Source organism: Streptomyces sp. NBC_00459, from assembly GCF_036013955.1.
GTDB lineage: Bacteria > Actinomycetota > Actinomycetes > Streptomycetales > Streptomycetaceae > Streptomyces.
In genome coordinates, this window is the sequence record NZ_CP107903.1 from 2,226,107 (window position 1) to 2,683,111 (window position 457,005).

At 70.4% G+C, this 457,005-nt stretch carries 411 protein-coding genes, 1 tRNA gene, 1 other RNA gene, 4 pseudogenes and 2 riboswitches (2 of these 419 only partly in view); of the genes and pseudogenes, 186 read left to right on the forward strand and 231 right to left on the reverse strand.

From position 1 onward, the window contains the following. Both OHN74_RS09705 and OHN74_RS09710 read left to right on the forward strand, forming a co-directional pair. Positions 1-425 carry the 3' end of an amino acid ABC transporter permease gene (locus OHN74_RS09705; protein ID WP_327694120.1) on the forward strand. It extends 484 nt beyond the left edge of the window, so only the last 425 of its 909 coding nucleotides appear in the window; its start codon lies off the left edge, out of view; the stop codon is at positions 423-425. A 44-nt stretch (positions 426-469) separates the two neighbouring features. Then, complete coding sequence (locus OHN74_RS09710; protein ID WP_327700056.1) at positions 470-1,198, forward strand: amino acid ABC transporter ATP-binding protein; 729 nt, start codon at positions 470-472, stop codon at positions 1,196-1,198. A gap of 19 nt (positions 1,199-1,217) precedes the next feature. On the opposite strand, the gene aroQ is transcribed toward OHN74_RS09710, so the two are convergent. Further along, a complete protein-coding gene (gene aroQ / locus OHN74_RS09715) occupies positions 1,218-1,691 on the reverse strand; it encodes a type II 3-dehydroquinate dehydratase (RefSeq protein WP_327694121.1) in 474 nt (157 codons plus the stop codon). 103 nt (positions 1,692-1,794) lie between these two features. Here aroQ and OHN74_RS09720 point away from each other — a divergent pair, with 103 nt between their 5' ends. Both OHN74_RS09720 and OHN74_RS09725 read left to right on the forward strand, forming a co-directional pair. Beyond that, positions 1,795-2,841: a S66 family peptidase gene (locus OHN74_RS09720; protein WP_327694122.1), complete on the forward strand. Its 1,047-nt coding sequence runs from the start codon at positions 1,795-1,797 to the stop codon at positions 2,839-2,841. Positions 2,842-2,900: 59 nt separating this feature from the next. Then, positions 2,901-4,205, forward strand: a complete 1,305-nt coding sequence (locus tag OHN74_RS09725; RefSeq protein ID WP_327694123.1) for an MFS transporter — start codon at positions 2,901-2,903, stop codon at positions 4,203-4,205. A gap of 13 nt (positions 4,206-4,218) precedes the next feature. Here OHN74_RS09725 and OHN74_RS09730 read toward each other — a convergent pair whose 3' ends face one another. From OHN74_RS09730 to OHN74_RS09760, 7 genes are all read right to left on the reverse strand, one after another. Beyond that, positions 4,219-5,319, reverse strand: a complete 1,101-nt coding sequence (locus OHN74_RS09730) for a calcium:proton antiporter (RefSeq protein ID WP_327694124.1) — start codon at positions 5,317-5,319, stop codon at positions 4,219-4,221. A gap of 318 nt (positions 5,320-5,637) precedes the next feature. Then, on the reverse strand, positions 5,638-5,952 hold the full coding sequence (locus OHN74_RS09735) for a hypothetical protein (RefSeq protein ID WP_327694125.1): 315 nt from the start codon (positions 5,950-5,952) through the stop codon (positions 5,638-5,640). Positions 5,953-6,078: 126 nt separating this feature from the next. Next, a complete protein-coding gene (locus tag OHN74_RS09740; protein ID WP_327694126.1) occupies positions 6,079-7,080 on the reverse strand; it encodes a TerC family protein in 1,002 nt (333 codons plus the stop codon). A gap of 284 nt (positions 7,081-7,364) precedes the next feature. Next, positions 7,365-9,419 (reverse strand): TerD family protein, encoded by a 2,055-nt coding sequence (locus tag OHN74_RS09745; protein WP_327694127.1) that lies wholly within the window; start codon positions 9,417-9,419, stop codon positions 7,365-7,367. A 53-nt stretch (positions 9,420-9,472) separates the two neighbouring features. After that, a complete protein-coding gene (locus tag OHN74_RS09750; protein WP_327700057.1) occupies positions 9,473-10,039 on the reverse strand; it encodes a TerD family protein in 567 nt (188 codons plus the stop codon). A 247-nt stretch (positions 10,040-10,286) separates the two neighbouring features. Continuing rightward, positions 10,287-12,422: an excinuclease ABC subunit UvrB gene (gene uvrB, locus OHN74_RS09755; RefSeq protein ID WP_327694128.1), complete on the reverse strand. Its 2,136-nt coding sequence runs from the start codon at positions 12,420-12,422 to the stop codon at positions 10,287-10,289. 39 nt (positions 12,423-12,461) lie between these two features. Continuing rightward, positions 12,462-13,328, reverse strand: coding sequence for an MHYT domain-containing protein (locus OHN74_RS09760; RefSeq protein WP_327694129.1), 867 nt, complete (start codon positions 13,326-13,328; stop codon positions 12,462-12,464). A gap of 333 nt (positions 13,329-13,661) precedes the next feature. Between OHN74_RS09760 and OHN74_RS09765 the strand changes: the two genes are divergently transcribed. Next, positions 13,662-14,237, forward strand: a complete 576-nt coding sequence (locus tag OHN74_RS09765; protein ID WP_327694130.1) for a methylated-DNA--[protein]-cysteine S-methyltransferase — start codon at positions 13,662-13,664, stop codon at positions 14,235-14,237. Positions 14,238-14,392: 155 nt separating this feature from the next. After that, positions 14,393-15,685, forward strand: coding sequence for an MFS transporter (locus OHN74_RS09770; protein ID WP_327694131.1), 1,293 nt, complete (start codon positions 14,393-14,395; stop codon positions 15,683-15,685). Between the two features lie 24 nt (positions 15,686-15,709). Here the strand turns inward: OHN74_RS09770 and OHN74_RS09775 are convergent, their stop codons facing one another. Beyond that, a complete protein-coding gene (locus OHN74_RS09775; protein ID WP_327694132.1) occupies positions 15,710-16,138 on the reverse strand; it encodes a VOC family protein in 429 nt (142 codons plus the stop codon). A 103-nt stretch (positions 16,139-16,241) separates the two neighbouring features. Between OHN74_RS09775 and OHN74_RS09780 the strand changes: the two genes are divergently transcribed. Both OHN74_RS09780 and OHN74_RS09785 read left to right on the forward strand, forming a co-directional pair. After that, the gene (locus OHN74_RS09780) at positions 16,242-17,147 is read left to right on the forward strand and encodes a pseudouridine-5'-phosphate glycosidase (protein WP_327700058.1); all 906 of its coding nucleotides are present in this window, start codon (positions 16,242-16,244) and stop codon (positions 17,145-17,147) included. Beyond that, positions 17,144-18,055 (forward strand): carbohydrate kinase family protein, encoded by a 912-nt coding sequence (locus tag OHN74_RS09785; RefSeq protein WP_327694133.1) that lies wholly within the window; start codon positions 17,144-17,146, stop codon positions 18,053-18,055. Before OHN74_RS09780 ends, OHN74_RS09785 begins: the two co-directional genes overlap by 4 nt. A 38-nt stretch (positions 18,056-18,093) precedes the next feature. Here OHN74_RS09785 and OHN74_RS09790 read toward each other — a convergent pair whose 3' ends face one another. Further along, positions 18,094-18,888 carry a methyltransferase domain-containing protein gene (locus OHN74_RS09790; protein ID WP_327694134.1) on the reverse strand — a complete coding sequence of 265 codons (795 nt, stop codon included), beginning with the start codon at positions 18,886-18,888 and terminating at the stop codon, positions 18,094-18,096. Positions 18,889-19,110: 222 nt separating this feature from the next. Here OHN74_RS09790 and OHN74_RS09795 point away from each other — a divergent pair, with 222 nt between their 5' ends. Continuing rightward, the gene (locus OHN74_RS09795) at positions 19,111-20,238 is read left to right on the forward strand and encodes a magnesium and cobalt transport protein CorA (RefSeq protein ID WP_327694135.1); all 1,128 of its coding nucleotides are present in this window, start codon (positions 19,111-19,113) and stop codon (positions 20,236-20,238) included. A 69-nt stretch (positions 20,239-20,307) separates the two neighbouring features. Here the strand turns inward: OHN74_RS09795 and OHN74_RS09800 are convergent, their stop codons facing one another. Both OHN74_RS09800 and OHN74_RS09805 read right to left on the reverse strand, forming a co-directional pair. Beyond that, entirely contained in the window at positions 20,308-20,736 is a 429-nt protein-coding gene (locus OHN74_RS09800; RefSeq protein WP_327694136.1) for a CBS domain-containing protein, read from the reverse strand. Positions 20,737-20,871: 135 nt separating this feature from the next. Then, a complete protein-coding gene (locus OHN74_RS09805) occupies positions 20,872-21,513 on the reverse strand; it encodes a uridine kinase (protein ID WP_327694137.1) in 642 nt (213 codons plus the stop codon). Positions 21,514-21,660: 147 nt separating this feature from the next. Between OHN74_RS09805 and OHN74_RS09810 the strand changes: the two genes are divergently transcribed. From OHN74_RS09810 to OHN74_RS09820, 3 genes are all read left to right on the forward strand, one after another. After that, positions 21,661-22,365: a DUF2293 domain-containing protein gene (locus OHN74_RS09810; protein WP_327694138.1), complete on the forward strand. Its 705-nt coding sequence runs from the start codon at positions 21,661-21,663 to the stop codon at positions 22,363-22,365. 150 nt (positions 22,366-22,515) lie between these two features. Beyond that, positions 22,516-22,995, forward strand: coding sequence for an anthrone oxygenase family protein (locus OHN74_RS09815; protein WP_327694139.1), 480 nt, complete (start codon positions 22,516-22,518; stop codon positions 22,993-22,995). Between the two features lie 117 nt (positions 22,996-23,112). Further along, complete coding sequence (locus OHN74_RS09820; protein ID WP_327694140.1) at positions 23,113-24,600, forward strand: glutamate synthase subunit beta; 1,488 nt, start codon at positions 23,113-23,115, stop codon at positions 24,598-24,600. A gap of 61 nt (positions 24,601-24,661) precedes the next feature. Here the strand turns inward: OHN74_RS09820 and OHN74_RS09825 are convergent, their stop codons facing one another. Continuing rightward, a complete protein-coding gene (locus OHN74_RS09825; protein WP_327694141.1) occupies positions 24,662-25,168 on the reverse strand; it encodes a carboxymuconolactone decarboxylase family protein in 507 nt (168 codons plus the stop codon). 47 nt (positions 25,169-25,215) lie between these two features. Between OHN74_RS09825 and pdxR the strand changes: the two genes are divergently transcribed. The 4 genes from pdxR to OHN74_RS09845 all read left to right on the forward strand — a co-directional run bounded on the left by pdxR (position 25,216) and on the right by OHN74_RS09845 (position 31,016). Next, the gene (pdxR, locus tag OHN74_RS09830) at positions 25,216-26,700 is read left to right on the forward strand and encodes a MocR-like pyridoxine biosynthesis transcription factor PdxR (RefSeq protein ID WP_327694142.1); all 1,485 of its coding nucleotides are present in this window, start codon (positions 25,216-25,218) and stop codon (positions 26,698-26,700) included. 225 nt (positions 26,701-26,925) lie between these two features. Then, the gene (locus tag OHN74_RS09835; protein WP_327694143.1) at positions 26,926-29,232 is read left to right on the forward strand and encodes a PEP/pyruvate-binding domain-containing protein; all 2,307 of its coding nucleotides are present in this window, start codon (positions 26,926-26,928) and stop codon (positions 29,230-29,232) included. Continuing rightward, complete coding sequence (locus OHN74_RS09840) at positions 29,229-30,152, forward strand: hypothetical protein (RefSeq protein ID WP_327694144.1); 924 nt, start codon at positions 29,229-29,231, stop codon at positions 30,150-30,152. The genes OHN74_RS09835 and OHN74_RS09840 overlap by 4 nt, the downstream gene beginning before the upstream one ends. Positions 30,153-30,311: 159 nt before the next feature. Further along, the gene (locus OHN74_RS09845; RefSeq protein ID WP_327694145.1) at positions 30,312-31,016 is read left to right on the forward strand and encodes a fused DSP-PTPase phosphatase/NAD kinase-like protein; all 705 of its coding nucleotides are present in this window, start codon (positions 30,312-30,314) and stop codon (positions 31,014-31,016) included. 83 nt (positions 31,017-31,099) lie between these two features. Here OHN74_RS09845 and OHN74_RS09850 read toward each other — a convergent pair whose 3' ends face one another. The 3 genes from OHN74_RS09850 to OHN74_RS09860 all read right to left on the reverse strand — a co-directional run bounded on the left by OHN74_RS09850 (position 31,100) and on the right by OHN74_RS09860 (position 33,208). Beyond that, positions 31,100-31,903 carry an SAM-dependent methyltransferase gene (locus OHN74_RS09850; protein WP_327694146.1) on the reverse strand — a complete coding sequence of 268 codons (804 nt, stop codon included), beginning with the start codon at positions 31,901-31,903 and terminating at the stop codon, positions 31,100-31,102. Between the two features lie 118 nt (positions 31,904-32,021). Next, positions 32,022-32,237 carry a DUF397 domain-containing protein gene (locus tag OHN74_RS09855; protein ID WP_055525969.1) on the reverse strand — a complete coding sequence of 72 codons (216 nt, stop codon included), beginning with the start codon at positions 32,235-32,237 and terminating at the stop codon, positions 32,022-32,024. 110 nt (positions 32,238-32,347) lie between these two features. Further along, positions 32,348-33,208, reverse strand: coding sequence for a helix-turn-helix domain-containing protein (locus tag OHN74_RS09860; RefSeq protein ID WP_327694147.1), 861 nt, complete (start codon positions 33,206-33,208; stop codon positions 32,348-32,350). A gap of 221 nt (positions 33,209-33,429) precedes the next feature. Here OHN74_RS09860 and OHN74_RS09865 point away from each other — a divergent pair, with 221 nt between their 5' ends. Both OHN74_RS09865 and OHN74_RS09870 read left to right on the forward strand, forming a co-directional pair. Next, positions 33,430-34,113: an ATP-binding protein gene (locus OHN74_RS09865; protein WP_327694148.1), complete on the forward strand. Its 684-nt coding sequence runs from the start codon at positions 33,430-33,432 to the stop codon at positions 34,111-34,113. Then, on the forward strand, positions 34,104-34,556 hold the full coding sequence (locus OHN74_RS09870) for a hypothetical protein (RefSeq protein WP_327694149.1): 453 nt from the start codon (positions 34,104-34,106) through the stop codon (positions 34,554-34,556). Before OHN74_RS09865 ends, OHN74_RS09870 begins: the two co-directional genes overlap by 10 nt. Before the next feature lie 29 nt (positions 34,557-34,585). Here OHN74_RS09870 and OHN74_RS09875 read toward each other — a convergent pair whose 3' ends face one another. From OHN74_RS09875 to OHN74_RS09885, 3 genes are all read right to left on the reverse strand, one after another. Further along, a complete protein-coding gene (locus OHN74_RS09875; protein ID WP_327694150.1) occupies positions 34,586-34,759 on the reverse strand; it encodes a hypothetical protein in 174 nt (57 codons plus the stop codon). A 165-nt stretch (positions 34,760-34,924) separates the two neighbouring features. Beyond that, a complete protein-coding gene (locus OHN74_RS09880; RefSeq protein WP_327694151.1) occupies positions 34,925-35,566 on the reverse strand; it encodes a DUF899 domain-containing protein in 642 nt (213 codons plus the stop codon). Between the two features lie 88 nt (positions 35,567-35,654). Further along, the gene (locus OHN74_RS09885) at positions 35,655-37,019 is read right to left on the reverse strand and encodes an amidohydrolase (protein WP_327694152.1); all 1,365 of its coding nucleotides are present in this window, start codon (positions 37,017-37,019) and stop codon (positions 35,655-35,657) included. 146 nt (positions 37,020-37,165) lie between these two features. Between OHN74_RS09885 and OHN74_RS09890 the strand changes: the two genes are divergently transcribed. Further along, positions 37,166-38,116, forward strand: a complete 951-nt coding sequence (locus OHN74_RS09890; RefSeq protein ID WP_327694153.1) for an endonuclease/exonuclease/phosphatase family protein — start codon at positions 37,166-37,168, stop codon at positions 38,114-38,116. Positions 38,117-38,138: 22 nt separating this feature from the next. On the opposite strand, the gene OHN74_RS09895 is transcribed toward OHN74_RS09890, so the two are convergent. Next, positions 38,139-40,004: an FUSC family protein gene (locus tag OHN74_RS09895; protein ID WP_327694154.1), complete on the reverse strand. Its 1,866-nt coding sequence runs from the start codon at positions 40,002-40,004 to the stop codon at positions 38,139-38,141. A 339-nt stretch (positions 40,005-40,343) separates the two neighbouring features. Between OHN74_RS09895 and OHN74_RS09900 the strand changes: the two genes are divergently transcribed. From OHN74_RS09900 to OHN74_RS09915, 4 genes are all read left to right on the forward strand, one after another. Then, positions 40,344-41,045, forward strand: coding sequence for a hypothetical protein (locus tag OHN74_RS09900; RefSeq protein ID WP_327694155.1), 702 nt, complete (start codon positions 40,344-40,346; stop codon positions 41,043-41,045). Between the two features lie 85 nt (positions 41,046-41,130). Continuing rightward, positions 41,131-42,090 (forward strand): GNAT family N-acetyltransferase, encoded by a 960-nt coding sequence (locus OHN74_RS09905; protein ID WP_327694156.1) that lies wholly within the window; start codon positions 41,131-41,133, stop codon positions 42,088-42,090. A gap of 131 nt (positions 42,091-42,221) precedes the next feature. Beyond that, entirely contained in the window at positions 42,222-42,701 is a 480-nt protein-coding gene (locus OHN74_RS09910; RefSeq protein ID WP_327694157.1) for a RidA family protein, read from the forward strand. Positions 42,702-42,745: 44 nt separating this feature from the next. Next, on the forward strand, positions 42,746-43,219 hold the full coding sequence (locus OHN74_RS09915; RefSeq protein ID WP_327694158.1) for a GNAT family N-acetyltransferase: 474 nt from the start codon (positions 42,746-42,748) through the stop codon (positions 43,217-43,219). A 44-nt stretch (positions 43,220-43,263) separates the two neighbouring features. On the opposite strand, the pseudogene OHN74_RS42865 reads toward OHN74_RS09915, so the two are convergent. The 3 genes and pseudogenes from OHN74_RS42865 to OHN74_RS09930 form a co-directional block, all read right to left on the reverse strand. Continuing rightward, positions 43,264-43,380, reverse strand: a pseudogene (locus OHN74_RS42865) (glycoside hydrolase family 6 protein); the annotation flags it as partial. 105 nt (positions 43,381-43,485) lie between these two features. Next, positions 43,486-44,457, reverse strand: a complete 972-nt coding sequence (gene pip / locus OHN74_RS09925) for a prolyl aminopeptidase (RefSeq protein ID WP_327694159.1) — start codon at positions 44,455-44,457, stop codon at positions 43,486-43,488. 59 nt (positions 44,458-44,516) lie between these two features. Further along, on the reverse strand, positions 44,517-45,230 hold the full coding sequence (locus OHN74_RS09930) for a uracil-DNA glycosylase (RefSeq protein WP_327694160.1): 714 nt from the start codon (positions 45,228-45,230) through the stop codon (positions 44,517-44,519). A 159-nt stretch (positions 45,231-45,389) separates the two neighbouring features. Here OHN74_RS09930 and OHN74_RS09935 point away from each other — a divergent pair, with 159 nt between their 5' ends. After that, a complete protein-coding gene (locus OHN74_RS09935; protein ID WP_327694161.1) occupies positions 45,390-45,911 on the forward strand; it encodes an RNA-binding S4 domain-containing protein in 522 nt (173 codons plus the stop codon). A 153-nt stretch (positions 45,912-46,064) separates the two neighbouring features. Here OHN74_RS09935 and OHN74_RS09940 read toward each other — a convergent pair whose 3' ends face one another. The 4 genes from OHN74_RS09940 to OHN74_RS09955 all read right to left on the reverse strand — a co-directional run bounded on the left by OHN74_RS09940 (position 46,065) and on the right by OHN74_RS09955 (position 48,897). After that, on the reverse strand, positions 46,065-46,532 hold the full coding sequence (locus OHN74_RS09940) for a DoxX family protein (protein ID WP_327694162.1): 468 nt from the start codon (positions 46,530-46,532) through the stop codon (positions 46,065-46,067). Between the two features lie 90 nt (positions 46,533-46,622). Next, positions 46,623-47,165 (reverse strand): MOSC domain-containing protein, encoded by a 543-nt coding sequence (locus tag OHN74_RS09945; RefSeq protein WP_327694163.1) that lies wholly within the window; start codon positions 47,163-47,165, stop codon positions 46,623-46,625. A gap of 41 nt (positions 47,166-47,206) precedes the next feature. Further along, complete coding sequence (locus tag OHN74_RS09950; RefSeq protein ID WP_327694164.1) at positions 47,207-47,884, reverse strand: class I SAM-dependent methyltransferase; 678 nt, start codon at positions 47,882-47,884, stop codon at positions 47,207-47,209. Positions 47,885-47,958: 74 nt separating this feature from the next. Continuing rightward, the gene (locus OHN74_RS09955) at positions 47,959-48,897 is read right to left on the reverse strand and encodes an acyltransferase domain-containing protein (protein ID WP_327694165.1); all 939 of its coding nucleotides are present in this window, start codon (positions 48,895-48,897) and stop codon (positions 47,959-47,961) included. Between the two features lie 103 nt (positions 48,898-49,000). Here OHN74_RS09955 and OHN74_RS09960 point away from each other — a divergent pair, with 103 nt between their 5' ends. Next, positions 49,001-49,267 (forward strand): DUF6343 family protein, encoded by a 267-nt coding sequence (locus OHN74_RS09960; RefSeq protein ID WP_327694166.1) that lies wholly within the window; start codon positions 49,001-49,003, stop codon positions 49,265-49,267. Positions 49,268-49,317: 50 nt separating this feature from the next. Here the strand turns inward: OHN74_RS09960 and OHN74_RS09965 are convergent, their stop codons facing one another. The 4 genes from OHN74_RS09965 to rpsA all read right to left on the reverse strand — a co-directional run bounded on the left by OHN74_RS09965 (position 49,318) and on the right by rpsA (position 53,163). Then, the gene (locus OHN74_RS09965; RefSeq protein ID WP_327694167.1) at positions 49,318-49,707 is read right to left on the reverse strand and encodes a tetratricopeptide repeat protein; all 390 of its coding nucleotides are present in this window, start codon (positions 49,705-49,707) and stop codon (positions 49,318-49,320) included. A 50-nt stretch (positions 49,708-49,757) separates the two neighbouring features. Next, a complete protein-coding gene (coaE, locus tag OHN74_RS09970) occupies positions 49,758-50,366 on the reverse strand; it encodes a dephospho-CoA kinase (RefSeq protein WP_327694168.1) in 609 nt (202 codons plus the stop codon). A 69-nt stretch (positions 50,367-50,435) separates the two neighbouring features. Then, positions 50,436-51,374 carry a PAC2 family protein gene (locus OHN74_RS09975; protein WP_327694169.1) on the reverse strand — a complete coding sequence of 313 codons (939 nt, stop codon included), beginning with the start codon at positions 51,372-51,374 and terminating at the stop codon, positions 50,436-50,438. Between the two features lie 283 nt (positions 51,375-51,657). Next, a complete protein-coding gene (gene rpsA / locus OHN74_RS09980) occupies positions 51,658-53,163 on the reverse strand; it encodes a 30S ribosomal protein S1 (protein WP_327694170.1) in 1,506 nt (501 codons plus the stop codon). A 380-nt stretch (positions 53,164-53,543) separates the two neighbouring features. On the opposite strand from rpsA, the gene OHN74_RS09985 reads away from it, so the two are divergent. Together OHN74_RS09985 and hrpB are read left to right on the forward strand one after the other, a co-directional pair. Then, complete coding sequence (locus tag OHN74_RS09985; protein ID WP_327700059.1) at positions 53,544-54,356, forward strand: class I SAM-dependent methyltransferase; 813 nt, start codon at positions 53,544-53,546, stop codon at positions 54,354-54,356. 73 nt (positions 54,357-54,429) lie between these two features. After that, positions 54,430-56,955 (forward strand): ATP-dependent helicase HrpB, encoded by a 2,526-nt coding sequence (hrpB, locus tag OHN74_RS09990; RefSeq protein WP_327694171.1) that lies wholly within the window; start codon positions 54,430-54,432, stop codon positions 56,953-56,955. On the opposite strand, the gene OHN74_RS09995 is transcribed toward hrpB, so the two are convergent. The 3 genes from OHN74_RS09995 to OHN74_RS10005 form a co-directional block, all read right to left on the reverse strand. Beyond that, positions 56,945-57,937: a DUF3068 domain-containing protein gene (locus OHN74_RS09995; RefSeq protein WP_327694172.1), complete on the reverse strand. Its 993-nt coding sequence runs from the start codon at positions 57,935-57,937 to the stop codon at positions 56,945-56,947. The genes hrpB and OHN74_RS09995 overlap by 11 nt on opposite strands. Positions 57,938-57,967: 30 nt before the next feature. After that, a complete protein-coding gene (locus tag OHN74_RS10000; protein WP_006381014.1) occupies positions 57,968-58,102 on the reverse strand; it encodes an SPW_0924 family protein in 135 nt (44 codons plus the stop codon). A 158-nt stretch (positions 58,103-58,260) separates the two neighbouring features. Beyond that, positions 58,261-60,027 (reverse strand): lytic transglycosylase domain-containing protein, encoded by a 1,767-nt coding sequence (locus OHN74_RS10005; protein WP_327694173.1) that lies wholly within the window; start codon positions 60,025-60,027, stop codon positions 58,261-58,263. Positions 60,028-60,457: 430 nt separating this feature from the next. Between OHN74_RS10005 and OHN74_RS10010 the strand changes: the two genes are divergently transcribed. Then, entirely contained in the window at positions 60,458-61,393 is a 936-nt protein-coding gene (locus OHN74_RS10010; protein ID WP_327694174.1) for a DUF4184 family protein, read from the forward strand. 510 nt (positions 61,394-61,903) lie between these two features. Here OHN74_RS10010 and polA read toward each other — a convergent pair. Beyond that, positions 61,904-64,630 (reverse strand): DNA polymerase I, encoded by a 2,727-nt coding sequence (gene polA, locus OHN74_RS10015; protein ID WP_327694175.1) that lies wholly within the window; start codon positions 64,628-64,630, stop codon positions 61,904-61,906. A 185-nt stretch (positions 64,631-64,815) separates the two neighbouring features. Between polA and OHN74_RS10020 the strand changes: the two genes are divergently transcribed. From OHN74_RS10020 to OHN74_RS10030, 3 genes are all read left to right on the forward strand, one after another. Continuing rightward, positions 64,816-67,095: an FdhF/YdeP family oxidoreductase gene (locus OHN74_RS10020; protein WP_327694176.1), complete on the forward strand. Its 2,280-nt coding sequence runs from the start codon at positions 64,816-64,818 to the stop codon at positions 67,093-67,095. A gap of 69 nt (positions 67,096-67,164) precedes the next feature. Next, positions 67,165-67,650, forward strand: coding sequence for a PaaI family thioesterase (locus tag OHN74_RS10025; RefSeq protein WP_327694177.1), 486 nt, complete (start codon positions 67,165-67,167; stop codon positions 67,648-67,650). Between the two features lie 25 nt (positions 67,651-67,675). Further along, positions 67,676-68,374 (forward strand): haloacid dehalogenase type II, encoded by a 699-nt coding sequence (locus OHN74_RS10030; RefSeq protein ID WP_327694178.1) that lies wholly within the window; start codon positions 67,676-67,678, stop codon positions 68,372-68,374. Between the two features lie 33 nt (positions 68,375-68,407). Here the strand turns inward: OHN74_RS10030 and OHN74_RS10035 are convergent, their stop codons facing one another. From OHN74_RS10035 to OHN74_RS10090, 12 genes are all read right to left on the reverse strand, one after another. Continuing rightward, positions 68,408-69,190, reverse strand: a complete 783-nt coding sequence (locus tag OHN74_RS10035; RefSeq protein WP_327694179.1) for a 4'-phosphopantetheinyl transferase family protein — start codon at positions 69,188-69,190, stop codon at positions 68,408-68,410. Continuing rightward, entirely contained in the window at positions 69,187-69,924 is a 738-nt protein-coding gene (locus OHN74_RS10040) for a ceramidase domain-containing protein (RefSeq protein WP_327694180.1), read from the reverse strand. Before OHN74_RS10040 ends, OHN74_RS10035 begins: the two co-directional genes overlap by 4 nt. Further along, positions 69,921-71,195 (reverse strand): cation:proton antiporter, encoded by a 1,275-nt coding sequence (locus OHN74_RS10045; RefSeq protein WP_327694181.1) that lies wholly within the window; start codon positions 71,193-71,195, stop codon positions 69,921-69,923. Before OHN74_RS10045 ends, OHN74_RS10040 begins: the two co-directional genes overlap by 4 nt. Further along, the gene (locus OHN74_RS10050; protein WP_327694182.1) at positions 71,192-72,667 is read right to left on the reverse strand and encodes a DHA2 family efflux MFS transporter permease subunit; all 1,476 of its coding nucleotides are present in this window, start codon (positions 72,665-72,667) and stop codon (positions 71,192-71,194) included. Before OHN74_RS10050 ends, OHN74_RS10045 begins: the two co-directional genes overlap by 4 nt. Before the next feature lie 52 nt (positions 72,668-72,719). Beyond that, positions 72,720-74,102, reverse strand: coding sequence for a GNAT family N-acetyltransferase (locus OHN74_RS10055; RefSeq protein WP_327694183.1), 1,383 nt, complete (start codon positions 74,100-74,102; stop codon positions 72,720-72,722). Between the two features lie 148 nt (positions 74,103-74,250). Then, positions 74,251-74,802, reverse strand: a complete 552-nt coding sequence (locus OHN74_RS10060) for an RBBP9/YdeN family alpha/beta hydrolase (RefSeq protein ID WP_327694184.1) — start codon at positions 74,800-74,802, stop codon at positions 74,251-74,253. A 2-nt stretch (positions 74,803-74,804) separates the two neighbouring features. Next, positions 74,805-76,520: a chloramphenicol-biosynthetic FADH2-dependent halogenase CmlS gene (cmlS, locus tag OHN74_RS10065; protein ID WP_327694185.1), complete on the reverse strand. Its 1,716-nt coding sequence runs from the start codon at positions 76,518-76,520 to the stop codon at positions 74,805-74,807. Then, on the reverse strand, positions 76,520-77,170 hold the full coding sequence (locus OHN74_RS10070; RefSeq protein WP_327694186.1) for a hypothetical protein: 651 nt from the start codon (positions 77,168-77,170) through the stop codon (positions 76,520-76,522). Before OHN74_RS10070 ends, cmlS begins: the two co-directional genes overlap by 1 nt. Then, the gene (locus OHN74_RS10075) at positions 77,167-78,549 is read right to left on the reverse strand and encodes an ANL family adenylate-forming protein (RefSeq protein WP_327694187.1); all 1,383 of its coding nucleotides are present in this window, start codon (positions 78,547-78,549) and stop codon (positions 77,167-77,169) included. The genes OHN74_RS10070 and OHN74_RS10075 overlap by 4 nt, the downstream gene beginning before the upstream one ends. Next, positions 78,550-79,236, reverse strand: coding sequence for an SDR family NAD(P)-dependent oxidoreductase (locus OHN74_RS10080; RefSeq protein WP_327694188.1), 687 nt, complete (start codon positions 79,234-79,236; stop codon positions 78,550-78,552). It lies immediately after the preceding gene. A gap of 14 nt (positions 79,237-79,250) precedes the next feature. Beyond that, positions 79,251-80,150 carry a GNAT family N-acetyltransferase gene (locus tag OHN74_RS10085; protein ID WP_327694189.1) on the reverse strand — a complete coding sequence of 300 codons (900 nt, stop codon included), beginning with the start codon at positions 80,148-80,150 and terminating at the stop codon, positions 79,251-79,253. 34 nt (positions 80,151-80,184) lie between these two features. Then, a complete protein-coding gene (locus tag OHN74_RS10090) occupies positions 80,185-80,508 on the reverse strand; it encodes a hypothetical protein (RefSeq protein ID WP_327694190.1) in 324 nt (107 codons plus the stop codon). 790 nt (positions 80,509-81,298) lie between these two features. Here OHN74_RS10090 and OHN74_RS10095 point away from each other — a divergent pair. From OHN74_RS10095 to OHN74_RS10115, 5 genes are all read left to right on the forward strand, one after another. Beyond that, positions 81,299-82,519, forward strand: coding sequence for a branched-chain amino acid ABC transporter substrate-binding protein (locus tag OHN74_RS10095; RefSeq protein ID WP_327694191.1), 1,221 nt, complete (start codon positions 81,299-81,301; stop codon positions 82,517-82,519). Between the two features lie 106 nt (positions 82,520-82,625). Next, on the forward strand, positions 82,626-83,555 hold the full coding sequence (locus tag OHN74_RS10100; protein ID WP_327694192.1) for a branched-chain amino acid ABC transporter permease: 930 nt from the start codon (positions 82,626-82,628) through the stop codon (positions 83,553-83,555). A 5-nt stretch (positions 83,556-83,560) separates the two neighbouring features. Continuing rightward, positions 83,561-85,312 (forward strand): branched-chain amino acid ABC transporter permease, encoded by a 1,752-nt coding sequence (locus OHN74_RS10105; RefSeq protein WP_327694193.1) that lies wholly within the window; start codon positions 83,561-83,563, stop codon positions 85,310-85,312. Positions 85,313-85,316: 4 nt separating this feature from the next. Then, a complete protein-coding gene (locus OHN74_RS10110; protein ID WP_327694194.1) occupies positions 85,317-86,192 on the forward strand; it encodes an ABC transporter ATP-binding protein in 876 nt (291 codons plus the stop codon). Beyond that, on the forward strand, positions 86,189-86,905 hold the full coding sequence (locus OHN74_RS10115; protein WP_327694195.1) for an ABC transporter ATP-binding protein: 717 nt from the start codon (positions 86,189-86,191) through the stop codon (positions 86,903-86,905). The genes OHN74_RS10110 and OHN74_RS10115 overlap by 4 nt, the downstream gene beginning before the upstream one ends. 94 nt (positions 86,906-86,999) lie before the next feature. Here OHN74_RS10115 and OHN74_RS10120 read toward each other — a convergent pair whose 3' ends face one another. After that, positions 87,000-87,656, reverse strand: a complete 657-nt coding sequence (locus tag OHN74_RS10120; RefSeq protein WP_327694196.1) for an ANTAR domain-containing response regulator — start codon at positions 87,654-87,656, stop codon at positions 87,000-87,002. A gap of 101 nt (positions 87,657-87,757) precedes the next feature. Here OHN74_RS10120 and OHN74_RS10125 point away from each other — a divergent pair. Beyond that, positions 87,758-87,830, forward strand: a tRNA-Leu gene (locus tag OHN74_RS10125). A gap of 106 nt (positions 87,831-87,936) precedes the next feature. Next, positions 87,937-88,701 (forward strand): transcriptional regulator, encoded by a 765-nt coding sequence (locus OHN74_RS10130; RefSeq protein ID WP_327694197.1) that lies wholly within the window; start codon positions 87,937-87,939, stop codon positions 88,699-88,701. Positions 88,702-88,753: 52 nt separating this feature from the next. Here OHN74_RS10130 and pyk read toward each other — a convergent pair whose 3' ends face one another. Next, positions 88,754-90,190, reverse strand: a complete 1,437-nt coding sequence (gene pyk, locus OHN74_RS10135; RefSeq protein WP_327694198.1) for a pyruvate kinase — start codon at positions 90,188-90,190, stop codon at positions 88,754-88,756. A gap of 169 nt (positions 90,191-90,359) precedes the next feature. Continuing rightward, positions 90,360-91,076, reverse strand: coding sequence for an SIMPL domain-containing protein (locus tag OHN74_RS10140; RefSeq protein WP_327694199.1), 717 nt, complete (start codon positions 91,074-91,076; stop codon positions 90,360-90,362). Between the two features lie 159 nt (positions 91,077-91,235). Between OHN74_RS10140 and OHN74_RS10145 the strand changes: the two genes are divergently transcribed. Then, positions 91,236-93,041, forward strand: a complete 1,806-nt coding sequence (locus OHN74_RS10145; RefSeq protein WP_327694200.1) for a bifunctional metallophosphatase/5'-nucleotidase — start codon at positions 91,236-91,238, stop codon at positions 93,039-93,041. Positions 93,042-93,094: 53 nt separating this feature from the next. Here the strand turns inward: OHN74_RS10145 and OHN74_RS10150 are convergent, their stop codons facing one another. The 6 genes from OHN74_RS10150 to OHN74_RS10175 form a co-directional block, all read right to left on the reverse strand. Next, a complete protein-coding gene (locus tag OHN74_RS10150; protein ID WP_327694201.1) occupies positions 93,095-94,618 on the reverse strand; it encodes a lysine N(6)-hydroxylase/L-ornithine N(5)-oxygenase family protein in 1,524 nt (507 codons plus the stop codon). Then, entirely contained in the window at positions 94,615-95,979 is a 1,365-nt protein-coding gene (locus OHN74_RS10155) for a pyridoxal phosphate-dependent decarboxylase family protein (RefSeq protein WP_327694202.1), read from the reverse strand. The genes OHN74_RS10150 and OHN74_RS10155 overlap by 4 nt, the downstream gene beginning before the upstream one ends. Positions 95,980-96,184: 205 nt before the next feature. Continuing rightward, entirely contained in the window at positions 96,185-98,692 is a 2,508-nt protein-coding gene (gene pepN / locus OHN74_RS10160) for an aminopeptidase N (RefSeq protein ID WP_443060361.1), read from the reverse strand. A 104-nt stretch (positions 98,693-98,796) separates the two neighbouring features. Next, positions 98,797-99,363, reverse strand: a complete 567-nt coding sequence (locus OHN74_RS10165; protein WP_327694204.1) for a response regulator — start codon at positions 99,361-99,363, stop codon at positions 98,797-98,799. A 140-nt stretch (positions 99,364-99,503) separates the two neighbouring features. Beyond that, complete coding sequence (locus tag OHN74_RS10170) at positions 99,504-99,848, reverse strand: chorismate mutase (protein WP_327694206.1); 345 nt, start codon at positions 99,846-99,848, stop codon at positions 99,504-99,506. Between the two features lie 87 nt (positions 99,849-99,935). Then, entirely contained in the window at positions 99,936-100,826 is an 891-nt protein-coding gene (locus tag OHN74_RS10175) for a helix-turn-helix domain-containing protein (protein WP_327694208.1), read from the reverse strand. Between the two features lie 136 nt (positions 100,827-100,962). Between OHN74_RS10175 and OHN74_RS10180 the strand changes: the two genes are divergently transcribed. Further along, positions 100,963-102,735: a glycoside hydrolase family 35 protein gene (locus OHN74_RS10180; RefSeq protein ID WP_327694209.1), complete on the forward strand. Its 1,773-nt coding sequence runs from the start codon at positions 100,963-100,965 to the stop codon at positions 102,733-102,735. Between the two features lie 76 nt (positions 102,736-102,811). Here the strand turns inward: OHN74_RS10180 and OHN74_RS10185 are convergent, their stop codons facing one another. Further along, on the reverse strand, positions 102,812-103,606 hold the full coding sequence (locus OHN74_RS10185) for a S1 family peptidase (RefSeq protein ID WP_327694210.1): 795 nt from the start codon (positions 103,604-103,606) through the stop codon (positions 102,812-102,814). 179 nt (positions 103,607-103,785) lie between these two features. On the opposite strand from OHN74_RS10185, the gene OHN74_RS10190 reads away from it, so the two are divergent. Both OHN74_RS10190 and OHN74_RS10195 read left to right on the forward strand, forming a co-directional pair. Then, entirely contained in the window at positions 103,786-104,706 is a 921-nt protein-coding gene (locus tag OHN74_RS10190) for a hypothetical protein (protein ID WP_327694211.1), read from the forward strand. A 75-nt stretch (positions 104,707-104,781) separates the two neighbouring features. After that, on the forward strand, positions 104,782-105,519 hold the full coding sequence (locus OHN74_RS10195; protein ID WP_327694213.1) for an ankyrin repeat domain-containing protein: 738 nt from the start codon (positions 104,782-104,784) through the stop codon (positions 105,517-105,519). Between the two features lie 90 nt (positions 105,520-105,609). Here the strand turns inward: OHN74_RS10195 and OHN74_RS10200 are convergent, their stop codons facing one another. The 6 genes from OHN74_RS10200 to OHN74_RS10225 all read right to left on the reverse strand — a co-directional run bounded on the left by OHN74_RS10200 (position 105,610) and on the right by OHN74_RS10225 (position 111,654). Then, a complete protein-coding gene (locus OHN74_RS10200) occupies positions 105,610-106,419 on the reverse strand; it encodes an SDR family oxidoreductase (RefSeq protein ID WP_327694214.1) in 810 nt (269 codons plus the stop codon). 41 nt (positions 106,420-106,460) lie between these two features. Beyond that, positions 106,461-107,618 carry an acetyl-CoA C-acetyltransferase gene (locus OHN74_RS10205; RefSeq protein WP_327694215.1) on the reverse strand — a complete coding sequence of 386 codons (1,158 nt, stop codon included), beginning with the start codon at positions 107,616-107,618 and terminating at the stop codon, positions 106,461-106,463. A gap of 27 nt (positions 107,619-107,645) precedes the next feature. Then, entirely contained in the window at positions 107,646-108,284 is a 639-nt protein-coding gene (locus OHN74_RS10210; protein ID WP_327694216.1) for a TetR/AcrR family transcriptional regulator, read from the reverse strand. Positions 108,285-108,315: 31 nt separating this feature from the next. After that, a complete protein-coding gene (locus OHN74_RS10215; protein WP_327694217.1) occupies positions 108,316-109,119 on the reverse strand; it encodes an SDR family oxidoreductase in 804 nt (267 codons plus the stop codon). Positions 109,120-109,217: 98 nt separating this feature from the next. Next, positions 109,218-110,858: a cytochrome bc1 complex cytochrome b subunit gene (gene qcrB / locus OHN74_RS10220; RefSeq protein ID WP_327694218.1), complete on the reverse strand. Its 1,641-nt coding sequence runs from the start codon at positions 110,856-110,858 to the stop codon at positions 109,218-109,220. Positions 110,859-110,934: 76 nt separating this feature from the next. Further along, a complete protein-coding gene (locus tag OHN74_RS10225) occupies positions 110,935-111,654 on the reverse strand; it encodes a vWA domain-containing protein (protein WP_327694219.1) in 720 nt (239 codons plus the stop codon). A gap of 108 nt (positions 111,655-111,762) precedes the next feature. Between OHN74_RS10225 and OHN74_RS10230 the strand changes: the two genes are divergently transcribed. After that, entirely contained in the window at positions 111,763-112,605 is an 843-nt protein-coding gene (locus OHN74_RS10230; RefSeq protein ID WP_327694220.1) for a chitosanase, read from the forward strand. A gap of 150 nt (positions 112,606-112,755) precedes the next feature. On the opposite strand, the gene OHN74_RS10235 is transcribed toward OHN74_RS10230, so the two are convergent. From OHN74_RS10235 to OHN74_RS10245, 3 genes are all read right to left on the reverse strand, one after another. Continuing rightward, a complete protein-coding gene (locus tag OHN74_RS10235) occupies positions 112,756-114,216 on the reverse strand; it encodes a glutamate synthase subunit beta (RefSeq protein WP_327694221.1) in 1,461 nt (486 codons plus the stop codon). Then, positions 114,209-118,831: a glutamate synthase large subunit gene (gltB, locus tag OHN74_RS10240; protein ID WP_327694222.1), complete on the reverse strand. Its 4,623-nt coding sequence runs from the start codon at positions 118,829-118,831 to the stop codon at positions 114,209-114,211. The genes OHN74_RS10235 and gltB overlap by 8 nt, the downstream gene beginning before the upstream one ends. Before the next feature lie 364 nt (positions 118,832-119,195). Further along, the gene (locus OHN74_RS10245) at positions 119,196-119,927 is read right to left on the reverse strand and encodes a VIT1/CCC1 transporter family protein (RefSeq protein ID WP_327700060.1); all 732 of its coding nucleotides are present in this window, start codon (positions 119,925-119,927) and stop codon (positions 119,196-119,198) included. A 315-nt stretch (positions 119,928-120,242) separates the two neighbouring features. Between OHN74_RS10245 and OHN74_RS10250 the strand changes: the two genes are divergently transcribed. The 7 genes from OHN74_RS10250 to OHN74_RS10280 are packed head-to-tail and all read left to right on the forward strand — an operon-like array spanning position 120,243 to position 128,224. Further along, on the forward strand, positions 120,243-121,358 hold the full coding sequence (locus OHN74_RS10250; RefSeq protein ID WP_327694223.1) for an ADP-ribosylglycohydrolase family protein: 1,116 nt from the start codon (positions 120,243-120,245) through the stop codon (positions 121,356-121,358). Next, a complete protein-coding gene (locus tag OHN74_RS10255; RefSeq protein WP_443060543.1) occupies positions 121,273-122,679 on the forward strand; it encodes an ADP-ribosylglycohydrolase family protein in 1,407 nt (468 codons plus the stop codon). The genes OHN74_RS10250 and OHN74_RS10255 overlap by 86 nt, the downstream gene beginning before the upstream one ends. 8 nt (positions 122,680-122,687) lie before the next feature. Beyond that, positions 122,688-123,893 (forward strand): ADP-ribosylglycohydrolase family protein, encoded by a 1,206-nt coding sequence (locus tag OHN74_RS10260; RefSeq protein ID WP_443060362.1) that lies wholly within the window; start codon positions 122,688-122,690, stop codon positions 123,891-123,893. Then, the gene (locus OHN74_RS10265) at positions 123,881-125,263 is read left to right on the forward strand and encodes an ADP-ribosylglycohydrolase family protein (RefSeq protein ID WP_327694225.1); all 1,383 of its coding nucleotides are present in this window, start codon (positions 123,881-123,883) and stop codon (positions 125,261-125,263) included. The genes OHN74_RS10260 and OHN74_RS10265 overlap by 13 nt, the downstream gene beginning before the upstream one ends. Beyond that, complete coding sequence (gene rbsK, locus OHN74_RS10270) at positions 125,260-126,156, forward strand: ribokinase (protein WP_327694226.1); 897 nt, start codon at positions 125,260-125,262, stop codon at positions 126,154-126,156. Before OHN74_RS10265 ends, rbsK begins: the two co-directional genes overlap by 4 nt. Further along, positions 126,153-127,385 (forward strand): CaiB/BaiF CoA transferase family protein, encoded by a 1,233-nt coding sequence (locus tag OHN74_RS10275; RefSeq protein ID WP_327694228.1) that lies wholly within the window; start codon positions 126,153-126,155, stop codon positions 127,383-127,385. Before rbsK ends, OHN74_RS10275 begins: the two co-directional genes overlap by 4 nt. Continuing rightward, entirely contained in the window at positions 127,382-128,224 is an 843-nt protein-coding gene (locus tag OHN74_RS10280) for an HpcH/HpaI aldolase/citrate lyase family protein (protein WP_327694229.1), read from the forward strand. Before OHN74_RS10275 ends, OHN74_RS10280 begins: the two co-directional genes overlap by 4 nt. A gap of 64 nt (positions 128,225-128,288) precedes the next feature. On the opposite strand, the gene lgt is transcribed toward OHN74_RS10280, so the two are convergent. From lgt to hisI, 11 genes are all read right to left on the reverse strand, one after another. Next, on the reverse strand, positions 128,289-129,272 hold the full coding sequence (lgt, locus tag OHN74_RS10285) for a prolipoprotein diacylglyceryl transferase (RefSeq protein WP_327694230.1): 984 nt from the start codon (positions 129,270-129,272) through the stop codon (positions 128,289-128,291). Positions 129,273-129,420: 148 nt separating this feature from the next. Beyond that, entirely contained in the window at positions 129,421-130,197 is a 777-nt protein-coding gene (locus OHN74_RS10290) for a DsbA family protein (RefSeq protein WP_327694231.1), read from the reverse strand. Positions 130,198-130,287: 90 nt separating this feature from the next. Beyond that, positions 130,288-131,106 (reverse strand): tryptophan synthase subunit alpha, encoded by an 819-nt coding sequence (gene trpA / locus OHN74_RS10295; RefSeq protein WP_327694232.1) that lies wholly within the window; start codon positions 131,104-131,106, stop codon positions 130,288-130,290. After that, positions 131,103-132,389, reverse strand: coding sequence for a tryptophan synthase subunit beta (gene trpB, locus OHN74_RS10300; RefSeq protein ID WP_327694233.1), 1,287 nt, complete (start codon positions 132,387-132,389; stop codon positions 131,103-131,105). The genes trpA and trpB overlap by 4 nt, the downstream gene beginning before the upstream one ends. A gap of 236 nt (positions 132,390-132,625) precedes the next feature. Beyond that, positions 132,626-132,799, reverse strand: coding sequence for a tryptophan biosynthesis modulator TrpM (trpM, locus tag OHN74_RS42870; protein WP_371659256.1), 174 nt, complete (start codon positions 132,797-132,799; stop codon positions 132,626-132,628). A 22-nt stretch (positions 132,800-132,821) separates the two neighbouring features. Then, positions 132,822-133,631, reverse strand: a complete 810-nt coding sequence (gene trpC / locus OHN74_RS10305) for an indole-3-glycerol phosphate synthase TrpC (protein ID WP_327694234.1) — start codon at positions 133,629-133,631, stop codon at positions 132,822-132,824. 166 nt (positions 133,632-133,797) lie between these two features. After that, positions 133,798-134,247, reverse strand: coding sequence for a DUF2752 domain-containing protein (locus tag OHN74_RS10310; protein ID WP_327694235.1), 450 nt, complete (start codon positions 134,245-134,247; stop codon positions 133,798-133,800). A 92-nt stretch (positions 134,248-134,339) separates the two neighbouring features. Continuing rightward, positions 134,340-134,594, reverse strand: coding sequence for an HGxxPAAW family protein (locus OHN74_RS10315; RefSeq protein ID WP_327694236.1), 255 nt, complete (start codon positions 134,592-134,594; stop codon positions 134,340-134,342). Positions 134,595-134,725: 131 nt separating this feature from the next. Next, the gene (locus OHN74_RS10320; protein ID WP_327694237.1) at positions 134,726-135,373 is read right to left on the reverse strand and encodes a TIGR02234 family membrane protein; all 648 of its coding nucleotides are present in this window, start codon (positions 135,371-135,373) and stop codon (positions 134,726-134,728) included. A 70-nt stretch (positions 135,374-135,443) separates the two neighbouring features. Beyond that, positions 135,444-136,922 (reverse strand): anthranilate synthase component I, encoded by a 1,479-nt coding sequence (locus tag OHN74_RS10325; protein WP_327694238.1) that lies wholly within the window; start codon positions 136,920-136,922, stop codon positions 135,444-135,446. 11 nt (positions 136,923-136,933) lie between these two features. Then, entirely contained in the window at positions 136,934-137,359 is a 426-nt protein-coding gene (hisI, locus tag OHN74_RS10330; RefSeq protein WP_327694239.1) for a phosphoribosyl-AMP cyclohydrolase, read from the reverse strand. An 82-nt stretch (positions 137,360-137,441) separates the two neighbouring features. Here hisI and OHN74_RS10335 point away from each other — a divergent pair, with 82 nt between their 5' ends. Beyond that, complete coding sequence (locus tag OHN74_RS10335; protein WP_327694240.1) at positions 137,442-138,077, forward strand: TIGR03085 family metal-binding protein; 636 nt, start codon at positions 137,442-137,444, stop codon at positions 138,075-138,077. Between the two features lie 106 nt (positions 138,078-138,183). Here OHN74_RS10335 and hisF read toward each other — a convergent pair whose 3' ends face one another. The 8 genes from hisF to hisD are packed head-to-tail and all read right to left on the reverse strand — an operon-like array spanning position 138,184 to position 143,907. Further along, positions 138,184-138,939, reverse strand: coding sequence for an imidazole glycerol phosphate synthase subunit HisF (gene hisF / locus OHN74_RS10340; RefSeq protein ID WP_327694241.1), 756 nt, complete (start codon positions 138,937-138,939; stop codon positions 138,184-138,186). After that, on the reverse strand, positions 138,936-139,334 hold the full coding sequence (locus OHN74_RS10345; RefSeq protein WP_327694242.1) for a RidA family protein: 399 nt from the start codon (positions 139,332-139,334) through the stop codon (positions 138,936-138,938). The genes hisF and OHN74_RS10345 overlap by 4 nt, the downstream gene beginning before the upstream one ends. Further along, the gene (gene priA / locus OHN74_RS10350) at positions 139,331-140,071 is read right to left on the reverse strand and encodes a bifunctional 1-(5-phosphoribosyl)-5-((5-phosphoribosylamino)methylideneamino)imidazole-4-carboxamide isomerase/phosphoribosylanthranilate isomerase PriA (RefSeq protein ID WP_327694243.1); all 741 of its coding nucleotides are present in this window, start codon (positions 140,069-140,071) and stop codon (positions 139,331-139,333) included. The genes OHN74_RS10345 and priA overlap by 4 nt, the downstream gene beginning before the upstream one ends. After that, the gene (gene hisH, locus OHN74_RS10355) at positions 140,071-140,721 is read right to left on the reverse strand and encodes an imidazole glycerol phosphate synthase subunit HisH (protein ID WP_443060363.1); all 651 of its coding nucleotides are present in this window, start codon (positions 140,719-140,721) and stop codon (positions 140,071-140,073) included. The genes priA and hisH overlap by 1 nt, the downstream gene beginning before the upstream one ends. Beyond that, positions 140,718-140,882, reverse strand: a complete 165-nt coding sequence (locus OHN74_RS10360) for a hypothetical protein (protein WP_203690639.1) — start codon at positions 140,880-140,882, stop codon at positions 140,718-140,720. The genes hisH and OHN74_RS10360 overlap by 4 nt, the downstream gene beginning before the upstream one ends. A gap of 3 nt (positions 140,883-140,885) precedes the next feature. Further along, positions 140,886-141,479 carry an imidazoleglycerol-phosphate dehydratase HisB gene (gene hisB, locus OHN74_RS10365; RefSeq protein ID WP_006377508.1) on the reverse strand — a complete coding sequence of 198 codons (594 nt, stop codon included), beginning with the start codon at positions 141,477-141,479 and terminating at the stop codon, positions 140,886-140,888. Further along, on the reverse strand, positions 141,476-142,588 hold the full coding sequence (locus OHN74_RS10370; protein ID WP_327694245.1) for a histidinol-phosphate transaminase: 1,113 nt from the start codon (positions 142,586-142,588) through the stop codon (positions 141,476-141,478). Before OHN74_RS10370 ends, hisB begins: the two co-directional genes overlap by 4 nt. Further along, positions 142,585-143,907, reverse strand: coding sequence for a histidinol dehydrogenase (gene hisD / locus OHN74_RS10375; RefSeq protein WP_327694246.1), 1,323 nt, complete (start codon positions 143,905-143,907; stop codon positions 142,585-142,587). The genes OHN74_RS10370 and hisD overlap by 4 nt, the downstream gene beginning before the upstream one ends. Before the next feature lie 195 nt (positions 143,908-144,102). Here hisD and OHN74_RS10380 point away from each other — a divergent pair, with 195 nt between their 5' ends. The 4 genes from OHN74_RS10380 to ybaK all read left to right on the forward strand — a co-directional run bounded on the left by OHN74_RS10380 (position 144,103) and on the right by ybaK (position 148,141). Continuing rightward, positions 144,103-145,701, forward strand: a complete 1,599-nt coding sequence (locus OHN74_RS10380) for an oxidoreductase (RefSeq protein ID WP_327694247.1) — start codon at positions 144,103-144,105, stop codon at positions 145,699-145,701. A gap of 98 nt (positions 145,702-145,799) precedes the next feature. Continuing rightward, entirely contained in the window at positions 145,800-146,876 is a 1,077-nt protein-coding gene (locus tag OHN74_RS10385; protein WP_327700063.1) for a hypothetical protein, read from the forward strand. An 11-nt stretch (positions 146,877-146,887) separates the two neighbouring features. Further along, positions 146,888-147,628, forward strand: a complete 741-nt coding sequence (locus OHN74_RS10390) for an LON peptidase substrate-binding domain-containing protein (protein WP_327694248.1) — start codon at positions 146,888-146,890, stop codon at positions 147,626-147,628. 18 nt (positions 147,629-147,646) lie between these two features. Further along, positions 147,647-148,141 carry a Cys-tRNA(Pro) deacylase gene (gene ybaK, locus OHN74_RS10395; RefSeq protein ID WP_327694249.1) on the forward strand — a complete coding sequence of 165 codons (495 nt, stop codon included), beginning with the start codon at positions 147,647-147,649 and terminating at the stop codon, positions 148,139-148,141. A gap of 137 nt (positions 148,142-148,278) precedes the next feature. On the opposite strand, the gene OHN74_RS10400 is transcribed toward ybaK, so the two are convergent. The 4 genes from OHN74_RS10400 to OHN74_RS10415 form a co-directional block, all read right to left on the reverse strand. Next, positions 148,279-149,007, reverse strand: coding sequence for a hypothetical protein (locus OHN74_RS10400; RefSeq protein ID WP_327694250.1), 729 nt, complete (start codon positions 149,005-149,007; stop codon positions 148,279-148,281). A 34-nt stretch (positions 149,008-149,041) separates the two neighbouring features. Then, complete coding sequence (locus tag OHN74_RS10405; RefSeq protein ID WP_327694251.1) at positions 149,042-149,869, reverse strand: ABC transporter permease; 828 nt, start codon at positions 149,867-149,869, stop codon at positions 149,042-149,044. A gap of 136 nt (positions 149,870-150,005) precedes the next feature. Next, a complete protein-coding gene (locus OHN74_RS10410; protein WP_327700064.1) occupies positions 150,006-150,977 on the reverse strand; it encodes an ABC transporter ATP-binding protein in 972 nt (323 codons plus the stop codon). Positions 150,978-151,097: 120 nt separating this feature from the next. Continuing rightward, positions 151,098-152,318 carry an NYN domain-containing protein gene (locus tag OHN74_RS10415; protein ID WP_327694252.1) on the reverse strand — a complete coding sequence of 407 codons (1,221 nt, stop codon included), beginning with the start codon at positions 152,316-152,318 and terminating at the stop codon, positions 151,098-151,100. Positions 152,319-152,567: 249 nt separating this feature from the next. Here OHN74_RS10415 and OHN74_RS10420 point away from each other — a divergent pair, with 249 nt between their 5' ends. After that, positions 152,568-152,741: a hypothetical protein gene (locus OHN74_RS10420; RefSeq protein WP_203690633.1), complete on the forward strand. Its 174-nt coding sequence runs from the start codon at positions 152,568-152,570 to the stop codon at positions 152,739-152,741. Positions 152,742-152,844: 103 nt separating this feature from the next. Here the strand turns inward: OHN74_RS10420 and dnaE are convergent, their stop codons facing one another. Beyond that, entirely contained in the window at positions 152,845-156,384 is a 3,540-nt protein-coding gene (gene dnaE / locus OHN74_RS10425) for a DNA polymerase III subunit alpha (protein WP_327694253.1), read from the reverse strand. 238 nt (positions 156,385-156,622) lie between these two features. Between dnaE and OHN74_RS10430 the strand changes: the two genes are divergently transcribed. The 4 genes from OHN74_RS10430 (at position 156,623) to OHN74_RS10445 (ending at position 161,525) form a co-directional block, all read left to right on the forward strand. Beyond that, complete coding sequence (locus OHN74_RS10430; protein WP_327694254.1) at positions 156,623-157,972, forward strand: DUF2252 domain-containing protein; 1,350 nt, start codon at positions 156,623-156,625, stop codon at positions 157,970-157,972. Between the two features lie 91 nt (positions 157,973-158,063). After that, positions 158,064-158,759: a hypothetical protein gene (locus tag OHN74_RS10435; protein ID WP_327694255.1), complete on the forward strand. Its 696-nt coding sequence runs from the start codon at positions 158,064-158,066 to the stop codon at positions 158,757-158,759. A gap of 107 nt (positions 158,760-158,866) precedes the next feature. Beyond that, entirely contained in the window at positions 158,867-159,715 is an 849-nt protein-coding gene (locus OHN74_RS10440) for a thioredoxin domain-containing protein (RefSeq protein ID WP_327694256.1), read from the forward strand. Between the two features lie 136 nt (positions 159,716-159,851). Next, positions 159,852-161,525 carry an alkaline phosphatase D family protein gene (locus OHN74_RS10445; protein ID WP_327694257.1) on the forward strand — a complete coding sequence of 558 codons (1,674 nt, stop codon included), beginning with the start codon at positions 159,852-159,854 and terminating at the stop codon, positions 161,523-161,525. A 41-nt stretch (positions 161,526-161,566) separates the two neighbouring features. Here the strand turns inward: OHN74_RS10445 and OHN74_RS10450 are convergent, their stop codons facing one another. Further along, a complete protein-coding gene (locus OHN74_RS10450; RefSeq protein ID WP_327694258.1) occupies positions 161,567-162,136 on the reverse strand; it encodes a dienelactone hydrolase family protein in 570 nt (189 codons plus the stop codon). A gap of 137 nt (positions 162,137-162,273) precedes the next feature. Between OHN74_RS10450 and OHN74_RS10455 the strand changes: the two genes are divergently transcribed. Continuing rightward, positions 162,274-163,389 carry a mechanosensitive ion channel family protein gene (locus OHN74_RS10455; RefSeq protein ID WP_327694259.1) on the forward strand — a complete coding sequence of 372 codons (1,116 nt, stop codon included), beginning with the start codon at positions 162,274-162,276 and terminating at the stop codon, positions 163,387-163,389. 97 nt (positions 163,390-163,486) lie between these two features. Here OHN74_RS10455 and OHN74_RS10460 read toward each other — a convergent pair whose 3' ends face one another. The 4 genes from OHN74_RS10460 to OHN74_RS10475 form a co-directional block, all read right to left on the reverse strand. After that, positions 163,487-163,957 (reverse strand): GNAT family N-acetyltransferase, encoded by a 471-nt coding sequence (locus tag OHN74_RS10460; RefSeq protein ID WP_327694260.1) that lies wholly within the window; start codon positions 163,955-163,957, stop codon positions 163,487-163,489. Next, complete coding sequence (locus tag OHN74_RS10465; protein WP_327694261.1) at positions 163,954-164,898, reverse strand: RluA family pseudouridine synthase; 945 nt, start codon at positions 164,896-164,898, stop codon at positions 163,954-163,956. Before OHN74_RS10465 ends, OHN74_RS10460 begins: the two co-directional genes overlap by 4 nt. Before the next feature lie 66 nt (positions 164,899-164,964). Continuing rightward, a complete protein-coding gene (gene lspA, locus OHN74_RS10470) occupies positions 164,965-165,537 on the reverse strand; it encodes a signal peptidase II (protein WP_327694263.1) in 573 nt (190 codons plus the stop codon). A gap of 115 nt (positions 165,538-165,652) precedes the next feature. Beyond that, positions 165,653-166,498 carry a TraR/DksA family transcriptional regulator gene (locus OHN74_RS10475; RefSeq protein ID WP_327694264.1) on the reverse strand — a complete coding sequence of 282 codons (846 nt, stop codon included), beginning with the start codon at positions 166,496-166,498 and terminating at the stop codon, positions 165,653-165,655. A 579-nt stretch (positions 166,499-167,077) separates the two neighbouring features. Between OHN74_RS10475 and ileS the strand changes: the two genes are divergently transcribed. Then, positions 167,078-170,236 (forward strand): isoleucine--tRNA ligase, encoded by a 3,159-nt coding sequence (ileS, locus tag OHN74_RS10480; RefSeq protein ID WP_327694265.1) that lies wholly within the window; start codon positions 167,078-167,080, stop codon positions 170,234-170,236. A gap of 172 nt (positions 170,237-170,408) precedes the next feature. Here the strand turns inward: ileS and OHN74_RS10485 are convergent, their stop codons facing one another. The 16 genes from OHN74_RS10485 to rsmH form a co-directional block, all read right to left on the reverse strand. Further along, entirely contained in the window at positions 170,409-171,665 is a 1,257-nt protein-coding gene (locus OHN74_RS10485; RefSeq protein WP_327694266.1) for a DivIVA domain-containing protein, read from the reverse strand. 46 nt (positions 171,666-171,711) lie between these two features. After that, on the reverse strand, positions 171,712-172,002 hold the full coding sequence (locus tag OHN74_RS10490) for a YggT family protein (RefSeq protein WP_055531456.1): 291 nt from the start codon (positions 172,000-172,002) through the stop codon (positions 171,712-171,714). A gap of 85 nt (positions 172,003-172,087) precedes the next feature. After that, positions 172,088-172,738: a cell division protein SepF gene (locus tag OHN74_RS10495; RefSeq protein ID WP_327694267.1), complete on the reverse strand. Its 651-nt coding sequence runs from the start codon at positions 172,736-172,738 to the stop codon at positions 172,088-172,090. Positions 172,739-172,867: 129 nt separating this feature from the next. Continuing rightward, positions 172,868-173,587: a YggS family pyridoxal phosphate-dependent enzyme gene (locus OHN74_RS10500; protein WP_327694268.1), complete on the reverse strand. Its 720-nt coding sequence runs from the start codon at positions 173,585-173,587 to the stop codon at positions 172,868-172,870. A 6-nt stretch (positions 173,588-173,593) separates the two neighbouring features. Continuing rightward, positions 173,594-174,331, reverse strand: coding sequence for a peptidoglycan editing factor PgeF (gene pgeF, locus OHN74_RS10505; RefSeq protein ID WP_327694269.1), 738 nt, complete (start codon positions 174,329-174,331; stop codon positions 173,594-173,596). Then, positions 174,328-175,515, reverse strand: coding sequence for a cell division protein FtsZ (ftsZ, locus tag OHN74_RS10510; protein ID WP_327694270.1), 1,188 nt, complete (start codon positions 175,513-175,515; stop codon positions 174,328-174,330). The genes pgeF and ftsZ overlap by 4 nt, the downstream gene beginning before the upstream one ends. A gap of 277 nt (positions 175,516-175,792) precedes the next feature. Then, positions 175,793-176,611, reverse strand: a complete 819-nt coding sequence (locus tag OHN74_RS10515; RefSeq protein ID WP_327694271.1) for a cell division protein FtsQ/DivIB — start codon at positions 176,609-176,611, stop codon at positions 175,793-175,795. 61 nt (positions 176,612-176,672) lie between these two features. Continuing rightward, positions 176,673-177,764: an undecaprenyldiphospho-muramoylpentapeptide beta-N-acetylglucosaminyltransferase gene (gene murG / locus OHN74_RS10520; RefSeq protein WP_327694272.1), complete on the reverse strand. Its 1,092-nt coding sequence runs from the start codon at positions 177,762-177,764 to the stop codon at positions 176,673-176,675. 6 nt (positions 177,765-177,770) lie between these two features. Then, entirely contained in the window at positions 177,771-179,141 is a 1,371-nt protein-coding gene (gene ftsW / locus OHN74_RS10525; RefSeq protein ID WP_327694273.1) for a putative lipid II flippase FtsW, read from the reverse strand. Between the two features lie 258 nt (positions 179,142-179,399). Further along, complete coding sequence (gene murD / locus OHN74_RS10530; protein ID WP_327694274.1) at positions 179,400-180,851, reverse strand: UDP-N-acetylmuramoyl-L-alanine--D-glutamate ligase; 1,452 nt, start codon at positions 180,849-180,851, stop codon at positions 179,400-179,402. Continuing rightward, a complete protein-coding gene (gene mraY, locus OHN74_RS10535) occupies positions 180,833-181,906 on the reverse strand; it encodes a phospho-N-acetylmuramoyl-pentapeptide-transferase (RefSeq protein WP_327694275.1) in 1,074 nt (357 codons plus the stop codon). The genes murD and mraY overlap by 19 nt, the downstream gene beginning before the upstream one ends. Further along, on the reverse strand, positions 181,903-183,318 hold the full coding sequence (locus tag OHN74_RS10540) for a UDP-N-acetylmuramoyl-tripeptide--D-alanyl-D-alanine ligase (RefSeq protein ID WP_327694276.1): 1,416 nt from the start codon (positions 183,316-183,318) through the stop codon (positions 181,903-181,905). Before OHN74_RS10540 ends, mraY begins: the two co-directional genes overlap by 4 nt. A gap of 4 nt (positions 183,319-183,322) precedes the next feature. After that, a complete protein-coding gene (locus tag OHN74_RS10545) occupies positions 183,323-184,867 on the reverse strand; it encodes a UDP-N-acetylmuramoyl-L-alanyl-D-glutamate--2,6-diaminopimelate ligase (protein WP_327694277.1) in 1,545 nt (514 codons plus the stop codon). A 186-nt stretch (positions 184,868-185,053) separates the two neighbouring features. Next, the gene (locus OHN74_RS10550; protein ID WP_327694278.1) at positions 185,054-187,006 is read right to left on the reverse strand and encodes a peptidoglycan D,D-transpeptidase FtsI family protein; all 1,953 of its coding nucleotides are present in this window, start codon (positions 187,004-187,006) and stop codon (positions 185,054-185,056) included. Positions 187,007-187,011: 5 nt separating this feature from the next. Then, positions 187,012-187,599: a hypothetical protein gene (locus OHN74_RS10555; protein ID WP_327694279.1), complete on the reverse strand. Its 588-nt coding sequence runs from the start codon at positions 187,597-187,599 to the stop codon at positions 187,012-187,014. Between the two features lie 103 nt (positions 187,600-187,702). Beyond that, complete coding sequence (rsmH, locus tag OHN74_RS10560; RefSeq protein WP_327694280.1) at positions 187,703-188,659, reverse strand: 16S rRNA (cytosine(1402)-N(4))-methyltransferase RsmH; 957 nt, start codon at positions 188,657-188,659, stop codon at positions 187,703-187,705. A gap of 390 nt (positions 188,660-189,049) precedes the next feature. Between rsmH and OHN74_RS10565 the strand changes: the two genes are divergently transcribed. The 4 genes from OHN74_RS10565 to OHN74_RS10580 all read left to right on the forward strand — a co-directional run bounded on the left by OHN74_RS10565 (position 189,050) and on the right by OHN74_RS10580 (position 194,637). Next, positions 189,050-189,598, forward strand: a complete 549-nt coding sequence (locus OHN74_RS10565; RefSeq protein WP_327694282.1) for a beta-class carbonic anhydrase — start codon at positions 189,050-189,052, stop codon at positions 189,596-189,598. Positions 189,599-189,848: 250 nt separating this feature from the next. Then, entirely contained in the window at positions 189,849-190,889 is a 1,041-nt protein-coding gene (locus OHN74_RS10570; protein ID WP_327694283.1) for an AAA family ATPase, read from the forward strand. Continuing rightward, on the forward strand, positions 190,886-192,250 hold the full coding sequence (locus OHN74_RS10575; protein WP_327694285.1) for a DUF58 domain-containing protein: 1,365 nt from the start codon (positions 190,886-190,888) through the stop codon (positions 192,248-192,250). The genes OHN74_RS10570 and OHN74_RS10575 overlap by 4 nt, the downstream gene beginning before the upstream one ends. Continuing rightward, on the forward strand, positions 192,247-194,637 hold the full coding sequence (locus OHN74_RS10580) for a transglutaminase TgpA family protein (protein ID WP_327694287.1): 2,391 nt from the start codon (positions 192,247-192,249) through the stop codon (positions 194,635-194,637). Before OHN74_RS10575 ends, OHN74_RS10580 begins: the two co-directional genes overlap by 4 nt. A 105-nt stretch (positions 194,638-194,742) precedes the next feature. On the opposite strand, the gene OHN74_RS10585 is transcribed toward OHN74_RS10580, so the two are convergent. From OHN74_RS10585 to OHN74_RS10595, 3 genes are all read right to left on the reverse strand, one after another. Beyond that, positions 194,743-195,153, reverse strand: a complete 411-nt coding sequence (locus OHN74_RS10585) for a DUF3040 domain-containing protein (RefSeq protein WP_327694288.1) — start codon at positions 195,151-195,153, stop codon at positions 194,743-194,745. Between the two features lie 276 nt (positions 195,154-195,429). Next, positions 195,430-196,257, reverse strand: coding sequence for a methyltransferase (locus tag OHN74_RS10590; RefSeq protein ID WP_327694289.1), 828 nt, complete (start codon positions 196,255-196,257; stop codon positions 195,430-195,432). A 133-nt stretch (positions 196,258-196,390) separates the two neighbouring features. Continuing rightward, positions 196,391-196,927, reverse strand: a complete 537-nt coding sequence (locus OHN74_RS10595; RefSeq protein ID WP_327694290.1) for an SAV_6107 family HEPN domain-containing protein — start codon at positions 196,925-196,927, stop codon at positions 196,391-196,393. A gap of 177 nt (positions 196,928-197,104) precedes the next feature. Between OHN74_RS10595 and OHN74_RS10600 the strand changes: the two genes are divergently transcribed. From OHN74_RS10600 to OHN74_RS10620, 5 genes are all read left to right on the forward strand, one after another. Next, a complete protein-coding gene (locus OHN74_RS10600; protein ID WP_327694291.1) occupies positions 197,105-197,893 on the forward strand; it encodes an ATP-binding cassette domain-containing protein in 789 nt (262 codons plus the stop codon). Continuing rightward, positions 197,865-199,949, forward strand: coding sequence for a YhgE/Pip domain-containing protein (locus OHN74_RS10605; RefSeq protein ID WP_327694292.1), 2,085 nt, complete (start codon positions 197,865-197,867; stop codon positions 199,947-199,949). Before OHN74_RS10600 ends, OHN74_RS10605 begins: the two co-directional genes overlap by 29 nt. A gap of 44 nt (positions 199,950-199,993) precedes the next feature. Next, positions 199,994-200,623 (forward strand): TetR/AcrR family transcriptional regulator, encoded by a 630-nt coding sequence (locus OHN74_RS10610; protein ID WP_327694293.1) that lies wholly within the window; start codon positions 199,994-199,996, stop codon positions 200,621-200,623. 382 nt (positions 200,624-201,005) lie between these two features. Continuing rightward, entirely contained in the window at positions 201,006-201,620 is a 615-nt protein-coding gene (locus tag OHN74_RS10615) for a DUF4126 domain-containing protein (protein WP_327694294.1), read from the forward strand. An 82-nt stretch (positions 201,621-201,702) separates the two neighbouring features. Beyond that, complete coding sequence (locus OHN74_RS10620) at positions 201,703-203,211, forward strand: phytoene desaturase family protein (RefSeq protein ID WP_327694295.1); 1,509 nt, start codon at positions 201,703-201,705, stop codon at positions 203,209-203,211. A 46-nt stretch (positions 203,212-203,257) separates the two neighbouring features. Here the strand turns inward: OHN74_RS10620 and OHN74_RS10625 are convergent, their stop codons facing one another. The 6 genes from OHN74_RS10625 to OHN74_RS10650 all read right to left on the reverse strand — a co-directional run bounded on the left by OHN74_RS10625 (position 203,258) and on the right by OHN74_RS10650 (position 208,352). After that, the gene (locus tag OHN74_RS10625; protein ID WP_327694296.1) at positions 203,258-204,325 is read right to left on the reverse strand and encodes an SCO2102 family sporulation regulator; all 1,068 of its coding nucleotides are present in this window, start codon (positions 204,323-204,325) and stop codon (positions 203,258-203,260) included. A gap of 56 nt (positions 204,326-204,381) precedes the next feature. After that, positions 204,382-205,305, reverse strand: a complete 924-nt coding sequence (gene metF / locus OHN74_RS10630) for a methylenetetrahydrofolate reductase [NAD(P)H] (RefSeq protein WP_327694298.1) — start codon at positions 205,303-205,305, stop codon at positions 204,382-204,384. Positions 205,306-205,436: 131 nt separating this feature from the next. Continuing rightward, positions 205,437-206,123 (reverse strand): thiamine phosphate synthase, encoded by a 687-nt coding sequence (gene thiE, locus OHN74_RS10635; protein ID WP_327694300.1) that lies wholly within the window; start codon positions 206,121-206,123, stop codon positions 205,437-205,439. 103 nt (positions 206,124-206,226) lie between these two features. After that, positions 206,227-206,598, reverse strand: a complete 372-nt coding sequence (locus tag OHN74_RS10640) for an Rv2175c family DNA-binding protein (protein WP_327694301.1) — start codon at positions 206,596-206,598, stop codon at positions 206,227-206,229. A gap of 99 nt (positions 206,599-206,697) precedes the next feature. Then, a complete protein-coding gene (locus OHN74_RS10645; RefSeq protein WP_327694302.1) occupies positions 206,698-207,936 on the reverse strand; it encodes an NAD(P)/FAD-dependent oxidoreductase in 1,239 nt (412 codons plus the stop codon). 53 nt (positions 207,937-207,989) lie between these two features. Further along, on the reverse strand, positions 207,990-208,352 hold the full coding sequence (locus OHN74_RS10650; protein WP_327694303.1) for a hypothetical protein: 363 nt from the start codon (positions 208,350-208,352) through the stop codon (positions 207,990-207,992). A gap of 49 nt (positions 208,353-208,401) precedes the next feature. Continuing rightward, a riboswitch (TPP riboswitch) is annotated at positions 208,402-208,515 on the forward strand. On the opposite strand from OHN74_RS10650, the gene thiO reads away from it, so the two are divergent. The 6 genes from thiO (at position 208,512) to OHN74_RS10680 (ending at position 214,374) form a co-directional block, all read left to right on the forward strand. Beyond that, positions 208,512-209,675 carry a glycine oxidase ThiO gene (gene thiO, locus OHN74_RS10655; RefSeq protein ID WP_327694304.1) on the forward strand — a complete coding sequence of 388 codons (1,164 nt, stop codon included), beginning with the start codon at positions 208,512-208,514 and terminating at the stop codon, positions 209,673-209,675. Its footprint overlaps the riboswitch before it by 4 nt. After that, positions 209,672-209,872 carry a sulfur carrier protein ThiS gene (thiS, locus tag OHN74_RS10660; RefSeq protein ID WP_327694305.1) on the forward strand — a complete coding sequence of 67 codons (201 nt, stop codon included), beginning with the start codon at positions 209,672-209,674 and terminating at the stop codon, positions 209,870-209,872. The genes thiO and thiS overlap by 4 nt, the downstream gene beginning before the upstream one ends. A 3-nt stretch (positions 209,873-209,875) precedes the next feature. Continuing rightward, on the forward strand, positions 209,876-210,670 hold the full coding sequence (locus OHN74_RS10665) for a thiazole synthase (protein WP_327694306.1): 795 nt from the start codon (positions 209,876-209,878) through the stop codon (positions 210,668-210,670). 210 nt (positions 210,671-210,880) lie between these two features. After that, positions 210,881-212,836, forward strand: coding sequence for a Stk1 family PASTA domain-containing Ser/Thr kinase (gene pknB, locus OHN74_RS10670; protein WP_327694307.1), 1,956 nt, complete (start codon positions 210,881-210,883; stop codon positions 212,834-212,836). Positions 212,837-212,919: 83 nt separating this feature from the next. Beyond that, positions 212,920-213,792 carry a deoxyribonuclease IV gene (locus OHN74_RS10675; RefSeq protein WP_327694308.1) on the forward strand — a complete coding sequence of 291 codons (873 nt, stop codon included), beginning with the start codon at positions 212,920-212,922 and terminating at the stop codon, positions 213,790-213,792. Positions 213,793-213,888: 96 nt separating this feature from the next. Further along, positions 213,889-214,374: a DUF4396 domain-containing protein gene (locus tag OHN74_RS10680; protein ID WP_327694309.1), complete on the forward strand. Its 486-nt coding sequence runs from the start codon at positions 213,889-213,891 to the stop codon at positions 214,372-214,374. 14 nt (positions 214,375-214,388) lie between these two features. Here OHN74_RS10680 and OHN74_RS10685 read toward each other — a convergent pair whose 3' ends face one another. After that, positions 214,389-215,036, reverse strand: coding sequence for a sulfite oxidase-like oxidoreductase (locus OHN74_RS10685; RefSeq protein WP_327694310.1), 648 nt, complete (start codon positions 215,034-215,036; stop codon positions 214,389-214,391). A gap of 185 nt (positions 215,037-215,221) precedes the next feature. On the opposite strand from OHN74_RS10685, the gene bfr reads away from it, so the two are divergent. After that, positions 215,222-215,701 (forward strand): bacterioferritin, encoded by a 480-nt coding sequence (gene bfr, locus OHN74_RS10690; protein ID WP_327694311.1) that lies wholly within the window; start codon positions 215,222-215,224, stop codon positions 215,699-215,701. 15 nt (positions 215,702-215,716) lie between these two features. On the opposite strand, the gene OHN74_RS10695 is transcribed toward bfr, so the two are convergent. Next, positions 215,717-215,953 (reverse strand): (2Fe-2S)-binding protein, encoded by a 237-nt coding sequence (locus OHN74_RS10695; protein ID WP_327694312.1) that lies wholly within the window; start codon positions 215,951-215,953, stop codon positions 215,717-215,719. A 177-nt stretch (positions 215,954-216,130) separates the two neighbouring features. Further along, positions 216,131-217,483: a class II 3-deoxy-7-phosphoheptulonate synthase gene (locus OHN74_RS10700; protein ID WP_327694313.1), complete on the reverse strand. Its 1,353-nt coding sequence runs from the start codon at positions 217,481-217,483 to the stop codon at positions 216,131-216,133. Positions 217,484-217,814: 331 nt separating this feature from the next. Between OHN74_RS10700 and OHN74_RS10705 the strand changes: the two genes are divergently transcribed. Continuing rightward, positions 217,815-219,677 carry an anthranilate synthase family protein gene (locus tag OHN74_RS10705; RefSeq protein WP_327694314.1) on the forward strand — a complete coding sequence of 621 codons (1,863 nt, stop codon included), beginning with the start codon at positions 217,815-217,817 and terminating at the stop codon, positions 219,675-219,677. A gap of 45 nt (positions 219,678-219,722) precedes the next feature. Here the strand turns inward: OHN74_RS10705 and OHN74_RS10710 are convergent, their stop codons facing one another. From OHN74_RS10710 to OHN74_RS10725, 4 genes are all read right to left on the reverse strand, one after another. Beyond that, positions 219,723-220,751, reverse strand: a complete 1,029-nt coding sequence (locus tag OHN74_RS10710; protein ID WP_327694316.1) for a 6-phosphofructokinase — start codon at positions 220,749-220,751, stop codon at positions 219,723-219,725. Positions 220,752-220,919: 168 nt separating this feature from the next. Next, positions 220,920-221,570: a response regulator transcription factor gene (locus OHN74_RS10715; RefSeq protein WP_327700065.1), complete on the reverse strand. Its 651-nt coding sequence runs from the start codon at positions 221,568-221,570 to the stop codon at positions 220,920-220,922. An 83-nt stretch (positions 221,571-221,653) separates the two neighbouring features. Further along, positions 221,654-222,910: a MacS family sensor histidine kinase gene (gene macS, locus OHN74_RS10720; RefSeq protein ID WP_443060364.1), complete on the reverse strand. Its 1,257-nt coding sequence runs from the start codon at positions 222,908-222,910 to the stop codon at positions 221,654-221,656. Between the two features lie 35 nt (positions 222,911-222,945). Beyond that, positions 222,946-223,686, reverse strand: coding sequence for a lysophospholipid acyltransferase family protein (locus OHN74_RS10725; protein ID WP_327694317.1), 741 nt, complete (start codon positions 223,684-223,686; stop codon positions 222,946-222,948). A 189-nt stretch (positions 223,687-223,875) separates the two neighbouring features. Here OHN74_RS10725 and OHN74_RS10730 point away from each other — a divergent pair, with 189 nt between their 5' ends. Both OHN74_RS10730 and OHN74_RS10735 read left to right on the forward strand, forming a co-directional pair. After that, complete coding sequence (locus tag OHN74_RS10730; RefSeq protein WP_327700067.1) at positions 223,876-224,709, forward strand: alpha/beta hydrolase; 834 nt, start codon at positions 223,876-223,878, stop codon at positions 224,707-224,709. Then, positions 224,702-225,301, forward strand: coding sequence for a hypothetical protein (locus OHN74_RS10735; protein ID WP_327694318.1), 600 nt, complete (start codon positions 224,702-224,704; stop codon positions 225,299-225,301). Before OHN74_RS10730 ends, OHN74_RS10735 begins: the two co-directional genes overlap by 8 nt. Positions 225,302-225,410: 109 nt before the next feature. On the opposite strand, the gene OHN74_RS10740 is transcribed toward OHN74_RS10735, so the two are convergent. The 6 genes from OHN74_RS10740 to OHN74_RS10765 all read right to left on the reverse strand — a co-directional run bounded on the left by OHN74_RS10740 (position 225,411) and on the right by OHN74_RS10765 (position 230,638). Continuing rightward, positions 225,411-226,166: an endonuclease/exonuclease/phosphatase family protein gene (locus OHN74_RS10740; RefSeq protein WP_327694319.1), complete on the reverse strand. Its 756-nt coding sequence runs from the start codon at positions 226,164-226,166 to the stop codon at positions 225,411-225,413. A gap of 177 nt (positions 226,167-226,343) precedes the next feature. Next, positions 226,344-227,297, reverse strand: coding sequence for an ROK family glucokinase (locus OHN74_RS10745; protein ID WP_327694320.1), 954 nt, complete (start codon positions 227,295-227,297; stop codon positions 226,344-226,346). A 115-nt stretch (positions 227,298-227,412) separates the two neighbouring features. Continuing rightward, positions 227,413-227,916, reverse strand: coding sequence for a DUF5304 domain-containing protein (locus OHN74_RS10750; protein WP_327694321.1), 504 nt, complete (start codon positions 227,914-227,916; stop codon positions 227,413-227,415). Positions 227,917-227,973: 57 nt separating this feature from the next. Further along, entirely contained in the window at positions 227,974-229,167 is a 1,194-nt protein-coding gene (locus OHN74_RS10755; RefSeq protein WP_327694322.1) for an ArsA family ATPase, read from the reverse strand. A 133-nt stretch (positions 229,168-229,300) separates the two neighbouring features. After that, positions 229,301-229,741, reverse strand: coding sequence for an SRPBCC family protein (locus tag OHN74_RS10760; protein ID WP_327694324.1), 441 nt, complete (start codon positions 229,739-229,741; stop codon positions 229,301-229,303). Positions 229,742-229,882: 141 nt separating this feature from the next. Continuing rightward, positions 229,883-230,638, reverse strand: a complete 756-nt coding sequence (locus OHN74_RS10765) for a metallophosphoesterase family protein (protein WP_327700068.1) — start codon at positions 230,636-230,638, stop codon at positions 229,883-229,885. Between the two features lie 347 nt (positions 230,639-230,985). Between OHN74_RS10765 and OHN74_RS10770 the strand changes: the two genes are divergently transcribed. Next, positions 230,986-232,782 (forward strand): AMP-dependent synthetase/ligase, encoded by a 1,797-nt coding sequence (locus tag OHN74_RS10770; RefSeq protein WP_327694325.1) that lies wholly within the window; start codon positions 230,986-230,988, stop codon positions 232,780-232,782. A 37-nt stretch (positions 232,783-232,819) separates the two neighbouring features. Here the strand turns inward: OHN74_RS10770 and OHN74_RS10775 are convergent, their stop codons facing one another. After that, the gene (locus tag OHN74_RS10775) at positions 232,820-234,406 is read right to left on the reverse strand and encodes a GMC oxidoreductase (protein ID WP_327694326.1); all 1,587 of its coding nucleotides are present in this window, start codon (positions 234,404-234,406) and stop codon (positions 232,820-232,822) included. A gap of 146 nt (positions 234,407-234,552) precedes the next feature. Next, entirely contained in the window at positions 234,553-235,695 is a 1,143-nt protein-coding gene (locus OHN74_RS10780) for a glycosyltransferase family 4 protein (RefSeq protein ID WP_327694327.1), read from the reverse strand. A 169-nt stretch (positions 235,696-235,864) separates the two neighbouring features. Between OHN74_RS10780 and OHN74_RS10785 the strand changes: the two genes are divergently transcribed. Continuing rightward, positions 235,865-237,106 (forward strand): glycosyltransferase family 87 protein, encoded by a 1,242-nt coding sequence (locus OHN74_RS10785; RefSeq protein WP_327694328.1) that lies wholly within the window; start codon positions 235,865-235,867, stop codon positions 237,104-237,106. Here the strand turns inward: OHN74_RS10785 and OHN74_RS10790 are convergent. The 5 genes from OHN74_RS10790 to OHN74_RS10810 all read right to left on the reverse strand — a co-directional run bounded on the left by OHN74_RS10790 (position 237,094) and on the right by OHN74_RS10810 (position 242,550). After that, positions 237,094-238,308 carry a hypothetical protein gene (locus tag OHN74_RS10790; RefSeq protein WP_327694329.1) on the reverse strand — a complete coding sequence of 405 codons (1,215 nt, stop codon included), beginning with the start codon at positions 238,306-238,308 and terminating at the stop codon, positions 237,094-237,096. The genes OHN74_RS10785 and OHN74_RS10790 overlap by 13 nt on opposite strands. Positions 238,309-238,357: 49 nt before the next feature. Continuing rightward, entirely contained in the window at positions 238,358-239,386 is a 1,029-nt protein-coding gene (locus OHN74_RS10795; protein ID WP_327694330.1) for a C40 family peptidase, read from the reverse strand. Positions 239,387-239,642: 256 nt separating this feature from the next. Further along, a complete protein-coding gene (locus OHN74_RS10800; RefSeq protein ID WP_327694331.1) occupies positions 239,643-240,677 on the reverse strand; it encodes a C40 family peptidase in 1,035 nt (344 codons plus the stop codon). Positions 240,678-240,921: 244 nt separating this feature from the next. Beyond that, positions 240,922-242,271: an NYN domain-containing protein gene (locus OHN74_RS10805; protein WP_327694332.1), complete on the reverse strand. Its 1,350-nt coding sequence runs from the start codon at positions 242,269-242,271 to the stop codon at positions 240,922-240,924. Positions 242,272-242,310: 39 nt separating this feature from the next. Then, complete coding sequence (locus OHN74_RS10810; RefSeq protein WP_164314491.1) at positions 242,311-242,550, reverse strand: hypothetical protein; 240 nt, start codon at positions 242,548-242,550, stop codon at positions 242,311-242,313. A gap of 159 nt (positions 242,551-242,709) precedes the next feature. Between OHN74_RS10810 and OHN74_RS10815 the strand changes: the two genes are divergently transcribed. After that, on the forward strand, positions 242,710-243,465 hold the full coding sequence (locus tag OHN74_RS10815) for a rhomboid family intramembrane serine protease (protein WP_327694333.1): 756 nt from the start codon (positions 242,710-242,712) through the stop codon (positions 243,463-243,465). Further along, complete coding sequence (locus tag OHN74_RS10820; protein ID WP_164314487.1) at positions 243,462-243,743, forward strand: Lrp/AsnC family transcriptional regulator; 282 nt, start codon at positions 243,462-243,464, stop codon at positions 243,741-243,743. Before OHN74_RS10815 ends, OHN74_RS10820 begins: the two co-directional genes overlap by 4 nt. 111 nt (positions 243,744-243,854) lie before the next feature. On the opposite strand, the gene OHN74_RS10825 is transcribed toward OHN74_RS10820, so the two are convergent. From OHN74_RS10825 to ctaE, 6 genes are all read right to left on the reverse strand, one after another. Next, positions 243,855-245,216, reverse strand: coding sequence for an aminotransferase class V-fold PLP-dependent enzyme (locus tag OHN74_RS10825; protein WP_327694334.1), 1,362 nt, complete (start codon positions 245,214-245,216; stop codon positions 243,855-243,857). 164 nt (positions 245,217-245,380) lie between these two features. After that, positions 245,381-245,498, reverse strand: a riboswitch (SAM riboswitch). 88 nt (positions 245,499-245,586) lie between these two features. Beyond that, positions 245,587-246,651, reverse strand: a complete 1,065-nt coding sequence (trpD, locus tag OHN74_RS10830) for an anthranilate phosphoribosyltransferase (RefSeq protein ID WP_327694335.1) — start codon at positions 246,649-246,651, stop codon at positions 245,587-245,589. Positions 246,652-246,795: 144 nt separating this feature from the next. Continuing rightward, positions 246,796-248,436: a cytochrome bc1 complex cytochrome b subunit gene (qcrB, locus tag OHN74_RS10835; RefSeq protein ID WP_327694336.1), complete on the reverse strand. Its 1,641-nt coding sequence runs from the start codon at positions 248,434-248,436 to the stop codon at positions 246,796-246,798. Then, entirely contained in the window at positions 248,433-249,500 is a 1,068-nt protein-coding gene (qcrA, locus tag OHN74_RS10840) for a cytochrome bc1 complex Rieske iron-sulfur subunit (protein ID WP_327694337.1), read from the reverse strand. The genes qcrB (OHN74_RS10835) and qcrA overlap by 4 nt, the downstream gene beginning before the upstream one ends. Next, positions 249,497-250,309, reverse strand: a complete 813-nt coding sequence (gene qcrC / locus OHN74_RS10845; protein ID WP_327694338.1) for a cytochrome bc1 complex diheme cytochrome c subunit — start codon at positions 250,307-250,309, stop codon at positions 249,497-249,499. Before qcrC ends, qcrA begins: the two co-directional genes overlap by 4 nt. Before the next feature lie 83 nt (positions 250,310-250,392). Further along, complete coding sequence (gene ctaE, locus OHN74_RS10850; RefSeq protein ID WP_053743868.1) at positions 250,393-251,013, reverse strand: aa3-type cytochrome oxidase subunit III; 621 nt, start codon at positions 251,011-251,013, stop codon at positions 250,393-250,395. A gap of 189 nt (positions 251,014-251,202) precedes the next feature. On the opposite strand from ctaE, the gene OHN74_RS10855 reads away from it, so the two are divergent. Further along, complete coding sequence (locus OHN74_RS10855) at positions 251,203-251,604, forward strand: hypothetical protein (protein WP_327694339.1); 402 nt, start codon at positions 251,203-251,205, stop codon at positions 251,602-251,604. Between the two features lie 17 nt (positions 251,605-251,621). Here the strand turns inward: OHN74_RS10855 and OHN74_RS10860 are convergent, their stop codons facing one another. The 4 genes from OHN74_RS10860 to ctaC form a co-directional block, all read right to left on the reverse strand. Beyond that, positions 251,622-252,884 (reverse strand): L,D-transpeptidase, encoded by a 1,263-nt coding sequence (locus OHN74_RS10860; RefSeq protein ID WP_327694340.1) that lies wholly within the window; start codon positions 252,882-252,884, stop codon positions 251,622-251,624. A gap of 130 nt (positions 252,885-253,014) precedes the next feature. Further along, positions 253,015-253,413 (reverse strand): cytochrome c oxidase subunit 4, encoded by a 399-nt coding sequence (locus OHN74_RS10865; protein WP_053743865.1) that lies wholly within the window; start codon positions 253,411-253,413, stop codon positions 253,015-253,017. Then, a complete protein-coding gene (ctaD, locus tag OHN74_RS10870) occupies positions 253,410-255,146 on the reverse strand; it encodes an aa3-type cytochrome oxidase subunit I (RefSeq protein WP_327694341.1) in 1,737 nt (578 codons plus the stop codon). The genes OHN74_RS10865 and ctaD overlap by 4 nt, the downstream gene beginning before the upstream one ends. Further along, positions 255,143-256,135: an aa3-type cytochrome oxidase subunit II gene (gene ctaC, locus OHN74_RS10875; protein ID WP_327694342.1), complete on the reverse strand. Its 993-nt coding sequence runs from the start codon at positions 256,133-256,135 to the stop codon at positions 255,143-255,145. The genes ctaD and ctaC overlap by 4 nt, the downstream gene beginning before the upstream one ends. A 342-nt stretch (positions 256,136-256,477) precedes the next feature. Here ctaC and OHN74_RS10880 point away from each other — a divergent pair, with 342 nt between their 5' ends. Continuing rightward, entirely contained in the window at positions 256,478-257,854 is a 1,377-nt protein-coding gene (locus tag OHN74_RS10880; protein WP_327694344.1) for a cysteine desulfurase/sulfurtransferase TusA family protein, read from the forward strand. A gap of 95 nt (positions 257,855-257,949) precedes the next feature. Here OHN74_RS10880 and OHN74_RS10885 read toward each other — a convergent pair whose 3' ends face one another. Then, positions 257,950-258,924, reverse strand: coding sequence for a carbohydrate kinase family protein (locus tag OHN74_RS10885; protein ID WP_327694346.1), 975 nt, complete (start codon positions 258,922-258,924; stop codon positions 257,950-257,952). A gap of 134 nt (positions 258,925-259,058) precedes the next feature. On the opposite strand from OHN74_RS10885, the gene OHN74_RS10890 reads away from it, so the two are divergent. Together OHN74_RS10890 and OHN74_RS10895 are read left to right on the forward strand one after the other, a co-directional pair. Then, positions 259,059-259,304: a hypothetical protein gene (locus tag OHN74_RS10890; RefSeq protein ID WP_443060365.1), complete on the forward strand. Its 246-nt coding sequence runs from the start codon at positions 259,059-259,061 to the stop codon at positions 259,302-259,304. A 180-nt stretch (positions 259,305-259,484) separates the two neighbouring features. Then, complete coding sequence (locus OHN74_RS10895; RefSeq protein WP_327694347.1) at positions 259,485-261,095, forward strand: hypothetical protein; 1,611 nt, start codon at positions 259,485-259,487, stop codon at positions 261,093-261,095. Between the two features lie 114 nt (positions 261,096-261,209). Here OHN74_RS10895 and OHN74_RS10900 read toward each other — a convergent pair whose 3' ends face one another. Continuing rightward, positions 261,210-261,566, reverse strand: coding sequence for an iron-sulfur cluster assembly accessory protein (locus OHN74_RS10900; RefSeq protein ID WP_006380335.1), 357 nt, complete (start codon positions 261,564-261,566; stop codon positions 261,210-261,212). Between the two features lie 329 nt (positions 261,567-261,895). Here OHN74_RS10900 and nadA point away from each other — a divergent pair, with 329 nt between their 5' ends. Beyond that, a complete protein-coding gene (gene nadA / locus OHN74_RS10905; protein ID WP_327694348.1) occupies positions 261,896-263,092 on the forward strand; it encodes a quinolinate synthase NadA in 1,197 nt (398 codons plus the stop codon). A gap of 153 nt (positions 263,093-263,245) precedes the next feature. Here nadA and OHN74_RS10910 read toward each other — a convergent pair whose 3' ends face one another. The 5 genes from OHN74_RS10910 to OHN74_RS10930 all read right to left on the reverse strand — a co-directional run bounded on the left by OHN74_RS10910 (position 263,246) and on the right by OHN74_RS10930 (position 269,754). After that, on the reverse strand, positions 263,246-266,350 hold the full coding sequence (locus tag OHN74_RS10910; protein WP_327694349.1) for an efflux RND transporter permease subunit: 3,105 nt from the start codon (positions 266,348-266,350) through the stop codon (positions 263,246-263,248). A 192-nt stretch (positions 266,351-266,542) separates the two neighbouring features. Beyond that, positions 266,543-267,226 carry a response regulator transcription factor gene (locus OHN74_RS10915; RefSeq protein ID WP_327694350.1) on the reverse strand — a complete coding sequence of 228 codons (684 nt, stop codon included), beginning with the start codon at positions 267,224-267,226 and terminating at the stop codon, positions 266,543-266,545. Between the two features lie 56 nt (positions 267,227-267,282). After that, positions 267,283-268,533, reverse strand: coding sequence for a sensor histidine kinase (locus OHN74_RS10920; protein WP_327694351.1), 1,251 nt, complete (start codon positions 268,531-268,533; stop codon positions 267,283-267,285). Positions 268,534-268,644: 111 nt separating this feature from the next. Further along, complete coding sequence (gene pspAA, locus OHN74_RS10925) at positions 268,645-268,923, reverse strand: PspA-associated protein PspAA (protein WP_327694352.1); 279 nt, start codon at positions 268,921-268,923, stop codon at positions 268,645-268,647. 45 nt (positions 268,924-268,968) lie between these two features. After that, the gene (locus tag OHN74_RS10930) at positions 268,969-269,754 is read right to left on the reverse strand and encodes a PspA/IM30 family protein (protein WP_327694353.1); all 786 of its coding nucleotides are present in this window, start codon (positions 269,752-269,754) and stop codon (positions 268,969-268,971) included. Positions 269,755-270,002: 248 nt separating this feature from the next. Here OHN74_RS10930 and OHN74_RS10935 point away from each other — a divergent pair, with 248 nt between their 5' ends. Both OHN74_RS10935 and OHN74_RS10940 read left to right on the forward strand, forming a co-directional pair. Then, on the forward strand, positions 270,003-270,629 hold the full coding sequence (locus OHN74_RS10935) for a DUF3043 domain-containing protein (RefSeq protein WP_327694354.1): 627 nt from the start codon (positions 270,003-270,005) through the stop codon (positions 270,627-270,629). Between the two features lie 80 nt (positions 270,630-270,709). Further along, positions 270,710-271,417: a class I SAM-dependent methyltransferase gene (locus OHN74_RS10940; protein WP_327700070.1), complete on the forward strand. Its 708-nt coding sequence runs from the start codon at positions 270,710-270,712 to the stop codon at positions 271,415-271,417. Positions 271,418-271,522: 105 nt separating this feature from the next. Here OHN74_RS10940 and OHN74_RS10945 read toward each other — a convergent pair whose 3' ends face one another. After that, positions 271,523-271,738, reverse strand: a complete 216-nt coding sequence (locus tag OHN74_RS10945) for a hypothetical protein (RefSeq protein ID WP_189152012.1) — start codon at positions 271,736-271,738, stop codon at positions 271,523-271,525. Positions 271,739-271,851: 113 nt separating this feature from the next. Here OHN74_RS10945 and OHN74_RS10950 point away from each other — a divergent pair, with 113 nt between their 5' ends. Beyond that, positions 271,852-273,051 (forward strand): bifunctional adenosylcobinamide kinase/adenosylcobinamide-phosphate guanylyltransferase, encoded by a 1,200-nt coding sequence (locus OHN74_RS10950; protein WP_327694355.1) that lies wholly within the window; start codon positions 271,852-271,854, stop codon positions 273,049-273,051. A gap of 143 nt (positions 273,052-273,194) precedes the next feature. On the opposite strand, the gene OHN74_RS10955 is transcribed toward OHN74_RS10950, so the two are convergent. Beyond that, positions 273,195-274,166 (reverse strand): class I SAM-dependent methyltransferase, encoded by a 972-nt coding sequence (locus OHN74_RS10955; protein ID WP_327694356.1) that lies wholly within the window; start codon positions 274,164-274,166, stop codon positions 273,195-273,197. Between the two features lie 173 nt (positions 274,167-274,339). Between OHN74_RS10955 and cobT the strand changes: the two genes are divergently transcribed. The 3 genes from cobT to OHN74_RS10970 are packed head-to-tail and all read left to right on the forward strand — an operon-like array spanning position 274,340 to position 278,093. After that, entirely contained in the window at positions 274,340-275,491 is a 1,152-nt protein-coding gene (gene cobT / locus OHN74_RS10960; RefSeq protein WP_327694357.1) for a nicotinate-nucleotide--dimethylbenzimidazole phosphoribosyltransferase, read from the forward strand. A gap of 55 nt (positions 275,492-275,546) precedes the next feature. Further along, positions 275,547-277,316 (forward strand): phosphatidylglycerol lysyltransferase domain-containing protein, encoded by a 1,770-nt coding sequence (locus OHN74_RS10965; protein ID WP_327694358.1) that lies wholly within the window; start codon positions 275,547-275,549, stop codon positions 277,314-277,316. A 36-nt stretch (positions 277,317-277,352) separates the two neighbouring features. Continuing rightward, complete coding sequence (locus OHN74_RS10970; protein WP_327694359.1) at positions 277,353-278,093, forward strand: hypothetical protein; 741 nt, start codon at positions 277,353-277,355, stop codon at positions 278,091-278,093. On the opposite strand, the gene OHN74_RS10975 is transcribed toward OHN74_RS10970, so the two are convergent. Beyond that, the gene (locus tag OHN74_RS10975) at positions 277,991-278,755 is read right to left on the reverse strand and encodes a hypothetical protein (RefSeq protein WP_327694360.1); all 765 of its coding nucleotides are present in this window, start codon (positions 278,753-278,755) and stop codon (positions 277,991-277,993) included. The genes OHN74_RS10970 and OHN74_RS10975 overlap by 103 nt on opposite strands. An 89-nt stretch (positions 278,756-278,844) precedes the next feature. On the opposite strand from OHN74_RS10975, the gene OHN74_RS10980 reads away from it, so the two are divergent. Continuing rightward, positions 278,845-279,672, forward strand: a complete 828-nt coding sequence (locus tag OHN74_RS10980) for an adenosylcobinamide-GDP ribazoletransferase (protein WP_443060366.1) — start codon at positions 278,845-278,847, stop codon at positions 279,670-279,672. Positions 279,673-279,692: 20 nt separating this feature from the next. Here the strand turns inward: OHN74_RS10980 and OHN74_RS10985 are convergent, their stop codons facing one another. Then, a complete protein-coding gene (locus OHN74_RS10985; protein WP_327694361.1) occupies positions 279,693-280,343 on the reverse strand; it encodes a spherulation-specific family 4 protein in 651 nt (216 codons plus the stop codon). Between the two features lie 1,553 nt (positions 280,344-281,896). After that, positions 281,897-282,271: pseudogene (locus OHN74_RS10990) on the reverse strand (hypothetical protein); the annotation flags it as partial. 201 nt (positions 282,272-282,472) lie between these two features. On the opposite strand from OHN74_RS10990, the gene OHN74_RS10995 reads away from it, so the two are divergent. The 8 genes from OHN74_RS10995 to OHN74_RS11030 all read left to right on the forward strand — a co-directional run bounded on the left by OHN74_RS10995 (position 282,473) and on the right by OHN74_RS11030 (position 294,740). Beyond that, positions 282,473-283,993, forward strand: coding sequence for a leucyl aminopeptidase (locus tag OHN74_RS10995; RefSeq protein ID WP_327694362.1), 1,521 nt, complete (start codon positions 282,473-282,475; stop codon positions 283,991-283,993). A gap of 293 nt (positions 283,994-284,286) precedes the next feature. Continuing rightward, positions 284,287-285,675 carry a dihydrolipoyl dehydrogenase gene (gene lpdA / locus OHN74_RS11000; protein WP_327694363.1) on the forward strand — a complete coding sequence of 463 codons (1,389 nt, stop codon included), beginning with the start codon at positions 284,287-284,289 and terminating at the stop codon, positions 285,673-285,675. A gap of 58 nt (positions 285,676-285,733) precedes the next feature. Next, a complete protein-coding gene (sucB, locus tag OHN74_RS11005; RefSeq protein WP_327694364.1) occupies positions 285,734-287,542 on the forward strand; it encodes a 2-oxoglutarate dehydrogenase, E2 component, dihydrolipoamide succinyltransferase in 1,809 nt (602 codons plus the stop codon). A gap of 248 nt (positions 287,543-287,790) precedes the next feature. Continuing rightward, a complete protein-coding gene (locus OHN74_RS11010; RefSeq protein WP_164324286.1) occupies positions 287,791-288,414 on the forward strand; it encodes a GntR family transcriptional regulator in 624 nt (207 codons plus the stop codon). Between the two features lie 283 nt (positions 288,415-288,697). Further along, the gene (gene aceE / locus OHN74_RS11015; protein WP_327694365.1) at positions 288,698-291,400 is read left to right on the forward strand and encodes a pyruvate dehydrogenase (acetyl-transferring), homodimeric type; all 2,703 of its coding nucleotides are present in this window, start codon (positions 288,698-288,700) and stop codon (positions 291,398-291,400) included. A gap of 221 nt (positions 291,401-291,621) precedes the next feature. After that, positions 291,622-292,641: a helix-turn-helix transcriptional regulator gene (locus tag OHN74_RS11020; RefSeq protein ID WP_327694367.1), complete on the forward strand. Its 1,020-nt coding sequence runs from the start codon at positions 291,622-291,624 to the stop codon at positions 292,639-292,641. A 260-nt stretch (positions 292,642-292,901) separates the two neighbouring features. After that, on the forward strand, positions 292,902-294,122 hold the full coding sequence (locus tag OHN74_RS11025) for an RNA-guided endonuclease InsQ/TnpB family protein (RefSeq protein ID WP_327694368.1): 1,221 nt from the start codon (positions 292,902-292,904) through the stop codon (positions 294,120-294,122). Between the two features lie 93 nt (positions 294,123-294,215). Beyond that, positions 294,216-294,740 (forward strand): DUF4240 domain-containing protein, encoded by a 525-nt coding sequence (locus OHN74_RS11030; protein ID WP_327700072.1) that lies wholly within the window; start codon positions 294,216-294,218, stop codon positions 294,738-294,740. Positions 294,741-294,751: 11 nt separating this feature from the next. Here OHN74_RS11030 and OHN74_RS11035 read toward each other — a convergent pair whose 3' ends face one another. Both OHN74_RS11035 and OHN74_RS11040 read right to left on the reverse strand, forming a co-directional pair. Beyond that, positions 294,752-295,015: a hypothetical protein gene (locus OHN74_RS11035; protein WP_327694369.1), complete on the reverse strand. Its 264-nt coding sequence runs from the start codon at positions 295,013-295,015 to the stop codon at positions 294,752-294,754. A 110-nt stretch (positions 295,016-295,125) separates the two neighbouring features. Beyond that, positions 295,126-295,902 (reverse strand): peptidoglycan recognition protein family protein, encoded by a 777-nt coding sequence (locus tag OHN74_RS11040; protein ID WP_327694370.1) that lies wholly within the window; start codon positions 295,900-295,902, stop codon positions 295,126-295,128. A gap of 232 nt (positions 295,903-296,134) precedes the next feature. On the opposite strand from OHN74_RS11040, the gene OHN74_RS11045 reads away from it, so the two are divergent. Next, the gene (locus OHN74_RS11045) at positions 296,135-297,319 is read left to right on the forward strand and encodes a MarP family serine protease (RefSeq protein ID WP_327694371.1); all 1,185 of its coding nucleotides are present in this window, start codon (positions 296,135-296,137) and stop codon (positions 297,317-297,319) included. Between the two features lie 18 nt (positions 297,320-297,337). On the opposite strand, the gene OHN74_RS11050 is transcribed toward OHN74_RS11045, so the two are convergent. Then, complete coding sequence (locus OHN74_RS11050; RefSeq protein ID WP_443060367.1) at positions 297,338-297,895, reverse strand: GNAT family N-acetyltransferase; 558 nt, start codon at positions 297,893-297,895, stop codon at positions 297,338-297,340. A gap of 62 nt (positions 297,896-297,957) precedes the next feature. Here OHN74_RS11050 and OHN74_RS11055 point away from each other — a divergent pair, with 62 nt between their 5' ends. Beyond that, positions 297,958-298,857 (forward strand): TIGR01777 family oxidoreductase, encoded by a 900-nt coding sequence (locus tag OHN74_RS11055; RefSeq protein WP_327694373.1) that lies wholly within the window; start codon positions 297,958-297,960, stop codon positions 298,855-298,857. Positions 298,858-299,055: 198 nt separating this feature from the next. Beyond that, the gene (locus tag OHN74_RS11060; RefSeq protein WP_327694374.1) at positions 299,056-300,483 is read left to right on the forward strand and encodes an NAD(P)/FAD-dependent oxidoreductase; all 1,428 of its coding nucleotides are present in this window, start codon (positions 299,056-299,058) and stop codon (positions 300,481-300,483) included. Between the two features lies 1 nt (position 300,484). Here the strand turns inward: OHN74_RS11060 and OHN74_RS11065 are convergent, their stop codons facing one another. Continuing rightward, positions 300,485-301,924 (reverse strand): regulator, encoded by a 1,440-nt coding sequence (locus OHN74_RS11065; RefSeq protein WP_327694375.1) that lies wholly within the window; start codon positions 301,922-301,924, stop codon positions 300,485-300,487. A 284-nt stretch (positions 301,925-302,208) separates the two neighbouring features. Between OHN74_RS11065 and lipB the strand changes: the two genes are divergently transcribed. The 4 genes from lipB to OHN74_RS11085 all read left to right on the forward strand — a co-directional run bounded on the left by lipB (position 302,209) and on the right by OHN74_RS11085 (position 305,439). Next, complete coding sequence (gene lipB, locus OHN74_RS11070) at positions 302,209-302,994, forward strand: lipoyl(octanoyl) transferase LipB (protein ID WP_327700073.1); 786 nt, start codon at positions 302,209-302,211, stop codon at positions 302,992-302,994. Between the two features lie 197 nt (positions 302,995-303,191). Continuing rightward, positions 303,192-304,157, forward strand: a complete 966-nt coding sequence (lipA, locus tag OHN74_RS11075; protein WP_327694376.1) for a lipoyl synthase — start codon at positions 303,192-303,194, stop codon at positions 304,155-304,157. A 302-nt stretch (positions 304,158-304,459) separates the two neighbouring features. Further along, positions 304,460-304,660, forward strand: coding sequence for an SCO2195 family GlnR-regulated protein (locus tag OHN74_RS11080; protein WP_327694378.1), 201 nt, complete (start codon positions 304,460-304,462; stop codon positions 304,658-304,660). A gap of 80 nt (positions 304,661-304,740) precedes the next feature. Further along, the gene (locus tag OHN74_RS11085; RefSeq protein ID WP_327694379.1) at positions 304,741-305,439 is read left to right on the forward strand and encodes a DUF4191 domain-containing protein; all 699 of its coding nucleotides are present in this window, start codon (positions 304,741-304,743) and stop codon (positions 305,437-305,439) included. Between the two features lie 120 nt (positions 305,440-305,559). Here the strand turns inward: OHN74_RS11085 and OHN74_RS11090 are convergent, their stop codons facing one another. After that, entirely contained in the window at positions 305,560-306,027 is a 468-nt protein-coding gene (locus OHN74_RS11090) for an RDD family protein (RefSeq protein WP_327694380.1), read from the reverse strand. Positions 306,028-306,224: 197 nt separating this feature from the next. On the opposite strand from OHN74_RS11090, the gene glnA reads away from it, so the two are divergent. From glnA to pspAB, 5 genes are all read left to right on the forward strand, one after another. Further along, positions 306,225-307,634 (forward strand): type I glutamate--ammonia ligase, encoded by a 1,410-nt coding sequence (gene glnA, locus OHN74_RS11095; protein ID WP_327694381.1) that lies wholly within the window; start codon positions 306,225-306,227, stop codon positions 307,632-307,634. A gap of 170 nt (positions 307,635-307,804) precedes the next feature. Beyond that, positions 307,805-308,062 carry an SCO2583/SCO2584 N-terminal domain-containing protein gene (locus OHN74_RS11100; RefSeq protein ID WP_327694382.1) on the forward strand — a complete coding sequence of 86 codons (258 nt, stop codon included), beginning with the start codon at positions 307,805-307,807 and terminating at the stop codon, positions 308,060-308,062. A 14-nt stretch (positions 308,063-308,076) separates the two neighbouring features. After that, a complete protein-coding gene (locus OHN74_RS11105; RefSeq protein ID WP_327694383.1) occupies positions 308,077-309,507 on the forward strand; it encodes a hypothetical protein in 1,431 nt (476 codons plus the stop codon). A gap of 96 nt (positions 309,508-309,603) precedes the next feature. Further along, positions 309,604-310,527 carry a zinc metalloprotease HtpX gene (gene htpX / locus OHN74_RS11110; RefSeq protein ID WP_327694384.1) on the forward strand — a complete coding sequence of 308 codons (924 nt, stop codon included), beginning with the start codon at positions 309,604-309,606 and terminating at the stop codon, positions 310,525-310,527. A 26-nt stretch (positions 310,528-310,553) separates the two neighbouring features. Then, a complete protein-coding gene (pspAB, locus tag OHN74_RS11115) occupies positions 310,554-311,174 on the forward strand; it encodes a PspA-associated protein PspAB (RefSeq protein ID WP_327694385.1) in 621 nt (206 codons plus the stop codon). 50 nt (positions 311,175-311,224) lie between these two features. Here the strand turns inward: pspAB and OHN74_RS11120 are convergent, their stop codons facing one another. Beyond that, complete coding sequence (locus tag OHN74_RS11120; protein WP_327694386.1) at positions 311,225-311,512, reverse strand: hypothetical protein; 288 nt, start codon at positions 311,510-311,512, stop codon at positions 311,225-311,227. Positions 311,513-311,766: 254 nt separating this feature from the next. Between OHN74_RS11120 and OHN74_RS11125 the strand changes: the two genes are divergently transcribed. After that, complete coding sequence (locus OHN74_RS11125) at positions 311,767-312,495, forward strand: alpha/beta hydrolase (protein ID WP_327694387.1); 729 nt, start codon at positions 311,767-311,769, stop codon at positions 312,493-312,495. 157 nt (positions 312,496-312,652) lie between these two features. On the opposite strand, the gene OHN74_RS11130 is transcribed toward OHN74_RS11125, so the two are convergent. Further along, positions 312,653-312,961: a hypothetical protein gene (locus tag OHN74_RS11130; RefSeq protein WP_327694388.1), complete on the reverse strand. Its 309-nt coding sequence runs from the start codon at positions 312,959-312,961 to the stop codon at positions 312,653-312,655. 129 nt (positions 312,962-313,090) lie between these two features. Here OHN74_RS11130 and OHN74_RS11135 point away from each other — a divergent pair, with 129 nt between their 5' ends. From OHN74_RS11135 to OHN74_RS11165, 7 genes are all read left to right on the forward strand, one after another. Beyond that, entirely contained in the window at positions 313,091-313,462 is a 372-nt protein-coding gene (locus OHN74_RS11135) for an arsenate reductase family protein (RefSeq protein WP_327694389.1), read from the forward strand. 97 nt (positions 313,463-313,559) lie between these two features. After that, positions 313,560-314,240: a hypothetical protein gene (locus tag OHN74_RS11140; protein ID WP_327694390.1), complete on the forward strand. Its 681-nt coding sequence runs from the start codon at positions 313,560-313,562 to the stop codon at positions 314,238-314,240. Between the two features lie 331 nt (positions 314,241-314,571). Beyond that, the gene (gene glnII, locus OHN74_RS11145; protein WP_327694391.1) at positions 314,572-315,600 is read left to right on the forward strand and encodes a glutamine synthetase; all 1,029 of its coding nucleotides are present in this window, start codon (positions 314,572-314,574) and stop codon (positions 315,598-315,600) included. Between the two features lie 349 nt (positions 315,601-315,949). Then, positions 315,950-316,555 (forward strand): winged helix-turn-helix domain-containing protein, encoded by a 606-nt coding sequence (locus tag OHN74_RS11150; protein ID WP_327694392.1) that lies wholly within the window; start codon positions 315,950-315,952, stop codon positions 316,553-316,555. A gap of 96 nt (positions 316,556-316,651) precedes the next feature. Next, entirely contained in the window at positions 316,652-317,932 is a 1,281-nt protein-coding gene (locus OHN74_RS11155; protein ID WP_327694393.1) for a sensor histidine kinase, read from the forward strand. Continuing rightward, positions 317,917-318,570: a response regulator transcription factor gene (locus OHN74_RS11160; protein WP_327694394.1), complete on the forward strand. Its 654-nt coding sequence runs from the start codon at positions 317,917-317,919 to the stop codon at positions 318,568-318,570. Before OHN74_RS11155 ends, OHN74_RS11160 begins: the two co-directional genes overlap by 16 nt. Before the next feature lie 221 nt (positions 318,571-318,791). Then, entirely contained in the window at positions 318,792-320,444 is a 1,653-nt protein-coding gene (locus OHN74_RS11165) for a DUF1996 domain-containing protein (protein ID WP_327694395.1), read from the forward strand. A gap of 145 nt (positions 320,445-320,589) precedes the next feature. Here the strand turns inward: OHN74_RS11165 and OHN74_RS11170 are convergent, their stop codons facing one another. Further along, a complete protein-coding gene (locus OHN74_RS11170; RefSeq protein ID WP_327694396.1) occupies positions 320,590-321,048 on the reverse strand; it encodes a hypothetical protein in 459 nt (152 codons plus the stop codon). Positions 321,049-321,188: 140 nt separating this feature from the next. On the opposite strand from OHN74_RS11170, the gene OHN74_RS11175 reads away from it, so the two are divergent. The 5 genes from OHN74_RS11175 to OHN74_RS11195 all read left to right on the forward strand — a co-directional run bounded on the left by OHN74_RS11175 (position 321,189) and on the right by OHN74_RS11195 (position 326,539). After that, complete coding sequence (locus OHN74_RS11175; RefSeq protein WP_327694397.1) at positions 321,189-321,698, forward strand: tetratricopeptide repeat protein; 510 nt, start codon at positions 321,189-321,191, stop codon at positions 321,696-321,698. Between the two features lie 73 nt (positions 321,699-321,771). Beyond that, positions 321,772-323,700 (forward strand): hypothetical protein, encoded by a 1,929-nt coding sequence (locus tag OHN74_RS11180; RefSeq protein WP_327694398.1) that lies wholly within the window; start codon positions 321,772-321,774, stop codon positions 323,698-323,700. Between the two features lie 69 nt (positions 323,701-323,769). Next, complete coding sequence (locus OHN74_RS11185; protein ID WP_327694399.1) at positions 323,770-324,690, forward strand: metal-dependent hydrolase; 921 nt, start codon at positions 323,770-323,772, stop codon at positions 324,688-324,690. Further along, the gene (locus OHN74_RS11190) at positions 324,690-325,763 is read left to right on the forward strand and encodes a PDR/VanB family oxidoreductase (protein ID WP_327694400.1); all 1,074 of its coding nucleotides are present in this window, start codon (positions 324,690-324,692) and stop codon (positions 325,761-325,763) included. Before OHN74_RS11185 ends, OHN74_RS11190 begins: the two co-directional genes overlap by 1 nt. 56 nt (positions 325,764-325,819) lie before the next feature. Continuing rightward, on the forward strand, positions 325,820-326,539 hold the full coding sequence (locus tag OHN74_RS11195) for a TetR/AcrR family transcriptional regulator (RefSeq protein WP_327694401.1): 720 nt from the start codon (positions 325,820-325,822) through the stop codon (positions 326,537-326,539). Between the two features lie 22 nt (positions 326,540-326,561). On the opposite strand, the gene OHN74_RS11200 is transcribed toward OHN74_RS11195, so the two are convergent. From OHN74_RS11200 to OHN74_RS11215, 4 genes are all read right to left on the reverse strand, one after another. Continuing rightward, positions 326,562-326,918 (reverse strand): 5-carboxymethyl-2-hydroxymuconate Delta-isomerase, encoded by a 357-nt coding sequence (locus OHN74_RS11200; RefSeq protein ID WP_327694402.1) that lies wholly within the window; start codon positions 326,916-326,918, stop codon positions 326,562-326,564. Positions 326,919-326,997: 79 nt separating this feature from the next. Continuing rightward, entirely contained in the window at positions 326,998-328,620 is a 1,623-nt protein-coding gene (locus OHN74_RS11205; RefSeq protein WP_327694403.1) for a fused response regulator/phosphatase, read from the reverse strand. Between the two features lie 71 nt (positions 328,621-328,691). Further along, complete coding sequence (gene pulA, locus OHN74_RS11210; protein ID WP_443060368.1) at positions 328,692-334,211, reverse strand: pullulanase-type alpha-1,6-glucosidase; 5,520 nt, start codon at positions 334,209-334,211, stop codon at positions 328,692-328,694. Between the two features lie 103 nt (positions 334,212-334,314). Further along, positions 334,315-335,697: an alpha-amylase gene (locus OHN74_RS11215; protein WP_327694405.1), complete on the reverse strand. Its 1,383-nt coding sequence runs from the start codon at positions 335,695-335,697 to the stop codon at positions 334,315-334,317. A gap of 283 nt (positions 335,698-335,980) precedes the next feature. On the opposite strand from OHN74_RS11215, the gene OHN74_RS11220 reads away from it, so the two are divergent. Beyond that, positions 335,981-337,321 (forward strand): ferredoxin reductase family protein, encoded by a 1,341-nt coding sequence (locus OHN74_RS11220; RefSeq protein WP_327694406.1) that lies wholly within the window; start codon positions 335,981-335,983, stop codon positions 337,319-337,321. An 83-nt stretch (positions 337,322-337,404) separates the two neighbouring features. Here the strand turns inward: OHN74_RS11220 and OHN74_RS11225 are convergent, their stop codons facing one another. The 4 genes from OHN74_RS11225 to OHN74_RS11240 all read right to left on the reverse strand — a co-directional run bounded on the left by OHN74_RS11225 (position 337,405) and on the right by OHN74_RS11240 (position 342,825). Further along, a complete protein-coding gene (locus OHN74_RS11225; RefSeq protein ID WP_327694407.1) occupies positions 337,405-339,084 on the reverse strand; it encodes a glycoside hydrolase family 13 protein in 1,680 nt (559 codons plus the stop codon). Between the two features lie 197 nt (positions 339,085-339,281). Beyond that, positions 339,282-340,178 (reverse strand): sugar ABC transporter permease, encoded by an 897-nt coding sequence (locus tag OHN74_RS11230; protein ID WP_327694408.1) that lies wholly within the window; start codon positions 340,176-340,178, stop codon positions 339,282-339,284. Between the two features lie 19 nt (positions 340,179-340,197). Further along, positions 340,198-341,202, reverse strand: a complete 1,005-nt coding sequence (locus tag OHN74_RS11235; RefSeq protein WP_327694409.1) for a carbohydrate ABC transporter permease — start codon at positions 341,200-341,202, stop codon at positions 340,198-340,200. Between the two features lie 348 nt (positions 341,203-341,550). Continuing rightward, entirely contained in the window at positions 341,551-342,825 is a 1,275-nt protein-coding gene (locus OHN74_RS11240; RefSeq protein WP_327694410.1) for an extracellular solute-binding protein, read from the reverse strand. A gap of 441 nt (positions 342,826-343,266) precedes the next feature. Between OHN74_RS11240 and OHN74_RS11245 the strand changes: the two genes are divergently transcribed. Further along, positions 343,267-344,304: a LacI family DNA-binding transcriptional regulator gene (locus tag OHN74_RS11245; protein WP_327694411.1), complete on the forward strand. Its 1,038-nt coding sequence runs from the start codon at positions 343,267-343,269 to the stop codon at positions 344,302-344,304. A 177-nt stretch (positions 344,305-344,481) separates the two neighbouring features. After that, a complete protein-coding gene (locus OHN74_RS11250; protein ID WP_327694412.1) occupies positions 344,482-345,363 on the forward strand; it encodes a phosphatase PAP2 family protein in 882 nt (293 codons plus the stop codon). Between the two features lie 31 nt (positions 345,364-345,394). Here the strand turns inward: OHN74_RS11250 and OHN74_RS11255 are convergent, their stop codons facing one another. Beyond that, entirely contained in the window at positions 345,395-348,400 is a 3,006-nt protein-coding gene (locus OHN74_RS11255) for a bifunctional [glutamine synthetase] adenylyltransferase/[glutamine synthetase]-adenylyl-L-tyrosine phosphorylase (RefSeq protein ID WP_327694413.1), read from the reverse strand. Between the two features lie 212 nt (positions 348,401-348,612). Here OHN74_RS11255 and OHN74_RS11260 point away from each other — a divergent pair, with 212 nt between their 5' ends. Beyond that, the gene (locus OHN74_RS11260; protein WP_327694414.1) at positions 348,613-349,059 is read left to right on the forward strand and encodes a VOC family protein; all 447 of its coding nucleotides are present in this window, start codon (positions 348,613-348,615) and stop codon (positions 349,057-349,059) included. A 96-nt stretch (positions 349,060-349,155) separates the two neighbouring features. On the opposite strand, the gene lepB is transcribed toward OHN74_RS11260, so the two are convergent. Both lepB and OHN74_RS11270 read right to left on the reverse strand, forming a co-directional pair. Beyond that, positions 349,156-349,836 carry a signal peptidase I gene (gene lepB / locus OHN74_RS11265; protein WP_327694415.1) on the reverse strand — a complete coding sequence of 227 codons (681 nt, stop codon included), beginning with the start codon at positions 349,834-349,836 and terminating at the stop codon, positions 349,156-349,158. Between the two features lie 183 nt (positions 349,837-350,019). Continuing rightward, positions 350,020-351,381, reverse strand: a complete 1,362-nt coding sequence (locus OHN74_RS11270) for a glutamine synthetase family protein (RefSeq protein ID WP_327694416.1) — start codon at positions 351,379-351,381, stop codon at positions 350,020-350,022. A 336-nt stretch (positions 351,382-351,717) separates the two neighbouring features. Between OHN74_RS11270 and OHN74_RS11275 the strand changes: the two genes are divergently transcribed. The 3 genes from OHN74_RS11275 (at position 351,718) to OHN74_RS11285 (ending at position 355,162) form a co-directional block, all read left to right on the forward strand. Then, positions 351,718-352,398: a DUF3105 domain-containing protein gene (locus OHN74_RS11275; RefSeq protein ID WP_327694417.1), complete on the forward strand. Its 681-nt coding sequence runs from the start codon at positions 351,718-351,720 to the stop codon at positions 352,396-352,398. Further along, on the forward strand, positions 352,395-353,018 hold the full coding sequence (locus tag OHN74_RS11280) for a DUF305 domain-containing protein (RefSeq protein ID WP_327694418.1): 624 nt from the start codon (positions 352,395-352,397) through the stop codon (positions 353,016-353,018). Before OHN74_RS11275 ends, OHN74_RS11280 begins: the two co-directional genes overlap by 4 nt. 200 nt (positions 353,019-353,218) lie before the next feature. Beyond that, positions 353,219-355,162, forward strand: a complete 1,944-nt coding sequence (locus tag OHN74_RS11285; protein ID WP_327694419.1) for a S53 family peptidase — start codon at positions 353,219-353,221, stop codon at positions 355,160-355,162. Positions 355,163-355,214: 52 nt separating this feature from the next. Here the strand turns inward: OHN74_RS11285 and OHN74_RS11290 are convergent, their stop codons facing one another. Further along, positions 355,215-355,631 carry a hypothetical protein gene (locus OHN74_RS11290; protein WP_327694420.1) on the reverse strand — a complete coding sequence of 139 codons (417 nt, stop codon included), beginning with the start codon at positions 355,629-355,631 and terminating at the stop codon, positions 355,215-355,217. Positions 355,632-355,843: 212 nt separating this feature from the next. Between OHN74_RS11290 and OHN74_RS11295 the strand changes: the two genes are divergently transcribed. Together OHN74_RS11295 and OHN74_RS11300 are read left to right on the forward strand one after the other, a co-directional pair. Further along, positions 355,844-357,598: an NAD+ synthase gene (locus tag OHN74_RS11295; RefSeq protein WP_327694421.1), complete on the forward strand. Its 1,755-nt coding sequence runs from the start codon at positions 355,844-355,846 to the stop codon at positions 357,596-357,598. A gap of 485 nt (positions 357,599-358,083) precedes the next feature. Then, the gene (locus OHN74_RS11300; RefSeq protein ID WP_327694422.1) at positions 358,084-359,583 is read left to right on the forward strand and encodes an arabinofuranosidase catalytic domain-containing protein; all 1,500 of its coding nucleotides are present in this window, start codon (positions 358,084-358,086) and stop codon (positions 359,581-359,583) included. Between the two features lie 80 nt (positions 359,584-359,663). On the opposite strand, the gene OHN74_RS11305 is transcribed toward OHN74_RS11300, so the two are convergent. Then, a complete protein-coding gene (locus OHN74_RS11305) occupies positions 359,664-360,236 on the reverse strand; it encodes a dihydrofolate reductase family protein (RefSeq protein WP_327694423.1) in 573 nt (190 codons plus the stop codon). A gap of 167 nt (positions 360,237-360,403) precedes the next feature. On the opposite strand from OHN74_RS11305, the gene OHN74_RS11310 reads away from it, so the two are divergent. Further along, complete coding sequence (locus tag OHN74_RS11310) at positions 360,404-361,054, forward strand: tetratricopeptide repeat protein (protein ID WP_327694424.1); 651 nt, start codon at positions 360,404-360,406, stop codon at positions 361,052-361,054. 79 nt (positions 361,055-361,133) lie between these two features. Here the strand turns inward: OHN74_RS11310 and OHN74_RS11315 are convergent, their stop codons facing one another. The 4 genes from OHN74_RS11315 to OHN74_RS11330 all read right to left on the reverse strand — a co-directional run bounded on the left by OHN74_RS11315 (position 361,134) and on the right by OHN74_RS11330 (position 366,079). Then, positions 361,134-362,408: an MFS transporter gene (locus OHN74_RS11315; RefSeq protein WP_327694425.1), complete on the reverse strand. Its 1,275-nt coding sequence runs from the start codon at positions 362,406-362,408 to the stop codon at positions 361,134-361,136. Between the two features lie 109 nt (positions 362,409-362,517). Further along, positions 362,518-363,498: an endonuclease/exonuclease/phosphatase family protein gene (locus tag OHN74_RS11320; protein ID WP_443060544.1), complete on the reverse strand. Its 981-nt coding sequence runs from the start codon at positions 363,496-363,498 to the stop codon at positions 362,518-362,520. Positions 363,499-363,796: 298 nt separating this feature from the next. After that, positions 363,797-364,414, reverse strand: coding sequence for a TetR/AcrR family transcriptional regulator (locus tag OHN74_RS11325; protein WP_327694427.1), 618 nt, complete (start codon positions 364,412-364,414; stop codon positions 363,797-363,799). A 66-nt stretch (positions 364,415-364,480) separates the two neighbouring features. Then, positions 364,481-366,079, reverse strand: a complete 1,599-nt coding sequence (locus tag OHN74_RS11330) for an MFS transporter (RefSeq protein ID WP_327694428.1) — start codon at positions 366,077-366,079, stop codon at positions 364,481-364,483. 243 nt (positions 366,080-366,322) lie between these two features. On the opposite strand from OHN74_RS11330, the gene panB reads away from it, so the two are divergent. From panB to OHN74_RS11345, 3 genes are all read left to right on the forward strand, one after another. Further along, the gene (panB, locus tag OHN74_RS11335) at positions 366,323-367,189 is read left to right on the forward strand and encodes a 3-methyl-2-oxobutanoate hydroxymethyltransferase (RefSeq protein WP_327694430.1); all 867 of its coding nucleotides are present in this window, start codon (positions 366,323-366,325) and stop codon (positions 367,187-367,189) included. A 593-nt stretch (positions 367,190-367,782) separates the two neighbouring features. Next, complete coding sequence (locus tag OHN74_RS11340) at positions 367,783-368,817, forward strand: ATP-binding cassette domain-containing protein (RefSeq protein ID WP_327694431.1); 1,035 nt, start codon at positions 367,783-367,785, stop codon at positions 368,815-368,817. Further along, entirely contained in the window at positions 368,814-369,683 is an 870-nt protein-coding gene (locus OHN74_RS11345; RefSeq protein ID WP_327694432.1) for an ABC transporter permease, read from the forward strand. Before OHN74_RS11340 ends, OHN74_RS11345 begins: the two co-directional genes overlap by 4 nt. A 60-nt stretch (positions 369,684-369,743) precedes the next feature. Here OHN74_RS11345 and OHN74_RS11350 read toward each other — a convergent pair whose 3' ends face one another. Beyond that, positions 369,744-373,172: an AfsR/SARP family transcriptional regulator gene (locus OHN74_RS11350; protein WP_327694433.1), complete on the reverse strand. Its 3,429-nt coding sequence runs from the start codon at positions 373,170-373,172 to the stop codon at positions 369,744-369,746. 201 nt (positions 373,173-373,373) lie between these two features. Here OHN74_RS11350 and OHN74_RS11355 point away from each other — a divergent pair, with 201 nt between their 5' ends. Continuing rightward, on the forward strand, positions 373,374-374,171 hold the full coding sequence (locus OHN74_RS11355) for a site-2 protease family protein (RefSeq protein ID WP_327694434.1): 798 nt from the start codon (positions 373,374-373,376) through the stop codon (positions 374,169-374,171). On the opposite strand, the gene OHN74_RS11360 is transcribed toward OHN74_RS11355, so the two are convergent. From OHN74_RS11360 to OHN74_RS11370, 3 genes are read right to left on the reverse strand one after another with little or no spacing between them, the layout of a single operon-like run. Then, a complete protein-coding gene (locus OHN74_RS11360; RefSeq protein WP_327694435.1) occupies positions 374,164-374,412 on the reverse strand; it encodes a hypothetical protein in 249 nt (82 codons plus the stop codon). The genes OHN74_RS11355 and OHN74_RS11360 overlap by 8 nt on opposite strands. Before the next feature lie 4 nt (positions 374,413-374,416). Continuing rightward, positions 374,417-375,142, reverse strand: coding sequence for an NADPH-dependent F420 reductase (npdG, locus tag OHN74_RS11365; protein WP_327694436.1), 726 nt, complete (start codon positions 375,140-375,142; stop codon positions 374,417-374,419). A gap of 37 nt (positions 375,143-375,179) precedes the next feature. Then, positions 375,180-376,256, reverse strand: coding sequence for a sialidase family protein (locus OHN74_RS11370; protein ID WP_327694437.1), 1,077 nt, complete (start codon positions 376,254-376,256; stop codon positions 375,180-375,182). A gap of 150 nt (positions 376,257-376,406) precedes the next feature. On the opposite strand from OHN74_RS11370, the gene OHN74_RS11375 reads away from it, so the two are divergent. After that, on the forward strand, positions 376,407-377,009 hold the full coding sequence (locus tag OHN74_RS11375; protein ID WP_327694438.1) for a hypothetical protein: 603 nt from the start codon (positions 376,407-376,409) through the stop codon (positions 377,007-377,009). Between the two features lie 109 nt (positions 377,010-377,118). Then, a complete protein-coding gene (locus tag OHN74_RS11380) occupies positions 377,119-378,414 on the forward strand; it encodes an MFS transporter (RefSeq protein WP_327694439.1) in 1,296 nt (431 codons plus the stop codon). Positions 378,415-378,475: 61 nt separating this feature from the next. On the opposite strand, the gene OHN74_RS11385 is transcribed toward OHN74_RS11380, so the two are convergent. Beyond that, complete coding sequence (locus tag OHN74_RS11385) at positions 378,476-378,706, reverse strand: hypothetical protein (RefSeq protein ID WP_327694440.1); 231 nt, start codon at positions 378,704-378,706, stop codon at positions 378,476-378,478. 60 nt (positions 378,707-378,766) lie between these two features. Here OHN74_RS11385 and map point away from each other — a divergent pair, with 60 nt between their 5' ends. Continuing rightward, positions 378,767-379,624 (forward strand): type I methionyl aminopeptidase, encoded by an 858-nt coding sequence (map, locus tag OHN74_RS11390; RefSeq protein ID WP_319096334.1) that lies wholly within the window; start codon positions 378,767-378,769, stop codon positions 379,622-379,624. Positions 379,625-379,774: 150 nt separating this feature from the next. Next, positions 379,775-380,428: a biliverdin-producing heme oxygenase gene (locus tag OHN74_RS11395; protein ID WP_327694441.1), complete on the forward strand. Its 654-nt coding sequence runs from the start codon at positions 379,775-379,777 to the stop codon at positions 380,426-380,428. A gap of 36 nt (positions 380,429-380,464) precedes the next feature. On the opposite strand, the gene OHN74_RS11400 is transcribed toward OHN74_RS11395, so the two are convergent. From OHN74_RS11400 to OHN74_RS11415, 4 genes are all read right to left on the reverse strand, one after another. Then, positions 380,465-381,295 carry a hypothetical protein gene (locus tag OHN74_RS11400; protein WP_327694442.1) on the reverse strand — a complete coding sequence of 277 codons (831 nt, stop codon included), beginning with the start codon at positions 381,293-381,295 and terminating at the stop codon, positions 380,465-380,467. 87 nt (positions 381,296-381,382) lie between these two features. Next, positions 381,383-382,027 carry a PhzF family phenazine biosynthesis protein gene (locus OHN74_RS11405; protein ID WP_327694443.1) on the reverse strand — a complete coding sequence of 215 codons (645 nt, stop codon included), beginning with the start codon at positions 382,025-382,027 and terminating at the stop codon, positions 381,383-381,385. A gap of 63 nt (positions 382,028-382,090) precedes the next feature. Then, positions 382,091-383,614 (reverse strand): HtaA domain-containing protein, encoded by a 1,524-nt coding sequence (locus OHN74_RS11410; protein WP_327694444.1) that lies wholly within the window; start codon positions 383,612-383,614, stop codon positions 382,091-382,093. Between the two features lie 56 nt (positions 383,615-383,670). Next, positions 383,671-385,131: an HtaA domain-containing protein gene (locus OHN74_RS11415; RefSeq protein WP_327694445.1), complete on the reverse strand. Its 1,461-nt coding sequence runs from the start codon at positions 385,129-385,131 to the stop codon at positions 383,671-383,673. A 142-nt stretch (positions 385,132-385,273) separates the two neighbouring features. On the opposite strand from OHN74_RS11415, the gene OHN74_RS11420 reads away from it, so the two are divergent. The 7 genes from OHN74_RS11420 to OHN74_RS11450 all read left to right on the forward strand — a co-directional run bounded on the left by OHN74_RS11420 (position 385,274) and on the right by OHN74_RS11450 (position 392,903). Beyond that, positions 385,274-386,305: a heme/hemin ABC transporter substrate-binding protein gene (locus OHN74_RS11420; RefSeq protein WP_327700074.1), complete on the forward strand. Its 1,032-nt coding sequence runs from the start codon at positions 385,274-385,276 to the stop codon at positions 386,303-386,305. Beyond that, complete coding sequence (locus OHN74_RS11425; protein ID WP_327694447.1) at positions 386,302-387,390, forward strand: FecCD family ABC transporter permease; 1,089 nt, start codon at positions 386,302-386,304, stop codon at positions 387,388-387,390. Before OHN74_RS11420 ends, OHN74_RS11425 begins: the two co-directional genes overlap by 4 nt. Positions 387,391-387,512: 122 nt before the next feature. Next, entirely contained in the window at positions 387,513-388,337 is an 825-nt protein-coding gene (locus OHN74_RS11430; RefSeq protein ID WP_327694448.1) for a heme ABC transporter ATP-binding protein, read from the forward strand. Between the two features lie 219 nt (positions 388,338-388,556). Beyond that, a complete protein-coding gene (gene efeO, locus OHN74_RS11435; RefSeq protein WP_327694449.1) occupies positions 388,557-389,696 on the forward strand; it encodes an iron uptake system protein EfeO in 1,140 nt (379 codons plus the stop codon). Positions 389,697-389,711: 15 nt separating this feature from the next. Next, positions 389,712-391,022: an iron uptake transporter deferrochelatase/peroxidase subunit gene (gene efeB, locus OHN74_RS11440; protein WP_327694450.1), complete on the forward strand. Its 1,311-nt coding sequence runs from the start codon at positions 389,712-389,714 to the stop codon at positions 391,020-391,022. A gap of 5 nt (positions 391,023-391,027) precedes the next feature. Continuing rightward, complete coding sequence (efeU, locus tag OHN74_RS11445) at positions 391,028-391,939, forward strand: iron uptake transporter permease EfeU (RefSeq protein ID WP_327694451.1); 912 nt, start codon at positions 391,028-391,030, stop codon at positions 391,937-391,939. Next, a complete protein-coding gene (locus tag OHN74_RS11450) occupies positions 391,860-392,903 on the forward strand; it encodes a hypothetical protein (RefSeq protein WP_443060369.1) in 1,044 nt (347 codons plus the stop codon). Before efeU ends, OHN74_RS11450 begins: the two co-directional genes overlap by 80 nt. 34 nt (positions 392,904-392,937) lie before the next feature. Here OHN74_RS11450 and OHN74_RS11455 read toward each other — a convergent pair whose 3' ends face one another. Both OHN74_RS11455 and OHN74_RS11460 read right to left on the reverse strand, forming a co-directional pair. Continuing rightward, complete coding sequence (locus tag OHN74_RS11455; protein WP_327694453.1) at positions 392,938-393,687, reverse strand: bifunctional DNA primase/polymerase; 750 nt, start codon at positions 393,685-393,687, stop codon at positions 392,938-392,940. Positions 393,688-393,861: 174 nt separating this feature from the next. Further along, positions 393,862-394,509 (reverse strand): TetR/AcrR family transcriptional regulator, encoded by a 648-nt coding sequence (locus OHN74_RS11460; protein WP_327694454.1) that lies wholly within the window; start codon positions 394,507-394,509, stop codon positions 393,862-393,864. Between the two features lie 125 nt (positions 394,510-394,634). Here OHN74_RS11460 and OHN74_RS11465 point away from each other — a divergent pair, with 125 nt between their 5' ends. Then, positions 394,635-394,901, forward strand: a complete 267-nt coding sequence (locus tag OHN74_RS11465) for a DUF6243 family protein (RefSeq protein WP_327694455.1) — start codon at positions 394,635-394,637, stop codon at positions 394,899-394,901. A gap of 25 nt (positions 394,902-394,926) precedes the next feature. Here OHN74_RS11465 and OHN74_RS11470 read toward each other — a convergent pair. Then, positions 394,927-395,128 (reverse strand): annotated as a pseudogene (locus tag OHN74_RS11470) (ArsR/SmtB family transcription factor); the annotation flags it as partial. 332 nt (positions 395,129-395,460) lie between these two features. Between OHN74_RS11470 and OHN74_RS11475 the strand changes: the two are divergent. Both OHN74_RS11475 and OHN74_RS11480 read left to right on the forward strand, forming a co-directional pair. Then, positions 395,461-395,883 (forward strand): cytidine deaminase family protein, encoded by a 423-nt coding sequence (locus tag OHN74_RS11475; protein ID WP_327694456.1) that lies wholly within the window; start codon positions 395,461-395,463, stop codon positions 395,881-395,883. 112 nt (positions 395,884-395,995) lie between these two features. Next, positions 395,996-396,544, forward strand: coding sequence for a hypothetical protein (locus tag OHN74_RS11480; protein ID WP_327694457.1), 549 nt, complete (start codon positions 395,996-395,998; stop codon positions 396,542-396,544). Between the two features lie 138 nt (positions 396,545-396,682). Here the strand turns inward: OHN74_RS11480 and OHN74_RS11485 are convergent, their stop codons facing one another. The 3 genes from OHN74_RS11485 to OHN74_RS11495 all read right to left on the reverse strand — a co-directional run bounded on the left by OHN74_RS11485 (position 396,683) and on the right by OHN74_RS11495 (position 398,457). Next, on the reverse strand, positions 396,683-397,063 hold the full coding sequence (locus OHN74_RS11485; RefSeq protein ID WP_327694458.1) for a VOC family protein: 381 nt from the start codon (positions 397,061-397,063) through the stop codon (positions 396,683-396,685). Between the two features lie 351 nt (positions 397,064-397,414). Next, positions 397,415-397,633, reverse strand: a complete 219-nt coding sequence (locus OHN74_RS11490) for a DUF397 domain-containing protein (RefSeq protein ID WP_327694459.1) — start codon at positions 397,631-397,633, stop codon at positions 397,415-397,417. Beyond that, entirely contained in the window at positions 397,630-398,457 is an 828-nt protein-coding gene (locus OHN74_RS11495; RefSeq protein WP_327694460.1) for a helix-turn-helix domain-containing protein, read from the reverse strand. Before OHN74_RS11495 ends, OHN74_RS11490 begins: the two co-directional genes overlap by 4 nt. 106 nt (positions 398,458-398,563) lie before the next feature. Here OHN74_RS11495 and OHN74_RS11500 point away from each other — a divergent pair, with 106 nt between their 5' ends. Continuing rightward, positions 398,564-398,824 (forward strand): hypothetical protein, encoded by a 261-nt coding sequence (locus OHN74_RS11500; protein ID WP_327694461.1) that lies wholly within the window; start codon positions 398,564-398,566, stop codon positions 398,822-398,824. A 410-nt stretch (positions 398,825-399,234) separates the two neighbouring features. Here the strand turns inward: OHN74_RS11500 and OHN74_RS11505 are convergent, their stop codons facing one another. Beyond that, positions 399,235-399,765, reverse strand: a complete 531-nt coding sequence (locus tag OHN74_RS11505; protein WP_327694462.1) for a GNAT family N-acetyltransferase — start codon at positions 399,763-399,765, stop codon at positions 399,235-399,237. A gap of 187 nt (positions 399,766-399,952) precedes the next feature. Beyond that, entirely contained in the window at positions 399,953-400,954 is a 1,002-nt protein-coding gene (locus tag OHN74_RS11510) for a small ribosomal subunit Rsm22 family protein (protein ID WP_327694463.1), read from the reverse strand. A 241-nt stretch (positions 400,955-401,195) separates the two neighbouring features. Between OHN74_RS11510 and OHN74_RS11515 the strand changes: the two genes are divergently transcribed. Then, a complete protein-coding gene (locus OHN74_RS11515; RefSeq protein ID WP_327694464.1) occupies positions 401,196-401,936 on the forward strand; it encodes a class I SAM-dependent methyltransferase in 741 nt (246 codons plus the stop codon). 7 nt (positions 401,937-401,943) lie between these two features. Here OHN74_RS11515 and OHN74_RS11520 read toward each other — a convergent pair whose 3' ends face one another. Beyond that, the gene (locus tag OHN74_RS11520; RefSeq protein WP_443060370.1) at positions 401,944-403,128 is read right to left on the reverse strand and encodes a serine hydrolase domain-containing protein; all 1,185 of its coding nucleotides are present in this window, start codon (positions 403,126-403,128) and stop codon (positions 401,944-401,946) included. Beyond that, the gene (locus tag OHN74_RS11525; protein WP_443060371.1) at positions 403,080-404,408 is read right to left on the reverse strand and encodes a multidrug effflux MFS transporter; all 1,329 of its coding nucleotides are present in this window, start codon (positions 404,406-404,408) and stop codon (positions 403,080-403,082) included. Before OHN74_RS11525 ends, OHN74_RS11520 begins: the two co-directional genes overlap by 49 nt. Positions 404,409-404,602: 194 nt before the next feature. Here OHN74_RS11525 and OHN74_RS11530 point away from each other — a divergent pair, with 194 nt between their 5' ends. From OHN74_RS11530 to OHN74_RS11545, 4 genes are all read left to right on the forward strand, one after another. After that, the gene (locus OHN74_RS11530; protein WP_327694468.1) at positions 404,603-405,604 is read left to right on the forward strand and encodes a Gfo/Idh/MocA family protein; all 1,002 of its coding nucleotides are present in this window, start codon (positions 404,603-404,605) and stop codon (positions 405,602-405,604) included. Further along, complete coding sequence (locus OHN74_RS11535) at positions 405,604-406,431, forward strand: SDR family oxidoreductase (RefSeq protein WP_327694469.1); 828 nt, start codon at positions 405,604-405,606, stop codon at positions 406,429-406,431. Before OHN74_RS11530 ends, OHN74_RS11535 begins: the two co-directional genes overlap by 1 nt. Positions 406,432-406,948: 517 nt before the next feature. Further along, entirely contained in the window at positions 406,949-408,436 is a 1,488-nt protein-coding gene (locus tag OHN74_RS11540; RefSeq protein ID WP_327694470.1) for an ABC transporter permease, read from the forward strand. An 80-nt stretch (positions 408,437-408,516) separates the two neighbouring features. Then, on the forward strand, positions 408,517-409,206 hold the full coding sequence (locus OHN74_RS11545; RefSeq protein ID WP_327694471.1) for an ABC transporter ATP-binding protein: 690 nt from the start codon (positions 408,517-408,519) through the stop codon (positions 409,204-409,206). Between the two features lie 71 nt (positions 409,207-409,277). Here OHN74_RS11545 and OHN74_RS11550 read toward each other — a convergent pair whose 3' ends face one another. Next, the gene (locus OHN74_RS11550) at positions 409,278-410,297 is read right to left on the reverse strand and encodes an aldo/keto reductase (protein ID WP_327694472.1); all 1,020 of its coding nucleotides are present in this window, start codon (positions 410,295-410,297) and stop codon (positions 409,278-409,280) included. A gap of 91 nt (positions 410,298-410,388) precedes the next feature. Then, positions 410,389-410,712: a nuclear transport factor 2 family protein gene (locus tag OHN74_RS11555; RefSeq protein ID WP_327694473.1), complete on the reverse strand. Its 324-nt coding sequence runs from the start codon at positions 410,710-410,712 to the stop codon at positions 410,389-410,391. A gap of 101 nt (positions 410,713-410,813) precedes the next feature. On the opposite strand from OHN74_RS11555, the gene OHN74_RS11560 reads away from it, so the two are divergent. Together OHN74_RS11560 and OHN74_RS11565 are read left to right on the forward strand one after the other, a co-directional pair. After that, a complete protein-coding gene (locus OHN74_RS11560) occupies positions 410,814-411,368 on the forward strand; it encodes a DoxX family membrane protein (RefSeq protein ID WP_327694474.1) in 555 nt (184 codons plus the stop codon). A 100-nt stretch (positions 411,369-411,468) separates the two neighbouring features. Continuing rightward, complete coding sequence (locus OHN74_RS11565) at positions 411,469-411,801, forward strand: MazG-like family protein (RefSeq protein ID WP_327694475.1); 333 nt, start codon at positions 411,469-411,471, stop codon at positions 411,799-411,801. Positions 411,802-411,889: 88 nt separating this feature from the next. Here the strand turns inward: OHN74_RS11565 and OHN74_RS11570 are convergent, their stop codons facing one another. After that, on the reverse strand, positions 411,890-412,594 hold the full coding sequence (locus tag OHN74_RS11570; RefSeq protein WP_443060372.1) for a helix-turn-helix transcriptional regulator: 705 nt from the start codon (positions 412,592-412,594) through the stop codon (positions 411,890-411,892). Between the two features lie 94 nt (positions 412,595-412,688). Between OHN74_RS11570 and OHN74_RS11575 the strand changes: the two genes are divergently transcribed. Together OHN74_RS11575 and OHN74_RS11580 are read left to right on the forward strand one after the other, a co-directional pair. Beyond that, positions 412,689-412,844, forward strand: a complete 156-nt coding sequence (locus OHN74_RS11575; protein WP_327694476.1) for a hypothetical protein — start codon at positions 412,689-412,691, stop codon at positions 412,842-412,844. After that, the gene (locus OHN74_RS11580; RefSeq protein ID WP_443060373.1) at positions 412,774-415,731 is read left to right on the forward strand and encodes an AAA family ATPase; all 2,958 of its coding nucleotides are present in this window, start codon (positions 412,774-412,776) and stop codon (positions 415,729-415,731) included. Before OHN74_RS11575 ends, OHN74_RS11580 begins: the two co-directional genes overlap by 71 nt. A gap of 63 nt (positions 415,732-415,794) precedes the next feature. On the opposite strand, the gene OHN74_RS11585 is transcribed toward OHN74_RS11580, so the two are convergent. Then, positions 415,795-416,463, reverse strand: a complete 669-nt coding sequence (locus tag OHN74_RS11585; protein ID WP_327694478.1) for a TetR/AcrR family transcriptional regulator — start codon at positions 416,461-416,463, stop codon at positions 415,795-415,797. 169 nt (positions 416,464-416,632) lie between these two features. Between OHN74_RS11585 and OHN74_RS11590 the strand changes: the two genes are divergently transcribed. From OHN74_RS11590 to OHN74_RS11600, 3 genes are all read left to right on the forward strand, one after another. Further along, on the forward strand, positions 416,633-418,147 hold the full coding sequence (locus OHN74_RS11590; protein ID WP_327694479.1) for an MFS transporter: 1,515 nt from the start codon (positions 416,633-416,635) through the stop codon (positions 418,145-418,147). A gap of 160 nt (positions 418,148-418,307) precedes the next feature. Beyond that, positions 418,308-418,658: a type II toxin-antitoxin system Phd/YefM family antitoxin gene (locus OHN74_RS11595; RefSeq protein WP_327694480.1), complete on the forward strand. Its 351-nt coding sequence runs from the start codon at positions 418,308-418,310 to the stop codon at positions 418,656-418,658. Beyond that, positions 418,655-419,224 carry a Fic/DOC family protein gene (locus OHN74_RS11600; protein WP_327694481.1) on the forward strand — a complete coding sequence of 190 codons (570 nt, stop codon included), beginning with the start codon at positions 418,655-418,657 and terminating at the stop codon, positions 419,222-419,224. Before OHN74_RS11595 ends, OHN74_RS11600 begins: the two co-directional genes overlap by 4 nt. A gap of 339 nt (positions 419,225-419,563) precedes the next feature. Here OHN74_RS11600 and OHN74_RS11605 read toward each other — a convergent pair whose 3' ends face one another. Further along, the gene (locus tag OHN74_RS11605; RefSeq protein WP_327694482.1) at positions 419,564-420,334 is read right to left on the reverse strand and encodes a dienelactone hydrolase family protein; all 771 of its coding nucleotides are present in this window, start codon (positions 420,332-420,334) and stop codon (positions 419,564-419,566) included. Positions 420,335-420,385: 51 nt separating this feature from the next. Beyond that, positions 420,386-420,883, reverse strand: coding sequence for a hypothetical protein (locus OHN74_RS11610; RefSeq protein ID WP_327694483.1), 498 nt, complete (start codon positions 420,881-420,883; stop codon positions 420,386-420,388). Between the two features lie 397 nt (positions 420,884-421,280). On the opposite strand from OHN74_RS11610, the gene OHN74_RS11615 reads away from it, so the two are divergent. After that, positions 421,281-424,292, forward strand: a complete 3,012-nt coding sequence (locus OHN74_RS11615) for a helix-turn-helix transcriptional regulator (RefSeq protein ID WP_327694484.1) — start codon at positions 421,281-421,283, stop codon at positions 424,290-424,292. A 120-nt stretch (positions 424,293-424,412) separates the two neighbouring features. Here OHN74_RS11615 and OHN74_RS11620 read toward each other — a convergent pair whose 3' ends face one another. The 5 genes and pseudogenes from OHN74_RS11620 to OHN74_RS11640 form a co-directional block, all read right to left on the reverse strand. Beyond that, a complete protein-coding gene (locus OHN74_RS11620; RefSeq protein ID WP_327694485.1) occupies positions 424,413-425,324 on the reverse strand; it encodes a calcium-binding protein in 912 nt (303 codons plus the stop codon). Positions 425,325-426,014: 690 nt separating this feature from the next. Then, positions 426,015-426,430, reverse strand: an RNA gene (gene rnpB, locus OHN74_RS11625) — RNase P RNA component class A. A gap of 115 nt (positions 426,431-426,545) precedes the next feature. Continuing rightward, a pseudogene (locus OHN74_RS42875) lies at positions 426,546-427,328 on the reverse strand (DMT family transporter); the annotation flags it as partial. Next, positions 427,325-428,188, reverse strand: coding sequence for an AraC family transcriptional regulator (locus OHN74_RS11635; protein ID WP_327694487.1), 864 nt, complete (start codon positions 428,186-428,188; stop codon positions 427,325-427,327). The pseudogene OHN74_RS42875 and the gene OHN74_RS11635, both read right to left, overlap by 4 nt. 54 nt (positions 428,189-428,242) lie before the next feature. Further along, positions 428,243-429,787 carry an RNB domain-containing ribonuclease gene (locus OHN74_RS11640; protein ID WP_327694488.1) on the reverse strand — a complete coding sequence of 515 codons (1,545 nt, stop codon included), beginning with the start codon at positions 429,785-429,787 and terminating at the stop codon, positions 428,243-428,245. 110 nt (positions 429,788-429,897) lie between these two features. On the opposite strand from OHN74_RS11640, the gene yaaA reads away from it, so the two are divergent. Together yaaA and eda are read left to right on the forward strand one after the other, a co-directional pair. Beyond that, positions 429,898-430,683, forward strand: coding sequence for a peroxide stress protein YaaA (gene yaaA, locus OHN74_RS11645; protein WP_327694489.1), 786 nt, complete (start codon positions 429,898-429,900; stop codon positions 430,681-430,683). 154 nt (positions 430,684-430,837) lie between these two features. Continuing rightward, on the forward strand, positions 430,838-431,497 hold the full coding sequence (eda, locus tag OHN74_RS11650) for a bifunctional 4-hydroxy-2-oxoglutarate aldolase/2-dehydro-3-deoxy-phosphogluconate aldolase (protein WP_327694490.1): 660 nt from the start codon (positions 430,838-430,840) through the stop codon (positions 431,495-431,497). Here the strand turns inward: eda and OHN74_RS11655 are convergent. The 3 genes from OHN74_RS11655 to OHN74_RS11665 are packed head-to-tail and all read right to left on the reverse strand — an operon-like array spanning position 431,472 to position 434,330. Next, positions 431,472-432,638: a bifunctional RNase H/acid phosphatase gene (locus OHN74_RS11655; protein ID WP_327694491.1), complete on the reverse strand. Its 1,167-nt coding sequence runs from the start codon at positions 432,636-432,638 to the stop codon at positions 431,472-431,474. The two genes, eda and OHN74_RS11655, sit on opposite strands and share 26 nt — an antisense overlap. A 52-nt stretch (positions 432,639-432,690) precedes the next feature. Continuing rightward, positions 432,691-433,434, reverse strand: a complete 744-nt coding sequence (locus OHN74_RS11660; protein ID WP_327700076.1) for a zinc ribbon domain-containing protein — start codon at positions 433,432-433,434, stop codon at positions 432,691-432,693. After that, positions 433,431-434,330, reverse strand: coding sequence for a Nif3-like dinuclear metal center hexameric protein (locus OHN74_RS11665; protein ID WP_327694492.1), 900 nt, complete (start codon positions 434,328-434,330; stop codon positions 433,431-433,433). Before OHN74_RS11665 ends, OHN74_RS11660 begins: the two co-directional genes overlap by 4 nt. A 249-nt stretch (positions 434,331-434,579) precedes the next feature. Between OHN74_RS11665 and OHN74_RS11670 the strand changes: the two genes are divergently transcribed. Together OHN74_RS11670 and OHN74_RS11675 are read left to right on the forward strand one after the other, a co-directional pair. Beyond that, on the forward strand, positions 434,580-435,884 hold the full coding sequence (locus tag OHN74_RS11670; RefSeq protein ID WP_327694493.1) for a hypothetical protein: 1,305 nt from the start codon (positions 434,580-434,582) through the stop codon (positions 435,882-435,884). Between the two features lie 97 nt (positions 435,885-435,981). Then, positions 435,982-436,149 carry a hypothetical protein gene (locus OHN74_RS11675; RefSeq protein ID WP_327694494.1) on the forward strand — a complete coding sequence of 56 codons (168 nt, stop codon included), beginning with the start codon at positions 435,982-435,984 and terminating at the stop codon, positions 436,147-436,149. A gap of 77 nt (positions 436,150-436,226) precedes the next feature. Here the strand turns inward: OHN74_RS11675 and OHN74_RS11680 are convergent, their stop codons facing one another. The 3 genes from OHN74_RS11680 to OHN74_RS11690 form a co-directional block, all read right to left on the reverse strand. Continuing rightward, positions 436,227-437,165 carry a 3-oxoacyl-ACP reductase gene (locus OHN74_RS11680; protein ID WP_327700077.1) on the reverse strand — a complete coding sequence of 313 codons (939 nt, stop codon included), beginning with the start codon at positions 437,163-437,165 and terminating at the stop codon, positions 436,227-436,229. A gap of 42 nt (positions 437,166-437,207) precedes the next feature. Further along, positions 437,208-438,284, reverse strand: a complete 1,077-nt coding sequence (locus OHN74_RS11685; protein ID WP_327694495.1) for a Zn-dependent alcohol dehydrogenase — start codon at positions 438,282-438,284, stop codon at positions 437,208-437,210. Between the two features lie 72 nt (positions 438,285-438,356). Then, the gene (locus tag OHN74_RS11690) at positions 438,357-439,217 is read right to left on the reverse strand and encodes a MaoC/PaaZ C-terminal domain-containing protein (protein WP_327694496.1); all 861 of its coding nucleotides are present in this window, start codon (positions 439,215-439,217) and stop codon (positions 438,357-438,359) included. A 322-nt stretch (positions 439,218-439,539) separates the two neighbouring features. Here OHN74_RS11690 and OHN74_RS11695 point away from each other — a divergent pair, with 322 nt between their 5' ends. Together OHN74_RS11695 and OHN74_RS11700 are read left to right on the forward strand one after the other, a co-directional pair. Next, complete coding sequence (locus tag OHN74_RS11695) at positions 439,540-440,907, forward strand: sensor histidine kinase (RefSeq protein ID WP_327694497.1); 1,368 nt, start codon at positions 439,540-439,542, stop codon at positions 440,905-440,907. A gap of 5 nt (positions 440,908-440,912) precedes the next feature. After that, a complete protein-coding gene (locus tag OHN74_RS11700; RefSeq protein ID WP_327700078.1) occupies positions 440,913-441,545 on the forward strand; it encodes a response regulator transcription factor in 633 nt (210 codons plus the stop codon). Between the two features lie 120 nt (positions 441,546-441,665). Here the strand turns inward: OHN74_RS11700 and OHN74_RS11705 are convergent, their stop codons facing one another. Next, positions 441,666-442,484, reverse strand: a complete 819-nt coding sequence (locus OHN74_RS11705; RefSeq protein ID WP_327694498.1) for a hypothetical protein — start codon at positions 442,482-442,484, stop codon at positions 441,666-441,668. A 29-nt stretch (positions 442,485-442,513) separates the two neighbouring features. Then, positions 442,514-443,059 (reverse strand): SigE family RNA polymerase sigma factor, encoded by a 546-nt coding sequence (locus tag OHN74_RS11710; protein WP_327694499.1) that lies wholly within the window; start codon positions 443,057-443,059, stop codon positions 442,514-442,516. A 224-nt stretch (positions 443,060-443,283) separates the two neighbouring features. On the opposite strand from OHN74_RS11710, the gene OHN74_RS11715 reads away from it, so the two are divergent. The 6 genes from OHN74_RS11715 (at position 443,284) to OHN74_RS11740 (ending at position 449,263) form a co-directional block, all read left to right on the forward strand. After that, complete coding sequence (locus tag OHN74_RS11715; protein ID WP_327694500.1) at positions 443,284-445,023, forward strand: MFS transporter; 1,740 nt, start codon at positions 443,284-443,286, stop codon at positions 445,021-445,023. Positions 445,024-445,193: 170 nt separating this feature from the next. After that, positions 445,194-445,847, forward strand: a complete 654-nt coding sequence (locus OHN74_RS11720; protein ID WP_327694501.1) for a class I SAM-dependent methyltransferase — start codon at positions 445,194-445,196, stop codon at positions 445,845-445,847. 22 nt (positions 445,848-445,869) lie between these two features. Continuing rightward, positions 445,870-446,787 carry an N-acetylmuramoyl-L-alanine amidase gene (locus OHN74_RS11725; protein ID WP_327694502.1) on the forward strand — a complete coding sequence of 306 codons (918 nt, stop codon included), beginning with the start codon at positions 445,870-445,872 and terminating at the stop codon, positions 446,785-446,787. Positions 446,788-446,936: 149 nt separating this feature from the next. Further along, complete coding sequence (locus OHN74_RS11730; protein ID WP_327694503.1) at positions 446,937-447,779, forward strand: hypothetical protein; 843 nt, start codon at positions 446,937-446,939, stop codon at positions 447,777-447,779. A 110-nt stretch (positions 447,780-447,889) separates the two neighbouring features. Beyond that, positions 447,890-448,900, forward strand: coding sequence for an LLM class F420-dependent oxidoreductase (locus OHN74_RS11735; RefSeq protein WP_327694504.1), 1,011 nt, complete (start codon positions 447,890-447,892; stop codon positions 448,898-448,900). A gap of 69 nt (positions 448,901-448,969) precedes the next feature. Continuing rightward, positions 448,970-449,263 carry a hypothetical protein gene (locus tag OHN74_RS11740; protein WP_327694505.1) on the forward strand — a complete coding sequence of 98 codons (294 nt, stop codon included), beginning with the start codon at positions 448,970-448,972 and terminating at the stop codon, positions 449,261-449,263. A 34-nt stretch (positions 449,264-449,297) separates the two neighbouring features. Here the strand turns inward: OHN74_RS11740 and OHN74_RS11745 are convergent, their stop codons facing one another. Genes OHN74_RS11745 through OHN74_RS11755 form a run of 3 tightly spaced genes read right to left on the reverse strand, consistent with a single transcriptional unit; the run spans position 449,298 to position 452,532 of the window. After that, the gene (locus tag OHN74_RS11745; protein ID WP_327694506.1) at positions 449,298-450,368 is read right to left on the reverse strand and encodes a prenyltransferase; all 1,071 of its coding nucleotides are present in this window, start codon (positions 450,366-450,368) and stop codon (positions 449,298-449,300) included. Continuing rightward, positions 450,365-451,120 (reverse strand): class I SAM-dependent methyltransferase, encoded by a 756-nt coding sequence (locus OHN74_RS11750; protein WP_327694507.1) that lies wholly within the window; start codon positions 451,118-451,120, stop codon positions 450,365-450,367. The genes OHN74_RS11745 and OHN74_RS11750 overlap by 4 nt, the downstream gene beginning before the upstream one ends. After that, the gene (locus OHN74_RS11755; protein WP_327694508.1) at positions 451,114-452,532 is read right to left on the reverse strand and encodes a glycosyltransferase family 4 protein; all 1,419 of its coding nucleotides are present in this window, start codon (positions 452,530-452,532) and stop codon (positions 451,114-451,116) included. The genes OHN74_RS11750 and OHN74_RS11755 overlap by 7 nt, the downstream gene beginning before the upstream one ends. 263 nt (positions 452,533-452,795) lie before the next feature. Here OHN74_RS11755 and OHN74_RS11760 point away from each other — a divergent pair, with 263 nt between their 5' ends. Continuing rightward, positions 452,796-453,557: a TetR family transcriptional regulator gene (locus OHN74_RS11760; RefSeq protein WP_443060374.1), complete on the forward strand. Its 762-nt coding sequence runs from the start codon at positions 452,796-452,798 to the stop codon at positions 453,555-453,557. A 377-nt stretch (positions 453,558-453,934) separates the two neighbouring features. On the opposite strand, the gene OHN74_RS11765 is transcribed toward OHN74_RS11760, so the two are convergent. After that, complete coding sequence (locus OHN74_RS11765; protein ID WP_327694509.1) at positions 453,935-454,168, reverse strand: ferredoxin; 234 nt, start codon at positions 454,166-454,168, stop codon at positions 453,935-453,937. Between the two features lie 5 nt (positions 454,169-454,173). Next, positions 454,174-455,631 carry an aldehyde dehydrogenase gene (locus OHN74_RS11770; RefSeq protein WP_327694510.1) on the reverse strand — a complete coding sequence of 486 codons (1,458 nt, stop codon included), beginning with the start codon at positions 455,629-455,631 and terminating at the stop codon, positions 454,174-454,176. Between the two features lie 189 nt (positions 455,632-455,820). Here OHN74_RS11770 and OHN74_RS11775 point away from each other — a divergent pair, with 189 nt between their 5' ends. Next, positions 455,821-456,858, forward strand: coding sequence for an MBL fold metallo-hydrolase (locus OHN74_RS11775; protein ID WP_327694511.1), 1,038 nt, complete (start codon positions 455,821-455,823; stop codon positions 456,856-456,858). A 45-nt stretch (positions 456,859-456,903) separates the two neighbouring features. On the opposite strand, the gene OHN74_RS11780 is transcribed toward OHN74_RS11775, so the two are convergent. Beyond that, positions 456,904-457,005, reverse strand: partial view of a phosphotransferase gene (locus OHN74_RS11780; RefSeq protein ID WP_327694512.1) — the 3' portion only. 579 nt of this gene lie beyond the right edge of the window; only the last 102 of its 681 coding nucleotides appear in the window; the start codon falls outside the window, past its right edge; its stop codon occupies positions 456,904-456,906.

Sequence of the window (457,005 nt, forward strand, 5' to 3'; positions counted from 1 at the left end):
TCACCGTGGACCCGGTGCTCCTCGGCGGTACGGCGCTGACGCTGACGTACTCGGCGTACGTCGCCGAGGTGTTCCGGGCCGGCATCGAGTCCGTGCACCCGTCGCAACGGGCGGCGGCGCGCTCACTCGGGCTGACCAACCGGCAGGCGCTGCGGCACGTCGTACTGCCCCAGGCCGTACGGCGCCAGGTGCCGCCGCTGCTGAACGACCTGGTGTCGCTGCAGAAGGACACCGGGCTCGTGTCGATCGGCGGCGCGGTCGACGCCGTACGCGCGGCCGACATCATCGTGGGCCGCAGCCTCAATTACACGCCGTACATCGTCGCGGGACTGGTCTTCGTCGCGCTGACCATCCCGATGACCCGCTTCACGGACTGGGTGACGGCGCGGATGGACCGGCAGCGGGCGCAGGGAGGAACACTGTGAGCGGCATCCCCGACAACTCGTCGGTCTCCTCCCCCGTGCTCCGGATGGAGTCCGTGCGCAAGACCTTCGGTGACACGGTCGTCCTGCGGGACGTCGACCTGGAGGTCGCGCCGCACTCGGTGACCGCTCTGATCGGCGCGTCCGGCTCCGGCAAGTCGACGCTGCTGCGGTGCGCGAACCTGCTGGAGGACATCGACGACGGCGCGATCTGGCTGGACGGCGAGGAGATCACCGACCCGCGGACCGACCAGGACGCCGTGCGCCGCCGGATCGGCGTGGTCTTCCAGGCGTACAACCTCTTTCCGCACATGACCGTCCTGGAGAACATCACCCTCGCCCCGCGCCGGGTGCACGGCGTGGACCGCGCGGCGGCGGAGCAGCACGCCCGTGAGCTGCTGGAGCGGCTCGGGCTCGGCGCGAAGGCGGGCGAGTACCCGGACCGGCTGAGCGGCGGACAGCAGCAGCGGGCCGCGATCGTCCGCGCGCTGGCCGTACGGCCCAGGCTGCTGCTCCTCGACGAGATCACCGCGGCCCTCGACCCGGAACTCGTGGGCGAGGTCCTCGCCGTCGTCCGGGACCTGAAGGGCGACGGTATGACGATGGTCCTGGCCACCCATGAGATGGGCTTCGCCCGCGATGTCGCGGACCAGGTCTGCTTCCTGGAGGGCGGTGTGGTCCTGGAACGCGGCACGGCCGATCAGGTGTTCGGCGATCCACAGCAGGAGCGCACTCAGCAGTTCCTGCGGCGGATCGTGGAGGCGGGGCGGCTCTAGGAGCGGTCGCGGCCGTACGTCACGCCTCCGCGGTCGCCGCTCCCACCAGAGCGGCGACCCGCTCCACCCCGAAGACGTACCCCTGCACACCGCACCCCGCGATGACGCCGTCGGCGCGCAGGGAGACGTACGAGTGGTGCCGGAACGTCTCGCGCTGGTGGATGTTGGAGATGTGGACCTCCAACACCGGCAGGCCGTCGCAGGTGTTGAGCGCGTCCAGGATCGCGACGGACGTGTGCGAGTAGGCGCCGGGGTTGATGACGATGCCGGCGTGGTGGAGGCGTGCCTCCTGGATCCAGTCGACCAGCTCGCCCTCGTGGTTGGACTGGCGGAAGTCCACCGTGCCGCCGTGCCCGGCCGCCGCCTTGGCGCACAGGGCCTCGACGTCGGCGAGGGTGTCGGAGCCGTAGATCTCCGGCTGGCGCTGGCCCAGGAGGTTCAGGTTGGGCCCGTTGAGGATCATGATCGGGGCGTTGGCGAGGGTGCGGGGCACGGTTCCTCCGGTCCGTTCAGGGATGGCGGCCTGTCGAGGACCGCTGCTCAGCCCCCGGTTTATCACGGTGCGCCGACAGCGGGGCGGCCCATACGCTCCCGGTATGACGACCCCCGCCTGTCCCCCCAAGCCCTCACCCGGCGACCGCATAGCCGTCATCTCGCCGGGCGCCGCCCTCCCCGGGCTCTTCCCGCGCCCCCACGAACTGGGGCTGGAGCGGCTGCGCAAGGAGTTCGAGCTGGAACCGGTCGAGTATCCGGCGACCCGGAAGATGGGTTCGACGCCCCAGGAGCGCGCCGACGACATCCACGCGGCGTTCGCCGACCCGCGCGTCAAAGCGGTCATCGCGACGATCGGCGGCGACGACCAGATCACCGTGCTGCCTTTCCTGGACCGGGAGTTGATCAGGGCGAACCCGAAGCCGTTCTTCGGGATGAGCGACAACACCTGCCTGTTGGCGTATCTGCGCAACACCGGGATCGTCGGCTACCACGGCGCGACCGTGATGACGGCACTCGGGCGTCCCGTGGCCATGGACCCACTGACCGCCGAGTCCCTGCGTGCCGCCCTGTTCACCTCGGGCGAGTACGAACTGCGGCCCGCCGAGCGCTGGAACGACGTCAACCGCGACTGGGCCGACCCCGCGACCTTCGACAGCGAACCGGAGATGCGTCCCGGCACCGGCTGGACCTGGCAGAACGCCGACCGCGTGGTGGAGGGCCGCGGTTGGGGCGGCTGCCTGGAGATCCTTGCCTGGCTGCTGATGGCCGACCGCGAGATCTCCCACGATCTGACGGCGTACGACGGCGGAGTGCTGTTCCTGGAGACGTCGGAGGAACTGCCGAGCGGCGAGGAGGTGTTCCGCACTCTGCGCAACATGGGTGAGCGCGGACTGCTCCAGCGCTTCTCCGCCCTGCTGATGGCCCGCGCGAAGACCTGGTCCTTCGAGCGCCCCAACAGCCCCGAGGAAGCCGCCCGTTATGCCGCCGAACAGCGGGAGGCGGTCCAGCGTGCGCTGCGCGTCTACGCTCCCGGCCTGATGACCGTCTTCGACGTGGACTTCGGGCACACGGATCCGCAACTCGTCCTCCCTTATGGAGGGCCGATACGGGTGGACGGCCCTGCCCGGCGCATCACCGTGACGTACTGATCCCGATCGGCTCTCGCACGCCCCCGTAACGTGCGGTCACCGTGGGTAGTTGACGCGACATGCACGACGTACGCACGGTAAGGGCGCCTTCCATGGTGCGGCTGGCCGCCGCCTCCCTCGCGGGGACGGCGATCGAGTTCTACGACTTCTTCGTCTACGGCACCGCCGCCGCACTGGTTCTGGGGCCATTGTTCTTCCCGACGTTCTCGCCGGTGGCCGGCACGCTGGCAGCCTTCGGGACGTTCGGTGTGGGCTTCGTCGCCCGGCCGCTGGGGTCGGTGCTGTTCGGGCACATCGGGGACCGGCGCGGGCGGCGGCCGGTCCTCGTCGCCTCGCTGCTGCTGACCGGTGCGTCGACGGTCGCGGTCGGCTGCGTGCCGACGTACGACTCGATCGGCGCGGCCGCTCCCGTGCTCCTCCTGGTGCTGCGCTTCCTCCAGGGACTCGGGCTCGGCGGGGAGTGGGGCGGGGCGGTCCTGCTGACCGCGGAACACGCGCCCGCCGAACGGCGCGCTCTGTGGGCGAGTTTTCCGCAGATCGGTCCCGCGGTGGGTTTCCTGCTCGCCAACGGCGTGATGCTGGCGCTGTCGGCGTCCCTGACGGAGGCACAGTTCGCCTCGTGGGGGTGGCGGGTGCCGTTCTGGGCGGCCGGGGTGCTCGCCGTGGCGGGGCTGTGGCTGCGTTCGTCGCTCACCGAGAGTCCGAGTTTCCTGGAGATCGACGACCACGCGCGCGTGCCGCTCGCCGAGGTGGTGCGCGACCACTGGCGGCTGGTCCTGCTGACGGCGGGGGCGCTCGCGGTCGGATACGCGGTGTTCTACGCGGTGACCACCTGGTCCCTCGCCTATGGAACGGAACGGCTCGGGGTCAGCCGTACTGTCATGCTGGCCTGCATCATGGCGGCGGTGGTGGTCAAGGGCGCCCTGACACCCGTGGTGGCTCTCCTGGGTGACCGCTACGGTCGTCGGCCGCTGTGCCTGACCGGCTGCGGGGCCGCCGCCCTGTGGATGTGCCCGATGGTCGCGCTGCTGTCGACCGGCGAACCCTTGCTGATGTTCCTCGGCTTCCTGGTGGCGATGCTCGCGTTCGTCACGATGTTCGCGGTGATCGCCGCGTATCTGCCGGAGCTGTACGAGCCCCGCGTACGGTGCACGGGCGCCGCGGTCGGCTACAACCTCGGCGGGGTTCTCGGCGGCGCGCTCACGCCGATCGTGGCGACGGCGCTCGCCGGGCACGGGGGCCGGGTCCCTTGGGGCGTGGGCGCCTATCTGACGGGGATCGCGCTGTTCAGCCTGGGGTGTTTCGCGTTGCTGCCGGAGACCCGGCCGGTGCCCCGTCTCGCCGCCGTACCGGCCACGGAGTGAACTGCGGCGGCGGTCACGGGTTGATCGCCAACTCCAGGTAGGCGGCGAACAGGACCAGATGCACTCCTCCCTGGAGCGGTGTGGCTCGCCCGGGCACCACCGTCAGCGAGCCGACCACCACGGTCAGGGCGAGCAACACCATGTGGGTGGCGCCGAGGCCGAGGACCAGGGGGCCGGAGAGCCATATGGACGCCAGGGCCACGGCAGGGATGGTCAGGCCGATGCTGGCCATCGCGGATCCGAGGGCGAGGTTCAGGCTGGTCTGCACCCGGTCGCGGCGCGCGGCGCGCAGCGCGGCGATGGTCTCGGGAAGCAGCACGAGCAGGGCGATGATCACACCGACGACTGCATGCGGCAGGCCGGCAGCCTCCACCCCGGACTCGATGGTGGGCGACACTCCCTTCGCGAGGCCCACGACGCCGATCAGTGCCAGGCCCAGCAGCCCCAGGCTGGTCCGGACGGCGCGTGCGGTCGGGAGCTCCGCGTGTGCGTCCGCGGTGATGACCTCGCCCTCCCGGGTGATCGGCAGGAAGTAGTCCCGGTGCCGCACGGTCTGGGTCGCCACGAACAGGCCGTACAGGACCAGTGAGGCGAGCGCCGCGAAGGTGAGCTGGGCTGTGGAGAACTCCGGACCCGGCTTGCTGGTGGTGAACGTCGGCAGCACCAGGCTGAGGGTGGCCAGCGTCGCCACCGTCGCGAGTGCGGCGCCGGTGCCCTCCGGATTGAAGACGGCGGTCCCATGACGGATCGAGGCGGTGAGGAGGCTCAGTCCGACGATGCCGTTGCAGGTGATCATCACGGCCGCGAAGACGGTGTCTCTGGCCAGGGTCGAACTCTTGTCGCCGCCGTCCGCCATCAGCGTGACGATCAGGGCGACCTCGATGATCGTGACGGCGACCGCCAGCACGAGCGAGCCGTAGGGCTCACCGACCCGGTGGGCGATCACCTCGGCGTGGTGCACGGCGGCCAGCACCGCTCCCGCGAGGACCAGTGTCACCAGCGCGACGACCACGCCGGGAAGATCTCGTCCCCACGTGAACACCAGCAGGACGACCGCGGCCACCGGCACGACAGCCGTCCACCGCGTCACGAGCGACCGGAGCCGGACGATCATTCAGCGATCCTCACAGACGGACACGAGCCATGCATGCGCACACTGATCCGCGCGCACTTGCTCACGTCGATCCCGCAGACGGTTCTTCACACTGCCCCTCACGATCTTTCCCGGCCTTCGATCTGGTGCCCCGAAAAGCCGGGCGCATGCTCCTTGCCCCGAGCCCTCGCCCCGGCCTCCGGCACAGGTTCGACGGCCCCGGAGCCCCACAGCGGCACGGGTCCACCGACTGCCGCTGCCGAACCCCGCGTCGTCCCTCCGCCGGGCGGGCCCCCCGGCGCCCGCGCGCCGCGGGGCCCGCTCGACGTACCGCCGCCGCTACTTCAGCTCGGTCATCTCCCGTACGTCGCAGTCGGTGAAGGACGGCGGCCTCGTACACATCGAGGCCAGCTGCTCGGCCATCCTGCTCGTCTCGGGGTCGTCGCTGTTGCGCATGGCCTCGTCGTACGACTCGAACTCGATCACCACCAGGAACCTGTTGGGCTGGTTCCTGTCCTGCAGAACGAGGCGGTGTGTGGGTCCGCCGTCCCGGCCGGCGAGGCGCTTGTCGGTCTCCTGGACCAGCGCCCGCATCTCCTCCATCCGGTCGGTCTCGATGTCGATGATCTGAACGAACTTCGTCTCTGTGCCCACGATGCCTCCACCCGGCCGTGGCGCCCCCGGCAAGGGACGCTCACCACCCAACGAAGCACCGGGAGCGGTGCTCGGCAATTCGCCGCGCCCCGCTCCCGATGGTGGTTCTTCCTACGTCCGACACGGTCAGGCGCCGATGCTGTCCTTCGGGGCGCCTTCGCTCTCCTTCTGCGCCGCCTCGGCCGCCTCCTGCTTCCTGGAGGCGATCAGGCTGGTGACGGTGGTGACCACCAGGACCCCACAGATCACCCCGAGGGAGACCGGTATGGAGATCTCCGGTACGTGGACACCGGACTCGTGCAGCGCGTGCAGCACCAGCTTGACGCCGATGAAGCCGAGGATGACCGACAGGCCGTACGAGAGGTGGACCAGCTTCCTCAGCAGGCCGCCGATGAGGAAGTACAGCTGACGCAGGCCCATCAGGGCGAAGGCGTTGGCGGTGAAGACAATGTACGGGTCCTGGGTCAGGCCGAAGATCGCCGGGATCGAGTCGAGGGCGAACAGGACGTCCGTGGTACCGATCGCGAGCATCACGACCAGCATCGGCGTCATGATCCGCTTGCCGTTCTCCTCGATCCACAGCTTGGTGCCGTGGTACCGGTCGGCCACACCGAACCGCTTCTCGGCAGCCTTGAGCAGCTTGTTCTCCTCGAACTCCTCGTCCTCGTCGTCGGCGCGGGCCTCCTGGATCAGCTTCCAGGCGGTCCAGATGAGGAAGGCACCGAAGATGTAGAACACCCACGCGAAGCTCGCGAGGATCGCGGCGCCGGCGGCGATGAATATCGCCCGCAGGACGAGCGCTATGAGGACACCGACGAGGAGCACCCGCTGCTGGTACTGCGAGGGCACAGCGAATTTCGCCATGATCAGGACGAAGACGAAGAGGTTGTCGACGCTCAATGACTTCTCGGTGATGAAGCCCGCGAAGAACTCACCGGCGGGCTCACCCCCGCTGAAGACGAGCAGCCCCAGGCCGAAGAGTCCGGCCAGGGCTATCCAGACAACCGTCCAGATTCCGGCTTCCTTGATCGATACGTCATGGGGCTTGCGCCCGATGAAGAAGTCCACCGCGATCAGAGCGGCGAGACCCACGATGGTCAGGACCCACAGGGTCACGGAAACATTCACTGCGCCTCCGGCAGTAGTAACGGCAAATTTCAGCGTCGTCGCTACCGGAGGTCTCTTCCACCCGCGACAGTCGGGCTCCTTCACGCGCCCGGATGCCTGCGGGCCGACGCCCCGGGATCTGGATTGATCCGTATTGACGGGTACGCCGCAGCAGGTAGGGAGTACTCCCCTCCGTAGGGAAAACAGTACCCCAATCACCAAGGAAAGGTAAAGAGATTGGTAAAAGAAAAGCCAAATCCACAGGTCAGAGGGCTTTACGGATACTTGGTGAAGCGCCTGTGGACTCAGCGGTTCCAGGAGCGGCGGGCCGCCGCGACCTGGCTGAGCACCTGCTGGAGCACCTGGCTGCCGTGCGGGACGGCCGACGGCTCGTACGTCCACGCATGGCCGACCCACGGGTCGGCAAGGTGGTCGTCCGGTACCGGAGTGAGTCGCATGAGCGAACGCCAGAGCGGGTCCAGCAACGGTCCGTAGGCGGCTGCGTCCTCGCGGTCCGCGACCATCATCAGGTGGACGCCGACGGCCGGCCCCTCGTCCGCGAGATAGCGCAGCTGGGTCACCGCCCGGTCGTCGAAGCCGTGCGGGAAGTCATTGACGATCAAGAGCTGCTGAGCGGTGTCGAGGTCGGGCGGCAGTGAGTCGGCCGCGCCGCCCCGCACCGCCATCTGCACGAGGTCGACGCGCTGGGTCAGCCGGCCCAGGACGTCCGCGACACCGGCGGCCCCGGCGGCGGGCGGGCCCGCGAGCACACCGGTCCGCACCAGAGGCGCGAGGGCCGGGGCACCCGAGCCCGCCGGGTCGATGACGTGCACGGCGAATTCGCCCGCCGGATGGACGGCGAGCAGCCGGGCGGCGTGCGTGACCGCCGTGTCCATGGCGAGTCGGCGCAGTTCGTCGGAGTCGAGGAGCGAGCCGTCGACGGACTCACCACCGCTGTCGATCCACAGGCCGCGCTCCAACGGCAGCCGGACAAGCATCGGGATTCTCAGCTCGGCGCTCTCGGGCAGCCGCAGATCGCCCAGCCGCAGCGCCATGGGCATCTCCATGGGTACGCGGTAGCCGTGCCAGACAGGGTTGTCCCAGCGCGCGTACGCCAGGGGCAGCGCGGGCTCGACGACCTCGGCCTCGGCGGTGAGCTGGGAGAGGTCGCGGTCGAGGGCGGCGCGGGCCTGGTCGACCAGCTGGGCATGCTTGGAGCGGGCCGCTTCCCGGGCTGCGTCGCCCCGGCCACCGACCCGGCTGCGGGGATCCGCCAGCGCCTGGTCGATCTCCTTTTCGAGGCGCGATTCGGCGAAGTCCACGGCGCTGCGGTATGCGGCGGCGGTGCGCGCCAGGTCCTCGAACATGCCCCAGACCTGGTTGTAGAGCCGTTCGTCCATGGACCATCCGGTGGCGTCACCCGCGACCGGACGCGCCGCCTGTCCTGACCGGGCCGGGGGTGCGGTCGGCGGGGCCGGTGGCGGAGCGGCCGTACGGCGGCCGGGATGGCTGTAGTCGACCGGTGCTCCGGCGGCGGGGGCGGACGGCTGCCGGGCGGCAGCAGGGTCGGCCTGAGCTGCTCCCCCGGAGTGGTCCGGCTGGGCCGAACCGTCCGGTTGGCCGGCCTGTACCTGGGTGTGCTGCGGGTCCTGGACCTCGTACGGTGACGCAGGCTGGGCGATCGAGTTGTCCTGCGGCCCCTGAGCCGCGTACGGGGACGCTGATTGCGCGGATGCGGGGGATGACGCGGTCCGGCGGTTGCGGTCGCCGTCCTGTGTGCGGGGTGGCGGGGGCGCCACCGAGCGGGAGTGGGCCCGGGACACCGCCTCGTCGATGGTGTCCGCGAGGCGGCGGGCCTCGGAGAGGCCATGGTCGGTGAGGAGTTCGACGAGGCCGCCGGCGTACCCCTGGCCGATGGCGCGCACCTTCCAGGCGTCCTGTCTGCGGTAGAGCTCCAGGGCGACCACGGCCGACTCGGCCTCCAGGCCCGTGATCGTGTAGCTGGCGACCCCGGTGCCGTCGAGGCCGGTGACGGCGACGAAGGGTGCTGCGATGGCGCCGAAACGGGCCGGCCCGCCCGCACCGGACGGCAGGGCGAGCAGCACGCTGACCCGGTGCACGGACTCCGGCATGGCGCCCAGGTCCACGGCGAGCCGGTGGTCGGCCGCCGCCTGCTTGGAGACCTCCAGGCCCGGAAGCGTCGGCGCTCCGGGGTGGGCCACCCACTCGACGCCGTGGACCTTGCCCTGCTCGTCGCCGATCGTGGCCCCGGCCACGATCGGCGCGCCGGCCGAGATCCGCACTTCGAGGCGGACCTGGGAGAGCGGATGGTTCTGCCCCCGGACCAGCTCGGCCGTCATCGCCTTCGTCCCCCCGTGTCGTTCTCTTGGTTCTCTGGGCCGCCCGGGCCCGGCTACAGATGCGGCAGGATCGCCGGCATCAGGTCCTGGAAGGTACGGCCGTTGGCAGGTGTGCCAAGGGCGGTCATCTGCCAGCCCGAGCCCGCGCGGTGCACCTTCGCCATGATCTGGGCCGTGTACTGGCCACCGCCGTCCAGTGTGTAGCGGGCGAGTTCGTCACCGTTGGTCTCGTCGACCAGACGGCAGAACGCGTTCTGCACCTCCTGGAAGGTCTGGCCCGTGAAGGAGTTCACGGTGAAGACGATCTGGTCGATGTGGACCGGCACACGCGGCAGGTCGACGAGGATCGCCTCGTCGTCACCACCCTGGCCGACACCGCCGACAAGGTTGTCCCCGGTGTGCCGTACGGAGCCGTCGTCGCTCACCAGATGGCGGAAGAACACGACGTCGACGGGCTGCTTGTCGGCGAACAACACCGCAGAGGCGTCGAGGTCGATCTCCCGCGTACGCGAGCCGAACAGACCACGCCGGGGAGCCGCCTGCCAACCGAGGCCCATGCGCACCGCGGTCAGCGTGCCCCCGTCGTTCTTCTGCAGGTTGATGGCCTGACCCTTGGTCAGATTGACGCTGCCACTGGGCGTTCCGCCCTTGGATACGTCCACCACGCGCTGTTCCCCTCTCGAACCGTCCCCTGTTTCCGCGGGGCCCGCGGATGACCTGAACCCTACGCAGGGGCACTGACAGTGCCGAAGCCTCGGGCGCACTTTGTGTCGGTGTTGCAACACTGCGCGTACGACGCAGCTCACGGACACCGGTCGGAGTGCCTGTCCGGTGATACGGCCGGCACCCCGCGTGCCCGTGCGGCGGTCAGGCGATGCCCGCCTCCTTCATCTGCCGCAGTTCCTTCTTCATCTCCGACACCTCGTCGCGCAACCGGGCGGCGACCTCGAACTGCAGGTCGGCGGCGGCGGCGCGCATCCGTGCCGTCATCTCATCGATCTGGTCGGCGAGTTCGGCCGCGGGGCGGTCGGTCGGCACCGTCTCCCCCGCCTTGCCCTTGCCGCCCCGCGCTCCCCTGGCCGCCTTGCCGAGCGCGGGCACCGGAGCCTTGGCGGCCTTGCCGTCCTTCGACTTTCGGTAGCCCGAGCCGAGGAGCTGTTCCGTGTCGACATCCTCTCGGGCGATCTGCGCGACGATGTCGTTGATCTTCTTGCGGAGCGGCTGCGGGTCGATGCCCCTCTCCTTGTTGTACGCGACCTGCTTCTCCCGGCGGCGATTGGTCTCCTCGATGGCCTTCTCCATCGCCGGGGTGATCCTGTCCGCGTACATGTGGACCTGACCGGACACATTGCGCGCCGCACGGCCGATGGTCTGGATCAGGGAGGTACCGGAGCGCAGGAAGCCCTCCTTGTCGGCGTCGAGGATCGACACCAGGGACACCTCGGGGAGGTCGAGGCCCTCCCTGAGGAGGTTGATACCGACCAGGACGTCGAACTCGCCGGCGCGCAGTTCGCGCAGCAGCTCGATCCGGCGCAGGGTGTCGACGTCGCTGTGCAGATAGCGGACCTGGATGCCGAGTTCCAGGAAGTAGTCGGTGAGGTCCTCGGCCATCTTCTTGGTGAGCGTGGTGACCAGGACACGCTCGTCCTTCTCGGCGCGCGTGCGGATCTCGTGCACCAGATCGTCGATCTGACCCTCGGTGGGCTTGACGACGACCTCGGGGTCGATGAGGCCGGTGGGGCGGATGATCTGCTCGACGAAGCCGTCGCCACGGGACAGCTCGTACTTGCCCGGGGTCGCCGACAGGTAGACGGTCTGCCCGATGCGCTTCTGGAACTCCTCCCACTTCAGAGGGCGGTTGTCCAGCGCGGAGGGCAGCCGGAAGCCGTGGTCGACGAGCGTGCGCTTGCGGGACGCGTCACCCTCGTACATGGCGCCGATCTGCGGGACCGTGTTGTGCGACTCGTCGATGACGAGCAGGAAGTCGTCCGGGAAGTAGTCGATCAGGGTGTTCGGCGGGGAACCGGGGAGGCGGCCGTCGAAGTGCATCGAGTAGTTCTCGACTCCGGAGCAGGAACCGATCTGGCGGAGCATCTCGAGGTCGTACGTCGTTCGCATCCTCAGGCGCTGGGCCTCCAGGAGTTTGTTCTGCTTCTCCAGTTCGGCGAGACGCTCGCCGAGTTCCTTCTCGATGTCGTTGACGGCCCGCGCCATGCGCTCCGGCCCTGCCACATAGTGGGTGGCCGGGAAGACGTACATGTGCTGGTCTTCGCTGATGATCTCGCCGGTGAGCGGGTGAAGGGTGGAGAGTGCCTCGATCTCGTCGCCGAACATCTCGATCCGGACGGCCAGTTCCTCGTACACCGGGAAGATCTCGATGGTGTCGCCGCGCACGCGGAAGGAGCCGCGGGTGAAGGCCAGGTCGTTGCGCGTGTACTGGATGTCGACGAAGCGGCGCAGCAGTTGGTCCCGGTCGATCTCCTCGCCGACCTTGAGGGAGACCATCCGGTCCACGTACTCCTGCGGGGTACCCAGGCCGTAGATGCAGGACACCGAGGCGACCACGATGACGTCCCGCCGGGTGAGCAGCGAGTTGGTCGCGGAGTGGCGCAGGCGTTCGACCTCCTCGTTGATCGAGGAGTCCTTCTCGATGTAGGTGTCCGACTGCGGGACGTACGCCTCGGGCTGGTAGTAGTCGTAGTACGAGACGAAGTACTCGACGGCGTTGTTCGGGAGGAGTTCCCGGAACTCGTTCGCCAGCTGGGCGGCCAGGGTCTTGTTCGGCGCCATCACGAGTGTGGGGCGCTGAAGCTTCTCGATCATCCACGCGGTGGTGGCGGACTTGCCGGTGCCGGTCGCGCCGAGGAGCACGACGTCCTTCTCACCTGCTTCGATGCGCCGAGCCAGCTCGGCGATGGCCGCCGGCTGGTCGCCGCTCGGCTGGTAGGGGCTGACGACCTCGAAGGGCGCCACCGTGCGTTCGATCTTGGAAACAGGCCGCATGCATCCACCGTACGGCCACCCACTGACAACGGGTCCTGATCACCGGTTCTGCGGGGTCCGGGAGCTGCGATGGCCCTGCCGCTGGCCGAGGCGCGGCGGGGGGCGTCGGCCGGGGTGCGGGACGGGCGGGTGGGCCGGGATGCCGGGCTTGTTGTCGGCGGGGCGATGCCCGGGCTTGCCCATGATCATCAGCGGGTCGAACATCACGACGGCTCCGGCCAGCAGGAGGAAGGCCAGCGGACCGATCATCAGAGGTGCGAGCAGGGCCGCGGGCGAGTCTCCCTCCGGGCTGCCGGACGCGGTGTGGAGGTGGACGCTCAGGGCGGCCATGCCCGTGTAGTGCATGCCGCTGACGGCGAGTCCCATGACGAGACTGGCGCCGACGCTCCACAGGAAGCCACGGATCTGCCCGGCCGCCCACAGGGCGGCGGTGGCGGCCACGACGGCTATCACGACGGAGGCGGCGACGGTGAAGGTGTTGTACTCCAGCTTCCCGTTGAGGCGCATTCCGGCCATGCCCAGGTAGTGCATGGAGGCGATGCCGAGACCCGTGATGGTGCCCCCGGTGAACAGTGCCGTCCCGCTCGCGCCCCGGTAGCCGACGATGAAGATCCCGATGCCGACCATGAGGATGGCGACGCCCAGGCTGGCGAAGGTCAGCGGCATGTCGTAGTTGATCGGGGTCTCCTTGACCGTGAACCCCATCATCGCGACGAAGTGCATGGTCCATATGCCGGAGCCGATCGCGGCCGAGCCGAGCGCCAGCCAGCCCGGCCGCCACGACTGGGCGACGAGCATCGATCTGGTGGTGCAGCGCAGGCCCAGCGCGCCGCCCAGGCAGGCCATGAGGTAGGCCACCAGCGGTGTGACGAGTCCGTAGCTGAATCCGTCGACCGTGCCCTGCATGCGCGGCTGCCCTTCCGCCCTGTTGCGTCCCGGAGTTTTCCGAAATGCTCCCCTGCCCCAGAACCGGCCGGCGGTCAGGGTCGTGGCAGAGAGTATGACTGGCTCCGGAAGGGTCGAACGATTTTCCGGCAAAGAAACACGGCCTTGCCCCACTTGTGCGGCAGGAGTGTGCGGACTCGGGCAACTCCTTTCAATCTGTGTCTGTGTCGCACCTCTTTTCCCGTTGTCCTCCCGTTGTCCCTCCCTTGTCACTCCGCTGTCACTTGCGGACCGCCCCCGCCCGCCCGGACCGCGCGCGGGGCATTGTCAGTGGCGGGTCGTACGGTGGGGCGCATGGACAGCCATGGGCGGGACGAGCGGCAGGACCGGGAGAGCCGGCAGCGGGTCGTGTGGGCGGTGGTCGGCACCGACATCGGCCCGCTCCTGCTGGCCGCGACGGACCAGGGCCTGGTGAACGTGGTGTTCCATGCCACGGAGCCGGTGCGCGAGAAGACTGTCGAGCGCCTCGCCTCCCGGCTGGGCGCGGAGCCCGTCGAGGCACCCGGGTCCCCGCTCCTGACCGAGGCGATACGCCAGTTCGTGGCGTACTTCGCGGGCGAGCTGCACGATTTCGATCTGCCGCTCGACTGGTCCCTGATCTCCGGTTTCAACCGGCAGGTGCTGCGCGAGCTCGCGTCGGGCGTGCCGTACGGCGCGGTCGTCGGGTACGGCGACCTGGCCGGCCGGGTCGGCCAGCCGGGCGCGGCTCAGGCGGTCGGCGCGGCCATGGGCGCCAACCCGCTGCCTGTCGTGGTGCCGTGCCATCGGGTCGTGGAGAGCGACGGCGGTCTCGGTGGCTTCGGCGGCGGCCTGGAGACGAAGCGGAAGCTGCTCGCGCTCGAAGGGGTGCTGCCCGAACCGCTGTTCTGAGGGTTTCAGCCGCGGGACCCGAGGGTTCATCAGTAGGGAGACCTCGGTACGAAGAGACGGTCCCGTACGGGAAGAGGCTCCGTAGGGGAACGCTGTGCGGAAGCAGGGGGGACCGCGCCGGTGACCACATCCTTCGCCCACGCGGGCGGACCGCGATGACTTCCGTCGAGCGGGGCGTCGGCGTGCCCGTGGCGGGCGAGCAACTGACCGCGCTGCGGCGCCGGGTCTCCGGTGTGCTGGTCGCCAGCCAGATCCTCGGCGGGCTCGGGGTGGCCACCGGTGTCGCGCTCTCTTCCGTACTGGCCCAGCGGATCGGCGGTACCGAGTCGCTGTCCGGGCTCGCGCCGACCGCGATGGTCACGGGCACGGCGGTGGCGTCGCTGCCGCTGGCGGCGCTGATGACCGCGCGCGGGCGGCGCCCCGGGCTGGTCCTCGGGTATCTCGTCGGTGCCCTGGGTGCGGGCGTCGTCGTGTTCGCGGCGGTCATCGACAGTTTCCCGCTGCTGCTGTGCGGCATGGCCGGGTTCGGCGCAGCCTCGTCGGCGAATCTGGGGGCGCGGTTCGCGGCGGCCGATCTCGCCGAGGCGGACCGACGGGCCCGGGCCATCTCGAACATCGTGTGGGCGGCCACCATAGGGGCGGTCCTCGGGCCGAACATCGCCGCGCCCGCGGGGCGCAGTGTGTCCGGACTCGGGATACCCACGGTGGCGGGCCCCTTTCTCTGGGCGGCCGGCATCTTCCTGGTCGCGGCGGTGACGGTGGGCGTTCTGTTGCGCCCCGATCCGCTGCTCACCGCCCGCGCACTGGCCCCGGTGGAGAAGCGGTCGGCCGAGGGCCGGTCCCTGCGGGCGGGTCTCGCCGCCGTCGCGGCCTCGCCGCGTGCCCGGCTCGCGCTCGTGACGGTGACCGTGTGCCACACGGCCATGGTCTCGGTCATGGCGATGACCCCGGTCGCGCTCGGGCACCACGGCGCGAGCATCGAACTGATCGGGCTGGTCATCAGTGGCCACATCGCGGGCATGTACGCGTTCTCGCCGCTCATGGGGCGGCTGTCCGACGCGGTCGGGCGGCTGTCCGGCATCGGTCTCGCCGTGGGCCTGCTGGCCTGCGCGGCGTTCCTCGCGGGCACGGCCGACGGCAGTCACGGCCGTACCGCGGTGGGGCTCTTCGTCCTGGGACTGGGCTGGTCGGCCGGGCTGGTGTCCGGATCAGCGCTGCTCACGGACTCCGTACCCGAGGCCGCGCGCGCCGCCGCACAGGGGCTGTCCGACCTCGCCATGAACGCCTCGGCGGGCCTGGGTGGGGCGGTCGCGGGGCTCGTGATGGCCCAGGCGGGCTACGGATGGCTGAATCTCGGCGCCGCGTGCCTGCTGATACCCGTGGGTGCGCTGGCGTTGTTCACGCGCAGCGACCTGCGGCGGCTCCGGGACACGAAGGCGGGCGGCTGAGCCACGGAGCCGGGGCGGCGAGTCCTACGCGTAGTGCCGCGCCTCGAAGACGTTGCCGTCAGGGTCCCGGAAGTAGAAACTGCGCCTCGCCGTCCCTCGGGCACCGTAGGAGTCGTACGAGAAGTCCGAGACGGAGACGTCCTGTTCCTGCAAGCGGGTTCGCAGGGCGTCGAAGGAGTCCTCGGACAGGGACAGGCACACGTGGTTGACGGGGTGGCCCGCGCTGTCGGCGGACCCGGGGAGCATGTTCATGCGCTCCGCCAGGGAGTGGGGAGCGAGGTCGAAGATGGTCTCGTCGTTGAGGCGCACGGAGGGGAACGACACCGTTCCCTCGGTGAACTCGGTGATCCTCAGGGACTCCATACCGACCGTCTTCTCGTAGAAGTCGGCTGCGGCGAGCGGGTCGCGCACCCAGAGAACGACATGGTCGAGACGTGCCGAGTTGTCCGTCATGAACCCCAGGCTGGTGGCGTCTGCCACAGGCCGCAAGGGTTTGACCGGGCGTGCCGCCCGCCAGAACATGAGGGAAGAACGAACGACAGGAAGCAGGCGCGTGATGCTGGTGGTGTCCGAAGAAGTGCGGGAAGCGGTCGACGCGCGTCGACCCGTGGTGGCCCTGGAGTCCACGATCATCGCGCACGGGCTGCCGCGCCCCCGTAATCTGCAGGTGGCGCTGGAACTCGAGGACGTCGTACGGCAGGAGGGCGCCGTCCCCGCCACGATCGCCGTGCTGGACGGACTGCCCCATGTGGGCCTGGACAAGGAACAGTTGGAACGGGTCGCGAACGAGGACGGGATCCGCAAGCTGGGTCACCGCGATCTGCCGCTCGCGGTGGCCACCGGGGCGAGCGGAGCGACCACGGTGTCGGCGACCGCACTGCTGGCCGCCCGTGCCGGCGTACGGGTGTTCGCCACGGGTGGGCTCGGCGGGGTGCATCGGGAGTGGACGGTCACCCAGGACGAGTCCGCCGACCTCGGGCTGCTGGCGCGCACCAGGATCACGGTCGTCTGCGCGGGAGTGAAGTCGATCCTGGATGTGCCGGCCACCCTGCAGCGGCTGGAGACCCTCGGGGTCGCCGTGGCCGGCTTCGGCACCGGCAGCTTTCCCGGCTTCTACCTTTCGGACTCCGGCCATCCGGTGGACTGGACACTCCACACGCCGGAGCAGGTCGCCGACGTGATGCGGGCCCAGGACGCGCTCGATTCCCCCGAGTCGGCGTTCATCGTCGCCAATCCGGTGCCCGAGCAGCAGCAACTGGATCCCGGGCTCCACGCGCGCGTGCTCGCCGACGCGCTGCAGGCGTGCGAGGAGCAGGGCGTGAGCGGGCAGGCGGTGACGCCGTTCCTGCTCGACTACCTGGTGCGGCACACCGACGGCGCCTCGCTGAGCGCCAACCTGGCAGCGGTCCGCGGGAACGTACGGCTCGCTGGGCGGATCGCGGCGGCCTGGGCCGGGGCGTGACGGAGCAGGGCGGGGCGCTGCTCGTCGTCGGGGACGTCATCACGGACATCGTCGCCCGGCACCGGGGTCCGCTCGCGCCGGGGACCGACACGACCGCCGCGATCCGGACCCTGCCGGGCGGTGCGGGCGCCAATGTGGCCTGCTGGGCGGCGCATTGGGGTCGCACGGAGGTGCGGCTGCTCGGACGGGTGGGCGCGGACGCTGCCGAGTGGCACGAGCGCGAGCTGACCGCCTGCGGGGTACGGCCACGCCTCGTCGTCGATCCCGAGGCGCCGACCGGGACGGTGATCTGCCTGGTGGACGCGGACGCGGCGGCCGAGCGCACGTTGGTGACCCAGAGCGGCGCCTCGCTGCGGCTGGACCCCGACGACTGGTCGGACGCACTGCTCGACGGTGTCGCACGGCTGCATCTCTCGGGCTATCTGCTGTTCTCGGCGCCGAGCCGGGCGTTCGTGTCGGTGGCGCTGCGGTCGGCACGCGCGCGTGGCGTGCCGGTGAGCCTGGATCCGGCGTCGGCGGGGTTCCTCGTCGAGCTGGGTGTCGACCGCTTCCTGGATCTCGTGTCCGGAGTGGACGTCCTGCTGCCGAGCCGTGACGAGGCCTGTCTGCTCACCGGGTTGCCCGACCCGGCGGACGCGGCGGCCAAACTGAGCCGCCACGTCCCGTTGGTGGTCGCGAAGCACGGCGCCGAAGGCGCGCTGGTGGCCCGGTCGGGGACCGTGTGTGCCCGTGTCCCGGCCGTGCCCGCGACACCGAGGGACACGACGGGCGCCGGCGATGCCTTCACCGGCGCGTTCCTCGCCGCCCTGCTGACGGGCGCCGCACCCGAGGACGCGGCGGCGGAGGGATGCCGGGCGGGCGCACGTGCTGTGGAGCGGGTGGGCGGGAGGCCGCCGGTTCTCGGCTGAGGAGACGGTGATCAGGCCCCGGCTGCCTTCACCGTCTGCTATCCCTTGCGTCCCCAGGCAGAGATCATCGGTGCCGTGGCCAGGTCCATCCCGCCCGCGGCGACGTTGGCCAGGTGTCGGTCGATCTCCTGGTCCGTGGCGTGGCCCCCGGCGACGAGCCGCTCCCGGATCTGACGGATCGTCGCGTTCTCCAGCGCGGCGCAGGCGGGCGCGGTGACGGGGAAGTACGCGTCGGCCTGTACGTTGCGCAGGCCCGCCTCGCGCAGCAGCCGCGGGAGCTTGCGGCCGTACGCCAGGTCGGCGCCGCTGTCCGCGAGCAGTTGGCGGAAACTGTGGCGCAGCCGGTTGGCGAGCTGCTGCTCGGGGCCGTACTCGTCGGGGCAGAGCAGGGGTTGCAGAGCGGGATCGGCGTCCTCGACCAGGAGCCGTCCACCGGGGCGCAGCGACTTGATCATCGAGCGCAACGCCCGTTCCCGGTCCGGCACATGGACGAGGACGAGCCGGGCGTGCACCAGGTCGAACCCCTCCCCCGGCGGCTCGTCGACGCCGACGTCGTGGACGCGTACCTCGACCGGCGGGCGGGCTGCCGGGGCCACCCACGAGGTGTCGAGGTCGGTCGCGAGGACCTTCCCGGTCGGGCCGACCTTCTTGGCCAGCCAGGAGACCACCGAGGTGCCGCCGACACCGGCCTCCCAGCAGCGCCAGCCGGGGCCCACGCCGAACCCTTCGAGGTGCCGGAAGGTCGTGGGATCGAAAAGGGCGGCGAAGGCGTCGAAGCGTTGTCCCGCCTCGGTCTGCCGGTTGTCGAGGAGATACCCGTCGGTTCGCGTCATGGCGAGATCATCCCAGTCATCCCCTTTGTTCGGTCGGGTCGACGCTCCCGCACGACGAGATGGCCGGTGATCGTGCCGACCGCGGAAGCCGGCCGACGGAAACGAAGCGGAACGTTCCGTTCCCACAGGCTCCTACGGCGTTCGCGAAGGGCTGGCAAACTGGCGAGCCAGGCACATGGTGCGGACAGTGCGGCACGAGGAGATCAACGCGAGGGGGTCCAGATGTCCATGGCAGGGAATCTGCGGAAGGTCACCGGCCTCGGCAGGGTCGGCGGTCTCCGCAAGGTGGCACGGCTGGCACGGCGGCGCCCGCGTGTCGACCTGAGTCACCATGCCCGGTCACCACTGGGCTCCGCGGTCGTGAACTGTGTGGCCTACGAGGACGGCGTACGGATCCCGGCCGGCCGGGATCTGGTCGATGCCGTGCGGCGGGTCCGCAAGAGCGACGAGGGCTTCGTCTGGCTCGGCCTCCACGAGCCGACGGACCAGGAGTTCGCGGGCATCGCCCAGCTCTTCGACCTGCACCCGCTCGCGGTCGAGGACGCGGTAGACGCCCACCAGCGCCCGAAACTGGAACGGTACGGCGAAACCCTGTTCGCGGTGTTCAAGACGGTCTGCTACGTCGAGCACACCGAACTGACGGCGACCAGCGAGGTGGTGAACACCGGCGAGATCATGGTCTTCGTCGGCCGGGACTTCGTGATCACGGTACGACATGGTCGGCACGGTTCGCTGGGCCCGCTGCGCGAGGGCCTGGAGGCCGATCCCCAGCAGCTCGCCAAGGGCCCTGCGGCCGTGCTGCACGCGATCGCGGACCATGTGGTCGACGACTATCTGCACGTCACGGACGCGGTACAGGCGGACATCGACCAGGTCGAGACGGATGTGTTCGCGACGAACGGCGCGCGGGCCGACCCCGGCCGGATCTACCAGCTCAAGCGTGAACTCCTGGAGCTGAAGCGGGCCGTGGCTCCACTGCACCGACCGCTGCAGGAACTGGCGACACGGCCGATACGGGTGATCGACCCGGAGATACAGGCCTACTTCCGGGACGTCTCCGACCATCAGATCCGGGCCACGGAGCAGATCGCGGCGTTCGACGAGCTGCTCAACTCGATTCTGCAGGCGCACCTCGCGCAGGTCACGGTGGCGCAGAACGAGGACATGCGCAGGATCACGGCGTGGGCTGCGGTGATCGCCGTACCGACGATGGTCTGCGGTGTCTACGGCATGAACTTCGATCACATGCCGGAGCTGCGTTGGCAGTTCGGCTATCCGCTGGTCATCGGTCTGATATCCGTCGCCTGTCTGACGCTGTACCGGAGCTTCCGGCGCAACGGCTGGCTCTGACGCGGCCGGCCCCGGCACACTCCTCGCCCGGCGCGGCGGCCGGACGAGGGTGGGTGACGGGGTGCCGGGTCAGCGCATCGTGGTCCTGGCGTAGACGCTCTCGGCCCAGGACGCGATCTGGTCGTCCGTGAGGTGCTGGGCCAGGTCGGCCTCGCTGATCATGCCGACCAGACGCTTGTTCTCGATCACCGGAAGCCGGCGGATCTGGTGGTCCTTCATCTCTTCGAGCACTTCGCTGACATCGGCGCCGGCGTCGATCCAGCGCGGGGTTCCCTGTGCCATCTCTCCTGCGGTGACCTTTGCCGGATCGTGGCCCATGGCCACACAGCCGACGACGATGTCGCGGTCCGTGAGGATGCCGCAGAGGCGTTCGTTCTCGTCGCTGATGGGCAGGGCGCCCACGTTGAGCTCGCGCATCATCTGGGCGGCCCGATCGAGTGTCTCGTGGGCGGGAATCCACTGGGCGCCGCGATGCATGATGTCTCCGGCGGTGGTCATGAAGTACCTCCCGGTGCCGGACGGCCGGCGCGGCACGGAGGGCACCGCTAGTCCCGGCGCCCTACATTCTCGCCGCGCTCCCGCGGATGCGCACCCGGAAGTCCGCGGTTTTCGGGGGCCGCGCCAAGTACCGGGTCAGCCTCGCCACGCCGGGTGACGCGGGTCGTCCGCGCGTATCAGGACGTCGGCCGTGGTGGCGGGGTCCGTCTCGCTCTCGTATCGGTCGAAGGCGGGGAGGGTCCAGTGCTCGGCCTCGGGGGTACGGCGACGCAGGGCCGCCGGGGAGAGCAGGACGTGGACGGTCAGGTCGAACGGGAACCAGTGGCCCAGCAGGAAGGGGCCGTGCAGCAGGAGGAGGCAGCCGGGCGGGAGTTGGACGTAGGGACTGCGGGTGGAGCGGTCGGTGAGCGGGTCGCGCAGATCGGGCAGGACGCGGCCGTCGCCACCGGGTTCGAGGGGGCCGAAGACCTCGCGCCAGAGGGCGCCGGTGTCGACCCAGCCGTTGTAGTAGGCCTCCACGTCCTCGTGGCCGTACTCCAGCCGGAGAGAGGCGGGACGCAGGAAGCCAGCGGTGCCGATGGCGAGCGAGGGCCGGCCTCGTACGCGCAGCGCCTCGGCCACACGTTCGGCGAGGTCTCCCGGGCGGGCCGCGGGAGCTCCGTCGAAGGCGATACGTGGCCAGGGGCTGCCGTCGTCCGGCTTCAGGTCGAGCACTCGTTCGGCGAGGAGGTCGCCGAGGCGGTCCCAGGTGATCGGTTCCAGTCGCACACGGCCCATGATGCCGGGTGGCCGTCGACGGCGAGGAGCGGGCTCGTGGGAGTAAGGGAAGGAGGGGTAGAGGTGGATGTCGTTCCGGGGGCCGCCGACTTGGAGGAGGTGGGGCCCGTCCGGGGATTCCAGGTCACCGATGGGAATCAAGCACCTGTGACAGATCGCGCAACCTCCCCGATCCACAACGGACTTCTCGTCGTGCAGCCGCTCAGGCGGCGGCACTGTGCCGAGTGCCGACAGGGGCCGTTGACACTGCTCGTAGTGGAGGAGGGAGCGCCTCGGTGTCTTGACTGTGCCGATCTCGGGCATCTGGTGTTCCTGCCCCGGGGCGACACCGCGTTGACGCGCAGGTCGCGGGAGGAGAGCGGGCTGTCGGCGGTGGTCGTGCGCTTCAACCGGCGGCAGGGGCGGTACGAGCGACAGGGCGTTCTGGTCGAGGAGGCGGGGCTCGCCCGGGCCGAGGAGCGGTGCCTGGCGGACGCCGAGGCACGACGGCGGCGTCGGACGCGGGACGCGCGGCGGCGGGCCGCGGAGGATCTGCGGTTCACGGCGGCGTTCGCGCGGGAGATCCACCGGCTGTTTCCCGGGTGCCCTGCGGGTCGGGCGGAGGCGATCGCCGCACACGCCTCGGTGCGTGGCAGTGGGCGTGTGGGGCGGAGTGCGGCGGGGCGTGCGTTGTCCGAGGGAGCGGTGATCTCGGCGGTCGTGGCGGCCGTACGGCATGTGGACACGTCGTACGACCGGTTGCTGATGAGCGGGGTCGCGCGGCACGAGGCTCGGCGGCGGATCGCAGGCGCCGTCGACGCGAGACTCAGGGAATGGACGACGGGGGCGGGGGCGGGGGCCGAGTCGGTGTGAGCGTGGCGGCAGGCCCCGTGACGTGGTCGCGCGCTGTGCCGCTGCCGTCTCTGGACGCTCGCGTATGGTGCCGCGTCGTTCGGCGATGGGCGTTGTCAGTGGCAGGAGGTTCACTGGTGGGGACGGATGGGGATCGACCGGGGAGTCGGCATGATCGATGGTGCGTACTTCGTGCTCGTGGTGCTGGGCGTGCTCGGTACCGGGCTGGTGGCCGGGGTCTTCTGCGGGTTCTCGACCTTCGTGATGAGGGGGCTCGCCGCACTGCCGCCCGAGCAGGGGGCCGCCGCGATGCGGGCGATCAACGTGACCGCGGTGAATCCGCCCTTCATGCTCGTGTTCGTCGGGTCGGCCGCCCTGTGTCTGGTGACCGTCGTGGTCACGTTCGTCGTGTGGCCGGACGAGGGTGCGGTGGAGCTGCTGGTGGGCAGCGCGCTGTATCTGTTCGGCTCGTTCGGGCTCACGATGGGGGCGAACGTCCCGCGCAACGACGCGCTGGCGAAGCTGGAGCCGGGGACGGCGGAGGCTGCCGCCTACTGGCCCGTGTACGTGCGCGAGTGGACACTGTGGAACCACATACGCACGGTCGCTTCAGGGGCCGCCTCGGTGCTGTACGTCCTGGCCGTCGCCTGAGCCGCCGACCCGCTCGGCATGCCTGGTCGATGAGTCGTATCGTGGCCGAAGGAGAGTGCCGCCCGATGACGCACGGCCCCGTCATGCGTACGCAGGGAAGACGGCGAGGACACGGTCATGGGCGATCCCAAGGGTTTTCTCACCACAGCACGCCAGAGCTGGCCGCGCAGGCCCGTCGAGGAGCGGGTCCGTGACTGGGACGAGGTCTACGTCCCGGGGGCGCTGCTCCCCATCGTCAGCAAACAGGCCGGCCGCTGCATGGACTGCGGTGTCCCGTTCTGCCACGAGGCCTGTCCGCTGGGGAATCTGATCCCCGAGTGGAACGACCTGGTCTCCCGGGAGGACTGGCGCGCGGCGAGCGACCGGCTGCACGCCACGAACAACTTCCCCGAGTTCACCGGCAGGTTGTGCCCTGCGCCGTGCGAGGCGGGCTGTGTACTGGCCATCAACCAGCCCGCGGTGACCATCAAGAACGTCGAGGTGGCCGTCGCCGACCGGGCATGGTCGGAAGGGTTCGCGCCGCCGAGACCGCCGGACCGTCTGTCGGGGCGTACGGTCGCGGTGATCGGGTCGGGGCCCACCGGGCTCGCCGCCGCCCAGCAGCTGACCCGGGCCGGACACACCGTCGCCGTGTACGAGAAGGACGACCGGCTCGGCGGACTGATGCGGTACGGCATCCCCGGGTTCAAGATGGAGAAGCACCATCTGGAGCGGCGCATCGAGCAGATGCGGGCCGAGGGGACCAAGTTCCGTACGTCGACCGCCGTCGGGCGGGATGTCGGGGCCGCCGAGCTGCGGGCGCGCTACGACGCCGTGGTGCTGGCCGTAGGGGCCACAGCATGGCGTGAACTGCCGCTTCCCGGGCGGGAGTTGGTCGGCATTCATCAGGCGATGGAGTATCTGCCGCTGGCCAACCGGGTGTGCCAGGGGGATCTGGCGGTGTCCCCGATGTCCGCGGCCGGGAAGCACGTCGTCATCGTCGGCGGCGGTGACACGGGGGCCGACTGTCTGGGCACCGCGGTGCGTGAAGGGGCCGCCTCCGTCACCCAGTTGGACATCTACGCCCAGCCGGACGCGGAGCGCGACGAGGACTCCGACCCCTGGCCGACGTACCCGAAGATCTACCGGCTGTCGGCCGCGCACGAGGAGGCCCGTGACCTGGAGTCGGCGCCCGCCGCCGACGCCGACGCGCGGCTCTTCGCGGCGTCCACGCTCCACTTCTCGGGCGACGCGGACGGGCACGTACGGGCGCTGCACCTCGTCGAGGTCGATGCGGAGCGCCGTCCGCTGCCCGGATCCGGGCGGACGCTCCCCGCCGACCTCGTGCTGCTGGCCCTCGGCTTCTCCGGGCCCGACCGTGAGGACGGTCTGGTCGACCAGCTCGGGCTCGCTCTCGACCCGCGCGGCACGATCGCCCGCGACGCGGACTTCGCGACGAACGTGCCGGGTGTGTACGCGGCGGGGGACGCGGCCCGCGGGCAGTCGCTGATCGTGTGGGCGATCGCGGAGGGGCGGGCGGTCGCGGCGGCCGTGGACCGCCGGCTGACGGGCGCCACACAGTTGCCGGCGCCCATAGGGCCGTACGACCGCCCGATGACCGTGTGACCTCCCTGCCCCCGCCCCTGTCCCAGCCCGTGCCCCGGCCCCGGACCCGGCAGAGCGCGGGTCAGCGCTCGTCCGTGCCCGCCACCTTGCGGGTCGCCAGGGCCACCCTGTTCCAGGTGTTGATCGCGAGGATCAGGGACAGGACGTGGGCCAGTTCCCGCTCGTCGAAGTGGGCCGCGGCCTCGGTGTAGACGTCGTCCGGGACGCCGGCGTCGGCCACCAGGGTGACCGCTTCCGTGAGTGCCAGCGCCGCCTGTTCCCTCGGGGTGTAGAAGTTGCGGGCCTCGCGCCACACCGCGACCAGGTGCAGCCGGTCCTCGCTCTCGCCCGCCTTTCGCGCGTCGTTGGTGTGCATGTGGAGGCAGTACGCGCAGTGGTTGAGGTGCGAAGCGCGGATCTGGATCAGTTCGACCAGTGCCGGGTCGAGGCCCTCGCGGGCCGCCGCGTCGAAGCCGACGAGGGCGCGGAAGACCTTCGGCGCCGTCTTCGCGAGGTTCAGGCGAGGGGTTTCGGTGACCCCGGCGGAGTGGGCGGTCGTCGCGTTCGTGGTGTTCGTGTTCGTCGTCATGACCATGAATCTACGGGCCGGAAAGACCGGCTGTAGGGTTCATTTCCATGGCACAAACATGGGTCAATTCCGCGGAGCGCATCGGCGCCGACCTGCATCTGGAACTGTCGGGGCCGGGCGGGCGGCGGGCCGCGCTGATCCGTGCTCTGCGGGACGCCGTCCGCAGTGGCCGGCTCGCCCCCGGCACCCTGTTGCCGCCGTACCGTTCCCTCGCCGCCGACCTCGGCGTGGCCCGCAACACGGTGGCCGACGCGTACGCCGAACTCGTGGCCGAGGGCTGGCTGGCCGCCCGCCAGGGGTCGGGCACCCGGGTCGCGGAACGCGCCGAACCTGTCAGGGCGGCTTCCCGCGTGCCCGTAAAGGCACCTCCACGCGCGCGTGGGCCACGGCACGACCTCCGCCAGGGCAAGCCGGACGCGTCGGAGTTCCCGCGTTCCGCCTGGCTGGCCTCGTACCGGCGGGCGCTCCAACAGGCGCCGAACGAGGCGTTCGGGCCCGGTGACCCGGCCGGCCGGGTCGAACTGCGGGAGGCGCTGGCGGAGTACCTGGCACGCGCGCGTGGCGTGCGTACCGAGCCCTCCCGCATCGTCATCTGCTCGGGCTTCGCACACGCCCTGCGGCTCCTCTTCGGCGGCCGGAGCGGCAGTGGGGGCGCCGATGCCGTACTGCGCGGGCCGCTGGCCGTGGAGGCTTACGGACTCGGCTTCCACCGGCAGCTGCTGGCCGCGGCCGGGGTTCGGACCGTGCCGCTGCCCCTCGACGAGGACGGTGCGCGGGTCGGTCTGCTCGACCGGGAGCGGGCCGTATTGCTCACACCCGCGCACCAGTTCCCCACCGGCGGTCCGCTGCACCCCGAGCGCCGTGCGGCGGCGATCGACTGGGCACGCACGCGTGGCGGGCTGATCCTGGAGGACGACTACGACGGGGAGTTCCGTTACGACCGCCGGCCCGTCGGCGCCCTGCAGGGGCTGGACCCGGAGCGGGTGATCCACCTCGGTTCGGTGAGCAAGAGCCTGTCCCCCGCGCTGCGGCTGGGCTGGATGGTGCTTCCGGAGCGGTACGTGGAGCCGGTGCTCGCGCTGAAGGGCGAGCGGGAGGCGTGGACGAGCGGGCTCGATCAGCTGGCGCTCGCCGACTTCCTCGGATCGGGATCGTACGACCGTCATGTGCGGCGGATGCGGCAGCGGTACCGGCGCCGCCGTGACCGGCTGATCGCCGCCCTCGCCGAGCACGCGCCGCATGTCGAGGTCACCGGAGTCGCGGCCGGCCTGCACGCGGTGCTGCGGCTGCCGCCCGGGACGGAGCGGTCTGCGGTGAAGGCGGCGGCCTGGCGGGGAATCGCCCTCGACGGGCTCGCGGAGTTCCGGCATCCGGAGTTCCGGCACCCAGAGTTCCACGAGCCGGAAAGCGCCCCGCCCGACGGCCGGGGTTCGATCACGCTCGACGGGCTCGTCGTCGGGTACGCGGCACCCTCCGAGCACGCCTACGGTGCGGCACTGGAGGCGCTCTGCCAGGCACTTCCGCCGGAGTGAGGGAGCGTCGACAACGCGAACGGCCAGCACATGGTTGCTCTGGGTGACGTTGTTCACGCCTTGCCGGAAATCGGCTTCCGGCCGGGTGGAACGCGGCCTGCGGTGGGATCATTGAGCACAGGAGACGGGTCCCACTGGCCCGCCGCCGATCCTTCGTTCCGCCGTCAGGCGCAGGGCCAACCCTACGCGTCCCCCCTGTTGGCGGCCGGTCCTGGAGGGTGTCCTATGACGACGCTGGACGAACGTCACGGAGAAGGCGCCCGCGACGGGGACGACCCCCGCGGCGGGTCGGTCCTGAACGCTGTCGCGGCAGACAGCCGCGACGCGGTCGGGGCCCACGGCCGGGAAGCCGTCCCGCTGGACCAGCCCGCCGCCGCCCGCCCTCTGATCGCCGGTTCCAAGGCCGCGAACCTCGCTCGCGCGGCCGGCGCCGGACTGCCGGTACTGCCCGGATTCGTCATCACGCACCCCGCTCCCGGCTCCGAGCCCCACGCTTCGGGTGACGGCCTGTTCGACAGCCGGCCCGCCCTGCGCCAGGCCTGGGAGACGCTCTCCGAGGGCGGCGAGCGCCCGCTCGTCGTCCGGTCGTCCTCACCGCAGGAGGACACCCAGGAGTCCTCCCTGGCGGGCCGATTCGTCTCCGTGCTCGACGTACGCGGCTGGGCCGACTTCCGTAAGGCGGTACGGACCGTGCTCGACTCCGCTCACCGGCCCGGTGAGTCCCCCGCGCCGATGGCGGTGCTGGTCCAGCCGATGCTGACCGCGCGCGTGGGAGGGGTGATGTTCGGCGCCGATCCCGTCGAGGGGCGCGCGGACCGGATGCTGGTGAGCGCGGTACGCGGCGGCCCGGACAGCCTGGTCAGCGGCGAACAGGCCGGAACCGACTACTGGTTGAGCCTCCGGGGCCGCATGCTGCGCACGGAACCGGCGGACGCCGAGCCGCTCCTCGGCGCCTTCGAGCTGCGTCGGCTGGCCCGCCTCGCGCGGCGTGCCCGCGAGGTGTTCGACGGGCCGCAGGACATCGAGTTCGGGTTCGACGACCACGGGCGACTGTGGCTGTTCCAGAGCCGGCCGATCACCGCGATGGCCGCCCGGCCGCCGCGCGGAGCACGGCTGCTGGGTCCCGGCCCGGTCGCGGAGAGCCTGCCGGACCAGCTGGAGCCCCTGGAAGAGGACCTGTGGGTGACCCCGATGGCCCGCGGGCTCGCCGCCGCGCTCGACATCGGCGGCACCGCGCCCCGGCGCCGGCTGCGTGCCGTGCCGGTGGTCACGGCGGTCGGCGGACGGGCCGCCGCCGACCTGCTGCTGCTCGGCGCCGTCCCGCCGCGGCACCGCTGGCTCGCGCTGCTCAACCCGGCGCCGGGCGGACGCCGACTCGCCGCGGCCTGGCGGACGGGACGGCTGGCCTCGGCGCTGCCCGGACTCGCCCTCGACCTGGTGGCGGACGTCGACCGCCGCCTGGCCGAGACCCCGCCGCCCGCCGACATCCCTTCGGCCGGACTGGCGTCCACGCTGCGCTGGACGCGTACGACGTTGGTCGCGCTGCACGCCCAGGAGTCGCTGGCCGGTGCGCTGCTGCACGAGAGCCCGGCGAACAGGGCCGGCGGCAACAGCCGTACGGCGGCCGGTGCCGCCCTCACCGCGCTCGCGGACGCCCGCGCCCAGGGGCTGCCCGACGAGCACGTCGTGACCGCCGAGCCGGTGGTCCTGGCCCTGACGGCGCCGAGCCTGCGCGGACGGATCCGGCTTCCGCCATCGGCGCCGACGTCGGCACAGGAGGGCGGCTCCGACAGCACGGGCAGCGCCCCGCGCGCGGGAGGCCGTCCAGGAGGCCCGGGCGAACCCGGGCGCTCGGCGACCGCCGCCTTCGTACGCCCGTTCCGGCAACCCGTCGACGGGCCCGCCACGACGGTCCCCGCGCTCCCGCCGCGTGAGGCGCTCCGGCTGCGCGTCCGGTGGGTGCAGGAGTTGCAGGTGCGGCTCGTGCGGGAGGGGGCGCGCAGGCTGGTCGTGCGCGGAGGGCTGGACGACGGTGCACGGGTCGGGCTGCTGCGGTGGCCGGAGTTCATGACCGCGCTGGAGGGCGGGCCGCTGCCCGCGGACGTGCGGGAGAGGCTGCCGCTGCCCGTGTCCGCCCCACTGCCGGACGCCTTCCGGGTCGCCGAGGACGGGACCGTGGTCCCCGAGCGGAGCGCCGGCCCGGCGGGCGAGGGCGGCCGGGGCGTGTCCGGCCGACGGGCCGCCGGGACCGTCTGGGACGGCACCGGCACACCGCCGCCGGACGCGGTGCTCGTCGTCCGCACACTCGACCCCGCCCTCGCCCCGCTGCTGCCCGGGCTCACCGGCCTGGTCGCTCAGACCGGCAGTCCGCTGTCCCATCTCGCCGTACTGGCAAGGGAGTTCGGGCTGCCCACGGTCGTGGGCGCGACAGACGCCGTGAACCGGTTCCCGCCGGGCACGCACCTCACCGTTGACGGCACCACCGGCGACGTACGCACCGGGGACGAGACCGGAACGGAGGCCGGACGATGAGGCGCATCGCCTACGTATTCGGCTGGCTGGCCGCCGCCGGGGCGGGCAGCTACGTCGTCATCTATCTCTACCGGTGGCAGTGGCAGCGGGCCGTCCTGTGCGGTGTGCTGCTGCTCGTCGTCGAGGTGATGCTGCTCGGGATCACGCTGATCGGGCGGCTCTCGCGGATCGAGGAGCAGGTGCGCGAGACCCAGGACCAGGTGCGCGAGAGCGGCCGGAGCCAGCAGGACGTCCTGGCCCGGCTGCGGGAGGCGCCGGTGCGCCAGGGCGCCGGGCGGTTCCGCTGGCTGGACGAGCCAGCCGAACGTACGTTCGTCTTTGTGCCCGTACTCATGGTCACCGGTGTACTGCTGTCCGGGCTCGCCTGGGTGGTGCAGCGGATCGCGTCGGTCACCGCCAAGCCCGCCGAGCGACGCCTCGCCGGACGGCTGGCCGTCCTGGCCGCGCCCGATCCGGCCGCCGACGCCGACCTGGAGGACCTGCCCCCGGCGGGCGGCGGACACTCACCGGGCCGGGCCGCCCGGGCGACAGCCGTCGGCACGGTCGGGGTCGTACTGCTCGGCGCGCTCGTCGTCGGGCTCGCCGACCTCACCGAGACCCGCGAGGAGGAGGCGAACGACAGCGCGGCGACCTCCGTCCTGGTCCGGGTCGACCTGCGTGGCAGTGGCAGCCTCGTCTCGGACGAGCGGCGCTCCCTCGCCGCGCGCCAGGTCTGGGAACAGTGCCGGGACTCCACGTCCGTGCCGCTCGGCCGCGCGACCCTCGGAGACCTCGGTGACGGCATCTTCGCCGGCGTGGTCCGGCCCGCACTCACCGACCACGACCGCCTGCGGCTGCGCGGCTGCCTGGAGGACACCACCCTCGACCGCGCCCACCTCACCGTCATGGGCATCGGGGACGCGGACGCCGACGCCGGCTGAGACGTTCCGATCGGAGTAAATAGTCACATATCGGGCAAAATAGAGGTGTACGTCACATAGCGACTTGGCTGTCAGTGGCCCGGGTTACGATGCAAAAGCGCTGTCGTCCCCTGCATGAACGTACGACGCGCTTCCGTCCCCAACCCCTTCAGGTCATCCATGGCTGCCATCACCGCTCCCCCGCCTTCGCTCCCACTGCCCACCCGCCGCGTGGTCCGCCGCATCCTGCGGATCCTCGGCAGAGTCGTCATCGGCTATCTCGTCCTGTGGGCCACGGGCGCGCTCGGCATCCTGGCCGTGTCGCACTGGGTGGGCGAGGAGACGTCGGCGCCGCCGGGGACCGTTTCGGTCCAGGGCGTCCACCACTTCCAACCAGTGGGCTCCAAGGGCCGGTTGTGGCGCGGAGCGGCGCCCTCGCCCGCCGGCTACCAGGCGCTGGCGGGCCTCGGCATCACCACCGTCGTCGACCTGCGCGCCGAGGACCTGAGCGCGGCCCAGCTCGCCGAACCCGCCAAGGCAGGCCTGAAGGTCGTGCACCTGCCGATCCGTGACGGGCAGACGCCCACGTCGCGGCAGGTGCAGCAGTTCCTCGATGTCGTCGCCTCGTCGTCCGGGCCGGTGTTCGTGCACTGCGGCGCCGGCGTCGGCCGTACGGGGACGATGGCCGCGGCGTATCTCGTCCAGACCGACAAGCAGTCACCGTCGGTGGCCGTCTGGCGCAACCTCGCGGTCGGACCGCCGTCGATCGAGCAGATCTACTACGGGCTGAGCCTCGGCCGCCAGAAGGCGGAGCAGCCGCCGCTCGCGGTGGTGGCGGTCAGTCGGCTGGTCGACGCACCTCGGCGCATGTGGTCGTGGCTGTGACCCCGTAGGTCGCGTACTCGGAGGCCGCGAACCCCGGGGCCGCGAACCCGTAAGCCGTGATCGCCGGCCCGCGCGTGCGCGCGTCAGGACGTGCGGCCCACCGCCCCGTACCCCGGAATCACCCCGTCCTCCTGACCGGGGATCGGCTCGCCCAGCTCCGGATGCCACTTGTCGACCACCTCGACACCGGGCTCGATCAGGTCGAGGCCGTCGAAGAAGCGGGCGAACTCGGTGCGGGAGCGCAGGGCGAGGGTGACGCCCGCGGCCTTGAGCTTCGCCGTCGCGGCAGCCGATTCCTCCGGGGAGAAGTCGGCGGTCGCGTGGGTCATCATCAGGTAGCTGCCGGCGGGCAGGGCGGCCAGCAGGCGGCCGACCAGGTCGTGCGCGCCGTCCTCGTCGGAGATGAAGTGCAGCAGGGCGACGAGGGAGAGCGCGACGGGCCGGTCGAAGTCCAGGACCTTCCTCGCGCCCTCGATGATGGCGTCCGGGTCGCGCACATCGGCCTGGAGGTACTCGGTGACGCCCTCCTCCGTACCGCGCAGCAGGGCCGCCGCGTGGGCCAGCACGATGGGATCGTTGTCGCAGTAGACGACCCGCGCGTCGGGCGCGATCTCCTGGGCGATCTGGTGGAGGTTCGGCTCGGTCGGGATGCCGGTGCCGACGTCCAGGAACTGGCGGACGCCGTGCCCGGCCAGCCAGCGTGTGGCGCGGTGCATGAAGGCCCGGTTGACCTTGGCCATCACCGGAACACGCGGGTCGAGAGCGAGCATCTGGCGGGCCATCGCCTCGTCGACCGGGTAGTTGTCCTTGCCACCCAGATACCAGTCGTACATCCGCGCGGGATGAGGCTTGCTGGTGTCCATCTCGATGGGGTGCTGCCCGGTCATGGCGAACTCCGTAAGTCTGTTCGGTCTCTGGCGTGGCAATAGATCAACTGAGCACCAAAATAAGGGAATTGACTGAACACAACGGAACCGGCGCCACACAATCGGCCGGAACCGGACCTCAGGAGAGCAGGAAGTCGGCCTCCCCGGCCTTGGCGCCCTCGATGAAGGCGAGCATCTCGGCCGTGGTGTAGATCAGCGCCGGACCGTCGGGGTCGGTGGACTGGCGCACGGCGATCCGGCCGTCGGCGAGCTTCATCGCCTCCAGGCAGTTGCCCCCGTTGCCGCCGCTCCACGGCTTGTGCCAGCCCTCGCTGCCCAGTTCCCCGGCGGGCATGCCGTTGTAGATACGGGCGCTCGCCCGGTCGGTGACCCGTTCAGTGGTCAGCTCATTGATTCGCTCGTGGCGTATCCGGGTCTTGGACGTCATGCGATCCATGCAGAGATTCAGAGCTCCTTGCGGAGATCCCGGAGGATCTCCTTCGTGCGATGTGCTGTAGCGGACTGAGCCGCCATGCGGTCCATGACCTCCAGGTGGGTGGCCACCTCGGCGCGCGAATCCAGATAGACGGCGCCGGTCAGGTACTCGCTGTAGACCATGTCCGGGAGTTCCGGCACGGCGAAACGGAACAGCACGAACGGCCCGTACGTGCCCGGGTGCGGCCCCGCGGAGAAGGGGGCGACCTGGATCGTCACGTTGGGCAGGTCCATGGCGTCGAGCAGTCTGTCGATCTGCGCACGCATCACCTCCGGACCGCCCACCGGGCGGCGCAGAACGGTCTCGTCCATCACGACCCACAGCCGGGGCGCGCCGTCACGGGTGAGCAGTCCCTGGCGTTCCATGCGCAGCGCGACATGGCGTTCGATGTCCTCGGGTCTGGTCTGGCCGATGGCGCCCGATTTCAGGACACCGAGGGCGTACTCCTCGGTCTGCAGCAGTCCGGGGACGAAGTGGGGCTCGTACTGGCGGATGAGGCTCGCCGCGCCCTCCAGGCTGACGTGCATGGAGAACCAGCCGGGCAGCACGTCGTGGAACCGCTGCCACCATCCGGGCAGATTGGCGTCCTCGGCGAGCTGGACGAACGCCCCGGCCTCCTCGTCCGAGACGCCGTACGACTTCAGGAGGAGCTGGAGGTACGGGATCTTGAGCGCGACCTCGGCCATCTCCATACGGCGGACGGTGGCGGGGGCGACCCGGAGGATGCGCGCGGCCTCCTCGCGGCGCAGACCCGCACGCTCCCGCAGGTCCAGCAGGCGCCGGCCGAGGACGACCTGTCCGACCGTCGGCGCGGACCGCGGTTCGCTCACGCTCCACCTCCATCGAGCACCGGCGGACGCCGGTGAAGTCCTGACAGCCCGGCGGCGCCACCGGGAATTCGTTCGAAGGTTTATTCGAAAACCTGCCGAAAGTCCCAACTGGCGCCGCTCCGCGTGCTGTTGCGAGCAGTGTGCCACGCCGTTCCACTCCGTCACACCGCACTCTGCATTTTTCAGAGTGACACTTGCCAAGTGTTCACGGCGGGGAGATAGTGGCAAGCGTGATTCCGTCCCCGCCCTTAGGAACAGACGCCGCCGCGGACCGCTCCGGTCCCGGGTCCGCAGCCTCGCTGCGCCCCGGCACGGCGGACGAGCGCCGGTTCCGCTTCGAGCTGGCCGCCCATCCGGGCTCGCCCGCGCAGGCCCGCCGCCTGACGCGCGCCCGGCTCACGGGCTGGTCGGTCTGCGAGGACACCTGCGACACAGCGGCCCTGGTCGTCACCGAACTGGTCACCAACGCCATCGTGCACACCGCGAGCAGCCACATAGTCTGCGAGCTGCACGACGGCGCCGACCTGGTGCGCATAGCGGTGCGTGACGAGGGCTGTTCGCCCGGCGTGCCCCATCAGTCGCCGCAGCGCCCCGACGACGAGCAGGGGAGGGGGCTGCTCCTCGTCGAGGCCATGTGCAGGGCCTGGGGCGCCCAGGAGCACGGCCCCGGCCTGCTGGTCTGGGCGGAACTCGCCCGGGCGGCCGACGCGGGCGCCGACGCCCACGACGGCACGGCTGCCCGTGGCGACCTCGGCTGGGGCGCGCCGCCGCCCCGCCCCGGCACGGCCGGCGACCCGGAACCGGAGCCCGCCGACGAGACACAGGCGCACCACGGACGCCACGGGCGCCACCGGTTTCAAGGGCACGCGACAACGGGGACAGGGACAGAGGCCGAATGGGTGTAAGGGGTTCGTCCACGGGGGGCCGGGTGGTCAGCATGGACACGCTGGTGCGCGTGAAGCGCGGCCTGCACGGTCCGCCCCGTCCGGGAACTCCCCTGCGCCTTCCGATACCGGTGGGCATGACCGCCCCCCTGGGCTGCGACGCGGTGGCGGTACCCGCCCGCTTCGGCCCCCAGATACTGCCCCGGCTACCGCGCGTGGGCTGTGTGTACGCGGACGCGGGCCACTGGTGGTGGCTGGTCCCCGCCGACTCCGACTACGCCCTGGAGTGGCCGGCCCCGGCCCACTACTCCACGGGAGCGGTGATCCTCGGCGCCCCGCGCGTCCCGCCCCTTCTGCACCGCCCGCACGACACCCTCCCGTACACCCCGCCGATACCGCTCTACCTCGCCCTGTGCCAGGTGACGGGGACGATTCCGACGTGGTCGAGGCCGATCAGCGCCTGAGCCCCGTCACGAGGGGCCCGGCGACCGCCTCACTCCCCCACGGCTCCACCCCGGACGATCACGAGGAACGTGTCCGTCGCGAGGTCCATGACAACCTCCGCGGCCTGGCCCTCCAGGCGCCGCGCCTGCGCGAACTCCTCCGCGGGCCAGGAACCACGCGGTCCGCCGGCGGGAAAGCGTTCGAGCACCTTTCGCCCGTTCACCCTGTACCTCCATGTAGCGCTGATCTCATAGAGTTAAACGCTCATCATGGGGAAAGGGCCTCGGCCGGTGACCGTACTGAGACGTAGTTGACACTCGTTCAGCGCCGGATGTGAGGATGAACTCATCCCGTTACATCCCCTACGCCCCGTTTCTCACCTTCCGTATCAGTAGTCGTACGCGTCGTGATGGCGCACGTGTTCGCCGCTCGCGAGCCGTCCCGGGGGCATGAGGTCCAGGAAGCTGGCGGCCGAGCCGAGTCCGTCCAGGCCGCGTCCGTACGCCGAGTAGGTGTGGAAGACCTGGTCACGGTCCCGCAGGAAGCAGCTCACGCCGGACCGCTCGACGACCTCCCCCGCGCTCTCGGACGTCACCAGGAAGTCGCGGTTGAAGTCGTTGCCGTACGACGAATACCACGGCACGGTCCACCCCAGCCGTGCCTTGAACGGCAGGATCCGCGTGTACGGCGCCCGGGACACCACCGCGAACGAGGCGTCGCGTGCCCACAGGTGCGCCAGGTGACCGACGTTGTCGAGGAACTCCGAGCAGCCGGGGCAGCCCGCCTCCCACTCGGGGGCGAACATGAAGTGGTGGACGACGAGTCGGCTGCGGCCCTCGAAGACGTCGAGCAGGGTCGCCTTGCCGTCGCCGCCCTCGAACACGTACTCCGTGTCGACCTCGACCATGGGCAGCTCTCGCCTCTCGGCGCCCAGCGCGTCACGCGCGCGCGTGACGACCTCCTCCTTGACCAGCAACGCCTCGCGTGCCGCCCGCCACTCGTCGCGCGAAACGATCCGCGGAAGTGTCATCGCCCCTCCATGCCCCGTTGTGGAACGGTCCGTTCTCAGGGGTGGACCGGCGGGGCACGCGAAACTCATCGGCGCCGGCGGAAAGTTCTCAGGCGTCGTACTCCTGGATGCGTCTGCCGTGGCTCCGGTCGACGAGTGCGGGCAGCCGCTCTCCCAGCTCCCGGACGATCTCCGGCACGTCGAGGGTCAGCAGTTCACGGTCGCGCATGAGGACGCGGCCGTCGACGATCGTCGTACGGACGTCCGAGGAGCGGGCACTGTGGACGAGGGTGGCGGCGAGGTCGTGCACGGGCTGGGTGTGCGGCCCGGTGAGATCCACGAGGATGATGTCGGCCTTCCGGCCCGGCGCCAGACTGCCGATCCGCTCGCCGAGTCCCACCGCCCGCGCGCTCTGCAGCGTGGCGTGGTGCAGTGCCTGGCGGGAGGTCAGCCACCGGGGGTCGCCCTCGGTCGACTTCTGGATCAGCGAGGTCAGCGCCATGGACTCCCACACGTCGAGCGAGCTGTTGGAGGCAGCGCCGTCGGTGGCGAGCCCGACGGGGACGCCGATCTCGCGCAGGGCACGCACCGGAGTGGTGGTGGGCCAGGCGAACCGGAGATATCCGCGGGGCGCGGTCGCCACGGCCGCGCGTCCGCCGGCGCGTTCCAGGACGGGGAGGTCGCGCTCGACGATGCCGGTGCCGTGCGCGATGAGGACGTCGAGGTCGCCGGTCAGGATGCCGGTGCGGGCCAGGACCTCGATCGGGGTGAGGCCGTGCCGGGCGAGGCTGGTGTCGGTCTGGTCGCGGTTCTCGGCGGCGTGGATGTGCACGGGCAGGCCGTGTTCGCGGGCGAGGCCGGCGGTGGCCGCGAGGTCGGCGTCGTCGACGGTGTACGGGGCGTGAGGGGCGAGGGTCGTGGTGATGCGGCCGTCTGCGCCGCCCCGGTGCCGCAGCGCGAACTCCAGCGACTTCTCCCGCCCCTGGGTCCCCTGCGAGGAGAAGAACGCCTCGCCGAGATGCGCCCGGATCCCGCACTCCTCGACCACCGCGGCGACGGTGTCCATCGAGAAGTAGTGGTCGGCGAAGCAGGTGACACCGCCGCGGATCATCTCGGCGCAGGCGAGCCGCGCGCCCAACTCCACGTCGATGGCGGTGAGGTTGGACTCGATCGGCCACACCACGTCGTTGAACCACGCCTCGGTGGGGAGGTCCTCGGCGATCCCGCGCAGCGCGACCATCGGAGCGTGCGTATGGCAGTTGATCAGCCCCGGCATGGCCAACTGCCCGCGCGCGTCGATGTGTTCGACGGCGTCCGGGAGACCCACACCCACACCGATCGCCTCGATGATCCCTCCCCGTACGGCGATCGAGGCGTCCTCGGCGAACTCGGTCCCTTCACCGTCGTCGGTGTGGAGGAGGGCGGTGCAGCCGGTGATGACGAGATCCGCGGGAGCAGCGGGAGAAGGCGTCATGCGGCCACCGTACGGCGCGGTCGTGCCCGTGGGCGACGTGAACCGCGCATCCCGGCGCAGCCCTGTCGCCGGGGGCCGCGGCACGGGCACGCTGGACGCAGCACCGCGGAACCCGCGGAACCGCTGGGACTTGAGGGGGAGCCGGCATGCTCGTCGCCACCTGGAACCTGGAGAACCTCTACCGTCCGGGCGGCCCGTCCGGCCCGAAGGACGAGGCGGCGTACGAGGCGAAACTCGCCGCCCTCGCCGGCGTGATCACCGAGCTCGACCCGGCACTGCTCGCCGTCCAGGAGGTCGGGGACCCCGAGGCACTGCACGATCTGGTCGACCTGCTGGGCGGCGGCTGGAGCGTCGCGACCTCGCGGCTCGCGGACAGCCGGGGCATCCGGGTCGGTTTCCTCGGCCGTGTGGAGTTCGAGGTGCTCGCCGACACGAACACGTTTCCGGCGAAACTGGCTCCGGTGCAGGTGGACGACACGGGCCTGGAGATCTCCGTGGCGGGCCGCGGCTTCCTGGCGGTGGCGGCCGATATCGGGGGCGGGCCGGTGCGGGCGGCCGTCGCCCATCTGAAGTCGAAGCTGCTGTCGTATCCGAACGGCCGCTTCCAGCCCCGCGACGAGGGCGAACGGGCCCGCTTCGGCGCGTACGCCCTGTACCGGCGGACCGCCGAGGCGACAGCGCTGCGGGCCCTCGCGGACGACCTGCTGGCCGGGGACGGACGCACGCGGGACGTGCTGGTCCTGGGTGATCTGAACGACGAGGTGCAGGCGGCGACCACACAGATCCTGCTCGGCCCGCCCGGCTCGGAGATCGGCACGCCCGGCTACGACCACGACGACAGGGGTGACGCGACGCGCCTGTGGGACGTTGCCCCGCTCATTCCGGCCGGCCAGCGCTACTCGCGGATCAACTCGGGCCGGCGTGAACTGATCGACCACGTCCTCCTGAGCCACCGCCTGGTCCACCGCACGACGGAGGCGGGCACGGGTCTGCCGGGAAACGGGGCGCCCGCCCTCCCGTCGGTCGGCCCGGACCCGGAGGCCCGACGGGACGCACCGGGCTCGGACCACGCGCCGGTATGGGTACGCATCGACTGACACGACCGACGCGGAACCGTCCTCAGCCCGCGATGGACGTCTCACCCGCGCGCGGGACACGCGTCCGCAGTCCGGCGCGCTCACGCCGCTCGGCGAGTTCGTCCAGGAGTTCGGTGAGGTGTTCGGTGTGCCGGCGGGTGAGGTGTCCGGTGTCGTCCAGGTGCACGGCAAAGGCGGTCGCCGTGTCGACAAGCCGTTCGAGGGTGGCGGCGACCTCTTCCGTTCCCTCCGTGTGCCGTGCCAGGGCGGGCAGTTCGGCCGCGGAGTGCGCGATGGCCGTACGGGCCTCGGCGAGCGCGCGATAGGCCTCGCGGCGCAGCATCCAGCGCGCGTGCCGGTCGTCCGAGCCGCTCATCACATGCTGGAGGTACGCCTGAGCGGCCTCGGCGGCCCGCGCCAGTCGCGCCCGTACGCCTCCGCCGCGCTGCCCGGGCATCGGCAGATGTCCGACGATGAGTACGAGGGCACAGGCGACCAGTGTCTCCAGGATCCGGCTCCAGGACGCCTGGGGTTCGCCGCCCACCATCACGAGGGCGAGCACGAGCACCGTGACGACGGCGGTCTGGGCGGCGAAGTGCCTGGTGGCGACCGGGATCAGCGCACCACTCACGGCGACGAGCACGACGAGCCCTTCGGGCCGGGGCAGTACGGCCGCGAACCCGGCGAAGACAACGGCCCCGAGAACGGTCCCCGCCGCCCGGCACAGCACGCGCGAGACGAGCGGCCCCAGGTCGGGCTTGACGAGAAAGACGGCGGTGGCCGGAATCCAGTACCAGTGGGCGTGGTGCGTCGCCTGCGCGACAGCGGCACCGGCCCCGAAGCAGAGCGCCACCCGCAGCCCGTACTCCCGCCCGCCGGAGTCGACGGCCGTGCGGAGCAGGGCCCGGACGGTACGGCGCCGCGAGTGCAGGTCGTGCGTGTCGCCGCCCCGGTCGAAGGCGTCGGCGGCGTGCAGCAGCGCGTCGTCGAGGGCGCGCAGCCCGGGCGCGGAGCGGGCCGGGGCGGGCAGCGGCCCGGTGTGCGTGTTGGTCCTCACGGCGGCGGCGAGGCGCCGGGGACCTTCCGCCACGCGCGCGTGGAGGGCGTCCCCGGTCCAGGCGAGGGCGGTCGCGGCCTCGGCGAGGGGCAGCGCGGCGGCGTACTGGGTGCGCAGTCGGCGCTCGTCCCTGGAACTGGCGTACTGACGTATCCGGGGTCCGCCGAGGGCGTCCTGGGCGTGGTCGAGCGCGGCGGTGAGGGCGACGCGCCGGGCGCCGGCCTCGTCCGTACCGGCGGCGTCGAGGAGGTCGGCGACGGCGTCGTACACGGCGGCGACGGCGGCACGTTCCCCGTCGAAGCGGAAGTCACCGGCGCCGGCACCGGGGGTGGGCAGCGCGAGCCGTAGGGCGACCAGCCAGCCGGCGCCCGCGACGAAGAACAGCGCCCGCTCCCAGCCCGGCTCCGGCAACGGCATCCCGGCCCCGATGGCGGCGGCGACCAGCAGTTGCGTACCGGCGCCGGACGCGACGGGCCCGATGGCGCTGATGCCGCCCGCGAGGAGCCCGAGGACGGTGAGGAGAAGGGTCAGCGGCACGGCTGCGAACTGCTGTCCGGCGTACGTCCCGACGACCAGCCCGACGGCCCCGGCCGACGCGGGCACACCGAGCCGCCTGACGGAGGAACGCCGACTGCCCGGCCGGTCGTTGATCCCGGCGAGCATGGCACCGAGCGCGGCGACGACACCGAGGGAGGTGCGGTCCGCCAGCACTCCGGCCAGCAGCAACGGCCCGGCCGCCAGCGCACCCCGGACGACCGCGTTCCAGGGAACGGGCCCTCGCTGCGCGCTCAGTGTGTGAGCGAGCCAGGGCGGCAGGGCGAAACGCGGACGCGTGCTGCTGGGGCGTGACACAGGGCTCCTGTCGGGCGAGGGCGGAGGGTGCGATGCCTTCGGGCGACGTCGGCCGGGCGGTGATGTCCAGCGTAGGTCGGGTCGGTGGAGGAGTTGGGCCGCGAGTATTTCGGGGATGTGACGGTCTTCGGGAAACCCGCGTTCTTTATGAACGCAACGCCGGGTGCCCTCCGGCCTCGGGGCCGCCCCGGGGCTCGTCCGGCCGATCAGGTCGGAGGACAGGCGCAGGGCGGAGGAGGGCTCGTTGCTCCGGGGTGGCTCGGGTGATTGTCAGTGGCGGGCGCTTCAATGGGAGATGTCGTCACAGAGCGTCACGATCGAGCTACGGGGGAGGTGGCCATGGCTTGCCATGCCAGTGATCAGGGCTACGAGGACGGTCAGGAACCCAAGACGCGTCAGAGCCTTGAGGGCTACGAGGAGGACGGGCAGCGGTACGTCTCCCTGGCGGGGCTGCGGGCTCGCGGGTGGACCGGCGGAATGGTGCACCGGCTGCTCGGGACACCGGACCGCCTCAGCGTCAATCCGCGGCTCAGGGCGGCGCCGCAGGTCCGGCTGTACCGCGTCGAGCGGGTCACGGCGGCCGAGCGGACCGACGAGTTCCGGAGGGTGGCGGAATCCTCGGCGCGACGGTCGGCGGCCGTGCGGAACGCCGTACAGCGTCGGCGGCTGGAGATCCTGGAGCGGATCAGGACCGAACCGATCGAGGTACCGCTTCTGGATCCGGGCAAGCTGGCCCTGCGGGCGGTGGAACACCGGGCCCGACGGGAGGCGGCGGCCGACTGCCCGATCGAGCCGGCCGACGGCAACTCCGTACGGGACACCGGGCATGCCGGCCGTGCCACTCTCGCCCCTTGGAAGGTCGACTATCTGCGGCACCGGATGAGTCACTACGACCAACTCCTGGACGGTCTGCCGGGAGGCGAGCGGGACTCCGGCCGGGCCGAGGCCGCGGAACTGCTCCGCCGACGGATCTGCGCGGCCATCGCCGAGGCGTACCCAGCACTTGAACAGGAGTGCGAGAGGCAAACGCGCGACCAATGAGCGGGTCCACCGCAAAGGTGAACCCGCAGGTGGGATCCCCTCCCGAGCCGGACAGGCGCACCATCCACGTCCCTACGCTCCGGCCATGGAAGACGATCTCGCCCTGCGTGTGCACGAACGTCTGTCGGCGTGCCCCGGCCTGCGTCCGGTCGGGCCCGCCGAAGGACGGCGGTTCGCACGCTGGGACCTGGCCTCACTCGCCGAGGGCGCACTCGGCGAGTGCACCGACCCGGACTCGATCACGGCCTCGCACGAGAAGCGGTTACGCCTCCGACTGGGAGCGTCCGGACGGGAGTACGAACACGACGACGACTACTGCAGGAGGTACTGGATCCGAAACCCCGCCGAGGACGGGGAAGGCGGGCAGGCAAGGGGGCCGCTCGGGACCATCGCCGTGGACACCTGGCCGAGCGGGGTGGGTTCGTTGCGCGTCTCGTCGCTGTACGTCCATCCCGTCGCCCGGCGGCGCGGCCTCGCCTCGTCGACGCTGGACACGGTGTACGAGGCATGTCGCGCCGAGGGCCTGCACGGCTTCCGCCTCGACACGCGCTGGACCTGGCAGCGGAGCGTCCGCTACTACCTCAACCGGGGCCTGTGGGTGACGTCGTGGAAGCACGCGCTCGGTCTCGCCCGGCTGTCGTATCTGCCCCGGTACGAAGTCGTGGAGAACGAGGGCGAGTTGACGTTCCTGGCGGCTGCTCCGGATGCGTGCGCGCCCGGTGTCATGGTCCCGCTGCTCGTCGCCGATGCCGTCGACGGGCGGCTGCGACTACGGGAGACCGAGCAGTACGCCCGTACCCGCGACGAGCTGAACGCCGTCCGGTACTACGCGCGGTCGACGCTCGCCCTGCATCTCGCCGTGCGCGGACTGCCGTTGGTGAGAGGGGAGGAGGAGTGGGCCGAGGCGGTCGCCGGCCGATGGTGCGACATCGGCGATCCGGAGGGGCTCGCGCGGAAGATCGGGGCCTTCGAGCGGGTCGCACGCGACGACGGCTGGCGGCTGACGGGCCTGTACGGCCAGTCGTCCCACTCCCGACGCCACTGATCACACCCTCGACGGAAATCCGGGTGCGCCCGCCACCCCGCACTGCGCATGATCGGCGGGTGGTCCTGCGGGCGACCCACACGCCCGCACTCGACTCGGCCGTTCCATCTCCCACCTTTCAGGAGCCCGCCATGCTCAAGCGCGTCACCGTCCCCGGTCTGTTCCCGCCGCCCACCTACTCCCACGCCTCCGTCGTCGAGGCGGGCACGCGTGTCGCGTTTCTCGCCGGCTCCGTGCCGCTGGACGCGCAGGGGCGGATCGTCGGCGTGGGCGATCCCGTGCTGCAGACAGCGCAGGTGATCGTCAACCTGGGTGAACAACTCCGGGCGGTGGGCAGTGACTTCGCGCATGTCCTGGCGACCGACGTGTACGTCGTGAGCGGCGAACCCGAGGTTCTGTCCGCCGTCTGGGAGGTCGTCGAGTCGTCCGGCCTCTCCGTCGGACCTCATTCGTCGACCCTCATCGGAGTGGCCTGTCTCGGCTACCCGGGGCAGTTGGTGGAGATCACGGCGACGGCCGCCGTCCCGGAGACGGACTCGGAGACGGAGACCAAGACCGGGACCGATTCCACAGCAGATACCGAGCCTGCCGGACGACCTGGGATCCAGTAAATCCAGGTGCGTTCGGTACGGCCCTTCTGGCAGGCTCCGGCCCCGTGACCCCCTCATCCACCGCCCCGAAGATCACCCTCCGCCGTGCCGTGGCCGACGATGCCGACTCTGCCGCCGACGTACTGCTGCGGTCCAGAGGCGCCGCCCTGCCGACCGTTGACTGGCCTCGGTCCGACGACGAGGTCCGCGGCTACTTCCGGGATGTGGTGGTGCCGCACCGCGAGACCTGGGTCGCGGAGGCGTCGTCAGCGGACGGGATCGTCGGCGTGATGGTGCTCGACGGTGACGAGGTGTCGCAGCTGTACCTGTTGTCCGACTGGCGCGGGCACGGCATCGGTGACCTTTTCCTCGCCCTCGCGAAGGAGCGCAGCCCTGACGGACTGACCCTGTGGACCTTTCAGGTCAACAAGCCCGCCCACCGCTTCTACGAACGCCACGGCTTCGTCGCCGTCGAGTACACGGACGGCAGCGGAAACGAGGAGCGGGAGCCTGACGTGCGCTTCGTCTGGCAGCCGTAGCGCACACAGGGGGCCTCACAGGCTCGGCCCAGGCTCACGACCCGTGTGTCACGGGCGAGTTCGAGAACGTACGACGGCCACCGCTGCCCGGCGGGCGGGCCGCCCCGACAGGTGCCGTCGGACTCGCCCGGCCGTCTCATCCACAGCTGGGCGACGAGCTGCGGGAGGTTTGGGCGTCGTTCCTCCCCTCACCCACGCTGGAACGCCGGTTCGCACGTTCGGCGGGCGAACACACCCGCACCCGCTGTCCCCGGCCGACAGCCGGCTCAGCCACGGGCCGCGTACCGGTCCGTCGCCGCCACCAGTTCGTCCACCATGCCCGGCGCTCCCGCGTTGTGACCCACCTCGTCGACGACGACCAACTCACTGCCGGGCCAGGCGTGATGGAGCCGCCAGACCGTGCCGAGCAGATTCCCGGGGTCGAGGCTGCCCTGGACGAGGGTGCCGGGGATGTTCTTGAGCCGGTGCGCGTCGCGCAGTACGACACCTTCCGCACCCTTGTTCCCCTCGCCCAGGAAGTGGTCGTCGCCCCAGTAGTGGGTGACGGTCCGGGCGAAGCCCATGCGGAACACCGGGTCCTCGTAACGCGGTACGGAACGGGGCGGTGCCGGGAGCATGGCCGTCTCCCAGTCGGTCCACGCCCGTGCGGCGCGTGCCCGGACCTCGGGGTCGGGCGACTCCAGCAGCCGGTTGTACGCGGCAGCCAGGTTCCCGTCCCGCTCGCCCTCGGGCACCTCGGCACGGAACTTCTCGAAGGCCTCGGGGAACAGGTTCCCCAGTCCCCTGGTCAGCAGGGCCACTTCGGCGTCGGAACCGGTCGCGACCGCGGTCAGCACCAGCTCGGACACGACCTCCGGATGCGTCTGCGCGTACCGCAGCCCGAGCACCGATCCCCACGACACGCCCCACACCAGCCACCGCTCGATCCCCAAGTGCCGCCGCAGCAGCTCGAGATCGGCCAGGATGTGGGCCGTCGTGTTCACGCTCATATCGGTGTCGTACGCGCTCGCATGCGGCGTCGAACGCCCGGCCCCGCGCTGATCGAGCAGTACGATCCGGTAGGCGGCCGGATCGAAGTACCGCCGGAAGTTCGCGCTCGCCCCCGACCCCGGCCCGCCGTGCAGCATCACCGCCGGCTTGCCCTGCGGATTTCCGCAGACTTCCCAGTAGACGCGGTTGCCGTCCCCGACCTCGAGCATGCCGTGGTCGTACGGTTCGATCTCCGGATACAGGCCCATCGGGTCAACGTAACGTGGTTGCGCGAGTCCGGGCGCGCCAATTTTCGCCACCACTGCCCTCACCGCTGAGGGGGCAGACCGGCGGCGGTCGCCGCGTCCCGCAGCACATCCCGGAGCATCGCGGGCGTGAGGCGGCCGGTGAAGGTGTTGCGCTGACTGACGTGGAAGCAGCCGAAGAGCCGCAGCCCGCCGCCGACCGTGATCCGTGCCCCATGCCCGAAGGCGGGGCGCGGACGCGGCACGCTCCAGCCGGCCGCGTCGAGAACGGGCAGCGTCGCCTGCCAGCCGAACGCCCCGAGCACCACCACCGCCCGCAGTGTCGGCCGGAGCAGCTCCAGCTCGCTCACCAGCCACGGCCGGCAGGCGTCCCGTTCCTCGGGCGTCGGTTTGTTGGCGGGCGGGGCGCAGTGCACGGGCGAGGTGACGCGTACGCCGTACAGTTCGAGCCCGTCGCCCGCGCTCACCGAACCGGCCTGCGACGCGAGCCCCAGCTCGTGCAGCGCCGCGTACAGCACTTCTCCGGAGCGGTCCCCCGTGAACATGCGCCCGGTCCGGTTCCCGCCGTGGGCGGCGGGCGCCAGCCCGACGATCAGCAGCCGGGCGTCAGACGGCCCGAACCCCGGCACCGGCCGCCCCCAGTAGTCCCAGTCCGCGAAGCCGGCGCGCTTGGTACGGGCGACCTCCTCCCGCCAGGCGACCAGCCGAGGGCAGCGCCGGCACCCGGCGATCCGCTCGTCGAGCGCGGCCAGCCCGGCCGGACCAGTGATGTCCATACGTCCACGGTAGAACGGCGGACGAGAGTCACCTCGGGAATCGAGCCCCGAGGCCAGGACCACGTATCAGGGTCATGCAGCAGGGGCCGGTCAGGTATCAGGACCAGGACCGGAAAAACCCGTCCGCTCCGCGCGACCCGGAGTACTAAAGTCGAGGGCATGGCATCTGGCAGGGTTTCCGAGGGCGCGGACACCGACGGCGGCGCACACACCCAGGACGGCACCGCGGCCGACACAGCACCGGCCGCACCCGTCGCACCGGATGTGGCCGCGGCCGACGCCGCCCGTCCGGCGAGCGGTGAGACCGTCCGCATCGACAGCTGGATCTGGTCCGTGCGTCTCGTGAAGACCCGTTCCATGGGCGCGACCGCCTGCCGAGGCGGCCACGTACGCGTCAACGGCGAGCGGGTGAAGCCCGCGTACGCCGTGCGCGTCGGTGACGAGGTCCGCCTCCGCAACGCCGGCCTGGAACGGGTCGTCGTGGTGAAGCGCCTGATCCGCAAGCGGGTCGGACCCCCGGTGGCCGCCGAGTGTTACGTCGACAACAGCCCTCCGCCGCCACCCCGCGAGGCCGTCGCCCCGGCCGGCATCCGCGACCGCGGCACCGGTCGCCCGACGAAACGCGACCGCCGCGACATGGAACGCCTGCGAGGCCTCACCGGACCCGACGACGCCTCGTAAAGGCGCCGCGGGCACAGGCACCTCTCCCCAAAGTCCTCAGGGACGCAACCCCGGGCGCCTCTGCGCGTACACGCAGTGGCGCCCGACCGGGTCTCCACGACCCGTCGGACGCCACTCTCCGCGTACGCCACCCCGGGCCGTACGCCGACACCTTCACGCCCGTCGCCGCACCAGCCGCAGCAGGTCCGCGTTGTGTCCTCGGCGGGCCCAGGCGATGAGGGCGAGCGGCACGATGAGGATCAGTGGTGTCGCCGCGTACTGCCCGTCGAAGACGGCGACCTGCACGATGAACGCACCCACCATCAGCGCGCTCAGCGCCGTCGCGGCCACCGACTGCAGCACCGGAATCAACAGCGCGACGGCTCCGGCCAGTTCGAGCAGCCCGATGGTGTACATGCCCGCGCTGCCCCAGCCCATCTTGTCGAAGGACTCGGCGGCCGACGGGTGTGCGATCAGCTTGGGCAGCGCGCTCGCGAGCCCGAAGAAGAGCGCGAGCACCACCTGAAGCGCCCGCAGCGCGATCCGGGCACGCCGTCCACGAGCGGACACGGACCTGTCGGAGGCTGTCTGCGTGGTGGAGGCTGCGTTGAGGGACGTGACGGGAGCGGTGGTCTCGGACATTGAGGTCTCCTGGGTGAAGCGGTTCTCCGTTGCTTTCACAGAGGTAGACCGACCGCCGCCCGAGAACTCATCGCCGTTCGGATGGACTTCTCAGACCGCGCGCAGAGCCTGATGCGGCCCGCTGGGAAGTTCGGCCTTGACCGTGTCTCCGGGGCGCACCTCGCCTCCCTCCTTCACGATGCTCATGATTCCGGCCTTGCGGACGACGTTCCCCGCGTCGTCCCGTCCCACCACCCGCTTCAGCAGCCCGTCCTGGAAGTTGTCGATCTGCAGGCAGGGGTTGCGCAGGCCGGTCACCGTCAGCACCACGTCGTCGCCTATGTGCAGCAGGGTGCCGACGGGAAGCGCGAGCAGATCGATGCCCCGGGTGGTGATGTTCTCGCCGAGTTCCCCGGGCGCCACCTCGAACCCCTCCTCGCCGACCTCGGTGAGGAGCTCCTCGTGGATCAGATGGACCTGGCGCAGATTGGGCACCGTGGGGTCCTTCGCCATGCGCGAGCGGTGCTTGACGGTCGTCCCGGCATGCACGTCCCCCTCCACGCCGAGCCCGGCCAGAAGCCTGACACTGTCCCGGTTCGGCTTGCTGAACGAGTACCCGCCGTTGCTGCTGACCGCCACGACAATGCCGCTCATCCTCAGAACTCCCTCGCGCCCGTGTCCTTGTTCGCTACACGCTACCCACTCACCGCCCGTACCCAGACCTCGTCCTCCGTCAGATACCGGTCCACCTTCAGCCCCGCTTCCCGCAGAGCCTCCTCGAACTGCTCCGGTGTCAACGGTCGGGCGAGGAAGGTCTGGGTCCACACCGCGTCCGGGAACTCGTACTCCGCGCGGACCGAGTTGACGCCGTCCCCGACCGGCTCCGACGACACCAGCCGTATCGTGGAGCTGTTCGGCCCGACCCGCTCGCGGGGCAGGTTCGTGTGGTAGTCCGCGCCCTCGCGTTGGATCAGCACATGGCCGTCCTCCGCGAGGTGCCGGGCGCAGGTGCGCAGCAGCCCCCGCCGAACCTCGACGTCCCCGGCGTGCACGAGGAACGACGCGAGCAGCACCACGTCGAACTTCTCGCCCAGGTCGAGGTCCTCGATCGGGCTGCGTATCGTGCGCGCTCCCCGGACGCGCTCCAGCATCTCGGCCGACTCGTCCACCGCGGTGACCGTGAAGCCGCGCTCCAGGAGCGCATGGGTCATGCGTCCGACGCCACTGCCGAGTTCCAGGATGTGCGCGCCTGCGGGCACCGCCGCGGCGATGACGTCCGGCTCGTCCCCGATCGGCAGCCGCGAGTAGAGCTCGACCGCACAGCCGTCCGGGGTGATCGCCCCCGGTCCCGTGCCTTCATGTCCTTCTCGCATTTCCAGTCTCATGCCCGCACAACGGCCCGCGTCCGCAGGGCCGTTCCCGCCCCTGGGCTGTTCACCCGTTCGAGTCAAACCGTCGGCAGCGGGAACCATCCGTGGCCGATGTACCAGTGGCCACCTGCCCGCAGATGGTCCCCGACAGCCCGTTCCACCGTGGTCCGCCGGGGCAGCCCGGCCACCGGCAGGTCCGGGTTCCCGAACACGAACTGAACCGGCTGGGAGTCGGCCGGCTCGGCCTCGTCGACCACGATCCGGAAGCGTTCCTGGAAACGGACGATGTTGGAGTCCGCCTCCAGATACCGCCTCAACCGCGTGTCCAGCAGCCAGGAGTGACAGACCCCGGCCGTGTACCGCTCCCCCGGGAAGTGGCGCGCGAAGAAGTCCAGGGCCAGTGCCAGAGACCGATCGCAGGCGGCCGGGGACAGCGGCCCGTGGAAGTCGGGGATGTGCAGGCTGAGGCACATGGCGTCGGCGTCCGGGGCCGAACCGGTGGCGGCGAGCAACTCCACCGTCCGCTCCCCCACCCGCGCCCGCTGGAACTGCAGCCGCCCCAGCTGGAACAGTTCCCCGTGAAAGTGCAGGGCGAGCCACCACATCGTCTCTACGCCGCCCCGGCCGTGCCTCCTGCGGTACACCGCCATGTTCCGCCCGAGGTCGGCGAGCGTACGGCGGGACACCTCCGGCGGGACCCCGAGTGCGTGGTGATGGGCGCGTACGTACGGAAGGGCGGCGACGAACACGTACACGGCGAAATACCGGCCCAGTGCCCCCGGCTCTCCGTCGGCCTGCCCGGTGAACAGCTCCGCGATCCGCTCGCCGGGCCAGGGCGCCGCCCCGCCGATCTCCCCCATGTCCCGCACCAGCCCCTCGACGCACTCCTCCAGGAGCCGCATCGCATCGGAGTCGCTGGTCAACAGCCGGCGCAGTGCGACCAGTTCGTTGATGTCCTCGTGCGGTACGGCCAGGTCGAGCAGAGTCTCGGGAAGGTCGTCGGCATCCGGCAGCACGGTGTGGTTCTCCCCTGTCGTCTCAGTGGCCGGCGGCCCGGCCGACGGCTCTTGGTCAACGTCCGGAGCGAAGAGTACGTTGCAGGAAGGAGCAGTGGTCCCGATGCGTACAGGCAGTGAGCCGATGACAGCGCGCAGTGCCCTGCGGGCGCGTCTGTGGCTGAGTGTGTGGGGGCTGGTCTGGGCGATCGCGGGGACGGCCGCGTTCGCGCTCGCCGGGCGCCCCGGCTGGGCGGCCGCCTGCGGTGTCCTGTGGCTGGTCGTCACGGTCGACCTGACCATGATCCTCCGGCACATCCGGCAGGGCCCGCACTACCAGCCGGGCCCCGACATCCCGCCGTACCGGCCGCCGGAACAACGCGGCCCGTGAACCTCACGCGCGCGTGAGGCCGTAGGGGGCAACCTGCCGGTGCCGAACGCTCAGGACTGCGAGTCGTCGAAGCGCGCCGCTTCGATATAGCGCGGGTTCGGGTCGAGCGCCGCCGCCAGCCGGAAGTGGCGCTTGGCCTGTTCGGGGCGGCCCTGACGCTCATAGGTGCGGGCCAGTGCGTAGTGCGCGAACGCGTTGTCCGGCTCGCGCTCCAGGACGATCGTGAACTCCAGCTCGGCGGGGCGCAGTTGGGCGGCGGCGAAGAACGCACGCGCGCGCAGCAGTCGGGCGGCCGTGTTCTCGGGGTGCGCGGCGATCACGGGATCGAGCAGTTTCACCGCGCCACGGGGATCGCGGGCGGCGAGCAGTTGCTCGGCCGCGCGGAAGTCGATGACATGCGTCTCCGGAGTACGTCCGGTCCATCCGCTGGTCTCGGGCACGGCAAAGTCCTTCCCTCACTACGGCGGTTCAACGCCCGCCGTCGGCAACGCTATTCCCGCGCCGCCCGCGCTCTCCGTTCGAGTTCTGCCCATACGTCCGTTACACGCCGTTCCAGCTCCTCCAGCGGGACGTCGTTGTCGATGACGACGTCCGCGATCTCCAGGCGCTTCTCACGGGTGGCCTGGGCGGCCATGCGCGCGCGTGCGTCGTCCTCCGTCATGCCGCGCAGCCGGACCAGCCGGTCGAGCTGGGTCCCCGGGCTCGCGTCGACGACGATCACGAGGTCGTAGAGCGACTTGAGTCCGTTCTCCGCGAGCAGCGGTACGTCGTGGATCACGACGGCGTCGTCGGCCGCGGCGGCTTCGAGAGCGCGGGAGCGGAGGCCCACCAAGGGGTGCACGATCGAGTTGAGCACGGCGAGCTTCGCCGGGTCGGCGAAGACGATCGAGCCCAGCTTGGGCCGGTCCAGGCCACCGTCCTCGGCTAGCACTTCCGTACCGAAGGCGTCGACGACCGCCGCGAGACCCTCGGTCCCCGGTGCGACGACCTCGCGCGCGATGCGGTCCGCGTCGATCAGGACGGCACCCCGCGCGACGAGCAGCCGCGACACCTCGCTCTTGCCGGCCCCGATGCCGCCGGTCAGGCCCACTGTCAGCATGCCCGGCAGCTTAGGGCCTGCCACCGACGGCGTCACCGACAGGGCGCCCGCGGGCTCGGCCCCTCGGGGTCAGCCCTCGCCCTCCCGCTCCGCGAGGAACTTCTCGAACTCCAGCCCGATCTCGTCGGCGGACGGGATGTCGACCGGTTCCGCGAGCATGTTGCCCCGGCTCTCGGCGCCCGCAGCGGCATCGTACTGGTGTTCAAGACCCTGGACCAGGGCCACGAGGTCCTCGTCGCCCTCCTGGATCTGGCGGTCGATCTCCGTCTGGGTGCGGTGGGCGTCCGTGCGCAGCGCGTGCGCGATACCGGGCAGGACCAGGCCGGTGGCCGCTGTGATGGCCTCCAGGACGGTCAGGGCCGCGTCCGGGTACGGAGAACGGGCGATGTAGTGCGGGACGTGCGCGGCGACGCCCAGGACGTCGTGGCCGGCCTCCATGAGGCGGTATTCGACAAGCGACTCGGCACTGCCGGGGACCTGCGCCTCCTCGAAGGGGCTGCGGTGGCCCGGCACCAGTTCGTTGCGGTTGCCGTGCGGGGTGAGCCCCACGGGACGCGTGTGCGGGACGCCCATCGGGATGCCGTGGAAGTTCACGGACAGGCGTACTCCGAGGCGCTCGATGATCTGCTGGACGGCCGCGGCGAAGCGTTCCCACTCGACGTCCGGCTCGGGTCCGGACAGCAGCAGGAAGGGCGCCCCGGTGGCGTCCTGGACGAGCCGCACATCGAGCGTGGGGACCTCGTAGTCGGCCCAGCGGTCCCGCTTGAACGTCAGCAGCGGGCGGCGCGCCCGGTAGTCCACGAGCCGGTCGTGATCGAAGCGGGCGACCACTTGGTGGGGCAGTGTGTCGAGCAGCCGGTCGACGATCTGATCTCCGGTCTCGCCCGCGTCGATGTATCCGTCGAAGTGGTAGAGCATGACAAGACCGGCCGACTCCTGCGCCAGCGCCATGTCGACAACGGCCAGGCCTTTCGGCTCCCATGCGTACAAACCCTGCGGATCAAGCACTGTGACCGCTCCTCCTCGTGTTCATACTCATCAACGCCGCCCAGGACATGAGCATTCCCGCCGGCACCCCGCTCATAGGTACGACCCGCCCACGCCTTTCCGCAGGAACGGCAGGGCCAACTCCCCGACGTGCGCGGGCTGTACCGATATGAGGCCCCACCGCGTGTGCCTGGCAGGCGACGACCGAACCGCAGCCGAACGACGACCGGCCGCACACAAGGCGGAAGGCCCGCACCTCGAAAGGTGCGGGCCCTCAGTCAGCTGCTGAGCCAAGCGGCAGCGATCAGCTCTGGCCGCCGGCCAGCTTCTCGCGGAGCGCCGCAAGGGCCTCGTCCGACGCCAGGGCGCCGGACGTGTCGTCCGACTCCGAGGAGTAGGAGCCGCCGCCACCGCCGGAGGCGGCCGGAGCCGCACTCGTCGTGCTGGCGCCCTCGGCCTCGGCCTGAGCGTCGGCCTCGCGGGACTTGATGACCTGAGCCTGGTGCTGCTCGAAGCGCTGCTGCGCCTCGGCGTACTGGTTCTCCCACACCTCACGCTGGGATTCGAAGCCCTCGAGCCAGTCGTTGGTCTCGGGGTCGAAGCCCTCGGGGTAGATGTAGTTGCCCTGGTCGTCGTACGACGCGGCCATGCCGTACAGCGTCGGGTCGAACTCGACCGAGGCCGGGTCGGAACCGAAGGACTCGTTGGCCTGCTTCAGCGAGAGGCTGATGCGACGGCGCTCGAGGTCGATGTCGATGACCTTGACGAAGATCTCGTCGTTGACCTGGACGACCTGCTCCGGGATCTCCACGTGGCGCTCGGCCAGCTCGGAGATGTGGACCAGACCCTCGATGCCCTCGTCCACGCGGACGAACGCACCGAACGGGACGAGCTTCGTGACCTTACCCGGGACGACCTGACCGATCTGGTGCGTCCGGGCGAACTGCTGCCACGGGTCTTCCTGCGTCGCCTTCAGCGACAGGGAGACACGCTCGCGGTCCATGTCGACGTCGAGGACCTCGACGGTGACTTCCTGGCCGACCTCGACAACCTCGGAGGGGTGGTCGATGTGCTTCCAGGAGAGCTCGGAGACGTGCACGAGACCGTCGACGCCACCCAGGTCCACGAAGGCACCGAAGTTGACGATCGAGGAGACGACGCCGGAGCGGACCTGGCCCTTCTGCAGGGTCGTGAGGAACGTCTGGCGCACCTCGGACTGGGTCTGCTCGAGCCAGGCGCGGCGGGACAGGACCACGTTGTTGCGGTTCTTGTCCAGCTCGATGATCTTCGCCTCGAGCTCCTTGCCCACGTAGGGCTGGAGGTCGCGGACTCGACGCATCTCGACGAGGGACGCCGGCAGGAAGCCACGGAGGCCGATGTCGAGGATGAGACCACCCTTGACGACCTCGATGACGGTACCGGTGACGATGCCGTCCTCTTCCTTGATCTTCTCGATGGTGCCCCAGGCGCGCTCGTACTGGGCGCGCTTCTTCGAGAGGATCAGGCGGCCTTCTTTGTCCTCCTTCTGGAGAACAAGGGCTTCGATCTCGTCGCCGACCTTGACGACCTCGTTCGGGTCGACGTCGTGCTTGATCGAGAGCTCACGGCTCGGGATGACACCTTCGGTCTTGTAACCGATGTCGAGGAGAACCTCGTCCCGGTCAACCTTGACGATGACGCCGTCGACGATGTCGCCATCGTTGAAGTACTTGATCGTCTCGTCGATAGCGGCGAGGAATGCTTCCTCGTCACCGATGTCGTTGACCGCAACCTGCGGAGTGGTGGCGGTGATCTCGGTGCTGCTCGTCATGTGGGAAAGGGCTCCGGTACGGACAGAGAGTCGTAGGTACTGCTTACGCCGGGAGCCCGTTTCGCTCTGCAGAAGGCCGGACAGCCAAGGAAGCGCCATCAGGACCGAAAGGTCCGGTGGCGCCTCGACAACCGAGGGGACATACATACAGATGCGAGCGCAACCTGCTACGTCTGAGGTGCGCAGGCCCGCAGCGCAACTTGTAGCATACGGGGGCAGCAGGGCAGGGTCAATGCGCGAAGGCGCACACCCGGGGCGGATCGCCGCATACCCGGCAGAAGACGTGTCCCAGGAGGCCACGCGGACGCTGTGGCGCCCCATTCACGACACCGTCGGGACAGGTCCGACGGACGAGCCCGCAGACTAATACGAGGGAGCCGATCATCCAAGAGCCCGAATCGCCCGAGCCGGACGCCACCCGGCGCGCCGCCGGAGTCACGGAGAGCTCCCGGGCCAACCGGGGCTGGTGGGACCGGAACGCGGACGACTACCAGAACGAGCACGGCACCTTCCTCGGCGACGACCGTTTCGTCTGGTGTCCCGAGGGCCTCGACGAGGTGGAGGCGGAGCTCCTCGGCCCGGCCGAGGACCTCAAGGGCAAGGACGTCCTGGAGATCGGCGCCGGCGCGGCCCAGTGCTCGCGCTGGCTGGCCGCCCAGGGGGCCCGTCCGGTGGCCCTCGACCTCTCCCACCGTCAGCTCCAGCACGCCCTGCGGATCGGCGGCGATGTCCCTCTCGTGGAGGCGGACGCCGGCGCCCTGCCCTTCGCGGACGGCTCGTTCGACCTGGTGTGCTCGGCGTACGGGGCGATGCCCTTCGTCGCCGATCCGGTGCTGGTGCTGCGCGGGGTGCGCCGGGTGCTGCGCCCGGGCGGGCGCTTCGTCTTCTCGGTGACGCACCCGGTCCGCTGGGCGTTCCCCGACGAGCCCGGTCCGGAGGGCCTGTCCGTCTCGGGTTCGTACTTCGACCGCACGCCGTACGTCGAGCAGGACGACGAGGGCAACGCGGTGTACGTCGAACACCACAGGACGGTCGGCGACCGGGTCCGGGACGTCGTGGCGGGCGGCTTCCGCCTGGTGGACCTGGTCGAGCCGGAGTGGCCGGCCTGGAACACGTCCGAGTGGGGCGGCTGGTCCCCGCTGCGGGGCAACCTCATCCCGGGAACGGCGATCTTCGTCTGCGAGCGCGACTGAGGCCGTCGGTTTCGAAAACGCCCTCCACGCACGCGTGGAGGGCGTTTTTCATGGACGTACGACACTGGGGGACGTGATCCGTTACGACGCCCTGGACGTCCTGCCCGTACGCGGTGCCCTGCCCGACCTGACCGGCGCGCTCGACGCGCACGGTACCGCCGTCCTCGTGGCGCCTCCCGGTACCGGCAAGACGACCCTGGTGCCGCTGGCGCTGGCGGGGCTGCTGGGGGACGGCCGGCCGGTGCGGCGGGTCGTGGTCGCCGAGCCGAGGCGGATCGCCGCGCGGGCGGCGGCCCGGCGGATGGCGTGGCTGCTGGGCGAGCAGGTGGGGGCGAGCGTCGGGTACACCGTGCGCGGGGAGCGGGTCGTCGGGCCACGCACGCGCGTGGAGGTCGTCACGACCGGCGTGCTGCTGCAACGGCTGCAGCGGGACCAGGAGTTGCCGGGCGTCGACGTGGTCGTACTCGACGAGTGCCACGAACGGCACCTCGACGCGGACACAGCGGCGGCGTTCCTGGTCGACGTACGGGCGGCGCTGCGCCCCGAACTGCGGCTGCTGGCCGCGTCGGCGACGACCGACGCCGAGGGCTGGGCGGGGCTGCTGGGCGGCGCGCCGGTGATCGAGGCGGCGGGTGTGTCGTATCCGGTGGAGGTGGTGTGGGCGCCGCCGGGACGGCCGGTACGGCCGCCGCACGGTATGCGTGTCGATCCGGCGCTGCTGACGCATGTGGCGTCGGTGGTGCGGCGGGCGCTGGCCGAGCGTGCCGGGGACGTGCTGTGCTTCCTGCCCGGTGTGGGGGAGATCGCGCGGGTGGCGGGCCGGTTGCGGGACCTCGGGCCCGCGGTGGAGGTGCTCCAGGTGCACGGGCGGGCACCGGCGGCGGTGCAGGACGCGGTGCTGTCTGGCGGGACGGGCCGCCGGGTGGTGCTGGCGACGTCGGTGGCGGAGTCGTCGCTGACGGTTCCGGGGGTGCGGGTGGTCGTGGACTCCGGGCTGGCACGGGAGCCGAGGGTGGACCACGCGCGCGGGCTGAGCGCGCTGGCGACGGTACGGGCCTCGCAGGCGACCGGCCGGCAGCGGGCGGGGCGGGCCGGCCGTGAGGCGCCGGGGGCGGTGTACCGCTGCTGGGCGGAGGCCGAGGACGCCCGTCTGGCGCGTTTTCCGTCTCCCGAGATCCAGGTGGCCGATCTGACGGCGTTCGCCCTTCAGGCGGCCTGCTGGGGCGACCCCGACGCCTCGGGGCTGGCCTTGCTGGACCCGCCGCCGGGCGGTGCGATGGCGGCGGCGCGGGCGGTGCTGACGGCGATCGGAGCGGTGGACGCCGGTGGGCGGGCCACGGACCGGGGCGCCCGGATGTCCCGCCTCGGCCTGCACCCCCGGCTGGCCCGGGCCCTGCTGGACGCGGCTCCCGAGGTGGGCGCGGCCCGGGCCGCCGAGGTGGTCGCGCTGTTGAGCGAGGAGCCGCCCCGGGAGTACGGCGACGATCTCGCGGCGGCCTGGCGTACTGCCCGGCGCGGCAACGACGCGTACGCGGCCCGGTGGCGGACGGAGGCCCGCAGGCTGCGCTCGGCGGCGCCGGACCCAGGGTCCCGTGAGCCCGCGAAGGGCTCCGCACCGGCGCTCGGGGACGACCGCGCGGCCGGGCTCGTCGCCGCGCTCGCCTTCCCCGAGCGGGTCGCCAGAGCGCAGGGGGGTTCATATCTGATGGTGTCCGGCACCCGGGCCGAGACCGGTGACGGTTCGGCGCTGCGGGGCGCGCCCTGGATCGCGGTCGCCGTGGCGGACCGGCCGGTGGGGTCCGGGCACGCGCGCGTGCGGCTCGCCGCCACCGTCGACGAGGACACCGCGCGGTCGGCGGCAGGCGCTCTGCACGCCAAGGGCGAGGAGGTCCGCTGGGCCGACGGGGATGTCGTCGCCCGGCGGGTCGAGCGGCTCGGGGCGGTGGAGCTGGCGGTGCGTCCGCTGCGGGACCCCGACCCAGGCCTCGTACGCGACGCCCTTCTTGAGGGGCTGCGGCAGGAAGGACTCGGCCTGTTGCGCTGGTCCGCGGATGCCGGGACGCTGCGCCGGCGGCTCACGTTTCTCCGGCTGCACCTGGGCGCTCCCTGGCCGGACGTCTCCGACAACGCCCTCCACGCGCGCGTGGACGAGTGGTTGGAGCCCGAGCTGAGCCGGGCACGGCGGCGGGCCGACCTGGGGCGGATCGAGGCGGGGCAGGCGCTGGGCCGGCTGCTGCCGTGGGCCTCCGGGGAGGCCGGCCGTCTCGACGAGCTGGCGCCCGAGCGGATGGCGGTGCCGAGTGGCTCCAGGATCCGGATCGACTACTCCGATCCCGAACGGCCCGTGCTCGCCGTGAAGTTGCAGGAGATGTTCGGACTGCGGGAGTCGCCCGCCGTGGCCGGTGTGCCGGTGCTCGTCCATCTGCTGTCGCCCGCCGGGCGGCCCGCCGCCGTGACCGCCGACCTCGCCTCCTTCTGGAAGGAGGGCTACAAGGGCGTGCGCGCCGAGTTGCGCGGCCGGTATCCGAAGCATCCGTGGCCCGAGGACCCGGCGACCGCCGAGCCGACGCGGCACACGAACGCGCGGCTCAGGCGTTGACCGGCTCGGGAGCCGAGGTTTCCGCGGGGGCGGGGTCGGCCGGTCCGCGTCCGCGGGCCTCCAGCAGAAGGGCGAGGGCCAGCAGGAGCACACCCAGGGTCAGGAAACCCCAGGGCAGGTACGACGTCAGCAGCAGGACAAGTACGCGCTGGGACTTGACGAGGGCGACCGTCGAATCGATGTAGTCCTCGCGCATCTTCACGTGCCCGGAGAAGGCCGTCACCTTCTCGCGCCCCGACAGGAGCCTGCCTCCGCGCAGTTCCTCCTGGTGGATCTCCTCGGCACGGACGGGCGCGCCGGTGACCGGTTCCACCCAGAACTTGCGGACCGTGGTGTACCAGCGGGTCGTGCCGGTCGCGGCGACCGTCTCGGCCGTGATGCCCTTGACGGGCATGTACTTGGGGAACGGGACCTTCGTCCAGGGGATGGTCTGCTCGAAGTAGTAGACCGACAGGCCGCGGAACGTCTGCGTGCCCTTGTAGTGGATGGGGGCGGTCAGCCGTGCCTGCGCGTCGAAGTACTCGTAGTCCCGCTTCTCGACCAGGAAGGGCCACTTGAACTCGATGCCCTCCCGTTTCACCGGGGCGCCGTCGACCATCTCGCCGGTGGCGTGGACGGGTTCCTGGGTGTGCGCGTCGAAGATGTAGCGCTCGGGGATCTTGGAGACCATCTTCCCGTCGGGCCCCTGGACATAGGAGAGGCCGTCCCAGACGACCACGTCCCGCCCCGCCGTCCTCTCGATCTTCTCCGAGGCCTCGACGTTACCCTTGAGGGTCTGCACGATGGTGACCTTGGGGACCTTCACGGCGTGGAGGGAGTCGTAGTCGAGGAGGGTCGCGTCCTTCGCCTCCAGGACCATGGTCGTGTACTGGTTCGCCGGGACCTTGGCGAGGCGCGGGAAGGCGTACCAGCGCAGCAGCGGGGACAGCGCCGCGAAGAACACGGCGAGGGCGAGCAGGATCAGGCCGGACTTTCGGCGCATCTCGGCCTCCCTCCCGGAGAGGTGCGGCGGCTAAGGGTGTGACGGGACCGTGGTCAGCAGCGGCTTCGGGGACGTCGTGCCCGTCGGCGAGCCCAGGGCCGTGATCGTGAGGACGAGTGCGAACGCGAGGGCGAGGCCGGTCGCGGCGGCGATCAGGGCACGCATACGGGGCCTCCCCGGCTACCGACGGCGAGCTGACGGGGTGTCAGGTCGGGGCACCGTAGCAACGGGCGGCCGAGATGAGAACAGCTCGCGCACACGAAAGCGGCACCCCGCGCCGTGAACGGGGTGCCGCTTTCCTGCGTATTGACGCGTACGACGACTTACGCGCTCGGGGAGCTGGAGGCCGAGGGACTGGCCGACTCGGTCGGAGCCGTCGATTCTGTCGTCGATTCCGTCGCGGTCGGTGCCGGCGTAACCGTCAGCTCGACCGTCAGGGTGGCGCCACCGGTGGTGGTGATGCGGAGCAGGAAGGTGCCGGTGGTGACGTCCGAGTACAGCTTCGGCAGCTTGAGCAGGCCGTTCGCGTCCGTTTCGAGGCCCGTTAGGGTGCGGACCGCCTTACCGTCCGCGTCCTTGAAGTAAGGACCCTTGTCGTTCACGGTCGCGTCGTCGGCCGAGGTGACCAGGGTCGCGGTGGCCGCGACGCGGTCCGCGACGGCGCCGCCGTACGTCGCCTTGACCTCGACCTGGTCGGCGAACTCGCCGCCCGCCACGCAGGTGAGCGCGGTGGTGTCGGTGCGGGCGAGAGCGTCGGCCGCGCGGGCGGTGACGTTGACCGAGTAGTCGAGGGCAGCGACGGTACGGCCGACGACGACCGCGCGGACCGTGAAGGCGCCCGTCTTCTCGCCCGCCTTGAGCGCGGGTGCGACCGCGACTCCGGTGCTGTCGGTGACGACCGTGGCGACGCTCTCACCACCGGTGAAGGTGGTGTCGGTGTCGCCGATGATCGTGAAGCGGATCCTGACCTTGCCGACCGCTGTGCCGGCCGTGGTCTCCGCGCGCGTGCTGATCTTCTTGGTGAACGCGCCGCCCGCCGTCGCGGTGAGCTTGGCGGTGCCCGCGTCCTCCAGGTGGTCCACCGTGTCGGTGGGAGTGGGGGTGGGCACGGGTGTCGGGGTCGGCGCGGTGGGCTTGCCCGGCTTCGCGGGGGCCGGGGTGCTCGTCCCCGGCGTGTTCGTGCCGGGGTTCGGTGTCGTCGCGCCCGGCGACGGTGTGGGGCTCGCTCCGGAGTTGCTGTCGCTGCGGCCGACGGGCACCGTGCCCGTGCCGTCCGGGACCTCGTGGGTGCCCTTGCGGTAGTACTCCAGCCACGACAGGACGAGGTTCAGATAGTCCGTCGAGTTGTTGTAGCTGAGGATCGCGCGGTTGAGGTCGGCCTGCGTCGAGAGGTCCCAGCCGTACCGGCACAGGTAGTGGCCGGCGGCGAGGGCCGCGTCGTAGACGTTGTTGGGGTCCTTCTTGCCGTCGCCGTTGCCGTCGCGGCCCGCCCACGCCCAGGTGGACGGGATGAACTGCATGGGCCCGACGGCGCTGTCGTAGCTGCTGTTGCCGTCGTACGCCCCGTTGTCGGTGTCCCTGATGAGGGCGAAGCCGTTGCCGTCGAGCTGTGGGCCGAGGATCGGGCTGGTCGTGGTGCCGTTCGCGTCGACCCGGCCGCCGCGGGCCTGACCGGACTCGACCTTGCCGATGGCGGCGAGGAGCTGCCAGGGCAGGTTGCAGCCGGGCTTGGCCGTGCCGAGCGCCGCCTCGGCCTTCTTGTAGGCGTCGAGGACGGTCGCGGGTATGCCGGCCTCGGCCTCGCCGATCGAGACCGGCGTGCCTATGACCGACGACTGCGACGGGCTGGGACTGGGGTTCGGGCTGTGGAGCGGTGGAAGGTCCGTGTAGTACGGCGAGTTGCCGGTCGCGCTCGCGCTGTCGTCGGTCGTCGCCTCGGACGTGGGCTGGGAGTCACTGGCGGTCCGTCTGCCCTGGTCGTCGACCGTCGCCCCCGGAGCCTGGGACGCGGACAGTGCCGCGACCGCGAGCGCGGCCACGGCGGTCGTCGCCGCCCCCTTGCGGAGCCTCCTGCCGATGTACGCCGCCATACAGAGAACCCCTCCCGTGGGCGGCAAGCCGCCCTGTTCCGCCTGAATTCGTCCGGTTCCGATCGATCTCGGCCAATCCCGGCCGGTCTCGGTCGGTCCTACAAACCGGCCATTTCGCCCGATTTCACGCCTTGTTGGAGCGTTACGCCTGCGTTGCGCTTCCGTGTTCGGTCATGCTCCCCAGTAGGCCGACCCAGGCGACCCTACGACAACTTGCGTTGCGCGGACACCCGTTCGTGCCCGATATTCACCGATTGGCCAACTGTGAATCGTCGCGTTCCACGGAGCCGGGTGGCCCGCACACGGCTTTTCGCGCACCTGTCCCACCGCCCCGTCACGGCCCGCCGCAGCCTGCGGCCGTCCCGCATACTGGACGACCGTGATCATCGGGGTGGTCCGCCCCCGTCAACATCCGCTCCAGGGAGCCTCCTTGCCGTTCACTCTCAGCCACGCGGCGGCCGTACTGCCCGCCGTACGCGCCGACGGAACCGGACGCGGCCGACTGATTCCGGCGGTACTCGTCGCCGGCTCCTTCTCCCCCGATCTGACCTACTTCGCGGCGAGCGTCCTGCCCCAGGCGATGGAGTTCGGCGCCGTCACCCACTCCTTCCCGGGCGTCTTCACGGTCGACGTGGTCGTCGCCTGGGCGCTGGTGGCCCTGTGGCTGCTCCTGCGTGAACCGCTGGTCGCCCTGCTGCCACGCACCCGGCAGGGCCGGACGGCGACCCTGCTGCGCTGCGGAGCCCCCCGCGCGCGGGTGACACCGTCGCTCGTCCTCCGGTGGTACGCCTCGGCGGCCTTCGGCGCGCTGACCCATGTCGTCTGGGACGCGTTCACGCACCACGACCGGTGGGGGGTGCGGCTGTTCCCCGTCCTGGACAGCGAGCTGCGGGGCTCACCTCTGTACTGGTACCTGCAGTACGGAGGTTCGGCGCTGGCCGCGCTGGTCATCGCGGGGTTCGTGTACCACGCGCTGCGGCGGACCGGCGCGAGCGAGCCGACAGGCGTACCGAGACTGTCGGTACGGGACCGGTGGCTGGCCTGCGCCGTGATCGGCGGCTGCGCGGCGGTGGGGGCGGTGCAGCGGGTGCTGCGCTGGTGGGCGCACTGGGGGGCGACGGCGAAGCCGTGGGAGGTGATCCCGACGTTGTGCTTCGGAGCGGGTGCGGGCCTGCTGTCGGGGCTGGTCCTTTACGCGGCGGGGGTCAGGATCGGGCGCCCCGGGGAGCGGACGGGAATCCGTGCCCCGGAGGACCACCATCTCTGCCCCGAAGGCCGCGCGGCAGGCCGTACGGAAGGTCCGGAGGAGAGGGACACGGAGGATCACGCGGGCGGGCGGACCGGAGGGCGTACGGGTTCTCGCTGACCGCCGCGAAGAGGCCGGCGCAGCCACTCCCGCCCTCGGCCCGCCCAGAGGCGCCAGGCCCGGGCGCGGCCGGACACCGTAAGGCCGGAGCGCGGGCCGAGGTGGGCACGGCGGGTGCGGGCGTGCGACACGAGTGCGCGGCGGAGCGCGTCCGCACGGCATCCGAGAGGTACGGCAGCCGGGCTGCTGCCAGGAACGCGAGCAGTGCTCGCGTCGGCGGCGAACACCGGTACCGGCGAGCGCGTGTGGGCCGTCCGTCGGATGAGCGTGCGTATACCCATGCCCGCATCCTGTCGGGCGAGCCCGGGGCAGGCGTGTTCGTGGGGGCCACGCGGGTGACGGGCCCGGCGGAGACCGGGGCGGCTCACCCGCGCCCCCGCAGGGGCGCGGGGAACTGCGCGACCAGCCCCCACCGGCCCGCAGCAGAAAACGCACGCGCCCGACCGCCTCACCGGCCCGAGGCAGTCGACCCGCCCGCCCGAACCGCCCGCCCAGCGGAGCGCCAGTGCGCTAGTGCGCTGCCGACTCCCAGTCGAGTCCCGAGCCCACCGACACGTCCAGCGGCGCCCGGAGGGTCACCGCGCCCGCCATCTCCCGGCGGACCAGCTCCTCCGTGGCCTCGCGCTCGCCCGGGGCGATCTCCAGGACGATTTCGTCGTGGACCTGGAGCAGCATGCGGGACTTGAGCTTCGTCTCCTCCAGCGCCCGGCCCACGTTCAGCATGGCGATCTTGACGATGTCCGCCGCCGTGCCCTGGATCGGGGCGTTCAGGGCCATGCGCTCGGCCATCTCGCGGCGCTGACGGTTGTCGCTGTTCAGGTCGGGGAGGTAGCGGCGGCGGCCGAAGAGGGTCTCCGTGTAGCCCGTCGCCCGCGCCTCGTCGACGGCCCGGCGCAGATAGTCCCGTACACCGCCGAAGCGTTCGAAGTACGTGTCCATCAGGCCGCGGGCCTCGCCCGCGTCGATGTTCAGCTGCCCGGACAGGCCGAAGGCCGACAGGCCGTACGCCAGGCCGTACGACATTGCCTTGATCTTGCGGCGCATCTCCGCGTCGACCGCGGAGCGGTCGACCGCGAACACCTGGGAGGCGACCGTGGTGTGCAGGTCCTCGCCGGACGTGAACGCCTCCAACAGGCCTTCGTCCTCCGAGAGATGGGCCATCACCCGGAGTTCGATCTGGCTGTAGTCCGCGGTCATCAGCGACTCGAAGCCCTCGCCGACCACGAAGCCCCGGCGGATGGCGCGGCCCTCGTCCGTGCGGACCGGGATGTTCTGGAGGTTGGGGTCCGTGGAGGACAGCCGGCCCGTCGCCGCCACCGTCTGGTTGAACGTGGTGTGGATGCGGCCGTCCGCCGCGATCGTCTTGATCAGGCCCTCGACGGTGACGCGCAGCTTCGCCTGCTCGCGGTGGCGGAGCATGATGACCGGCAGTTCGTTGTCCGTCTGGGTCGCCAGCCATGCGAGGGCGTCCGCGTCCGTCGTGTAGCCCGTCTTGGTCTTCTTCGTCTTCGGCAGGCCCAGCTCCCCGAAGAGGACCTCCTGGAGCTGCTTGGGCGAGCCGAGGTTGAACTCGTGGCCGACGGCCGCGTGTGCCTCCTTCACCGCCTGCTGCACCGCGCCCGCGAACATCTGCTCCATGGCTTCCAGGTGGGCCCTGTCCGCCGCGATGCCGTGCCGCTCCATGCGGGCCAGCAGTGCCGACGTCGGCAGCTCCATGTCGCGCAGCAGATCCGCCGCGCCGACCTCCTGGAGGCGCTCGCCGAACGCCTCGCCCAGGTCGACGATCGTGCGGGCCTGCACCATCAGGGAGTCGGCCTCCGCGCCCTCGTCCGTACCGAAGGCCAGCTGGCCGTCCGCCGTCGCGGCGGGCGCCAGTTCACGGCCGAGGTACTCCAGGGACAGCGCGTCCAGGTCGAAGGAACGCCGGCCCGGTTTGACCAGGTACGCGGCCAGGGCCGTGTCCATGCTCACCCCGGCCACGGTCCAGCCGTGCTCCGCGAAGACCCGCATCGCGCCCTTGGCACTGTGGAACACCTTGGGCCGGTCCGCGTCGGCCAGCCAGGCCGCGAACGCGTTCTCGTCGCCCTCGTCCAGCTCCGCCGGGTCGAACCAGGCCGCCGCTCCCCCGGCCGCGGCGAGCGCCACCTCGGCGACCGAGCCACTGCCCAGCGCCCAGGTGTCGACCGTGGCGACGCCGAGGACCTCCGAGCCGTGCTCGATCAGCCAGGGGGCCAGCTCGCCCGCGCCGAGCACCGTCCCGTCCACCTCGACACCGGGCTCGGCCACCGGGCCGGCATCGGCCTCCTCGGCGCCCGGATCGACGGCCAGCAGCCGCTCGCGCAGTGAGGGGTTGCGGATCTCCAGGGTGTCGAGGACCAGCGCCACCGCCGTACGGTCGTACGCGGCCCTCGCCAAGTCCGCGACCGACTTCGGGAGTTCGACGTCCCGGACCATCTCCGTGAGCCGGCGGTTGAGCTTGACGGCCTCCAGGTGGTCGCGCAGGTTCTGCCCGGCCTTGCCCTTGACCTCCTCGACCCGCTCGACCAGGTCCGCGAACGACCCGAACTGGTTGATCCACTTCGCCGCCGTCTTCTCACCGACCCCCGGAATGCCGGGCAGGTTGTCGGACGGGTCGCCGCGCAGCGCCGCGAAGTCCGGGTACTGGGCGGGCGTCAACCCGTACTTCTCGAAGACCTTCTCCGGAGTGAACCGGGTCAGCTCGGAGACGCCCTTCGTCGGATACAGCACCGTCGTGTTCTCGGTGACCAGCTGGAAGGAGTCCCGGTCGCCGGTGACGATCAGCACCTCGAAGCCCTCGGCCTCGGCCTGCGTGGCCAGCGTGGCGATGACGTCGTCGGCCTCGAAACCGTCGACCGCGAACCGCTCCGCGTGCATCGCGTCGAGCAGCTCGCCGATCAGCTCGACCTGCCCCTTGAACTCGTCCGGCGTCTTCGACCGGTTCGCCTTGTACTCCGTGAACTCCTCGGAGCGCCAGGTCTTGCGGGACACGTCGAACGCCACCGCGAAGTGCGTGGGCACCTCGTCGCGCAGTGTGTTGGCGAGCATCGACGCGAAGCCGTAGATCGCGTTCGTCGGCTGTCCCGTCGCGGTCGTGAAATTCTCCGCGGGCAGCGCGAAGAACGCGCGGTACGCCATCGAGTGCCCGTCAATGAGCATCAGCCGGGGGGAACCCGTGCCGGAGGTCTTCTCGGTCTTCTTCGACGCTGTTTCTGCCACGACCCCGATCCTGCCACGTGCCACTGACAACGCGGGCCGTCCGGGCCCTCCGGGCCGCCGAAGACCCAGTACACCGTTGTCACCGCCCCGTGCGAGGATCGAACAGGTGGCACACACGCAGGTGAACCATGCGCAGGCCCACCACGTGCAAGCGGAGAGACACGTGCAAGCGAAGGGGCTCAGTCATGGCCAGCAAGCCGCCCAAGAGTGATCCGGTCCAGGACGCGCCGCAGGTCGCCGACCCCAAGCACGCCGCGGCCGGACTGCCCGCCATCGGCCACACCCTGCGCATCGCCCAGCAGCAGATGGGCGTCCGCCGCACCGCGCTCACCCTCCTGCGGGTCAACCAGAAGGACGGCTTCGACTGCCCCGGCTGTGCCTGGCCGGAGCCCGAGCACCGGCACGCCGCGGAGTTCTGCGAGAACGGCGCGAAGGCGGTCGCCGAGGAGGCCACCCTGCGCCGCGTCACCCCGGAGTTCTTCGCCGCCCACACCGTGACCGACCTGGCCGGCCGCAGCGGCTACTGGCTGGGCCAGCAGGGCCGCCTCACCCACCCCATGTACCTGCCCGAGGGCGCCGACCGCTACGAACCGGTCTCCTGGGACCGCGCCTTCGACATCGTCGCCGAGGAGCTGAAGGCCCTGGGCTCACCGGACGAGGCCCTCTTCTACACCTCGGGCCGCACCAGCAACGAGGCGGCCTTCCTCTACCAGCTGTTCGCCCGCGAACTGGGCACGAACAACCTCCCCGACTGCTCCAACATGTGCCACGAGTCGTCGGGGTCCGCGCTCTCCGAGACCATCGGCATCGGCAAGGGCAGCGTCCTCCTGGAGGACCTCTACAAAGCCGATCTGATCATCGTCGCCGGCCAGAACCCGGGCACCAACCACCCCCGGATGCTCTCCGCCCTGGAGAAGGCGAAGGCCAACGGCGCGCGGATCATCAGCGTCAACCCGCTGCCCGAGGCCGGTCTTGAACGCTTCAAGAACCCGCAGACCCCCCAGGGCATGATCAAGGGCGCGGCCCTCACCGATCTGTTCCTGCAGATCCGCATCGGCGGCGACCAGGCCCTCTTCCGCCTCCTCAACAAGCTGATCCTCGACACAGAGGGCGCTGTCGACGAGTCCTTCGTCCGCGAACACACCCACGGCTACGAGGAGTTCACCGACGCGGCCCGCGCCGCCGACTGGGACGAGACCCTCACCGCGACGGGCCTCACGCGCGCGGAGATCGAGAAGGCCCTCGGCATGGTCCTGGCCTCCGAGCGCACCATCGTGTGCTGGGCGATGGGCCTGACCCAGCACAAGCACTCCGTGCCCACCATCCGCGAAGTGGTCAACTTCCTTCTCCTGCGCGGCAACATCGGCCGCCCGGGCGCCGGGGTGTGCCCGGTGCGCGGCCACTCGAACGTGCAGGGCGACCGCACGATGGGCATCTTCGAACGCCCCGCCCCCGCGTTCCTGGACGCCCTGGAGAAGGAGTTCGGCTTCGCCCCGCCGCGCGAACACGGCTACGACGTCGTACGGGCCATCCAGGCCCTGCGCGACGGTGAGGCGAAGGTCTTCTTCGCCATGGGCGGCAACTTCGTGTCGGCCTCCCCCGACACGGAGGTCACCGAGGCCGCCATGCGCCGTGCCAGCCTGACCGTGCACGTGTCGACGAAGCTGAACCGCTCGCACGTCGTGACGGGCGCGCGTGCCCTGATCCTGCCGACGCTCGGCCGCACCGAGCGCGACCTCCAGGGCAGCGGCGAGCAGTTCGTGACGGTCGAGGACTCCATGGGCATGGTGCACGCCTCCAGGGGCCGCCTCGACCCGGCGAGCACGCATCTCCTGTCCGAGCCGGCCATCGTCTGCCGGCTCGCCCGCCGCGTCCTGGGCGAGGACTCCCGTACCCCCTGGGAGGAGTTCGAGAAGGACTACGCCACGGTCCGTGACCGCATCGCGCGCGTGATCCCCGGTTTCGAGAACTTCAACGCGCGCGTGGCCGACCCGGCGGGCTTCACCCTCCCGCACGCCCCGCGCGACGAGCGCCGCTTCCCGACGGCCACCGGCAAGGCCAACTTCACCGCGGCGCCCGTCGAGTTCCCGAAGCTCCCCGAGGGCCGCCTGCTGCTGCAGACCCTGCGCTCGCACGACCAGTACAACACCACGATCTACGGCCTGGACGACCGCTACCGGGGCATCAAGAACGGCCGCCGGGTGGTCCTGGTGAACTCCGAGGACGCGCGGGTCCTCGGGGTCGCCGACGGGTCGTACGTCGACCTCGTGAGCGAGTGGAAGGACGGCGTCGAGCGGCGGGCGCCCGGCTTCCGGGTCGTGTTCTACCCGACGGCGCGGGGTTGCGCGGCGGCCTACTACCCGGAGACCAACGTCCTGGTCCCGCTGGACGCCACCGCCGACACCAGCAACACCCCGGCCAGCAAATCCGTGGTCGTGCGTCTGGAACAATCGGCTACCGACTGAGCGTTTGCTCAGTGGATGGACGCAGGCGTACCGACGCCGCACCGACCACGACGAACGGAGCCGGGCCCCATGGGTGAGCAGCAGCATGTGAAGTTCCCGCAGGAAGTCATCGACGAGTACTCGGCACTGGGTATCGACGTGATCGCCATGTTCTCCGCGGGGCACCTGGGCAACCGGATGGGCGTGCAGATAGTGGAGGCGTCGGCGGACCGTGTCGTCGGCACGATGCCCGTCGAGGGCAACACCCAGCCGTACGGGCTGCTGCACGGGGGCGCGTCCGCGGTGCTGGCCGAGACCCTCGGGTCGGTCGGGGCGATGCTGCACGGGGGCAGCACGAAGATCGCCGTCGGCGTGGACCTGAACTGCACCCACCATCGCGGGGCCCGCTCGGGGCTGGTCACCGGCGTGGCCACACCGGTGCACCGGGGGCGGTCGACGGCGACGTACGAGGTCGTGATCAGCGACGAGGAGGGGCGGCGGGTGTGCAGTGCGCGTCTGACCTGCCTGCTCAGGGATGCCGGGCTGGGCGGGCAGGAGCCTGCGCCCGCCGAGTGACACGCAGGTGACAGGGAGGGGAAGCATGTCCGGCGAGAGCGGCCCGGATCCGCGGGTCCTGGTCTTCGACGTGAACGAGACGCTCAGTGACTTCACCGCGCTGCGAAGCCGATTCGAGGACGTCGGGGCACCGGCGGATCTCATGGCCACCTGGTTCGCCGCGCTGCTGCGGGACGGGTTCGCGCTGACGGCCGCGGGCACGTACGGGGACTTCGCGTCGCTGGCCCTGGACGGCCTGCGGACCCTGCTGCCGGTGGTACCGGAATGGAGCGGGGACACCGAGGCCGCCGCCCGGCACATCATGGACGGCCTGACGCACCTGGAGGTGCACCCCGACGTCGCGCCCGGCGTGCGGAAGCTGCACGAAGCCGGGTTCCGCCTGGTGACGATGACCAACGGCAACGCCGCCCTGACCCGGCGGCTGCTGGCCGGGGCGGGCCTCGACGAGTACTTCGAGGCGATGCTGGACGTCAGCGGTCCGCGCTGCTGGAAACCGGCCCCGGCGGCCTATCGGTACGCCGTCGAGCAGGCCGGGGTCCGGCCGGAGCAGGCGCTGATGGTCGCCGTCCACCCCTGGGACGTCGACGGCGCGCTGCGGGCCGGGCTGGCGGGGGCGTGGCTGCGCCGGGACGCGGCCGTCTACCCCACGACGATGACCCGGCCGACGTATGTCGTACAGGACCTGCCGGAACTCGCCGAGGTGCTGGTCGCGGCCCGGGAGTGAAGTGAACGGTGACGCGGGGCCTCCGCGGTGCCGTCAGGGGCCCCAGCCCTCGGGCAGGGCCAGGTGGCGGATGCGTTCGGTGGTGGCCAGGGCCGCCCTGTGGTCGCCGCCGAGCGGCCCGACGGGCGGCAGGTCACGGAGCCTGATCGGGACGGTCGGCCAGCCCTCGGGCAGGGCGCCCGCCGCTCGCAGGGTGGGCCCGGTCGCGTCCAGGTGGGCGAACCGGGCGGCGAGCCCCCGGCCGGCCAGCTTGGTGCCCGCCTCCTTGCGCGTCCACAGCCGCAGAAATCCCGCGGCCCGCTCGCCCTGCGCGAGACCCTCCAGACCCGCGCGTTCCCCTGGTGTCAGGGCCCTGCGAGCGAGCCGGTCGACGCTGTCCGGGCCGGGCACGGTGTCGACGTCGACACCGATCAGACCGTCGGACACCACGGCGGCCAGCACCCAGTGGCGGGTGTGGGTCACCGAGTAGTCGATCCCGGCCGGCTCCGCGCCCGCGAACCGCGGGCGTCCGTGTTCCGCGCCCGTGTCGCAGTGGGCGCAGGTACGCACGATGCGCAGGTCCTGCGGCGCCGTTCGCAGATAGTGGCTGCCGAGACCACGCTGGAGCCCGCGCGAGGTGACGTATGTGGCCCGCGCCGGGCCGTCCGGCAGGGCGGCGGCCCGCGCTTCCTCGTCGGCCGTGAGCAGGTCCCGCCACGTCCGGTGCGACGCGACGGGTGCCGCCCACAGATGGCAGGTGCCGGGTCCCGGCACCACTCCGGCCGCCGCCCCGCGCGGCCGGGCGTCCCGCAGCCGCCCGGCCGGAGCGCCGGTCACCGGCCGGCGGACAGGGTGGAGCCGGCGGTGTCCGGTCCCGGGGCGCCGGTCGGGGCCGTCCGGGCGCGCCAGCGGTGCACAAGGGCGCGGGAGACGATGAGGAGCAGCAGGCCGTCGAAGAGGTGCCAGAGGAAGTGGGTGCCCATGGAGAAGGAGCCGCAGACGCGCTCGTCCACGGTCCGCGCGGTCAGTGCCACGCCGAACACCACTGCGGCGCCGGCGAACGCGCCGGTGTACGCGCGCAGCGCCGCGTCCTTCGAGCGGGCCAGGGCGACGGCGATGCCGACGAGCAGCAGCAGTACGGGGACGTAGGTGCCGGACTTGTTGGGCACGTACGGTCCGGCCACGACGACGAAGGCCGCGATGAAGGCGACGAAGGCGGCGACGCCGAGCAGACACCGCCTCCAGGACAGATCGTGGAACCAGCGCAGGAAGCTCGCCAGGTACCACAGGACGAAGAGGGCGATCGGAGCGACGTCGAGGACCTGGGCCCAGCGGGTGCCGATGGTGTGGAAGGCGAAACTGCCGACACCGATGCTCAGCATCAGCGGGGCCATGAAGCCGACACTCACCGGTGGCCTCCGCCCGGCGTCGGCCCGGTCCGCTGCGAGCATCCGCCAGATCAGCCAGGCGGCGAGGACGAAGGAGAGGTTGCTCAGCGCGTTGACGGGCTCCGCCCAGAAAGCCGTGGAGGCACGCTCGCAGTACTGGTCGACATGGTCTCGCAGGCTCATCGGCTGGTTTCCGTCGCTTCCTGGTTCGGTTCGCGGTGCATGTGCGCTCCCTGCTCGCCGGTCTCCCTCTCCCCGGCGACGGCGAACCGCCTGGTGCCCAGCAGGGGCCCGGCCATCGCCGTCGTCACCACGGCCATGACGACCATCATCGAATAGACGGTGCCGTCGATCAGATGGAGTTCGAGGCCGACGGAGAGGATGACGATCTCGGTGAGCCCCCGCATGTTCATCAGCAGGGCGAGGGGCATCGAGAGGGTGTGCTCCATCCCGGCCAGCCGCGCCCCGCCGTAGACGCCGACGGCCTTGCTGAGCACCGCCACGGCGAGAAGGAGCAGCAGCGTCGCCACGGCGGCCGGGCCGAAGCCGTCCAGGTCGACCTTGGATCCGGCGACGACGAAGTACAGCGGCAGCAGCAGCGCGCAGACGTGGCCCGCGCCGTCGATCACGTGGACGCGCAGTTCCTCGAAGCCGCCCCGGGGCATCACCGCCCCGAAGGCGAAGGCTCCGAAGATGTAGTGCACGCCCATCCATTCGGTGGCGGCGCAGGAGAACAGCAGTCCGACGACGAGGACCGGGAACAGGGCGGCCAGGGGCGTCCCGCGGTCGGCGCGGCGGCGCAGCAGGCGGCCCAGCAGGGGTCGTACGACGGCCAGGAGGACCAGGACGTAGACGGGGAGCAGGCCGATGCGCCACGGGCCGGCGTTGCCGAAGAGTGCCACCACGCCGGCCAGCGCGACCCAGGCGACCAGGTCGCCGAAGGCGGCGGCGGCCAGGGCGACGCCGCCCAGCGGGGTGCCGGTGAGGCCGCGGTCGGCAAGGACGCGGGCGAGTACGGGGAATGCCGTGACGGACATGGCGATGCCGAGGAAGAGCACGAAGCCGGTGTGCGAGTCGGGTGCGTACTCGCCGGCCAGCGGCAGGGCGACGAGGATGCCGGCCGCCAGTGGGATCAGTACCGAGCCGCAGGCCACGCCCAGCGCGGTGCCCTTCAGCCCGCGCAGCAGCGTGTGTTCGAGTTCGTAGCCGACGACGAACATGAACAGGGCCAGGCCCGTAGCGGCGAGCGCCGAGAGCAGGGGGAGCACGTCTGCGGGCAGCAGCTTGTCGCGTACGGAGTCGGGGAGGACGAGGGGCCCGCAGGCCACGCCGGCGACGATCTCGCCGACGACCGCGGGCTGACGTATCCGGCGTGCGAGGGCGCCGAAGAGTTTGGCCACCGCCAGCAGTACGGCGAGGCTGGTGAAGAAGTGGACTGCGGTTTCGCTGGTCATCGGTTCACCGTCGCGGAGGTCGAGGGTCGGAGGCGCGGAGCGGAACGGCCGGTACGGACGATCAGGCCTGCCGCGAGGGCCCCGAGTACGAGGAGGCCGACCGGCAGGTAGACGGATTCCGCCAGGGCGCTGCCGAAGGCGGACCGGACGGTCTGTGCGAGCTCGCCGGCGCCGTCTGTTCCGGAGCCGCCGGCCAGGTCGGCGTCGAGGCCGTGCGCGGTCATCCGGGACGCCAGAACGGCGCTCACCGCGGCGCTGCCGAGGACCGAGCCCACCTGCCGCAGCGCGTTGTACACGCCCGCACCGGCACCGGCCTGCTCGGGCGGCAGACCTCGGGAGGCGGCCACCCCCAAGGAGGGCCAGATACAGGCGTTGGCGATGCCGGCGAGCGCCGCCCCGGCCAGGAAGAGACCGATGGGCGAGTCGGGCGTCATGAGCACCGCGAAGCCGGCGAGCGTGGCGGCGAAGAGCGCCAGGCCGGCCACAGGGGCCGCCCTGGGGTGAAGACGGTCGCCGACCAGGGCGATGAGGGGGACGAACACGATGGCGAGCAGGGCCATCGGCGCGAGCACGAGCCCGGCCTTCGCCCCGGGCAGAGCACGCACGGACTCCAGGTAGAGGTAGAGCGGCACCATCACGGCGGCCACCGCCGCCGCGGCCAGGGCGACGGCGATGGAGGCGGCGGCGAAGGTGCGGTCACGGAAGATGCCCAACGGCAGCAGCGGATCGGCCTTCGTGCGCTTCTGGTGGACGACGAAGACCACGAGCAGTGCGAGCCCGACAGTGACGGACCACGGGATCCAGCCGCCCCAGCCGCGGCTGCCGCCCTCCTGGATGCCGAGAACCAGCAGGAACATGCCGACGCTGCTGAGCACAAGGCCGGGCAGGTCGAACTTGTGCGTGTGCGCGGGCAGTTCGGGCACGAGGCGCACGGCCAGGGCGATTCCGAGGAGTCCGACGGGAACGTTGGCGTAGAAGATCCACTCCCAGCCCGCCCGGTCCACCAGAACCCCGCCCAGGAGCGGTCCGAGAAGGTTGGCGAGTCCGGCGACGGCGCCCCACAGGCTCATCGCCGCGCTGCGCCGCTCCGCCGGGAAGGTACGGGTGATCACGGCCATCGTCTGCGGTGTCACCAGGGCGGCGCCGACGCCCTGCACTGCGCGGGCGACGATGAGCGTCCCGACGGTCGGGGAGAGCCCGCACCACAGTGACGCGCCGGTGAAGAGGGCGAGCCCGGCGAGGTAGACGCGCTTGGGACCGAAGTGGTCGCCGAGTCGGCCCGCGGGCAGCAGCAGCGCGGCGAACGTCAGCAGATAGGCGCTGGTCACCCAGACCAGTGACGTGACGTCGGCGTGCAGGCTTTCCATGATCACCGGGTTGGCGACGGCCACGATCGTCATGTCCAGAACGACCATGAAGTAGCCGACGATCAGCGCCGTCAGCGCCGGCCAGGGACTGGATGGAGCGGCCACGAAAGGGTCCTCACGGGAAACGGCAGGGGGACGGGGACGGAGGCGGAACGGTTCACAACACGCGGCTGACGGCCCGCTTCACCCAGAAGGGGACGACCCCGACTCCCTGGACGAGCCTGGCCAGCACATGGGGCGACGACGTCCGCATGTGGTGGGCCAGCACGGGCCCGAACACGTACTGCCAGTACGGCCACCGGCGACCGAGCACACCGAGTTGCCTGCCCATGTCGATGGCCATGACGTGGACGGTTTCCTTGCTGTACGGATGCGTCTTGACGATGGGCAGCCGTGTGCCGCCGATCTTCTCGTAGGCGGGTACGAGCTTCTCGATGGCGTCGAGAACCAGATAGCGGCAGTCCAGGTTGAAGGCCAGCCGGGCCGTCTCCCGGAAGAGCGCGACCACGACGCCCGCGCCCCGGTGCTCGGGGTCGATCGCCAGCCGGGAGACCTCGACGAACCGGCCGCGCCAGATGTGCACGGGCAGTCCGACCGTCTCGGTCTCGATCTCGCTCAGGGCACGGTTCCCGGTGTTGACCACCACCCGGCCCGTGCCCACCGGCTTCTCCCCCAGCAGACAGACGAAACTGACGGCGTGCGCGTCGAGGCGATCGGCCACCTCCACGCTGTCCCGCACATCGGTCAGCCGTCCGAAGTGCCGGTTGCCGACCAGCCGTACGTCGAGTGCCTGGCGGTGGGTGACGTCGTCCGCCACCGTCCGCACCGTCAGATAGCGGGCCACCCGGGCGGGGCGCACACCGGCGGCGCGCAGTTCGGCGAACCCGAAGCCCGGATCCGTACCGACGAGGACGACCGCGCTGGCGCGCACCGATGCCCGGTCGACGATCCGGAAGGAGAAGCGGACGCCCGCGGCCTCCTCCCGGCACCCGGTCAGCTGTGCGGTGAGCCGCCAGCCGCCCAGCCACGGCAGCCACGAGTCGATGACGACGGACATGCCGGGGGCCAGACAGCGACCGGGATCGTCGGCCACGAACTCCCCGTGGTACGGGGAGAGTCGCAGGATGTCGATCTGCAGCGGGCGCCCGAAGAGGGCGCTGCTGTCCAGCCGGGCGGAGACCGGCTCCGGCAGTCGCCGGGTGCCCTCCGCGTCGAGGCCCGCCGGGAAGCGCGCCTCGACCCGGCCCGCGCGGTCGTCGACGGTGTAGTCCGTGGTGAACAGCGGGACGAGTCTGCGTCTGCGCAGCCGTCCGGCATCGGCCCGGAAGGCCAGGGCCAGCCGTCCCCCGGGCCGGACGGCGGCCGGCCGGTCCCGCTCGGGCAGGCTGAGCACGAGCGTGCCGTCCGGCCTGCGCTCCTCCAGCACGGCGGCGACTCTGCGTCGGCCGGACCAGATCAGTACTTCGGGCCGGTGCAGGTCGGACTTCCAGTAGGCGTACGTGGCATCGTGGTCGACCGACTCCGCGTGAACAAGTTCCATCGTGGCTCCCCTGCTGGCTGCCCCCGCGGGCCGGTGGCGGTGCGCGCGCTGGTGCCCACCCGTGGCGCTCGATGGGCTGTGTGGGTATCGCCGGGTGGCGGAGCGGGCCCCGCCACCCGGCGTCATGCTGGTGTCGCCGCGCCCGCCGTCACCTGAGGCTGTCGCGGAACAGCTTCCAGCCCTCGCCCCAGTCACCCAGCCCGGACGAGGCGTTGATGTGCCCCTTGTGCCCGACGTTCGCCAGGCGCGAGCCCAGCCGCCCCGCAGCCGTGACGGCATGCTCCAGGGAGCCGTAGGGGTCGTCCTCGCTGGCGACCACCAGTGCCGGGAAGGGCAGCGGGGCCCCGTACGCGGCGGTGGAGAAGCCCTCCGCCTCGGTGGGGAAGTTCTCTCCCTCCGGGTCCGGGACGGCGACGAGGAACGCGGCGGTCACCCCACCGCTGTCACCGCCCTGTTCGCGGGCCCACTCCCCCAGCAGGGTGCAGCCCAGGCTGTGCGCGATCAGCACCTTCGGGCCGGGGACGGCGGCGAGCGCGTCTCCGAGGTCCTTGACCCAGGCGTCACGGGCCGGGTTGTCCCAGGAGTCGTGCTCGACCCACACACTGGTCCCGGCCTCCCGCTCGTACCACTGGCGCTGCCAGTGGTCGGGACCGGAGTTGCCGATCCCGGCGAGAAACACGTAGGTCGTCGTCTGTTCCACGCTCACACCTCGTACTCGACGCCCACGCCGTCGAAGCGCAGACGGTCCTGGATGAACACGGGTTCGTCGTTCTTGTCGAACCCGGAGAGCAGTCCCGCCTCCATCAGGCGGATGATGATCTGCGAGCTGAGTTCCTGCCTGCCGAGGTCACCGAGCTGGCGGATGACGTCCTTGTAGGGAACGGTCTCCTTCAGCAGGTTCTCGAAGACCTCGCGGTGGGACTCCTCCAGCGGCCACTTGATCATGTCGAGGCCGCTCTCGTTGGCGAGCACCTGCTTGGGTTCGAGGCGGAAGCTGGTCGACTCCACCTTGTAGTAGGAGTTCAGGCGGACCTCGGCGCCGTTCCACTGCAGCCGTTTGATGCGGTTGAGCTGCTTGGTGAGCTGGCCGATCCAGCGCACCCTGGCGACGTTGAGCTCGTCGTCGGTGAACTCGTCGCTCAACTCCTGGCGCTGGTGGCGGCCGATGGCGATCATCGTGGAGGCACGGTCCCGGAAGTCGGCGACCGACCAGTCGTCGCTCGCCTGATCGATCCGCACCAGCCGGTCGAACCAGGACTTGCGGCTGAGCCGGTCGTCGTCGGCCTCGCTGATCCGGCGCTTGACCCAGAACTCGGACTCCGGCTCGGTGAAGGAGGCGAAGGTGTAGAACGAGGCGAGGAACTCGTGGTACTGCTCGTAGGTTTCGCGGTACGTGCGGTTGTACCAGGCGTGTACGTCGTCGCGTTCGTCCTCGTGCTGCGTGATCCGGTCGATCGCGGCAGCGGCCGAGACGCCGGACTGGCTGGCGAGATGGACACCCTGGGAGAACAGCGGGTCGGTGAAGCAGGCCGCGTCACCGCAGAGGAAGAAGCGGTCCCGGGAGAACAGCTCGGACTCGTAGGACCAGTCGTGGACGATGCGGACCTCGTCGGTCATCTCGGCGCCGTCCAGGATGTCCATGGCCCGCTTCGCCTTGGCCAGGGTCTCGCGGTAGAAGCGGTCCGGGCCCAGTTCCTTCACCTCGGCCGCCTTGGAGCGGTCGACGACCAGGCCGACGCTGTACAGATCGCCCTTGAGCGGGATCATCCACACCCAGCCGTCCTCGAAGGTGATCGAGTACGTGGTGCCCTTCAGGTCGCCCTCGAACGGGTCGGGGCGCTTGAAGTACGACCAGATCGCGAAGTTCTTGTAGAACTCGTCGTAGCGCCGGATCTTGAGCTGGCGGGCCAGCGGGCTGTTCGCGCCACCGGCGTCGATGACGAAGTCGCTGGTCACCGTCCGCGGCGCGTCGTCCTGGCGCACGGTGAGCGTGACCGAGTCGCTGGCGGAGATGTCCACGTCGGTGACCGGGGTGCCCTCGTGCACGGGTATGCCGCGCTCGCGGACCTCGTCGACGAGAAGCTGGTCGAACTCCTCGCGCTTCACCTGGATGGCGTGGTCGAAGACCCACGGGGAGGTCTTGGGAGTGCTGAACGAGAACGTCCACGGCGCCTGGTCCTGTCCCCACAGGAAGGTGGCCGACGGCTTCTTCACAAAGCCGGCCGCGTCGATCTTCTCCTGGAGACCGAGCCGGTTGAGGATGGACAGCGTCCCGGGAAGAAAGGATTCGCCGATGCGGTAGCGGGGGAAGTGGTCGCGCTCGAAGACCTCGACGTCGTGGCCGAGCTTCTGCAGGGTCAGGGCGGCCACGCAGCCGGCGGGGCCCGCGCCGATGATGGAAACCTTCGCTCGCTTCACTACTGCTCTCCTCCAAGGGACTTGATGGACTTGATGCGGTTCGGCGCGATGTAGGAGAACCCGCTCGCGGCGTTGTCGAAGAGGTTGAGTCCTGCCTGGAAGCGGCAATCGCCGCCGATCACGACCTCGGGAGCCACCGTGCAGCTGAGCCCGAAGAAGTTGTCGTCACCCACCTCGACGCTGTTGCCGCAGTGGAAGTTGGGCGCGACGAAGTTGTTCGAGCCGAAGCCCGAGTGGTGGCCGAAAGTGCTGCGGTAGTTGACGACGTTGAAGTCACCGAACGTCGTGTTGACACCGACGTAGTTGTCCGGGCCGATGATGTTGCCCCTGCCGCGCAGCACGCCGGCGTCGACCCGCGAGGACGGGTGGACGATGTTCTCCGCCACCAGTCCGTGCTTGACGATGACCTCGTCGATCACCCTGCGTCGCCGGCCGACATCCGACAGGGCCAGCACCACGTGGGTGCCCGGCCGCGGCTCGAAGTCCTCCAGCGCGAGACACAGTTCGGCCGGTGCGTGCACCGCCTCCCCGTCCACCGACAGATACCGCTCGACGCGGTAGCCGTCGGGCGCGGCGGCGCTCACGTCATCGATGTACCGGGTGACCTCCAGAGCGAACTTTCCCGCACCGATGACGACAAGATCCCTCACGGCAGGATCCTCCTCTTCTTGAACCGTTCGGAGACGGCGAGTTCATCGACGACCTGCACCTTGGTGGGGATCTTGAACTGCTCCACCTTGCCGTCGAGGAAGTCCCGCACGTGTTTGCGCGCCTCTGCGCGGCTCAGCGGTCCGCTCGGCTTCAGATCGACGCAGACGGACTGGCCCGTGATGGAGTTGGGCCTGCCGTAGACCACGCAGTCGTCGATGAGGGGGCTGCCCAGGAGGATCGACTCCAGCTCCAGCGGGAGAACCTTCTCGCCGCCCACGTTGATGATCTCCTTGGCGCGGCCCTTGACCTTGAGGTATCCGTCCGCGTTCTCCTCGACGAGGTCGCCGGTGCGGAACCAGCCGTCCTCGGTGAGCGAGTCACTGGGGTAGTTGAGATACCCCATGAACTGCGTCCTGCTCTTGAGCTGCAACTCGCCCTCGACGATGCGGTATCGCACGTTCTCGTCGGAGATCTTGAAGTAGGTACTGCTCGACGACTCACTGGTGGTCGTCGAGATACCGGTCTCGCTGGTGCCGAACGTCTGCAGCAGCCGGGCGCGCGGGAAGGCCTCGTGCACGCGCCGCAGCAGTTCCTCGGGCATGGGCTCGGTGCCGTAGGTGATCAGCCGCAGGCTGGAGAGGTCGAACTTCTCCTGGTAGCCGCCGATGAGGATGAGGTTGAGAAAGGTGGGACTGGTGGGCAGCAGCCGGATGCCGTGCGTCTCGATCAGCGCGCAGATCTCGTCGGGTGTGCGACGGCCGGGTACGACCGCCGCGCCCCCGACCCTGAGGACCCCGAGCAGCGAGTTGACACCGCCGATGTGGTCGAAGAGCAGGAACATGAGGATGTGCGGCGGCTTCGCCCCGACCCGGGTGCCCGTGCCGACCTTCTCCTCGACGAGGGAGTCGAGGTTGTGCAGGATCGCCTTCGGCGCTCCGGTGCTGCCGCTGCTCAGCAGCACCAGCCCGGCCGCCCCGGACTCGATCAGCGGGCGGTAGGCGTCGCCGCCGCCGTCCTCGGACCCGGTCATGGGCTCGACGACGACGTCCTTCGCGTCCTCCCCGGCCGCTCCGACCCGTATGAGGTGACGGGGCCGGCACGACTCGGTGACCGTGGCGAGCGTGCTCTCCGTGAAAGTCACCACGGGCACCACGATGTTCCGGTTCAGATAGAGCGCGAGCAGCACGGCGATCGACCGGAACGAGAAGTCGGCGTTGAGGACGACGACGTCGTGCGACCGCACGCCGTGCTCGTCGAGCCGCTCCCGCACCCGCCGGATCTCTGCGACCAGTTCGCCGTACGAGTGTCGGGTGCCGCGGTCGAGGACGGCCGTGCGGTCCCCGAACTGCTCCAGTTTGCCGATGAGTTCACGGCGCATTCAGTTGACTCCCCCCAGGAAGAGCGTCTCGCCGGTCACGAACCCCGACCGCTGCGAGATCAGGAACTCGACGGGTCCGACGATGTCCGCCATCGTGCACATACGTTTGATCGCCTGCCGGGCGACGAGGGAGTCGACCATCCCCTCGGGAAGCGTGCGGGTGAGCACGGTCCGCACCGGCGGCAGGCCGATGCCGTTGACCCGGATGCCGAACCCGGCCAGCTCCTTGCTCATCACCCGCGTCAGCTGTTCCACCGCGCTCTTGCTCGCGGAGTAGACCAACTGCCCGTCCAGCGCCCACGGCACGGCGACGGTCGAGACGTTGAGAATCGCCGTCGACGCCTCAGGGCTCTTCTGGAGCAGCTTCGCCGCCTCCCGGCAGCAGTTGAGCACCGCGAAGAAGTTGAGGTCGAAGACGTCCCGGGCGACCGACTCCGGCGTCATCATGAAGTGGTTCATGTTCGACGTGCCGGCGTTGTTCACCAGGGCGTCCAGCCTGCCGAACTCCCGCCGTGTCTCACGGAACATGGACTTCAGCGCTCTTGTGTCGGTGAGATCCACCTCGTGGTGGCGGTAGTCGGGATGGTCGATGGTCGTCGGCTTTCTGCTGCATCCGACGACGGTGTGCCCCTGGGCGAGGAAGTGTTCGGCCAGGGCCCTGCCCACACCGGTTCGCGTACCGGTCACCAGAATGATCATGATCAGTGCAGCCGGTACCCGATCAGCAGGGGCAGGGTGCGCAGCGCCGGCCTGATGTCCTCGGCCTTCAGGTCCTTGGACTTGTACTGCGACGGCACCCCGCGCTTGACCACGCGGGTGAACGACGGCCTGCGCCCCTGCTCGATCGAATCGGCCACCTCGTCGTGGTCGATGACGACGAACGCCATCCCCAGCCGCAGACACCAGTACGTCCGCAGCCGGTCGACGGCGTCCAGCAGCATGGACTTGTTGCTGGCGTACAGGATCCTGCCGAACGGGACGAACCGGCGCAGACGCAGTCGTTTCAGCACGACGTACAGGTATTCGGTGCTCCCACTTCTGGTGATCAGGTAGTGGCGGCACTCGACGCTCTCGTGGTCGAGAAAGACCTTGCGGTCCGCTTCGTCCAGATGCTGGACGATCATGTGCTTGCGCGTCTCGACGCGGAAGCCACCGGACAGACTGCGCAGCGTCGGCACCGGCAGGAACTGAAGAACTTTTGTCTCCAGGTCCTCCCAGCCGAACTTCTTGCTGATGTCGTAGACAGTCTGTGTGGGTGTGTAATTGAGGAGGGTCGCCTTCCGGATGGACATGACCGGAAGAAAGAGCTTCAGACTCTCGTTCCGGTAATCGTCCTTCACATACCAGCTGTGAATCTCGCAGAATTTATGCCGCCGACCTCGGACATCCCGCTCGGTAAAGAGCGTACCAAGGAACCCTACAACCTCGTCACCCTCTTCCATGACATAGCCGTAGTAGCCCTCGTCGCCGCCCCAGACAGGCTGAAACATGCGCTTCCGTGACTCAAAAGGAATCCATGAAGAATTGAGAGTCGAGTCCCTGAGCAGGGGATAAACCTTGTGCAGGTCCTCCGCCACCGCTTTTCGCACCGTCACCGGCATTCGCACGCGCCTCCCCGCTCCGCACACTCCGCGATCAAGCCGCGGACCCCTGCCCGGACTCGGCGCCGGCCAGCTCCATCTCCTCCTCGATGAACTCGATCAGCCTGCCGACCCCGCTGAACGGGCTCACCCGCCGGGAAACGGCCTTCTCCGAGGTCAGCGAGATCTCGATGTCGTACTCGTCCTCGATGGCCTCCTCGATCAGCGTCAGGAAGTTGACCAGGTGCATCGAGTCGAAGACGCCGGAGTCCCCGTAGAGGCTGACATTGAGCAGGTCGTCGGTCGGGATCTTCTCGTCCCGGCGCTCATTGATCTCCCCGACGACATTGCCGATCAGTTCCAGAAGGCGATCGTTCACGGCTCAGTCCTTTACCTGTTGTCCTGACAGTCACTGCCGTGGGCTAGAACGGCACTTCAGGGCACGCCGAAGGGCACTCACAAGGAACCCAAGCGAGTTGCCGGACACTGAAGAACGAGTGCCTGCAGAACGAACGTTGACCAAGCAACGTGCCCCCGATTTCCCCCACCACCCCGTTGTGGCGATCGAACTCGCGACACATGAGTCAGCACGTTCGACGAACGAATTCTTGTACCGGGGCCAACCCGCTCACACCTGTGAGCATGTTACGGGAATGTAAAAAATATCCATCACCACACGCACCCTCGGCGTGAATACTGAATGACAGATTCCACATACTGCACCGAGCGTGATTCTCCGGGCGAAAGACTCCGCAATACCTCGGATCGCCCACCGGACGTAACGCTGCGTAACATGCTCGTAAAGGGAGATCCACTGCGCGCCGCAGGCATCGCCGCATACCACAGACCAGCTCCACGATCTTCTACGACCGATCCGCACGCCCCCGGCGACCCGCCCGCAGCCGGCACGACGACCCCCAACCGGAAGTGCGCGTTCTCACACTGTGGACGCCGGAAGAATGGGTTTCAGGCCAACTGGAAAACCCCCGCTTCGGCACGATGAGTTCCTTCATGCCATAACAAGAACATCACAAGCGGGGGGTCTCAGGTGACCCCGCCCAGATGCAGGCCTAGAGTCACCGCCAGTCACCGTTCCACCCGGGGGTTCGGTACCAGCGCGGGTCCACACCGTCCTACAGCGGACGACCCGCCCGCGGAAAGGACTGATCGTGCGACAGCGTTCTCTGGTGATCCTCACCTCCTTCATCACCACTGGAGCACTCGCGCTCACCGCCTGCGGATCGCGCGACGACAACAACGCGGGAGGCGACGACACGACAACCGTCGTGATCGGCGTCGACGCCCCGCTGACCGGCGCGAACTCAGCCACAGGCCTGGGCATCCAGTACGGCGTACAGATCGCCGTCGACGACGCCAACAAGAACAACCTCGTTCCCGGCGTCAAGTTCAAAGTCAAGGCACTGGACGACAAGGCGGTCCCCGCCAACGGCCAGCAGAACGCCACCTCCCTTGTCGCCGACAAGGACGTCCTGGGCGTCGTGGGCCCCCTGAACTCCGGCGTGGCCACCTCCATGCAGCAGGTGTTCGCCGCCGCCAACCTCGTGGAGATCTCCCCCTCCAACACCGCCCCCGAGCTCACCCAGGGCAAGAACTGGCAGACCAGCAAGGCGCGCCCGTACAAGACGTACTTCCGCACCGCCACCACCGACGCCCTCCAGGGCGGCTTCGCCGCCGACTACGCGTACACCACGCTCAAGAAGCGCAACGTGTACGTCGTCGACGACAAGCAGACCTACGGCGCCGGCCTGGCCAAGCTCTTCACCGCCGGCTTCAAGACCCTGGGCGGCAAGGTCGCCGGCACCGACCACGTCAACACCGGCGACAAGGACTTCGCCACCCTCGTCACGAAGATCAAGAACTCCGGCGCCGACCTGCTCTACTACGGCGGGCAGTACGACGAGTCCCAGATCCTCACCAAGCAGCTCAAGGACGCCGGCGCCAACATCCCGCTCTTCGGCGGTGACGGCATGTTCTCCGACACCTACATCACGACCGCCGGCAAGTCCGCCGAGGGCGACCTCGTCACCTCCGTCGGCGTCCCCGTCACCACCCTGCCCGCCGCCAAGGACTTCATCGCCACCTACAAGGCCAAGAAGTACCCCGGCGACTACGGCACCTACGGCGGCTACTCCTACGACGCCGCCACCGCCATCATCAAGGCCATCGGCAACGTCGTGAAGGACGGCAAGGTCCCCGACGACGCCCGCGCCCAGGTCGTCGCCGAGGTCCAGAAGTCCAACTTCGACGGCGTCTCCGGCAAGGTCTCCTTCGACGAGTTCGGCGACACCACCAACAAGCAGCTCACCGTGTACCAGGTCAAGGACGGCAAGTGGGACCCCGTCAAGAGCGGAACCTACAACCCCTCCTGACACCGGACACGAGCACTGGCGCAACCCCTGGGCCGCGCGGCCGTCACCACTCCACCGCGCGGCCCGTCCACATTCCAGTACCACTCCCACCCATGGAGGCCACGCGGTGAACACGCTGCCGCAGCAGCTGGCCAACGGGCTGTTCCTCGGCTCGATGTACGGGCTGATCGCCGTCGGTTACACGATGGTGTACGGCATCGTCCAGCTCATCAACTTCGCCCACGGCGAGATTTTCATGACCGGCGGTTTCGGCGCACTCACGGTCTACCTGACCCTGCCCGCCGGCACATCCATGTGGGTCGCGCTCCCCCTCATGATCCTCGGCGGCGCGCTCGTCTCCACCCTCATCGCCGTAGGAGCCGAACGGTTCGCCTATCGCCCACTGCGCGGCGCACCCATCCTGGCCCCCCTCATCACCGCCATCGGGCTCTCGCTCGCCCTGCAGCAGGCGGTCTTCAACTGGTTCCCCAACGCCAAGTCCGCCCGCGTCTTCCCCCAGCTGCCGATCGGCCCCTACCACCTCGGTGACATCCGCATCCAGAGCGGCGACCTCTTCCTCATCGTCATCGCCCCCCTCTGTATGGCGGCCCTGGCCTTCTTCGTCCGGCTCTCCCGCACCGGACGCGCCATGCAGGCCACCGCCCAGGACCCCGACACCGCGCAGCTCATGGGCATCGACACCAACCGCATGATCGCGACCGCGTTCGCCATCGGCGGCCTCTTCGCCGGCATCGCAGGCGTCGCCTTCGGCCTCAAATACGGCTCCGTCCAGTACGACATGGGCTTCCAGGCCGGCCTGCACGCCTTCACCGCCGCCGTACTCGGCGGCATCGGAAACGTATACGGCGCCATGCTCGGCGGCGTCGTCCTCGGCCTCGCCGAAGCCATGGCCACCGCCTACGTCTCCGAAATCCCCGGCATGCAGCAACTCGGCGGCCAGGGCTGGGCCTCCGTCTGGGCCTTCGTGCTCCTCATCCTGGTCCTGCTGCTACGGCCACAAGGCCTGCTCGGCGAACGCGTAGCGGACAGGGCGTGATCACCATGACCAACGCCCCGCTCATCCCGCTGCCCCGACCCGCCGCCCGGCTCCTCCTCGCCGGCGGCGGCATCGCCACCATCGTCAGCACCTTCCTGTCCTGGACCTGGACCTCCGAATTCCCCGGCGACCTCACCGTCTACGGCTACCCCGCCGGACTCCAGGTCCTCGCACTCGTCGCCGGAGCACTCACCCTGCTCTTCTCGCTCACCCTGTGGGACGTACGCGGCCTGCGCTGGATCAACCCCGCCGGCGCCACCTCCCCGTACCTCCTCATCGCACTCTCCGGCTTCGCCGTCTGCTGGTACACCGCCATCGCCATCGCGGTGAACCTCGGCGGAGTCGTCAACCTCGACCCCGGCGCCTACGTGGCCATGATCGCCTCGGCGCTCCCGGTGATCGGCGCCCTGGCCCTGCCCCGCCCCGGCGACACGGTCAAGGCCTACCTCACCAAGCCCGACCAGCCCGCGCCCAAGAGCAAGCTCTCCGCCTGGGCCGAACACCTGGTCATCACCCTCGGCGTCACCCTCGCCCTCATCACCTTCACCTACGGCATCGGCGTCGACGACGAGGAGAGCGAGACCTTCATCGGGTTCTTCCTCCTCGTCGTCCTCGCCACCTGGGCGCTCATCCACGCCGGACAACTCGACCGGTTCTCCGCCCTGTGCGCCCACCACAAGGGCTTCGCCACCGCCATGGCGTTCGCCGCCGCGGTGATCTTCCCGTTCACCCAGAACGACGACCACAACGCCAACCTCGGCGTCAACATCCTCATCTTCGGAACCGTCGCCCTCGGCCTCAACATCGTCGTCGGCCTCACCGGACTCCTCGACCTCGGCTACGTCGCCTTCCTCGGCGTCGGCGCCTACGCCGCGGCCCTCGTCTCCGGCTCCGAGTACTCCCGCTTCTCCGGCACCCAACTCCCCTTCTGGGCCGCCGCCCTCGTCGGCATGGGCGCCTCACTCGTCTTCGGCGTCCTCATCGGCGCCCCCACCCTGCGGCTGCGCGGCGACTACCTCGCCATCGTCACCATCGGCTTCGGTGAGATCTTCCGCATCGCCGTCAACAACCTCGACGGCTCCTCCGGACCCGACATCACCAACGGGCCCGACGGCATCCCGGCCATCCCCGACCTCGAAATGTTCGGGTTCAACTTCGGGAGCCCGCACGAAATCGCGGGATTCACCCTCGGCCGGTTCGCCAACTACTTCTTCCTGATGCTCCTCGTCACCGCGATCGTGGTCCTCGTCTTCACCCGGGCCGCCGACTCCCGCATCGGCCGCTCCTGGATCGCCATCCGCGAGGACGAGACCGCCGCCGTCGCCATGGGCATCAACGGCTTCCGCGTCAAGCTCATCGCGTTCGCACTCGGCGCCTCACTGGCCGGTCTCGCCGGCACCGTCAGCGCCCACGTCACCTACAGCGTCGTACCGACGCCGTACCAGTTCGCCGGCTCCTCACCGCCCAACTCCGCGTTCCTCCTCGCCGCCGTCGTCCTCGGCGGCATGGGAACCGTGAGCGGCCCCATCGTCGGCGCCTCCCTGCTCTACCTCATCCCCGAAAAGCTCACCTTCCTCAAGGAATACGAGCTCCTGGCCTTCGGTATCGCGCTCATCCTCCTCATGCGCTTCCGCCCCGAAGGACTCATCGCCAACCGGCGCCGCCAGCTCGAATTCCACGAAACCGGCCAACTCGACGTGCCCGACACACCGAGCCTGCCCGACAGCACCATCGGCGTCACAAAGGCAGGGGCGTGACCGCATGACCACCGCAACCACCACCCCGGTCCTCCAGGCCCAGGGCGTCACCATGCGCTTCGGCGGCCTGACCGCCGTACGCTCCGTCGACTTCACCGTCAACAGCGGCGAGATCGTCGGCCTCATCGGCCCCAACGGCGCCGGCAAGACCACCTTCTTCAACTGCCTCACCGGCCTCTACGTCCCCACCGAGGGCACCGTCGCCTACAAGGGAACGGTCCTCCCGCCCAAACCCCACCTGGTGACGCAGGCGGGCATCGCACGCACCTTCCAGAACATCCGCCTCTTCGCGAACATGACCGTCCTGGAAAACGTGCTCGTCGGCCGCCACACCCGCACCAAGGAAGGCCTCTGGTCCGCCCTCCTGCGCGGCCCCGGCTTCCGCAAGGCCGAAAAGGCCAGCGCCGAACGCTCCATGGAACTCCTCGAGTTCATCGGCCTCGCCCACAAGCACGACCACCTCGCCCGCAACCTGCCCTACGGCGAACAGCGCAAGCTCGAAATCGCCCGGGCACTGGCCAGCGAACCCGGCCTGCTCCTGCTCGACGAACCGACCGCCGGCATGAACCCCCAGGAAACGCGGGCCACCGAAGAGCTCGTCTTCGCGATCCGCGACATGGGCATCGCCGTCCTCGTCATCGAGCACGACATGCGCTTCATCTTCAACCTCTGCGACCGCGTCGCCGTCCTCGTCCAGGGCGAGAAACTCGTCGAAGGCACGTCCGAGGTCGTCCAGGCCGACGAACGCGTCATCGCCGCCTACCTCGGCGAACCCTTCGAAGGCGCCCCCGGAGAAGCAGAGGCCGCGGAGGTGGCAGCCGCCGAGGCCGCCGCCGACGCGGAGAGCACCGCCGGCATCACCAAGGGAGAGACCCAGTGACCGCACTGCTGGAGGTCGAAGACCTCAGGGTGGCCTACGGCAAGATCGAAGCCGTCAAGGGCATCTCCTTCAGCGTCGAAGCCGGCCAGGTCGTCACCCTGATCGGCACCAACGGCGCCGGCAAGACCACCACCCTGCGCACACTGTCCGGGCTGCTCAAGCCCACCTCGGGCAAGATCCTCTTCGACGGCAAACCCCTCACCGGAGTCCCCGCACACAAGATCGTCGCCCTCGGACTCGCCCACTCCCCCGAGGGCCGGCACATCTTCCCCCGCCTCACCATCGCCGAGAACCTCCATCTCGGCGCCTTCCTCCGCAAGGACAAGGAAGGCATCGAGAAGGACATCAAGCGCGCCTACGACCTCTTCCCCATCCTCGGGGAGCGCAGGAAGCAGGCCGCGGGAACCCTCTCCGGCGGCGAACAGCAGATGCTCGCCATGGGCCGCGCCTTGATGTCCCAGCCCAAACTGCTCATGCTCGACGAGCCCTCCATGGGCCTCTCCCCGATCATGATGCAGAAGATCATGGCGACGATCGCCGAGCTGAAGTCGACGGGCACGACGATCCTGCTGGTCGAGCAGAACGCCCAGGCGGCACTGTCGTTGGCCGACCAGGGTCACGTCATGGAGGTCGGCAACATCGTCCTCTCCGGCACCGGCCAGGACCTCATCCACGACGAGTCCGTACGCAAGGCGTACCTCGGCGAGGACTGAGTCCTTCGACGGCACGTACGAGGAGGGCCCGCACCCCGGCCGGGGTGCGGGCCCTCCTCGTACCGGTACGTCGATACGTCCGTACGTGGCCGCGTCAGCCCTTGGCGGCCTTCTTCTCCTCGGCGTCCGCGATGACCGCCTCGGCGACCTGCTGCATGGACATGCGCCGGTCCATCGACGTCTTCTGGATCCACCGGAACGCGGCGGGCTCGGACAGGCCGTACTCCGTCTGCAGGACCGACTTCGCGCGGTCGACGAGCTTGCGGGTCTCCAGCCTCAGGGTGAGATCCGCGATCTCCTTCTCCAGCGTGCGCAGCTCGTTGAACCGCGACACCGCCATCTCGATCGCCGGCACGACGTCGCTCTTGCTGAACGGCTTCACGAGGTACGCCATGGCACCGGCGTCCCGGGCCCGCTCGACGAGGTCGCGCTGCGAGAAGGCGGTCAGCATCAGCACCGGCGCGATGGACTCCTCGGCGATCTTCTCGGCCGCCGAGATGCCGTCGAGCTTCGGCATCTTCACATCGAGGATCACGAGGTCGGGCCGGTGCTTACGGGCAAGCTCCACGGCCTCCTCCCCGTCACCGGCCTCGCCGACGACGGAGTAGCCCTCTTCTTCGAGCATTTCCTTGAGATCCAGCCGAATGAGCGCCTCGTCCTCGGCAATGACGACACGGGTCGTCAGCGGAGGCACGTGCGACTTGTCGTCGTCGGGCGCGTCTGCGGGCTGGGGCGACTCGGGGGCGGTCACGGGGGCTCCTTGATCAGGGCAGGGGTGCTGCTGACAAGAGCGTACCCAGCTGCGGTATGGTGGTGTCACGGCGGGTGACCGCTGACCTTCGTTTCGAAGGGGCCCCGGTAGCCCAGCGGTAGAGGCCATGGATTCAAAACCCATCCAGCGTCGGTTCGAATCCGACTCGGGGCACTTTTCCTTGGATTGCAAGGCAGGCTAGAGAAAGCGGATGTTCTCATTCTAGTGAACATCCGCTTTTTGCTGCGTGTCGACGCGGCCAAACGCTCAGTGTGTCCACATGTACGACATTGGCACTCGTGAGCGAGCCCTGGTGCTGGTGGGTCAGGGACGCAGTCTGAACTCCGTCAGCAAAGAGACGGGGATATCCCGGGCCGCGATCCGCTCCTGGCAGACGCGCATCGACCCGTTACCGCGTATGCGGGTGAGCCCGTGCGTCCGATGCCGGCCCGTCCCGAGCCATCCCGAGGACACAGCCGCCTATTCCTACCTCCTCGGCCTGTATCTCGGTGACGGGTGCATCAGCCCCCATCCGCGTTCGGGGCACTACTTGCGCATCGCGTGCGCGGACGCGTGGCCCGGTCTGATCGACGCGTGCGAGGCGGCCGTACAGACACTCAACCCGGGAAAACGTACGTATCGAGTGCAAGCCCAGGGCTGCGTTTCCGTGGTCGGCTACAGCGCCCACTGGCCCTGCTTGTTCCCTCAGCACGGGCCTGGCAAGAAGCATGAGCGCCGGATCGTTCTCGACGACTGGCAGCAGACGATCGTCGACGCGCATCCGTGGGAGTTCATCCGGGGACTCGTCCACTCCGACGGCTGCCGAATCACCAACTGGACCGAGAAGGTCATCGCCGGTGAACGCAAGCGCTACGAATATCCGCGCTACTTCTTCACGAACCTCTCGTCCGACATCAGGCGGCTCTACACCGACACCCTCGACAAGGTCGGAGTCGATTGGAGACGGCCGAACGCCAAGAACATCTCCGTAGCCCGCAAAGCCTCCGTAGCCCTCATGGACACCCACGTGGGCCCCAAGCACTGAACCGAAAAGGGCCCCTCCACCCGGCGGTTTCTAGGGGCCCTTCGCTCGACGTCTACTTGGGGCTGTCGTCCTCGCCGATGTGGTGGACCCGGACCAGGTTGGTGGAGCCGGAGACGCCGGGCGGGGAGCCTGCCGTGATCACCACCACGTCGCCCTTCCGGCAGCGGCCGTACTTCAGGAGCAGTTCGTCCACCTGGTCGACCATCGCGTCCGTGGAGTCGACGTGCGGGCCCAGGAACGTCTCCACGCCCCACGTCAGCGTCAGCTGGGACCGCGTCGCCGGGTCCGGGGTGAAGGCCAGGAGCGGGATCGGGGACCTGTACCGGGACAGCCGCTTCACCGTGTCGCCGCTCTGGGTGAACGCCACGAGGAACTTCGCGCCGAGGAAGTCGCCCATCTCGGCCGCCGCGCGGGCCACCGCGCCGCCCTGGGTGCGGGGCTTGTTGCGTTCCGTCAGTGGCGGGAGGCCCTTGGCCAGGATGTCCTCCTCGGCCGCTTCCACGATCTTCGCCATCGTACGGACCGTCTCGACGGCGTACTTGCCCACACTCGTCTCGCCGGACAGCATCACCGCGTCGGTGCCGTCGATGACCGCGTTCGCGACGTCCGACGCCTCGGCCCTGGTCGGGCGGGAGTTCTCGATCATCGAGTCCAGCATCTGCGTGGCGACGATGACCGGCTTGGCGTTGCGCTTCGCCAGCTTGATCGCGCGCTTCTGGACGATGGGGACCTGCTCCAGGGGCATTTCGACGCCGAGGTCGCCGCGGGCGACCATGATGCCGTCGAAGGCGGCGACGATGTCGTCGATCGCTTCGACCGCCTGCGGCTTCTCGACCTTGGCGATGACCGGGACGCGGCGGTGCTCCTCGTCCATGATGCGGTGGACGTCCTCGATGTCGCGTCCGCTGCGTACGAAGGACAGTGCGATGACGTCGAAGCCGGTGCGCAGCGCCCAGCGCAGGTCCGCCTCGTCCTTGTCGGAGAGGGCGGGGACCGACACCGCCACGCCGGGGAGGTTGAGGCCCTTGTGGTCGGAGATCACTCCGCCTTCGACGACCGTGGTGTGGACGCGGGGTCCGTCGACGGCGGTGACTTCGAGGCAGACCTTGCCGTCGTCGACGAGGATGCGTTCGCCGGGGGTGACGTCGGTGGCGAGACCCGCGTAGGTGGTTCCGCAGGTCTGCTGGTCGCCTTCGACGCCTTCCTCGACGGTGATGGTGAAGGTGTCGCCGCGTTCGAGGAGTACGGGGCCTTCGGCGAAGCGGCCGAGTCGGATCTTCGGGCCTTGAAGGTCGGCGAGGAGGCCGATGCTGCGGCCGGTTTCGTCGGCGGCCTTGCGGACGTGCTGGTAACGCACCTCGTGTTCGGCGTAGCTGCCGTGGCTGAGGTTGAAGCGGGCTACGTCCATTCCGGCATCGACCAGTGCTTTGATCTGGTCGTACGAGTCGGTGGCGGGGCCCAGGGTACAGACGATCTTTGCTCGACGCATACTTCGAGCGTAGGCCTTACCGGTGGGTAGCGAATTGGCCCTGCATGACTACTCAACAACCTTTGCGTGAAGGGTTATTGACAACTGTTGAATTGCGCGCGGGGTTGCTCCGATGAGCATTTCAGTGGCCTGTTCACAGTCCTGTTCACGGGCCTGTTCGCCGCCCTTTTCACAGCTGTGGCGGCACCATCGTGAAGCGGGCGTTCACCTGTGCGTAGACCCGTTGCCGCTGCGGTTCCAGGTCGAGTGGTGCCGCCTCGTCCGCGACCTCGGCGCCGGCGAAGGACGCGCGGTTCAGGGAGCGGGTCCGGCCCTCGTACCCCATGGGCTGTGCGGCCTCGGCGCCCACGTCCGCCAGCTCCACCAGGGCCGCCAGCGAGGTGCCCAGGGCTTCCGCGTACTCGCGGGCCCGTTGCACCGCCTCCCGTACCGCCTGTCGGCGGGCGTCGCGGTGGGCCGGGGAGTCGGGGCGCAGGGCCCACCAGGGGCCGTCGACCCCGGTGAGGTCCAGGTCGGCGAGTTTGCTGGTCAGTTCGCCGAGGGCGGTGAAGTCGGTGAGTTCGGCGGTGAGGTGGACACGTCCGTGGTAGGCGCGGACGCGTTCGCCGCGGCCGTGCTTGGTGAGTTCCGGGGCGATGGAGAAGGCTCCGGTTTCCAGGCGTTCAACTGCTTCGCCGTAGGTCTTCACGAGGTCCAGGACGGTGGCGTTGCGGCGGGTCAGGTCGTCCAGTGCCGAGCGGCGGTCCGTGCCCCTTGCGCCGATCGTGATGCCGATACGGGCGATCTCGGGGTCGACTTCGAGGTGGGCTTCGCCGCGGACGGCGATGCGGGGGGCGTCCGGGGTGCCGTAGGGGACGGCGGTGGGGTGCTCCGGGCTGGAGGTCATACGCCCCACTCTGTCACTCGCAGGGCGGTTGCGGACCGTGTTCCGGAGGCTGCGGCGTCTGCCGGTCACCAGATCGAAACCTTCGGGGGCTGTTGCCGCCGGTCATGCGCGGGTCAGAATCTACGCGCGTCGTTGACCATTCCCCGAGGAGCCCGAAACATGCCGTTGAACCGCAGGAAGTTCCTGAAGAAGTCCGCTGTGACCGGGGCGGGGGCGGCGTTGACCAGTGCTGTCGTGGCTCCGGCGGCGCAGGCCGCGGAGGCGAAGAAGCCCGCGAAGCCCGGGAAGCGGTACTCCCTGACCGTGATGGGCACGACCGACCTGCACGGTCACATCTTCAACTGGGACTACTTCAAGAACGCGGAGTACTCCGACGCGAAGGGCAACGCGCAGGGGCTGGCCCGTATCTCGACGCTGGTGGAGCAGGTCCGCAAGGAGAAGGGGCGTTGCAACACGCTGCTGCTCGACGCGGGTGACACGATTCAGGGCACTCCGCTGACGTACTACTACGCGAAGGTCGACCCGATCACCGCCAAGGGTGGTCCGGTGCACCCGATGGCGCAGGCGATGAACGCCATCGGGTACGACGCTGTGGCGCTCGGCAACCACGAGTTCAACTACGGCATCGAGACGCTGCGCAAGTTCGAGTCGCAGTGCCGTTTCCCGCTGCTGGGGGCGAACGCGCTGGACGCGAAGACGCTGAAGCCCGCCTTCCCTCCGTACTTCATGAAGACGTTCCAGGTGAAGGGCGCGCCGCCGGTCAAGGTGGCTGTGCTGGGGCTGACGAACCCGGGTATCGCGATCTGGGACAAGGCGTATGTGCAGGGGAAGCTGACGTTCCCGGGTCTGGAGGAGCAGGCGGCGAAGTGGGTGCCGAAGCTGCGCTCGATGGGCGCGGACGTGGTGGTCGTGTCGGCGCACTCGGGGTCGTCGGGGACTTCTTCGTACGGTGACCAGCTGCCGTACGTCGAGAACTCGGCGGCGCTGGTGGCGCAGCAGGTGCCGGGTATCGACGCGATTCTGGTCGGGCACGCGCACACGGAGATCGCCGAGCTGAAGGTCACGAACACGGCGACCGGCAAGACGGTGGTGCTGTCGGAGCCGCTGGCGTATGCGGAGCGGTTGTCGCTGTTCGACGTCGAGCTGGTCTTCGAGAAGGGCAAGTGGGCTGTCGAGTCGGTCTCGGCGACCGTGCGTGACTCGAAGACGGTCGCGGACGACCCGAAGATCACGAAGCTGCTGAAGGACGAGCACGACGTCGTCGTGGCGTACGTCAACCAGGTGGTCGGTACGGCGACGGCCACGTTGACGACGGTGGAGGCGCGTTACAAGGACGCTCCGATCATCGACCTGATCACGAAGGTCCAGGAGGACGTCGTGAGGGCGGCGCTGGTGGGGACGTCGTATGCGTCGCTGCCGGTGATCGCGCAGGCGTCGCCGTTCTCGCGGACGTCGGCGATCCCGGCCGGCGAGGTGACGATCCGGGATCTGTCGAGTCTGTACGTGTACGACAACACGCTGGTCGCGAAGTTGCTGACGGGCGCGCAGGTGCGGGCGTACCTGGAGTACTCGGCGCAGTACTTCGTGCAGACGGCGGCGGGCGCGGCGGTCGACGTGGAGAAGCTGACGAACGCGGGTGGGCGGCCGGACTACAACTACGACTACGTGTCGGGGCTGACCTATGACATCGACATCGCGCAGGCGGCCGGTTCGCGGATCAGGAACCTGGCCTACAACGGTGTCGCGCTGGACGACGCGCAGCAGTTCGTGTTCGCGGTGAACAACTACCGTGCCAACGGTGGTGGGGCGTTCCCGCATGTGGCGGCGGCGCAGGAGTTGTGGTCGGAGTCGACGGAGATCCGTACGCGGATCTCCGAGTGGGTGACGGCGAAGGGTGTGCTGGATCCGAAGGAGTTCGCTTCGGTGGACTGGAAGTTGACGCGCGACGGTACGCCGGTGTTCTAGTCGGCGGTTTCCGGTAGGAGGTCTCCGGTGGGCGGCGGGTTGCCCCGGATTCCCTAGATTCCTTCCACGAGGGGGGTCAGCACATGGTGCTGGCCCTTTTCTCGTTCCTGGCTCTGCCGGGGGGTCGGGACCTGGGGCAGTGGTGGTTCGAGGCCGAAGGTGGTGAAGGCGGTTCTGGCCGGCTGGGGGTATGGGGCGTCGCCGGTGAGGGAGTTGAGGATGACGGCGCTGCGCCAGGCGACGAGTCCGAGGTCGGGGGTGCCGACGCCGTGGGTGTGGAGTTCGGCGTTCTGGACGTAGACGTGGCTGCCGGAGCCGGTGATGGCGGGGTCCAGGACGAGTCCGAACTGTTCGTCGATGCGGGGGCGTTGGGCGTTGTCGCGGCGGAGGTAGGGGTCGAGTCCGGCGAGGACGCGGTCGAGGGGGCGGTCGCGGTAGCCGGTGGCGAGGACGACGGCGTCGGTGGTGAGGCGGGAGCGGGTGCCCTGCTGGGTGTGTTCGAGGTGGAGTTCGACCTTGGTGGCGGCGACGCGGCCGGCGGTGCGGACGTGGACGCCGGGGGTGAGGACGGCTTCGGGCCAGCCACCGTGGAGGGTGCGGCGGTAGAGCTCGTCGTGGATGGCGGCGATGGTGTCGGCGCCGATGCCCTTGTGGAGTTGCCACTGGGCGGCGACGAGGCGGTCGCGTACGGGTTCGGTGAGGGCGTGGAAGTAGTGGGTGTGGTCGGGGGTGAAGTGTTCGAGGCCGAGTTTGGAGTACTCCATGGGCGCGAAGGCCTCGGTGCGTCCCAGCCAGTGGATCTTCTCGCGTCCGGCGGGGCGGTGGCGGAGGAGGTCGAGGAAGATCTCGGCGCCGGTCTGTCCCGATCCGATGACGGTGACGTGTTCGGCGGTGAGGAGCCGGTCGCGGTGGGCGAGGTAGTCGGCTGCGTGCAGGACGGGCACGGTGGGGGCTTCGACGAGGGGTTTGAGGGGTTCGGGGATGTAGGGCTCGCTGCCGATGCCGAGGACGACGTTCTTCGTGTACGTCCGGCCGAGGGCCTCGGCTTCTCCGTCGGCGTCGAGCTGGGTGAAGTCGACTTCGAACACGTCTCGTTCGGGGTTCCAGCGGACGGCGTCGACCTGGTGTCCGAAGTGCAGTCGGGGCAGGTTCTCGCTGACCCAGCGGCAGTAGGCGTCGTATTCGGCGCGCTGGATGTGGAAGCGCTCGGCGAAGTAGAACGGGAAGAGCCGGTCGCGGCTCTTGAGGTAGCTGAGGAAGGACCAGGGGCTGGTGGGGTCGGCGAGGGTCACCAGGTCGGCGAGGAAGGGGACTTGGACGGTGGCGCCGTCGATGAGGAGTCCGGGGTGCCAGTCGAAGCGGGGGTGTTGTTCGTAGAAGACGGTGTCGAGGCCGGGGAGCCGGTGGGCGAGCGCGGCGAGGGAGAGGTTGCAGGGGCCGATGCCGATGCCGACGAGGTCGTGGGGGGCGTCGGGGCTGGGAGCCGGGGTGGGGGTGGCGGCCGGGTTGTCGTCGGGCGTGGAGGGTGTGGGGGGTGTGGGGGGTGTGGGGGGTGTGGGGGGTGTGGGGGGTGTCATCGGGAGGTGTTTCCTTCCACCAGCTTCAGGAGTGCGGCCAGGTCGTCCGGCCGGGTGTGGGGGTTGAGGAGGGTGACCTTGAGCCAGAGGCGGCCGTCGAGGTGGGCGCGGCCGAGGACGGCGTGTCCGTCGTGGAGGAGTTTTCGGCGTACGGCGGCGACGGCGTCGTCGGACGCTCCGGCGGGCCGGAAGAGCACGGTGCTGATGGTGGGCGGGTCGTGGAGCTCGAAGCCGGGGTGGGTCCGGACGAGGCGGGCGAACTCGTGGGCGTGGGCGCAGACCTGGTCGACGAGGGCGCCGAGTCCGTCGCGGCCGAGGGTTTTGAGGGTGACGGCGATCTTGAGGATGTCGGGTCGTCGGGTGGTGCGCAGGGAGCGGCCGAGGAGGTCGGGGAGGCCTGCTTCGGTGTCGTCGTCGGCGTTGAGGTAGTCGGCGTGTTGGGCGAGTGCGGTGAGGTCGTCCGGGTTTTTGACGGTGAGGAGGCCTGCGGCGACGGGTTGCCAGCCGAGTTTGTGCAGGTCGAGGGTGACGGTGTCGGCGTGTTCGAGGCCGGCGAGCCTGGTGCGGTGGCGCGCGCTGAAGAGGAGGCCGCCGCCGTAGGCGGCGTCGACGTGGAGCCGGGCGCCGTGGGCGGCGCAGAGGGCGGCGATCTGGGGCAGCGGGTCGATGAGTCCGGCGTCGGTGGTTCCGGCGGTGGCGGCGACGAGGAGTGAGCCGCGGGGGCCCGACAGCTCGGTGAGGGCTTCGTCGAGGGCGGCGGGGTCGAGGGTTCCGGCCGGGGCGGGGACGGTGACGGGTTCGGGGAGGCCGAGGAGCCAGGCGGCGCGGGGCAGGGAGTGGTGGGCGTTGGCGCCGTGGACGAGGCGGACGCCGGGGTGTGCCTCGCGGGCGAGGAGCAGGGCGAGTTGGTTGGACTCGGTGCCGCCGGTGGTGACGAGGGCGTCGGCGGCGCCGGTCTCGGCGGCGAGGGCGCGCGCGACGAGGGTTTCCAGTTCGGAGGCGGCCGGGGCCTGGTCCCAGGAGTCGAGGGACGGGTTGAGGGCACTGGCGGCCAGGTCGGCGGCGGTGGCCACGGCGAGGGGCGGGCAGTGCAGGTGGGCGGCGCAGTGGGGGTGGGCGGGGTCGGCGGCGCCTTCGGCGAGGGCGCGGACGAGGTCGTAGAGGGCGTTGTCGTCGCCCTTGTCGGGCAGTACGTCCCCGACGGCGGCGCGGATCCGCTGGGCGACGGTTCCGGGTCCGCCGGCGGGGAGGGGGCCGCCGCGCGCGTGTCCGCCGTCCGTGAGGGCGCCGAGGACCGTGTCGAGCAACGGCCGCAGGGCGTCGGGGCCTTCGGCGCCTGAGGCGAGGGGCGGCGTGCGCATGGTGGTCCTCCCGGGGCGCGTGGCTGGGGAGTTCCAGCTTGGACGGGGCTGGGGCGACGCGCCCGGGAAGACCAACGATCGGAACCCGAAAGGAGGTACGGGGGTTGCCTTGGGGAGGGTGTGTGGGGCAGGGGGTGTCCCTGGGCCCCACACGTGCGCCCTTACGCGTGCCCGTTGCCCGTACCCGTTCCGGACGGTGTGGGTGTTACGCCTGCTCCCGCGTCCCTTCCCGTACGCGCAGTGCGCGTCCCAGGTCGTCGAGCTGGTCGACGAGTTTGCGGCGCAGTCCCGGTATCGGGGCGGCGTCGCGCAGGCACTCCTCGCCGAGGCGGAGGGTGTCGGGGCTGACGGCGTGGGCCGGGAAGGCCCAGCGGCCGGCGGCGTCGGCCATGGCGGGGCCCCGGCGGGTGGCGACGGCGACCGCGTCGGTCCAGTACCGCTTGACGTACTCCTCGGTGAGGTCGGTCTGTTCGGGCTGCCAGAAGCCCTGGGCGGTGGCCACGAACAGGTAGTTGGAGAGCTCGTCCGAGTTGAACATCTGTTCCCAGGCCCGGAGTTTGGCCTCGGGGTCGGGCAGGGCGGCACGGCAGCGGGCCGCTCCTTCCTGGCCGGAGGCGCTGGGGTCGCGGGCCAGTTCCGCGTCGATCTCCGCCTCGTCGGTGGCGCCGAGGACCGCGAGCCGGGCCAGGACGCGCCAGCGCAGTTCGGGGTCGAGTTCGGGGCCGCCGGAGACCGTGCCGTCGGCGAGCCAGGCGGCGATGGTGTCGGGGTGGGCGGCGACGTCGATGAAGTGGCGTACGGCGATGAGGCGCAGGCCGGGGTGGTCGCCGTCCTCGGTGCGGCGGATGAGGTCGCGGCACAGGGAGGCGAGGGCGGCGAGGGCGGCGGGGCGTTCCTGCGGGGACAGGTAGCGGTCGGCGACGACGGTCGACGCGAAGGTGAGGACGCCCTGGACGAGGGCGAGGTCGGTTTCGCGCGGGAGGTGGGTGCGGACGGTCTCCAGGTAGTCCGCGGGCGGGAGTTGGCCGTCGCGTACGGCGTCGCGCAGGGCGTTCCAGACGACCGCGCGGGTGAGCGGGTCGGGGAGGCCGGAGAGGGCGGCACGGACGGTTTTGAAGGACTCGGGGTCGAAGCGGACCTTGGCGTAGGTCAGGTCGCCGTCGTTGACGAGGAGCAGGGCGGGCCGCTTGCCGATGGGCTCCGGGGCGTCCTGGGGGACGTCGACGTGGAGGCGCTCGCGGAGGGTGAGGGCGCCGTCGCCGGTGACGTCGTGGTCGTAGAGGCCCACGGCGACGCGGTGGGGGCGGCTGCCGTCGTGGCGGACGGTGAGGTTGCAGGCGCCGGCGTCGCCGTTGGTGAGGCGTGGGGTGAGGGTGTCGACGCCGGTGGTGCGCAGCCAGGCGTCGGCCCAGGCGTGGACGTCGCGTTCGGTGGCGGCGGCGAGGGAGTCGATGAAGTCGGCGAGGGTGGCGTTGCCGAACCTGTGCCGGGCGAAGTGGGTGTTGATGCCGGCCAGGAAGTCCTTCTCGCCGAGCCAGGCGACGAGTTGGCGCAGGGCGGAGGCGCCCTTGGCGTAGGAGATGCCGTCGAAGTTGACGAGGGCGGCGGCGGTGTCGTCGACGGCCTCGGGGGCGACTGGGTGGGTGGAGGGGCGCTGGTCGGCGTCGTAGCCCCAGGCCTTGCGGGAGACGCCGAAGTCGGTCCAGGTGTCGGTGTAGCGGGTGGCTTCGGTGAGGGTCTGGTAGCCCATGTACTCGGCGAAGGACTCGTTCAGCCAGATGTCGTCCCACCACTGGAGGGTGACGAGGTCGCCGAACCACATGTGGGCCATCTCGTGGGCGATGACCATGGCGCGGGTCTGGCGTTCGGTGTCGGTGACGGCGGAGCGGTAGACGAACTCGTCGCGGAAGGTGACGAGGCCGGGGTTCTCCATGGCACCGAAGTTGAACTCGGGGACGAACGCCTGGTCGTAGGAGTCGAAGGGGTAGGGCTCCTCGAACTTCTCGTGGTAGCGGTCGTAGCACGCGCGCGTGATGTCGAGGAGTTCGTCGGCGTCGGTGTCGAGGTGGGGGGCGAGGGAGCGGCGGCAGTGCAGGCCGAAGGGGAGGCCGCGGTGCTCGCTGCGGATGGAGTGCCAGGGGCCGGCGGCGACGGCGACGAGGTAGGTGGAGATGCGGGGGGTGGGGGCGGCCTGCCAGAGTCCGTCGGCGGTTTCGGTGGTGATGCCGTTGGCGAGGACGGTCCAGCCCTCGGGGGCGCGCACGGTGAACTCGAAGACGGCCTTGAGGTCGGGCTGGTTGAAGTTGGCGAAGACGGCTGCCGCGTCCTCCAGGGACATCTGGGTGTAGAGGTAGGTCTCGTCGTCGACGGGGTCGGTGAAGCGGTGCATGCCCTCGCCGGTGCGGGAGTAGCGCATCACCGCGTCCACGCGCAGTTCGTGCTCGCCCTCGGCGAGGCCCGTCAGGGGCAGTCGGCCGTCGGTGAGGGCGCTAGTGTCCAGGGACTGGCCGTCGAGGGTGGCCGATCGCAGCTCGACGGGCCTGACCTCGACGAACGTGTCCGCGCCGGTGTGGCCCGCCGTCACCGCGAAGCGGATCGCGGTACGGGATTCGAAGGTGTCGTCCCCGGTGGTGAGGTCGAGTTCGACCGTGTACCGGTGGACGTCCAGGAGGGTGGCACGGGCTTGCGCTTCGTCGCGCGTCAGTACGGACATGGGGGACATGCTGCCTGATGCCGCTGACAGGGCACAGGGGCGGATCGGTACACGGCCTTTGTCCCTGCGCGCGCCCCTGCCTCCGGTCCGGCCCGTGGGGCCGTTTACGGGGCCCGGGTGCTGCCTGGGTGCTGTCCCTCCTCCCGTTCCGGTCCGGGGACCCGGGCGGGCTCGTCGTGGGTCTCGCGGGGGTGCGGGAGGGCGGGGCGCAGGGTGTGTTCGGTGAGTACGTCGTGGTCCTTGACGAGGGCGCGGAGTTCCCGCACCTCCTGTTCGAGGGCCAGGTGGCGGCGGTGGGCGTCGTACAGGTAGCGGACCTTGGTGCGCAGGGTCCAGGGGTCGATGGGTTTCGTGACGAGGTCGGCGACGCCCAGCCCGAAGGCGGTGGAGGTGAGTTCGGCGTCCTGGCCGAAGCCGGTGAGCAGGACGACGGGGATGTGCTGGGTCTGTTCGAGGCGGCGCATGTAGCGCACGACGTCGAGGCCGCTGACGCCGGGCATGTGTACGTCGAGCAGGAGGAGGCCGACCTGGCCGCGCAGCACCTGTTTGAGCGCCTGGTCGCCGCTGGTGGCGCGGGCGAGCAGGTGGCCGAGCGGGGCCAGGGCGCTCTCCAGGGCGTACAGGGTGTCCTCGTGGTCGTCGACGATGAGGATCTTGGCATCCGACGGCATGGCCCGACGTCCCCTCCCGTGTGGACAACCGGCTGGCGCCCGTGCCACTGACGCGCAGTGCCCGTCAGCTGACTACGAGTGCACATGGAGTGCACAGCGCAGCATGCCCCCGCGGGTACCCGACTGTCACGCCCCGGGGGTCAGCTCACCGGTGGTTTCACGCCGTTCAGGGCGTCCTCGGCGATGCGCTCGTGGTGTCTGATCACTTCGGCGATGATGAAGTTGAGGAGTTTCTCGGCGAACGCGGGGTCGAGGTTGGCGCTTTCGGCGAGTCGGCGCAGGCGGGCGATCTGCAGGGCCTCGCGGTTCGGGTCGGCGGGCGGCAGTTGGTGTGCGGCTTTGAGGTGGCCGACCTGCTGGGTGCACTTGAAGCGCTCGGCGAGCATGTGGACGACGGCGGCGTCGATGTTGTCGATGCTCTCGCGCAACCGGCCGAGTTCCGCTCGGATCGCGGGGTCGACTTCACGGTTGTTGCTGGTGGTCATGGGCGTCCACATTACGTGGCGCGGATCGGGCGGGCTCGCGGGGCGTCGGGGTTGTGCGGGGCGCGTGAGGTGGGCGGGATCTCGGCGTCACGTCGTGTGCGGGCGTTCGACGGTCGGTGGGTCCGCGGGGTCGGGGACGCGGTCGCTCCAGCCGCCGGGGACCGTGCGTCCCTGTTGGGCCCGGAAGTGGACGGGGGCCATGCCGACGCGGCGGGTGAAGAGGCGGGAGAAGTACGCGGGGTCGTCGTAGCCGACGCGGCGGGCGACGGCGGCGACGGGCAGTTCGGTGGCGGCGAGGAGTTCCTTGGCGCGGCCGAGCCGGATGCCGAGGAGGTAGTCCTTGGGGCTGCATCCGGCGCCGCGTCGTACGGCGGTGCGCAGTTCGGCGGGGGTCATGCCGTGCCGGGCTGCGTGTTCGGCGACGCTCAGGGGCCGGCAGGCGTCCCGGGCGAGGGCGGCGAGGACCTGGTCGCCGTCGGGTGTCAGGTCGGCGCGGGTGCGGCGCAGGGCGACGAGCAGTTCGTGGACGGCGGCGGCGGTCTCGACCTCCAGGAGGGGGTTGCCACGGCGTGCGGCGCGGGCCATGCGCCCGATCACGGCCCGGGCGGGGCCGGCGTCGGTGAGGGGTACGAGGGGCCGCTCGGGTTCGATGTAGCCGAGTTCGGTGTACGTGGCGGCGGTGGGGCCGGTGAAGTCGACGAACGCCTCGTCCCAGCCGGTGTCCGGATCGGGCCCGTAGTGGTGGGCCGCGCCGGGGGTGAGCCAGATCAGGGTGGGCGCGGTGACGGGCCGGCGGCGTCCGTCGGTGCCCTGGAACCAGCCCCGGCCGCTGCTCACGACGACGGCCACGTGGTGGTCGAGGACGCGCGGGCCGACGGTGGGCAGGGCGCCGTGCTGGAGGCCGACTCCGAGGCAGACGAGGCCGAGCCGGTGGTGGGCGGGCGCGGGGCTGAAGAAGCGCATCCAGGTGCGGTACATCCGCGGTCCTCCCGCCTGTGTCCGTGCCGTGGTCGTCGCCGCCGGTCGACGGTGGGGAACCCCTGATCGCCCGGTCCAACTGGCGCCGATCTTTGTCCATGGACGCTGTCCGCCGCCAGAGGTGAGGGTGGGGCGCATGAGCGAGTTCACGGTGGGGGACACGGACTTCCTGCTGGACGGGCGGCCGGTGCGGCTGCTGTCCGGGGCGCTGCACTACTTCCGGGTGCACGAGGAGCAGTGGGCGCACCGGCTGGCGATGCTGCGGGCGATGGGCCTCAACTGCGTGGACACGTACGTCCCGTGGAACCTGCACGAGCCGCGTCCCGGTGACTTCCGCGATGTCGGGCAGTTGGGCCGGTTCCTGGACGCGGCGCGGGAGGCGGGGCTGTGGGCGATCGTGCGGCCGGGCCCGTACATCTGCGCGGAATGGGACAACGGCGGCCTCCCGCACTGGCTGACGGGACACACGCGCACGCGTGACGCCCGTTTCCTGGGTCCGGTGGAGCGCTGGTTCGGCCGTCTCCTCCCGGAGATCGTGTCGCGGCAGGTCGACCGGGGCGGCCCGGTGCTGATGGTGCAGGTCGAGAACGAGTACGGCAGTTACGGCTCCGACCGGGAGTACCTGGCCCGGCTGACCGGCCTGTTGCGGGCCGGGGGTGTGAGCGTCCCGCTGTTCACCTCGGACGGTCCGGAGGACCACATGCTGACGGGCGGCTCGGTCCCGGGCGTCCTGGCGACGGTGAATTTCGGTGCCCACGCGCGCGTGGCCTTCGGGACGCTGCGCCGGCACCGGCCGACGGGTCCGCTGATGTGCATGGAGTTCTGGTGCGGCTGGTTCGACCACTGGGGTGCCGGGCACGTCGTACGGGATCCCGGGGACGCTGCGCGGGCCCTGCGGGAGATCCTGGAGTGCGGGGCGTCGGTGAACGTCCATGTGGCGCACGGCGGTACGAGCTTCGCGGGCCGGGCGGGCGCCGACCGGGCCGGCGGCCCGTATCTCGGGGAGGTCCACGAGGGCGCTCTGGAGCCGGACGTGACGTCGTACGACTACGACGCGCCGATCGACGAACACGGGCGCCCCACGGAGAAGTTCTGGCGCTTCAGGGAGGTGCTCTCCGCGTACGCGGACACTCCCCCTCCCGAACCGCCGCCCGCTCCCCCCGCCTTGGGTGCCCCGGCCGACGCGCGCCTGACGCAGTGGGCGCCGCTGACCGCCGTGCTCGACGCCCTGGGCGGTCCGGAGACGGAACATGCCGTGCCGCCCACGTTCGAGGAACTGGACGTGGACCGCGGGCTCGTGCGCTACACGGTGACCGTTCCGGGGCCCCGGCGGCCGTATCCCCTGTCGGTGCGCGGGCTGCGGGATCTGGCGGTGGTGTACGTCGACGGGGTGCGGGCCGGGGTGCTCGGCGAGGGGGACGTGCGGCTGGCGGAGCCGGTGGCTGGGCACGCGCGCGTGGAGCTGTGGGTGGAGTCCCTGGGGCGGGTCAACTACGGGCCGCGCATCGGCGAGGCGAAGGGGGTCACCGGGGGTGTGCTGCACGAGCGGCAGTTTCTGCACGGGGTGCGGGCACGCGGGCTGCGGCTGGACGCGTTCGATGAGGAGGGGGCCCTGCGGGGGGTGCCTTTCGCGGGGCTGCCCGCCGAGGACGTCCCGGGGCTGTACAGGGGGGCCGTGACGGTGTGCGGGGCCGGGGACGCCCGGCTCGAACTGCCGGGGTGGACACGGGGCTTCGCGTGGGTCAACGGGTTCGGCCTGGGGCGCTACTGGTGTGTGGGCCCGCAGCACTCGCTGTACGTGCCCGGGCCGGTGCTGCGGGAGGGCGTGAACGAGGTGTGGGTGCTGGAACTGGAGGGCGCCGGGCCGACTGGGCTCGTCCTGAGCCCCGTCGAGCCCGGCGGCCACTGACGTGCCGTGCACGCACACGCGCGCGTGCACGTGTCCGGTTCCGGCGAGGCTGTGCGGCCCCGCCGGACTCGGGGGCCTACAGGGCGGACGCCGCCCGGGCTATGTCCTTCGCGAACGTGGACACCTGGGAGTAGACGCCGGGTACGCCGGGCCGGGCGCAGCCGTCGCCCCAGCTGACGATGCCGACCTGGATCCAGGCGCCGGTGTCGTCCTTGCGGAACATGGGCCCGCCGGAGTCGCCCTGGCAGGTGTCGACGCCGCCCGCCAGGTAGCCGGCGCACAGTTCGTCGCCGGGCACGAGCCGCTTGCCGTAGTGCAGCTTGCAGCCCGCGTCGCTGACGTAGGGGACGGTGGCCTTCAGCAGCTTGGTCGTGCCGGCGCCGGCGTTCTCCGTGGTGTCGCCCCAGCCTGCGATGGTGAACGTGCCGCGGTTGTACTGGGTGGTCGTGGCGATCTTCAGCGTGGGCTTGTCGATCGGCCGGGCGAGCTTGATGAGCGCCCAGTCCTTGCCGTTGCCGTCGTAGCCCGGGGCCTGGCGGACCTTGGTCGACCTGACCTTGATCGCACCCGAGGCGTTCAGGTCGGCGACCCCCGCGGTGACGGTGATGCCCGTGTTGGCGCCGGAGCCGTCCACGCAGTGGGCGGCGGTCAGGACGACGTCCTTCTTGTAGAGCGCGCCGCCGCAGCCCATCGAGAGGTGCACCAGCCACGGGAACTCGTTCTGCGCGGCGGGCGTTCCTCCTACGACGGGCGCGGGCGCGGCCTGTGCGGCGAGCGGCTGGAGGCTCGCGATCGCGAGGGCCGCGGCACCGACCGTCGCGGCCTTCTTGACCAGGGAGAAACCTCTTCCGACCGACGAGGTGTGGGTCAACGTACGTCCTTTCGTGGGGGTGGCGACAAAGAACGCAAGTATGAAGATCAGAGTGGGTGTGAAACAAGGGCGGATCTCACGTGCCCTCGGCGGAACCGGCCGGCAGGAATTCCGCTCTTACCTACAGCTCCCCGGCACGTAGGGTGGAAGAGAGTTCAGGGCGTCTTGGGGGTACGGACGTGGCGGACGGCGGACCGGTCGAGCACGGCTACCCACACCTGGAGACGGTGCGGGCAGCGATCAACGCGCTCTACAAGAGGCTCTCGTACGACACCGTCCAGACCTTCGCGACGAGTGTGGCCCCGGTCGACGTGGCCTTCTGCGACACCGACGACCTGCATCTGGGCGCGCAGCGGGTGGCCCGCGAGATGGTGCGCCACTACCGGCTCCCGGACGCGCGCATGATCGTCGGCTTCCGCGAGATGACCCACGCGGCGAATGTCGAACTGGCGGCGGGGCCCGAGTACTTCATCGAGTTGAACGACCGTTTCCGCACCCACCGCAGGGACATCGGCGCGGCCCTCGCGCACGAGGTGATGCACGTGTATCTGCACCGCCTGGACCTGTCCTTCCCGGGGACCCGGGACAACGAGATCCTCACGGACACGGCTGCGGCGTACCTGGGCGCGGGCTGGCTCCTCCTCGACGCCTTCCGCGAGGACGCTGCCTCGTCGCAGAAGCTCGGCTATCTCACGCCGGAGGAGTTCGGGTACGTCCTGGCCAAGCGGGCCCTGGTCTTCGACGAGGACCCGGCGATCTGGTTCACCAGTCCGCAGGCGTACACGGCGTACACGGCGGGCCTGGAGCTGGCCCGCCGCGACACCCGCCAGCCTCCACTGACGGCGGCGGGCTGGGCGGGCCGCCGCCGTTACGCGCGCGATCGCCGGCATGCCCAGGCCGACCACTCGCCGGAGGCGACGCAGCCGGGCGGTGTCCCCTACAGCTTCACCCCCGAGGCTTCCGGGGGCCCCGGCGGCCACGGTCCGCTGCGGGTCTCGTTCCCCTGTCCGACCTGCCATCAGCGGATCAGGGTTCCGGTACGGGGGCGGGTGCGGGCGCGGTGCGGGGTGTGCCGGACGGTGCTGGAGTGCGACACATGACGTCGGGGCAGCGTGGGGCACCTCACCCCCAAACCCTTTGCCTCACCGGCCCTTCGCGAGCGAAGGTCGGAAGGTATGAACGGGCAAGAACCGCATATCGGCAGTGAGCGCGATCTCTTCACAGCGGTGTACGCGGGTGACGAGGACGCGGTCGTAAGGCTGCTGCGCCTCGGTGTGAGCCCGGAAGCGGTGGACGAGGACGGCCAGAGTGCCCTGTACGGGGCGGCGGTGAGCGACGCGCCCGGCATCGTGCGGCTGCTGCTGTCCGCCGGTGCCGCGCCCGACCGGCTGAGCGCGGGGTCGGACCTCCCCCTGTGCGGGGCGGCCTGCGGCGGGCACGCGGAGGTCGTTCGCGCGCTGCTGGCTTCGGGGGCCGCTCCCGACGCGGTGGAGGCGTTCGGATTCACGGCCCTGACCTGGGCCCTGCGATGCGGTCACGCGGCGGTGGCGGAGGCCCTGCTCGCCGCGGGCGCGGACCCGAACCGCCCCGACCCTACCGGTCTGCCTCCACTGGTCGCAGCCGCCCGCCGGGGCTACCCCGCCTGCGTACGGTCCCTGCTGGCGCACGGCGCCGGGTCGAGGGGGGAGGCGCTGGCGGAGGCCCGCCGCTGGACCTGGCTGGACGTGGCGTCGGAGCTCCGGGCGGGGCTGGGTCGTGCGCACGGGTTCGGCGGGGAGTATGTGACGCGGCGCTGGGCGGAGGGGGTGGCCGTAGAGCTTGTGCGGGACGGAAACGTGGTGGCGGGGGTTGACCAGGGGACCGGTCACGCGGAGATCGTGGCGGTGCTGGAGGAGGTGCTGGGGGTCGGGTGAGCTCTTTCCTCTCCCCCGCCGCCCCTACCCGTCCCGTTCCTGGGGGCTGCGCCCCCAGACCCCCGCTTCGGCCGTGAAGGGGCCTCGTCCTCAAACTCCCCCAGAGGGGGGACAGCCGGACGGGCTGGATGTTCCACCACCCCTGTTCGCCGTCGCCGCGTCCAGAAACGCGGGCCGTTCACCCCCGCCGTGCACCAGCAGACTCGCCCCGCTGATGTACGCCGCGGCATCGGACGCCAGGAAGACGGCCGCGGCGCCGACGTCGGACGGATCGGCGAGGCGGCCCGCCGGGACCGTGCGGGCGACCGCTTCGAGGCCGTCGTCACCGCCGTAGTGCAGATGGGACAGCTCGGTGCGGACCATCCCGACGACAAGGGTGTTGACCCGTACGTCGGGCGCCCACTCCACGGCCATCGACCGGGCGAGATGCTCCAGCCCCGCCTTGGCCGCGCCGTACGCGGCGGTCCCGGGCGACGGACGGCTCCCGCTCACGCTGCCGATCATCACCACTGATCCCCGGGCCCGTTTCAGATGCTCGTACGCGGCGAGGGAGACGGTGAGCGGCGTGATCAGGTTCAGCTCGACGACACGGACGTGTCTGTCGACATCGCCGCCCCCGTCCCCATTCCCGTCTCCACCCCCACCACCCCCCAACGGTCGATAAGGGCTGCCCCCTACGTTGTTGACGAGCACGTCGAGGCGCGGCAGACCCCCGACGAAGTCGTACACCGCCGTCCGGTCCCGCAGGTCGACAGCCGTGAACTCCACGCCGGGCAGCGGGACTTCGGGCGGTCGGCGAGCGCAGACCAGCACCTCCGCCCCCGCCTCGACGAGAGCCCTCGCGATCCCCGCGCCGACTCCGCGGGTACCACCGGTGACAAGGGCGACACGGCCTTTCAAGCCGTCGGAAGCCTTCGGAACGTTCGAGCTGTTCAAGTCGATCAGAGCCGTTCGATGATCGTCACGTTCGCCTGTCCCCCGCCCTCGCACATCGTCTGGAGCCCGAACCGCCCGCCCGTGCGCTCCAGTTCGTGCAGAAGGGTCGTCATCAGCTTGACGCCGGTCGCGCCGAGAGGGTGACCGAGGGCTATCGCGCCGCCGTTGACGTTGACCCTGGCCGGATCGGCGCCGGTCTCCTTCAGCCAGGCAAGCACGACCGGTGCGAAGGCCTCGTTGATCTCGACGAGGTCGATGTCCTCGATGGACAGGCCGGACTTCTTGAGGGCGTAGGCGGTGGCCGGGATCGGCGCCGTCAGCATCCGGATCGGGTCCTCGCCCCGTACGGACAGATGGTGGACGCGGGCCCGGGGCCGCAGCCCGTGTTCGCGTACCGCCCGCTCGGAGGCGAGGAGCATCGCGGCGGCGCCGTCGGACACCTGGGAGGAGACGGCGGCGGTGATGGTGCCGCCGTCGATGACGGGCTTCAGGCCGGCCATCTTCGCCAGGGAGGTGTCCCGGCGCGGGCCCTCGTCGACGGTCACCGTCTCGTAGGCCACGGTCTCGCGGGCGAAGCGGCCCTCGTCGATGGCCAGGACCGCGCGTTCGTGCGAGCGCAGCGCGTACTCCTCCTGGTCCTGCCTGGTGATGCCCCACTTGGCGGCGATCATCTCGGCGCCGGCGAACTGGTTCACCGGCCGCTCCCCGTACCGTGCCTGCCAGCCCGCGCTGCCCGCGAACGGGCCCTCCGTGAGCCCCAGGGGCAGGGCCGCCTGACGGGAGGCGAAGGCGATCGGGATCATCGACATGTTCTGGACGCCACCCGCGACGACCAGGTCCTGCGTGCCGGACAGCACGGCCTGCGCGGCGAAGTGCACGGCCTGCTGCGAGGATCCGCACTGCCGGTCGACGGTCACACCCGGCACCTCCTCGGGCAGCCCGGCGGCCAGCCAGCTGGTGCGGGCGATGTCACCGGCCTGCGGCCCCACCGTGTCCAGGCACCCGAAGACGACGTCCTCCACGGCGGCCGGGTCGACCCCGGCCCGCGCCATGAGCGCGGTCAGCGCGTGCGCGCCCAGGTCCGCCGGGTGGACACCGCTCAGACCACCTCCACGCCGCCCGACGGGCGTACGGACCGCTTCGACGATGTAGGCCTCGGCCATGGCAACTCCCTCACAGAAAAGGTCTGTTCACGTATGGCTCTTCACTTGCGGCTGTTCACGTACGGCGATTCCGTCCAGCACCATCGACAGGTACTGGCGGGCGATCTCCTCCGGTCGGTGCTGGCCGCCGGGCCGGTACCAGGACGCGGCGACCCACACGGTGTCGCGCACGAAGCGGTAGGTGAGGCGGATGTCGAGGTCGGCGCGGAAGACCTCGGCGGCGACCCCGCGTTCCAGCGTGGAAAGCCACGCCTTCTCGAATCTGCGCTGCGACTCGGCGAGGAACGCGAACCGCTCCTGCACGACGAGTTGCTTGGACTCCTTCTGGTAGATCGCGACGGCGGCGCGGTGCCGGTCGATCTCCCGGAACGACTCGGTGACCAGCGCCTCCAGTGTCTCGCGCGGCCCGGACTCGGCGTCCAGGACGCTGTCGTAGCCCTCCCAGAGCTCGTCGAGGAACGTGCGCAGGATCTCCTCCAGCATCGATTCCTTGGAGTCGAAGTGGTAGTAGAGGCTGCCCGCGAGCATGCCGGCGTGGTCCGCGATCTTGCGTACGGTGGTGGCGTTGTAGCCCTGTTCGGCGAAGACCTCGGCGGCGGTGCCGAGGATTTCGCGGCGGCGGGCGGGCACGGCGGTCACCTGGGGCTTCTTCTTCGTAGGAGGCACACGTCCATTGTGGTCCCAGACATGGGCCGCCCTAGGGGTGCTGGCTGCTGGCGGAGACGACTTCCCCCGTCAGGTACGAGGAGTAGCCGGATGCCAGGAACACGATCACGTTGGCGATCTCCCAGGGCTCGGCGTACCTTCCGAAGGCTTCACGGGCGGTGAGTTCGGCCAGGAGTTCGGGGGTGGTCACCTTCACGAGGTGGGGATGCATGGCAAGGCTCGGTGACACGGCGTTGACCCGGACCCCGTACTCGGCGGCCTCGATGGCCGCACTGCGGGTCAGTGCCATCACGCCCGCCTTCGCGGCGGCGTAGTGCGCCTGCCCGGCCTGGGCCCGCCAGCCGACGACGGACGCGTTGTTGACGATCACGCCTCCTGGTCCTCCAGACCCTTCCGACCTGCTCTCGCGAAAGATCCGCAACGCGGCCCGCACGCACCGGAACGTGCCGCCCAGCGTCACGTCGAGCACCCTCGACCACTGCTCGTCCGTCATGTCGACGAGGGTCGAAGTGCCGCCGAGGCCCGCGTTGTTGACGACGATGTCGAGCCGCCCGTGCACTTCCACGGCCGTGTCGAAGAGGGCCCGCACCTGGCGCTCGTCGGTGACGTCGCAGGGCAGCGAGTCGACACCCTCGAACTCCCCGGCCAGTTCCCCCTCGTACTCCTTGAGCCGCCGCGCGTGCGCGTCGCTGATCAGCACGCGTGCGCCCTCCTCCAGGAACCGGCGGGCGGTGGCCCCGCCGATCCCCGCGCCCGCGGCTGCCGTGATGACGGCGGTGCGCCCCTTCAGCAGCCCGTGTCCGGGCACGTACGCCGGACTCTCGACGTCTCCCATGAGCCCACAGTACCTACCAAACACTTGTTAGGGAAGTCACCCGTCAGTGGCCCCGCCGTCGGCAGAACAGCCGATCCGCAGAACGACCGACCGGTCGATCAGTGGTGGTGATCGCCGCTGGTGAGTTCCCGGTACTCCTCCGGTGTCGGCTTGGCGATCCGGGTGCCGGGGCCGAACATGGACCGGGCCAGCCGGGCCCGCAGCCGCTGTCCGGGCGTGACCCGGCGGCGGACACCGCCGGCGTCGACGAGCGGGCCGATCTCGTACGGCGGGGCCTGTTCGTGCTGGGTGAGGGTGAACAGCGCCCCCTGCGAGAGAGGTTCGTGGACCTCGACGTACTCGCCGTGCGGGAGCCGTTTGACGGTGCCCGTCTCCCTGCCGTGCAGCACCTTGTCGCGGTCGCGGCGCTGGAGCCCCAGGCAAATGCGCTTCGTCACGACGAAGGCGACCACCGGCACCACGAAGAACCCGACCCGCACGAACCAGGTGATCGCGTTGATCGACAGATGCAGATGCGTGGCCACGATGTCGTTCCCGCCGCCGATCAGCAGCACGCCGTACAGACTCAGCCAGGCCACACCGAGTCCCGTACGGACAGGGACGTTTCGGGGGCGGTCGAGCACGTGGTGCTCACGCTTGTCGCCGGTGATCCAGGCCTCGACGAACGGGTACACACCGATGGCGGCCATGATGAGCGGGAAGAGGGAGAAGGGGATGAAGACCCCCAGCGCGAGGGTGTGACCCCAGGCGTTGATCTCCCATCCCGGCATCACGCGGATCAGCCCCTCGGAGAAGCCGAGATACCAGTCCGGTTGAGCACCGGTGGTGACGAGGTCGGCGCGGTAGGGGCCGAACGCCCATACGGGGTTGATGCTGGCGATGGCACCCATGACGGCCAGCACACCGAAGGTGAGGAAGAAGAAGCCGCCCGCCTTGGCCATGTAGACGGGCAGGAAGGGCATGCCGGTGACCGACTTCTCGTCGCGGCCGGGCCCCGGGTACTGCGTGTGCTTGTGGTAGAAGACCAGGATCAGATGGGCGACGACCAGCCCCAGCATGATCCCCGGCAGCAGCAGCACATGGATCGGGAAGAGCCGCGGGATGATGTCGTGGCCCGGGAACTCCCCGCCGAAGAGGAACATGGAGAGGTACGTCCCCACGACCGGGACGGACAGGATCGCGCCGTCGGCGAACCGGAGGCCGGTGCCGGAGAGCAGGTCGTCGGGGAGCGAGTAGCCGGTCAGGCCGGTGATGATGCCGAGGAACAACAGGGTCCAGCCGAACGCCCAGTTGAGCTCACGGGGCTTGCGGAACGCGCCGGTGAAGAAGACCCGCATCATGTGGATCAGCATCCCGGCGACGAAGACGAGCGCCGCCCAGTGATGGATCTGCCGGATCAGCAGTCCGCCGCGTACGTCGAAGCTGATGTCGAGTGTCGACTCGTACGCCCTGGTCATGATGACGCCGTTGAGCGGTGTGTACGTGCCGTTGTAGACGACCTCGACACCGCTCGGTTCGAAGAAGAGGGTGAGGTAGACGCCGGTGAGGATCAGGATGAGAAAGCTGTAGAGGCAGATCTCCCCGAGCATGAAGGACCAGTGGTCCGGGAAGACCTTGCGCATGTTGGCCTTGGCGAGGGCGTAGAGACCCAGCCGCCCGTCGGCCCAGTCGGCCAGCTTCTCGCCCCTGGGGGCCTCACCCCGGCGCGCGGAACTCCCCTTGCCCACAGCCGTGTTCATCCGCACTGCCCTCCCCCTCGGATGGTCCTCAGGGTGGCACGGCGGCCCAGCGATGCCAACGGTGCGTCCGCCGGTGTCAGCCGACGATCCCCTCCGCCCGAGCGGCGACCAGCCACTTCGGGAACTCGCCCACCAGACGGTCGTACAACTCGTCGTCGGACACGGCGCGCGGATCGGAACCGGCGTGGAAGAAACCGGCGTTGTCTACGACCCGCCTCCCCGGGACCGCCAACTCGTCGAGCTTCCGCAGGAAGTCGAACTGCTTGCTCGTGGCGTCCCCGAAGCCGATGAACTGCCAGAACAGCGGCAGCCGCGCCGACTTGCACACGTAGCGTTCGGCGGCGAGCTTGTTGATCGGGCCGCCGTCGGTCTGGAAGACGACGAGCGCGGGGGCTGTCGACCCGCTGTCGAGGTAGTGCTCGATGACGGCGTCCATGGCGAGGTGATAGCTGGTCTTGCCCATGTGCCCGAGCCCGGCCACGATCCGCTCGACGCTCCCCGCGTGGTCGTCGAGCGCGATACCGGTCACGGCGTCGACGTCGGTGGAGAAGAAGACGACGGGAACCGTCCCGTCGTCGTCGAAGTGGGCCGCCAGCCCCAGCACCCGGTCGGCGAGCGCCTGCACACTGCCGTCCTTGTAGTACGGCTTCATGGAGCCGGAGTGGTCGACCACCAGGTAGACGGCGGCCCGCTGACCGTCGAGCCCGTGCCGTTCGACAGCCGCGCCGGCACTCTTGTAGAGGCTGACCAGCGCGGGTGCGGCCTCCACCACCTTGGTGAGACTGATCGCGGCCATGCCTGGCTCCCCTCGCAGGGCGGACGGGAATGCTGAGGGTACGTCACCCGTACGCCCGCCCGGGCAGCATATGACCCTTGCGTACCCCGGCCCGTACTCTTGTGCCCCATGAAACGAACCGGCGTCCTCCTCCTCGCCGTGCTCCCCCTGCTGGCGACAACCGCATGCCTGTCCGTCGCGTCGGACGACTCGCGCGGCCCCGACGCCAAGCGCGTGGAGGAAGCCGGTTCACTGGACGCGGAGGCCACGCTCGCCGACCCGGCGAAGAAGGAGCTGGCCCAGCAGATCGTGGCGAGCGCCGAGAACGGGACGCTCGACTGGCGCAGTGCGTACGGCTATGTCGAGGACATCGGCGACGGGCAGGGTTACACGGCCGGCATCATCGGCTTCTGCACGGGCACCCATGACCTGCTCACCCTGGTCGAGGACTACACGAGGGCCCACCCGGACAACGCACTCGCGCCCTACCTTCCCGCGCTGCGCGAGGTCGACGGCACGGACTCGCACGAGGGGCTGGATCCGGGATTCCCGGCTGCCTGGAAGCAGGAGTCGAAGGTCGCCGCGTTCCGCGAGGCCCAGGACGAGAAGCGGGACACCGGCTACTTCGGACCGGCGCTGCGGCTGGCCGTCGGCGACGGGCTGGGCCTGCTGGGTCAGTTCGTCTACTACGACGCGATGGTCTACCACGGCCCGGGGAGCGACTGGTTCAGCGTGGGCGGCATCCGCGCCACCGCCCTGAAGGAGGCCGACAGCCCGGCGGAGGGCGGCAACGAGAAGACGTACCTGGACGCGTTCCTCGACGCCCGACGCACGGCGATGCTGGACAAGCGGCCGGGCGTGAACACCAGCCGCGTCGACACGGCCCAGCGGCGCTTCCTCGACGAGGGCAACCTGGACCTCCGTACACCGCTGGAGTGGAAGGTGTACGGGGACACGTACAAGGTGCCGTAGTGGTGTCTGTCCGGACCAGGACCCGGCTCCGGAAGCGCCGCGGCGCCCGCCATGTCCGGTCGGGGACTGTGGCGAGCGCCGTGGTTTGTTCGTTCCGTACGCCTTTGTACGGGACGTCTTCGGGTGGGTCCGTCGGACCCGTGGGTCCCGTCAGACCATCAGGGAACGGTCCGTCGGGCGGATCGGGGCCGGGAGGTCGCTCGCGCCCGTGAGGAAGCGGTCGACTCCGCGAGCCGCGGAGCGGCCCTCGGCGATGGCCCACACGATGAGCGACTGGCCGCGGCCGGCGTCACCGGCGACGTACACGCCGGGGACGTTGGTCTGGAAGTCGGCGTCGCGGGCGATGTTGCCGCGCTCGTCGAGGTCCAGGCCGAACTGCGAGACGAGGCCGTTGTCCTGGTCGGTGCCGGTGAAGCCCATCGCGAGGGTGACCAGCTGGGCGGGGATCTTCCGCTCCGTGCCCGGCTTCTGGGTCAGCTTGCCGTCGACGAACTCGACCTCGGTGAGGTGCAGCCACTGCACGTTGCCGTGCTCGTCGCCCTCGAAGTGGGTCGTCGAGACGGAGTAGACGCGCTCGCCGCCCTCCTCGTGCGCCGAGGTGACCTTGTAGAGCATCGGGAAGGTCGGCCAGGGCTGGTTCGGGTTCCGCTCCTCGCCCGGCTGCGGCATGATCTCCAGCTGCGTGACGGAGGCCGCGCCCTGACGGTGGGCGGTGCCCACGCAGTCCGCGCCGGTGTCGCCGCCGCCGATGACCACGACGTGCTTGCCCTCGGCGGTGACCGGCGGGGCCACGAAGTCGCCCTCCTGCACCTTGTTCGCCAGGGGCAGGTACTCCATCGCCTGGTAGACGCCCTTGAGCTCGCGGCCGGGGACCGGGAGGTCACGGGCCGTCGTCGCACCCGCCGCGATCACGACGGCGTCGTACCGCTTGCGCAGGTCCGTCGCCTTGAGGTCGCGGCCGATCTCGATACCCGTACGGAAGCGGGTGCCCTCCGCGCGCATCTGCTCGATACGGCGGTTGATGTGCCGCTTCTCCATCTTGAACTCGGGGATGCCGTAGCGCAGGAGGCCGCCGATGCGGTCGGCGCGCTCGTACACCGCGACGGTGTGACCGGCCCGCGTCAGCTGCTGGGCGGCGGCGAGACCCGCCGGGCCCGAGCCGATGACCGCGACGGTCTTGCCGGAGAGGCGCTCCGGGGCCTGGGCGGCGACGTCACCGGTCTCCCAGGCCTTGTCGATGATCGAGACCTCGACGTTCTTGATGGTGACCGCGGGCTGGTTGATGCCCAGCACGCACGCCGACTCGCAGGGAGCAGGGCACAGGCGGCCCGTGAACTCCGGGAAGTTGTTGGTGGCGTGGAGGCGCTCGGACGCCGACGTCCAGTCCTCGCGGTAGGCGTAGTCGTTCCACTCGGGGATCAGGTTCCCCAGCGGACAGCCGTTGTGACAGAACGGGATACCGCAGTCCATGCAGCGGCTGGCCTGCTTGCTGATGATCGGCAGCAGGGAGCCGGGAACGTAGACCTCGTTCCAGTCCTTGAGACGGACGTCCACCGGACGGGACTTGGCGACCTCGCGGCCGTGGTTGAGAAAGCCCTTGGGATCAGCCATTGGTCGCCGCCTCCATCATCTTCTCGGTGATCTCGGTCTCGGTGAGACCGGCCTGCTCGGCGGCGGCCTTGGCGGCGAGCACTGCCTTGTACGTACTGGGGATGATCTTGCTGAAGCGCTCCACCGAGACATCCCACTCGGCCAGGAGCTTCTCGGCGACCGTCGAGCCGCTCTCCTCCTGGTGCCGGCGCACGACATCGTGCAGCCACTGCTTGTCGGTGTCGTCGAGGGCCTCGACCGCGTCCACGTTGCCGACGTTGACGTTGTCGCGGTCCAGGTCGATGACGTACGCGATGCCGCCCGACATACCGGCCGCGAAGTTGCGGCCCGTCTCGCCGAGGACGACCGCGTGACCGCCGGTCATGTACTCGCAGCCGTGGTCGCCCACGCCCTCCGAGACGACCGTGGCACCGGAGTTGCGGACGCAGAACCGCTCGCCCGAACGACCGCGCAGGAACAGCTCGCCGCCGGTCGCGCCGTACGCGATGGTGTTGCCCGCGATGGTGGAGAACTCGGCGAGGTGATCGGCGCCCCGGTCGGGACGGACGATCACCCGGCCGCCGGAGAGGCCCTTGCCGACGTAGTCGTTGGCGTCGCCTTCGAGGCGCAGCGTGACACCGCGCGGCAGGAAGGCGCCGAAGGACTGGCCGGCGCTGCCGGTGAAGGTGATGTCGATGGTGTCGTCGGGCAGACCTGCCCCGCCGAACTTCTTCGTCACCTCGTGGCCGAGCATCGTGCCGACCGTGCGGTTGATGTTGCGGATGGCGACCTGGGCGCGGACCGGCTGGGCGTCGGTCGCGCTGTTCGCGGCGAGGGCGTCGGCGGCGAGCTTGATCAGCTCGTTGTCGAGCGCCTTCTCCAGGCCGTGGTCCTGCTCGATGACCTGGTGCAGCGGGGTGCCCTCGGGCAGCTCCGGCACGTAGAAGAGCGGGGACAGGTCCAGGCCCTGCGCCTTCCAGTGGGTGATCGCCCGCTCCACGTCGAGGGACTCGGCGTGGCCGACGGCCTCCTGGATGGTGCGGAAGCCCAGCTCGGCGAGGATCTCGCGGACCTCTTCGGCGATGAACTGGAAGAAGTTCACGACGTACTCGGCCTTGCCGGCGAACCGGTCGCGGAGCACCGGGTTCTGGGTGGCGATGCCGACCGGGCAGGTGTCCAGGTGGCAGACGCGCATCATGACGCAGCCGGAGACGACGAGCGGCGCGGTCGCGAAACCGAACTCCTCGGCGCCGAGCAGCGCGGCGATGACGACGTCACGGCCGGTCTTGAGCTGGCCGTCGGTCTGGACGACGATCCGGTCGCGCAGGCCGTTGAGCAGGAGCGTCTGCTGGGTCTCGGCGAGGCCGAGCTCCCAGGGACCACCGGCGTGCTTCAGCGAGGTCAGCGGCGAGGCGCCCGTTCCGCCGTCGTGGCCGGAGATGAGGACGACGTCCGCGTGCGCCTTCGACACACCGGCGGCGACCGTGCCGACACCGACCTCCGAGACCAGCTTCACGTGGATCCGCGCCTGCGGGTTCGCGTTCTTCAGGTCGTGGATGAGCTGGGCGAGGTCCTCGATGGAGTAGATGTCGTGGTGCGGCGGCGGCGAGATGAGGCCGACACCGGGGGTGCTGTGCCGGGTCTTGGCGACCCACGGGTACACCTTGTGGCCGGGCAGCTGGCCGCCCTCGCCGGGCTTGGCGCCCTGGGCCATCTTGATCTGGATGTCGTCCGCGTTGACGAGGTATTCGCTCGTCACACCGAAGCGGCCGGAGGCGACCTGCTTGATGCTGGACCGGCGCGCGGGGTCGTACAGGCGCTCCGGGTCCTCGCCGCCCTCACCGGTGTTGGACTTGGCGCCCAGCTGGTTCATGGCGATGGCGAGGGTCTCGTGCGCCTCCAGGGAGATGGAGCCGTACGACATGGCGCCGGTGGAGAACCGCTTGACGATCTCGCTGACCGGCTCGACCTCGTCGATGGAGATCGAGGGCCGGTCCGACTTGAAGCCGAACAGTCCGCGCAGGGTCATCAGCCGCTCGGACTGCTCGTTCACCCGGTCCGTGTACTTCTTGAAGATGTCGTAGCGGCGGGTGCGCGTGGAGTGCTGGAGGCGGAAGACCGTCTCCGGGTCGAACAGGTGCGGCTCGCCCTCGCGGCGCCACTGGTACTCGCCGCCTATGTCGAGGGCGCGGTGCGCCGGGGCGATGCCGGAGGCGGGGTACGCCTTGGCGTGCCGGGCGGCGACCTCCTTGGCGATGACGTCGATGCCGACGCCGCCGATCTTGGTGGCGGTGCCGTTGAAGTACTTCTCGACGAAGGCGGTGTCGAGACCGACGGCCTCGAAGACCTGGGCGCCCCGGTAGGAGGCGACGGTCGAGATGCCCATCTTGGACATGACCTTGAGGACGCCCTTGCCGAGCGCGTAGATCAGGTTGCGGATGGCCTGCTCGGGCTCGCTGCCGGGCAGGAAGGTGCCGGCGCGGACCAGGTCCTCGACGGACTCCATCGCCAGGTAGGGGTTCACCGCGGCGGCGCCGAACCCTATGAGCAGGGCGACGTGGTGGACCTCGCGGACGTCACCGGCCTCGACCAGCAGGCCCACCTGGGTGCGCTGCTTGGTGCGGATGAGGTGGTGGTGGACGGCGGAGGTGAGCAGCAGCGACGGGATCGGGGCGTGCTCGGCGTCGGAGTGGCGGTCCGACAGGACGATGAGACGGGCGCCGTTGTCGATGGCCGCGTCGGCCTCGGCGCAGATCTCCTCGATACGGGCGGCGAGGGAGTCGCCGCCGCCGCTGACCCGGTAGAGGCCGGAGAGGGTCGCGGCCTTCATGCCGGGCATGTCGCCGTCGGCGTTGATGTGGATGAGCTTGGCCAGCTCGTCGTTGTCGATCACCGGGAAGGGCAGGGTGACGCTGCGACAGGAGGCGGCGGTCGGCTCCAGCAGGTTGCTGGCGGGGCCGAGGGAGGAGCGCAGGCTGGTGACCAGTTCCTCTCGGATGGCGTCCAGCGGCGGGTTGGTGACCTGCGCGAACAGCTGGGTGAAGTAGTCGAAGAGCAGGCGCGGACGCTCGCTCAGCGCGGCGATGGGCGAGTCGGTGCCCATGGAACCGAGCGGCTCGCCGCCGGTCTTGGCCATCGGCGCGATGATGACGCGCAGCTCTTCCTCGGTGTAGCCGAAGGTCTGCTGGCGGCGGGTGACCGAGGCGTGGGTGTGCACGATGTGCTCGCGCTCGGGCAGGTCGGAGAGCTCGATCTCGCCGGCCTCCAGCCACTCCGCGTACGGCTTCTCGGCGGCGAGACCGGCCTTGATCTCGTCGTCCTCGATGATGCGGTGCTCGGCGGTGTCGACGAGGAACATCTTGCCGGGCTGGAGGCGGCCCTTGCGGACGACCTTCGCGGGGTCGATGTCGAGGACGCCGACCTCGGAGCCGAGGACGACGAGGCCGTCGTCGGTGACCCAGTAGCGGCCGGGGCGCAGTCCGTTGCGGTCGAGGACCGCGCCGACCTGGACGCCGTCGGTGAAGGTGACACAGGCCGGGCCGTCCCAGGGCTCCATCATCGTGGAGTGGAACTGGTAGAAGGCGCGCCGGTCCGGCTCCATCGTGGTGTGGTTCTCCCACGCCTCCGGGATCATCATCAGCACGGAGTGGGGCAGCGAACGGCCACCGAGGTGGAGCAGTTCGAGCACCTCGTCGAAGGACGCCGAGTCGGAGGCGTCCGGCGTACAGATGGGGAAGACGCGCTCCAGCCCCTTGTCGCCGAACAGGTCGGAGACGAGCTGCGACTCACGCGCGGCCATCCAGTTGCGGTTGCCCTTGACCGTGTTGATCTCGCCGTTGTGCGCGACGAAGCGGTACGGGTGGGCGAGCGGCCACGACGGGAAGGTGTTCGTGGAGAAGCGCGAGTGGACGAGCGCGACGGCCGACGCGAAGCGGCGGTCGGACAGGTCCGGGAAGAAGGGCTCCAGCTGGCCGGTGGTCAGCATGCCCTTGTAGACGATGGTCCGCGCGGAGAGCGAGGGGAAGTAGACGCCGACCTCGCGCTCGGCGCGCTTGCGCAGCGCGAAGGCCTTGCGGTCGAGGTCGATGCCCGTGGCGGGTACCGCGGCGCTGTCCGCGACGAAGATCTGCCGGAAGGCGGGCATCGTCGAGCGGGCGGTGGCACCGAGGAGACCGGGGGCGACCGGCACGTCGCGCCAGCCGAGGACGGTCAGGCCCTCTTCGGCGGCGATCGTCTCGATGAGTGAGACGGCGTCGGCGTTCGTCGGGACGGCGTCGGTCGCCGTCTCCTCCGGGAGGAAAGCGATGCCGACCGCGTAGGCGCCGGCCTCGGGCAGCTCGAATTCGGCCACCTCGCGGAAGAAGGCGTCCGGAACCTGCGAGAGAATGCCGGCGCCGTCGCCGGAATCGGGCTCGGAGCCGGTGGCACCGCGGTGCTCCAGGTTGCGAAGAACCGTGAGCGCCTGCTCGACCAGCGCGTGGCTCGCCTCGCCGGTGAGGGTGGCCACGAAGCCGACGCCACAGGCGTCATGCTCGTTGCGGGGGTCGTACATACCCTGCGCAGCAGGGCGAGCATCCATGAAGGACCACTTCTGGCCAATCTCGGAATGCTGGGACGGCTGGCGCGGCGTACGCATCGGCTCTCCCGTCGTCGTCGTGTGGCATATGCATTAAGCCGAGGGACGACGTTGGCCCTCTTGGAGTGCAAAATTTCGTGCAGGTTACATGATGGGGCGGTTCTCGGGAACCGGATACCGCGTACCAACATGCGGACACCGCAGTGGTGCGGCATGGTGACCGCGCTGCGGTGGAAGTAATGGGGGCCGAAGCGGACAGATCGATGTCCCTCGACCCATGGCAAGGAGAGCGTCGTCGCCCTCCCCGCGGGTGCGCCACAGGCTTCGTTGCCCACAGCGCGTACGGCTCATGCCCCGTGGTTAAGCGTTCGAAACCAGCGAGTAACGGCTACTTATGCGGCCCATCGCATAAGTGCGCGATTCCCTATCCTACGGCCGCACCGAACAGGTTGCCCAGGGCGTACGTCACACCGGCCGCCGCTCCGCCCAGCGCGAGCTGCCGCAATCCGCTGAACCACCAGCTCCGGGCGGTCACCCGGGCCACCACCGCACCACATCCGAAGAGCCCGACGAGCGCGACCAGCACGGCGGGCCACAGCGCGGTCGCCCCCAGAAGGTACGGGAGTACGGGCAGCAGCGCGCCCAGCGCGAACGCCCCGAAGGACGACACCGCGGCGACGGCGGGCGAGGGCAGGTCGCCGGGATCGATGCCCAACTCCTCCCGGGCGTGTATCTCCAACGCCTGCTCGGGATCACGCGAGAGCTGCCGGGCCACTTCACGGGCGAGCTTCGGCTCGACGCCCCGGGACTCGTAGAGCGCGGCGAGCTCACGTTCCTCGTCCTTCGGGTGCTTTCTCAACTCCCGCCGCTCGACATCGAGTTCGGCTTCGACGAGCTCGCGCTGGGAGGCGACGGAGGTGTACTCGCCGGCGGCCATGGAGAAGGCGCCGGCAGCAAGACCGGCGAGCCCGGTGATGACGACGGTCCGATGCGAAACGGCGCCGCCGGCCACACCGGTCATCAGGGCGAGGTTGGAGACGAGTCCGTCCATCGCGCCGAACACGGCCGGCCGCAACCACCCGCCGGTGACATCCCGGTGGGTGTGGTTGTCACGGTGCGCCTCGTGCAGCGCCGCCTCGGTCTCGATGATGGCCATACCGTCCCCCGGTTCGTTTCGGGCGTTGCTCACGGAAGCTTTCCGAGCCGATCCGACAGGACCGGACTTGGACTGATTCCACTTTTCGACAACGCTAAAAATACGCCCCGGATTCCCGCTTCGCCAGCAAGGAGAGGCTGCCCTCACCTGCGCGTTCATCCTGGGCGCTCATCCGTTAGGGCACTCGCACAAATGTCGACCGGGTGATGATTGGGGCGCCTGAGGCGCACGTGAACCCCTGCGGTGGGACAGTTCCGCAAAGGGTTCCGCTCCCCGGGAGGGAGCACCCGGAACCCTCCGGAGGAGAGGCCGCGTATGGCATCGATCGCCTGCATTCCCTCGGTCCCGGCGCATCAGGACGCCGCCCTGCTCCGCGACAGAGCACGCGGCGCCCTGCTCGGTCTGGCCGTGGGGGACGCGCTCGGCGCCCCCGCCGAGAACATGAAGCCCTCGGAGATCCGCGCCCGCTGGGGCCGCATCACCGGATACGTGGCCGAGAACCCCGCCGGCACGGACGACACCGAGTACGCGATCTTCTCGGGCCTCCTCCTCGCCCGGCACGGCTCGGCCCTCACCCCGGCCCATGTGGAGGCGGCCTGGCACCAGTGGATCGCCGACCTCGACGAGGGCCCCTTCCGCGGTGCCGGTTTCAGCGAACGCGGCACGCTGGAGAACCTGCGCCGGGGCCTCGCGGCCCCCATCTCCGCCCAGCACCGGCACGCCTGGAGCGACGGCCTCGCGATGCGGGCGGCCCCCTTCGGCGTCTTCGCGGCGGGCCGCCCGGCCGAGGCCGCCCGTCTGGTGGCGATCGACGGCTCGGTGAGCCATGACGGCGAGGGCATCTACGGCGGCCAGGCGGTGGCGGCGGGTGTGGCCGCGGCGATGGCGGGGGCGCCGACCATCGCCGTGGTGGCCTCCGCCCTGGCGGTGGTCCCCGACGACTCCTGGACGGCGCGCTCCCTGCGCCGCGCGGTGGCGGTCGCCCACCGGGGCGAACGCGCGGTCCGCTCAGCGGTGGTGATCGGCGGCTACCCCTGGACCGACCTGGCCCCCGAGGCGGTCGCCCTGGCCTTCGGCGCCTATGCGGTGGCCGACGGAGACTTCGCCGAGTCGGTGCTGACAGCCGTCAACATGGGCCGCGACGCGGACACGACGGCAGCGGTGGCGGGCGCCCTGGCAGGCGCGACCCGCGGCGCCTCGGCCATCCCGCCCGAGTGGGCGGAGGCGATCGGCCCGGCCCGCGGCACCTGCCTCCCCTCCATGGCGGGCCACCACATCCTCGACGTCGCGGAACTCCTGACACCGGGCGAGGGCGGCAAGTGGGGCGCGCAGCCGGTCGTACGGGATCCCGCGCAGTCGGCACCGGACCGGGCCGCCTACCTCCTCGCCCCGGACGACGCCCCGGCGCCCGCGACGGAGGTACGACCGTGAGCCCGCACCCGCAGCCCCTGCACCCCCGCCATCACCACACCCCGGGCACCCTCCAGCCCGTCCGGCGTTCGAGGACAAGGCCGTTCAGGCCGACAGCGGGGGTCTGGGGGCGGCAGCCCCCAGGGATGGGACGGGTAAGGGCGGCGGGGGCGAAACACACCACTCACCCGCGAGCCGAAGCCGAGGTCCGCCCATGACCAGCCGCCGCATCGAGGGACTCCTGCTCGGCCTGGCCGCAGGCGACGCCGCCGGCTGGCCCGCCGCCCGCCACCGAGCCGCCCGCATGCCCGAGTGGACCCGCCGCCTCACCCGCGAACTCGACACCTTCGCCGAACAGAACGCCACGACCACCCTCCCCGTCCCGATCGCCCTCAACCAGCCCCCGGAACCCCTCCGCCTCGGCCCCTCCGACGACGCCGAGTGGGCGGCGTTCGCGGCCGAGGCCCTGCTGCGAGCCGGCGACGACACCGTGCTCGGCGACCTGAGCCGCGAGCGCCGTGCCCGAGCCGCCATCGACCTGTCCTGGAACGCGGTCGCCAGCGAGGTGGCAGCCGCCGCGGAACGCGCCCCCGAGGTCGAGTCGGCGGTGCTGCCACTGCGTGCCCGTATCTCCGTACGGGCCGGCCTCGGCAACCTCGCCGCCGGTCTGCGCCCGCCCGCCACCGGCCACGACAACCCGCACTACTTCGACGACGCGGCCTGCGTACGGGCCTGTGTGCTGGCGGTGGCCCACCCGGGCGACCCCCGACTCGCCGCCGAACTGGCCGAGTTCGACGCCCGCTACACCCAGGACGGCGACGGTGTGCACGGCGCCCGCGCGATGGCGGCGGCACTCTCGCTGGCGCTGGTCGGCGAGGAGGTGGAGGCCTGTGTGAACGCGGCGCTGGCGGAACTGCCCGAGTGCACGGAGATCGGCCGGAACACCCGCCACGCGCTGAAACTCGCGCGGGACGCAGACAGCGCAGACGGCGCGTTCGCCCTGGTCCCGCTCCTGGAACACCAGATCGTCGACCACGTCTACAGCTACGGCATCGCCGCCGCCGAGACGGTCCCGGTCGCGCTGGCGCTGGCCACCGCCGCGCACGGCCGGATCGCCGAAGCGGTGCCGGCCGCCGCCTGTCTGTCCCGGGTCGCGGACTCGGCCCCCGCCCTCGCAGGCGCCCTCACGGGCGCGTTGGGCGGCGGCGCCGCGATCCCGACGGCCTGGCGGGACGCCTGCCGCACCCTCTCCGGCTGCGCCCTCCCCCGGCTGACCGGCACCGACCTCGTGGAACTCGCCGAACTCCTGGAAGCCACGCAACGGGTCACACCAGGAGGATGATTCGCGACATGACACCCAAACAGCAAGAACAAGCACAAGAGAACCAAGAGGCCCAAGAAGGCCAAGTGGCGGGCCTGGACGAGCGGATCACGGGTGCCCTGGTCGGCGCGGCCGTCGGTGACGCGCTCGGCGGGCCCGTGGAGGGCTACACCCCCGAGCAGATCCTCGAACGCCACGCGGGCCGCGTCCACGGCATCGTCGGCCCCTGGAACGGGGACGCCTGGCGCACCGCCCGCCCGATCGCCCCGTACCACAAGGGCGACGGCCACGTCACCGACGACACCCTGATGACCCACGCGTTGGTACGGGTGTATGCCCAGGTCCGCGACCATCTGGACGCGTACGCGGTCGCCGACCACCTGGTCCCGGACCTGATGACGAACCCGCGCTGGATCCCCGAGCTGGAGGCCGAGGCGCTCCCCCTCCAACGCGTCTTCCTGGCGGAGAAGTGGCTGGTGGCCCGCATCCACTACGGCCACATCGATCCCCGCGAGGCGGGCGTGGGCAACATCGTCAACTGCGGTGCGGCGATGTACATGGCCCCGGTCGGCCTGGTCAACGCGGCCAACCCGGCAGGCGCCTACGCCGAGGCCCTCGAACTCGCGGGAGCCCACCAGTCCTCGTACGGCAGGGAGGCGGCGGCTGTCTTCGCGGCGGCGGTGGCGGCGGCGTGCGCCCCGGACGCCACGCCCGGCTCGGTGATCGGAACATGCCTCTCCCTGGCGAAGGACGGCACCCGGGCGGCGATCGAGGCGGTGTGCGAAGTGGCCTCCCGCCACACGGACTTCGAGTCGGCGCTGCGGCCCCTGCGGGAGGCGGTGACTCCCTACGACACGGTGGGCGCGGACTACCGCAGCCCGTCCCTGGGCGCCCGTCGCCCGTCCCGTCTCCACGCGATCGAGGAACTCCCGGTGGCGCTGGGCATGTTGGTGGTGTCGGGCGGCGACTTCCGGCATGCGGTGCTGGGTTCGGTGAACTACGGCCGCGACTGCGACTCGATCGCCACGATGGCCGGGGCGCTCGCCGGTGCGCTGGGCTCCGAGGTGCCGTCCGACTGGTCGAAGACGGTCGCGGAGGCGAGCCGCCTGGACCTGTGGGAACCCGCCCGGACGCTGACCGAGGTGGCCCAGGAGATCTTCGACCGGGACGTACACCAACGGCGTTCCCACGAAAGGGCGTTCGCCCGGCTCAGGGGTGCGGGATGCTCCGACTGACCTGGGTCCAGCCGGAGGACCTGATCGGCCACGAGCTGCGCCAGGCGACCCAGGACGGCCGCGAGCCCGCCAGAATCGCCGCCCGCTGGCGAGCCGCGGGCGGATCGGACGCCCCGTCCCGCGCGGGCGCGTCAGCCGGCCCGGTCTCCCGCTATCTGCGTCTACTGGCCGAGGACCTCCTGGACGAACTGGCGGACCTTCCGAGCAGGTTGGCGGACGACGAGCCGACCGACCCGATCCGGATCCGGGCCCTGTGCCCCGACTGGCCCGCAGAACCCGCGGCGTCCACCCGGCCCGCCCCCACCCCCCTCCGCCTGGAAGCCGCCTGGCTGGGCAGAGCAGCCGGCTGCCTCCTCGGTAAACCGGTGGAAAAACTGCCCCTCACGGCCATCCGCCAACTCGCCCGGTCCACCGGCAACTGGCCCCTGAACACCTGGTTCACCGCCAGAGGAGTCCCCGAGGAACTGGCGGCGGCCCACCCCTGGAACCGCCGGTCGGCGACCACCTCCCTCGCCGAGAACATCGACGGCATGCCCGAGGACGACGACCTCAACTACCCCCTCCTCAACCTCCTCCTGATCCAACGCCACGGCCCCGACTTCACCACCACCGACGTGGCGAAACTCTGGCTGGACGAACTCCCCGCAGGCCGCACCTTCACGGCCGAACGCATCGCCTACCGAAACCTCCTGACCGGCCTGGAACCCCCGCTCACCGCCCGCCACCGCAACCCGTTCCGCGAGTGGATCGGCGCCCTGATCCGCGCCGACGTCCACGGCTGGACCAACCCCGGTGCCCCGGCCGCCGCCGCCGAACAGGCGTACCGCGACGCCGCCCTCACCCACACCGCCAACGGCGTCTACGCCGCGATGTTCACGGCGGCCACCATCGCCGAGGCGGCCACCGGCACCCACGACATCCACACCTGTCTGCGCACCGGCCTGAGCGTCGTCCCGCCACGCTCCCGTCTGGCCACAGCCATCCGACACGGCATCCGACTGGCCGAATCCCACCGCGACTTCGAAACCGTCGTGGACGAACTCCACGCCACCCACGCGTCCACCTACCACTGGGTCCACGCCATCCCCAACACCGCCCTGATCGCCGCCGCCCTCACCCACGCCGACGGCGACTTCACCGGCTCCATCTGCCGTGCCGTGTCCGGCGGCCTGGACACCGACTCCAACGGCGCGACCACCGGAAGCATCGCCGGTCTCCTCGCCGGCTCCCCCGCCGCGCTCCCCGAGCGCTGGACGAGCCCCCTGAAGAACCGGCTCGCCACCTCCGTCGCGGACTTCAACGGCACCGGCTTCGACACCCTCGCCCGACTGACCCACTCCCTCACCCGCCTGGAGACAGCCCACCCATGACCCATATCGCCGTGCTGGGCAGCACGAACATGGACCTCGTCGCGTACGTCTCCAAGGCCCCGCAGCGCGGGGAGACCGTGACAGGACGGGAGTTCCGTACGATCCCCGGCGGCAAGGGCGCCAACCAGGCCGTGGCCGCGGCCCGCGCGGGCGCCGACGTCTCGATGATCGGCGCGGTGGGCAACGACGCGTACGGCAGCCAACTCCGTTCCGTACTGGAGCACTCGGGCGTCGGCACCGACCATCTCCGAACCGCCGAGGGCGCTTCCGGTACCGCGCACATCGTCGTGGACGACGAGGGCGGCAACGCGATCGTCGTCGTCCCCGCCGCCAATGGCACCGTCACCCGTCTCGCCCCCGGTGACGAGGGCCTGATCGCCACCGCCGACGCCCTGCTGCTCCAGCTGGAGATCCCGCTCACAGCGGTCGTCGAGGGCGCCGAGGCCGCTCACCGTCATGGTGTCCGCACGATCCTCACCCCGGCCCCCGTCCAACCGCTGCCACCCGAACTCCTCGCCGTCACCGACCTGTTGGTGCCGAACGAGCACGAGGCGACGGCCCTCACCGGCCTGAGCGACCCGCACAGGGCGGCCACCGCACTCCTCGACCAGGTGCCGGAGGTCGTCGTCACACTGGGCGCGGCCGGCAGCCTCTACGCGTCCCGGGACCTCGCCGAACCGGTCACCGTCCCCGCGCCGCCCGTCACCGCCGTGGACTCGACCGGCGCCGGCGACACCTTCGTCGGCGCCCTCGCGGTCGCCCTGGCCGAGGGCCGCCCGATGCCGGACGCCCTGGCGTGGGCCTCGGCGGCGGGGGCACTCTCCGTACAACGGCCGGGCGCGTCGGCGTCGATGCCGTACCGCTCGGAGATCGAGGCCAGGTACACGTCATGAAAGCACCGGAGATGACCGCACCCGAGCCCCGCACCCCCTCAACCACAGCCCCTCTCACCGGCCTTCGCGTGCTCGACCTGGCCACCCTCTTCGCCGGGCCGCTCGCCGCCACCATGCTCGGTGACTTCGGCGCCGAGGTGATCAAGATCGAGCACCCGGTGAAACCGGACCCCTCCCGGGGCCACGGCCCGTCCAAGGACGGCATCGGTCTCTGGTGGAAGCTGCTGGGCCGCAACAAGCGCACGATGACCCTCGACCTCTCCCGGCCCGGCGGCCGGACCACCCTGCTCCGGCTCGCCGCCACCGCCGACGTCGTCATCGAGAACTTCCGCCCGGGCACCCTGGAGAAGTGGGACCTGGGCTGGCCGGAGCTGTCCGCCGCCAACCCGCGTCTGGTCCTCGCCCGGGTCACCGCCTTCGGCCAGTTCGGCCCGTACGCGCATCGCCCCGGCTTCGGCACCCTGGCCGAGGCGATGAGCGGTTTCGCCGCGATCACCGGCGAGCCGGACGCGCCCCCGACACTCCCGCCGTTCGGCCTCGCCGACTCGATCGCGGGCCTGGCGACGGCGTACGCCGTCATGACGGCCCTGTCCGCCCGCGACCGCACCGGCGAGGGGCAGGTCGTCGACATGGCGATCATCGAGCCGATTCTCACCGTCCTGGGCCCGCAGCCGCTCTGGTACGACCAGTTGGGCCACGTCCAGCCGCGCACCGGCAACCGCTCGCAGAACAACGCCCCCCGCAACACCTACCGCACGGCCGACGGCACCTGGGTCGCCGTGTCGACCTCGGCCCAGTCGATCGCCGAGCGCGTGATGCGCCTGGTGGGCCGCCCGGAGCTGATCGACGAGCCCTGGTTCGCCACCGGCGCCGAGCGCGCCCGCCACTCGGACGTCCTCGACGAGGCGGTCGGGGCGTGGATCGCCCGCCACTCCCAATCCGAGGTGATCGCGGCCTTCGAGAAGGCGGAGGCGGCGGTGGCCCCGGTCCAGGACGTGCGGGAGGTGATGACCGACCCGCAGTACCAGGCCCTCGACACCATCACCACGGTCGACGACCCCGACCTCGGCCCGATCCGTATGCAGAACGTCCTCTTCCGGCTCTCCGAGACCCCCGGCGCGATCCGCTGGGCGGGCCGCCCGCACGGCGCGGACACCACGGCCGTCCTCACCGAACTGGGCCTGACCGAACCGGAGATCGACGCCCTGCGAACCGAGGGAGCCCTGTGACGGCCGTCCCCCTGACCTGGCTGTACGTCCCCGGCGACCGCCCCGAGGTGGTGTCCAAGGCCCTCGTCTCCGGCGCCGACGTGGTCGTCGTCGACCTGGAGGACGCGGTCGCCCCCGACCGCAAGGAGTACGCCCGCGCGGCCACCGCCGAACGTCTCACCGACCTCCAGGCGGTCCCGGTCCACGTCCGGATCAACGCCCTGGACGGCCCCCTGGCCTCCTGCGACCTCCGGGCCCTCGAAGGCCTCCCCGGCATCTCGGGGCTACGGCTCCCGAAGGTGACGACACCGCAGGAGGTCGTACGCGTGGCCACCCGCACGACCGTGTCCTCGGCCACCGGGGCCGGACTCCCGCTGCACGCCCTGCTCGAAACCGCCCTCGGCATCGAACACGCCTTCGCCATCGCGACCGCCCACCCCGCCCTGCACGGCATCGCGCTGGGCGAGGCCGACCTGCGGGCCGATCTGGGGGTACGCGCAGACGCGGGCCTCGACTGGTGCCGCTCCCGGGTCGTCGTGGCCGCACGCGCGGCCGGACTCGCCCCGCCGCCCCAGTCGGTCCACCCGGACACCCGGGACCTCGGCGCCCTGGCCGTGTCCTGCGCCCACGGCCGCGCCCTGGGTTTCCTGGGCCGGGCGGCCATCCACCCCCGCCAGCTCCCGGTGATCGAACGCGCCTACCTCCCCACCCCGGAGGAGATCGAGGACGCCGAACAGATCGTCAAGGCGGCGGCGACGGACGAGGGCGCCCAGGCCCTCCCGGACGGCCGCTTCATCGACGCGGCGGTGGTGGCGACGGCCCGCAGAACCCTGTCCCTGGCCGACCGCGACCGCTCCTGACCCGCACAACGGACGAGGGCGCCCCGGTCCGACCGGGGCGCCCTCGTGTTCGTACTGCCGGCACTCAACTCTTCTTGGTCGGCTCCGCCTCGACCTCGGCCTCGGCCCGGTCCTCGGAGTCGGCCTTGCCGTCCGGATCGGCCTCGGCCTTCGCCGCCGCCGATTCGGCATCGCCCTTGTCGCTGTCGTCGCCCTCGGCACCGTCCTCCGCCGGACCGTCGAGGACATCCGCACCGGGCTCGACGACTTCCTCCCGGCCGGGCCGCTTCTTCGCCGAGAGCACGAAGTAGACCACCGCGAGGATGAAGACGAAGATCGCGGTCCAGTTGTTCAGCCGCATGCCGAGGATGTGGTGGGCGTCGTCGACACGCAGGTACTCGATCCAGAAGCGGCCCACACAGTAGGTCGCGACGTACAGCGCGAACGCCCGTCCGTGGCCCAGCGTGAAGCGGCGGTCGGCCCAGATGACCAGCAGCGCGACACCGACGCACCACAGGGACTCGTACAGGAACGTCGGGTGGTAGTAGCCCGGGACCCGGCCGTCGGTCGAGGAGGTGATGTGCAGCGCCCAGGGGACGGTGGTCTCCCGCCCGTACAGCTCCTGGTTGAACCAGTTGCCCCATCGCCCGCACGCCTGTGCGAGGGCGATACCGGGGGCGAGGGCGTCGGCCCACGCCGGCAGCGGGATACCGCGCCGGCGGCAGCCGATCCACGCGCCCAGCGCGCCGACGGCGATCGCGCCCCAGATACCGAGGCCGCCCTCCCAGATCTTGAAGGCGTCCACCCAGTCGCGGCCCTCGCTGAAGTACAGCTCGTAGTCCGTGATCACGTGATAGAGGCGGCCACCGACCAGACCGAAGGGCACGGCCCAGACCGCGATGTCGGCCACCGTGCCGGGTCGGCCACCGCGGGCGAGCCAGCGCTTGTTGCCGAGCCAGACCGCGACGAAGACACCGATGATGATGCAGAACGCGTAGCCGCGCAGCGGAATGATCCCAAAGAGGTGATACACCCCGTGCGCCGGACTGGGAATGTAGGCGATATTCATAGCAGTCCCGACGCTACCTTGACGGACGCGGCGGATGTGAGCCGCCCCGGGCAACGGCTCCATAACGGGCGGTGCCTCCGGTTCCGCGAACGACGGTGAACCGGAGGCGCTCGGGAGGCCCGGAGGACACTCAGACAATGCCCAGGCCCTACGCCTTGTCGGCGGCCTCGACCATCTGCTTCAGCTTCGCCGGGGTCATCGTCTGGTCCTGGTAGATGTTCTTCCCGTTGAGCAGCACGGTCGGCGTGCCGCCGAAACCGCCGCTCTGGAAGGCCTGGTTCGACTTCACGACCCAGCTGTTGTGCGTGCCGTCCTCGACACACGTCCGGAACGCGGGTGTGTCCAGCCCGTCGGTCTTCGCCGCCAGCTCGATGAGCTTGCTGTCCTTCGCGAAGGCGTCGTCGGTCTCCTGGGGCTGGTTCTCGTACAGCACGTCGTGGTACGCGGTGAACTTGCCGGCGTCCTGGGCGCAGGCGGCGGCGTTGGCCGCGTGCCGGGAGCCGCTGCCGCCCATGTTGCCGTCGATGATCGTCGCCAGGTGGTAGTCCACCTTCAGCTTGCCCGCGTCCGTCAACTCATGGATGACCGCGCGGTAGTTGGTCTCGAAGGACTGGCAGGCGGGACAGCGGAAGTCCTCCCACACCGTGAGCGTCGACTTGGCGCTCTCCTCGCCCACCGGGATCGCGAGGCTGTCCTTGCCCTGCGCGCCCGAGGGCGCCACGACCGGGCCGGCGCTCTCGCTCTTGCTGTCCTTTCCGGAGTTCGCGGCGACGACACCGATCACCGCCGCGAGTCCCAGCACGCAGACGACACTGGCGCCCACGATCAACGCCCGCCGCCGCTTCTCCGAGGACTTCTGCTTCTCACGCTCGACCGCCAGTCGCTCACGGGCGGTGCGCTTTCCGTCACGATTCTTCTCGCTCACACCCCGCAGAACGAACCGGGGAGACGCATTGCGCCTCCCCGGCCCCAGGTCCACCCGTTCGGGCGACCTGTACGAAATGTCCCGACCGCTCTACGCGGTGCCGCGCACGCCCTTCGCGAGGTCGGCGGCGAGTTCCCGCACGGCCTCGACTCCGGCCGCGTGGTCCGGGGCGTCCAGCATCCGCTTCACGAAGGCCGAGCCGACGATCACCCCGTCGGCGAAGCCGGCGACCTCGGCGGCCTGAGCGGCGTCGGAGACCCCCAGCCCGACGCAGACAGGCAGGTCGGTGCCGGCGCCGCGAGTGCGCCGGACCAGGTCCTCCGCCTGCGCGCCGACCGACGCCCGGGTCCCCGTGACGCCCATGAGCGAGGCGGCGTACACGAACCCGCTGCCCGCCGCGGTGATCTCGGCGAGCCGCGCGTCCTTGCTGCTGGGCGCGACGACGAACACGGTCGCGAGACCGTGCTTCTCGGCGTGCTCCCTCCACAGCGCCGACTCCTGCACGGGCAGGTCGGGCAGGATGCACCCGGCGCCGCCCGCCTCCGCGAGCTCGGCGGTGAAGCGCTCGACGCCGTAGCGGTCGATCGGGTTCCAGTACGTCATGACGAGCACCGGCTTCCCGGAGGCCTCGTACGCCTCCCGGACCGTGCGCATCACGTCCGCGATCTTGACCCCGCCGCGCAGGGCGATGTCGTCGGCGGTCTGGATGACGGGCCCGTCGAGCACCGGGTCGCTGTGCGGCAGTCCGACCTCGACGACGTCGGCGCCTCCGTCGAACACGGCCTTGACGGCGTCGATCCCGCCGTCGACGGTCGGGAACCCGGCGGGGAGGTACGCGATGAGAGCGGAGCGCCCCTCGGCCTTGGCACCGGCGAGGGTGTCGCTCAACAGCTGGATGTTGCCGCTCACTTGGCGTCCCCCTCGATCTCGGCGATCTCGCTGTCGGCGTCGGCCGCGACAGAGGCATCGGTGTCGTACAGGTCGAAGTACCGGGCGGCGGTGTCCATGTCCTTGTCGCCGCGCCCGGAGAGGTTGATGACGATCAGGCCGTCCTTGCCCAGCTCCTTGCCGACCTCCAGCGCCCCGGCCAGCGCGTGCGCGCTCTCGATGGCCGGGATGATGCCCTCGGTACGGGACAGCAGGCGCAGCGCCTGCATGGCGGCGTCGTCGGTGACCGCGCGGTACTCGGCGCGGCCGGTGTCCTTGAGGTAGGAGTGCTCGGGCCCGATGCCCGGGTAGTCGAGTCCGGCGGAGATGGAGTAGGGCTCGGTGATCTGCCCCTCCTCGTCCTGCAGGACGTACGACCGCGAACCGTGCAGGATGCCCGGCTCACCGGCGGTGAGGGTGGCGGCGTGCTCGCCGGTCTCGACACCGTGCCCGGCGGGCTCGCACCCGATGAGCCGGACCCCGGCGTCGGGGATGAAGGCGTGGAAGAGCCCGATGGCGTTCGAGCCACCGCCGACACAGGCAACAGCCGCGTCGGGCAGTCGTCCGGCCCGCTCAAGAATCTGCCGCCGGGCCTCGACACCGATCACCCGGTGGAAGTCGCGCACCATGGCGGGGAAGGGGTGCGGCCCGGCCACGGTCCCGAACAGGTAGTGCGTGCGGTCGACGTTGGCGACCCAGTCGCGGAACGCCTCGTTGATGGCGTCCTTGAGGGTGCGCGAGCCGGACTTCACGGCGATGACCTCGGCGCCGAGCATGCGCATACGCGCGACGTTGAGAGCCTGCCTCTGGGTGTCGATCTCACCCATGTAGATCGTGCAGTCGAGGCCGAACAGCGCACAGGCGGTCGCGGTGGCGACCCCGTGCTGACCGGCACCGGTCTCGGCGATGACGCGGGTCTTGCCCATCCTCTTGGTGAGGAGGGCCTGCCCGAGCACGTTGTTGATCTTGTGGGACCCGGTGTGGTTCAGGTCCTCCCGCTTGAGGAAGACCCGGGCGCCACCGGCGTGCTCGGCGAACCGGCGCACCTCGGTGAGCGAGCTGGGCCGCCCGGTGTAGTGGACGAGCAGATCGTCGAGCTCACGGGCGAACTCGGGGTCGGACTTCGCCTTGTCGTACTCGACGGCGACCTCGTCCACGGCGGCGACGAGCGCCTCCGGGATGAACTTGCCGCCGAAGGCACCGAAGTACCCGTCGACGTTGGGCACTTGGCCCTCAGGATCAGGAATGAAGAACTCACTGGACATACGGCTACCTCGCAGGGGCGAAGCCCCGGGGTCGATCGGACAAGGGTCACGTTTATGGCGTGCGGCGCGACGAGGGGCTGGGCCGGCAGAGGGTGCGGTGCGAACTCCGCTGCCCAGGACGCGCCCTTCAGGGGCGCGGGGAACTGCGCGAACAGCCACAACCGGCCCGCAGCCGAAGAACCACCCCTCGCGAAGCGCTCAGCGCAGGGCGCAGCCCCATCAGCCGAGCCGCATCCCTACCGCCAAGCCCCGCAGGGCCATCGCATCCCGTTGACCTGTCCGGGCTCGTCCCCGATGACATATCGAACCCGCCGCCCGTGCACACGCCTCGCGGGCGCACGGCAGCCACGCGGACGGCAGCCGCGCGCGAGGCGGGCGTACCGGTCCATGGGTGTCAGGGTGAGTGTCATCGGGGCCAACTCTAGCGGGAGATCAGCCGCGCCCGTGCCGCAGCGCGGGGTGCTCGCCGGCGGCCACCAGGTCCGACACCGCGGACTTGGGGTCACGGCCGGTGACGAGGGACTCGCCGACCAGTACCGCGTCGGCGCCCGCGTTGGCGTACGCGATCAGATCGTGCGGGCCGCGGATGCCGGACTCGGCGATCTTGACGATGCTGTCGGGGATCTCGGGGGCGACCCGCTCGAACGTGGAGCGGTCCACCTCCAGGGTCTTCAGGTTGCGCGCGTTGACGCCGATGATGCGGGCCCCCGCGTCGACCGCCCGCTCGACCTCGTCCTCGTCGTGCACCTCCACGATCGGGGTGAGTCCGATGGACTCGGCGCGCTCGATGAGGGACTCCAGGGCGGACTGTTCGAGGGCGGCGACGATCAGCAGGGCCAGATCGGCACCGTATGCCCGCGCCTCCCACAGCTGGTACGACGTGACGATGAAGTCCTTGCGCAGCACCGGGATGTCCACCCGGGCACGCACCGCCTCCAGGTCCGCCAGTGAGCCGCCGAAGCGGCGCTGTTCGGTGAGGACGGAGATGACGGCGGCGCCGCCCGCCTCGTAGTCGGCCGCGAGGCCGGCCGGGTCGGCGATCGCCGCGAGCGCGCCCTTCGACGGGCTGGATCGCTTGACCTCACAGATGACCTTGACGCCGTCACCGCGCAGTGCGGCGACCCCGTCCTTGGCTGCGGGAGCCTTCGCCGCGCGCTCCTTGAGCTCGTCGAGGCTGACGCGCGCCTGTCGCTCCGCGAGGTCGGCACGGACTCCGTCGATGATCTCGTCGAGCACACTCACGCGAGCGGCCCCCTTCCAGACGGTAGGCGATTGGCTGTTCAAGCCATTCACACCAATTGAAGCTGCACAAACTGTCAAAGTAGGTCACTCCGATGGTATCCGGAGGAGGGCGAGGCCCTCGCATCCGGTTGACACCGGTCCCACTACCTGGACATTCATCATTTGATCAAGGGTGGAGCCAGCCACCGAACGGCAGGTTCCGGACAACCGTGAAGACCAGCAGCAATGCGCCCAGACTCCACAGCTGCACAGGCCCGAGGTCGATCCGCATCGGCCGTCCGCGCACCGCGCGAACCACCCAGACGGTCCACAGGACGGCGAAGGCCAGGTATCCCGTCACGGCGAGCGCGTTGGCCCCCAGGGCCGTCACCCAGTCGCCGTGCGCGAAGGCGTAGGCGCTGCGCAGTCCCCCGCAGCCGGGGCAGTACACGCCGGTCAGCCGCAGGAGCGGGCAGACGGGGTAGTGGCCGGGTTCGTTGGGGTCGACCGTCCCGACGTAGGCGAAGGCCCCGACGACGGCGGCGAGTACCCCGGCGGGCACGGCCACCCGTGCCGCCACGGCACCGGCGCCCGTCGGCACGCCCTGCTGAGCCCGCTCGGTGTTCACTCCACGCATTCTGCCCCCTGCGGGGCGTACACGCGCGAGGGGCGGCCCCGGCGCTTTCGCCGGGCCGCCCCTGCCGGTCCGAGAACCGTCCCCTACGGGGTTCAGCTCTCGGCACCCGCCGGTTCACGCGTGACCTGGTGGCCCTCACGGCCCCGGGTGGTCGGCTTCTGCTTGCCGAGGCCCATCGCAGCCATGATCCAGCCGACGACACCGCCGAGGACCACGATCACCATGCCGGCCCAGAAGCCCAGCGGCTCGGCCATCACCATGAAGGCGCCAGACACGCAGAAACCGATGATGGCGATGGTGACGCCGGTCCAGGCGGCCAGAGTGTGACCGTGGCTAGTGCCCGCCATGACTTGCTCCTCGTTGCTGAGTTGCTGGTTGTGGAATGCAGAACGTGGTGAGCCGGAAGCTCGTCGTCCATTGTCCCGCACGCGCACGCGTGGGGGACGCCGGGGGTCGACCCAGCGAGTCGCCCGTGAAGCTATGCCCCCGTCGGGTCCTCGCCGCGGTCGAGGGCCTTCCAGATCTCCTCGGGCCGGTCGGGGTCGACGGCCCTCGCCCGGGGGCGCGGACGGGGGGCGCCGCCGCGCTCGTACCGGCCGGACATGGCGGGCCACAGGCGGCCGTAGCGCAGGGCGAGGAGGCCGGCGAGGAGGATCAGCGCGCCGCCGACGGCGGCCGCGTACGGCCAGCCGGTGTGGCTCAGGGTGCTCACGGTGGCGGCGGTGTCGCCGGTGGCGCGCGCCGCCTTCTCGTCGAGCGCGGAGCTGTCGGAGGCGCCGAGGACGGCGGCGGCGATCGTACCGGCGCCGGACAGGGCGAGCAGGGCGGCGACCAGGAGGCGGCCGGAGCGGCGGACGGCGAAGACGGCGACGAGCGCGGCGAGGCCCACTATGGCCAGGGCCGCGGGCACGCCCGTGACGTCGCTGCCGCTGGCGGTCAGCGGAAAGTCGCCGCCGGCCACGGTCGTGGTGCCCTCCGACCAGCGCTGGCGGGTGGCGAGCAGCGCGACGGCCGCGCCGAGCGCACCGGCCAGCAGGGCGACGGCAAGGCTGAGCCGGCCGGCCCGGCCGGGAAGGGGGGCTTCGGAACGCGGAGAAGGTACGGGTACGGCAGTCACGTACCCCACTATCGCCTGAACCCCGGGCGAACCGTCACCCGGGGTTCACGTGAGAAGCGCCCCATTCGTGGGAAACGCCCTACTGTCCGAGGCGGTTCGCCGTGTGGACCGCGCGCAGCACGGCCGCCGCCTTGTTGCGGCACTCGTTGTCCTCCGCGACCGGGTCGGAGTCGGCGACGACACCGGCGCCCGCCTGGACGTACGCCGTGCCGTCCCGCAGGAGGGCCGTGCGGATGGCGATGGCGGTGTCGGAGTCGCCCGCGAAGTCGAGATAGCCGACGGCTCCGCCGTACAACCCCCGCCTGGACGGCTCCAGTTCGTCGATGATCTGCATCGCGCGCGGCTTGGGCGCCCCGGAGAGCGTGCCGGCCGGGAAACAGGCCGTCAGGACGTCGAAGGCGGTACGGCCCGCCGCCACCCGGCCGGTGACCGTCGAGACGATGTGCATGACGTGGGAGTACCGCTCGACGGACATGAAGTCGACGACCTCGACGGAACCGGGCTCGCAGACCCGGCCGAGGTCGTTGCGCCCGAGGTCGACGAGCATGAGGTGCTCGGCGCGCTCCTTGGGGTCGGCGAGCAGTTCGTCGGCGAGGGCCTGGTCCTCCTGCGGGGTCGCCCCGCGGTGCCGGGTGCCCGCGATGGGGTGGACCATGGCGCGCCCGTCCTCGACCTTGACGAGGGCCTCGGGGGACGAGCCGACGACGTCGAACCCGTCGAAGCGGAACAGGTACATGTACGGGGACGGGTTGGTGGCCCGCAGGACCCGGTAGACGTCCAGCGCGCTTGCCGTGCACGGTGTTTCGAAGCGCTGGGAGGGGACCACCTGGAAGGCCTCCCCGGCCCGGATGCGCTCCTTGATGTCGTCGACGGCCAACTGGTAGTCGGGGCCGCCCCACAGGGCCGTGTACTCGGGGAGTTCGGAGGGCGGGAGCGCGGCGGGCGGCTGGGACACCGCGCGCGAGAGGTCGGCCTGCATGGCGTCGAGGCGGGCCACGGCGTCCGCGTAGGCCTCGTCGACGCCCGTGTCGAGGTCGTTGTGGTTGATCGCGTTGGCGATCAGCAGGACCGAGCCCTCCCAGTGGTCCATGACCGCCAGGTCGCTGGTGAGCAGCATGGTCAGCTCGGGCAGCTTGAGGTCGTCGCGCTCGCCGGGGCCGATCTTCTCCAGGCGGCGCACGATGTCGTACCCGAGGTAGCCGACCATGCCGCCGGTGAAGGGCGGCAGGCCCTCCTGGTGGGGGGTGTGGAGCGTCTCGATGGTGGCGCGCAGGGCGACGAGCGGGTCACCGTCCGTGGGTACGCCGACGGGCGGGGTGCCGAGCCAGTGGGCCTCGCCGTCGCGGGCCGTGAGGGTGGCGCCGGAGCGGACACCGACGAACGAGTAGCGGGACCAGGACCGACCGTTCTCGGCCGACTCCAGCAGGAAGGTGCCGGGGCGCTCGGCGGCGAGCTTGCGGTAGAGCGCGACCGGAGTGTCGCCGTCGGCGAGGAGCTTGCGGGTGACGGGGATGACGCGCCGGTCGGTGGCCAGCTTGCGGAAGGTCTCGAGGTCCATGGCGGCTGACCTTACTGACCCTGTGGGAGTACGCCGGAATCGGCGTCCTCGAACGACACGTCGAGCAGGACGTCGGCGTCGAAGCAGTTCCGCGCGCCGGTGTGGCAGGCGGCGCCCACCTGGTCGACCTTGACGAGCACGGTGTCGGCGTCGCAGTCGAGGGCGACGGACTTCACGTGCTGGAAGTGGCCGGAGGTGTCGCCCTTGACCCAGTACTCCTGGCGGCTGCGCGACCAGTAGGTGCAGCGCCCTGTGGTCAGGGTGCGGTGCAGCGCCTCGTCGTCCATCCAGCCCAGCATGAGCACCTCACCGGTGTCGTACTGCTGGGCGACGGCGGGGACGAGCCCGTCGGGGCCGCGCTTGAGGCGCGCGGCGATCTCCGGGGCCAGGGAGCTGGGGCCGTGGGGCCCGCTGGGCGGGGGCGTGCTGCTGCTCATGGGGACATTGTGCCGCGCCCCAAGGACACTCCCCCCGGATGTCCATTGGGCGGACCGTGGGGACAGTCGTACGCTTGCTGGCATGTCTACCTACGCGAAGCGTGAACGACTTCTTCTCGCCGACCTGTTGGAGACCGAGGGTCCCGACGCGCCGACCCTGTGCGAGGGCTGGCGGGGCCGTGATCTCGCCGCGCACGTGGTGGTGCGCGAGCGCCGCCCGGATGCCGCCGGTGGTCTGCTGATCAAGCAGCTCGGCTCCCGTCTCGATCGGGTGATGGCGGAGTTCGCCGACAAGCCGTACGAGGAGCTGATCCAGCTGATCCGTACCGGCCCGCCGCGTTTCTCGCCGTTCTCACTGAAGCAGGTGGACGAGGCGTCGAACACCGTCGAGTTCTACGTCCACACGGAGGACGTCCGCCGGGCGCGGCCCGACTGGACGCCCCGCGAGCTGGACCCGGTCTTCCAGGACGCCCTGTGGTCCCGTCTGGAGCGCACCGCCCGTCTGACGGGCCGGGGCGCGGCGACAGGCCTGGTGCTGCGGCGTCCGAACGGCCAGACGGCGGTCGCCCACCGCGGCACCCCGGTGGTCACGGTGACCGGCGAGCCGTCCGAGCTGCTGCTGTTCCTGTACGGCCGCCAGGAGGTCGCCGACGTGGAGCTGGAGGGCGACAAGGACGCGATCGCCAAGCTGCACGAGTCGAAACAGCTGGGCATCTGAGTCGCGCTCCTGTGCCCGCGCCCCCGCAGGGGCGCGGGCACAGGAGCGCGGGCACAAGGGCGCGGGGAACTGCGCGACCAGCCACCACCGACCCGCAGCCGAACACTCAGCGAACCGGATGCCCCGCCGCGCGCAGCGCCCCCTTCACCTGCCCGATCCGCAGATCCCCGAAGTGGAAGACGGAGGCGGCCAGCACGGCGTCCGCGCCCGCAGCGACAGCGGGCGGGAAGTCGGCGAGCCGACCAGCCCCGCCGCTGGCGATCAGCGGCACGCGCACATGCTTGCGTACGGCCTCGATCATCTCGATGTCGTAGCCGTCCTTCGTGCCGTCCGCGTCCATCGAGTTGAGCAGGATCTCACCGGCGCCCAGCTCGGCGGCCTGGTGCGCCCACTCGACCGCGTCGATACCGGTACCGCGCCGCCCTCCGTGGGTGGTGACCTCGAAGGACCCGGAGTCGGTGCGGCGGGCGTCCACGGACAGCACCAGCACCTGGCGGCCGAACCGCTCGGCGATCTCACGGATCAGATCGGGCCGCGCGATGGCGGCCGTGTTGACGCCCACCTTGTCGGCGCCGGCCCGCAGCAGCTTGTCGACGTCCTCGGCCGCCCGCACCCCGCCGCCCACAGTGAGCGGGATGAACACCTGTTCGGCGGTGCGCCGGACCACGTCGTAGGTGGTCTCGCGGTTGCCCGAGGAGGCGGTGATGTCCAGGAACGTCAGTTCGTCGGCGCCCTCGGCGTCGTACACCTTGGCCATCTCGACGGGGTCGCCCGCGTCGCGCAGGTTCTGGAAGTTGACGCCCTTGACGACCCGGCCGTTGTCCACGTCCAGGCAGGGGATGACTCGCACGGCGAGGGTCATGGTGCGGACACCCTTCGGAACGCCTCCACCTCGACCTCGACGACCAGACTGGGGTCCACGAGGCCGGCGACGATGATCATGGACGCGGCGGGCCGGACGGCGTCGAACAGCTCCTTGTGAGCGCGTCCGACGTCGTCCACGTCCCGCGCGTGGGTGATGTACATGCGTGTGCGGACGACGTCCTCGCGGCCGAGCTCCAGTTGCTCCAGCGCCGCGAACGCGACGTTGAAGGCGTTGACCGTCTGCTCGTAGGGACCGCCGCCGGCGATCTGGCCGTCCACGATCGAGGTGCAGCCGGAGACCAGCACCAGGCCGTTCGGCAGTTCCACCGCGCGGGAGTACCCGAAGGTGTCCTCCCAGGGCGCACCGGTCGTGACACGCCGTACGTCGCTCACTTGGCCACCGCCTCCAAGGCCTCTTCCAGGGTGAACGCCTTCGCGTACAGGGCCTTCCCGACGATGGAGCCCTCGACACCGAGGGGTACGAGCTCGGCGATGGCCCGCAGGTCGTCGAGGGACGAGACGCCGCCGGAGGCCACCACCGGCCGGTCGGTCGCCGCGCAGACGTTGCGCAGCAGCTCCAGGTTCGGGCCCTGGAGCGTGCCGTCCTTGGCGATGTCGGTCACGACGTACCGTGCGCAGCCCTCGGAGTTGAGGCGCTCCAGCGTCTCGTAGAGGTCGCCGCCGTCCCGGGTCCAGCCGCGTCCGCGAAGGGTGGTGCCGCGGACGTCGAGGCCGACCGCGATCTTGTCGCCGTGCTCGGCGATGACCTTGGCGACCCACTCCGGGGTCTCCAGGGCCGCCGTACCGAGGTTCACGCGCGTGCAGCCCGTCGCCAGGGCGGCGGCCAGCGTGTCGTCGTCGCGGATGCCGCCGGACAGCTCCACCTTGATGTCCATCGCCCCGGCGACCTCGGCGATCAGCTTGCGGTTGTCACCGGTGCCGAAGGCGGCGTCCAGGTCGACCAGGTGCAGCCACTCGGCGCCCGAGCGCTGCCAGGCGAGGGCCGCCTCCAGGGGGGAGCCGTACGAGGTCTCCGTACCGGACTCGCCGTGCACGAGGCGTACGGCCTGGCCGTCGCGGACGTCGACGGCGGGGAGGAGTTCGAGCTTCGCGGAAGAGATCGAGGGCATCAGAGGGTTCCGATCCAGTTGTTCAGCAGCTGCGCTCCGGCGTCGCCGGACTTCTCGGGGTGGAACTGGGTGGCCCACAGGGCGCCGTTCTCGACGGCCGCCACAAAGGGCTTGCCGTGCGTCGACCAGGTGACCCTGGGGGCTCGCATCACCGGGTTCGTGATCTCCAGGGACCAGTCGTGGACGGCGTAGGAGTGGACGAAGTAGAAGCGCGCGTCGGCGTCCAGGCCCGCGAAGAGCTGGGAGTCGGCCGGGGCGTCGACGGTGTTCCAGCCCATGTGGGGCACGATGTCGGCCTGGAGCGGCTCGACGGAGCCGGGCCACTCGTCGAGGCCCTCGCTCTCGACGCCGTGCTCGATACCGCGCGCGAAGAGGATCTGCATGCCGACGCAGATGCCCATCACGGGACGTCCGCCGGCCAGCCGGCGCCCGACGATCCAGTCGCCGCGCGCCTCCTTGAGGCCCTGCATACAGGCGGCGAAGGCGCCGACGCCCGGCACCAGCAGCCCGTCCGCGTTCATGGCCGTGTCGAAGTCACGCGTTATCTCGACGTCGGCACCCGCGCGCGCGAGAGCGCGTTCGGCCGACCGCACGTTGCCGAAGCCGTAGTCGAAGACGACGACCTTCTTGGACGCTTTGGACGCGCTCAATTCCAGACCTCCAGCCTCATGACACCGGCGACCAGACACATCGCGGCGCCGATCGAGAGCAGCACGATGAGGCTCATCGGCATCTTCTGCTTGACGAAGGAGTAGATCCCGCCGAGCAGGAAGAGTCCGACGACGATCAGGATGGTGGAGAGGCCGCTCATGGCTTACAGGGCGCCCTTCGTGGAGGGGAGGATGCCCGCCGCGCGCGGGTCGCGCTCGGAGGCGTACCGCAGCGCCCGGGCGAGGGCCTTGAACTGGCACTCCACGATGTGGTGGGCGTTGCGCCCGTAGGGCACGTGCACGTGCAGCGCGATCTGGGCCTGGGCGACGAAGGACTCCAGGATGTGCCGGGTCATCGTGGTGTCGTACTCGCCGATCATCGGCGCCATCTTCTCGGGCTCGGTGTGCACGAGGTACGGGCGGCCACTGAGGTCCACCGTCACCTGGGCGAGGGACTCGTCCAGGGGGACCGTGCAGTTGCCGAAGCGGTAGATGCCGACCTTGTCGCCGAGGGCCTGCTTGAAGGCGGCGCCGAGGGCGAGGGCGGTGTCCTCGATGGTGTGGTGCGAGTCGATGTGCAGGTCGCCCTCGGTCTTCACGGTCAGGTCGAACAGACCGTGCCGGCCGAGCTGGTCGAGCATGTGGTCGTAGAAGCCGACGCCCGTCGACACCTCGACCTTGCCGGTGCCGTCGAGATCGATCTCGACGAGGACCGATGTCTCCTTGGTGGTGCGCTCCACGCGTCCGACGCGGCTCATGACTTGTCCTGCTCCTTCTTCAGTTCACGTACCGCGTCGAGGAACGCGTCGTTTTCGGCGGGAGTTCCGGCGGTGACCCGCAGCCATCCCGGTACGCCGTTGTCCCGGACCAGGACGCCCCGGTCGAGGATCCGCTGCCAGGCCTCGTGGGAGTCGGCGAAGGTGCCGAACTGTACGAAGTTGGCGTCGGACTCGGTGACGTCGAAGCCGATGGCACGTAGTTCGGCGACCAGCCGGTCCCGCTCGGCCTTCAGCTGCTCGACGTAACCGAGCAGCGTGTCGGTGTGCTCCAGGGCGGCCAGGGCGGTCGCCTGGGCCACGGCCGACAGGTGGTAGGGCAGTCGTACGAGCTGTACGGCGTCGACGACGGCCGGGTGCGCGGCGAGATAGCCGAGGCGCAGGCCCGCCGCGCCGAACGCCTTGGACATCGTCCGGGAGACGACGAGATTCGGCCGTCCTTCGAGCAGCGGCAGCAGCGAGTCGCCGTGGCTGAACTCGATGTACGCCTCGTCGACCACGACCATGGACGGCTTGGCGGTCTGCGCGGCCTCGTACAGGGCGAGGACCGTCTCGCGCGGGACCGCGTTCCCGGTGGGGTTGTTCGGGGTGGTGATGAAGACGACGTCCGGGCGGTGCTCGGCGACGGCCTTCTCGGCCGCCGGGAGATCGATCGTGAAGTCGTCGTTGCGGGGGCCTGAGATCCAGCCGGTGCCCGTCCCGCGCGCGATGAGGCCGTGCATCGAGTAGGAGGGCTCGAAGCCGATCGCGGTGCGGCCGGGCCCGCCGAAGGTCTGGAGGAGCTGCTGGATGACCTCGTTGGAGCCGTTGGCGGCCCACACGTTGGCGAGGCCGACCTCGTGCCCGGAGGTGTCCGTGAGGTACTTGGCGAGCTGTGTACGCAGCTCCACGGCGTCCCGGTCGGGGTAGCGGTTGAGGTTCCGGGCCGCCTCGCGCACCCGCTCCGCGATCCGCTCGACGAGCGGTTCGGGCAGCGGGTAGGGGTTCTCGTTGGTGTTCAGCCGTACGGGGACGTCCAGCTGGGGCGCGCCGTACGGCGACTTGCCGCGCAGTTCGTCGCGTACGGGGAGATCGTCGATTCCGAAGCTCACTTGCCGGGCACCTTCCAACCGAACCGAGCCTTGATCGCCGCGCCGTGCGCGGGCAGGTCCTCCGCCTCCGCCAGCGTCACCACGTGCTGCGCCACGTCGGCGAGGGCGTCGCGTGTGTAGTCCACGATGTGGATGCCGCGCAGGAAGGACTGGACGGACAGACCCGAGGAGTGGCAGGCGCAGCCGCCGGTGGGGAGCACGTGGTTGGAGCCGGCCGCGTAGTCGCCCAGTGAGACGGGTGCCCAGGGGCCGACGAAGATCGCACCCGCGTTCCTGACCCGGTCGGCGACGGCAGCCGCGTCGGCCGTCTGGATCTCCAGGTGCTCGGCGCCGTACGCGTCGGCGACCCGGAGGCCCTCGTCGATGCCGTCGACCAGCACGATCGCGGACTGGCGGCCGGCGAGCGCCGGGACGATCCGGTCCTCGATGTGCTTGGTGGCCGCGATCTGCGGCTCCAGCTCCTTCTCGACCGCGTCCGCGAGCGCCACCGAGTCGGTGACGAGGACGGCGGCGGCCAGCGGGTCGTGCTCGGCCTGACTGATCAGGTCGGCGGCGACGTGTGCCGGGTCGGCGGTGTCGTCGGCGAGGATCGCGATCTCGGTGGGGCCGGCCTCGGTGTCGATGCCGATCTTCCCCGCGAAGTACCGCTTGGCGGCGGCGACCCAGATGTTGCCCGGGCCCATGACCATGTTCGTGGGGGCGCACGACTCGGTGCCGTAAGCGAACATCGCGACGGCGGTCGCGCCACCGGCCGCGTACACCTCGTCGATGCCGAGCAGCGCGCAGGCGGCGAGGATGGTCGGGTGGGGCAGGCCGCCGAACTCCGACTGTGCCGGAGAGGCGAGGGCGATCGACTCGACGCCCGCCTCCTGCGCGGGAACCACGTTCATGACCACGGTCGACGGGTACACGGACCGCCCGCCGGGCGCGTAGAGCCCGACCCGGTCCACGGGCACCCACTTCTCGGTGACCGAGCCGCCGGGCGCGACCTGGGTCGTGTGCGTCGTACGGCGCTGCTCGCGGTGGACGAGACGGGCGCGGCGGATGGACTCCTCCAGGGCCGCGCGGACGGCCGGGTCGAGCTGTTCCAGCGCGTCGGCGAGGGCCCGGGCGGGCACGGTCACGGATTCCAGCCGGACTCCGTCGAACTTCTCGGCGAAGTCGATCAGCGCCGCGTCGCCCCGATGATGCACGGCCTCGCAGATCGGACGCACCTTCTCCAGGGCGGCCGAGACGTCGAAGTCGGCTCGGGGCAGCAGGTCGCGCAGGGCAGGTCCCTCAGGGAGGGCGTCGCCGCGCAGATCGATTCGAGAGATCACGCGGACAATTCTCTCAGACGGGGAACGGGCGTCGTCCGCGCGTATCAGTGGCTGATACAGAGCGTTGCGAACCCCCGTACGGGAACTTGGAAGATCACCTTCCCGTCTTGAGTTCAGAGAGTTACTGAGCGGGCAGAACGGTTGTACGAAACCCGCTGGTAGTGCTCGATGACGCGGGGAGGAGTAGGAAAAGTCGTGACAGAGGGTGCCGGCATCCGCATGGGGGGCTCGGCGAACACGGGGGAACCACCGGACGATCTGAGCGCCGCCGAACTCGGTATGTGGCAGGCCTTCCGCAACGGCAGCGTGTACGACCTGAGCAGCGGCGACACCGTCGTCGACGATCCGCACGGCGGCCATCCGTGGGGCGCCGAACGCACCGTACGGGCCCGCATCGTGTGCTGGCTGCTCCTCGACGGCCCGCCGACGCTCGCCGGGCGCGTGGCGTCCCTCAAGCTCACCGGCGTACAGATCAACGGCACGCTGGATCTGGCGGGCGGCACGGTCGAGCCGTACGTCGAGCTGAAGAGCTGCCGGTTCGAGAAGGAGATCCTCGTGCCGGAGGCCCACTTCACGACCGTACGGCTGGTGAACTGCTCGGTGCCGCGGCTGGAGGCGGCCCGGGTGCACACCGAGGGCGATCTGCACCTCCCCCGCTGCCGCTTCCACAACGGCGCCCGGCTCACCGACGCGCAGATCGGTACGGATCTGCTGCTCAACCAGGCCGTCGTCTACCGGGACCGGCGCGGGCGCTCGATCGTCGCGGACGGCATGAGCGTCGGCCAGGACCTCCAGGCCGAGATGCTGGAGTCGCACGGCGAGCTGAGTCTGCGCGGGGCGACGATCGGCGTCTCGCTGAGCCTGCGCGGCGCCCGCCTCACCAACCCCTACGGGAGACTCGCGCTCAACGCCCCCCAGCTGACCGTGGGCCGGACGCTGTATCTCACCCCCGCCGGTGTCTGGAACCCCATCCTGACCAGCGGCACGACCCCCGCGCGCGGGACGCGTATCCAGCGTTTCGAGTGCGAGGGCGGGATCCGGCTCGACGACGGCCGGTTCGGCGACGCCGTCGACCTCGAACGCGCCCGTCTCGTCTTCACCGACGATCAGCAGCTGTCGCTGCTGCGGGTGCAGACGCCCGAGCTGCGCTTCCTCGGGGAGCGGCCGGAGCGCGGCAAGGTCGTGCTGTCGGGCGCCAAGGTCGTCAACCTGGTGGACCGGGCGGACAGTTGGCCAGGACCGGGCAATCTGCACATGGGCGGCTTCGCGTACGAGAACCTCGTACCGCAGGGGCCGTTCCCGCCGGCGGAGCGGCTGGCGTGGGTGGCGGCGGCGACCGCCGAGTACAGCCCGGAGCCGTACGAGCGGCTGGCCACCGTGCTGCGCAACGGCGGCGAGGACGAGGACGCGCGCGAGGTGCTGCTCGCCAAGCAGCGCCGCCGCCGCGAGACCCTCCCGCCTGCGGCGAAACTGTGGGGGTACGTGCAGGACTGGACGGTCGCCTACGGGTACCGGCCCGGCCGGGCCGCCGTGTGGATGGCGGTGCTGTGGGCGGCGACCTCGGTCGCGTTCGCGCACGCGAGCCATCCGCCCCTGAAGAGCGGGGAGCACCCGCCGTGGAACCCCTCCCTCTTCGCCCTCGACCTGCTGCTCCCGGTGATCGACCTGGGTCAGGTCGGCTTCTGGCAGCTGCGCGGCGGCTGGCAGTGGCTGTCCGCGGCGATCATCATGCTGGGCTGGGTCCTGGCGACGACGGTCGCGGCGGGGGCGACCCGGCTGCTGCGCAGAAACTGAGCCGGGCTCATTTTTCTTCACCATCCCCTCACGTCGGACCGTACAACTAAAAACAGGGTGCGCGTTTGCTCTGGCGCGACTCCGACCTGCGCCTTTCAATGGTCGACACCATGGCTTCGCTGCGTGCGTTCCTCCGTGCCACCAGGACGGAACGGAACACTCCGCCGTCTCCACTCCTCGCCGCCGCCGGACTGCCTGCCGACGACGAGGTACTGCTCGACGCGCCCGACGCGCGCCTCGGCCCCTCGCTCGTCGCGGCGGGCCGGGGCGATTACGGTCCGGCGGCCGAACTGCTGGCCGCCACCCGTGCCGGAGCCGAGTGGGAGAGCCGCGACCGGTACGTGATCCGGCTGGCCGCGTTCGCGCACTCCCGCGCCGAGTGGTTCACGTCCTGGCGCGCCGCCGCCCCGAACGACCCGGACGCGCTGCTGGTCGGCGCCGAACTGGCGGTGGCCCGCGCCTGGGCCTCCCCGGCCCGCGCCGAGCTCCTCCACCAGACCGGCCCGTTGGTCGAGGCCGCCGCGGCGGCCTGCCCGCGCGACCCGGTGCCCTGGCGCATCGCACTGGACCGGGCCCGGGGCAGCGACGCGGACCACGGCGAGTTCGAGAGGCTGTGGGGCGAGGCCGTACGCCGTTCCCCGCACCACCACGGCAGCCATGTGGCGGCCCTCCAGTACCTGTCCACCAGCCGCTTCCGCTCCTCGGGCGGGCTCGGCTCGCACCGCGAGTGCTTCGACTTCGCCGAGCGGGCCGCGCAGGACGCCCTGCCCGGCTCACTCGTCCAGGCGCTGCCTCTGCACGCCGCCTTCGCCTGTCTGACCGAGGGCGACGGCAGAACGGTGGTGGACCGGGCCCGCCTGGACGCGGCGGCGGACGCTGCCGTCGCCCTGTCCGCGACGCACCCGGCGGCAGACCCCTGGTCGGCCGAGCTCCGCAACCTGCTGACATACGTCCTGGTGGGACTCGACCGCTGGCAGGACGCCTTCCTCCAACTGCGCCTGACCGGCCCCTACGCCACGTCCTTCCCCTGGGACCGGTTCTCGGACGACCCCCTCGGCAGGTTCCTCGAAACACGCGAGGAGGTCCGCCGGAACGCGCCCGCCGATCGCTGCGCGGTCTGCGCCGGTCATCCACGGAGTGAGCACGGCGGACGCGATCACTCCGGCGACCACTAGGCTTTCCCGTCGTGACCATCGTCCGGCTGCCGCTCTTTCCGCTGAACTCGGTGCTGTTCCCGGGACTCGTCCTCCCGCTGAACATCTTCGAGGAGCGATATCGCGCCATGATGCGCGAACTCCTCAAGACCCCCGATGACGAACCACGCCGGTTCGCCGTCGTGACGATCCGGGACGGCCACGAGGTCGCGCCCAGCTCACAGGGCCTGCCCGACCAGACGGCGGTACCCGAACCCGGGCCCGCGGCGGGCTTCGGCGACGACCTGCTCAAGGCGTTCCACTCCGTGGGGTGCATCGCGGACGCGGCGACGATCAGGGAACGGGCGGACGGCACGTTCGAGGTCCTGGCGACCGGTACGACCCGGGTACGGCTGGTGTCGGTGGAGGCCTCGGGCCCGTTCCTGACGGCGGAGCTGGAGGAGTTGGAGGAGTCCGCGGGCGACGGGGCCGGCGCGCTGGCAGAAGGCGTCCTGAGGGCCTTCCGCCAGTACCAGAAGCGCCTGGCCGGCGCGCGGGAACGCTCCCTGTCGACGGGCGCCGACCTTCCCGACGAGCCCTCGGTGGTGTCGTATCTGGTGGCGGCGGCGATGATGCTGGACACCCCGTCCAAGCAGCGCCTGCTCCAGGCCCCGGACACGTCGTCCCGCCTCCGCGAGGAGCTGAAGCTGCTGCGCACGGAGACGGCGATCATCCGCAGCCTCCCGTCGCTGCCGGCGTCGGAACTGACGCGCGGCCGGACAAGTCTCAACTGAGGGGGAGCGGGAATCCGGATGGCGAAGAAGAAGCAGCAGTCGGGGGGAACACCGGCGACGGTGGCGCTGACGGCGGCGGGCGTCACGTACAAGGTGCACGCGTACGAGCACGACCCCGCGCATCCCTCGTACGGCGAGGAGGCCGCCGAGGCGATGGGGGTGTCGCCCGAGCGCGTCTTCAAGACCCTGGTGGCGGACGTGGACGGGGTACTGACGGTCGCGGTGGTCCCGGTGGCGGGTCAGCTGGACCTGAAGGCACTGGCGACGGCGGTGTCGGGCAAACGGGCGTCGATGGCGGACCCGACGCTCGCGGAGCGCACGACGGGCTATGTCAGGGGCGGCATCTCCCCCCTGGGCCAGCGCAAGAGGCTCCGGACGGTCCTGGACACGTCGGCGGACGCCCACACCACGATCTGCGTCTCGGCGGGCCGACGGGGCCTGGAGGTCGAACTGTCCCCCGCGGACCTCGCCGGCCTCACGGACGCGGTGAGGGCCCCGATCGCCCGCGCGTGAACTCTCGACTGACGGCGACTTCCAGCCCGTCCGGCGTTTGAGGACGAGCGCGTCCAGCGCGAAAGGGGGGTCTGGGGGCGCAGCCCCCAGGAACGGGATGGGCCGGGTAGGGGCGGCGGGGGCGAAGAAACCGCGGGTCAGGCCGGAGGCACCTGCTCGTGGCCCCCCACCTCCGGGTCCCGGGGCCCGAACAGCCCGGTCAACCCCAGATGCACCACCAGCGCCGCCACGGACCACACCAGCAGCGCCCCCTTCGCCCCCAGCTTCATCGGAGCCAGGAACGTAACCCCCTTGCCCACGTCCTTCGCGTGGGCGATCACATCCTGGGCGGGCCCGAGCCACACCCCCAGCCGCCACGCCAGCACCGACCCGAGCAGCCCTCCGACCGTCAGCGCGACCACCAGCGGCACACCCCCGCGCCGCCGCACCAGAAACGCGCCCAGCGCACTCACCGCCCCGAGGGCCATTGCCAGCAGAGTGAACGTTCCGTCGACCCCGATCGCCTGTTCGCCCTCGCTGTCCTTGACGTACACGACCCACCGGTTCGCGACGATGTCACCGATCAGCGGCACACTCGGCGCCAGCCACCACCACAGCAGCCCGAGCAGCACCCCACCGAGCGCCACCACCACCGTGACGACGGCGGCCTCCCGCAGTTCGGTCTTCATCCCGGGGCCGTCCTGTCCGTACGCCGGTGCGAACCCGTTTCCCCCTGTCGGCTCCGGCCAGAACTGCCAGGACCGGCCGTCCGGAGCCTGCTGGAGCGAGGGCTGCTGCTGCAGAGGCTGCTGGGGCTGCGAAGCCTCTTCGCGTTCACGCGAGGGCTCTTGGTGCGGCGGCGGAGGCGGAGTCAGCGGTGCGGTCACCCTGACATCGTGCCAGGCCCTTCTGTGCGGCGCGTCACCGGACGGCCGCCCGACGGTACGCCCAGGTCGCGACGGCCAGCGAGACCACCCCGACCCCCGCGCACACGGCGAGGTCACCGAACACGAAGGCCCAGTCGGGATCGGTCCCGAAGGTCCGGGCGAAAGCCTCCACGCCGTACGTGGAAGGCAGCAGATCCCGTGCGAGCCGCACCACCCCCGGCATCCGGTCCGCCGGCAGCACCCCCAGCAGCAGCGCCGCCGACATGCCCAACTGCCCGAGCAGCGTGGCGAGTTCCGGCCGAGGAGCGAGCAGCCCGAACGCGGCGCCGAGCCCGGCGAGCGCGGCCCCCGCGAGCGGGATCACCAGGGCGAGCACCCACAGATGCGTCAACGGCAGCCCGTACAGCAGGCACCCGAACACCGCCGTCACGACGGTCCCCGGCACGGTGAAGGAGGCGTACGCCCCCGCCGCCCCCAGCACCACGGCCGCGGGCGGCACCGGCAGCGTCGCGTAGTGATCGAGTCCACCGCTGGCCCGCAGCTGCCCGAAGTACTGGGCGAGCAGATTCAGCGCGACGAAGGCCACGACGAGCACCGAGGCCCCGGCCACCACGGCCCGTGCCTCGCCGCCCCCGTCCACGACCCCCCGCATCAGGATCATGATCCCGACGGACTGGAACGTCGCCACGAACAGCAGCGGAATCCGCGCGACCCGGGCCCGGGACAACTGCGCCCGGTACACCGCGACGAGCGCGGGCCACAGCCGCGCACGCGGCCCGAGCTCGGCCGGCGCGCGGCGCGCGGGCGTCTCCTCCACGGCCAGGCCACTGCCCGGCAGCACCTCGGCGGGTACGACACTCACGTCGAGCTGCTCCTCTTCGTCCCGGTCACGACAGCCGCCCTCTCCCCCACAAGCGCCCGCACACCTACCCGTACGGATCCAAAGGCCCCCGCACTCACACCGGCCCTGCCGGTCCTGCCCGTCGAACCGAGGTCGCTCACGCCTTCACCAGCCCCTGCACATTCCCCCCGAGCGCCAGATACACGTCCTCCAGGCTCGGCGTGGCCAGCGTGAAGTCGTCCAGCGCGGTGAAGGCGGCCCCGCCGGTGACGGTGGCGACGGCCGCGCGGGCCTCCTCGGGAGCCAGCCGCAACGTCCATCTGCGCCCCGACTCCACGGCCCGGTCCCGCAGCGCGGCGACCTCCGGGACATGCAGGGGCGCCGCCTCCCGCCAGACCAGATCGACCCGGACCTCGCCCGCCACCTGCTCCTTCAGCCCCGCGGGCGTGTCACAGGCGATGACGCGCCCCCGGTCCAGGACGGCGACCCGGTCGAGGACCGTCTCGGCCTCGATCACGTTGTGCGTCACCAGCAGCACCGTCGTACCGCGCTCGGCGCGCCGCCGGTCGACCGCCGACCACACCGCCCGCCGGGCCACCGGGTCCATCCCGGTCGTCGGTTCGTCGAGGACGAGCAGCGGACGTTCCCCGACGAGCGCGGTGGCGAAGCACGCGAGCCGTCGTTGCCCGCCGGAGAGCTTGCGGATGGGCCGGGGGGCCAGTGCGGTGAGTCCGAGCTCCTCCAGGACCGCGTCCCGTTCCGCCCGCGCCTGCCGTACCTCCAGGCCGCGCAGTCGCGCGGTGGTCTCGACGGCGAGCGAGACGGTCAGTTCGTCGAGGGCGCTGGACTCCTGGCCGAGGTAGGCGAGGATGCGCGCGGCCCGCTCCGGGTGGCGCACGATGTCGTGGCCCAGGATCTCGACGCTGCCCCGGTCGGGGCGCATCAGGCCGGTGATCTGCCGGACCAGGGTCGACTTGCCGGCGCCGTTCGGCCCGAGCAGGCCGAAGATCTCACCGCGCCGGACGTCCAGGTCAACGGCGTCCGTCGCCTGGACCTCGGGTGTTCCGGGGGCGCCGCGTCGGCCGCGTACCGCCCGATAGGTCTTGGTGAGATCGCGCACCGCGCACACGACATCGTCACCGTGTCGGGCTGCGTGTGCCGTGCGCGTACTCACGAAGGACGAGAGTACGGGGTGCCCGACTCCGCCTGAAATCCAACCCCCGCCCCGCTCTTCCCCCGCGGGGGCCGCTCACTCTCCGACGGGCGCGTGCTCCGCGTTCGTGCGGACGTCGATCTCGCGCCAGAAACCTGCCCTGATCGCGTACCGGTCGTGCTCGTCGATCTGGTCGTCCTTGTGGGCGAGCAGGCCGAAACGGGCGGCGTAGCGCAGCAGCTCGCCGTCGATGCGGTGCGGGATGCGGGGGTACATCGTGGACAGTTTCTGCACCTGGGCGGGTTCCGGGAGGCGCTCCATCCAGCGCCGGGAGAACACCTGTCCGACCTCGTACGGATCACCGCCGACCGTGGTGATGTCCTCCTCGCGGTCCGCCCAGCGCTGCTCGGCCGAGGTGAGCTGGGCGAGCGTCGGCATGGAGGCGATCTCGGGGGGCTCGGCGGCCACGCCCGGCCGGTCGACCCAGCCCTTGTCGGAGGACCAGCGCAGGGTCGCGTTGGCGGGATGCTGGGCGGGCTGGGCACCGGGGGCCCGCAGCGCTGCCAGGTCCTTGGGGGTCGGTACTCCCTTGGCGGCGGGTACGCGCTCCTGCTCGCCGTTCTGTTCGGCGGGCACCGCCGAGTGTTCCTGCTGCTCGTCGACGGCCCGCCCGGCCGCCTGCGCGTGCGCCGACTCGGGCAGCGGCGCGGACAGGATCGCGGCGATCTCGGGGCGGGGCACGGGCTGCGGCGCGCAGACCCCGCCGAGGTCCTTGGCCCGTACGGCCTTGGTGATCCACGCACGGTCCAGGACGCGCCGCTCGTCGGCCTCGGCGACCAGGTCCTCGGACTGGTTGTAGTCGCCGTCGGCCGCCTGCACCGCCCACAGGTGTACGGCGACTCCGTGCTCCTTGGCCGCCATCATGCCCGGCAGCAGATCGCCGTCGCCGGTGACGAGGACGATGTCGGAGCAGGCGCGGTTGCGGGCCAGCTCCGTCAACTCGGCGTGCATGGCGGCGTCGACGCCCTTCTGCGCCCACCGTCCGTCGCTGCGGGTCAGGGCGCCGAGCCGGACGGTGACGCGGGGCATCACGCGGAGCCTGCGGTGTTCGGGCTGAGGCACCCGGTCGGGGGCGCCGTCGAACCAGTAGATGCGCAGCAACGGCCGTTCGGTGTCCGATTCGGCGCGTTCTCGCAGGCCCTGGATGAGGGCGGGGTGGTCGACGGTGATGCGGGACCGCGAGGGCTCTCCGGCGAGAAGACTCGCGGCGGCCCCCAGCAGATACCCGGCGTCCACCAGGACGATGCAGCGGTCCACGCGATCCACCCTCTTTCCGGGAGGTTTGCTTCGGGCTTGCTTCGAGTCTGCCCGACCGTGCGGGGGTTAACGGCCCGAACTCGATCTTCGGCGTGGCGTTTCCCGCGTCGGCCCGGGGGCCCACCGCACGAGTCGACCTTATTACGCACGGCATTACGCACGGTGATTCTCCGACATGCGCGCTTTGTCGGGGCATGTGAATCTGATTGCGGCTTTGGCCCCTAGATCCCCCTCAGGAGGAAGATCACCATGGCCAAGAACAAGAAGCAGAGTCGCCCGCACGAACAGGCGTCACAGGCCGAGCGCGGTACCGAGCAGGCGAAGTCCTCCTCGATGGAGTCGCAGGCCGAGCAGCGCGCCACCCAGGTGACTCCCGGTGACATGGCACGCAAGGGCCGGCAGAAGCGCTTCGGCCACAACTGAGCGCCACCGAGTACGACAGGCATCCGGAGGACGGGCTGTTGAAGCCCAGGCACAGTGAGGGGCGCACCCACAACCGGGTGCGCCCCTCACTCGCTTCAGACGGTCAGCCGGCCAGGCAGGACGGTCCGAGGAGCACCTTCAGGTCGCCGAAGAGTGCCGGGTCGGGCTTCACCCGGTGCCGGTCGAGCCGCAGCACGGTGGTCTTGCTCGGTCCCTGGAGCCGGATGCGGACCTCGCTCTCGCCCTTGTGGTGGCTGAGGATCTCGCCGAGCCTGCTGATCATCGGCGGGGTGACCTTCAGCGCGGGGATCGTGAGGATCACGGGCGCGTTGGTGCCGGCGTTGGACAGGTCTGGGACCTGGAGTTCCATCGAGACCAGCCGGGGCACGTCCTCGCGCTTGTCGAGGCGTCCCTTGACGAAGACGACGGCGTCCTCGACGAGCTGGGTCGACACCAGCTGGTAGGTGGCCGGGAAGAACATGCACTCGATGGAACCGGCGAGGTCCTCGACGGTGGCGATGGCCCAGGCGTTGCCCTGCTTGGTCATCTTGCGCTGGAGGCCCGAGATGATGCCGCCGATGGTGACGACCGCGCCGTCCGCGTGCTCACCTCCGGTGAGCTGGGAGATGCCGGCGTCGGCCTTGTCGGAGAGGACGTGCTCCAGGCCGAAGAGCGGGTGGTCGGAGACGTACAGGCCGAGCATCTCCCGCTCCTGGGCGAGCAGATAGGCCTTCTCCCACTCGTCGGTGGTGAACTCGACGTCGAGACCGAAGCCGGGCTCGCTGGTGTCCTCGTCCCCCATGCCGCCGAAGAGGTCGAACTGTCCCTCCGCTTCCTTCCTCTTCACCGCGACCACGTTGTCGATCATCGGCTCGAAGTGCGCGGTGAGGCCCTTGCGGGTGTGCCCCATGCTGTCGAACGCGCCGGCCTTGATCAGCGATTCCGTGGTCCGCTTGTTGCAGACGACGGCCTCGACCTTGTCGAGGTAGTCGGGGAAGGAGGCGTACTTCCCCTTGGCGTTGCGGGACTTGATGATCGACTCGACGACGTTCGTGCCGACGTTGCGCACCGCGGAGAGGCCGAAGAGGATCACGTCGTCGCCCTGGGCGGCGAAGTTGGACATCGACTCGTTGACGTTGGGCGGGAGCACCTTGATGCCCATGCGCCGGCACTCGTTCAGATAGATCGCGGACTTGTCCTTGTCGTCCTTGACCGAGGTGAGCAGACCCGCCATGTACTCGGCCGGGAAGTTGGCCTTCAGATAGGCGGTCCAGTAGGAGACCAGTCCGTACGCGGCGGAGTGGGCCTTGTTGAAGGCGTATCCGGCGAAGGGGACCAGGACGTCCCACAGGGCCTTGATCGCCTCGTCGCTGTAGCCGTTCTTCTTGGCGCCGGCCTGGAAGATGGTGAAGTTCTTGGCCAGTTCGTCGGGCTTCTTCTTGCCCATCACCCGGCGCAGGATGTCGGCCTCGCCGAGTGAGTAGCCGGCGATGATCTGGGCTGCCTTCTGCACCTGCTCCTGGTAGACGATCAGGCCGTAGGTGACCGCCAGAACCTCTTCGAGAGGTTCCTCCAGCTCCTTGTGGATCGGGGTGATCTCCTGGAGCTTGTTCTTGCGCAGCGCGTAGTTGGTGTGCGAGTCCATGCCCATCGGGCCGGGACGGTAGAGCGCCGAGACGGCGGAGATGTCCTCGAAGTTGTCGGGCTTCATCAGACGCAGCAGCGAGCGCATGGGTCCGCCGTCGAACTGGAAGACGCCGAGGGTGTCGCCGCGCTGGAGCAGTTCGAAGGTCGCCGGGTCGTCGAGCGGGAGGGCCAGCAGGTCGAGTTCGACGCCCTTGTTCGCCTTCACCATCTTGACGGCGTCGTCCATGATGGTCAGGTTGCGCAGGCCCAGGAAGTCCATCTTGAGCAGGCCGAGCGACTCGCACTGCGGGTAGTCCCACTGTGTGATGGTCACGCCGTCGGTGTGCCGCACCCAGACGGGGGCGTGGTCGACGATGGGCTCGCTGGACATGATGACGCCGGCCGCGTGCACACCCATCTGCCGGACCAGGCCCTCGACGCCCTTGGCGGTGTCGATGACCTTCTTCACGTCGGGCTCGTTCTCGTACATCGCCCGGATCTCGCCGGCCTCGCTGTAGCGCGGGTGCGAGGGGTCGGTGATGCCGTTGAGGTCGATGCCCTTGCCGAGGACGTCGGCGGGCATGGCCTTGGTGAGCCGGTCACCCATGGCGTACGGGTAGCCCAGCACGCGCGCGGAGTCCTTGATGGCGTTCTTCGCCTTGATCTTGCCGTACGTGCCGATCATGGCGACCTTGTCGGCGCCGTACTTCTCGGTCACGTACCGGATCACCTCGACGCGCCGGCGTTCGTCGAAGTCGATGTCGACGTCGGGCATGGAGACACGCTCGGGGTTGAGGAACCGCTCGAAGATCAGACCGTGCGGGATCGGGTCGAGGTCGGTGATGCCCATGGCGTACGCGACGATCGAACCGGCCGCCGAGCCACGGCCCGGGCCGACCGCGATGCCCTGCTTCTTGGCCCACATGATGAAGTCGGCGACGACGAGGAAGTACCCCGGGAACCCCATCTGGATGATGACGTCCATCTCGTACTCGGCCTGCTTCTGGCGGTCGTCCGGGACGTTGCCGTTGAAGCGGCGGTTCATGCCGAGCCGGACTTCTTCCTGGAACCAGGTGATCTCGGTGAAGCCGTCCGGGATGTCGAACTTCGGCATGAGGTTCTTCGCCTCGAACATGCCTGCGGTGTCGATCTGTTCGGCCACCAGGAGGGTGTTGGCGCAGCCCTCCTGCCAGGCGTCGGAGGAGTCGATGGCGTACATCTCGTCCGTGGACTTCAGGTAGTAGCCGGTGCCGTCGAACTTGAAGCGGTCCGGATCGGAGACGTTCTTGCCGGTCTGGATGCACAGCAGCGCGTCGTGCGCGCCCGCCTCGTGCGGGTACGTGTAATGCGAGTCGTTCGTCACCAGGGGCGGGATGCCGAGCTTCTTGCCGATCTCCAGGAGGCCGTCGCGGACCCGGCTCTCGATCTCGATGCCGTGGTCCATCAGCTCCAGGAAGTACCGGTCCTTGCCGAAGATGTCCTGGTACTCGGAGGCCGCCTTCAGCGCCTCCTCCTTCTGGCCGAGGCGCAGCCGGGTCTGGAGCTCACCGGACGGGCAGCCCGTGGAGGCGATGAGCCCCTCGGACCACTGGGAGATGGTCTCCTTGTCCATCCGCGGCCACTTCTGCAGCCAGCCCTCCGCGTACGCGTCCGAGGACAGCCGGAAGAGGTTGTGCAGGCCCGTCGAGTTGGCCGCCCAGATCGTCTTGTGCGTGTAACCACCCGAACCGGACACGTCGTCGCGCTTCTGGTGCGGCTGGCCCCACCGGATCTTGCGCTTGTTGCGCCGCGACTCGGGCGCCACATACGCCTCGATGCCGATGATCGGTGTGACACCCGCCTTCTTGGCGGTGTGGAAGAAGTCGTACGCCCCGTGGAGGTTGCCGTGGTCGGACATGGCGATATGGGTCATGCCCATCTCGTTGCACGCCTCGAACATGTCCTTGAGCCGCGCGGCACCGTCCAGCAGCGAGTACTGGGTGTGGACGTGCAGGTGCGTGAACGGCGGCTTTGACACGGCATGGCCTCCATGGAAAACACTCGGCGACAGGCTGCGGGCAGTCCGGGGGGACAGCGACGAAGTCTATGCCTCGGCACTGACAGGGGGAGGGCTGTCCCCCGTACCTTCGTGGGTGGGTCGTGGGCACTCCGGCGTACCTTCGGACGTTGGAGGGACGACGGAGTCAATCCGTCTCCCCGGTCGGCCTGTCCGGCCCCATTCGTCTTGCACCACCTGCACCAGGAGGCACCCAGCGATGTCGGTTCCGCAGCTCAGCGCCGAGCACCGCGGCGAGGAGATCCTCACCGTCTTCGACACCGCGTTCGGCGAGCTCCTGGCCGCCGACCCGGCCGCGTTCCGCGTGAAGTTCCGCAAGATGGCGGCTTCCGCGTTCGCGTTCTACCGGGGTACGGCGTGCCTCTTCTACCACGACCTGGAGGCGGATAACGCCGGGCGGGGTGATGGGAAAATACTGAGCGGACCCTACCTGGACGACCGCACCGCGCGCGTGTGGATCCACGGCGACCTGCACGCGGAGAACTTCGGCACCTACATGGACTCCCAGGGGCGGCTGATCTTCAACGTCAACGACTTCGACGAGGCGTACGTGGGGCCCTTCACCTGGGACCTCAAGCGTCTCGCCGCCTCGCTGGCCCTCATCGGGTACGCGAAGGCGCTCTCCGACGAGCAGATCAGCGAGCTCGTGCGGACGTACGCGGGCGCGTACCGCGAGCGCATCCGCGCCCTCGCGACCGGCGCCAAGAGCGACGAGGTGCCGCCGTTCACCCTGGACACCGCCCAGGGGCCGCTGCTGGACGCGCTGCGCGACGCGCGCTCGCTGACCCGGTTCGGGCTGCTCGACTCGATGACGGAGATCCGTGACTTCGAGCGCCGCTTCGCGCCGGGCGGCGGCTCCATCGAGCTGGACGCGGCCACGCGCTACAAGGTGCTGGCCGCCTTCGACGGCTACCTGGAGACGCTGCCGGAGTCGTCCCTGACCCACCCGGACTCGTACCGGGTGAAGGACGTCGTCGGGCGGCGCGGCATCGGTATCGGTTCGGCCGGGCTGCCCTCGTACAACATCCTTCTGGAGGGCGCCACGGACGCCCTGGAGAACGATGTGGTGATCTACATCAAGCAGGCCCAGACCCCGGCCGTCTCCCGGCACATCACCGACCCGGCGATCCGCGGCTACTTCCAGCACGAGGGCCACCGCACGGTGATCTCGCAGCGCGCCCTCCAGGACCACGCCGACCCGTGGCTGGGCTGGACCGAGCTGGACGGCCGCGGTCAGCTGGTCGCCGAGGTGTCGCCGTACGCCGTGGACCTGAACTGGGGCGACATCGACGACCCGGAGGAGATCGCGGCCGTCGTCGCCGACCTGGGCCGGGCGACGGCCACGATGCACGCGGCGGCGGACGACCAGTCCGGCGAGTCCCTGGTGCCCTTCTCCACGGAGCGGGCCATCGACGCGGTGATCGCGGCCGACGAGGCGGGCTTCGCGGACGTCCTGGTGGACTTCGCCCACGAGTACGGCGCACGCGCGCGTTCCGACCACCAGGTCTTCGTGGACCTGTTCCGCAACGGCCGGATCCCCGGCCTCTAGACAACCCTCACACCCTCTTCGGACAGTGCACGGGCTCACAGGGACCTTTTAGGGGCCTCTTACAGGAGTCCGTGACACACTCTCCTCCGCTATGGACATATCCGGGACCCACCTCAGAGCCGTACGCGCGGCACTGTTCACGGCACTCGTCGTGACGCTCAGCAGCGCGTCGCACGTGCTGCTGTCCAGGGTCCCGCTGCCGATGGGGACGGTGGCCGTGATCGCCGCCGCCGTCTTCGTCGTCGCGTACGCGCTGGCCGGCCGTGAGCGCGGCTTCGCCCGGATCGCGGCCCTGCTGATCCCGCTGGAGCTGGCCGCCGACACGGTCTTCACCACCGGCCAGACGGTCTGTTACGGCCGGGCGGGCGGTCCGGTCGCCGGCCCGCTGCGCTCGGTCGGCTTCGACGTGCTGTGCGCCGGCGACGGTGTGGGCACCCCGCTGGCCCGGGTGGCGGGCTCCGACACCGACCGGGTGGCGGCTCTGCTCGCCCACGCCGACCCCTCGACCGCCTGGCTGCTGCTGGGCGCGCATGTCGGGGTGGGGCTGCTGGCCGCCGCCTGGCTGCGCCGGGGCGAGCGGGCACTGGCCCAGCTGCTGGGCGCGCTCAGTACCTCCACCTTCCGCCCGCTGCTGCTGGCCGCCGCCGCGGTGACGGTCCGGTCCGCCCCGGCGGTACGCCGTCTGCCGCGACCGGCTCAGCGCGTCGCCGCCCTCCGCACGCGCCTGCTCGTGCACTCCCTGGGACGCCGAGGACCACCGCGCCCGAACCTGCTCGCCTTCGCCTGAGCGACCACTCGCCCGAGCGGCACCGAGCGACGAGCACCGGCAAACCCTCATCTCATTTCCGCGTGCGCCGCCACGCCGCGCACGCGTTCCCCAGGGAGATCACCAGCATGAGCAAGCGGAACAGCCAGGCGTCCAAGAGCGCGGCCCGTGAACGTCTGCGTCAGGAGCGCGAGCGCCAGGCGAAGCGCGACAAGGTCAAGCGCCAGGTCATCGTGGCCGGCGCGGTCGTCGCCGTCCTCGCGATAGCCGGCGGTATCGGCTACGCGGTCGTGCAGAACAACAAGCCGGGCTACTGGGACACGGCGAAGGACGCGAAGGTCGTCGCGCCGGCCAACACCACGGGCACCAACGGCACGACGGTGATCCTCGGCAAGAGCACCGCCAAGAAGACCCTCAAGCTGTACGAGGACCCGCGCTGCCCGATCTGCGCCCAGTTCGAGGAGACGGTCGGCCCGACCCTCAAGCAGGACTTCGACGCGGGCAAGTTCAAGATCCAGTACATCGGCGGCACGTTCCTCGACGGTGACACCGACGACAACGGGAAGATCCAGATCGGCTCCCGTGGCGAGGGCTCCAAGAACGCGATGAGCGCCATGGGCGCCGCGCTGAACGTGAGCCCCGAGGCGTTCCTGGAGTACAAGACCGCGCTCTACTCGACGAAGTACCACCCCGAGGAGACGGACGACAAGTTCAAGAGCGACGACTACCTGATCAAGGTGGCGAACACGGTCAGCGCGCTCAAGAACAACACGAAGTTCCAGACCGCCGTCAAGGACGGCACGTACGACGCCTGGGCGTTGGCGATGTCCCAGACCTTCAACACCAACAAGGACGGCGTCAACGGCACCCCGAGCCTGGTGATGGACGGCAAGAAGCTCACGGCTCCGAACAGCGAGAACGCGCCGATGACGGTCGCCGACTTCACCACGGCGATCACGGCGGCGCTGAAGGCCTGAACAGCGGATTCAGGGGCGTTCGGAGCGCCCGTCGTACGGTCCGCCGCTCGTTCCCGGTGGACGATCAGCCGAAGAGCGGGCGAACTTTTGTCGTTCGCCCGCTCTACTGCCTTACTGGTCAGTAATCTCAGCGCCCGTGACGAGTCGAAGCTCTTCCTCCGAGTCCACGGGCGCCCGGGTCAACTCCCTCGCCCCACGCCGCCGTACGGTCGTCAAGGCCGCCGCGGCCACCGCCGTACTGGCCGGCCCGCTGGCCGCCGCACTGCCCGCCCGTGCCGCTGCCGAGGTCCCCGCCTTCCTGCACGGGGTGGCCTCCGGCGATCCGCTGCCCGACGGCGTCCTGCTGTGGACGCGCGTGACACCCACCGCCGAGGCGATACCCGGCTCCGGGCTCGGCCCGGACACCGAGGTGAGCTGGACCGTCGCCCTCGACAGGCAGTTCACGAACGTCGTCTCCAAGGGCTCGACCACCGCGTCGGCCGCCACCGACCACACGGTCAAGGCGGACATCCGCGGTCTCTCGCCCGCGACGGACTACTGGTTCCGCTTCTCGGCCGGCGGCGCGGACTCCCCCGCCGCCCGCACCCGCACCGCGCCCGCCGCGGACTCCGCGGTGACGGGCCTGCGCTTCGGCGTGGTCTCGTGCGCCAACTGGGAGGCCGGCTACTTCTCCTCGTACCGCCATCTCGCGGCCCGCGGCGACCTGGACGCCTGGCTGCACCTCGGCGACTACATCTACGAGTACGGCACCGGCACGTACGGCACCCGTGGCACCGTCGTACGCCCGCACTCCCCCGCGCACGAGATCCTCACGCTCGCCGACTACCGCGTACGGCACGGGCGTTACAAGACGGACACCGACCTCCAGGCCCTTCACGCCGCGGCCCCCGTCATCGCGATCTGGGACGACCACGAGTTCGCCAACGACGCGTGGTCGGGCGGCGCCGAGAACCACACGGAGGGCACGGAGGGCGCCTGGTCGTCCCGGCAGTCGGCCGCGAAGCAGGCCTACTTCGAGTGGATGCCGGTCCGCCCGGCGATCGCGGGCACCACCTACCGGCGCCTGCGCTTCGGCAAGCTCGCCGACCTCTCCCTGCTCGATCTGCGTTCCTTCCGCTCCCAGCAGGTGGCCGTGGGCAACGGCTCGGTCGACGACCCGAACCGAACGATCACCGGCCGGGCCCAACTGGACTGGCTGAAGGCGGGGTTGAAGGCCTCCGACACCACCTGGCGACTGGTCGGGAACTCGGTGATGATCTCGCCGTTCGTCATCGGTTCCCTCACCGCCGACCTCCTGAAGCCGCTCGCCGAACTGCTCGGCCTGCCCAAGGACGGCCTCGGCCTCATCACCGACCAGTGGGACGGCTACACGGACGACCGCCGTGAACTCCTCGCCCACCTCCGCTCCAACGCGATCCGCAACACGGTCTTCCTGACCGGCGACATCCACATGGCCTGGGCCAACGACGTGCCCGTGGATGCCGGCACCTACCCGCTGTCGCCCTCGGCCGCCACGGAGTTCGTCGTCACGTCGGTCACCTCCGACAACCTCGACGACATCCTCAAGGTCCCCGAGGGCACCGTCACCGCGCTCGCCGCGCCGATCATCCAGGCGGCCAACCGGCACGTCCACTGGGTCGACACCGACCGCCACGGCTACGGCGTCCTGGACATCACCGCCGACCGCGCGCAGATGGACTACTACGTGCTGTCCGACCGCACGAAGACGAACGCGACCTCGACCTGGTGGCGCTCCTACCGCACTCTCAGCGGCACCCAGAAGGTGGAACGGACGTACCGCCCGGTGTAGCCCGCGCAAGGCCGGTCACGGCGGTCCTCGAAGAACCGGCCCTACAGACTGTCGAGGAAGCCGAGCGCCACCCGCCAGGTGGCCTCGGCCGCCTCCTCGTCGTAGTCCGGGAGGTCGGGGTCGGTGTAGAGGTGACCGGCCCCGGCATACCGGTAGATCTCCACGTCGGCGCCCGCCTTGCCCATCTGGAGATACCAGGAGCCCAGCCAGTCGTCGGTCTCGAACGCGTCCGGCTCGGCCACGTGCAGCTGGACCGGCAGTTCGTCCACCGACGCGGTCTCGGCGATGTCCGACGTGCCGTGCAGCAGCAACAGCCCGCGTGCCTTGTCGTCCCCGAGCGCGAGCGTCTGCGCGGTCGCGGCACCGAACGAGAACCCCGCGTACACCAGACCCCGCCCGGAGTAGGGCGCGGCGGCCAGGATCGCCCGTCTGAGCAGCTCGTCCTTGCCCATGACGTCCTTGAAGGCCATGCCCTCCTCGACGGTCTCGAAGGTGTGCCCGTCGAACAGGTCGGGGGTCCACACCTCGTGTCCGGCCGCCCGCAGCCGGTCCGCCGCCGCGCGCACGGCGGGGCGGAGCCCATAGGTCGAGTGAAAGAGCATGACGTTCATGAGGACATCGTGCCAGCCACCACTGACACCACCCGACGGCGATCAGCCCCGAAGACATCAGGAAGACATCGGCATGTGTGCCAGCACACCCGGGGTCACATGTTCATGACCGCCCTTCTCCGGTTACGTTCTCCCGCATGGAGAACGTACTGCGCCCGCTGATCGTCCTCGGTGGCTCGGTCGTGCTCACGCTGCTGATCGGCTGGGCCACGGACCGCTTGCTGCGCAAGGCGGACGAACGCCGGACCGAGACACCACTGTGGGGACTGCTGCGCCGGGGCCGTGTGCCCTACCAGCTCGTCCTGTGCGCGGCGCTGCTCAGAGGGTCCTACCACGAGGCCGACCTGCTCAGGGAGCACCAGGTCGCCGTCGGCCGGGCCCTGACGCTGGTGCTGATCGGCTCGACGGCCTGGCTGATCGTCCGTATCGCGGCGGCGGTCGTGGACACCTCGTACACCCGTTACGCGCGCGTCCACCGCGACCCGGCCCGGGTCCGCCGGGTCCGCACCCAGGTGTCGCTGATCACTCGGGTGGTCGCGGCGGTCGTGGGCGTCGTGGCGGTGGCGGCGATGCTGCTGACGTTCCCGGCGATGCGTGCGGCCGGCGCCTCGTTGCTGGCGTCGGCGGGGATTCTGGGCATCGTCGCGGGTGTGGCGGCCCAGTCGACGCTGAGCAACATGTTCGCGGGGTTCCAGATCGCCTTCGGCGACATGGTGCGCCTCGGCGACACGGTCGTGGTGGATGGCGAGTGGGGCACGGTCGACGAGATCACGCTGACGTTCCTGAGCGTGCGCACCTGGGACGAGCGCCGCATCACGATGCCGGTGTCCTACTTCACCTCGAAGCCCTTCGAGAACTGGTCGCGGGGCGGGGCCCAGATGACCGGCATCGTCTTCTGGCACCTGGACCACAGCGCGCCCATGGACGCGATGCGGGAGAAGCTGCGCGACCTCCTGCGCGAGTGCCCGGCCTGGGACGGCCGCGCCTGCGACCTGTCCGTCACGGACGCCACACCGAGCACCATGGAGGTACGAGCCCTGGTGACGGCCAAGGACGCGGACGACGTCTGGAAGGTCCGGGTGCACGTCCGAGAGGGCATGATCCGCTGGCTGGCCGAGCAGCACCCGTACGCCCTCCCCCGGGTCAACACGGCGGACGCGTCCCTGCCCCCGGGCGTCGAGGCGACCCGCCGCTTCCAGGACGGAGCCCCTCGCAGGGCCCACGAAACTCCAAGGACAGCCGGCCGGCCCTGAACCCACGGCGGATCAGCCGCCGACGAAGGAGCACCCCCAGGCGAGGTCAACCTCTCAACGGACCCGCCACGGGCGGTGCGCGGGTGCAAGAGAAAACTCAAAGAGAGCGGCGCATCCCAAGATGCGCGATGCCCGCCTCGTAGAACTCGTCCCCGTACCCCGCATATCCGAGCCGCTCGTAGAACCCCAGCGCGGAGGTCTGCGCATGAAGATCCACCGCGGCGAGCCCCAGCCCCCGAGCCGCCGCCTCGATACCCCGCACGAGCGCGACCCCGACCCCCAGGCCCCGCGCTTCCTTCCGCACGGCGAGCCGCCCGAGCGACCCCACGGACAGATCGCCCCCGGTCCTGCCGACGGCCGCCTCCCCGTACAGCAACCGCCCCGTTCCGAGCGCCACCCCGTCGTCCCTGACGGCCAGCACATGCAGCGCGCCCGCGTCGAACTCGTCGTATTCCAGGTCCTCCGGCACCCGCTGCTCCGCGACGAAGACCTCCTTGCGCACCGCGAAACAGGCCTCGCGGTCGGCGGCGTCCTCGGCGACGCGGACCGCGTACGACGGCGGGGTCATGCGTACGTCTCCTCGCGCACCCGCTCCAGGGCGGTCGCCAGGTCCTCCGGGTAGTCGCTCTCGAACTCGACCCACGTCCCGTCCCCCGGGTGCTCGAAGCCGAGGCGTACGGCGTGCAGCCACTGGCGGGTCAGGCCGAGCCGCTTGGAGAGCGTCGGGTCCGCCCCGTACGTCAGGTCGCCGACGCAGGGGTGCCGGTGGGCGGCCATGTGGACGCGGATCTGGTGGGTGCGGCCGGTCTCCAGCTTCACGTCGAGCAGGGAGGCCGAGCGGAACGCCTCGATGAGGTCGTAGTGCGTGACGGACGGCTTGCCCTCGGCCGTGACCGCCCACTTGTAGTCGTGGGTGGGGTGCCTGCCGATGGGCGCGTCGATCGTGCCGCTCATCGGGTCCGGGTGGCCCTGGACCAGCGCGTGATAGCGCTTGTCGACCGTGCGCTCCTTGAACTGGCGCTTGAGCGACGTGTACGCGCGCTCCGACTTGGCGACCGCCATCAGGCCGGACGTGCCGACGTCGAGCCGGTGCACGATGCCCTGGCGCTCGGCGGCACCGGAGGTGGAGATGCGGTATCCGGCGGCTGCGAGCCCGCCGATGACGGTCGTCCCGGTCCAGCCGGGCGAGGGGTGCGCGGCCACGCCGACGGGCTTGACGATCACGACGATGTCGTCGTCGTCGTGCACGATCACCATGCCCTCGACCGGCTCGGCCACCACCTGCACGGGCGCGGGCGCCTGCGGCATCTCGACCTCCAGCCAGGCCCCGCCGTGCACCCGCTCCGACTTGCCGACCACCGAGCCGTCGACCGTGACCTTCCCCGCCGCGGCCAGCTCGGCGGCCTTCGTACGGGAGAAGCCGAACATCCGGGAGATGGCGGCGTCGACACGCTCACCCTCCAGGCCGTCCGGCACGGGCAGGTTGCGGATCTCGGGAATCGTACTCACCCGTCGAGTATGCAGGACGGGCCCGACGCCCCCGACCGTGCCTGTGGACAAACCCCGCCCGGGCCGTCAGTCCTTGTGGACGGTCCCGTCCGGATCGAGCCCCTTGAAGGACAGCAGAACGATCAGGATGCCACCGCAGACGATCGCCGAGTCGGCCAGGTTGAAGACCGCGAAGTGCTTGGGCGCGATGAAGTCGACGACCGCGCCCTCGAAGACGCCGGGCGAACGGAAGATCCGGTCGGTCAGATTGCCCAGCGCGCCGCCGAGCAGCAGACCGAGCGCGATCGCCCAAGGCAGGCTGTAGAGCTTGCGGGCCAGGCGGGCGATCACGACGATCACGGCCGCCGCGATGACCGTGAAGATCACCGTGAAGGCCTCACCCATGCCGAAGGCGGCGCCCGCGTTGCGGATCGCCTCGAACTTCAGCCAGTCCCCGATGATCTCGATCGGCGCATGATGCTCCAGCTTCGCGACCACGATCATCTTGCTGGCGAGGTCCAGCGCGTACGCCAGCGCGGCGACCGTGAACAGGACGAGGATCCGGCGCCTGCCACGGGGCCGCTCGTCCGGCGTTTCCGACTCGGCTCCCGCCGCGTCCGGGATGTCCGGCGTACCGATGATGCGCTCCGCCTCTGCCACGTGAGTCCCTCAACCTAGGTTCCTGACTGAGGACGAGAGTACGACACGCCTCCTGGCACACAGGAGCGCAGGAGGCACACGGCGGGGATCGGCACGACAGGGCTCCGTGGTGCGGTCAGTAGCGCCGCTCCTGCTTCTGCTTGCACTCGACGCACAGCGTCGCGCGCGGGAAGGCCTGCATACGCGCCTTGCCGATCGCGTTGCCGCAGTTCTCGCACAGGCCGTACGTGCCCGTGTCCAGCCGCTCCAGGGCCCGCTCGTCCTGGACGAGCATCTCGCGCGCGTTGGCCGCCAGCGCCATCTCGGCCTCGCGCGTGGTGTTCTTGGTGCCGGTGTCCGCCTGGTCGTCGCCCGCACCGTCCCCGGAGTCCCGCATCAGACCCACGAGGGACTGCTCGGACGCCGTGATCTCGGCGCGCAGCCGCTGGACCTCGGACTGCAGCTCGGCGCGTGCCTCAGCCACCTCCTCCGGGGTCCATGGATCCTCACCGGGGCGTACGGCGAGTTCGCCCGGCTCCAGCGCCGTGACGATCCGCGCCTTGGGTAGTACCGCGCTGGGCTTCTTCGCCGTCGTGGTCGTGCCCGCAGTCTTCTTCGCAACCACCGTCGTGGCTCCCGTCGTCTTCGCGGCCTCGGCCGCGCCCGCCTTGTTGGCAGTGCTCTTCCTGGCCGTGCTCTTCGTGGAGGTGCGCTTACCGGTGCCGCCCTGAGCTGCGGTGCTTTTGGGAGCGGCAGCCCTCTTCGCGACGGCTGTCTTCGCGACGGCCTTCTTGGCCACCGTCTTCCTGGCCACAGCGGTACTTCCCACCGCTTTCGTGGCCACCGTCTTCTTTGTGGCGCCCTTCTTGAGAGCACTCTTCTTGGCGTCCGTGCCCTTGCCACTGCCGGAGGCCCTCGCGGCCGTGGATCCAGTGGATCTGCCGGTCGCCGACTGCTGCTCGGCGGTCTTTTTCGCCACCATGGCCGCGGCCCCTTCACATATTGTGATCTTGCTCGCGAATCGTGCTGGGACGATAAATCGACTTGAGTCCCGCGGCAACGGGGAACGCCACCCGATTCGCCCACCCCGCCGGTCGCTCGGAGCAAGCCTGCAAGCGTTTTGCCCAGCTCCCCGCCTGGTAATCCGCCGAGCCGCGCGTCCCGGAATGCGGACACCCGGCCCTGGCCATTCGGGTGGCCCGGAAACCCGGTCGGCCGCTGTCCGTGGGGCGCCGTACACTGGCGGAGCGAGAAGCGTGGATGGGGACGAGTAGCGGCGTACGCAGCCCAGAGCGACCCGGGGACGGTGGAAGCCCGGGGGCGAGCGCGACGCGAAGATCACCCCGGAGCCGCCGGAAGAAAGCCGCAGCGAGGCGAGCAGCACAGCCAAGGCCTGTAGACCCGGCATCGCGACCCCAATGAGGGGGCTCATCGGTGCGCACGATGCACCGGGGAGCCAAGGAGGGTGGTACCGCGGGAGTACGCCGTACACGGCGTCCGGAGAATTCCGGCTCTCGTCCCTCCGACGGAAGGCAGAAAGTCCGCCGGAGGAAGCTCGCTGATGACAACGCCGACGTACCGCCAGGTACCCGCCCAGGTCGACCTGCCCGCCCTTGAGCACGCCGTGCTCGACTTCTGGCGCGAGCAGAAGGTCTTCGCCAAGAGCCTTGAGCAGTCCGAGGGGCGCCCCGAATGGGTGTTCTACGAGGGCCCGCCCACCGCCAACGGCATGCCGGGGGCCCACCACATCGAGGCCCGCGTCTTCAAGGACGTGTTCCCGCGCTTCCGCACCATGCGGGGCTACCACGTGGCCCGCAAGGCCGGCTGGGACTGCCACGGCCTCCCGGTGGAGCTGGCGGTCGAGAAGGAGCTCGGCTTCTCCGGCAAGCAGGACATCGAGGCGTACGGCATCGCCGAGTTCAACGCCAAGTGCCGTGAGTCCGTGACCCGGCACACGGACGCCTTCGAGGCGCTCACGACCCGCATGGGGTACTGGACCGACCTCCACGACCCTTACCGCACGATGGACCCCGAGTACATCGAGTCGGTCTGGTGGTCGCTGAAGACGATCTTCGACAAGGGCCTGCTGACCCAGGACCACCGCGTCGCCCCCTGGTGCCCGCGCTGCGGCACGGGGCTGTCGGACCACGAGCTGGCCCAGGGCTACGAGACGGTCGTCGACCCCTCCGTGTACGTCCGTTTCCCGCTCACCTCCGGTCCGCTGGCCGGCCAGGCCGCGCTCGTCGTCTGGACGACGACGCCCTGGACGCTGGTCTCCAACACCGCCGTCGCCGCCCACCCCGACGTCACCTACGTGGTGGCGACGAACGGTTCGCCCGACGGCGAGAAGCTCGTCGTCGCCGAGCCGCTCCTCACCAAGGCGCTCGGCGAGGAGTGGCAGCCCACCGGCCAGACCTTCACCGGCGCCGAGATGGAGCGCTGGTCCTATCAACGTCCGTTCGAGCTGGTCGAGTTCCCGGCGGACGTGCCCACCCACTACGTGGTGAACGCGGACTACGTGACGACCGAGGACGGTACGGGTCTGGTCCACCAGTCCCCCGCCTTCGGTGAGGAAGACCTCAAGGTGTGCCGCGCGTACGGCCTGCCGGTCGTGAACCCCGTCCGCCCGGACGGCACCTTCGAGGAGGACGTCCCCCTCGTGGGCGGCGTCTTCTTCAAGAAGGCGGACGAAAAGCTCACGGAGGACCTCCAGCAGCGCGGCCTGCTCTTCAAGCACATCCCGTACGAGCACAGCTACCCGCACTGCTGGCGCTGCCACACCGCGCTCCTCTACTACGCGCAGCCGTCCTGGTACATCCGCACCACGGCCGTCAAGGACCGGCTCCTCCAGGAGAACGAGAAGACCAACTGGTTCCCGGACACCGTCAAGAACGGCCGGTACGGCGACTGGCTGAACAACAACATCGACTGGGCGCTCTCCCGCAACCGCTACTGGGGCACCCCGCTCCCGATCTGGCGCTGCGAGGAGGACCACCTCACGGTCGTCGGCTCCCGCGCGGAGCTGACCCAGCTCACGGGCACCGACCAGTCGGACCTGGACCCGCACCGCCCGTTCATCGACGCGGTCACCTTCGTCTGTCCCCAGGGCGACTGCGGACAGACGGCCACGCGCGTGCCGGAGGTCATCGACGCCTGGTACGACTCGGGTTCGATGCCGTTCGCGCAGTGGGGGTACCCGTACAAGAACAAGGAACTGTTCGAGTCCCGCTACCCGGCGCAGTTCATCAGCGAGGCCATCGACCAGACACGCGGCTGGTTCTACACGCTGATGGCGGTCGGCACGCTCGTCTTCGACAAGTCGTCCTACGAGAACGTGGTCTGCCTCGGCCACATCCTCGCCGAGGACGGCCGCAAGATGTCCAAGCACCTGGGCAACACCCTCGACCCGATCCCGCTGATGGACCGGCACGGCGCGGACGCTGTGCGCTGGTTCATGGCGGCCGGCGGTTCCCCGTGGGCGGCCCGCCGTGTCGGCCACGGCACCATCCAGGAGGTCGTCCGCAAGACGCTCCTCACGTACTGGAACACGGTCGCCTTCCAGGCCCTGTACGCGCGCACGTCGAACTGGGCCCCCTCCGCGGCGGACCCGGCCCCGGCCGACCGCCCGGTCCTGGACCGCTGGCTGCTGTCCGAACTGCACGCGCTCACCGACCAGGTGACGCAGGCTCTGGAGTCGTACGACACCCAGCGCGCCGGCAAGCTCCTGTCGGCGTTCGTCGACGACCTGTCCAACTGGTACGTACGCCGGTCCCGGCGCCGCTTCTGGCAGGGCGACAAGGCCGCGCTGCGCACCCTGCACGAGGTCGTCGAGACGGTCACCAAGCTGATGGCCCCGCTGACCCCGTTCATCACCGAGCGGGTCTGGCAGGACCTGGTGGTACCGGTGACCCCGGGCGCCCCCGAATCCGTCCATCTGACCTCCTGGCCCGAGGCGGACCTGTCCGCGATCGACCCGGAGCTGTCGAAGCAGATGGTGCTCGTACGGCGGCTGGTCGAGCTCGGCCGTGCCACGCGCGCGGAGTCGGGCGTGAAGACGCGCCAGCCGCTGTCCCGCGCGCTCGTTGCGGCGGCCGGTTTCGACACCCTGGACCGCGAACTGCACGCGCAGATCACGGAGGAGCTGAACGTCAGCTCCCTCGCGTCCCTCTCCGAAGTCGGCGGCTCGCTGGTCGACACCACGGCCAAGGCCAACTTCCGTGCCCTGGGCAAGCGGTTCGGCAAGCGCGTCCAGGACGTCGCGAAGGCCGTCGCGAACGCCGACGCGGCCTCGCTGTCCCTCGCCCTGCGCGCGGGCACGGCGTCGGTCGAGGTCGACGGCGAGACGGTCACCCTGGCCCCGGACGAGGTCATCATCACGGAGACCCCGCGCGAGGGCTGGTCGGTGGCGTCCGACTCGGGCGCGACGGTCGCCCTCGACCTGGAGATCACGGAGGAGCTGCGTCAGGCGGGCCTCGCCCGGGACGCGATCCGGCTGATCCAGGAGGCCCGCAAGAACAGCGGCCTCGACGTGGCCGACCGCATCGCGCTCCGCTGGACGTCCACGGACCCGGCGGTCACCGCGGCCCTGACCGAGCACTCGGGTCTGATCGCCGACGAGGTCCTGGCAACGGACTTCGCCGGCAGTGAGGCGGACGACACCTACGGGGACCCGTTCACGGACGAGGGCCTGTCGCTGACGTTCCGCCTGCGCAAGGCATAACCGAGGCAGCGCACACAGCACATACGAAGGCCCGGTTCCACCGACCGACTCGGCGGAACCGGGCCTTCGGCGTCACGGGCACGGAAGCGGTCACGCAAAAGGGCGGGGCCCCGGAAGAAAATCCGGGGCCCCGCCCTGAACGCCGACGACGCCTAAGGCGTACTAAAGGCCGTCAGTTGTCGTCCTCGTCGATCAGAAAGCCGCGCATCGGTGAGGGAGCCTGACCCATCGGAGACGGGCCCTGCGGCCGGACCGGAGCCATGGGCTGGGTCATGGCCGGGGACATCTGCTGCTGGCCGCCGTAGGACTGGGCGCCCGGGCCGGGACCACCCATGCCCTGGTTGCCGCCGTACGACGGGGCACCGGCGCCGGCCGGAGCCATCGAGGGCGCCGGGGACGGCGGCAGGGAAGCCGTGGCAGGAGTACGCGGCGGAGCCAGCGAGTCGTCGGCCTGGGTCTCCAGCTGACGCAGCTGCGACTCCAGGTAGGACTTCAGGCGGGTGCGGTACTCGCGCTCGAAGCCGCGCAGATCCTCGACCTTGCGCTCCAGCGTGGCGCGGGCGGACTCCAGGGAGCCCATCGCGACGCGGTGCTTCTCCTGGGCGTCCCGCTCAAGAGCATCGGCCTTGGCGCGGGCGTCGCGCTCCAGGCCCTCGGCGCGGCTGCGTGCCTCGCCGACGATCTTGTTGGCCTCGGAACGGGCCTCGGCGATCGCCTGGTCGGCGGTCTGCTGGGCCAGCGAGAGAACACGTGCGGCGCTGTCGCCGCCGGGACCCTGACCGGGGCCGCCCATCATCTGCGGGGGACCGCCCATCGGGCCGCCCATCTGCTGCATCTGACCCTGCATCTGCTGACCGGGCATCTGCTGCATCTGGCCGGGCATACCGCCCTGGCCCATCTGACCCTGCATCGGACCCTGACCCATGGGGCCCTGGCCCATCTGACCCTGCATGGGGTTCTGACCCATCGGGCCCTGACCCATCGGGCCGGGACCCTGCGGACCACCCTGGCCGCCTTGGCCCGGGGGCAACTGCGGCGCACCGCTGGGCAGCTGGGGCGGGCCGCCCATGGGGCCGCCCATCTGCTGCTGCGGCGGGCCCGATATGCCGGCGGGCACCGGGCCGCCGGGACCTCGCATGCCCTGCGGCATACCCTGCTGCGGCATGCCTTGCTGGGGCATGCCCTGTTGCTGCATGCCCTGCTGCTGGTCCTGTTCCGGAGGCTTGCGCATGCCCTGTTGCTGGTTCTGGGCAGCGGCACGCGTGGCAGCGGCCAGCTTGGCGCGCAGATCCTCGTTCTCGCGGAGCAGGCGGGTCAGTTCGGCTTCAACCTCGTCGAGGAAGGCATCGACCTCGTCCTCGTCATAGCCTTCTCGGAGGCGGACGGTCGTGAACTGCTTGTTCCGCACATCCTCGGGGGTCAATGGCATCTCTTCACCTCAACGTAGTCGTCGGCATTCGGCAAGACCGTATCGTTCACACCAACACCGACCTGACGACGGTGATCAGGATGTACACGATGATCATCAGTACGAAGAAGGACAGGTCGAGCGCCACGCCCCCGAGACGCAACGGCGGGATGACCCGCCGCAGAAGCTTGAGCGGTGGATCAGTGACAGTGTAGGTGGCCTCCAGAATGACCACCATCGCCTTGCCGGGCTGCCATGAGCGGGCGAACTGGAAGACGTAGTCCATGACCAACCGGAAGATCAGCACGATGAGGAAGCACATCAGCGCGATGTAGAGAACCTGTCCAACCACGCTCATGATCCGCGCTTCCCTCTCCCCTGTTTCCCGTGCTGCTGGTACTGCTGCTGGTACCGACTTGTTACTGCTGTTCCGGTCGTGCGTCTCAGCTCTGGTTGAAGAACCCGCCCTCTGCGATGCGGGCCTTGTCCTCCGCCGTGACATCGACGTTAGCAGGCGACAACAGGAACACCTTCTGCGTCACCCGCTCGATGCTGCCGTGAAGACCAAACACCAAACCGGCCGCAAAGTCGACAAGTCGCTTCGCATCTGTGTCATCCATCTCAGTGAGATTCATGATCACAGGAGTGCCCTCACGGAAGTGTTCCCCGATGGTACGGGCCTCGTTGTAGGTCCGGGGGTGAAGCGTGGTGATCCGGTAAGGCTCTCGTTCCGACACGACCTTGGGCATGATCACCGGTGCGTTCTTCTCCATGCTTTGACGTTCTTGTGTGATGGACGCCACGGGCGCGATCCGCGCCGGACGCCCGGATTCCGCGCCCAGCGAAGCGGAATGCGGCACCGGATCACGCGGAGCCGACGGCTGTACCACTCGTACCGATTCGTCCCTTTGGGACTGATGAGGCTGGTGAGAACCGTGCGGCTGATGCGAGGGCTCACGCCGCCGCAGGTCACGCTCGGGCTCCGGGTCGAGTTCGGGCTCGAAGTCGTCATCGGGGTCGAATCCCCGGCCGTCGTACCCATCGTCCTCCACGAGGCCGAGGTAGACCGCCATCTTGCGCATCGCGCCGGCCATGCTCTGAGTCCTCCGCTCTGTGGTGGATCGACTGACGAATGCCAAGTGCCCGCGATCCACGAGGTCGTTATTACCGCCTCTCAGCGGTAATGACCATATTTTCTGCTGTGGTCCGACTTCCTGGCGACGTTACCCGAGCCTGGGACGGACTCCGAGTACCGCACTGCCGACGCGTACATGTGTCGCCCCGGCCGCCACGGCCTTTTCGAGGTCCGCACTCATCCCTGCGGACACCATGTTCGCAGCCGGATGCGTGCGGCGCATAGCAGTCGACAAATCCATCAGCCGCTCGAACGCCACAAGTTCACGTCCGGCATACGGTCCGGTCAGTGGCGCGACGGTCATCAGCCCGTCGAGCCTGAGCCCCTCGGCCCCGGCGACCAGGTCGGCCAACTCCTCGATTCCGCCCGGCCCCACGCCCCCGCGCTCCCCGCGCGCGCTCTCCTCCGCGTCCAGCGCGACCTGGATCAGACAGCCCACCTCACGCCCGGCCCGTACGGCCTCCCTGGACAGCCCGGAGACCAGCCGGTCACGGTCGACGGACTGCACGACGTCGGCGTAACCGACCACGGAACGTACCTTGTTGGTCTGCAACTGGCCCACGAAATGCCAGGTGAGCGACAGATCCGAGCACGCCTCGGCCTTGGGCGACGCGTCCTGGTCGCGGTTCTCGGCCACATGACGCACACCGAGCTCCCACAGGATCCGCACATCGCTCGCGGGGTAGGTCTTGGTGACGACGATCAGCGTCACCTCCTCGCGCTTGCGGCCCGCCGCCGAGCAGGCCGTCGCGATACGCTCTTCCACTGCTGCCAGATTTGCGGCGAGTTCGCCCTTACGGTCCGTCATGTCCTATCAGTCCAGCCAGACATAGCCTGCGAGCCGCCCGGTGGTCCGGTCGCGGCGGTACGAGAAGTGGTCGGCGGACTCCCGCGTGCACACCGGCGACTGCTGCCGGTCACGCACCCCGAGCCGCTCCAACTGGGCGTGCACTCCCGCGACCACGTCGACCGCCGGGGTGCCCCAGCCGGTCTCTGCGTACGCGGCGGGTTCGACGGCGGCGACGTCGGCGCGCATCTCCTCCGGTACCTCGTAGCACCGGCCGCAGACCGCGGGGCCGGTGCGGGCGACGATCCGGGCGGGGTCGGCGCCGAGCGATTCCATGGCGTCCACGGCGGCGGGGACGATCCCGGCGACCATGCCGGGCCGGCCCGCGTGGGCCGCGGCGACCACCCCGGCGACCGGGTCGGCCAGCAGGACCGGGACGCAGTCGGCGGTGAGGACGGCGAGGGCGAGGCCGCGGGCGGCGGTCACCAGACCGTCGACGGACGGGATGTCCCGGGTGGTCCACGGCCCGTCGACCTCGGCGACATCGTTGCCGTGCACCTGGTTCATCCAGACCACCCGGCCCGGGTCGAGACCCAGGGACTTGGCGGCCAGTTCACGATTCGTGCGGACGGCTTCCCGGTCGTCGCCGACCGCTCCGCCGAGGTTGAGCTCCTCGTACGGAACGGCGCTCACCCCGCCCCACCGGTCGGTGAAGGCGAAGTGCGCGCCGCTCGCGTCGCTCGTTCCGGAGCGTTGTCCTATCACTTCAGGAAGTCCGGCACGTCCAGTTCCTCGGCCGTGCTGTCCGAGTAGGACCGGGACGGCGGAACCGGCGGCGAGACCGGGATCTCGTTGACCGGCTCCGGGGCGGGTGCCGGGGCCTCCTTCGGCGTGACGCTGCCGAGCGACCCGAAGGACGGACGGCTCTCGGTCCGTACCGGCGTGGGTTCGTCGCGCTTGGCGCCGGCCGAGCCGAGGATGTTGTCGCGCTTGGCCGGGGGCTGGCCCCCGTCGAAGCCGGCCGCGATGACCGTGACCCGGACCTCGTCACCGAGGGCGTCGTCGATGACGGCGCCGAAGATGATGTTGGCCTCGGGGTGCGCGGCCTCGCTGACCAGTTGGGCGGCCTCGTTGATCTCGAAAAGGCCGAGGTCGGAGCCGCCGGAGATGGAGAGCAGGACGCCCCGGGCGCCGTCGATGGAGGCCTCGAGGAGGGGCGAGGAGATCGCCATCTCCGCCGCCGCCACCGCGCGGTCGTCGCCGCGGGCCGAGCCGATGCCCATGAGAGCCGAACCCGCCTCGGACATCACGGACTTGACGTCCGCGAAGTCGAGGTTGATCAGACCGGGGGTGGTGATCAGGTCGGTGATGCCCTGGACACCGGAGAGCAGGACCTGGTCCGCCGACTTGAAGGCGTCGAGGACCGAGACCTGGCGGTCCGAGATGGACAGCAGTCGGTCGTTGGGGATGACGATGAGGGTGTCGACCTCTTCGCGGAGTTCCGCGATTCCGTCCTCGGCCTGATTGGCCCGGCGCCGCCCTTCGAAGGTGAAGGGGCGGGTGACCACGCCGATGGTGAGGGCGCCGAGGTTGCGCGCGATGTTGGCCACGACGGGCGCGCCGCCGGTGCCGGTGCCGCCACCCTCGCCGGCCGTCACGAAGACCATGTCGGCCCCCTTGAGGACCTCCTCGATCTCCTCGCGGTGGTCCTCTGCCGCCTTGCGGCCGACGGCCGGGTTGGCGCCGGCGCCGAGTCCGCGGGTGAGTTCGCGGCCGACGTCGAGCTTGACGTCGGCGTCGCTCATCAACAGCGCCTGAGCATCGGTGTTGATGGCGATGAACTCGACGCCCTTCAGACCGACCTCGATCATCCGGTTGATGGCATTGACACCACCGCCGCCGACACCGATGACTTTGATGACTGCGAGGTAGTTCTGCGGTGCTGCCACGTCGAAGGCCTCTCGCCTCGAGTTACGTGTCGCCGTTCGCGCCCTGCGGCGAACGGACAACTCATGCCGAAGTGGGACGGTCCGAACGCCGACCCGAACCCTAACGTTGAAGTTTAGGGTTACCAGTGTGTCTGTTCCTTGGACTCTTCCGAACAGGACACTAAGTCGACAAGTGGCGCACGTTCAACGAACACGCCGAACCTCCCGTTTTTCTTTTCACCCTATGTGATCAGCCATAGCGATGCCCAACCAGGGTGGTGGCCTGCACGGACGGGCGTCAACTCCCTGATGACGCAGGGGCGGTGGGAACGCTCACGTCGAAGTGCCGCGCACCGGGAGCCGCTTTCATGAGGCCGGTGAGCGCACGGGCTTTCGCGCCGCCCTTCTCGCCGCTCCCCCACGCGACGGTCCGGCCGTCACCCAACTCCAGCGAGACGGAGTCGTACGAGCGCACCTTGACGGTCCGGACGGCCCGCGCGACGGCACTCGGCAGATCGCCCGCCACCCGCACCGCCTCGCGCACCAGCCGGTCACTGCCGAAGCGGCGCAGACTGGCGGTCTGCGAACCGGTCCGGGACAGCGTCAATTCCAATACGGGTACACCCTTTGGCGCATCTGAAACCGTCGCGAATCGCACGCCTTTCGCGTCTACTTCGACATACTTGCCCCCATTCCCGGCGCTTTCGACAATCAGGACCGGGGTGCGTTCGACCACTTTCAGCACGATTCCGTGCGGCCAGGATCGAGTGACCTCAACCGAGTCAATTCGGGGCAATTCACGGAGCAGTCGGGACTCAATGGTGTCGGTGTCGACGGAAACGAGCGGTTTCCCGACCGGCGCGTCGGCGGCTTCACGCACCTGCGCCTGCGTCAGAACACCGGTCCCCGACACCGATACACGCTCCACCCGCGTCCACCCGGAGCCGTACAGGACCCAGAGGACGCCTCCGCCGAGGACGAGCAGGGCGAGGGCCAGGATGACGACCGTACGAAGCCTGCGCGGCCCCAGGCGGCCCAGGAGGCCCGGCCGGCGGGGCGGGCCGGAGGTGTCCTGCTGCCGTTCGCCTCGTTCGGCGGTCGTCGCTCCTCCGGCCACGCCTGCTCCTTTTTTTCCTGGCTCGGTTCGCCTCCAGGGGGTCACCTCGCCGATGCGTTTCCTAGCGGCGCCGCGAGGCGATCGCCTCGTACACCATGCCGACGAGCAGGTCGTCGGCGTCCCGGCGACCGAACTCGCTGGCGGCGCGGGACATCTCGTACAGCCGGTGCGGGTCGGCGAGCACGGGCAGGACGTGGCGCTGGACCCACTCGGGCGTCAGTTCCGCGTCGTCGACCAGGAGTCCGCCGCCTGCCTTGACCACCGGCTGGGCGTTCAGCCGCTGTTCGCCGTTGCCGATGGGCAGCGGGACGTAGGCGGCCGGGAGTCCGACGGCGGAGAGTTCGGCGACGGTCATCGCGCCCGCACGGCAGAGCATCATGTCGGCCGCGGCGTACGCGAGGTCCATCCTGTCCACGTACGGTACCGGGATGTAGGGGGGCATCCCCGGCATCTGGTGTACCTGCGGCAGTTCGTTCTTCGGGCCGACCGCGTGCAGCACCTGGATGCCGGCCTGCTGGAGGTACGGCGCGACCCGCTCGATCACCTCGTTCAGGTGCCGGGCGCCCTGCGAGCCGCCGGAGACCAGCAGCGTCGGCAGGCTCGGGTCGAGCCCGAACGCGGCCCGCGCCTCGGGGCGTACGGCGGCCCGGTCGAGGGTGGCGATGGAGCGGCGCAGCGGGATGCCGATGTACCGCGCGTCCCGGAGCTTGCTGTCCGGGGTGGAGACGGCGACCTGGGCGGCGTACCGCGAGCCGATCTTGTTGGCGAGGCCGGGGCGGGCGTTGGCCTCGTGGACGACGATCGGCACGCCCAGGCGCTTGGCGGCGAGGTAGCCGGGCAGGGCCACATAGCCGCCGAAGCCGACGACGCAGTCCGCCTTGGTGCGCTCCAGGATCTGCTCGGCGGCCTTGATGGTGCCGCGCAGCCGCCCGGGGACGGTGATCAGCTCGGGGGTGGGCTTGCGCGGCAGCGGGACCGCTGGGATCAGCGCCAGGTCATAGCCCCGCTCGGGGACGAGCCGGGTCTCCAGACCGCGTTCCGTGCCCAGGGCCGTGATCCCCACTGTGGGATCGGCCCTGCGCAGGGCGTCCGCGAGGGCGAGCGCGGGCTCGATGTGACCGGCGGTCCCCCCACCGGCGAGTACGACATGCACCGAAATTCACCGCTCTCCGGACGAACGCGCCGCCGAGGCACGCCGTCTCATCGTGTTCCATCTCCGGGGGCTCCGATCGGACACCGGGCCCCCAGCTCCCCGCTTTCTACCAAAGCGGGGTTGCCGCAACGAAAGCGCCGCCCGCGCACCCGGTTCGTCGCGGGCGAAGGCGATCAGCAGTCCGACGGCGAACATGGTCGGCAGCAGGGCGGAGCCCCCGTAGGAGAACAGCGGGAGCGGGACACCGGCGATCGGCAGCAGGCCGAGCACCGCACCGATGTTGATCACTGCCTGAGCGGTGATCCAGGTGGTCACACCTCCCGCGGCGTACCTCACGAAGGGGTCCTCCGTGCGTCCGGCCACGCGGATACCCGCATAGCCTAGGGCCGCGAAGAGGGCGAGTACCGACAGCGTCCCCGCCAGGCCCAGTTCCTCACCGGTGACGGCAAAGATGAAGTCGGTGTGGGCTTCGGGCAGTTGCCCCCATTTTTCCACACTCGCGCCGAGGCCCGAACCGAACAGGCCACCGGAGGCGAGCGCGTAGATGCCGTGCACGGCCTGCCAGCAGGAGGTGGTCCCGGTGCCGGGCTCGGTGGCGCCGATGCACTGGAAGCGGGCCATACGGTTGGGGCTGGTCTTGATGAGGACCAGGCCGATGAACATGGCGACCGACAGCACACCCACGAACAGTCGCGTGGGCGCCCCGGCCAGCCACAGCAGCCCGAACAGGATGGCGGTGAGGATGATCGCCGTCCCCATGTCGCCACCGAGCATGATCAGGCCGAGCAGCATGAACGTCACCGGGACCAGCGGCACCAGCATGTGTTTCCACTGTGTGAGCAGCCGCTTGTCCTCCTTGCGCGCGATCAGGTCGGCGCCCCACAGCACCAGGGCGAGCTTGCCGAACTCGCTCGGCTGGATCTGGAAGGAGCCACCCAGCGGGATCCAGTTCTGGTTGCCGTTGACCGCCACTCCTATCCCCGGCACCTGGACGAGGACCATCATGAAGACCGAGCCGGCGAGGATCGGGTAGGCGAGGGCCCGGTGCAGCTTCACCGGAATGCGCGAGGCCGCGAACAGCAGCACGCCGCCGATGGAGGCCGCGAGGAACTGCTTGCGGAAGAAGTAGGAGCCGGGCAGCGACAGCTGGAGCGCCTTGATCTGGGAGGCCGAGTAGACCATCACCAGCCCGAGCACCGTGATCAGCAGGGATCCGCCGAGGATCACGTAGTAAGCGGTCAGCGGCCGGTCCCAGGCCCGCTGCACACGCCTGTGGAAGCGGCGTACGGGGTTGTCGCGGGGCGGCCGGGGTGCGGCGGGCCGCCGAACCCGCACGCGCCCCTGAACGGGCGCCTGCCTGGTACGACTACTGGGCATCAGAGCCTCCGCGCGCCCCGGAGTGGCGCGGGGCTGTGTCCGATCTGCGGCTCCGCCGCAGGGCGCGACCAGCCCGCACCGCGCAGCGAGGGAGTCGCCCGTCCCGCGCGCCCGAAAGTGGCGCGCAGCGCCCTCGAAGGGGCGCGGGGAACTGCGCGACCAGCCCACACCGCGCCCGCACCGGACAACCCACCGACCGTGACCGAGCCATATCCGACCTCACGCGTCCCTCCAGGCACCGCGGCCGAAGACCGACCGTCAGGTCCCCGCAGCGAGTTCGCGAACGGCCTGCGCGAACGCGTCACCGCGCTTGTTGTAGTTGACGAACATGTCCATGGAGGCACAGGCCGGTGCCAGCAGCACCGTGTCGCCCGCCTCGGCCAGCCGCCGGGCCTCCTGAACAGCCGCGAGCATCGCCCCAGTGTCGGTCCGGTCGAGGTCGACGACGGGTACTTCCGGGGCGTGTCGCGCGAGGGCTTCGCCGATCTGCGCGCGGTCGGCGCCGATCAGCACCACCCCGCGAAGTCGCTTTGCCGACTTGGCGACCAGTTCGTCGAAGGTCGCGCCCTTGGCGAGCCCGCCGGCGATCCACACGATCGACTCGTACGCCGCCAAGGAGGCCTCGGCCGCGTGGGTGTTGGTCGCCTTGGAGTCGTCGACGTAGGCGACCCCGTCCACGTCGGCCACGTGCGCGATGCGGTGCGCGTCCGGGGTGAAGGCCCTCAGGCCGTCCCGGACGGCCTTCGCGGGCACCCCGAAGGCGCGGGCGAGGGCAGCCGCGGCAAGGGCGTTGGCGATGTTGTGCGGGGCCGGCGGGTTGACGTCCGCGACCTCGGCCAGTTCCTGGGCGTTCCGCTGCCGGTTCTCGACGAACGCGCGGTCGACCAGGATGCCCTCCACGACGCCGAGTTGGGACGGTCCGGGCGCACCGAGCGTGAACCCGACGGCCCGGCAGCCCTCCTCGACGTCCGCCCCGCGCACCAGGTCCTCGGTGGACGGTTTGCCGGTGGCATCCGCGTTGTAGACACAGGCGACCCGATTGCCCTCGTAGACGCGCCCCTTGTCGGCGGCGTACGCCTCCATGGAGCCGTGCCAGTCGAGGTGGTCGGGGGCGAGGTTGAGGACGGCGGCGGAGTGGGCGCGCACGGAGGGCGCCCAGTGGAGCTGGTAGCTGGAGAGTTCGACGGCGAGGACGTCGTACGTCTCCTCGCCGAGGACCACGTCGATGATCGGCGTGCCGATGTTGCCGACGGCGGCCGTACGCAGGCCTGCCGCCCGCAGGATCGAGGCGAGCATCTGGGTGGTGGTCGTCTTGCCGTTGGTACCGGTGATCGCGAGCCAGGGCGCTGGTTCTCGACCGTCCAGGCCGCGCAGCCGCCAGGCGATCTCCACGTCACCGACGACGTCCACGCCCGCCTCGGCCGCCGCCGCGAAGAGCGGTGAACTCGGCTTCCAGCCGGGCGAGGTGACGACGAGTCCGGTCCCCTCGGGCAGCGTCTCCGCGTCCCCGAGGCGTACCTCGATGCCCTCCAGGGCCGCCGCGCGTTCCCGGTGGGCCTCGGAGTCGCCGCCGTCCACGACGGTGACCAGGGCACCGAGGGCGGTCAGGGCGCGGGCGGCGCTGATGCCGCTCACACCGAGACCGGCGACGGTGACCCGCATGCCCTCCCAGTCGCTGCCCTGACCGGATGTCACTTCTCGGCCGCCCATCCCGCGTAGAAGATGCCCAGTCCGACGATCACGCAGATGCCCTGGATGATCCAGAAGCGGACCACGACAAGGACTTCGGACCATCCCTTGAGTTCGAAGTGGTGCTGGAGTGGCGCCATCCGGAAAACCCGCTTGCCGGTGAGCTTGAAGGAGCCGACCTGGATGACCACCGACATGGTGATCAGCACGAACAGACCGCCGAGAAGCGCCAGCAGCAGTTCCGTACGGGAGCAGATCGCGAGACCGGCGAGCGCGCCGCCCAGGGCCAGTGAACCGGTGTCGCCCATGAAGATCTTGGCGGGCGATGTGTTCCACCACAGGAAGCCGAGGCAGGAGCCCATCAGCGCCGAGGCGACGACGGCGAGGTCCAGTGGATCTCGTACCTCGTAGCAGGCGGACGGGTTGGTCAGCGTCTGCGCGTTGGCGCAGGCCTCCTGGAACTGCCAGACGCCGATGAACGTGTACGCGCCGAAGACGAGGACGGAGGCGCCGGTGGCGAGGCCGTCCAGACCGTCCGTCAGGTTCACGCCGTTCGACATGGCGAGGATCATGAAGAGTGCCCAGACGACGAACAGCACCGGGCCGATCGTCCAGCCGAAGTCCTGGACGAAGGACAGCTTCGTGGACGCCGGCGTGTTGCCGAGGTTGTCCGCGAACTGGAGCGAGAGCACCGCGAAGGCGATACCGACGGTCAGCTGGCCGGCCATCTTCGCCTTGGCCCGCAGACCGAGCGAGCGCCGCTTGACGATCTTGATGTAGTCGTCCAGGAAACCGACCAGGCCCATGCCGCCCATCAGACCGAGCACCAGCAGCCCGGAGAAGGTCGGCGGCTTGCCGGTGATCACCTTGGACAGGAAGTACGCGGCGAACGTCGCCAGGATGAAGGCGATACCGCCCATGGTGGGCGTACCGCGCTTGGCGTGGTGCTCGCGCGGGCCGTCGTCACGGATGTACTGGCCGTAGCCCTTCCGTGCCAGCAGCTTGATCAGCAGCGGAGTGCCGATCAGCGTCAGGAAGAGACCGATGACTCCCGAGAACAGGATCTGGTTCATCATCGGACGGCAACCTCACCCTCGGTACCGCCGGGGAGCAGCGCCTGCGCCACCCTTTCGAGCCCGACCGACCGGGACGCCTTCACGAGCACGACATCCCCCGGGCGCAGCTCGCTGCGCAACAGGTCGACAGCCGCCTGTGCGTCGGACACGTGCACCGACTCCTCACCCCACGAACCCTCGTTATATGCGCCCAGTTGGAGCCAGGACGCTTCCCTGCCCCCGACCGCGACGAGCTTGCCGACATTGAGCCGGACGGCCAGCCGTCCGACCGCGTCGTGCTCGGCGAGCGCCTCGTCCCCGAGCTCGGCCATCTTGCCGAGCACCGCCCACGTACGACGTCCCCTGCCCATGGCCGCGAGCGCGCGCAAAGCCGCTCGCATGGACTCGGGGTTCGCGTTGTAGGCGTCGTTGACGATCGTCACGCCGTCCGGGCGCTCGGTGACCTCCATCCGCCAGCGGGAGAGGGAGCCCGCCTCGGAGAGCGCGGTGGCGATCTCGTCTGCGGACATGCCCAGCTCATGGGCGACGGCGGCGGCGGCGAGCGCGTTCGACACGTGATGCTCACCGTACAGGCGCATGGTCACGTCGCTTGCACCGGAGGGTGTGTGGAGCCTGAAGGCAGGCTGTCCCCTGTCCGTGAGTCGCACGTTCTCGGCGCGTACGTCCGCTTCGCCGGACTCGCCGAAGAAGATCACTTTCGCCTTCGTTCGAGCAGCCATGGCCCGCACGAGGGGGTCGTCGGCGTTCAGGATCGCGGCGCCGCCGTCGGCCTCGGAGGGCAGTGCCTCGACGAGTTCGCCCTTCGCCTGTGCGATCTGCTCGCGTCCGCCGAACTCGCCGATGTGGGCGGTGCCCACGTTGATGACGAGGCCGATCTGCGGGGGCGTCAGTTCCGTCAGATAGCGGATGTGACCGATTCCGCGGGCACCCATCTCCAGGACCAGGAACCTGGTCTCCTCGGTGGCGCTCAGCGCGGTCAGCGGCAGCCCGATCTCGTTGTTGAGCGATCCGGGCGTGAAGACCGTCGGCGCCTTGTGCCGGAGCACCTGGGCGATCAGGTCCTTGGTGCTGGTCTTGCCCGCGGAGCCGGTGAGGGCCACGAGGGTCGCGCCGAGCTTCTGGACCACGTGCCGTGCGAGGGCGCCCAGCGCCCGCTGTACGTCGTCCACGACGACCGCGGGCACACCGACCGGCCGGGAGGCCAGTACGGCGACCGCGCCCGCCTCGACGACCGCGGCGGCGAAGTCGTGGCCGTCGACGTGCTCGCCGGCGAAGGCGACGAAGAGGCTGCCGGGCTCCACCTCACGGGAGTCCCTGACGACCTGTCCGGTGACCTGGACCGACGGATCCGGTATGTCGTGCGTCTGCCCGCCGACGACTTCAGCGATCTCGGCGAGAGAGAGGGCGATCACAAGTTCATCCCTGGGTCTTCTGGATAGCTTCGCGAAGCACCTGGCGGTCGTCGAACGGACGGACCACTCCGGCGATGTCCTGGCCCTGCTCATGGCCCTTGCCGGCGACCAGCACGGTGTCTCCGGGCCGCGCGCGGGCCACGGCGGCGTTGATGGCAGCGGCCCGGTCCTCGAACACCTGGACCTCGCCGCGCTCGTGGGCCGGCACGGAGGCCGCGCCTTCGAGCATGGCCGCCAGGATCGCGAGGGGGTCCTCGGAGCGCGGGTTGTCGGAGGTCAGTACGGCGGTGTCGGCGAGCCGGGCCACGGCGGCGCCCATGGGCGCGCGCTTGGTGGTGTCCCGGTCCCCGCCGCAGCCGAGCACCACGTGCAGGCTGCCCTCGGTGACCTTGCGCAGCGCGCGCAGCACCGATTCGACGGCGTCCGTCTTGTGCGCGTAGTCGACGACCGCGAGATACGGCTGGCCCACGTCCACCCGCTCCAGGCGCCCCGGCACTCCCGGTACGGCGGCGATGCCGTCGGCGGCGGCCTGCGGGTCGAACCCGGCCTCGGCGAGAGCGACGATCGCGGCGAGGGTGTTGGCGACGTTGAAGGTGCCCGCGAGCGGCGACCTCGCGCTGATCCGCTGGTCCTTGGGGCCGACCACCGTGAACGTCGAGTCCATCGGGCCGATCCGGACGTTCTCGGCACGCCAGTCGGCGTCCGGGTGGCCCTCGGCGGAGAAGGTGACGACCGGGACAGTGGCCTCCTGGGCGAGCCGTCGGCCGTAGGCGTCGTCGTGGTTGACGACCCCGAGCTTGCTGCGTTCGGGAGTGAACAGCCGCGCCTTGGCCTGGAAGTAGTCCTCCATGCCGGAGTGGAACTCCATGTGCTCCGGGCTGAGGTTGTTGAACACGGCGATGTCGAATACGCAGCCGTCGACCCGGCCGAGGACCAGCGCGTGGCTGGAGACCTCCATGGCGACCGCCTCGACCCCTCGCTCGCGCATCACCGCGAACAGGGCCTGGAGGTCGGTGGCCTCGGGCGTGGTGCGTTCGGACTTGATGCGCTCGTCGCCGATGCGCGTCTCGACCGTGCCGATCAGCCCGGTGGCCCGCTCCGTCCTGAGGCCGCCCTCGACGAGGTACGCGGTGGTGGTCTTGCCGGAGGTGCCGGTGATGCCGATCTGGAGCAGGTCGCGCCCCGGACGGCCGTAGATCGTGGCCGCCAGTTCGCCCATCCGCGCGCGCGGGTCGTCGGCCACCAGCACCGGAAGGCCGGTGGCGGCGGCGCGTTCGGCGCCGGTGGGGTCGGTCAGCACCGCGGCCGCGCCGAGGCCGGCGGCCTGCGTCACGAAGTCGGCGCCGTGCAGCCGGGCCCCCGGGAGGGCTGCGTACAGGTCGCCGGGGCGGACGGCGCGCGAGTCGTGGGTGATGCCCGTGACCGCGACGATCGCCTCCTGCTCGGCGTTCCGCGGGGCCGGGGGCTGTGGGGCACCCAGCTGGCCGACCAGTTCCGCGAGGGGTGTGGCGGAGACGTGAACCGGCCTCGGCGGTCCCGGATATGTCACAGGAACGCCCTTCTGGGTGGTTTGGTACTGATCGGCGTTTGGCACGGCGGTGAGCGTACCGGGCGCACCCCCGGACGAGCGAAGTGAGGGCGCGGCCGGGGCGTGCGCCGGGGCGCCGTGCCCCGGGTCTGGAGAGTCGGGAGAGATCGTGTTCACGAGCTGTTTCCTGGCTGGTTTCCGTGCTGATCAGGGCGTGAAGGACACGGGGAGATTCGCGGCCTTGGCCCCGGTGGGCGGCACCTGAAGGGTCTTCAGGGCGAACTCCATGACCTCCTTGTAGATGGGGCCACAGATCTGACCTCCGAAGTAACTGCCCTTGGTGGCGTTCTGGATGGCGCAGTAGACGGTGATGCGGGGGCTGTCGGCGGGCGCGAACCCGGCGAACGACGACGTGTAGCCGTGGTAGCGGCCGGTGGCCGGATCCACACGGTTGGCCGTACCCGTCTTGCCCGCCACCCGGTAGCCGGGAATGCGCGCCTTGGCGCCGGTGCCCTCCTCGTCGTCCACGACGGACTCCAGCATCTTGGCGAGGGTCTTCGCCGTCTTCGCACTGACGACCCGGGTCTTCTTCGGTGCGGCAGCCGGGGTGAACCGGCCGTCTGCGCCCTTGGTGCCCCGGATCAGGGTGGGCTCCACCCGGACGCCGCCGTTGGCGATCGTCGAGTAGACGGAGGCCGCCTGCATCGCGTTGAGGGAGACACCCTGGCCGAAAGGAATCGTGAACTGCTGCGAGGTCGACCACTCGTCCGGCGGCGCGAGGATGCCCTTGGTCTCGCCGGGGAAGTCGAGCCCGCTGTAGCTGCCGAGGCCGAACTTGCGCAGGTAGGAGTAGAGGACCTGGTTGGACTGCGCCTGCGTCCTGCCGAGTTGGCCGGTGGCCAGGATGGTGCCGATGTTGCTGGACTTGGCGAGCACGCCGTTGAGGGTGAGGTACCAGGTCGGGTGGTCGATGTCGTCCTTGAAGAGCCGGTCCCCCCGGTGCAGCCGGTTGGGCACGACGACATGCGTCGCGGGAGTGGCGACGTTCTCTTCCAGTACGGCGGCCATCGACATGACCTTGGCGGTGGAACCGGGTTCGTAGGCGTCCTGGAGGGCCGCGTTGCCGAGCGCGTTCGGGTTCGCCCTGGTGAGGTCGTTGGGGTCGAAGCCGGGCGAGTTGGCCATGGCGAGGATCTGGCCGGTACGGGTGTCCTGCACTATCACGTACCCGCGGTCCGCCTTCGACTTCTTCACCTGCTCGGTGATGGCGTTCTGCGCGGCCCACTGGATGTCGCGGTCGATGGTCAGTTCGATGTCGGAACCGGGCACCGCGGGCGTCTCGGTGGAGTCGGCGGTGGGCACCTGCCGTCCTCCTGACTGTGCGTACCGGATCTCGCCGTCCTGCCCTGCCAGTTCGCCGTTCAGCTGCTGTTCGAGACCGCCGCCGCCCTTGCCGTCGGCGCTGACCCAGCCCAGCAGTCCGGCGGCGAGTCCGCCGTTCGGATAGACGCGCTTGCTCGCGGGCACGGCCAGCACACCGGCGAGGACGCTGACGGCGTCGGAGCCGGGTACGGACTTGGCGGCCAGGGCGGACTTCAGGTCCTTGATCTGCGTCCACACCTGGGGGGTCTGACGGTGCGCGAGCAGCGTGTAGCGCGTGTTGGGCGTCCTCAGCTTCTCGGCGATGCCGGCCGCGTCCTGCCCGAGGATCGGCGCGAGGAGGGCGGCGGCCTGCTCGGGGGCGTCGCCCAGTTTCGTGCTCTTCGGCGTGAACATCGACGGGTCGGCGGTGATGTCGTACGCGTCCACGCTGGTCGCCAGTTCGACGCCGTTGCGGTCGGTGATCTCACCGCGTTCGGCGGCCAGGGTGCGGCCGACGTACCGGTTCTGCTCGGCCTTCGCGGCGTACTCGCTCGCGTCGACGGCCTGCACCTGGAGCAGCCGTACGACGAAGGCGATCATCACCAGGGCCAGCGCGAGGCTGACCATGCGGAGCCGGGGCCGGGGGCTGCCGAGCCGGATGACCTTGGGCCCGCCGGGGCGGCCGGGGGCAGGACGGCGGGCAGGGCGGGCGCCGGGGCCCGGACGCCGGGTGGCGCCGGGGCGGGCGGACCGGGCGGGGGCGGGCACGCGGCGGCGCGGCGGTTCCCTGTCGGACACTTCCGTCACCTGCCGGGGGTCGTGGAGGGGAGGGTGGGGGTGGCCGCGGGGGCCTGCTCCGGGGACGCCGGCGCGGCGGGAATCGGCGTGGGGGCCGCTTCAGGCGTCGGAGTGGGCGTAGGCGTGAGGGTGGGGGCGGGGGTGGGGGTGGGACTGACAGTGGGCGTCGGCGTCGGTTCCGGGACGTTCATCTCGGGCCGGACCACCGCCGGGATCCGCAGCGCAGCCGGCTCGGCGGCCCCCGGGACACCCTTGACGGTGCCGTCGGGGTCGAGGAAGGCCGGGTCGCCGCCGGGCACCATGCCGAGTTCCCCGGCCCGGCGCTGGAGGGCGTCGGGCGCGGCGTAGGCGTCCACGTCCCGCTGGAGCGCCTGTTCCTCGTCGGTGAGGCTCTTGGTGTCCTTCTGCAAGTCGTCGAGGCGGAACCCGCCTTCACTGAGCGCGGAGTTCAGCACGAGCAGCCCGATGAGGCCGCCGGCCAGCAGGAAGACGACGAGCAGGACAAAGGGGGTACGGGCGGCCTGCCCCGGCCCCGTGGGGAAGAGCCCGGCGAGCCGGGCGGCCCGCCCCTTCAGTTCGGGATTCCTACTCACTCTCACTCACCGTCCCCGCGAGTCGGGTCTTCCCACGCGTCTGCCCGCTCGCCTGTCCGGCGAGTCCGGGTTTCCTACTCACCCGCGGTCCCCTCAGTACGCCTCACTCGGCGTCCTCCCTGATGCGCTGGGCCCCGCGCAGTCGCGCCGGGGCGGCTCGCCGGTTCTCGGCGATCTCTTCCTCGGTGGGAAGTTCGGCACCACGGGTGAGCAGCTTGAGCCGGGGCTGGTAACGCTCGGGCACGACAGGCAGTCCGGGGGGCGCGGTGTTGGCGGCGCCGGCCGCGAACACCTGTTTGACCAACCGGTCTTCGAGCGAGTGGTACGACAGGACGGCGATCCGGCCGCCGACCGCGAGCGCCTTCACCGCGGCCGGGATCGCCCGCTCCAGGACGGTCAGTTCACCGTTGACCTCGATGCGCAGCGCCTGGAAGGTCCGCTTGGCGGGGTTGCCGCCGGTGCGCTTGGCGGCCTGCGGCAACGAGTCGCGGATCAGTTCGACGAGCCGGGCACTGTTGGCGAACGGCTCCTTGTCGCGCTCACGCACAACCGCGGAGACGATCCGCTTGGCCTGCTTCTCCTCGCCGTACGCCCTGAGGATCCGGACGAGTTCGCCCGGCGGGTAGGTGTTGAGGACCTCGGCGGCGCTGATGCCGGTCGTCTGGTCCATGCGCATGTCGAGCGGCGCGTCCTGGGCGTAGGCGAAACCCCGGTCGGCCTCGTCGAGTTGCATGGAGGAGACACCGAGGTCGAAGAGGACACCGTCGACCTTCGACAGACCCAGCCGGTCGAGTACGTCGGGCAGTTCGTCGTACACCGCGTGCACCAGGTCGGCCCGCTCACCGAAGGGGGCGAGCCGCTCCCCGGAGAGGCGCAGTGCCTCCTTGTCGCGGTCGAGGGCGATCAGCCGGGCCTCGGGGAAACGGGCGAGCAGCGCCTCGCTGTGGCCGCCGAGACCGAGGGTGCAGTCGACGACGACCGCTCCGGGCCGCTCCAGTGCGGGGGCCAACATGTCCAGGCACCGCTGGAGCATCACCGGGACGTGTCGACTGTTGCTCAAGGGGCCCTCTCAGGTCCGGCACGGTGCCGTACGCACCGCCGGGTCCCCGCCCGCTCGGAGAAGGGGAGGCCTGCCGGCGCCGGAAGCGTCAGCCGACCGGGAGCGGGAGGAGGCCGAGCCGTACGTACGCGCCGCGCACGCGGGGGATCAATCAATCCAGCAGGGAGTCTCGGCTCCCGCTTCGCGTCACTTTAGTCCACGGTGTCGCGCGGTCAATCAACCGGCCTGCGCGTGGTGCGGCCCGCCCCGGCAAGCCGCAAATCGCCCACAATCACTCGTACGGGCACACTCGCACCACCCGTGTGGGTTACCTCACAACAACGCTCATTGATGTTCTTTGTCCCCTCTCACAGCGGGCCCGCAACGGGGGTGACCAGTACCGTCATGCTTATGACGACTTCCGCATCAGTTCCCACCGGACCCGAAGGCGCCATAGCCGGCGACGGTACCGTCATCGACCGTCTTGTCGAGGCCAACGTGGAGTACGCCGCCGCCTTCACCGACCCAGGAATGGACGCCCGCCCGGTGCTCCAGGTGGCCGTCGTGGCCTGCATGGACGCCCGGCTCGACCTGCATGCCGCGCTCGGCCTGGAGCTCGGCGACTGCCACACCATCCGCAACGCGGGCGGCGCCGTCACCGACGACGTGATCCGCTCCCTGACCATCAGCCAGCGGGCGCTGGGCACGCGCAGTGTCATCCTCATCCACCACACCGGCTGCGGCCTGGAGTCCCTCACGGAGGACTTCCGGCAGGAGCTGGAGGCCGAGGTCGGCCAGCGCCCCGCCTGGGCCGTGGAGGCCTTCCGGGACGTCGACCAGGACGTACGCCAGTCGATGCAGCGCGTGCGCACCAACCCGTTCCTGGTGCACACCGACGACGTCCGGGGCTTCGTCTTCGACGTGAAGTCCGGCCTGCTCCGCGAGATCGACCCCGCCTGACCGAACCGGACCGCGCATCCGTACGTATGTCTCTACGAAATTTACCCTTCACTTCAGGGCCGAAAAGCCCTGAAAATCAGACATACCCCTGCCAGTTATCCACAGGCGAGTGACACGAACCGGTAACGGCAACAAGAATGCGGGTGTGACGTCACGCGGGGCTTTCCCCGTGTGGTGTCCGTGTTTCGGGGTGGGCCGGTCCTCATCGCAGAGCGTCGGCCCGGAGAATGAACGGGCCTAGGAGGGCCGTGTGACGACCTATGACGATCGAGCGAGCCTCACTGATCTGACCGCCACCGCGGAGCGAGTCCGCAGTTCGGTGGAGGGAGTGATCGAGGGCAAGCCTGAGGTCGTACGGCTTTCGCTGACCGTGCTGCTCGCCGAGGGGCATCTTCTGATCGAGGATGTTCCCGGTGTCGGCAAGACCATGCTGGCGAAGACGCTGGCCAAGTCCATCGACTGTTCCGTGCGGCGCATTCAGTTCACGCCGGACCTGCTGCCCTCGGACATCACGGGTGTGTCCATCTGGGACCAGCAGCGCCGCGACTTCGAGTTCAAACCGGGGGCGATCTTCGCGCAGATCGTGATCGGCGACGAGATCAACCGCGCGTCGCCGAAGACCCAGTCCGCGCTGCTGGAGTCCATGGAGGAGCGCCAGGTAACCATCGACGGGCAGACCTACGAACTGCCCAGCCCCTTCATGGTGGTGGCCACCCAGAACCCGGTCGAGATGGAGGGCACCTACCCGCTCCCCGAGGCACAGCGCGACCGCTTCATGGCCCGCGTCTCCATCGGCTACCCGAGCCCGGAGGCCGAGCTGCAGATGCTGGACGTGCACGGCGGCGTCTCACCGCTGGACGACCTCCAGCCGGTGGCCCACGCGCACGACATCGTGAAGCTCGTCGAGGCCGTCCGCAACGTCCACGTCGCCGATTCGGTCCGGCGGTACGCGGTGGACCTGGTCGGCGCCACACGCACGCACCCCGACCTCAGACTCGGGGCCTCGCCGCGCGCCACGCTGCATCTGCTGCGCGCCGCGAAGGCGTCCGCCGCCCTCAGCGGCCGGGACTACGCGCTGCCGGACGACATCCAGGCCCTCGCCGTGGCCGTCCTGTCCCACCGCCTGCTGCCCACCGCCCAGGCCCAGCTGAACCGCCGCACCTCCGAGCAGGTCGTCCAGGAGATCCTCCAGCGCACCCCGGTGCCTGCGGCACCCCAGCAACAGAGCGGCTTCGGCATGGGCCGCTCCGCGCCCGACTTCGGGCAGCAGCCGCCGCGGAGGCTTGGATGAGCGCAGGGGCGCCGGGACACCAGGAGGACGACCAGGGCGACAAGGGCGGGGTGCGCACGGCGCTGGCCGGTCTCACCACCCGCGGGCGCTCCTTCCTGGCCGCCGGGGTCGCCGCCGCCATCTGCGCGTACGTCCTGGGGCAGAGCGATCTGCTCCGGGTGGGCCTTCTGCTCTCCGTGCTGCCGCTGGTCTGCGCGACCGTCCTGTACCGCACGCGCTACCGGGTGGCCGGCAGCCGCCGGCTCTCCCCCGCGCGCGTGCCCGCCGCCGCCGAGGCCCGCGTCCATCTCCGGATGGACAACGTCTCGCGGCTGCCCACGGGCCTGCTGATGCTCCAGGACCGGGTGCCGTACGTGCTCGGTCCGCGCCCCCGGTTCGTCCTGGACCGGGTGGAGGCGGGCGGACGCCGCGAGGTGTCCTACCGTGTCCGCTCCGACCTGCGGGGCCGCTATCCGCTGGGCCCGCTGCAGCTGCGCCTGACCGACCCGTTCGGCATGTGCGAGCTGACCCGCTCCTTCTCCACGTACGACACCCTGACGGTGATCCCGCGCGTGGACGCGCTGCCGCCGGTACGGCTCACCGGCGAGGCCAGGGGGTACGGCGAGGGACGGAACCGCTCGATGGCGCTGGCCGGCGAGGACGACGTGATCCCGCGCGGGTACCGCTACGGCGACGACCTGCGCCGCGTGCACTGGCGCTCCACCGCCCGCTACGGCGAGCTGATGGTGCGCCGCGAGGAACAGCCGGAGCGGGCCCGCTGCACGGTGCTCCTCGACACCCGGGGCATCGCCTACCTGGGCGCGGGCCCGGACTCGGCCTTCGAGTGGGCGGTGTCGGGCGCCGCGTCCGTCCTGGTCCACATGCTCGAACGGGGCTTCTCCGTACGGCTGCTGACGGACACGGGCAACTCCGTGCCCGGCGAGGGCGCCGAGGGTTTCGCCGGCGCCAACCAGGGGTCCGCCGACGCGGCCGGACTGATGATGGACACGCTCGCGGTGATCGACCACTCGGACGGCACGGACATCTCCCGTGCGTACGACGTGCTGCGCGGAGGCGGTGAGGGGCTGCTGATGGCGTTCTTCGGCGACCTCGACGAGGAACAGGCCGCGGTTGCCGCCAAGATGCGGCAGCGCAGCGGCGGGGCGGTCGCCTTCGTACTGGACAGTGAGACCTGGGTGCGGGAACCCCACGATGTGCCGGGTCCCGAGGACCCGGGCGAGGAGTCGCTGCGCATGCTGCGCGAGGCGGGCTGGACGGCGGTGCGGGTACCCAGAGGAGTCGCGCTGAGCGAGCTGTGGCGCCAGGCGGACCGGGAGCGTTCCGGTCTCGGTGCCCTCAGCGGCAGGGAGGGACGGTCATGAGCGGGCGCGCACGACTGGCGCTGTGCGCCTGGGTGGCCACCCTCCTGACAGCGAGCGCCATGCTGCCGCTGGTCGACGACTTGAGCTGGCTGCTCCAGGTGGCCATCCTGCTGGGCATACAGACGATCGTGGGCGCGGGCGCCCGGCGGGTTCCGCTGGCCTGGCCGCTGACGGTGGCGGCACAGCTCCTCGTCACCCTCGTCCTGCTGACCCTGGTCTTCGCCCGGGAGCAGGCGTTCTTCGGTCTGATTCCCGGCCCCGAAACCTTCCAGCAGTTCGGCACGCTGCTCCAGACCGGCACGGACGACGTGGGGCGGTACGCCATCCCGGCGCCGCTCTCCGACGGCATACGGCTGATGCTGGTCGGCGGCGCCCTGCTGATCGGGCTAGCGGTGGACACCCTCGCGGTGACGTTCCGCAGCGCGGCTCCGGCCGGTTTGCCGCTGCTCGCCCTGTACTCGGTCGCCGCCGGGCTCTCCGACGGCAGCGGCGGCTGGGTGTGGTTCCTGCTGGCCGCGGCCGGCTATCTGATGCTGCTCCTGGCCGAGGGCCGCGACCGGCTCTCCCAGTGGGGCCGGGTCTTCGGAGGCGGGCCGCGCGCCCCGGGCGAGCAGTCGGCCGGCGGTGCGATCGCCCCCGTCCGCACGGGGTGGCGGATCGGCGCGGCCGCGCTGGGCGTGGCTCTGTTCGTACCGCTGGCGCTGCCCTCGCTCGACGGCGGGCTGTTGAGCGCCGCGGGCAGCGGTGTGGGGTCGGGCAGCGGAGGCGGCGGCACGATCTCCGCCGTGAACCCGCTGGTGTCGCTGCGCGACAGTCTGAACGTGGACGAGGACCGCCAGGTCATGTCCGTGCGCAACAGCAGCGAGGACACCCAGGACCTGTATCTGCGGATCGTTGCGCTCGACACCTTCGACGGCACCGCGTGGAAGCCGTCCCAACGGCACATCGAGGACGTACCGAAGACGTTCCCGAACCCGCTCGGCCTGGGGGCCGACGTGCGGCGCACCGAGATCACGACCACCATCGCGGCGGCGGACTGGTACGCCCAGGACTGGCTGCCGATGCCGTACCCCGCGACCGGTGTGAAGATCGACGGCAGTTGGCGCTTCGAGCCTGTGGGCCGCACCCTCGTCGGTGACCACGGCCAGAACACGCGCGGCGCGCGGTACACGGTGACGAGCCTGGACGTGCAGCCGACCGCGGAGCAGCTCGCCGAGGCTCCGAAGCCGGACCCGGCGCTGGTGCGTGAGTTCACCCAGGTCCCGGAGTCGCTGCCGGCGATCGTGGCGCGCACCGCGCGCGAGGTCACCGCCGGCTCGGTCAACTCCTACGAGCAGGCGGTCAAGCTGCAGGACTACTTCGCGGTGAGCGGCGGCTTCCGGTACGACACCCAGGTGCAGGTCGGAAGCGGTTCCAACGCGATCGCGCGGTTCCTGAGGGACAAGGAGGGCTTCTGCGTCCACTTCTCCTTCGCGATGGCCTCGATGGCGCGCACGCTGGGCATCCCGGCTCGGGTCGCGGTGGGCTTCGCTCCGGGCACCCCGCAGCCGGACGGCACGGTCTCGGTTGGGCTGCGCGACGCGCACGCCTGGCCGGAGCTGTACTTCGAGGGCGTCGGCTGGACCCGTTTCGAGCCGACCCCGACCCGCGGTTCGGTGCCCGAGTACACGCAGTCCCAGACGCCGGGCAGCGACATCCCGAACCCGGACGTGCCGTCCCGGAACGCCTCCGTGGCACCCTCGGACTCCGCCTCGGCGAGCGAGACCTGCACGGCGGCGCAGCGACGGCTGGACGGCGGGTGCGCGAGCGAGTCCGCGGAGGCCGCGCTGGACCAGAACGACGACAGTGACTGGTGGTTGGCACCACTGGGCTGGACGCTGGGCGCGCTCGCCCTGCTGGCTCTTCTGCTGTCGCCGATGCTGTGGCGGCTGCGGATCCGGGCCGTACGGCTCGGGGCGCACGGCCGCGGTGACGCCGACGCGACGGTCCACGCGCTGTCCGTCTGGCAGGAACTGACCGACAGCGCCTGGGACTTCGGCATCAGTCCGGAGGAGTCGCAGACGCCCCGCAAGGCGGCTGCCCGGATCGTGCGCCTCGGCCGTCTCGATCCCTCGGCGGCGGACGCCGTGCACCGGGTGGCGGACGCCGTGGAGCAGGTCCTGTACGCACCCCGTCCTCGTCCGACTGCGGGGCTCGCGGAGGACGTGCGCCGGGCGACCGAGGCACTGCGTACCACGGTGGGCCGGGGCACGAAACTGCGCGCGATGTTCGTCCCGCGTTCGACCATCCGTGTGGTGTGGGCAGTGTCGGCAGGCTGGGCCGAGCTCAGCGCACGCGCTCTGGCCGCCAGGCCGGCCCTCCGCAAGCCGTGGGGCCAGCACGGCTGACGGCACGACGGCCGGACATGCCGGTGGCCCGGAACCCCTGGGGGTTCCGGGCCACCGGCGTTTCACGTATTGCGTTCACAACGCGGGGAACCGCGGCCCGACGGGCTACTGGCCACCCTGTTGTTCGTCGCGGCGGCGCTGCCAACGCTCCTCGATGCGATCCATCATGGAGCGTCGCTGCCGACCCTGTCGGCCGGCGTGCGGAGCTCCGGGGGCGGCACCCGCGGCGGGCTGTTCACCCGGCTTGGGGGCCTTGCGCCAACCCGTCACGGCCAGTACCGCACAGCCCAGCATGACGAGGAATCCCACCACGCTCAGCCAGATCTGCACGGCGACCATTCCGGCCATGAGGAGCGCGATACCTACGAGGAAGCCCGCGACCGCCTGGTAGACCCGTCGCCGGGTGTACGTGCGCAGCCCGCTTCCTTCAAGCGCTGTCGCGAACTTGGGATCTTCGGCGTACAGCGCTCGCTCCATCTGCTCGAGCATTCGCTGCTCGTGCTCCGAGAGCGGCACGGAGTCCTCCTCATTCGTGCAGTCGCCGGGGCGACCGGGGGTCCCCTTCAGGATAGGCAGGGAATCGCCCCCGTGAAACCCGCCCCTCTACGCCAATTGGCAACCGGAATCCGCCATGGCGGTCCCGGTTCACTGAGGCGTTCATTCCCCAGCAACCGGCCCGTCATGCAGAGCGGTCTCCCTCGATCATACGGCTCCGGGCGGCCGATCGGGGGGCCTGTGGCGTACTCCATCTGCGGCCGAGCCCCTGATCAGCGGTCCGCCACCGGAGGTGACTCAGACCTCGACGGCACCCGGAGTCTCGCCGAGCACATGAAGCTGGGTCGCCACGGAGTGGAACGCGGCCTGCTCGGCCGCCGCGGCCTCCAGCTTCAGCAGCGCGTCCAGGGCGTCCGGCTCGGTGTCCACGAGGACGCCGGGCACCAGGTCGGCGAAGATCCGCACGCCGTGCACGGCGCCCACGCGCAGGCCCGCGCCCTCGACGAGCGCGGTGAGCTGTTCGGCGGTGAACCGGTGGGGAACGGGGTCACTCTCGCCCCAGCGGCCGTTCGGGTCGTCGAGCGCCCGCTTGGCCTCCTTGAAGTGCCCGGCGAGGGCCCGCGCGAGCACCGCACCGCCGAGTCCGGCGGCGAGCAGGCTGAGGACACCCTCGGAGCGCAGGGCGGCCACCACGTTGCGGACGCCCTCGGCGGGGTCGTCCACGTACTCCAGGACGCCGTGGCAGAGCACCGCGTCGTAGCCACCGCGCTCGACCACGTCGAAGAGGCCGTGTGCGTCACCCTGGACTCCCCGGACGCGGTCGGCGACGCCGGCCTCGGCGGCCCGGCGCTCCAGCGCGAACAGTGCGTTGGGGCTCGGGTCGACGACGGTGACGCGGTGACCGAGGCGGGCGACGGGCACCGCGAAGTTGCCGCTGCCGCCGCCGGTGTCGAGGACGTCCAGCGCTTCACGCCCCGTGGCTTTGACGCGGCGCTCCAGGGCGTCCGACACGACCTCCCAGACCACGGCGGTACGGAGGGAGGAGCGGGGACGAGGGGGGTCGGCGCGGAGCGATGTCGTTTGAGGGTGGTGGCGGGCGACGGGTGGGCGCATCGGGTCCGGCACGACAGGTGACTCCTCGGCGCGGCACCGCCTCTTGCGCGGCGGAGCGAACGGGGTGCCCTCCCCGCCTCGGTGGGCCGGGAAAGACATGACCTCCCCACTTTATTGCCTCCCGTGACAGAGCCGGTCATCCGTCTCAGCCCGCGTCCGGGGGCGGGTCCGGGTCCTGGCGCGGTTGGGGAAGCACCGGCTGGAGGACGAGCATCCGCTCGACGAGGCGCAGGAACATCGCCACGTCACGTATCAGGTCGTCCGCGTCGCGGCTGCCGGCCGCGCCCTGGATGCCGGCCTCGGCGCGAGCGCGGCGGCGGGCGCCGGAGGCGAACAGCACGCTCCACTCGGCGAGTTCGGGCGCTATCTCGGGGAGCACCTCCCAGGCGCTGCGGATGCGTGCCCGGCGCCTGGGGGTGGGTTCGGGCCGGCCCCGGGCGGCGAGCACCGCGGCGGCGGTACGCAGGGCGGCGAGGTGGGCGGTGGCGTACCGCTCGTTGGGGGTCTCCAGGACGGCCGCCTCGTCGAGTCCGGCGCGGGCCTGGGCGAGCAGGTCGAGGGCTGCGGGCGGGGCCGTGGCCCGGCGGAGCACGGGGTGCACGTCCCCCGCCGGACCGGTCAGTGAGGGGGCAGGGCCGGGGGCGCTGCGCCGACGGGCGGCGGCTGCGTTCGAGCTGGCCATGACGAACCTCCTGTCGTCTGTGTGACGGCACGCCCCGACAGGAGGTGCCGTATGTGCTCATCGTGCGGTATGGCACTGACAATCCGTTCTGACCTGGTCTTTTGCTTCGATCGAAGGTTCGGGTTACTTTTTGCACTGACCAGTCAGTGCAAAAGAACTGCCAAGGGGGCGGGAACTGTGGACGGTCCGCACGGACTCGGGTTGACCACCCGGGCCTTCGGGCTCAAGGGGCCTCGCGGCTGGGCGTTCCGTGAGGTGTCCTTCGACGCGGAGCCCGGCTCGCTGATCGCGGTGGAGGGGCCGTCCGGTTCCGGACGCACCTGCCTGCTGCTCGCGCTCACGGGCCGGATGAGGGCCACCGAGGGGTCGGCCACGGTCGGCGAGTGGATCCTGCCCAGGCAGGCGGCGGCGGTGCGCCGCGTGGGCGCGCTCGCGCACGTCCCCGGCGTCACCGACCTCGACCCCGCCCTGACCGTCGGGGAGCACCTGTGGGAACGGGCGCTGCTGGAGCGCCGGTTCGGCGGTTCCCTGCGCGGGCTGCTGCGGCCCCGGGCGCAGCGGGCGGCCGAGACGGAGCGGCGCGTCGACGCCGCGCTGGCGGCCGCCGGTCTCGACCGCGACGCGCTGCCGAAGGGCTCCCGGACCGCCGTACGCGATCTGGAGCGGCTGGAGGCGCTGCGGCTGTCCGTGGCGCTGGCCCTGATCGGCGGGCCGAGGCTGCTGGGGGTGGACGACACCGACCTGAAGCTGTCGGACGCCGAACGGGCCGAGGTGTGGGCGCTGTTGAGGTCCGTCGCCGAGGCCGGGACGACCGTCGTGGCGGTGTGCAGCGAGGCTCCCGAAGGAGCCGTCACCGTGTCGACGTCTCCGCGCGCGCAGGAGCAGGGGCCGGACAAGAGGACGACCGGGCAAGAGACTCACGAGAAGGAGACGGCGGATGCGCTCCCCGAGACTGGCCGCGCTTGAGCTCAGGCGTTTCGGCCGGGGCAGACTTCCACGGGCCGCGCTGGCCTCGCTCCTGCTGCTGCCGCTGCTGTACGGCGCGCTGTACCTGTGGTCCTTCTGGGACCCCTACGGCAGGCTCGACCGCATCCCCGTGGCACTCGTGAACGACGACAAAGGAGCGAGCGTCGCCGGGAAGAAGCTCGCGGCCGGTGCCGACATCGTCAAGGGGCTGCACGACAGCGACACCTTCGAATGGCACGAGGTGACCGCGGCCGAGGCCCGGGAGGGCGTCGAGGACGGCACGTACTACCTGTCGCTGACCATGCCCGCCGACTTCAGCGAGCGGATCGCGTCCAGCTCGGGCGACTCCCCGGAGACGGGCGCGCTCCAGGTACGGACGAACGACGCCAACAACTACATCGTCGGGCAGATCTCCCGGACGGTGTTCGGTGAGGTGCGTACGGCCGCCTCCACCAAGGCCTCGCGGTCGTTCCTGGACCGGATCTTCGTCTCGTTCTCCGACATCCACGGGCAGACCGTGAAGGCCGCCAAGGGCGCCGACACCCTCACAGGTGGCATCGGCAAGGCCGAGCAGGGTTCCAAGGACCTCGCCGACGGGCTGAAGGACGCCGAGGCGGGCAGCGGCAAGCTGGTCCGGGGGCTGAGGAAGCTCGACACGGGCGCGGGCGACCTGGCGGACGGCTCGCGGCAGGTCGCGACGGGCACGCAGACGCTCGCCGACCGGGTCCACGGCGTCTCGGACCGGCTGGGGCCCTTCCTCAAGGACAACGAGAAGACGATCGGGGACGCCGCTCAGCTCGTCGCCGACTCGGCCGGTACGGTCCGGCGCAACCTCGGCACCCTGGTGAAGGCAGCCCCGGCCGCTGCCAAGGGCGCCCACACGGCCTCCGACACCCTGAACGGGGTCTACAGGGCGCGCTGCGAGACCGCGGTACTGCCCGACGCCGCGTGCGCCGACCTGAAGAAGGCCAGGAACGCCGCAGCGGAGGTGGCGACGGTCGCCGACGACGTCAACACGCTGATCGCCGACCAGAACGGCGATCTGGACCGACTCGACCGGCATCTCGCCACCCTTCAGAAGCAGGCCCAGGCGCTCGCCGACCGCGCCCCGCGTCTCTCCGAGGACCTCGACGACGCCGTCCGGAAGGTCGACAAGCTCAACGCGGGGGCCGCACAGGTCGCCGCGGGAGCGCGGAAGCTGCACACCGGGCTCTCCACCGCCAGGACCGGCGCGACCGCCCTGGACACGGGCGTCGGCGACCTCAGGACGGGCGCGGACGACCTCTCCGGCGGCATGTTCAAGCTCGCCGACGGCTCCGGGAAACTCGCCGGCGGGCTGCACGACGGCGCCGGGCGGATCCCCGACTACGACCGGCAGGACCGCGACGTGCGCACCGAGGTCATGTCCGACCCGGTCCAGCTCGCCTCCAAGGACCTGCACAAGGCGCCCAACTACGGCACCGGGTTCGCCCCGTACTTCATCCCGCTGTCCCTGTGGGTGGGCTCGATGGTCGCCTACATGCTGATCCCGCCGCTCAACCGGCGGGCGCTCGCCGCGGGCGCCCCGGCATGGCGCGTCGCCCTGGCGGGCTGGCTCCCGGTGGCCGCCCTGGGCATGCTCCAGACCGTGGCGCTGATGTCCGTACTGCACTGGGCGATCGGCCTGGAAATGGTGCGGGCGGCCGGGACGGTGGGCTTCCTGTTCCTGGTCACGGTGTGCTTCGCGGCGATCGTCCAGTGGCTGAACGCGCGCTTCGGAGCGGCCGGCCGGATTCTCGTACTCGCCCTGCTGATGCTCCAGTTGACGTCCGCGGGCGGCACCTATCCGGTGCAGACCAGTCCCGGCTTCTTCAACGCGATCCACCCCTTCATGCCGATGAGTCACGTCGTCGAGGCCCTGCGCAGGCTGATCACGGGCGGCGGGCTCGGCCCGGTGTGGCAGGCGTGTGCCGTGCTGGCGGCGTTCACGGCCGGCGCCCTGGCGCTGACCGCCGTGTCGGCCCGCCGCAGGCAGGTGTGGACCCTGGACCGACTGCACCCGGAGCTGAGCCTGTGACGTCTCGTCAGCGTGGACCCGGCGCACCTGTGAGAATCAGGGCCATGGAACGCAGCAGCACCCCGTCGGGCGGCAGTTCGCGCCGCGAGGCCACCCGGCAGAAACTCTACGAGGCCGCCGTCACGCTCATCGCGGAACAGGGCTTCTCCGCCACCACGGTGGACGAGATCGCCGAGCGGGCCGGAGTCGCCAAGGGCACGGTCTACTACAACTTCGCGAGCAAGTCGGTCCTCTTCGAGGAGTTGCTGCGGCACGGCGTGGAACTCCTCACCGCCTCCCTTAGGGAGGCGGCCGAGCGGACCGACCGGGAGGGCGGCACCAAGGTCGACGCCCTGGACGCGATGATCCGGGCCGGGCTCCTCTTCATCAGCCGCTACCCGGCCTTCACCCAGCTCTACGTCGCCGAACTGTGGCGCACCAACAGGACCTGGCAGTCCACCCTGATGGTGGTCAGACAGCAGGCGGTGGCGGTCGTCGAGGACGTCCTGCGCGAGGCCGTGGCGGGTGGCGAGCTCAGCGACGAGATCGACATCCAGCTCACCGCGGCGGCCCTGGTGGGCATGGTCCTGGTCGCCGCCCTGGACTGGCAGTCCTTCCAGCCCGAACGCTCCCTGGACGACGTCCACTCGGCGCTGTCCCGGCTCCTCCAGGGACGGGTGAGCGGCAACCGCTGAGCGAGCGGGTTCGGGCGCACAGGAAAGCGCCGGTCCGATATGGCCGCATCCCCCGCGGGCCATCCCGAACCGGCGCTTCCTTTCTGCTCCCCCGTTCCCTCCCCCGTTTTCCCCGTTCCCCCGTGCGGTCGTTCCCCCGGGTCCCCCAGTGCCTCGCTCCCGCCGACGGATCGGCGGAAGGAGCGGTCCAGGGCACCGGCACCGTTCCGCCGCCCCGTGTCGGCGGTACCGGAGCCGTGCCCTTTTCCGTGGCACCACTCTCTCGTTCCCGCAGGTCGCAGCCCATCCGTGCGGCTACTCATCTCTCGTCCTAGGTACGCGTACTCAGCGCAGCGCACTCAACCCCAGGACGCGCCGTTGCCGACTGGTTACCATCGCGTCCGTGTCGGTACTCCCTTTGGTCTTCACCAGCGGCTGGGCCAGCGGCATCAACGCCTACGCGGTGGTACTGCTCCTCGGCATCTTCGGCGCGACCGGACTGAGCGACGAGGTGCCCGAGTCGTTGCAGCGCCCCGAGGTGCTCATCGCGGCGGGCGTGCTGTTCCTGTGCGAGGCGGTCGCCGACAAGATCCCGTACATGGACTCGGCGTGGGACGCGGTGCACACCGTGATCCGGCCGGTCTCCGGGGCCGTCGTCGGCGCGCTGCTGGCCGGGCAGAGCGGTTCGCTGCCCGATCTCGCGGCGGGCGCGATCGGCGGTTCGACGGCGCTGGCCAGCCACGCGGTCAAGGCCGGGACGCGGATGGCGGTCAACACCTCGCCGGAGCCGTTCAGCAACGTGATCCTGAGCCTCGCCGAGGATCTCGGGGTCGGCGGCATCGTGACGTTCGCGATGTTCAACCCGGAGGCGGCGGCGATCATCGCGGGCACACTGCTGCTCGGCGGGCTGGTCGTACTGTTCTTCCTGGTCTCCCGGATCAGACGGTTCCTGCGGCGCCGGGCCCAGCGGCGCGAGGAGAAGCGGCTCGCGGCCCGGACCGGGTGGCCACCGGGCTGATCCAGGCCACTCGCGTCCTCGCGAACTCCCAGGTCACAGGCGCGTGGCGGGACTGTCAGTGGGGGCCGATAAAGTCCCTCGCATGGCACGGATTGCGGTGATCGGCGCCGGCATGGGCGCGATGGCGGCCGCTGCCCGGCTGGCCGTCGCGGGCCACCGGGTGGCGGTGTACGAGCGTGGGGAGACCTACGGCGGAGCGGTGCGCCGCTTCGAGCGCGACGGCTTCTCGTTCGACACGGGCCCCGGGCTGCTCACCCTGCCCGCGGTCTACCGCGACCTGTTCGTCAAGACCGGCAAGCAGCCCCTGGAGGAGTGCGTCGAGCTGGTCCAGGTCGACCCGTCCGCCCGGCACGTCTTCCCGGACGGCACGGAGGTCGCCCTGCCGAACGCGTCCCGCGCGGGCGTCGTCCAGGCCCTGGAGGCGGCTCTCGGGGCCGGGGCGGGTGAGCGCTGGGGCGACTTCCTGGTCAGGGCCCGCGAGGCCTGGGACCGCACCCGCAGACCGCTCCTGGAGGAGCCCCTGTGGACCGACTGGCAGGTGCTGGCCGAGCGGGAGCCCTATCCGGCGCTTCCCCACAAGCGGCTGCTGCGCACCCGCCGGGCCGGCACGCTCGCCGAGGTCGCCGCCTGGGAACTGCGCGACCCACGCCTGACCGCCCTCCTGGACAGTCACGCGCTGGCGTACGGCCTCGACCCCCGGGACGCTCCGGCGAGCGCGGCCGTGCTGCCGTACATGGAGCACGCCTTCGGCACCTGGTACGTCCGGGGCGGCATCCGGGAGTTGGCGCGCGCGGTGTACGAGCGGTGCCTGGCCCGGCGGGTCGAGTTCGTCTTCGGCGCCGAGGTCACGGGGATCGTCGAGAAGGACGGCCGGGCGGCGGGGGTGGAGCTGTCCGACGGGACGTTGGCGGAGGCCGACCATGTCGTGGCGGGCGTGGATCCCGTACGGCTGAAGGGGCTGACGGAGCACGCGCTCGACCAGGACGGTGACGTGTTCCCCGACGCGTCGGCGCCGTCGCCGGGCCGGTTCACCGTACTGCTGGCCCTGCGCGGGGCCCGTGAGGCGGGTGCCGCGCATCGCACGGTCGTGCACGCGCCGGACCGCGAGGCCGAGTTGGACTGGCTGAGCGGGGAGGGAAACGGCCCGGTGCGGCCCACGGTGACCGTGCTACGCCCGGACGATCCCGCGCTGCGGCCCGACGGGGAGCACGAGTCCGTGATCCTGACGGCGGTAGCGGGGCGCCGGGGCAACCGGGACGTCGAGGAATCGCCGGAGGGGTTCGCGAATCTGCTGGTCGGCGCGGCCGAGGCAGCCGTCCCCGCGCTGCGTGAGCGGATCCTGTGGCGGGAGATACGGACGCCCGGCCGGAACGGGGAGGAGACCGGCGCCTACTACGGGGGCGTGTCGGCGCCCTCGCTCGCGGGCGGCAAGGGTGACTTCCTGCATCCCGCCAACAGCACTCGCCTGCCGGGGCTGTACCGGGTGGGCAGCTGGTCGCACCCTGGTGGCGGACTGGCGCACGCGGGCATGTCGGGTGCGCTGGTGGCGGGGCTGATCGTGGAGGGGCCCGGCTTCCGGGGCTCGCAGTGAACCCCCGGATACCCGGGCGGGGCGGCGGTCCTCGGAAGCGGCGCGGCTAGAAACGGTACTGCTGCTCGTCGTACCCGTGCCCGTTCGTCTGACCGTTGCCGTTGTTGTGGCCGTTGTCCTGACTCTGGCCGTTGCCGTTGTCCTGGTAGGGATACTGCTGCTCCGGCGGGAGTTCGCCGCCGAAGAACGGGTCGTCGGTGTTGCGCTGCTGCGGGACCCAGACACCGCTCGCCGGGGTCTCGCCGTAGCCCTGCTGACCGTACTGGTCCTGGCCGTAGCCCTGCTGACCGTACTGCTGCTGGTCGTAACCGGCGTCGTACGAGTTGCCGCCGTAACCCTGGCCGATGTACGGGTCGGAGTAGGCGGCGTACTGCTGCTGACCGGAGGCGTCGTAGCCGTACTGCTGCTGGTCGTAGCCGGTGTAGCCGTCGTACCCGTAGGTCTGGTCGCCGCTCTGGGCCGCCGCCGCGTACGACTGGTCCTGGCCCGTGCCGGCGTACGACTGGTCCTGACCGGTCGCCGCCGCGTAGGCGGCGTCGCTGTATATGCCGTACGAGCCGGTGTCGTCGGGGAGGGGCTGCGGTTCGTAGACAGCGCCGTTCTCGGCCCCCGCGGGCCGGACGGAACGGGCGGGGGTGAAGACGTCGTCCCGGTCGTAGTCGCGGTCGAAGTCGTCGCCCTGCCGGTACGTTCCGGCACCGGTGTCGAAGACGTCGCTTCCGACGCTGTCGGCGGCGTTGCCGCCGAAGCCCGTGTCGGCGCCCTCGGGTGCCTCCAGGCCGGAGACCTCCAGCTTCGGGTCCTGGTACTCCCCGTCGCCGCGGCCTTTGCCCTTGCCGAACCGCGCGAGGAAGCCCGAGCGGCCCGCGACGGCCCAGCCGGCCGAGAAGCCGCTGCGGAACGACAGCGTGACGTACGTCTGCCCGACCGCGAAGGCCGCGGCGCCCAGGCCGATGACCACCACGTTCGGGATGAGCACACCGAGGACCACGCCGAGGAAGCCGGCGAAGGCCAGCAGTCGCCAGCGCAGCCGCGCCTTGTACTGCAGCAGAACCTCGCCGAGCAGCCACAACGCGACAATGCCGAACGCGATGTAGAGGACCGTCCAGCCCATGTACGCCCCTCTCCCAGTGGCCGCTACGCAGTGTGTCGTACGCCGGTGCGGCCGGTCTAGGCCCGCTGTGGGTGGTGCAGACCCAGGTTCTCGTAGATTTCCAGCGATGCCGTGGAGTTGTTCAGCGTAATGAAGTGCAGTCCGGGGATTCCCTCGGCCAGCAGTCGCGCGCAGAACTCCGTGGCGAACTCGATGCCAATGGAGCGTACAGCCGCCGCGTCGTCTTTGGCTGTGAGGATCCGCTCTTTCAGGGTGGCAGGGATGGCCGCGTTGCTGAGCTGCGGCAACCGCTCCAGCATCCGCACGCTGGTCACGGGCATGACCTCGGGGATGACCGGGGTCGGACAGCCGGCCGCCGCGACGGCGTCCCGCAGCCGCAGATACGACTCCGGGTGGAAGAACATCTGGGTGATCGCGTAGTCCGCGCCGGCCCGGCACTTGTCGACGAAGTGCGTGACATCCGTCTCCCGGTCGGGGGAGCGCGGGTGGGTCTCGGGGAAGGCGGCGACACCCACGCAGAAGTCGCCCGACTCCTTGATGAGCCGCACGAGTTCGGCCGCGTACGTCAGCCCGCTCGGGTGCGGGACCCAGTCGGCCATCGGATCGCCGGGCGGGTCTCCGCGCACGGCAAGGATGTTGCGGATGCCCGCGTCGGCGTACTGGCCGATGATGTTGCGCAGTTCGGCAACGGAGTGGTTGACCGCGGTGAGGTGGGCGACCGGGGTGAGCGTCGTGTCGGAGACGATCTGCTGGGTCTCCTTCACCGTGCCCGCACGCGTCGACCCGCCGGCGCCGTACGTCACGGACACGAAGTCCGGCGCGACCGCCTCGATCCTCCTGAGCGCGTTCCACAGGTTCCGCTCGCCCTTGGGAGTCTTCGGCGCCGAGAACTCGAAGGAGTACGTGGTTTTGCCGGACGCGAGCATGTCACGCACCGTGCGTGCGTGGTCAGTCCTGGTGGACGCGGTTCCAAGGGCCATACCCGCAGGTTAGTCAGGGGGCGGCGGTCTCCCAACCGGATGGCGGAAATTTGCCCGGATTGTCGACTTGTTGTCCACGCCTCGGACACCGGACTCGGACGCCCGGGCCTCAAGGGCCTCCCGCCAACCGGTTACAGGGCTCGCAGCCGCTTGGCGAACTCCGCCGCCGCCGCGCCCGGGTCGTCGGCCTCAGTGATCGCCCGTACGACGACGACCCGGCGGGCGCCCGCGGTCAGGACCTCGTCCAGGTTGTCCAGGTCGATGCCGCCGATGGCGAACCAGGGTCGTTCGGTGGCGAGAGCGGCCGTGTACCGGACCAGGCCGAGGCCGGGCGCGTGGCGGCCCGGTTTGGTGGGGGTCGGCCAGCAGGGGCCGGTGCAGAAGTAGTCGACGCCCTCCTGGACGGCGGCTGCCGCGGCCTCGGACTCTGCGTGCGTGGAGCGGCCTATGAGCACGTCCGGGCCAAGGATCGCGCGGGCCGCCGGGACGGGCAGGTCGCCCTGGCCGAGGTGCAGTACGTCGGCACGGGCGGCGTGGGCGACGTCCGCCCGGTCGTTGACCGCGAGGAGCTTGCCGTGCCGGACGCAGGCGTCGGCGAAGACCTGGAGGTGGTCCAGTTCCTCGGCCGCCTCCATGCCCTTGTCGCGCAACTGCACGATGTCCACCCCGCCGGCCAGGACGGAGTCCAGGAACTCGGCGAGGTCGCCCTGACGTCGCCGGGCGTCCGTGCAGAGGTAGACCCGGGCGTCGGCGAACCGGGCTCGGGCCGTGCCCGCGTCGGCGGTCGCCCCGGGCACGGTGTCGGTCGTCTCGGGCATACGGGTGTCCCCCCATGGGCGCGCCCCGGGAGTGTTCTCCCCCGGGCACGCCCCTGTGTGGCGGTGTGCGGACCACTGCCCGCACATCGAACGGCTGGTCGGATCAGACGGCGAGCGCCTGGGCGCGACGCTTCACCTCCGTGCCGCGATTCTCGGCGAGGGCCTGCGCGGGGGTGCCGGGCAGGCTCGGGTCGGGAGTGAAGAGCCACTCCAGCATCTCTTCGTCGGAATAGCCGTCGTCCCGCAGGAGCGTCAAGGTGCCGGTGAGGCCCTTGACGACCTTCTGCTCGACCCCGTCGAGAAATGCGGCGGGGACGTGCAGCGCACGGTTCTCACCACGGCGTACGGCGATCAGCTGGCCTTCCCTGACCAGCTGCCGGACGCGTGTCACCTCGACATCGAGCAATTCGGCGATGTCGGGGAGGGTGAGCCAGGCGGGGACGAGAGCATCGATCTTTGCGTCAATCTCGGTCACGGGACAAGCGTGCCATCCCGCACTGACAGTCGGAAGCCGGGCCCCTCCGACCTGGGCCGATCCGGTGGCTCCGAGCCGGTGACGTCGAGCCGCGTCGCGCTAGGCCGTGGCCGCCTTCAGGGGCCGGGACGGGTCCGTCAGCGCCTCGGCGTCCATCAGGGTGCCCGCCTCGACCAGTCGGCGCCCCTGGGCCAGGTCACGGGGGCGGCCCACGGCCAGCAGGGCGACCAGGCGGCCCTCCCGCAGCCAGCAGACCGTCCAGGCGGGGCCGGACGGGTCACCGCGCCACAGGGTGGTGTCGGCGGACTGGTGGTGGCCGACGTACTGGACGAAGCGGCCGAACTGCTCCGACCAGAAGTACGGGACCGGGTCGTACACCGCCGGCGACTCCCCGATGATGTTCGCGGCAACCGTACGGGGTCCCTGGAGAGCGTTGTCCCAGTGGTGGACCAGCAGGCGCCGGCCGTACCTTCCCGAGGGGAAGGACGCGCAGTCGCCGACCGCGTAGACGTCCGCCGCGGAGGTGCGCAGGTGGTCGTCGGCGACGACCTCGCGGTGCTCGCCCAGGGCGATCCCCGAGCCCACGAGCCAGGCGGTGGCCGGGCGGGCCCCGATACCGACGACGACGGCGCCCGCGGGCAGCCGCGAGCCGTCGTCGAGCACCACCGCGCCGGGCTCGACGCGGGCCACGCGCGCGTGGGTGCGCAACGAGGCGCCGCTGTCCGCGTACCAGGCGGCCATCGGCGCGGCCACCTCGGCCGGCAGTGCGCCCGCGAGCGGCCGGTCGGCGGCCTCGACGACGGTGACGGCGCAGCCGGCCTCGCGCGCGGCGGTGGCGAACTCGGCGCCGATCCAGCCGGCCCCGACGACGACGATGTCGTGCTGGCGCGCGAGTACGGGCCGCAGCCGCTCGGCGTCGTCGAGGGTGCGCAGCAGATGCACACCGGGTACGCCCTCGGTGCCCGGCAGCCGGATCGGTTCGGCGCCGGTCGCGAGGACCAGGACGTCATAGGGCACGGGCCCGTCGGGGGTGTCCAGTTCGTGTTCGCCGGCGCGGACGCCCAGCACCTCCCGCCCGAGCAGCAGGTCGATGCCGAGGGCCTCGAAGTCGACGTCGAAGGCGGAGCCCTCCGCCTTGCCTAGCAGGACGGCCTTGGACAGCGGCGGCCGGTCGTACGGCTGATGGGGTTCGGCGCCGAACAGCGTGACGGTGCCGGTGAACCCCTGCTCCCGCAGGGCGACCGCGGTCTGCACCCCGGCCATGCCCGCACCCACGACGACCACGCGCCGCGGCTGCGACACGCCCGGTGTGCCCTGTGCCTGCGTCTGCTCGCTCACCCGATCACCATAGACAACTGACAAATTGTCAGTCAGTGGGCGCGGTCAGTGACCTACTGCACACCGACGTGCCCGGCCTGCTGAACCTGCTCCACCACGCTCGTCCCGCTGCCCGGCTGCGACTCCCACTCCCAGGTCTCCGCCAACCGCAGCCGACCGTCCGGCAGTTCGGTCACCTCGGACACGCAGTGGCCCGAGGACGTCGTCCCGTCCCGCTTCAACTGCACGTAGCGGAAGTCGAGACGGTCGCCCTCCCGCGTACCCACGAGGTGCCCGCGTACGACGTCCCCGCCCGCGTACTCGGCCCAGATCTCGCCGTCCTGCTCGTGGTAGGCGAACCGGGTGCGCGTGCCCACCTGACCCGGTGCCTGGTCCTCGACCGGGGCGAGCACGAGACCGTCGAGCGAGCGGGGCATGGGTGAAGGCTCCCTTACGTGGGCGTCGGACCGCGGGCTAGGGTGGCCAGCGTAAGCACGCGGGAGCCCGGACGCACCGGGCTGAGAGGGAGGCTGGGCGGCCTCCGACCGTACGAACCTGATCCGGGTCATGCCGGCGAAGGGAGGGGCTGGACGCCCATGTCGCGTACGCACACTTCGGACGTCGTTGTCGTCGGAGGCGGGATCATCGGGCTGGTGACGGCCTGGCGGGCCGCGCAGCGCGGGTTCTCCACGACCGTCGTGGACCCCGTGCCGGGCGGCGGGGCCGCGCAGGTGGCGGCCGGGATGCTGGCCGCCGTCACGGAGCTGCACCACGGCGAGCAGACCCTGCTGGGGCTGAACCTGGAGTCGGCCCGCCGCTACCCGGACTTCGTGGCCGAGCTCACCGAGCTGACCGGCCGCGACCTCGGCTACCGCCGCTGCGGCACGCTCGCCGTCGCACTCGACGCCGACGACCGCGCCGAACTGCGCGAACTGCACGCCCTGCAACAGCGGTCCGGCCTGGACTCGGAGTGGCTCTCGGGGCGCGAATGCCGGCGCCTGGAGCCGATGCTCGCGCCCGGCGTGCGCGGGGGGCTGCGGGTGGACGGCGACCACCAGATCGATCCGCGGCGGCTGGCCGGGGCGCTTGTCGACGCGTGCGAGCGGGCCGGGGTGGTGCTGCGCCGGACCTGGGCCGAGCGGCTCGACGTACGGCGGGAGCGGGCCGTGTCGGTCACGGACTCGGACGGCGACGAACTGGCCGCCGGATCGGTCGTGCTGGCCGGGGGCAGCCTCAGCGGGCGGCTCGCGGGCGTCCCGGAGGCCGTCCTGCCGCCCGTACGGCCCGTGAAGGGCCAGGTGTTGCGGGTGACCGTGCCGAAGCGGTACGCGCCGTTCCTGAGCCGCACCGTGCGGGCCGTGGTGCGCGGCAGCCAGGTCTATCTGGTGCCGCGCGAGAACGGGGAGCTGGTCGTCGGGGCGACCAGCGAGGAGCTGGGCTGGGACACGACGGTCACAGCGGGCGGCGTGTACGAGTTGCTGCGCGACGCCCATGAACTCGTTCCCGGGATCACCGAGTTGCCGTTGACCGAGACACGGGCCGGACTGCGCCCCGCTTCCCCCGACAACGCGCCGCTGCTCGGCCCGACCGCTCTGGAGGGGCTGCTGGTGGCCACTGGGCACTATCGCAACGGTGTGCTGCTGACCCCGGTCACCGGTGACGCGCTGGCGTACGCGCTGGCCACCGGTGAACTGCCCGAGGAGGCCCGGGCCTTCACACCCCGCCGGTTCGACACCGTACGCATGGAGCAGCTCGTATGAACATCCTGGTGAACGGCCGGCGGCGCGAGGTCTCCGCGGGCACCGCGCTCGACGCTCTGGTGAAGTCCCTCACCCCGGCGCCCTCCGGTGTGGCCGCCGCGCTCAACGAAACCGTCGTCCCGCGCGCGCGGTGGTCGTCGACCGCCCTCTCCGAGGGTGACCGCGTCGAAGTCCTCACCGCCGTCCAGGGAGGCTGAACCATGGCCGACGATCCTTTCGTCCTCGGCGGTACGACCTTCACCTCCCGGCTGATCATGGGTACGGGGGGCGCGCCCAGCCTCGACGTGCTGGAGCGGGCGCTGGTGGCCTCCGGGACGGAGCTGACGACGGTCGCGATGCGGCGCGTCGATCCCTCGGTGCACGGGTCGGTGCTGTCGGTGCTGGAGCGGCTGGGCATCAAGGTGCTGCCCAACACCGCGGGGTGCTTCACCGCGGGGGAGGCCGTGCTGACAGCCCGACTGGCCCGGGAGGCGCTCGGTACGGACGTGGTGAAGCTCGAGGTCATCGCCGACGAGCGGACACTGCTGCCGGATCCGATCGAGCTGCTGGACGCGGCGGAGGTGCTGGTGGAGGACGGGTTCACGGTGCTGCCGTACACGAACGACGACCCCGTGCTGGCGCGGAAGCTGGAGGACGTGGGGTGCGCGGCGATCATGCCGCTCGGGTCGCCGATCGGGTCGGGGCTGGGGATCCGCAACCCGCACAACTTCCAGCTCATCGTGGAGCACGCGCGTGTGCCGGTGATTCTGGACGCGGGGGCGGGGACGGCGTCGGATGTGGCGTCGGCGATGGAGTTGGGGTGTGCGGGGGTGATGCTGGCGTCGGCTGTGACCCGGGCGCAGGATCCTGTGCTGATGGCGGAGGGGATGCGGTACGGGGTTTCGGCGGGGCGGTTGGCCTACCGGGCGGGTCGGATTCCTCGGCGTCACTTTGCTGCGGCTTCGTCTCCTGCGGCCGGGCTCGCCGACCTGGATCCGGAGCGGCCTGCTTTCTAGGCACCCGGCGCTTCCCTCCTGTCTGATCTCCCACCCGTGCACCGCCCGTTTCGAGCCCGATCACACGTGCAGCTCTCCTGTGGGGGTTCCTCTCCGTCGGCGGCCGCCCGGTGCGATCTGCGTCACAGGTCGGCTTCAGTCCCGCTGCTTTCCTGTGCTTTCCTGGCCGAAACTGCGGGCTTGTCAGCGGCGGCTCGTACACTCACCTGCGTGGATACGACCCTTCAGGACCCTCTCGTCGGGCAGGTGCTCGACGGCCGCTATCGCGTGGACGCGCGGATCGCGGTCGGCGGGATGGCCACGGTCTACCGGGCCGTGGACACCCGCCTCGACCGTGTGCTCGCCCTCAAGGTGATGCATCCGACGCTCGCCGCCGACGTGTCCTTCGTCGAGCGGTTCATCCGGGAGGCGAAGTCCGTGGCCCGGCTCGCGCACCCCAACGTCGTGCAGGTCTTCGACCAGGGCACCGACGGGCCGTATGTCTACCTCGCCATGGAGTACGTCGCCGGATGCACCCTGCGTGACGTGCTGCGCGAGCGCGGCGCGCTCCAGCCGAGGGCCGCGCTCGACATCCTGGAGCCGGTGCTCGCCGCACTCGGCGCCGCGCACCGGGCCGGGTTCGTGCACCGCGACATGAAGCCCGAGAACGTGTTGATAGGGGACGACGGGCGGGTCAAGGTCGCCGACTTCGGGCTCGTGCGGGCCGTGGACACCGTCACCAACACCACCGGGTCCGTCCTCGGTACCGTCTCCTATCTGGCGCCGGAGCAGATCGAGAGCGGCACCACCGATCCCCGGGTCGACGTGTACGCCTGCGGAATCGTCCTCTACGAGATGCTGACCGGCGACCAGCCGCACTACGGCGACTCCCCCGCGCTGGTGCTCTACAAGCACCTGCACGAGGACGTGCCGCCGCCCTCGGCCCTCGTGCCCGGGCTGGCCTTCGAGCTGGACGCGCTGGTCGCCTCGGCCACCGCGCGCAACGCCGACATCCGCCCGTACGACGCCGTGGCACTGCTCTCCCAGGTTCTGGAGACGCGCGGCTCGCTCGACGCCGAGCAGCTGGACGCCGTACCGCCGCAGGCCATCACCTCGGAGCACGACAACGCCGAGAACCTGACGAGCGTCATCCCGCGCGCGCTGTCCGTGCCGCGGCCCCTGCCCGTCAACGAGGACGAACCCCCGGTCGACGAGCGGCGGTTGAACCGGACCAGTCGGCTGGGAGCGGTCGGCGCTCCCCCGGCTCCCGCCCCGCCCTCCCGGCGTGCCGCGCGGGAGCGGAACCGGCGTACACCGCTCGCCGTCCTTGTCGCCGTGCTGCTCGTCCTCGGTGTGGGGGCGGGCGTCTGGTACATCAACTCCGGGCAGTTCACACAGGTCCCGACGGTGCTCTCGCAGACCGAGACACAGGCCACGGCAAGGCTGAAGGGCGCCGGGCTCGAGGTGAAGCACGCCGAGGCATACAGCGACACGGTGCGGCGCGGCACGGTCATCAGTACGGATCCGGAGGTCGGCGAGCGTATCCGGGTGAACGACACCGTGACGCTGACCATCTCCCTGGGGCCGGAGACCGTGCCGGTGCCCCAGGTCACGGGCCTCCGCCTCGACAGGGCCAGAGCGCTGCTGAAGCGGAGCGGTCTGGAACCGGGCATGGTCACCCGGGAGTTCAGCGAGGAGGTGCCCCGCGGTTCCGTGATCAGCACCAGCCCGGTTTCCGGCACCGAGCGGCGCGCGGGTTCCGCGATCGCCCTCGTCGTCAGCAAGGGCAGTCCGGTGGAGGTCTCCGACGTCACCGGTGCGAGCCTCGCCGACGCCCAGGCCGTGCTGGAGGAGGCGGGACTGAAGGTCAAGGTCGCCACCAAGTCCGTCACCTCGGACGAGTTCGCGCAGGGGCAGGTCGCCGTCCAGTCACCGGTGGCCGGCAGCGAGGCCGAGCAGGGCGACACGATCACGCTGACGATCTCCAAGGGTCCCGAGATGATCGAGGTCCCGGATGTGGTGGGCGACAGCGTCGACGACGCGAAGGCCGCTCTGGAGGGGGCCGGGTTCGCGGTCGACGAGGACCGGGGGCTGCTCGGGCTCTTCGGCGACACGGTGAAGAAGCAGTCCGTGGACGGCGGTGACACCGCTGCCAAGGGGTCGACGATCACCATCACGATCCGCTGACCCCGGCGGACGGTCGCCGTCGCAGTCCCAGGCCGCCGGCATCCGCCGACGGGACGTGGAGCATCGCGTGACACCCTGAAAGGGTGACCAGCAAGCAGCTCCGCAACCCCGTCGGCGGCCATGTTCCCGTGGCCGGCGGTCTCCACTCCGTCGGCCTGTCCTACGCCCGCGACCTCCTGGCCGAGACCGTGCAGGTGTTCGTGGCCAACCCGCGCGGCTGGGCGACGCCCGTCGGCAGTCCCCGGCAGGACGAGGAGTTCCGGACGGCCTGTGCCGAGGGCTCGATCCCGGCGTACGTCCATGCCCCGTACCTGATCAACTTCGGCTCGCACACCGAGGCGACCGTCGAGCGGTCGGTGGAGTCGCTGCGGCACTCGCTGCGGCGCGGCCGGGAGATCGGCGCCCTGGGTGTCGTGGTGCACACCGGGAGCGCGACCGGCGGCCGGGAGCGGTCCGTGGCCCTCAAACAGGTGCGGGAACATCTGCTGCCGCTGCTCGACGAGCTCACCCACGACGACGACCCGTTCCTGCTCCTGGAGTCGACCGCCGGGCAGGGTTCCTCGCTGTGCTCGCGCACCTGGGACTTCGGACCGTACTTCGAGGCGCTCGACGCCCATCCGAAGCTCGGCGTCTGTCTCGACACCTGTCACATCTTCGCCGCCGGGCACGATCTCACCGGGCCCAGCGGTATGCACCAAACCCTCGACCTGCTCGTGGACACGGTCGGCGAGGGGCGGCTGAAGCTGATCCACGCCAACGACTCCAAGGACGTGGTCGGCGCGCACAAGGACCGGCACGCGAACATCGGCGCGGGGCACATCGGCGAGGACCCGTTCCGGGCGCTGATGACGCACCCCGCGACCGAGGGCGTACCGCTGATCATCGAGACGCCCGGCGGGAAGGAGGGGCACGCGGCGGACGTGGAGCGGCTGAAGAAACTCCGGGACGGGCTGTAGACGGACAGTCGGGAACGAACAGTCGAGGGAATACCCCCTAGGGGTATATTGCTGGCGAGTGCAGGAAACCGTGACCGCGTGACATCGGGAGCACCCATGGAGCACGAGACACCCGCGCACCAGCACACACCGGCCCACATACCTGCCGCCACCTGGGCCGTGGCCGTCCAGGCCACCCTTCACTGCCTGACCGGCTGCGCCATCGGCGAGGTGCTCGGGATGGTCATCGGCACGGCGCTGGGCTGGGGGAACCTGTCCACCACCGTGCTGGCGGTCGTCCTGGCGTTCCTCTTCGGTTACTCGCTCACCCTGCGCGGCGTCCTGAGGGCCGGTGTCGGCCTCCGTACGGCCGTCCGGGTGGCGCTGGCCGCGGACACCCTGTCGATCGCCGTGATGGAGCTGGTGGACAACGGCGTGATCACGCTGTGGCCCGGCGCGATGGACGCCCAACTGGACGATGTGCTGTTCTGGGGCGCGCTGGCGATCTCACTGGTCATCGCCTTCGTCGTCACCACGCCGGTCAACAAGTGGACGATCGGCCGCGGCAAGGGCCACGCGGTGGTGCACCAGTACCACCACTGACCCCGATACCGGCCTCAGAGCTCGGGGCCGTCCCCGGGCTCCTCCTGGTACGAGTAGCGCTGCTCGCGCCAGGGGTCGCCGACGTTGTGATAGCCGCGCTCCTCCCAGAAGCCGCGGCGGTCGGCGGTCATGTACTCGACCCCGCGGACCCACTTGGGGCCCTTCCAGGCATACAGGTGGGGCACCACCAGCCGGAGCGGGAAGCCGTGTTCGGCGGTGAGGAGTTCACCGTCCTTGTGGGTGGCGAAGATCGTGCCGTCGGAGGCGAAATCGGCCAGTCGGAGATTCGAGCTGAAGCCGTACTCCGCCCAGACCATGACGTGCGTGACCTCGGGCGCCGGCGGAGCCGCCGTGAGGATCGTCCGCGCCGGAATTCCACCCCACTCGGCGCCGAGCATGCTGAACTTGGTGACGCAGTGCAGGTCGGCCAGGACGGAGGCATGCGGCAGGGCCGTGAACTCCTCGTGGTTCCAGCAGTGCTTCTCGCCGTCGGCGGTGGCGCCGAAAACCCTGAACTCCCAGCGCTCGGGGCGGAATTTGGGCACCGGCCCGTAATGGGTGACCGGCCAGCCGCGCTGTACTCGCTGTCCCGGCGGCAATTCGGGCTGCGCCGCACTTCCTGAATCGCGCTCTCCCGATTCACTTTCCACCGGCTGACCCATGACTCCATCCTGACAGACCAGGGAGCGTGCGCATGACCAGGCCAGCCCAGACACCATCAAGTCCGGATAACCTGGACTAAGCCTGCCCTTACTTACTAAGTATGCACTTACTGGACGATCTTCGGCGGCGGTGCGATCATTCGGCGGCAACCTCCCCAGTCCCCCGCTTGGAAGGAGCCTCTGCGATGCAGGGCGACCCCGAGGTCATCGAATTCCTCAACGAGCAGCTGACCGCCGAACTCACGGCGATCAACCAGTACTTCCTGCACGCGAAGATGCAGGAGAACTTCGGCTGGACGAAGCTCGCGAAGTACACGCGGCACGAGTCCATCGACGAGATGAAGCACGCGGAGATCCTCACCGACCGGATCCTGTTCCTGGACGGCCTGCCGAACTACCAGCGCCTCTTCCATGTGCGGGTGGGCCAGACCCTCACGGAGATGTTCCAGGCGGACCGGCAGGTCGAGGTCGAGGCGATCGACCGCCTCAAGCGCGGTATCGAGGTCATGCGCGGCAAGGGCGACATCACGTCGGCGAACATCTTCGAGTCGATCCTCGCGGACGAGGAGCACCACATCGACTACCTGGACACCCAGCTGGAACTGGTGGAGAAGCTCGGCGAGGCGCTCTACATCGCGCAGCTCATCGAGCAGCCGGAGAGCTGACAGCCGACCTCCGGGTCAGGCGGCCTCGTCCAGCGTTTCGGCCCGGACCGGCCGGCTCTCGTCCACGAGGCCACGGGTCGGGTACGCGCCCCTGCCCAGCAGCGCCTGGATGCGTCGTACGCACGAGCCGCAGTCCGTGCCCGCCTTGCAGGCCGAAGCTATCTGCCGGGGAGTGCAGGCGCCGTCCGCCGCATGCTTCTTCACCTGCGTCTCGGTCACTCCGAAGCAGTTGCAGACGTACACGCGGGTCACCTCCCGACGGGATCCAAAGGTCGTGCCGTACCAAGACCAAGGATGTCCGCTTGATCGGTGAGGCAAACCTAACCTTACCTGTCTCGTAGGTACCCGAAAAGTGGTGTGGGGCGCGGATCGTATGTGATCCGCGCCCCACGGCACGTGCCTGTAACAGGCGCGACTACTGGTGATCTGCTACTGGTCCCGGTACATCTCCGCGACCAGGAACGCCAGGTCGAGCGACTGGCTGCGGTTCAGCCGGGGGTCGCAGGCAGTCTCGTAGCGGTGGTGCAGGTCGTCGACGAAGATCTCGTCGCCGCCGCCCACGCACTCGGTGACGTCGTCGCCGGTCAGCTCCACATGGATACCGCCGGGGTGCGTACCCAGCTCCTTGTGGACCTCGAAGAAGCCCTTGACCTCGTCGAGCACGTCGTCGAAGCGGCGGGTCTTGTGACCGGAGGCCGCCTCGTACGTGTTGCCGTGCATCGGGTCGGTGATCCAGGCCACCGTCGAACCCGACGCCGTGACCTTCTCGACCAGCTCGGGCAGCTTGTCGCGGACCTTGTCCGCGCCCATGCGGACGATGAAGGTCAGCCGGCCCGGCTCACGGTCCGGGTCGAGGCGCTCGATGTACTGCAGCGCCTCCTCGGCCGTGGTCGTCGGGCCGAGCTTGATGCCGATCGGGTTGCGGACCTGGGAGGCGAACTCGATGTGCGCGCCGTCCAGCTGCCGGGTGCGCTCACCGATCCACACCATGTGCGCCGAGACGTCGTACAGCCGTCCGGTGCGGGAGTCCACGCGGGTCAGCGCCGACTCGTAGTCCAGGAGCAGCGCCTCGTGCGAGGAGTAGAACTCGACCGTCTGGAACTCTGCCGGGTCCGTGCCGCAGGCGCGCATGAAGTTCAGCGCGTTGTCGATCTCGCGGGCCAGCTGCTCGTACCGCTGGCCGGACGGGGACGACTTCACGAAGTCCTGGTTCCAGGCGTGCACCTGGCGCAGGTCGGCGTAGCCGCCGGTGGTGAAGGCGCGGACCAGGTTGAGCGTGGAGGCGGAGGCGTTGTACATCCGCTTCAGCCGCTCGGGGTCCGGGATCCGGGACTTCTCGTCGAAGTCGAAGCCGTTGACCGAGTCACCGCGGTAGGTCGGCAGGGTCACGCCGTCGCGGGTCTCGGTGCCCTTGGAGCGCGGCTTCGAGTACTGGCCGGCGATCCGGCCGACCTTCACGACCGGCACCGAGGCCGCGTAGGTGAGGACGGCGCCCATCTGGAGGAGGGTCTTCAGCTTGGCGCGGATGTGGTCGGCGCCGACGGCGTCGAAGGACTCGGCGCAGTCGCCGCCCTGGAGGAGGAACGCCTCTCCCTTGGCGACGGCCGCCATCCGGGCGCGCAGCTGGTCGCACTCGCCCGCGAAGACGAGCGGCGGATACGACTCGAGCTCCGCAACGACTGCGCGCAGAGCCTCGGTGTCGGGGTACTCGGGCTGCTGCGCCGCGGGCAGGTCTCGCCAGGTGTTGCCAGCGCTGGCGCTGGTCTTAGCGTTCACGGTCACGGCCCCAACATTACGGGGTCATGTCGGGCGTCCATCCGCCTGCTCATCAAGTGAGACGGGGTTCGCTCGTTCGGGTCCGGTGAGCGGAATGGCCGGTCCGTGCGCCGGTTCACGATCCGCCCGTTGCCCGTGGTGTATGGTCCGTCGCATGTTCGCGCACTCGACCCAGATCCAGAACTGGTGGTGGCCCGCTCACTCGGCGGCCCACTGACTGCGCGTACGCAAGACTTCGCGAAGGCCGCCCGAGGGGCGGCCTTCGGTGTTTTCGCGGACTTCCGCGGCCAGGCCGTTCCTCCCGATCACTGATCCAGTCATCGATGGAAGAGGAACCATGCGACTCGACCGGCTCCTGCACGACAACCGCCCGTTCGCGCTGCTCCGCCGCCGGACTCCAGGGCACGACCACTCCGTGGTCGAACTGCTGCTCGGCCCGGTGACCACGTACGACCGGCTCGCCGACATCCCCGACGAGGGCCTCGCCCTCATCCCCTTCCGCCAGATCCGCGAGCGCGGCTTCGACGTCCGCGACGACGGCACCCCGCTCGCGGTGCTCACGCCCGAGGAGACCTACGAACTCCCGCTCGCCGAGGCCCTGGACCAGCTCCCGGCTCACGACGTACGGGTCGAGGGCGGTGGCTTCGACGTCGGCGACGAGGAGTACGCGGACATCGTCGGGAGGGTGCTGCGGGAGGAGATCGGGCGCGGCGAGGGGGCGAACTTCGTCATTCGGCGGACGTACGAGGGTGAGATCCCGGGGTTCGGACGCGCCGACGCCCTCGCCCTGTTCCGGCGGCTGCTGGTCGGGGAGCGGGGCGCCTACTGGACGTTCGTCGTGCACACCGGGGAGCGGACCCTGGTCGGGGCCAGCCCCGAGGTGCACGTCCGGATGTCCGGCGGGACCGTGGTCATGAACCCGATCAGCGGGACGTACCGCTATCCGGCCGAGGGGCCGACCCCCGAGCACCTGCTCTTCTTCCTCGCCGACGGCAAGGAGATCGAGGAGCTGTCGATGGTCGTCGACGAGGAGCTCAAGATGATGTGCACCGTCGGCGACATGGGCGGGGTCGTGGTGGGGCCGCGGCTGAAGGAGATGGCCCATCTCGCGCACACGGAGTACGAGTTGCGGGGGCGCTCCTCCCTGGATGTGCGGGAGGTGCTGAAGGAGACCATGTTCGCGGCGACCGTGACCGGGTCGCCCGTGCAGAACGCCTGCCGGGTGATCGAGCGGCACGAGGTCGGTGGTCGCGGTTACTACGCGGGGGCGTTGGCGCTCGTCGGGCGGGATGCGGGCGGGGCGCAGACCCTCGACTCGCCGATCCTCATCCGGACCGCCGACATCGCGCCGGACGGACGGCTGCGGGTGCCGGTCGGCGCCACGCTCGTCCGTGGCTCGGACCCGGCGGGCGAGGTCGCCGAGACCCACGCAAAGGCGGCCGGGGTGCTGGCGGCGCTCGGTGTCGTCCCGGGAAGGCCCCGGGAGACGGGCGTACGGCCGCGGCTCATGGACGATCCACGGGTGCGGGCGGCGCTGGACGGGCGGCGGTCCTCGCTGGCGCCGTTCTGGCTGCGGATGCAGGAGCGGACCCAGGAACTGTCCGGGCACGCCCTGGTCGTCGACGCCGAGGACACGTTCACGGCGATGCTCGCGCACGTCCTGCGCTCGTCGGGCCTCGACGTGACCGTGCGGCGCTACGACGAACCGGGGCTGCGGGAGGCCGTCGTACGGCACGAGGGGCCGTTGGTTCTCGGGCCCGGCCCCGGTGATCCGGGCGACCTGGCCGACCCGAGGATGCGGTTCCTGCGCGAACTGACGGCCGAGGTCGTGCGGGACCACCGGCACGGTGTCCTCGGGGTCTGCCTCGGGCACGAGCTGATCGCTGCGGAGCTGGGACTGGAGATCGTGCGCAAGGAGATTCCCTACCAGGGCGCGCAGACGGAGATCGATCTGTTCGGGCGGCCGGAGACCGTCGGCTTCTACAACAGTTTCGTGGCGCACTGCGGCGACGAGGCCGCCGGCGAGCTGGCCGCGCACGGGGTCGAGGTCAGCCGGAGTGCGAGCGGTGAGGTGCATGCGCTGCGGGGGCCCGGGTTCGCGGGCGTCCAGTTCCACCCGGAGTCGGTGCTGACGCTGAACGGGGCCGCTGTCGTAGGGGAGTTGATGGGGCGGCTGCGGGGTGCCGGCACCCTGGGGTGAGGCCGAGGGGCGCCCGGGCTCGTGCCTGGGCGCCCCCGCGCGCACTCAGCCGAAGAAGACGCCGGCCTCCTCGTACAGCTTCGGGTCGACCGTCTTGAGTTTCGCCGTGGCCTCCGCGATCGGGACCCGGACGATGTCCGTGCCGCGCAGGGCGACCATCTTGCCGAAGTCGCCGTCACGGACCGCCTCGATGGCGTGCAGGCCGAAGCGGGTGGCGAGCCAGCGGTCGAAGGCGCTGGGTGTGCCGCCGCGCTGGACATGGCCCAGCACCGTGGTGCGTGCCTCCTTGCCGGTCCGCTTCTCGATCTCCTTGGCCAGCCATTCGCCGACGCCGGACAGCCGCACATGGCCGAAGGAGTCGAGGGACTGGTCCTTCAGCACCATGTCGCCGTCCTTGGGCATGGCGCCCTCCGCGACGACCACGATCGGGGCGTAGGAGGCACTGAAGCGCGAGGTCACCCAGGCACACACCTGTTCGGTGTCGAAGCGCTGTTCGGGGATGAGGATGACGTTGGCGCCGCCGGCGAGGCCGGAGTGGAGGGCGATCCAGCCGGCGTGGCGGCCCATCACCTCACAGACGAGGACGCGCATGTGCGACTCGGCGGTGGTGTGCAGTCGGTCGATCGCCTCCGTCGCGATGCCGACCGCGGTGTCGAAGCCGAAGGTGTAGTCGGTGGCGGACAGGTCGTTGTCGATCGTCTTCGGTACGGCGACGACCGGCACCCCGTACTCGTCGGTGAGGCGGGCCGCGACGCCGAGGGTGTCCTCGCCGCCGATCGCGATGAGCGCGTCGACCTCCTGCGCGGCGAGGTTCTCCCGGATGCGGGCGATGCCGTTCTCCTGCTTGAGGGGGTTGGTCCGTGAGGAGCCGAGGATGGTGCCGCCGCGCGGGAGGATCCCGCGCACGGCGGGGATGTCGAGGCGCACACTGGCGCCCTCCAGCGGACCTCGCCAGCCGTCCCGGAAGCCGACGAAGTCGTACTCGTACTCCTGTACGCCCTTGCGGACGATGGCCCGGATGACGGCGTTGAGCCCGGGGCAGTCGCCGCCTCCGGTCAGTACTCCGACGCGCATGGAAGTGTCCCTTCGCCGCGGATGCCTGCTGAAGGTCACGCTAATCGTGATGCAGGTCACTTTGGGATGGGCGGGAAGGTCAATTCCGGTGAATTGTGCGGTAGTTGATCTCGGGACGAGCCGACACGTACGGGGTGCCGCGCGTCCTGTGCGTCCTACCCGTGCGTCCTACTCGTCGTCGTCCAGGCCGCGCTGAATCGCGTACCGCACCAGTTCCACCCGGTTGTGCAGTTGCAGCTTGCCCAGAGTGTTCTGGACGTGGTTCTGGACCGTGCGGTGGGAGATGACCAGGCGTTCGGCGATCTGCTTGTAGCTGAGACCCTTGGCCACCAGCCGCAGCACCTCCGTCTCGCGGTCGGTGAGCTGCGGGACCTTGGGGTCGTCGGCACCCGCGGCCGGGGCCGGCTCGGAGGCCAGGCGGCGGTACTCGCCGAGGACCAGACCGGCCAGACCGGGGGTGAACACCGGGTCGCCGACCGCCGTACGGCGCACCGCGTCCACCAGTTCCTCCGTCGAGGCCGACTTCAGCAGGTAGCCGGTCGCGCCGGACTTCACCGCCTCCAGTACGTCGGCGTGCTCGCCGCTCGCCGAGAGGACCAGGACACGCAGGGCCGGGTTGGACCCGACCAGCTCCTTGCAGACCTGGACGCCGGGTTTGGCGGGCAGGTTCAGGTCGAGCACGAGGACGTCCGGCGCGACGGCCCGGGCGCGGCGTACGGCCTGCTCGCCGTCGCCCGCCGTGGCGACCACGTCGAACCCGGACTCGGCCAGGTCGCGGGCGACCGCGTCGCGCCACATGGGATGGTCGTCCACCACCATCACCCGCAGCGGGCCCCGGCCGCCTTCCTCGTCCACAGCCATACCCTTGCCGTTCCCGCTCTCGTTGTCGTTCCCGGTGGCCGTCATCGCCGCTCCGCCTTCCCCCGTGTCGTTCTGGTGTCCTTCGGTACCGTCAGTTCGACCTCGGTGCCCTGCCCCGGCACCGAGATCAGCTCGGCGTCGCCGCCGAGGTCGCGCAGCCGGCCGCGGATCGACTGGGCCACGCCGAGCCGCCCCTCGCCCTCCGCCTGGGCGAGCCGCCCCTCCGGGATGCCCGGCCCGTCGTCGCGCACGGTCACGACGACGGAGTCCGGCTCGTCCTCGACCAGGATCCAGGCCCGGGCGCCCTCCCCGGCATGCTTCCGTACGTTGTCCAGGGCGGCGCCGACCGCCGCGGCCAGCTCCTTCGCGGCGGCCCGGGCGAGCGGCACGGGGGTACCGGGCTCGGAGAAGGTGACCGTCGAGGTGGCGTACGGGACGAGCAGGGTGCGCAGGTCCACCGGGTCCGGCGCGGACTCCCCCGCCGCGTGTACGGCCTCCGCGTACTGCCATTCACGCGACTCCGGTACGAGGCCGCCGGAGACGAGAGCGCGCAGCGCGACCTCCTGCTCGCCGGCCATCCGGCCCAGTTCCCCGGCCTCGCCGCCGAGCACGGCACCGCGCCGCTGCACCATCGCCAGTACCTGGAGGACGCTGTCGTGGATGTCCCGGGCGAGCCGCTCCCGTTCGCGGGTCGCGGCCTCGATCTCCAGGGCGCGGGCGAGGGTGCGCTCGGAGGCACGGGCGACCTCGACGACGTATCCGATGGCGATGGAGGCGACCCACACCAGGATCACGTTGTGGATGGTGTCGCGGGCCGGGGTGCCGCGCTCGACCAGGTTCACGACGGCGACCAGTGTCGAGGCGAAGGCCGCCCAGCGCCAGCCGCCCTTGATCGCGAAGGCCAGGACGGACCCCGCCGTCCATATCGACGGCAGGGTCGGGCCGCCCGACTGAATGCGTTCGTGGGTGTCGGCGAGGGGCGTGAGGAGGATGCCGGCGAGGGCGACCGTCAGGTCGGCGGCGAGGAAGCGCTTGGTGCAGCTGGCCGCGTTGGCGACCCAGGGCAGGGTGGCCAGGGTCCAGACGAACAGGACGCAGTAGTAGGCGACGGCGACCCACAGACGCTGGAACCCGTCGTAGGCGGTGGCGAAGAACCCCAGCGCGTACAGCATGGTGAGCACCCGGTAGCCGGCCAGCGCACGCCACAGCGGCTGCTCGACCGACATCCGCATGACCTTCGGACGCCCGGCTTTCTCCCGCCCGGCGCCATCACGCCCGGCTTTCTCACGTACGGCCATGTCCCCCGCCCACCCCGAACCCGCCCCCGGTACCGCTACTTGGTGCCCGAACGTTCCTTCTCCAGAGCCTTCTGCGCCTGCTTCTCCGCCAGTTTCTCCGCCTTCGCCGCTTCCGCGATCTGGCGCTTGGCTGCCGACGCGTAGATGTCGACGTACTCCTGGCCGGAGAGCTTCATGATTTCGTACATGACCTCGTCGGTCACGGCCCGGAGCACGAAACGGTCGTGTTCCATGCCCTGGTACCGGCTGAAGTCGAGCGGCTCGCCGATACGGATGCCCGGGCGCATCAGCTTGGGCATCACCTTGCCCGGCGGCTGGATCTTCTCGGTGTCGATCATCGCCACGGGGATGACAGGCGCCCCCGTGGCCAGCGCCACGCGCGCGAGACCGCCGGGCTTGCCCCGGTAGAGGCGGCCGTCGGGCGAGCGCGTGCCCTCCGGATAGATGCCGAACAGCTCACCGCGCTCGATGACTTCGACACCGCTCCGGATCGCGGCCTCGCCCGCGCCACGCGCCCCGGAGCGGTCCACCGGGAGCTGGCCGACGCCCTTGAAGAAGGCGGCGGTCATCCGGCCCTTGAGCCCGGGCGTCGTGAAGTACTCGGCCTTCGCGATGAAGGTGACCTTGCGGTCGAGGACCGCGGGAAGGAAGAACGAGTCGGAGAAGGACAGATGATTGCTCGCCAGGATCGCCGGGCCGTCGGCCGGAACGTTCTCCAGGCCTTCCACCCAGGGCCTGAAGGCGACCTTCAGCGGGACCCCGACGGAAACCTTCATCGCGCCGTACAACAACCGACTGCCTCCTGTGTCTGTGGATCAGACCTTAACCCGCAGCACTGTCAAAGAGCCCGACGGCCCTGGTCGGTGTCAGTGCGGTCGCGTACGGTGAAGTACGCCTCGGAGCCTCGTGGCTTCCGTGCGTGATCACCCACCCCAGTCACCCACCCCATGAACAGGAGACCGATGGTGCCGGTCCTTCCTGGAGCCGAGCCGTACCGCCATGAGGGCGGGGAGGTCGGAGTCCTCCTCTGTCACGGTTTCACCGGTTCCCCGCAGTCGTTGCGCCCCTGGGCGGAGTATCTCGCCGAGCGCGGACTGACCGTCTCGCTGCCGCTGCTGCCCGGGCACGGCACGCGCTGGGAGGACATGCAGCTCACCGGCTGGCAGGACTGGTACGCGGAGGTGGACCGTGAGCTGCGCGCCCTGCTGGATCGCTGCACCCAGGTGTTCGTCTTCGGCCTGTCGATGGGCGGCGCGCTGACCCTGCGGCTCGCCTCGCAGTACGGCGACCGGATCAGCGGCATCGTGGTCGTCAACCCGGCGAACAAGGTGCACGGCCTTGCCGCGTACGCCCTTCCGGTCATCCGTCATCTGGTGCCCTCGGTGCCCGGCATCGTGAGCGACATAAAGAAGGAGGGCGTCGAGGAGGTCGGTTACCCCAGGGTTCCGCTGCACGCGGCGCACTCGATGCGGACGTTCTACCGTCTGGTCGACGGCGAGCTGCCGCAGGTCACGCAGCCGATGCTGCTGCTGCACAGCCGGGCGGACCATGTGGTGCCGCCGGCCGACTCGGCCCGGGTGCTCAGCCGGGTGTCGTCCACGGACGTCACGGAGATCGTGCTGGAACAGAGCTATCACGTCGCGACGTTGGACCATGATGCGGACCGGATCTTCGAGGAGAGCCACGCGTTCGTCCTCCGGCTCGCACCCGCGGCCGGTAAGGAGTCCGGGGAGTCGAAGGACTCGGTGGGACTGGGAGACCAAGTGGGGCAGCAGGAAGGGACGGCCACGGGTGGCTGAGCACGACTCCGACCGCGAGCCGGAGGAGAAGGGCGTGCCCTTCGACGAGGCGGCCGCGTGGGCCGCGATCGTGGAGGCGTACGGCGACGAGCCGCCGGACCCGCCCGGCGCCAAGCCGTTCAAGTCCGTCGAGGATCTGGCGCTGCTCGAACCGGACACGAACGAGGACACTGACGACACCGTCGACCCCGACCCCAAGGGCAACGCCGACAAGGTGGCCAAGGGCGACAGCCAGCCGGTGAAGCCGCTGGGCAGCTCCGTCGCCTTCGCCCCGGGCGTCGGCGGCGGCCCGCGCGACTACACGGCCCCCGAAGCGTCGGAGGAGGACTTCGACGATGACGACGAGGGCCACTTCGTGCCCCCGGAGCCACCTCCGCTGGGGGACTCCGACACGACCGCCCGCTTCGCCTGGCTGGCGGTGCTCGGCGGTCCGGTCCTGCTGCTGCTCGCCGTGGTGCTGGGCTGGGACATGACCTGGTGGCTGACGACACTGGGCATCGGCGGGTTCCTCGGCGGGTTCGCGACGCTGGTGATGCGGATGAAGGGCGACGAGGACGACGAGCAGGATCCGGGGCGGGGCGCGGTGGTCTGACGACCGCTGTCACGCAGTCGGCGGTTGAGGGCGGTCAGGACCGGAAGGTGGTCCGTGACCGCCCTCGGCGGTTCCGCCCGACGCCGCTGCTCCGCCCGGCGGGCCGGGCTCAGGATGCCGGTACCCGCAGAGCCGCCAGCACGGGCAGGTGATCCGTCGCCGCCCTCAGGTCCGACGCCAGCACTCCCGGATGCCCCGACGGCACCCCGCAGCCGAGGACCTCGATGCCCGGCGTGGCCAGGATCGCGTCGATCCGCTGGTGCGGGTCGCTGGGCGTCGAGGTGTACTCCGTACCCCAGGGGGCGGCGGTCCAGCAGTCCTGGAGGCCGGTGGCCAGGCGCCGGAAGCTGCGGCCGGTGGGGCGTTCGTTGAGGTCGCCGCCCGCGACCGCGTGCGGTACGTCCAGTGCGGCGAGGCGGTCGAGGAGCAGGCCGGACTGCTCGTACCGCTCGTCCTTCTGCAGGCTGAGGTGACAGCTCAGTACGCCGAGCCGGGCGGCCCCGAAGCGGACGACCGCCGTCGCGAAGCCGCGGCGGTGCTGGCCGGGGGTGAGCGGGAGAAGGACGTCCTCGGTGCGTTCGACGGTCGCGCGCAGGGAGCAGAGAAGGGCGGGTCCGGCGGCGGTGGCCCCGCCGGAGAGGAGTACCTGGCCGGAGGCGGCTGCGAGGCGGGAGAGCTTCTTGCGCCAGCGGAAGAAGCGGGGGGCTTCCTGGATGAGGACGAGGTCCGGGGCGCAGGCGGTGATGACGCGGGCGAGGGCGGTGGTGTCGTCGCGCATCGAGCGGATGTTGTAGCTGAGGACTCGGATGACGGCGGAACCGTCTGGGTTTGTGGCCGGGTTGGGGAGCGGGGGGTTCGTCGCCATGGTGGTCAAGATACGGAGGTGGGGTGAGGGGATGCCGGTAACTCGCCGTGGGGGGTGCGGTAGTTGACCGTCTCGCGGCCCGCTGTGGCTTGTCGCGCAGTTCCCCGCGCCCCTTAAAAGACACTGCTCGCCGCCCCCTGCAAGGGAACGGCGAGCAGCCACAGGCACGGGGATGTCCTACATGATCGGGTCGGGTTCTCTTGCCAGGTCCGCCGCGCCCACCATGCCTGCCTTGTTGCCCAGTTGGGCGGCGATGACGTCGGCGACCGGGCGCCAGTTGCCGCCCACCAGCCAGCGCTTGTAGGACTTGCGGATGGGGTCGAGGACCAGTTCGCCCTCGTCCGAGAGGCCGCCGCCGACGATGAAGGCGGAGGGGTCGAAGAGGGAGGCCAGGTCGGCGAGGCCCGAGCCGGCCCAGCGGGCCAGTTCGCGGTACGAGTCGACGGCGACGGGGTCGCCCTGTCTCGCGGCCATCGAGATGTGCTTGCCCTCGATGCCCTCCGGCGTGCCGTCGCCCAGGGAGAGGAGCAGCTCGGCGTTCTCCGGGGTCGCGTTGGCGCGCTGCTTCGCGTACCGGACGAGGGCGCGCCCGGACGCGTACTGCTCCCAGCAGCCCTGGCTGCCGCAGCCGCACAGCAGCCCGTCCGGGACCACGCGGATGTGGCCGAACTCGGCGGCCACGCCGAAGTGGCCGCGGCGCAGCTTGTTGCCGATGATGATGCCGCCGCCGAGGCCGGTGCCCAGGGTGATGCAGATGACGTTGCGGTGGCCCTTGCCCGCGCCGAACTTGTATTCGCCCCACGCTGCCGCGTTCGCGTCGTTCTCGACGACGACCGGCAGGCCCACGCGGCTCTCGACCTTGTCCTTCAGCGGCTCCTCGCGCCAGTCGATGTTGGGCGCGAAGTAGACCGTGGACCGCTGGCGGTTCACGTATCCGGCGGCGCCGATGCCGACGCCCACGATGTCGTGCCCGGCGCGCGCGCCCTCGACGGCGGCGGCGATTGCGTCCACGATGCCCTCGGGCGTGCCCGGGGTCGGCACCTTGTGGGTCGAGAGGATGTTGCCTTCCTCGTCGACCACGCCGGCCGCGATCTTCGTGCCGCCGATATCGACGCCGATGGTGAGTCCCATGAATCCCTCAGTTTCGGTGGAGCCCCGCTACGGCCAACCGTACCCGAGGCCCTGTCGCCGGGTGCCCTTCGTCCGTACGGTGGGCGGGCCCGGCGGGACGTGATCCAAGGGGGTGTCAGTCCAGGTCGATGCGCTCGCCCGAACCGGTGCCCTCGCCCGGGCCTTCGCCCCGGTTCCTTCCGCGGTCGGCCTCCCGGGTCGTCCACCGGCGCTCCTGGTTCTCGACCGCCGAGCGGTAGGCGGCGAGCAGTTCGTTGCCCGCGGCCGCCAGGTGGTCGAAGACATCCGGATTGCGTTCGATCACCGGTTCGACGGCCGCCTTGGCCTGCTGGACGACCTGCTGCACCACCTGCTGGGCGGTGCCCTGGGCCACCGCGCCGAGCAGCGGGGACTGGAAGGACGACAACTTCTCCGAGACGGCGTCGACGAGCTTGCGCAGTTCCTCGGCGGCGGAGCCGGGCGGCGGGCCGTACCGGGCCCGGCGGCGCGCCTTCTCCGCTTCGAGGTCCTCGGCGCAGGCCTTCGCCCACGCGTCGGCGTCGGAGACGGGCGTCTCGTACGGTGCCTCGTCGGCCGCGTCCCCCCGAGCGGTTTCGGATGTGGGGCGCTCTTCGCTCATGGCGGGCTCCTGACTACGGTTCGTCTCTCCGACGGTACCCGAATGGACGTACGCCGTTCATCGTGTCTGCGGCCACAGATCCGGGTCGGGCGCGAAACGGATCCTCAGCTCGCCGTCGCGCAGGGCGGCGCCGGCCACCGTGCAGCGGCGCAGTGCCGAGGGCAGCGGGACGATACGGCGGAACGGGCCGACGGTGACGACGAGTTCGTCGCCGCGCCGGACCAGGTCGAGCTCCTCGCGTATCGCGCCGGGCAGCGGGATGTGCCAGACGAGCACGCCGTCGTCGGCGAGGTGGTCGGTGACGGGCCACTCGACGGTGGCGGGGGTCCGGTTGACGGCGGGCGCGCGGAGTGCGGCCAGGTCGTCGGTGCCGCGCGGGTCGTGTCCGAGGTGCGGGACCTGGTGGAGGGCGTACGGCTGCGGCGACGCGGCCGACTCGGCCCACTCCTCCAGCGCTTTGCGCTGCTGGGCGGTGACGGAGGCGAGCCAGGGATCGATCGAGGGCTCCGGCAGGACCCGGTTGGCCAGCAGCACGTCCGCGCGCAGGCCGCGCAGCGCGAGTCCGGTGGTGGCGGCGCGTACCGCGTCGGTGCCGGCCGGGCCGGGTTCGGCGACCAGGCGTACGACGGTGTCCCGGTCCTCGACGACCGCGGTGACGGCGGCCAGTTCCACGTCCCAGCGGGCGGCGGCCTCGTACAGCCACTCCGTGGGCATCGGGACGCCGGCGAGGCGGCCGAGGACGGGGCGCAGGGCGCGGGCGGCCTGGCGTTCGGCCGGGAGGAGGCGGCGCAGGTAGCGGCGGAGTTCCTCGGGGAGGGCGAGGAGGGCGAGCGCCTGCGGGGTGGGCGGGAGGTCGACGACCAGGAGGTCGTACGCCTCCGAGAGCGCGGCGTCGCGCAGGGCGCGCAGGAGGGCGAGTTCCTCGGCGCCGGGGAGGGGCGTCGGCTCCTCGGGGTCGAGCCGGGAGGCGCCGAGGAAGTCGAGGACGTTCGCGGCGCGGTCCTGGAAGGCGGTGAGGTCGGCGCGGAAGCGTTCGGCGGCGTCGGGGCGCCAGGCGGTGAGGTGGGGGGTGCCTGGTACGGACACCGGGGTGGGGCCGGTGGGGGTGCCGAGGGCGGCGCCGAGGGTGTCGGTGCGGTCGGTGCTGAGGACGAGCGTGGAGGTGCCGTCGCGCGCCGCGGTCAGTGCGGTGGCCGCGGCGAGGGTGGTACGGCCCGAGCCGCCGGGGCCGGTCAGGAGGAGGGTGCGCATGTGGGTGAACGGTACCGGTGTCGGCGCCCACCCCTGGGGGCTGCGCCCCCGGACCCCCCCTACGGCCCTGAACGGGCCTTGTCCTCAAACGCCGGACGGGCTGAATTGTCCCCGCCGGCGTTCGAGGACCGGGCTACTTGGGTTCTTCCACGCGCTTCTTCAGGCCCGCCAGCGCGCGGTCGATGATGACCTTCTCCGCCTTGCGCTTGATCATGCCGAGCATCGGGATCTTGACGTCCACCGTCAGCTGGTAGGTGACCTCGGTCGCGCCGTCGCCCGCCGCCTTCAGGATGTACGAGCCGTCCAGCGCCCGCAGCATCTGCGACTTGACCAGGGTCCACGAGACCTCGTGGTCGCCGGTCCAGGTGTAGCCGAGGGTCTGGTCGTCCTTGATCGCGCCGGCGTCCATGACGAGGCGGACCTGCTCGGCGCGGCCCTGGGCGTCGGTCTTCAGGACCTCCGCCTCCTTCACCTCGCCGGTCCAGTCCGGGTAACGGGCGAAGTCGGCGATCACCGCCATCACCTCGTTCGGTGCCGCCTCGATCGTGATGCTCGAACTGGTGAATTCCGCCATCGAAGTGGCTCCTCCAGATGCGGTCCGGTGAGGGAGGGTGGGTGCGCACGTATGTGCAGCGTGAAGGCTACCCCGCGCAGGGCGGGCCGTTGCCACCAGGACCCGGGTCACCGTAGGCCGGACCGCCGTCGGACCCGGGGATCACCATTCGAGCGCCCACGGCTTTCCGCTCCCCGCGAAGTGCCCCACGTTCACGCACTCCGTGGCGCCGATCCGCATCCGCCGGGCCAGCGGCTGATGGACGTGGCCGAACAGCGCGTACCGGGGGCGCGTGCGCCGGATCGCGTCCAGGAGCGCACGGCTGCCGCGTTCGAAGCGGCGCGCGACCGTGTCGTACACGAGCTCCGGGACCTCCGGCGGGATGTGCGTGCACAGCACGTCGACCTCGCCGACCGCCTCGATCTTCGCCGCGTACTCCTCGTCGCTGATCTCGTACGGCGTGCGCATGGGTGTCTTCAGCCCCCCGCCGACGAAGCCGAAGACCCGGCCCCCGATCTCCACCCGGTCCCCGTCCAGGACCTGGGTGCCCGGGCCGGCGTACTCCGGCCACAGTGTCGGCATGTCGACGTTGCCGTAGGTGGCGTACGTCGGTGTCGGGAACGCGGCGAACAGTTCGGCGTACTGCTTGCGCACCGCCTTCTCTATGGCTGCCGCCCGGTCCATGCCGATGCCCGCCCACAGCCGGGCCCCGAGCTCGCGCGCCTCCTCGAAGCGGCGGGCCGTGCGAAGCGCCACGAGGCGGTCGGCGTTCTCGGTGCCGAAGAGGTCGGGGAAGATGCCGCGCGAGTGGTCGGCGTAGTCGAGGAAGAGGACCAGGTCGCCCAGGCAGATCAGGGCGTCCGCGCCCGCACCGGCCACGGCCAGGTCACGCACGTTGCCGTGCACGTCACTGACCACATGAATGCGCGTCCTCTTCTCATGTGGGTTGCCCCGCGGTGTGGGTGCCATGGCGATCAAGGGTAGGCGTGTGCGGCTCCGGTGAACAGGACAGGGGGGTCGCTCACGATTACTGGCCAGTCAAGAAAACCGTGCACTACTGTGCGTAAAAGACACCAACCCGTGTGACGCCGCGAACATCTCGCCGACCCCCCTGTCCTAGGAGCCATACCGGCGGGTAACGTCCGGGCAGTCCAGTCGTGCTCAGGATTTCAACTACGAGACCCCTGAGTACTTGCCCGAGCCATGGACCGCACCGTCGCATCGCACAACGTCGTGGCGCCGGCGCCCTATGAGGAGCAGCAGTCTTGCGCGAGTTCAGCCTTCCGGCTTTGTACGAGGTCCCCGCGGACGGAAATCTGACCGACATCGTCCGTCGAAACGCCGCGCAGCATCCGGATGTCGCCGTCATCGCCCGCAAGGTGGACGGCGCCTGGCAGGACGTGACGGCCACGACCTTCCTCGCCGAGGTGCACGCCGCAGCGAAGGGCCTCATCGCCTCCGGGGTCGCGCAGGGCGACCGGGTCGCCCTGATGTCCCGTACACGGTACGAGTGGACCCTGTTCGACTTCGCGATCTGGTGCGCGGGCGCGGTGACCGTACCCGTGTACGAGACCAGCTCCGCCGAGCAGGTGCAGTGGATCCTCAGTGACTCGGGGGCCACCGCGATCATCGTGGAACTGGACGGCCACGCGGCCGCCGTCGAGTCGGTGCGCGACCGGCTGCCCGAGCTGGAGCACGTCTGGCAGATCGACGCGGGCGCCGTGGAGAAGCTGGGGCGGGCGGGCGAGGACGTCAGCGACGCGGCCGTCGAGGAACGCGGTGCGCGGACGAAGGCCGACGACCCGGCGACCATCGTGTACACGAGCGGTACGACCGGCCGGCCCAAGGGCTGTGTGCTCACGCACCGCAGCTTCTTCGCCGAGTGCGGGAACGTCGTCGAGCGACTGCGGCCCCTGTTCCGGACCGGTGAGTGCTCGGTCCTCCTCTTCCTCCCGCTCGCGCACGTCTTCGGGCGGCTTGTGCAGATCGCGCCGATGATGGCGCCGATCAAGCTGGGCACCGTCCCGGACATCAAGAACCTCACCGACGAACTGGCCGCGTTCCGGCCGACGTTGATCCTCGGTGTGCCGCGGGTCTTCGAGAAGGTCTACAACTCGGCGCGTGCCAAGGCGCAGGCGGACGGCAAGGGCAAGATCTTCGACAAGGCGGCGGACACGGCCATCGCGTACAGCCGGGCGCTGGACGAGCCGTCCGGCCCGTCGGTCGGCCTGAAGTTCAAGCACAAGGTCTTCGACCGACTGGTCTACAGCAAGCTGCGGAACGTCCTCGGCGGCAAGGGCGAGTACGCCATCTCCGGGGGCGCCCCGCTCGGTGAGCGGCTCGGGCACTTCTTCCGCGGGATCGGCTTCACGGTGCTGGAGGGCTACGGCCTCACCGAGTCCTGTGCCGCCACCGCGTTCAACCCCTGGGACCGGCAGAAGATCGGCACGGTCGGCCAGCCGCTGCCCGGCTCGGTGGTGCGCATCGCCGACGACGGCGAGGTGCTGCTGCACGGCGAGCACCTGTTCAAGGAGTACTGGAACAACCCCGAGGCGACCGAGGAGGCGCTGGCCGACGGCTGGTTCCACACCGGTGACATCGGCACCCTCGACGAGGACGGCTACCTCCGTATCACCGGCCGCAAGAAGGAGATCATCGTCACGGCGGGCGGCAAGAACGTCGCGCCGGCCGTGATCGAGGACCGTATCCGCGCGCACGCGCTGGTCGGGGAGTGCATGGTGGTGGGCGACGGGCGGCCGTTCGTGGGCGCGCTGGTCACCATCGACGAGGAGTTCCTGGGCCGTTGGGCCGACGAGCACGGCAAGCCGACCGGGTCCACCGCGGCGTCGCTCGCCCATGACCCGGATCTCCTCGCGGCGATCCAGGGCGCGGTCGACGACGGCAACGCCGCGGTGTCGAAAGCGGAATCGGTGCGGAAGTTCCGCATTCTGGCCTCCCAGTTCACCGAGGAGTCGGGCCACCTGACGCCGTCCCTGAAGCTCAAGCGCAATGTGGTGGCGAAGGACTACGCGGACGAGATCGAGGCTATCTACCAGAGTTAGTACAGGAGTTGGTACCTGAGTCGGTACCGGAGTCGGGTCATGGCGCGGTGTCCTCGGCGAGGACCCGCGCCATCGTCCGTTCCGCGAGCGCGGTGATCGTCACGAACGGGTTCACCCCGATCGAGCCGGGCACCAGCGAGCCGTCGGTGATGTACAGCTTCGAATACCCCTTCACTCGCCCGTAGTTGTCGGTCGCCTTGCCCAACACGCAGCCGCCCAGCGGGTGGTAGGTGAAGTCGTCGGCGAACACCTTGTTGCCGGTGCCGAACAGGTCGTACCGGTAGATGGTGGAGTTGGCGGCGTTGATCCGGTCGAACAGCTTCTTGGCCATGGCCACGGACACCGCACTCTGGGCCGCGCTCCAGCCGAGCCGCGCCGAGTCCGTGGCCGCGTCGTAGGTGAACGAGGCCCGCTGCGGGTTCTTGGTGATCGCCAGATAGAGACTCACCCAGTGCTCCAACCCCGTCGGCAGCGGGGCGATCTCGGCGAAGACCGGGTTGTCGGTGTTGGCCCAGTCGTCGATGCCCATGACCGGCATCGTCGACTGGTTCGCCCCGACCGTGTCCCACAGGTGGTTGGCGCGCCCGAGCATCACGTTGCCGTTGGTCCCCCAGCCGGTGCCGACACTGGCGTCGAGCGCGGGCAGCGTGCCCGTCTCCCGGGCCCGGACGAGGAGTTCGGTGGTTCCGATGCTGCCGCCGCCGAGGAACAGATAGGTGCACCCGTACTGCTTGGTCTGGACGACCGCGCCGGTGTCGTCGATCCGGTCGGCGGTCAGGACGTACGTCCCGTCGGCGGCCCGGGTGATCGCCCTGACCCGCTCCATGGTGGTGATGGTGACGTTGCCGGTGCCCAGCGCCGAGGCGAGGTACGTCTTGTCGAGGCTGCGCTTGCCGTAGTTGTTGCCGTAGATGACCTCCTGCCCGAGCGCGGACCTGGTCGCCGTGCCGGCCGCCTCGCGCTGCATGTAGTCGAAGTCGTAGACGCTCGGTACGAAGGTGGTCCTCAGACCGGTCTTCTCCGCGTGCTTGCGGGAGATCCGGGTGAAGCGGTACCACTCCGTGGACTCGAACCAGGCGGGGTCGACGCTGTTGACGCCGAGCATCGCGCGGGCCCGCGGGAAGTAGGTGCCGTACATCTCGGTGGCGTTGACGCCGGGGAACTGCTCGGCGAAGTACGACTGGAGCGGGGTGACGGCCATGCTGCCGTTGACCAGCGAGCCGCCGCCGACCCCGCGGCCGAGGAACACGGACATGTCGTTGTAGTGCACGCGGTCCAGGGCGCCGGGGTAGGGGGTGATGTCCTTGTTGACGACGTCCAGCCACAGGAAGCTGGCGAGGGGTGCCTCGGTGCGGGTCTTGAACCACATCGAGCGCTTGTCGGGGGCGGCGGTGGAACAGAAGATCTTGCCGTCGGGGCCCGCCGTGTTCCAGAGGCGGCCCATCTCGATGACGAGGGTGCGGATGCCGGCCTGGCCGAGGCGGAGGGCGGCGACCGCGCCGCCGTATCCGGAGCCGATGACGATCGCGGGTGCGGACTCGACGGCGGCGGGTTCGACGGCCTGGGCGGACTGGAGGCCGACGCGGGTGAATCCGAGGGCGGCGGCCGTCTGGAAGGCGGCCATGCCCAATATTTGACGTCTCGTCAGCTGATGCTGCATCAACTGACGGTGTATCAGCTTTTCTGTCATGGGCGCAGCATCGGCGGAATATTGGATTCCGCCTAGTAGGTGCGTACCTGCACAAGTTCAAAAGCGAAGAACGTTTGCCGTCACAGCAGCGTCTTCAGCTTCTCCGCCAGCAGGTCCCAGCGCCATTTCTCCTCGACCCAGGCCCTTCCCCGCTCCCCCATCCGGGCGCGCAGCTCGGCATCGCCCAGCAGCACGGTGATCCGGTCGGCGGCCTCCTCCACGGAGGTGCCGCGCACCACCCAGCCGGTCTCGCCGTCCAGGACGGCGTCCGGCGCGCCCCCGGAGTCACCGGCGACCACCGGCAGCCCCGTCGCGGACGCCTCCAGGTACACGATCCCGAGCCCCTCGACGTCCAGGCCGCCCCGGCGCGTCCGGCACGGCATCGCGAAGACGTCACCGGCGCCGTAGTGGGCGGGCAGCTCGGCCCAGGGCACCGGCCCGGTGAAGCGGACCGAGTCGGCGACGCCGGTCTCGTGCGCGAGCTTGCGCAGCTCGCGCGCGTAGGGCCCGCCGCCGACGATCAGCAGGACCGTCTCCGGCTCGACCGCCAGGATGCGGGGCATCGCCAGGATCAGCGTGTCCTGCCCCTTGCGCGGGACCAGCCGCGAGACACACACCACCACGGGCCGGTCGGTGAGCCCGAGCCGGGCGCGGACCGCCGCGCCCCCCGACTCCGGGTGGAAGGTCTTCTCGTCGACCCCGGGCGGCAGTTGGGCCATCCGCCGGGCCGCCCCCGGACTCAGCGCGGCGGCGATCCGCGACCGCGTGTACTCGCCCAGGTAGGTGATCGTGTCCGTCGACTCGCCGATCCTGCGCAGCAGTTGACGCGCCGCCGGCAGCTGCGCCCACCCGGCCTCGTGCCCGTGGGTCGTCGCCACCAGCCGCTCGGCGCCCGCCTTCCGCAGGGCCGGCGCCATCAGCCCGAGCGGCGCCGCCGCCCCGAACCACACCGACGTGCACCCGTGTTCACGCAGGAGCCCGACGGCCCGCCCGGTGACCGCCGGCGTCGGCAGCAGCATCGTCGTCCGGTCCCGTACGACGGTGAAGGGCTGCTCGGCGTCGAAGTCGGCCGTGGCCCGGGCACCCTCGGGACCCCGCTTCCAGGTGGAGGCGTAGACGACGACCCGGTCGGGGTCGAGCCGCAGCGCCATGTTGTGCAGGAAGGCCTGGATACCCCCCGGACGGGGCGGGAAGTCGTTCGTCACGATCAGGGTCTTGTGCACGCCGCCGACCCTACCGAACCCCTTCCCACACCCTCCCAGAACCCTCACAGGTGTCCGGCCCCGTTTGCTGGCATTCGCACAGCCGAGCGGGAGACCATGGCCGCGCATCGGCTGACGCGCAAGGAATCAGCCACCAGAAGTCGGCCACGAGGAACGGACAGGGAGTCACGTGGACATCGCGGGCGGAGGGCGGCTGCGGCTCCCCGTGGCACTGCTGGGCACCTGGGGGCTGACCCGGCTGCTCCTGCTGCTGTTCGTGTTCAAGGTGTTCGTCTTCCCGGGCCCGGACGTCACGAGCGACGTGTCGGTGACCTACCACGGCTGGTACGAGGTGCTGCGCGACGGCACCTTCCCGCTGGCCGACGTCACCTGGCAGTACCCGCCCGCCGCCGCCCTCGCGATCCTCTCCCCCGCCGCCCTGCCCTTCCTGGGCTACGCGACGGCCTTCTTCGTCCTGGCCTTCCTCGCCGACCTGGCCGTCCTGTTCCTCCTCCTGTACACGGGCGTGCGGCCCGGCCGGACGCTGCGGGGCGCCTGGGTGTGGGTGGTGGGCGTGCCACTGCTGGGCCCGACCGTGTACGCCCGGTACGACGTGATGGTGACCGCCGTGGCGGTGGCCGCCCTGCTCGCCGGGGCCCGGCATCCGCGCCTGATGGGCGCCCTGGCGGGCTTCGGGGCACTGCTGAAGGTCTGGCCCGCCCTGCTGCTGGTGGGGGCCGTACGGCGGCGTGCGTGGGCCTCGGCGGCCGTCACCGTGGCCGCGCTGACGTCGCTGTTCGCGGTGTCCATGCCCGGCGCCTTCGCCTTCCTGACCTTCCAGGGCGACCGGGGCACCGAGGTGGAGTCGCTGGGCGCCCTCGTCCTCCATGTCGGCCGGCACTTCGGCTGGGAGGGCCGGGTGGCGCTGAACTACGGCTCCATCGAGTTCCTGGGCCCGTTCGTGCGGACGGTGAGCACGGTGGCACTGCTACTGACTGTGGCCGCCTTCGGCTGGCTGCTGCTGTGGCGGCTGCGCGCCACCCGCTTCCTGCCGCACACCCTCGCCGACGCGGCCTTCGTGGCGGTGCTGCTGTTCACGGTGACCAGCCGGGTGATCAGCCCGCAGTACATGGTGTGGCTGGTCGGCCTCGCCGCCGTCTGCCTCAGCTTCCGGGCCGGCCGGATGACCCTGCCCGCCTCCCTGGTCGTCGTCGCCTGCCTGGTGACCGTCCTGGAGTTCCCGATCGGCTTCGGCCACGTGGTCGCCAGTGACGCGTACGGCATGGCCCTCCTGTTCACCCGCAACGGCCTTCTGGTCGTCGCGGCCCTCACGGCGGCCCTGGAGCTGTGGCGCACGACGGCCCCGCCCCGGGCCCAGCTCCCGCCGCTGCCCGATCAGGCCACCCGCGCCAAACAGACTCAGCCGAGCTGATCGCGGAGATACTCCCGCCACAGCGCCGTGAACTCCGCGGGCGTCGTCCCCAGCACCTTCCCCAGGGCCCCCTCGACGGCCCCCGCCCGCTCCCCGTGCGCCCCCACGGCCCGGTAGAACTCGTCGAGCCGCACCTCGCCCCACCGGTCGGCGACCATCCGGCACGCCAGCCAGCCGCCCTCGTACGCCTGGGCCAGCTTCGCCGCGTCCCCGCCGAAGCCGAAGTCCTTGTCCTCGGGAAGCGCGGTCGGCACCTCACCCGCGGCCACGGCCCGGGCCAGTTCGGGCGCCGCCTGGACCGCCGTACGGCCGGTTGACCGGTAGCCGACCCAGTCCGCGTACCCCTCGGAGAGCCAGAGGGGCGTGGCCGCCGTGGTCGCGGTACGGGTCGCCACATGTGTGGTCTCGTGGGTGAGCACGACCTGCTTGCCGAAGTCGCCGAGCACGCCGTACGCCTCGGGGTTGACGATGATCCGGTCCGCGGGCGCCTTCGCCGACCCTCCGACCTCCCCGGTCGTGACGGCCGCGATCCCCCGGTACGCGGAGGCCGGCGACCCGAGCAGCCCCGCCATCCCGTCCAGCGACTTCGGTACGAGGACCACGACCCGCTTCGTCCACGACCCGCCCCACGCGTCCGTCACGGCGGGCACTGCCCGGTCGGCGAGGCCCGCGTACCGGCGCAGGGACTCCGGTGACTGCCCGACCCCCAGGACGACACTGTGCGTCCCGCGTACGGCCTGCACGGTCCCCTGGTCCCACAGCTGCTGGCCCGTCTTCCGCGCGGGCTCGTCCTTGTCGACGTACCACCGGCCGTCGTCCCGCCCGGTGAGGCTCAGCCTGCGCCCGGCCTTCACGGGTGCCTTGTCGATGCCGTCGACGCGGTAGCTCAGCTCCACGTCGGCGGTGGCCTCGTCGCCGTCGGTGCCGTGCAGGGCGATCAGGCGGTACGACCAGGCCGCCAGCGGGAGCGCGCGCAGCCGCGTGAACTCCGCCGGCGCACCGGTCCGCGCGTACGCCGGTGCGTCGCCGGCGAGGACGGCCGCGGCCCGCCGGTCCAGCAGCCGCTGTACGTCGACGGAGGCGGTGTCGGTCGCCGACCGGCCGCCGCCGCACGCGACGAGGGAGACGAGCGCGCCGAGCAGCAGCCAGAGCGCCACGCCCCGGACCCGCCACCCACCCCACGCACGCCGTCGACCAGCCACGCCGACGATCGTACGGGCCGATTGTCAGGAAAGGGGACGCACCGGACGTTCAGACCCTGGTGACCGACGAGACGGGCATCATGCCCACCGGGTCGTAGCGCACCGGCGCGCCCGGGTAGGGGGCGTGGATCACCTGGCCGTTGCCCACGTACATCCCGACATGGCTGGCATCGGACCGGTAGGTGACCAGGTCGCCGGGCTGGGCCTGGGAGAGCGGGACCTGCTGCCCGGCGTACCGCTGGGCCTGCGAGGTGCGCGGCAGGGAGACCCCGGCCTTCGCGTACGACCACTGCATCAGGCCCGAACAGTCGAAGCCGGAGGGGCCGTTGGAGCCCCAGACGTACGGACTGCCGAGCGCCGCCCGGGCCGCGGCGACGGCCGCTGCCGCACGGGCGCTCGGCGCGGCGGCGTTGCCGGGGTCGGGCAGGTCGGCGCGGTCGGACCGGGAGGCCCGGTCGTAGGCGGCCCGGTCGGCGGACGGCAGCGAGTTGAGCAGTGCCCGCGCCTTCGCCAGCTTCTGTTCGACGGTCCGCTTGTGCGCGGCGACCGCCTTGCGGCTCCGGTCGAGCTCGGCGAGCTTGCCCGTGGCCTCCGTGCGTTCCTGGGCGAGTTCCCGCATGGCCGCCTGGAGTTCCCTGAGCTCACCGGCTTGGTGGAGGTTGATCCGGTCGAGCGCGGCGGCCTTCTCCAGGTACTCGTCCGGGTCGTCGGAGAACAGCAGCGCCAGCGAGGGATCCAGGCCCCCGGCCCGGTACTGGGCGCCCGCGAGCGAACCGAGCGCCTCCCGCATGGTGTTGATGCGCAGTTGCTGCCGGGCGATCCGGTCCTGCGCCCGGGTCACCTGCTCGCGCAGCGCGTCGGAGCGTTCGTCGGCCCGGTTGTAGGACTCGGTGGCCTTCTCGGCCGCCGCGTAGAGCCGGTCCACCTCGGCCCGGGTGTGGTCGGTCGGCGCGGCGGTGGCCGACGGCACGGCGGCGCCGAGAGCCGCGGCTGCGGCGGACAACACGGTGAGGGCGGCGCCTGCGGCGCTGACTCCCCGGTCGAACCCGGACGGTGCAAGGCGGCGATGGAACCCCACGAGAAGCCGCACTCCTTCCGCTGGCGGACGCATGTGCTCCCCCGGTGTTGGGGGCGCGCCAGACAGTAGCCGTGCGACTACGTGCGGGCCAAAGACCTCGGCGGGCACACACGGTGACGCCCCGCCTATGACGCAGGTCATCGGCGGGGCGCGGGGTCAGCGGACGGTGTCGCGATTCGCCCGTTCGGGCGTCAACGTGTCCTGATCTTGAACAGACCCGGAAGGAGTACGACGATCCGATCCGTCGAAGAACGGATCAGATCCGTACGCCGAACTGGAACGGCATGTTGTCGATCGACTCGTACCGGACGACCGTGCCGCTGCGCGGCGCGTGCAGGACCTGGCCGTTGCCGGCGTAGAAGCCGACGTGGTGGTGGTCGCTGTAGAAGATGACCAGGTCGCCGACCTGCAGATCGCTCTGCGAGTAGATGCGCGTACCGGCGTTGGCCTGCTCCTGCGAGGTCCGGGGTATCTGGATTCCGGCCTGGGCGAACGCCCAGGAGGTGAGGCCCGAGCAGTCGAACGAGCCGGGACCCGAGGCGCCGTAGACGTACGGCGAGCCGATCACGCTCTGGGCGGCGGCGTACGCGGAACCGGCGCGGCCCGTGACGGGCGCCTCCGAACCGTCGAGGGCGGTGCGCGCGCTGGCCCGGCTGGCGCGGGCGTCGGCGGCGGCGAGGGCCGCCTTCTCCGCCGCGGTCATGGAGTTGAGGAGCTTCTGCGCCTCGGCGAGCCTGCCCTGGACTTCCTTCTTCTTCTTGGCCAGCTCCGTGCGGGTGTCCGCGAGGTCCTGGAGCTTCTCGCCGGCCTCGGAGCGCTGCTGGGCGAGTGAGCGCTGCTTCTCCTGGACCTTCTTGAGCGACTCGACCTGCTGAGCGCTCAGCTGGTCCATCGTGGACGCCTTGTCGAGGTAGTCGTCCGGGTCGGCGGAGAGGAAGAGCTGCACGGAGGGGTCGATGCTGCCGGTGCGGTACTGGGCTGCGGCGGCGAGTCCGAGGCCGTCGCGCAGCTCGTTGAGCTCTTCCTGGCCGCGGGCGACGTTGTCCTGGAGGGTGGAGATCTCCTTCTCCAGCCGGTCCTGCTTCTCCTCGGCCCCGTTGAGCTTCTCGGTGGCCTGCTCCGCCTGCTCGTAGAGCTTGTCGACCTTGGCCTTGACCTCGTCCTTGCTCGGCTTCTCGCTCGGCGCTGCGTTGGCGGCATTGGCGCTGAGGGCCACGGCGGCAGCCGCGGCGGTGGTGAGCACGGTCACGCGGGTGCGGCTCGGTTGCTTCGGTCGACGATGGGACGCCACGGAGGCGAACTCCTTCTTCTCCCGCCGTCACTCCCTTTGAGCGATCACCCGAGCGGAGGTTCGAGGCATGACCCTAGTGACCTTCTTGTGATCAGTTCAAATCCTGACGCGAAAAATGTTTGTCACTCATCGCATTTTTTACACACAACACACATACAGCAATGCTCGATTGACGCTACGTTGCGTGACACTTCCGCCAATTCGGTCATTGCGCCCGTATGTTGCCGACCATGGTCGGCGGTGGTCAGCCGCGCGAGAACCGCTTGAGCAGCACCACCGAAGCCACCGGCCGGGCACCCGCCTTGGCGATCCCGTCGGCCACCTCGCGGTCCGTCGACACGACGATGACCGGCCGGCCGGCCGGCTCCGCGCGCACCAGCTGCCGGATCAACTCGTCGGCGGTGACACCGGCCTTCGAGAACAGCACCCGCACCCCGCGCGGCGGCGCAAGCAGCACCGGGGCGGCCAGCTCGGCCCCGTCGAAGACACAGGTCACCTCGGCCCCGGTCTGCGCGGCGAGCTGCGACAGTTGCCCCAGCAGCCGCAGCCGCTGTTTCTCCAACGGCATCTGCGGATAGCCGGTCTTCGTCACGTTGTAGCCGTCGACGACCAGATGCGCCTGCGGAAGCGCGAGCAGCTGGTCGAGAATCGCCGGATCGTTCTCGGACAGCGCCCGGGCGGCGATGTCCTTCGGTGTCATCCGCCCCGGCTCGACCGCGTCCACGGTCTCGGCCGGCCGCACCGACACCGGCGGCAGCGCCAGCTCCCGCCGCAGCCCCTGCGCCGCTTCGAGCACGGTGTCCAGCAGCAGCCTTACACGCATGTCCTCGACGCTGCGCCCCTCCCGGGCTGCGCGTCTGCTGGCCTCCAGCGCGGCCTCGACCTCGCCCAGCCGCCCCTTGAGCCGTCGCGCCTCGCTCTCGGACGCGGAGACCTGGGTGTGCCCCTCGGTGCGCACGGTGTCCAGCTCGGCGTGCACCTTGCGCAGGGCCGCCTCGCCGCGCTTGACGTCACTGAGGGCGGCACGCAGCTTGCGGTGGAGCGATTCGGCCTCCTTCTTCGCCGACTCCAGCTCCGTACGCAACCGCTCGGTCTCGGTACGGGTGTGGTCGCGGGCGGCGGTCAACTCCGCGCGCAGCCGCTCCAGTTCGGCCCGGCTCTCGTCGTCGGCCCGCTCGGCGTCGGCGCGCTGCGCCTCCTCGCCGGCCGCGGTGACGAGCTTCACCCAGCCCGTGGGGCGCAGCACATAGGCCGCGGCGGCCACGTCCAGCGGATCGGCGGCCGGGGGCGGCGAACCGGTGTCCAGAGCCCCGGTCAGCTCCGGCTGGGCCTCCCTGAGCTTCTCCCCGATGCGCTGCCGGAACAGCGTGTCGGTCTCCAAGGCGGCAGCCATGGCATTGCCTGCGAACTTGGCCCGCCGATTGGGCGCGAACCGCGCGTACTGCCGCAACTGGGCGGGCAGTTCGGCCACGGTGAGCCCGCCGAACCCGTCCGAGACGATCTGTACGACGCGCCTGCGCACGCCGTCGGGCAGCGGGCGGTCGAGCACCTCGGCGGCGCCGTCGCCCGGCTCCCCGCCTGTGGTCTCCACCATCCGTCACCCCAACCAGTTCCGGTGCGGGGCCCGCTCCCGTCAGGAGCCGGCACCCGGCCTGTCCACGAGTTCCACCTGATCCACGGCGTTGCACCAACGACAGCGCACCGACTCGATGGTCTCACTGACCACCTCGCGCTCCTCCACCTTCGGGTCTCCGGCCAGGTCGAGGTGCACGTACTCCACCACCTTGGAGGAGCGGGTCACGTCGAAACGCGTGAGGTTGCCGCAGAGAGCACAGCGCCACCGGGTCGAGTCGGTAGGCAGGGGAACCGTCATCGTGGATATGTTCGCTTTCCTTCTAGTATCCGTGCTGCACCAGTTTCCCTGGAGCATGTGGCTCGTAACCCTAAGGCCTGGCGGGTACCCACCGCCCGTCCGTCCACAGCGGCGAGGCGGTCTGCGCTGTTCGGTCCCGTTACGTCATGCTCTGTGTCCATGATCGGCGAGTTCGAAAAGTGGCGTACGGCGGCCCACAGATCGGTCCACAGGTCGATTCGCGCCCAGTCGGCGCCGGTGACGTACGGGCTGATCGCCGTGTGCTGTCTGCTCTTCGTCATCGGCCCCGCCTCGGGCCTGAACCCCGGGTACGGCACCGGGGACGCCCTGCTGGCCGCCCAGCGGGCCTACTTCCGCCGCTGGGGCGTGGTCCCCGCCGACCTCTTCACCGGCGCCCCGCGGGCCACGCTCACCCCTGCCACGGCACTGTTCGTGCACGGCAGCTGGGTCCACCTGCTGGGCAACATGCTCTTCCTCTACGTCTTCGGCGCGATGACGGAGGAACGCCTCGGCCACCTGGAGTTCGCCCTCTTCTACCTGGGCTGCGGCTACCTGGCCCTGCTGGGGTACGCCGCCGCCAACGCCGGCTCGCAGCAGACACTGGTGGGGGCGTCCGGCGCGATCTCGGCGATCCTGGGCGCGTTCCTGTACCTGTTCCCCGGTGCCCGCGTCACGAGCCTCTTCCCGTTCCTCTTCTTCCTCCCCCTGCGCTTCCCGGCCTGGCTGACCCTGCCCTTCTGGGCGGCCCTCCAGTGGGTGGCGGCGGGCCGGGCGTCCGCCGGGCCCGGGGTGGCCTATCTGGCGCACGTGGTGGGGTTCGGGCTGGGCTTCGCCTACGCGTGGGTGCGATATCGCCGTACGACTAGAGTGAGGCCCGCCCCAGCGACGGCCACCGAGGGAGAGAACCAGCCGTGATCACCGCGATCGTGCTCATCAAGACCAGCGTGGACCGGATCCCCGAGATCGCGGAGTCGATCGCCGCGCTGGACAGCGTGAGCGAGGTCTTCTCCGTCACCGGCACGTACGACCTGATCGCGATGGTCCGCGTCAAGGCCCACGAGGACCTGGCGGAGATCATCCCCGGCAGCATCAGCAAGATCCCGGGCGTGGAGGCGACGGACACCCACGTGGCGTTCCGCACGTACTCCCAGCACGACCTGGAGGCGGCGTTCGCGATCGGCCTGGACAGCTGAGGACGTACAGCCCGTCCGGCGCTTGAGGACAAGGCCCGTTCAGGGCCGGAGGGGGGTCTGGGGGCGCAGCCCCCAGGAACGGGATGGGACGGGTAAGGGCGGCGGGGGCGATCAGATCGCCGGAACGCACCGCCCGTCCTCGGTCCGGTACTGCCACCGAGCCCCGTCCCGCACAAGCTCCCTGACCGCGCCCACGAACCGCTCGACGTGCTCGTCCGGCGTCCCCGCCCCGAAGCTCACCCGAATCGCGTTCAGCGACTTCTCCCCGGGAGCGGCCTCGGGAGCACCGCACTCCCCCTGCGTCTGCGGGTCACTGCCCAGCAGCGTCCGCACCAGCGGATGCGCGCAGAACAGCCCGTCCCGCACGCCGATCCCGTACTCCGCGGAGAGCGCCGCGGCGAAGTGCGAGCTGTTCCACCCCTCGACGACGAACGAGATGACGCCGACGCGCGGGGCGTCGTCACCGAAGAGCGAGAGAACCCGGACCTCGGGCACCTCGGCCAGCCCCGCCCGCACGGTGTCGATCAGGTACTGCTCCCGAGCCACCAGCGAATCGAAGCCGGCCTCGGTGAGGGCGTTGCAGGCAGCCGCGATCGAGTAGGCGCCGATGACGTTCGGCGAGCCGGCCTCGTGGCGGGCGGCGGTGTCGTGCCACTCCACGTCCACTCCCCCGTCCGTGCGCCGCGTGACCTTGCGGCTGGCGCCGCCACCCGCGAGGTACGGGTCGGCGGCGCGCAGCCAGTCGGCGCGGCCGGCCAGGACACCGGCGCCGAAGGGCGCGTACAGCTTGTGCCCGGAGAAGGCGACCCAGTCGACGTCCAGGTCCTGGACGGAGACCGGGTGGTGCGGGGCCAGCTGGGCCGCGTCGAGGACGATCCGGGCGCCGTGCGCGTGGGCGGCGGCGGCCAGCTCCCGTACGGGCCACAGCTCACCGGTGACGTTGGAGGCGCCGGTGACGCAGACGAGGGCCGGGCCCTGAGGATCCCGGGCGGCGAGGGCCTCCTGGAGGGTGGTCACGGCCTGCTGGGGGGTGCGCGGGGCGTTGAGGTAGGTGACCTGGGCGTCCCGCCAGGGCAGCAGCGAGGCGTGGTGCTCGGTCTCGAAGACGAAGACCTGGCAGCCGGCGGGGAGGGCGGCGGCGAGGAGGTTGAGGGAGTCGGTGGTGGACCGGGTGAAGATCAGCTGGTCGTCGGCGCGGCAGTCCAGGAACTCGGTGACCGTCCTGCGGGCGTTCTCGAAGAGGTCCGTCGACAGCTGGGAGAGGTAGCCGGCACCCCGGTGCACGCTGCCGTAGTAGGGCGCGTACGCGGCCACGTCGTCCCAGACCCGCTGGAGCGCGGGGGCGCTGGCCGCGTAGTCGAGCGCGGCGTAGGTGACCTCGCCGCCGGTGACGAGCGGGACGGTGACATCCCGGCCCAGAACCGACAGAGGGGCACAAACGGTCCGGTCGGCGGCAACGGTGGAGACAGACATGGCGAACTCCCGTGAGAAGCAAGAGGAATCGCTGTGCGAGCGGACATGGCTCAGCACAGGAAAAAGGTGAAAAGGGTGTGCGGAGGCGGGGCTCGGCAGCCCTATCGCATTCGCTTGCTCACGGAAGACTCCCTCGAACGACCAGGACCCCTGGTGTCGAGAGGGGCCCGCGCTTGCCGTAAGCCTTGCTGCCTACGGCCTGGTCTTCATCCCGGGGCACCCCGCCACGGACGGAGGGTTGCCGGACAGTCGGCCGGGGCCTCATGACTGTCACTCATGACCTGGTACAGAACGTACGTGAAGTGATCGGCGTCCCGCAACCCGTGTCCGGATCGCGGGACGCCGTCCGCCGGGAACCGCTGCGCCCCGGCTACGCGTTGGTGGCCGCCGACCACCGCTCCAGCGTCTTCTTCGCCGCCCCGGAGTCGATGGCCTGCGCGGCCTTCGCCATCCCGGCGCCGATCTGCTCGGCCAGGGAGCCCGGCCCCGGGTCCAGCGCCACCAGCGCCGCCGCCGAGTTGAGCAGCACGGCATCCCGTACGGGCCCGGTCTCGCCGTCCAGCAACCGTCGGGCGACCGCCGCGTTGTAGGAGGAGTCGCCGCCGCGCAGCGCCTCCACCGGGACCAGTTCGATGCCGACGTCGCGCGGGTCGAAGGCCTCCTCCGTCACCTTGCCGTCCCGGACGACCCACACCCGGGAGGTGGCGGTGATCGTCAGTTCGTCGAGGCCGTCGTCGCCCCGGAACACCAGGGACGAGTTGCCGCGCTCGGCGAAGACACCGGCGATGATGGGCGCCATCCGGGGATGCGCGACACCGACCGCCTGGGCCCTGACCTTGGCCGGGTTGGTCAGCGGGCCCAGGATGTTGAAGACCGTCCGGATGCCCAACTGGCCGCGTGCGGCGCCCACATGACGCATCGCCGGATGGAACTTGGCAGCGAAGCAGAAGGTGATCCCGGCCTCCTCCGCCACCTCGGCCACCCGCTTGGGCGTCAGTTCCAGATTGACCCCGAGCTGCCCCAGCACGTCCGACGCCCCGGAGGCCGAGGAGGCCGCCCGGTTGCCGTGCTTGACGACCTTGGCGCCGGTGCCTGCGACGACGATCGCGGACATGGTGGAGATGTTCACGGTGTTGGCGCCGTCGCCGCCGGTGCCGACGATGTCGACCGTCGGCCCCGGCACCTCGATCACGTTGGCGTGCTCGTACATCGCCTGGACGAACCCCGAGATCTCCTCGACGGTCTCGCCCTTGGCCCGCAGCGCCACCACGAACCCGGCGATCTGCGCGTCGGTCGCCTCGCCGCGCATGATCAGGTTCATCGCCCAGGCGGTGTCGGCGGCGCTCAGGTCATGGCCGTCGAGCAGGCCGTTCAGCACGCGGGGCCAGGAACGGACCGCCGCGGTATCGCCTCCGGCGGGGTTCACAGCGCTCATCTGCCGCTCCTGGATCGGTCCCGGCGGGACTCCGCGGGACTCCTAGTGGGAATGGGAACACCCTATCCAGCCCGACGGCACGACGAAGGGCCCCGTCCGATGTACGGACGGGGCCCTTCTGCCGTGTGTGGCGAAGCGAGGTGATCAGTGGTGGCCGTGGCCGCTCGTGATCTCCTTGTACTCCTCGGCTGTCGGCTTGGGGATCTGGCTGTCCTCGCCGTAGTACGACTTGCTGAGCTTGGCGCGCAGCTTCTCCGTGCCCTTCACCTTGCGCTCGACACCGTTCTCGTCGACCGTCGCGCCGATCATGGCCGGCTCGTACTGCTCGTGCGCGGTGAGCGTGTGCAGGGCCTCCTGGCTGAGCGGCTCGTGCACCTCGATGAACTCACCGTGCGGCAGGCGCTTGATGATGCCCGACTCGCGGCCGTGCAGCACCTTGTCCTTGTCGCGGCGCTGGAGGCCGAGGCAGATCCGCTTGGTGGCGATGAACGCGAGGACCGGGGCGACGAAGAACGCGATCCGTACGAACCAGGTGATCGCGTTGATCGACAGGTGGAAGTGCGTGGCCCAGAGGTCGTTTCCACCACCGATCAGCAGCACCATGTACCAGGTGATCCACGCGACGCCGAAGGCCGTACGGGTCGGCGCGTTGCGCGGGCGGTCCAGGATGTGGTGCTCGCTCTTGTCGCCGGTGACCCAGGACTCGACGAACGGGTAGACCGCGATCGCGACCAGGACGAGCGGGAAGATGATCAGCGGGATGAACACGCCCAGGACGAGCGTGTGACCCCAGAAGTTGATCTCCCAGCCCGGCATGACACGGATCAGACCCTCGGAGAAGCCCATGTACCAGTCGGGCTGGGCGCCGGTCGACACCTGGTCCGGACGGTAGGGACCCATGGCCCAGATCGGGTTGATCGAGGCGATGGCCGCGATGACCGCGATGACACCGAAGACCAGGAAGAAGAAGCCTCCGGCCTTGGCCATGTAGACCGGCAGCAGCGGCATGCCGACGACGTTGTTGTTCGTCTTTCCGGGGCCCGCGAACTGCGTGTGCTTGTGGTAAAAGACCAGGATCAGGTGCGCCACCATCAGGCCGAGCATGATGCCCGGCAGCAGCAGTACGTGGATCGAGTAGAACCGGGCCACGAAGTCGCCGCCGGGGAACTCACCGCCGAACAGGAAGAACGACAGGTACGTGCCCACGACCGGCACGGACAGGACCGCGCCCTCCATGAAGCGCACACCGGTGCCGGAGAGCAGGTCGTCCGGGAGCGAGTAGCCGGTGAACCCGGTGAACATGCCCAGGACGAACAGCAGGAACCCGAACAGCCAGTTGACCTCGCGGGGCTTGCGGAACGCACCCGTGAAGAACACGCGCATCATGTGCACGAACATGCCGGCGAGGAAGATCAGCGCCGCCCAGTGGTGGATCTGCCGGATCAGCAGACCACCGCGCACATCGAAGGAGATGTGCATGGTCGAGTTGAACGCCTCGGACATCAGCTGGCCCTGCAGCGGGATGTAGCTGCCGTGGTACTCCACCTCGTTCATCGACGGGTGGAAGAACAGCGTCAGATACACACCCGTGAGGATGATGATGATGAAGCTGTACATGCAGACTTCGCCGAGCATGAACGACCAGTGGTCGGGGAAGATCTTGCGCATGTTGGTCTTGGCCAGGGAGTAGATCCCCAGTCGGCCGTCGGCCCAGTCGGCGACACGCTCACCGGCGGGTGCCTTCTCGCGCGACGAACGCGCGTCTGTGTTTGCCGTAGTACTCATCCGCGCTCCCAGAAGGCAGGACCGACGGGCTCGGAGAAGTCGCCGAGCGCCTCAAGGTAGCCCTCGTCGTTCACGCCGATGCGCAGCTGCGGCAGGGCGTGACCGGCGGGGCCGAAGATCACCCGGGCGCCGTCGGAGAGGTCGAAGGTGGACTGGTGGCAGGGGCAGAGCACGTGGTGCGTCTGCTGCTCGTACAGGGAGATCGGGCAACCGACGTGGGTGCAGATCTTCGAGTACGCCACGATGCCCTCGTGGGACCACTCGAGCTCGCGCTTGTCCTTGATGTTGTCCGGCTGGATGCGGACGATCATCAGGGCGGCCTTGGCGATCTCGGTCTGGAACTCGTGGTCGTCCTCCTCCAGGCCCTCGGGCTTGGCGAAGGTGAGTGACCCGACCGCGACGTCCGAGGGGCGCAGCGGCTCGTTCGTGTTCATGTTGACGAGCAGCTTGCCCTTGGACCACAGGGTGTGGCGCAGCTTCGTCCCGGGCAGCGTGCCGAGGTCGCGCAGCAGCATGACGCCGGAGAGCGGGAACAGGGCCAGCGCGCCGAACATCGTGTTGCGGACCAGCTTGCGCCGGCCGATCGCGGACTCCTTGGCGCCCTGCTTGAAGTCGGCCAGGACCTTCGCCTTGACCTCGGGCGGCGCGGAGATCGCGTGCCGCTCGTCGACGAGCTCCTCGTCGGACATCAGGGTGCGGGCCCAGTGGACCGCGCCCGCGCCGATCGTGAAGAGCGCCACCCCGAGGGACAGGCCCAACGCGAAGTTCAGCGCGTTGATGTGCCCGATCGGGAAGACGAAGATCGCCTTGTCGTGCGGGATGCCCACGTACGAGGCGATGAAGGCGACGGTGGCCACCATCGACAGCGTGAACAGGAAGGCGACCGCGCGCTCGGACCGCTTGGCGGCCCGCTCGTCGATGTCCTGGACACGGTGTTCGTGGGGCGGCAGCCCCGGGTCCGCGAACGGGTTCTTCTCGTCCGCGACGCCCACGGCACCGTGCTCGTTGTGCGATGCGGCCTGCGCAGCGGGCAGGTTCTCTTCTGGAATGTCTTGGCTACTCATGACTTCTTGGCCTTTGCGGTCCGAGCGGCGACCCAAACGGCGACCGCGATGAGCGCTCCGAGGCCGAAGATCCAGGCGAACAGGCCTTCACTGACCGGTCCGAGACCGCCCAGGCCGAGGCCGCCGGGCTCCACGGTGTCCTCGCCGTTGACCGCGTCGAGGTACGCGATGATGTCCTTCTTGTTCTTCTCCGACAGCGTCGTGTCGGGGAAGGACGGCATGTTCTGCGGGCCGGTCTGCATGGCCTCGTAGATGTGCTTCGGGGCGACACCTTCAAGGTCCGGGGCGAACTTGCCGTGCGTGAGCGCACCGCCCTTGCCGGTGAAGTTGTGGCACTGGGCGCAGTTGGTGCGGAAGAGCTCGCCACCCTTGGCGATGTCCGCGCCGTCGGGGCCGTACTGCTCCTCGGTGGGCACGGACGGACCGGTGCCCAGCGACGCGATGTACGTCGCGAGCTGGTCGATCTGCGCCTGCGAGTAGATGTTCTTCTTCTTCGGGATCTGCGCGCCCTGCGAGGTCGCGGCCGGCATGCGGCCGGTCGCCACCTGGAAGTCGACCGCCGCGGCGCCGACGCCCACCAGGCTCGGACCGTCGGAGGACCCCTGACCGCCGGTGCCGTGGCAGCTGGCGCAGCCCACGGAGTAGAGCCTCTGCCCCTCCGTGATGGTGAGGGACTGGGCGGTTTCATCGGCCTTCGCCTGGCCCGTAGGCGCGACAGCGGAGTACAGCCCCCCGATGGCCGCCAGCGCGATGAGTAGGACGACGACCGCCGCCATCGGATGGCGTCGTCGTGCGGAGAGCTTTTTCACGGATTACCCCGGTGTCAGGATCTTCAGCGTCGAGTCTTCTGGAGGTGTCGGGCGGACCCGATGTGAGGATCGGGCGGGCCCGGCTACTTGATCATGTAGATCGTGGCGAAGAGCCCGATCCAGACGACGTCGACGAAGTGCCAGTAGTAGGACACGACGATCGCGGCTGTCGCCTGCTCATGGGTGAACCTTCGCGCCGCGTACGTCCTGCCGAGGACGAACAGGAACGCGATGAGACCGCCCGTCACGTGCATGCCGTGGAAGCCGGTGGTCAGGTAGAACACCGAGCCGTACGGGTCGGAGGAGAGCGAGAGCCCGTCCTTCTTGACCAGCTCGGTGTACTCGAAGACCTGACCGCCGATGAAGATCGCACCCATGACGAAGGTGACGATGAACCACATCCGGAGCTTCTTCACGTCACCGCGCTCGGCGGCGAACACGCCGAGCTGGCAGGTGAGGGAAGAGAGCACCAGGATCGTGGTGTTGGCCGCGGAGAACGGGAAGTTGAGGCTTGACGCCATCTCCTTCCAGTGATCCGGACCGGTCACCGATCGCAGGGTGAAGTACATCGCGAAGAGGGCCGCGAAGAACATCAGCTCGGAACTCAGCCAGATGATGGTTCCGACGCTGGTGAGGTTCGGCCGGTTGACCGACGGGTGCGCGTGCCCGGTTTCTACTGTCGTTGCTGTCGCCACGACCGACATTATGTCGGTCGCTTATCCCGCCCTCACGCCGGGGGGTGCCGTTCGGGGTGTCTGCGGGGTGTGTCCAGCCCGTATGGCCCATCGGACGACTGTCCGAGCGGGGTTCTGACAGGGGGTTCGAGGGAGTAGCATCCGGCCCAACGGACCCGGTCCGTCTGTCCGTACGACGCTGATGTCTCGGAGGGAACAATGCAGCCGACCGCCACGGTGCTGGTCTACAGCGATGACTCCAACACCCGCGAGCAGGTGCGGTTGGCGACGGGTCGGCGACCCGCTCCCGACGTTCCCGTTGTCGAGTTCCTCGAATGTGCGACGCCCGCCGCTGTCCTGAAGGAGCTGGACAAGGGCGGGATCGACGTCTGTGTGCTGGACGGGGAGGCCGTGCCCATGGGGGGCATGGGGCTGTGCCGGCAGATCAAGGACGAGGTTTTCGAGTGTCCGCCGGTGCTGTTGCTGATCGGGCGACCGCAGGACGCGTGGCTGGCGACGTGGAGCCGGGCCGAGGCGGCGGTCACCCTGCCGGTGGATCCGGTGGAGTTCGCGTCGGCGTTGGCTTCTTTGCTGCGGGTCAAGAAGGCCTTGAGCGCCTAGGGGCCCGGTTCGACCGGTCAGATGCTCTCCGGGGTCAGGCGTACCTGGTTGGCCGGAATTGAGCCCTCTGGAGAAGTGGTTGTGAGGGCGCTTCCGCCCTGCCACTTCTTCCAGTCCAGGTTCCAGTCGCCGAACCCGTTGCCGAAGGTCTCCATCGTGTTGCCGTCGGAGTTGACGACCTTGACGACGTCGCCTTCCCGGACGTTGTCGAAGAACCACTCGGCGTTGCCGGTGCTCATGCCGGTGCAGCCGTGGCTGACGTTGGCGGAACCCTGGGAGCCCACGGACCACGGGGCGGCGTGGACGTACTCGCCGCTCCAGGTCACCCGGGTGGCGTAGTAGACCGGCAGGTCGTACGAGTCGGCACTGCCCTCGGCTATGCCGATGCTGGTGCCGCGCATGCGTACGAAGTACTCCTTGCCGAGTACGACCTTGACGCCGTTGCGGGTCTCGAAGCCGGGCTTGCCCGTGGTGACGGGGATGGTGTTGATCACCTTGTCGTTCTTGTAGACGGTCATCTCGTGGGACGACGCGTCCGTGACGGCTATGACCCGGTCGCCGGTGGTGAAGGTCAGGGGCTTGGCCCTGCCGCCCCAGAGCCGGTCGGCGACCTTGATGCCGGGCAGGTTGCTGCGCACGTGGACGGTGGCCCGGGCGGGCCAGTACTCCTTGGGCCGGAAGTGGAGTTGCTTGTCGTCCACCCAGTGCCACGCGCCCTCGGTGGTGGGGGTCGAGTCCACCTTGAGGGCGCGCTCGACTATCGCGCGCTGCGCCTTTCCCCGTACGGGTTCGCTGAGTTCGGCCGTCACCGGCTGCCCCACGCCGTAGGTGCCCGCCTTCGGGCCGAAGGTGACGTTCAGCCGCTTCTTGGTGGTCGGCCTGCTGGTGTCGAAGGTGCGCGTCTCGCGGCCGGGGGCGCCGTCCTCGTCCTCCGTGCTCACCCGGACCGTGTAACGGGCGCCTGCGGCCAGGGGGGAGGTGCTGTGCCAGCGGCTGCCGTCGGCGGAGAGTTCGCCGGCCACGTAGCGTCCGGTGGCGTCGACGGCCGTGACGTCCGTGATGCGGTCGTCGGAGTCGTCGGAGGTGATCTCCAGCGGTTTGTCCGGGTCGGCCTTCTTGCCGTCGCCGACCGAGCCGCCGAAGGAGATCTGCTCAGCCGCGTCGTACGGCTTCGCCGAGAGGGGATGGCCGCCGGAGCCGCAGGCGCTGGTGGACGCGCCCAGGGCGGCCACCAGGAGGGTGCAGCTGACGACCGTACGGTTACGCGGTGAGTGCCTCATGCCCTCACGCTAAGAACGTGCGGCGGCCTCGGCGCGTCGGGTGATCCGTGCGAGGGAACGAGGGTGTGGCAAAAGAGGGAGCCCGGACTCTCCTGACGGAGTGTCCGGGCTCCTCTGAGCACTGAGCGTGTTACTGGGTGCGGTTCTCACCGCGGTAGTACTCGAAGACCCAGCCCCACAGGCCGATCAGAAGGATCGGGGCCGCGAAGTACGCCAGCCACCAGCCGATCGCGACGCTCAGGAACAGAAGCGCGCCGCCGATGCCCAGTGAGAGCGGCTGCCAGCTGTGCGGGCTGAAGAACCCGACCTCGCCGGCGTCGTCCGCGACATCCGCTTCCTTGTTGTCCTGGGCGCCCACGTCGACCCGCCGGGCCGTGAAGGCCAGGTAGTAGCCGACCATGATGCACAGGCCGAAGGCCAGGAAGAGCGCCGTGGTGCCCGCCGGCTCCTTCGACCACACGCCGTAGACGATCGCCATGGCGAGGACGAAGACGGCGAGCCAGATGAACATCTTGCCCTGGACCTTCACTTGCCCGCCTCCTTGCTGCCCGCGAGAGCCTTCTCGCCGTGCCCGGCGTTCTCCAGCTGGTCGAGCGCCGCGATCTCAGGGTGGTGCAGGTCGAAGGCCGGGGATTCGCTGCGGATCCGCGGCAGGGTGAGGAAGTTGTGCCGCGGGGGCGGGCACGAGGTGGCCCACTCCAGCGAACGGCCGTAGCCCCACGGGTCGTCGACCTCGACCTTCTTGCCGTACTTCGCGGTCTTCCACACGTTGTAGAGGAACGGGAGCACGGAGAGACCGAGCAGGAACGAGCTGATCGTCGAGATCGTGTTCAGCGCGGTGAAACCGTCCGCCGCGAGATAGTCCGCGTACCGGCGCGGCATGCCCTCGGCGCCCAGCCAGTGCTGGACGAGGAAGGTGCCGTGGAAGCCGATGAACAGGGTCCAGAACGTGATCTTGCCGAGGCGTTCGTCGAGCATCTTGCCGGTCATCTTCGGCCACCAGAAGTGGAAGCCGGAGAACATCGCGAACACGACCGTCCCGAAGACGACGTAGTGGAAGTGCGCCACCACGAAGTAGGAGTCCGAGACGTGGAAGTCCATCGGCGGCGAGGCCAGGATGACACCGGTCAGGCCGCCGAAGGTGAAGGTGATCAGGAAGCCGGTGGCCCAGAGCATCGGGGTCTCGAACGACAGGGACCCCTTCCACATGGTTCCGATCCAGTTGAAGAACTTCACGCCTGTTGGTACGGCGATGAGGAACGTCATGAAGGAGAAGAACGGCAGGAGGACTCCGCCGGTGACGTACATGTGGTGGGCCCACACCGTCACGGACAGGCCGGCGATGGCGATGGTCGCGCCGATCAGGCCCATGTAGCCGAACATCGGCTTGCGGGAGAAGACCGGGATGACCTCGCTGATGATGCCGAAGAACGGCAGCGCGATGATGTACACCTCCGGATGCCCGAAGAACCAGAACAGGTGCTGCCACAACAGGGCACCACCGTTGGCGGCATCGAAGATGTGTGCGCCGAATTTCCGATCCGCCTCCAGCGCGAAGAGCGCGGCGGCGAGAACGGGGAAGGCGAGCAGGACGAGGACCGCGGTCAGCAGCACGTTCCACACGAAGATCGGCATGCGGAACATGGTCATGCCGGGTGCGCGCATGCAGATGATGGTGGTGATGAAGTTGACCGCGCCGAGGATGGTGCCGAAGCCGGAGAAGGCCAGGCCCATGATCCACAGGTCGGCGCCGATGCCCGGGGAGCGGACGGCGTCGGAGAGCGGGGAGTAGGCGAACCAGCCGAAGTCGGCAGCACCGGAGGGGGTGAGGAAGCCGCCGACCGCGATCGTCGAGCCGAACAGGTACAGCCAGTAGGCGAACATGTTCAGCCGCGGGAACGCGACGTCGGGGGCGCCGATCTGCAGCGGCATGATCCAGTTGGTGAAACCGGCGAACAGCGGCGTCGCGAACATCAGCAGCATGATCGTGCCGTGCATCGTGAACGCCTGGTTGAACTGCTCGTTCGACATGATCTGCAGACCCGGCCGGGCCAGCTCGGCGCGCATGAACAGCGCCATCACGCCACCGATGCAGAAGAACGCGAACGACGTCACCAGATACAGCGTGCCGATCGTCTTGTGGTCAGTGGTCGTCAGCCACTTGATGACCACGTTGCCGGGCTGCTTGCGCCGTACCGGCAGCTCGTTCTCGTACGAGTCCTCAGCTGCGACGGCACCCTGGGGTTCGTTGGTGATGCTCACAGGTTCGTCGTCTCCCGGTTCTTCTCGTGGCTCGTCTGCGCGATGCCGGCGGGAATGTAACCGGTCTGCCCCTTCTTGGCGAGGTCCTTGAGGTGCTGCTCGTAGCGCTCGGGGGAGACGACCTTCACGTTGAACAGCATCCGGGAGTGGTCGACGCCGCAGAGCTCCGCACACTTGCCGAGGAAGGTGCCCTCCTTGTTGGGGGTCACCTGGAAGGCGTTGGTGTGGCCCGGGATGACGTCCTGCTTCATCAGGAACGGCACCACCCAGAAGGAGTGGATGACGTCACGCGAGGTGAGGACGAAGCGGACCGTCTTGCCCTTGGGCAGCCAGAGGGTCGGGCCGGGGTTGCCGGTCTGCGGGTTCTTCGTACCGGGAGTGCCGACGTCGTAGACACCGCCGGCGTTGGCCGGGAAGTCCTTCTTGAACCGGTCCGGAATGGCGGCCAGGTTCTCGTCGGTGTTCGCGTCGCCGGTGGAACCCTCGACGTTCTCGATGTAGTTGAAGCCCCAGCTCCACTGGAAGCCCACGACGTTGACCGTCAGGTCGGGCTTCTTGGAGGTGTCGAGGAGCTTCGACTCGTCACGTGCCGTGAAGTAGAAGAGCACCGAGACGATGATCAGCGGAACCACGGTGTACAGCGCCTCGATGGGCATGTTGTACCGGGTCTGCGGAGGTACTTCGACCTTGGTGCGGCTGCGCCGGTGGAACATGGCGCTCCACAGGATCAGGCCCCAGACCAGCACGCCGGTGGCGAGCGCGGCTGCCCAGGATCCCTGCCACAGGGAGAGGATCCGCGGAGCCTCTTCCGTGGTCGGGGTGGGCATACCAAGGCGGGGGAAGTCCTTGTATGTGCAACCGGTCGCGGTCGCCAGGACCAGGCCCGCAGTCAATGCCTGCAGCAGCTTCCGCCGCAACGGGCGCCGCGGCGTGGGGGTACCGCCCGCGCCCCCCAGGGCGTGGGGGAGGTCGGAGCCGTTGGGACTCACGTAGCGCCTTCCCGAGAGTCTCGCCCGCGCGGATCGGCTGCGGCCTGCCTTCTCGGGGTCGGTCGCCGCCCTGCGTCGGGCAGGGGTTTGGATGTTTATGCGGACCAAACCCTACTGGACGCAATTTGGGGTCGCGCGGGGAGGGTCCCCAACGCGCCGGGGGTCACCCCTAACGGGGTGGGATGCCCGGCTGGGGCTGCTTTCTGACGGGAGATCGGGGTGCCTGGCGGGGTGGGAGGGTCTGTGGTTCGGCGGGTGCGGGTGCGTCGTGGCTTGTCGCGCAGTTCCCCGCGCCCCTTCGGGTGGGGCCGCTTCCCCTTGTCGAGGACTTAGCGTTGGTTCGTGTCCTACTTCGATGCCGCCTCCTCGACCCCCCTCCATCCCGTTGCCCGGCAGGCCCTGTTGGCGTCCCTCGACGAGGGGTGGGCGGATCCCGCACGTCTGTACAGGGAGGGGCGGCGGGCCCGGATGTTGCTGGACGCCGCTCGGGAGGCCGCCGCCGAGGCGGTGGGGTGCCGTCCTGATGAGCTGACCTTCACTTCGTCGGGTACGCGGGCCGTGCACACCGGTGTCGCGGGCGCTCTCGCGGGTCGTCGTCGCGTCGGACGTCACCTGATCGTGTCAGCGGTCGAACACTCGTCGGTGCTCCATTCGGCGGAGGAATGGGAGGCGGCGGGCGGTGCGGTGACGACGGCCGCGGTGGATCGCGCCGGTGCCGTGGCCGTCGAGGCGTACGAGGCCGCCGTACGGGCCGACACGGCGCTGGCGTGTCTTCAGTCGGCCAACCACGAGGTGGGGACCGAGCAGCCGGTGGCCGAGGTGGCCGAGGTGTGCCGGGCGGCCGGGGTGCCGTTGTTCGTGGACGCGGCGCAGTCGCTGGGGTGGGCGGCGGTTCCGGGGTCCTGGTCGCTGTTGGCCGCCAGTGCCCATAAATGGGGTGGGCCTTCGGGCGTCGGACTGCTCGCCGTGCGCAAGGGGGTGCGGTTCGCGGTTCAGGGGCCCGTGGACGAGCGGGAGTCGGGGCGGGCGGCCGGGTTCGAGAACCTTCCGGCGATCGTCGCGGCGGCGGCCTCGTTGCGCGCGGTACGGGCCGAGGCGGCCCAGGAGGCGGTACGGCTGCGGGAGCTGACGGAGCGGATCCGGGTGCGGGTGCCGCAGCTGGTGACGGACGTGGAGGTGGTCGGCGATCCGGTGCGGCGGCTGCCCGGTGTCGTCACCTTCTCCTGTCTCTATGTCGACGGGGAGACACTTCTGCACGAGCTGGACCGCGCCGGTTTCTCCGTCTCCTCCGGCTCGTCCTGCACGAGCAGCACGTTGACGCCGAGCCATGTGCTGAGGGCGATGGGGGTGCTGAGCGAGGGAAACGTGCGGGTGTCGTTGCCGGTCGGGACCCCGGCCGAGGAGGTCGACCGGTTCCTCTCCGTGCTGCCGGGCGCGGTGGCGACCGTACGGGAGAAGCTGGGCGCGCCGGCTCCGGTGACGGTCCGGGAGAAGGACGCGCTCGTCGTGAACGCGCTCGGCAAGCGGTGCCCGGTCCCGGTGATCGAGCTGGCAAAGGTCATCGGCGATGTCCAGGTGGGCGGCACCATCCGCGTCCTCTCGGACGACGAGGCGGCCCGCCTGGACATTCCCGCGTGGTGCGAGATGCGGGCCCAGGAGTACATGGGCGAGCAACCGGCGGAAAAGGGAACGGCATACCTGATCCGCCGGTTGAGCTGACCGACTGCTTTTAGGGGCGCGGGGCTGTATCGATTTGCGGCTGCCGCCGCGTGAGCGCGACCAGCCCCCACGCGCCCGCAGACGACACTCCGCACTCAGCCCAGATGCCCCTGAACCTCGCCCGCAGCCTCGTCCCCGTACGCCTTGCGGAAACGGTCCATGAAGTGGGCGCGCTGGAGCTGGTACTCCTGGGTGCCCACCGTCTCGATGACCAGCGTGGCGAGCATGCAGCCGACCTGCGCGGCCCGCTCCAGGGAGACGCCCCACGCCAGGCCCGACAGGAACCCCGCGCGGAAGGCGTCGCCGACGCCCGTGGGCTCGACCTTGGCCTCCTCGTCCGGGCAGCCGACCTCGATCGGTTCCTCGCCGGCGCGCTCGATGCGTACGCCCCTGGCGCCGAGGGTGGTCACGCGGGTGCCGACCCTGGTGAGGATCTCGGCGTCGGACCAGCCGGTCTTCGACTCGATGAGGCCCTTCTCGTACTCGTTCGAGAAGAGGTAGGCGGCGCCCTCCAGCAGGACCTTGATGTCGTCGCCGCCCATGCGGGCGATCTGCTGGGAGAAGTCGGCGGCGAACGGGATGGACCGGGTGCGGCACTCCTCGGTGTGGCGGAGCATCGCCTCCGGGTCGTCCGCGCCGATCGAGACCAGGTCGAGGCCGCCGACGCGGTCGGCGACGGTCTTCAGCTCGATCAGCCGGGCCTCGCTCATGGCGCCGGTGTAGAAGGAGCCGATCTGGTTGTGGTCGGCGTCGTTGGTGCACACGAAACGCGCGGTGTGCAGCGTCTCGGAGATACGCACCGACTCGGTGTCCACGCCGTGGCGTTCCAGCCAGGCGCGGTACTCGTCGAAGTCGGCGCCGGCGGCCCCGACCAGGATCGGCCTGGTGCCGAGCTGGCCCATGCCGAAGGCGATGTTCGCGCCCACGCCACCCCGGCGTACGTCGAGGTTGTCGACCAGGAACGAGAGCGAGACCGTGTGCAGCTGATCCGCTACGAGTTGGTCGGCGAAACGGCCGGGGAAGGTCATGAGGTGGTCGGTGGCGATGGAGCCGGTGACTGCGATACGCACGACGGGGACACTCTCCTGCGAGGGGAGGGGGATTGACAGTTCACGCTACCCGGTCGACCCGTGCTCGCTGTAGCGGCAAAACTACCCGATAGTAGATCTTTCTCGGCCGGGTATCCGGTGCATACGGTTCCGCTATGACGAACTTCAAGGTTCACCAGGCCCTTCAGGTCCAGCAGATGCACTCGGGACCGGGTGCCGCGACGCACGACCTCGAAGGGGATCTGGCCTCCCTGCGCGGCGACTGCGCCCGGATGACCCCGCACTGGGCGGCCCCGGAACGGATCACGGCCGTGCCCGTCTCCCCGTCCCGGATCCACGGCGTGACCGTCCCGCCCGCCTCGGCACGGCTCGTGGACGCGATGTCCGAGTACGGCGACTAGCCGGGCCGCGACGGTCGGCACCCCGTCGGGCAGCGCTCGACGGGAACCGCGCGCTCCCCCGTTGCGTCCCATCGCTGTCCCCCGTAAAGAGGACGCGGTGTACGACCCGTCGGTGCCTGTCGGTGACAGGACCGGTCGGTCGGGACAGCCGGGACAGCTGGGAGCCGAAGGAGCGATGCGGTGAACACCGAGCGACCCGATCACGACGACGCCGATACCGATGCCGCCTCCGGGGCGGAAGCGGACGGCACCACCGAGGCCGCGCAGGCGGAGAGCGACGCGGAGCGCCCGTCCCGGCGCCGGTCCCCGGTGCTCGTCGCCTCGGTCGCCGCCGCGGTCCTGCTCGTCGGGGGTGGCGGGGCGTACCTCACCGCCGGACTGGCCGGCGGCTCGAACGACGACGACCGTACGGACACGTCGGCGCCGGGCGGCGACGGCACCACTCCCCCGCCGCTGGCCCTCGACGGCTACACCGGGGGCGGTACGGGTGACACGGGGGGCACAGGCGGTACGAGCGGTATCGCGCCCGGTGAGCCCGACCCCAACGGCGTGACCTACCGGGCGGACGGCGCGCTGCCCGCCGGGCCCGCCTCGGCGCCGGTGTACACGACGGCGAAGAACGGCGCGGAAACGATCACGGCCGCCGAGGTGACCCGGCTGGCCGGGGCGCTCGGTGTCGAGGGGAAGCCGGTGACGGAGGCCGACAGCTGGCTGGTCGGCACGGCGAAGGACGGGACGGGCCCGTTCCTGCGGGTGAACAAGCAGGCGCCGGGGACCTGGTCCTTCAGCCGGTACCTTCTCGGCGGTCCCGACAACTGCAGGAGCACGACCGTGTGCGCGCAGAAATCCGGCACCTCCGCCGAGGGGACGGGCGTCGATCCGGTGAGCGAGGCGGTGGCGAAGAAGGCCGTGGCGCCAGTCCTGAAGGCGGTCGGCCAGGACGACGCGAAGCTGGACGCGAGCCAGGTCATGGGCACCCAGCGGGTGGTGAACGCCGATCCGGTGGTCGGCGGGCTGCCCACCTACGGCTGGACGACCGGCCTCCAGGTCAGCGCGCAGGGCGAAGTGGTGAGCGGCAGCGGCCAGTTGGCGACGCCGGTGAAGAGCGACACGTACCCGGTGCTCGGCGCCAAGGCGACGCTGGCCCTGCTCAACGAGCCGGGGGCGGTGGCGTCTCCCGAGCACCGGATGGGCATCGGGGGCTGCGCGAGCCCCGTACCGCTGAAGGACCGCCTGGAGGCGCCGTGCGGGACTGCGACGACGGCGCGGAAGGAGACGCTCACCGTCGACAAGGCGGTGTTCGGTCTGGCCTCGCACTCCGTGTCGGGGCGGCCGGCGCTGGTGCCGTCGTGGCTGTTCGAGGTACGGGCGCAGGGTGCCGCCGAGGGCCACACGGTGACGTATCCGGCGATCGACCCCCGGTATCTGGCCGGGGCCACGACAAGCGCGGAGCCGTCCCCGACGGCGACTCCGACCGCGCCGGGCGACCAGCCGACGTCCGGGACGACGACGCGCGGCACGAAGATCGAGGGCTACACGGTCTCCGGCGACGGCAGGGAGCTGACCGTGGGCTTCTGGGCCGGGGTGTGCAGCGACTACTCGGCGTCGGCGAAGGAGGAGGGGGGCGAGGTGACGGTGACGGTGACCTCGAAGTCCGAGAAGGGCAAGATCTGCATCATGATCGCCAAGGCGGCGTACAAGACCGTGCGGCTGGACGAGCCGCTGGGTGACCGGAAGGTCGTGGGGACGGACGGACAGGCGATCCCCGAAGGCGACTTCGCCAGCAGGTGATTTCGCCGACAAGCGATCCGGCCGGGCCCTGCTCGGCTCCCCCGGTACACGTGAAGGCGGCGCCCCGTTGGAGGGGGGCGCCGCCTTCACGTAACGGCCTGATGGCCCTACGGCCTAGCTGAAGGAGTCACCGCAGGCGCAGGAGCCCGTCGCGTTCGGGTTGTCGATCGTGAAGCCCTGCTTCTCGATGGTGTCGACGAAGTCGATGGAGGCGCCGCCGAGGTAGGGAGCGCTCATACGGTCGGTGACGACCTTGACGCCGTCGAAGTCCTTGAGAACGTCACCGTCGAGGGAACGCTCGTCGAAGAACAGCTGGTAGCGCAGGCCCGAGCAACCGCCGGGCTGGACCGCGACACGCAGGGCGAGGTCCTCGCGGCCTTCCTGGTCGAGCAGGGCCTTGACCTTCGCCGCGGCGGCGTCGGACAGGATGATGCCGTCGGTGACGGTGCTGGTCTCGTCCGATACGGACATCTACATCTCTCCCGGGTTGTACGGAGACTTCTGCCGACGAGTGCAACCGGCGGGGCCGCGGATTCATTCCGGGCCGAGAGTCTGTTGTTTCCGCCTGACGTTTCCGTCCGACGATTCCGTCTGACTTTTCCGTTCTCCTCTCCATGCTCGCACACGCGCGGAAGCGCGAACAGCGACCTGTGGACGGGCTCCGGTCGGGCTCCGGTCGGGCTCCGGGATTCATGTCACATCGACGCTATGAACCTCGTCAAAGTGACGTGAAGGGGTTACGATAGATAACGTCAATTAGACGAAAAGGCGTGAACAGTAGAACAGAAAGGGTGCGTGTCGTGACCACCGCCCAGACCCAGGACCTCGACGTACAGCCGACGCCCCTCGCCCTGCTGCTCCTCGGCCGTGAGGCCGACCCGCGGAGCGAGCGTGGCGTGGAGTGCCCCGGCGACCTGCCCTCCCCCTCCGACCCTGACCTGGTGGCACGTGCCCGTGCGGCCAAGGAGAAGCTCGGCGACAAGGTCTTCGTCCTGGGCCATCACTACCAACGCGACGAGGTCATCCAGTTCGCGGACGTCACGGGCGACTCCTTCAAGCTGGCCCGGGACGCGGCGGCGCGTCCGGAGGCGGAGTACATCGTGTTCTGCGGTGTGCACTTCATGGCGGAGTCGGCGGACATCCTGACCGGCGACGACCAGAAGGTGGTCCTGCCGGACCTGGCCGCCGGCTGCTCGATGGCGGACATGGCGACGGCCGAACAGGTTGCCGAGTGCTGGGACGTCCTGACGGAGGCCGGGGTGGCCGACCAGGTCGTGCCCGTCTCCTACATGAACTCCTCAGCGGACATCAAGGCGTTCACGGGCAAGCACGGCGGCACGATCTGTACGTCGTCGAATGCCGAGCGCGCCCTTGAGTGGGCCTTCGAGCAGCGGGAGCCCGGTTCAGCGAAGGTCCTGTTCCTGCCGGACCAGCACCTGGGCCGCAACACGGCGGTACGGGACATGGGGATGTCGCTGGACGACTGCGTCCTCTACAACCCGCACAAGCCGAACGGCGGCCTGACGACGGAGCAGCTGCGCAACGCGAAGATGATCCTCTGGCGGGGCCACTGCTCCGTGCACGGGCGCTTCAGCGTCGACTCGGTGAACGACGTCCGGGAACGGATTCCCGGTGTGAACGTCCTGGTTCACCCCGAGTGCAAGCACGAAGTGGTGGAGGCGGCGGACTACGTCGGCTCGACCGAGTACATCATCAAGGCGCTGGAGGCGGCCCCGGCCGGCTCCAAGTGGGCCATCGGGACCGAGCTGAACCTGGTACGCCGTCTGGCGAACCGTTTCGCGCCCGAGGGCAAGGAGGTCGTCTTCCTCGACAAGACGGTCTGCTTCTGCTCGACGATGAACCGCATCGACCTTCCCCACCTGGTCTGGACCCTGGAGTCCCTGGCGGCGGGCAAGCTGGTGAACCAGATCTCGGTGGACCGGGAGACGGAGGCGTTCGCGAAGCTGGCGCTCGAGCGGATGCTGGCGCTGCCGTAGGCGGGTGGACGCCGGAGCCCGCGCCCATTTCGGGCGCGGGCTCCGGCGCGCAGGTGGACGGCGGCCATCCCGCCTCACACCTTCGTGGCCGCCGTAGGACCAGTGGGCGGCAGACGTGAAGTTGGCCGTGACCAGCCATGCAGCGAACGCGGGTCAGACACCCGCCGGCTCCAGCACCTCCGGCTTCGGCTCGCGCTTCGCCGCCTTCTTCTTCGCCCGCCGTTCCTTCCGCAGTTCCACCACCGCGTACAGCGTCGGAACCAGCAGCAGGGTCAGGGCCGTTGACGTGATCAGGCCGCCGATGACGACCACTGCCAGCGGCTGGGCGATGAAGCCGCCCTCGCCCGTCACGCCCAACGCCATCGGGAGCAGGGCGAAGATCGTCGCCAGAGCCGTCATCAGGATCGGGCGGAGGCGGTGCCGGCCGCCTTCGACCACCGCTTCGACCACGCCGTAGCCCTGGCCGCGGTACTGGTTGATCAGGTCGATCAGAACGATCGCGTTCGTCACCACGATGCCGATCAGCATCAGCATGCCGATCATCGCCGGGACGCCCATCGGGGTGCCCGTGGCGACCAGCAGGCCGATCGCGCCCGTTGCCGCGAACGGGATCGACACCAGCAGGATCAGTGGCTGGACCAGGGAACGGAACGTCGCCACCAGGAGCATGAAGACGATCGCGATCGCCGCCAGCATCGCCAGCGCCAGGTTCTTGAACGCGTCGTCCTGGTCCGACGACACCCCGCCGATCTCCGCCGTCGCGCCCGCGGGGAGCTTGAGGGCGTCCAGCTTCGAGGTGAGGTCCGCGCTGACCGCGCCCGTGTTGTCGCCGGTCGGGCGAGCAGTGATCGTCGCGGCCCGCTGGCCGTCGATACGGGTCATCGACACCGGACCGTCCACCAGTTGCACGTCCGCGATGTCGCCCAGCTTCACCGCGCCCAAGCGCAGCGCCTTCAGGCCGTCCAGCGTGTCGGCCGGCTTCGCCGACCTGATGACGACGTCGCGCTCGGTGTCGTCCAGGGTCGCCCTGGCCGCAGTCGTGCCCTTGACCGCCTCGGCCACCGCCGCGCCCAGCGTCTGCTGGTTGTAACCGGCCGCCGCCGCCTTGGAGTTGGCCCGCACCGAGATGCGCGGCACGCTCTGCGCCAGGTTGCTGGTGACGTCGGTGACGTCGTCCAGGCCCGCCACCGTGTCGCGGACCTCGTCCGCCGCCTTGCGCAGGACGTCCGCGTCGGCCGCCTTCACGACCACCTTCAGGTCCTGGCTGCCGAAGCCGTCACCGGCCGCGATGGTGGTCGTACCGATGCCGGAGAGCTTCCCCAGTCCCTCTTCGATCCTGTCCTGGACCTCGTCCGCCGATGCCGAGTCCTCCAGCATGACCTGGTAGGAGGCCTGGTTGGTGTCGGTGCCGCCGCCGAAGGCCGCCAGGAAACCGGACGAACCGATCGTCACCTGGTAGTCCCTGACGCCCTTCACGTCCGCGAGCAGCTGCTCGACCTTCCTCGCCTGGACGTCCGTGGCCGCCAGGCTGGTGCCCGGCTTCAACTGCTGCTTGACGGTCAGGACTTCCTGCTCACCCTGGTCGAAGAAGTTCGTCTTCAGGAGCGGTGCCATGCCGAAGGTGCCGATCAGGACCACCGCCGCGATCGCCACGCTCGTCAGACGGCGCCGGGTCGCGAAGCGCAGGACAGGCACGTACACCCGCTGGAGCCTGCTCTTCGCCTCCTTCTCCTCCGCCAGCCTGCGGGCCTCGTCGGCGTCCTCGGGGGTGTCCTTCGGGGCGCGCAGGAACCAGTACGAGAGGACCGGGACGACCGTGAGCGAGACCAGGAGCGACGCCAGCAGGGCCGCCGTCACCGTCAGGCTGAACGCGCCGAACAGCTGGCCGACCATGCCGCCGACCAGGCCGATCGGCAGGAACACCGCGACCGTCGTGAGCGTCGAGGACGTCACCGCGCCCGCGACCTCCCTGACCGCCTTGAGGATGGCCTCCTGGCGCTCCTCGCCGTAGCCGAGATGGCGCTTGATGTTCTCCAGGACCACGATCGAGTCGTCGACGACCCGGCCGATCGCGATCGTCAGCGCGCCCAGCGTCAGCATGTTCAGGGACAGGTCCCTGGTCCACAGGACGATCAGGGCCAGGACCACCGAGAGCGGGATCGAGACCGCCGTGACGAGGGTCGAGCGGATCGACGCCAGGAAGACCAGGATGACGATCACCGCGAAGAGCAGGCCGAGGCCGCCCTCCGTCGTCAGGCCCTTGATGGACTTCGCCACCGCCGGTCCCTGGTCGCTGACCACCGTGATCGTGGCGTCGGTCCCCAGGTCCCCCCGCATGTCGGCGAGCTTGGCCTCGACCGCGTCCGAGATGGACACCGCGCTGCCGTCGTTGTCCATCGTGACCGTGACGGCGAGGCTCGGCCTGCCGTCCGTACGCGTGATCGAGTCGGCCTTCGCCGACTCCTGCTTGACGGCCGCCACATCGGCGAGGCGTACCGGCCTGGTCCGGGTACCGGGCGCGCCCGTGACCATCAGGTCCTCGATCTGCTCCACCGAGGTGAAGCCACCGCCGACCTGGACCGTACGGTTGCTGCCCGCCTCGTCGAAGGAGCCCGCCGGGACGGTGGCGCCGCCCGCCTGCAGTGCCTGGGCGAGGGCGGTGGAGTCGAGGCCCGCCGCCGCCAGCTTCCGGTCGTCCGGGGTGACGGTGACCTGGACGTCCCGTACGCCGTCGACCGTGACCTGGCCGACGCCGTCGATGGCCCGCAGGTCGGGGACCACCGTGCGGTCGAGCCGGTCGGCGAGGGCCTGCTGGTCCTGGTCGGACGTGACGGCGAGGACGACCGTCGGAATGTCGTCCGTCGAACCGGCGACGACCTGCGGGTCCACGTCGTCCGGGAGCAGCACGCGGGCCCGGTTGACGGCCTGCTGGACGTCGGCGACCAACTGCTTGGTGTCGTTGCCGTAGTCGAAGGACGCCGTGATCAGGGCGTTGCCCTCGCTGGCGGTGGAGGTGACACCGGTGATGCCGTCGACGCCTTCGAGGTTGTCCTCGATGGGCTCGACGACCTGCTTCTCGACCACATCGGGGGACGCACCCTGGTAAGGCGCCAGGACGGACACCACCGGGAGCTCGATGGTGGGCAGCAGCTGTTGCTTGAGCTGCGGTATCGCTATCGCCCCGAAGACGATCGCGACGATCGACATCAGCCCTATCAGGGCCCGTTGCGCGAGGCTGAACCTGGACAGCCAGGACATGGATGAGCGTCTCTCTTCTGTGGCCTGAGCGGAGGAAGGACGCAGGTGTGACACCTACACATCTGCATGTGCGTGTCACACAGATGAGCGCCCGCTCCTACACCCTGGGCCATGGAACACCCCTGTTCCCTAGACCCCAGGTCCCGTTTCCTTACCCGGTCCCTACTCCGGCCGCAGTACGCCCCGCGGAACTCACTCCACCCTTGGACGTACCAGTCCCGACTCGTAGGCGATGACGACGAGTTGTGCCCTGTCCCGGGCGCCCAGCTTGGCCATGGCCCGGTTGACGTGCGTCTTCACCGTCAACGGGCTGACCTCCAGCCGCTCCGCTATCTCGTCGTTCGAGTGCCCGCCGGCGACCTGCACCAGCACCTCGCGCTCCCGCCCGGTCAACGCGTCCAGCCGCTCGGCACGGGCGGGGTCACGGCCGTCGTCCAGCACGTCGCCCTGCGCGAGGAACTGGGCGATCAGTCCCTTGGTGGCGGCCGGCGACAGCAGCGCCTCGCCCCCGGCGGCGACCCGGATGGCGTTCAGCAGCTCGTCGGGCTCGGACCCCTTGCCGAGGAACCCGGACGCGCCCGCGCGCAGCGACTGCACCACGTACTCGTCGACCTCGAACGTCGTCAGCATCACGACCCGTACATGCGCGAGCCCAGGATCCGCGCTGATCAGCCGGGTCGCGGCCAGTCCGTCGGTGCCCGGCATCCTGATGTCCATCAGCACGACGTCGGCGCGCTGCTCCCGCGCGAGCCGCACCGCCTCCGCCCCGTCGGACGCCTCGCCGACCACCTCCATGTCGGCCTCCGAGTCCACGAGCACGCGGAAGGCGCTGCGCAGCAGTGCCTGGTCGTCGGCGAGCAGGACACGGATCGTCATGGGCGGTCCTCGTTGAATCGGTGCGTCGGCGGGCGGTGGTCTGTGAGGGTCGTCCGTCAGGCGGTTCTCTGTACGGGGGTGCCCGCGCCGTCCGCGGGACGCGGCCTGCTCTGCACCGGCAGGATCGCATGCACCCGGAAGCCGCCTCCGTATCGGGGACCGGCGGTGCAGCCGCCGCCGACCGCGGTGACGCGCTCCCGCATCCCGAGCAGGCCGTGCCCGCCGCCCTCCTCCGGGCCGTCCTGGCCCACGCCGTGCCCCGGCCCGTCGTCCAGCACGGTGATCTCGATGTTCGGCCCCACCCGTACGACGCTGACCTCGGCCTTGGCCTCCGTCCCCGCGTGCTTCTGTACGTTCGTCAGGGCTTCCTGGATCACCCGGTAGGCGGCCAGGTCGATGGCCGCGGGGAGGGTGGTGTCCTGGTCGGCGCGGGCGACCTCGACCTGGAGTCCGGCGTTGTGGAAGGTGCCGACCAGCTCGTCGAGCCGGTGCAGACCGGGGGCGGGCTCGGTGGGTGCCTCCGGGTCCCCGGACTGGCGCAGCAGCCCGACGGTCGCGCGCAGCTCGTTGAGCGCCGAGCGACTGGCCTCCCGTACGTGGGCGAGGGCCTCCTTGGCCTGGTCGGGGCGCTTGTCCATGACGTGCGCGGCGACTCCGGCCTGGACGTTGACGAGGGCGATGTGGTGGGCGACCACGTCGTGCAGGTCACGGGCGATGCGCAGCCGCTCCTCGGCCACGCGTCGGCGGGCCTCCTCCTCGCGGGTGCGTTCGGCTCGCTCGGCGCGCTCTCTTATGGCGTCGACAAAGGCACGGCGGCTTCGTACGGCGTCCCCGGCGGTCGCGGCCATGCCGGTCCAGGCGAAGATGCCGAGGTTCTCCTGCGCGTACCAGGGGAGGGGGCCGGCCAGCATCGCGGAACCGGTGAGGACGGTCATCGTGAGGAGGCCGACGCGCCAGGTGGTGGGGCGGTCGGTGGTCGACGCGACGGTGTAGAGGGCGATCACCGCGGACATCGCGACGGGGGCACGGGGGTCTGCGATCACCGACTCGACGAGGGAGGCGACGCCGGTGACCGCGAGCACCTTCATGGGGGCGCGTCGGCGCAGGACGAGCGCCGCGGCGCCGAGCACCATGAGGACAAGGCTGAGGACGTCGGGGGTGCGGGCGGTCCAGGAGCCGTCTTCCTGTCCGTGCGGGTCGACGAACGAGGCGCCCAGCATGCAGAGGAGGACAGCGGCGGCGAGGGCCACGTCCAGCGCGAGGGGGTGCGCTTTCAGGTGGCATCGGGCTCGCTGGAGGGCGTTCACGTTTGTCAAAGTAGCTCACCTGGGTGTTACTGGGGGTTGCACCCCCAGGCCCCTGCTACGGCCCTGTACGGGCCTTGTCCTCAATCGCCGGACGGGCTGAGATGCGGAACCTCACCCCGGGATCAAGCCGTCGTCGCCCAGCATCTCCCGGACCTCCTCCAGCGTCGCGTCCGGCGACGGGAGGATGAGGTCCGACGGGTCCAGGGCCTCGTCCGGCAGGGGCTCGCCGAGATCGCGGACCCTGTCCAGCAGGAGGTGGAGGGTGCGGCGGAAGCCCGGGCCGTCGCCGAGCTCCATTTCCGCCAGGAGTACGTCGTCCAGCTTGTTCAGTTCGGTGAGGTGGCTGTCCGCCAGCCTCACCTGGCCCTCCCCCATGATCCGTACGATCATGTCGCCCTCCTCAGGCGTGGCCTACCACTCTGGGACCGCTGTGGGTCACTGCTTGTCGAAGCGCGGAGTGTCCTTCGGCTGCTGCTGGCCGCTGCCGCCCTCGATGGCCTGCTGCCCCGACGACGAACCGCCGGCCAGCTCCGCCTTCATGCGCTGCAGCTCCAGCTCCACATCCGTACCACCGGAGAGCCGGTCCAGCTCGGCCTGGATGTCGTCCTTCGCCATGCCCGTGGGGTCGTCGAGGGCGCCCGAGGCGAGCAGCTCGTCGATCGCACCGGCGCGCGCCTGGAGCTGTGCCGTCTTGTCCTCGGCCCGCTGGATCGCCAGGCCCACGTCGCCCATCTCCTCGGAGATGCCGGTGAACGCCTCGCCGATCCGGGTCTGGGCCTGGGCGGCGGTGTACGTCGCCTTGATCGTCTCCTTCTTGGTGCGGAAGGCGTCGACCTTGGCCTGGAGGCGCTGCGCCGCGAGGGTGAGCTTCTCCTCCTCGCCCTGGAGGGTCTGGTGCTGTGTCTCCAGGTCCGTCACCTGCTGCTGGAGGGCGGCGCGACGCGAGAGCGCCTCGCGGGCCAGGTCCTCTCGGCCCAGCGCGAGCGCCTTGCGGCCCTGGTCCTCCAGCGTGGAGGACTGCTTGTTCAGCTGGGCGAGCTGCAGCTCCAGGCGCTTGCGGCTGGTCGCCACGTCGGCGACTCCGCGGCGCACCTTCTGGAGCAGCTCCAGCTGTTTCTGGTACGAGTAATCGAGGGTTTCGCGCGGGTCCTCGGCCCGGTCAAGGGCCTTGTTCGCCTTCGCGCGGAAGATCATCCCCATACGCTTCATGACACCGCTCATGGGCTTCGCGCGCCCCCTTCTGACGGACTCCAGCTCCAGCACCTGCAACAGGACCAACAGTACGGGCCCTGCCTCTATTACCGCACTGTTCCGGGCCCGATGCGCTCATCCCCAAGGACGACTGCGATCTGTCCCACTCCGGCGTAGGGAGTAGGTGACCCCCTACTGTCTGTCTCTGTGTCTGTACCTCTGTCTGTCTTCTAGAGACGACCGGTGTTGCCGGATCGTTCCCCACTCGGCTGGGGTCCATGCCCCGAGACCCCTTACCCTTGGGTTTTGTGTTCCGTAGCCGCGCCAAGGAAGAGAAGGCCCCCGCCGACAAGGCGGCCGTGACCGACTCCAAGCAGACCCGTGACCCGCAGGCCCCGAAGGGCAGGCCCACTCCCAAGCGGAGTGAGGCCCAGTCCCAGCGCCGCAGCGTGGCCAGTACGCCCAAGACGCGCAAGGAGGGGGTCAAGCGGCAGCGTGACGAGCGCCGTGCCGCGATGGAGCGTCAGCGCCAGGCGCTCGCCAGCGGGGACGAGCGTTATCTCCCCGCCCGCGACAAGGGCCCGGTGCGCCGTTTCGCGCGCGATTTCGTGGACTCGCGCTTCTGTGTCGCCGAGTTCTTCCTGCCGATGGCCGTGGTCATCCTCGTACTGAGCATGGTGCGGGTCGGCGCGCTGCAGAGCATCGCGCTGCTGCTGTGGCTCTTCGTGATCGTGCTGATCATCGTCGACTCGGTCTTCATCGCGTTCCGGCTGAAGAAGCAGCTGGCCGAGCGTCATCCGAACGAGCGGACGAAGGGCGCGGTCGCCTACGCGCTCATGCGTTCTCTTCAGATGCGTCGCCTCCGGCTGCCGAAGCCTCAGGTCAAGCGCGGAGAGCGGCCCTGAGCACTACGTCGTTCTCCGGGGGCGCGGCGGATGCCTGGCTGGACAAGCTGGGCGGGCTGCGGAATGTCGTACGGCAGGAACTGGTTGCCCGGCAGCTCGACGAGCAGATAGCCGGGCGGTTCCCGGTCGGGCAGCGGCTGCGGGTGCTCGACGTCGGTATGGGTCAGGGCACGCAGGCACTGCGGCTGGCCCGGGCCGGCCATCAGGTCACCGGTGTCGAGAAGGACCCGAGGATGCTCGGCGCGGCCCGGGAGGCGCTGGCCGCCGAGCCCGAGGGCATCCGTGACCGCGTCCGGCTCCTGGAGAGCGACGGCCGCGACACCGGGGTGCACTTTCTGCCGGGCAGTTTCGACGTCGTGCTCTGTCATGGCGTACTGATGTACGTCGAACTGCCGGACGCCCTGCTGGCGGGGCTGGCGCGGATGCTGGCGCCGGGCGGGCTGCTGTCGCTGCTGGTGCGCAACGGCGACGCGCTGGCCATGCGGCCGGGGCTCTCCGGGGACTGGGCGGGTGCGGTGGGTGCCTTCGACACCGACTCCTACACGAACCGGCTCGGCCTTGAGGTGCGCGCGGACCGGCTCTCCACCCTCACCGGCACGCTCGCGGGCATCGGGGCGCCGCTGCACGCGTGGTACGGGGTGCGGGTGTTCACGGACACGGCGGACGACTCCGTCGAGGTTGTTCAGGCCGAGGTGGACGCCCTCCTGGCCGTGGAGGAGCGGGCTGGGCGGACCGATCCCTATCGGCAGGTTGCTGCGTTGTTGCACTTGTGCGGCGTGCGGGGCTGATTCCCGGGTGCTTCATATGCGGGTCCGTCGGGGCTGGTCGCGCAGTTCCCCGCGCCCCTGAGACGCCCCTGAAGGGGCGCTTTTAGGGGCGCCCCTTCAGCACCGCTACGCCTCCTGGGCGTCCTTCAGGCTCATCGGGCCGTAGATCTGTGTGGTGTCCTCGAACAGCCGTACCTGGTCCGCGCCGCCCGCGAGAAGGTCCTTCCAGTACTCGCCGATCCAGGACTCGGCGTCCCCCTGCGTCGTGAACTCCTCGGGCTCCACCGCGGGCTGGACCTCCGCCCCGTCGGTCTTCTCGAACCGCCACGTCCATGCCGCCATGTACGCCTCCAAGATATGAACCGCTGCAGACCAGGAGCCGGATCTTGATCCGCTCCAGCCCCCGAGCCTAGCCGGACGCGCAAGACCTGCGGGGACACGCGAAAATCAGGTTCGTGGAACTCACTCTGCTCGGTACCGGTGCCCCCGCGGGTCTTCCCCGCCCCGACTGTGCGTGCGCGGCCTGTAGCGGCGCGCTCGGTGTGCACGCGCGGGCGGCCACCGCGCTGCTCGTGGACGGCACGCTGCTGCTCGACCTCACCCCCGGCGCCGTACTGGCGGCGGCGCGCGCCGGGCACTCGCTGGGCGGTGTGCGGCAGGTGCTGCTGTCGCATCCGCACGACGGGCCCGCCGTCGAGGTGCCGGCGGGGCTCCCGCAGCCCGGACGGGTGCCGGACGGGCGGGAGTTGGCGCTGCTGACCGGGCACCGGGTGCGCGCGGTCCCGATGGACGCGCCGGGTACGGGGTACGCGGTGACCGGTCCCGACGGGCAGCGCCTGCTGTATCTGCCCCCGGGCGCGGCGCCGGCCGGGCTCGACGGGACCGGTCCCTCGTACGACATGGTCCTCGCGGACGTCGTCGGGCGGCCTGACGCCCTGGCCCGGCTGCGGGCGGTGGGCGCGCTCGGGCCGGCCACGGATGTGGTCGCCGTCCATCTGGACCATGACGTGCCGCCGGGTGCCGAGCTGCGGCGTCGGCTCGCGGCGGCGGGCGCGCGGGCGGTGGCGGACGGTACGACGTTGACGGTCGGGGTCTACGAGGACGTACCGGACGTGCCCCGGCGGACGCTGGTGCTGGGCGGGGCGCGGTCCGGGAAGTCGGTGGAGGCGGAGCGGCGGCTGGAGGCGTTCCCGGACGTGCTGTACGTGGCCACGGGCGGGACGCGCAACGGGGACGGGGAGTGGGCGGCGCGGGTGCACGCGCATCGGGAGCGGCGGCCTGGTTCGTGGCGTACCACCGAGACCTGTGACCTCGTACCGCTGCTGAAGGACGTGGGGGCGCCGCTGCTCATCGACTGTCTGTCGCTGTGGCTGACGGACGCGATGGACCAGGTGGGGGCGTGGGACGACGCGGAGTGGGCGGGGGGCGGGGAGAAGGAGTTGCGGAGGCGGGTACGGGAGTTGACGGCGGCGGTCCGGTCCACGCGACGGACCGTGGTCGCCGTGTCCAACGAGGTGGGGTCGGGGATCGTGCCGGCGACGGCGTCCGGGCGCCGGTACCGGGACGAGCTGGGGCGGCTGAACTCGGCGTTCGGGGCCGAGTGCGAGCACGTGCTGTTGGTGGTGGCCGGGCAGGCGGTGCCGCTGCGGGGGTGAGGGGCGCTGCCGCGGGCTGGGCCGGCTTTCGGCTGCGGGCCCGGTGGGACTGGTCGCGCCAGCGCGGCGGTAGCCGCAAATCAAGTACAGCCCCGCGCCCCCAAAGGCGCCCCGGTCGGCCGGAGGTCGCAGGCCGGTCGCAGCTATGTGAGAGTGCCCCTCCTCGCGATGATCCGGTACGTGTTCGCGAAGCGGGTTCTGCGCAGGAGCGGGGCCAGTGCGTGGTCGAGGACCGAGGCCACCGCCAGGAAGGGGACCGCCGCCCGGAGCAGAGGTGTGCGGCGGGCCGGAAGCACCCGGGTCACCGCCAGGGTGAGGGCGCCTGTCAGGTCGTAGGGGACATGGGGTGCCCGGCGGTCCGTCGCGATGATCGTGCAGTGCTGGGACTCCAGTTCCGCCACCAGGTTGGCCAGCGGCATGAGGTGCAGGTGGCGGGGCTGGGCGTACCAGGGCCACCACTTGCCCAGCAGAGCGCCGAACGCGCAGTGCGGGTCCGGGACTTCGATCAGGAGGTGGCCGCCGGGGCGCAGGGCCCGCAGGGCGGCGCGGAGTTCCTCGCGGGGGTCCGGGGTGTGTTCCAGGTGGTGGAACATGCTGACGACGTCGTAGCGGGCGTGCAGGCGGTTGACGATCTTCTCGTCGGTGAGGCGGCCCCGGTGGGCCTCCTCGATGTGGCCGGATGCGCGGGCCTTCTGGACGCGGCGGGTGGTGTCCACGCCGTCGAAGGCCGTGTACGGGAAAAAGCGCTTCGCCGCCGCCGGGAAGGCTCCTTCGCCCGTCCCCACGTCGAGCCAGCTCTCCGGTTCCGGGAAGGGGAGCATCGCCCGGGCCGCGGCACGGTGGCGGCGGGGCGCGACCGGGTGCGGGACGTCGGGCAGGTCCTGGTGGTGGAGGGCGAGGCCCTCCGCGGTGAGGCGCGGGTTCTGGAAGGCGTGGGCGCAGTCGCGGCACTCGTCGACGACGAACGTGCCCGGCCCGCGCCGCCGGAGGTCAGACGTGCGCAGGCGGGTGCGCAACCGTCTGGATCCGCACCAGGGGCAGTCCTCGCGGCGCGGTTCGTGGAACCCGTCGGTCCCGGTCTCCTGCGGGGCGGTCGCCTTGGGGGCGGGGGACATGGGCGGCTCCTGCTGAAGCGGTGCACCGAAGCGGTGCACCGGTGTGCGGTGCGCTGGGGCGCCGTGCGACATTACGTCTCAAAACGTTACGTAGGGGATGGCGATCCCGGGTGCAATGACATGGCTCCAACGTGACGGCGCCCTGTTCGATCGCTGCCGGTACTGTTCGGCGAATGAGCTCGCTTAATCTCGACGACTTCACCGATCTGATCGAGCGCCCCGACGGCGGTGTGCGCCGCGACGCGGAGGCGCGGCGGGAGCGCCAGATCGTGCCGCCCGGATCACTCGGACGCCTCGACGACCTGGGTGAGTGGCTGGCGGCGGCACAGTCCTCGGTACCGGTACGGGTGGTGGAACGGCCGCGTGTCGTGTTGTTCGCGGGGGATCACGGGGTCGCCGGGCTGGGTGTGTCGGCGCGTCCCGCCGGCAGTGCCGACCAGTCCGTGCGGGCCGTGCTGGACGGCTCCAGCCCCGTCGCCGTGCTCGCGCGGCGGCTCGGGGTGCCCGTGCGTGTCGTCGACATGGCGCTGGACTGCGAGCCGGACACGCTGCCCGACGAGGTCGCGGGACACCGGACGCGGCGCGGCAGCGGGCGGATCGACGTCGAGGACGCGATGACACTTGAGGAGGCGGAGGCGGCCTTCCTGGCCGGGGTCGCCGTGGCCGACGAGGAGGCCGACTCCGGTACGGATCTGGTGGTGCTCGGCGATGTGAGCGTGGGCGGGACCACGGCCGCGTCGGTGCTGGTGGCCGCGTTGTGCGGGACCGACGCGTCGGTCGTCACGGGGCGCGGCGGGCTGCCGATCGACGACCTGGCGTGGATGCGCAAGTGCGCCGCGGTCCGCGACGCGCTGCGGCGCGCCCGGCCGGTGCTCGGGGACCAGCTGCAGCTGCTGGCGACGGTGGGCGGCGCCGACCTCGCCGCGACGACCGGGTTCCTGCTGCAGAGCGCGGTGCGCAAGATGCCGGTGATCCTGGACGGCGTGGTGTCGGCCGCGTGCGCGCTGGTCGGGCAGCGGGTCGCCTTCCGGGCGCCGGACTGGTGGCTCGCCGGCCACAACAGCGGGGAGCCGGCCCAGGCGAAGGCGCTCGACCGGATGGCGCTGGAGCCGCTGCTCGACCACGGGGTGACCGTGGGCGAGGGGGCCGGGGCACTGCTGGCCCTTTCGCTGGTGCAGGCCGCGGCGGCACTGGCGGCGGAGCTGCCCGAGGCTCCGGAGGCATCCGAGCAGGAGGACGCGAAGGAGCCGGAGGAGTCGGAGGAGTCCGAGCAGCCCAAGGAGTCCGAGCAGTCCGAGCAGTCCGAGCAGTCCGAGGCTCTCTGACCATTGATGGACATATGGGGCATGCAGCTCAACATGCCCCATATGATCACTGTTCATGGGAGATGCCCGGCTCACGCCGAACGTTCAGCGAAGTGCCAGCACCACCGCCTCACGGCGCGCCGCCGCGTTCGCGGTCTGGTATCTGCGGGTCGTCACCTTCGTCAATCTCCTCAGCGCGGTGTGGGTCTCTTTCGGGAACGACGTGCGGCGGCACAACGAGGAGAACTTCTTCACCCCGTACCTGCTGACCGCCGGCTTCGCCTCCGGTGTGTTCACGATGTTCCTGGCGATCACCATGCGGCGCCGCAAACGGGCCGCCTGGATCCTGAACATCGTGATCAGCACGCTGTTCCTGCTGCTGTTCGGGCTCGCCATGTTCTTCGCGGAGATCCGGCAACACGCGCAGAACTGGATCTCCCTCGCCCTCACGGCCGCCTTCGTCGCCGCGCTCGCCGTCGGGCGGCGCGAGTTCTACGCCAAGGGCGACCGGTCCAACGCGCGGCTCGCCGCCGCCGTCGCGGTCGGCGGTCTGCTCGTCTCCTCGCTCCTCGCCGCGCTTCTGGTCACCGTCGCCAACCAGGCGCACGACAGCCACCGTTCGACGTTCCTGGAGCGCTGGAACTACGGCACGATGCGGCTGATCTCCGTCGCCGCCGACGACACGGGCTTCGCCGGGATCTCCACACCGAACTGGGTCGACGTCACCATCAACGTCATCAGTACGGTGCTGATCCTGGCCGTCTTCTACGCCGCCTTCCGCTCCCGCCGTGCCGTCGACCCGCTCACCGAGGACGACGAGGCGCGGCTGCGCGCCCTCCTCGACCGGAACGGCGACCGCGACTCCCTCGGCTACTTCGCCCTGCGCCGCGAGAAGAGCGTCGTCTGGTCCCCCACCGGCAAGGCCGCAGTCGCCTACCGCGCCCTGGGCGGGGTCTCCCTGGCCGCCGGTGATCCGATCGGCGACCCGGAGGCCTGGCCCGGCGCCATCGAACCGTGGCTCGCCGAGGCCCGCGCCCACGGCTGGATCCCCGCCGTGATGGGGGCGAGCGAGGAGGCCGGGACGGTGTACGCGCGGCACGGCCTGGACGCCCTCGAACTCGGGGACGAGGCCATCGTCGAGACTGCCGAGTTCACGCTGGACGGGCGGGCCATGCGCACCGTCCGGCAGGCCTACAACCGGGTCAAGCGGGCCGGGTACACCGTGCGCATCCGGCGCCACGCGGACATCCCGGCCGACGGGATGACGTCCCTGCTCCAGCGTGCCGACGACTGGCGGGACGGCGCCACCGAACGCGGGTTCAGCATGGCTCTCGGGCGGCTCGGCGACCCGGACGACGGGCAGTGCGTGATGCTGGAATGCACTGATGGGGAGGGAGAGCTGAGAGCGTTGCTCTCCTTCGTGCCCTGGGGGCCGCACGGCCTCTCGCTCGACCTCATGCGGCGCGACCGTGACTCCGACAACGGGCTGATGGAGTTCATGGTGATCGAACTTCTCCAGCGTGCCCAGGAGATCGGGATCACTCAGGTCTCACTCAACTTCGCGATGTTCCGCTCCGTCTTCGAACGTGGCGGGCGCATCGGCGCGGGGCCGGTACTGAGGCTGTGGCGCTCGCTGCTCAGCTTCTTCTCCCGCTGGTGGCAGATCGAGTCGCTGTACCGCGCCAACGCGAAGTACCGGCCCATCTGGGAGCCCCGGTTCCTGCTCTTCGAGAAGAGCGCGGACCTGCCGCGCATCGGCATCGCCGCGGCGCGCGCGGAGGGCTTCCTGGAGGCGCCGGGACTGCCGAAGTGGCTGCATCGCAGGCACCTGGAGTCGAAGAGATGAGCACGTGGACGGGCACGCACGGATGAGGTTCGGGAGATGACCACGGCCGCCCGCTGGGCCCGCGCCGAATGGGGGCGGCTGTACGTCGCCGTACGTGAACCCCTGCTCCGGCGGCGGTGGCGGGCGCTGCCCATGACGCTCGGTGTCGTGTGCCTGACCGCGCTCGTCCAGTTCACGCAGAACCAGTCCTGGGGCTACCGGCTGGTCCAGGACCTCGGTGCCGTCCGCGCCGAGGACCCTCTCCCCCTCGCCCTTCTGCGCACGCCGCTCTCCCTCTTCGTGCCCGCCCCCGACCTGCCGGTCTGGGGCGCCCTGGCGCAGCTGCTGATCGTCTTCGGCCTCGCCGAGATCTGCCTCGGCCGGTGGCGCACCCTCCTCATCGCGTACGTCGCCACCCTCGCCGGCACGCTCTACGCGCGCGTGGGGATCGCCGTGGGCCCGGCGGGCTTCCTGGGGCTGCCCGGCACGGACGCGCATGTCGTGGACACCGGCCCGTCGGCGGCCGTGGTGGGCCTCGCCGTGTTCCTGGGGTGGCGCTACCGGGCGTACATGAGCGCCGGTGCGGTGGTCGTCGCGATGGTGGTGGAGGTGATCCTGAAGGACAACCTCGCGGGCAAGGAGCACCTGGCCGCCATCGTGGCCGTACTCGTCCTGTGCGGGGTCTCGGCGACGCGTCACCGGCTCACGGGGGTACGGGCCGGGGCGGGGTCGGGCTTGCCGCCGATCAGGTCCTGGATGCGGCGGCGGGGGCCGGCCCAGCGGCGGTCGTGGCGGTAGGCGCGCAGGGTGGCGCGGGACCGGGTGCGCGGGCGGCGGCCGTAGAAGCGCTTCGCCCAGGCTGAGCCGGGGCGGGCCAGGCGGATTGCGCCGAAGATCGCGACGAAGGGGACGATCACGCCGAAGATCGCTGTGCGCGCCTTGCCCTTGCTCAGGGCAAGGAGGGAGAAGACGAAGTTGACGCCGACGCTGAGCATGGCCCCACCCCGGTTCTGGACGTCCTCGTCGCTGAGGTCGTTCACCCCGAACGGCAGGAAGCCCAGGAGGACCAGGCCGACCAGGGCTGCCGTCAGCACCACCACCTCGACGCTCTGCCGGCCGGCCTCGGTCCAGTAGACGTCGTCGAGATGCAGGATCAGCGCGAACTCGTCCAGCACCAGGCCGGCGCCCATCCCGAACAGCACCGCGCACAGACCCGCGCCGAACCCGCGCTGCCCGCTGGCCACGGCCCCGAACCCGCCCACGACGGTCAGGACGACGCCGGGGACGACGTGGTGGATGTGCATCCCGCCCGCCTTGACGTTGCCGAACGGCCCCTTGCCCGCGCGGATCATCCGGGTGACGACCCGGGTGATGAGGAACGTCAGTACGAAGGCGGTGAGCGCCAGGAGCAGCGGCAGCTTGCCCGGCTCGATGATGTTCCGCTCCAGCCAATGACCCATGTGTGCACTTTATCCAGGTATGCACCGTTCGTGACGCTCACTCGCTGCCCGCCCTGGGCCGCCCCCGCCGTGCCGGGTACTCTGCGCCGGTGTCCACGCCCCCGCCCACGGAACCTCCTGGGCCCTCCGACCCCCTCGCGTCCCTCGACCCCCTCGACGGGCTCCGGTTCGCCTTCGGCACGCTGACCGTGCTGCCCGTGCGGGTGACCCGCTGGGACCGGGACGCGGCGCGTGGCGGCATGCTGTGCGCGCCGGTAACCGGTCTGGTCGTGGGTGCGGGCGCCGCCGGGGTCGGTCTGCTGCTGCTGTTCCTGGGCGCCAGTGCGCTGCTCGCCGCCGTCGCCACGGCCGCCGTGCCCGCCTTCCTCACCCGGGGGCTGCATCTCGACGGTCTCGCGGACACCGCCGACGGGCTGGGCAGCGGCAAGCCCGCCGAGGACGCGCTGCGCATCATGAAGCAGTCGGACATCGGCCCGTTCGGTGTGCTCACCCTCCTGTTCGTGCTGCTGGCCCAGGTGGCCGCGCTCGCGCAGGCGTACGGCGACTCATGGGCCAGGGGCGCGTTCGCCGCCGTCGTCTCGGCGACCACCGCCCGGCTGGCCCTCACCCTGGCCGCCCGCACCGGCGTACCGCCCGCCCGGCCCGAGGGACTGGGGGCGGCGGTCGCGGGAACGGTACCCGTGCGCTCGGCGCTGCTGGTGGCGGTCCTGGTGACGATCGCGGCGGCCGGCTTCGGCGCTTTCTTCGGGGCGTTCGACATCGTCCGTACCGCCTGCGCGGTCATCGTGGGCTGTGCCGCCGCAGAACGGCTCCTGCAGCACTGCACGCGCCGCTTCGGCGGGGTCACCGGGGATGTCTTCGGCGGCCTCGCGGAAACGGCGGCGACGGCTGCGCTGATCGTGCTGTCACTGCGCTGAGCACTCGGCCGCTCGGCCGCTCAGTCCACGGGCACGGCGTGGGGCAGGGTTCCCCAGGGATGGTCTCCGGTGCCGGGCACCGCGCAGTGCAGGGTGGCGCCCCGCGTTCTGGCCTCCGCTTCGAGGTCGGTGTCCGGTGGGACGCCGTACACGAGGTGGCACAGGCGTGTTCCCGGGGTGCGCAGGAGATGGGAGGGCTCGGTGCGGTACGTGTCCCAGGTGCCCTCGAAGGTCACCAGGACGTCTGCGATCCTGGCGTACGAGGGATGCGGCGGGACGCCGTGGTTGAGGGCGAGGGTGCGGAGGCCGGCGCCCCAGGCCGCCGACGCCAGTCGCCGGTAGTGGTCGAGCCGGTCAGGTTCCGAGGTGACCTGGTCGAGGAAGGCCCCGTCGGCGCCGTACCAGTCGTGGTGGCGGACCAGGTCGCGGATGACGGCGGTGACCGGTCGGCGGGCGTAGTCGGTGTCGGCGTACCCGAGGACTCGTACGCCCGCCGCGCGCAGTCGGGCGGCGATGTCGGCGAACGCCGGGTCGGGGTGGTCGCCGGGGCCGTTGGCCGGGTTCAGGACCACCCCGTACAGGCCGGGCGCGGCCGCGAGGATCGCCTCCCATTCGGCGGGGCGGACGGACGGGTGTTCGTAGTACGGGACCAGGAGACTGCTCGGACTCATGTGGGAGTTGTTGTCCATTCCGTTCGACTGGTGATCCTGCTGCTCAGCGGTGGGCGGTCGCTCGGCCCAGCAGGCCGGCGACCAGGGCCGCCGGGACGCCGGCCGCCGTCCCGTAGACGGTCAGGGCCACCCAGTGCGGGCTGCCCGCGTGGGTCGCCAGGGCCAGGGCCAGGGGCTGGGCGAGGGCGGCGACGCAGCAGACCGTTGCCGCGCCGAGGACGGCTCCGACGGACTGCAGGAGCAGGCCCGTCCGGAGGACCACTCCGAGGAGGAGCAGGCCGACGAGTCCGATGCCTTCCACGCCTGAAGTGTGCGGCCAGAGGGCCGAGATGGCGAGGCTGAGGGCGAGGAGGGTGGCGAGATGGGCGCTGAGGCACTGAGGCACTGAGGCACTCGATGAGGGTGACTGCTGTGGTGCGCCAGAAGTCCTTTGACGTGCTGGTGGAGCGCAGTCCGGCAAGGCTGTTGCTGCGGAAGCGGTGCGGGAGCCGTTCGGCGGGGCCCATGCCCAGTGTGAGCGCTACGGCTGTGGGGGCTCCGCCCAGGGCCGCGTAGAGGACCAGGACGCCGCTGCCGAGGCCGAACAGGGCGTACGGGACAGAAATCGGCAGACGGGGGCCTGAGGTTGTTGGTCGCCTGCGGCCCAGTGGGGGCTTGTCGCGCAGTTCCCCGCGCCACTTCAAGACGGCGAGGAACACGACCACGGCCAGGGAACCGAGCAGGAGAGCGAGTCTCGCCTCGTCCGGTACGGGCCGGATCATCGTCAGGACCGCGCCCGCTGCCATCGGCGACAGCGCGGCGAGCAGGGTGCGTTCGCGGCCCAGGACGAGCAGGGCCGTTGCTGCGGCGAGGTAGCAGGACTGGCCTGCGGCGAAGGCGACCGCGCCGATGCCGGCGGCGCCGATGGCCGAGAGGGCCACCAGGGAGCCGAGGAGTGCCCCGACGGGAGCGCCGGTCAGGAGGGAGTGTCGAGCCGCCGAGCGGTCGCCCAGGCTGAGCCAGGAGTACGCCCGGTGGGCCAGGCCCTGGTTCCAGGTCCAGCCGACCAGGGCGCCGGTGAGGAGCGGGCCGGTGCCGGCCGGGAGGCCGAAGCCCTCGCGGGGACCGGCCAGGAGCGGGGCCCCGAGGACGTGGCCGAGGCCGGGGAGGGCGAAGACGACGCCTCTCAGGAGGCAGCCCAACAGGCCTGTCTGCCAGGGGTCGTGGGCCGGACCCTCGGGTTCGGGATGGCGGCGCTCGACCCGGTCGTACAACTCCTCGGCGAGTGCGAAGGAGTTCATGACGCCGTACCGCTCGCGTATCCGGTGGTCCGACAGTCCGTCGGACTCCAGGAGGGCGGCTATCTCGTCCGGGTGGACGGCAGCGGCTATGAAGTCGTCCAGTCGGGCCGCGAGTTGGTCTATCGGATCGGGCTCCGCCCAGCTGGGGGTGGTGCGCTGCCGGGGAATGGCCGGGAGCGTGCCGGGGCCCGCTCCGGGCGGCATCCAGACGCTTCCGCTCACCAGCCGGCTCCTTCCGTCGCGACGGCCTCGTACCAGGGGTCGCGCAGTTCGACGGTGCGCGTAGTGCGGACGCGGGTCGCCCGGGATGGCCTGCCCGAGCGCGGTGCGCGCCTCCTGCCGGACGATGTACGACAGATAGCCGGTGTCGGTGTCCAGCGGCTGGTCCAGGCAGGTGGACGTGGGGTTGTTCTCGCAGATGCCGCTGCCGCCGTCGGCCGCCGAGGCGTAGATCCAGTCGTACTCGTCGGCCATCTCGGCTTTCGTACCCGTGTTGCAGTACACGTTCATCGGATAGCGGGGCACGGTCAGTGTGCTGCTGCCCGCCGAACGCTGCTGCGGCTCACGGGAGTTGTCGGAGGCGGTCCACTGGATGCCGTTGTCGGCGAGGTCGCCCGCGAGGTTCGGGTTGCCGTCGGGCTGCTGCGGGGGGAAGTGACCATGACTCCACCACCGGGTGAACGCTCGCAGGAATGAGCGAACACGGCCGCCGAGCGTAGGCTCGTGCCGGGTGTACCACCCCCGGTACGGACCTTCCCCCACGGCCGGATTTAGGGTCGCTTGTCGGGCCTGGTCGACCCATTCCACTCGGCCACAGAAGTTTTCAGACGGAAGCGAGAATTCACCACCGTGACTGCTCTCACTCTCAGCACCGCCGCGGCGCCCGGCCTTCGGGCCGACGCGATCGTCGTCGGTGTCGCCAAGGGCGCCAAGGGACCGGTCGTCGCACCGGGCGCCGAGGCCGTGGACAAGGCGTACGACAGCAAGCTCGCCGACGTCCTGGGGACCCTCGGCGCCTCCGGCGCGGAGGGCGAGGTGACCAAGCTGCCCGCCCCGGCCGGCTTCAAGGCACCCGTCGTCGTGGCCGTGGGCCTGGGCGCACTGCCCGAGAAGGACGAGACCTTCGGCGCCGAGTCCCTGCGCCGGGCCGCCGGTGTGGCCGCCCGCACCCTCGCCGGCGCCAAGAAGGCCGCCTTCGCCCTGCCGATCGAGGATGCCGCCGACGCCGGCGCCATCGGCGAGGGAGCGCTCCTCGGGGCGTACACCTTCGACGCGTACAAGGAGATCGGCAAGGACGCCAAGAACGGCAAGGCGGCGCTCGGCGAGGTCGCTCTGCTCGGCGGCAAGCCCCGCGACGCCGCGTACAAGGCGGCCGTCGCCCGCGCCACCGCGGTGTCCGAGGAACTCAACCGCGCCCGCGACCTGATCAACACCCCGCCGAACGACCTCAACCCGGAGGCCTTCGCCGCCGTCGCGCAGGCCGCGGCCGAGGAGCACGGCATCCAGGTCGAGGTGCTGGACGTGGCGGCGCTGGAGGAGGGCGGCTACGGCGGCATCCTCGGCGTCGGCATCGGCTCCGCCGCCGGGCCCCGGCTGGTGAAGCTGACGTACACGCACGAGGCCGCGAGCAAGCACCTCGCGTACGTCGGCAAGGGCATCACCTACGACTCGGGCGGCATCTCGCTCAAGCCCGCCGGGCACAACGAGACGATGAAGTGCGACATGAGCGGTGCGGCGGCGGTCTTCGCCGCGGTCGTCGCCGCCGCACGGCTCGGCCTCCAGGTCAACGTCACCGGCTGGCTGGCGCTCGCCGAGAACATGCCGTCCGGCACCGCCACGCGCCCGGGTGACGTGCTGCGCATGTACAGCGGCAAGACCGTCGAGGTCCTCAACACCGACGCCGAGGGCCGTCTCGTCCTCGCGGACGCCCTGTGGGCCGCGTCGGCGGAGAAGCCGGACGCGATCGTCGACGTGGCGACGCTGACCGGCGCGATGATGCTGGCCCTGGGCAACCGGACGTACGGGATCATGGCGAACGACGACGCGTTCCGCTCCGCGGTGCACGAGGCGGCGGAGGAGGTCGGGGAGCCGGCGTGGCCGATGCCGCTGCCGGACCACCTGAAGAAGGGCATGGAGTCCCCCACGGCCGACATCGCGAACATGGGTGAGCGGTACGGCGGCGGGCTGGTCGCCGGTCTGTTCCTGCGGGAGTTCGTGGGTGAGGGGATCACCTGGGCGCACCTCGACATCGCGGGGCCCGCGTTCAACGAGGGCGGGCCTTTCGGTTACACACCCAAGGGCGGTACCGGGACCGCGGTTCGTACGCTGGTGCGGCTGGCCGAGCTGACCGCCGTCGGCGATCTGGGCTGAAGGTGCTTCTGGTGACGGGACCTCGCGTGCGGGTAGTGCCGAGGTCCCGTCACGGCCTATCGGGTCGGTCGTGCGCGTCGTATCGCGAGTGCGGGTCGTGTGCGGCTTGTCGCGCCCCTGTCGGGTGGGGCGTCTCTCACAGTCACCCGGCGTCTCGTCCACGCCCGACAAGTGCGAAGATGGCCTCGGCAGGATAGGGCCCCCACCACAGGGCCGAAGAAAGAGCGGCCGGACACCAGCCGCCGCCCGGTCACTGACGACCGGCGTACGGCGCAATGCATGGAGGACGTGACGTGGCGAACGACGCCAGCACCGTTTTCGACCTAGTGATTCTCGGCGGTGGCAGTGGCGGTTACGCCGCGGCCCTGCGCGGGGCCCAGCTGGGGCTCGACGTCGCCCTGATCGAGAAGGACAAGGTCGGCGGTACCTGCCTGCACCGGGGATGCATCCCCACCAAGGCCCTGCTCCACGCGGGCGAGATCGCCGACCAGGCTCGCGAGAGCGAGCAGTTCGGCGTGAAGGCCACCTTCGAGGGCATCGACGTCCCGGCGGTCCACAAGTACAAGGACGAGGTCATCTCGGGCCTGTACAAGGGACTCCAGGGCCTCGTCGCCTCCCGCAAGGTCACCTACATCGAGGGTGAGGGGCGACTCTCCTCCCCCACCTCCGTCGACGTGAACGGGCAGCGGATCCAGGGCCGCCACGTCCTGCTGGCGACCGGCTCCGTGCCGAAGTCGCTGCCGGGCCTGGAGATCGACGGCAACCGGATCATCTCCTCGGACCACGCCCTCGTCCTGGACCGGGTGCCGGAGTCGGCCATCGTCCTCGGCGGCGGTGTCATCGGCGTCGAGTTCGCGTCCGCGTGGAAGTCCTTCGGTACGGACGTCACGATCATCGAGGGCCTCAAGCACCTGGCCCCCCTCGAGGACGAGAACTCCTCCAAGCTTCTTGAGCGCGCGTTCCGCAAGCGCGGCATCAAGTTCAACCTGGGCACCTTCTTCTCGAAGGCCGAGTACACCGCGAACGGTGTCAAGGTCACCCTCGCCGACGGCAAGGAGTTCGAGGCCGAGGTGCTGCTCGTCGCCGTCGGCCGCGGCCCGGTCTCGGCCGGCCTCGGCTACGAGGAGCAGGGCGTCGCGATGGACCGCGGTTACGTCCTGGTCGACGAGTACATGCGGACGAACGTGCCGACCATCTCGGCCGTCGGTGACCTCGTCCCGACGCTCCAGCTCGCGCACGTCGGCTTCGCCGAGGGCATCCTGGTGGCGGAGCGTCTGGCCGGTCTGAAGGCCGTCCCGATCGACTACGACGGCGTGCCCCGGGTGACGTACTGCCACCCCGAGGTCGCCTCCGTGGGCATCACCGAGGCCAAGGCCAAGGAGATCTACGGTGCGGACAAGGTCGTCGCTCTGAAGTACAACCTCGCGGGCAACGGCAAGAGCAAGATCCTCAAGACCGCGGGCGAGATCAAGCTCGTCCAGGTCAAGGACGGTGCCGTGGTCGGCGTCCACATGGTCGGCGACCGCATGGGCGAGCAGGTCGGCGAAGCCCAGCTGATCTACAACTGGGAGGCGCTGCCGGCCGAGGTCGCGCAGCTCATCCACGCCCACCCGACGCAGAGCGAGGCGCTCGGCGAGGCCCACCTGGCCCTGGCCGGCAAGCCGCTGCACTCCCACGACTGACCCTCGGTCGACGGACGACGACACAGACTTCCGCAATTCGTAAGGAGCAACCGAAACCATGGCGGTTTCCGTAACCCTTCCGGCGCTCGGTGAGAGCGTCACCGAGGGCACTGTCACCCGCTGGCTGAAGGCCGAGGGCGAGCGCGTCGAGGCCGACGAGCCGCTGCTGGAGGTGTCGACCGACAAGGTCGACACCGAGATCCCCTCGCCCGTCTCCGGCATCCTCGCCTCCATCAAGGTCGCCGAGGACGAGACCGTGGAGGTCGGCGCCGAGCTGGCCCTCATCGACGACGGCAGCGGCGCCCCCGCTGCCGCCCCGGCCCCGGCCGCCGAGCCCGTCGCGGCTCCGGCAGCTCCGGCTGCCCCGGCCCCCGTGGCCGAGGCGCCGGCCGCCCCCGCCGCCCCGGCTCCCGTGGCTGCCCCCGCCGCCCCTGCCGGTGGCGCCAGTGGCACCGACGTCACCCTCCCCGCTCTCGGTGAGAGCGTCACCGAGGGCACCGTCACCCGCTGGCTGAAGTCGGTCGGCGACAGCGTCGACGCCGACGAGCCGCTGCTGGAGGTGTCGACCGACAAGGTCGACACCGAGATCCCGTCGCCCGTCTCCGGTGTACTCCTGGAGATCGTGGTCGGCGAGGACGAGACGGCCGAGGTCGGCGCCAGGCTGGCCGTGATCGGCGCCGCAGGTGCCGCTCCGGCGGCTGCTCCGGCTCCGGCCGCCCCGGCTCCGGCGCCCGCCGCCGCTGCCCCGGCGCCCGCTCCGGTGGCCCCGGCCGCGCCCGTCGCGCCCCCGGCCCCCGTGTCCCCGGCCGCTCCGGCGCCCGCGCCGGCTCCGGTCAAGGCCGCGGCTCCGGTCGCTCCCCCGGCGCCCGCGCCGGTCGCCCCGGCTCCTGCCGCCGCCGCGCCCGCCGCCACCTCCGGTGACGACGGTGCCTACGTCACCCCGCTGGTGCGCAAGCTCGCCGCCGAGAACGGCGTCGACCTGGGCACCGTCAAGGGCACCGGCGTCGGCGGTCGTATCCGCAAGCAGGACGTCCTGGCCGCCGCCGAGGCCGCGAAGGCCGCTGCGGCTGCTCCGGCGCCCGCTGCTGCCGCTGCCGCCCCGGCTGCCTCCACGGCGCGCAAGACCCCCGTCCTGGAGGTCTCGCCGCTGCGTGGCCAGACGGTCAAGATGACCCGCATCCGCAAGGTCATCGGCGACAACATGGTCAAGGCGCTGCGCGAGCAGGCGCAGCTGTCCTCGGTCGTCGAGGTCGACATCACCCGTCTGATGAAGCTCCGCGCGCAGGCGAAGGACTCCTTCGCGGCGCGCGAGGGCGTCAAGCTCTCCCCGATGCCGTTCTTCGTGAAGGCGGCGGCCCAGGCGCTGAAGGCCTACCCGGTCATCAACGCCCGGATCAACGAGGCAGAGGGCACGATCACCTACTTCGACACCGAGAGCATCGGTATCGCGGTGGACTCCGAGAAGGGCCTGATGACCCCGGTCATCAAGCACGCGGGCGACCTCAACATCGCCGGTATCTCCAAGGCGACGGCCGAACTCGCGGGCAAGGTCAGGGCCAACAAGATCACCCCGGACGAGCTGTCCGGCGCGACCTTCACCATCTCCAACACCGGCTCGCGCGGCGCGCTCTTCGACACGATCATCGTGCCGCCGAACCAGGTCGCGATCCTGGGCATCGGCGCGACGGTCAAGCGCCCTGCGGTCATCGAGACGGAGGAGGGCACGGTCATCGGCGTACGCGACATGACGTACCTGACCCTGTCCTACGACCACCGCCTGGTCGACGGCGCCGACGCGGCCCGTTACCTGACGGCCGTCAAGGCGATCCTGGAGGCGGGCGAGTTCGAGGTCGAGCTCGGCCTGTAACCAGCCGCCCGGCTTGTACGTGTACGACGGTGCCCCGTCCGGAGTCCTCCGGACGGGGCACCGTCGTTTCCCCTCCGCTTTCTCCCCCCGGACCTCCGTACGTGCTGTGGCGTGGGCCCTGTCCGGTCTGTAACGCTCGTCTCACGTTCGGCCGCACTCACGCCCGGAACCCCTCTGGGCAGGGACGCGGCCGTATTGTCTATAGGTCAATGCCCCTGGGGCCGAAGCCCCTCCCTCAAGGAGCCCTCATGACCGCGCCCGTCGTCCACTCGCTGCGCGAGCAGATCCGCGAGCACATCGTGGAGGGGATCGTCAGTGGGCGCTGGAAGCCGGGCGAGCGGATCGTCGAGCGTCGGATCGCGACCGAGCTGGAGGTCAGCCAGACCCCCGTACGGGAGGCGCTGCGGGAGCTGGAGTCGCTGCGGCTGATCGAGTCGGCCCCCAACAAGGGCGTACGCGTACGGAATCTGACCGCCGCCGACCTGGAGGAGAGCTATCCCGTCCGGGCCGGTCTGGAGGCCATCGCGGCGGAGCTGGCGGCCGGGAAGCTGGCGGACGACTGCTCGGCCCTCGAACCGCATGTCGCCGCCCTGTACGAGGCCGACCGAGCGTCGGACGGAACGGGCCAGGTCCGGCACACCGTGGGGTTCCACCGCGAGATGGTGCGCGCGGCCGGGAACTCGGTGCTGCTGCACACCTGGGAGGGGCTGGGCATCGAGGTGTTCACAGCCCTGTCGATCCGCTGGCTGGGGACGGTCCAGCAGTCGTACGCGGAGGAGCACGAGGAGCTGGTCGCCGCGTTCCGCCGCCGGGATCCACGGATCGCCGAGCTGGTGAAGGCCCATGTGCTGGGCTGCGCGCCGCGCCCCTGAGGCAGCCGAGCCCGCAGCCGCTCACCTGGGAAAACGGCCAAAAACACGGCACCCCGTGCCCGCCTGAAAGGCACCCCGTGCCTACTTTCTCGTGATCAAGAGGTTTTGCCTCTCAACCCTTTGATCGATCATCGATCAGCGAGTTAGAGTCGCCGACAGGACCCGAGGCGGAGCCACAAAATCGACACCGCCAAGGGTCCGCAGCCCTGTCCTGCCAAAGACCAAGGGCACCCCCGAACCCTTACCGACGAGGGAACCCCCTTCGACTGAGGAAGGCGGCGACATGACCGACCCCAAGGCCATCCAGCCGAGCGAGCTCGACCAGCTTCCCGACCGCGACCCCGAAGAGACCGCCGAATGGCAGGCCTCTCTGGACGCGGTCACCAAGGCGGCCGGGCCGCACCGTGCCGCGTATCTGATGCGCCGCACACTGGAGCGCGCCGAGGGCAACGGCATCGCGCTGCCCAAGCTCCTGGAGACGGACTACGTCAACACCATCCCCACCGCCGCCGAGCCCTCGGCGGCCGGCGACGAGGCGATGGAGCACCGGATCACCGCCTGGAACCGCTGGAACGCGGCGGCCATGGTGAGCCGGGGCAGCAAACACGGCGTGGGCGGCCACATCGCCACCTTCGCCTCGGCCGCCTGGCTGTACGAGACCGGCTTCAACCACTTCTTCCGAGGCAAGGAGGGCGACGGTTCCGGTGACCAGCTGTACATCCAGGGCCACGCCTCCCCCGGCATCTACGCCCGCGCCTTCCTCGACGGCCGCCTGAACGAGGGCCACCTCGACAACTTCCGCCGCGAGTCGGGCGGCGACGGCCTGCCGTCCTACCCGCACCCGCGCCGGCTGCCCTGGCTCTGGGAGTTCCCGACGGTGTCGATGGGCCTCGGCCCGCTGTCGGCGATCTACCAGGCACGCTTCAACCGGTACCTCACCAACCGCAACATCAAGGACGTCTCCGCGTCCCACGTCTGGGCGTTCCTCGGCGACGGCGAGATGGACGAGCCGGAGTCGACAGCCGCCCTCGCGCTCGCCTCCCGCGAGGGCCTGGACAACCTCACCTTCGTCATCAACTGCAACCTGCAGCGCCTCGACGGGCCGGTCCGCGCGAACTTCAAGATCGTGCAGGAGCTGGAGGCACAGTTCCGGGGCGCCGGCTGGAACGTGATCAAGACCCTGTGGGGTACGGCCTGGGACGAGCTGTTCCAGCTCGACACCACGGGCGCGCTCGTACGCAGGCTCCGCGAGGTTCCGGACGCCCAGGTGCAGACGTACCAGACGCGCGACGCCGCCTACATCCGCGCCGACTTCTTCGGCAAGGACCCGGCGCTCGCCGAGATGGCGAAGCTGCTGAGCGACGACAGGATCCTGGAGTGTTTCCACCTCTCGCGCGGTGGTCACGAGTCCCGCAAGGTGTACGCGGCCTACAAGGCGGCGGTCGAGTTCAAGGGCGCGCCGACGGTCATCCTGGCCCAGACGGTCAAGGGCTTCACCCTGGGCGAGGGCTTCGCGTCGAAGAACGCCAACCACCAGATGAAGAAGCTGACGGTGGACGAGTTCAAGCAGATGCGTGATCTGCTCGAACTCCCCATCTCCGACGCGCAGTTCGTCGACGGTGTGGTTCCCTACGGCCACCCGGGCGCCGACTCCCCCGAGGTCCGCTACCTCCAGGAGCGCCGCGCGGCCCTCGGCGGCCCGGCCCCGGCCCGCCGTACCCAGCCGCTGTCCCCTCTCCCCGCTCCGGCGGAGAAGGCGTTCACCTCGTTCGACAAGGGCTCCGGCTCGCAGAACGTGGCGACGACGATGGCCTTCGTACGCCTGGTCAAGGACCTGGTCCGCGACAAGGAGACAGGTCGGCGCTGGGTGCCGATCGTCCCCGACGAGGCACGCACCTTCGGCATGGAGTCGCTGTTCCCCTCCCTCGGGATCTACTCCCCCAAGGGCCAGACGTACGAGCCGGTCGACCGCGACCAGCTGATGTACTACAAGGAGGCCAAGGACGGCCAGATCCTCAACGAGGGGATCACCGAGGCCGGTTCCATGGCGGACTTCATCGCCGCGTCGACGTCGTACTCGACGCACGGCGAAGCGATGATCCCGTTCTACATCTTCTACTCGATGTTCGGCTGGCAGCGCACAGCCGACCAGATGTGGCAGCTCGGCGACCAGCTCGGCCGCGGCTTCCTGGTCGGCGCGACGGCCGGCCGTACGACGCTGACGGGCGAGGGCCTCCAGCACGCGGACGGCCACTCCCCGGTGATCGCCGCGACGAACCCGGCCGCGCTGTCGTACGACCCGGCCTTCGCGTACGAGGTGGCGGTGATCGTGCGTGACGGTCTGCGCCGCATGTACGGCGAGACGGCGCCCGGCGAGGACCCGAACGTCTTCTACTACCTGACCGTCTACAACGAGCCGATCCCGCAGCCCGCGAAGCCGTCGGCCCCAGGGCTCGACGAGGCCATCGTCAAGGGCCTGTACCGCTTCAACACGGCGGAGTCGGCGGGGCTCTCACCGGTCGCCAACGCGCCGCGCATCCAGCTGCTCGGCTCCGGTACGGCGATCCACTGGGCCCTGGAGGCGCAGCGGCTGCTCACCGAGGAGTGGGGTGTGGCGGCGGATGTCTGGTCGGCGACGTCCTGGACGGAGCTGCGGCGCGACGCCCTCGACGCCGACGCGGCGCTGCTGCGGGGCGAGGAGCGGGTGCCGTACGTCCGTCAGGCCCTTCAGGGGGCCGAGGGGCCGGTGCTGGCGGTGTCCGACTACATGCGTCAGGTGCCGGACCAGATCGCCCAGTGGGTCGAGCAGGACTACTCGTCACTGGGCGCGGACGGATTCGGCCTGTCGGACACACGTGCCGCGGCACGCCGACACTTCGGGGTCGACGCGGAGTCGATCGTCGTGGCGGCGCTGGCGCAGTTGGCCCGGCGGGGCGAAGTCAAGGCGACGGCGGTGAAGGAGGCGCGGGAGCGGTACGGGTTGTAGGGGGCGGGTTTGCCCACCCGCCCGCCCGTCTCGGCCCGTTCGCCAGGCACCGTTGGACCTCTTTGTGCCGGCCGGCACTTCCAGCCCGTCCGGCGGTTGAGGACAAGGCCCGTTCAGGGCCGGTGGGGGGCCTGGGGGCGCAGCCCCCAGGAACGGGATGGGATGGGTAGGGGCGGCGGGGGCGAGGAATCCCTCCCCGCACCCCCAGGCATCATGAACCCATGCGTGCTGCCCGCCTCATCAAAATGGTGCTGCTGCTCCAGTCCAGGCCCTCCATGACCGCCGCCGAGCTGGCCCGGGAGCTGGAGGTGTCCGAGCGCACCGTCACCCGGGACGCGCAGGCCCTGTCCGAGGCGGGCGTGCCCGTGTACGCCGACCGGGGGCGGGCCGGCGGATACCGGCTGATCGGCGGATACCGTACCCGCCTCACCGGACTGGCCCGCGGCGAGGCCGAGGCACTGTTCCTGAGCGGAGTACCGGGCGCCCTGCGCGAGATGGGGCTGGAGGACGCCGCCTCGGCGGCCCGCCTCAAGGTGTCCGCCGCCCTCCTGCCCTCCCTCGGCGACGCCCCCCGCACAGCCGCCCAGCGCTTCCATCTGGACGCGCCCGCCTGGTTCAGCGAGCCTTCGACTCCCGAGTCGCTGTCCGCCGTCGCGGAGGCGGTGTGGGAGGACCGGCCGGTCCTGGCCCGCTATCGGCGCGGCGGCCCTGGGGGCACCGACGTGGAGCGGGAGCTGGAGCCGTACGGGCTCGTTCTCAAGGCGGGCGTCTGGTATCTGTGCGCCCGGGTGGCGGAACACGCGGGTCCCGGGCCCGGGTCCTTCCGGGTGTACCGCGTCGACCGGTTCACCTCCGTCCAGATCTCCGGCCGCCGGGGCCCCGGCGAACGCTTCACACGCGACGCCGGCTTCGACCTGCCCGCGTTCTGGGAGGAGCGGGCGGAGCAGTTCGCGCGGTCGATCCTGTGCGCCGAGGTCGTCGTACGGCTTTCGGCGGAGGGGGCGCGCAGGCTGCCGTACACCGTCGATCCCGCGTCCGCCCGGGACGCGCTGTCGGCCGGCGGCGAGCCCGACGAGCGGGGCCGGGTCACCGTGACGCTCGCCGTGGAGTCGGCGGAGGTCGCCCATACGCAGCTGTCCGCGCTCGGGCCGGAGGCGGAGGTGCTGGCGCCGCCGGAACTGCGGGCGCGGTTCGCGCGGGACGCGCGGCGGCTGGGGGCGATGTACTCCGCCTCGCCTTGAGGCCCGCGGGCCTGTACACCCCATCACCTGTTTTCCCCTGTTTTCCCTCAAGGAGGCCCTGGCGTTCACGCCGGGGAGGAATCGCATCCGGGTGTCGTGATGTTGGCCCCCCATCGAGGCGACGCGAACGTATGTTCCTGTGATCGCTGGTCGGGGTGAGGCTGGGGGATCGGGGTCTGTTTGTGCGGCTGTCGTACGTATGGTCCTTCAGGGGGTTCAGGACGGCACGGTGTCCCGGCCGGGGAGCGTGAGAGGGCGAGATGGCGCAGGTGAGGGCGGCTGCGGAGGTGGGGCATGCCCGCTACACCTACCGGTTGCGCGTGTCGTGTTCTGCTGGCGCCGCTCTGGCGGCGGAGTGGGACCGATGCCGGTGGGTGTGGAACGAATGTGCTGCCAAGTCCAGGGCCGTGCATCTGCACAACAAGGCCACCGGCCAGAAGGCCACGTGCGGTCCGGCTCAGCTCGACAGGATGCTGACCGAAGCCCGCGCCCGTACACCGTGGCTGCGTGAGGGCTCGTCCGTTGTCCAGCAGCAGGTCATCCGTGACGTCGGCCGCTCCCGAGCCAAGGCGCACAAGGACATCAAAGAGCGCCTGCCCATGGCACGCCGCGCGGGTATGCCCACCTACAAGAAGAAGCACGAGGCGCTGACGACCCTCAACTACACCAAACGTGGCTTCCGGTTGAAGGCCGGCCGACTGCACCTGGCGGGCGGCATCGTCCTGGCGGTGGTGTGGTCACGGGAACTGCCGGCCGAGCCGTCCTCAGTGCGCGTCTACCAGGACAGCCTCGGCCACTGGTACGGCTCGTTCGTCGTGCCCGCCCAGGTCCAGCCCCTGCCGGAGACCGGACACGTCCTCGGCGTCGACTGGGGCGTGAAGGAGACCGCGACCACCACCTCCGATACCCACGACCTGCCGCACGCCGGGCACGGCAAGAAGGCGAAGGAGAAGCTGACCCGGTACGACCGGATGATGGCCCGCCGTAAACCGAAGAAGGGCCCGCCCGGATCGAAGGGCTACCGCGAAGCGAAGAAACTGCGGGCGAAGGCGCACAAGAAGGTCGCCAGGCAGCGTGCGGACACCGGCCGCAAGTGGGCCAAGAAGGTCGTCCGCGACCACGACGCCATCGCCGTCGAGGACTTCCGCCCCAAGTTCCTCGCCAAGAGCACCATGGCCCGCAAGGCTGCCGACGCCGCCATCGGGGCCACCAAGGCCGCTCTGATCGAGATGGGCCGCAAACACGGGCGGGACATCCGCCTCGTCCACCCCGCGCACACCACGATGGACTGCGCACACTGCGATGCGAGAGCCAAGCACGCACTGCCGCTGGGTGAGCGCACCTACACCTGCACCACGTGCGGAAACGTGTCCCCACGGGACAAGAACTCCGCACACGTCATGCTCGTCCGGGCTGGTCTCAACCCGGCTGGCGCTGACGGCAGAAGACCCCCTGGAGCGCTGCTCCAGGAGGCGGCCTGAGCCAGAAATCCCCTCCCCTTCAGGGAGGGGAGGATTCAAATCCGCGTATCTCCACGTGCGTCCCTCCGTTCCAGGGCCGATGCTGGACCCGTGATGGACGAGACGGAGTTCTGGAAGCTGGTGGACGCGACCCGTGAGGCCGCCGAGGGTGACCCCGAGGATCAGGCCGACCTGCTGGTCGAGCAGTTGCTCCAGCTCGACCCCGACTCGGTCCTCGACTTCGCCCGGCATTTCGAGGCCCGCTACAACCGGGCCTATCGCTGGGACCTGTGGGGCGCCGCCCGCGTGCTGATCGACGGGGCAGACGACGACGCCTTCGACTTCTTCCGGTGCTGGCTGATCGGCCAGGGCCGTGAGGTGTTCGAGGGCGCCCTGCACGGCGACCCGGACTCGCTCGCCGATCTCCTGGACGACTTCGACCCGGAGATCGACGGGGACGGCGAGGAGTTGGGCTACGCGGCCGACGAGGCGTACGAGCAGCTCACCGGCACCGTCGCCCCTGATCTGGGTATTCCGCCCGCGTCGGCGGAGCCCGAGGGGACGCCGATCGCCCTGGCGGACGAAGGGGCGCTCGCCGACCGGTATCCCAAGCTGTGGCAGCGCTTCAAGGGCGGCTGAGGAGCCGCCTCTCAGGCCGCCGTGGCGCGGCGGCGCGTCGGGTCCGACGGGATGTACGCCTGCTGCGGGTGGTCGGCCCGTACGGCGTGGTGATGGTGCATGGGGGCCGCGTTGGCCTGGTCGAGGGCGGATGCCGTGACCGCCGCCGGGCCCAGGACGACCGTCGCCACCGCGCAGAGCACGGTCCACGGACCCCGCGCACCCCCGGCCCAGCCGCCGGAAGACCTCTTGCCGTCGGCCCGCTCCACGGGGTTCGTACGACTGCTGCTGCTCATGATCCCCACCTCCAGTCAGTGCGTACGACGAAGGTAGGACCGGGAGTTGGGGCACCTCGTTGAATGCGCTGTGGTGTACCTGTGAGCCCGCGTCGGCTGCTGTCCTCGGCTCAGCGGCGGCCCTGCAGACGCGCGGCCATCTGTCTGATCGCCGGGAGGCGTGCCGTGAGGGCGGCGCCGGGGCAGCTCGTCATGTATCCGGCGTTGTGGCCCGCCAGGGCGGGCAGGGTGACGGCGGTGCCGGACGCCCAGCGGCTGAGGTCGTTGCTGGAGACGAGGCGTGCGCCGGCGCGCGGGTCGGTGCCCGAGAGACCGAGTTTCCAGGCGGCGAGGGCGGCGATCGCGTCGGTCATGGCCTGCGGCACGGGCACGCCCGCGGTGAAGGTGCCGAGGGCGGCGATGCCGGCGGTGCGATGGTTGAAGCCCTGGGTGTGGGCGCCGGTGACGGGGCGGTCGACGCCGCCCGCGCGGCCTTCGTAGACGGTGCCGCAGCGGTCGACGACGAAGTTGTAGCCGAGGTCGTCCCAGTCGCGGGAGTCGACCTGGCCGACGTACAGGTAGCGGATGATGCGGGGCGCGTCGGCGCAGTCGTAGCCGTTGGGCGAGTCGGTGTGGTGGATGAACACGGCGACGACCCGGTCGTCGTAGCGCGGCGGCGGCTGCTCGCGTTCGGCGTCCGCGATCCAGGCGGTACGGGGCACGATGCGCGGCTTGGCGGCGGAGTGGGAGACGGCCGGACGGGTCACGACCGGGTGTGCCCGGCGCGAGGTCGTACGGTCGACGCCGGCCGCGCACAGGACCAGTCCGACGGCGGCGGCGATTCCGGGCAGGCAGGCGAGCACCACGCGGGCGGCGCCCGGTACGCGGCGGACACGCGAGTCACCCATGGACCCCTTGGACCCCATGAGCCTCACTGTTGGTCAGTACGGTTCCGCCCGCGATGTGTGGTGTGCCACTTGGTGGAACCAACGTCCTGTTCCGGGACGTTTTTACAGGTCCAGGTGTCTGATGCGCGCAGGTGACTGATCGGCGACTGATCACCGGGCCCGTCCCGCGCGTACTACCGCATGCGAGGCGTGTGTACGGGGGACCGAAGGGTCCAGGAGAGAGGCGGCCGGAGTGGACCTGCTCGACATCCTGCTGTTGCTGGTGATCGTCGGCTATGCGGCGTCCGGTTACCGGCGTGGCCTGGTGGCGGGCTGTGTGTCTCTGGCCGGGTTCGTGGGCGGCGCCGTCATCGGGGTGTGGGTGCTGCCGTGGATCATGGAGCTGGTGGCGGCGGGGACGCCCGCGGCGACGGTGACGGCCGTGCTCACGGTGCTGGTGCCGGCCGTGGTGGGCCACGAACTGATGGGCAGGTTCGCGCTGAGGCTGCGCCGCGAGCTGGACCGGGGGCCGCTGCGGGTCACCGACGGGGTCGGCGGGGCCGTTGCCAACGCGGTCGCCGTGCTGATGGTGGCCTGGGTGGCCGCGAGTGTCCTGGGCGCCTCCTCCTCACCGGTGGTCACGACGGCGATCCGGGACTCGGCGCTGCTCGGCGCGGTGCAGGACGCGATGCCGGAGACCACCCCGACCTGGTTCTCACGGGCCACGTCCGCGCTCACCCAGGCGGGCTTCCCCCAGGTCTTCAACCCCTTCGAGAACGAACCGGCGACGAGTGTCGCCAAGCCCACCGGGGACAGCGTCACGGCGAGCGCGACGAACGCGGCCAAGTTGAGCACGGTCAAGATCGAGGGTGTCGCCGGCAACCAGGGCCGCGAGGGCAGCGGTTTCGTGTACGCGGCCCGGCATGTGATGACCAACGCCCACGTGGTGGCGGGTATCGACAACCCGACGGTCCGGGTCGGCGGAGTCGGGACGGCGCACGAGGCCCGGGTGGTGCTCTTCGACCCCGAGAAGGACGTGGCCGTGCTGTACGTCCCCGATCTGCGCGCGCCCGTCCTGCGCTTCGACGACGCCGCGAAGCGGGGGGACTCGGCGGTGGTCGCGGGCTATCCGCAGGACGGCGACCTCAATCTGCAGGCCGCCACGGTCGCCGACAAGGTGCGGGCGAGGGGCCAGAACATCTACAACAGCGAGACGGTGACCCGCGAGATCTACTCGATCCGCTCGACCGTCCGCCCGGGCAACTCCGGCGGCCCGCTCCTCACCACCGACGGCAAGGTGTTCGGCGTGGTCTTCGCCCGCTCCACGTCCGACGACGAGACGGGTTACGTCCTGACGGTGGACGAGGTCTCCGACGACGCCGAACGCGCGGCGACCTCGACGGCTGCGGTGGACACGGGCGACCTGGTCACGTCGTAGCCACCCGCGCCCGGGTCGCTACAGGGTCCGGCCCATGAGTACGTCGTCCACGTACTCCCCGTCCAGCAGGAACTCCCCCGGCTGGATGCCCTCGACGACGAAGCCCTCCGACTCGTACAGCCTGCGGGCCGGGGTGTTGGGCCCCAGGACGCGCAGCGAGAGACGCAGGGCGCCCCGGCGGCGGGCCTCGGCCACGGCGGCCCGGACCAGCAGCCGCCCGACGCCCGTGCCGCGCGCCTCGTCGGCGACGGCGAGCCCCTGGATCTGCCGGACGTGCGCGTTCGACGCGAGCGGAGTGGGCCGGGCGAGCCTGATGTAGCCCACGATCCGGCCGTCCCCGGTCACGGCGACGAGGTGGTCCTGCGGTTCGGAGTTCTCGTTGAAGAACGGCTTGTACGGCGGTCTGGCCCGGGGTGTGACGGAGTGCAGGGTGGACCAGGCGGCCCGGTCGAGCCTGCCGAGGGCCTCGTCGTCGTCGGCCAGGGCGACGCGCACGAAAGTCTCGTGGCCGGCCGAGGACCCCTGGCCCTCGTGTCCGTCGTACGGCTGATGCGGTCGGTGCGGTTCGGGCGGCATGGGGATCACTCTAGAACGGGGGTACGACGACGGGCCCGGGGCAGGTGGAGCAGGATGGGGGCATGGAACGCTCGCGAATCGCGGTGGCCGGTGCGTCCGGTCTCATCGGTACGGCCCTGGTGCGGTCCCTGACCGCCGACGGGCACGAAGTCACCCGCCTGGTACGGCATGCGCCCCGGACGAAGGACGAGGTCCGCTGGGACCCCGAACGCCGGACGATCGACGCTGCCGGTCTCGCGGGCTGTACCGCTGTGGTGAACCTGGCCGGGGCGGGGGTCGGGAGCCGGCGCTGGACGGACGCGTACAAGCGGACGATCCGCGACAGCCGTGTGCTGGGCACGGCGACGCTCGCCGAGGCCGTCGCCTCGCTGGACGAGCCGCCGCGGGTCTTCGTGAACGGCAGCGCGATGGGCTACTACGGGGAGACCGGCGACCGGGCCGTGGACGAGGACTCCCCCGCGGGGGACGGCTTCCTGCCGTCGGTGTGCGTGGAGTGGGAGGGGGCCGCGGGCGCCGCCGAGGAGGCGGGCGTACGGACGGTCTTCGTGCGGACCGGGCTGGTGGTGGCGCGCGGCGGCGGGGCCTGGGGAAAGCTGTTTCCGCTGTTCAAGGCGGGCCTGGGCGGACGGATGGGGGACGGCTCCCAGTACTGGTCGTTCATCGCGCTGCACGACGAGGTGGCGGCGATCCGGCATCTCATCGACACCGACGGGCTGTCCGGGGCGTTCAACCTGACGGCGCCGCAGCCGCTCACCAATCGCGAGATCACGGCGGCGATGGGGCGCGTGCTGGGGCGGCCGACGCTGTTCACGGTGCCCGCGCCCGTGCTGCGGCTGGTGCTGGGCGAGATGTCGGGGGACGTGCTCGGCAGTGCTCGGGTGCTGCCGAAGCGGCTGCTGGAGTCCGGGTTCACGTTCGCGTTCCCGGAGATCGAGGACGCGATCCGGGCGGCGCAGGCCTGATCCTCCTCCGCGCCCCTGGCCCGCACCCTGGGTGACAGGGTGCGACCGTATGCGACCGGTGTGCGACCGTGCCCTGTTCATGCGCGACTTCCGTCTGCCACGATCAGTCCTACTCTCGATCCGAACTCGCTTATCCCGTACGCCTGTTGGGGCAACGGTGCCCTGGCCGGCCGCGCCACCGCGATCGAGGGAGGGCACGTGCTTGAGCCCGCGTACCAGGCGGACGTCGTCATCGTGGGAGCCGGGGTCGCCGGACTCGCGGCGGCCCATCGGCTGACCAGCGCAGGAGTAACGACCGCGGTCCTGGAGGCCGCCCCTTACGTCGGCGGCCGGATGGCGACCGAGAAGGTCGACGGTTTCCGGCTCGACCGGATCGGGCAGCTGCTGTCCACGTCGTATCCCGAACTGCGGCTGACCCCCGGCCTCGACGCGCTCGTCCTGCGGCCCTTCGCACCGGGTGTCCTGGTGCACAGCGACGGACGCCGGCACCGCGCGGGCGCCCCGCTGGGCGGAGGGGGCGCACGGGGCGCACTCGGCGCTGTGCGCGCCCTGGCAAGCGCCCCGAGGCCGCCGAGGACGGCGAGGTCCCCCCGGTTGACGGCATCGGCGAGGGCGCGCACCGGCGCACAGCTCGGCGGGGCAGTGGGCGGGGCGGTCGACCAGGCCCGGCTGGGCGCCGCGCTGAGCCGCCTCGCCGGGATTCCCGTGCAGCGACTGCTGGCCCGCCCCGAGCTGCCGGCCGCCCACGCCCTGGCCAACCGCGGTCTGCCCGCCCGCACCGTCGAGGGCTTCCTGCGCCCGCTGCTCGCCGCGCTGCTCTGCGACCCCGAGCTGACCACGTCGAGCCGGTGCGCGGATCTCGCGCTGCGGGCGTTCGCGAGCGGCCGGCTGTGTGTGCCGGAGGGCGGCGCGGAGACGCTGCCGGAGCTGCTCTCGCGGGCGCTGCCGCCCGGCACGGTGCACACCGGGGTCCGGGTCACGTCCATCGCCACGAACCTCGTGACCACCGCCGACCACGGCGAACTGCGCTGCCGGGCCGTCCTGGTGGCGACCGACGCGCGCGCCGCCGCCGGTCTGCTGCCCGGCCTGCGCGTACCCGGGTTCCACCCGGTGACCGTCGTCCACCACACGGCCGACGAGGCGCCCGCGACCGGCGCGTACCTGCTCCTGGACGCGGATCGCGGGGGCCCGGTCGCGCACACGGCGGTGGTCAGCCGTGTGGACCCGTCCCGGTCCCCCGCAGGCCGCCCGCTGATCTCGTCGACCGTGCTGGGCACCCCTCCGCAGGACGTGGACGCAGCCGTACGGGCCCATCTGTCCAGCCTCTACGGGGTGTCGACCGCGCGCTGGGAGACGCTGGCCGTGCACCACACCGCCGAGGCGGTGCCCGCGATGCGCCCGCCGCACGACCTGCGCCGCCCGGTACGGCTGCTGGCAGGCCTGTACGTGTGCGGCGACCACCGGGACACGAGCACGGTCCAGGGTGCCCTGCACTCCGGGCACCGGGCCGCGTCCGCGATCCTGACGGATCTGGGCGCGGGCCCGATGCACGTGGCGGAGCCCCTGCGGACGACAGCGGCGGAGGAGGAGGAAACCGACGGAGCGGAGGAAGCGGCAGCCGCGTGAGCTATCCGAACGCGGCGATCCTGTCGCGGTACCCCCTGACCGGTGCCGCGTCCTTGTAGGGCTCCAGGCGCCGCTCGAAGTCCCGTACGTACTCGATCGCCCGCACCGAGCGCATCTCGGTGGCCGCGCCGGCCGCCTCGGCGCCCAGCTGACAGGCCTGGTCCAGCTCGCCGAGGCCCAGTCGGGCCGAGGCGAGCACGACGCGGCAGAAGAGGCGGCTGCGGGCGAAGGCGGGGGCGCGCAGCTGGAGCGAGCGTTCCGCGTGCTGGGCGGCGGCGCGGAACTGCTGGAGGTCGCGGTGGCAGTGGCCGAACTCGTCGGCGAGCTGTGCCTCGTCGAAGAACCGTGCCCAGTGCGGGACTTCGTCGCCGGGCCGGGCCGCTTCGAGGGCGCGCTCGGCCCGTACGAGGGAGGCGGTGCAGGCCCGGACCTCGCCCAGCACCCCATGGGCCCGCGCCTCGCAGGCGTGCAGCAGTGACTGGACGACGGGCGGCGCGGTGGTGCCGACGCCCTGCTGGGCCACCCGCGCGAGCTGGACGGCCTCCCGCCCGTGCCCGAGATAGACGGCCTGCCGGCTCATGGTGGCCAGCACGTACGAGCCGTACGCCCGGTCCGCCGCCGCCTGCGCGAGCCGCAGCGCCTGTACGAAGTAGCGCTGGGCGAGGCCGTGCGCCGCGATGTCGTACGACGTCCAGCCCGCGAGCCGGGTGAGGTCGGAGGCCGCCGCGAACAGCCGGCGGCCCGTCTGCTCGCCGTACGTGCCGCGCAGCATGGGTTCGGTCTCGTGTTCCAGGTAGCGGACGAGGGCCTGCCTGGCGTGGCCGCCCCCGTAGGCGTCGTCGAGGGTGCGGAACAGCTCGCCGACCGAGCGGAGCGCGGCGATGTCACCTCCGGTGACCTTCTGCCCGGGCCCGCGTTCGGCCTGGCCGCGCTGCCGGGGCACGCCGGGGCGCCCCTGTACGGGCACCCTGACGACGGGCTGGTCGCCGCGGCCGACCCGGTCGTCGGGCCGGCCGATCAGCCAGTCCCGGCTGGGCACGACGAGTCCGGCCGGGGTGAAGGCGATCTTGCGCAGCTCGGCATGGCTGCCGGAGTCCTTGCGCCACAGCCCGCTGACGATGTCGACGGCCTCCTCGGGGGTGGCCGCGAACTCCAGCCCCGCGTAGACGGGCGCGCAGGCGTCGAGCCCGAGGTCCTGGGCGGTGAGCCGTCGTCCGAGGCGCCTGGTGAACACCTCGGCGATGAGCGCGGGGGTGGTGCCGCGCGGCTGCTGCCCTCGCAGCCAGCGGGTCACCGATGTCTTGTCGTATCTCAGATCAAGGCCGTGTTCGAGACCGAGCTGGTCGACCCGGCGGGCCAGACCTGCGTTGGAGAATCCCGCTTCTGCGATGAGCGCGGCGAGCTGTCGATTGGGCGTGCGCTGCGCGGGTCGTTCCGTCATCTGCGGTGCGGTCTCCTGCCTTCGGGCCCTCTGATGTGCCCGGATTGCTGGTGAGCAGCCCTATTTGGCCTCGTGAACGGCGCGAATGTAGCGGAGCGTAAGCAGCCGATCGCACATTCCGCCGTACATTCATCCGATCGTGTGAGAATCGGGCGTCGGACTGACGGGGATCGACCGGACGTACAGTGGCTTGGGCGCATTACGTGCCTGACGCACAGCTGCTGGGAAGTTGCGGAAACAGCCAGGGAGGCGCCCCCGTGAGTGGTGAGTTGCGGTTCGTCCGGATGGGATTCGGTGCCGACGGCGTCGAGTACGTCGACTACCAGGTGGCCTGGGACGAGCAGCGCCGGGTGCACGCGGCCCGTTTCGCGGACGAGGTCCCCGACACCTGCCTGCTCCTCGAACACCACCCGGTCTATACGGCCGGCCGGCGCACCGACCCGAGCGAGCGCCCCCTCGACGGCACTCCGGTCATCGACGTGGACCGCGGCGGCAAGATCACCTGGCACGGTCCGGGCCAGCTGGTCGGCTACCCCATCCAGAAGCTGCCGCGTCCGGTGGACGTCGTGGCGCATGTACGACGGCTGGAGGACGCGCTGATCCGTACCTGTGCGGAGTTCGGGGTGGAGACGTCCCGGGTGGAGGGGCGCAGCGGGGTGTGGGTACTGGGCGATCCGGTGGAGCAGCGGCCCGCCGTGCTCGGGGGTCTCTCGCTGGATCTGGACCCTCGCCTGACGGACGACGAGTTCGACCCCCGGCTGAACGGGCCGGAGTACGCGCCGTCGAACGCCGGGCAGCGCCGGGAGGACCGCAAGCTGGCGGCGATCGGGATCCGGGTGGCGAAGGGGGTCACGATGCACGGCTTCTCGCTGAACGTGAACCCGGACAACGTCTGGTTCGACCGGATCATCCCGTGCGGGATCCGGGATGCGGGGGTCACGTCGCTCGCGAACGAGCTGGGGCGGGATGTGACGGTGGGGGAGGTTCTGCCGGTGGTGGAGCGGCACTTGCGGGAGGTACTGGAGGGCGCGGAGCTGCGGGCGAGGGTGGTCGAGGGGGCTTCGGCGTAACCGGGCCGCCCCCGTACCGCCCCTGGGGGCTGCGTCCCCAGACCCCCTCTTCGGCCCTGAAGGGGCCTCGTCCTCAAACGCCGGACGGGCTGAACGGGAATGCACCCCCGGTCCCGAAGGTTGCCCACCTCGTAGGGCGGGAAGCGCACGGGCGTACCCTGGTGTACGCCGAAGAATCGAAGCTACAGGGAGCCATCGTGTCCGCAGTCGCACCCGACGGACGCAAGATGCTGCGCCTGGAGGTCCGGAACGCCCAGACCCCCATCGAGCGCAAGCCCGAGTGGATCAAGACCCGGGCGAAAATGGGTCCCGAGTACACGAAGATGCAGAACCTCGTGAAGAGCGAGGGCCTGCACACCGTCTGCCAGGAAGCCGGCTGTCCCAACATCTACGAGTGCTGGGAGGACCGCGAGGCCACCTTCCTCATCGGCGGCGACCAGTGCACCCGACGCTGCGACTTCTGCCAGATCGACACCGGCAAGCCCGAGGCGCTCGACCGCGACGAGCCCCGCCGCGTCGGCGAGTCCGTGGTCACGATGGACCTCAACTACGCCACCATCACCGGCGTCGCCCGCGACGACCTGGAGGACGGCGGCGCCTGGCTGTACGCGGAGACCGTGCGCCAGATCCACCAGCAGACCGAGGGACGGGAAGAAGGCCGCACCAAGGTCGAGCTGCTCGCGCCCGACTTCAACGCCGTACCGGAGCTGCTGGCCGAGGTCTTCTCCTCCCGGCCCGAGGTCTTCGCGCACAACGTCGAGACGGTCCCCCGCATCTTCAAGCGCATCCGCCCCGGCTTCCGCTACGACCGCTCGCTCAAGGTCATCACCGACGCCCGTGACTACGGTCTGGTCACGAAGTCGAACCTGATCCTCGGCATGGGCGAGACCCGCGAGGAGGTCAGCGAGGCGCTCCGGCAGTTGCACGAGGCCGGCTGCGAGCTGATCACCATCACGCAGTACCTGCGACCGACCGTCCGGCACCACCCCGTCGAGCGCTGGGTCAAGCCGCACGAGTTCGTCGAGCTGAAGGAGGAGGCCGAGCAGATCGGCTTCTCCGGGGTCATGTCCGGCCCGCTGGTGCGTTCCTCGTACCGCGCCGGCCGCCTCTACCAGATGGCCGTCGAGAAGCGTGGTTCGTACATCGCCTCGCAGGCGGTCTGAGCGGGACCCAGGTCCCGGTACGGCGCCTGACGCACCGTCACCTTTCCTGCCCGACAAGGGTGCAGCAGACGTGTGAATTCGCGCACAAGTGACTACCCACCAGTAACGGCCGATTCCGTGCGGTCTTGACCGTCCTCCCAGTTGAGGGCATACGTCAGGGCCGCATCGGCGTTTTCGCCTTCCGTATCAGTGCTTCATCGGTGTTTGACCGGCAGGTCACGCCCTGGTAACACCAATCAGTGAGCCTGGCTTCACACGATGTGCACGCCTACCCAGAGCCGTCCCGAGGGGGGACCTCCACCATGCAGACCGCGCCCGTCCGTGCCACACCCATTCCGTCGTTCACCGAAGCACTGCGCGCAGTCGAGTCGTTGCTCATGAACAGCGGCCAGCGCACCGCCCGCCAGAACGCCTGGACCTCCGTCCAGGAGGACCGTCGCCGCGCCAAGGACCGGGTCGAGGCGCAGCGCGTCCTCGAACAGGCCCTGGCCACCTACTCCTGACCACCGCTTCCACACCTCCCGGCCGTCTCCCGGCGACACCGCCGTCGTCGGCGCTTCCCAGGCCACGTAGACTTCACGGCATGGCGAGGAAGGAAACCGCGGCGGACGCCGCGAACCCCGGGCGACTCAAGCAGATCGCCCTGACGTACAAGATGACCCGCAAGGCCGACAAGATGATCGGTCTTGTACTCGCGGCTGTCGGAATTCTCACCCTCGGTGTCTTCCTTGCGATCGGCTTCTTGATCGGTCACCCGATCTATCTCGGCGTTCTCGGCCTCCTGCTCGCCTTCCTCGCGACGGCGATCGTGTTCGGGCGCCGGGCCGAGCGGGCCGCCTTCGGGCAGATGGAAGGTCAGCCGGGTGCCGCTGCGGCCGTGCTGGACAACATCGGCCGAGGCTGGACGACGACTCCGGCGGTGGCGATGAACCGCAGCCAGGACGTGGTGCACCGCGCGGTCGGCAAGGCCGGAATCGTGCTGGTCGCCGAGGGCAACCCGAACCGGGTGAAGAGCCTGCTGGCCGCCGAGAAGCGGAAGATGGCCCGCATCGTCGCGGACGTCCCGGTGCACGATCTGCTGGTCGGCACGGGTGAGGGCCAGATCGAGCTGAAGAAGCTCCGCACGACCATGCTGAAGCTGCCCCGCGTTCTCGCCGGCCCCCAGGTGACCGCCACCAACGACCGGTTGCGCGCGATGGGCGACCTGATGAGCAACATGCCGGTGCCGAAGGGCCCGATGCCCAAGGGGACGCGCATGCCGCGCGGCGGCAAGATGCGCTGACGCGAGCGACCGCGCACGACGACCAAGCAACCTCGTACGACGATGGGGGCGCCCGGATCACTCCGGGCGCCCCCATCGTCGTACGCCGTGCCGCGCCGTGCCACGCCGGGGACGGACGCGCTAGATGCGTACTTCCACGGTGCGGGCCAGCCGGTCGTGCAGGCCGCGGCCGTCGCGGTCCCAGATCAGGGGCGGCAGGGCGAGGAAGAACAGGACCGTGCGCAGCGCGGCGCGCGGAGGACTGACGCGGCCGGTGTCCAGGGCGACCACCCGCAGGCCGAAAAGCCGCTTGCCCGGGGTGTAGCCGAGCGTGCCCAGCGTGAGCAGGAGCAGCGCGAGGAGAATGAGCGGCGCCCAGACCTGCGCCGCCTCGTTGTAGCTGTCCGTGATGAGGCCGTATGCGATCAAGAGGCACAGGCCCCAGTCGACGGCCAGGGCGCCGAGCCGGCGGCCCGGGCGGGCGATCGAGCCGGGGCCCTCCTCGGGCAGACCGAGCTGTTCGCCGCGGTATCCGAAGTCGACACCGGCTTCCTCCGCGGCTGCGCGAGGTCCGGAGAGCCACGATCCGATTGCGTCCCTGTTGTCCACCCGACCACCGTACTGCGCGTGAATTTCGATACCCACAGGTGGGTCGCCCGGCCCGGGTCCGGTTAACTTGGTCGAAACAAATGGGTCATGCCTGAGAAATCACCTGTCCCTAAGGTCGGATCCAACGTGTGCCACCGCACTGGCCGCACGAACGAACTACCACCCCGGCACGGACGGCCGGGAGTAGGAGGAGCTGGATGTTCCAGAACGCCGACGAGGCCAAGAAGTACATCGCGGACGAGGACGTCAAGTTCATCGACGTCCGCTTCTGCGACCTGCCGGGTGTGATGCAGCACTTCACGCTGCCGGCGACGGCCTTCGACCCGGACGAGGAACTTGCCTTCGACGGCTCCTCGATCCGCGGCTTCCAGGCCATCCACGAGTCCGACATGGCGCTCCGCGCCGACCTGTCCACGGCGCGGGTCGACCCGTTCCGCCGTGACAAGACGGTCAACATCAACTTCTTCATCCACGACCCGATCACGGGCGAGCAGTACTCCCGTGACCCGCGCAACGTGGCCAAGAAGGCGGAGGCGTACCTGGCGTCGACCGGTATCGCGGACACCGCGTACTTCGGTCCCGAGGCCGAGTTCTACGTGTTCGACAGTGTGCGCTTCGCGACCGGCGCGAACGAGTCCTTCTACCACATCGACTCCGAGGCCGGCGCCTGGAACACCGGTGCGGTCGAGAACAACCGTGGTTACAAGGTCCGCTACAAGGGCGGTTACTTCCCGACCCCGCCGGTCGACCACTTCGCCGACCTGCGTGCCGAGATCTCCCTGGAGCTGGCCAACTCCGGCCTCCAGGTCGAGCGCCAGCACCACGAGGTGGGCACCGCCGGCCAGGCCGAGATCAACTACAAGTTCAACACGCTGCTCGCCGCGGCCGACGACCTCCAGCTCTTCAAGTACATCGTGAAGAACGTGGCCTGGCGCAACGGCAAGACCGCGACCTTCATGCCGAAGCCGATCTTCGGTGACAACGGCTCGGGCATGCACGTGCACCAGTCGCTGTGGACGGGCGGCTCGCCGCTCTTCTACGACGAGGCCGGTTACGCGGGCCTGTCGGACATCGCCCGCTACTACATCGGCGGCATCCTCAAGCACGCGCCGTCGCTGCTCGCCTTCACCAACCCGACGGTGAACTCGTACCACCGTCTGGTCCCGGGCTTCGAGGCGCCGATCAACCTGGTGTACTCGCAGCGCAACCGCTCCGCGGCCATGCGTATCCCGATCACGGGCTCCAACCCGAAGGCGAAGCGCGTCGAGTTCCGCGCGCCCGACTCCTCCGGCAACCCGTACCTCGCCTTCTCCGCGCTGCTGCTGGCCGGTCTGGACGGCATCAAGAACAAGATCGAGCCGGCCGAGCCGATCGACAAGGACCTGTACGAGCTGGCTCCCGAGGAGCACGCGAGCGTGGCGCAGGTCCCGACGTCCCTCCCGGCCGTCCTCGACTCGCTCGAGCGCGACCACGAGTTCCTCCTCCAGGGCGACGTGTTCACGCCGGACCTGATCGAGACGTGGATCGACTTCAAGCGCACGAACGAGATCGCGCCGATCCAGCTGCGTCCGCACCCGCACGAGTTCGAGCTGTACTTCGACGTGTGATCCACCCGCTTCACCAGCACTTCAGGGCCGTCCCCGCGAGGGGGCGGCCCTGCCGTGTGTTTGGGCTGATCGATACCTTTTCCCGCTTCACAGACCGGCCACAGTCAAGGGATCATCCTTGTCTATTGTTCAGACGGTTGTTCGAGTCAGGTAGGGGAGAGGGAACGGGGATGTCCGAACAGGACGACGTGGAGCGGGAGTTCGACGTCAGATGGGCCGACAACGCCGAGCACAAGGAGCCCTCCGCACGGGCCCGGATGCTGGCCGCGCGGTGGAAGGAGAACCCGCCGGAACCGGTGCCGTTCCGAGGGGAGCCCGACTACAGGGGACCGCGTCGGTCGTCGTGGGTGTCGACGGCGGTCGTACTGGGGTGTGTGGCCGCGGTGATCCTGCTTCTGGGGTACGCGAACTTCCGGGCTCCGTACTAGGGAGCGGGACGGGCATGCGCGAGGACATCAGAGGCGGCGAAGCGGCGGCTCGACGGCTGGCCGAGGGGGCCGCGCTGTCGGACGTGCTCGATGCCGGGGACCCGATGGACTGGCTCGCGCTGGACGCGGGCACCCGGTCCTGGTCCCACTGGCTTCCGCCGGAGCTGCTGCCGACCCTCGGCGAGGTCGAGAGCCGACTCCCCCGGCCGTCCGGACTCCCCGAGGCCCGTCTCGCGCTCGCCCTGTGCCACCGCGACGGGCGGGTGCGTGCGGCGGCTCTCGGTCAGGCGGTGCGGTGTCCCGGGCTGTGGCCGCTGGTCGTCGTCCGCACCGCCGACTGGGTGCTTCCCGTGCGGGAGCGTGCCCGGGAGGTGCTGCGGGCGGTCCTCGACCTGGACGCGGCCGTCCGCCTCGCGCCGCTGATCCTGCTCGGCGCTCGACGCGACCGGGGTGTCTTCGCCGTCGATCTGCTCGACGAGGTGCTGCGCCGGTCGCCCCGCGAGCGACTCGTGCCGCTGTTCACCGACCGCGCCGTACGCCGGTACGCATACCGTCTGGCAGTCGACGAACGGCACTTCTCCCCCGCCGAACTCGCCCGCGCCGCCGCCCACGACACCGACCCCGTCGTCCAGAACCTCTGTGCCGAGGCCGCCTTGGCCGCAGTGCCGGACAGCGATGCGGCGGGCGCTGTGGACGGCGGGGTGCTCGACGCGCTGCTCGGCGCGCGCGGGCCCCGGGTGCGGTCCGCCGGGGTGACCGCGCTGCGGCGGGCCGGGCAGGGAGAACGGACGGAGGGGTTCCTCGGCGACCGGTCGGCGCTGGTGCGGGCCTGTGCACGGTATGTCGTACGGCAGTCCGGGGGTGATCCGCGGGCCTGGTACCGGCACCGGTGTGCCACGCCGGGTGATCCGGCACTGTCCCCCGGTGCGGTCGCCGGGCTGGCGGAGTGCGGGGAGCGCGCCGACGCGGAGCTGCTGTGGCCGCTGCTCGGCCATCCCGCCCCCGGGGTGCGGGCGCGGGCGGTGGCGGGTCTGCGCACGCTGGACGTGACCGACGTACGACGGCTGCGGGCGCTGCTCGACGACCCGGAGCCCGGTGTGGTGCGGGAGGTGACCCTGGCGCTTCTGCCCTTCGCACGGTCGCTGGACACCGACCGGCTGGCGGAGCGGCTGGGCGACGGGTCGCCACGACATGCGCGGGTGGCCGCGTTCCGGCTGCTGGACGCGCACGGCGGGACGGCACGGCTGCGGGCGGCGGTCGCGCTGCTCGACGATCCGGACGTCCGGCTGCGGGGCCGGGCCGCGCACTCGGTGCGCAGCTGGACTCCGGCTCCGGATGCGCCGCGAGGGTCGGCGGAGGTGGGCGAACTGCTCGGCCGGGCGCAGCACCTGCTCGGTGAGTCCGCGCTGAGGACGCTGATGTGGGAGGCCGGCGTCAACCGCTGAGCTTTGCCGGGCCCAGGACCGATCGCGACCGCTTCATGGGACGGGGCGGGTGCACACTGGGCAGTGGGGCGAGTGCCTGACTGCGGGGTGGTACGGATGCCGAACCGAATGCGGAGCGACCGGCGACTGACCGTGCGGATGACGGTCACGCTGTTTCTGCTCGGACTGCTGTACGTGGCCTTTGTCGCCGCGTTGATCGTGTTGCTGAAGTCCTGGGTGCTGGTCGTGGTGGTCGCGGCGGGGTTCCTCGGCGCGCAGTACTGGTTCTCCGACCGGGTCGCCCTGTTCGCGATGCGCGGGCGGGTCGTGGAGCGCGAGGAGTACCCCCAGTTGCACGGGGTGATCGACCGGCTGTGTGCGGTGGCCGACCTGCCCAAGCCCGTGGTCGCCGTTTCGGACATGGATATGCCGAACGCGTTCGCGACCGGACGGAACGCCGATCACGCCGTGGTGTGTGTGACCACCGGGTTGCTGCGGCGGCTGGAACCGGAGGAGCTTGAGGGCGTGCTCGCGCACGAGCTGTCGCATGTCGCGCACAAGGACGTCGCCGTGATCACCGTCGCGTCCTTCCTCGGCGTCATCGCCGGGCTGATCGTGCGGTTCGCCTTCTACTCGCAGATGTTCGGCGGGGGCCGCCGGGACCAGAACACCGCCGTGATCTTCATGGCGGTGATGGGCGTCTCCGCGGCCGTGTACACGATCAGTTTCCTGCTGATCCGTGCCCTGTCCCGGTACCGGGAACTGGCCGCCGACCGCTCCGCCGCGCTGCTCACCGGACGGCCCTCGGCGCTGGCCTCCGCGCTCACCAAGGTCTCCGGCGACATCGCGCGGATCCCGTCGAAGGACCTGCGGACCGCGCAGGCCTTCAACGCCTTCTACTTCACGCCCGCCCTCGGCAAGGAGCCGGGCCTGGCCCGGTACTTCTCCACCCACCCGAGTCTGGAGCAGCGGCTCGACCAACTGGGTCGGATCTCCGGCGAGTTGGGCGAGGTGGCGGCTCCCGGCGCAGGAAACTCGTGAGCTGAGGAGCGAGGAGAACGGAACCCATGGGGCTGCTGGACATTCTGCTCGGGCGTACCAAGCCCGTCGCGCCCGATCTCGACCGGCTCTTCGGGCTGCCGTCGGCCGCCGTCACTCTCCAGGCCGCGGCCGGTTTCACGCCCACGGGCGGGGGTTCGGTGTGCTTCGCCTCGGTGGAGGGCGCTGCCTTCGACGACGTACGCAACGAGGTGCAGGCACTGCTCGACGCGGATGCGGAGCGGACCGGGCCGCCTGTCGAGCTGGTCCGGGACGAGTACGGATACTCGTGGCTGGTGTCACGGCGCGGGCCGGAGGAACTGCCGGCGCTCGTCGGGGATCTGCACGCGGTCAACAGCGCGCTGGAGGCGAGTGGGTTCGGGCCTCAGCTGCTGTGTTCGGTGGTCGGGTTCGAGGACGTGGGGGGTTCAGGGGGGTCAGGAGCATCGGGTCAGGGGGCTCGGCGGCTTGGGCTTGTCTATCTGTACAAGCGTGGGACCTTCTATCCCTTCTCGCCGTTGGCCGACGGTGAAGGTCAACGGCGGGACAGCGCGCTCGAGTTGCAGGTGCGGGCCGCGCTCGCCGGGGATCTGCGGATCGAGCAGGACCTGAGCCGCTGGTTCCCGGTGTGGGGTGCCCCCGGTCTGTGAGACGGACCGACCGGAGGCTTACCCCCTTCCGACTTCCCTTACTTGCTTCTTTACTTGCTTCGGCGGTCCTGACGGCGGGTCTGGACAGGGCGCTCGCGGCGGTAGCGGCGCTCCCACCTGGCCTGCTGGTCCCGGCGCTGGCGGTAGGCGCGGTAGCTGGCCGGCGTGGAGCCCGCGGCCGGGCCGCCGCCTCCGGACGAGGAGGTCGCCGTGCCGCTCCCCGTGCGGCCGTAGCGGAAGTAGACGTAGAGCAGGCCGGCGGCGGCGAGCCACAGGACGCTGTTCTTGAATCCCATGATGATCAGAACGACGGTCGCGGAAATGATCAAGGTGCCCATGACGGGACTCCTTGTGAGTGACGTGGATGTCTGAGCGGTGAGGTGGGTGAGGGTGTGCGTCGGGCGGGGCGCTGGGGGTGGGCGTCCGTCCGTCGGTGCGTAGAGAGTAGCCCCGAGTCCCGCAAGTCATGCCTGTCCGGCGGGAAGCGGTCTGGACGGCTCCGCTGCGCCTGTCCAGCGTAGGGACGGCAGAGGAGTCCGCGCATCCGGATTTCGCGGTGTGTGTGACGCGAGTGGCGTGAGTGAATGGGCGTATGAGCGAGCTGCTTTCCTTCGTGCACGAGGTCGACGGTGAACGACTCAGCGGGGTGTACGGGGGTGCCGGGGACGGGGATTCGGGCGGGGCCGCCGTCGTTCTGCTGCACGGCGCCGGCAACGGGAGCAAGGAGCGGCTGGTGCCGTTGCTCGCCGAGTTCGTCGCGCGCGGCTGCCAGGGGCTCGCCTTCGACTTCTCCGGGCACGGTGAAAGTACGGGTGAGCTGCGGGAGTTGAGCCTGCGGCGGCGGTTCGAGCAGGCCGTCGGTGTCATCGGTGCGCGGGTCCCGGCGGGCAGGCCGCTCGTGCTGGTGGGGTTCAGCATGAGCGGGCAGACGGTGGCCGATCTTGTCGGGCACTTCGGCGAACGGGTCGCCGGTGTGGGGTTGTGCGCGCCTGCCGTGTACGGCGCCGAGGCGTGGGATGTGCCGTTCGGCGAGGGGAGCGGCCGCTTCAGCGAGTTGATCAGGACGCCGGGCAGTTGGCGCGAGGCGCCAGCCCTGGGTGTGTTGCGGGCATTCGCGGGGCGGGCGGTGCTGGTGGTACCGGGGACCGATCACGTCATTCCGGGTGAGGTGACGGAGTCGGTGGCGGAGGCTCTGGCGGCGCGGGCGCGGTTCACTCGGCTTGAACTGCCGGACGCGGACCACTTCTTGGGGCTCAGGTTGCGTGAACATCCGGAGGAGCGGCGGGAGTTCGTGGACGCGGTGCTGAAGGGGGTGGGGTGAGCAGGGGTTTCGCCCCCGCCGCCCCTACATGTCCCATCCCTGAGGGCTGCGCCCCCAGACCCCCCTACGGCCCTGAACGGGCCTCGTCCTCAAACGCCGGACGGGCTGGAAAGAAGGGCCGGGTGCCCCTGGGACAGACAGGGCACCCGGCGACCGTTCAGCGCGAGTAGCGCATCAGGGCTCGTACCATGTGGCACGTCGTTTCCGACGGCGGGTGGACGCCGATCAGATCCGCCGCGCCGCGGATCGTTTCGTTGCGGGCCTGGTTCGGCATGTAGACGCCGGAGTCGAGCAGGGCGATCGCGAGCCGCATCGCCTTGAGTCGGCGGTTGTGCGTGACGTACCACTCGCGGGGGCGCCCCGGCGGCAGCGGGCGCTTCTCCACGGGGGCGCACGGCAGTTCGAGCAGGACCCCCCTCTTGGCGGTGGACTGGGTGGGCATCGGCTTGAGAGCGGCAGCGGGCACAGGCATCCTCCTGTCGCGGTCAGGGTGGCGCCGGACCCCCCGGCGACACCCTCGAACACTGCTTCTATTCTACTGCCCGGCACTGACAAAAGCCCCTGGCCACAAGGCCTCTGGCGTACCGTGAGCCCCATGGAAATCTGGATCAACCCGGCCTGCTCAAAGTGCCGCGGCGCCCTGTCGCTGCTCGACGCCGAGGGCGCCGAATACACCGTCCGCCGCTACCTGGAGGACCTGCCCACCGAGGACGAGATTCGCGGCGTACTCGACCGGCTCGGGCTCGAACCCTGGGACATCACCCGGACCCAGGAAGCCGTCGCCAAGGAGTTGGGAGTGAGGGAGTGGGGCCGGGAGGCGGAGGACCGGGAGCAGTGGGTCGCCGCTCTCGCCGCACATCCCAAGCTCATCCAGCGGCCCATCATCACCGCCGATGACGGCAGTGCCGTCGTCGCTCGCACGGACGAGGCCGTGCGGAGCGCGCTGGCCCGGCGCCCACCCGCGTGATGTATGTCACTTCGGTGGCCCCGGCGACTGCTGAATGACCTCGTTCGATATCTCGTACATAGCGACGTACGCTCCCCTATCTCTTCAGGAGGCGCGCATGTCGCGCAGGAGAACTGTCAGTACGAAGAAGAAGCTGGCGCTGTTGATCGGTGCCGGCGTGGTGGCGGGCGGTGGGGCTTTCGCCATGGCCGCCACGTCCAACGCGGCGCAGACCGCCGCGGACTCGACCGTCTGCCAGGGGCTCGCCACCGCCCTCGGCAACAACCAGAAGTTCATCGCGGACCAACGGACCAGCCCCGACGCCCAGTCGGCGGCCCGGATCGCGAACCGTGACGCGGTCGTCGCGCAGATCAAGGTCCAGCAGGAGGCGTCCGGGTGCGTGGTTGGGGAGTCGGCTCAGGACTCCCAGGTCACACAGCCCGGCACCCGGCCCGCGTCACCCGAGTCGCCTGACCGGACCACCTCGCCCGCTTCGCCTGTCACACCGGCCGACCCGGCCGACCCCGCCGACCCGGCAGAGCCCGCGGACGGGCAGCAGGTCTGCGACGGCTCCACCGTCACCCTCTCCGGGGAGGGCGGGGAACCCGCCGCGTCCAGCAACCAGTTCCCCGCCGGGACCACGTTGCGTGTCACCAACCTGGACAACAACAAGTCCACGACGGTGCAGGTCACTTCGGTCTCCGGCAGTTGCGCGCTGCTCAACAACGCGGCCTTCGAGCAGGTTCGCGAACCCGGCAAGTTCCTGATCCGCCGGGCACTGATCGAGAAGGTGGGGTGAGGATCCGGCGCTGACCTGCTCGGACAAGGGTCCTGTCGCTCCCGGCCAGGGGCGGCAGGACCCGTCCGTTTCCCGGAATTCTCCAACCCCTTCGCATACGAGTCCCGGAGCGCTCCCCCTCGTTTCCTCTCGTCTCCCCTCAGCGGTCCGTGCCGTCCTCCCCACGTGAAACGCGCCACAAGAACACCAGGTAACACGGGGTTCACATTCGAGCAATGATCGGGAAATCGCCTGTTGACAGGCTTCCGGGCAATGGCGCGGTGCCTCAGTGCCGCAGCACCGCAGCACCCGCAAAGTGCGCATAGAGACCCACCCCGAAGGATGTGTCCCCGTGACCTTCAAGGCCGAGTACATCTGGATCGACGGCACCGAGCCGACGGCCAAGCTCCGCTCCAAGACCAAGATTCTGGCCGACGACGCCAAGGGCGCCGAGCTGCCGATCTGGGGCTTCGACGGATCTTCCACGAACCAGGCCGAGGGGCACTCCTCGGACCGCGTGCTCAAGCCGGTCGCCTCCTACCCGGACCCGATCCGCGGCGGTGACGACATCCTCGTCATGTGCGAGGTCCTCGACATCGACATGACGCCGCACTCGTCCAACACGCGTGCCGCGCTGGTCGAGGTCGCCACGAAGTTCGCCGCTCAGGAGCCGATCTTCGGCATCGAGCAGGAGTACACCTTCTTCGACGGCGCCCGTCCGCTGGGCTTCCCCGAGGGCGGCTTCCCGGCCCCCCAGGGCGGCTACTACTGCGGTGTCGGCGCCGACGAGATCTTCGGTCGCGAGATCGTCGAGGCCCACCTGGAGAACTGCCTCAAGGCCGGTCTCGCCATCTCCGGCATCAACGCCGAGGTCATGCCCGGTCAGTGGGAGTTCCAGGTCGGCCCGGTCTCCCCGCTGGAGGTCTCCGACCAGCTGTGGATCGCCCGCTGGCTGCTCTACCGCACCGCCGAGGACTTCGGCATCTCCGCGACGCTGGACCCTAAGCCGGTGAAGGGCGACTGGAACGGCGCCGGTGCGCACACCAACTTCTCCACGAAGGCGATGCGCGAGGGCTACGACGCGATCATCACCGCGTGCGAGTCCCTCGGCGAGGGCTCGAAGCCGCTCGACCACGTCAAGCACTACGGCGCCGGCATCGACGACCGCCTCACCGGCCTGCACGAGACCGCCCCGTGGAACGAGTACTCGTACGGCGTCTCCAACCGTGGCGCCTCGGTCCGTATCCCGTGGCAGGTCGAGCAGGACGGCAAGGGTTACATCGAGGACCGCCGCCCGAACGCCAACGTCGACCCGTACCTCGTGACGCGGCTCATCGTCGACACCTGCTGCTCCGCCCTGGAGAAGGCCGGACAGGTCTGATTCCCGCCTGATTCCCGCCTGATCCCCATCTGGCTTCAGCCTGATCCCAGATAGTGAGAAGGGGTGTCCACCGGACGGTGGACACCCCTTCTCTGCTTCGCCCCTTCTCTGCTTCAATGGACCCATGGCCAGCTTCCAGAAGTGCATCGCGACAGGTCGCCACGACCTCGAGCCCTTCTGGCCTTCCCGCCAGCACCACGACTTCGACCGGGTGTGTTGTCGCGCGATGAACGCGTCGGCCCTCTAACACCAGCCGTACGGCCCTTCTGACGCCGTACCTCTCGGTCTTCCGCCGACGCGCACGACGTACGTCCCCGACGAACTCCTCGCGCGAAAGAGCTGACCTCTCATGGCGACCACTCGTACTCTCCCCCCTCTGGCCCCCCTCTCCCCTGCCTCTCCCGGCGGCACCGCCCGGCACCGGCTGCGCGCCGTCGACCGGGACGAGGTGGTCGACGTCAGGGACTTCCTGCCGCCGGGCGCCACCTGGCTGCCCGCTCCCCCGCACACCCTGCCCACGCTGCCGGGCCAGCCGCCGATGATCGGCTACCTGGTGCTCGTACCGGCCGACCAGCAGCCGCCCGTCATGCCGTTCGCGCTCCCGGACCCGGAACTGCCGGCCCCGGCCGTGGCCCCGGAACAGCCCCGGACCGACAGCGGCCGTCATCTCGTACGCGTCGACGACGTGCAGCGCACCGCCGAGGTCGACGGACGTCCGCTGGATCTCACGTACCTCGAGTTCGAACTGCTCGCCCATCTCGTCGCCCACCCGGGCCGGGTACACACCCGCGACCAGCTGGTCACCACGGTGTGGGGCTACGGGCACGTGGGGGACGGCCGTACCGTCGACGTCCACATCGCCCGGCTGCGCCGCAAGCTCGGTGCGGAGCACCGGCAGGCGATCCAGACGGTTCGGCGGGTGGGGTACAAGTACACGCCCCCGACCGCCCGCTGACCTCTCGCTCCTGCCAGGGGGTGTCGCTGGCACCACCCCCTGGTACGGGTGTTCGGGCCCGTGACCTGACGGGGCGTGCTCGGCGAGACTGACCGCATGGACGACACCGTCACCGCCCGAGTTCAGGTTCGAGTTCGTGCTTGTGTGCTCGCGGGTGCTCGGGGGCTGCTGCTGGCCGTCGCCTCGATCGCCGGGTCGGTGCCGCTGTTCGCGCTCCTCCTCGTCTCCCTCTCCTTGGTGCCCGTCCTCGGGATCGGTCTCCTCACCACGCCCCGGGTCGTCATGTGGGTGCGGGCGTGGGCCGACTGGCGGCGGCTGACGGCCGTGCGGTGGGGCGGGGTGCGGATCCCGCCCCGGTACCGGGTGCCGGCGGCGGACGCGGGACGGTGGGCGCGGGCCTTCGGGGTGCTGCGCGATCCGGCGACCTGGCGGGAGTCCGCGTGGCTGCCGCTCGATGTGGTGCTCGGGTCCGTCACCGCGCTGGTGCCGGCCGTGCTGGTCTTCTACCCCTTCGAGGGGTTCGCGCTGGCGCTCGGGCTGTGGCGGGTGTTCACGGACGGGACGTACGTCGGCTGGTGGTACGCCTTCGTGCCCATCGGCGGACCGGGCAGCGCACTCGCCGCCGGCGCCCTGGGGGCCGTACTCCTCGTAGCCTCGTACCACCTGACGCCTGCCCTGCTGCGCCTCCACTTCCTGTTCACGCGAGCGCTGTTGGGCGCCGGACGCGGTGAACTCCGTGAGCGGGTGCGGGTGCTGACCGAGTCGCGGCGGGACGCCGTGGACACCTCCGCCGCCGAACTACGGCGTATCGAGAGGGACCTGCACGACGGCGCGCAGGCGCGGCTGATCGCCGTGGGGATGGATCTGGGGACCGCCGAGGCGCTCATCGAGAAGAACCCCGAGAAGGCGCGGGAGTTGCTCGCGCGGGCCCGGAAGTCCTCCGCGGAGGCGCTGGCCGAGCTGCGCGACCTGGTGCACGGCATCCATCCGCCGGTGCTGGCGGAGCGCGGACTGGGCGATGCCGTACGGGCGTTGGCGCTGCGGCTGCCGCTGGACACCGAGGTCACGGTGGATGTGGAGGGCGGCCGGGTGGAGGCTCCCGTCGAGTCGGCGGCCTACTTCGCGGTGAGCGAGGTGCTGACCAACGCCGTCAAGCACTCCGGCGCCGAGCGGGTGTGGATCGATCTGCGGTACGCGGACGGCTCGTTGCGGATCGCCGTCACCGACGACGGGCGGGGCGGGGCACGGGTCGGAGGCGGGTCGGGGCTGGCCGGGGTGGAGCGGCGAATCGGTACATTCGACGGTGTCCTGGCCGTCAGCAGTCCGGTTGGCGGTCCCACCGTGGTGACCATGGAGATTCCTTGCGGGTTGTCCTAGCCGAAGACCTGTTCCTGCTGCGCGACGGACTGGTCCGGCTGCTGGAGGCGTACGACTTCGAGATCGCCGCGGCGGTGGAGAGCGGACCCGAGCTGGACCGGGCGCTCGCCGAGCTGGCACCGGACGTCGCCGTGGTCGACGTACGCCTGCCGCCCACGCACACCGACGAGGGGCTGCAGTGCGCGCTGCGGGCCCGCCGGTCGCGGCCCGGGATGCCGGTGCTGGTGCTGTCGCAGCACGTGGAACGGCTGTACGCACGGGAGTTGCTGGCCGACGGGGTGGGCGGGGTCGGCTATCTGCTCAAGGACCGGGTGTTCGACGCGGAGCAGTTCGTGGACGCCGTACGACGGGTCGCGGCGGGCGGCACCGCCATGGACCCGCAGGTGATCCAGCAGCTGCTGGCGGGGCGCGCCGGGGACGGCCGGCCGCTGGGGCGGCTGACGCCCAGGGAGCTGGAGGTGCTGGAACTCATGGCTCAGGGACGTTCGAACGCGGCGATCGCTGGGCATCTCGTTGTCACGGAGCGGGCGATCGCCAAGCACACGTCGAACATCTTCGCCAAACTGGGACTTGAGGTGTCGGACGACGACAACCGTCGCGTCCTGGCGGTACTCACCTATCTCGACCAGGGGCGTTGAAAGTACGCCAAAGTCGATGATATTCACTCCCCGCCGAACACTTGCCGTAAGAGATCCGCAACTCCCGGTACAACCGGTGGAGTTCAGGCTGAATTGTCCTACGAATCTCTCATCAATTTCTGAGGCGGCTGAACACTCCTGAGGTCCCCCTCGTATGGAATGACGCCGCTTCACTCCTGTCGGGCGCCTCGATAGCCCCGCAAGGAAGTCAGAGGAGTTCCATGGGACGCAATGCACGTAAACGACGCTCACCACTGGCCGTTCGCGCCGTGGCCGCATCCGCGGCCCTCGCGATCGGTGGTGGTGGACTTGTCTGGGCGAATTTCTACGCCTCCGCACACGAGGAGAACGGCGCCCAGAACCAGACCAAGGCCGCTGCCGCGCAGATCGCCACGATCGACTGCCCGGACGTGGGCCAGAAGCTCTCGAACGTCCCCAGCGGTGCCCGCGCCGGCGTGGACAGGGAGCTCGCGAATCTGGACAACCAGATCACCGAGGCCTACGCACGCCTCGCCTCCACCCGGCAGGCCCAGGCAGGTGACGCGAGCTTCGTACAGAACGCGATCGTCGGTCCGCTGAAGGACAAGCGGTTCGCCGCGATCGACCGGATCCGGATCAACATCAAGCGCGCTGGTGGCTCCGGAGCCGACAACCTGGGGCAGTTCGCCCAGTGCACCGCTGTCGCGGCCGCGCCGCAGACCAACGCCGGCCAGGGCAACAACAACCAGGGCAACGGCCAGAACAACCAGAACAACAACGGCAACCAGAACAACGGTGGCCAGAACAACAACGGTCAGGGCCAGAACAACAATGGCCAGGGTCAGAACAACAACGGCCAGAACAACGGCCAGAACAACGGTGGCCAGGGCAACGCCGGTGCGGGTAACGCTGGTGCCGGCAACGCCGGCGCGGGCAACGCCGGCGGTGGTGGCCAGGGCGGCAACGGTCCGGTGGCTGCCGACTTCGTCGACATCACCAAGGTCCAGGGCAACGCCCAGCTGGGTGTGGGCGCGAACGGGCTCGCCGCCAACGGCAACAGCGGCTCGCGTGGCTCCTTCACCACCAAGTGCGGCACCAACGGGAACGACAACCACAACACGGACAACGTGATCGTGGCCCCCGGTGTCAGCAACGGTGCGCACCACCTGCACGACTACGTCGGCAACCAGAGCAACGACGCCTTCGCGAGCGACCAGGAACTGGCCGCGGCCCAGACCAGCTGCCAGAACCAGGGCGACAAGTCGTCCTACTTCTGGCCGGTGCTGCGTCTGCAGGACGGTTCGCAGGACTTCGACCAGAACAACGACGGCGGTGGCAAGGAAGGCAACGTCGGCAAGATCCTGCAGGCCTCCCAGGCGCAGATCAAGTTCGTCGGCAACAAGAAGGGCAACGTCGTCGCGATGCCGACCGCCCTGCGCATCATCACCGGTGACGCCAAGGCCTTCGTCAACGGCAACGCCAACGCCAACGTGAACTGGAGCTGCACCGGCTTCGAGAACAAGGTGCAGCTGAAGGACAAGTACCCGATCTGCCCGCAGGGCAGCGCCGTGGTCCGTACGACCGCCTTCCAGAGCTGCTGGGACGGCCAGAACATCGACAGTGCGAACCACCGCACTCACGTGGCCTTCGTCCAGGCCGACGGCACCTGCGCCAACGGCTTCAAGGCGATCCCCCAGCTCCAGGTCCGTCTGGTCTACAACGTTCCGGCCCCGAAGCTGCAGAACGGCACGGTCGTGAACCCGTACGCGGTGGACTCCTTCCCGGAGAACCTGCACAAGCCGATCACCGACCACAACGACTTCATCAACTTCTTCTCCCAGAACACGATGAACAAGATGGTCAACTGCATCAACACCGGCAAGAAGTGCCAGTAGAACCACCAGTGGTCCACCGACGGTGGACCACATGAGAAAGCCGGTGGCGGGTTCTCCCGCCACCGGCTTTCTCGTTCTCTGTCGCTCTCGGGGTCGATCCCGGGTTTCTCGTTCCCGCTTCGACCCTGCTTGTTCCCGCTTCCGCTCAGCCGCCGTGGCCGGCCGAGTGGGTGGCCTCGCCGCCGCCCGCGTGGTGGTCGGCACCCACCTCGGCGGTCCCGCCGAGCTTGGTCTGGAGCTTCGCGATCACCTTCTGGTCGCCGACCGCGGTCCACTTGCGGCCGAGGAGGTAGAAGCCGCCGTAGTCCTTGGCGCCGTTGATCCACTCGCGCTGGCCGCGGTCGGTGGCGTAGGTCAGGAGAAGGAACTTGCCGTAGGTGGTGGTCTTGCAGGCGGCCTGGCGGAGCTCGTCGGCGTCGATCTGCATGATCGGCTTGCAGCCCGCCTTGCTCGCGAGCTGCTCCAGGCTGCCGGTCGCGGCGACCGGCGTGGCGTCGATCGCCTTGGCCGCCTGATCGCTGTCGCCGCCTGAGCAGCCCGTCAGTGCCAGCGCTGCCACGGCTGTGACCGCGGCAGCCGCGAGCTTCGGTCGCGTCACCATCATCTGTTCGTCCTCCGGTCCGTTCGCCGCCGACATTACTCTCGGCCCATGCCGCGGGAGGCCCCGTCGAGGAGCTCTCGCTCTCGATACGGCTGCGGGGCACAGACCACTCAATCAGGGAACGCGTGTGCGAGAGTGGGCAAGTGAACGCAGACTGGGAAGAGCGTGTGGTCGCGGCCTGGGCCACTTTCGACGACTACGACGAGGACCACGGTGCCGACTTCCGCGCCGTGATCGACGGCCTCGTCGCGGAACTGCCCGCCGACAGCCCCCTGGCCCAATTCGAACAGGCATGCGCCTGGGACTCGACGGGTCACTCGGACCGGGCGGAGCCGCTCTACCGGGAGGCTCTCGCGCTCGGGCTCAGCGAACACAGCGGATACAAGGGCCGACGCGCCAAGATCCAGCTGTCGAGTTCGCTGCGGAACCTCGGACGGGCCGAGGAGGGCGTCAAGCTGCTCACACCCGAACTGGACGCCCCCTCCGACGAGTTGGACGACGCCGTACGAGCGTGTCTGGCGCTGTGTCTGTCCAGCCTCGGTCGCGACCGTGAGGGTCTCGCGCTGGTCCTCGGCGCCCTCGCTCCCCATCTGCCGCGCTACCAGCGGTCGATGGCGAACTACGCCCGCCTGCTGACCGACCCGGACGACTGACTCCGACACCCGACTTCGACGGCCGGCCCGGACGGCCAGGTGACCATCCGACCATTCGCTCGTTCTGCTGAACGTGCAGTCACAGGATGTCGCCTTCAGCCCCACCACCGGTAACAGCGCCAAGGGCCGCCCCGTCGTCGACGTGGAGCAGGCCGAGGCCGCGCTCGTCGAGCACTACCCCCGGCTCGTCCGGCTCGCCTATCTGGTGCTGCCGCCGAGCCTCGGCCGCAACCGGCGTGTCCTGACCGCGCACGCCCTCACCCAGCGCGCGCTGCCCAGGGGACGCACGGCCACGGCCGCGATCCCGGCCCAGCCGAAGGGCCGCGCGGGCGACCCCGGTTACGCACTCGTCCGCCTCCAGGTGCTGCGTACGGCGCTCTCGGCGGGGCAGCCCTGGCGGGGCCGCACGCTGCCGAAGCGGTCGCAACTGCCGCCGCTGCTCCCCCAGGTGTGGGGTCTGCGGCTCTTCCCGCGTTCGGGTGGCGCCGAGGAACTCGCCCTGGACCAGCGGCTGTCGGCCCTCTCCGGCCCCGCCCGGGCCGCGTACGTCCTGCGCGGTCTGGAGAAGCTCCCGGACTCCGACGTACGCACCGCGCTGGAGGCCGCCGGGGTCGACCGGCCGACCGAGGCGCTGCGCGAGGCGGACGAGGTCCCGGCGCACTACGCGCTGCTCGACTCCGCCGAGTTCGACCCCTGTTCGCTCCAGGCCCGCCCCACCGACCTGATGCGGCGCAGGCAGCACCTGAAGGCGGCGCTCGTCGCCGCCACGGCCGTCGCGGTGTGCGGCGCGCTGCTCGGCATGCCCGGCGACAGCTGGGCCCCGGACGGCGCCGCCGCCCCCGCCTACGCGAAGAACCCGGCCGCCGAAGCCGCCCTGGACCCGGCCCGGTTGACGCTCGTACCGGCCGCCGCCTGGAAGACCTCGGCTCGCACCGACTTCTCCGTCTGGCCCGCACGCGGTGACCTCGTCGGCGACAGCGCCCTGTTGCGCCGCGCCCTCGCCGTCTGGGCCCGCCCCGGCGAGACGGTCCAGGTCTCGGCGACGCCGGGCACCCCGTCCGGCGGCCCGGCCGGCCCGCCCCAGCTCCTGTACGCGGGCACGGTCGACACCGCCCACGTGGTGATCCTGTACGACGGTCTGCGCATCGCCCGGTACGCCGAACCGAAGGACGGCACCAGCGGGGCCGCCCTCGACTTCGCCCGTGTCGACGGCGCGACCGGCGCCGAGGCCGACGCGGTGGTCCTCGACCGGGCCGACGGCAACGTCCGCTATCTGACGGCGCCCTGGGTGCTGAGGGCCGAGATGCGGGACCTGCGCAAGCCGGCCGGGACACCCGTCGACCTGGGGCTGACCGACGGGGTGGCCGGGCCGCTGGCCAGCCCCATCGCGCAGAAAGGCGTCTGCCGGTCCTGGCACACGCTCCAGGTGACCGACGCCGGTGGCGCCCGTCTGCTGAGCGACCTCGGCGAACTCGTCCCGGCCCACCTCACCTCGGGCCGCCCGACCGCACTCCGCGAGGCCTCTTCTCCGGCGGCGCTGGCGACGTGGTCACCCTTCGCCTGTTCCCTCGCCGCGATGCACTCCCAGGGGGTGCGCTCCGTGAACGCCTGGCAGTACGCCGAGCAGCCGCTGCCCGACGCGAGCGGCGCCGCCGACTGGGTGTGCACCCGCGCCGAGACCTGGCGGGGTGAGGGCGCGCGGGTGCTGGCCCAGTTCCACACGCCCGGCGGGACGTACGGGGCGGTCGCGGCGAGGTCCGAGAGCAGTCCGGCGTGCGGTCCCCGCGACCCGAACGTGCTCGCCGGGGTGCTGTGGAAGTCGGGGGCGGGTGAGTGGTACATGCTGGCCGCGGGTGCCGAGAACACGGCGTCGATCACGGCGACGGGCGGGGTCAGTTCGTCGACGCGGGGTGCCCTGCTGGCGGCGAAGACCCAGCAGGGCGCTCAGGCCGGGCTGAAGGGAACGTTGAAGGACGGGCGGGCCATCGGCGGGTTGCGCTAGCTGACACCGGCGTCAACAAGTCGGCGCAGAAGGGTTTCCCCACCGGCTACCCGTCAGTACATTGACGCCATGTCCAACAGCCCCGGTCCCGCACCCGACGAGCACGTTCCACCGCTCATGCCGCCGCACACACCGCTCAAGGCGCGCAAGGTGTCCTTCTCCTGGGAGGACACCCCGTTGCACTGGGTGCCGGGGGATCCGTTCACCTCGCACACCATCAACGTGCTGCATCTGCTGCTGCCCGCCGGTGAGCGGTGGTTCGTGCACGTGTACAAGCAGGTGCTGCCGTACATCCGTGACGAACGGCTGCGGGCGGACGTCGTCGGGTTCATCGGGCAGGAGGCCATGCACTCCCAGGCCCACGACGAAGTCCTCCCGCATCTACGGGAGTCGGGGCTCGATCCGACGCCGTACACCGCCCAGGTCGACTGGCTCTTCGAGAAGCTGCTCGGCGACCGGTTCCTCCTGCCGGGCCGCCGGGCCCGCAAGTGGTGGCTCATGGAACGGGTCGCCGTCATCGCGGCCATCGAGCACTACACGGCGTTTCTCGGCGACTGGATACTCAACGCCTCGGAGCTGGACCGGCGCGGCGCCGACCCCACCATGCTGGACCTGCTGCGCTGGCACGGCGCCGAGGAGGTCGAGCACCGGTCGGTCGCCTTCGACCTGTTCACCCACGTCGACGGGGGCTACCGGCGGCGCGTACGGACCTGGCTGACGGGGCTGCTGGCACTGTTCTTCCTGTGGCAGCGCGGGGTGCGGTTCTTCATGGCGAACGACCCGGCTCCGAACCTCCGCAAGCCGACCTTCCGGGGCTTCTACGTGCGCGGGAAGCGGGGTCTGCTGCCGTCGACCCGGGCCATGGTGAGATCGGTGCCGCGCTATCTCGCCCGGGACTACCACCCGTCCCAGGAGGGCTCCACCGAGCAGGCCGTCGCCTATCTGGCCTCCTCCCCCGCCGCCGTCGCCGCCGACAGGGGTGCCGCCTGATGCCCCGGCCGCTGGCTCTCGCGCTCACCGCCGGGGCCGCGCTGCTCGCCCGGCGGGCCATGCGCCGCCGGATCGAGGGCTCGCCGCTGTGGCCGCTGCCCGCGCTGGCGGAACCCGTCTCCGGCCGGCCCCGCTCCCGGGCCCTGCGGCTGACGGTCGCCGCGCATGAGACGGTCGCCGACGGCGTCGTACAACTACGGTTGGAGGGACGGGAGTTGCCGGGCTGGAAGCCGGGGGCGCATCTCGATCTGGTGCTGCCGTCGGGGCTCGTGCGGCAGTACTCGCTGTGCGGGGACCCGGCGGACACCTCGTCGTACACCGTCGCCACGCGGCTGGTGCCGGACGGGCGCGGAGGCTCGCGCGAGGTGCACGAGGGGCTGCGGGCGGGCATGACGGTCGAGGTGCGCGGCCCGCGCAACCGCTTCCCGCTCGCCCCGGCCCCGGCCTACGTCTTCGTGGCGGGCGGTATCGGCATCACCCCGATCCTGCCGATGCTCCGGGCGGTGAACGCCCGACCAGGCCTGGAATGGCGGCTGTTGTACGGGGGCCGCAGCCGGGCCTCGATGCCGTACCTCGCCGAGATCGAGAAACTGGGCGCGGGCGGCGACCGGGTGAGAGTCGTCGCGGAGGACGAGGACGGGCTGCCCGACCTCGACGCGCTGTTCGCGGGTGTGGCGGCGGACCTGCCCGAGGGCACCGCCGTGCACTGCTGCGGCCCCGAGGCGCTGATGGCGGCGGTCGAGGCCCGGATTCCCGAGGGTGCCGTGCTGCGCCTGGAGCGCTTCACCTCGCGGGCGTCGAGCGGGGGCGACCAGCCTTTCGAGGTCGAACTCCGGCGCAGCGGGCGGACGTTGACGGTGGCCGCCGACTCGACCGTACTCGCCGCCGTACGGGCGGAGCTGCCGGACACCGCGTACTCGTGCGAGCAGGGGTTCTGCGGGACCTGCCGACAGCGCGTGCTCGCGGGGGAGGTCGAGCATCGCGACGAGCTGCTGACCGATGCCGAGCGGGCCGACTCGATGCTGATCTGTGTGTCGCGGGCACGACGGAGTCCACTTGTGCTGGATTTGTGAACATCCTCGGTCGGACCCGTCCGTTGCGGGCCGTATCCGATCGGTAAGGTGTTCGCATGACAACCGGGGTTCGCCGCAGAATGGGAGTCGAGGAACGCCGGCAGCAGTTGATCGGCGTCGCCCTCGAACTGTTCAGCCGCCGCTCGCCCGACGAGGTCTCCATCGATGAGATCGCGTCGGCCGCGGGCATCTCGCGCCCACTGGTCTACCACTACTTTCCCGGCAAACTCAGCCTGTACGAGGCCGCGTTGAAGCGGGCGTCGGACGATCTGGCGGGCCGGTTCGTGGAGCCGCACGAGGGTCCGCTGGGTGCGCGACTGCTGCGGGTGATGCGCCGGTTCTTCGACTTCGTCGAAGAACACGGGCCCGGCTTCGCGGCGTTGATGCGCGGTGGTCCGGCGGTGTCCGCGGACGAGGTGCGTTCGAACAGCGCCTCGGCGACGAACGCGCTCATCGACGCCGTACGACAGGCCGCATACGTCCAGATCCTGTCGCATCTGGACCTGGACGTCGAAGAGGCGCCCGCCCGGCTGGAGTTGGTCATCCGGACGTGGATATCGCTCGTCGAGTCGACCGCGCTGATCTGGCTGGACGGGCGGCGCGTGCCGCGCGGTGAGCTGGAGGCCCAGCTGGTGCACGACTTCGCGGCGCTGGCCGCCGTGAGCGCCGCCTATGACGAGGAGATGGCCGCGCTGCTGCGCCGGATGCTCAAACAGGAGCCCGCCGACGGCCCGTTCAGCGACCTGGTCGCACGGCTCATCTCGCTCGCCTCGTGACCTCCGTGACCCGAACGACGGGTCAGCTGTCGAACTTCCGGTAGGAGTCGTCGAGTTCGCGGACCTCGACCGAGGCGTGCAGGGCGAGCCCCTCGACGGGCTTCACATGGGTGCGCACCAACTCCAGTACCGCTTCGGTCAGTTGGGCCTTCGTCTCCACCGTGCGCCCGGTGAGCATGCCGATCCAGACGTGCACGATCGCGTGGCCGTCGCTGTCCGCGCCGACCGTGGCGTCCTCGGTGCGGCGGAACTGCGTCTTGCACGCCTCGGGCTTCGCCTTCGCCGTGGCGACGACCTCCTCGTGCAGCGCGAGCGCGAACGCGCGCCGGTCGAAGGCCTCGGTCAGCGGACCCGAGTAGTCGACGGTGATCTGCGGCATGGGTCAAACCCCTGTTCTACGACGGCACGGCCATCACACCCTAGCCGTTGGCCCTGATCATTGAACCTGGCCGTCGGCCCTAGTCAGCGAGCCGCAGCGCCAGCATCGCGATGTCGTCCTCCCGGTCGTGCCCGAAGGAGACCAGCAACGTGTCGCACAGGGCGTCCAGGCCGGGCAGCGCGCCGGAGGCAGCGGCACGCAGGTGTTCCAGGGAGTCCGCCAGGTCTGTTCCCCGGGTCTCGATCAGGCCGTCGGTGATCATGAGGAGCCGGTCGGTGGGTTCGAGGAACAGTTCGGTGGGCGGCGGATGGGCGAGGCCCACGCCGAGCAGCGGGCCCGAGGCCTTGGCGTAGTCGGCCGTACCGGCGTCGCGGATGATCAGCGGCGGGATGTGACCCGCGTTGGCGATACGGGTGCGCCCGGTGCCCGGTTCGACGTGGACCAGGCAGACGGTGGCCGTGACCTCGGGGTGGTAGCGCTGGAGCATCCGGTCGAGGCGCTCGGCGAGCACGGCCGGATCGGACTCCTCGACGCAGTAGGCGCGCAGCGCGTGCCGGATCTCGACCATGACGGTGGCCGCGTCCAGCGAGTGCCCGACGACATCACCGACCGCGGCGAGGACTCCGTCGTCGGTGCGCAGGGCGGCGTAGAAGTCGCCGCCGATCTCCGCGTCCCGGGACGCGGGCACGTACCGGACCACGACGTCGATGCCGGGCAGGTCGGGCAGCCGGTCGGGGCGGGGCAGGAAGCTGTGCTGGAGAGTGAGGGCGACATGCCGCTCGACCTGGTACATGAGCAGCGGCTCGGCGGCGAGCACGGTGGCCTGGGCCAGCCGGGCCACCAGGGACTCGTTCTCGGGGTTCACCCTGCGCGTCCCGCGGGTGGGCGTGGCCAGGCACACCGAGGCCCTGCCGTCCTCGGTGGGGATCAGCACCAGGCGGGCGTCGTGATCCATGCCCGGCCGGAAGAACCCGGCGGGCCACAGCGGCGAGGGCACGGTGGTGATCTGCACCCCGCTCTGTCCGCGGGTGAGCCGCCGGAGCAGTCCCGCCACGACGCGGTGGGCGCTCCCGTCCGGCATGTCGAGCGTGGTGCGGTCGCGGGAGGTGGCGCGGTACAGCTCGTCGTCCGGGCCGAGGAAGAACACCGCGGCGGGCGAGCCGGTGAGCCGCGCGGCGCCCTCGGCGGCGGCGTCGGCGAGTTCCTGCAGGGAGCGGGCCGCCTGGATGGTGAAGATCGTCTCCGACAGCCGGGTCAGCCGCCGCGCCACTGCCTGGTCGTCGGCTCTCAGCCGCGAGGCGCGCACCGCGGCCCGCAGCACCGCGTCGATCTCCCCGGGCTCGGCGGGCACCGTCAGAAACGCCTCCCCGCCCGCCTCCAGCCCGTCGCGACGGTCCCCCGGGGACTCGGAGGAGGCCGAGAAGTGGACGACGGGCAGGCCGGCCATGTGCGGCCGGGTCTTGATCCGGCGGCACAGCTCGACCCCGCTCACGCCAGGCAGGTCCATGGCGATGAGCGCCACGTCGGGCAGGATGCCCTTGCGCAGCCGTACGTCGAGTTCGGCGAGCGCCTCGTGCCCGCCACCGACCGGGACGACCTGGTAACCGGCACGGCGGAGCAGGGCACTCATCGCGTTCCGGCCGGCCGCGGTGGCGTCCACGACGAGCACGGTGGTGTCGGTCCACTTGCCGTTGCCGTCCATCTGGCCGCCCTTGGACACACCGGTGGGGCAGACCGAGGTCCTTGGTCTGCCCCACCAGACTAATGCCCTTGTCAGGGGGTGCGGGAGAACACGGCGACGGTTCTCCCGGGAACGGCGAACGTGCCCGACTCCCGTTCGTACGAAGCCGACTTGACGACGGGGTCGGCTCCCGCCCGCAGCACGGGATGCAGCGCGTACGAGGTCCCGGCGAGCGGGCCGACGCGCTGCTCACTGCGCTGTGGCGTCGCGTTGAACACGATGACCAGGTCGCCGAGTTCCATGGTGATGACGCCGGGTGTCTCGTCCTTGCCGGACAGCGGGAAGGAGAGCTTCGACTGCACCTGTCCGGCCGTGTCGAGGGAGAAGACACTCTCCGTCGTACGGATTTTCAGCAGATCTCGGTACGCGGCCGAGGCGCCCTCGATCTGTGTGCAGCCGACCCCGACGGTGGTCAACAGGGGCTTGGCGTAAGGCCACTTGGAGGCGTTGTCCGCCGCCATGGGCAGCCCGCGCCCGAACCCGTTTCCGCTGCCACTGCCGTCCGCGCAGTTCCAGTGGATGGCGTTGAACCAGTCGCCGCTGTCGTAGGAGTTGCGGTCGAGGGACTTGGAGCGCAGCAGGTCGCTGCCGGCCTGGGAGAGGGCCGGGCCCTGCGAGAGGGTGGCCGTGGCCATCGCGAGGACCTGCATACGGGCCCGGTCGGCGGCACTCGTCGTGGCGGGCAGTTTGAAGGCGAGCGCGTCGAACAGCGACTCGTTGTCGTGGGCGTCGGCGTAGGCGAGGGCGTCGCCGGGTGCGTCCGCGTAACCGGCGGGCCGGCCGTTGTAGTCGACCTGGGCGCCGGTGACGTCCTCACCGTCGGTGTCGGTGAAGCGGTAGGCGGCGAGGTTGCCGGTCAGGCCCACCTTGATCAGGTCCTGGTAGTGCAGCAGCCGGGCCTTCTGCTCGGCCGAAGTGCCGTTGCTCGTCGAGGAGTTGGGGTCGGTGTACAGCCCGGACGCGAAGCCCTGGACGCCCGGGTCCTCGTCGAAGGGGCCACCGCCGCGTACGGCGTCCCGGGCCCGGTCGGAGAAGGTCGCGATGCCCGTACCGGCCATGTTCTTCTGGGTGGCCTGGACGAAGCGGGCGTCGTCGGCGACCTCGCCGAAGTTCCAGCCCTCTCCGTACAGGATGATCTTCTTGCCGTCGACGCCGTCCTTCTTGAGGGTGAGCGCGTCGAGGGCCTTCCTGACCGCCAGGATGTTGGCCTTCGGGTGGTGGCCCATCAGGTCGAAGCGGAAGCCGTCGACCTTGTACTCCCTGGCCCAGGTGACGATCGAGTCGACGACGAGCTTGCCCATCATGGTGTTCTCGGGCGCGGTGTTGGCACAGCAGGTCGAGTTGGCGACCGTACCGTCGGCGAGGAGCCGCTGGTAGTAGCCGGGGACCACCTTGTCGAGGACGCTCGTCTTCGCCTGGCCGCCGGCCGGGGTGTGGTTGTAGACGACGTCCATCACGACCCGCAGCCCGTCGCTGTTGAGCGACTTCACCATCTGCCGGAACTCGACGGTGCGCCGCGTCCCGTCCGGGTCGCTCGCGTACGAGCCCTCCGGGACGGTGTAGTGGTACGGGTCGTAGCCCCAGTTGTACGCGTCCTTCGCTGCGATCTTCGCGACGCACGCCTGCTGCTGGTCGGAGTCGGCGGCGTAGGAGGACAGGTCGCAGTCGACGGTCGCCTGGTCGGCCTTCTTCTCGGGGATGGTCGCGATGTCGAAGACGGGCAGGAGGTGCACGTAGGAGGTACCGGCCCTCGCCAGCGCGCGGAGGTGCCTGGAGCCGTCGCTGCCCTTGTCGGTGAAGGCGAGGTAGGTGCCTCTGTCCTTCGCGGGCACCGTGTCGTCGGCGACCGAGAAGTCCCGGACGTGCAGCTCCTGGATCTCGGCGTCGCCCAGGGGCACGGCTTTGGGCTTCCTGTACGACGTCCAGCCGCTCGGCTCCAGGGACTTGTCGTCCAGGTCGACGAGGAGGCTGCGCTCGGAGTCGGCGGTCAGGGCGACGGAGTAGGGGTCGGTGACGTGGTTGGTGACGACCTCGGAGACGCTCGGGGCCCACACCTTCACGACGTACCGATAAGGCTTGTTCTTCCAGGACTTGCCGCCGGTGACGGACCAGACGCCGGTGGTGTCGTCGCGCCTCATGGCGACCGTGGAGCCGTCCAGGTCGAGCTTCACCGACTGGGCCGTCGGCGCCCAGACGGAGAGGGTCGGACGGCCCTTGCTGAACGTCGGCCCGAGGTCGGACTTCGACGCGGCGGCGTAGAGGTCGTCGAGAACGCCGGCGATCTGGACACCCGTCGCGGCAAGTATGGCGCCGTTCGCGGCCCGTTGGGAGGCGACGATCTGGCCGCGCAGGGCCTCGCGGACCCGGTCGCGGTCGCGCGGGTCGACCGTCCAGGCGGTGTACGAGGCGAGGTGCGGGAACTTTACCTTCTGGGCGTCGGTGAGGGACGACTTGACGAGGCGGAGCCAGCGCTCGTCGGTGCTGGTCAGCGCGCCGTTCTTCGCGGTGATCGAGCCGGTGCGGGAGTACAGCAACTGGGTGGAGGCGGCGGCGTCGTTGCCGTTCCAGGCGACGGTGTTCCGGTCGATCCAGACCGCCTTGGAGGTGGTCAGGTCGAGGGTGGCCGAGCTGCCCGCGGGCTGCGGGAGCAGGTACTTCTCCTGGCCGTTCAGCAACCAGACCTCGTGGCCGTCGGTCTTGAGGTCGAGTGCCTGGTCGGTGGAGAGGTCCTTCTCGTCGCCCTTGTGGATGATGTAACTGAGGCTGGTGGCACCGGCGTTGAGCGGCACTTCGTAGACCGCGCCGTACGCGTCGGTCCGCACCGGCTCCAGGGGCTTCGACCAGTCCGTGGGGTTCGCGGCGCCGGACCAGACGTGCAGGCCCCAGCCGTCGTAGTCGCCGTCGGCGCGGTGGTAGTGGAGGACCGCCTTGGATGTGTCCTGGTCCTGGTAGTCGGCGGTGGGCTTCTGGGTCAGGACGGCTTCCTTGCCCTGCTCGGCCCAGATCTCGCCGGTCTTGGTGACGTCGATCGAGCGGTCGGCGGAGACGTCCTTGTTGCCGTCCTTGTCGATGACGAGGTAACTCACGCTGGAGGCACCGGGCTTGAGCTTGACGTAGGCGAAGGCGCCGTACGCGTCCCGCCCGACGAAGTCGTGGCCGGCGGGCCAGGTCGTGCCCTCGCCGTCGGCGATGTCGCCCCAGGCGTACAGGCGCCAGTCGGTGTAGTCGCCGTCCGCGCGCTTGTAGTGGACGACCGCGTAGTCGCGCGAGGAGGCCGTGGGGACCTCGGGGGCGGGCGGGGTGCCCGTGGTGGAGGCCGCCATGGCGCTTGCCGTGCGTCCGGCGCGGTCGATCACAACTGCCTTGTAGCGCAGGAGCGTTCCGGGGGCAACGTCCTTGGCGATGGTCTGGGTGACCCGGTAGGGCGCGTGGTCGGCGGAGCCGAGGTTCTGCCACTTGCCGTTACCGGTCTGGGCGGCGAAGACGACGCGGTTGAGCTGCCCGCCTCCCCCACTCTCGGCTTCGCTCGAGCGGGAGGTACCCCCATCGTCGGCGGTGATGTTCACCGTGCCGGTGGCGCCGGTGGGCGGGGCAGTGAGGGTGACGGAGGGCTTGGTGGCGGGCGCGGGGAGCTTGCCGGCGGCCTTGAGGACGATCGCGGTGCCGGGCGGGACGGTGACGGTGAACTTGCGGTCGGTGCCGCTGGTCACCTTGGCGTCGGTTCCGTAGATGCCTTTGAAGGCCATGTTGGCCGAGCCGGTGGCGAAGGTCGCCGTCTTCGCCTCGGGCGCGTTGTTGAAGGCCACGACGTACTCGGTGCCGGACTTGGCGTCGGTGCGGGAGAAGGCGTAGACCCCGGGGCCGTCGGCAGCGTAGCGCTCGGTCTGGATGCCGTCCGTGAGGGCCGGGTCGGCCTTGCGGAGCTTGGCGAGAGCACTGATCTGCCGGTAGAGCGGTGCTCTCGTGTCGTACGAGTCGCTCGCGTGCGTGCGGTCGGTGCCGAGTTCGTCGTCGTCGAGGTAGTCGGTGACCTTCGAGGCGAACATCGTCTGGCGGGCGTCCTTGTCGCCGCCCGCGCCGGTGAAGCCCTGCTCGTCGCCGTAGTAGACGACCGGGTTGCCACGGCTGAGGAACATCAGCTCGTTGGCGAGCCTGTCCTTGGCGAGCAGTTCGGTGTCGGTGGCGTTCGGGTTGTCCTGTCGCAGGAAGGACCCGATGCGGCCCATGTCGTGGTTGCCGAGGAAGGTGACCTGCTCGTACGCGTTGGCCTTGTCCGTCGTGTACTTGTAGTCGTCGCCGAAGACCGAGGCGAGCTTCTGCGCGCTGCCGCCCTGGGAGGCGTACGAGCGGGCCGCGTCCTGGAAGGGGAAGTCGAGCGTCGAGTCCAGGCGCCCCTGGGTGACGTACGGGGAGGTCACGGACGTGTCGGCGGAGTACACCTCGCCGAACATGAAGAAGTCGTCGCGGCCCTTCTCGGCCGCGTACGCGTCCAGGGCGGTGGCCCACTGGGTCCAGAACTCCATGTTGACGTGCTTCACGGTGTCGATCCGGAAGCCGTCGATGTCGAAGTCCCTGACCCACCTCTCGTAGATCTTCTCCATGCCGGAGACGACCTCGGGGCGCTCGGTCCACAGGTCGTCGAGGCCGACGAAGTCGCCGTAGGTGGCGGACTCGCCCGCCCAGGTGGAGTCGCCCCGGTTGTGGTACATCGTCGGGTCGTTGAGCCAGGACGGGACCTTGGTGTTCTTCTTCGCGGCGGGGACGACGGGGGTGCGCGGGAAGGAGTCCTGGTCGACCTTCGGGAAGGTCGTGGTGCCGTCCGCGTAGTCGGCGTCGTCGAAGGGCTCGCCGTCCTTGGTCAGGTACGGGAAGGCGCCCTTGGAGAGGTAGTCGTAGGACTTCTGCTCGTAGTCGACGACATCGGCGGTGTGGTTGGTGATGACGTCGAAGAAGACCTTCATACCCTTGGCGTGCGCCTTGGAGATGAGGGTTTCGAGGTCCTGGTTGGTGCCGAAGTGCGGGTCGACCTGGGTGAAGTCGGTGATCCAGTAGCCGTGGTACCCGGCGGAGGCGTCCGCCCCGGTCCCCTGCACAGGCTCGTTCTTGAAGATCGGCGCCATCCAGATGGCGGTGGTGCCGAGGCCCTTGATGTAGTCGAGCTTGCCGGTGAGGCCCTTGAGGTCGCCGCCCTGGTAGAAGCCCTTGTCGGTGGGGTCGTAGCCGGTGGCGAGGCGGGACCCGGTCAGGCCGCCCTTGTCGTTGGCCTTGTCCCCGTTGGCGAAACGGTCCGGCAGCACGAAGTAGAACTGCTCACGGGTGAGGTCGTTGCGGGCGGCCGTCTTAGCCAGCTTCGCGTCGGAAGGGGGCGCGGGCGGGGTGGCGGCCCCGGCGGCCAGGGGCTGGACGAGGGCCGCGGCGAGCGCGGTCACGGTGAGCGCGGCGACTCTTCCGGCGTGTGCGGTGCGGGTGGTTCGAGCGGTACGAGTGGTGCGGGCAACGCGGGCTGTATGGGCTGTACGGCGCCTTGTCGGCGACGGCCATCTCGGTATCACGGATGGACTCCTTGCGATCACGGCTCTTCGGGTCCGACCCCGCGCGACCGTACCGCCGCCGAAAGGCTTACAGCAAGGGTTGTGAAAGTAATGGAAAGAACTTTCAGCAGGTGGACTTGCCCGCGTAGATCGCGAGGGCGGTGTTGGCGCCGAGGGTCGCGGTGAACTGACCCGAACCGTTCACGGTGACCGTCGTGTTGCTCTGCACGTTGCAGTAGGTCCCGGCGGGCAGCGAGGTCTGGTAGGTCCTGCTCAGGCTGCTCGACTCGTGGTTGATGGCCACGTAACCCTTGCTGCCCCGCCCGAAGGCGATCGCGTCGCCCCCGTTGTCCCACCAGTTGGTGACGGACTCACCGCGCACCGCGTTGCGGAAGGCGACCATGCGCAGGATCTCCGGCCAGGCGTGCTGGCACTTCCAGCCGTCCTGCCAACAGGCGTTGACGGTACCGCCGTTGGGCGGACCCGCGTCGGTGTCCGAGAACTCGTAGCCGGAGTTGATGTCCGGGGCGCCGTACGGGTAGGCGAGCATGAAGACGTTGGCCAGGGTGTAGTTCGCGTTGTCCTTGTAGCTGAGCGTGGAGCCGTTGCGCTCGGTGTCGTGGTTGTCGACGAAGACACCGGCGACCGAGCTGCTCATGTAGCCCCAGCCCTCGCCGTAGTTCTTCAGGTAGGCGAGGTTCTCGTTGTTGAAGACGCGCTTGAGGTCGTAGGCGTAACGGAACTCCTGGACATCGCCGTTGCCCGTGTACTCGGTGGGCTGGACAGCCTCGCCACTGCCGTAGATGGCCTCCTGCTTCCAGTACACCGACGTGTTGCTCAGCCTGGACTTGATGTTGGCCAGGTCGGTCGCCGGGATGTGCTTGGCCGCGTCGATGCGGAAGCCGTCGACGCCGTACCCGAGCAGGGAGTTCATGTACCCGGCGATGGCCGAACGGACGTACTCCTCGCCGGTGTCGAGGTCGGCGAGCTGCACGAGTTCGCAGTTCTGGACGTTGGCGCGGTTGGTGTAGTCGCTGACAGTGGCCGTGCAGTCGTCGAAGTCGTAGGAGGAGTACAGGCCGGGGTAGTTGTACTTCGTGTACGACGAACCGCCGGTGCCGGTGCCGCTGCCCGCGGACATGTGGTTGATGACGGTGTCGACGACGACCTTCACCCCGGCGGCGTGACACGTGTCGATCATGCTCTTGAAGGCGGTGGCATCCCCGAGCCGACCGGCGATCCTGTAGCTGACGGGTTGGTACGAGGTCCACCACTGCGAGCCCTGTATGTGCTCGGCGGGCGGGGAGACCTGGACGTATCCGTAGCCGGCGGGGCCGAGGGTGTTGGTGCACTCCTTGGCGACCGAGGCGAACTTCCACTCGAAGAGGACGGCGGTGACGTCCTTGATGCCGGGCGGGGAGGCGTTGGCGGCGCCCGTCGGGACGCCGAGCGCGATCGACGCGCCGGCCACGAGGGCGAGCGCGCCGGAGAGGGTTCTACTGGCCATGTGGGGTCCTTCTCCGTTGAAGGTCCAAGCAAGATCCCTTACCGGTTCTTGCTGCAAGATGGCTGAAAACTTTCAACCGAGCAGAAAGTACGAGCCACTTGTCGAACCGTCAACCCTTCGGACACTTCCTCTTCACGGGCGCGAAATCTCTTCACAGCGAGGGATGTCGAGTCACAACGAGCGATGTTGAGCCGGAACCACCTGTCGTCGGGCTCGCCCGCCGTACCCTTGCCCGACCGAGGCGGGCCGCGAGTACCGCGGTCACGGGGGACGAGAGGCGACCATGGCGGCGACGAGCAATCCGGTGCACAGAGGCACCGTCCTTCCGGTGGACGCGGCGCGCTGGGCGATGTGGACTTTCGTCATCGTCAACGTGGTGATCGTCGAGGCGTTGTTCGTGAGCGCCGGTTCGGGCAAGAACGGGGTGCTCACGGTCGCGAAGTTCTTCGGACTGCACGCGGCCCTGCTGATGCTGTTCCAACTGCTGCTGGTGGCCCGGCTGCCGTGGCTGGACCGCCGTATCGGGATGGACCGGCTCACGGTGTGGCACCGCTGGGTCGGCTTCTCCCTGCTGTGGACCGTCCTCACCCACGCCACGCTGGTGGTGCTCGGCTACGCGACCCTCGACGACGCGTCCATGGGGAAGACGTTCGTCGCCCTCAGCGGGGTGGTGGCCTCCCTGCTGGGCATGTGGGCAGCGGGCTTCATCCTCGTGATCGCCGTGCTCTCCACCCGGTCCCTGCGGCGACGGCTGCGGTACGAGGTCTGGCACGGGCTGCACCTGCTGCTCTACGTCGCCCTGGGCCTGGCCTTCGTCCATCAGTTGGAGGAGACCACGACCTTCACGTCCTCCGCGTTCGCCGAGGCCTACTGGTGGATCCTGTGGCTGTTCTCCTTCGGCGCCCTGCTGACCGGGCGCGTCGCCATGCCGCTCTGGCGCAACGCCTACCACCGGTTCCGCGTCGCGGCCGTCGTACCCGAGTCGGACAACGTGGTCTCCGTCTACGTCACCGGCCGCCACCTCGACAAACTCCCGGCACGCGCGGGCCAGTTCTGCATCTGGCGGTTCCCCGGGCACAACCACTGGTGGCTGGCCAACCCCTTCTCCCTGTCGGCGGCGCCGGGCGGACAAGGGCTGCGCCTCACCGCGAAGGCCGTGGGCAGTGCCAGCGCCGGCCTGCGCGATGTCCCGGTCGGCAGCCGCGCCTTTGTCGAGGGGCCGTACGGGGCCTTCACCTCGCTGCACCGGACCCGGCCCGGCAACCTGCTGATCGCCGGAGGCGTGGGCATCACGCCCGTACGGGCCATGCTGGAGGAGGAGACGACCGGCGACTTCGTCGTGCTCTACCGGGTGCGCAGCGAGGCTGACGCCGTACTGCTGGACGAGGTACGCCACCTGATCGCCCTCCGGGGCGGACGGCTGCACCTGCTCACCGGCCGGACCGGCGACGGCGGCACCCCGCCCTTCAGTCCGGACGGCCTGCGCCAACTGGTCCCCGACGTCACCGACCGCGACGTGTACGTCTGCGGCCCGCCGGCCATGACCGCGGCTGTGCTGTCCAGCCTGCGGGAGCTACGGGTCCCCGCGCGACAGGTGCACTCCGAGAAGTTCGGCCTGGCCTGACCGGGAGGTCGACACTTCCCCTGACCTGACCTCAACGGGGCCCGCCACCCCCGAACCGAGCGGCGGACCCTGCGAGTTGGACCTCAGACCGTCGTCCACCACACCGTCGTGTCCGCCGGCAGCTTCGCCTCGTCCTCCGCCACGGTCACCTCGCCGCTGGCGACCAGGATCTCGCCGTACGCCGGGATCGTGACCGACTCGCCGCTCGTGTTCGCGACGCACACGAACTCGCCGCGCCGGAAGGCGAGAACGCCCTGCGGTGCCCTCAGCCACTCGACGGAGTCGCCCGCGCCGAGGCCGGGGTGTTCGCGTCGGGCGGCGAGGGCGGCGCGGTACAGCTCCAGGGTGGAGCCGGGCGCACCCGTCTGCGCCTCGACGCTCAACTCGGCCCACTCGGCGGGCTGCGGAAGCCAGGAGCCGCCGTCGCCGAAGCCGTACGACGATCCCTCGCGCCTCCAGGGGATCGGCACCCGGCAGCCGTCGCGGAAGCCGTCCTGCCCCTCGCCCCGGAAGTACGCGGGGTCCTGACGGACCTCGTCCGCGAGGTCGACGACGTCCGGCAGACCCAGTTCCTCGCCCTGGTAGACGTACGCCGAACCGGGCAGCGCGAGCATGAGGAGGGTGGCCGCGCGGGCCCTGGGCAGGCCCAGCGCGCGGTCTCCGGCGAGGCGGATCTGAGTGCCGAGGCCCGACTCGTTGGCGAAGCGGGTGGCGTGACGGGTGACGTCGTGGTTCGACAGCACCCAGGTGGCCGGGGCGCCGACCGGACGCATGGCGTCCAGGGTGCGGTCGATGACGACCTTCAGCTCGGCCGCGTCCCAATAGGTGGCCAGGTACTGGAAGTTGAAGGCCTGGTGGAGTTCGTCGGGGCGGACGTAGTTCGCCGTGCGCTCGATGGTCGGGGTCCACGCCTCCGCGACGAAAATGCGCTCACCCGCGTACTCGTCGAGGACCAGACGCCATTCGCGGTAGATGGCGTGCACGCCGTCCTGGTCGAAGAACGGCATGACATCGTTGCCCAGCAGCTTGAGCTGGTCGTGGGATCCCAGGTCCGGGAGGCCTGCCGCCTTCACCAGGCCGTGCGCCACGTCGATACGGAAACCGTCGACGCCCATGTCGAGCCAGAACCTGAGGACCGAGCGGAACTCGTCCCCGACCGCCGGGTGTTCCCAGTTGAAGTCGGGCTGCTCGGGCGCGAAGAGGTGCAGGTACCAGTCACCCGGGGTGCCGTCCGGCTCGGTGATCCTCGTCCATGCCGGGCCGCCGAAGATGGACTCCCAGTCGTTGGGCGGGAGTTCGCCGTTCTCGCCCTTGCCCGGGCGGAAGTGGTAGCGGTCCCGCAGCGGTGAGCCGGGGCCTTCCGCGACCGCCCGTTTGAACCACTCGTGCTGGTCGGAGGAGTGGTTGGGGACCAGGTCGACGATGATCCTGAGGTCCAGTTCGTGGGCGTCGCGGATCAGGGCGTCGGCGTCCAGGAGGTTGCCGAACATGGGGTCCACGGCCCGGTAGTCGGCGACGTCGTAGCCGGCGTCGGCCTGCGGGGAGGCGTAGAAGGGGCTGAGCCACACGGCGTCGACGCCCAGGTCGCGCAGATACGGCAGCCGGGTGCGGACGCCTTCCAGGTCGCCCATGCCGTCGCCGTTGCTGTCGGCGAAGCTTCGGGGGTAGACCTGGTAGATCACGGCGTCGCGCCACCAGTCACGGTGGGCGGTGACGGTGCTCGGGGCGGAGGTCGGGGCCGGAGCGGCGGAGTGCTGGCTCATAACGTCCTTGATACGTAACGGAGTTCGGGACATGGGGTGGCTTCTGCTGGTTTTTGGCTACCGGTTCGTCGTGGCTGGTCGCGCAGTTCCCCGCGCCCCTGAAGAGGCGGCCCGCGGTGTCAGCGGGGTCGGATGGACACCGTGGGCCGCCTGCCCGTACGACGGAGCCGTACGGGAGTTTTACGCGGGGCCGGGCGTCAGCCCTTGGTACCGCCTGCCGTCAGGCCCGCCACCAGGTTCTTCTGGACCAGGTAGAAGAAGGCCGAGACAGGTATCGCGACCAGTACCGCGGTGGCGGCCATCAGGTTGCGCTGGGCGTCGTGTTCGCTGACGAAGCTCTGCAGGCCGACCGCGAAGGTGTACTTCGTGTCCGACAGCATGAACGTCGAGGCGAACGCGACCTCGCCGAACGCGGTGATGAAGCTGTAGAACGCGGCGACCGCCAGGCCCGGTTTGGCCAGCGGCAGGATCAGCCGCGCGAAGGTGCCGAAGGGGGTCAGCCCGTCGACGCGTCCCGCCTCGTCGATCTCGAAGGGGATCGTGTCGAAGTATCCCTTGAGCAGCCAGGCGCAGTACGGCACGGCCGTCGAGCAGTAGACGAGGATCAGACCGAGGTAGTTGTCGATGAGCTGGAGGTCCGAGAGGATCTGGTACATCGGCACGATGAGTACGGCGATCGGGAACATCTGGGTGACCAGCAGCACCCACATGAACTTGCGGTAGCCGGGGAAGCGCATCCGCGAGACGGCGTAGCCGGTGGTCGCCGCGACCATCACCCCGATGACCGTCGTACCGAGCGAGACGATCAGCGAACTCTTCATCCAGTCGAAGAAGTTGGTGTGCTGGAGGACGAACGAGTAGTTGTCGAACGTCATCTTGTCCCAGATGCCCCCGGGGTGGAGGTAGTCGTCCTTGTCCGGGCCGAGGGACAGGTAGAGCAGCCACGCGATCGGGAAGAGCGCGATCAGGCTCGCGACGGTCAGGATGCCGTGGGAGGCGAGGGTGGTGGCGAGGCCGCGTCGGCCGGGTCGCCCCGGTTGCGGGGCGGCGGCCGGGTCCGACTGCGCGGACTTCTGAACGGTCATGGCACTCATGGGGGTGGGGACTCCTGCCTCAGATCGCGAGCTGCTGCTCATTGCGGTTCAGCCAGCGGCGGTAGAAGGAGGTGAAGACGACGAGGATGGCCAGCAGCAGCATGCCGTAGGCCGCCGACTGCGCGAAGTCGCGCGGCTGTTGGCCGAAGCCGAGGTAGTAGGCCCAGGTGACGAGGATCTGCGCGTCCGGGGCGGTGTTGCCGAACAGCAGGAAGATCACGGCGAACTGGTTGAACGTCCAGATGATGCCGAGGAGTACGACGGTGGAGCTGACGGAGCGAAGGCCCGGCAGTGTGACGTACCAGAACTTCTGCCAGGCGGTCGCGCCGTCCATGTCCGCGGCCTCGTACAGCGTGGAGTCGATGGACTGGAGGCCGCCGAGCAGCGAGACCATCATGAACGGCACACCGCACCACGTGTTGACCATGATCGCGGCGAACCGCTGCCAGAAGGTGTCCTCCAGCCACAGCGGTGACGGCAGGTGCACGGCGTCGAGCATCGTGTTGATGATGCCGCCGTCGGCGAGCATGAACCGCCAGCCGAAGACGGTGACGAAGGTGGGCACGGCCCACGGCAGGACCAGGATCAGCCGGTAGAAGGTGCGCCCGCGCAGCTTCTGGTTGAGGAGCAGGGCCAGGCCGAGGCCGATGCAGTAGTGGAGGGCCACGCAGAGCGCGGTCCAGACGATCGTCCAGATGAAGTGCGACCAGAAGCGGTCGTACGCGGTGTCGCCCCACAGGATGTCGGCGTAGTTGTCGAAGCCGATGAACTTGTAGGTGGCGTCGATGTGGTTGACGCCGATCGTGCGGGCGGAGTTGAGGCTGTTGGCGTCCGTGAGCGTCAGGTAGAGGCCGCGCACGAGCGGGTAGAGCACGAGTCCGCCGAGCACGACGACCACGGGCGCGATCATCGCGTACGCGTACCAGTACCTCTGGTAGGCGTGCTTGAGACGATCGAGCCGTCCGGGTCGCTGCCCGGGCTCACCGCGGCGCTTGCCGGTCGCGCGGTCGATGGCGACTGTCATGGGTTCGACACCTTCTGGAAGATTAGGGGTACGGCGGCGGTGCGGCACGCGGGCCGATGACCACCGGAACTGTCCCCACCTCCAACTGGACAGTTCCGGCGGCCACTCAGGGTTACCTGCCGATCACGTCACGTCCACCTGATCGGGTATGCTTCACGCCGTGCGTTGCGAGAACCAAGCGCGTACACCGTGCTGATCGAGAGCCAAGACGGCACATGCACCTCCAAGCTTTGCGGTATCAAACCGGGCTGGTTTCAACCCGGCTGGTGTTGATCGTGGAAGACCTGTTGACCGCCGGTCCGCAGGCGACGTGAGCCAGGAGTCCCCCTGCTTCAGCTGGGGGAGGATTCAATTGCTGAAGTCCGGGACCAGCTTGGCGATCGCGGTCTCCGCGTTGCTCAGGCCCTTGTCGAGGGACTCCTTGCCGCCCGCGATCTGTCCGAGTTCGGTGTCGAGCGGAGTCCACAGGGAGCTGTACTCGGGCAGCGCCGGGCGGGGCTGGGCGGCGGGAAGGACACCCTGGTAGCCGGCGAGGCCCGGGTCGGCCTTGACCTCGGCGGTGTAGGCGTCGTCACGGGTGGGCAGCGTGGAGTTCTTCAGGGCGATCTGCGACTGGGACTTCGCGGAGGTCATGAAGTTGACGAACTTCAGGGCCGCCTTCTGGTGGGCGGAGTCGGAGCCGGCGTACACGGAGAGGTTGTGGCCGCCGGTCGGGGCGCCCGCCTTGCCGGTGGAGCCGGCCGGGACGGTGGCGATACCGAGGTTGGCCTTGTCCTTGAACGCGGCGCCCTTGTAGAAGTTGGTGATCTCCCACGGGCCCTGGACGATCGCGGCGACCTTGCCGGTGACGAAGGCGTCCTGGATGTGGGCGTAGGCGTCGGCGGTGGTGTCCGCCTTGTGCAGGCCCTTGCCGTCGAAGAGGCCGAGCCAGGTGCCGTAGGCCTTCTTGGCGGCGGCCGAGTTGACGGTGATCTTCTTGGCGGCGGCGTCGACGGTGTCGGTGCCCTCGCCGTAGAGGAACGACTGGGCGTAGTAGGCCTGGGTGGAGCCCCAGTAGCCGTCGACGCCGGTCTTGGCCTTGATGGTGGCGGCGGCCGTCTTCAGGTCGGCCCAGGTCTTCGGGGCCTCGGTGAGGCCCGCCTTCGCGAAGAGTTCCTTGTTGTAGACCAGCGCGAGGGTGTCGGTGACGATCGGGACGCCGTACGTCTTGCCGTCGTACTTGGCCTGTTCGATCAGACTGGGCTGGAACTTGGCCTCGTCGGTGAGGGCCTCGGTGCCGTCGAGGGGCAGCAGGAAGCCCTTCTTGGCGAAGGCGGGGGTCCAGCCGACCTCGGAACGCAGCACGTCCGGGGCGCCGGAGGCACCGGCGGCGGTGTCGAACTTGTTCTGTGCCTGGTCGAAGGGGACGTTGACGTACTTGACCTTGACGTCCTTGTTGGCGGCCTCGAACTCCTTGACCAGGGCCTGGTACGTCGGCGCCTCGTTGGTGGCGTTGGAGGTGTCCCACCAGGTGATGGTCACCGGACCGTCGGCCTTGTCACTGCCGCTGTCGTCTCCGCCGCAGGCCGTCGCCGCGAGGGCGATGGACGCCACCAGCGCGGTGGCCGCTATGCCACGCCGCATGAGTTCTCCTTGAGGGTGAAAGCCCGTGTACTGGCAGAAACGGGCCCGTCCGCCGTTTCCGCCGACTTGCCGGCCGCGCCGTTGCCGCCGCCGGGCGACGTGAACGTAACAGCCATGTAAGCGTGACGAAAGACCTTGCAGCAAAAAAGTGCAAGAACTGATGACAGTTACCCCGCCGTGACCCTTCGGGCTTCTCTCGAAGAACTGCTTGATCCCCTGTTCCGCCACTGTCCAGCGGGATCGGGGACACTTGTGCAAGACTCTGCAAGCTCTTGCCATGTACGCCCCATCAGACACACGCCAGACACACGAGGGAGCGCGATGACGCAGCAACCCGCGGCGGCGAGCGGCCGCCCCGGCCGTCCGGCGGGCCGTTCGACGGCCCGTACCCGGCGGCCGTTCGGTGGGCAAGGCGAGGGCCGGCCGGTACAGTCCAGCCCTGTGACCACACGGCTTGCCGACATCGCCGCCCAGGCGGGGGTGAGCGAAGCGACGGTCAGCCGGGTCCTGAACGGGAAGCCGGGCGTCGCCGCCACCACCCGCCAGACCGTGCTCGCCGCCCTCGACGTACTGGGCTACGAGCGCCCGGTCCGGCTGCGGCAGCGCAGCGAGGGCCTGGTGGGCCTCATCACCCCGGAGCTGGAGAACCCGATCTTCCCCGCCCTGGCGCAGGTCATCGGGCAGGCCCTGACCCGGCAGGGATACACGCCGGTCCTGGCCACCCAGACGCCCGGCGGCTCGACGGAGGACGAGCTGACGGAGATGCTCGTCGACCGGGGCGTGGCCGGGATCATCTTCGTCTCCGGCCTGCACGCGGACACCTCCGCCGACATGCAGCGCTACGACCAACTGCGCGCCCAGGGCGTGCCGTTCGTCCTGGTGGACGGCTTCTCCCCCAAGGTGCAGGCACCGTTCATTTCCCCCGACGACCGCGCGGCGATGACTCTCGCGGTCACGCACCTCGTCTCGCTCGGCCACACCCGTATCGGGCTGGCCCTGGGCCCGAAGCGTTTCGTGCCGGTGCAGCGCAAGATCGAGGGCTTCGTGCGGACGATGCAGGATCTGCTGGGCCTGACGGCACAGGACGTCGAGACGCGGTTCGTCCAGCACTCGCTGTACACCCTGGAGGGCGGCCAGGCGGCGGCCATGGCGCTCATCGACCGCGACTGCACGGCTGTGGTGTGCGCGAGCGACATGATGGCCCTGGGCGCGATACGGGCGGCCCGGCAGCGCGGTCTGGAGGTCCCCCGGGACGTCTCGGTCGTGGGCTTCGACGACTCCCCCCTGATCGCCTTCACCGACCCGCCCCTCACCACGGTCCGCAAGCCGGTCCCGGCGATGGGCCAGGCCGCCGTCCGCACCCTCCTTGAGGAGATCGGCGGTACGCCCGCTCCGCACAGCGAGTTCGTGTTCATGCCGGAACTGGTCGTCCGGGGTTCGACGGCCTCGGCCCCCGGGGAGCGCACGCGTTCCCAGTAGCGCTCCCGGCTCCGTCCTCGGGCTCGTCCTCGGGCTCGTTCTCAGGGTGGAGAATGCCCCGGTTCGACCAGTGCTCTGGTAGTAGTCCGAGCCGCCTCTCCCCGCCGTAGGACGTGCGGGTCGGACAGGACCAGGGGATGATCTGGGAGGGGACCGTATCTGGCAGACTCTGTGTCCATGGGTGAGACGACCGTGACGACTAGGGAAGGCCACGACCGGGCCGCACCGCACTCCGTCCCGGACGAGACGGCGGAGGGGAACGGCCACGTGGTCAAGGGACTCCTGCGCCGAGTGCGCACTCCGCGCCGGCCACGGCTGTGGTTCGAGATCCTGCTGATCGCGGTCAGTTACTGGACGTATTCGCTGATCCGCAACGCCGTTCCGGAGCAGAAGGCCGAGGCGCTGCGCAACGCCGACTGGATCTGGAAGACCGAGCACAGCCTGGGCATCGCCTTCGAGGAGTCGGTCAACCACGCGGTCAACTCGGTGACTTGGCTGATCGTGGGCATGAACTACTACTACGCGACGCTGCACTTCGTCGTCACGCTCGGTGTTCTCGTGTGGCTGTACCGCAGTCACCCCGGCCGTTACGCGGCAACTCGTCTGACCCTCTTCGCGACCACGGTCGTCGCACTGGTCGGTTACTACCTGTATCCGCTGGCCCCGCCCCGGCTGATGAACGGCGGCGACTTCATCGACACGGTGATGGTCCACCACACCTGGGGTTCGATGGCCTCCGGCGACCTCAAGCACATGTCGAACCAGTACGCGGCGATGCCGTCGATGCACATCGGCTGGTCCACCTGGGCCGGTCTGACGATCTTCGCCCTGTCGACGGTCCCGTGGGTGCGCGTCCTCGGGCTGCTCTACCCGGTGGCCACCCTGGTGGTGATCGTCGCCACCGCCAACCACTTCTGGCTGGACGCGGTGGGCGGCCTCATGTGTCTGGCCTTCGGCTTCGCGGTGGCCCGCCTCTGGTACGGCAAGCTCCCCTACGCCCTCCCGAAACTGGTCCCGGTGCAAGGACAGGGCGGTCTGCTGCTCCCGGTCAAGCCGTAGGCCCGACGGGAGCGGCCGGGCCGGTCACCGACTACGCCGACGCCCCGTAGAACAGCGTCTCCACGACTCCACGAGCCCGCCGGGTGGTACGCCGGTACGCGTCGATCATGTCGCCGACATGGCCCGGTCCGTACCCCAGGTACCGTCCCACCGCGCCCAGTTCACGTCCGCCCGAGGGGAAGGTGTCCCCGGCCCGCCCGCGCACCAGCATCACGGCGTTGCGCACCCGGGTGGCCAGGACCCACGCCTCGTCCAGTATCGCCGCGTCCTCCCCGGAGATCAGTCCGGCGGCGCAGGCGGCGGCGAGGGCCTCGCGGGTACGGGTCGTCCGCAGCCCGGGTTCGACCCACCCGTGCTGGAGTTGCATCAGCTGGACGGTCCACTCCACGTCCGACAGGCCGCCCCGCCCGAGCTTGGTGTGCAGGGTCGGATCGGCGCCGCGCGGCATCCGCTCCGACTCCATACGCGCCTTCAGCCGCCGGATCTCGCGCACCGCGTCGTCGCCGAGCCCCTCTGCCGGGTAGCGCAGCGGATCGATCAGTTCGATGAAACGGCGCCCCAACTCCAAGTCCCCGGCGACGACTTCGGCCCTCAGCAGCGCCTGCGACTCCCAACCGAGGGACCAGCGGCGGTAGTACGCCTCGTACGACGTCAGGGTGCGGACCAGCGGCCCCGACTTGCCCTCGGGGCGCAGATCCGCGTCGATGAGCAACGGCGGGTCGGAGCTGGGCATCTGGAGGAGCCGCCGCATCTCGGAGACGACGGTGTTCGCGGCCTTGGCGGCCTCGTGCTCGTCGACGCCTTCGCGGGGTTCGTGTACGAACAGGACGTCGGCGTCGGAGCCGTAGCCCATCTCGTGCCCGCCGAAGCGTCCCATGCCGATCACCGTGAACCGGGTGGGCAGCGTGTCCCCCCATCCGTCCCGCACGACCGCCCGTAGGGTCCCGGCCAGGGTCGCCGCCGTGAGGTCGGAGATCGCGCCGCCGACCTGGTCCACCAGGGCGCCCTGGTCGGCCTCGGCGGGCGACTGCTCGGTGCCGTAGGAGCCGACGATGTCGGCGGCGGCCGTACGGAACAGCTCGCGGCGCCGGACACCGCGGGCGGCGTACACGCCCTGCTCACCGGTGTCGGCGCGGCCGACGGCGGCCAGTATCTCCTGCTCCAGATGGTCCCGCACCCGCGGTTCGAGTCCGCCCGCCCCGTCACCGTCGCCGAGCAGCGCGACGGCCTCCGGGGCCCGCATCAGCAGGTCGGGGGCGAGGCGCCCGGCGGACAGGACGCGGGCGAGGTTCTCGGCGGCGGCCCCTTCGTCCCTCAACAGCCGTAGATACCAGGGGGTTCGGCCCAGCGCGTCGGACACCTTGCGGAAGTTGAGCAGTCCGGCGTCCGGATCGGCGGAGTCCGCGAACCAGCCCAACAGGACGGGCAGCAGGGTTCGTTGGATGGCCGCCTTCCGGCTGACCCCGCTGGCCAGCGCCTCCAGATGCCTGAGCGCGGCGGCCGGATCGGCGTACCCGAGTGCCACCAGCCGCTCCCGAGCCGCGACGGTGCTCAACCTGGTCTCGCCGGGGGCGAGTTGGGCGACGGCGTCGAGCAGTGGCCGGTAGAAGAGCTTCTCGTGCAGCCGCCGTACGACGGACGCGTGCCGCTTCCACTCCCGGTTCAGTTCGGCGACGGGATCGGTGCGCAGCCCGAGCGACCGCCCGATGCGCCGCAGATCGGCCTCGCCCTCGGGCACCAGGTGGGTGCGCCGCAGCCGGAACAGCTGGATCCGGTGCTCCATGGACCGCAGGAACCGGTAGGCGTCGTCGAGCTGCACGGCATCCGCGCGCCCGACGTACCCACCGGCGGCGAGCGCGCCGAGCGCGTCCAGGGTGGTCCCGCTGCGCAGGGAGGTGTCGGCGCGCCCGTGCACCAACTGAAGCAGCTGCACGGCGAATTCGACGTCCCGCAGGCCGCCCGGCCCGAGTTTCAGTTCCCGTTCCACCTCGGCGAGGGGGATGTTCTCGACGACACGGCGGCGCATCTTCTGGACGTCTACGACGAAGTTCTCGCGCTCGGCGGCGTGCCACACGAGCGGGGCGAGCGCGGCGACGTACGCCTCCCCCAGTTCGACGTCACCGGCGACCGGGCGGGCCTTCAACAGGGCCTGGAACTCCCAGGTCTTGGCCCAGCGCTGGTAGTACGCGAGGTGGCTGCTGAGTCTGCGTACCAGCGGGCCGTTGCGGCCCTCGGGGCGCAGATTGGCGTCGACGGGCCAGATGCTCCCCTCGATGGTGGTCTCGGAGCAGATCCGCATGAGATGCGAGGCGAGCCGGGTGGCGGCCTGCAGCGCCTTGCCTTCATCGGCCCCGTCGACAGCCTCGCCGACGAAGATGACGTCGACGTCGGACACGTAATTGAGCTCATGGCCACCGCACTTGCCCATGGCGACGACGGCGAGCCGGCACAGTGCGGCGTCGTCGGGCGCGGCGATGCGGGCGATGGCGAGGGCGGCGCGCAGGGTCGCGGTGGCGAGGTCGGCCAGCTCGGCGGCGGTCTCCGCCAAGTCGGTGGTGCCGCACACATCGCGGGCGGCGATGGACAGCAGGCAGCGCCGGTAGGCGACGCGCAGCGACACGGGGTCGGTGGCCTCGGCGAGCCCTCGCTCGAACTCCTCCACCCCGGGATGGAGATCCCGGGGTTCGTACATCACGAGGGCCTGCCAGTCGCGGGGATGCCGGATCAGATGGTCGCCGAGGGCGGCGGAGGCGCCGAGCACCCCGAGCAGCCGGTCGCGCAGCGGTTTGGCCGCTATCACCGTGTCCAGCAACTCGTGCCGGGCGCTCCGCCCGTCCTGCGCCTCGGCGAGCCGGACGAGCCCGAGCAGCGCGAGATCCGGGTCGGCGGTCGCGCCCAGCGCGTCGAGCAGCACCGGGTCGTCCCGCAGCGGGGCGAGCTCGACGCTGTCGAGAAGCCGCTCGGCGGCGGAGGGATCGGTGAAGCCGTGCCGCAGCAGCCGCGTGAAGGTACTGCTCCTGCGCCCCGGCGCCATCATCCTGGGCCTTCCCGTCGGACCATCGGATCAAGGTCGTACGCCCACGAGCGTAACCGGAGAGGCCGTGGGAAGCGCCGGACGGAGCGGGCCGATGTTCCTGCTGGTCGGAACGGCGGCTTCCGCCGCCACCATGGCCGTTTCGGTGGCGCCGCGCACGGTTTTCGGCTTCGGTGAGGGGAGCCGTTCCGTAAAGGCGATCTGGAGGACCAGCGATGCAGTACACGCTCGAAGTGATCCCGCTGCCCGTGAGCGACATCGACCGGGCCCGGGACTTCTACCGCGACAAGGCCGGTTTCCATGTCGACATCGACCAGGAGGTCATGCCGGGGATGCGCATCGTCCAGCTCACGCCACCGGGGTCGGGCTGTTCGATCGCGCTCGGCGACACCATCTGGGAGACGATGGACGGTCCGACGCCCGCGCCGGGCTCGTACCAGGGCCTCCAGCTGTGCGTCGCCGACATCAAGGCGGCCCACGCCGAGCTGGTCGAACGCGGCCTGGAGGTGTCGGAGCCGACGCAGTACTCGCCGGACGACGGCGCCACCTTCATGTACTTCAAGGATCCCGACGGCAACGGCTGGGCGATCCAGGAGTACCGGCAACGGGCGGGAAAGCCACTGCACGCGCTGCTGACCGAGGCGGCGGCCGGCTCTCGTTAGCCGACGTGTTCCCGGGGCCGCCACCGCGGCCCCGGGACTGTCCCGCCACCCGCGTCACCGAGCGCGGGAGCACCGGTCAGGACGCCGCTCGACCCGTCACCGGACTTGTTGCACCGGCCCGGGCTCCACCGGCACCGCGCCCTGCCGCCGCCGTACGACGAACGCGGCGATCCCCAACCCGAGGCCGATCAGGGCCAGGACCGCCCCGGCGATGATGGCCGTACCGAAGACGACGGGGATCGTGTAGTCGTCGGTCACCCGGTTCCGTACGGCGGACTCGGCAACCGTCCCGCCGTGGTCACTCTCGAAGAAGCGCGAGTCGATGGAGTCCACCCGGTTGTCACCGAGCAGGAACAGCCGCCCCTTCGGGACCGTCACGTCGTACGGCCTGCGCACGCCGTCCGCGTCGCCGCCCTTCACATACGGCTCCGGGAGCGGCTTCCCGTTCACGCTGAGCCGCGCGCCCGAGCCCTCGCCCGTGCAGCACACCACCCGGTCGCCTGCGACGCCGATCACTCGCTGCATCACGATCCTGATCTCCGGGTAGCGCTCCGGCGACGAGAACAGCACGACGTCACCGCGCCGCACCTCGCTGCCGTCGACCCGCTCGGCAAAGATCCGGTCGCCCGGCTCGTACGTCGGCGCCATGCTCGTGCTGCTGATGCTGAAAGCCTCGTACGAGCTCCGCCCGTACGCGAGGGAGCCGAGCGCCAGCACCACCCCCACGAGCCCCACCACGACAGCCGCGACCCGCAGTCCCCGCCCCTTGCCCGACATCGTTCCCCTCCCCGTGCGGCACTTCCGCAGGGGTGACGTTAGCCGGTGCCTGTGAACGGACTGTGCGGGCCGCCCCGAGACGGCCCGGGGCCCTTGGGACGCCGTAGGGCCGACGGTTGCGAACCGTCGGCCCTACGTGATGTTCATGGTGTCCCGGCGGGGGACGGGCCCCTTGACCCGTGCCTACAGCACCGGCAGGTTCTTCCGCAGCTCGAAGGCCGTGACCTCGGAGCGGTACTCCTCCCACTCCTGGCGCTTGTTGCGCAGGAAGAAGTCGAACACGTGCTCGCCGAGCGTCTCGGCGACCAGTTCGCTGCGCTCCATCAGGGTGAGGGCCTCGCCCAGGTTCTGCGGGAGCGGCTCGATTCCCATCGCGCGGCGCTCCGCGTCCGAGAGGGCCCAGACGTCGTCGTCGGCGCCCGGCGGGAGCTCGTAGCCCTCCTCGATGCCCTTGAGGCCGGCGGCCAGCAGGACGGCGTAGGCCAGGTACGGGTTCGCGCCCGTGTCCAGGGAACGGACCTCGACACGCGCCGAACCCGTCTTGCCGGGCTTGTACATCGGGACGCGGACCAGGGCCGAGCGGTTGTTGTGGCCCCAGCAGATGTACGAGGGGGCCTCGCCGCCGGCGCCCGCGGTGCGCTCCGAGCCGCCCCAGATGCGCTTGTACGAGTTCACCCACTGGTTGGTGACCGCCGCGATCTCCGCCGCGTGCTTCAGCAGGCCCGCGATGAACGAGCGGCCGACCTTGGAGAGCTGGTACTCCGAGCCGGACTCGTAGAACGCGTTGCGGTCGCCCTCGAAGAGGGAGAGGTGCGTGTGCATGCCGCTGCCGGGGTGCTCGCTGAACGGCTTCGGCATGAACGTGGCGTTGACGCCCTGCTCCAGCGCCACCTGCTTCATGACCAGGCGGAACGTCATGATGTTGTCGGCCGTGGAGAGCGCGTCCGCGTACCGCAGGTCGATCTCCTGCTGGCCCGGGGCGCCCTCGTGGTGGGAGAACTCGACCGAGATGCCCATGGACTCCAGCATGGTGATCGCCTGGCGGCGGAAGTCCTGGCCGACGTGGGTCGGGGTGTGGTCGAAGTAGCCGGAGTTGTCGGCCGGGGTCGGGCGGGTGCCGTCCAGCGGCTTGTCCTTCAGGAGGAAGAACTCGATCTCCGGGTGCGTGTAGAACGTGAAGCCCAGGTCGGAGCCGCGCGTGAGGGCCCGCTTGAGGACATAGCGCGGGTCCGCGAAGGACGGCGAGCCGTCCGGCATGAGGATGTCGCAGAACATTCGGGCGGTGCCGGGGGCCTCCGCGCGCCACGGGAGGATCTGGAACGTCGACGGATCCGGCTTGGCGATCATGTCGGACTCGTACACGCGAGCGAATCCCTCGATCGCGGAACCGTCGAATCCGATGCCCTCGTCGAAGGCCTGCTCGAGCTCGGCCGGGGCCACGGCCACGGACTTGAGGAAGCCCAGGACGTCCGTGAACCACAGCCGGACGAACCGGATGTCACGCTCCTCCAACGTCCGGAGCACGAACTCCTGCTGCTTGTCCATCTTCCGCTTCCCCATCCTTGCTGGTCAGGCCGCCTGTCTCCCGCACCACGGAAGGCGGTCGGGCACCTGAGCATCCCACCACAACAGCATTTCATGCGCATTGCGCACCTTGATCGTCCAGCCGACCCAGGGGTGAACGCCTCGCGTACGGCAGGTGCACCGCTCTTTCCCTCATCTTGCCTGTTCGCGGCGACATCCGTAATGGGTGATCCCCTACGGGAACCGTTGCGGGCGGTCGCGGATTACGATCAGTGGCCACCGATTACGATCAGAGACCGCACAACCGATCGACCGACCGGCCAACCGACCGCCCCTTTCCCCAGAAGGACCGATCCCATGGGTTCCGCCAAGAAGAGCGCCAAAGACAGTGGCAGCGCGGCGCGCAAGGCGCGCATAGAGGAGATGCGGCGCGCCGAGCGCTCACGTGAGCGCCGGAACCGGATCCTCACGATCGGCGTGAGCGTTGTCATAGTGGCCGGCCTCGTCGTCGGCGCGACGGTCCTGGTGAAGTCGCAGTCCGACAAGGACAGCGACACCGCCGCGACCGACTCCAAGGGCGCGGGCAAGTTCGTCACCGGCGCGGACGGCGTCAAGACCTGGGACAAGAAGCTCACCCAGAACCACGTCACCAAGACCGTGAACTACCCGATGGAGCCCCCGGTCGGCGGTGACCACAACCAGGTCTGGATGAACTGCAACGGCGACGTCTACACCAAGGCGCTCAACAACATGAACGCCGTGCACTCGCTGGAGCACGGCGCTGTGTGGGTGACGTACAACAGCAAGGCGTCGAAGACCGACATCGACGCGCTCGCGGCCAAGGTGAAGAAGACGCCGTACACGCTGATGAGCCCGGACGACAAGCAGGCGGACCCGATCATGCTGTCCGCCTGGGGCAAGCAGCGCACGGTGACCAGCGCCAAGGACCCGAACGTGGACAAGTTCTTCGAGGAGTTCGTCCAGGGCAAGCAGACCCCCGAGCCGGGCGCCGCCTGCACGAACGGGCTGTCCCAGTGAGCCGCTCGGCCTGGATCGCCGGTGCCGCCGCGACGGCGCTCGTCGCGGCCGGCGCGATCACCTACGCGGTCGCCGACGGCGACGACTCCGGGATGAAGGCGCCCGCCGCCGACTCGGCGGACGCGGGCTTCGCCCGTGACATGGCCGTCCACCACCAGCAGGCCGTCGAGATGTCCTACGTCGTGCGCGACCGCACGAGCAACGAGGAGATCCGGCGACTGGCGTACGACATCTCGCAGACGCAGGCCAACCAGCGCGGCATGCTGATCGGCTGGCTCGATCTGTGGGAGCTGCCGAAGGTGTCCTCGGACGCGCCCATGTCCTGGATGGACATGGCGGGCATGGCCGACGGCAAGGACGGCGCGCTGATGCCGGGCATGGCCACCAACACCGAGATGACGAAGCTGGGCAAGCTCAGCGGCAAGCAGGCGGAGATCTTCTATCTCCAGCTGATGACCAAGCACCACCAGGGCGGTGTCCATATGGCCAACGGCTGTGTGGAGCGGTGCGAGGTGGGCGTGGAGAAGCGGCTCGCGCAGGGCATGGTCAACGCGCAGGAGTCGGAGATCTCCCTGATGGCGGGGATGTTGAAGGAGCGGGGGGCCAAGGCCCTCTCCTAGGGAAGCGGTTCAGCGGGACGAACGGGCCGGATGGGTCGGATCGGTCGGATGGCTCAAATCGCCTGCGTATACGTTCTCTTGGGGGCTTCTTGGCACAGCCATTCCCCCTGGATTTCCCTGGCATGAACGGTTCATCGCGAGAGTGGCGAGCGGCGAGTGATCACTCGCCTTGCTCGCGTTGAACCGCATCAGGGGGTTCCATGAGATCCACTCGCGCCGTCAAGCGCGCCGGTGTGAGCCTGGCAGCGACACTGCCTCTGCTCGCCGGCGCGCTGGCGTTCGGCATACCCGCGGCCCATGCCGCGGACGCCCCGGGCCGGGACACGCTCGCCGGCACCAAGCCCGCGTGGGCCACCGCCAAGGCCGACAAGGGAGCCACGTCCGACGGCTCCAAGGTCACCGCCCGGGTCTACCTCGCCGGCCGGGACGCCAACGGTCTGGCCGCGTACGCGAAGGCCGTCTCCGACCCGACGTCCGCCGTGTACGGCAAGTACCTCACCGCCGCGCAGGTCCAGCAGCGCTTCGGGGCCTCCCCGGCCCAGGTCGCCGCTGTCAGGGCGTGGCTGAAGGCCTCGGGCCTCACGGTCACCGGCGTCACGGCGCACTACGTCACGGTCACCGGTGACGTGGCCGCCGCCGAGAAGGCCTTCAGCACCCAGCTGCACAACTACGCCAAGGGCAAGAAGACGTACCGGGCGCCCTCCAGGGCCGCCTCCGCGCCGGACAGCCTGCACGGTGCCGTCCTGACCGTCACGGGTCTGGACAACGCCCCGCACACGGCGACCCACGACGACACGCTGCCGGCGCCGGAGACGGTGTTCCGCAACGCGGGTCCGTTCTCCACGTACTACGGCTCCAACACCGCCGCCTCGCTGCCGACGGCGTACGGCGCCCAGATCCCGTACGCCGTCGAGGGCTACACGGGCAAGCAGCTGCGGGCCGCGTACGGCGCGGGCAGCTGGACCGGCAAGAAGGTGCGCGTCGCCATCACCGACGCCTACGCCTCGCCGTACATCGCCGCCGACGCCGCCACCTACGCGGCCAAGCAGGGCGACGCCTCCTACCGGAGCGGCCAGCTCAAGCAGGTCCTGCCGACGGGCTACACGAACACCGAGGAATGCGGCGCGGCCGGCTGGTACGGCGAGGAGACCCTCGACGTCGAGGCCGTGCACGCGGTCGCGCCGGCCGCCGACATCACCTACGTCGGCTCCGCGTCCTGCATGGACGACGACCTGATCGACGCGCTCAGCAAGGTCGTCGACAAGCACCTCGCCGACATCGTCTCCAACTCGTGGGGCGGCGCCGAGGCCGACGAGACACCGGACCTGGCCGCAGCCTTCGATCAGGTGTTCGAGCTCGGCGCGGTCCAGGGCATCGGCTTCTACTTCTCCTCCGGCGACAACGGCGACGAGGTCGTCAACACCGGCCAGAAGCAGGTCGACACCCCGGCCAACTCGGCATGGGTGACGGCGGTCGGCGGTACCTCGCTGGCGGTCGGCCGGGGCGACAAGTACCAGTGGGAGACCGGCTGGGGCACCGAGAAGGCCTCGCTGTCGGCCGACGGCAAGACCTGGACGAACTTCCCCGGCGCCTACACCTCGGGCGCGGGCGGCGGCACCAGCGCGACCGTGGCGGCGCCCTTCTACCAGAAGGGTCGTGTGCCGGACTACCTGGCCAAGGCCAACAGCGAGAAGGGCAACCGGGTCGTCCCCGACATCGCGGCGATCGCCGACCCGAACACCGGTTTCAAGGTCGGCCAGACCCAGACCCTGCCGGAGGGCGGCACCGCGTACAGCGAGTACCGCATCGGCGGTACTTCCCTGGCGGCACCGGTGATCGCGGCCGTACAGGCCCTCGCGCAGGAGGCCCGCGGCGGCAAGGCGATCGGCTTCGCCAACCCGGCGATCTACTCGACGTTCGCCTCGCACGCGAAGGTCTACCACGACGTGACCGACAACCCCACGGGGTACGGACTCGCCGTGGCACGCCTGGACTTCGCCAACGGTTACGACGCCACGGACGGGATCCTCACCTCCGTCCGCAGCCTCGGCAAGGACAGTTCGCTGCAGGCCGTACGCGGCTACGACGACGTGACCGGCGTGGGTACGCCCGCGAAGGGTTACGTGGAGTCGTACCGCCGCTGAGCCGGCGACGCCGCTGACGCGGCACCGTGCCCGAAGCCCGTCCCCGGAGCGTTCACCGTCCGGGGGCGGGTGCTTTTCGGGTACCTCGCCCGATCACGAGGAAGATCACGAAACCGGCGACGAACAGGAGCACGCCGCCGACCAGGAACGGTATGGGGGTGTACTCCTCGGTGCACGTCTGCCCGCCCGACGAGGAGCGGCAGACCTCCCCCGGGCCGCCCCGGTTCAGGTACGCGAGGTGGAAGAGCGGCAGCGCCAGACCCGCGAGACCTCCGGCGACGGCGTTCCGCGGCCCCTTCCGCAGCAGGAGCCACGCGGCCACGGCGGCCAGGCCGAGAAGCACCGGCCCCACCGTCAGGATGGCGGCGAGCCCGGCAGCCACGCACGCCCCCACCGCGAACCAGGCCAGGAACCAGCCCCAGCCCGTTCTGCGGTCTTCACTGTCCTCATGTGCCCCGTTGTGTGTCATATCCCTTACTGAAGACGCAGCCATGACATCCGGGCAATCCACTTCAAGATCCCATTGCCCTACCGTCAGGGAGAGATGACCCCGAGCGCCGTACCGCGAGCCCGACTTGCCCCGACAGTCGGCAATCCGGGATCGGGACCTCAGCCCCGGCGTGGGGCGACCCACACTCCCCCACCCCCCATCGCGTCGCATTGACGATTACACTTGGCGGCGTGCCTCAACTACGCCTCGCCCTGAACCAGATCGACTCGCGCGTCGGCGACATCGCCGGAAACGCGGACTCGATCCTCCGCTGGACCCGGCACTCCGCCGAGCAGGGAGCGCACCTCGTGGCGTTCCCGGAGATGGTGCTGACCGGGTACCCCGTCGAGGACCTCGCCCTGCGCTCCTCCTTCGTGGAGGCGTCCCGCGCGGCCCTGCGCTCGCTCGCCACGCGCCTGGCCGACGAGGGCTTCGGCGAGCTGCCCGTGGTCGTCGGCTACCTCGACAGGTCCGAGAGCGACCTGCCGAAGTTCGGCCGCCCGGCCGGCTCCCCGCGCAACGCGGGCGCCGTGCTGCACAGGGGCGAGGTGCTCCTGACGTACGCCAAGCACCACCTCCCCAACTACGGCGTCTTCGACGAGTTCCGCTACTTCGTGCCGGGCGACACCATGCCCGTGCTGCGCGTGCACGGCGTCGATGTGGCGCTCGCGATCTGCGAGGACCTCTGGCAGGACGGCGGCCGGGTCCCGGCGGCACGCTCCGCGAGGGCGGGCCTCCTGCTCTCGATCAACGCCTCCCCGTTCGAGCGCGACAAGGACGACACCCGGCTGGAACTGGTGCGCAAGCGCGCCCAGGAGGCGGGCTGCACGACCGCCTATCTGGCGATGGTCGGCGGCCAGGACGAGCTGGTCTTCGACGGCGACTCGATCGTGGTCGACAAGGACGGCGAGGTGATCGCGAGGGCCCCGCAGTTCACGGAGGGCTGTGTGGTCCTGGACCTGGACCTGCCCGCGGCCCTGACCGACGCTCCCACCGGCGTGGTGGACGACGGTCTGCGCATCGACCGCGTGGTGCTGTCCGAGGAGCCCTTGCCGGCGTACGAGCCCGAGCTGACGGGCGCGTACGCGGAACGCCTGGACGACGACGAGGAGATGTACTCGGCGCTGGTGGTGGGCCTGCGGGCGTACGCGGCGAAGAACGGCTTCAGGTCGGTCCTGATCGGCCTCTCCGGCGGTATCGACTCGGCGCTGGTCGCGGCGCTCGCGTGCGACGCGGTGGGCGCGGAGAACGTGTACGGCGTGGCGATGCCGTCGAAGTACTCGTCCGACCACTCGATCGGCGACGCGGCGGAACTCGCGAAGCGGACGGGCCTCAACTTCCGTACGGTGCCGATCGCGCCGATGTTCGACGCGTACATGGACTCGCTGGGCCTGACGGGTCTGGCGGAGGAGAACCTCCAGTCCCGCCTGCGCGGCACGATGCTGATGGCGATCTCCAACCAGGAGGGCCACATCGTGCTGGCGCCCGGCAACAAGTCGGAACTGGCGGTGGGTTACTCGACTCTGTACGGCGACTCGGTGGGCGCGTACGGCCCGATCAAGGACGTGTACAAGACGTCGATCTTCCGCCTGGCCCGGTGGCGCAACCGCGCGGCCGTGGAACGGGGCCAGACTCCGCCGATCCCGGAGAACTCGATCGCGAAGCCGCCGAGCGCGGAGCTGCGTCCGGGCCAGATCGACACGGATTCCCTCCCCGACTATCCGGTGCTGGACGCGATTCTCGAGTTGTACGTGGACCGGGACTCGGGTGCCGACGCGATTGTCGCGGCCGGGTACGACGCGGAACTGGTGACCCGGGTGCTGCGGATGGTGGACACGGCGGAGTACAAGCGGCGGCAGTATCCGCCGGGCACGAAGATCTCGGCCAAGGGGTTCGGGAAGGACCGGCGGCTGCCCATCACCAACGGGTGGCGCGAGTCGGTCTGAGGGATGCGGGCGGGGTGGGTGGGGGCGGATCCCCACCCACCCCGCCCTCGTTCCACTCCCACAACCGGCGACGTTACCGGTTCGGAATTTCGAGCAATTCAATTCGGTCCGGTTCGGCATTTCGATCACATACCGTTCGGCATTTCGATCGAATTCCAGTACGGCGCTTCTCTGCCCGGGAATTTGACGACCTTTTGGCTGACGCTTGACGACTTGTTAGCGCTCGCATGCGACTCATGCCGGAAATATTGACGCAACTTCACGCCGGAGCCATACTGGCGGCCACCTGACCTCCAGGTACTCCCACCGGTCGTCCGAAGTCCCGTACAACACCCTTCCCCAAGTTTTTCCGGCCTTCTCCTGAGCGCAAAATTTGTTAGCGCTCACATCACGCATTCGCGACGAAGTTTCCGCTGCACTAAAGCCCGATCCGGTCAGCGGCACCTTCGGGTATTCGTCATGCCCAAAAGGAACGGAGATCAACGATGATTTCTCTTTCAGGTCGGCAACGCCTCAGAGGGATACTTCTCTCGGTCGGCGCGACCGTCGCGGTGGTCGCCGGCCTCCTGGTCGGCGCCGCCGGCCCGTCACAGGCCGCCACCTCGCTCCCGTGCGACATCTACGCCGCGGCCGGCACGCCCTGCGTCGCCGCGCACAGCACCACACGCGCGCTCTACGCCGCGTACAGCGGCCACCTCTACCAGGTGAAGCGAGCCTCGGACGCCACGACGACCGACATCGGCACCCTCACCGCGGGCGGCTACGCCAACGCCGCCGCGCAGGACTCCTTCTGCTCCGGCACGACGTGCGTCATCACCGAGATCTACGACCAGAGCCCCAAGCACAACGACCTCACCGTCGAAGGCCCCGGCGGCAACGGCGGCCAGGACGTCGGCGCCATCGCCAACGCGCTGCCGGTGACGGTCGGCGGGCACGCGGCCTACGGGATCTTCGTGTCGGCCGGCGTCGGCTACCGCGACAACAGCACGACGGGCATCGCCACCGGGAGCGCCCCCGAGGGCATGTACATGGTGACCAGCGGCCACCACGTCAACAACCGCTGCTGCTTCGACTACGGCAACGCCGAGACGTCCGGCAACGACACCGGCAACGGCCACATGGACGCACTCAACTTCGGTACGGAGTGCTGGTTCTCGTGTTCCGGTGCCGGATCGGGCCCCTGGGTCGAGGCGGACCTGGAGAACGGGCTCTTCTTCGGCGGAAACGGCTCCCACCCGAGCAACACCGGAAACAGCAGTGAGTTCGTCACGGCCCTGCTCAAGAACAACGGCACAACGACCTATGCCCTCAAGGGCGGCAACGCACAATCAGGGTCGTTGACCACCTGGTACGACGGAGCTCTGCCCAACCTCGGCGGATACACCCCGATGCAGAAGGAGGGCGCGATCGTCCTGGGCACCGGTGGTGACAACAGCAACGGCTCCGACGGCTCCTTCTTCGAGGGCGTCATGACCGCCGGCTACCCGACCGACGCCGCCGACAACGCCGTGCAGGCCAACATCACCGCCGTCGGCTACACCACCCCGACCGCCGCCTTCCCCGTCGCCGGCACCGCCTACCGGCTGACCAACACCAACTCGGGCAAGGTCCTGGACGCGGTGAACTGCGGTACCGCCAACGGGACCTCGATCGACCTCTGGGCCTCGCTCGGCAACACCTGCCAGCAGTGGAAGTTCGCCAGTGCGGGCAACGGCCACTACACCATCACCAACGTCAACAGCGGCACCGTCCTGGACGACAAGGACTGCAAGCAGTCCAACGGCACGGCCGTCCAGCTGTGGGCCTCGCTCGGCAACCGCTGCCAGCAGTGGGACGTCACCCACGTCGGCAGCCACTACACCATCAGCAACGTCAACACGGGCATGACGCTGGACGTCACGAACTGCGCAACGGCCAACGGCACCGTGGTCCGCCAGTGGCAGCAGCTCGACAACACCTGCCAGCAGTGGGACATCGCGCCCTAGCGGGCACCCCCACCCCCGAAGACCTGCCGGATGCCCACATCTCCGGCAGGTCTTCGGCCCTCCGGAGGCCTGCCGGAGGGTCAACGGACGACGTCGAAGACGTTCTTCTGCAGACCGTTGGCGTACGCCTCGGACTCGACGAGCTTCAGCTTCTGGGCGTCCTTGTCCGTGCCGCTGAACAGCCGCTTGCCCGCGCCGAGCAGCAGCGGGAAGACCAGCAGGTGATAGCGGTCGATGAGGCCGGCGTCGGAGAGGTCGCGGGTGAGGGTGGCGCTGCCGTGGATGATGATCGGGCCGCCCTCGGTCTCCTTCAGTGCGGCCACGTCGTCGAGCGAGCGCAGGATCGTGGTCTCGCCCCAGTTCGACACCAGGGCGTCCTCGGTGAGGGTGGTGGAGACGACGTACTTCGGCATCACCTTGTAGTCGGCGAAGTCCTCCATGTCCGGCCAGACCGGGCTGAACGACTCGTAGCTGACGCGACCCAACAGCATCGCGGCGGCTTCCTTCTGCTCCCGGCCCTTGATCTCGAACGCCTCCGGGAGGAACTCGACGTCCTTGAAGGTCCAGCCGGCGTTCCGGTAACCGGGCTCACCGCCCGGGGCCTCCACGACTCCGTCGAGCGAGACAAAGGCGGTGCTGATGAGGGTGCGCATCTCGGGTCTCCTGGGTGCGTCTCATGGCTGGTACTGGTTCCCAGCCGGTTCACCATGCCTGACTCCGGGCCGCGGTGAAACTCATCGGCGATCAGCGCCAGCCGCCCGGGCCCGCAGAACACCAAAACTGCGGGGCTGCTGTCTCGTGCGGTCGTTACGATCACGGCATGACTGCCGACAGACGAATCGCGCGAGCCGAACTCCTTTACGAACGTGCCGTGTTCGGCGGAGACAGCAGCGCGCTGGCGTCCGCCGACCGGAGTCTCGACGAGGTCGAGGCGGACCTCGCGCTGACTCGCGGCAAGGTGACTCACGCGCGCTTCCTGGAGGAGCGGGTCGAGGACGCACGGGAGTCGGAGCTCTTCGAGCGGGCGGCGGAGCTGTACGGCCGGCTCGGCGACGTCCGGGGCGAGGGCGAGGCGGTGTTCTGGGTCGGCACCTTCCACCAGGTGGTCCGGGACGACACCGAGGCCGCCGTGCCGGCCTTCGAACGTGCCCTCGCCCTCGCCACCCGGGCCGGCGACCGGTTGACGATGTCCTACGCCTTGCGGCACCTCGGCTTCGCCGACCACATGGCCGGCCGCCTGACCGAGGCCCGTGCGCACCTTGAGGAGTCCACCCGTCTCCGCCGGGAGCTGGGATTCCTGCCGGGGGTGGCGGCGAACCTGGTCGGGCTGGCGCACCTGGCCGCCCAGCAGGAGCGCCGGGACGACGCGGCGGCTCTGCTCGACGAGGCGACGGAGCTGTGCGAGAGCACCGACGCGCAGGGCGTGCTGCGCTGGGTGGCGGAGGCCCGCGAGGAGCTCAAGCTGCCGTAGGCGGCGAGGGGGTGAAGGGGGAGTTTGAGGACGCCCTGGAAACAAGCCGTAAACGGGTGGGCGGGGGGAAATCACCCCCTCAGTGGTGCACCTTCTCCGCCCGCACAGGCACATGCGACGCGACCACACGACCCCGTCCGACCGACGGAGACTCCACCACGTACGCCACTCCCGCGACGCCCAGGCCCAGCAGGGCCAGAACCGCCCCGACCAGTGCCGGAGACGTCGCCCCGAAGCCCGCCGCGAGGGCGAGACCCCCGATCCACGCTCCCCCGGCGTTCGCCAGGTTGAAGGCCGCCTGGTTCGCCGAGGACGCCAGGGACGGGGCCGTCGACGCCCTCTCCATCACCATCAGGTTGAGCGGCGACCCCGTGACGAACGCCGCCACGCCGAGCAGCGTGACCGCCAGCGCCGCGCTCCACGCCGTACTCATCAGCAGCGGGAACGCCCCCAGGACCGCGGTCAGCGACACCAGGCCGCCGAACAGCGTGCCCCGCATCGAGTGGTCCGCGAGCCGGCCGCCCAGCAGGTTGCCGACCGTCGCGCCGACGCCGAACAGGGCCAGCAGCAGCGTCACGCTGGAGTCCGCGTACCCGGCGGAGTCCGTGAGCATCGGGGTGATGTAGCTGTACGCCGAGAAGAGGGCGCCGAAGCCCGCCACCGTCGTACCGAGGGCCAGCCAGACCGGCAGCGACCTCAGTGCGGCCAGTTCGCCGCGCAGCCCCACCACCGGTGCTGCCACCCGGTCCCGCGGGATCAGCAGCGCCAGCGCCGCTATCGCCGCCACGCCGATCACGCTGACGCCGAGGAAGGTGGCCCGCCAGCCGAGCTGCTGGCCCATGGCCGTCGCCACCGGGACGCCGACCACGTTCGCGACCGTCAGGCCCAGGAACATCAGGGAGACCGAACGGGCCTTGCGCTCCGGGGCCACCATGCTCGTGGCCACCACCGCGCCGACGCCGAAGAAGGCGCCGTGCGGCAGCCCGCTCAGGAAGCGGGCGGCCAGGAGGTAGTCGTAGGTCGGTGCGAACGCGGAGAGCGCGTTGCCCGCGATGAACAGGCCCATCAGGCCGATCAGGACCTTGCGCCGCGCCATCCGGGCCGTGACCGCCGCGAGCAGCGGGGCGCCGATGACGACGCCGAGGGCGTACGCCGAGACCAGGTGACCGGCGGACGGGATCGAGACGCCCAGGTCTCCGGCGACGTCGGGCAGCAGGCCCATCATCACGAACTCGGTCGTCCCGATGCCGAAAGCACCCACAGCGAGGGCGAGCAGAGCCAGGGGCGTGGTTCTGCGGGCGGACACGGTGTTCGACGGCGTGGTGGGCGGCGTGGTCGGCGTGGGCCGGGACATCAGAGCGCGGGGCCTTTCGAAGGGTGCGGCGGGCGTACGTCCGTACAGTTTAAGTTCAAGTACGGAACAAAGGCTGCCACGCCCAGTATTCCCCCGGTGCTCCCCCGGGTTACGAGCCGGTTGCCGAGTCCGGAATCTTCACCCTCGCCGCGATCGGCAGATGGTCGCTCGCCGTGCGCGGCAGTGACCAGGAGCTGACCGGCTCCACGCCCTGCACCATGATCTGGTCGATCCGCGCGAGCGGGAACGACGCCGGCCAGCTGAACCCGAACCCGCTGCCCGACGCTCCCTGTGTGGAGCGCATCTGGGCGGTGACGGCGTTGAGCGCGCGGTCGTTCATCGTGCCGTTGAGGTCGCCGAGCAGGATCTTGCGCGTCAGCTTCTCGTCGTAGAGCGCCTCGCCCAGCGCGTCCGCGCTCCTGTCGCGCTGGCGGGCCGTGAACCCGGCCTCCAGCTTCACGCGTACCGACGGGAGGTGGGCGACGTACACCGCGACCGGCCCCTCAGGCGTCGCCACGGTGGCGCGCATCGCGCGGGTCCAGCCCAGCTTGATGTCCACCGGGCGGGAGGCGCTGAGCGGGTACTTGCTCCACAGGCCGACCGTGCCCTGCACCGAGTGGTACTTGTACGTCGACGCGAGGGCCTTCTCGTACGTCGGGACCGCCGTCTCCGTCAGCTCCTCCAGGGCGAGGAGGTCGGCGCCGGAGCCCGCCACCTCGCGGGCCGTGCCGGACGGGTCCGGGTTCTCCGCGTTGACGTTGTGGGTGGCCACCGTCAGGTTGCCGCCGGTGCCCGCGTTGCTGCCGAGCAGTCCGCCGAAGAGGTTGAACCAGACCGCCGTCGGCAGCACCACCGCGATCAGCGCGGTCGCGGAGCGCCGGACCAGCGCGAGGATCAGCAGCAGCGGTACGGAGACGATGCCGAACCAGGGCAGGAACGTCTCGCTGAGACTGCCGAGGTTGCCGATCCGGTTGGGGATCTGCGCGTGCAGGACCATCACCAGGGCGAGCAGGACGGCCAGCACCGCCGTGATCAGTCCTCGGAGCCAGATTCTCGGATCGTCCCGCCAGCCGGCTGTCAGACGGCTCATCAGGCGCCGAAGCCGGGGTCCCCGGCGCTCGGGTCCCGAGCCTCCGTTGTCCGTCTCCGTCATGTACGCCTGCTGGGCCATACCGTCGCCTCACAACCTGCCGTGCATACCGTCCGTCCCCCGCGCCTAAGACCCTAGGGGATGATCGGTTCCGATCTCGCCGTCCCATGACGGCCGTACGGGGACGATGACGAACAAGTCGGCACGACCAGTTCCGGTTGCCGCCCGCAGACGGTCCTCTGTGACCAAACACGCACAGTCGAGCGTCGACCGGTCCGACAGGCGTACGAATTCCCGCTTATGGGGCGATCGGCCGCAGACCTTCCAGCAGAGTGTCGACGATCTGCTCGGCGAGGCCCTCCGGCAGTTCCGCGTCGGAACGCAGTACGGAGCGCAGGAGCATGGGGCCGACGAAGAGGTCGTTCATCAGGGTGACGTCGACGTCCGGGCGTACCTCGCCGGTCCGCTGGCCGCGGCGCAGGAGTTCGACGCCGAGCAGACGGCGCGGTTCGAGGACGGTGTCGCTGTAGGCGGCCCAGAGTTTGGGGCTGCTCTTCATCTGGGCGTGGACGTTGTGCAGGAACGCCGAGGACTGTTTGGCCAGCCCGCGTCGGCGCAGCGTCTCCAGCAGGACGACCAGGTCGTCACGGACCGACGTACCGGGCAGTTCCGGGTCCACGGGCTCCATGACGCGCATGACGTCGACGAAGAGCTCCTCCTTGCCCGGCCAGCGGCGGTAGATGGTGGCCTTGCCGACACCGGCGGTGCGTGCCACCCGCTCGATGGAGATGTCCGCGAGCGGCACGCCCTCCTCCAGGAGCTGCATCACGCCCTCGATGATGGAGCGCTCCACGGCTTCGCTCCGGGGGCGGCCACGGGGGCTGCTCCGACCGTCCAGGCCTTCCACGAGGTTCACGCGGCCCGCTCCTCTCCTCGTCGCACTTCCTTGCGTCCTGTGTCCTGCGATGATTCTCCCTGCTGTTCAGTGGTCCGCCGACGCCAACTGCGGCTTCTCCTCGCCCTCTTGGGGCACTGCCGGGCGGCCCGGCAGACACAGGAGGACGACCACGGCGCCCAGGACGGCGACGCCCGCGCCGCACAGCGCGGTGAGGTGCATCGCGTGCAGGAACGCGTCGTTGGCGGGGGCGACCAGTGCGTCACCCCTGGGGCCGAGCTTGGCGGCGACGCCGAGGGTGGCCTCGATGGACTCGCCCGCGGTGTGCCGTACGTCGGCGGGCAGCGCGCCGAGCTTGTCCTCGATGTCGCTGCGGTAGGCGGCCGAGAGGACCGAGCCGAGTACGGCGATCCCGAGCGCGCCGCCGACCTGGCGGAAGGTGTTGCTGAGCGCGGAGGCGGAGCCGGCCTTCTCGCGGGGCAGCGCCTGCATGATGACGACACTGGTCGGCGTCATGATGTGCGCCATACCGGTGCCCATCAGGAAGAAGACGACCTCCAGCACCCAGATCGGGGTGTCGGTCTCGAACGAGGCGAACGCGGCGAGCGTCGCGGCGATCAGGAGCATGGCGGCGGTGGTCGTGGCCCGGTTGCCGAAGCGGTTGACGGCCAGCCGGGCGCGCGGCGCGAAGATCAGCTGGGCGGCGGCCAGCGGCAGCATCAGCAGGCCGGTCTGGAGGGGCGAGTAGCCGCGCACGCTCTGGGTGTAGAAGACCGAGAAGAAGGTCACGCCCATCAGTGCGAAGAAGACGAGCGCGATGACGGACATCGCCGCCGAGAAGGTCTTGTTGCGGAAGTACGTCACGTCGATGGACGGGTGGTCGCTGCGCTTCTCGAACAGCACGAAGCCGACGAGTACGGCGAGACCGGCACCGATGGCCGCCAGCACCTGCGGGTCGGTGAAGTCGGCGAGCTGGCCGCCCTTGATGATGCCGTAGACGAGCAGGACCAGTCCCACGACGGACAGCAGGACCCCGACGGGGTCGATACGGCCGGGCTTCGGGTCGCGGGAGTCGGGCACCAGGACCGTCATCAGGACGAGGGCGATGATCACGATCGGCACGTTGATGAGGAAGACGGAGCCCCACCAGAAGTGGTCGAGGAGGATGCCTCCGGTGATCGGCCCGATGGCGATGGCGAGTCCGACGCCGCCGGCCCAGATGCCGATGGCCTTGGGCTGCTCCTCGCGCTCGAAGACGTTCATCAGGACGGCGAGGGTGGCGGGCATCACGAAGGCGGCGCCGAGGCCCATCACGGCCCGGAAGACGATGAGCTCGGTGGGTGAGCCGGCGAAGGCGGCGAAGGCGGAGCCGAGGCCGAACACGGCGAGACCGCCGAGCAGCACCTTCTTGCGGCCGAGCCGGTCACCGAGGATCCCGGCGGTGAACAGCAGCCCGGCGAAGACGAGGGTGTAGGCGTTGATCGCCCACTCCAGCTCGCTCTGGGTGGCGCCCAGGCCGGTCGGCGCGGGGGTGGAGATGGTCTTGATGGCGACGTTGAGGATGGAGTTGTCGAGCACCACGATCAGCAGGCTGAGCATGAGCACGCCGAGGATCACCCAGCGTCGCCGGTGCACGGCCTCGGGAATCCGGGGGCCGAGGGTGCGTGGACCGGCGGGAGTAGTCATGACGGCAAGCCTAGAGCCATTTCGATACGAGACCGTCTCGTATCGAAATACTTTACCGAGACCTTACGCATGGCCACACCTTGGGCCGCCCCTCGGCTCGCGTCGCCTCACACGCGAGACGTTCAGCACACAGGCCCCACTCCACAGGCGACCACTAGCCGTCCTTGGACGGGAGGTGCCACCATGGAGGCGATCCGGGGACGCCGTCAGGGCGCCTCGAGATGATTTGAAGGAGCCGTTGCCATGACGCAGCTTCAGCCTGCCCACCAGACCTCCGCCGGCAGCACCAACGCGCTGTACGGGGGCAAGGGCACACGCCGCATCACGGTCCGGGACATCACCGCCGCCAAGGAACGCGGCGAGAAGTGGCCCATGCTCACCGCGTACGACGCGATGACCGCGTCCGTCTTCGACGAGGCCGGTATCCCGGTCATGCTGGTCGGCGACTCGGCGGGCAACTGTCATCTGGGGTACGAGTCGACCGTACCCGTGACCCTCGACGAGATGACGATGCTCTCGGCGGCGGTCGTCCGGGGTACGAGCCGGGCGCTGATCGTCGGTGACCTTCCCTTCGGTTCCTACCAGGAGGGCCCGGTGCAGGCGCTGCGCTCGGCGACCCGGCTGGTGAAGGACGCCGGGGTCGGTGCCGTCAAGCTGGAGGGCGGCGAGCGCTCGCACCGCCAGATCGAGCTGCTGGTCGAGTCCGGCATCCCGGTGATGGCCCACATCGGCCTGACCCCCCAGTCCGTGAACTCCATGGGGTACCGGGTCCAGGGACGCGGCGAGGAGGCCGCGCAGCAGTTGCTGCGGGACGCGAAGGCCGTGCAGGACGCGGGAGCGTTCGCGGTGGTCCTGGAGCTGGTGCCGGCCGAGCTGGCCGCCGAGGTCACCCGGACCCTGCACATCCCCACGGTGGGGATCGGGGCGGGGGTGGAGACGGACGCGCAGGTGCTGGTGTGGACGGACATGCTCGGGCTGACCGGGGGGCGGATGCCGAAGTTCGTCAAGCAGTACGCGAATCTGCGTGAGGTCATGGGTAACGCGGCGAAGGCGTTCGCCGAGGACGTGACCGGCGGGACGTTCCCGTCGGAGGAGCACTCCGTGCACTGACGGTCCGTTGTCCGGCCGCTGAACTGTTCCCTCCGGCCGACCACCGGGTCCACGGACCCCACAGAGCCACTGCGGTACGAGAGCAGCCCGCCGACTTCCCCCATCGGCGGGCTGCGGCTTTTGTTCCACCGCCCCGCCGACCGCTCAGTCGTCGGTCGCACCGGAACCGGTCAGGGCATCGCCGCCGGACGGTACGGACGACACCGGACCGTCGGTACCGGAACTCGGGTCGGCCGTGGGACTGAAGCTGGGGCCTGTGGCCAGTGGCCAGTGGCCACTGGCCAGGGCATATCTCTTCCAGCCGAGGGAGCCTCAGCGGGAGCCCGCGCGGTGGGTGGTGACCGACTCGCCTCCGGAGGGCGCGGAGGCCGCCGTGGCACTTCGCCGTGGCCCGAACGCCGCCCGGGCGTCCGCGGCGCACCCCCATCGGCGGCACCCGGCTGCGGATCCCCTCGCCCGTCCGCCGGAAGGCGTGCGAGAAGACCGCCGCGCCGGTGGTCGCGCCGGCGCTGACCACAGCGCCGGGTTTCATCTGCGCACGGCTGTCGGTGGTCTGTAGGTGGTTTGTCGGTGGTGGGTGACAGGTTCGTCCCATGACGCGAATCGACAACCACCCCGCAGACGGGGCCAAGAGTGCCGTTTCCGTGCGGGGGCTGGTCAAACACTACGGCGAGACCAAGGCGCTGGACGGCGTCGACCTGGACGTCCGGGAAGGCACCGTGCTCGGGGTGCTCGGACCCAACGGCGCCGGCAAGACCACCCTCGTACGCATTCTTTCCACCCTGCTGCAGCCCGACTCGGGGCACGCGACCGTCGCCGGGTACGACGTCCTGCGCCAGTCCCGGCAGCTGCGGCGGGTGATCGGGCTCACCGGGCAGTACGCCTCCGTGGACGAGAAGCTCCCCGGCTGGGAGAACCTGTACATGATCGGGCGGCTCCTCGACCTGCCCCGCAAGGACGCCCGCGCCCGGGCCGACGAACTGCTGGAGCGGTTCTCGCTGACCGACGCGGCCAAGCGGCCGACGAGCACGTACTCCGGCGGTATGCGGCGGCGGCTGGACCTGGCCGCCTCGATGATCGGCCGGCCCCACGTCCTCTTCCTCGACGAGCCCACCACCGGCCTCGACCCCCGCACCCGCAACGAGGTCTGGACCGAGGTCAAGCGGATGGTCGGCGACGGGGTGACCGTGCTGCTCACCACCCAGTACATGGAGGAGGCCGAACAGCTCGCCTCCGAGCTGGCCGTCATCGACCGGGGGAAGGTCGTCGCCGGCGGTGCCATCGACGCGCTGAAGGCGAAGGTCGGCGGCCGTACTCTGCGGATCAGGCCGGCCGACCCCCTGCAACTGCGCCCGCTCGCCCGTGACCTCGACGACCTCGGCATCACCGGACTCGCCACCACCGCCGTGGACACCGAGAACGGCAGTGTCCTGGTGCCGATCCTGAGCGACGAGCAGCTCACCGCCGTGACCGGCGCGGTCGTCGCACGCGGTATCACGATCTCCTCGATATCCACCGAACTGCCCAGCCTGGACGAGGTGTTCCTGTCCCTCACCGGCCATCGTGCCGGTGCCCCGCAGGACGACACAGGCACGTCCGCCGACATCCGAGAGGAGGTCGCCGTATGAGCGCCGCGACCACAACCGTCAACGAGATCCACAACGACATCCGCAACGACGACGACAGGACCGGCCGGGACGACATCCAGGCGGACGGCCGGATTCCGCTGCGCGGCCATCTGCGCCACACCGGTGCCCTCGTCCGCCGCAACCTGCTGTGGATCCGGCAGGACCCCGAGTCAATGGCCGACGCGCTGCTGATGCCGATCATCTTCACCCTGCTGTTCGTGTTCGTCTTCGGCGGCTCGATCGGGCAGGCCCTGGGCGGCGGGCAGGACGGGTATGTGCAGTACGTGATCCCGGGCATGATCGCGATGATGAGCATGACGCTGTCCCAGGGGGTCGGCACCGGGTTCTGCCAGGACTTCAACTCCGGTGTCATGGACCGCTTCCGGTCGCTTCCGATCGGGCGCGGATCGGTGCTGTTCGCGAAGATCTCGGTCGAGCTGATCCGGATGCTGTTCGCGACCACCGTGCTGATGATCGTCGCCGTTCTGGTCGGGTTCGACATCAACCACTGGCCCGGACTGTTCGCGGCCGTGGGTCTGGCCACGCTCTTCGCCTCGTCGATCATGTGGGTGTTCCTCACCCTGGGCGTGATCATGAAGAGTGCGCAGTCCGTGCAGGCGATGGGCTTCCTGGTGCTGTTCCCGCTCCAGTTCGGTTCGTCGATCTTCGCCCCGACGAATTCGATGCCGGGCTGGCTCCAGGCGTTCACCGACTACAACCCGCTGTCCACGCTCGCGGACGCGGCGCGCGGACTGATGGTGGGCGGCCCGGTCGCGCACGACCTGTGGGTGACCGTCGGCTGGTCGGTGGCCATCACGGCGGTGATGGCGCCGGTCGCCATCCACAAGTTCCGCACGAAGAGCTGAAGGACCTGAAGGAGCCGACAACCGCGGTACGCCTGTGCCGTAGGCGTCGGATGTCGGATGTCAGATGAGGGCGGTCGCCTCCCCCGCGGAGAGCCGGCCGCCCTCCGCGTACGCGGCCTCGTACGCCTCGTCGCCGAGCACGTCACGCACCGCGCGGACGGAGCGGGCTCGGACCTCGCGTTCCACGTGTCCGGAGACATGGCCGGGCGGCAGCAGTGCGGCGGCGGCACCCAGGCAGCGGGCGGCGTCGTGGGCGCGGCCGGGGTCGAGGCCTACGAGGGCGGCGGCACTGGTGGTCAGCAACGTGGGGCGCATGTGCGGGGCGATGGCGATGGACAGCTCGTCGTCGGCGCGGGCCACCGCCTGTCGCGCCTTGACCAGGGCTTCCTCATATTGTCCCTCCACGATGTCCAGCCAGGACTCCGCGCCGAGGATGAACGCGTCGAAGACGACGAACGAGGCCGCTCTGAACTCCGCGCGCAGCAGCCGGATCTGCTCACGTGCCTCGGGGGCCCGGTCGGTGATGCCGAGCCAGGCCGCGAGGAAGAGCCGGGCGGCGGGCATGGCCTCGTTGACCATCCCGTCCGCCTTCTCGATCACCTCGCGCAGCAGTTGTTCGCCCTCTTCCCTCCGGCCCGCCTCCAGGAACACGTTGCCGAGGCGGGCGGCGAGCACGGTCTTCTGGGAGCGGGCGCCGAGTTGTTCGGCCAGTTCCATCGCGTCCTGGAAGTCGGTGGCGGCGGCGGCGTACTCGGCCTTGCGTTCATGAGCCTCGCCGCGTGCGGAGAGCGCCTCGGCGGCGCCCCAGGAGTCGCCGAGGCGCCGGAAGATCTCCAGCGACTCGTCGGCGTCGCGGGTCGCGTCACCGGCCCAGTCGCTGCGGTTGGCGAGGATGTTCGCGCGCATCTGCAGACAGGCGGCGAGTTCCCACTCGTAGCCGGGTGCGGCGTCGCGGCAGGTGCGCACGGACTCGCCGACGATGACGCTGAGCCGCTCCATGTCGCGGGTGAGCATGACGGCGTAGAACCAGAGGAGGCCGGGGTAGCGGCAGGTCTGTGGGGCGCCGGGTTCGTAGACCTGGGTGATGGCGCGCAGTTTCTGCCGGGCCTCCGGCGTCTGCCAGGCCTCCAACTCCATGTCCATGGAGGCGAGATGGATGAGGTGGACGCCGCGCCGGGCCTCTTCGAGGTGCTCGCCGTGCCAGGGGGGCGGGGTGTTCGTGCAGCGCTCCCACACTGGCTGGGCCGGGCGGACCGGGAGGGCGAAGGGGTCGGGGCCGAGGCTCATGACCTCGCGGGACCAGTTGCGGCCGGCGAGGCGCAGATCGCGCATCTGCCAGTACCAGGAGATCGACAGGACCAGGCAGATCGCCTCCTGTTCGTCGCGTGCGGTGACGGCGTGGCGGAGGGCGGCCCGGATGTTCTCGCTCTCCCGCTGGAAGACGTCGAGCGCGGCGACTTGGCCGGGCCCGCGCAGCAACGGGTCGGTGGTACGGGCGAGTTCGCGGAAGTACGTGAGGTGCGCGCGCTCCGCTGCGGGGCGGTCGCCCGACTCGTCCAGGCGCTCACCGGCGTACTCGGCGACGGTCTCCAGGAGCCGGTAGCGCATCGCACCCGCGCCGTTGTCGTCCGAAGGGGCGGCCACGACAAGGGACTTGTCGACGAGCGAGCCCAGGGCCTCCAGCGCGACGGGCCCGCACACCGCCTCGGCCGCGGGGAGGTCGCAGCCGCCCGCGAAGACGGACAGCCGCCGCAGGACGTCCCGTTCGTCGGTGTCGAGGAGGTCCCAGGACCAGTCGACGACGGCACGGAGGGTCTGCTGGCGGGGCAGGACGGTACGGCTGCCGGAGGTCAGCAGCCGGAAACGGTCGTCGAGCCGGTCGGCGATCTGCCGCAGGGACAGCATCCGCAGCCGGGCGGCGGCCAGTTCGATGGCGAGCGGCAGCCCGTCGAGCCGTCGGCAGATCTCGGCGGCGGCCTCCGGATCGTCCTCGACCCGGAACCCGGGCCGGGCGGCTGCTCCACGGTGGGCGAGCAGCCGGAGCGCGACGGGCTCGGGCAGCGGTTCGACGGGACGCACCAACTCCCCCGGTACGCCCAGGGGTTCACGGCTGGTGGCGAGCACGGTGACTCCCGGGCAGCGCGCCAGCAGTTCCGCGACGAGCTGCGCGGCGGCGTCGACGACGTGCTCGCAGTTGTCGAGGATGATCAGCATCCGCCGGTTCGCACAGTGCTCGGTGAGGCGTACCAGGGGGTCGTCGTGGCGGTCGGCGGAGGCGGCCCGCAGTTCCTCGGCACCGGCTCCGCGCAGCACGGTCTCGCGGGCACCGACAGCGGTGAGCACGGCTTCCGGTACGGCGTCCGGGTCGACGACGGGCGCGAGTTCGGCCAGCCACACCCCGTCCGGCGTGGCGTGCGGCGCGGCGCCCCAGGTCCGGTCTCCCGTGCCGTCCCGCACGGCTTCGGCGGCCTCCTGCGACAACCGTGTCTTCCCGGCCCCGCCGGGCCCGAGCAACGTCACCAGCCGGGCCGCCGCGATGTCCCCCCGGATGGCCTCGATGTCCGTCTCCCGGCCGACGAAGGAGGTGAGGCGGGCCCGCAGGTTGCCCGCGGGCGGCGACGAGGGCGGGGTGCGGGACGTGCCGGAGGACGCGCCGGGCCGGGGCGAACGGCCGGCCGGGCCGCCTCGTGCGGGAGCCGCACCCTCAGGGTTCGTGGCGGCGACGCCGGAGGCAGGGGCGGTCGTGTCCCACGCCTCTTCGGGTACTTCGTCCGGATTCAGCAACTCCGCGTGCAGCGACCGCAGTTCGGGGCCCGGGTCGGCGCCGAGCCGGTCCGCCAGCAGCCGGCGTACGTCCTCGTAGGCGGCCAGTGCCTGGGCCGGGCGGCCCGCGTCGCGCAGGGCGCGCAGGCGGAGGGCCTGGAGAGGCTCGTCCAAGGGGTGGCTGTCGCACAGGGCGGTGAGTTCGGGCAGTGACTGTTCCGCGGCGCCCAGGGCCAGGGCTGCGGCGAGGCGGGCGCGGCGCGTGTCCAGGCGGCGGGTCTCCCAGCGGGCCGCCTCGGCGGTGCGGTCGGGGAGGTCGGCGAGGGCCGGTCCGTGCCACAGGGCGAGGGCGTCGTCGAGGACGACGGCCGCCTTGGCGGGGTCGCCGTCGGCCAGGGCGCGCGTGCCCTCGTCCGCGAGCCGCCCGAAACGGTGCAGGTCGACGTCGTCCGGCGCGGCACACAGCCGGTAGCCGCCCGCCGCCGAGGCGATGGTGTCCGGGCCGAGCGCCCGGCGCAGCCGGCCGACCAGCGCCTGCAGCGCGGCCGGCGCGTCGGCGGGCGCGTCCCCGTTCCACACCTCTTCCACCAGGACGCCCGCGGGCACGGTCCGGCCGGGCCGCAGGGCGAACACGGTCAGCAGGGCGCGCAGCCGCGCACCGCCGACCGGGACGAAGGTGCCGTCGGGACGGAGTGCCTGGGTGGTGCCGAGGATGCGATAGCGCACGGGTTCATTCTCACCGGGTACCGCTCCGTGGCGCGCGTGGGTTTACGCGCGCGTGAACAGGGAGAGGTCCAGGATCGCCGGGAACCTCCAGGAACCTCCGACCCTCGGTGGGACGTTCTTCACAGAGCACGGGTACCGTCGACCCGCCCGCACCAGCCGCGTCCGGCGTTTCCCGCCGAATCCCCTCAGGAGTCCCGCCCCATGACCACCGCCACCACCCGCAACAGCGACCGGCGGATCAGCCCCGTCTTCCTCGGGATCCTGGCCGTCACGGCGGTCACGGGCTGGGCCACCTGGACCGGGTTCGCCGAACAGCCCGGTGTCGCCGTGTTCCTGTTCGTGACGTCCGCGTGGATCGTGTCCCTGTGCCTGCACGAGTACGCGCACGCGCGCACCGCGCTGCACGGGGGCGACATCACCGTGGGGGCCAAGGGGTACCTCACCCTCAATCCGCTCAAGTACACACACGCCCTGCTCAGCATCGTGCTGCCGGTGATCTTCGTGATCATGGGCGGGATCGGGCTGCCGGGCGGCGCCGTCTTCATCGAGCGGAACCGCATCCACGGCCGCTGGAAGCACAGCCTGATCTCGGCCGCCGGTCCGCTGACGAACGTCCTGTTCGCGGTGGTGTGCGCGGCCCCGTTCTGGCTGGACGCGCTGGACGGCGTACCCACCGGGTTCCGGTTCGCGCTCGCGTTCCTGGCCCTGCTCCAGGTCACGGCGGCGATCCTGAACTCCCTGCCGGTGCCCGGTCTCGACGGCTACGGGGTCATCGAGCCCTGGCTGTCGTACAACATCAAGCGCCAGGTGGAGCCGTTCGCGCCGTTCGGGCTGCTGTTCGTGTTCGCGGTGCTGTTCCTCGGGCCCGTGAACAGCGCGTTCTTCGACATGATCGACGCGGTGCTGCGCGGTCTGGGGATCAGCGAGCTCGACACGTACTGCGGTCAGGAGCTGTATCGCTTCTGGCAGGGGACGAACGAGTTCTGCGGGGTCAGTTGACCGAGCGGGGGCCGGCGGACCGGGCGCGCCGGAAGTAGTACCAGCACATGTTGGACGACAGCCCGGCCAGCAGTACCCACACGATCCCCAGCAGGTTGCCCTGGACGAAGGACACGACGGCGGCTGCCACGGCTAGCACGCAGACGATCAGGGCGTAGAGGGCGAGGCGGGGCATGGGGTGGGCTCCTGTCGGGGACACCGGTCGGGGGACACTGCCGGAAACCCGTCCAGTGTCCCCCATCCGCTCAGATGTCGGTGACGCGCAGGCCCGCGTGGGCCTTGTAGCGGCGGTTCACGGAGATCAGGTTGGCCACCAGCGACTCGACCTGGTGGGCGTTGCGCAGCCGGCCCGCGAACACCCCGCGCATACCGGCGATACGGCCGGCGAGGGCCTGCACGATCTCCACGTCCGCCCGCTCCTCGCCGAGGACCATCACATCCGTGTCGATCTCCTCGATCGCCGGGTCCTGGAGCAGTACGGCCGACAGATGGTGGAAGGCGGCCGTGACCCGGGAGTCCGGCAGCAGGGCGGCGGCCTGTTCGGCGGCGCTGCCCTCCTCCGGCTTCAGCGCGTACGCGCCCTTCTTGTCGAAGCCGAGCGGGTTCACGCAGTCGACGACGAGCTTCCCGGCCAGTTCCTCGCGCAGGGATTCGAGGGTCTTGCCGTGTCCGTCCCAGGGCACGGCGACGATCACGATGTCGCTGCGGCGCGCGGTCTCGGCGTTGTCGGCGCCCTCGACACCATGGCCGAGTTCGTCGGCGGCGGCCTGGGCGCGGTCGGCGGCGCGCGACCCGATGATCACCTTCTGTCCGGCCCTGGCGAGCCGGTAGGCGAGGCCCTTGCCCTGCGGCCCGGTCCCGCCGAGCACGCCGACGACGAGCCCGGAGACGTCGGGAAGGTCCCAGGGGTCCTTGGCGGGAGCCTTCGCGGGTGCCTCGGCAGGGGTCTGTGCACTGTCGGTAGAGGTCATGGGCCGACTTTACGTCCGTGTCCGCGTGGTCATGGGATCAGGTGAGCTGGGTCACGGGAACCCTCCTGAAGGGGATCCTCTCGTACGGACCGAAGTCGCCCGTCTCGAAGAGGAGTCCGACGGTGTCGGCGTCGACGCGGACCAGGTCGGAGTAGGCGGCGGGCAGACCGTTCACCGTGTGCACCGGGCGCCAGGTGGTGCCGCCGTCGGTGGAGACGCGGATGGTCATCAGGGCGCGGGCGGCGGAATCGGCCGGGCCGGAGAAGAGGAGCAGGTCGGGGTCGCGGAGCTGGAGCACGCTGGCCTGGCAGATGGGGGCGGACAGACCGGCCTGGGGGCGGAAGGGTTTGACGAGGGTCTGGCCGCCGTCCGTGGAGTGGGCGTCGGCGCGGTTGCCGGGGGACGGGGAGTCGTTGCGGGTGTTGAAGTAGACGCGGCCGTCCGGGAGTTCGGCGGCGGTGGTCTCGTTGACGTTGATGTAGCCGTTGGTGTTCTCGTCGAGGTAGCCGATGCGCCAGGTCTCGCCGCGGTCGTCGCTGAGCAGGCAGTGGCCGCTGTTGTAGCGGGCCTCGTTGCCCAGGTCCGTCCCGGTGGGCGGGATCGTGTGGTTGGCGGCGACGACGACCCGGCCGGTGCTCAGCTGGACGGCGTGGCCGGGGGTGGTGGCGTACCAGCGCCACGTCGGGAGCTTCACCTGGGCGGTGATCTCCACGGAGGAGGACCAGGTGACGCCGTCGTCGTCGCTGTGGCGCACCCAGACACGGCGTCCGTCGGCCGCCGACACGTTGCCGAGCAGGATGTCCTTCTCGGTCACCGTGCCCGAGGCGCGGACGTACACGAGCAGGATGCGGCCGGTGTCGAGGACGACCGGGGCGGGGTTGCCCGCGAGGTTGCCGCCGTTGTCGGCCGCGACGGTGAGCGGGCCCCAGGTACGGCCGCCGTCCGTGGACCGCTTCAGGACGATGTCGATGTGACCGTGGTCCGAGGCGGAGTCGACCCGGCCCTCGCAGAAGGCGAGCACGGTGCCGGCGTGGGTGACCACGACGGCCGGGATGCGGTAACTGGCGTATCCCTCCTGGCCGGACCAGAAGGGAATGCTTGTCTCCACTGTCATGTGCGGCTCCTTGCGTAGGCGGTGACGACGGTGACGATGACGATGGCAGTGACTGTACGTACAGGTAGTGGTTCGGGTTCTTACCCATGTTGGGCGAAAACATGGTGAAGGGAGCGCCCTGAGTTGCCTGTTGCGGCAGGATGCGCGGACATGGACGCCGTACGGGTCGCGTTGTTGCGCGAAGTGCTCGCTGGAACCGAGTGGTTGGGGGCGACACGGAGGTTCGCGGGGGCGTTACGGGGGTCCGTGGTGTCGTACGGGGGCGGCTTGCTGTTGGTGGGGACGCCGGCGTACGAGCCGTGGCACCTTGCGGCGCATCTGACGGACGAGGCGACGTGGTCGGGGACGCCCGAGCTGGCCCCGACCCTCGTACGGCACGACCCGCGGGCCTCCGGTCCCGGGCAGCTGTCGGTCGGGCTCGGGCGGATCGAGGCGGCGCGCCGGGGTGAGACGTTGCTGGTGGTGGCGCCGGAGGAGGTGGGCGGGGCTCTGCTGGAGCGGGTTCATGATGCTCGGCGGGGTGGGGCGAAGGTGCTGGCGCTGGGGGCGGGTGAGGGGGAGCTGGTGTCGATGGCGCACGAGTCGCTGGCGGTGCCGGACGGGTTGGAGCTGGACCTGGACACCGTGCAGCACCTGGTGAGCGCGGCGGCCGGGGAGAACGCGGTGCCTGTCGGCCGGGGGCGGCGGGGTTTCCGTGACCGCCTGGCCCGGCTGGCGGACGTCCTGACGGCGCCGCCACCCACCCGCTGGTAACACCGTCTCCCGCCACCTCACCTGCCTCCGGCAGAACAACGGAGGCCCCCTCCCCTCGCCGGCGAAAACCTGTTGCCCCTCTCCTCCCCACCGCTCACCATGACTCCACGTGACCTCCCCCCTCCGTGCCCTCCTCCCCGATCTCTCGCCCTGGCGGGCCTCCGTCGATTTCCGGAGGCTCTGGCTCTCGGGGCTGATCACCAACTTCGGGAGCTTTCTGACGTTCGTCGCGCTGCCGGTGCAGATGAAGGAGCTGACCGGGTCGGCCGCGGCGGTCGGGGCGATCGGGGCCGTGGAACTGGTCCCGTTGATCGTGTTCGGGCTGTACGGCGGGGCGCTGGCCGACGCGGCGGACAAGCGGAAGCTGATCCTGTGGACAGAGGCCGGGCAGGGGATCCTGTGCGCCGTACTCCTCGTGAACGCGGTGCTGCCCGATCCGCTGATCTGGCCGCTGTACGTGGTCGCCGCGCTCACCTCCGCCCTCGGGTCGGTACAGCGACCGGCGCTCGACTCACTGATGCCGCGGGTCGTCGCCCATGAGCATCTGCCGGCCGCCGCCGCGCTGAACTCCCTGCGCTGGACGGTCGGCGGGGTGGCGGGACCGGCTCTCGCCGGGGTGGTCGTGGCCTATGCCGGGCTCGGCTGGGCGTACGCCGTCGATCTCGTCACCTTCGCCGTGTCCCTGCTGTTCGTCGTGAGGCTCGCCTCCTCCCCCGCCTCGCACGAGGCCGCGAAGCCGTCGCTGCGGTCCATCGCGGAGGGCGCCCGGTACGCGTGGAACCGCAAGGAGCTGCTGGGGACGTACGCCATCGACCTCGCCGCGATGTTCCTCGCGATGCCGCTCGCCGTGCTGCCGTTCCTCGCCGACGAGCTGGACGCCGAGTGGTCGCTCGGTCTGATGTACGCGGCGATCCCGGCCGGTTCACTCCTTGTGAGCCTCACCAGCGGCTGGACCTCGCGGGTGCACCGGCACGGGCGGATGGTCGTGCTCGGGGCGGCGGGGTGGGGGCTGGCGATCGCCGCTTCCGGGATCGTCGGCAACGTGTGGCTGGTGCTGCTGTTCCTTCTCCTCGGCGGCTGCTTCGACATGGTCAGCGGGATCTTCCGGGGCGCGATGTGGAACCAGACGATCCCGGACGAGCTGCGCGGACGCCTCGCCGGCATCGAGCTGCTCTCCTACTCCGTCGGCCCTCAGCTCGGCCAGGTCAGGGCCGGTGGCGTGGCCGCGTGGCGCGGGGTGCGGGCGTCGGTGTGGTCGGGCGGGCTCGCGTGCGTGGCCGGGGTGGGGCTGCTGGCCCTGTGCCTGCCCGGCCTGATGCGGTACGACGTACGCACGAACGAGCACGCACTGCGGCTGCGGAAGCAACGGGAGGAGGCAACGCCCCTGGGAGCAACTCCCTGGTAGGGGCGCGGGGAACTGCGCGACAAGCCACAACGCACCCGCACCCGCACCCGGCGATCGCCCCTCAGCCCTCGTCTTCGCTGCGTGCCGTCGCGTCATGCCACTTGGGATCGTTCTCCCACTGGAGGTTCCGCTCGCGGGCCGTCTCCATCGCGTGTTCGGCCTCCGCGCGGGTGGCGTACGGCCCGAAGCGGTCCTTGCCCGGGCAGTCCGGGCCCTCCTCGACCTTCTTGTGCTCCAGGCAGTAGTACCACTCGCCGGGTTTGCCGACCGTGCGCTTCTTGAACAGGGCCATGGTTCGGACTCCTTTCACCAGGGTCATCGTCCCCCACCAGGGCTCGTTAAACTCGCTGGCATGTCTGGCCAGTCACTGCTCGTACCAGGGGAGCTCTCTCCCATCCGTTCCGTGCCCGGAAACATCCGTCGCCCCGAGTACGTCGGCAAGCCCGCGCCGACCCCGTACACCGGGGCGGAGGTGCAGACCCCCGAGACGATCGAGGCGATGCGGATCGCCGGGCGGATCGCCGCGCGGGCGATGGCGGAGGCCGCGAAGCTCATCGCACCCGGGGTGACCACCGACGAGCTGGACCGGGTGGCGCACGACTACATGGTCGATCACGGCGCCTATCCGTCCACCCTCGGCTACCGCGGCTTTCCCAAGTCGCTGTGCACGTCCGTCAACGAGGTCATCTGCCACGGCATCCCTGACTCGACCGTGCTGCGGGACGGCGACATCGTCAACCTCGACGTGACGGCGTACATCGGTGGGGTGCACGGCGACAACAACGCGACGTACCTGGTCGGAGACGTCGACGAGGAGTCCCGGCTGCTGGTGGAGCGCACCCGTGAGTCCCTGGACCGGGCGATCAAGGCCGTCAGGCCCGGACGCCAGATCAACATCATCGGCCGGGTCATCGAGTCGTACGCCAAGCGCTTCGGATACGGCGTCGTCCGGGACTTCACCGGGCACGGCATCAACTCGTCGTTCCACTCCGGGCTGATCGTCCCGCACTACGACAGTCCGCACGCCACGACCCTCATCCAGCCCGGCATGACCTTCACCATCGAGCCGATGCTGACGCTGGGTTCGTACGACTACGACATGTGGGACGACGGCTGGACGGTCGTCACCAAGGACCGCAAGCGCACCGCCCAGTTCGAGCACACCCTCGTGGTGACGGATTCGGGCGCGGAGATCCTGACGCTGCCGTAGTCCACGGGCTCGCGGGACTTCCGCGGCAGACGCGCACGTACAGCCCGTCCTCTTCCGAGGGCGGGCTCTCCCGTGTCCCGGTACGCTTTTACCGACAGATCGTCGGCAAGTTATTGACTGAGGTTAGCCTTACCTAAGAAGATACCTCTCATGGACTCCTTCTCGACAGTCATCCGCACCGCGTCCCACGAGCAGCACGTGGAGGCGGAGACCTCGACGTTCATGAGCGACCTGCTCGGCGGCGGGCTCGGGGTGGAGGCGTACGCGCGCTACACCGAGCAGCTGTGGTTCGTGTACGAGGCCCTGGAGGCCGGCGCGCACCGGCTGGCGGCAGACCCGGTGGCAGGCCCGTTCATCCAGCCCGAGCTGATGCGGCTGACGTCGCTGGAGACGGACCTGGCGCATCTGCGCGGCCCCGGCTGGCGTACGACGCTCACGGCGCTGCCCGCGACACGGACGTACGCGGAGCGGGTCGCGCAGTGTGCCCGGGAGTGGCCGGCCGGCTACATCGCCCACCACTACACGCGCTACCTCGGGGACCTGTCGGGGGGCCAGATCATCCGTGACAGGGCCGAGAAGACGTGGGGCTTCGCACGCAAGGGTGACGGTGTCCGCTTCTACGTCTTCCAGGAGATCACCAACCCGGCGGCCTTCAAGCGCGGCTACCGCGAACTGCTGGACCGGGCGGGCACGGCGGTCGACGAGCTGGAGAGACAGCGGGTGGTGGCGGAGTGCAAGAGGGCGTTTGCCTTGAACACGGGGGTCTTCCGAGCGCTGGGCGAGGAGTTCCCCTTGTCGGCGTGACCGTCTGCGGTGCGCCGTACCGGACGGCGCGCCGCGTCACCACCACATCCGCGGGCGAAGGCCCCCGGCATCGTCCACCCACGCCTTGCACGCCTCGCCCCGGACACGATCGGCCTCGGCGTGCTCCTTGTTCCGGCGCCGCTCCGCTTCGTCGATCTTGCGGTCGACCTTCGCCAGGGCATCTTGGTGGTCGGCCTCGGCCTGCCTGATCGCGTCGGCGTATTGGTTGTCGCGGGCCCGCCACGCGGCGCGGCAGTCGTAGTCAAATGCGATCTGCTCCCGTACCGACTCGACAAACGCATGAAGCCTGATCTCCCAGTCCGCAGTATCCGGATAGAGCCACTCCCGCACTCTGTTCTGGCCACCCGGCAGCGTCACCCGAAGACAGATGTGGTGGTTCCGGTCGGTCCTGGTCTCGATCTCCAGGCCTTCGAGCGCCAACGACCCGCCGCGCTCATACCTGGTTTCCCCGGTTTCGGACCGCACCCTCTTCAGGGACGCCAGGACGTGGTCATGCAGCTGCAGCCACTCCGCAGGGGCCTTCGCCGGCCCCAGAGGGGCACCCACCGCCTCACCGGGCTTCTGAGCCTCCGCGTGAAGCGTGCGCTGTTCCCCCCGCAAGGTCTGAAGACGCTCGGTCCATGGCCTCAGATACTCATCGGCAGCCGCTTTGACCTTGCCGAACCTCTCGTCGGCCCCGTCCCTGATGCTTCTGCTGTCCGCGCGGCCCTTGGCCAGCTCCTGCCTGGCCTCGCGCTCCCCGGCTCCGAACCAGAAGGTGTACCTCAACTTGTTCGGACAACACGGAAAGAGGCTGTACCACCCCACAAGCACGGCGCATATCACCAGCAGGACGATCCACATCACCGACGACCCCCTCCGCCCGGTCCCGGCGCAACAGTGCCGTACCGCGTCGTGGCCGTCCAGATGGCCGCCGTCCAGGTCCTCGACGGTTCAGCGTTCCAGGAACACCCGCCCCCCGACCTCCACCCATCCCATCGGCTGCGGTGCCGTCAGTATCTGCGACCCCTTGCCCTGCGTGATGTTGAGCGCCCGGCCCAGCTGTTCCGTGAGCAGCAGCGCCGCCGCCCCCGTCGCCTCGTCCTCCGCGATCCCGTCGTCGCGCCCGGGGAAGGCGCGGGCCCGTACCCGGCCCGCGGCCTCGTCCTCCCAGGCCCACGCGTAGATCCACTCCCCCGCCGGCGGCACCTCCAGCGCGTCGACCTCGGCGGCGGTGCCGTACCGACGCAGCGTCCGCTCCGGCACCCACTCCGCCCGCGCCTCGATCCAGCTGAACTCCCCGTCCAGCCGCGCCCCCACCAGCCCGGCCGGCGTGACCAGTTCGGGCACGTCGAGCAGCCAGGCCGTACCGACGCAGGGGTGGCCGGCGAAGGGCAGGCGCAGGGTGGGCGTGTAGATGTCGATGATCCCGCGCTCGGGGTCGTCGACGAACACGGTCTCGCTGAAGCCGAGTTTCGCCGCGAACGCCTGCCGCTCGCTCCGCTCCGGCATGACGGAGCCCTCACGGACCACGCCCAGCTCGTTGCCGTATCCCCCGTTGGGCGCGCAGAAGACGCGGAGTACGTCGTAATCAGTCACGCGCGCATTCAAACACCCAGGTGGCAGCCCTCACCAACTACGCGTACCAGGTACACGTACCGACTACGCGTCCGTACGCCGACGTCGTACCGCCACGACGACACCCGCGCCAGCCGCCATCGTCACCGCCGCGGCCGTACCCAGCGCACCCACCGGAACGCCAGCACCGGTGTTCGCGAGGCCGCCGGTCACACCGCCGGTCGTCGAGCCCGTACCGCCGGTCGTGGAGCCCGTCGTGCCGGAACCGCCCGTCGTGCCGGTGGAACCCGTACCGGAGGAGCCGCCCGTGGAGTCCGATCCGCCGTCGCCGCCCGGGAGTTGGGCACCGTCGGTGACCGCCACGGCCAGGTCGACCGGGTCGAGTTCCGCGCCCGTCTCGTAGAAGTCGCCGAAGGCCTTCGCGCCGGCGGCGGTGAGCTTCGCGGTGACGTCGGAGAGGGTGATGACGTCGTTCACGGCGGCGAGGTCGGCCGTGTCCGTCGTCAGGTCGGCCAGGACCACGTCGTCGGACTTCTCGCCGAGGCTCTCGACGTCGGCGGTGAGTTCGCCGGTGCCGTTGTCGATCGTGGCCCTGAGGTCGCCGAGGGTGAGGTCGAGACCGTAACTGCCGTTGGCCTCATGGCCCTTGAAGTTCACGGTGCCCGCGAAGGCCGCGTCGAGGGTCTCGGCGTCGGTGTCGTAGGTGCCCGTGCCGCCGACGAAGGTGAACACCCCGTTGCCGGCGGCCTGGGTCGCGCCCTCGGCCGTCGTGATCGCGCCCTTGGCGACGCCGTCCACGACGTACGTACGGAAGGACTGCTTCACACCCCAGTCGAGTGTGCCGTCGGTGATGTCCCCGCTCACCGGGGCGGCCGTGGCGGTGTCCGACGGCGATGCCGACGGGGACGCGGATTCCGAAGCGCTCTGCGACGGCGACGGGGACGCCGAGGTCGAGGCCGAGGTCGATCCCGACGGAGTCGGGGACGGCGACGGCGAGGTCGACGTGCTCGGGGACGTGGACGCGGAAGGGCTCGTGGACTCCGGGGTCTTCTGTACGACCGTCAGCGGGTCGCCCGCCGCCCCGCTGTAGCCCGCGCTGCCGAGGACGGTCGCCGCCTCCGCCGTCAGTCTGGTCGCCATGTCCGTCATCTCGCGGGTGACGGTGACGTCGGCGAGCGGCACGTCGTCCTGGGTGGTGCCGCTCTTCGTCACGTCGGCGGTGATCTTCGCCGCCTTGCTGTCGAACCTGACGTCGGACAGGGTGAGTTCGAAGCCGTGGAGCGTGGAAGCGATCTTCAGGCCACCCTTGAAGCCGAGGGCGAGGGTGTGGGCCGTGGAGTCGTAGGTCCCCGTGCCTTCGGTGAAGGTGAACGCGCCGTTGTCCGCGGCCTGCGTGGCGCCGTCCGCCGCGGTGAAGGTGCCTGCTGCCATACCGGTCACGTAGGTGCGGTACGACTGCTTGATGCCCCAGGTCAACTCGTAGCCGCTGAGCGGGACTTCGGCGGCCGAGGCGGTGGAGGCGACCGTCGTGGCGAGCGCGGTGGCGCCGAGGGCCACGGCCGTGGCCACGGCGGCGGCGAGGGCGAGGGGTCGTCTGGCGGCTGGCATGATCGTGGTTCTCCTGGATGGCTGGTCCGCTCGACCGGCGGACGGGGTGAGGGAGTTCAGGCCTGCGGGCGGTCCGGCGCGTCGGCTGCCGGTCGGGGGCGGCGCCTGCGTACGGCGTACGCGAACGCCGCGGCCACCAGCAGCAGGGAGCCGGCCGCCAGGCCCACGGGCAGCAGCGGGCCGCCCGAGTCGGAGGCACTCGCGGTGCTCTCGGTCTCGGCGACCGGTGTGGCATCGGTGGCCGAGGGCTCGGGTGTCGCGGACGAGTCCGCTCCGGTGGCCGCGCTGCCCAGGTCGGGCAGCGCGGGAAGTTCCGCGTCGTCGGTGAGGGCGACGGCGAGCGAGACGGGGTCCATCTCCGTGCCCGCCCTGTACATCCCGCCGAAGGCCTTCGCCCCGCGTGCGGTGAGTTTCGCGGGTGCCTCGGTCAGCGCGACCAGGCCGTTCTTGGGGGCCGGTTTCCCGGCGGTGAAGGTGATCAGCGGGACGTCGGCGCCCGTGAAGTCCCCGCTCGCCACGTCGGCGTAGAGGGTGCCGGTGCCGTTGGCGCCGACGGCGGCCCGCAGGCCGCTCAGCGCGAGATCGAGCCCGTTCTCACCGGTGAAGCGCACCGCCCCCGCGAAGGATGCGGTCAACTTCCCTCCCCTGTACGTTCCTCGGCCGTCCGGGAAGCGGAAGAGCGCACCGCCGTCCTGGGCGCCGGAGGACAGCGTCCACTTGCCCTTGGCCATGTCACCGGTGACGTACTCACGGAAGGTGCGGCGCACGCCCCAGTCGACGGCTCCGTCCTTGATCGCGCCCGAAGTCACCTTCGGGGACGGAGACTTGGAAGCCGACGTCGTGGGTGCCTCCGTCGTTGCCGCACCTGTCGGTGTCGCCCTCGGCTGCTCGACAGCCGCCGCCCGGACGTCCGCCGAGAGGCTCACCGGGTCGAGTTCGGTGCCCGCCTCGTAGTACCCGGCGAAGGACCTGGCGCCCTCGGCGGTCAGCCTGGCGGGGAGGTTGTCGAGGGCGACCGCGTTGCCGCCGCCCCTCATGTCGATCCCGCCCAGCGCGAGGGAGGCGAAGGGCACCTGCGTGGACGTCGCGACCGTCCCGGTGTCCTTCGCCTTGGTGCTGACGTCGACATAGAGGGTGCCGGCGCCGCCCGAGACCCGGACGGTGGGGCGGCTGATCGTGAGGTCGAGCTGATAGGTCCCGTCGGCCTTCTTGTGGCCGACGAAGTGGACTCCACCGGAGAAGCCGGCACTGAAGGCGCCCGTGTCGCCGTCGTACGAGCCCGTCGCCGAGTGGAAGCGGAACTGGCTTCCGCCGACCGTGGCCGCGCCGCCCGTGAGGGAGTAACTCCCCTTGGCTGTCGGGCCGGTGACGTAACTCTGGAAGGAGGACCTGATGCCCCAGTCGAGCCTTCCGCCCTGCACGGTACGGCTCGCGGCATGCGCGGCGCCGGCCGGGAGAAGGGCTCCCAGTACGGCCGCGCACAACACGGTCACCAGGGCACGAAGGTGCGCGGGCATGAGGTGTCCTCCGGATCCGGTCGCCGGTAGCGAACAAAGGTAAGGCTAACCTAAGCTTTGGTCGGCTGAAACGTAAGAGGGCCGAGAGAATCCAAGAGCGACCAAGGGAACGGACGGCATCGTGGGACGCTTGCGCACGCGAATGACGGGAGCACTACTGTCCGCGCTCGCCCTCACGGCGACCGGCTGCGCCGGGACCCGGGGCACACCGCAGGACACTCCACAGGGCACGGCCAGGGCCGTGGCGGGTGCCGTCGCCGCAGATCGCGTCGAACCCCTCGCGAACCCTTCCGAACCTCAACTCCCCGTCACCGTAAGGTCGTCCGACGGAGTCGAAGTGACCGTCGAGGCCGCGGAGCGGATCGTGCCCCTATCCGGCAGCCTCAGCGAGATCGTGTTCACCCTCGGGCTCGGCGACCGGGTCGTCGCCCGGGACATCACCGCCACCTTCGCGCAGGCGGAGAAGTTGCCCGTTGTCACCCGCAACCACGATGTCTCCGCCGAGAGCGTGCTCTCCCTCAGGCCCGACCTGGTCGTCGCCGAGACGACGACCGGGCCGGAGGAGGCCATCGGCCAGATCCGCGATGCCGGCGTCCCGGTCCTCGTGATCGACCCGGCGAAGGATCTCGGTGATGTCGGCCGACGCATCCAGGCGGTCGCCGACGCACTCGGCGTCCCGGCCGCGGGGAAGGAGCTGACGAAGCGCTCCGAGGACCGGATAGCCGCCGTACGCAAGGAGATCCCGCGGTCCTCCGGGTCCGGCGAACAGCCTCGCGTCGCCTTCCTCTATCTGCGAGGCTCGGCCTCCGTCTATCTCATCGGCGGCAGGGACTCCGGCGCGACCTCGCTGCTGGAGGCCGCCGGGGCCGTCGACGCGGGCGCCGACTCGGGGCTGGAGAAGGACTTCACCGCCATCACCACCGAGGCGCTCGCCCGGGCCGCGCCGGACGCGATTCTCGTCATGACCAAGGGACTCGACTCCGTCGGCGGTGTCGACGGCATGGTCGAGATCCCCGGGGTCGCGCAGACCCCGGCCGGAATGGCACGCCGGGTCGTCTCGATCGAGGACGGCGTGCTCCTCAACTACGGTCCGCGTACGGACCAGGTGCTGAAGTCGATCGTGGCGCAGCTGTACGCGGGTGGCAGCGGCAACGACGGCGGGGATGCCCGATGACCCTGCTGCACAAGGTGGTCGAGGCTGAGGCTACGAAGGAGAAGCCCGTGCGCCGGGTGCGCGGCGGCACCTGGCTGCTGACCGCCGGTCTGGTCGTCGCCCTGCTCGTCCTCGTCCCGGTCGCCGCCGGGCTCGGGGCGTATCCGATCCCCACCGGTGACGTGCTGGGCTCGGTGCTCCACCGGATCGGTCTCGGCGGCGCCGAACTCGACCGTGTCCCCGAGTCGGTCCTGTGGAACGTCCGCTTCCCGCGCATCGTGCTCGCGCTGCTCGTCGGGGCATCGCTGGGCTGTGCGGGTGCGCTGATGCAGGGCATGTTCAGCAATCCGCTCGCCGAGCCGAGCATCATCGGCGTCTCCTCGGGGGCGGCGGTCGGCGCGGTGGGCGCGATCTCGCTGGGCCTCAACTTCCTCGGCACGGTGACGATTCCGGCCGTCGCCTTCGTCACCGGCCTCGCCACGGTGCTGCTGGTGTACTCGATGTCGCGCTCCGGCGGCCGTACGGAGGTCGTCACGCTGATCCTCACCGGCATCGCCGTGAACGCCTTCGCGGGCGCGCTGATCGGTCTGTTCCTGTTCTTCGCGGACACGGCGGCGGTCAACCAGATCACCTTCTGGCAGCTCGGCTCCCTCGCCCAGGCCACCTGGTCCAAGGTGCTGGCCGTCCTGCCCTTCGCGGCCGTGGGCCTGCTGGTCGCTCCCCTGTACACCCGCCGCCTCGACCTCCTCTCCCTCGGCGAACGCCCCGCCCGGCATCTGGGCGTGGACGTGGAGCGGCTGCGGATCGTGCTGGTGCTGGTCGTCGCGCTGCTCACGGCGGCGGCGGTGGGTGTCTCGGGGATCATCGGCTTCGTCGGCCTGGTGGTCCCCCATCTGCTGCGGATGGCGGCGGGCCCGGGACACCGGTTCCTCGTCCCGGGCAGCGCGCTCGCCGGCGCGGTGGTGCTGCTGGCCGCGGACTTGACGGCGCGGACGATCGCCGCTCCCGCGGAGTTGCCGCTGGGTGTTCTCACCGCCCTGCTCGGGAGCCCGTTCTTCTTCTGGCTGCTGCGGAGGGCGCGGCGCGGGCAAGGGGGGTGGGCGTGAGCGGTTGTACGTCGACTGCGGGTCCGTGGGGGCTGGTCGCGCAGTTCCCAGCGCCCCTTGGGTGGGCGTCGGCGTCCCCGGCTTCCACTTCGCCCCACTCTGCGCCCCCAGGGAGGCCTCCCATGAAATTCCTGCGTTCCCGCCCGACCCCTCCGCCCGCCGCCGAACCGGGAGATGTCCTCGCCGAGGCCGTCGGGCTGTACGTACGGCTCGGGGCGCGGGAGGTGCTGGCCGGCGTCGACGTGACCGTCCGCGCCGGTGAGGTGCTTGCCCTCGTCGGGCCCAACGGGGCCGGGAAGTCGACCCTGTTGGGCGCGCTCGCCGCCGATCTTCCGGCTGCCGCAGGGGTCGTACGGATTCACGGCCGGTCCGCCGAGGACTGGCCGGCGGCCGAACTCGCGCTGCGCCGGGCCGTGTTGCCGCAGGCCGCCTCGCTCTCCTTCCCGTTCACCGTCGAGGAGGTCGTCCGGATGGGCCGGGCGCCCTGGGCCGGTACGGAGCGGGAGGAAGAGGACGACGTGGCGGTGGCCGAGGCGATGGGGGCCGCCGAGGTGGCCGGGTTCGCCGTACGCCCGTTCTCGGCGCTCAGCGGTGGCGAGCGGGCCCGGGTGGCGCTGGCCCGGGTGCTCGCCCAGCGGGCGCCGCTGCTGTTGCTCGACGAGCCGACCGCCGCACTGGACCTGCGTCACCAGGAGCTGGTGCTGCGGGTGTGCCGGGAGCGGGCGCGGGCCGGGGACGCGGTGGTGGTCGTCCTGCACGATCTGGGGCTCGCCGCCGCGTACGCGCACCGGGTCGCGATCCTGAGCGCGGGGCGGGTGGTGGCGGACGGTCCGCCCGCCACGATTTTCGACGAGCGCGTGTTGTCGGAGGTCTACCGACAGCCCGTTGAGGTGTTTCCGCACCCACGCACCGGAGCTGTCCTGATCTCGCCGGTCCGGGACTCTTGACCTGTGCGTTACCTGTGCGTGGGACTCGCTTTAGCTCCCCTTTAGATCGTCATTAAGCAGCCGTGATCGGGGCGTGCCCATGCACCGGTCATGAGAGGTGAATCACCGATTGTCCGGGTATCACTGAGGCAAGCCTTAGGTAAGTTAGGGCCGCCTCACCAAACCTGTGTGAGCCCGGACACGTCTTTTTTTCGCCACTCGTGATTCTCAGGAGCCCGCATGCGAGCCGTCAGACTCTCCGTCGTCACCGCCGCCGCCACCGCGGCGGCCCTGGCAGCCGTCACGGGGTGCACGGAGAAGGGCAGCTCCGGGAGCGGCGACGGTGCCATCAGCGTCACCGCGACGGACGACAAGTGCGAGGTCTCGAAGAAGGAGTTCCCGGCCGGGCACATCGAGCTGGACATCGAGAACAAGGGCTCCAAGGTCACCGAGGTCTACGTCCTCTTCCCGGACGACCGGATCGTCACCGAGCGCGAGAACATCGGCCCCGGCACCAAGCAGAAGGTCACCGCCGAGGTGAAGGCCGGCGACTACACGATCGCCTGCAAGCCCGGTATGAAGGGCGACGGCATCCGCCAGGCCGTCAAGGCCACCGGCGGCAAGGTCGCCAAGCGCGACCCGCGCCTGGACGCGGCCGTCGCCGCCTACCGCAAGTACGCGCAGGAGCAGGCGGACACGACGCTGCCGCTCGCGAAGACCTTCGCCGAGGCGGTCAAGGCCGGCGACCTCGAAGCCGCGAAGAAGGCGTACGCGCCCTCCCGTATCGGCTGGGAGCGCACCGAGCCGGTCGCCGAGTCCTTCGGTGACATCGACCCGAAGGTCGATGTCCGCGCCGACGGTCTGGAGGCCGGCCAGAAGTTCACCGGCTGGCATCGCCTGGAGAAGTCCCTCTGGGAGGACAAGAAGATCACCGCCGAGGACAAGACCCTCGCCGACGAGCTGATCACCGACCTCACCGACTGGCAGAAGCGGGTCGGCAAGGCGGAGATCACCCCGACCTCGATGGCCAACGGCGCCAAGGAACTCCTCGACGAGGTCGCCACCGGCAAGGTCACCGGCGAGGAGGAGCGCTACTCGCACACCGACCTGGTCGACTTCAAGGCCAACGTCGAGGGCGCCGAGGAGTCGTACGAGCTGCTGAAGCCGGTCGCGAAGGAGAACGACGCGGCGCTGGTCACGGAGCTGGACAAGCAGTTCGCCGCCCTGAACACGCTGCTGGACAAGTACCGCACGGACAAGAACTCGTACGACTTCACCTCGTACGACAAGGTCGGCGAGGCCGACCGCAAGCAGCTCTCGGACGCGGTGAACGCGCTCGCCGAGCCGCTGTCCAAGCTCGCCGCCGCCGTCGTGAAGTAGAGGGGACCGACTGTCATGACGGAGACACCGGGGACACCTGAAACCACCGAGACCACCCAAACCACTGAGCCCACTGCCAGTGCCGCCGGCAGTACCTCGCGGCGGGCGCTGATCGGCTGGGGCGGGGCCGGGCTCGCGCTCGGGGCCGTCGCGGCCGGGGGTGCCGTGGCGATCACCCGTGGCAGCGACGACGTACAGACGGTCGCCGCCGAGGCGGGCGGCGCGATCGACTTCCACGGCGGAAACCAGGCGGGTATCGCGACGCCGGTGCAGGACAGGCTGCACTTCGCCGCGTTCGACCTGGCGACGGACGACCGCGCCGAGTTCGTCCAGATGCTCAAGGACTGGACGGCGGCGGCCCGGCGGATGACCGCCGGACAGACGGTCGGTGAGGGCGCGTACGGCGGTCTTGCCGAGGCACCGCCGGACGACACCGGTGAGGCGCTGGGGCTGAAGCCGTCGCGGCTGACGCTGACCATTGGGTTCGGGCCCGGCCTGTTCGAGAAACTGGGGATGGCGGACCGGCGGCCCGACGCGCTGGTCGATCTGCCCCAGTTCCCCGGCGACAACCTCGACAAGAACCGCAGCGGCGGCGATGTGTGCGTACAGGCGTGCTCGGACGATCCGCAGGTCGCGGTGCACGCCGTCCGCAACCTGGCCCGGATCGGCTTCGGCAAGGTCTCGGTGCGCTGGTCGCAGCTCGGCTTCGGCAAGACGTCGTCGACGACGCCCGAGGCGCAGACCCCGCGCAACCTGCTGGGCTTCAAGGACGGCACCCGCAACATCGCGGGCACCGAGACGGACCGGCTGAAGAAGTTCGTGTGGGTGGACGGCGCGGACACCGACGACAACTCGGCCTGGATGGAGGGGGGTTCGTATCTCGTCGCGCGGCGCATCCGGATGCACATCGAGCCCTGGGACCGGACCTCTCTGCAGGAGCAGGAGGACATCATCGGGCGTGACAAGGGCGAGGGCGCCCCGGTCGGCAAGGCCAAGGAGCGCGACGAGCCGTTCCTCAAGGCCATGCTGCCCGACGCGCACGTCCGCCTCGCGCACCCCGACTCCAACCACGGGGCCACGCTGCTGCGCCGCGGCTACTCCTTCACGGACGGCACGGACGGCCTCGGCCGCCTGGAGGCCGGCCTGTTCTTCCTCGCCTACATGCGGGACATCCGCAAGGGCTTCATCCCGGTGCAGCGCAACCTGGCGACCGATGCGCTCAACGAGTACATCCAGCACGTGGGTTCGGCGGTCTTCGCGGTTCCTCCGGGCGTCCGGGACAAGGACGACTGGTGGGGCCGAGCACTGTTCTCCAAGGAGGCGTAGGCGTCGTGTTCGCGAACTATCTGATCGGTCTGCGCGAGGGCCTGGAAGCCAGTCTCGTCGTCTGCATCCTGATCGCCTACCTGGTGAAGACGGACCGCCGGGACGCCCTGAAGCCGATCTGGATCGGCATCGCCGTGGCCATCACGCTGGCCCTCGCCTTCGGCTGCGCGCTCGAATTCGGTTCCCAGGAGCTGACGTTCGAGGCGCAGGAGGCGCTCGGCGGTTCGCTGTCGATCATCGCCGTGGGTCTGGTGACGTGGATGGTCTTCTGGATGCGGCGTACTGCCAGGCACCTCAAGGCCGATCTGCACGGCAAGCTGGACGCGGCCCTGCAGATGGGCACGGGCGCGCTGGTCGCGACCGCGTTCCTGGCGGTGGGCCGGGAGGGCCTGGAGACGGCGCTGTTCGTGTGGGCGTCGGTGCGCGCGTCCAGCGACGGCACCGAAGGGCCCCTGATCGGCGTGCTGTTGGGCATCGCGACGGCGGTCCTGCTCGGCTACCTCTTCTACCGGGGTGCCGTGCGCATCAACCTGTCCAGGTTCTTCACCTGGACCGGCGGCATGCTGGTCGTGGTCGCGGCGGGCGTCCTCGCCTACGGCTTCCACGACCTCCAGGAGGCCGACTGGGTGCCCGGCCTGACGAACAAGGCCTTCGACATCAGCGGGACGATCCCGCCGGACAGCTGGTACGGCACGCTCCTCAAGGGCGTCCTCAACTTCCAGCCGGATCCGACCGTCCTCCAGGTCACGGTGTGGGCGCTGTACCTGGTCCCGACTCTCGCGCTCTTCCTGGCCCCGGTAGGGTTCGCCTCCGGGAAGGGGAAGGTGAAGCCAGCTGATGAGCACGGTGAGCACGGGTCGCAGCCCTCGAAGTCTGCGGACTCCGCGGACTCTTCGAACGCCACGAAGTCTTCTTGACCGGAGCGTCCTCGCAGCGGCCTCGGTGACCGTGTTGTCCCTGGCCGCGAGCGGCTGTGTCGTGGTCCACGGCGAGCGCGAGGTGCTCCCGGCGGCGACCCCGACGGAGGCGGCCGAGGCGCTGAAGGACTTCACCGCCGCGTACAACAAGGCGGACAAGGCGTACGACCGTGCCCTGGACGCCGACTACGTCACCGGCGCCCTGGGCGCGATCGACGCGGCCCGGCTGGACGCCGGTCACGAGATCAGCCCGGCCGGCAACCCGTCGTACGCACCGCTGGAGTTCACGGACGCCAGGTTCACGATCCCGAAGAAGGCGGGCTGGCCGCGCTGGTTCGTCGCGAACGCCGACGCCAACAAGGGCGCCGAGGCGCGCTGGCTGCTGGTGTTCACGCGCAGCAACGCGGCCGAGCCGTGGGCGGTGGCGTATCTGACTCTCGTCGACCCGGACGACGTACCGACGTTCAAGACGGACAAGGACGGCCTCGCGGAGCCGGTGACGGCGAACTCGGCGGAACTGGCCGTCGCACCCGAGGACTTGAGCGCGGACTACGCGACGTACCTGAAGGACGGCGGCGGCGACGTCTTCGCGCCGGGTGTGCACACGAGCGGCTGGGTGGCGCAGCGCAAGAAGAGCGCCATCAAGCCGGGGCTCGTCACCCAGTACATCGACGAGCCGCTCGCCAAGGGCGACTTCGCCCCGCTGGGTCTGCGGACGGCGGACGGTGGCGCGCTGGTCTTCTTCGCCACACACCACTACGAGAAGCAGACGGCCGCGCTGGGCACCTCGATCCCGGCGCAGAGCGACAGTGTGCTGGCGCTGACGACGGGCGAGATCAAGCAGTCGCTGACACTGGAGTTCGTGTCGAACCAGGTGGTGCTGGACCCGGGGAAGGGTGCCGCGAACCGGAGTGTGGAGTTCCTGAACCGCATCCAGGGTCTGACGGCGGCGCAGGGCGAGTGACTCCGGCCCGCCGGGCGGCGGTTCGACCTCGGTCTCAGTTCCGGTGGGGCCAGGCCGCGGTCGCGTGGTCGGGCTCCTCACCGGCGTACCGGGCGCAGGCGTCGGTGAGGACTTCGAGCAGGCTGAGCGGGTCGGGGAGGGCGAACTCCGGTCCGCGCACCCAGTACACGCCCTGCTCGCCGGGCAACCGGGCGGGCGGTACGAGGACGTAGGACCCCCGGCAGTGCCAACGCAGGCCCGGATGCTCGTCCATGGTCTCGGGGTGGCAGTCCAGTTCGCAGGGCCACCACTCGTCCTCGTCGTCGGGGGTGCCGCGCGTGAGGGTGAAGAACAGCAGCCGTCCGTCGTCGCTCTCGGCGACGGGCCCGACCTCGATCCCGGCCCCGAGCAGCCGCTCCAGGGCTTCGCGGCCCGCTTCGAGCGGCACGTCGAGGACGTCGTGGACTATGCCGGTCGCGGTGATGAAGTTGGCCTGCGGCTGGTGCCTGGCCCAGCGCTCGATCTGGGCGCGGTCGGTGGTGGACTGCGTGTGCCAGGCGAAGGAGATCGGGTGCCGGGCGGGCGTGGGACAGCCGACGCGGTCGCAGGAACACCGGTAGGCGGCGGGGTGCGCGGCGGGCGCGATGGGCAGTCCGGCGCGGGCGACGGCGAGCAGCAGTTCCTCACGGCGCCCGCTCTCGGCGGCGGTGGCGGCGTCCTCCCGGGCATTCGTACGGCCTCCACGCAGCCACTGGGAGATCCTGCCCTGCCAGCCTGTCGTACTACCGCCGAACTCCGCGCTCATGTATCGCCTCGCCTCGCTGCTGTTGTGCGGACAGCCTGCTCCATGCTCCCACCATCCTGCGGTGCGAGGGGCCGGAGCCGACATCCGGGGTAGTGGGGACGAGGCGTACGGGAGGCGGGATGAGACGTTTTCCAGTTGATTAGCAGGATTTATTACCCGCTATTTTCGGCCATTTCAGCTCTTGCCGCTGCCGGGTGAGGCGATCCCGCCCAGGGCGTAGTCGACGAGGGTGTCCGTGTACTCGTACGAGATCGGTCCGGTGCGCTGGAGCCAGCGCTGGGCGAGCGGGGAGACGAACAGTTCGAGGGCGATACGGGGATCGACGCCGGCCCGCACCTCCCCCGCGTCCTGGGCGGCGCGCAGCCGCTGGACGTAGAGCTGGAGGGAGGGTTCGAGCAGCTTGGCGACGTATCTGCGGCCGAGTTCCTCGTTGACGAGGCCTTCGGCGGCGAGGCCGCGGGAGGGGACCGCGAACACGGGGTCGAGCAGTTGGTCTACGGTGAGGCGCAGCACGGCCTTGAGGTCGGCGGCGAGGTCACCGGTGTCGGGGATGACGTACGCCTGTCCGGGCGCGGCGGCCTCGGCGGCCTGTTCGCTCAGATCGACGAAGGCCTCCATGAGTACGTCCCCTTTGGAGGACCACCACCGGTAGATGGTCTGCTTCCCGACGCCCGCCCGGGCGGCGATGCCCTCGATGGTCGTCTTCTGGTACCCGACCTCACCGATGAGAGCGAGGGCGGCCTCGTAGATGGCGCGGCGGGACTTCTCGCTGCGGCGGGTGGAGTCGGGGGCGGGTTTGGCTGGGGTGGACTTCTGGACCATGTCGGCAATTTATCAGGTTGACAAGACGGAGCGTCTCGCCTCAGAGTGAAGAGATCGACTGAACGAGACGATACGTATCGTCAACCATTCTCAGCAGAACCATTCTCAGCAGAAGGAGACACGTCATGGCACGAGGTGGCGGAAACATGCTCGGAGTCGGCGGCACCCGCAGCAACCTGGGCAAGAACGCCCTGCGGGGCGGCGGCCGGGGCAAGCAGACGGGCGGTGGGACGGACCCGCAGGCCCAGAAACGGGAACTGGTGCGCAAGTTGCAGGAGAAGCGCGCCGAGGAGGAGGGCGTACCGGAAGGGGGTGCGCAGGACGGGGGCGCACCGGACCAGGGCGTACCGGAGGGGCGTACGTCGGACGGGGCCGACCCGAAGGCCCAGTGACCGAAGGCCCAGTGACCGAATCCGCTCAGCGCAGTACGGCCGCCGGCAGGTCGCTGCCCAGAGCCATCAGGTCGCGCAGATCGAGCGTGTAGCGGACGTACCGGCCGTTCCGCCGGGCCGTGAGAAGGTCCGCGCGGCGCAGGACGGCGAGGTGGCGGGAAACCTCCGGAGGTGAGAGGTCCCACACATGGGCCGGGCTCGCTGGTGGTTCGCGGGCCACGGGCCAGTCGCCCTGGCCCGTACGGCGGGCCCGTACGGCGGCCGGGTCCGCGAACAGCCGTTCCGCGAAGGCCTGCTGCCGCGTCCTGAGGGCCTGGGCCAGGTCCAGGTCCCAGGTCGTCAACTCCCCAACACCCCACGGCCCGACGCTCTTCGGGGCAGCCTCGCGGCTGCGACGCCCGTCTCCGCCGCGGCCGTTGCCGACGAGGAGGACGCGGACGACGGGGAGGACGTGGAGGACGACGCGAAGGAGAGGGAATCGGGGGCCGCTGCCGATATCGGCTTGCGCACTCTCGTCACCTGGGTCAACGTCGCCTGACACCTCAAGAAGGCGGAGAAGATGACCACCCGACCCCACCCCGTCGACCACGAACTCATCGAGGCCGCGGCGCACATCGCCCGCACTCGTTGCCACGGCGACAACCACACCATGGCAGCCGCGGCCCGCGCCCAGGACGGCCGGATCGTCACGGCGGTGAACGCCTACCACTTCACCGGCGGCCCCTGCGCCGAACTGGTCCTCATCGGCACGGCAGCCGCCCAGGGAGCGTACGAGCTGGACACGATCGTCGCGGTGGGCGACCGCGACCGAGGGGTGGTGCCTCCGTGCGGCCGGTGCCGTCAGGTCCTCCTCGACTACTTCCCGACTCTCAAGGTCATCGTCGGCACGGGCGACAGCGTCAGAACCGTGGTCATCACCGACCTGCTTCCCGAGAGCTACGTCTGGGCGGACCACCAACTCGACGCCGGGGAAGGCGAGTAGGTCAAGGCTCGCCTCCCTACCGAGGCCTGCACGATCGACAAAGCCGGACGCGGCACTCCCCGTGAGGGGATCGCGCCCGGCCATCAGTTTCCACACTTCTGGGAGCACCCTCTTGTCCCCCACCCGATCGTCCACCGCCACCCGCGTCGGACTGGCGGGCGCCCTCCTCCTGTCGGCCGCCCTCCTCACCGCGTGTTCCACCCTCAGCAGCGACGACGGCTGCCAGGACACGGCCGCCGAGATCAAGGGGCTGGCAGCCGAGCCACTGCTCGGCTCGGCGCCCACCGGCGCGACGGAACCCGTCAACTACCGCGGTACGGGGGTGACCACCGGATGCGACGACGACAGCAGCGGAAAACCCTGGCTGCACGCGGACCGCCTCTACGCCTTCCCGGGAAAGCCGGACGCCGTCATCGCCCACTACACGAAGGCCGCCGGCGCCGACGGCTGGCGACCAGAGGCGGACCCGGACCCGGCGGCACCGCCCCCAACCGTTGAGGGCGCCTGCTGGACCAAGACCGACAAGAACCGACATCTGCTGCTCAGCGTCGACTTCCGCACGGCCGGTTTCTCGCCCGCACCCGAGGTCGGCACGGGACTCGCCTACGCGGTAACGGTCGGCGCCGAAGGGGACGACGGTACGGCCACCTGCTGGCACTAGCCAGGTCACGTCGACGGCGAGGCCGCCCAGAACCGGGCCGCTCGGGCCCTCGGAGTCGCAACCGGGGACCGGGCAGCGCGAGGCGACCATGTTCGCGGAGTTCGCGGACCACGCCGCCGAGCAGGTGCCGTCACGGCATCAGAGCGGGTTGAGACGGGCCTTGAGCAGGCAGAACTCATTGCCTTCGGGGTCGGTCAGGACATGCCAATGCTCCTCGCCTGTCTGGCCGATGTCGGCCGGACGCGCACCGATCTTCAGAAGGCGTTCGAGCTCGGCGTCCTGATCGCGATCGGTGGCGTTGACGTCGATGTGCAGCCGGGATTTCCCCGGCTCCGGCTCGTCCCGGCGGCTGAGGATGATCGTCGGCTGCGGACCGCCGAACCCTTCGCGCGGCCCGATCTCGTACATGTCGTCGCCCTCGCGATCGAGCACGACGAAGTCCAGGACCTCGCACCAGAACCGCGCCAGCACCTCAGGATTGCGGCAACCGAGCACGAGCTCACTGATACGACATGCCATTGACAAGACCTACTCTCAGCCTGGGAACCGCCGGGGTCGCACGTGAACGTCAGGTGCTCCCAACAGTGAAAACAACCTCGCGACCGTATCGAAAGAGGCGAGCGCAGGCGAACGATTTCAGAGCGGCTACGGAAAGCGGTCGCCCGGGGTCGCCGGGAAGCGGGTGGCGGCGACGTGGCCGAACTTCTCGTCCTCGTACGGGGACGGAGATGTAGGGGTATGAGGGTACGCGGCCCATAGGCAGCCGCGCGGAAGGCTGAGCGGCGCAACAGAAAGGCCCCACCACGCTCCCTCCTGACGGGGAGTGCGGCGGGGCTTGTGATGCTGCCCGGTACAAACGGAGCCAGGCGGTCAGACGGCGCCGAACTCTCCGCCCTGGACGCCTTTGACGCCCTTGACGAAGAACGAGAACGCGTCGACGGGGAAGCCCAGAACCGGGCCGTTCGGCTCCTTGGAGTCACGGACGGGGACCAAGCCGCGCGAGGCGACAAGGTTCGCGGCGACCGCTACGCAAGCGCCGCCGTTGTCGCTGTACGAGGACGTGAACCAACGCGGAGATTCAGTCGTCACGGAGTGCCCTTTCGTAACTGCTCGATCATGGCCACAGATGCCGCCTGAGAGAGCGCTTCGGCCTGCAACTGATGGTAGGCCGTCAGCATGGGCAGGACGAAAGTGCTTTCTCGTTCGAGATGACCCCGGTGGGCGGACTCGGCGTAGGACACGAGCGAACGGTCCAGCAGAGTCACGATGTAGACCGGCAGGTTGAATGGACGCCTGGCCCCCATCTCGAACGGGGCAACCTGGAGGACGGTGTTCGGCAACTCGGCGAACTCGACCAGCCGCGCCAACTGGGCTTCCATGACGGCGGGTTCACCGATGGGCCGACGGATACAGCCTTCGTCCAACACCACGAAGACCATCGGCGGGGGCGTCCGGACAAGCGTGGCCTGCCGTTCCGCGACGAGCGCGATGCGCTCGTCCGCCTGGTCGCTCGTGATCGCTCCCCGCTTCACGGCGCTCTGCGCGAGAACCGCCGCGTACTCCGGCGTCTGAAGCAGACCGGGGACGACACCCACCTCGTACAGCCGGATCTCCACCGCCTGCGCCTCGTGGTCGACGAACTGCGGGAAGCCCTCCAGCAGTCCGGCGTTCCGCACCTTGCGAAACGCGCGCTCGAACATGTCGCCTGTCCCCAACGCGGAATCCGCACTCCGCGCGAGGCGCAAGGTTGGAAGTTTGCGACCGGTTTCGACCGACGAGATGTGTGTGCTGGAGTACCCCATCCGCTCTGCCAGCTCATCCTGCGTCCAGCCTCGCGCCTCACGTGAACTGCGCAGCCGTGCCCCGAAGGCCGCCTGGGGCGAGCTGTCCGGGTGCAACTCCTTGCGGTTCAAAGTTTTTTCATCAACCTTTCGTCCTCGCCTGACAAGTTGAAGGGTTCCCGCCTCTGGGTCACGCTGAAACGCCTTGGTAGTGGAACGACCACGGAGAGGAGCGGATGTGTCCGGAGAGAGTGTTCTCGCACACAGCCAAGAACCCCCACACCTACCGACCCCCGGCACACTCATGGTGGACACCAGCGGCGAAGGCCGAGTCGGGGAGTTTCGGGGTACGGCCGGCCCGTACTGGTCTCTGCGTCCGGTCTGTGGCGGAACGGAGTGGGAGGCGGACCCTGAAGACGTCCGTCCCGCCACTCCCGCCGAGTGTCTGAGCGCCAGGACAGCGCGCGAGAACGCCAGAAGCCGGGGAGAAGTGGCGTGACCGATACCGATACCGATCCTGGCCCTGGCCCTGGCCCTGGCCCTGGCATCAAACCCGACATCAACACCACTGAGCCCGGCGCATGTTGCGGCTGCCAGGAACTCGACCGGGCCGAAGCCACCGCGAGGGCCGAACGGGACGCGAGCAAGGTCAGCGACTGCCGTGTGCTGCGTGTTCGGCACCGGGTTGCGGAACACGGGGAGCGACCGTGAACCGGTGGAAGAGGGTCGGCACGCTCGCCGACGGCTCGCGGGCGCGGGATCTCCCCCAGGGGCAGACGCTGCGGACGTGCGGGCGGAAACCGCTTACGTGGAAGGGTAGTTGGTGACCGGGCCGGCGGGCTCGACGAGTGGCTGGAACCAGCACGGCTGCGGCTGCGGCTACGGCTGCGGCTGCGGCTACGCCACTGGTTACAGAGTGATCCAGTAGCGGCGCTTGGTGCCCACGTCGGTGGTACGTACGTCCTCCAGGACACCACCGTTGAGCTCGATGGTGCGCGCCGATCCGACGTTGTCGTCGTCGCAGGTGACCAGGACCCGGTCCAGGCCGAGCGTACGGGCTTCGTGCAGAACCGCCCCGAGGGCCCATGTGGCCAGGCCACGTCTCCGCGCGGAGGGCCGGATGCTGTAGCCGACGTGCCCGGCGATATCGAGCAGAACGGCGTTCAGATAGTGGCGCAGATCGATGGCTCCGAGATAGGTGCCGTCCTCGACGATCCACCAGTAGGTGGCGTGGACGTGCCCCTCTCTCACGGCAACCGACCTGTCCGACTGCTGCCGAAGTCGCTCGACCCACGCCGCGAAAACCTCGGGGCTGTCGAGGCCGGTGTCAGGTGCGAGACGCAGACCGGTTCCGTCCTGGTGGGCGCCTGGAGGCCACTCGTCACACGCCGCGAGCCATGAGGACCGGAGGCTGCCTGTGGGTGCGATCAGTTCGGGCATGCGGACGACGGTAACACCCGTCCATCCCCTGTGATCAGGCATTTTTCGCGAGCCCGGGCCCACGCCTGTTTCACGCTCACCCGTCATGCGTCATCCGTCATGCGTCACACGTCACGCGCCACACGTCACGCGCCACAGGTCACGCATGACCGTCCCGGCCAGGATCTACTTTGACCGCGGGTCCTGGCTACCGGCTCCCGTTCTCCGCCACCGGCGGCCAGGCATCCCCCCAGTCCGCGTCGCGGGCGGCCCGGTAGAGAACACCGTGCCGCTTCGTGACCGTTTCCCGACGCAGCGAAGGCTCCGTCTCGCACAGGTCCAGGAGCACCTGCCCCTTCCGGATCTGCGGCTTGCGCACGATCCGGGTGGGCGCCGGAGTCACCGGGAAGCGGGTGGCCGCGACGTAGCTGAACTTCTCGTCCTCGTAGGAGAGGGAGCCGCCCTTCACCTTGCGGTGGAGGGAGGAGCGGCTGACCCGGGCGGAGAAGTGGCACCAGTCCTCGCCGGGGACGATCGGACAGGCCGCGCTGTGCGGGCAGGGGGCGGCGATGTGGAACCCTGCGCGGACGAGCTGCTCGCGGGCCTCGATGACACGGCGGTAGCCGTCGGGGGTGCCGGGTTCGATGACGACGACGGCCTGGGCGGCGCCGGCCGCCACGTCGACCACGGAGGTGCGGTCGGCGTCGGTCAGTTCGCCGAGGACGTAGGCGATGGTGACGAGATCAGTGCTCTCGATTCTGAGCGCCGCTCCGATACGAGAGCGTTGCCACTCCGCACCCTTCAACTCCGGGTTGGCGGCGGCGATCTCCCGCCCCAGGGTGAGCGCCGGCTCGGCCCAGTCGAGCACGGTCACTGGCCGTACGCCCTCCCACACGGCGTTGACCGCCCAGGTCGCGGCCCCCGTCCCGCCCCCGACGTCGACATGACTGCCGGGCGACCATCCGGGCGCCGCCGCGGCAAACGCGTCCAGCGCCGAGCACACCGCCTCGAAGGTGGCCGGCATCCGGTAGGCGGCGTACGCGGCCACGTCGGAACGGTCCCGCAGCACGGGCGCGTCGGTCGGTGTCCGCCCCCGGTAGTTGGCGATCAGCCGCTCGACCGCCTGTGCGGCCGTCTTCGGCGGCAGGCCGTCGAGCAGACCGGCGAGGGAGGCGCGCAGGGCGTCGGTTGGGGAGACGGGGGTGTTCACAGGGTGATTCTAGAGACGGGGCGGACACCGTGAGAGCGGCCCGGTGGTCACGCGGAGGAGCAGTGCTCACGGATAGGAGCCGCGATCACAGATCGGAACAGCGCTCGTAGATCGGAGCGGCGCTCGCAGATGAGATCGGTGCTCACAGATAGGAGCGGCGATCATGACCGAGATAGGCGCTCTCCCCCAGCGGCCGTAATACGGAGGCCCGCACACCCCGGGCCCCGATACCGTCACCGCCATGCCCGACGAATGCTTCCAGCACCCCCGCCTCGCCGCGATCTACGACCCGCTCGACCCCGATCGCGGCGACCTGGACGCATATGTCGACATGGCGATGGAATTCGAGGCCCGTCACGTCCTAGACATCGGCTGCGGCACCGGTGTCTTCGCCCTTCTGCTCGCGCACCGGGGGATCGACGTGGTCGGCGTCGACCCGGCCCTGGCCTCCCTCGACGTCGCTCGTGCCAAGCCCGGCGCCGAACACGTCCGCTGGATCCACGGAGACGCGACGACCCTGCCGCCCCTCCACCAGATGGACCTCGCGACGATGACCGCCAACGCCGCCCAGGAGATCACCGATCCACTCGCCTGGCAGCGCACCCTGCGGGGAACCTACGCGGCCCTCCGTCCCGGCGGCCTCCTCGCCTTCGAGACCCGGGACCCGTCGAAGCGAGCCTGGGAGCAGTGGAACCGTGACTCCTCGTACCGCGTGACGGAGCTCCCCGGCGTCGGCGGGGTCGAGAGCTGGGTCGAGCTGACGGAGGTCAACGCCCCCCTGGTGACGTTCCGTTGGACCTTCGTGTTCGCCGCCGACGGCGAGGGGCTGACCTCCGACTCGACCCTGCGATTCCGTGAACGGGACGAGATCGAGAGCGAGTTACTGGCCCAGGGTTACGAGGTACGGGAGGTGCGCGAAGCACCCGACCGTCCCGGCCGGGAATTCGTGTTCCTGGCCCAGCGGCCCGGACCCACACCGTGACCCGCTCTCATCTCCCCCACACCCCCCGAGCCATCCGGTCCCCCACCCGCGCCCGGGGCCCGTTCCCCACGCGCCCCCAACTCCGTTTCGGGTGAACCGCGTTCGTCAGCAGCACGACGAAAGTGTCCGTGGCCCGGTCCAGGACGAGGGACGTGCCCGTGAAGCCCGTGTGGCCGGCCGCGCCTCTCCCCGACAACTCCCCCATGAACCAAGGCTGGTCGATTGCGAAGCCCAGGCCCGGCGAGGCCAGCAGCAGCTCCACGTAGTCCGGACCCAGGATGCGGGCCGGGCCGTAGGCGCCGCCCGCCAGCAGGCAGCGGCAGAAGACCGCCAGGTCATGGGCCGTGGAGAACAGACCCGCGTGGCCCGCCACGCCGCCCAGCGCCCACGCGTTCTCGTCGTGGACCTCGCCCCGCACCATCCCGCGCTCCGCCTTGGCCCACGGTCTGCGCTGGTCCTCGGTCGCCGCCGCGTCGGGACAGGGGCCGAAGTCGGTCGCCGTCATACCGAGGGGGCGGGTGATGCCGTCACGGATCAGGATGTCCAGGGTGCGGCCCGTGATGCGCTCCAGGACGTACTGGAGGAGCAGCATGTTGAGGTCGGAGTAGGCGTGGTGGCCCGGCGGGGACGAGGGTGCCTCCGCCCGTAGCAGCGCTCGGCGGGCCGCGTCGTCCGGGCAGTCGTACAGCGGGAGTTCGGGGCGCAGGCCCGAGGTGTGGGTGAGCAACTGTCGTACGGTGATGCCGTGTTGGGCCGCCACCGTGAAGTCCGGCAGATACGCGGCCACCCGGGCGTCCATGCCCAGCGTGCCGCGCTCCAGTTGCTGCATCGCCGCCACCGCCGTGAACAGCTTCGTCAGGGAGGCGAGGTCGAAGGGCGTCGACATCGTTGCCGGGATCCGTGCCGCCGCCGGGAGCTCCACTCCCGTGTCCGTGCGCTCGTCGTACGACGCGTAGCGCACCGCCCAGCCCGCCGCCACCTCCACCGCGATCACCGGTCCGCGCCCGGCGATGACGACCGCGGCCGGGGCCCAGGGTCGCTCGCCGGTCGTGAGGGCGCGTACCTCTCGTACGAGGTGACGCATCTCCTCGGGGTCCAGGCCGGCCCGTTCCGGGGTGTCGACGCGCAGTCTCGGTACGCCGCTCAGCTCTCCGCCCCCTCCAGGGTCGTACGTCTGTTCCAAGGACGGCACAGTCCCACGAAGCAGCCGACCGCCACCAGTGCCGCCACCAGTTGGACGATCGCCATCGGGACGGCCGTGTCCTCGCCGGCGATGCCCACCAGCGGGGAGGCAACCGCGCCGATCAGGAAGGAGGTGGTGCCCAGCAAGGCGGACGCGGCGCCCGCCGAGTGGCGCGTACGCATCAGGGCGAGGGTCTGGGTGTTGGGCATCGCCAGGCCCATCGCGGACATCAGGACGAAGAGCGCCACCGCCACCGGGAACAGGCCCGCCTCGCCGAAGACCCCCGTCGCCATCAGCAGCAGTGCCGTGGCCGCGAGGGTGATGACCGCCAGGCCCACCGCCAGCACCTTGTCCATGGACACCCGGCCGACCAGCACCTTGCCGTTGATCTGGCCGACGATCACCAGTCCGACCGAGTTGACGCCGAACAGCAGGCTGAACGTCTGCGGGGAGGCCCCGTAGATCTCCTGGATCACGAAGGGGGACGCGGCGATGTACGCGAACAGGGCCGCGAAGGCGAAGCCGCCCGCGAGGACGTACCCGGTGAAGACCCGGTCCACGAGCAGGGTGCGCATGGAGCGGAGCGCCTCGCCGACTCCGCCGCCATGGCGGTCGGCCGGGTCGAGGGTCTCGGGGAGGCGGAACCAGACCAGCACCGCGAGCGCGATCCCGACCACCGTGAGGACGGCGAACACGCCCCGCCAGTCCGTCACGCGCAGGACCTGGCCGCCGATGAGCGGCGCGACGATCGGGGCGACCCCCGAGATCAGCATGAGGGAGGAGAAGAAGCGGGCCATGGCCACACCGTCGTGCAGGTCCCGTACGACCGCCCGGGCGATGACTATCCCGGCCGAGCCCGCCAGTCCCTGGACCAGCCGGAACCCGACCAGGAACTCCAGGTTGGGCGCGATGCCGCACAGGACGGTGGCCACGACGTACACCGCCAGGCCCGCCAGGAGGGGGCGTCGGCGGCCCCATCGGTCGCTCATCGGGCCGATCAGGAGCTGCCCGAGGGCCATGCCCGCCAGACAGGCGGTCAGGGTCAGCTGGACGCTCGCGGCGGACGCGTGCAGGGAGGTCGTGACCTCGGGGAGGGACGGGAGGTACATGTCCATCGCCAGCGGGGGCGTCGCCGTCAGACCGCCGAGGATGAAGGTGACGAGGAGGCCGGTGCGGCGGAGGGAGCGGGCGGAGCCGGGTAGGTTCTTCCGTCTTCCTGCCTCTGTCTCGGGCTCCGTCTCTGCCGCGGTTGCCGTCCCTGCCGCGGTAGCCGTCCCTGTCTCTGCCACTGCCTCTGTTGCTGCCTCTGTCGCTGTCTCCGTCCGGGGACGCTTCCCGTCCCGCGTGGTTTGGCCACGCTCGGGCATACGCCCTCCCTTTTCGAGTAATCCGCCACCTATGCTCTCAGCTCGTACAGGCGGTTCGTACATTCCGTTCGTACAGCGTGTTCGAGGTAACAAAGGTCACGGAACTAGGGGCTGGCATGTCGGCTGAGCGCGTGCGATGGGGAATTCTGGCCACGGGAGGCATCGCGGCGGCGATGGCGGCGGATCTGGTGGATCTGCCGGACGCGGAGCTCGTCGCCGTCGCCTCGCGGAGCGAGGCCTCCGCGAAGGCGTTCGCGGAGCGGTTCGGCATCCCCCGGGCCTACGGCGACTGGGCGTCCCTGGCCGAGGACGCCGACGTGGACGTGGTGTACGTCGCCACTCCGCACTCGGCGCACCGGGCCGCCGCCGGCCTGTGCCTGGAGGCCGGGCGGAACGTGCTGTGCGAGAAGGCGTTCACGCTGAACGTGCGGGAGGCCCAGGAACTGGTCGCGCTGGCGAAGGAGCGCGGCGCCTTCCTGATGGAGGGCATGTGGACGTACTGCAACCCGGTCGTCCGGCGGCTGAAGGCGCTGGTCGAGGACGGTGCGATCGGTGAAGTGCGGACCGTTCAGGCCGACTTCGGGCTTGAGGGGCCCTTCCCTCCCTCGCACCGGCTGCGCGACCCGGCACAGGGCGGCGGGGCGCTGCTCGACCTGGGCGTCTACCCGGTGTCGTTCGCGCACCTGCTGCTCGGGGAGCCCGACGACATCTCGGCGAGAGCGGTGCTCTCCGAGGAGAACGTCGATCTCCAGACGGGTGCGGTGCTCTCATGGGAGAGCGGTGCTCTCGCCGCAGTGCACTGCTCCATCGTCGGCGGTACGTCCATCAGCGCGTCGGTGACCGGCTCCAAGGGCCGGATCGACGTACCCGACGGGTTCTTCTTCGCGGACCGGTTCGTGCTGCACCGCGACGGCCGCGACCCCGAGGAGTTCGTCGCCGCCCCGGACCACGGTGCCCGCAACAGCTTCCGGCACGAGGCCACCGAGGTGATGCGCGCGCTGCGGGCCGGCGAGACCGAGTCCCCGCTCGTCCCGCTCGACGGCACCCTCGCCGTGATGCGGACGATGGACACCATCCGGGAGCAGATCGGCGTCCGCTACCCCGGCGAGGCCCGCTGATGAGCGACGGGCAGCCGACGGCCGCCGAGCAGGGGAAGACCGCCGAGAGGATCGCGGTCGTGACCGGTGCCGGTTCCGGTATCGGCCGCGCGGTCGCCCTCGAACTGCTCGGCGCGGGCTGGTCGGTGGCGCTCACGGGCCGTCGTACGGAACGCCTGGAGGAGACGGCGGCGCTCGCAACCGGGAGCCTCGCACCCGAGGGCACGCGCGAGGGAACTCCCGCGGGCGCCTGTCTCGTCGTACGCGCCGATGTGGCCCAACCCGACGACGTGGCCGCCCTGTTCGCGGCCGTGCACGAGCGGTTCGGGCGGCTCGACCTGCTGTTCAACAACGCGGGGACGTTCGGTCCCGGCGGGGTGGCGGTGGAGGATCTGGCGTACGAGGCGTGGCGGCACGTCGTGGACACGAACCTCAACGGGGCGTTCCTGTGCGCGCAGGCGGCGTACCGGCAGATGAAGGAGCAGGACCCGCAGGGTGGCCGGATCATCAACAACGGGTCGATCTCCGCGCACACGCCCCGGCCGCACTCGGCGCCGTACACCGCGACCAAGCACGCGTTGACGGGCCTGACCAAGGCGCTGGCGCTGGACGGGCGGCCGTACCGGATCGCGGTCTCGCAGATCGACATCGGGAACGCGGCGACGGAGATGACCGCGCGGATGCAAACGGGCGCTCTGCAGGCGAACGGGGAGATGGCGCCGGAGCCCGTCATGGACGTGACGGACGTGGCCCGGACCGTGCGGCACATGGCGGAGCTGCCGTTGGAGGCGAATGTGCAGTTCGCGACGGTTCTGGCGACTTCGATGCCCTACGTGGGGCGCGGCTGAGGTTTCCTCGCGCAGGCATTCGAAGACTCAACCTGCACAAGCGGAATTGATTGCTCCGTAGCGTTCGGCCCGGTCGCAGGCATATGCTCAACACGCCTTCTCCACTGGAGCTTCACACTTGATGCTCTGAGGTTCCGGTAACACACAACGGACCATGCCGAGGGGGGGAAGGCGACAGCCGCTCCATGGCGTATCCGGGTGGGGGTGGACCTCGCGTGGGACCGCGAGGTACGCACCGGGTCATGGAGCGGCTGTCGTGTGCTCCGGCACAGGGGGACCACGCGCCGCACCATGAACCGCACCGCGGGCCGCCCATGAACCGCATGACGGGCTGCGCGGCTGGCCGAGCGACGGCCTGCGCGACGGGCCTTAATTGTTCGTGATTGTTTCGGGCCCGCTTTCTCAGCCCCCGCACATCGTTTACCCAGTTCCCCACAAAGGTTCCTCTCTAGCTTGTGGCAGCGCCCACAGTGGGCGCCGTCCGCAGCTGGGCGCCCATGAACCTTTGAGGAACGGGATGTTTGGCATCTATCTCAAGCGTGAGCTGAGCCGGCGCAAGAAGGCCGCTCTGGTCATCGCCATGGGTCTGGCGCTCGGTATCGCGCTGGTCATCACCGTCAACTCGGTGTCGGCCGGCATGCAGCAGGCACAGGAGAAGGTCCTGCAGTCGCTGTACGGCCTCGGCACCGACATGACCGTCACCAAGGCCAGATCGGCGCCCACCGGCAACCAGTCGGGCCGGCCGAGCTTCGACTTCGACGCCAGCTCGAACGACTCGACCGAGACGCAGAGCAGCGACCGCGTGACGACCCAGGGCGGCCAGACCCTGAAGTCGGCGCTGGTCACCAAGGTCGCCGCCCAGAAGGGCGTGGCGACGGCGGTGGGCGCGCTGAGCCTCAACGTCACCAAGGTCGACGGCTCCTTCACCCAGGGCAAGGCGAAGACCGACACCTCGTCGTCCTCCTCCTCGTCCTCCGGCCAGGGTGGTCCCGGCGGAGGCCAGGGCGGCAACTCCGGCAGCACCGCCCCGCCCGAGATCCAGGGCGGCGGCGCCTCGTTCGACGTCAACTCCTACTCCGTCACGGGCGTCGACGTGACGAACCAGGCGCTCGGCCCGCTCGCCACCACGACGATCACCAGCGGCAAGACGTTCACGGCGGCGCAGGCCGACGCGAAGGTCGCGGTGCTCAGCAAGTCCTACGCCAAGGAGAACAAGTACACGGTCGGCAAGACCCTCACGATCTCCGGCACCAAGTACAAGGTCATCGGCATCGCGACACCCGAGAGCAGCGAGTCCACGACCGACGTCTACCTGCCGCTCAAGCAGGCGCAGACGCTCGGTGACTCCGCGAACCTGGTCTCCACGATCTATGTCCAGGCGACCGACTCGAAGCAGATCGACACGGTCAAGTCGACGATCCAGAAGAACATCTCGGGTACGACGGTCACGACCTCCGCCGATCTCGCGGAGACCGTCTCCGGCTCCCTCTCCACGGCCTCGAACCTCGCTACCAGCGTCGGCAAGTGGCTGTCCATCGCGGTGCTCGCGGCGGCGTTCCTGGTGGCCGCGCTGCTCACCTCCTCGGCGGTGTCCCGCCGGGTGCGGGAGTTCGGCACGCTGAAGGCGCTGGGCTGGCCCTCGCGCAGGGTGACCCGGCAGGTCGTCGGCGAGTCCATCGTGAACGGTCTGCTCGGTGGCGCGCTCGGTATCGGCATCGGCCTGGCGGCGGCGTACGCGGTGACCACGTACAGCCCCAAGCTGACCGCGCAGCTCGGCAACACCGGCGGCGGTGGCCCCGGCGGTGGCGGCCCCGGCGGCGGTGGCGGCCCGGGTCAGCAGTCGGCGGCCAACACGATGGAGATCGCGCTGTCGGCGCCCGTCTCCCTCACCACCATCGCGCTCGCGGCGGGCCTCGCCATCGCCGGCGGTCTGATCGCCGGTGCGATGGGCGGCTGGCGGGCCTCCCGGATGCGGCCGGCGGACGCGCTGCGCAGCGTGTCGTAGCCCCCCGTCCGAGTCCCTCGGTCCCCCTGCTCAGTTCCACCCTCCCTCTGCCCCAATTCCCGTACGTCACGGAGTCGTTCATGTACAAGCTCACCGGTGTCACCAAGAGATACACGCGGGGCAAGGAGACGGTGGAGGCGCTGCGCGGCATCGACCTCGTCATCGAGGACGGTGACCAGCTCGTCATCCAGGGTCCCACCGGCGGCGGCAAGTCCACCCTCCTGCAGATGATCGGCGGCCTGGACCGGCCGACCGAGGGCAGTGTCGAGCTGGACGGTGTCGATCTCGGCTCCATCAGCGAGGCCAGGCTGACCCGGCTGCGCGCCGAGAAGATCGGCATCATCTTCCAGGCGTTCAACCTCATCCCGACGCTCACCGCGCAGGAGAACGTCGAGACGGCCCTCGTACCGCTCGGGGTGAAGCCCGCCGAGCGGCGCGAGCGGGCGGCCGAGGCGCTGCGCTCGGTCGGTCTCGGCGACCGCCTGGCCCACTCGCCGACCGAGTTGTCCGGCGGTCAGCAGCAGCGGGTGGCCATCGCCCGCGCCCTGGTGAAGAAGCCGAAGGTGCTGCTCGCGGACGAGCCCACCGGCAACCTCGACGAGGGCACGCGCGACGACATCATGGCGCTGCTCGAAGGGCTGTGGCGCGAGCACGGGCTGACCTTCGTCCTGGTCACCCACGACTCGTCGATCGCCCGGCGCGCACCCCGCGTGGCGACCATCAAGGCAGGTCAGCTGACGGTCACCGAGCAGGACCAGTACGTCGGTTGATGAACCGGTCCGGTGATCAGGCGGTCGAGTGATCACCGGACCGCCTGACACATGTCAGCCCCTGGGGCCGTTCACCGCCCGAGCAGTTGGTCGATCTCGGCCAACTGCCCTGCGGTGAGCGGCCCTTTCGCGATCGCGCCGGCGTTCTCCTCGGCCTGGGCGACGGACCGGAAACCGGGGATGGGGACGGTACGGGGGCTGCGCGCCCACAGCCAGCCGAGGGCGCCCTGGGCGAGCGTACGACCGCCGCTGGTGAGGACGGAGCGCAGCGCGTCGACGTGCGCCAGCCAGTCCGGGTCTGCGCCCGCACCGGCCGTGAAGCCCGGCAGCCAGGCGGGCGGCGCGTTACGGATGTCCCCCGCTTCGAGTGCCTGCCCGGCCGCCCGCTTCCCTGCCAGCAGCCCCATGGCGAGCGGGCTCCGGTTGATGCTCGCGAGCCCCGACTCCTCGCAGAGGGCGAGCATTTCGGGCGCGTCCTGCATGACGTTGAGGCAGTGCTGTACGGCCGCGCAGTGCGGCCCCTGGGCGAAGAGGGCGGCGCGGGCCGGGTCGTCGGTGCTCCAGGCGTAGGCACGGATGAGCCCTTCGGCGACCAACTCCTCGCATACGTCACGGAGTTGGGCAGCCGCGTCCAAGTCACCCTCGGACAGGTGCAGTTGGTAGAGGTCGACGTAGTCGGTGCCGAGGCGGGCGAGGGAGGCGGTGAGGGCACGGCGGAGGTACGCGGGGCTGTCGTCCTGGCCGTCCGCGATCCGCGTCCGCTCGTCGAAGAGGTTGCCCCACTTGGTGGCGATCACGACATCCGTACGGTGCTTGCCGAGGGCCCGGCCGAGGACGCGCTCGCTGTGTCCGGTGCCGTACACGTCGGCCGTGTCGAAGAAGGTGACGCCCAGGTCGAGGGCGCGCCGGACCGCCCGTACGGACTCGTCGTCGTCCACCTTGCCCCAGCCGAGGGGCTGTCCGTCCGGGGCGCCCCACTCTCCGCCGATGGCCCAGCAGCCGAAGCCGAGGGGGCTGACCTCGATGCCGCTGCGGCCCAGGGTCCGGTTCGCGAAGGCCTGGGTGGCGCCTGTGCTGTCCGTGTTCTCCATGGCTCAGGACAGTAGGAGTTGGAGCCCACTTCAACACAAGGGGACGTACGGGTACGGGGGTACGGGGGTACGGGTCCGACTCCCGCGACCGTCAGGCCTGGCCCGTCTCGAAGCGCAGGATGCGGCCGTCGTCGACGGTGAAGCTCCACTTGGTGCGCATCTCGCCCCAGGTGTCGTTGCTGTAGCTGGCGACGAGGACATGGCCTCCGCGCGACTCGTTGTCCACCTCCATGTGCCCGTGGGAGGAGAAGATCTCGCGCTCGGTCCAGTCGGCGAGGTCACGGTCGGAGCCGTCGTCGGACATGGTCGCGCCGGGGGCCAGAACGGCCTGGAATGCCTCGCGGTCGTGCGCGTTCACGGCGTTGACGAAGGCCCGGACGGCCGGGTCGCTGAGCTTGGCGGTCTGAATCGTCATGCCGGTCAGACTGGCACCGCCCCCGGGCGCCCGCCACCCGAACGGCAGGCATGGACGGTCCCCTCGGGTGCGGTGGACGTGAACGGTGCGACGGTGGATGCATGACCTGTGACGACCGATACGACCGGCGTGATCTGGGGCTGCTGCTGCTCCGTCTGGGGACGGGCGGGGTGCTGGCGGCGCACGGCGCGCAGAAGCTGTTCGGGTGGTTCGGCGGGCACGGCCTCGAAGGCACCGGCGCCTTCATGGAGTCCGTCGGCTACGCGCCCGGGAAGGCCAGCGCCACGGCGGCGGGCCTCGCGGAGACGGGCGGCGGCGCGCTCCTCGCGCTCGGCCTTGCGACTCCGGCGGCCGGCGCGGCGGCAGCGGGCGCGATGGCGGGCGCCACCGCCGTGCACGCGCCCAACGGCTTCTTCAGCGCGGAAGGCGGCTACGAGTACGCCGCCACCCTGGGTCTCGCCGCGGCGGGCCTCGCGGTGGCGGGACCGGGCCGGCTCTCCCTGGACCATGCGCTGGGCCACGTACTCGACCGGGGCTGGATGGTCCCGGCGGCCCTCGCCGGAACGGCCGCGGTCACGGCGGTGGTCGTGGGGGCCCGGAACCGGCGGGTGAGGGAGCGTGAACAGGGCACGCAGGAAGCGCTGTTCGAGGAGTAGAGAAGCCGAGAAGCAGGGCCGTCGGAACGTCGGGACGCGGAGAGACGTCGAGAAACGTGGAGAGAGGTGGAGAGACGTCATCGCGTGGGAGGCTTCTCCCATGGCCGATGACGACGTCTGGGCAGCGATCGACGACCTCTGGACCTGGCTCGACGCCAACGACGCGCACCCCGGCCGCGAAGGCCTCCTCCTGCGGATACTGAAGCTGTCCGAGGAGGTCGGCGAGGTCGCGCAGGCGGTGATCGGCGCGACCGGCCAGAACCCGCGCAAGGGGACCACCCACACCTGGGACGACGTCCGGTCGGAGCTGTGCGACGTCGCCCTGACGGCACTGGTGGCCCTGCGCACCCTGACCCCGGACGCCCGGGAGGTCTTCACGACCCACCTGGAACGGGTCAGGGAACGCTCGCTGGGCGGCCCCCGCATCACATGAGTCCCGGGCGCGCGCCCGCACAGGCACACAAGAGCCGGTTGACGGGCACGAGTTGGTGCCCGCGCGCCGTGTTCGATTACCCGTTCGGTCAGATGTAGCCTTCGCGCAAGGCATAGGCCACGGCATGCGCCCGATTGCGCAGATGCAGCCGGGTGGTGAGCCCATGCATCACGTTCTTGACCGTGCGCTCGGAGTAGGACAGCTTGCCTGCGATCTCCCCCGTGTCGAGCCCCTCGGCGACGAGGCGCAGGACATCGACCTCGCGCGGCGCGAGGCCCGAGGTGGGGGCACCGGGCTGGCCGGCCGCCGTGCGGTGCAGTGTGCCGACCTGGCTGATGAGCCGGCCGAGCAGGTCGGAGGGCAGGTCGCCGTCACCGCGGGCGGCGGCGAGTACGGCCTGTGCCAGCCGGTGTCCGGTGGCCTCATGGCGCCAGACGATGGCTCCGACGCCGCACTCGATGACGTCCAGGAGCTCGTTCTCGCGCAGTACACCCACCACGAGAACGGCCTTGGCGCCCTCGCTGCGGACGAGCCGGCGCAGTCGGGACAGCGTGGCCTCGTCGAGGGTCTCGCTGACCAGCAGGGCCACGACACCCGGCCCGCTGTCGGATTCCTCGCGGAGTTCGACCACCGGATGCTGCCGCAGCTGGCTGATCGCGCCGGCGCGTGAGATCGGGTCGGCCGCGTGCACGGCCACGGGTACGCGGCGCCCGGCTTCGGACGGCCCGGCACCGGCTCTTGTTCCGGCCGCGACCCCCGTGCCGGGACCTGTGGTGCGGAGTGTGGTGCGCAAGAACTGCCCCCAGGGTCAGGTGCCGCCACCTTCGAGGGGTCGGTGGCAGACGTGCACAGCCCACACTTCTGTGACCCATGGGGCGCGCGCAATCGTGGACCACCACGAGACACACCACGAGATCCGCCACCAGTTCGACCACGAGACCGGCCAGCACCTACCCAAGACAGGAGGCAGGCATGCCACCCCCATCCCCATCCCCCGCGTCACCGTCAACTGCGTCCTCATCCTCACCCTCATCGCTGTATGAGCGCAGGGAGGCCCTGGCACTGGTGGCCGACGAGGCGGCACGCGCCCGCGAGGGTACGGGCCGTCTGGTCCTGCTGCGCGGCGCCACCGGCACCGGCCGCACCGCGCTCCTGGAGGCCGCCACCGAGCACGCGGAGGCGCACGGCATGCGCGTCCTGCGCGTCCGCTGCTCCACCGGGGGCGGCGCGAACAGCGTCCCCCTGGCCGCCGTAGAGCAACTGCTTTCCCCCCTACAGGAGTTGACCACCTCACCCCCGCCCGGCCCTCCGTCCGAAGCCACCGGCGCTCCGGACGAGTCGCTGCCGCCCGCCGCCCGGCTCTGGCGGTTGCTGCGCGCGTACGCGGCCGAGGGTCCGGTGCTGGTCGCCGTGGACGACGTACACCTCGCGGACGAGAACTCGCGCTGCTGGCTGATCGAGGCGGCGCGCAGGGTGGACCGATTACCGGTACTGCTGCTGGTGACGGAGCGCAGCCAGTACGACGTGGACCCGCCGTCCGCCGGTCTGGTCCACACCCTCTCCCCCGCCCTCGTACGCACCCACACCCTCGCCCCGCTGAGCCACGACGCGGCGGCGCACCTAGTGCGTTCGATCGTCGGCGACGTACCCGAGCAGTGGGTGACCGACTACGTTCGGGCGGGTGCGGGCAACCCACTGCTCCTGCGCGCGCTGCTGGAGGACCTGAGCGCCACCACCGCCGCACCGGCCCCGCTGCCGGAGACGTGCGCGGCGCTGTATCCGGGGGCGTATCCGGCGGCGGTGTCCTGGTGGCTGGACTGCGCCGGAACGGCGACGGCCGAGACGGCGCGGGTGCTCGCCGCGCTGGACGAGCTGCCGGAGGGCGCCGACGCCGCCCTGTTCACCGAGACCGTGGACACCCTCGGAGCCGACCCGGCCCGGGTACGGGGCTGGCTGACCGCCATGCCCCGCCTCGGCATGCTGCGCTTCGGCGACGACGGGCAGCCCCGCTACGCCCATCCGCTGCTGCGGGACGCGGTGCTCACGGGCTGGTGCGCCGCCGACCGGCAGGCGGCGCACGGGGCGGCGGCCGAGGCGATGCTGCGGCGCGGCGTCCCGACGCCGACGGTGGCCGAACTGCTGCTGCGCTCGGGCACGATGGGCGAGGTGTGGGCAACGGAGGTCCTGCTGGACGCGGCGGGCGGCGCCGTCCGCGACGACCGTACCGACGACGCGGTGGTCCTGATGCGCCGGGCGCTGGACGAACCGATGTCGGACGGCCGCCGGGCCGAGGTGCTGACCGAACTGGGCTCGCTGGAGTTCGCGGCCGTACGTTCCTCGGCGGCCATCCCCCGCCTGACCGAGGCGATGCGCCTGCCCGGCCTGCCCCAGTACCGCGTACAGGCGGCGGTGGCCCTGGGCACGGCGCTGGCCAGACGCGGCGAGGCCCGCGCGGCGGTGACCCTGCTCCACAACCTGGACGGCCAGTTGACGGACCACCCGGACCTGCTCCGCACGGTCCAGACGGCCTCGGCGCTCCTCTCCGACCACGACCAGACGATCCGCGAGGAGATGTACCGCCGGCTGCACGAGACCGCCGAACACTCCCCGCAGGCACTCGGCCCCGCCGGCCGCGCCCTCCTCGTACGGTACGAGGCGACAGCGGGCCTGATCTCGGCGGACGCCGCCATGAAGCGCGTACGCGCCCTGCTGGCGGAGCCGGCCGGCCCACTGGCGGAACCCTTCCTCCTGGGTACGGCGGCGGCGGTGGCCCAGTGGGCCGACGAACTCGACGAGGCCGAACGCCTGACGGACCGAGGCTTGACCGGCCAGCGCCCGACACTGCTCCACCCCATGCACGAGGCCTTGCTGAACGTACGCGCCGACATCGCCGCCGCCCGTGGGGACTACGGGCAACTGCTGAGCGACGAGGAGTCGTGGCGGCGGGACGGAACGGGGACCGGCGGCAGTCCTGGACCGGGGTTCGGATTCGGGTCGGAGTGGGTGGCCGGGCCCGGGGAAGCCCGGGCTCCCGCCGAGATCGGAACCGGAACCGCAACCGCGACCGCAACCGGCCACGGCAGCGGTGCCGGCACCGGCACCGGGCCGACGAACGTCGAGGCGCACGTACTACTCGCGCTCGTCGAGACGGGCCGCCTCGACGAGGCGTGGCAGCTCGCCGACGCCTTCGACCTGCGGGAGGCGCACGACTCCTGGGAGTTGAACCGTTTCCTCTACGCGCGGGGAGTGGTGCGAGCCGCCTCCGGCGATCCGGCCGGCGCCCTGGGGGACTTCCTGGAGTGCGGACGCCGTCAGTCCGCCCGCGACGTGCTGAGCCCGGTGGTCACCCCCTGGCGGGCCGCCGCCGCACAGTGCCAACTGGCCCTCGGCCACCCCCGGGAGGCGCTCGCGCTGGCCGAGGAGGAACTGCGGCTGGCCCGGGTGTGGAACACCCCACGTCTGGTGGGCCGTTCACTGCGGATACTCGGCACGGCGACGGGGGGTCGCCACGGCCTCGACCTGTCCGAGGAGGCGGTACGCATCCTGCGCGAAGCCGCTGTCGAAACGGAACTGATCCCGGCCCTGATCGCCCGGGGCCGTCAACTGACCGCCGCCGGCGAACGCTCCCGCGCCCGCAAGTCTCTGCGCGAAGCGGCCGAACGCGCCGAACACCTGGGCGCCGTGCGCCTGCGATCCGCCGCCGACCAGTCCCTCCGCGAGGGCGGCGCCCGCCGTACGGCGACGACGACACTGACGGCGAGCGAGCGCCGAACAGCGGAACTCGCGGCGGAGGGCCGCACGAACACGGAGATCGCGGAACTGCTGCACGTGGCCCGCCGCACGGTGGAGACCCATCTGACCAGTGCCTACCGGAAGTTGGGCATCCGGCGGCGGGGCGAGCTGACGGCGGCGCTGGACCGGGCCCCGTAGCGGCGACTTCAGCCGAGTACAGCCACGACCAAAACGACGACAACAGCAACCACAACACGGACGTCAGGGGCGGCTGCCGGAAGTCACCGTCGCGAGCAGCCCGTTGATCACCAGAGTCGCCAACGTCTCTGCGGTGGCGACGAGTTGTTCCGGTGTGGCGGGGTGGGCCCTGCCCAGACGCCGGGCCAGCGGGACATCGATCATCCCGGCGATGGGCGGGATGATCGTGAAGAACAGAACGTCCATCGGGATGGGCGCCATCCGCCCGGCGGCCACCAGCCGGTCGATGCTGGGCACCAGGGTCTCCAGGGTGGGCCCGATGTAGTGCTCGTAGAGGTAGTCCAGCCGCTCGGTGTCCCGGGAGAGCTCGTCGACGAAGAGCCGACTGAGCTGCGGGGTGTCGACGGACGTCAGATAGAGACCGGTGATGATCCGACGCAGCCGCTCGGCGTCATCGGCCACGGGCTCCTCCAACGGCAGCTGGGCCAGCTGAGCCCCCAGCGCGAAATCGACCACCGCGCGCCAGAACGCCGCCTTGGACCCGTACCGGTCATTGATGAAGTTATGACTGACACCCAGTCGCCGGGCCAGCTCACGGGCGGAGGCCCGGTCGTATCCCAGCTCGGCGAAGGCCTCAAGCCCACGCTTCAGGATGTTCTCCTCGTCGGGCACGGCCCGGGTGTCGGCGCCGGGCCGCCCCGGCCGCCGCGCGGATTCGGCTGTAGCTCCCATGTCATTGCCTCCCGGACTGCCGACTGACTGACCCAAGAACACCATACTTGACGCCTGTCAGATTAAAGGTAATCTGACACCTGTCAGGAGAGCTCGATCGACACACCCTCCGGCCCCACAGCGCCACGGCCGCCTCTCCTCCCCTTTCTCACCTCCCTCGGAGTTCGCCATGTCCAAAATCTCCGCAGCAGACAAACCCGACGAGGCCACCGAGCCCACTCTCCAACCACCGGTGGAGGCACCTCCCCGCCACCGCTGGTGGATTCTGGCCGTCATCGGCGTGGCCCAGCTCATGGTGGTCCTGGACGCGACCATCGTGAACATCGCGCTGCCGTCCGCCCAGCAGGACCTGGGCTTCTCGGACGGCGACCGCCAGTGGATAGTCACCGCCTACGCCCTGGCCTTCGGCAGCCTGCTCCTGCTCGGCGGCCGGATAGCCGACCTGTTCGGCCGCAAGATGACCTTCCTGGTCGGCCTGGTCGGCTTCGCCGCCGCTTCCGCCGTCGGCGGGGCGGCAGGCAGCTTCGAGATGCTCGTCGGCGCCCGCGCCGTACAGGGCCTGTTCGGCGCACTGCTCGCGCCCGCGGCCCTCTCCCTCCTCACCACGACATTCACCGACACCAAGGAACGCGCCAGGGCCTTCGGCGTGTACGGCGCGATCGCCGGCGCGGGCGGCGCCATCGGCCTGCTCCTGGGCGGCGTACTGACCGAGCACCTGGACTGGCGCTGGACCCTGTACGTCAACATCGCCTTCGCCGCGGTCGCCTTCACCGGCGGCGCGATCCTCCTCAAGCGCACCACACGGGACAGGACCTCGAAGATCGACGTCCCCGGCGCGATACTCGTCTCGTCCGGCCTGTTCGGCCTGGTCTACGGCTTCTCCAACGCGGAGAGCCACGACTGGAGCTCGGTGCAGACCTGGGGCTGGCTGGCCGCGGGCGCGGCGCTACTGGCCGCGTTCACGTGGTGGCAGACACGCGCGAAGCACCCATTGCTCCCCCTGCGCGTCCTGCTCGACCGCAACCGCGGCGCGTCGTTCATCTCGGTCCTGCTGCTGGGCGCGGGCATGTTCGGCGTCTTCCTCTTCCTGACGTACTACCTCCAGCAGTCCCTGGGCTACACGCCCATCGAAACGGGCCTGGCCTTCCTCCCGATGATCGCCGGGCTGATGCTCGCCTCGACGGTGGCCACCACGGTGTTGGTCCCCCGTGTCGGCCCGAAGCCGATCGTCCCGCTGGGCATGGGCCTGGCCGCGGCAGGCATGGTCTGGCTGACGGGCCTCGACCTGACCAGCGGCTACGCCGGCGACATCATGCCTCCGCTGATCGTGGCGGGGCTGGGCCTGGGCCTGGTCATGGCTCCGGCGATGGCCCTGGCCACGGAAGGGGTGCGGGCGGAGGACGCGGGGGTGGCATCGGCGGCCGTGAACACGATGCAGCAGATCGGTGGATCGCTGGGCACGGCGCTGCTGAACACCCTTTCCACCAGCGCCGTCACGAACTACATCGACGGCCGAAACCCCAAAGACCCGGCGGTACTTGCCCAGGCGGGCCTGGAGGGGTACTCCACGGCTTACTGGTGGTCGGCGGCGTTCTTCGCGGTGGGGCTGGTGGTCAGTGCCGTGCTTTACCGGCGGGGGGTGCCAGTGGCGGATCCGAACGCGGCACCGGTCGTACACATGTGAGACGGGCGGGGCTTGAGCGGGATCGGGTTGCTCGGCGGTTGTGGAACGCCGGGCAACCTGATGCCGTTGATGGAATGCCCTGGTTTCGAACTGCCCGCGAGCCTGGAATCCGTACTAGAATCTGTACAGAATCAAGACTCTATATGGGTACGGTGACAGCATGCAGATCCCCGAGGTCGTGACCGTCAGCGACGCGCGCACCAGACTGTCGCGGATCCTGACCGACCTGTCGGAGTCCGGTGCGGATGCCGACCCGGTCCTGATCGGCGCCCACCGGAAGCCCCAGGCCGTCCTCCTCTCCGTCGAGGCTTTCGAGGCACTGAGCGGCCGGGCCGCGCGACGTACGGCCGTCGCCTCGGCCACCGGCTCCATCGCGGCAGAGGGGCTCCACGCCTCCGAGGCCTCCGACCGCGACACCGAGGCGTACATCAAGGGTGACGTCGACGCGGACACCCTGGTCGCCCGCGCGATCGCCCGCCACCAACAGACCGCGGAGCGACGAGCAGGGTGAACGATCCGTACGCCATGCCCAACGGCGTGCTGCGCAACAAGCTCGGTATCACCGACGATCAACTGCTCGCGGCAGCGGAGGCGGACATCACCCGGGCGCGCCTCGTCCTACTCGCCGAACGACCCCTGCCCGGCACGTACGACCTGGACCACCTCCAGGCGTTCCATGCCACGATCTTCGGCGACATCTATCCCTGGGCAGGCGAGTTGCGCACCGTGAACATCGCCAAGCGCACACCGTTCTGCCCGGCAGGAAACCTGGTGCCCTACGCCGGAGAGGTCTTCGGCCGCCTCGCCTCGTCCGGCCACCTACGGGATCTCCCCCGGCAGGAATTCGTCGTCCAACTCGCCGCACTGTACGGCGACCTGAACGTCCTCCACCCCTTCCGCGAGGGCAACGGCCGCACCCAGCGAGCCTTCCTGACCCAGCTCAGCGCCGACGCGGGCTACGACCTGAACTGGTCGACCCTGGACCCTCAACGCAACGAGGACGCCTCGGTGAAGAGCTTCCTCGGCGACAACAATCTGTCGGAGCGGCTGCTCGACGAGCTGGTCACCGCGAGCTGACGCCCACCACTCCGGCTGGCGAGGAAGCTCTGAACAGGACGTCGCCCCTTGGGAACAACCACTTGGAACTGCACTTCGTGCATGTTTCCCAGGGGCTGGTGGCGGGCGTCGGCGGATCCGCTGCAGGGGCATGCCGGACAGCGGGGCCCGGCTTCAATTCCCGAGCATTGAATCGCCTCGAAGACCCGCTCGAAGACCCGCTCGAAGACCCGGCGGCACCCGGGCCCGGGTGCCCGATCTCGCCGCCGAGGGGCAGCTCGGGCCCCGCACCGGGGCGATGCCGTCCGTGTCCGGCCTGATCGTGCTGGCCGACAGAGCACGGGGCACCGCCCCTGCTCCTCACGTCCCCAACGCCCCGTCGACGCCATCCCCTTTGAGGTGCGTGGCGAAGAAATCGTCGATGCGTCGCCACGCGTCGACGGCGGACTCCGGGTGCGGCCTGATTCCGGCGACACGCATCAGCGGACGCAGCACGCGCGGCCCGACCTCGGCATCGTTCAGGAAGGAGTGCCCGGCCTCCGGATACTCCTTGACGTCGTGGACGACGCCGAGCCGGTCGAGCGACGCCTCCAGACCGGAGGCCGCCCCCTTCAGCGTACGGTCGCGGGCCCCGTAACTCGCGACGACGGGACAGGAACCGGTGAGCGCCTGTTCGAGATGCCTGGGCGGGCGGCCGTAGTTGACGGCGGCTGCGGCGTAGTCGCCGCCCACGGCGAGGAGGGCGAAGGAACCGCCCATGCAGAAGCCGATGACGCCGATCCGCCCGGTGCAGTCGGGATCCCGGGCGAGGTGGGTGCGGGCAGCCTCGATGTCGTGGAAGGCCCGGCCGCGTCCGGACAGGGCGGCCCGGAAGGTCGGCACCAGGCAGCGTACGGCCCCTCCGTCGGTGAACAGGTCGGGCATGACGACGAGGTACCCGGCTCCCGCCAGCCGCTCCGCCTGGCGGTGCATCACGTCATTGACGCCCAGCGCCTCATGGATCACCACGACACCGGGCCAGGGGCCCGGCCCGGCGGGCCGGGTGAGATGGCCGGTGAGCCGACGGGAGCCACCGCGGGCGGCGCTGAGCCCGCTCAGATCGACGGCGACGGTGGTGGTCGTGGGGGACAAACTCTCCTCCAGGGGAGGTCTGGGGGCGGGGGTGGCCGGAGTGAGTGAGGCCTACGGTGCGATGAAGGGCTGGAGGCGCTTGCGGTAGTCCTTGGGCCACACTTCGTTGTAGTACTTGTCCTTGCCCTCGCCCTCCGAGGTGAAGATGTACACCGGGCACTCGTCGGACTTGGCCTCACCTGTGTACTCGTACAGTTCCTCTCCCGTCCGCGATTCGACCACGCTCAGCCGGTAGGAGGTGTTGTACGTGCGTATCTTCAGCGGCTTGCCGTCATCGGTCTCCATGGCGCACACCTTGCCGGTCGGGGTCGACTTGGTGCGTTCGACGCAGACGACCAGCTCGGCTTCGGCGGGCTTGTCCGCGTAGCCGAGGATCCAGCCCCTGGGGAAGTCGCCGGAGGGCGGCTCGGACTGTGACCAGCTGTCGCCGGGGTTGTTCATGAGCACCGCCGGATGCACGGTCTTCTTCGTACGGTCGTAGGCGGGCATCCCCGCGTAGCCGAGCCCGTCCGTGCACACGCGCTCCAGGTCCAGGGCGGACGCCGGCACGTCCGGCCCCTCGGCTGCCGAACCCGTCGAAGGCGACGTGCCGGCACCCCCTCCCGCTCCCGGGCTTCCCGTGAGCGACGAGCATCCGGACAGGACCACAGCCAGAAACCCGGCGGTGACCAGAATCGAAGACCTTGAAGACATGGGTATCCGCCCGTCGAAGAAAGAACAGCAGCAGGGCATGTCCCCCTCCCCCGGACATGCCCTGTCCCCCCACCTGCTGGGAAGAGAATGCCGTGCGCCTGCTGCCGGGGGCATGGGGGAAGAGCCCCCATCTAGTTGTGCGTCCCCTGTGACTCGTGGGCACTACGCTGTACGGACTCGAAGGAGCATTCGAAGGGGCGGCCGGGACATCCCGGAAGAAGGCGAAGAAGGCAAGAAGGCGCAGGGGGCCCAGGTGTCGTTGTCGTCACCGGCACTGGTCGGCAGAGGACCGGAGCTGGACCTTCTGACCGAGGTGGGACGGTCGGCGGGCGAAGGGCGGGGCTCGTCGGTGTTCGTGCTGGGCGAGCCGGGTATCGGCAAGTCGCGCCTTGTGGAGGAGGCCGTGGCCGCTGCCGCGCGCACCGGGTCACGGGTGCTGCGCGGGCGGGCCGCGTCGGCCGGGCGCGCGGTGCCGCTGCGCCCGCTGGCGGAGGCCGTGTTCTCCGGACTGCGGGGTGAAGGGGCGCCGGTGGACGGGGACTTGGGCCCCTACGAGCCGCTGCTGTCACGGCTGTGCGGGCTGGCGCCGCAGGACGGCGCGCCGCTGGTGGGTTACGCCGAGGCGGTGCTGCGGCTCCTGGGCGTCCTCGGACGTACCCATGGCTGCGTACTGGTGCTGGAGGACCTGCACGACGCGGACGCCGACACGCTCACCATCGTCGACTACCTCACGGACAACCTCCCCGGCCAGCGGGCCACCCTGCTGGCCACCCTGCGCGCTGTGCCCGGACCGGCCCTCGACCTCGCCGAGGCCGCGGTATCCCGCCGTGCGGCCCGCACACTGCGCCTGGCGCGCCTCGGGCCCGCCCACACGGCGGAACTGGCCGCCCGCTGCCTGGGCCACGACGACGCCGACAAGGTACCGGCGGCCGTACTGGACCGCCTGCACGCCGTCTCCGAGGGCGTCCCCTTCGTCGTCGAGGAACTGCTGCGAGCCATGGTCGACAGCGGCGACCTCGTCCGGACGCGGAACGACGGCTGGACGGTGACCGGCGCGGTGAACGCCGGCGTACCCACGACGGTCGCCGCCGCCGTCCTGCAGCGCGTCGACCACCTTGAGCCCGCCGGGATCGCCCTCCTGGAGGCAGCCGCTGTCCTGGGCAGGCGGTTCCCCGTGGACGTGGCCGCCCGTGTCGCCGAACTCGACCGGATGACGGCGCTCCGCCAGCTGAGGCATGCGGCACGGGCCGACCTGGTCGCCGACGGCGCCACCACGGAGCAGCCCGGCTGGCACTCCTTCCGCCACGCCCTGACCGCCGACGCCATCGCCCACCGGCTGCTGCCCGCCGAGCGGGCGGCGCTCTGTCTCGCCGCCGCCGACGCCATCGAGGCCGCCGACGCGGCGGTGCCGGAGCCGATCGTTCCCCGCCCCGAGCAGGGCGGGGAGCCCCGAGGTCTGCTCGGCGGCGGCTCGGGCGACGACCTGTACCGCCTGGCCGCGGAGTTGTGCGTCGCCGGCGGGCAGCCGGCCCGGGCGGCCGCGCTGCTCACCCGGGCCAGTCGGCAGGCGGTCTTACGGGGCGCGCTGCTGACCGCGGTGGAACTCCTCGACCGTGGCCTGGAACTGACCGCCGATGCCACGGACACACCGCCCGAGACAGTGGCCCGGCTGCTGGAGGAACTGCTGGGGATACTCGTCCTGACGGGCGACGTCCAGCGCGTCCCGGAGCTCGGCGATCGGCTGGACCAGGTCCTGATCGCGTGGGGCGCGCCCGCCGCCCGGCGCGCCGCGGGCTTCCTGACCCGGGCCCGGGCCGCGGCCACCGCACAGCAGTGGGAGGAAGGCCTGACCGCCGTGCGCCGGGCACGGGAACTGCTCGGCGCCGAGCCCGACGCGGCGTCCCGGGCCGCCCTGGACGCCGTGGCGGCGCACCTGGTGCTCGGCTCACAGCGCCCGGACCGGCTGGAGAGCGCCCGGGCCCTGGCCGAAGGGGCCCTGGCCGCTGCCGAGGCGGTCGGGCTGCCGGAGGCGAGCTGCAAGGCGCTGAACATCCTCGGGTACTGCCTGCGGCCCCACGACCTGGCCGAGGCGGAGAAGGTGTTCGAACGCCTGGTGTCCACGGCCGAGACCCATGCCCTGCCGGTCTGGCGGATACGCGGCCTGCTGGAACTCGGTGCGCTGGACCGGATCCGGTTCACCGGCACCGATCGGCTGCTGGCAGCACGGAAGGCGGCCGAGGAGACCGGTGCCGTGCTCCTGACGGCCTCGGCCGACACGCATCTGGCGCAGGCTCATGTGCTGCGCGACGACCTCGACGGGGCCCTGGAGTACGCCGAGCGGCTCCGCACGACAGCCGGCAGGCTGCGGCTGCGCGAGGTGCAGCTGATCGGTGTCGCGATGGACGCCGTCATCGCCGCCTCCCGAGGCGAACGGGAGAAACTCCAGGCCGCGCTGCACGTTCTGGAGACCGCGTTGGCCGGGGGGAGCGCCGGAGCGGTCTGGGGCTACGCCGACACCTCGGTGTGGGGCTGGGCCCGGGGCGTGTGTTCCCTGCTGCTGGAGGAACCCGACCGTGCCATGGCCGAGTTCACGGAGGCGGACCGGACCATGCGGGCACTGCCCAGCACCCGCGGGGTCATCGGTTTCCTCGGCCCGTACCTGCTCCTGCGCACCGTACGGGGCGCGGCCGGCTGGGCGGAGCTGGACGGCGGGGTCGCCGACCGGCTCACCCAGGTCCACTGGGACCGGCCTTTCGTGGGATGGTCCCGGGCCGTGCTGCTGGGCCGCGAAGGCCGGGCCGCCGAGGCCGCCAAGGCGGCCGAGGAAGCCCTGGCCGGTACCGACACCATTCCCATGGCCCGTCACCTGTGTCTGCGCCTGGGTGCCCAGGCGGCGCTCACCGACGACTGGGGGCAGCCTGTCGAGTGGCTGCGCAGCGCCGAGCAGTTCTTCCACGACCGGGGCACGACACGGATGTCGGCGGCCTGCCGCGCCCTGCTGCGGGACGCGGGCTCTCCCGTGCCCCGGCGGCGCCAGGGCCATGACACGATTCCGCCGGAGCTGCGGCGAACGGGGGTGACCGCCCGGGAGTACGAGGTGCTGCGCCTGCTCGGCCGCGGGCTCGGCAACCAGGAGATCGCCCAGCAGTTGTTCCTTTCGCCCCGCACCGTCGAAAAGCACCTGTCGAGTCTCCGCAACCGCACCGGCCAGAGCAGCCGGACCGCGCTGCGCGGCCTGGCTCGCCGGTACGCGGACGGGAGTTGACTCCGGCGCGGCCGGCGCCGGCACCTGACGTGGGCTGACCGCTGACCGCACGGGATCATTCCGGTATATGCGTGAATCGGTCCCGCGCATATACCTGGATCGGTCCCGTGCGGCGTTTGCTCACGCCTCGCAGAGACTCTTGGTGTCCCCGGTGTCGGCGGTGCAGGTGTCGGTGTTGGCGCCCCCGTCGACACTGTCGTTGCCCACGATGTTGTCCACGCCGTTCAGGGTGTCGTTCCCGGGACCGCCGACCAGGGTGTCCGCGCCGGTCCGGCCGCTGCTGGACGGGACGAGGTCCCCGGTCAGGTTGTCGTTGCCCGCCCCGCCGACCAGCCGGTCGTTGCCCCCGTAGCCGAGCATGGTGTCGTTCGACGCGCTCCCGGTGATCGTGTCGTTGAACTCGCTGCCGTAGATGATCTCCACGTCGGTGAGGACGTTGTCGCCCTCGCCGCCGGCACCGTCGTCGGCGGAGTTGTCGATGTCGACGACGACCCCTGAGCCGCTCTCGAAGTAGCTGGCGATGTCGGAGGTGCCGCCCCCGCCGCTGAGCGTGTCGGCGCCTGCGCCGCCGATGAGGAGGTCGAAGGTGGGGCCACCGTTGAGAGTGTCGTTGCCCGCCCCGCCGTTGAGGATGTTGCTGCCCGGGCTGGGGCCGCCGCCGATGATGTCGTTGCCCGACTCGCCCTTCAGGTTGCCCCGGACATTGCCGGTCTTGGTGATCCGGTCGTTCAGGTCCCCGGCGTTCACCACCACCGTGGCGAAGCTGCCGACCTGGCAGGCCACCGATCCGTTGATCTGAGCCGAGCAGCCGGTGCCGGCCGTCAGGGTGGCGGCGGTGTCCTGAACGACGACGAAACTTCCCGACAGGGAGACCGTGATGTTGTTCGCGACCCCCGACCCCGCGTTGACGATCACATCACCCCCGCTCACGGACACCCCTGTGGCCGCGCTCGCGGGCCCCGCGGTCAGGGTCACCGCGGAACCGGCCAGCGCGGCGACCATCAGAACCCGGAGTAACGCTTTTCTGCCCATCGACTTCCCCTCGGTTGCGCACGCGTGGTGACGTCGTGCTGAAACGTGGTCACCAATGTGCCCACCTCCTACACCGGGCGCATGAGGGAAAGTCCCCCAATTACCTCGTGGCCCTCGCCGCGCAGCCGGACGCCGGGACGGCGGGCCACACGGGGCGTCCCTCACGCCATCCGACGTCGCACCCGACTCACGCAGGCGTCCGCCCGCCTACGCCCGATCCGAAATCTCCCCCTGGCTCGGCTCGTCGGCTGCCATGGACGGTTCCGAGCCGCTCCCGTGCCCCTTCCTCAATCCGGGCTGTGGCCACTGGTTACGTGCGAATCATGACCATGGTGTCGCCGCGTAGGTCGACCTCGACCTGGTTGCGCATCCGGCCAGAGGGACGGCGCCTGCTGCGCCTCCCGCGGTGCGGGGTCCCGCCATGACCCACAAGCAGCTCCCGCCCCACACACGCTCCCGAGTGGCACGACCCGCGCCATCCGCGAGACGCTGCGCCGCTCTTCGCGCACCGAGGTCTCAGCGATCAGGACGAGTGCCCGCAGTGGCCGCGTAGGTGGCTACCTTCATGGCTACGTTCACAGCTGCGCGTACCGGTTCGAACCGGTACGGACCGAGGTCTGACGAAGTCCTTCGACATACGAAGAAAGGGCCCCTGACCAGCAATTTATCCGGTCATAGGGCCCTTGGCGGCAGACGAGTCGGGCTGTACGCCGGGTTCTGTCGCCCGACTGCCTCGCGGCGGCCGGGGAGACGGCCATCCATCTAGGGCCGGCGTTGCCGCCGGCCTCGTGCGGTCTACCCGGGGACTCGGGCGGGCAGCCCTCGAACGTCCTCGCAGAAGCGCTGCGTATCCTTACCAGCGCTTCCTTTTGACCTTGCTCCGGGTGGGGTTTACCTAGCTGCCCAGGTCGCCCTGGGCACTGGTGGTCTCTTACACCACCGTTTCACCCTTACCGAGGACCGAGGTCCCAGGCGGTTTGTTTTCTGTGGCACTTTCCCGCGGGTCACCCCGGGTGGCCGTTAGCCATCACCCTGCCCTGTGGAGCCCGGACGTTCCTCGGGGAGCGCCCCCGAAGGGGAGTCCACGCGGCCGTCCGCCCGGCTCGTCTGCCGTGTCGACCATGCTACCGGGCGTCCGCCCCGACGCGGTCCAGTGGCCGTCGCCAGGACGGACCCCGCCAGGATCAGGGCGAAGGCGGCGAGGATGCCGGCCGTCAGCGGTTCGTCCAGGAACACGGCGCCCGCCGCCACCGCGACCGCCGGATTGACGTACGTGAACACCGTGGCCCGGGTCGGGCCGACCTCCTTGATCAGCTCCAGGAACGCCACGAAGGCGAGGGCCGTACAGACCACGCCCAGGACGGCCAGGGCGGCCAGCACCTCCCCGGACGGAAGCGCGGGCGGGCGGGTGATCACCGCTGCCGGGGCGTACACCAGCGCCGCCAGCGCCAGGCACGGCGCCGTGAGGTGGAGCGACGGGACGTCCTTCAAATGGCGTGCCGCTATCAGCGGGGCCGTGGCATAGCCGACGACCGTCAGCAACACCTCAGCGAGCGACCGCGCGTCGCCGCCCGTCAGGTGCGGGACGGTCAGGACCGCGACACCCGCCAGACCCAGGGTCAGGCCCGTGAGCCGCCGGGCTCCCAGCCTCTCCGTGCTGCCGAAGAAGCGGGCCAGCGCGAGCCCGACTATCGGCACCCCCGCAATCAGCAGGCCCGCCGTGGAGCTGGAGAGATGGCGTTCCGCGTCCGTCAGGGTCCACCACGGGCCGATGATCTCGATGACCGCGAAGGCCAGCATCGGGCGCCAGTGGGTGCGGATCGTGCGCGGGAGTCCGCCCTGGCGGATCGCGAAGGGGAGGAGGAGCGCCGCGCCCAGCACGCAGCGCGTGAACACCACCGTCGACGGGGACAGGTCCGCCTCCACCGCCACCTTGATCAGCAGATACGGGATGCCCCAGACCACTCCCATCAGGGAGAACAACAACCAGCCGCGTGCAGTCATGCGGGCAAGTGTCGGGTGCCTCCCCGTCCGCCGTCTTGAACGCTGTTGCGGTACGCCGCCGGGGTCACGCCCATCACACGCCGGAACCAGCGGGTCAGGTGCGCCTGGTCGGCGAAGCCGACGAGGGAGGCCACCTCGGCGGGGCGTAGACCGGTCTCCAGCAGAGCCCTGGCCCGGGTCACGCGGTGCTGGGCCAGCCAGGCGTACGGGGGTATGCCGACCGTCGTACGGAAGGCGCGCAGGAGTTGGTAGCGGGACAGGCCCAGGTCGGTGGCGAGGTCGGCGAGGGAGGGCGGGGCGGTCAGTTCGTCGGCCAGGCGGGTTCGTACAGCGTGGGCTATGCGGTCCGCGCCGGGGACGTTGTCCGGCGTCGGGCGGGCCGTGGAGTGGCGGCGGGCCAGTGCCGTGAGCAGCCAGGGGAGGCGGGATTCGGCCTCCAGGGGGTCCGGGCAGGTGCTCAGGTCGGTGTGTGCGGCGCGGAAGGCTGCGGCCAGTTCGGGGTCGTCGAGCAGCGGTTCGCGGAAGTGCGGGACGCCGCCGGTGGTGCCGTCCGTGAGGAGGGAGGTGTCGGCGTACAGGGCTCGGTAGGCGTAGCCGGAGGCGGTGTCCGGGCCGCCTGTGTGCATCTCTCCCGGGTCCAGTACGACGATCGAGCCGGGGCGGGGGCGGAGGCGGCCGCCTCGGTAGTCGATGACCTCGGAGCCGCCGACGCACAGGCCGACCGTGAACTCGTCGTGGGCGTGCGGGGCGTAGACGTGCCGGTCGAAGCGGGCGGTGAGCAGGTCCAGGGCGGGGCCGCGGCGGCCGAGTCTCGCTCTGGTCCACAGTGCCTGTTCGCGTGTGCCCCCACCTGCGTTCACGGTTCCACGTTACTTCGCGAGCGTCAGAGGAAGTCTGCCGTGTCGCGGCGACCGTCACGCCGGAGCGAACCGCACCCCCGCCACCCCCAGCTCAGCCCGCGTGAGCCGTACCCGCAGCCGCTCCCCCAGTGGCAGCGGAGCGCCATCGCCGTCGGACTCGATCCTTGCGACCACCGCCGGAGACTCCAACTGCACTGTTCCGACCGTCGGTTTGTGGTCCTCCACGTCCACCACGCAGCCCTCGAAGATCTCCCCCACCCGGTCCTTGAGCAGTGCCGCCTCGACGATGTCCACGCAGCCTCGCTCCACCGCGCCCGCCCGTCTGCCGCCCTCTCTCATCTCCTTGGGGAGGGTGTCCAGGGCTGCCGACACCCAGTCGGGCGTGGGTTGTTCGGCCACGGCGGCGAGGCAGATCTCCGAGGCGTACCGGTCGACCAGGCGGCGCAGGGGGGCTGTGCAGTGGGCGTAGGGGGCGGCTACGGCGGCGTGGGTGGTGAGTGGGGGGAGGTTGCCGTCGCGGAAGATCGTGTAGCCGGCGCCTCGTAGCAGGGTCGTGCATTCCTGGAGGAAGGCCGCGTGGTGGGGGCGGTGGGGGTCCAGGGAGCGGATCAGGGCCGCGTACGAGACGTGGTGCGGCCAGTCGATGTGCAGGGCCTGCGCGGTGCGGCGCAGACGGCCGACCTCCCCCAGTCTCGACTTCGCTCGACCGGGGGGACCCCCATCGTCAGGTGCCGCGGGGAGGGTCCGGAGGACTCCTGTGCCGTGCGTCAGCATCAGCTCTGCCGCCGCCATGCCCGTGAGGAGGGAGATCTGGGCGTTCCAGCCTTCGGCGGGGAGTGGTGCGCGGTAGGTGAGCGAGTACGTGCGAGCGCCCTCGCCCCTGTCCCCGTCCGTGTCCCTGCCCCCGCCTCCGTCTCCGTCTCCGTCTCCGTCCTCGACTATCTCCTGCTCCGGGACGTTCAGGGAGATGCCGCCTCGTTCCACCTCCAGGCGTTCCCTCGCCTCGCCTATGTCCTTGAGGAGGGCCAGCGGCTCTTCCGCCGTTCCGGCGTCCAGTTGGTGCTGCACGCCCTCGTAGTCGAGTTTCAACCGGCTGCGGACCAGGGCTCGGTGGACGTCCACGGCGACCGTGCGGCCGTCCGCGTCGAGGTCGATCGTCCAGAGGGCGGCCGGGCGGGTCCGGTCGGGGAGGAGGCTCGCGGCGTCCTCGCTGAGTACCGGTGGGTGGAGCGGGGTCTTCGCGTCCGGGAAGTAGAGGGTGGTGACCCGGCGGTGTGTCTCCTTGTCCAGCACCCCGCCCGGTACGACGAATGCCGCCACGTCCGCGATGGCGTAACGGACGCGGAAGCCGCCGTCGGGGCGGCGGGACAGGTGCATCGCCTGGTCCAGGTCCGTGGACGTGGGCGGGTCGATGGTGAAGAACGGGATGTCCGTGGCGTCGAGCGGCGGGACAGCGGGGGCCTTCGCCGCCCGTTCCGCCTCCGCCAGTACCGCGGGCGGGAAGCCTTCGGGGACGTCGAGTTCGGTACGCAGGGCGGTGAGGGCGGCCCGGAGGGGGGCTTCGGGGGCGCCGGTCACGCGTATGTGGCGGCGGGGCATGGAACGAGCGTAGGCACAATCGGGACCGCCCGCCTCATCACGTAGGCGAACCCGCCTCACCACGTAATCTGACGCGAGTCGACCTCGCGTACCCGTTTGGAGAACTCACCGTGCTTGTCCTGCTGCCTCCCTCCGAAGGCAAGGCCGCTTCGGGGCGCGGTGCCCCGCTGAAGCTGGAGTCGCTGTCCCTGCCGGGGCTCACCGCCGCTCGTGAGGCCGTTCTCGGGGAGCTCGTCGAGCTGTGCGTCGGGGACGAGGACAAGGCTCGTGAGGTGCTGGGGCTGAGCGAGGGGCTGCGCGGCGAGGTCGCGAAGAACGTCGATCTGCTCACCGCCGGAGCGCGGCCGGCCGGGCAGGTGTACACGGGTGTGCTGTACGACGCCCTCGACCTCGCCTCTCTCGACGCTGCCGCGAAGAAGCGGGCCGCGCGGTCGCTGCTCGTCTTCTCCGGGCTGTGGGGCGCCGTACGGGTCACGGATCGCATTCCCTCGTACCGGTGCTCGATGGGTGTGAAGCTGCCCGGGATCGGCGCGCTGGGCGCGCACTGGCGTGCTCCGATGGCCGCCGTCCTTCCCGAGGTGGCCGGTGACGGGCTGGTCCTCGACCTGCGTTCCTCCGCCTACGCGGCGGCCTGGAAGCCGAAGGGGGAGGTTGCCGGGCGGACGGCGACCGTGCGGGTGCTGCATGCGCCGACCCGGAAGGTCGTCAGCCACTTCAACAAGGCGACGAAGGGGCGGATCGTGCGGAGTCTGGTGAGCGTGGGGGCGGTGCCCTCCGGGCCGGGGGAGCTGGTGGAGGTGCTGCGGGATCTTGGGTATGTGGTGGAGGGGGAGGCTCCGCCCAGGGGGGCGGGGGCTGCGTGGGCGTTGGATGTGTTGGTGGACGAGGTTCACTGAGCGAGTCGCTCCGCGGGGAGGGGCGCTGGTTGTTCGGCGTCTGCTGCGCCATTGGGGCTTGTCGCGCAGTTCCCCGCGCCCCTTTGATCTCGCCCTATTGCAGCATGTGCAACGTTCATTGCGTGTGCTGTAGACCGGGGGCAGGATTGGGCGCATGTCCAGCTCCCCCGCGCCCTTCCCCTTGACCTCCGTTCTCGGTCTCGCGCCCGTCGTTCCGGTGGTCGTCGTCAAGGATCTGGCCGATGCCGTGCCGCTTGCCCGGGCGCTCGTCGCTGGGGGGCTGCCGGTCATCGAGGTGACCCTGCGTACGCCCGTCGCGCTCGACGCCGTCCGGGCTGTCGCCGACGGAGTTCCGGGCGCGGTGGTCGGTGTCGGGACCGTTCTCTCGCCGGGGCAGGTGTCCGACGCGCTCGACGCCGGGGCGCGTTTTCTCGTCAGCCCGGGCTGGACCGACGTACTGCTGGAGGCCATGCGGGTGTCGGGGCTGCCGTTCCTGCCGGGGGTGTCGACGGCGTCCGAGGTCGTCGCGCTGCTGGAGCGCGGGGTGCGGGAGATGAAGTTCTTCCCGGCGGAGGCCGCGGGCGGGACCGCCTATCTGAAGTCGCTGTCCGGGCCGCTCCCCCAGGCCCGGTTCTGCCCCACCGGGGGGATCGGTCCCGCGAACGCACCCGAGTATCTCGCGCTGCCCAACGTCGGTTGCGTGGGCGGGAGTTGGATGCTTCCGGCGGATGCTGTCGCCGCGCGCGACTGGCCCCGGGTCGAGACACTCGCCCGTCAGGCCGCGGGGCTCAGCGCAGGTGGGACGTGTCGTTGAAGAGCCGGACGCTCGCGTTGCCGTCCGCGTAGTACGCCACCGCCGAGAGGGAAGCCGCCGACAGCTCCATCCGGAACAGGGACTCGGGCGGGGCGCCCAGGGCCAGGCGGATGAGGGTCTTGATCGGGGTCACATGGGTGACCAGCAGGACCGTACGGCCCGCGTGGGCCGCGATCAGCCTGTCGCGGGTGACGGCCATCCGGCGTGCGGTCGCCGCGAAGCTCTCGCCGCCGCCCGTCGGTTCGGCCTTCGGGGAGGCCAGCCAGGCGTTCATGTCGTCCGGGTAGCGCTCGCGCACCTCGCCGAACGTCAGCCCTTCCCACGCGCCGAAGTCCGTCTCGCGCAGTCCGTCGTCGATGGTCACGTCGAGGCCGAGGCGCTCCGCGACAGCGGCGGCGGTCTGCCGCGTGCGGGTCAGGGGGGACGCGACGATCGCCTGGATCGTGCCGCGCCTGGCCAGGGACTCCGCAACCCGCTCCGCCTGGTCCCGGCCCACGTCCGAGAGGGACGGGTCGGTGCCGCCGCTGCCCGAGAAGCGCTTCTGGGGGGTGAGAAGGGTTTCGCCGTGGCGCAGGAGTACGAACGTCGCCGGTGGGCCGAGGTCCGCGGGCGCCGACCAGCCGGCGGCGACCTTCGTGGCGGCGCCGGTGTCCGCGTCAGCCGCCTTGGAGGCGGAGGTGGACCTTGCGTCCAGCTCCGCCGTCGACGTGGACGGCGACCACTGTTCGCCGCGCTTGCCCGCGTCCATCGCCTCGTTCGCCAAGCGGTCCGCGTGCTGGTTCTTCGCGCGCGGGATCCACTCGTACGTCACCTGCGCGGCGTCCGGGAACACCCGGGCCGCCTCCGCCGCCAGCGGTTTCATGTCCGGGTGCTTGATCTTCCAGCGGCCGGACATCTGCTCGACGACCAGCTTGGAGTCCATCCGGACGTGGACGGTGGCGGTCGGGTCCAGTTCGCGGGCCGCGCGCAGGCCGGCGACCAGGCCCCGGTACTCGGCGACGTTGTTCGTGGCGACGCCGATGTACTCGGCCGCCTCGGCCAGCGTCTCGCCCGTGGCCGCGTCGATGACGACGGAGCCGTAGCCCGCGGGCCCCGGGTTGCCCCGGGAACCGCCGTCGGCCTCGACGATGAACTCCCGCACGCCGTACACCCCTTACTGACCCGCAGAGCTGTTGTTGGTTCTATTTGGGGGGTTACAGACCCGACTCCGACGTGCGCACCAGGATGCGGCGGCAGTTCTCGCAGCGCAGGACGGCGTCGCGGGGGGCGGCCTTCACCTCGTTGACCTCGGTGATGTTCAGCTCCAGGCGGCAGCCCTCGCAGCGGCGCTGGAAGAGACGGGCGGCGCCGACTCCGCCCTGCTGCTGGCGCAGCTTGTCGTACAGCTTGAGGAGATCGTCGGGCACCGAACCCGCGATGACCTCGCGCTCCTTCGTCGCCGTGCCGATCTCGCCGGCGAGGGACTCGTACGCCGCCTCGCGCCGGGCGGTCGCGTCGTCGATCTTGCCCTGGAAGGCGCCGACCCGCTCGGTCAGCTCGGCGACCCGCTCCTGCGCGGACTCACGGCGCTCCATGACCTCCAGGACGATGTCCTCCAGGTCGCCCTGCCGCTTGGCGAGGGAGACGATCTCGCGCTGGAGGTTCTCCAGGTCCTTGGAGGAGCTGACGGCACCGGAGTCCAGGCGCTGCTGGTCGCGGGTGGCGCGCTGACGCACCTGGTCCACGTCCTGCTCGGCCTTGGTCTGCTCACGGGCGCAGTCGCTCTCCTCGGTCGTCGCGGCCACCAGCAGGTCGCGCAGCTGCGTGAGGTCCTTGGTCAGCGACTCGATCTCGGCGTGCTCGGGCAGCGACTTGCGCTTGTGCGCGAGCTGCTGGAGGCGTACGTCGAGGGCCTGGACGTCGAGAAGTCGGATCTGGTCGTCGGGCGCGGCGTTCAGTTGGGGGCTCCCAGTGCTTCAGAGGTGGTGGTGGACGCCGCGTGGGCGGTCCAGGGGTCGGTGACCGTGGCGGAGACGTGGACCCGAAGGCCCCATCCGTTCCGGTCGGAGATCTCGTCGAGCTGGGCTGCGGCCAGCTCGCACCAGGGCCACTCGGTGGCCCAGTGCGCCGCGTCGAGCAGCGCGAGGGGGTTGTGGGTGCCGGTTCCAGTGCCATGGGTGGCACTGTGGGCGCGGTCCGCGATGAACTCCGACGCCGGGTGGTGGCGGAGGTCCGCGGTGAGGAAGGCGTCGACACCGGCCGCGCGTACGTCGTCGAAGAGGCTGTCGCCGGAGCCGCCGCTGACGGCGACCGTGCGGACGAGGGCCTCGGGGTCGCCTGCGACCCGGATGCCCTGCGCGGTCGCGGGCAGCCGTTCGGCGGCTCGGGCGGCGAACTCGCGGACGGTCAGCGGATGGTCCAGCTCGCAGACCCGGCCGAGACCGCGCCGGCCGGCGGGGTCGGTGGGGTCCGGTACGAGCGGTCGCACGATCCGCAGGTCGAGGGCGCCGGCGAGGGCGTCGCTGACTCCCGGGTCGGCGCGGTCGGCGTTGGTGTGGGCGACATGGAGAGCGATGTCGTGCTTGATGAGGGTGTGCACGACCCGGCCCTTGAAGGTGTCCGCCGCGACCGTGGTCGTACCGCGCAGATAGAGCGGGTGGTGGGTGACCAGCAGGTCGGCGCCCAGCTTCACGGCCTCGTCGACGATGTCCTGGACGGGGTCCACGGCGAACAGGACCCGGGACACCTCCTGGTCGGGGTCGCCCGCGACCGTGCCGACCGCGTCCCAGCTCTCGGCCCGCTCGGGGGGCCAGAGGGCGTCCAGCGCGGCGATTACTTCAGACAGACGGGGCACGAGCGCAAGGCTACCTGGCTGTTCCGTACGGCTGAACCGGTGCGTCCGCCCCACTGCCGCCCCCACCTCCCTTCTCGCCTCTCCCCCCTCACCGCCGTACCCACCGCCGCCCTCGGTCCCGGTCAGCACACGCGCCACCGTTTCCTCAGGCGAATCGTTACTGGGCCACCCTTATGTGTGAAATGACCGCAGCCCGGTCCCCCGTCTGTACGTGCGAAAACTAGTTTCGTCGCCGGAGGTGACCGATCGATGACGGCCTGTGCGATCGAAGCGATCGAACCCATGGCGGAGGACGGGTCTTCCCCGAGGGCAGAGTTGGCGATCACTGCGGACGGTGCCTACGCGGCCCGGCTCGCGCGCAGTGGCGACTCCTGGTTCCCGGAGCGCTGGACGCTCGACGGGCCCGAGCCGTATGCCGTGCCGCTGCCCGGCAACCAGCCGGAGGAGCCCGGCACACAGGTGCTGCCGATGGGCGACGGGCGGGTCCTCATCCACCGTCCGGTCGACGGCCGGCACACCTTCGCACTCCTCTATCCGACGGGCCCAGGCACCGGCGAACTCCCGCTCGGCGCGGTCGAGTGCCCCGACCCCGGCACCCCGCTGCGGCTGCTGCCCCCGGCTCCGGGCGGCGACCGCGCGTACGCCCTCGCCGTGGGCCGGCGTTCCACGACGGTGTGGCTGGTGGCGGGCGGCGCCTTCGGGCCCGAGTACGTCACGGAGGTTCCCGGCCGCTGTTCGGGCGGGGTCTGGCTGGACCGCACGGGGCGGCTGCTCGCCCTGGACCGGGAGGTCGGGGGGCGCACCAAGGCGATCGTGGTCGATCTGGAGCGCGACGGAGAGGTGTCCGAGCTGCTCCAGATCTCGGCGGAGAGCAACGACCGGCTGCTGCTCGCGGACGCGGACAGCGGACTGCTGCTGATCGGTTCGGACGCGCCCTCGCCCGGCGGGCAGGAACGGTTGGGCTGGGGGGTGCTCGGCAGCACCCTGCCGGTGCGCTTCCCGGAGTGCCTGCGCGTCGACGGGTGCGCTCTCGCGCCGTTCGCGATCCAGCCGGGGCAGGTGCTGACGCCGGAGAGCTGCGGGGTGGCGTTGCGGGTGGACGGTTCGGCGGGGAGTTGGGTGGGGGTGTGGCGGCCCTCGGAGCGACAGGTGCGGCATCTTCCGGCGCCGGAGGGGTGGTTGTCGGGGGCCGGCCTGTGGAGCAGGGACGGGGAGCTTCAACTGCCGTACGTGACAGGGGAGACGCCGTGCGGGGTGGCTCGGGTGCGGGCCGAGAGACTCGAAGGGGACGAAAGATCCGAAGGATACGGAGGGTACGGAGGGGCTGCAGGGGCCGCGGCGTGCATGACGTCGGCGGAGTCGCAGTCGCCGTCGTCGTCACCCTCGTCGTCGGCGTCGGCGTTCGGGGCGGGGGCTGCCGTGGGCCCGGAACCGGTCGGTCCCGCGCCCGTCGTGGTGGCTCGGCCGGTGCCGTTGCAGCAGGCTCCGCTGGGGCGGCTCGTGACGAAGGCCGGGAAGCCCGGTAACGAAGTGACGAAGCTTGTAACGAACTAGTTCCGGTCGGCGTGTGCGGCTCGTGTCACCCCGAGTCGCGCTGGTTAAGATCATCCGGCTGTTAGAAGGATCATGTTGACGGGGTGAACACTTTCCGATGAACGACGCAAGCACCATGCAGCCGCTGTCCGCCGATGCCCATGAGGCCACGAGCCACCGCAACGGCTACGGCAAACACCGGGGTCCGGTCTCGGTCCACAACGACGAGACGACCCCGAACGGCCGTCACCGCAAGCCGTCCGAGCAGGCCGAGAACAGGGCCTGACGGCACATCGAGCAACTCACGGCCCCGCCCGGTCTGTTACGGGCGGGGCTGCTTTTTTCCGCTTCTTCTACGCGGTGTCAGCCGCGCTTGAGACCGAGTACCTCCGCCGCCGCGAACGTCTCCCCGGCGGGTCGCTGCGCGTAGTGCGGGGTGAGGAGAGCGTCCAGTTCGTCGTAGGTGAAGGTGTCCTGCTTGCTGTCGAACTTGGCGGCCACCCGCGGGCGTTCGACGACGGCGACCATCCCGCCGTGGACGACGAGCAGCTGTCCGTTGACGTGTTCGGCGGCCGGGGAGGCCAGGTAGCCGACGAGCGGAGCGACATGCTCGGGAGCGAGAGGATCGAGGCCGGCGTCGGGCTGCTCGAAGCCCTGGAAGACGTCCTCGGTCATACGTGTCCGGGCGCGTGGGCAGATGGCGTTCGCCGTCACGCCGTACTTGGCGAGGGCGAGGGCCGTGGAGGTGGTCAGCCCGACGATTCCGCCTTTCGCGGCGGCGTAGTTGGGCTGTCCCGCCGAACCGGCGAGAAACGCCTCCGAGGACGTGTTCACGATCCGCCCGTACACCGGTGCGCCGGTCGCCTTCGCGCGCTGCCGCCAGTGCGCGGCGGCGAAGTGGGTCGTGTTGAAGTGCCCCTTGAGGTGGACCCGTATGACGGCGTCCCACTCCCCCTCCGACATGGAGAAGACCATACGGTCGCGCAGGATGCCCGCGTTGTTGACGAGGATGTCCAGCTTGCCGAACTCGGCGATCGCCAACTCGACCAGTTCACGCGCCTGTTGGTGATCGGCGACGTCTCCGGTGTGGGCGGTCGCCGTACCGCCCGCCGCGCGGATCTCGGCGGCGACCTCCTCGGCTGGGGTGGCGGACGCCTCGCCGGAGCCGTCCCGGCCGGGCTGCCCGTAGTCGTTGACGACGACGGCCGCGCCGAGCCGGGCCAGTTCCAGCGCCTCGACCCGGCCGAGACCGCGCCCCGCGCCCGTCACGATCGCGGCAAGTCCCTCAAGCGGCTGCGACAGTGGCTGGGGCTGTGGCTGTGGCTGTGGTGACATCGGCGTCCTTCAGATCTCGATGCAGGTACGCAGCGCGGTTCCCGTGCGCATCTGGTCGAGGGCCTCGTTGATGCCGGCGAGCGGTACGCGGTGGGTGATGAGGCCCGCGAGGTCGACGCGTCCGGCGCGCCAGAGGGCGATCGTGCGCTCGTAGGACCGCAGGACGTCGCCGCCGCCGTACATGGACGGCAGGATGCGCTTCTCGTCGAAGAACAGCTCGAACATGTTGAGTTGGAGGTTGTCGTCCATGGCGCCCGCGCCGACGACGACCATGGTGCCGCCGCGTCGGGTGGTGTCGTAGGCGGTGCGGGCGGTGGTGGAGCGGCCGACGACCTCGAAGACGTAGTCGAACCCCTCGCCGCCGGTGAGCTGTTGCTTGGCGTCGGCCAGCTCTTCCGGTGAAACGGCCTTCGTGGCACCGAACTTGAGCGCGGACTCCCGGCGCGAGAGCACCGGATCGACGGCGACGATCTCGGCGGCGCCCTGGAGCCGCGCGCCCTGGATCGCGGAGATGCCGACGCCTCCGCAGCCGATGACGGCGACCGACGAACCGGCTTGCACATCAGCGGTGTTGATGGCCGCGCCGAGTCCGGTGGTCACCCCGCAGCCGATGAGGGCGGCGATGTCGAAGGGTACGTCGTCGGGGATGGGCACGGCACAGCCGGCGTCGAGGACGACCTCCTCGGCGAAGGTGCCGGTGCCTGCCATGCCGAAGATGTCGCCGCCGGGGCGCCGGAAGTTGGGGGTGCCCGCGTTCATGAACCCGGCGAGACACAGCTCGGTCTGGCCGCGCTTGCACGCCGGACACGCGCCGCAGGCGGGCAGCCAGCAGACGACGACCCGGTCACCGGCCTTCAAGTGGCTTACGCCCTCCCCGACTTCGAGGATCTCGCCGGCGCCTTCGTGGCCGGGGACGAAGGGCGCCGGCTGCGGCAGTACACCGCTCATCGCGGAGAGGTCCGAGTGGCACAGCCCGGTGGCCCGTATCCGGACCCTCACCTTGCCAGGGCCGAAACCCACGGCCTCGACGTCGTCCAGGACGTCGAGCTTGTCCTGCCCGATCTCGTGCAGTACGGCTGCGCGCATTGGTGCGGCTCCCTTCGGGGACCTACAGCGATGTACAGGTGTGTGCGGAGATGTGCGAATACGTGAGTGAGGTCATGCGTGTTCGACGACCGTGTCGGCCAGTACGGGCGCGTCCTCCCGCTCGACGGCGGTGACCGACACCTGGACGCGATCCGGTTCGTGTGTCCACATCCGGATGCGGAGGGTCTCCCCGGGGAACACGACCCCGGCGAAGCGGGTGCGGTAGGCGCGGACCCGGCCGACGTCCCCGCCGAGCACCGTGTCGACGACCGCCTTGAGCGTCATGCCGTAGGTGCACAGCCCGTGCAGGATGGGCCGCTCGAACCCGGCGCGGGCGGCGAAGTCGGGGTCGGCGTGCAGCGGGTTCCAGTCGCCGGAGAGCCGGTAGAGCAGCGCCTGGTCCTCCCGGACGGTCCGCTCGACGACCTTGGTGGGCTCGGTGTCGGGCGCCGGGAGCCGGTTCGAAGGCCCTCGGTCGCCTCCCCAGCCGCCCTCTCCCCGTACGAAGATCTGCGCGTCGCTCGTCCACAACGGCCCCTCGGCGTCGGCGACTTCGGTGCGCATGACGAGGATCGCCGCGCTGCCCTTGTCGTACACGGCGGCGATGCTCCCGGTGGCGCGCGCCTTCCCTTCGACCGGGATCGGGCGGTGCACTTCGATGCTCTGGCCGCCGTGCAGGACATGCGCGAGGTCGACGTCGACGCCCGGCATGGAGAGGCCGCTGATCACATCCGGGGAGTCGTTGCCGGCGACGGTGGCGAAGCTGGGCAGGACATGCAGCCGGGATTCGAGGGTGTAGCGCAGCTCACCGGGGTCGGTCGCGGGGACGCCGGCGCCGATACCGAGGTGGTAGAGCTGGACGTCCTTGCGACCCCAGGCGATCTCTGCGGACCGGGGTTCGGCGGCGACGGCCTTGGCGGCGTCAATGGGCATGGGGCTCCTGATCGACTCGACGGGCAACCGAGCGGACAACCGAATGGCCGACTCGGGGAACTGACAACCAGCTGTACTGAGACCTCGGTACGGTCGTCCGCACCGTCGGCCGCACCGAGGTCGATACGGGCCGACCTAGAACGCGTTCCAGTCCGGCGCCCCCTGTTGTATAGCCGAGCGGTCCTGAGTTGTGAATACTCCTGACGATGCGTCAGCTGTGTGGTCCCGGGCCGACAGGCACGCCGCACCGGGACATTTGTCCTGCCGGAGTCCGTACATCGGCATCTGCCCGGCGCGATCCTCGCTTCGTACGCTGTCGTCCATGTTCTGGATGCGAGAGGCCGCCTGCCAGGTGAGCGAGTGGCGGGCCGAGCGGGCGCGCTGGCGGTCGGACATGGCGCGGTACAAGGCCGCTCGGCGGGCCGCGCGGAAGTCGGGCGAACGGATGCCGGAGGACCCGGGCCCGCCGCCCACCGGATTCGCCCTGCTGCCCTGGCTGCTGATGGGCATGGGCTCCTTCTCCAACCTCCTCCAGGGCCGGACCCCGCTGCCCTGGATCGGCGCGATGGGCCTGCTCACCTTCAACTCCCTCTACATCTACGTCACGTTCCGCGCCTTCGCGAAGACGACGCGGGACGCCAGGTCGACGCGGGTGGCGCTCGTCGTCATGGGCGCGGTGACCTGCGCGCTGGCGATCGTCTACGGAGGCAGCTGGCTGTACTTCTTCCCGCTGCTCGGGCTGGCCACGGGCGCGGTGATGCGGGGCCCGTGGCTGGGCCGCACCGGACTCGCGCTCACCGCCCTCGCGGCGACGGTCTCCTCGGTCCGGGAGGGCTGGGACGCGCTGAACGTGGCGTACGGGACGTTCCTGTCCACCATGGTGACGGCGGCGATCCTGTCCCTGACCGAGGCCGTACGTGAACTGCGGGCGGCGCGTGAGGAGTTGGCGCGCCGCGCGGTCGAGGAGGAACGGCTGCGGTTCTCCCGCGACCTGCACGACCTGCTGGGCCACACCCTGTCGGTGATCGTGGTGAAGTCGGAGGCGGCCCGGCGGCTGGCGCCCCGGAACATGGACGCGGCCCTGCTCCAGATCACGGACATCGAGTCGGTGGGCCGCCAGGCCCTGACGGAGATCCGCGAGGCGGTGACCGGCTACCGGCAGGGCAGCCTGGCCACGGAACTGGACCGGGCGGACTCCGTCCTGACGGCGGCGGCCGTCACCCCGGTGATCCACCGCTCGGGCCCGCCCCTGCCGTCGCCGACGGAGGCGCTGCTGGGGTGGGTGGTACGGGAGGCGGTCACGAACGTCCTCAGGCACAGCGGAGCCACCCGCTGCGAGATCACGGTGGAAGGTTCGGGGCTGGAGGGCGCGAGGGAACGGGTGCGGCTGACAGTCGCGGACAACGGGACCGGTGTGACGCCGCCCGCGGGGCCGGCGCAGCCAGGTATCGGCGGCACGGGACTCAAGGGGCTGACGGAGCGCCTCGCGGCAGCAGGAGGCTCACTGTCGGCGGGCCCGATGCCCCGGGGCGGGTTCCTGGTGACGGCCGAACTGCCCGACCTGGCGACCGAAACGCCTCCCATCGCTTCCCCGGCCTCCACATCGCTTCCCTCCGCCTCTCCGGCCTCCACATCTCCGGCCTCTTCTTCCCAGGTCGATCCCGGTATCCGCCCTACCCTTACCCCGTGAACGAGATGCCCCGGGATCACCGTCCCTCGAAGTCCATCAGGGTCCTCCTCGCCGAGGACCAGCAGATGATGCGGGGCGCTCTCGCCCTGTTGCTCGGGATGGAGCCGGACATCGAGGTCGTCGCCCAGGTCGCGACCGGTGACGCCATCGTCGACGCGGTGCTGCTGCGCCGGCCGGACGTGGCGCTCCTCGACATCGAGCTGCCCGGCATGAGCGGGCTGGACGCCGCCGCTCAGCTCCGCGACGAGGCCCCGGACTGCCGGGTGCTGATCCTGACCACCTTCGGGCGCCCCGGTTATCTGCGCCGCGCCATGGAGGCGGGGGCCGCCGGTTTCCTCGTCAAGGACGGGCCCGTGGAGGAGTTGGCGGCGGCGATCCGCCGGGTGCTGACCGGGGAGACGGTCATCGACCCGGCACTTGCCGCGGCTGCGCTCAGCGCCGGGCCCAATCCGCTGACGGCGCGGGAGTGCGAGGTGCTGAACGCTTCGGCGGACGGGGCGACGGTCTCCGATGTCGCCGGCAAGCTGCATCTCTCCGAGTCGACGGTCCGCAACTATCTGTCGGCGGCCATCGGGAAGACGGGGACCCGCAATCGGATGGAGGCGGTGAGGGAGGCACGGCAGCAGGGGTGGCTGTAGGCGTCCGGTCCGGTGGTTCTCGCCCCCGCCGCCCCTACCCGTCCCGTCCTCGGGGCTCCGTCTCCGAACACACCCGTGCCCCAGAGGCGCCCCGACAGGGCCCAGACACGCTGAACGGCCTCACCTGGTGACCTTCACCGACTTGAATCCCTTCGCCGTCCCATCCGCCGCCACGCACACGAACCAAGCCGCCTGTGACCCCTTCACCTTCCTGAACACCGGCTCGTGGAAAGTCCGCTCGAAACTCACCAGGTACCTGCGGATGACCCTTGTCGTGCCGTCGTCCCCAGTGCAGGTGACTTCCCGGGCCGTTGAGGCCACCTTGCCGATCACCAGGCCGTTCGGGGCGCCTGGCCGGCCGGAGGCCTCCGGCACCAAGGGGATCGTGACCGATTCAAGATCCGTACCGGCCATCGCGTCGGTCTTGTCGAACCGACCCAGCATGACCGTTGTCCGCGTATCGCCGGCGACGTGACTGACGAAGAACGAGCCTTTCCCTACCAGGTCCTTGGGGATCTTCGCGTCCGGCGGCTTCACTCCGAGCTCGGTCATGGCTTTGAACTGGCGCACCGCCTCCGCCTCGTTCCGCGGCGCTCCCCAGATGCCGACGCTGACCCACCACTCCACCTCTCGGACCTCACCCTTCGCGATCGTGGTCCGCTGAGGCACGTACACGTGCCGCTGAGCTGCGGTCGAGGGCCCGACCGCCACATGGGTCACCTTGTCGCCGCCGCCCCCGCCGATCCCCGCCAGCGCCATCGTCCCCGTCGACCCGGCGATCACCAGGGCCGCCGCCGACGCCACCGCCCAGCGCCGGGCCCTGCGGCGTCGGCCGCCGCGGACCACCGCCTGGTAGGGGGCTATGCCGATCTCGACCTCGTCCGCCGCGCCGGCCAGCAGAAAGGTGATGTCCGCGTGTGCGGTTTCCCCATATGCCATGTTCTGGTTCGTCTCCCGGTCCACGCTCATCACTTCCGCCCTCCGTGTGTCACCGTCTCCACCAGGCCCGGTATGGCGCGGAGTTTCGCGATCCCCCTGGCCGCGCTGCTCTTCACCGCGCCCACCGAGCAGCCCATCGCCTGTGCGGCCTGCGTCTCGGTCAGGTCCTCCCAGTACCGCAGCACCACCGCTTCCCGCTGCCGGGGCGGCAACTGGGCCAGCGCCTTGAGCAGCGCCCCGCGGTCGTCGGCCCTGGCGATGTGGTCGCCGGTGTCGGGCAGCTCGCGCGCCGGCCCCTCGTCGTCCCTCGGCGCCAGGAACTCCTTGAGCCGCCTGCGGTGCTTGCGGGCGTGCGCGTTGATCATCATGCGCCGCACATACGCATCCGGGTCATCGGCCGAACCGACTCTCCGCCAGGCCACATAGACCTGTTCCAGCGTCGACTGGACCAGGTCCTCCGCCGCGTGCTGCTCCCCCGTGAGCAGAAACGCCGTACGCAGCAGCCGTGGCCAGCGGCCGACGACGAAGCTCTGGAACTCCTCGTCCCGAGCCGTCTTCCGATCCCGTTCCCCCATGAGCACCTCCTAGATGTTCAAAGGAGTCCATGAGCCGCCCGAACCGTTGCCCCGGTCCCAGAACATTTTCCGCACCCGGACAGGAGGGCAGTCGTGACGGCAGATCAGATTCCCATCAGCAGGTCAAGGATCAGTTAGTACGCCAAAACATCGGAATAGTTGCCCAGGCACACAGGTTCATCTCACACGTACCCCTGCCCGGACCCGCCTGGAGGCCCCACCCCATGACGCACACGACGACCGACCGGACCACCGGAGACACCGGTGGAACCGGCAGAACGGGCGGGGCCATAGTCCCGGTGCTCGCCTTCGCGGGCATCGTTGTCGCGGTCATGCAGACCCTGCTCGTCCCCGTCATCAAGGACCTCCCCCAGCTGCTGAGCACCTCGCCCAGCAACGCCACCTGGGTGCTGACCTCGACGCTTCTCTCCGGAGCCGTGGCCACGCCGATCATGGGGCGGCTCGGCGACCTGTACGGCAAGCGGCGCATGCTGATCACCAGCCTCTCCGTGATGGTCGTCGGCGCCCTCGTCAGCGCGCTCACCAGCGACCTGCTGACCATGATCGCGGGCCGTACGCTCCAGGGCTTCGCCATGGGTGCCATCCCCCTCGGCATCGGCCTGATGCGCGACATGCTGCCCCGCGAGAAGCTCCCCTCGGCGATGGCCCTGATGAGCTCCTCCATCGGCGTCGGCGGCGGCCTCGCCCTCCCGCTCGCCGCGTTGATCGCCCAGCACTCCGACTGGCACGCCCTCTTCTACGGCGCCGCCGGCCTCGGCGCCCTCGCCATCGCCCTCACCCTGCTCGTCGTACCCGAGTCCGACATGCGCGCCGAGGGCACCTTCGACGTACTCGGGGCCATCGGACTCTCCGTCGGCCTCGTCCTCTTCCTCCTCCCGATCACCAAGGGCAGCGACTGGGGCTGGACCTCCGCCACCACGCTCGGCCTGTTCGGCGCGTCCGCCGTCGTACTCGTCCTGTGGGGCGTGCTGGAGCTGCGTCTGAAGGCCCCGCTGGTGGACCTGCGCACCACCGCCCGGCCCGCCGTCCTCTTCACCAACCTCGCCTCGATCATGGTCGGCGTCTCCTTCTACGTCGTCTCGCTCGTCCTGCCCCAGCTCCTCCAGCTGCCCACCTCCACCGGCTACGGCCTCGGCCAGTCCATGGTCATGGCAGGCCTGATCGTGGCGCCGCTCGGCCTGACGATGATGTTCACGGCCCCCGTCTACGCCCGTCTCTCCGCCAAGTACGGCCCCAAGGTCACCCTGATCCTCGGTCTGCTGATCATCGCGATCGGCTACGGCGCCGGCCTCGGCCTGATGAGCGCCGCGTGGCAGTCCCTGGTCATCGCTGTCGTCCTGGGCGCGGGCATCGGGCTCGCCTACTCCTCGCTCCCCGCCCTGATCGTCGGCGCGGTCCCGGCCTCCGAGACCGGCGCGGCCAACGGCCTCAACACCCTCATGCGGTCCATCGGTACGTCCGTGTCGAGCGCCGTCGTCGGCATGGTGCTCGCCAACACCGCGGACCATGTGGGCGGCGTCGCGATCCCCACGATGCACGGGTTCCGGGTCTCCTTCCTGATCGCCACGGGCGCGGTCGTGGTCGGGCTGCTGCTCGCCCTGTTCCTGCCGGGGCGGCGCCCGGCGAACAAGCCGCAGCTGCGCGCGAGCAGCGAAGAGGTCGCCGCGCTCGACTCCGGGTTCCGTGGGCGGGTGCTGGGTGCGGATGGCAGTCCGGTCGCCCGTGCCAAGGTCACGTTGATCGACCGGCGGGGGCGTCAGGCGGGCGCCACCTTGTCGGGGGATGACGGCAGCTACGCGCTTGCTGTCCCGGCGCAGGGTGCGTATGTCCTGGCCGCGCGGGCCTCCGGCCATGGGCCGCTTGCGTCGTCCGCGACCCATGCGGGTGTCGGCGGGACGGTCGATGTCGACCTGTCCCTGCCTGGGGAGACTGTCAGCGCGTAGGCGCTGCGCTCGCCGGGGGCGGGTGCGGGTGCGTTTTGGGCTGCGGGCCCGCCGTGGCCGGTCGCGCAGTTCCCCGCGCCCCTGTGCACTCACCCCCCGTCGTCCGGTCACCCGGGTTGTACGGCAGCATGAGGCTCCCGCACGCTCGTACGACCGAAAGGTAGGACCCCATGACCGTGGCAGCGCCCAAGCCCGAGATTCTGGCCGCTTTCGAGGCTGCCAAGGGGTTCATGCCCGCCGGTGAGGGACTCGCGCTGTACGGGGCCGCCGTGGAGGCGGGAGCGCTCGGGCTGCCGTTGCTGGAGGTCGGTACGTACTGCGGGCGTTCCACGATCCTGCTCGCCGACGCGGCCCGCGCGGCCGGGGTCATCGCGGTCACCGTCGATCATCACCGGGGCAGCGAGGAGCAGCAGCCGGGGTGGGACTACCACGACCCGGAGACCGTCGACCCGGAACTCGGTGTCATGGACACCCTTCCGCTCTTCCGGCGCACCCTGAACACCTCCGGGCTGGAGGACCACGTGATCGCGGTCGTCGGGCGTTCGCCGCAGGTGGCGCGGATCTGGAACTCGCCGCTCGGGCTCGTCTTCATCGACGGCGGGCACACCGACGAGCACGCCACCGCCGACTACGAGGGCTGGGCCCCGCACGTCGCCGAGGGCGGCCTCCTCCTCATCCACGACGTCTTCCCCGACCCCGAGGACGAGTTCACCGGCCAGGCGCCCTACCGCGTCTACCTCCGCGCCCTCGCCTCCGGCGCCTTCACCGAGATCTCCGCGACCGACTCGCTGCGCGTCCTGCGGCGAACGGGAGCCGGAGTCTGAGGCCCCGGTTAGAGTCGCTGTCGTGTCCTACGCAGGCCCCGGCTTCGAGCCGCCCCAGCCCCCTCGTTCCTCTCTGCGCCGTCCGCTGGCCGTCGCCCTCGCCGTGCTGGTGCTGGGCGGGACCGGCGGGTGGTTCGTCTGGGGGGCCGTCGCCGACGACGGAGGTGATCGCACGAGGCAGCTCGAGTCCGGCGGCTATACGCCCTTGTCGCCGATCGAACCGCCGGCCCTGGCCACGCCCGGCCAACCCGCGACTCCCCTGGCGGGCAAGGTCGTCGTCATCGACCCCGGACACAATCCCGGGAACTTCAAGCACCCGGCGGAGATCGCCCGCAAGGTGAACATCGGTACGAACTCGAAGGAGTGCGACACCACCGGTACCGCCACCAACAGCGGTTACACGGAGGCCGAGTTCACCCTCGATGTCGCGCGGCGGCTGCGGACGGTCCTCGAACAGCAGGGCGCCACCGTGAAGTTCACGCAGGACGGCGACCGCTCCGACTACGCCTTCGGGCCCTGCGTCGACGAGCGCGCCCGGATCGGGAACGCCGCGCACGCCGACGCCGTCGTCTCCATCCATGCCGACGGGAGCACTCAGGGCAACCGCGGGTTCCATGTGATCCTGCCGGGGTCGGTGCACGAAGGGGCCGCGGACACCCGGCCGATCGTCGCCTCCTCCCGGCTGCTCGGCGAGGACATCAAAGCCGGATTCATCAGCGCGACGGGCTCCGCGCCCTCCAACTACATCGGTGGCGGTACCGGCCTGGACACCCGCACGGACCTCGGCGGTCTCAATCTGTCAACGGTTCCGAAGGTGTTCATCGAGTGCGGCAACATGCGCGACAGCAAGGACGCCGCCCTTCTGACCAGCGGGACTTGGCGCCAGGAGGCCGCACAGGGGATCTCCGAGGGAATCGTGAGTTTTCTGCGCGGGTCGTGATCAACGTGTGCATCCCGGCGGACAGTCCGCTCGGGCGGACGATAATGTCGTGCCCCTACGCACGATCGATTGACGGCCGACCGAATTCGGACGGCCGACCGACCGAATGACGACGACGACACGACCTACGAAGGACCTGAGGACCTGAAGTGAATATCCGCTCCCTCACTCGAGGCGACGGCGTGGTGATCGGAGCAGCGGTGTTGCTGTTCATCGCGTCGTTCCTCGACATCTACTCCGTCGACGGCGCCACGGGCCTCGACATGCCGAGCGCCTGGGCCAGTGGACCGGTCCTGCTGGGCGTCGTCCTCGCGGGCCTCATCGGTGCCGCGCTCGTCGTGGTGTCGCACGGTCTGCCGCAGGTGCCCAAGGTCGCGGGCATCGAGCTCGGCCAGTTCGGTGTCGCCTTCACCGTCTTCGCCGCCTGGAGCGCGCTGGGCAACGTCTTCGACCCGGCGGGCGGTGCCAACAACGTCGGCGAGAGCGCCAGTTCGGGGCCGGACGCCGGCACCGGCCTGATCCTCTCCCTGGTCGCCACGGTCCTGATGGCCGCCGCCGCGGTCGCCACCCCACTGGTCCCGGCCCTCAAGGTCGCCCTGGTCGGCGCTCCCAAGCCGCCCGCCCCGCAGCCGTACGGCGGAGGCGGTCAGCCCTACCCCGGTGGCCAGCCCCAGGGCAGCTACGGCTACCCGGGCGCCGACGCTCAGCAGCAGCCGTACGGCGGCCAGCCGCAGACCGGTCAGCCCTTCGGCGCCGGCGCGGGTCAGCCGCAGCAGACGCAGCCGCCGGCCCCGGACTTCTCCCCGTTCTGGTTCGCCGTACCGGTGCCGCGTCCACTGTTCGCGGAGGACGGTTCCCCGACGCCGATCGCCGAACTGGCCCCCGGTACCTGGTACCTGGCCGTCGAGCAGCGCGGCCAGGGTCTCATCGCCCAGACGCAGGACGGCCGCCGGGGCATCCTCCAGGACACCTCCGGCATCCAGCGCGGATAACACCGTCTGCGGGATACCCGTGCTGCGGCCCCTTGCCCTTCCGGGCGAGGGGCCGTTGTCGTACAGTCGCGGCCGGCGCTCTACATCTGACGGACCGTCAGGAGGCAGGTATGCGGCTCGGTCTCGCGCTCGGCTACTGGGGTCGTGGCCCCTCCCCGCACCACGTACCGCTCGCCCAGGAGGCCGAACGGCTCGGCTACGACTCCGTGTGGACCGCCGAGTCCTGGGGCTCGGACGCGTTCACCCCGCTGACCTGGATCGCGGCACAGACCTCAAGGATCAAGCTGGGTACGGCGGTTGCCCAGATGGCGGCCCGCTCGCCGACGACCACCGCGATGCACGCCCTCACCCTCGACCATCTCTCCGGCGGACGTGTCATGCTCGGGCTCGGGCTGTCCGGCCCGCAGGTCGTCGAGGGCTGGTACGGGCGCCCGTTCCCGAAGTCGCCGCTCACCGCGACCCGGGAGTACGTGGACGTCGTACGCCAGGTCCTCAGGCGCGAGGCCCCCGTTGAGCTGGATGGGCGCTTCCACCCGCTGCCGTACGCCGGGCCGGACGGTACGGGAATCGGCAAGCCGCTGAAGTCGATCACCCATCCCCTGCGCGCCGAACTCCCCGTCCTGCTCGGTGCGGAGGGGCCGAAGAACATCGCCCAGACGGCCCGTATCGCCGACGGCTGGCTGCCCCTGTACTGGTCCCCGCTGCGGGCCGAGGCGTACGAGGAGCCACTGAGGGGGGCCAGGGAAGGGTTCCTGGTCGCGCCCATGGCGCAGGCCCGCGTCTGCGCCGACGTCTCCGAAGGGCTGCTGCCCGTCAAGACGATGCTCGGCTTCTACATCGGCGGGATGGGGCACGCGGCCCGCAACTTCCACGCCGATCTGATGGCACGCATGGGGTACGAGGAGGAGGCCCGACGGATCCAGGAGCTCTTCCTGGCCGGTCGGCGCGAGGAGGCCGTGCTCGCCGTGCCGGACGCCTTCGCCGACGAGATCTCACTCGTCGGACCGCGTGAACGCATCGCGGAGCGGCTGGAGTTGTGGCGCAAGGGGCCGGTGACGGACCTGCTCGTCCTCTCCCCCGACCCGCACACCCTGCGCGTGCTCGCCGAACTCAACTCCTGACGGCAGGCCACGTGGGGCCGACGGCAGGTCAGTTGGTTTCAACCGGGGTTTCGGGGCAACCCGAAGGGCATGTCCTCAGCATATCGCCGTGGTAACAACCAGGCCGGGACGGTCATCGCGATCGTCGCCGACATCATGGCCGTCATCCTCGGCCTCTGGATCCTGATGTATCTGCTGGACGCCAACCGCGCGAACGACTTCGTGCAGGTCGTCCATGACGCGGCCTCCTGGCTGGCGGGCTGGTCGCGCGATCTGTTCACGTTCGACGAGCAGTGGGCGCGGGTCGTCGCCGGGTACGGACTGGCCGCCATCGTCTACCTGTTCGTGGGCCACGCGATCGCCAACCGCGTCAACCGTCACTGAGCACCGGCGGGCGGCAGGCCCTCGACACCCCCGGCTACTGGCAGCAGTCGGGGTCCAGCCCCGTCGGCAGCAGCTCGCCGCCGAACACCGTGCAGGTCGCCTCGTGGCCGCCGAGTGCGGCGACCGCGAGGAGCAGTGAACCCGCCGTCCAGGTGGTGAGTTCGCGCGGCCAGATCGCCTTCGCGTCGAACACGTACCCCGTCCAGTAGAGGCCGCTGTCCGCGTCGCGCAGATGCTGGATGGACTGGAGGATCTCCAGGGCCCGGTCGGACTCGCCCACCACCCAGAGCGCCAGGGCGAGTTCGGCCGACTCACCGCCCGTCACCCACGGGTTGGGCACGACACAGCGCACCCCGAGCCCGGGGACGACGAAGCGCTCCCAGCCCTCCTCGATACGGGACTTGGCCTCCGCGCCCGTCAACGCGCCGCCCAGGACCGGGTAGTACCAGTCCATCGAGTATCGGCCCTTGTCGAGGAACCGCTCGGGGTGCCGGCGGATCGCGTGCCGCAGCGCGCCCACCGCCAACTCCCAGTCGGGCTGCGGCTCTTCGCGTTCCTCGGCGATGGCGAGCGCGCAGCGCAGCGCATGGTGGACGGACGAACTGCCGGTCAGCAGACCGTCCTTGACGTCCGTGCCGTCGTCCTCGCGCTTCCACCCGATCTCACCGCCGGGCTGCTGCAACTGGAGGACGAACTCGACAGCCGCGAAAACGGTCGGCCACATCCGGTCCAGGAAGGCGTCGTCGCCGGTGGAGAGGTAGTGATGCCAGACACCGACGGCTATGTAGGCGGCGAAGTTGGTCTCCCGGCCCCGGTCGGTGACGGCGTCCGCGTCCCCGTCGGCGTACGCGGCGTACCAGGAGCCGTCCTGGACCTGGTGGGCGGCCAGCCACAGGTACGCCCGCTCGGCGGCCTCGTGCTCGCCTGCCGCGTCCAGGGCCATCGCTGCCTCGGTGTGGTCCCAGGGATCGAGATGGTGTCCCCGGAACCACGGAATGGCCCCGTCCTCCCGCTGCTCCGCGAGGATCCCACGGACGGTGAGGGCGGCCTCCTCGGCGGTGAGGACCCCGGGCAGGACGAGGTGTTCTGTCCGGGGGGTCGTCACTTCGCGGCCACCTCGGCTTCGGACTTGGAAAGGATCGGGAGGTGCGGCTTGGTCGCGTAGGCGACGAAGCTCTTGCCGATCAGCGGGTTCAGCGCCTGCTCGGCGACCCGGGTGACCAGCGGCTTCTTCATGATGTCCCAGACCAGCAGCTTGTGGTATGCGCGGACCGGCAGCACCTTGTCGTTGTCCACGCCGAACGCGCACTTCAGCCACCAGTACGGGGAGTGCAGGGCGTGGGCGTGGTGCGTGCCGTAGGGGTTCAGTCCCGCCTCGCTGATCTTCGCGAGCAGCTCGTCCGCCTTGTAGATGCGGATGTGGCCGCCCTCGACCTCGTGATAGGCGTCGGAGAGGGACCAGCAGACCTTCTCGGGCCCGTAGCGCGGCACGGTGATCGCGATCCGGCCGCCGGGCTTCAACACCCGGACCATCTCCGCGAGTACGCCCTTGTCGTCCGGGATGTGCTCCATGACCTCGGAGATGATCACGACGTCGAAGGACTCGTCGGGGAACGGCAGCGCCAGGGCGTTGCCCTCCATGGCCGTCGCGGTCGCCCCCGCGGGTGCCTCGCCCGCCTCCTTCATCGCGGCGAACCACTTGGCGACCTCGCGGATCTCCTCACCGTTCTGGTCGAGCGCCACGACCTGGGCGCCGCGCCGGTAGCACTCGAACGCGTGCCGGCCGGCTCCGCAGCCGAGGTCCAGTACGCGGTCGCCCGGGGCGAGCGGGAACCGGGTGAAGTCGACGGTCAGCACGAAGTCCTGCTTTCGCGGTCGGGGGTCACGTTGGGGGTGTGCGTCGGCACGGACTTGCGTGCGGGCGCCGAACGGGCGATCGCCTCGCGGTAGTGGGCTGCCGTGCCCTCCGCGGCCCGGGCCCAGGTGAAACGGGTCAGTACGCGCTCGCGGCCGGCCCGGCCCAGGCGCGCCCTCAGCTCCGGGTCGGCGAGGAGGGTGGCCAGGGCGGTGGCCAGCGCTCCCGGGTCGCCCGGTGGGACCGCCAGACAGGTTTCGCCGTCGGGGCCGGCCACCTCCGGGATCGCTCCGCCGGTGGTGGCGACCAGGGGCGTACCGGTGGCCATCGCCTCGGCCGCCGGCAGGGAGAAGCCCTCGTACAGGGACGGTACGCAGGCGATCTCCGCCGAGCGCACCAGGTCGACGAGTTCCGCGTCCGAGATGCCCTTCACGAACTCGACGGCGCCTTCGAGGCCGTACCGCTCGATGGCCTGGGCGACGGGTCCGTCCTCGGCGCGCTTGCCGACGACCACGAGGTGGGCGCCGGGGTGTTCCGTACGTACCTTCGCCAGCGCCTCGACGAGGAACACCAGCCCCTTGAGGGGAACGTCCGCGCTGGACGTGGTCACGATGCGGCCCGGTACCTGACGGACCGCCGGGTCGGGCGAGAAGAGGTCGGTGTCCGCGCCGATGTGCACGACGTGGATGCGCTCGTCCCGTACGCCGAGATGGTCGACGATCTCCTGGCGCGACGTACCCGAGACGGTGAGCACCGACGGCAGACGGCGTGCCACGCGCTTCTGCATGCGGGTGAAGCCGTACCAGCGCCGTACGGACATCCGGCGGCGCATGTCGTCGGCCGCGTCCAGCTCCAACTGCCGGTCCACGGTGATGGGGTGGTGGATGGTGGTGACGAGCGGGGCGCCGATGTCACCCAACAGGCCGTACCCGAGTGTCTGGTTGTCGTGCACGACGTCGAACTCTCCGCTGCGGGACCGGAGTTGGCGGCGGGCACGGAGGGAGAAGGTGAGTGGTTCGGGGAAGCCGCCGGTCCACATGGTGGCGACTTCGAGCGCGTCGATCCAGTCGCGGTACTCGTCGCGCGCCGGAGTGCGGAAGGGGTCCGGCTGCCGGTACAGGTCGAGGCTGGGCAGCTCGGTGAGGACGGGGTCGGGACCGGAGGCGGAACCGGCTTCGGCCCCGTCACGGCCGGCGCGGCCGTCGAGTACGTCCAGCACGGGGTACGGCTGGGAGCCGATGACCTCGACGCGGTGACCGAGCCGGGCGAGTTCGCGCGACAGATGGCGTACGTAGACGCCCTGACCGCCGCAGAACGGGTTCCCCTTATAGGTCAGAAGTGCGATGTTGAGCGGTCGTTCGCCGTCCGCTGCAGGATCCCCCGGAGGGCCTGCCTCGCTGGCCTCGGCCGTCACTCCTGGCCCCCTTCTCCCCACGGTTTCCCGCGAGACTACGACGGGACGCTAATCTAGAACAAGTTTCAGACTTGATCGTTCAGGAGGCTCCGAATCTACCGGCAGGTACCTCGGCTGTGAGCGGTGGATCAGGTGATTCGCGCCACGGCGGCCGCAAGACTCCGACGTGCCATGCTGACTGTTTGCTGACATACGACTGCCCGATCGCCGCATGATCGCCGTCCGATCATCTCGCGATCACCGACTGTCACGGAACGGGACCCATGCCTGCCGACGCGAAGGTGGAAGCACACACGGCGCGACCGAGTTCGCCGTCCGGTTCGACATCCGGTTCTGCGTCCAGGCCCGGGGCTGTGTCCGGTTCCGGGGTCACGTCCGGTTCCGGTTCGCTGCCGGCCGCGCTGCCGCCGTCCGCTCCGCTCACCGAGCGGCAGGAGGCCCGGCGGCGGCGGATCCTGCACGCGAGCGCCCAGTTGGCGAGCCGGGGCGGTTTCGACGCGGTGCAGATGCGGGAGGTCGCGGAGTCCTCTCAGGTCGCGCTCGGCACGCTCTACCGGTACTTCCCGTCCAAGGTTCATCTGCTGGTCGCCACCATGCAGGACCAGTTGGAACACATGCACGGCACGCTGCGCAAGAAGCCGCCGACGGGCGAGACGGCCGCGGAGCGGGTGGCGGAGACCCTGATGCGCGCCTTCCGCGCCCTTCAGCGTGAGCCGCATCTGGCGGACGCGATGGTGCGGGCGCTGACGTTCGCGGACCGCAGCGTTTCGCCGGAGGTCGACCAGGTGTCCCGTCAGACGACGGCGATCATCCTGGACTCGATGGGTCTGGGCGACCCGGGGCAGGGGCACCCGACGCCCGAGCAGCTCTCGGCGGTCCGTGTCATCGAGCACACCTGGCACTCGGCGCTGATCACCTGGCTGTCGGGCCGTGCCTCGATCGCCCAGGTGAAGATCGACATCGAGACGGTGTGCCGGTTGATCGACCTGACGGATCCCTCCGGGGAGGGCGGCTCCGCCGGCTGACCGGCCGGGGGCGAGGGTTCTCGCCCCCGCCGCCCCTACCCGTCCCATCCCTCCCCCAGAGGGGGGACCCCCACTGGGGGCTGCGCCCCCAGACCCCCCTTCGCGCTGAACGCGCTCGTCCTCAAACGCCGGACGGGCTGGATGGTGCCGCCCGGCGCTGTCTGGGCCGCCCTCGCCGCAGGAGCGGTGGAGCCTGGTGGGTGGGAGACAAGGCCTGTGCGGCACCGGCGTCGCCGATCGGAGCCGGGCCGCACCGAGGTGGTTCGAGGGTTCCCGGCAAACGGACCGAGACGGGCGGGTGGGTGGGAAACAAGAGCCGGGCTGTACCAACCTCGCCCTCAGACACCGGACGCGCTGAACAACCCGCCCCCACCCCCTCACTCCTCCGGCGGAAACACCGGCTCCCCACCCCCCAGCAGCGTGATCATGATCGCCTCCACCGGACAGTTCTCCGCCGCCGCCAACACCGTCTCGTTCGCGTCCGTGTCCGGTTCGACCGGGTGGGACTGCATCCCGGTGTCGAGGCGGAAACCGTCCGGGGCCCGGTGGACGCACTGGGCCGAGCCGATGCACAGCGAGCGGTCGACCTCCACGTGCCAGCGGTCGCCCATGGCCCCTACCCCTCCCAGCCGGCCGGGAGGTGGATCATCTTGTGCTCCAGGTACTCGCCGAACCCCTCGGGCCCGAACTCCCGCCCCAGCCCCGAGTTCTTGTAACCGCCGAACGGGCCGAGCATGTCGAGGCTGAAGGTGTTCACCGAGTACGTACCGGTACGGACCTGGCGCGCGACGTCGATGCCGCGCGCGACGTCGGCCGTCCACACGCTGCCGGAGAGCCCGTAGTCGGAGTCGTTCGCGATCTTCACCGCCTCGGACTCGTCGCCGTACGGGATCAGGCAGATGACCGGGCCGAAGATCTCCTCGCGGGCGATGCGCATCGAGTTGTCCACGTCCCCGAAGAGGGTCGGTTCGACGTACCAGCCGCGGTCGAGGCCGGCCGGGCGTCCGCCACCGGTGAGGATCTTCGCGCCCTCCTCCTGGCCGATGCGGATGTAGTCGAGGTTGCGCTGCTGCTGCCGCTTCGCGACCAGCGGGCCGACCTGGGTAGCCGGGTCGAGCGGGTCGCCGACCACCAGCGCGCCAGCGGCTTCGGTGAAGGCGTCCGCGAACTCGTCGTAGCGGGAGCGTGGGAGCAGGATGCGGGTCTGGGCCACGCACGCCTGCCCGTTGTTCATCCAGGCGGCGGAGGCGATGCCGGGGACTGCGGTGTCGAGGTCGGCGTCGGGCAGGACGACGGCGGCCGACTTCCCGCCCAACTCCAGCGTCACGCGGGTGAGATGACGGGCGGCGACCTCCATCACCCGCCTGCCCGCGGCGACCGAGCCGGTGAAGGAGACCTTGTCGATGCCGGGGTGTCCGACGAGGTACTCGCTGACCTCACGGTCGGCCGGGAGGATGGAGAGGACGCCGGGCGGCAGTCCGGCCTCCCTCGTTATCTCCCCGAGGATGTACGAGTCGAGGGGCGACTCGGGCGACGGCTTCAGGATCACCGTGCAGCCCGCGAGCAGCGCGGGCGCGAGCTTGGCCGCCGCGGTGAACTGCGGGACGTTCCAGGGGACCACGGCGGCGACGACGCCCACCGGTTCGCGCCGGACGAGGATGCGGCCGAGGACTCCGTCGCGCGACTCCTCGTACGTGAAGTCGCGGGCGACCGTGATCGCCGCGTCCCACACCATCATCGCGCCGAGGGCCTGGGCGAGGACGCTCCAGGAGTACGGGGAGCCGTTCTCGGAGGAGATGACGCGGCCTATCTCCTCGTACCGTGCGGCGATCCCGTCCTTGATGCGGGTGACGACGGCGATCCGCTCGTCGAGGGTCATCCGCGGCCAGGGCCCCTCGTCGAAGGCGGTGCGCGCGACGGCGACGGCCCGGTCGACGTCGGCCGTCGAGGCGTGCGGCACACGGCCGAAGACCTCTTCGGTGTGCGGGGAGATGACCTCGATGACGTCCTTGCCGAGGGGGTCGGTCAACTCCCCGCCTATGAACAGCTGTCCGTGTTCCACGAGCTCGGTCATGGCCGACTGCCTCTCGCCGACTGCCTCTCCGGGTACCGTCTCTGACGGATCGTCAGATAGATACGGAGACAGTTACCAGTTCCGCTCCGAGGAGTCCACAGCTCTCGCACCACTACGAAGTAAGTGACTCGGGCTCCCATTGAAACTGGTTCTAGTTATAGTTGCAGGCAGCCGGCCACAGGGGAGCCCATGACACAGGCGTCGACACAGGTGAGCGATCACGGCGGGGGCGTACGGTCCCTCCGGGTCCCCATTCCTAACAATCCCCTCGGATACACGCTGGTGTACGTCGTCGACACCGACAGCGGACCGGTGCTCATCGACACGGGGTGGGACGACCCGCTGTCCTGGGACGCGCTCGCCGAGGGCCTGTCGGCGTGCGGCACGTCGACGGGGGAGATCCACGGCATGGTGATCACCCACCACCACCCGGACCACCACGGCCTGTCCGGCCAGGTCCGCGAGGTGTCCGGGGCGTGGATCGCGATGCACGAGGCCGACATCTCCCTCGTACGGCGGACGCGCGACAACCGTGCCGACCGCTGGTTCTCGTACATGACCGCGAAGCTGGCGGCGGCCGGTGCCCCCGCCGACCATGTGGCGACCCTGACCAGGACCCCCGTCGGCATCCTGCCCAGCTTCTCGCCGGCGCTCCCCGACCGCGAGATCGTCCCCGGTGAACTCCTCGACCTCCCGGGCCGCCGGCTGCGCGCGATCTGGACACCGGGCCACACCCCGGGCCACGTCTGCCTCCATCTGGAGGAGGCCCACCCGGCCCGGCTCCCCGGCAACGGCCGCCTGTTCTCCGGCGACCACCTGCTGCCCGGGATCACCCCGCACATCGGCCTGTACGAGGATCCGGACGACGCGACGGTCGCCGACCCGCTCGGCGACTACCTCGACTCCCTGGAGCGCATCGGCCGCCTGGCTCCGGCCGAGGTGCTCCCGGCACACCGCCACGCCTTCCCCGACGCGACCGTCCGCGTTCAGGAACTCCTCGACCACCACGACGACCGCCTCGCCGGCCTCCGCTCCCTCCTCACCACTCCCCTCACCCCCTGGCAACTGGCGGAACGCATGGAGTGGAACCGCCCCTGGTCCGAAATCCCCCCGGGATCACGGAACATCGCGGTCTCGGAGGCCGAGGCCCATGTACGCCGCCTGGTCAAACTGGGTCAGGCCGAGGCTGTGACCGGCAGCGAGCCGGTGACGTACGTGGCCGTGTGACGCGCGGCCGGATCGACCCCGCCCGACCCACCCCACGGGCGGGCTTCACGGCAGCAGCGTACGGATCAACCCCTCTGCCGCTCCGAGCAGTTCGACCTCGTCCCGGCTCATCGTCGGGTTCGCCGCGCGCCGCCTGCGCGCCTCCGG

What these genes read in the sequence shown, in the direction of transcription:
- ileS (WP_327694265.1), top strand. Translation starts at nt 167,078, where the DNA reads ATGACAACGCCGACGTACCGCCAGGTACCCGCCCAGGTCGACCTGCCC.
- uvrB (WP_327694128.1), bottom strand. Translation starts at nt 12,422, where the DNA reads ATGCGGCCTGTTTCCAAGATCGAACGCACGGTGGCGCCCTTCGAGGTC.
- OHN74_RS10025 (WP_327694177.1), top strand. Translation starts at nt 67,165, where the DNA reads ATGGGTGAGCAGCAGCATGTGAAGTTCCCGCAGGAAGTCATCGACGAG.
- OHN74_RS11185 (WP_327694399.1), top strand. Translation starts at nt 323,770, where the DNA reads ATGTCCAACAGCCCCGGTCCCGCACCCGACGAGCACGTTCCACCGCTC.
- OHN74_RS10710 (WP_327694316.1), bottom strand. Translation starts at nt 220,751, where the DNA reads ATGCGCGTCGGAGTACTGACCGGAGGCGGCGACTGCCCCGGGCTCAAC.
- OHN74_RS10495 (WP_327694267.1), bottom strand. Translation starts at nt 172,738, where the DNA reads ATGGCCGGCGCGATGCGCAAGATGGCGGTCTACCTCGGCCTCGTGGAG.
- OHN74_RS11475 (WP_327694456.1), top strand. Translation starts at nt 395,461, where the DNA reads ATGACCACCCGACCCCACCCCGTCGACCACGAACTCATCGAGGCCGCG.
- OHN74_RS10310 (WP_327694235.1), bottom strand. Translation starts at nt 134,247, where the DNA reads ATGCGTGGAGTGAACACCGAGCGGGCTCAGCAGGGCGTGCCGACGGGC.
- OHN74_RS10665 (WP_327694306.1), top strand. Translation starts at nt 209,876, where the DNA reads ATGGCCGACGATCCTTTCGTCCTCGGCGGTACGACCTTCACCTCCCGG.
- OHN74_RS09940 (WP_327694162.1), bottom strand. Translation starts at nt 46,532, where the DNA reads ATGTCCGAGACCACCGCTCCCGTCACGTCCCTCAACGCAGCCTCCACC.
- OHN74_RS11120 (WP_327694386.1), bottom strand. Translation starts at nt 311,512, where the DNA reads ATGGGCACCTTGATCATTTCCGCGACCGTCGTTCTGATCATCATGGGA.
- OHN74_RS10325 (WP_327694238.1), bottom strand. Translation starts at nt 136,922, where the DNA reads ATGGACCTCGAGACCTTCCGCAAGCTGGCCACCGACCGGCGCGTCATC.
- OHN74_RS09800 (WP_327694136.1), bottom strand. Translation starts at nt 20,736, where the DNA reads ATGACCACCGCCGGAGACATCATGCATCGCGGCGCCCAGTGGATTCCC.
- OHN74_RS10855 (WP_327694339.1), top strand. Translation starts at nt 251,203, where the DNA reads ATGCAGCCGACCGCCACGGTGCTGGTCTACAGCGATGACTCCAACACC.
- OHN74_RS11775 (WP_327694511.1), top strand. Translation starts at nt 455,821, where the DNA reads ATGACACAGGCGTCGACACAGGTGAGCGATCACGGCGGGGGCGTACGG.
- OHN74_RS10725 (WP_327694317.1), bottom strand. Translation starts at nt 223,686, where the DNA reads ATGAAGGTTTCCGTCGGGGTCCCGCTGAAGGTCGCCTTCAGGCCCTGG.
- OHN74_RS10360 (WP_203690639.1), bottom strand. Translation starts at nt 140,882, where the DNA reads ATGAGCGGCCTCTCCACCATCCTGATCGTCGTCGGACTCTTCCTGCTC.
- OHN74_RS11765 (WP_327694509.1), bottom strand. Translation starts at nt 454,168, where the DNA reads ATGGGCGACCGCTGGCACGTGGAGGTCGACCGCTCGCTGTGCATCGGC.
- OHN74_RS10610 (WP_327694293.1), top strand. Translation starts at nt 199,994, where the DNA reads ATGGAACGCAGCAGCACCCCGTCGGGCGGCAGTTCGCGCCGCGAGGCC.
- OHN74_RS11195 (WP_327694401.1), top strand. Translation starts at nt 325,820, where the DNA reads ATGACAACCGGGGTTCGCCGCAGAATGGGAGTCGAGGAACGCCGGCAG.
- OHN74_RS11105 (WP_327694383.1), top strand. Translation starts at nt 308,077, where the DNA reads ATGCGCGAGGACATCAGAGGCGGCGAAGCGGCGGCTCGACGGCTGGCC.
- OHN74_RS09855 (WP_055525969.1), bottom strand. Translation starts at nt 32,237, where the DNA reads ATGCCCGCCGGGGAACTGGGCAGCGAGGGCTGGCACAAGCCGTGGAGC.
- OHN74_RS11220 (WP_327694406.1), top strand. Translation starts at nt 335,981, where the DNA reads ATGGCGGCGACGAGCAATCCGGTGCACAGAGGCACCGTCCTTCCGGTG.
- OHN74_RS11535 (WP_327694469.1), top strand. Translation starts at nt 405,604, where the DNA reads ATGAGCGACGGGCAGCCGACGGCCGCCGAGCAGGGGAAGACCGCCGAG.
- OHN74_RS09725 (WP_327694123.1), top strand. Translation starts at nt 2,901, where the DNA reads ATGCACGACGTACGCACGGTAAGGGCGCCTTCCATGGTGCGGCTGGCC.
- trpM (WP_371659256.1), bottom strand. Translation starts at nt 132,799, where the DNA reads ATGACACTCACCCTGACACCCATGGACCGGTACGCCCGCCTCGCGCGC.
- OHN74_RS09890 (WP_327694153.1), top strand. Translation starts at nt 37,166, where the DNA reads ATGCTCGTCGCCACCTGGAACCTGGAGAACCTCTACCGTCCGGGCGGC.
- OHN74_RS10020 (WP_327694176.1), top strand. Translation starts at nt 64,816, where the DNA reads ATGGCCAGCAAGCCGCCCAAGAGTGATCCGGTCCAGGACGCGCCGCAG.
- OHN74_RS11695 (WP_327694497.1), top strand. Translation starts at nt 439,540, where the DNA reads ATGTTCTGGATGCGAGAGGCCGCCTGCCAGGTGAGCGAGTGGCGGGCC.
- OHN74_RS11425 (WP_327694447.1), top strand. Translation starts at nt 386,302, where the DNA reads ATGACCCTGCTGCACAAGGTGGTCGAGGCTGAGGCTACGAAGGAGAAG.
- OHN74_RS10810 (WP_164314491.1), bottom strand. Translation starts at nt 242,550, where the DNA reads ATGACGGTTCCCCTGCCTACCGACTCGACCCGGTGGCGCTGTGCTCTC.
- htpX (WP_327694384.1), top strand. Translation starts at nt 309,604, where the DNA reads ATGCCGAACCGAATGCGGAGCGACCGGCGACTGACCGTGCGGATGACG.
- thiE (WP_327694300.1), bottom strand. Translation starts at nt 206,123, where the DNA reads ATGCCCGAGACGACCGACACCGTGCCCGGGGCGACCGCCGACGCGGGC.
- lgt (WP_327694230.1), bottom strand. Translation starts at nt 129,272, where the DNA reads ATGAATATCGCCTACATTCCCAGTCCGGCGCACGGGGTGTATCACCTC.
- priA (WP_327694243.1), bottom strand. Translation starts at nt 140,071, where the DNA reads ATGCCCTCGATCTCTTCCGCGAAGCTCGAACTCCTCCCCGCCGTCGAC.
- OHN74_RS11465 (WP_327694455.1), top strand. Translation starts at nt 394,635, where the DNA reads ATGGCACGAGGTGGCGGAAACATGCTCGGAGTCGGCGGCACCCGCAGC.
- pepN (WP_443060361.1), bottom strand. Translation starts at nt 98,692, where the DNA reads ATGTCCGTACTGACGCGCGACGAAGCGCAAGCCCGTGCCACCCTCCTG.
- OHN74_RS09845 (WP_327694145.1), top strand. Translation starts at nt 30,312, where the DNA reads ATGGCTGCCATCACCGCTCCCCCGCCTTCGCTCCCACTGCCCACCCGC.
- lipB (WP_327700073.1), top strand. Translation starts at nt 302,209, where the DNA reads ATGGGATTCGGTGCCGACGGCGTCGAGTACGTCGACTACCAGGTGGCC.
- OHN74_RS11275 (WP_327694417.1), top strand. Translation starts at nt 351,718, where the DNA reads ATGGGTTCCGCCAAGAAGAGCGCCAAAGACAGTGGCAGCGCGGCGCGC.
- OHN74_RS11230 (WP_327694408.1), bottom strand. Translation starts at nt 340,178, where the DNA reads ATGAGTGCCATGACCGTTCAGAAGTCCGCGCAGTCGGACCCGGCCGCC.
- pip (WP_327694159.1), bottom strand. Translation starts at nt 44,457, where the DNA reads ATGGGCCTGTATCCGGAGATCGAACCGTACGACCACGGCATGCTCGAG.
- OHN74_RS11025 (WP_327694368.1), top strand. Translation starts at nt 292,902, where the DNA reads ATGGCGCAGGTGAGGGCGGCTGCGGAGGTGGGGCATGCCCGCTACACC.
- OHN74_RS11205 (WP_327694403.1), bottom strand. Translation starts at nt 328,620, where the DNA reads ATGGACGGCAACGGCAAGTGGACCGACACCACCGTGCTCGTCGTGGAC.
- npdG (WP_327694436.1), bottom strand. Translation starts at nt 375,142, where the DNA reads ATGACCTCTACCGACAGTGCACAGACCCCTGCCGAGGCACCCGCGAAG.
- OHN74_RS10935 (WP_327694354.1), top strand. Translation starts at nt 270,003, where the DNA reads ATGCCCCGAGACCCCTTACCCTTGGGTTTTGTGTTCCGTAGCCGCGCC.
- OHN74_RS11560 (WP_327694474.1), top strand. Translation starts at nt 410,814, where the DNA reads ATGACCTGTGACGACCGATACGACCGGCGTGATCTGGGGCTGCTGCTG.
- pdxR (WP_327694142.1), top strand. Translation starts at nt 25,216, where the DNA reads ATGGCACAAACATGGGTCAATTCCGCGGAGCGCATCGGCGCCGACCTG.
- OHN74_RS10235 (WP_327694221.1), bottom strand. Translation starts at nt 114,216, where the DNA reads ATGGCTGATCCCAAGGGCTTTCTCAACCACGGCCGCGAGGTCGCCAAG.
- OHN74_RS11170 (WP_327694396.1), bottom strand. Translation starts at nt 321,048, where the DNA reads ATGATGGTGACGCGACCGAAGCTCGCGGCTGCCGCGGTCACAGCCGTG.
- OHN74_RS10450 (WP_327694258.1), bottom strand. Translation starts at nt 162,136, where the DNA reads ATGAACGTCATGCTCTTTCACTCGACCTATGGGCTCCGCCCCGCCGTG.
- OHN74_RS11360 (WP_327694435.1), bottom strand. Translation starts at nt 374,412, where the DNA reads ATGGGGGACACTGGACGGGTTTCCGGCAGTGTCCCCCGACCGGTGTCC.
- ybaK (WP_327694249.1), top strand. Translation starts at nt 147,647, where the DNA reads ATGGCGAAGAAGAAGCAGCAGTCGGGGGGAACACCGGCGACGGTGGCG.
- OHN74_RS11100 (WP_327694382.1), top strand. Translation starts at nt 307,805, where the DNA reads ATGTCCGAACAGGACGACGTGGAGCGGGAGTTCGACGTCAGATGGGCC.
- OHN74_RS10085 (WP_327694189.1), bottom strand. Translation starts at nt 80,150, where the DNA reads ATGCCGGTGACGGTGCGAAAAGCGGTGGCGGAGGACCTGCACAAGGTT.
- OHN74_RS10775 (WP_327694326.1), bottom strand. Translation starts at nt 234,406, where the DNA reads ATGGCCGCCTTCCAGACGGCCGCCGCCCTCGGATTCACCCGCGTCGGC.
- OHN74_RS11310 (WP_327694424.1), top strand. Translation starts at nt 360,404, where the DNA reads ATGACTGCCGACAGACGAATCGCGCGAGCCGAACTCCTTTACGAACGT.
- OHN74_RS09780 (WP_327700058.1), top strand. Translation starts at nt 16,242, where the DNA reads ATGCTGGTGGTGTCCGAAGAAGTGCGGGAAGCGGTCGACGCGCGTCGA.
- gltB (WP_327694222.1), bottom strand. Translation starts at nt 118,831, where the DNA reads ATGCGTACGCCGCGCCAGCCGTCCCAGCATTCCGAGATTGGCCAGAAG.
- eda (WP_327694490.1), top strand. Translation starts at nt 430,838, where the DNA reads ATGTCCAGCTCCCCCGCGCCCTTCCCCTTGACCTCCGTTCTCGGTCTC.
- OHN74_RS10455 (WP_327694259.1), top strand. Translation starts at nt 162,274, where the DNA reads ATGGAGAACGTACTGCGCCCGCTGATCGTCCTCGGTGGCTCGGTCGTG.
- OHN74_RS10430 (WP_327694254.1), top strand. Translation starts at nt 156,623, where the DNA reads ATGTCGGTTCCGCAGCTCAGCGCCGAGCACCGCGGCGAGGAGATCCTC.
- OHN74_RS10900 (WP_006380335.1), bottom strand. Translation starts at nt 261,566, where the DNA reads ATGTCCGTATCGGACGAGACCAGCACCGTCACCGACGGCATCATCCTG.
- OHN74_RS09950 (WP_327694164.1), bottom strand. Translation starts at nt 47,884, where the DNA reads ATGCGAGAAGGACATGAAGGCACGGGACCGGGGGCGATCACCCCGGAC.
- OHN74_RS11460 (WP_327694454.1), bottom strand. Translation starts at nt 394,509, where the DNA reads ATGGTCCAGAAGTCCACCCCAGCCAAACCCGCCCCCGACTCCACCCGC.
- mraY (WP_327694275.1), bottom strand. Translation starts at nt 181,906, where the DNA reads ATGATGAACCAGATCCTGTTCTCGGGAGTCATCGGTCTCTTCCTGACG.
- OHN74_RS10420 (WP_203690633.1), top strand. Translation starts at nt 152,568, where the DNA reads ATGGCCAAGAACAAGAAGCAGAGTCGCCCGCACGAACAGGCGTCACAG.
- OHN74_RS10000 (WP_006381014.1), bottom strand. Translation starts at nt 58,102, where the DNA reads ATGCGTGCCCTGATCGCCGCCGCGACCGGCCTCGCCCTCGCGTTCGCA.
- OHN74_RS11355 (WP_327694434.1), top strand. Translation starts at nt 373,374, where the DNA reads ATGACCACCGCCACCACCCGCAACAGCGACCGGCGGATCAGCCCCGTC.
- OHN74_RS09720 (WP_327694122.1), top strand. Translation starts at nt 1,795, where the DNA reads ATGACGACCCCCGCCTGTCCCCCCAAGCCCTCACCCGGCGACCGCATA.
- OHN74_RS11685 (WP_327694495.1), bottom strand. Translation starts at nt 438,284, where the DNA reads ATGCGCGCAGCCGTACTGCACGAGATCGGGCAGGACAAGCTCGACGTC.
- OHN74_RS11550 (WP_327694472.1), bottom strand. Translation starts at nt 410,297, where the DNA reads ATGGAGAACACGGACAGCACAGGCGCCACCCAGGCCTTCGCGAACCGG.
- map (WP_319096334.1), top strand. Translation starts at nt 378,767, where the DNA reads ATGTCTGGCCAGTCACTGCTCGTACCAGGGGAGCTCTCTCCCATCCGT.
- OHN74_RS10715 (WP_327700065.1), bottom strand. Translation starts at nt 221,570, where the DNA reads ATGGTGGTGGACGACCATCCCATGTGGCGCGACGCGGTCGCCCGCGAC.
- OHN74_RS11670 (WP_327694493.1), top strand. Translation starts at nt 434,580, where the DNA reads ATGACGGCCTGTGCGATCGAAGCGATCGAACCCATGGCGGAGGACGGG.
- OHN74_RS09885 (WP_327694152.1), bottom strand. Translation starts at nt 37,019, where the DNA reads ATGACGCCTTCTCCCGCTGCTCCCGCGGATCTCGTCATCACCGGCTGC.
- OHN74_RS11415 (WP_327694445.1), bottom strand. Translation starts at nt 385,131, where the DNA reads ATGCCCGCGCACCTTCGTGCCCTGGTGACCGTGTTGTGCGCGGCCGTA.
- sucB (WP_327694364.1), top strand. Translation starts at nt 285,734, where the DNA reads ATGGCGGTTTCCGTAACCCTTCCGGCGCTCGGTGAGAGCGTCACCGAG.
- OHN74_RS10580 (WP_327694287.1), top strand. Translation starts at nt 192,247, where the DNA reads ATGAGCGGGCGCGCACGACTGGCGCTGTGCGCCTGGGTGGCCACCCTC.
- OHN74_RS09910 (WP_327694157.1), top strand. Translation starts at nt 42,222, where the DNA reads ATGCTCAAGCGCGTCACCGTCCCCGGTCTGTTCCCGCCGCCCACCTAC.
- OHN74_RS09775 (WP_327694132.1), bottom strand. Translation starts at nt 16,138, where the DNA reads ATGACGGACAACTCGGCACGTCTCGACCATGTCGTTCTCTGGGTGCGC.
- OHN74_RS11155 (WP_327694393.1), top strand. Translation starts at nt 316,652, where the DNA reads ATGGACGACACCGTCACCGCCCGAGTTCAGGTTCGAGTTCGTGCTTGT.
- coaE (WP_327694168.1), bottom strand. Translation starts at nt 50,366, where the DNA reads ATGCTGACAGTGGGCCTGACCGGCGGCATCGGGGCCGGCAAGAGCGAG.
- cobT (WP_327694357.1), top strand. Translation starts at nt 274,340, where the DNA reads ATGAGCTCGCTTAATCTCGACGACTTCACCGATCTGATCGAGCGCCCC.
- OHN74_RS11705 (WP_327694498.1), bottom strand. Translation starts at nt 442,484, where the DNA reads ATGGCATATGGGGAAACCGCACACGCGGACATCACCTTTCTGCTGGCC.
- OHN74_RS11085 (WP_327694379.1), top strand. Translation starts at nt 304,741, where the DNA reads ATGGCGAGGAAGGAAACCGCGGCGGACGCCGCGAACCCCGGGCGACTC.
- OHN74_RS10825 (WP_327694334.1), bottom strand. Translation starts at nt 245,216, where the DNA reads ATGTCTGTCTCCACCGTTGCCGCCGACCGGACCGTTTGTGCCCCTCTG.
- OHN74_RS10805 (WP_327694332.1), bottom strand. Translation starts at nt 242,271, where the DNA reads ATGGTGGAGACCACAGGCGGGGAGCCGGGCGACGGCGCCGCCGAGGTG.
- hisI (WP_327694239.1), bottom strand. Translation starts at nt 137,359, where the DNA reads ATGAGCAGCAGCACGCCCCCGCCCAGCGGGCCCCACGGCCCCAGCTCC.
- OHN74_RS11505 (WP_327694462.1), bottom strand. Translation starts at nt 399,765, where the DNA reads ATGCCCGAACTGATCGCACCCACAGGCAGCCTCCGGTCCTCATGGCTC.
- OHN74_RS11675 (WP_327694494.1), top strand. Translation starts at nt 435,982, where the DNA reads ATGAACGACGCAAGCACCATGCAGCCGCTGTCCGCCGATGCCCATGAG.
- OHN74_RS11050 (WP_443060367.1), bottom strand. Translation starts at nt 297,895, where the DNA reads ATGCCGCCCGAACCGCACCGACCGCATCAGCCGTACGACGGACACGAG.
- OHN74_RS10225 (WP_327694219.1), bottom strand. Translation starts at nt 111,654, where the DNA reads ATGGCCGCGATCAGTCTCACCAAGGTGGTGGAGGCCGCACCCGCGCTG.
- OHN74_RS10915 (WP_327694350.1), bottom strand. Translation starts at nt 267,226, where the DNA reads ATGACGATCCGTGTCCTGCTCGCCGACGACCAGGCACTGCTGCGCAGC.
- OHN74_RS10620 (WP_327694295.1), top strand. Translation starts at nt 201,703, where the DNA reads ATGGCACGGATTGCGGTGATCGGCGCCGGCATGGGCGCGATGGCGGCC.
- OHN74_RS10175 (WP_327694208.1), bottom strand. Translation starts at nt 100,826, where the DNA reads ATGTACCGCACCTGGATGCGCTTCTTCAGCCCCGCGCCCGCCCACCAC.
- OHN74_RS10965 (WP_327694358.1), top strand. Translation starts at nt 275,547, where the DNA reads ATGGGAGATGCCCGGCTCACGCCGAACGTTCAGCGAAGTGCCAGCACC.
- pspAA (WP_327694352.1), bottom strand. Translation starts at nt 268,923, where the DNA reads ATGATCGTACGGATCATGGGGGAGGGCCAGGTGAGGCTGGCGGACAGC.
- OHN74_RS10145 (WP_327694200.1), top strand. Translation starts at nt 91,236, where the DNA reads ATGCCGTTGAACCGCAGGAAGTTCCTGAAGAAGTCCGCTGTGACCGGG.
- OHN74_RS10140 (WP_327694199.1), bottom strand. Translation starts at nt 91,076, where the DNA reads ATGACCTCCAGCCCGGAGCACCCCACCGCCGTCCCCTACGGCACCCCG.
- OHN74_RS09905 (WP_327694156.1), top strand. Translation starts at nt 41,131, where the DNA reads ATGGAAGACGATCTCGCCCTGCGTGTGCACGAACGTCTGTCGGCGTGC.
- hisF (WP_327694241.1), bottom strand. Translation starts at nt 138,939, where the DNA reads ATGACCCTCGCCGTGCGAGTCATCCCCTGCCTGGACGTGGACAACGGC.
- OHN74_RS09825 (WP_327694141.1), bottom strand. Translation starts at nt 25,168, where the DNA reads ATGACGACGAACACGAACACCACGAACGCGACGACCGCCCACTCCGCC.
- OHN74_RS10945 (WP_189152012.1), bottom strand. Translation starts at nt 271,738, where the DNA reads ATGGCGGCATGGACGTGGCGGTTCGAGAAGACCGACGGGGCGGAGGTC.
- OHN74_RS10165 (WP_327694204.1), bottom strand. Translation starts at nt 99,363, where the DNA reads ATGCCGTCGGATGCCAAGATCCTCATCGTCGACGACCACGAGGACACC.
- OHN74_RS09880 (WP_327694151.1), bottom strand. Translation starts at nt 35,566, where the DNA reads ATGACACTTCCGCGGATCGTTTCGCGCGACGAGTGGCGGGCGGCACGC.
- OHN74_RS10975 (WP_327694360.1), bottom strand. Translation starts at nt 278,755, where the DNA reads ATGGGTCATTGGCTGGAGCGGAACATCATCGAGCCGGGCAAGCTGCCG.
- OHN74_RS11340 (WP_327694431.1), top strand. Translation starts at nt 367,783, where the DNA reads ATGACGCGAATCGACAACCACCCCGCAGACGGGGCCAAGAGTGCCGTT.
- OHN74_RS10460 (WP_327694260.1), bottom strand. Translation starts at nt 163,957, where the DNA reads ATGACCCCGCCGTCGTACGCGGTCCGCGTCGCCGAGGACGCCGCCGAC.
- OHN74_RS11260 (WP_327694414.1), top strand. Translation starts at nt 348,613, where the DNA reads ATGCAGTACACGCTCGAAGTGATCCCGCTGCCCGTGAGCGACATCGAC.
- OHN74_RS11290 (WP_327694420.1), bottom strand. Translation starts at nt 355,631, where the DNA reads ATGACACACAACGGGGCACATGAGGACAGTGAAGACCGCAGAACGGGC.
- OHN74_RS11225 (WP_327694407.1), bottom strand. Translation starts at nt 339,084, where the DNA reads ATGAGCCAGCACTCCGCCGCTCCGGCCCCGACCTCCGCCCCGAGCACC.
- OHN74_RS10105 (WP_327694193.1), top strand. Translation starts at nt 83,561, where the DNA reads ATGACCAACGCCCCGCTCATCCCGCTGCCCCGACCCGCCGCCCGGCTC.
- OHN74_RS10180 (WP_327694209.1), top strand. Translation starts at nt 100,963, where the DNA reads ATGAGCGAGTTCACGGTGGGGGACACGGACTTCCTGCTGGACGGGCGG.
- OHN74_RS11530 (WP_327694468.1), top strand. Translation starts at nt 404,603, where the DNA reads ATGTCGGCTGAGCGCGTGCGATGGGGAATTCTGGCCACGGGAGGCATC.
- OHN74_RS11395 (WP_327694441.1), top strand. Translation starts at nt 379,775, where the DNA reads ATGGACTCCTTCTCGACAGTCATCCGCACCGCGTCCCACGAGCAGCAC.
- OHN74_RS11330 (WP_327694428.1), bottom strand. Translation starts at nt 366,079, where the DNA reads ATGACTACTCCCGCCGGTCCACGCACCCTCGGCCCCCGGATTCCCGAG.
- OHN74_RS11055 (WP_327694373.1), top strand. Translation starts at nt 297,958, where the DNA reads ATGGAACGCTCGCGAATCGCGGTGGCCGGTGCGTCCGGTCTCATCGGT.
- murD (WP_327694274.1), bottom strand. Translation starts at nt 180,851, where the DNA reads ATGGGCGGCCGAGAAGTGACATCCGGTCAGGGCAGCGACTGGGAGGGC.
- qcrB (WP_327694336.1), bottom strand. Translation starts at nt 248,436, where the DNA reads ATGAGTACTACGGCAAACACAGACGCGCGTTCGTCGCGCGAGAAGGCA.
- OHN74_RS10740 (WP_327694319.1), bottom strand. Translation starts at nt 226,166, where the DNA reads ATGGCGACGAACCCCCCGCTCCCCAACCCGGCCACAAACCCAGACGGT.
- OHN74_RS11165 (WP_327694395.1), top strand. Translation starts at nt 318,792, where the DNA reads ATGGGACGCAATGCACGTAAACGACGCTCACCACTGGCCGTTCGCGCC.
- OHN74_RS11040 (WP_327694370.1), bottom strand. Translation starts at nt 295,902, where the DNA reads ATGGGTGACTCGCGTGTCCGCCGCGTACCGGGCGCCGCCCGCGTGGTG.
- OHN74_RS10215 (WP_327694217.1), bottom strand. Translation starts at nt 109,119, where the DNA reads ATGGGAGACGTCGAGAGTCCGGCGTACGTGCCCGGACACGGGCTGCTG.
- OHN74_RS11540 (WP_327694470.1), top strand. Translation starts at nt 406,949, where the DNA reads ATGTTTGGCATCTATCTCAAGCGTGAGCTGAGCCGGCGCAAGAAGGCC.
- OHN74_RS11345 (WP_327694432.1), top strand. Translation starts at nt 368,814, where the DNA reads ATGAGCGCCGCGACCACAACCGTCAACGAGATCCACAACGACATCCGC.
- OHN74_RS11420 (WP_327700074.1), top strand. Translation starts at nt 385,274, where the DNA reads ATGACGGGAGCACTACTGTCCGCGCTCGCCCTCACGGCGACCGGCTGC.
- OHN74_RS10890 (WP_443060365.1), top strand. Translation starts at nt 259,059, where the DNA reads ATGACGAACTTCAAGGTTCACCAGGCCCTTCAGGTCCAGCAGATGCAC.
- OHN74_RS09730 (WP_327694124.1), bottom strand. Translation starts at nt 5,319, where the DNA reads ATGATCGTCCGGCTCCGGTCGCTCGTGACGCGGTGGACGGCTGTCGTG.
- OHN74_RS09995 (WP_327694172.1), bottom strand. Translation starts at nt 57,937, where the DNA reads ATGCGCCGAAAGTCCGGCCTGATCCTGCTCGCCCTCGCCGTGTTCTTC.
- OHN74_RS10130 (WP_327694197.1), top strand. Translation starts at nt 87,937, where the DNA reads ATGTACGACATTGGCACTCGTGAGCGAGCCCTGGTGCTGGTGGGTCAG.
- trpD (WP_327694335.1), bottom strand. Translation starts at nt 246,651, where the DNA reads ATGAGCGCTGTGAACCCCGCCGGAGGCGATACCGCGGCGGTCCGTTCC.
- OHN74_RS10860 (WP_327694340.1), bottom strand. Translation starts at nt 252,884, where the DNA reads ATGAGGCACTCACCGCGTAACCGTACGGTCGTCAGCTGCACCCTCCTG.
- OHN74_RS10755 (WP_327694322.1), bottom strand. Translation starts at nt 229,167, where the DNA reads ATGCGCACCCTCCTCCTGACCGGCCCCGGCGGCTCGGGCCGTACCACC.
- OHN74_RS11385 (WP_327694440.1), bottom strand. Translation starts at nt 378,706, where the DNA reads ATGGCCCTGTTCAAGAAGCGCACGGTCGGCAAACCCGGCGAGTGGTAC.
- OHN74_RS11760 (WP_443060374.1), top strand. Translation starts at nt 452,796, where the DNA reads ATGCCTGCCGACGCGAAGGTGGAAGCACACACGGCGCGACCGAGTTCG.
- OHN74_RS09850 (WP_327694146.1), bottom strand. Translation starts at nt 31,903, where the DNA reads ATGACCGGGCAGCACCCCATCGAGATGGACACCAGCAAGCCTCATCCC.
- rbsK (WP_327694226.1), top strand. Translation starts at nt 125,260, where the DNA reads ATGACCCATATCGCCGTGCTGGGCAGCACGAACATGGACCTCGTCGCG.
- OHN74_RS11565 (WP_327694475.1), top strand. Translation starts at nt 411,469, where the DNA reads ATGGCCGATGACGACGTCTGGGCAGCGATCGACGACCTCTGGACCTGG.
- OHN74_RS10750 (WP_327694321.1), bottom strand. Translation starts at nt 227,916, where the DNA reads ATGAGCGAAGAGCGCCCCACATCCGAAACCGCTCGGGGGGACGCGGCC.
- OHN74_RS09835 (WP_327694143.1), top strand. Translation starts at nt 26,926, where the DNA reads ATGACGACGCTGGACGAACGTCACGGAGAAGGCGCCCGCGACGGGGAC.
- OHN74_RS11135 (WP_327694389.1), top strand. Translation starts at nt 313,091, where the DNA reads ATGGAAATCTGGATCAACCCGGCCTGCTCAAAGTGCCGCGGCGCCCTG.
- OHN74_RS09870 (WP_327694149.1), top strand. Translation starts at nt 34,104, where the DNA reads ATGGGTGTAAGGGGTTCGTCCACGGGGGGCCGGGTGGTCAGCATGGAC.
- pyk (WP_327694198.1), bottom strand. Translation starts at nt 90,190, where the DNA reads ATGCGTCGAGCAAAGATCGTCTGTACCCTGGGCCCCGCCACCGACTCG.
- OHN74_RS11285 (WP_327694419.1), top strand. Translation starts at nt 353,219, where the DNA reads ATGAGATCCACTCGCGCCGTCAAGCGCGCCGGTGTGAGCCTGGCAGCG.
- aceE (WP_327694365.1), top strand. Translation starts at nt 288,698, where the DNA reads ATGACCGACCCCAAGGCCATCCAGCCGAGCGAGCTCGACCAGCTTCCC.
- OHN74_RS09960 (WP_327694166.1), top strand. Translation starts at nt 49,001, where the DNA reads ATGCGTACAGGCAGTGAGCCGATGACAGCGCGCAGTGCCCTGCGGGCG.
- OHN74_RS10490 (WP_055531456.1), bottom strand. Translation starts at nt 172,002, where the DNA reads ATGAGCGTGGTTGGACAGGTTCTCTACATCGCGCTGATGTGCTTCCTC.
- OHN74_RS11030 (WP_327700072.1), top strand. Translation starts at nt 294,216, where the DNA reads ATGGACGAGACGGAGTTCTGGAAGCTGGTGGACGCGACCCGTGAGGCC.
- OHN74_RS10275 (WP_327694228.1), top strand. Translation starts at nt 126,153, where the DNA reads ATGAAAGCACCGGAGATGACCGCACCCGAGCCCCGCACCCCCTCAACC.
- OHN74_RS11485 (WP_327694458.1), bottom strand. Translation starts at nt 397,063, where the DNA reads ATGGCATGTCGTATCAGTGAGCTCGTGCTCGGTTGCCGCAATCCTGAG.
- thiO (WP_327694304.1), top strand. Translation starts at nt 208,512, where the DNA reads ATGTCGCGTACGCACACTTCGGACGTCGTTGTCGTCGGAGGCGGGATC.
- OHN74_RS10760 (WP_327694324.1), bottom strand. Translation starts at nt 229,741, where the DNA reads ATGGCGGAATTCACCAGTTCGAGCATCACGATCGAGGCGGCACCGAAC.
- OHN74_RS10605 (WP_327694292.1), top strand. Translation starts at nt 197,865, where the DNA reads ATGCGCTCCCCGAGACTGGCCGCGCTTGAGCTCAGGCGTTTCGGCCGG.
- OHN74_RS09760 (WP_327694129.1), bottom strand. Translation starts at nt 13,328, where the DNA reads ATGCAGGGCACGGTCGACGGATTCAGCTACGGACTCGTCACACCGCTG.
- OHN74_RS10205 (WP_327694215.1), bottom strand. Translation starts at nt 107,618, where the DNA reads ATGGCCGAGGCCTACATCGTCGAAGCGGTCCGTACGCCCGTCGGGCGG.
- OHN74_RS11710 (WP_327694499.1), bottom strand. Translation starts at nt 443,059, where the DNA reads ATGGGGGAACGGGATCGGAAGACGGCTCGGGACGAGGAGTTCCAGAGC.
- OHN74_RS10685 (WP_327694310.1), bottom strand. Translation starts at nt 215,036, where the DNA reads ATGGGTCAGCCGGTGGAAAGTGAATCGGGAGAGCGCGATTCAGGAAGT.
- OHN74_RS10170 (WP_327694206.1), bottom strand. Translation starts at nt 99,848, where the DNA reads ATGACCACCAGCAACAACCGTGAAGTCGACCCCGCGATCCGAGCGGAA.
- glnA (WP_327694381.1), top strand. Translation starts at nt 306,225, where the DNA reads ATGTTCCAGAACGCCGACGAGGCCAAGAAGTACATCGCGGACGAGGAC.
- OHN74_RS10745 (WP_327694320.1), bottom strand. Translation starts at nt 227,297, where the DNA reads ATGGGACTCACCATCGGCGTCGATATCGGCGGCACGAAGATCGCGGCC.
- OHN74_RS09745 (WP_327694127.1), bottom strand. Translation starts at nt 9,419, where the DNA reads ATGACGGCCGAGCTGGTCCGGGGGCAGAACCATCCGCTCTCCCAGGTC.
- OHN74_RS10970 (WP_327694359.1), top strand. Translation starts at nt 277,353, where the DNA reads ATGACCACGGCCGCCCGCTGGGCCCGCGCCGAATGGGGGCGGCTGTAC.
- OHN74_RS09815 (WP_327694139.1), top strand. Translation starts at nt 22,516, where the DNA reads ATGATCGATGGTGCGTACTTCGTGCTCGTGGTGCTGGGCGTGCTCGGT.
- ctaE (WP_053743868.1), bottom strand. Translation starts at nt 251,013, where the DNA reads ATGTCGGTCGTGGCGACAGCAACGACAGTAGAAACCGGGCACGCGCAC.
- OHN74_RS11545 (WP_327694471.1), top strand. Translation starts at nt 408,517, where the DNA reads ATGTACAAGCTCACCGGTGTCACCAAGAGATACACGCGGGGCAAGGAG.
- OHN74_RS10155 (WP_327694202.1), bottom strand. Translation starts at nt 95,979, where the DNA reads ATGCGCACGCCGCCCCTCGCCTCAGGCGCCGAAGGCCCCGACGCCCTG.
- OHN74_RS11740 (WP_327694505.1), top strand. Translation starts at nt 448,970, where the DNA reads ATGTCCTCAGCATATCGCCGTGGTAACAACCAGGCCGGGACGGTCATC.
- OHN74_RS10435 (WP_327694255.1), top strand. Translation starts at nt 158,064, where the DNA reads ATGGACATATCCGGGACCCACCTCAGAGCCGTACGCGCGGCACTGTTC.
- OHN74_RS11370 (WP_327694437.1), bottom strand. Translation starts at nt 376,256, where the DNA reads ATGACAGTGGAGACAAGCATTCCCTTCTGGTCCGGCCAGGAGGGATAC.
- OHN74_RS10910 (WP_327694349.1), bottom strand. Translation starts at nt 266,350, where the DNA reads ATGTCCTGGCTGTCCAGGTTCAGCCTCGCGCAACGGGCCCTGATAGGG.
- OHN74_RS09710 (WP_327700056.1), top strand. Translation starts at nt 470, where the DNA reads ATGGAGTCCGTGCGCAAGACCTTCGGTGACACGGTCGTCCTGCGGGAC.
- OHN74_RS10440 (WP_327694256.1), top strand. Translation starts at nt 158,867, where the DNA reads ATGAGCAAGCGGAACAGCCAGGCGTCCAAGAGCGCGGCCCGTGAACGT.
- OHN74_RS11735 (WP_327694504.1), top strand. Translation starts at nt 447,890, where the DNA reads ATGCGGCTCGGTCTCGCGCTCGGCTACTGGGGTCGTGGCCCCTCCCCG.
- OHN74_RS09790 (WP_327694134.1), bottom strand. Translation starts at nt 18,888, where the DNA reads ATGACGCGAACCGACGGGTATCTCCTCGACAACCGGCAGACCGAGGCG.
- OHN74_RS11020 (WP_327694367.1), top strand. Translation starts at nt 291,622, where the DNA reads ATGCGTGCTGCCCGCCTCATCAAAATGGTGCTGCTGCTCCAGTCCAGG.
- qcrB (WP_327694218.1), bottom strand. Translation starts at nt 110,858, where the DNA reads ATGAACACGGCTGTGGGCAAGGGGAGTTCCGCGCGCCGGGGTGAGGCC.
- OHN74_RS11215 (WP_327694405.1), bottom strand. Translation starts at nt 335,697, where the DNA reads ATGGCCAGTAGAACCCTCTCCGGCGCGCTCGCCCTCGTGGCCGGCGCG.
- OHN74_RS09900 (WP_327694155.1), top strand. Translation starts at nt 40,344, where the DNA reads ATGGCTTGCCATGCCAGTGATCAGGGCTACGAGGACGGTCAGGAACCC.
- OHN74_RS10230 (WP_327694220.1), top strand. Translation starts at nt 111,763, where the DNA reads ATGAAACGAACCGGCGTCCTCCTCCTCGCCGTGCTCCCCCTGCTGGCG.
- OHN74_RS11065 (WP_327694375.1), bottom strand. Translation starts at nt 301,924, where the DNA reads ATGACGGAACGACCCGCGCAGCGCACGCCCAATCGACAGCTCGCCGCG.
- OHN74_RS09840 (WP_327694144.1), top strand. Translation starts at nt 29,229, where the DNA reads ATGAGGCGCATCGCCTACGTATTCGGCTGGCTGGCCGCCGCCGGGGCG.
- OHN74_RS11430 (WP_327694448.1), top strand. Translation starts at nt 387,513, where the DNA reads ATGAAATTCCTGCGTTCCCGCCCGACCCCTCCGCCCGCCGCCGAACCG.
- OHN74_RS10705 (WP_327694314.1), top strand. Translation starts at nt 217,815, where the DNA reads ATGCGACTCGACCGGCTCCTGCACGACAACCGCCCGTTCGCGCTGCTC.
- OHN74_RS10260 (WP_443060362.1), top strand. Translation starts at nt 122,688, where the DNA reads ATGACACCCAAACAGCAAGAACAAGCACAAGAGAACCAAGAGGCCCAA.
- OHN74_RS11010 (WP_164324286.1), top strand. Translation starts at nt 287,791, where the DNA reads ATGACCGCGCCCGTCGTCCACTCGCTGCGCGAGCAGATCCGCGAGCAC.
- OHN74_RS11715 (WP_327694500.1), top strand. Translation starts at nt 443,284, where the DNA reads ATGACGCACACGACGACCGACCGGACCACCGGAGACACCGGTGGAACC.
- OHN74_RS10595 (WP_327694290.1), bottom strand. Translation starts at nt 196,927, where the DNA reads ATGGCCAGCTCGAACGCAGCCGCCGCCCGTCGGCGCAGCGCCCCCGGC.
- OHN74_RS11140 (WP_327694390.1), top strand. Translation starts at nt 313,560, where the DNA reads ATGTCGCGCAGGAGAACTGTCAGTACGAAGAAGAAGCTGGCGCTGTTG.
- OHN74_RS10195 (WP_327694213.1), top strand. Translation starts at nt 104,782, where the DNA reads ATGAACGGGCAAGAACCGCATATCGGCAGTGAGCGCGATCTCTTCACA.
- OHN74_RS11255 (WP_327694413.1), bottom strand. Translation starts at nt 348,400, where the DNA reads ATGATGGCGCCGGGGCGCAGGAGCAGTACCTTCACGCGGCTGCTGCGG.
- efeO (WP_327694449.1), top strand. Translation starts at nt 388,557, where the DNA reads ATGCGAGCCGTCAGACTCTCCGTCGTCACCGCCGCCGCCACCGCGGCG.
- OHN74_RS09820 (WP_327694140.1), top strand. Translation starts at nt 23,113, where the DNA reads ATGGGCGATCCCAAGGGTTTTCTCACCACAGCACGCCAGAGCTGGCCG.
- OHN74_RS11515 (WP_327694464.1), top strand. Translation starts at nt 401,196, where the DNA reads ATGCCCGACGAATGCTTCCAGCACCCCCGCCTCGCCGCGATCTACGAC.
- OHN74_RS10955 (WP_327694356.1), bottom strand. Translation starts at nt 274,166, where the DNA reads ATGTCCCCCGCCCCCAAGGCGACCGCCCCGCAGGAGACCGGGACCGAC.
- OHN74_RS11320 (WP_443060544.1), bottom strand. Translation starts at nt 363,498, where the DNA reads ATGAGCCGTCTGACAGCCGGCTGGCGGGACGATCCGAGAATCTGGCTC.
- OHN74_RS10005 (WP_327694173.1), bottom strand. Translation starts at nt 60,027, where the DNA reads ATGGCGGCGTACATCGGCAGGAGGCTCCGCAAGGGGGCGGCGACGACC.
- OHN74_RS10930 (WP_327694353.1), bottom strand. Translation starts at nt 269,754, where the DNA reads ATGAGCGGTGTCATGAAGCGTATGGGGATGATCTTCCGCGCGAAGGCG.
- macS (WP_443060364.1), bottom strand. Translation starts at nt 222,910, where the DNA reads ATGGCCGTACGTGAGAAAGCCGGGCGTGATGGCGCCGGGCGGGAGAAA.
- OHN74_RS09930 (WP_327694160.1), bottom strand. Translation starts at nt 45,230, where the DNA reads ATGGACATCACTGGTCCGGCCGGGCTGGCCGCGCTCGACGAGCGGATC.
- OHN74_RS10030 (WP_327694178.1), top strand. Translation starts at nt 67,676, where the DNA reads ATGTCCGGCGAGAGCGGCCCGGATCCGCGGGTCCTGGTCTTCGACGTG.
- ftsW (WP_327694273.1), bottom strand. Translation starts at nt 179,141, where the DNA reads ATGCCCAGTAGTCGTACCAGGCAGGCGCCCGTTCAGGGGCGCGTGCGG.
- OHN74_RS10315 (WP_327694236.1), bottom strand. Translation starts at nt 134,594, where the DNA reads ATGGCGGGCACTAGCCACGGTCACACTCTGGCCGCCTGGACCGGCGTC.
- bfr (WP_327694311.1), top strand. Translation starts at nt 215,222, where the DNA reads ATGCAGGGCGACCCCGAGGTCATCGAATTCCTCAACGAGCAGCTGACC.
- OHN74_RS11270 (WP_327694416.1), bottom strand. Translation starts at nt 351,381, where the DNA reads ATGGACAAGCAGCAGGAGTTCGTGCTCCGGACGTTGGAGGAGCGTGAC.
- trpB (WP_327694233.1), bottom strand. Translation starts at nt 132,389, where the DNA reads ATGTCCAGTGAGTTCTTCATTCCTGATCCTGAGGGCCAAGTGCCCAAC.
- OHN74_RS10815 (WP_327694333.1), top strand. Translation starts at nt 242,710, where the DNA reads ATGATCGGCGAGTTCGAAAAGTGGCGTACGGCGGCCCACAGATCGGTC.
- OHN74_RS09935 (WP_327694161.1), top strand. Translation starts at nt 45,390, where the DNA reads ATGGCATCTGGCAGGGTTTCCGAGGGCGCGGACACCGACGGCGGCGCA.
- OHN74_RS11450 (WP_443060369.1), top strand. Translation starts at nt 391,860, where the DNA reads ATGAGCACGGTGAGCACGGGTCGCAGCCCTCGAAGTCTGCGGACTCCG.
- OHN74_RS10565 (WP_327694282.1), top strand. Translation starts at nt 189,050, where the DNA reads ATGACGACTTCCGCATCAGTTCCCACCGGACCCGAAGGCGCCATAGCC.
- OHN74_RS10485 (WP_327694266.1), bottom strand. Translation starts at nt 171,665, where the DNA reads ATGCCATTGACCCCCGAGGATGTGCGGAACAAGCAGTTCACGACCGTC.
- OHN74_RS11375 (WP_327694438.1), top strand. Translation starts at nt 376,407, where the DNA reads ATGGACGCCGTACGGGTCGCGTTGTTGCGCGAAGTGCTCGCTGGAACC.
- OHN74_RS10575 (WP_327694285.1), top strand. Translation starts at nt 190,886, where the DNA reads ATGAGCGCAGGGGCGCCGGGACACCAGGAGGACGACCAGGGCGACAAG.
- OHN74_RS11555 (WP_327694473.1), bottom strand. Translation starts at nt 410,712, where the DNA reads ATGACGATTCAGACCGCCAAGCTCAGCGACCCGGCCGTCCGGGCCTTC.
- OHN74_RS11200 (WP_327694402.1), bottom strand. Translation starts at nt 326,918, where the DNA reads ATGCCGCAGATCACCGTCGACTACTCGGGTCCGCTGACCGAGGCCTTC.
- OHN74_RS11235 (WP_327694409.1), bottom strand. Translation starts at nt 341,202, where the DNA reads ATGACAGTCGCCATCGACCGCGCGACCGGCAAGCGCCGCGGTGAGCCC.
- OHN74_RS11080 (WP_327694378.1), top strand. Translation starts at nt 304,460, where the DNA reads ATGCAGACCGCGCCCGTCCGTGCCACACCCATTCCGTCGTTCACCGAA.
- OHN74_RS11125 (WP_327694387.1), top strand. Translation starts at nt 311,767, where the DNA reads ATGAGCGAGCTGCTTTCCTTCGTGCACGAGGTCGACGGTGAACGACTC.
- hisB (WP_006377508.1), bottom strand. Translation starts at nt 141,479, where the DNA reads ATGAGCCGCGTCGGACGCGTGGAGCGCACCACCAAGGAGACATCGGTC.
- OHN74_RS10680 (WP_327694309.1), top strand. Translation starts at nt 213,889, where the DNA reads ATGGAGCACGAGACACCCGCGCACCAGCACACACCGGCCCACATACCT.
- OHN74_RS11585 (WP_327694478.1), bottom strand. Translation starts at nt 416,463, where the DNA reads ATGGGAGCTACAGCCGAATCCGCGCGGCGGCCGGGGCGGCCCGGCGCC.
- OHN74_RS10500 (WP_327694268.1), bottom strand. Translation starts at nt 173,587, where the DNA reads ATGACGGACCGTAAGGGCGAACTCGCCGCAAATCTGGCAGCAGTGGAA.
- OHN74_RS09795 (WP_327694135.1), top strand. Translation starts at nt 19,111, where the DNA reads ATGTCCATGGCAGGGAATCTGCGGAAGGTCACCGGCCTCGGCAGGGTC.
- OHN74_RS11770 (WP_327694510.1), bottom strand. Translation starts at nt 455,631, where the DNA reads ATGACCGAGCTCGTGGAACACGGACAGCTGTTCATAGGCGGGGAGTTG.
- OHN74_RS11035 (WP_327694369.1), bottom strand. Translation starts at nt 295,015, where the DNA reads ATGAGCAGCAGCAGTCGTACGAACCCCGTGGAGCGGGCCGACGGCAAG.
- pspAB (WP_327694385.1), top strand. Translation starts at nt 310,554, where the DNA reads ATGGGGCTGCTGGACATTCTGCTCGGGCGTACCAAGCCCGTCGCGCCC.
- OHN74_RS10150 (WP_327694201.1), bottom strand. Translation starts at nt 94,618, where the DNA reads ATGACACCCCCCACACCCCCCACACCCCCCACACCCCCCACACCCCCC.
- OHN74_RS11150 (WP_327694392.1), top strand. Translation starts at nt 315,950, where the DNA reads ATGGCGACCACTCGTACTCTCCCCCCTCTGGCCCCCCTCTCCCCTGCC.
- qcrA (WP_327694337.1), bottom strand. Translation starts at nt 249,500, where the DNA reads ATGAGTAGCCAAGACATTCCAGAAGAGAACCTGCCCGCTGCGCAGGCC.
- OHN74_RS10045 (WP_327694181.1), bottom strand. Translation starts at nt 71,195, where the DNA reads ATGACCAGCGAAACCGCAGTCCACTTCTTCACCAGCCTCGCCGTACTG.
- OHN74_RS11595 (WP_327694480.1), top strand. Translation starts at nt 418,308, where the DNA reads ATGCAGATCCCCGAGGTCGTGACCGTCAGCGACGCGCGCACCAGACTG.
- OHN74_RS11720 (WP_327694501.1), top strand. Translation starts at nt 445,194, where the DNA reads ATGACCGTGGCAGCGCCCAAGCCCGAGATTCTGGCCGCTTTCGAGGCT.
- OHN74_RS11190 (WP_327694400.1), top strand. Translation starts at nt 324,690, where the DNA reads ATGCCCCGGCCGCTGGCTCTCGCGCTCACCGCCGGGGCCGCGCTGCTC.
- OHN74_RS10250 (WP_327694223.1), top strand. Translation starts at nt 120,243, where the DNA reads ATGGCATCGATCGCCTGCATTCCCTCGGTCCCGGCGCATCAGGACGCC.
- metF (WP_327694298.1), bottom strand. Translation starts at nt 205,305, where the DNA reads ATGGCCCTTGGAACCGCGTCCACCAGGACTGACCACGCACGCACGGTG.
- OHN74_RS11300 (WP_327694422.1), top strand. Translation starts at nt 358,084, where the DNA reads ATGATTTCTCTTTCAGGTCGGCAACGCCTCAGAGGGATACTTCTCTCG.
- OHN74_RS11640 (WP_327694488.1), bottom strand. Translation starts at nt 429,787, where the DNA reads ATGCCCCGCCGCCACATACGCGTGACCGGCGCCCCCGAAGCCCCCCTC.
- OHN74_RS10245 (WP_327700060.1), bottom strand. Translation starts at nt 119,927, where the DNA reads ATGGCCATCATCGAGACCGAGGCGGCGCTGCACGAGGCGCACCGTGAC.
- OHN74_RS11315 (WP_327694425.1), bottom strand. Translation starts at nt 362,408, where the DNA reads ATGTCCCGGCCCACGCCGACCACGCCGCCCACCACGCCGTCGAACACC.
- OHN74_RS09805 (WP_327694137.1), bottom strand. Translation starts at nt 21,513, where the DNA reads ATGGGCCGTGTGCGACTGGAACCGATCACCTGGGACCGCCTCGGCGAC.
- thiS (WP_327694305.1), top strand. Translation starts at nt 209,672, where the DNA reads ATGAACATCCTGGTGAACGGCCGGCGGCGCGAGGTCTCCGCGGGCACC.
- OHN74_RS11240 (WP_327694410.1), bottom strand. Translation starts at nt 342,825, where the DNA reads ATGCGGCGTGGCATAGCGGCCACCGCGCTGGTGGCGTCCATCGCCCTC.
- OHN74_RS11620 (WP_327694485.1), bottom strand. Translation starts at nt 425,324, where the DNA reads ATGGGCAGAAAAGCGTTACTCCGGGTTCTGATGGTCGCCGCGCTGGCC.
- OHN74_RS11455 (WP_327694453.1), bottom strand. Translation starts at nt 393,687, where the DNA reads ATGAGCGCGGAGTTCGGCGGTAGTACGACAGGCTGGCAGGGCAGGATC.
- OHN74_RS10265 (WP_327694225.1), top strand. Translation starts at nt 123,881, where the DNA reads ATGCTCCGACTGACCTGGGTCCAGCCGGAGGACCTGATCGGCCACGAG.
- OHN74_RS10475 (WP_327694264.1), bottom strand. Translation starts at nt 166,498, where the DNA reads ATGGTGGCGAAAAAGACCGCCGAGCAGCAGTCGGCGACCGGCAGATCC.
- OHN74_RS10040 (WP_327694180.1), bottom strand. Translation starts at nt 69,924, where the DNA reads ATGAGCCTGCGAGACCATGTCGACCAGTACTGCGAGCGTGCCTCCACG.
- lepB (WP_327694415.1), bottom strand. Translation starts at nt 349,836, where the DNA reads ATGTCGGGCAAGGGGCGGGGACTGCGGGTCGCGGCTGTCGTGGTGGGG.
- OHN74_RS11305 (WP_327694423.1), bottom strand. Translation starts at nt 360,236, where the DNA reads ATGCGCACCCTCATCAGCACCGCCTTTGTCTCGCTCGACGGAGTCGTG.
- OHN74_RS09945 (WP_327694163.1), bottom strand. Translation starts at nt 47,165, where the DNA reads ATGAGCGGCATTGTCGTGGCGGTCAGCAGCAACGGCGGGTACTCGTTC.
- OHN74_RS11690 (WP_327694496.1), bottom strand. Translation starts at nt 439,217, where the DNA reads ATGCCCATTGACGCCGCCAAGGCCGTCGCCGCCGAACCCCGGTCCGCA.
- OHN74_RS10650 (WP_327694303.1), bottom strand. Translation starts at nt 208,352, where the DNA reads ATGCCCCGCTCGCTCGACGGTCTCGTGCTCGCCCCGGTCGAGGACCAG.
- OHN74_RS11250 (WP_327694412.1), top strand. Translation starts at nt 344,482, where the DNA reads ATGGGTGAGACGACCGTGACGACTAGGGAAGGCCACGACCGGGCCGCA.
- OHN74_RS11590 (WP_327694479.1), top strand. Translation starts at nt 416,633, where the DNA reads ATGTCCAAAATCTCCGCAGCAGACAAACCCGACGAGGCCACCGAGCCC.
- panB (WP_327694430.1), top strand. Translation starts at nt 366,323, where the DNA reads ATGACGCAGCTTCAGCCTGCCCACCAGACCTCCGCCGGCAGCACCAAC.
- OHN74_RS10110 (WP_327694194.1), top strand. Translation starts at nt 85,317, where the DNA reads ATGACCACCGCAACCACCACCCCGGTCCTCCAGGCCCAGGGCGTCACC.
- OHN74_RS10985 (WP_327694361.1), bottom strand. Translation starts at nt 280,343, where the DNA reads ATGAGTCCGAGCAGTCTCCTGGTCCCGTACTACGAACACCCGTCCGTC.
- OHN74_RS10055 (WP_327694183.1), bottom strand. Translation starts at nt 74,102, where the DNA reads ATGGAACTTGTTCACGCGGAGTCGGTCGACCACGATGCCACGTACGCC.
- rpsA (WP_327694170.1), bottom strand. Translation starts at nt 53,163, where the DNA reads ATGACGAGCAGCACCGAGATCACCGCCACCACTCCGCAGGTTGCGGTC.
- OHN74_RS09770 (WP_327694131.1), top strand. Translation starts at nt 14,393, where the DNA reads ATGACTTCCGTCGAGCGGGGCGTCGGCGTGCCCGTGGCGGGCGAGCAA.
- OHN74_RS11700 (WP_327700078.1), top strand. Translation starts at nt 440,913, where the DNA reads ATGCCCCGGGATCACCGTCCCTCGAAGTCCATCAGGGTCCTCCTCGCC.
- OHN74_RS10075 (WP_327694187.1), bottom strand. Translation starts at nt 78,549, where the DNA reads ATGCGCCGTGAACTCATCGGCAAACTGGAGCAGTTCGGGGACCGCACG.
- OHN74_RS11580 (WP_443060373.1), top strand. Translation starts at nt 412,774, where the DNA reads ATGCCACCCCCATCCCCATCCCCCGCGTCACCGTCAACTGCGTCCTCA.
- OHN74_RS10625 (WP_327694296.1), bottom strand. Translation starts at nt 204,325, where the DNA reads ATGGGCTGGACGGTCCTCTACATCGCGTTCGGCATTGTCGCGTTGTGG.
- OHN74_RS10335 (WP_327694240.1), top strand. Translation starts at nt 137,442, where the DNA reads ATGTCTACCTACGCGAAGCGTGAACGACTTCTTCTCGCCGACCTGTTG.
- OHN74_RS09765 (WP_327694130.1), top strand. Translation starts at nt 13,662, where the DNA reads ATGGACAGCCATGGGCGGGACGAGCGGCAGGACCGGGAGAGCCGGCAG.
- OHN74_RS11410 (WP_327694444.1), bottom strand. Translation starts at nt 383,614, where the DNA reads ATGCCAGCCGCCAGACGACCCCTCGCCCTCGCCGCCGCCGTGGCCACG.
- OHN74_RS10385 (WP_327700063.1), top strand. Translation starts at nt 145,800, where the DNA reads ATGGTCGACACCATGGCTTCGCTGCGTGCGTTCCTCCGTGCCACCAGG.
- efeB (WP_327694450.1), top strand. Translation starts at nt 389,712, where the DNA reads ATGACGGAGACACCGGGGACACCTGAAACCACCGAGACCACCCAAACC.